General features: G+C 66.6%; 420 protein-coding genes, 4 tRNA genes and 1 other RNA gene (1 of these 425 only partly in view). 150 read left to right on the top strand and 275 right to left on the bottom strand.

Going from position 1 to position 456282, the window contains the following annotated elements:
* Positions 1-698 carry the 5' portion of a CobW family GTP-binding protein gene (locus tag BMW75_RS06960; protein WP_092578073.1) on the bottom strand. Its footprint begins 370 nt before the window's first position, so the window shows 698 of its 1068 coding nt (coding positions 1-698); it begins with the start codon at positions 696-698; its stop codon lies off the left edge, out of view.
* Between the two features lie 108 nt (positions 699-806).
* Positions 807-882, bottom strand: a tRNA-Asn gene (locus BMW75_RS06955).
* Between the two features lie 215 nt (positions 883-1097).
* Here BMW75_RS06955 and BMW75_RS06950 point away from each other — a divergent pair.
* From BMW75_RS06950 to BMW75_RS06935, 4 genes are all read left to right on the top strand, one after another.
* Positions 1098-1173: transfer RNA gene (locus BMW75_RS06950), tRNA-Thr, on the top strand.
* A 119-nt stretch (positions 1174-1292) separates the two neighbouring features.
* A complete protein-coding gene (locus BMW75_RS06945; protein WP_076519648.1) occupies positions 1293-1952 on the top strand; it encodes a response regulator in 660 nt (219 codons plus the stop codon).
* Entirely contained in the window at positions 1949-3277 is a 1329-nt protein-coding gene (locus BMW75_RS06940) for an ATP-binding protein (RefSeq protein WP_092578035.1), read from the top strand. The genes BMW75_RS06945 and BMW75_RS06940 overlap by 4 nt, the downstream gene beginning before the upstream one ends.
* A 63-nt stretch (positions 3278-3340) precedes the next feature.
* Positions 3341-4786 carry a DegQ family serine endoprotease gene (locus BMW75_RS06935; RefSeq protein ID WP_092578033.1) on the top strand — a complete coding sequence of 482 codons (1446 nt, stop codon included), beginning with the start codon at positions 3341-3343 and terminating at the stop codon, positions 4784-4786.
* Between the two features lie 13 nt (positions 4787-4799).
* Here the strand turns inward: BMW75_RS06935 and maiA are convergent, their stop codons facing one another.
* From maiA to BMW75_RS06920, 3 genes are read right to left on the bottom strand one after another with little or no spacing between them, the layout of a single operon-like run.
* Positions 4800-5444 (bottom strand): maleylacetoacetate isomerase, encoded by a 645-nt coding sequence (gene maiA, locus BMW75_RS06930; protein ID WP_092578031.1) that lies wholly within the window; start codon positions 5442-5444, stop codon positions 4800-4802.
* 49 nt (positions 5445-5493) lie between these two features.
* On the bottom strand, positions 5494-6471 hold the full coding sequence (gene ispH, locus BMW75_RS06925) for a 4-hydroxy-3-methylbut-2-enyl diphosphate reductase (protein ID WP_076519640.1): 978 nt from the start codon (positions 6469-6471) through the stop codon (positions 5494-5496).
* The gene (locus tag BMW75_RS06920) at positions 6471-6947 is read right to left on the bottom strand and encodes an FKBP-type peptidyl-prolyl cis-trans isomerase (RefSeq protein WP_092578030.1); all 477 of its coding nucleotides are present in this window, start codon (positions 6945-6947) and stop codon (positions 6471-6473) included. The genes ispH and BMW75_RS06920 overlap by 1 nt, the downstream gene beginning before the upstream one ends.
* A 49-nt stretch (positions 6948-6996) precedes the next feature.
* Here BMW75_RS06920 and radC point away from each other — a divergent pair, with 49 nt between their 5' ends.
* From radC to BMW75_RS06890, 6 genes are all read left to right on the top strand, one after another.
* Positions 6997-7674, top strand: a complete 678-nt coding sequence (gene radC, locus BMW75_RS06915) for a RadC family protein (protein ID WP_076519635.1) — start codon at positions 6997-6999, stop codon at positions 7672-7674.
* Between the two features lie 92 nt (positions 7675-7766).
* Entirely contained in the window at positions 7767-8393 is a 627-nt protein-coding gene (kynB, locus tag BMW75_RS06910; RefSeq protein WP_092578072.1) for an arylformamidase, read from the top strand.
* A gap of 145 nt (positions 8394-8538) precedes the next feature.
* Positions 8539-9387, top strand: coding sequence for a tryptophan 2,3-dioxygenase (gene kynA / locus BMW75_RS06905; RefSeq protein ID WP_076519634.1), 849 nt, complete (start codon positions 8539-8541; stop codon positions 9385-9387).
* A 210-nt stretch (positions 9388-9597) separates the two neighbouring features.
* Positions 9598-9864: a type B 50S ribosomal protein L31 gene (locus BMW75_RS06900; RefSeq protein WP_076519632.1), complete on the top strand. Its 267-nt coding sequence runs from the start codon at positions 9598-9600 to the stop codon at positions 9862-9864.
* A 127-nt stretch (positions 9865-9991) separates the two neighbouring features.
* Positions 9992-11722: an ArnT family glycosyltransferase gene (locus BMW75_RS06895; RefSeq protein WP_092578028.1), complete on the top strand. Its 1731-nt coding sequence runs from the start codon at positions 9992-9994 to the stop codon at positions 11720-11722.
* The gene (locus BMW75_RS06890; RefSeq protein ID WP_092578026.1) at positions 11719-13119 is read left to right on the top strand and encodes an MATE family efflux transporter; all 1401 of its coding nucleotides are present in this window, start codon (positions 11719-11721) and stop codon (positions 13117-13119) included. Before BMW75_RS06895 ends, BMW75_RS06890 begins: the two co-directional genes overlap by 4 nt.
* 73 nt (positions 13120-13192) lie before the next feature.
* On the opposite strand, the gene paaK is transcribed toward BMW75_RS06890, so the two are convergent.
* From paaK to paaA, 9 genes are all read right to left on the bottom strand, one after another.
* Positions 13193-14509 (bottom strand): phenylacetate--CoA ligase PaaK, encoded by a 1317-nt coding sequence (gene paaK, locus BMW75_RS06885; RefSeq protein WP_092578025.1) that lies wholly within the window; start codon positions 14507-14509, stop codon positions 13193-13195.
* 101 nt (positions 14510-14610) lie between these two features.
* Positions 14611-15081 (bottom strand): hydroxyphenylacetyl-CoA thioesterase PaaI, encoded by a 471-nt coding sequence (gene paaI / locus BMW75_RS06880; protein WP_076519624.1) that lies wholly within the window; start codon positions 15079-15081, stop codon positions 14611-14613.
* Positions 15081-15869 carry a 2-(1,2-epoxy-1,2-dihydrophenyl)acetyl-CoA isomerase PaaG gene (gene paaG / locus BMW75_RS06875; RefSeq protein ID WP_092578024.1) on the bottom strand — a complete coding sequence of 263 codons (789 nt, stop codon included), beginning with the start codon at positions 15867-15869 and terminating at the stop codon, positions 15081-15083. The genes paaI and paaG overlap by 1 nt, the downstream gene beginning before the upstream one ends.
* 16 nt (positions 15870-15885) lie before the next feature.
* Positions 15886-17550: a phenylacetic acid degradation protein PaaN gene (gene paaN / locus BMW75_RS06870; RefSeq protein WP_092578022.1), complete on the bottom strand. Its 1665-nt coding sequence runs from the start codon at positions 17548-17550 to the stop codon at positions 15886-15888.
* Between the two features lie 47 nt (positions 17551-17597).
* Positions 17598-18686, bottom strand: coding sequence for a 1,2-phenylacetyl-CoA epoxidase subunit PaaE (gene paaE / locus BMW75_RS06865; protein ID WP_092578021.1), 1089 nt, complete (start codon positions 18684-18686; stop codon positions 17598-17600).
* Positions 18687-18700: 14 nt separating this feature from the next.
* Positions 18701-19207 carry a 1,2-phenylacetyl-CoA epoxidase subunit PaaD gene (paaD, locus tag BMW75_RS06860; protein ID WP_092578070.1) on the bottom strand — a complete coding sequence of 169 codons (507 nt, stop codon included), beginning with the start codon at positions 19205-19207 and terminating at the stop codon, positions 18701-18703.
* Positions 19204-19968 carry a 1,2-phenylacetyl-CoA epoxidase subunit PaaC gene (paaC, locus tag BMW75_RS06855; RefSeq protein ID WP_076519616.1) on the bottom strand — a complete coding sequence of 255 codons (765 nt, stop codon included), beginning with the start codon at positions 19966-19968 and terminating at the stop codon, positions 19204-19206. Before paaC ends, paaD begins: the two co-directional genes overlap by 4 nt.
* Positions 19969-19984: 16 nt before the next feature.
* Positions 19985-20269, bottom strand: coding sequence for a 1,2-phenylacetyl-CoA epoxidase subunit PaaB (paaB, locus tag BMW75_RS06850; protein ID WP_006388300.1), 285 nt, complete (start codon positions 20267-20269; stop codon positions 19985-19987).
* A gap of 195 nt (positions 20270-20464) precedes the next feature.
* Positions 20465-21454, bottom strand: a complete 990-nt coding sequence (paaA, locus tag BMW75_RS06845) for a 1,2-phenylacetyl-CoA epoxidase subunit PaaA (protein ID WP_076519614.1) — start codon at positions 21452-21454, stop codon at positions 20465-20467.
* A 172-nt stretch (positions 21455-21626) separates the two neighbouring features.
* On the opposite strand from paaA, the gene paaX reads away from it, so the two are divergent.
* Positions 21627-22556, top strand: coding sequence for a phenylacetic acid degradation operon negative regulatory protein PaaX (gene paaX, locus BMW75_RS06840; RefSeq protein ID WP_092578020.1), 930 nt, complete (start codon positions 21627-21629; stop codon positions 22554-22556).
* A gap of 34 nt (positions 22557-22590) precedes the next feature.
* Here paaX and BMW75_RS06835 read toward each other — a convergent pair whose 3' ends face one another.
* Both BMW75_RS06835 and orn read right to left on the bottom strand, forming a co-directional pair.
* Positions 22591-23232 carry an NAD(P)H-hydrate epimerase gene (locus tag BMW75_RS06835; RefSeq protein ID WP_092578019.1) on the bottom strand — a complete coding sequence of 214 codons (642 nt, stop codon included), beginning with the start codon at positions 23230-23232 and terminating at the stop codon, positions 22591-22593.
* 73 nt (positions 23233-23305) lie between these two features.
* Positions 23306-23851, bottom strand: a complete 546-nt coding sequence (orn, locus tag BMW75_RS06830) for an oligoribonuclease (RefSeq protein WP_076519609.1) — start codon at positions 23849-23851, stop codon at positions 23306-23308.
* A 60-nt stretch (positions 23852-23911) separates the two neighbouring features.
* Here orn and BMW75_RS06825 point away from each other — a divergent pair, with 60 nt between their 5' ends.
* Together BMW75_RS06825 and rsgA are read left to right on the top strand one after the other, a co-directional pair.
* A complete protein-coding gene (locus BMW75_RS06825) occupies positions 23912-25162 on the top strand; it encodes a M48 family metallopeptidase (RefSeq protein WP_092578017.1) in 1251 nt (416 codons plus the stop codon).
* Positions 25159-26061, top strand: a complete 903-nt coding sequence (gene rsgA / locus BMW75_RS06820; protein ID WP_092578016.1) for a ribosome small subunit-dependent GTPase A — start codon at positions 25159-25161, stop codon at positions 26059-26061. The genes BMW75_RS06825 and rsgA overlap by 4 nt, the downstream gene beginning before the upstream one ends.
* Positions 26062-26064: 3 nt before the next feature.
* Here the strand turns inward: rsgA and BMW75_RS06815 are convergent, their stop codons facing one another.
* Together BMW75_RS06815 and rplS are read right to left on the bottom strand one after the other, a co-directional pair.
* The gene (locus BMW75_RS06815) at positions 26065-26796 is read right to left on the bottom strand and encodes a CoA pyrophosphatase (protein WP_076519603.1); all 732 of its coding nucleotides are present in this window, start codon (positions 26794-26796) and stop codon (positions 26065-26067) included.
* A 123-nt stretch (positions 26797-26919) separates the two neighbouring features.
* Positions 26920-27300, bottom strand: coding sequence for a 50S ribosomal protein L19 (rplS, locus tag BMW75_RS06810; protein WP_056567581.1), 381 nt, complete (start codon positions 27298-27300; stop codon positions 26920-26922).
* A gap of 352 nt (positions 27301-27652) precedes the next feature.
* Here rplS and BMW75_RS06805 point away from each other — a divergent pair, with 352 nt between their 5' ends.
* Positions 27653-28525, top strand: coding sequence for a DMT family transporter (locus BMW75_RS06805; protein ID WP_076519601.1), 873 nt, complete (start codon positions 27653-27655; stop codon positions 28523-28525).
* A gap of 27 nt (positions 28526-28552) precedes the next feature.
* Here BMW75_RS06805 and BMW75_RS06800 read toward each other — a convergent pair whose 3' ends face one another.
* The 16 genes from BMW75_RS06800 to BMW75_RS06725 all read right to left on the bottom strand — a co-directional run bounded on the left by BMW75_RS06800 (position 28553) and on the right by BMW75_RS06725 (position 47002).
* A complete protein-coding gene (locus BMW75_RS06800; RefSeq protein ID WP_092578014.1) occupies positions 28553-29017 on the bottom strand; it encodes a hypothetical protein in 465 nt (154 codons plus the stop codon).
* A 76-nt stretch (positions 29018-29093) separates the two neighbouring features.
* Positions 29094-30530, bottom strand: coding sequence for a PA0069 family radical SAM protein (locus tag BMW75_RS06795; RefSeq protein ID WP_092578012.1), 1437 nt, complete (start codon positions 30528-30530; stop codon positions 29094-29096).
* A gap of 211 nt (positions 30531-30741) precedes the next feature.
* Positions 30742-32040: a sulfate adenylyltransferase subunit 1 gene (locus BMW75_RS06790; RefSeq protein ID WP_092578010.1), complete on the bottom strand. Its 1299-nt coding sequence runs from the start codon at positions 32038-32040 to the stop codon at positions 30742-30744.
* A 41-nt stretch (positions 32041-32081) separates the two neighbouring features.
* The gene (gene cysD / locus BMW75_RS06785; RefSeq protein ID WP_076519593.1) at positions 32082-32990 is read right to left on the bottom strand and encodes a sulfate adenylyltransferase subunit CysD; all 909 of its coding nucleotides are present in this window, start codon (positions 32988-32990) and stop codon (positions 32082-32084) included.
* 38 nt (positions 32991-33028) lie between these two features.
* On the bottom strand, positions 33029-33775 hold the full coding sequence (locus BMW75_RS06780; protein ID WP_092578008.1) for a phosphoadenylyl-sulfate reductase: 747 nt from the start codon (positions 33773-33775) through the stop codon (positions 33029-33031).
* Positions 33772-34836 carry a sulfate/molybdate ABC transporter ATP-binding protein gene (locus tag BMW75_RS06775; RefSeq protein ID WP_092578006.1) on the bottom strand — a complete coding sequence of 355 codons (1065 nt, stop codon included), beginning with the start codon at positions 34834-34836 and terminating at the stop codon, positions 33772-33774. Before BMW75_RS06775 ends, BMW75_RS06780 begins: the two co-directional genes overlap by 4 nt.
* Positions 34837-34863: 27 nt before the next feature.
* Positions 34864-35763, bottom strand: coding sequence for a sulfate ABC transporter permease subunit CysW (cysW, locus tag BMW75_RS06770; RefSeq protein ID WP_076519587.1), 900 nt, complete (start codon positions 35761-35763; stop codon positions 34864-34866).
* The gene (cysT, locus tag BMW75_RS06765) at positions 35760-36650 is read right to left on the bottom strand and encodes a sulfate ABC transporter permease subunit CysT (protein ID WP_092578004.1); all 891 of its coding nucleotides are present in this window, start codon (positions 36648-36650) and stop codon (positions 35760-35762) included. Before cysT ends, cysW begins: the two co-directional genes overlap by 4 nt.
* 24 nt (positions 36651-36674) lie before the next feature.
* The gene (locus tag BMW75_RS06760; protein ID WP_092578002.1) at positions 36675-37709 is read right to left on the bottom strand and encodes a sulfate ABC transporter substrate-binding protein; all 1035 of its coding nucleotides are present in this window, start codon (positions 37707-37709) and stop codon (positions 36675-36677) included.
* A gap of 213 nt (positions 37710-37922) precedes the next feature.
* Positions 37923-38564, bottom strand: a complete 642-nt coding sequence (locus BMW75_RS06755) for a peroxiredoxin (protein WP_076519581.1) — start codon at positions 38562-38564, stop codon at positions 37923-37925.
* A 191-nt stretch (positions 38565-38755) separates the two neighbouring features.
* Positions 38756-40456, bottom strand: coding sequence for an aspartate-alanine antiporter (gene aspT, locus BMW75_RS06750; protein ID WP_092578000.1), 1701 nt, complete (start codon positions 40454-40456; stop codon positions 38756-38758).
* Positions 40457-40480: 24 nt separating this feature from the next.
* Positions 40481-42331, bottom strand: coding sequence for a bifunctional aspartate transaminase/aspartate 4-decarboxylase (locus tag BMW75_RS06745; RefSeq protein WP_092577998.1), 1851 nt, complete (start codon positions 42329-42331; stop codon positions 40481-40483).
* A 105-nt stretch (positions 42332-42436) separates the two neighbouring features.
* Positions 42437-44128 (bottom strand): aspartate-alanine antiporter, encoded by a 1692-nt coding sequence (aspT, locus tag BMW75_RS06740; protein WP_092577996.1) that lies wholly within the window; start codon positions 44126-44128, stop codon positions 42437-42439.
* Positions 44129-44325: 197 nt separating this feature from the next.
* Positions 44326-45255 (bottom strand): electron transfer flavoprotein subunit alpha/FixB family protein, encoded by a 930-nt coding sequence (locus tag BMW75_RS06735; RefSeq protein WP_076519574.1) that lies wholly within the window; start codon positions 45253-45255, stop codon positions 44326-44328.
* 1 nt (position 45256) lies between these two features.
* Positions 45257-46006 (bottom strand): electron transfer flavoprotein subunit beta/FixA family protein, encoded by a 750-nt coding sequence (locus BMW75_RS06730; protein ID WP_092577995.1) that lies wholly within the window; start codon positions 46004-46006, stop codon positions 45257-45259.
* A 72-nt stretch (positions 46007-46078) separates the two neighbouring features.
* Positions 46079-47002 carry a histone deacetylase family protein gene (locus tag BMW75_RS06725; protein ID WP_083714271.1) on the bottom strand — a complete coding sequence of 308 codons (924 nt, stop codon included), beginning with the start codon at positions 47000-47002 and terminating at the stop codon, positions 46079-46081.
* A gap of 10 nt (positions 47003-47012) precedes the next feature.
* Between BMW75_RS06725 and mltB the strand changes: the two genes are divergently transcribed.
* Positions 47013-48173 (top strand): lytic murein transglycosylase B, encoded by a 1161-nt coding sequence (gene mltB, locus BMW75_RS06720; RefSeq protein ID WP_092577994.1) that lies wholly within the window; start codon positions 47013-47015, stop codon positions 48171-48173.
* A 105-nt stretch (positions 48174-48278) separates the two neighbouring features.
* On the opposite strand, the gene cysM is transcribed toward mltB, so the two are convergent.
* The 15 genes from cysM to gyrA form a co-directional block, all read right to left on the bottom strand.
* Complete coding sequence (gene cysM, locus BMW75_RS06715; RefSeq protein WP_092578069.1) at positions 48279-49187, bottom strand: cysteine synthase CysM; 909 nt, start codon at positions 49185-49187, stop codon at positions 48279-48281.
* An 80-nt stretch (positions 49188-49267) separates the two neighbouring features.
* Positions 49268-49807: a ComEA family DNA-binding protein gene (locus tag BMW75_RS06710; protein ID WP_092577993.1), complete on the bottom strand. Its 540-nt coding sequence runs from the start codon at positions 49805-49807 to the stop codon at positions 49268-49270.
* 170 nt (positions 49808-49977) lie between these two features.
* Positions 49978-50967, bottom strand: coding sequence for an ADP-glyceromanno-heptose 6-epimerase (gene rfaD / locus BMW75_RS06705; RefSeq protein WP_092577991.1), 990 nt, complete (start codon positions 50965-50967; stop codon positions 49978-49980).
* Positions 50964-51905 (bottom strand): D-glycero-beta-D-manno-heptose-7-phosphate kinase, encoded by a 942-nt coding sequence (gene rfaE1 / locus BMW75_RS06700; protein WP_092577989.1) that lies wholly within the window; start codon positions 51903-51905, stop codon positions 50964-50966. The genes rfaD and rfaE1 overlap by 4 nt, the downstream gene beginning before the upstream one ends.
* Complete coding sequence (gene lapB, locus BMW75_RS06695; RefSeq protein WP_092577987.1) at positions 51902-53116, bottom strand: lipopolysaccharide assembly protein LapB; 1215 nt, start codon at positions 53114-53116, stop codon at positions 51902-51904. Before lapB ends, rfaE1 begins: the two co-directional genes overlap by 4 nt.
* A gap of 49 nt (positions 53117-53165) precedes the next feature.
* Positions 53166-53480 (bottom strand): LapA family protein, encoded by a 315-nt coding sequence (locus BMW75_RS06690; RefSeq protein WP_076519563.1) that lies wholly within the window; start codon positions 53478-53480, stop codon positions 53166-53168.
* Between the two features lie 210 nt (positions 53481-53690).
* The gene (locus BMW75_RS06685) at positions 53691-54053 is read right to left on the bottom strand and encodes an integration host factor subunit beta (protein ID WP_076519561.1); all 363 of its coding nucleotides are present in this window, start codon (positions 54051-54053) and stop codon (positions 53691-53693) included.
* 3 nt (positions 54054-54056) lie between these two features.
* Positions 54057-55769: a 30S ribosomal protein S1 gene (gene rpsA / locus BMW75_RS06680; protein WP_008164031.1), complete on the bottom strand. Its 1713-nt coding sequence runs from the start codon at positions 55767-55769 to the stop codon at positions 54057-54059.
* A 257-nt stretch (positions 55770-56026) separates the two neighbouring features.
* The gene (gene cmk, locus BMW75_RS06675; RefSeq protein WP_092578068.1) at positions 56027-56731 is read right to left on the bottom strand and encodes a (d)CMP kinase; all 705 of its coding nucleotides are present in this window, start codon (positions 56729-56731) and stop codon (positions 56027-56029) included.
* Positions 56732-56752: 21 nt separating this feature from the next.
* Positions 56753-58075, bottom strand: coding sequence for a 3-phosphoshikimate 1-carboxyvinyltransferase (aroA, locus tag BMW75_RS06670; RefSeq protein ID WP_092577985.1), 1323 nt, complete (start codon positions 58073-58075; stop codon positions 56753-56755).
* A gap of 5 nt (positions 58076-58080) precedes the next feature.
* Positions 58081-58983, bottom strand: a complete 903-nt coding sequence (locus BMW75_RS06665) for a prephenate dehydrogenase (RefSeq protein WP_092577984.1) — start codon at positions 58981-58983, stop codon at positions 58081-58083.
* The gene (hisC, locus tag BMW75_RS06660; RefSeq protein ID WP_076521977.1) at positions 58980-60101 is read right to left on the bottom strand and encodes a histidinol-phosphate transaminase; all 1122 of its coding nucleotides are present in this window, start codon (positions 60099-60101) and stop codon (positions 58980-58982) included. Before hisC ends, BMW75_RS06665 begins: the two co-directional genes overlap by 4 nt.
* A gap of 14 nt (positions 60102-60115) precedes the next feature.
* Positions 60116-61201 (bottom strand): prephenate dehydratase, encoded by a 1086-nt coding sequence (gene pheA / locus BMW75_RS06655; RefSeq protein ID WP_076519555.1) that lies wholly within the window; start codon positions 61199-61201, stop codon positions 60116-60118.
* Positions 61194-62324 (bottom strand): 3-phosphoserine/phosphohydroxythreonine transaminase, encoded by a 1131-nt coding sequence (serC, locus tag BMW75_RS06650; RefSeq protein ID WP_175493111.1) that lies wholly within the window; start codon positions 62322-62324, stop codon positions 61194-61196. Before serC ends, pheA begins: the two co-directional genes overlap by 8 nt.
* A complete protein-coding gene (gyrA, locus tag BMW75_RS06645; RefSeq protein WP_076519551.1) occupies positions 62324-64984 on the bottom strand; it encodes a DNA gyrase subunit A in 2661 nt (886 codons plus the stop codon). The genes serC and gyrA overlap by 1 nt, the downstream gene beginning before the upstream one ends.
* A gap of 412 nt (positions 64985-65396) precedes the next feature.
* Between gyrA and ompA the strand changes: the two genes are divergently transcribed.
* The 5 genes from ompA to ssrA all read left to right on the top strand — a co-directional run bounded on the left by ompA (position 65397) and on the right by ssrA (position 69604).
* Complete coding sequence (gene ompA, locus BMW75_RS06640) at positions 65397-65978, top strand: outer membrane protein OmpA (RefSeq protein ID WP_076519549.1); 582 nt, start codon at positions 65397-65399, stop codon at positions 65976-65978.
* A 146-nt stretch (positions 65979-66124) separates the two neighbouring features.
* Positions 66125-66853, top strand: a complete 729-nt coding sequence (ubiG, locus tag BMW75_RS06635) for a bifunctional 2-polyprenyl-6-hydroxyphenol methylase/3-demethylubiquinol 3-O-methyltransferase UbiG (protein WP_092577980.1) — start codon at positions 66125-66127, stop codon at positions 66851-66853.
* Positions 66850-67524, top strand: a complete 675-nt coding sequence (locus BMW75_RS06630) for an HAD-IA family hydrolase (protein WP_076519546.1) — start codon at positions 66850-66852, stop codon at positions 67522-67524. Before ubiG ends, BMW75_RS06630 begins: the two co-directional genes overlap by 4 nt.
* Before the next feature lie 426 nt (positions 67525-67950).
* On the top strand, positions 67951-69129 hold the full coding sequence (locus tag BMW75_RS06625) for an MFS transporter (RefSeq protein WP_092577979.1): 1179 nt from the start codon (positions 67951-67953) through the stop codon (positions 69127-69129).
* Between the two features lie 86 nt (positions 69130-69215).
* Positions 69216-69604, top strand: a transfer-messenger RNA (tmRNA) gene (ssrA, locus tag BMW75_RS06620).
* Positions 69605-69697: 93 nt separating this feature from the next.
* Here the strand turns inward: ssrA and BMW75_RS06615 are convergent.
* Positions 69698-69946: a hypothetical protein gene (locus BMW75_RS06615; RefSeq protein ID WP_092577977.1), complete on the bottom strand. Its 249-nt coding sequence runs from the start codon at positions 69944-69946 to the stop codon at positions 69698-69700.
* A gap of 471 nt (positions 69947-70417) precedes the next feature.
* Here BMW75_RS06615 and wecB point away from each other — a divergent pair, with 471 nt between their 5' ends.
* From wecB to BMW75_RS06560, 11 genes are read left to right on the top strand one after another with little or no spacing between them, the layout of a single operon-like run.
* A complete protein-coding gene (wecB, locus tag BMW75_RS06610) occupies positions 70418-71569 on the top strand; it encodes a non-hydrolyzing UDP-N-acetylglucosamine 2-epimerase (RefSeq protein WP_092577976.1) in 1152 nt (383 codons plus the stop codon).
* Positions 71570-71605: 36 nt separating this feature from the next.
* Positions 71606-73819 (top strand): cellulose biosynthesis cyclic di-GMP-binding regulatory protein BcsB, encoded by a 2214-nt coding sequence (locus BMW75_RS06605; RefSeq protein WP_092577974.1) that lies wholly within the window; start codon positions 71606-71608, stop codon positions 73817-73819.
* 19 nt (positions 73820-73838) lie between these two features.
* Positions 73839-75533 carry a glycosyl transferase family protein gene (locus tag BMW75_RS06600; protein WP_092577973.1) on the top strand — a complete coding sequence of 565 codons (1695 nt, stop codon included), beginning with the start codon at positions 73839-73841 and terminating at the stop codon, positions 75531-75533.
* Complete coding sequence (locus BMW75_RS06595) at positions 75530-78280, top strand: NfrA family protein (protein ID WP_092577971.1); 2751 nt, start codon at positions 75530-75532, stop codon at positions 78278-78280. The genes BMW75_RS06600 and BMW75_RS06595 overlap by 4 nt, the downstream gene beginning before the upstream one ends.
* 36 nt (positions 78281-78316) lie before the next feature.
* Entirely contained in the window at positions 78317-79321 is a 1005-nt protein-coding gene (locus tag BMW75_RS06590; RefSeq protein ID WP_092577969.1) for an alginate O-acetyltransferase AlgX-related protein, read from the top strand.
* A 4-nt stretch (positions 79322-79325) separates the two neighbouring features.
* Positions 79326-80450, top strand: coding sequence for an alginate O-acetyltransferase AlgX-related protein (locus BMW75_RS06585; RefSeq protein WP_175493110.1), 1125 nt, complete (start codon positions 79326-79328; stop codon positions 80448-80450).
* Between the two features lie 9 nt (positions 80451-80459).
* Positions 80460-82040: an MBOAT family O-acyltransferase gene (locus tag BMW75_RS06580; protein ID WP_092577967.1), complete on the top strand. Its 1581-nt coding sequence runs from the start codon at positions 80460-80462 to the stop codon at positions 82038-82040.
* A gap of 26 nt (positions 82041-82066) precedes the next feature.
* Positions 82067-82306: an acyl carrier protein gene (locus tag BMW75_RS06575; protein ID WP_092577966.1), complete on the top strand. Its 240-nt coding sequence runs from the start codon at positions 82067-82069 to the stop codon at positions 82304-82306.
* Positions 82307-82331: 25 nt separating this feature from the next.
* Positions 82332-83804 carry an AMP-binding protein gene (locus tag BMW75_RS06570; protein ID WP_092577963.1) on the top strand — a complete coding sequence of 491 codons (1473 nt, stop codon included), beginning with the start codon at positions 82332-82334 and terminating at the stop codon, positions 83802-83804.
* Positions 83801-84475: an alginate O-acetyltransferase AlgF gene (locus BMW75_RS06565; protein ID WP_092577961.1), complete on the top strand. Its 675-nt coding sequence runs from the start codon at positions 83801-83803 to the stop codon at positions 84473-84475. The genes BMW75_RS06570 and BMW75_RS06565 overlap by 4 nt, the downstream gene beginning before the upstream one ends.
* 10 nt (positions 84476-84485) lie before the next feature.
* Entirely contained in the window at positions 84486-85616 is a 1131-nt protein-coding gene (locus tag BMW75_RS06560) for an acyl-CoA dehydrogenase family protein (protein ID WP_092577959.1), read from the top strand.
* A 16-nt stretch (positions 85617-85632) separates the two neighbouring features.
* Here the strand turns inward: BMW75_RS06560 and BMW75_RS06555 are convergent, their stop codons facing one another.
* The 5 genes from BMW75_RS06555 to BMW75_RS06535 form a co-directional block, all read right to left on the bottom strand.
* Entirely contained in the window at positions 85633-86505 is an 873-nt protein-coding gene (locus BMW75_RS06555; RefSeq protein WP_256381715.1) for a DUF4434 domain-containing protein, read from the bottom strand.
* 132 nt (positions 86506-86637) lie between these two features.
* On the bottom strand, positions 86638-87051 hold the full coding sequence (locus BMW75_RS06550) for a YidB family protein (protein WP_076519513.1): 414 nt from the start codon (positions 87049-87051) through the stop codon (positions 86638-86640).
* Positions 87052-87167: 116 nt separating this feature from the next.
* Positions 87168-88379, bottom strand: a complete 1212-nt coding sequence (locus BMW75_RS06545; RefSeq protein ID WP_092577955.1) for a lytic murein transglycosylase — start codon at positions 88377-88379, stop codon at positions 87168-87170.
* Complete coding sequence (locus BMW75_RS06540) at positions 88376-89092, bottom strand: MOSC domain-containing protein (protein ID WP_092577953.1); 717 nt, start codon at positions 89090-89092, stop codon at positions 88376-88378. Before BMW75_RS06540 ends, BMW75_RS06545 begins: the two co-directional genes overlap by 4 nt.
* A gap of 13 nt (positions 89093-89105) precedes the next feature.
* Positions 89106-89906, bottom strand: a complete 801-nt coding sequence (locus tag BMW75_RS06535; RefSeq protein ID WP_092578065.1) for a ferritin-like domain-containing protein — start codon at positions 89904-89906, stop codon at positions 89106-89108.
* A gap of 179 nt (positions 89907-90085) precedes the next feature.
* On the opposite strand from BMW75_RS06535, the gene BMW75_RS06530 reads away from it, so the two are divergent.
* On the top strand, positions 90086-91216 hold the full coding sequence (locus tag BMW75_RS06530) for a GNAT family N-acetyltransferase (protein ID WP_092577951.1): 1131 nt from the start codon (positions 90086-90088) through the stop codon (positions 91214-91216).
* Positions 91217-91313: 97 nt separating this feature from the next.
* On the opposite strand, the gene BMW75_RS06525 is transcribed toward BMW75_RS06530, so the two are convergent.
* The gene (locus BMW75_RS06525) at positions 91314-91784 is read right to left on the bottom strand and encodes a cyanophycin metabolism-associated DUF1854 family protein (protein WP_076519506.1); all 471 of its coding nucleotides are present in this window, start codon (positions 91782-91784) and stop codon (positions 91314-91316) included.
* A 27-nt stretch (positions 91785-91811) separates the two neighbouring features.
* Positions 91812-94097 carry a cyanophycin metabolism-associated ABC transporter gene (locus BMW75_RS06520; protein ID WP_076519504.1) on the bottom strand — a complete coding sequence of 762 codons (2286 nt, stop codon included), beginning with the start codon at positions 94095-94097 and terminating at the stop codon, positions 91812-91814.
* Between the two features lie 260 nt (positions 94098-94357).
* Between BMW75_RS06520 and cphA (BMW75_RS06515) the strand changes: the two genes are divergently transcribed.
* From cphA (BMW75_RS06515) to BMW75_RS06495, 5 genes are all read left to right on the top strand, one after another.
* On the top strand, positions 94358-96973 hold the full coding sequence (gene cphA, locus BMW75_RS06515) for a cyanophycin synthetase (protein WP_092577949.1): 2616 nt from the start codon (positions 94358-94360) through the stop codon (positions 96971-96973).
* Between the two features lie 62 nt (positions 96974-97035).
* Complete coding sequence (gene cphA / locus BMW75_RS06510; RefSeq protein WP_092577947.1) at positions 97036-99606, top strand: cyanophycin synthetase; 2571 nt, start codon at positions 97036-97038, stop codon at positions 99604-99606.
* A gap of 618 nt (positions 99607-100224) precedes the next feature.
* Entirely contained in the window at positions 100225-100425 is a 201-nt protein-coding gene (locus BMW75_RS06505; protein WP_008161759.1) for a CsbD family protein, read from the top strand.
* A 27-nt stretch (positions 100426-100452) separates the two neighbouring features.
* Positions 100453-100617: a DUF1328 domain-containing protein gene (locus BMW75_RS06500; RefSeq protein WP_006389411.1), complete on the top strand. Its 165-nt coding sequence runs from the start codon at positions 100453-100455 to the stop codon at positions 100615-100617.
* 90 nt (positions 100618-100707) lie between these two features.
* Complete coding sequence (locus tag BMW75_RS06495; RefSeq protein WP_092577946.1) at positions 100708-101046, top strand: BON domain-containing protein; 339 nt, start codon at positions 100708-100710, stop codon at positions 101044-101046.
* Between the two features lie 97 nt (positions 101047-101143).
* On the opposite strand, the gene BMW75_RS06490 is transcribed toward BMW75_RS06495, so the two are convergent.
* The 10 genes from BMW75_RS06490 to BMW75_RS06445 all read right to left on the bottom strand — a co-directional run bounded on the left by BMW75_RS06490 (position 101144) and on the right by BMW75_RS06445 (position 110540).
* Positions 101144-102016, bottom strand: coding sequence for a PhzF family phenazine biosynthesis protein (locus tag BMW75_RS06490; protein WP_092577944.1), 873 nt, complete (start codon positions 102014-102016; stop codon positions 101144-101146).
* A 74-nt stretch (positions 102017-102090) separates the two neighbouring features.
* Positions 102091-103497: a 4Fe-4S binding protein gene (locus BMW75_RS06485; RefSeq protein ID WP_092578064.1), complete on the bottom strand. Its 1407-nt coding sequence runs from the start codon at positions 103495-103497 to the stop codon at positions 102091-102093.
* A gap of 42 nt (positions 103498-103539) precedes the next feature.
* Entirely contained in the window at positions 103540-104388 is an 849-nt protein-coding gene (locus BMW75_RS06480; RefSeq protein ID WP_092577943.1) for an FTR1 family iron permease, read from the bottom strand.
* 14 nt (positions 104389-104402) lie between these two features.
* Entirely contained in the window at positions 104403-104756 is a 354-nt protein-coding gene (locus BMW75_RS06475; RefSeq protein WP_076521973.1) for a cupredoxin domain-containing protein, read from the bottom strand.
* Positions 104757-104758: 2 nt separating this feature from the next.
* Positions 104759-105295: an iron transporter gene (locus BMW75_RS06470; RefSeq protein ID WP_008161772.1), complete on the bottom strand. Its 537-nt coding sequence runs from the start codon at positions 105293-105295 to the stop codon at positions 104759-104761.
* A 239-nt stretch (positions 105296-105534) separates the two neighbouring features.
* Positions 105535-106101 (bottom strand): polyhydroxyalkanoate synthesis repressor PhaR, encoded by a 567-nt coding sequence (phaR, locus tag BMW75_RS06465; protein WP_076519493.1) that lies wholly within the window; start codon positions 106099-106101, stop codon positions 105535-105537.
* A gap of 117 nt (positions 106102-106218) precedes the next feature.
* Positions 106219-106956, bottom strand: a complete 738-nt coding sequence (phbB, locus tag BMW75_RS06460) for an acetoacetyl-CoA reductase (RefSeq protein ID WP_076519492.1) — start codon at positions 106954-106956, stop codon at positions 106219-106221.
* Positions 106957-107033: 77 nt separating this feature from the next.
* The gene (gene phaC, locus BMW75_RS06455) at positions 107034-108665 is read right to left on the bottom strand and encodes a class I poly(R)-hydroxyalkanoic acid synthase (RefSeq protein WP_092577942.1); all 1632 of its coding nucleotides are present in this window, start codon (positions 108663-108665) and stop codon (positions 107034-107036) included.
* A 124-nt stretch (positions 108666-108789) separates the two neighbouring features.
* Positions 108790-109554 (bottom strand): peptidoglycan editing factor PgeF, encoded by a 765-nt coding sequence (gene pgeF, locus BMW75_RS06450; protein ID WP_092577941.1) that lies wholly within the window; start codon positions 109552-109554, stop codon positions 108790-108792.
* Positions 109542-110540 carry an RluA family pseudouridine synthase gene (locus tag BMW75_RS06445; protein ID WP_076519487.1) on the bottom strand — a complete coding sequence of 333 codons (999 nt, stop codon included), beginning with the start codon at positions 110538-110540 and terminating at the stop codon, positions 109542-109544. The genes pgeF and BMW75_RS06445 overlap by 13 nt, the downstream gene beginning before the upstream one ends.
* Positions 110541-110677: 137 nt before the next feature.
* Between BMW75_RS06445 and BMW75_RS06440 the strand changes: the two genes are divergently transcribed.
* Positions 110678-111436, top strand: coding sequence for an outer membrane protein assembly factor BamD (locus BMW75_RS06440; protein ID WP_254791946.1), 759 nt, complete (start codon positions 110678-110680; stop codon positions 111434-111436).
* Positions 111437-111536: 100 nt separating this feature from the next.
* On the opposite strand, the gene BMW75_RS06435 is transcribed toward BMW75_RS06440, so the two are convergent.
* On the bottom strand, positions 111537-113627 hold the full coding sequence (locus BMW75_RS06435; protein WP_076519483.1) for an ATP-dependent DNA helicase: 2091 nt from the start codon (positions 113625-113627) through the stop codon (positions 111537-111539).
* Positions 113628-113865: 238 nt separating this feature from the next.
* On the opposite strand from BMW75_RS06435, the gene tex reads away from it, so the two are divergent.
* Together tex and BMW75_RS06425 are read left to right on the top strand one after the other, a co-directional pair.
* Entirely contained in the window at positions 113866-116238 is a 2373-nt protein-coding gene (gene tex, locus BMW75_RS06430) for an RNA-binding transcriptional accessory protein Tex (RefSeq protein WP_092577936.1), read from the top strand.
* A 342-nt stretch (positions 116239-116580) separates the two neighbouring features.
* Positions 116581-117087, top strand: coding sequence for a TMEM165/GDT1 family protein (locus BMW75_RS06425; protein WP_092577934.1), 507 nt, complete (start codon positions 116581-116583; stop codon positions 117085-117087).
* A gap of 69 nt (positions 117088-117156) precedes the next feature.
* Here BMW75_RS06425 and BMW75_RS06420 read toward each other — a convergent pair whose 3' ends face one another.
* From BMW75_RS06420 to BMW75_RS06365, 12 genes are all read right to left on the bottom strand, one after another.
* Positions 117157-118512, bottom strand: a complete 1356-nt coding sequence (locus BMW75_RS06420; RefSeq protein WP_092577932.1) for a tryptophan--tRNA ligase — start codon at positions 118510-118512, stop codon at positions 117157-117159.
* Positions 118513-118579: 67 nt separating this feature from the next.
* The gene (locus tag BMW75_RS06415; protein WP_092577930.1) at positions 118580-118903 is read right to left on the bottom strand and encodes a DUF3325 domain-containing protein; all 324 of its coding nucleotides are present in this window, start codon (positions 118901-118903) and stop codon (positions 118580-118582) included.
* Positions 118900-120684 (bottom strand): PepSY-associated TM helix domain-containing protein, encoded by a 1785-nt coding sequence (locus tag BMW75_RS06410; protein ID WP_092577929.1) that lies wholly within the window; start codon positions 120682-120684, stop codon positions 118900-118902. The genes BMW75_RS06415 and BMW75_RS06410 overlap by 4 nt, the downstream gene beginning before the upstream one ends.
* Complete coding sequence (locus tag BMW75_RS06405; protein WP_076519471.1) at positions 120681-120962, bottom strand: DUF3649 domain-containing protein; 282 nt, start codon at positions 120960-120962, stop codon at positions 120681-120683. Before BMW75_RS06405 ends, BMW75_RS06410 begins: the two co-directional genes overlap by 4 nt.
* A gap of 201 nt (positions 120963-121163) precedes the next feature.
* Entirely contained in the window at positions 121164-123626 is a 2463-nt protein-coding gene (locus BMW75_RS06400) for a TonB-dependent siderophore receptor (protein WP_371466757.1), read from the bottom strand.
* Between the two features lie 142 nt (positions 123627-123768).
* Positions 123769-124767 carry a FecR domain-containing protein gene (locus tag BMW75_RS06395; RefSeq protein WP_092577924.1) on the bottom strand — a complete coding sequence of 333 codons (999 nt, stop codon included), beginning with the start codon at positions 124765-124767 and terminating at the stop codon, positions 123769-123771.
* Positions 124760-125293, bottom strand: a complete 534-nt coding sequence (locus BMW75_RS06390; RefSeq protein ID WP_092577922.1) for a sigma-70 family RNA polymerase sigma factor — start codon at positions 125291-125293, stop codon at positions 124760-124762. The genes BMW75_RS06395 and BMW75_RS06390 overlap by 8 nt, the downstream gene beginning before the upstream one ends.
* A 111-nt stretch (positions 125294-125404) precedes the next feature.
* Positions 125405-126496, bottom strand: a complete 1092-nt coding sequence (gene zapE / locus BMW75_RS06385) for a cell division protein ZapE (protein WP_076519466.1) — start codon at positions 126494-126496, stop codon at positions 125405-125407.
* Positions 126497-126603: 107 nt separating this feature from the next.
* On the bottom strand, positions 126604-128031 hold the full coding sequence (gene lpdA / locus BMW75_RS06380) for a dihydrolipoyl dehydrogenase (protein WP_092577921.1): 1428 nt from the start codon (positions 128029-128031) through the stop codon (positions 126604-126606).
* 132 nt (positions 128032-128163) lie between these two features.
* On the bottom strand, positions 128164-129399 hold the full coding sequence (gene odhB, locus BMW75_RS06375) for a 2-oxoglutarate dehydrogenase complex dihydrolipoyllysine-residue succinyltransferase (protein ID WP_092577919.1): 1236 nt from the start codon (positions 129397-129399) through the stop codon (positions 128164-128166).
* 103 nt (positions 129400-129502) lie between these two features.
* Positions 129503-132370 carry a 2-oxoglutarate dehydrogenase E1 component gene (locus BMW75_RS06370; RefSeq protein WP_092577917.1) on the bottom strand — a complete coding sequence of 956 codons (2868 nt, stop codon included), beginning with the start codon at positions 132368-132370 and terminating at the stop codon, positions 129503-129505.
* Between the two features lie 328 nt (positions 132371-132698).
* Positions 132699-133169 (bottom strand): Lrp/AsnC family transcriptional regulator, encoded by a 471-nt coding sequence (locus tag BMW75_RS06365; protein ID WP_076519462.1) that lies wholly within the window; start codon positions 133167-133169, stop codon positions 132699-132701.
* Between the two features lie 193 nt (positions 133170-133362).
* Between BMW75_RS06365 and BMW75_RS06360 the strand changes: the two genes are divergently transcribed.
* A complete protein-coding gene (locus tag BMW75_RS06360; protein ID WP_092577915.1) occupies positions 133363-134379 on the top strand; it encodes a 1-aminocyclopropane-1-carboxylate deaminase in 1017 nt (338 codons plus the stop codon).
* 14 nt (positions 134380-134393) lie between these two features.
* On the opposite strand, the gene BMW75_RS06355 is transcribed toward BMW75_RS06360, so the two are convergent.
* Positions 134394-135635, bottom strand: coding sequence for an MFS transporter (locus BMW75_RS06355; RefSeq protein ID WP_092577913.1), 1242 nt, complete (start codon positions 135633-135635; stop codon positions 134394-134396).
* A gap of 147 nt (positions 135636-135782) precedes the next feature.
* Between BMW75_RS06355 and BMW75_RS06350 the strand changes: the two genes are divergently transcribed.
* From BMW75_RS06350 to BMW75_RS06335, 4 genes are all read left to right on the top strand, one after another.
* Positions 135783-136691 carry a LysR family transcriptional regulator gene (locus BMW75_RS06350; protein WP_092577911.1) on the top strand — a complete coding sequence of 303 codons (909 nt, stop codon included), beginning with the start codon at positions 135783-135785 and terminating at the stop codon, positions 136689-136691.
* A 220-nt stretch (positions 136692-136911) separates the two neighbouring features.
* Entirely contained in the window at positions 136912-137856 is a 945-nt protein-coding gene (gene puuE, locus BMW75_RS06345; RefSeq protein WP_092577909.1) for an allantoinase PuuE, read from the top strand.
* Between the two features lie 11 nt (positions 137857-137867).
* On the top strand, positions 137868-139583 hold the full coding sequence (locus BMW75_RS06340) for a hydantoinase/carbamoylase family amidase (protein ID WP_092577907.1): 1716 nt from the start codon (positions 137868-137870) through the stop codon (positions 139581-139583).
* Between the two features lie 4 nt (positions 139584-139587).
* On the top strand, positions 139588-140826 hold the full coding sequence (locus BMW75_RS06335; RefSeq protein ID WP_092577905.1) for a M20 family metallopeptidase: 1239 nt from the start codon (positions 139588-139590) through the stop codon (positions 140824-140826).
* A 57-nt stretch (positions 140827-140883) separates the two neighbouring features.
* On the opposite strand, the gene BMW75_RS06330 is transcribed toward BMW75_RS06335, so the two are convergent.
* Positions 140884-142935 (bottom strand): OPT family oligopeptide transporter, encoded by a 2052-nt coding sequence (locus BMW75_RS06330; protein WP_092577903.1) that lies wholly within the window; start codon positions 142933-142935, stop codon positions 140884-140886.
* A gap of 220 nt (positions 142936-143155) precedes the next feature.
* Here BMW75_RS06330 and mdeB point away from each other — a divergent pair, with 220 nt between their 5' ends.
* From mdeB to BMW75_RS06315, 3 genes are all read left to right on the top strand, one after another.
* Entirely contained in the window at positions 143156-145843 is a 2688-nt protein-coding gene (mdeB, locus tag BMW75_RS06325) for an alpha-ketoglutarate dehydrogenase (RefSeq protein ID WP_092577901.1), read from the top strand.
* Positions 145844-146087: 244 nt separating this feature from the next.
* Positions 146088-148388, top strand: coding sequence for an NADP-dependent malic enzyme (locus BMW75_RS06320; protein WP_092577899.1), 2301 nt, complete (start codon positions 146088-146090; stop codon positions 148386-148388).
* A gap of 178 nt (positions 148389-148566) precedes the next feature.
* Positions 148567-149019: a DUF2214 family protein gene (locus BMW75_RS06315; protein ID WP_092577898.1), complete on the top strand. Its 453-nt coding sequence runs from the start codon at positions 148567-148569 to the stop codon at positions 149017-149019.
* A gap of 83 nt (positions 149020-149102) precedes the next feature.
* On the opposite strand, the gene BMW75_RS06310 is transcribed toward BMW75_RS06315, so the two are convergent.
* The 8 genes from BMW75_RS06310 to BMW75_RS06275 all read right to left on the bottom strand — a co-directional run bounded on the left by BMW75_RS06310 (position 149103) and on the right by BMW75_RS06275 (position 156246).
* Entirely contained in the window at positions 149103-150212 is a 1110-nt protein-coding gene (locus BMW75_RS06310) for a hypothetical protein (RefSeq protein WP_092577896.1), read from the bottom strand.
* Positions 150213-150303: 91 nt separating this feature from the next.
* The gene (gltA, locus tag BMW75_RS06305) at positions 150304-151614 is read right to left on the bottom strand and encodes a citrate synthase (protein ID WP_092577895.1); all 1311 of its coding nucleotides are present in this window, start codon (positions 151612-151614) and stop codon (positions 150304-150306) included.
* A 19-nt stretch (positions 151615-151633) separates the two neighbouring features.
* Positions 151634-151894 carry a succinate dehydrogenase assembly factor 2 gene (locus tag BMW75_RS06300; protein ID WP_076519448.1) on the bottom strand — a complete coding sequence of 87 codons (261 nt, stop codon included), beginning with the start codon at positions 151892-151894 and terminating at the stop codon, positions 151634-151636.
* Between the two features lie 137 nt (positions 151895-152031).
* On the bottom strand, positions 152032-152748 hold the full coding sequence (locus BMW75_RS06295; protein ID WP_006389365.1) for a succinate dehydrogenase iron-sulfur subunit: 717 nt from the start codon (positions 152746-152748) through the stop codon (positions 152032-152034).
* 18 nt (positions 152749-152766) lie between these two features.
* On the bottom strand, positions 152767-154545 hold the full coding sequence (sdhA, locus tag BMW75_RS06290) for a succinate dehydrogenase flavoprotein subunit (RefSeq protein WP_076519446.1): 1779 nt from the start codon (positions 154543-154545) through the stop codon (positions 152767-152769).
* A 3-nt stretch (positions 154546-154548) separates the two neighbouring features.
* Positions 154549-154932 (bottom strand): succinate dehydrogenase, hydrophobic membrane anchor protein, encoded by a 384-nt coding sequence (gene sdhD, locus BMW75_RS06285; protein WP_076519445.1) that lies wholly within the window; start codon positions 154930-154932, stop codon positions 154549-154551.
* Positions 154933-155346, bottom strand: a complete 414-nt coding sequence (gene sdhC / locus BMW75_RS06280) for a succinate dehydrogenase, cytochrome b556 subunit (RefSeq protein ID WP_092577893.1) — start codon at positions 155344-155346, stop codon at positions 154933-154935.
* A 120-nt stretch (positions 155347-155466) separates the two neighbouring features.
* The gene (locus BMW75_RS06275; RefSeq protein ID WP_008161847.1) at positions 155467-156246 is read right to left on the bottom strand and encodes a GntR family transcriptional regulator; all 780 of its coding nucleotides are present in this window, start codon (positions 156244-156246) and stop codon (positions 155467-155469) included.
* Positions 156247-156602: 356 nt separating this feature from the next.
* On the opposite strand from BMW75_RS06275, the gene BMW75_RS06270 reads away from it, so the two are divergent.
* From BMW75_RS06270 to BMW75_RS06205, 14 genes are all read left to right on the top strand, one after another.
* Positions 156603-157592: a malate dehydrogenase gene (locus BMW75_RS06270; protein WP_092577892.1), complete on the top strand. Its 990-nt coding sequence runs from the start codon at positions 156603-156605 to the stop codon at positions 157590-157592.
* A gap of 199 nt (positions 157593-157791) precedes the next feature.
* Positions 157792-158682, top strand: a complete 891-nt coding sequence (gene prpB, locus BMW75_RS06265; RefSeq protein WP_076519442.1) for a methylisocitrate lyase — start codon at positions 157792-157794, stop codon at positions 158680-158682.
* 90 nt (positions 158683-158772) lie between these two features.
* Positions 158773-159966, top strand: a complete 1194-nt coding sequence (prpC, locus tag BMW75_RS06260; protein ID WP_076519441.1) for a bifunctional 2-methylcitrate synthase/citrate synthase — start codon at positions 158773-158775, stop codon at positions 159964-159966.
* 58 nt (positions 159967-160024) lie between these two features.
* On the top strand, positions 160025-161476 hold the full coding sequence (locus tag BMW75_RS06255; RefSeq protein WP_092577890.1) for a bifunctional 2-methylcitrate dehydratase/aconitate hydratase: 1452 nt from the start codon (positions 160025-160027) through the stop codon (positions 161474-161476).
* Between the two features lie 131 nt (positions 161477-161607).
* Positions 161608-162036, top strand: a complete 429-nt coding sequence (locus BMW75_RS06250) for a CopD family protein (protein ID WP_172805877.1) — start codon at positions 161608-161610, stop codon at positions 162034-162036.
* Between the two features lie 336 nt (positions 162037-162372).
* Positions 162373-163917 (top strand): THUMP domain-containing protein, encoded by a 1545-nt coding sequence (locus tag BMW75_RS06245; protein ID WP_371466755.1) that lies wholly within the window; start codon positions 162373-162375, stop codon positions 163915-163917.
* Between the two features lie 245 nt (positions 163918-164162).
* Positions 164163-164351 carry a hypothetical protein gene (locus BMW75_RS06240; protein ID WP_175493109.1) on the top strand — a complete coding sequence of 63 codons (189 nt, stop codon included), beginning with the start codon at positions 164163-164165 and terminating at the stop codon, positions 164349-164351.
* Positions 164352-164474: 123 nt separating this feature from the next.
* Entirely contained in the window at positions 164475-164996 is a 522-nt protein-coding gene (locus tag BMW75_RS06235; protein WP_092577887.1) for an RDD family protein, read from the top strand.
* Positions 164997-165144: 148 nt separating this feature from the next.
* Complete coding sequence (locus tag BMW75_RS06230; protein ID WP_092577884.1) at positions 165145-166050, top strand: DUF2167 domain-containing protein; 906 nt, start codon at positions 165145-165147, stop codon at positions 166048-166050.
* Between the two features lie 101 nt (positions 166051-166151).
* The gene (locus BMW75_RS06225; RefSeq protein ID WP_092577882.1) at positions 166152-167024 is read left to right on the top strand and encodes a UDP-2,3-diacylglucosamine diphosphatase; all 873 of its coding nucleotides are present in this window, start codon (positions 166152-166154) and stop codon (positions 167022-167024) included.
* A 125-nt stretch (positions 167025-167149) separates the two neighbouring features.
* Positions 167150-168865 (top strand): acyl-CoA synthetase, encoded by a 1716-nt coding sequence (locus tag BMW75_RS06220; protein ID WP_092577880.1) that lies wholly within the window; start codon positions 167150-167152, stop codon positions 168863-168865.
* Positions 168866-168867: 2 nt separating this feature from the next.
* Positions 168868-169389, top strand: a complete 522-nt coding sequence (locus BMW75_RS06215) for a gamma carbonic anhydrase family protein (RefSeq protein ID WP_076519435.1) — start codon at positions 168868-168870, stop codon at positions 169387-169389.
* A 74-nt stretch (positions 169390-169463) separates the two neighbouring features.
* Positions 169464-170393 (top strand): Hsp33 family molecular chaperone HslO, encoded by a 930-nt coding sequence (gene hslO, locus BMW75_RS06210; RefSeq protein ID WP_092577878.1) that lies wholly within the window; start codon positions 169464-169466, stop codon positions 170391-170393.
* 90 nt (positions 170394-170483) lie between these two features.
* Positions 170484-171236 (top strand): TadE/TadG family type IV pilus assembly protein, encoded by a 753-nt coding sequence (locus tag BMW75_RS06205; protein WP_092577877.1) that lies wholly within the window; start codon positions 170484-170486, stop codon positions 171234-171236.
* 121 nt (positions 171237-171357) lie between these two features.
* Here the strand turns inward: BMW75_RS06205 and ftsB are convergent, their stop codons facing one another.
* The 4 genes from ftsB to BMW75_RS06180 all read right to left on the bottom strand — a co-directional run bounded on the left by ftsB (position 171358) and on the right by BMW75_RS06180 (position 175284).
* Positions 171358-171786, bottom strand: coding sequence for a cell division protein FtsB (gene ftsB, locus BMW75_RS06200; protein WP_092577876.1), 429 nt, complete (start codon positions 171784-171786; stop codon positions 171358-171360).
* 66 nt (positions 171787-171852) lie between these two features.
* Positions 171853-173139: a phosphopyruvate hydratase gene (gene eno / locus BMW75_RS06195; RefSeq protein WP_054429546.1), complete on the bottom strand. Its 1287-nt coding sequence runs from the start codon at positions 173137-173139 to the stop codon at positions 171853-171855.
* Positions 173140-173143: 4 nt separating this feature from the next.
* The gene (locus BMW75_RS06190; RefSeq protein WP_076519431.1) at positions 173144-173428 is read right to left on the bottom strand and encodes a DUF1330 domain-containing protein; all 285 of its coding nucleotides are present in this window, start codon (positions 173426-173428) and stop codon (positions 173144-173146) included.
* Positions 173429-173631: 203 nt separating this feature from the next.
* Positions 173632-175284 (bottom strand): CTP synthase, encoded by a 1653-nt coding sequence (locus BMW75_RS06180; RefSeq protein ID WP_092577874.1) that lies wholly within the window; start codon positions 175282-175284, stop codon positions 173632-173634.
* Between the two features lie 215 nt (positions 175285-175499).
* Here BMW75_RS06180 and BMW75_RS06175 point away from each other — a divergent pair, with 215 nt between their 5' ends.
* A complete protein-coding gene (locus BMW75_RS06175; protein ID WP_092578061.1) occupies positions 175500-176498 on the top strand; it encodes a hypothetical protein in 999 nt (332 codons plus the stop codon).
* A gap of 151 nt (positions 176499-176649) precedes the next feature.
* Here BMW75_RS06175 and BMW75_RS06170 read toward each other — a convergent pair whose 3' ends face one another.
* The 9 genes from BMW75_RS06170 to BMW75_RS06130 all read right to left on the bottom strand — a co-directional run bounded on the left by BMW75_RS06170 (position 176650) and on the right by BMW75_RS06130 (position 187843).
* Positions 176650-178440: an aminopeptidase P family protein gene (locus tag BMW75_RS06170; protein ID WP_092577873.1), complete on the bottom strand. Its 1791-nt coding sequence runs from the start codon at positions 178438-178440 to the stop codon at positions 176650-176652.
* A gap of 14 nt (positions 178441-178454) precedes the next feature.
* Positions 178455-179288: a M55 family metallopeptidase gene (locus BMW75_RS06165; RefSeq protein ID WP_092577871.1), complete on the bottom strand. Its 834-nt coding sequence runs from the start codon at positions 179286-179288 to the stop codon at positions 178455-178457.
* A 20-nt stretch (positions 179289-179308) separates the two neighbouring features.
* Positions 179309-180403: a DmpA family aminopeptidase gene (locus BMW75_RS06160; RefSeq protein WP_092577870.1), complete on the bottom strand. Its 1095-nt coding sequence runs from the start codon at positions 180401-180403 to the stop codon at positions 179309-179311.
* A 146-nt stretch (positions 180404-180549) separates the two neighbouring features.
* Complete coding sequence (gene gsiD / locus BMW75_RS06155) at positions 180550-181449, bottom strand: glutathione ABC transporter permease GsiD (protein ID WP_092577869.1); 900 nt, start codon at positions 181447-181449, stop codon at positions 180550-180552.
* A gap of 7 nt (positions 181450-181456) precedes the next feature.
* Positions 181457-182377 carry a glutathione ABC transporter permease GsiC gene (gsiC, locus tag BMW75_RS06150; protein WP_076519424.1) on the bottom strand — a complete coding sequence of 307 codons (921 nt, stop codon included), beginning with the start codon at positions 182375-182377 and terminating at the stop codon, positions 181457-181459.
* Between the two features lie 89 nt (positions 182378-182466).
* Positions 182467-184020, bottom strand: a complete 1554-nt coding sequence (gene gsiB, locus BMW75_RS06145; RefSeq protein ID WP_092577867.1) for a glutathione ABC transporter substrate-binding protein GsiB — start codon at positions 184018-184020, stop codon at positions 182467-182469.
* A gap of 37 nt (positions 184021-184057) precedes the next feature.
* A complete protein-coding gene (locus BMW75_RS06140) occupies positions 184058-185944 on the bottom strand; it encodes a dipeptide ABC transporter ATP-binding protein (protein ID WP_076519422.1) in 1887 nt (628 codons plus the stop codon).
* A gap of 46 nt (positions 185945-185990) precedes the next feature.
* Positions 185991-186971 carry an isoaspartyl peptidase/L-asparaginase family protein gene (locus BMW75_RS06135; protein WP_092577866.1) on the bottom strand — a complete coding sequence of 327 codons (981 nt, stop codon included), beginning with the start codon at positions 186969-186971 and terminating at the stop codon, positions 185991-185993.
* Positions 186968-187843, bottom strand: coding sequence for a MurR/RpiR family transcriptional regulator (locus BMW75_RS06130; protein ID WP_076519420.1), 876 nt, complete (start codon positions 187841-187843; stop codon positions 186968-186970). The genes BMW75_RS06135 and BMW75_RS06130 overlap by 4 nt, the downstream gene beginning before the upstream one ends.
* A 188-nt stretch (positions 187844-188031) precedes the next feature.
* Here BMW75_RS06130 and BMW75_RS06125 point away from each other — a divergent pair, with 188 nt between their 5' ends.
* Positions 188032-188490 carry a GNAT family N-acetyltransferase gene (locus BMW75_RS06125; protein WP_092578060.1) on the top strand — a complete coding sequence of 153 codons (459 nt, stop codon included), beginning with the start codon at positions 188032-188034 and terminating at the stop codon, positions 188488-188490.
* Between the two features lie 89 nt (positions 188491-188579).
* Here the strand turns inward: BMW75_RS06125 and BMW75_RS06120 are convergent, their stop codons facing one another.
* From BMW75_RS06120 to BMW75_RS06110, 3 genes are all read right to left on the bottom strand, one after another.
* Entirely contained in the window at positions 188580-189233 is a 654-nt protein-coding gene (locus BMW75_RS06120; protein WP_076519418.1) for a CoA transferase subunit B, read from the bottom strand.
* A 12-nt stretch (positions 189234-189245) separates the two neighbouring features.
* A complete protein-coding gene (locus BMW75_RS06115; RefSeq protein WP_076519417.1) occupies positions 189246-189944 on the bottom strand; it encodes a CoA transferase subunit A in 699 nt (232 codons plus the stop codon).
* Between the two features lie 295 nt (positions 189945-190239).
* Entirely contained in the window at positions 190240-190689 is a 450-nt protein-coding gene (locus BMW75_RS06110) for an acyl-CoA thioesterase (RefSeq protein WP_092577865.1), read from the bottom strand.
* A 113-nt stretch (positions 190690-190802) separates the two neighbouring features.
* Between BMW75_RS06110 and BMW75_RS06105 the strand changes: the two genes are divergently transcribed.
* The 4 genes from BMW75_RS06105 (at position 190803) to BMW75_RS06090 (ending at position 194937) form a co-directional block, all read left to right on the top strand.
* Complete coding sequence (locus BMW75_RS06105; protein ID WP_175493107.1) at positions 190803-192449, top strand: electron transfer flavoprotein-ubiquinone oxidoreductase; 1647 nt, start codon at positions 190803-190805, stop codon at positions 192447-192449.
* 74 nt (positions 192450-192523) lie between these two features.
* On the top strand, positions 192524-193375 hold the full coding sequence (locus BMW75_RS06100; protein WP_092577864.1) for an NAD-dependent epimerase/dehydratase family protein: 852 nt from the start codon (positions 192524-192526) through the stop codon (positions 193373-193375).
* Positions 193376-193447: 72 nt separating this feature from the next.
* Positions 193448-194596 (top strand): cytochrome P450 family protein, encoded by a 1149-nt coding sequence (locus BMW75_RS06095; protein ID WP_092577862.1) that lies wholly within the window; start codon positions 193448-193450, stop codon positions 194594-194596.
* Positions 194593-194937, top strand: a complete 345-nt coding sequence (locus tag BMW75_RS06090) for an antibiotic biosynthesis monooxygenase family protein (RefSeq protein WP_092577860.1) — start codon at positions 194593-194595, stop codon at positions 194935-194937. Before BMW75_RS06095 ends, BMW75_RS06090 begins: the two co-directional genes overlap by 4 nt.
* 50 nt (positions 194938-194987) lie before the next feature.
* Here BMW75_RS06090 and ltaE read toward each other — a convergent pair whose 3' ends face one another.
* The 6 genes from ltaE to BMW75_RS06060 all read right to left on the bottom strand — a co-directional run bounded on the left by ltaE (position 194988) and on the right by BMW75_RS06060 (position 203007).
* Complete coding sequence (ltaE, locus tag BMW75_RS06085; protein ID WP_092577858.1) at positions 194988-195998, bottom strand: low-specificity L-threonine aldolase; 1011 nt, start codon at positions 195996-195998, stop codon at positions 194988-194990.
* A gap of 41 nt (positions 195999-196039) precedes the next feature.
* On the bottom strand, positions 196040-196888 hold the full coding sequence (locus BMW75_RS06080) for a DMT family transporter (protein ID WP_092577857.1): 849 nt from the start codon (positions 196886-196888) through the stop codon (positions 196040-196042).
* A gap of 178 nt (positions 196889-197066) precedes the next feature.
* The gene (acs, locus tag BMW75_RS06075) at positions 197067-199046 is read right to left on the bottom strand and encodes an acetate--CoA ligase (RefSeq protein WP_092577855.1); all 1980 of its coding nucleotides are present in this window, start codon (positions 199044-199046) and stop codon (positions 197067-197069) included.
* 291 nt (positions 199047-199337) lie between these two features.
* Entirely contained in the window at positions 199338-200678 is a 1341-nt protein-coding gene (locus BMW75_RS06070) for an MFS transporter (protein ID WP_092577853.1), read from the bottom strand.
* A complete protein-coding gene (locus tag BMW75_RS06065) occupies positions 200675-201082 on the bottom strand; it encodes a heme-binding protein (RefSeq protein WP_076519407.1) in 408 nt (135 codons plus the stop codon). The genes BMW75_RS06070 and BMW75_RS06065 overlap by 4 nt, the downstream gene beginning before the upstream one ends.
* Positions 201079-203007: a propionate--CoA ligase gene (locus BMW75_RS06060; protein ID WP_256381714.1), complete on the bottom strand. Its 1929-nt coding sequence runs from the start codon at positions 203005-203007 to the stop codon at positions 201079-201081. The genes BMW75_RS06065 and BMW75_RS06060 overlap by 4 nt, the downstream gene beginning before the upstream one ends.
* A gap of 249 nt (positions 203008-203256) precedes the next feature.
* On the opposite strand from BMW75_RS06060, the gene BMW75_RS06055 reads away from it, so the two are divergent.
* Positions 203257-203916 carry a C40 family peptidase gene (locus BMW75_RS06055; protein ID WP_175493106.1) on the top strand — a complete coding sequence of 220 codons (660 nt, stop codon included), beginning with the start codon at positions 203257-203259 and terminating at the stop codon, positions 203914-203916.
* 184 nt (positions 203917-204100) lie between these two features.
* Here BMW75_RS06055 and BMW75_RS06050 read toward each other — a convergent pair whose 3' ends face one another.
* The 4 genes from BMW75_RS06050 to BMW75_RS06035 all read right to left on the bottom strand — a co-directional run bounded on the left by BMW75_RS06050 (position 204101) and on the right by BMW75_RS06035 (position 208478).
* Positions 204101-204424, bottom strand: a complete 324-nt coding sequence (locus BMW75_RS06050; protein ID WP_035212827.1) for a DUF2325 domain-containing protein — start codon at positions 204422-204424, stop codon at positions 204101-204103.
* Between the two features lie 208 nt (positions 204425-204632).
* On the bottom strand, positions 204633-205577 hold the full coding sequence (locus BMW75_RS06045) for a CysB family HTH-type transcriptional regulator (protein ID WP_076519404.1): 945 nt from the start codon (positions 205575-205577) through the stop codon (positions 204633-204635).
* Positions 205578-205672: 95 nt separating this feature from the next.
* A complete protein-coding gene (locus BMW75_RS06040; RefSeq protein WP_092577848.1) occupies positions 205673-207166 on the bottom strand; it encodes a CoA-acylating methylmalonate-semialdehyde dehydrogenase in 1494 nt (497 codons plus the stop codon).
* A 94-nt stretch (positions 207167-207260) separates the two neighbouring features.
* The gene (locus tag BMW75_RS06035) at positions 207261-208478 is read right to left on the bottom strand and encodes an ABC transporter substrate-binding protein (RefSeq protein WP_092577847.1); all 1218 of its coding nucleotides are present in this window, start codon (positions 208476-208478) and stop codon (positions 207261-207263) included.
* 214 nt (positions 208479-208692) lie between these two features.
* Between BMW75_RS06035 and BMW75_RS06030 the strand changes: the two genes are divergently transcribed.
* Positions 208693-209613, top strand: coding sequence for a LysR family transcriptional regulator (locus tag BMW75_RS06030; RefSeq protein WP_076519401.1), 921 nt, complete (start codon positions 208693-208695; stop codon positions 209611-209613).
* 38 nt (positions 209614-209651) lie between these two features.
* Here the strand turns inward: BMW75_RS06030 and lptF are convergent, their stop codons facing one another.
* Positions 209652-210755: an LPS export ABC transporter permease LptF gene (lptF, locus tag BMW75_RS06025; protein WP_092577845.1), complete on the bottom strand. Its 1104-nt coding sequence runs from the start codon at positions 210753-210755 to the stop codon at positions 209652-209654.
* Positions 210756-210812: 57 nt separating this feature from the next.
* On the opposite strand from lptF, the gene BMW75_RS06020 reads away from it, so the two are divergent.
* The 6 genes from BMW75_RS06020 (at position 210813) to BMW75_RS05995 (ending at position 216476) form a co-directional block, all read left to right on the top strand.
* Complete coding sequence (locus BMW75_RS06020; RefSeq protein WP_092577843.1) at positions 210813-212321, top strand: leucyl aminopeptidase; 1509 nt, start codon at positions 210813-210815, stop codon at positions 212319-212321.
* A 25-nt stretch (positions 212322-212346) separates the two neighbouring features.
* The gene (locus tag BMW75_RS06015) at positions 212347-212805 is read left to right on the top strand and encodes a DNA polymerase III subunit chi (RefSeq protein WP_371466708.1); all 459 of its coding nucleotides are present in this window, start codon (positions 212347-212349) and stop codon (positions 212803-212805) included.
* Between the two features lie 57 nt (positions 212806-212862).
* Positions 212863-213321 (top strand): hypothetical protein, encoded by a 459-nt coding sequence (locus BMW75_RS06010; RefSeq protein WP_092577839.1) that lies wholly within the window; start codon positions 212863-212865, stop codon positions 213319-213321.
* Positions 213322-213454: 133 nt separating this feature from the next.
* Positions 213455-214165 (top strand): Bax inhibitor-1/YccA family protein, encoded by a 711-nt coding sequence (locus BMW75_RS06005; RefSeq protein WP_076519397.1) that lies wholly within the window; start codon positions 213455-213457, stop codon positions 214163-214165.
* Positions 214166-214264: 99 nt separating this feature from the next.
* Positions 214265-215182 (top strand): aldo/keto reductase, encoded by a 918-nt coding sequence (locus tag BMW75_RS06000; RefSeq protein WP_092577837.1) that lies wholly within the window; start codon positions 214265-214267, stop codon positions 215180-215182.
* A gap of 4 nt (positions 215183-215186) precedes the next feature.
* Positions 215187-216476 (top strand): NTP/NDP exchange transporter, encoded by a 1290-nt coding sequence (locus BMW75_RS05995; protein ID WP_092577835.1) that lies wholly within the window; start codon positions 215187-215189, stop codon positions 216474-216476.
* Positions 216477-216532: 56 nt separating this feature from the next.
* Here BMW75_RS05995 and recO read toward each other — a convergent pair whose 3' ends face one another.
* The 17 genes from recO to BMW75_RS05905 all read right to left on the bottom strand — a co-directional run bounded on the left by recO (position 216533) and on the right by BMW75_RS05905 (position 232570).
* Positions 216533-217120 carry a DNA repair protein RecO gene (recO, locus tag BMW75_RS05990; RefSeq protein WP_092577834.1) on the bottom strand — a complete coding sequence of 196 codons (588 nt, stop codon included), beginning with the start codon at positions 217118-217120 and terminating at the stop codon, positions 216533-216535.
* Complete coding sequence (gene era / locus BMW75_RS05985; protein ID WP_076519393.1) at positions 217113-218003, bottom strand: GTPase Era; 891 nt, start codon at positions 218001-218003, stop codon at positions 217113-217115. Before era ends, recO begins: the two co-directional genes overlap by 8 nt.
* Positions 218000-218761 (bottom strand): ribonuclease III, encoded by a 762-nt coding sequence (rnc, locus tag BMW75_RS05980; RefSeq protein WP_076519392.1) that lies wholly within the window; start codon positions 218759-218761, stop codon positions 218000-218002. The genes era and rnc overlap by 4 nt, the downstream gene beginning before the upstream one ends.
* Before the next feature lie 2 nt (positions 218762-218763).
* Complete coding sequence (lepB, locus tag BMW75_RS05975) at positions 218764-219648, bottom strand: signal peptidase I (protein WP_076519391.1); 885 nt, start codon at positions 219646-219648, stop codon at positions 218764-218766.
* Between the two features lie 22 nt (positions 219649-219670).
* The gene (gene lepA / locus BMW75_RS05970; protein ID WP_076519390.1) at positions 219671-221464 is read right to left on the bottom strand and encodes a translation elongation factor 4; all 1794 of its coding nucleotides are present in this window, start codon (positions 221462-221464) and stop codon (positions 219671-219673) included.
* A 293-nt stretch (positions 221465-221757) separates the two neighbouring features.
* Positions 221758-223239 (bottom strand): DegQ family serine endoprotease, encoded by a 1482-nt coding sequence (locus BMW75_RS05965; RefSeq protein WP_092577832.1) that lies wholly within the window; start codon positions 223237-223239, stop codon positions 221758-221760.
* 38 nt (positions 223240-223277) lie between these two features.
* Positions 223278-224366 (bottom strand): MucB/RseB C-terminal domain-containing protein, encoded by a 1089-nt coding sequence (locus tag BMW75_RS05960; RefSeq protein WP_092577831.1) that lies wholly within the window; start codon positions 224364-224366, stop codon positions 223278-223280.
* A complete protein-coding gene (locus BMW75_RS05955; protein ID WP_092577830.1) occupies positions 224366-224878 on the bottom strand; it encodes a sigma-E factor negative regulatory protein in 513 nt (170 codons plus the stop codon). The genes BMW75_RS05960 and BMW75_RS05955 overlap by 1 nt, the downstream gene beginning before the upstream one ends.
* Before the next feature lie 12 nt (positions 224879-224890).
* Positions 224891-225490 (bottom strand): RNA polymerase sigma factor RpoE, encoded by a 600-nt coding sequence (rpoE, locus tag BMW75_RS05950; protein ID WP_076519386.1) that lies wholly within the window; start codon positions 225488-225490, stop codon positions 224891-224893.
* 492 nt (positions 225491-225982) lie between these two features.
* Positions 225983-227212 (bottom strand): beta-ketoacyl-ACP synthase II, encoded by a 1230-nt coding sequence (gene fabF / locus BMW75_RS05940; protein WP_092577827.1) that lies wholly within the window; start codon positions 227210-227212, stop codon positions 225983-225985.
* A gap of 185 nt (positions 227213-227397) precedes the next feature.
* A complete protein-coding gene (gene acpP, locus BMW75_RS05935) occupies positions 227398-227637 on the bottom strand; it encodes an acyl carrier protein (RefSeq protein WP_003813816.1) in 240 nt (79 codons plus the stop codon).
* Between the two features lie 192 nt (positions 227638-227829).
* Entirely contained in the window at positions 227830-228582 is a 753-nt protein-coding gene (gene fabG, locus BMW75_RS05930; protein WP_076519383.1) for a 3-oxoacyl-ACP reductase FabG, read from the bottom strand.
* Positions 228583-228586: 4 nt separating this feature from the next.
* Positions 228587-229522, bottom strand: a complete 936-nt coding sequence (gene fabD / locus BMW75_RS05925) for an ACP S-malonyltransferase (RefSeq protein WP_076519382.1) — start codon at positions 229520-229522, stop codon at positions 228587-228589.
* Between the two features lie 109 nt (positions 229523-229631).
* Entirely contained in the window at positions 229632-230618 is a 987-nt protein-coding gene (locus BMW75_RS05920; RefSeq protein WP_076519381.1) for a beta-ketoacyl-ACP synthase III, read from the bottom strand.
* Complete coding sequence (gene plsX / locus BMW75_RS05915; protein WP_076519380.1) at positions 230618-231685, bottom strand: phosphate acyltransferase PlsX; 1068 nt, start codon at positions 231683-231685, stop codon at positions 230618-230620. The genes BMW75_RS05920 and plsX overlap by 1 nt, the downstream gene beginning before the upstream one ends.
* A gap of 59 nt (positions 231686-231744) precedes the next feature.
* Entirely contained in the window at positions 231745-231927 is a 183-nt protein-coding gene (rpmF, locus tag BMW75_RS05910) for a 50S ribosomal protein L32 (protein WP_006218037.1), read from the bottom strand.
* A gap of 52 nt (positions 231928-231979) precedes the next feature.
* Positions 231980-232570 carry a YceD family protein gene (locus BMW75_RS05905; RefSeq protein ID WP_254791943.1) on the bottom strand — a complete coding sequence of 197 codons (591 nt, stop codon included), beginning with the start codon at positions 232568-232570 and terminating at the stop codon, positions 231980-231982.
* A 222-nt stretch (positions 232571-232792) separates the two neighbouring features.
* Here BMW75_RS05905 and BMW75_RS05900 point away from each other — a divergent pair, with 222 nt between their 5' ends.
* The 3 genes from BMW75_RS05900 to BMW75_RS05890 are packed head-to-tail and all read left to right on the top strand — an operon-like array spanning position 232793 to position 234889.
* Positions 232793-233395 carry a Maf-like protein gene (locus tag BMW75_RS05900; protein ID WP_092577825.1) on the top strand — a complete coding sequence of 201 codons (603 nt, stop codon included), beginning with the start codon at positions 232793-232795 and terminating at the stop codon, positions 233393-233395.
* Positions 233392-234102 carry an SAM-dependent methyltransferase gene (locus BMW75_RS05895; RefSeq protein ID WP_092577822.1) on the top strand — a complete coding sequence of 237 codons (711 nt, stop codon included), beginning with the start codon at positions 233392-233394 and terminating at the stop codon, positions 234100-234102. Before BMW75_RS05900 ends, BMW75_RS05895 begins: the two co-directional genes overlap by 4 nt.
* A 1-nt stretch (position 234103) precedes the next feature.
* Positions 234104-234889 carry an N-acetylmuramoyl-L-alanine amidase gene (locus BMW75_RS05890; protein WP_092577820.1) on the top strand — a complete coding sequence of 262 codons (786 nt, stop codon included), beginning with the start codon at positions 234104-234106 and terminating at the stop codon, positions 234887-234889.
* Between the two features lie 16 nt (positions 234890-234905).
* On the opposite strand, the gene msrQ is transcribed toward BMW75_RS05890, so the two are convergent.
* From msrQ to BMW75_RS05870, 4 genes are all read right to left on the bottom strand, one after another.
* Positions 234906-235556, bottom strand: a complete 651-nt coding sequence (msrQ, locus tag BMW75_RS05885) for a protein-methionine-sulfoxide reductase heme-binding subunit MsrQ (protein WP_092577817.1) — start codon at positions 235554-235556, stop codon at positions 234906-234908.
* An 8-nt stretch (positions 235557-235564) separates the two neighbouring features.
* Complete coding sequence (gene msrP / locus BMW75_RS05880) at positions 235565-236527, bottom strand: protein-methionine-sulfoxide reductase catalytic subunit MsrP (protein WP_092577814.1); 963 nt, start codon at positions 236525-236527, stop codon at positions 235565-235567.
* Between the two features lie 184 nt (positions 236528-236711).
* A complete protein-coding gene (locus BMW75_RS05875; RefSeq protein WP_092577812.1) occupies positions 236712-237374 on the bottom strand; it encodes an HAD family hydrolase in 663 nt (220 codons plus the stop codon).
* Position 237375: 1 nt separating this feature from the next.
* Positions 237376-238338 (bottom strand): RluA family pseudouridine synthase, encoded by a 963-nt coding sequence (locus tag BMW75_RS05870; protein WP_369825571.1) that lies wholly within the window; start codon positions 238336-238338, stop codon positions 237376-237378.
* Between the two features lie 522 nt (positions 238339-238860).
* Between BMW75_RS05870 and BMW75_RS05865 the strand changes: the two genes are divergently transcribed.
* A complete protein-coding gene (locus BMW75_RS05865; RefSeq protein ID WP_092577807.1) occupies positions 238861-241965 on the top strand; it encodes an Rne/Rng family ribonuclease in 3105 nt (1034 codons plus the stop codon).
* A gap of 148 nt (positions 241966-242113) precedes the next feature.
* Here the strand turns inward: BMW75_RS05865 and BMW75_RS05860 are convergent, their stop codons facing one another.
* Complete coding sequence (locus tag BMW75_RS05860; RefSeq protein ID WP_092577805.1) at positions 242114-243001, bottom strand: LysR family transcriptional regulator; 888 nt, start codon at positions 242999-243001, stop codon at positions 242114-242116.
* A 168-nt stretch (positions 243002-243169) separates the two neighbouring features.
* On the opposite strand from BMW75_RS05860, the gene BMW75_RS05855 reads away from it, so the two are divergent.
* A complete protein-coding gene (locus BMW75_RS05855; protein ID WP_092577803.1) occupies positions 243170-244105 on the top strand; it encodes a dihydrodipicolinate synthase family protein in 936 nt (311 codons plus the stop codon).
* A gap of 89 nt (positions 244106-244194) precedes the next feature.
* On the opposite strand, the gene BMW75_RS05850 is transcribed toward BMW75_RS05855, so the two are convergent.
* From BMW75_RS05850 to argE, 7 genes are all read right to left on the bottom strand, one after another.
* Positions 244195-245742 carry a UxaA family hydrolase gene (locus BMW75_RS05850; protein ID WP_076519368.1) on the bottom strand — a complete coding sequence of 516 codons (1548 nt, stop codon included), beginning with the start codon at positions 245740-245742 and terminating at the stop codon, positions 244195-244197.
* A gap of 101 nt (positions 245743-245843) precedes the next feature.
* Positions 245844-246851, bottom strand: coding sequence for a Bug family tripartite tricarboxylate transporter substrate binding protein (locus BMW75_RS05845; RefSeq protein ID WP_092577801.1), 1008 nt, complete (start codon positions 246849-246851; stop codon positions 245844-245846).
* Positions 246852-247188: 337 nt separating this feature from the next.
* The gene (locus BMW75_RS05840) at positions 247189-247737 is read right to left on the bottom strand and encodes an acyloxyacyl hydrolase (RefSeq protein WP_092577799.1); all 549 of its coding nucleotides are present in this window, start codon (positions 247735-247737) and stop codon (positions 247189-247191) included.
* Positions 247738-248016: 279 nt separating this feature from the next.
* The gene (accD, locus tag BMW75_RS05835) at positions 248017-248892 is read right to left on the bottom strand and encodes an acetyl-CoA carboxylase, carboxyltransferase subunit beta (RefSeq protein ID WP_076519365.1); all 876 of its coding nucleotides are present in this window, start codon (positions 248890-248892) and stop codon (positions 248017-248019) included.
* A gap of 36 nt (positions 248893-248928) precedes the next feature.
* Positions 248929-249792, bottom strand: coding sequence for a tryptophan synthase subunit alpha (gene trpA, locus BMW75_RS05830; RefSeq protein WP_092577797.1), 864 nt, complete (start codon positions 249790-249792; stop codon positions 248929-248931).
* Between the two features lie 4 nt (positions 249793-249796).
* Positions 249797-250996, bottom strand: coding sequence for a tryptophan synthase subunit beta (trpB, locus tag BMW75_RS05825; RefSeq protein WP_092578055.1), 1200 nt, complete (start codon positions 250994-250996; stop codon positions 249797-249799).
* 121 nt (positions 250997-251117) lie between these two features.
* The gene (gene argE / locus BMW75_RS05820) at positions 251118-252269 is read right to left on the bottom strand and encodes an acetylornithine deacetylase (protein ID WP_076519363.1); all 1152 of its coding nucleotides are present in this window, start codon (positions 252267-252269) and stop codon (positions 251118-251120) included.
* Positions 252270-252402: 133 nt separating this feature from the next.
* On the opposite strand from argE, the gene BMW75_RS05815 reads away from it, so the two are divergent.
* Entirely contained in the window at positions 252403-253716 is a 1314-nt protein-coding gene (locus BMW75_RS05815; RefSeq protein WP_092577795.1) for an MFS transporter, read from the top strand.
* A gap of 77 nt (positions 253717-253793) precedes the next feature.
* Here the strand turns inward: BMW75_RS05815 and BMW75_RS05810 are convergent, their stop codons facing one another.
* A complete protein-coding gene (locus BMW75_RS05810) occupies positions 253794-256073 on the bottom strand; it encodes a RelA/SpoT family protein (protein ID WP_092577793.1) in 2280 nt (759 codons plus the stop codon).
* A 108-nt stretch (positions 256074-256181) separates the two neighbouring features.
* Between BMW75_RS05810 and BMW75_RS05805 the strand changes: the two genes are divergently transcribed.
* Together BMW75_RS05805 and BMW75_RS05800 are read left to right on the top strand one after the other, a co-directional pair.
* Positions 256182-257015 carry a M90 family metallopeptidase gene (locus BMW75_RS05805; RefSeq protein ID WP_092577791.1) on the top strand — a complete coding sequence of 278 codons (834 nt, stop codon included), beginning with the start codon at positions 256182-256184 and terminating at the stop codon, positions 257013-257015.
* Complete coding sequence (locus BMW75_RS05800; RefSeq protein ID WP_092577788.1) at positions 257012-257521, top strand: NAD(P)H-dependent oxidoreductase; 510 nt, start codon at positions 257012-257014, stop codon at positions 257519-257521. The genes BMW75_RS05805 and BMW75_RS05800 overlap by 4 nt, the downstream gene beginning before the upstream one ends.
* Before the next feature lie 180 nt (positions 257522-257701).
* Here the strand turns inward: BMW75_RS05800 and BMW75_RS05795 are convergent, their stop codons facing one another.
* Both BMW75_RS05795 and pncB read right to left on the bottom strand, forming a co-directional pair.
* Positions 257702-258052, bottom strand: coding sequence for a RidA family protein (locus BMW75_RS05795; RefSeq protein WP_076519358.1), 351 nt, complete (start codon positions 258050-258052; stop codon positions 257702-257704).
* Positions 258053-258124: 72 nt separating this feature from the next.
* Entirely contained in the window at positions 258125-259300 is a 1176-nt protein-coding gene (gene pncB / locus BMW75_RS05790) for a nicotinate phosphoribosyltransferase (protein WP_076519357.1), read from the bottom strand.
* Positions 259301-259456: 156 nt separating this feature from the next.
* Here pncB and fdxA point away from each other — a divergent pair, with 156 nt between their 5' ends.
* The 12 genes from fdxA to BMW75_RS05730 all read left to right on the top strand — a co-directional run bounded on the left by fdxA (position 259457) and on the right by BMW75_RS05730 (position 270632).
* Positions 259457-259780, top strand: a complete 324-nt coding sequence (gene fdxA, locus BMW75_RS05785; RefSeq protein WP_006389264.1) for a ferredoxin FdxA — start codon at positions 259457-259459, stop codon at positions 259778-259780.
* 48 nt (positions 259781-259828) lie between these two features.
* On the top strand, positions 259829-260629 hold the full coding sequence (locus tag BMW75_RS05780; RefSeq protein WP_092577785.1) for a ferredoxin--NADP reductase: 801 nt from the start codon (positions 259829-259831) through the stop codon (positions 260627-260629).
* Positions 260630-260841: 212 nt separating this feature from the next.
* The gene (locus tag BMW75_RS05775) at positions 260842-262068 is read left to right on the top strand and encodes a polyhydroxyalkanoate depolymerase (protein ID WP_076519355.1); all 1227 of its coding nucleotides are present in this window, start codon (positions 260842-260844) and stop codon (positions 262066-262068) included.
* Between the two features lie 112 nt (positions 262069-262180).
* On the top strand, positions 262181-262816 hold the full coding sequence (gene rsxB / locus BMW75_RS05770) for an electron transport complex subunit RsxB (RefSeq protein ID WP_076519354.1): 636 nt from the start codon (positions 262181-262183) through the stop codon (positions 262814-262816).
* A complete protein-coding gene (nth, locus tag BMW75_RS05765; RefSeq protein WP_092577782.1) occupies positions 262813-263448 on the top strand; it encodes an endonuclease III in 636 nt (211 codons plus the stop codon). The genes rsxB and nth overlap by 4 nt, the downstream gene beginning before the upstream one ends.
* 363 nt (positions 263449-263811) lie before the next feature.
* On the top strand, positions 263812-264585 hold the full coding sequence (locus BMW75_RS05760) for an ABC transporter ATP-binding protein (protein ID WP_076519352.1): 774 nt from the start codon (positions 263812-263814) through the stop codon (positions 264583-264585).
* Complete coding sequence (locus BMW75_RS05755) at positions 264582-265292, top strand: ABC transporter ATP-binding protein (RefSeq protein WP_076519351.1); 711 nt, start codon at positions 264582-264584, stop codon at positions 265290-265292. The genes BMW75_RS05760 and BMW75_RS05755 overlap by 4 nt, the downstream gene beginning before the upstream one ends.
* Before the next feature lie 62 nt (positions 265293-265354).
* Complete coding sequence (locus tag BMW75_RS05750; RefSeq protein WP_092577779.1) at positions 265355-266569, top strand: ABC transporter substrate-binding protein; 1215 nt, start codon at positions 265355-265357, stop codon at positions 266567-266569.
* Positions 266570-266668: 99 nt separating this feature from the next.
* Positions 266669-267556 carry a branched-chain amino acid ABC transporter permease gene (locus BMW75_RS05745; RefSeq protein WP_076519349.1) on the top strand — a complete coding sequence of 296 codons (888 nt, stop codon included), beginning with the start codon at positions 266669-266671 and terminating at the stop codon, positions 267554-267556.
* Positions 267553-268536, top strand: a complete 984-nt coding sequence (locus BMW75_RS05740) for a branched-chain amino acid ABC transporter permease (RefSeq protein WP_092577777.1) — start codon at positions 267553-267555, stop codon at positions 268534-268536. Before BMW75_RS05745 ends, BMW75_RS05740 begins: the two co-directional genes overlap by 4 nt.
* A gap of 113 nt (positions 268537-268649) precedes the next feature.
* Positions 268650-269672 (top strand): ABC transporter substrate-binding protein, encoded by a 1023-nt coding sequence (locus BMW75_RS05735; protein ID WP_092577775.1) that lies wholly within the window; start codon positions 268650-268652, stop codon positions 269670-269672.
* Positions 269673-269786: 114 nt separating this feature from the next.
* A complete protein-coding gene (locus tag BMW75_RS05730; RefSeq protein ID WP_092577773.1) occupies positions 269787-270632 on the top strand; it encodes a branched-chain amino acid aminotransferase in 846 nt (281 codons plus the stop codon).
* 11 nt (positions 270633-270643) lie between these two features.
* Here BMW75_RS05730 and BMW75_RS05725 read toward each other — a convergent pair whose 3' ends face one another.
* The 18 genes from BMW75_RS05725 to BMW75_RS05640 form a co-directional block, all read right to left on the bottom strand.
* Positions 270644-271456: an N-acyl homoserine lactonase family protein gene (locus BMW75_RS05725; RefSeq protein WP_092577769.1), complete on the bottom strand. Its 813-nt coding sequence runs from the start codon at positions 271454-271456 to the stop codon at positions 270644-270646.
* 1 nt (position 271457) lies between these two features.
* Entirely contained in the window at positions 271458-272171 is a 714-nt protein-coding gene (locus BMW75_RS05720; RefSeq protein WP_092577767.1) for an ABC transporter ATP-binding protein, read from the bottom strand.
* Positions 272158-272940 (bottom strand): ABC transporter ATP-binding protein, encoded by a 783-nt coding sequence (locus tag BMW75_RS05715; protein WP_092577764.1) that lies wholly within the window; start codon positions 272938-272940, stop codon positions 272158-272160. Before BMW75_RS05715 ends, BMW75_RS05720 begins: the two co-directional genes overlap by 14 nt.
* Entirely contained in the window at positions 272937-273911 is a 975-nt protein-coding gene (locus tag BMW75_RS05710) for a branched-chain amino acid ABC transporter permease (protein ID WP_092577761.1), read from the bottom strand. The genes BMW75_RS05715 and BMW75_RS05710 overlap by 4 nt, the downstream gene beginning before the upstream one ends.
* A 3-nt stretch (positions 273912-273914) precedes the next feature.
* On the bottom strand, positions 273915-274784 hold the full coding sequence (locus tag BMW75_RS05705) for a branched-chain amino acid ABC transporter permease (RefSeq protein WP_092577759.1): 870 nt from the start codon (positions 274782-274784) through the stop codon (positions 273915-273917).
* An 18-nt stretch (positions 274785-274802) separates the two neighbouring features.
* Entirely contained in the window at positions 274803-275966 is a 1164-nt protein-coding gene (locus tag BMW75_RS05700; RefSeq protein WP_092577757.1) for an ABC transporter substrate-binding protein, read from the bottom strand.
* A gap of 51 nt (positions 275967-276017) precedes the next feature.
* A complete protein-coding gene (locus BMW75_RS05695; protein WP_076519339.1) occupies positions 276018-276866 on the bottom strand; it encodes an alpha/beta fold hydrolase in 849 nt (282 codons plus the stop codon).
* On the bottom strand, positions 276863-277258 hold the full coding sequence (locus BMW75_RS05690; protein ID WP_092577755.1) for a hypothetical protein: 396 nt from the start codon (positions 277256-277258) through the stop codon (positions 276863-276865). Before BMW75_RS05690 ends, BMW75_RS05695 begins: the two co-directional genes overlap by 4 nt.
* A 153-nt stretch (positions 277259-277411) precedes the next feature.
* A complete protein-coding gene (locus BMW75_RS05685) occupies positions 277412-278083 on the bottom strand; it encodes a 3-oxoacid CoA-transferase subunit B (RefSeq protein WP_092577752.1) in 672 nt (223 codons plus the stop codon).
* Positions 278073-278765, bottom strand: coding sequence for a 3-oxoacid CoA-transferase subunit A (locus BMW75_RS05680; protein ID WP_092577749.1), 693 nt, complete (start codon positions 278763-278765; stop codon positions 278073-278075). The genes BMW75_RS05685 and BMW75_RS05680 overlap by 11 nt, the downstream gene beginning before the upstream one ends.
* A gap of 30 nt (positions 278766-278795) precedes the next feature.
* Complete coding sequence (locus tag BMW75_RS05675; protein WP_092578054.1) at positions 278796-279968, bottom strand: thiolase; 1173 nt, start codon at positions 279966-279968, stop codon at positions 278796-278798.
* The gene (locus tag BMW75_RS05670; protein WP_092577746.1) at positions 279968-280366 is read right to left on the bottom strand and encodes a Zn-ribbon domain-containing OB-fold protein; all 399 of its coding nucleotides are present in this window, start codon (positions 280364-280366) and stop codon (positions 279968-279970) included. Before BMW75_RS05670 ends, BMW75_RS05675 begins: the two co-directional genes overlap by 1 nt.
* 49 nt (positions 280367-280415) lie before the next feature.
* Complete coding sequence (locus BMW75_RS05665; protein WP_092577744.1) at positions 280416-282503, bottom strand: 3-hydroxyacyl-CoA dehydrogenase NAD-binding domain-containing protein; 2088 nt, start codon at positions 282501-282503, stop codon at positions 280416-280418.
* A 7-nt stretch (positions 282504-282510) separates the two neighbouring features.
* Positions 282511-282723 carry a biotin/lipoyl-containing protein gene (locus BMW75_RS05660; RefSeq protein WP_076519333.1) on the bottom strand — a complete coding sequence of 71 codons (213 nt, stop codon included), beginning with the start codon at positions 282721-282723 and terminating at the stop codon, positions 282511-282513.
* 41 nt (positions 282724-282764) lie between these two features.
* On the bottom strand, positions 282765-284120 hold the full coding sequence (locus BMW75_RS05655) for an acetyl-CoA carboxylase biotin carboxylase subunit (protein WP_092577741.1): 1356 nt from the start codon (positions 284118-284120) through the stop codon (positions 282765-282767).
* Between the two features lie 20 nt (positions 284121-284140).
* Positions 284141-285685, bottom strand: a complete 1545-nt coding sequence (locus BMW75_RS05650) for an acyl-CoA carboxylase subunit beta (protein WP_092577738.1) — start codon at positions 285683-285685, stop codon at positions 284141-284143.
* A gap of 44 nt (positions 285686-285729) precedes the next feature.
* Positions 285730-286710 (bottom strand): Bug family tripartite tricarboxylate transporter substrate binding protein, encoded by a 981-nt coding sequence (locus tag BMW75_RS05645; RefSeq protein WP_092577735.1) that lies wholly within the window; start codon positions 286708-286710, stop codon positions 285730-285732.
* 75 nt (positions 286711-286785) lie between these two features.
* A complete protein-coding gene (locus BMW75_RS05640; protein ID WP_092577732.1) occupies positions 286786-287754 on the bottom strand; it encodes a Bug family tripartite tricarboxylate transporter substrate binding protein in 969 nt (322 codons plus the stop codon).
* Between the two features lie 173 nt (positions 287755-287927).
* Here BMW75_RS05640 and BMW75_RS05635 point away from each other — a divergent pair, with 173 nt between their 5' ends.
* From BMW75_RS05635 to BMW75_RS05620, 4 genes are all read left to right on the top strand, one after another.
* The gene (locus BMW75_RS05635) at positions 287928-289382 is read left to right on the top strand and encodes an aldehyde dehydrogenase (RefSeq protein ID WP_092577729.1); all 1455 of its coding nucleotides are present in this window, start codon (positions 287928-287930) and stop codon (positions 289380-289382) included.
* 75 nt (positions 289383-289457) lie between these two features.
* Complete coding sequence (locus BMW75_RS05630) at positions 289458-290354, top strand: NAD(P)-dependent oxidoreductase (RefSeq protein ID WP_092577727.1); 897 nt, start codon at positions 289458-289460, stop codon at positions 290352-290354.
* A gap of 18 nt (positions 290355-290372) precedes the next feature.
* Positions 290373-291089: an IclR family transcriptional regulator gene (locus BMW75_RS05625; RefSeq protein WP_076519326.1), complete on the top strand. Its 717-nt coding sequence runs from the start codon at positions 290373-290375 to the stop codon at positions 291087-291089.
* A 47-nt stretch (positions 291090-291136) separates the two neighbouring features.
* Positions 291137-293284 (top strand): phosphocholine-specific phospholipase C, encoded by a 2148-nt coding sequence (locus BMW75_RS05620; RefSeq protein WP_092577724.1) that lies wholly within the window; start codon positions 291137-291139, stop codon positions 293282-293284.
* A gap of 69 nt (positions 293285-293353) precedes the next feature.
* Here BMW75_RS05620 and BMW75_RS05615 read toward each other — a convergent pair whose 3' ends face one another.
* From BMW75_RS05615 to BMW75_RS05585, 7 genes are all read right to left on the bottom strand, one after another.
* Positions 293354-294115, bottom strand: coding sequence for an ABC transporter ATP-binding protein (locus BMW75_RS05615; protein ID WP_092577721.1), 762 nt, complete (start codon positions 294113-294115; stop codon positions 293354-293356).
* Positions 294115-295950 (bottom strand): branched-chain amino acid ABC transporter ATP-binding protein/permease, encoded by a 1836-nt coding sequence (locus BMW75_RS05610; protein WP_092577720.1) that lies wholly within the window; start codon positions 295948-295950, stop codon positions 294115-294117. Before BMW75_RS05610 ends, BMW75_RS05615 begins: the two co-directional genes overlap by 1 nt.
* Positions 295951-295954: 4 nt before the next feature.
* On the bottom strand, positions 295955-296992 hold the full coding sequence (locus tag BMW75_RS05605) for a branched-chain amino acid ABC transporter permease (protein ID WP_092577717.1): 1038 nt from the start codon (positions 296990-296992) through the stop codon (positions 295955-295957).
* 201 nt (positions 296993-297193) lie between these two features.
* On the bottom strand, positions 297194-298357 hold the full coding sequence (locus BMW75_RS05600; RefSeq protein WP_092577714.1) for an ABC transporter substrate-binding protein: 1164 nt from the start codon (positions 298355-298357) through the stop codon (positions 297194-297196).
* A gap of 263 nt (positions 298358-298620) precedes the next feature.
* A complete protein-coding gene (locus BMW75_RS05595; RefSeq protein ID WP_092577711.1) occupies positions 298621-299178 on the bottom strand; it encodes a biotin transporter BioY in 558 nt (185 codons plus the stop codon).
* Positions 299179-299217: 39 nt separating this feature from the next.
* A complete protein-coding gene (locus BMW75_RS05590; RefSeq protein WP_092577708.1) occupies positions 299218-299814 on the bottom strand; it encodes an energy-coupling factor transporter transmembrane component T family protein in 597 nt (198 codons plus the stop codon).
* On the bottom strand, positions 299811-300488 hold the full coding sequence (locus tag BMW75_RS05585; protein WP_076519318.1) for an energy-coupling factor ABC transporter ATP-binding protein: 678 nt from the start codon (positions 300486-300488) through the stop codon (positions 299811-299813). The genes BMW75_RS05590 and BMW75_RS05585 overlap by 4 nt, the downstream gene beginning before the upstream one ends.
* A 52-nt stretch (positions 300489-300540) precedes the next feature.
* Between BMW75_RS05585 and msrB the strand changes: the two genes are divergently transcribed.
* The 4 genes from msrB (at position 300541) to BMW75_RS05565 (ending at position 302676) form a co-directional block, all read left to right on the top strand.
* Entirely contained in the window at positions 300541-300939 is a 399-nt protein-coding gene (gene msrB / locus BMW75_RS05580; RefSeq protein WP_076519317.1) for a peptide-methionine (R)-S-oxide reductase MsrB, read from the top strand.
* A complete protein-coding gene (locus BMW75_RS05575; RefSeq protein WP_092577705.1) occupies positions 300939-301523 on the top strand; it encodes a septation protein A in 585 nt (194 codons plus the stop codon). Before msrB ends, BMW75_RS05575 begins: the two co-directional genes overlap by 1 nt.
* Before the next feature lie 89 nt (positions 301524-301612).
* A complete protein-coding gene (locus tag BMW75_RS05570; RefSeq protein ID WP_092577702.1) occupies positions 301613-301882 on the top strand; it encodes a BolA family protein in 270 nt (89 codons plus the stop codon).
* Between the two features lie 17 nt (positions 301883-301899).
* Positions 301900-302676: a peptidylprolyl isomerase gene (locus tag BMW75_RS05565; protein WP_076519314.1), complete on the top strand. Its 777-nt coding sequence runs from the start codon at positions 301900-301902 to the stop codon at positions 302674-302676.
* Positions 302677-302800: 124 nt separating this feature from the next.
* Here BMW75_RS05565 and ligA read toward each other — a convergent pair whose 3' ends face one another.
* From ligA to smc, 3 genes are read right to left on the bottom strand one after another with little or no spacing between them, the layout of a single operon-like run.
* Positions 302801-304900, bottom strand: a complete 2100-nt coding sequence (ligA, locus tag BMW75_RS05560; protein WP_092577699.1) for an NAD-dependent DNA ligase LigA — start codon at positions 304898-304900, stop codon at positions 302801-302803.
* Complete coding sequence (locus tag BMW75_RS05555; RefSeq protein WP_076519312.1) at positions 304900-305970, bottom strand: cell division protein ZipA C-terminal FtsZ-binding domain-containing protein; 1071 nt, start codon at positions 305968-305970, stop codon at positions 304900-304902. The genes ligA and BMW75_RS05555 overlap by 1 nt, the downstream gene beginning before the upstream one ends.
* 45 nt (positions 305971-306015) lie before the next feature.
* Complete coding sequence (gene smc, locus BMW75_RS05550) at positions 306016-309549, bottom strand: chromosome segregation protein SMC (RefSeq protein WP_092577695.1); 3534 nt, start codon at positions 309547-309549, stop codon at positions 306016-306018.
* Between the two features lie 264 nt (positions 309550-309813).
* Here smc and lplT point away from each other — a divergent pair, with 264 nt between their 5' ends.
* Complete coding sequence (gene lplT, locus BMW75_RS05545; RefSeq protein WP_092577693.1) at positions 309814-311127, top strand: lysophospholipid transporter LplT; 1314 nt, start codon at positions 309814-309816, stop codon at positions 311125-311127.
* A gap of 81 nt (positions 311128-311208) precedes the next feature.
* Here lplT and BMW75_RS05540 read toward each other — a convergent pair whose 3' ends face one another.
* Both BMW75_RS05540 and tsaB read right to left on the bottom strand, forming a co-directional pair.
* Positions 311209-312198 (bottom strand): uracil-DNA glycosylase, encoded by a 990-nt coding sequence (locus BMW75_RS05540; protein WP_092577690.1) that lies wholly within the window; start codon positions 312196-312198, stop codon positions 311209-311211.
* On the bottom strand, positions 312195-313451 hold the full coding sequence (gene tsaB / locus BMW75_RS05535; RefSeq protein WP_092577688.1) for a tRNA (adenosine(37)-N6)-threonylcarbamoyltransferase complex dimerization subunit type 1 TsaB: 1257 nt from the start codon (positions 313449-313451) through the stop codon (positions 312195-312197). Before tsaB ends, BMW75_RS05540 begins: the two co-directional genes overlap by 4 nt.
* A 131-nt stretch (positions 313452-313582) precedes the next feature.
* Here tsaB and ompR point away from each other — a divergent pair, with 131 nt between their 5' ends.
* The 4 genes from ompR (at position 313583) to BMW75_RS05515 (ending at position 316946) form a co-directional block, all read left to right on the top strand.
* Entirely contained in the window at positions 313583-314317 is a 735-nt protein-coding gene (ompR, locus tag BMW75_RS05530) for a response regulator transcription factor RisA (protein ID WP_003813882.1), read from the top strand.
* Between the two features lie 34 nt (positions 314318-314351).
* Positions 314352-315746 carry a sensor histidine kinase RisS gene (locus BMW75_RS05525; protein WP_076519307.1) on the top strand — a complete coding sequence of 465 codons (1395 nt, stop codon included), beginning with the start codon at positions 314352-314354 and terminating at the stop codon, positions 315744-315746.
* A gap of 59 nt (positions 315747-315805) precedes the next feature.
* Positions 315806-316354 carry a peroxiredoxin gene (locus tag BMW75_RS05520; protein ID WP_006217982.1) on the top strand — a complete coding sequence of 183 codons (549 nt, stop codon included), beginning with the start codon at positions 315806-315808 and terminating at the stop codon, positions 316352-316354.
* Between the two features lie 73 nt (positions 316355-316427).
* Positions 316428-316946 carry a carboxymuconolactone decarboxylase family protein gene (locus BMW75_RS05515; RefSeq protein ID WP_076519306.1) on the top strand — a complete coding sequence of 173 codons (519 nt, stop codon included), beginning with the start codon at positions 316428-316430 and terminating at the stop codon, positions 316944-316946.
* 101 nt (positions 316947-317047) lie between these two features.
* Here the strand turns inward: BMW75_RS05515 and BMW75_RS05510 are convergent, their stop codons facing one another.
* From BMW75_RS05510 to ispD, 3 genes are all read right to left on the bottom strand, one after another.
* Complete coding sequence (locus tag BMW75_RS05510) at positions 317048-319099, bottom strand: DUF4344 domain-containing metallopeptidase (protein WP_092577684.1); 2052 nt, start codon at positions 319097-319099, stop codon at positions 317048-317050.
* Positions 319100-319280: 181 nt separating this feature from the next.
* Positions 319281-319772, bottom strand: a complete 492-nt coding sequence (gene ispF / locus BMW75_RS05505) for a 2-C-methyl-D-erythritol 2,4-cyclodiphosphate synthase (protein ID WP_092577681.1) — start codon at positions 319770-319772, stop codon at positions 319281-319283.
* Positions 319769-320452 carry a 2-C-methyl-D-erythritol 4-phosphate cytidylyltransferase gene (gene ispD / locus BMW75_RS05500; protein ID WP_092577679.1) on the bottom strand — a complete coding sequence of 228 codons (684 nt, stop codon included), beginning with the start codon at positions 320450-320452 and terminating at the stop codon, positions 319769-319771. The genes ispF and ispD overlap by 4 nt, the downstream gene beginning before the upstream one ends.
* Before the next feature lie 29 nt (positions 320453-320481).
* Between ispD and mfd the strand changes: the two genes are divergently transcribed.
* Positions 320482-323964 carry a transcription-repair coupling factor gene (gene mfd / locus BMW75_RS05495; RefSeq protein WP_175493105.1) on the top strand — a complete coding sequence of 1161 codons (3483 nt, stop codon included), beginning with the start codon at positions 320482-320484 and terminating at the stop codon, positions 323962-323964.
* Positions 323965-323990: 26 nt separating this feature from the next.
* The gene (gene serB, locus BMW75_RS05490; RefSeq protein WP_092577677.1) at positions 323991-324848 is read left to right on the top strand and encodes a phosphoserine phosphatase SerB; all 858 of its coding nucleotides are present in this window, start codon (positions 323991-323993) and stop codon (positions 324846-324848) included.
* A gap of 114 nt (positions 324849-324962) precedes the next feature.
* On the opposite strand, the gene BMW75_RS05485 is transcribed toward serB, so the two are convergent.
* The 17 genes from BMW75_RS05485 to BMW75_RS05405 form a co-directional block, all read right to left on the bottom strand.
* Positions 324963-327224, bottom strand: a complete 2262-nt coding sequence (locus BMW75_RS05485) for a TonB-dependent receptor (protein ID WP_092577674.1) — start codon at positions 327222-327224, stop codon at positions 324963-324965.
* 396 nt (positions 327225-327620) lie between these two features.
* A complete protein-coding gene (locus BMW75_RS05480; protein ID WP_092577671.1) occupies positions 327621-327950 on the bottom strand; it encodes a DUF2818 family protein in 330 nt (109 codons plus the stop codon).
* 16 nt (positions 327951-327966) lie between these two features.
* Positions 327967-329451 (bottom strand): NADH-quinone oxidoreductase subunit NuoN, encoded by a 1485-nt coding sequence (gene nuoN, locus BMW75_RS05475; protein ID WP_076519298.1) that lies wholly within the window; start codon positions 329449-329451, stop codon positions 327967-327969.
* 9 nt (positions 329452-329460) lie between these two features.
* Positions 329461-330963, bottom strand: coding sequence for an NADH-quinone oxidoreductase subunit M (locus BMW75_RS05470; protein WP_076519297.1), 1503 nt, complete (start codon positions 330961-330963; stop codon positions 329461-329463).
* The gene (gene nuoL, locus BMW75_RS05465; RefSeq protein ID WP_092577667.1) at positions 330960-333005 is read right to left on the bottom strand and encodes an NADH-quinone oxidoreductase subunit L; all 2046 of its coding nucleotides are present in this window, start codon (positions 333003-333005) and stop codon (positions 330960-330962) included. The genes BMW75_RS05470 and nuoL overlap by 4 nt, the downstream gene beginning before the upstream one ends.
* 17 nt (positions 333006-333022) lie before the next feature.
* On the bottom strand, positions 333023-333331 hold the full coding sequence (nuoK, locus tag BMW75_RS05460) for an NADH-quinone oxidoreductase subunit NuoK (protein WP_006217969.1): 309 nt from the start codon (positions 333329-333331) through the stop codon (positions 333023-333025).
* On the bottom strand, positions 333328-333981 hold the full coding sequence (locus tag BMW75_RS05455; protein WP_076519295.1) for an NADH-quinone oxidoreductase subunit J: 654 nt from the start codon (positions 333979-333981) through the stop codon (positions 333328-333330). Before BMW75_RS05455 ends, nuoK begins: the two co-directional genes overlap by 4 nt.
* Before the next feature lie 17 nt (positions 333982-333998).
* Positions 333999-334487: an NADH-quinone oxidoreductase subunit NuoI gene (gene nuoI, locus BMW75_RS05450; RefSeq protein WP_092577664.1), complete on the bottom strand. Its 489-nt coding sequence runs from the start codon at positions 334485-334487 to the stop codon at positions 333999-334001.
* Positions 334488-334508: 21 nt separating this feature from the next.
* The gene (nuoH, locus tag BMW75_RS05445; protein ID WP_076519294.1) at positions 334509-335582 is read right to left on the bottom strand and encodes an NADH-quinone oxidoreductase subunit NuoH; all 1074 of its coding nucleotides are present in this window, start codon (positions 335580-335582) and stop codon (positions 334509-334511) included.
* Positions 335582-337909, bottom strand: a complete 2328-nt coding sequence (nuoG, locus tag BMW75_RS05440; protein ID WP_076519293.1) for an NADH-quinone oxidoreductase subunit NuoG — start codon at positions 337907-337909, stop codon at positions 335582-335584. Before nuoG ends, nuoH begins: the two co-directional genes overlap by 1 nt.
* A 15-nt stretch (positions 337910-337924) precedes the next feature.
* Positions 337925-339292, bottom strand: a complete 1368-nt coding sequence (gene nuoF / locus BMW75_RS05435; RefSeq protein WP_092577661.1) for an NADH-quinone oxidoreductase subunit NuoF — start codon at positions 339290-339292, stop codon at positions 337925-337927.
* Positions 339289-339783: an NADH-quinone oxidoreductase subunit NuoE gene (gene nuoE / locus BMW75_RS05430; protein ID WP_076519291.1), complete on the bottom strand. Its 495-nt coding sequence runs from the start codon at positions 339781-339783 to the stop codon at positions 339289-339291. Before nuoE ends, nuoF begins: the two co-directional genes overlap by 4 nt.
* A 47-nt stretch (positions 339784-339830) precedes the next feature.
* Entirely contained in the window at positions 339831-341087 is a 1257-nt protein-coding gene (locus BMW75_RS05425) for an NADH-quinone oxidoreductase subunit D (RefSeq protein WP_076519290.1), read from the bottom strand.
* A gap of 3 nt (positions 341088-341090) precedes the next feature.
* On the bottom strand, positions 341091-341717 hold the full coding sequence (locus BMW75_RS05420) for an NADH-quinone oxidoreductase subunit C (RefSeq protein ID WP_076519289.1): 627 nt from the start codon (positions 341715-341717) through the stop codon (positions 341091-341093).
* Positions 341718-341795: 78 nt separating this feature from the next.
* Positions 341796-342272, bottom strand: a complete 477-nt coding sequence (locus tag BMW75_RS05415; protein ID WP_006217960.1) for a NuoB/complex I 20 kDa subunit family protein — start codon at positions 342270-342272, stop codon at positions 341796-341798.
* 39 nt (positions 342273-342311) lie between these two features.
* Complete coding sequence (locus tag BMW75_RS05410; protein WP_006217959.1) at positions 342312-342671, bottom strand: NADH-quinone oxidoreductase subunit A; 360 nt, start codon at positions 342669-342671, stop codon at positions 342312-342314.
* Positions 342672-342962: 291 nt separating this feature from the next.
* Positions 342963-344072, bottom strand: coding sequence for a porin (locus tag BMW75_RS05405; RefSeq protein WP_076519288.1), 1110 nt, complete (start codon positions 344070-344072; stop codon positions 342963-342965).
* Between the two features lie 456 nt (positions 344073-344528).
* Between BMW75_RS05405 and BMW75_RS05400 the strand changes: the two genes are divergently transcribed.
* The 3 genes from BMW75_RS05400 to BMW75_RS05390 are packed head-to-tail and all read left to right on the top strand — an operon-like array spanning position 344529 to position 346014.
* Positions 344529-345143, top strand: coding sequence for a TetR/AcrR family transcriptional regulator (locus BMW75_RS05400; protein ID WP_092577659.1), 615 nt, complete (start codon positions 344529-344531; stop codon positions 345141-345143).
* Positions 345140-345583, top strand: a complete 444-nt coding sequence (locus BMW75_RS05395) for a PaaI family thioesterase (RefSeq protein ID WP_076519286.1) — start codon at positions 345140-345142, stop codon at positions 345581-345583. Before BMW75_RS05400 ends, BMW75_RS05395 begins: the two co-directional genes overlap by 4 nt.
* Positions 345580-346014 (top strand): NAD(P)-binding domain-containing protein, encoded by a 435-nt coding sequence (locus BMW75_RS05390; protein ID WP_092577657.1) that lies wholly within the window; start codon positions 345580-345582, stop codon positions 346012-346014. The genes BMW75_RS05395 and BMW75_RS05390 overlap by 4 nt, the downstream gene beginning before the upstream one ends.
* On the opposite strand, the gene BMW75_RS05385 is transcribed toward BMW75_RS05390, so the two are convergent.
* The 12 genes from BMW75_RS05385 to BMW75_RS05330 form a co-directional block, all read right to left on the bottom strand.
* Positions 345985-346752 carry a phosphatase PAP2 family protein gene (locus BMW75_RS05385; RefSeq protein ID WP_092577653.1) on the bottom strand — a complete coding sequence of 256 codons (768 nt, stop codon included), beginning with the start codon at positions 346750-346752 and terminating at the stop codon, positions 345985-345987. The genes BMW75_RS05390 and BMW75_RS05385 overlap by 30 nt on opposite strands.
* A gap of 40 nt (positions 346753-346792) precedes the next feature.
* Positions 346793-347590, bottom strand: coding sequence for a metallophosphoesterase family protein (locus BMW75_RS05380; RefSeq protein ID WP_092577650.1), 798 nt, complete (start codon positions 347588-347590; stop codon positions 346793-346795).
* The gene (locus BMW75_RS05375; protein WP_092577647.1) at positions 347587-348561 is read right to left on the bottom strand and encodes a diacylglycerol/lipid kinase family protein; all 975 of its coding nucleotides are present in this window, start codon (positions 348559-348561) and stop codon (positions 347587-347589) included. The genes BMW75_RS05380 and BMW75_RS05375 overlap by 4 nt, the downstream gene beginning before the upstream one ends.
* Positions 348562-348746: 185 nt before the next feature.
* Complete coding sequence (locus tag BMW75_RS05370) at positions 348747-350546, bottom strand: gamma-glutamyltransferase family protein (RefSeq protein WP_092577644.1); 1800 nt, start codon at positions 350544-350546, stop codon at positions 348747-348749.
* An 86-nt stretch (positions 350547-350632) separates the two neighbouring features.
* Positions 350633-352129 carry an ABC transporter substrate-binding protein gene (locus BMW75_RS05365; protein WP_092577641.1) on the bottom strand — a complete coding sequence of 499 codons (1497 nt, stop codon included), beginning with the start codon at positions 352127-352129 and terminating at the stop codon, positions 350633-350635.
* A gap of 218 nt (positions 352130-352347) precedes the next feature.
* Positions 352348-353247: a LysR family transcriptional regulator gene (locus tag BMW75_RS05360; protein ID WP_092577638.1), complete on the bottom strand. Its 900-nt coding sequence runs from the start codon at positions 353245-353247 to the stop codon at positions 352348-352350.
* Positions 353244-353903: a helix-turn-helix transcriptional regulator gene (locus tag BMW75_RS05355; RefSeq protein WP_092577635.1), complete on the bottom strand. Its 660-nt coding sequence runs from the start codon at positions 353901-353903 to the stop codon at positions 353244-353246. The genes BMW75_RS05360 and BMW75_RS05355 overlap by 4 nt, the downstream gene beginning before the upstream one ends.
* 57 nt (positions 353904-353960) lie before the next feature.
* Positions 353961-355421: an efflux transporter outer membrane subunit gene (locus tag BMW75_RS05350; RefSeq protein ID WP_092577632.1), complete on the bottom strand. Its 1461-nt coding sequence runs from the start codon at positions 355419-355421 to the stop codon at positions 353961-353963.
* A 10-nt stretch (positions 355422-355431) separates the two neighbouring features.
* Positions 355432-358542 (bottom strand): MexW/MexI family multidrug efflux RND transporter permease subunit, encoded by a 3111-nt coding sequence (locus BMW75_RS05345; RefSeq protein WP_092577629.1) that lies wholly within the window; start codon positions 358540-358542, stop codon positions 355432-355434.
* A gap of 15 nt (positions 358543-358557) precedes the next feature.
* Positions 358558-359703, bottom strand: a complete 1146-nt coding sequence (locus BMW75_RS05340; RefSeq protein ID WP_092577626.1) for an efflux RND transporter periplasmic adaptor subunit — start codon at positions 359701-359703, stop codon at positions 358558-358560.
* Between the two features lie 161 nt (positions 359704-359864).
* Entirely contained in the window at positions 359865-361835 is a 1971-nt protein-coding gene (locus BMW75_RS05335) for a BCCT family transporter (protein WP_092577622.1), read from the bottom strand.
* Positions 361836-361955: 120 nt separating this feature from the next.
* Complete coding sequence (locus BMW75_RS05330; RefSeq protein WP_092577619.1) at positions 361956-362579, bottom strand: TetR/AcrR family transcriptional regulator; 624 nt, start codon at positions 362577-362579, stop codon at positions 361956-361958.
* A gap of 243 nt (positions 362580-362822) precedes the next feature.
* Here BMW75_RS05330 and BMW75_RS05325 point away from each other — a divergent pair, with 243 nt between their 5' ends.
* The 3 genes from BMW75_RS05325 to BMW75_RS05315 are packed head-to-tail and all read left to right on the top strand — an operon-like array spanning position 362823 to position 368571.
* Entirely contained in the window at positions 362823-363914 is a 1092-nt protein-coding gene (locus BMW75_RS05325; protein ID WP_092577616.1) for an efflux RND transporter periplasmic adaptor subunit, read from the top strand.
* Positions 363911-367108, top strand: a complete 3198-nt coding sequence (locus tag BMW75_RS05320; protein ID WP_092577614.1) for an efflux RND transporter permease subunit — start codon at positions 363911-363913, stop codon at positions 367106-367108. Before BMW75_RS05325 ends, BMW75_RS05320 begins: the two co-directional genes overlap by 4 nt.
* A 2-nt stretch (positions 367109-367110) precedes the next feature.
* Positions 367111-368571 (top strand): efflux transporter outer membrane subunit, encoded by a 1461-nt coding sequence (locus BMW75_RS05315; protein ID WP_092577611.1) that lies wholly within the window; start codon positions 367111-367113, stop codon positions 368569-368571.
* 10 nt (positions 368572-368581) lie between these two features.
* On the opposite strand, the gene BMW75_RS05310 is transcribed toward BMW75_RS05315, so the two are convergent.
* Together BMW75_RS05310 and ytfE are read right to left on the bottom strand one after the other, a co-directional pair.
* Positions 368582-369499: a DUF808 domain-containing protein gene (locus tag BMW75_RS05310; RefSeq protein ID WP_092577608.1), complete on the bottom strand. Its 918-nt coding sequence runs from the start codon at positions 369497-369499 to the stop codon at positions 368582-368584.
* A 219-nt stretch (positions 369500-369718) separates the two neighbouring features.
* Positions 369719-370390, bottom strand: a complete 672-nt coding sequence (gene ytfE / locus BMW75_RS05305) for an iron-sulfur cluster repair protein YtfE (protein WP_092577605.1) — start codon at positions 370388-370390, stop codon at positions 369719-369721.
* Positions 370391-370541: 151 nt separating this feature from the next.
* Between ytfE and norR the strand changes: the two genes are divergently transcribed.
* Complete coding sequence (gene norR / locus BMW75_RS05300; protein ID WP_092577602.1) at positions 370542-372071, top strand: nitric oxide reductase transcriptional regulator NorR; 1530 nt, start codon at positions 370542-370544, stop codon at positions 372069-372071.
* An 87-nt stretch (positions 372072-372158) separates the two neighbouring features.
* Here the strand turns inward: norR and BMW75_RS05295 are convergent, their stop codons facing one another.
* Positions 372159-372416: a hypothetical protein gene (locus tag BMW75_RS05295; protein WP_092577599.1), complete on the bottom strand. Its 258-nt coding sequence runs from the start codon at positions 372414-372416 to the stop codon at positions 372159-372161.
* Positions 372417-372457: 41 nt separating this feature from the next.
* Positions 372458-372661, bottom strand: a complete 204-nt coding sequence (locus BMW75_RS05290; RefSeq protein WP_006223700.1) for a cold-shock protein — start codon at positions 372659-372661, stop codon at positions 372458-372460.
* Between the two features lie 445 nt (positions 372662-373106).
* Between BMW75_RS05290 and BMW75_RS05285 the strand changes: the two genes are divergently transcribed.
* Complete coding sequence (locus BMW75_RS05285; protein ID WP_092577595.1) at positions 373107-373544, top strand: hypothetical protein; 438 nt, start codon at positions 373107-373109, stop codon at positions 373542-373544.
* A gap of 12 nt (positions 373545-373556) precedes the next feature.
* On the opposite strand, the gene BMW75_RS05280 is transcribed toward BMW75_RS05285, so the two are convergent.
* The gene (locus BMW75_RS05280; protein WP_092577592.1) at positions 373557-374459 is read right to left on the bottom strand and encodes a LysR family transcriptional regulator; all 903 of its coding nucleotides are present in this window, start codon (positions 374457-374459) and stop codon (positions 373557-373559) included.
* 122 nt (positions 374460-374581) lie between these two features.
* Between BMW75_RS05280 and BMW75_RS05275 the strand changes: the two genes are divergently transcribed.
* Together BMW75_RS05275 and BMW75_RS05270 are read left to right on the top strand one after the other, a co-directional pair.
* Entirely contained in the window at positions 374582-375913 is a 1332-nt protein-coding gene (locus BMW75_RS05275) for an arylsulfatase (protein ID WP_092577589.1), read from the top strand.
* Between the two features lie 42 nt (positions 375914-375955).
* Positions 375956-376924 (top strand): tripartite tricarboxylate transporter substrate binding protein, encoded by a 969-nt coding sequence (locus BMW75_RS05270; protein ID WP_092577587.1) that lies wholly within the window; start codon positions 375956-375958, stop codon positions 376922-376924.
* Between the two features lie 23 nt (positions 376925-376947).
* Here the strand turns inward: BMW75_RS05270 and BMW75_RS05265 are convergent, their stop codons facing one another.
* Together BMW75_RS05265 and BMW75_RS05260 are read right to left on the bottom strand one after the other, a co-directional pair.
* On the bottom strand, positions 376948-377688 hold the full coding sequence (locus BMW75_RS05265) for an SDR family oxidoreductase (protein WP_092577585.1): 741 nt from the start codon (positions 377686-377688) through the stop codon (positions 376948-376950).
* Positions 377689-377730: 42 nt separating this feature from the next.
* Positions 377731-379068: a CitMHS family transporter gene (locus BMW75_RS05260; RefSeq protein WP_092577582.1), complete on the bottom strand. Its 1338-nt coding sequence runs from the start codon at positions 379066-379068 to the stop codon at positions 377731-377733.
* A 168-nt stretch (positions 379069-379236) separates the two neighbouring features.
* Between BMW75_RS05260 and BMW75_RS05255 the strand changes: the two genes are divergently transcribed.
* Genes BMW75_RS05255 through BMW75_RS05245 form a run of 3 tightly spaced genes read left to right on the top strand, consistent with a single transcriptional unit; the run spans position 379237 to position 382451 of the window.
* Positions 379237-379941: a response regulator transcription factor gene (locus BMW75_RS05255; protein ID WP_092577580.1), complete on the top strand. Its 705-nt coding sequence runs from the start codon at positions 379237-379239 to the stop codon at positions 379939-379941.
* Positions 379942-379951: 10 nt separating this feature from the next.
* Complete coding sequence (locus tag BMW75_RS05250) at positions 379952-381376, top strand: sensor histidine kinase (protein WP_092577577.1); 1425 nt, start codon at positions 379952-379954, stop codon at positions 381374-381376.
* Positions 381369-382451 (top strand): ABC transporter substrate-binding protein, encoded by a 1083-nt coding sequence (locus BMW75_RS05245; protein ID WP_092577575.1) that lies wholly within the window; start codon positions 381369-381371, stop codon positions 382449-382451. Before BMW75_RS05250 ends, BMW75_RS05245 begins: the two co-directional genes overlap by 8 nt.
* A 9-nt stretch (positions 382452-382460) precedes the next feature.
* Here BMW75_RS05245 and BMW75_RS05240 read toward each other — a convergent pair whose 3' ends face one another.
* Positions 382461-383213 (bottom strand): SDR family oxidoreductase, encoded by a 753-nt coding sequence (locus BMW75_RS05240; RefSeq protein ID WP_092577573.1) that lies wholly within the window; start codon positions 383211-383213, stop codon positions 382461-382463.
* 166 nt (positions 383214-383379) lie between these two features.
* Here BMW75_RS05240 and BMW75_RS05235 point away from each other — a divergent pair, with 166 nt between their 5' ends.
* The 6 genes from BMW75_RS05235 to BMW75_RS05210 all read left to right on the top strand — a co-directional run bounded on the left by BMW75_RS05235 (position 383380) and on the right by BMW75_RS05210 (position 391475).
* Positions 383380-384354 carry an AraC family transcriptional regulator gene (locus BMW75_RS05235; protein WP_092577570.1) on the top strand — a complete coding sequence of 325 codons (975 nt, stop codon included), beginning with the start codon at positions 383380-383382 and terminating at the stop codon, positions 384352-384354.
* Positions 384355-384424: 70 nt separating this feature from the next.
* On the top strand, positions 384425-386128 hold the full coding sequence (locus BMW75_RS05230; protein WP_092577568.1) for a DUF6138 family protein: 1704 nt from the start codon (positions 384425-384427) through the stop codon (positions 386126-386128).
* Positions 386129-386427: 299 nt separating this feature from the next.
* Entirely contained in the window at positions 386428-387513 is a 1086-nt protein-coding gene (locus BMW75_RS05225) for a LuxR C-terminal-related transcriptional regulator (RefSeq protein WP_076519252.1), read from the top strand.
* A 298-nt stretch (positions 387514-387811) separates the two neighbouring features.
* Positions 387812-388144, top strand: coding sequence for a DUF4148 domain-containing protein (locus tag BMW75_RS05220; protein ID WP_092577566.1), 333 nt, complete (start codon positions 387812-387814; stop codon positions 388142-388144).
* A gap of 269 nt (positions 388145-388413) precedes the next feature.
* On the top strand, positions 388414-390876 hold the full coding sequence (locus BMW75_RS05215) for a penicillin acylase family protein (RefSeq protein ID WP_092577564.1): 2463 nt from the start codon (positions 388414-388416) through the stop codon (positions 390874-390876).
* A gap of 155 nt (positions 390877-391031) precedes the next feature.
* The gene (locus tag BMW75_RS05210; protein ID WP_076519249.1) at positions 391032-391475 is read left to right on the top strand and encodes a CopD family copper resistance protein; all 444 of its coding nucleotides are present in this window, start codon (positions 391032-391034) and stop codon (positions 391473-391475) included.
* Positions 391476-391500: 25 nt separating this feature from the next.
* On the opposite strand, the gene BMW75_RS05205 is transcribed toward BMW75_RS05210, so the two are convergent.
* The 7 genes from BMW75_RS05205 to BMW75_RS05175 all read right to left on the bottom strand — a co-directional run bounded on the left by BMW75_RS05205 (position 391501) and on the right by BMW75_RS05175 (position 399081).
* Positions 391501-392241: an META and DUF4377 domain-containing protein gene (locus tag BMW75_RS05205; RefSeq protein WP_217646932.1), complete on the bottom strand. Its 741-nt coding sequence runs from the start codon at positions 392239-392241 to the stop codon at positions 391501-391503.
* Between the two features lie 271 nt (positions 392242-392512).
* Positions 392513-394594, bottom strand: coding sequence for a DUF4387 family protein (locus BMW75_RS05200; RefSeq protein ID WP_092577558.1), 2082 nt, complete (start codon positions 394592-394594; stop codon positions 392513-392515).
* A 122-nt stretch (positions 394595-394716) separates the two neighbouring features.
* Positions 394717-395643 carry a LysR substrate-binding domain-containing protein gene (locus tag BMW75_RS05195; RefSeq protein ID WP_092577555.1) on the bottom strand — a complete coding sequence of 309 codons (927 nt, stop codon included), beginning with the start codon at positions 395641-395643 and terminating at the stop codon, positions 394717-394719.
* A 13-nt stretch (positions 395644-395656) separates the two neighbouring features.
* Positions 395657-396085, bottom strand: coding sequence for a VOC family protein (locus tag BMW75_RS05190; RefSeq protein WP_076519245.1), 429 nt, complete (start codon positions 396083-396085; stop codon positions 395657-395659).
* 221 nt (positions 396086-396306) lie between these two features.
* Positions 396307-397134, bottom strand: a complete 828-nt coding sequence (locus BMW75_RS05185; RefSeq protein WP_092577553.1) for a lysozyme inhibitor LprI family protein — start codon at positions 397132-397134, stop codon at positions 396307-396309.
* 252 nt (positions 397135-397386) lie between these two features.
* Positions 397387-397986 (bottom strand): nitroreductase family protein, encoded by a 600-nt coding sequence (locus tag BMW75_RS05180; protein WP_092577549.1) that lies wholly within the window; start codon positions 397984-397986, stop codon positions 397387-397389.
* 168 nt (positions 397987-398154) lie between these two features.
* Positions 398155-399081, bottom strand: coding sequence for a LysR substrate-binding domain-containing protein (locus BMW75_RS05175; RefSeq protein ID WP_092578051.1), 927 nt, complete (start codon positions 399079-399081; stop codon positions 398155-398157).
* A 132-nt stretch (positions 399082-399213) separates the two neighbouring features.
* Between BMW75_RS05175 and BMW75_RS05170 the strand changes: the two genes are divergently transcribed.
* Positions 399214-400029 (top strand): aminotransferase class IV family protein, encoded by an 816-nt coding sequence (locus BMW75_RS05170; RefSeq protein WP_092577547.1) that lies wholly within the window; start codon positions 399214-399216, stop codon positions 400027-400029.
* A gap of 68 nt (positions 400030-400097) precedes the next feature.
* Here the strand turns inward: BMW75_RS05170 and BMW75_RS05165 are convergent, their stop codons facing one another.
* The 3 genes from BMW75_RS05165 to BMW75_RS05155 are packed head-to-tail and all read right to left on the bottom strand — an operon-like array spanning position 400098 to position 402855.
* A complete protein-coding gene (locus BMW75_RS05165; protein ID WP_092577544.1) occupies positions 400098-401063 on the bottom strand; it encodes a Bug family tripartite tricarboxylate transporter substrate binding protein in 966 nt (321 codons plus the stop codon).
* Positions 401064-401107: 44 nt separating this feature from the next.
* A complete protein-coding gene (locus tag BMW75_RS05160) occupies positions 401108-401593 on the bottom strand; it encodes a DUF3237 domain-containing protein (RefSeq protein ID WP_092577541.1) in 486 nt (161 codons plus the stop codon).
* Positions 401590-402855, bottom strand: coding sequence for a flavin-dependent oxidoreductase (locus BMW75_RS05155; RefSeq protein ID WP_092577538.1), 1266 nt, complete (start codon positions 402853-402855; stop codon positions 401590-401592). Before BMW75_RS05155 ends, BMW75_RS05160 begins: the two co-directional genes overlap by 4 nt.
* Before the next feature lie 137 nt (positions 402856-402992).
* Here BMW75_RS05155 and BMW75_RS05150 point away from each other — a divergent pair, with 137 nt between their 5' ends.
* From BMW75_RS05150 to BMW75_RS05135, 4 genes are all read left to right on the top strand, one after another.
* Positions 402993-403484, top strand: a complete 492-nt coding sequence (locus tag BMW75_RS05150) for a MarR family winged helix-turn-helix transcriptional regulator (protein ID WP_092577536.1) — start codon at positions 402993-402995, stop codon at positions 403482-403484.
* Between the two features lie 154 nt (positions 403485-403638).
* Positions 403639-404775: an NAD(P)/FAD-dependent oxidoreductase gene (locus BMW75_RS05145; protein ID WP_092577534.1), complete on the top strand. Its 1137-nt coding sequence runs from the start codon at positions 403639-403641 to the stop codon at positions 404773-404775.
* Positions 404776-404804: 29 nt separating this feature from the next.
* Positions 404805-405206 carry a RidA family protein gene (locus tag BMW75_RS05140; protein ID WP_076519236.1) on the top strand — a complete coding sequence of 134 codons (402 nt, stop codon included), beginning with the start codon at positions 404805-404807 and terminating at the stop codon, positions 405204-405206.
* 41 nt (positions 405207-405247) lie between these two features.
* Complete coding sequence (locus BMW75_RS05135) at positions 405248-405880, top strand: helix-turn-helix domain-containing protein (protein WP_092577530.1); 633 nt, start codon at positions 405248-405250, stop codon at positions 405878-405880.
* Positions 405881-406057: 177 nt separating this feature from the next.
* Here BMW75_RS05135 and BMW75_RS05130 read toward each other — a convergent pair whose 3' ends face one another.
* The 10 genes from BMW75_RS05130 to BMW75_RS05085 all read right to left on the bottom strand — a co-directional run bounded on the left by BMW75_RS05130 (position 406058) and on the right by BMW75_RS05085 (position 415761).
* Complete coding sequence (locus BMW75_RS05130; RefSeq protein WP_175493104.1) at positions 406058-406801, bottom strand: YrbL family protein; 744 nt, start codon at positions 406799-406801, stop codon at positions 406058-406060.
* Between the two features lie 9 nt (positions 406802-406810).
* Positions 406811-407956, bottom strand: a complete 1146-nt coding sequence (locus tag BMW75_RS05125) for a glycosyltransferase family 4 protein (RefSeq protein ID WP_076519233.1) — start codon at positions 407954-407956, stop codon at positions 406811-406813.
* A gap of 369 nt (positions 407957-408325) precedes the next feature.
* Positions 408326-408410: transfer RNA gene (locus tag BMW75_RS05120), tRNA-Leu, on the bottom strand.
* Between the two features lie 141 nt (positions 408411-408551).
* Positions 408552-409541, bottom strand: a complete 990-nt coding sequence (locus BMW75_RS05115; protein ID WP_092577524.1) for a Bug family tripartite tricarboxylate transporter substrate binding protein — start codon at positions 409539-409541, stop codon at positions 408552-408554.
* An 84-nt stretch (positions 409542-409625) separates the two neighbouring features.
* Positions 409626-410819 carry an alpha-hydroxy acid oxidase gene (locus BMW75_RS05110; RefSeq protein WP_092577520.1) on the bottom strand — a complete coding sequence of 398 codons (1194 nt, stop codon included), beginning with the start codon at positions 410817-410819 and terminating at the stop codon, positions 409626-409628.
* Entirely contained in the window at positions 410816-412213 is a 1398-nt protein-coding gene (locus tag BMW75_RS05105; RefSeq protein ID WP_092577518.1) for a 2-oxoadipate dioxygenase/decarboxylase HglS, read from the bottom strand. Before BMW75_RS05105 ends, BMW75_RS05110 begins: the two co-directional genes overlap by 4 nt.
* Before the next feature lie 83 nt (positions 412214-412296).
* Complete coding sequence (locus BMW75_RS05100) at positions 412297-413238, bottom strand: LysR substrate-binding domain-containing protein (protein WP_092577515.1); 942 nt, start codon at positions 413236-413238, stop codon at positions 412297-412299.
* Positions 413239-413315: 77 nt separating this feature from the next.
* Positions 413316-413810, bottom strand: coding sequence for a preprotein translocase subunit SecG (secG, locus tag BMW75_RS05095; protein ID WP_092577513.1), 495 nt, complete (start codon positions 413808-413810; stop codon positions 413316-413318).
* A 21-nt stretch (positions 413811-413831) separates the two neighbouring features.
* Complete coding sequence (gene tpiA, locus BMW75_RS05090; protein WP_076519227.1) at positions 413832-414578, bottom strand: triose-phosphate isomerase; 747 nt, start codon at positions 414576-414578, stop codon at positions 413832-413834.
* A 205-nt stretch (positions 414579-414783) separates the two neighbouring features.
* The gene (locus tag BMW75_RS05085; RefSeq protein WP_092577510.1) at positions 414784-415761 is read right to left on the bottom strand and encodes an NAD(P)H-quinone oxidoreductase; all 978 of its coding nucleotides are present in this window, start codon (positions 415759-415761) and stop codon (positions 414784-414786) included.
* A 109-nt stretch (positions 415762-415870) separates the two neighbouring features.
* On the opposite strand from BMW75_RS05085, the gene BMW75_RS05080 reads away from it, so the two are divergent.
* Positions 415871-415958, top strand: a tRNA-Ser gene (locus BMW75_RS05080).
* A 63-nt stretch (positions 415959-416021) separates the two neighbouring features.
* Positions 416022-416459, top strand: a complete 438-nt coding sequence (locus BMW75_RS05075) for a universal stress protein (protein ID WP_076521963.1) — start codon at positions 416022-416024, stop codon at positions 416457-416459.
* Positions 416460-416461: 2 nt separating this feature from the next.
* On the opposite strand, the gene BMW75_RS05070 is transcribed toward BMW75_RS05075, so the two are convergent.
* From BMW75_RS05070 to BMW75_RS05055, 4 genes are all read right to left on the bottom strand, one after another.
* On the bottom strand, positions 416462-417379 hold the full coding sequence (locus BMW75_RS05070; protein ID WP_092577507.1) for a hydroxymethylglutaryl-CoA lyase: 918 nt from the start codon (positions 417377-417379) through the stop codon (positions 416462-416464).
* Between the two features lie 25 nt (positions 417380-417404).
* Positions 417405-418364: a Bug family tripartite tricarboxylate transporter substrate binding protein gene (locus BMW75_RS05065; protein WP_092577504.1), complete on the bottom strand. Its 960-nt coding sequence runs from the start codon at positions 418362-418364 to the stop codon at positions 417405-417407.
* 75 nt (positions 418365-418439) lie between these two features.
* Positions 418440-419648: a CaiB/BaiF CoA transferase family protein gene (locus BMW75_RS05060; RefSeq protein ID WP_092577502.1), complete on the bottom strand. Its 1209-nt coding sequence runs from the start codon at positions 419646-419648 to the stop codon at positions 418440-418442.
* A 176-nt stretch (positions 419649-419824) separates the two neighbouring features.
* Complete coding sequence (locus tag BMW75_RS05055; RefSeq protein WP_092577499.1) at positions 419825-420748, bottom strand: LysR family transcriptional regulator; 924 nt, start codon at positions 420746-420748, stop codon at positions 419825-419827.
* Positions 420749-420919: 171 nt separating this feature from the next.
* Between BMW75_RS05055 and BMW75_RS05050 the strand changes: the two genes are divergently transcribed.
* Together BMW75_RS05050 and BMW75_RS05045 are read left to right on the top strand one after the other, a co-directional pair.
* Positions 420920-421981 carry an RDD family protein gene (locus BMW75_RS05050; protein ID WP_092577497.1) on the top strand — a complete coding sequence of 354 codons (1062 nt, stop codon included), beginning with the start codon at positions 420920-420922 and terminating at the stop codon, positions 421979-421981.
* 25 nt (positions 421982-422006) lie between these two features.
* Positions 422007-423542, top strand: coding sequence for a tetratricopeptide repeat protein (locus tag BMW75_RS05045; RefSeq protein WP_092577493.1), 1536 nt, complete (start codon positions 422007-422009; stop codon positions 423540-423542).
* 30 nt (positions 423543-423572) lie between these two features.
* Here the strand turns inward: BMW75_RS05045 and BMW75_RS05040 are convergent, their stop codons facing one another.
* Positions 423573-424502: a LysR family transcriptional regulator gene (locus BMW75_RS05040; protein WP_092577489.1), complete on the bottom strand. Its 930-nt coding sequence runs from the start codon at positions 424500-424502 to the stop codon at positions 423573-423575.
* Between the two features lie 84 nt (positions 424503-424586).
* Here BMW75_RS05040 and BMW75_RS05035 point away from each other — a divergent pair, with 84 nt between their 5' ends.
* The 3 genes from BMW75_RS05035 (at position 424587) to BMW75_RS05025 (ending at position 427272) form a co-directional block, all read left to right on the top strand.
* Entirely contained in the window at positions 424587-425510 is a 924-nt protein-coding gene (locus BMW75_RS05035) for a carbon-nitrogen hydrolase family protein (RefSeq protein ID WP_092577486.1), read from the top strand.
* Positions 425511-426201: 691 nt separating this feature from the next.
* Positions 426202-427050, top strand: coding sequence for a tyrosine-type recombinase/integrase (locus BMW75_RS05030; protein ID WP_254791942.1), 849 nt, complete (start codon positions 426202-426204; stop codon positions 427048-427050).
* A 3-nt stretch (positions 427051-427053) separates the two neighbouring features.
* Positions 427054-427272 carry a hypothetical protein gene (locus BMW75_RS05025; RefSeq protein ID WP_092577479.1) on the top strand — a complete coding sequence of 73 codons (219 nt, stop codon included), beginning with the start codon at positions 427054-427056 and terminating at the stop codon, positions 427270-427272.
* A gap of 105 nt (positions 427273-427377) precedes the next feature.
* Here BMW75_RS05025 and BMW75_RS05020 read toward each other — a convergent pair whose 3' ends face one another.
* From BMW75_RS05020 to BMW75_RS04880, 31 genes are all read right to left on the bottom strand, one after another.
* Positions 427378-427764, bottom strand: coding sequence for a hypothetical protein (locus tag BMW75_RS05020; RefSeq protein ID WP_092577476.1), 387 nt, complete (start codon positions 427762-427764; stop codon positions 427378-427380).
* Positions 427761-428264 carry a lysozyme gene (locus BMW75_RS05015; RefSeq protein ID WP_092577473.1) on the bottom strand — a complete coding sequence of 168 codons (504 nt, stop codon included), beginning with the start codon at positions 428262-428264 and terminating at the stop codon, positions 427761-427763. Before BMW75_RS05015 ends, BMW75_RS05020 begins: the two co-directional genes overlap by 4 nt.
* Positions 428248-428466: a DUF7940 domain-containing protein gene (locus BMW75_RS05010; RefSeq protein ID WP_092577470.1), complete on the bottom strand. Its 219-nt coding sequence runs from the start codon at positions 428464-428466 to the stop codon at positions 428248-428250. The genes BMW75_RS05015 and BMW75_RS05010 overlap by 17 nt, the downstream gene beginning before the upstream one ends.
* Complete coding sequence (locus tag BMW75_RS05005) at positions 428463-428735, bottom strand: hypothetical protein (RefSeq protein WP_139208498.1); 273 nt, start codon at positions 428733-428735, stop codon at positions 428463-428465. Before BMW75_RS05005 ends, BMW75_RS05010 begins: the two co-directional genes overlap by 4 nt.
* A gap of 86 nt (positions 428736-428821) precedes the next feature.
* Positions 428822-431137, bottom strand: a complete 2316-nt coding sequence (locus tag BMW75_RS05000) for a glycosyl hydrolase family 28-related protein (RefSeq protein WP_175493103.1) — start codon at positions 431135-431137, stop codon at positions 428822-428824.
* A gap of 38 nt (positions 431138-431175) precedes the next feature.
* Positions 431176-432831 (bottom strand): phage terminase large subunit, encoded by a 1656-nt coding sequence (gene terL, locus BMW75_RS04995; RefSeq protein ID WP_092577461.1) that lies wholly within the window; start codon positions 432829-432831, stop codon positions 431176-431178.
* On the bottom strand, positions 432828-433190 hold the full coding sequence (locus tag BMW75_RS04990; protein ID WP_092577458.1) for a hypothetical protein: 363 nt from the start codon (positions 433188-433190) through the stop codon (positions 432828-432830). The genes terL and BMW75_RS04990 overlap by 4 nt, the downstream gene beginning before the upstream one ends.
* Positions 433190-435670, bottom strand: a complete 2481-nt coding sequence (locus tag BMW75_RS04985) for a hypothetical protein (RefSeq protein ID WP_092577456.1) — start codon at positions 435668-435670, stop codon at positions 433190-433192. The genes BMW75_RS04990 and BMW75_RS04985 overlap by 1 nt, the downstream gene beginning before the upstream one ends.
* A gap of 9 nt (positions 435671-435679) precedes the next feature.
* On the bottom strand, positions 435680-437596 hold the full coding sequence (locus tag BMW75_RS04980; RefSeq protein WP_092577453.1) for a hypothetical protein: 1917 nt from the start codon (positions 437594-437596) through the stop codon (positions 435680-435682).
* The gene (locus tag BMW75_RS04975; protein WP_092577451.1) at positions 437583-439565 is read right to left on the bottom strand and encodes a hypothetical protein; all 1983 of its coding nucleotides are present in this window, start codon (positions 439563-439565) and stop codon (positions 437583-437585) included. Before BMW75_RS04975 ends, BMW75_RS04980 begins: the two co-directional genes overlap by 14 nt.
* Positions 439562-440029 (bottom strand): virion core protein, T7 gp14 family, encoded by a 468-nt coding sequence (locus BMW75_RS04970; RefSeq protein WP_092577448.1) that lies wholly within the window; start codon positions 440027-440029, stop codon positions 439562-439564. Before BMW75_RS04970 ends, BMW75_RS04975 begins: the two co-directional genes overlap by 4 nt.
* 1 nt (position 440030) lies before the next feature.
* Positions 440031-440477, bottom strand: a complete 447-nt coding sequence (locus tag BMW75_RS04965; RefSeq protein ID WP_175493102.1) for a GNAT family N-acetyltransferase — start codon at positions 440475-440477, stop codon at positions 440031-440033.
* Positions 440470-442914, bottom strand: a complete 2445-nt coding sequence (locus BMW75_RS29420; RefSeq protein WP_175493101.1) for a phage tail protein — start codon at positions 442912-442914, stop codon at positions 440470-440472. The genes BMW75_RS04965 and BMW75_RS29420 overlap by 8 nt, the downstream gene beginning before the upstream one ends.
* A gap of 10 nt (positions 442915-442924) precedes the next feature.
* Complete coding sequence (locus BMW75_RS04960) at positions 442925-443494, bottom strand: phage connector family protein (protein WP_092577443.1); 570 nt, start codon at positions 443492-443494, stop codon at positions 442925-442927.
* An 83-nt stretch (positions 443495-443577) separates the two neighbouring features.
* Positions 443578-444036, bottom strand: coding sequence for a hypothetical protein (locus BMW75_RS04955; RefSeq protein ID WP_092577441.1), 459 nt, complete (start codon positions 444034-444036; stop codon positions 443578-443580).
* 36 nt (positions 444037-444072) lie between these two features.
* Positions 444073-444942 carry a phage capsid protein gene (locus BMW75_RS04950; RefSeq protein WP_217646931.1) on the bottom strand — a complete coding sequence of 290 codons (870 nt, stop codon included), beginning with the start codon at positions 444940-444942 and terminating at the stop codon, positions 444073-444075.
* A 199-nt stretch (positions 444943-445141) separates the two neighbouring features.
* A complete protein-coding gene (locus BMW75_RS04945) occupies positions 445142-446023 on the bottom strand; it encodes a hypothetical protein (protein ID WP_139208496.1) in 882 nt (293 codons plus the stop codon).
* 3 nt (positions 446024-446026) lie between these two features.
* Positions 446027-446260: a Bbp19 family protein gene (locus BMW75_RS04940; RefSeq protein ID WP_092577433.1), complete on the bottom strand. Its 234-nt coding sequence runs from the start codon at positions 446258-446260 to the stop codon at positions 446027-446029.
* Positions 446257-447885, bottom strand: coding sequence for a portal protein (locus BMW75_RS04935; protein ID WP_092577430.1), 1629 nt, complete (start codon positions 447883-447885; stop codon positions 446257-446259). Before BMW75_RS04935 ends, BMW75_RS04940 begins: the two co-directional genes overlap by 4 nt.
* 6 nt (positions 447886-447891) lie before the next feature.
* Positions 447892-448161, bottom strand: coding sequence for a hypothetical protein (locus tag BMW75_RS04930; RefSeq protein WP_092577427.1), 270 nt, complete (start codon positions 448159-448161; stop codon positions 447892-447894).
* A 2-nt stretch (positions 448162-448163) separates the two neighbouring features.
* Complete coding sequence (locus tag BMW75_RS04925) at positions 448164-448466, bottom strand: hypothetical protein (protein WP_092577424.1); 303 nt, start codon at positions 448464-448466, stop codon at positions 448164-448166.
* A 68-nt stretch (positions 448467-448534) separates the two neighbouring features.
* Positions 448535-448804, bottom strand: a complete 270-nt coding sequence (locus BMW75_RS04920; RefSeq protein ID WP_092577421.1) for a hypothetical protein — start codon at positions 448802-448804, stop codon at positions 448535-448537.
* Positions 448801-449166 carry a hypothetical protein gene (locus BMW75_RS04915; protein ID WP_092577418.1) on the bottom strand — a complete coding sequence of 122 codons (366 nt, stop codon included), beginning with the start codon at positions 449164-449166 and terminating at the stop codon, positions 448801-448803. The genes BMW75_RS04920 and BMW75_RS04915 overlap by 4 nt, the downstream gene beginning before the upstream one ends.
* A complete protein-coding gene (locus tag BMW75_RS29845) occupies positions 449159-449284 on the bottom strand; it encodes a hypothetical protein (protein ID WP_256381713.1) in 126 nt (41 codons plus the stop codon). Before BMW75_RS29845 ends, BMW75_RS04915 begins: the two co-directional genes overlap by 8 nt.
* Positions 449281-449859: a RusA family crossover junction endodeoxyribonuclease gene (locus tag BMW75_RS04910; protein ID WP_092577415.1), complete on the bottom strand. Its 579-nt coding sequence runs from the start codon at positions 449857-449859 to the stop codon at positions 449281-449283. The genes BMW75_RS29845 and BMW75_RS04910 overlap by 4 nt, the downstream gene beginning before the upstream one ends.
* Positions 449856-450338: a hypothetical protein gene (locus tag BMW75_RS04905; protein WP_092577412.1), complete on the bottom strand. Its 483-nt coding sequence runs from the start codon at positions 450336-450338 to the stop codon at positions 449856-449858. The genes BMW75_RS04910 and BMW75_RS04905 overlap by 4 nt, the downstream gene beginning before the upstream one ends.
* Complete coding sequence (locus tag BMW75_RS29625) at positions 450335-451237, bottom strand: hypothetical protein (RefSeq protein WP_217646930.1); 903 nt, start codon at positions 451235-451237, stop codon at positions 450335-450337. The genes BMW75_RS04905 and BMW75_RS29625 overlap by 4 nt, the downstream gene beginning before the upstream one ends.
* Before the next feature lie 2 nt (positions 451238-451239).
* Entirely contained in the window at positions 451240-451470 is a 231-nt protein-coding gene (locus tag BMW75_RS04895) for a hypothetical protein (RefSeq protein WP_139208495.1), read from the bottom strand.
* A complete protein-coding gene (locus tag BMW75_RS04890) occupies positions 451470-451808 on the bottom strand; it encodes a CII family transcriptional regulator (RefSeq protein ID WP_092577407.1) in 339 nt (112 codons plus the stop codon). Before BMW75_RS04890 ends, BMW75_RS04895 begins: the two co-directional genes overlap by 1 nt.
* Positions 451795-452031 (bottom strand): hypothetical protein, encoded by a 237-nt coding sequence (locus BMW75_RS04885; RefSeq protein ID WP_092577405.1) that lies wholly within the window; start codon positions 452029-452031, stop codon positions 451795-451797. Before BMW75_RS04885 ends, BMW75_RS04890 begins: the two co-directional genes overlap by 14 nt.
* A complete protein-coding gene (locus BMW75_RS04880; protein ID WP_254791941.1) occupies positions 452032-452274 on the bottom strand; it encodes a hypothetical protein in 243 nt (80 codons plus the stop codon).
* 55 nt (positions 452275-452329) lie between these two features.
* Between BMW75_RS04880 and BMW75_RS29035 the strand changes: the two genes are divergently transcribed.
* From BMW75_RS29035 to BMW75_RS04845, 8 genes are all read left to right on the top strand, one after another.
* A complete protein-coding gene (locus tag BMW75_RS29035) occupies positions 452330-452677 on the top strand; it encodes a helix-turn-helix domain-containing protein (protein WP_217646929.1) in 348 nt (115 codons plus the stop codon).
* Between the two features lie 47 nt (positions 452678-452724).
* Positions 452725-453081 (top strand): Rap1a/Tai family immunity protein, encoded by a 357-nt coding sequence (locus BMW75_RS29940; RefSeq protein ID WP_092577397.1) that lies wholly within the window; start codon positions 452725-452727, stop codon positions 453079-453081.
* Positions 453082-453424: 343 nt separating this feature from the next.
* The gene (locus BMW75_RS04865) at positions 453425-453823 is read left to right on the top strand and encodes a hypothetical protein (protein WP_092577395.1); all 399 of its coding nucleotides are present in this window, start codon (positions 453425-453427) and stop codon (positions 453821-453823) included.
* Positions 453824-453825: 2 nt separating this feature from the next.
* Positions 453826-454191: a hypothetical protein gene (locus tag BMW75_RS04860; RefSeq protein WP_092577392.1), complete on the top strand. Its 366-nt coding sequence runs from the start codon at positions 453826-453828 to the stop codon at positions 454189-454191.
* Between the two features lie 106 nt (positions 454192-454297).
* Positions 454298-454864 carry a hypothetical protein gene (locus BMW75_RS04855; protein ID WP_092577389.1) on the top strand — a complete coding sequence of 189 codons (567 nt, stop codon included), beginning with the start codon at positions 454298-454300 and terminating at the stop codon, positions 454862-454864.
* Positions 454861-455034: a hypothetical protein gene (locus tag BMW75_RS29415; RefSeq protein WP_175493099.1), complete on the top strand. Its 174-nt coding sequence runs from the start codon at positions 454861-454863 to the stop codon at positions 455032-455034. The genes BMW75_RS04855 and BMW75_RS29415 overlap by 4 nt, the downstream gene beginning before the upstream one ends.
* A 1-nt stretch (position 455035) precedes the next feature.
* Positions 455036-455398, top strand: a complete 363-nt coding sequence (locus tag BMW75_RS04850) for a hypothetical protein (protein ID WP_092577386.1) — start codon at positions 455036-455038, stop codon at positions 455396-455398.
* Positions 455395-456282, top strand: an 888-nt coding sequence (locus BMW75_RS04845) for a PD-(D/E)XK nuclease-like domain-containing protein (protein ID WP_092578049.1), incomplete at its 3' end; no start/stop codon positions are given. The genes BMW75_RS04850 and BMW75_RS04845, both read left to right, overlap by 4 nt.

The raw sequence follows: 456282 nt of genomic DNA, 5'->3' as shown, positions 1-456282 counted from the left end.
CGCCGCGCAAGAAGCTCCGGGCCGTCGCGCAGCGGGGCGGCCAGCGGCGCATCCGGACGCTGCACGCAGCGCCACGCGCCAGGATTGACCGCAGCCACCGCCGCCTGGACATCATGCAATTGCGCCGCATCGACCAGGTCGGACTTGCTGATCACTACGATGTCGGCAAGCGCTAGCTGCCGGGCCGCCTCGGGCTGCGCATCGAGTTGCGCGGCGCCATGCGAAGCCGACACCACGACGACCGCGCCCCGGTAGGCGTACCGTTCGGCAAGGAACCTGTCATGTTTCAGGGTGAAGAGGATGGGCGCGGGATCGGCCAGACCGCTCGTCTCGATGATCACATGCCGGAACGGCTTGATCTTGCGACCGAGGGCCTGCATGAAAAGGTCGCGCAAGGTGTCGACCACCGACCCGCTGACCACGCAGCACAGACAGCCGCCCTCGACCAGCACCACACTGTCGGGCGCGAGCCGCACCAGATGATGGTCGACACCGACATCGCCGTATTCGTTGACGATGACCACCGCATCGGCATAGGCCGGTTCTTGCAGCAGGCGGTTAAGGAGCGAGGTCTTGCCGCTGCCCAGGAATCCGGAGATCACCGTGACGCCGATTCGCTTGTCCTGCGCGGCCGCCTTCTGGCCGGACGCGCCCTCATTGCGGCGATCCTGGACACCCTTGTCGTCATCGTCGTTCATGCCGATCGATCCCATGATGCCGCGCAAAGGCGCGGGTGCATGTAAAAAGCGCAAAAACCCCAAAAACCAAAAGGGCCACTCACTTGCGTGAGCGGCCCAAAAATTCTTTGGCTCCCCGAGCTGGGCTCGAACCAGCGACCTGCGGATTAACAGTCCGTCGCTCTACCGACTGAGCTATCGGGGATCTGCCAAGACCGAAATTATGAACGAAAATTTTGGCGGATGCAAATCCGATATTTTTCCAACTTTTTTCAGGCGCGCTTTGCCCATCGCCAAAAAATTCTGATATGATTTCGGTCTTTCCAGATCGGGCCCCAAAAAAGGCAACAAACCGGGAAAGAAAAAGATGTTTTGCTTAGCGCTTTCCGGCCTGGTCCAGAAACAAAAGCAAATGGTCTTGCCGGCATAGCTCAGTTGGTAGAGCAGCGCATTCGTAATGCGAAGGTCGTAGGTTCGACTCCTATTGCCGGCACCAGAATTCCAAAAAAGCAGCCTTCGGGCTGCTTTTTTTCGTTTCCGCGGACCACCGCAGGCGGGGAACTCGCGCCGATCGCCGCGCGTCCAACCGTCTGGACCACCCCTGCGGAAACCACCATGCGCATTCTTCTCGTGGAAGACGACATCATGATCGGCGAAAGCGTATTGGACTGCCTGCGCGCGGAACACTACGCCGTCGACTGGGTGAAGGACGGCAGCGCGGCCGATTCGGCGCTTCGCACCGATCCCTACGACCTCGTCCTGCTCGACCTGGGCCTGCCCAAACGCGATGGCCTGACCCTGCTGCGCGACCTGCGCGCGCGCAAGGACCGCACGCCGGTGCTCATCGCCACGGCGCGCGACGCTGTCAGCGACCGTATTGCCGGGCTGGACGCGGGTGCGGACGACTACATCGTCAAACCCTATGACGTGGACGAACTGCTGGCCCGCATGCGCGCCCTGATCCGCCGCAGCGCGGGCCGGGCCGAACCCATCTTCGAGCACGACGGCATCACGATCGACCCGCAGTCCCATGCCGCCATGGTCGATGGCGCGCCGGTGGCGCTGACCGCCCGCGAATGGGCCGTGCTCGAGCCCCTGATCGCGCGCCCCGGCATGATTTTTTCGCGCGCCCAGCTCGAGGAAAAGCTCTATAGCTGGAAAGACAGCATCAGCAGCAATGCGGTTGAGGTTTATATTCATGGCCTGCGCAAGAAACTGGGTCCGAACCTGATCCAGAACGTCAGAGGCGTCGGCTATGTCATTCCCAAAGCATGAGCATTCCGCTTAGCTACTCACTGAGAGCCAGGCTGCTTTTCTTTCTGTTGGCGGCAATCGCGGTCGGCGCACTGGTGCAGGGCACGATTGCCTACCGCAGCACCTTGGCGCAAGCCGACGATATCTTCGATTCGCTGCTGCAACGCACGGCGCTGTCGCTGGGCACGGGCGACGGCCTGCTCAGCACCGGGCCGACCCACGCGCGCGGGTCGGCCTCGCCGGTCGCCGACGACCTCATCATCCAGATCTGGACGCCGGACGGCCTGCGCGTCTTCAATTCGCGCTCTCGCCTTCGCCTGCCCAGCCAGATCGTGCTGGGTTTCTCCGACGCCCGCCTCGAAGGCGAAACCTATCGCGTGTATTCGCTGGCCACGCCCTTCCAGGTGATCCAGGTCGCGCAGGACATGCGCGTGCGCAAGAACATGGCAAGCGCCCTGGCGCTGCGCACCGTCGCGCCGATTGCCGCGGCGGCCCCGCTGCTGATGCTGATCATCTGGTGCGTCGTGAGCTGGTCGCTGCGCCCGGTCAAGCGGGCGCGCGCGCAATTGGCCGCACGCCAGCCCGAAGACCTGTCGCCCGTGAGCGTGCAAGGACTGCCCGATGAGATCCGCCCGCTGGTGCAGGAGCTGAACCTGCTGCTCGAGCGCATGCGGGGCGCGTTTGCGCAGCAGAAGCAGTTCGTGGGCGACGCGGCGCACGAACTGCGCTCCCCGCTGGCAGCTTTGCGCCTGCAAATGCAGGCGCTGCAACGCGCAGCCGCCCCCGATGCCCGCCAGCTTGCCGAACAGCGCCTGACGGCGGGCATCGACCGCGCCACGCGCCTGGTCGAACAACTGCTGTCGATGGCCCGTCAGGAAGGCGCGCAGGAGCGGATACCGCTCGCGCCCGTGGAACTGACCGACGTACTGCGCCAGGCCCTGTCCGAAACCCTGCCGCAGGCGAACGCCAGGTCGATCGACATCGAACTCGAGGACAATGCGCATGCGCAGGTGCAGGGCGATCGCGATGCGCTGGTGCTGCTGGTGCGCAACCTGCTGGACAACGCAATCAAGCACTCGCCTGCCGGCGGGCGCATCGGCATGCGCGTGGACCACAAGCCGGACCGGGTTTCGCTGCTGATCGACGATGAGGGGCCTGGCATCCCCGCCCATGAGCGGGAACGCGTGTTCGACCGGTTCTACCGCGCCGAGGGCAACACCGAGCATGGCAGCGGCCTGGGGCTGGCCATTGCACGCACCATCGCCGACCGCCATGGCGCGACCATCACCCTTGAAGACGCGCCCGCCGGCCATGGCCTGCGCGCCCGCGTGGATTTTCCCGCTTAAGTTTCACCTAAGTGTCAGGCCCGAAGATAGCGCCATGTTCCCAACATGATCGCAGGAGCCGACATGAAGACCACGCAAATCAAACCCTCGCGCCTCGTCCTGGCGCTGCTGGCCGCCGGCGCCATTGGCGGTGCGGGCGCAACCGCCCTGACCGGCGGCGTCTCGATGGCCGCCGACGCCCCCGCCGCCGCCGCTGTTTCCCAGCCGATCAGCGCATCCGTGCCGCCCAACTTCGCGCAGATCACGCGCGATTTCGGCCCGGCCGTCGTCAACATCAGCGTGAGCGGCACGCGCAAGGTGTCCGCCGAGGACAGCGACGATCCGTTCGCGCAATTCTTCGGGCAGATCCCCGGTTACCAAGGCCGCGCGCCGGCCCGTGAAGTGCCCATGCGCGGCGAAGGTTCGGGCTTTATCGTCAGCCCGGACGGCATCATCCTGACCAATGCGCACGTGGTCCAGGACGCCAAGGAAGTGACCGTGAAGATGACCGACCGCCGCGAGTACAAGGCCAAGGTCCTGGGCGCCGATCCGCAGACCGACGTCGCCGTGATCAAGATCGAGGCGAAGAACCTGCCGGTGGTGAAGGTGGGCGACGTCAACCGGTTGCAGGTGGGCGAATGGGTGCTGGCCATCGGCTCGCCCTACGGCCTGGAAAACACGGCCACGGCGGGCATCGTCAGCGCCAAGGGCCGTTCGCTGCCGGACGACACCTCCGTCCCCTTCATCCAGACCGACGTGGCCGTGAACCCCGGCAACTCGGGCGGTCCGCTGTTCAATGACCGCGGCGAAGTGGTGGGCATCAACTCGCAGATCTACAGCCGCACCGGCGGCTTCCAGGGCCTGTCGTTCTCGATCCCCATCGACCTGGCCTACAAGATCAAGGACCAGATCCTGGAGCACGGCAAGGTGCAGCATGCCCGCCTGGGCGTGACGGTGCAGGAAGTGAACCAGGACCTGGCCGATTCGTTCAAGCTGGATTCGCCGTCGGGCGCGCTGGTGTCCAGCGTCGAGAAGGGCAGCGCGGCCGCCAAGGCCGGCTTGCAGCCGGGCGACGTGGTGCGCAAGATCGACGGCAAGACCATCGTGTCATCGGGTGACCTGGCTTCGACCATCACCATGGCCGCCCCCGGCGAGAAGATCAAGCTGGACGTGTGGCGCAATGGCGGGCAGAAGGAGCTCGTCGCCACGCTGGGCGGCATGCCCAAGGACAAGTCGGAAGCGTCGGCGGACGGCCAGGAAGTGCAACGCGGCCAGCTCGGCCTGGCGCTGCGCCCCCTGAGCCCGCAGGAACAGCAGGCGTCCGGCTCGGAAGGCCTGCTGATCGAGCGGTCGGTCGGCCCCGCCGCCAAGGCCGGCATTCAGCCCGGCGACGTGCTGCTGTCGCTCAATGGCGTACCGGTGCACAACATCGGCCAGGTCAAGGCCGAACTGTCGAAGGCGGGCAAGACCGTTGCCCTGCTGGTGCAGCGCGGCGAAGACAAGATCTTCGTGCCGGTGCAGGTCGGCTGATCCGCCCTTCGGCTCACTCCGCGTCGGGCTGCCTGCCCGGCGCGGCCGCTTCGAACGCCGGCAGGGCCCGGCACGCCGCATCGATGCGCAGCACATTGGGCATGGCCGCAAGGTCGCACTCGAAACGCTGCGCATTGGCCACTTGCGGCACCAGGCACAGGTCGGCGATGGTGGGCGTGTCGCCATGGCAGAACTTGCCGGTGGCGCTGGAGTTTGCCAACTGGGCCTCCAGGGCCTCGAGTCCCTGATGCACCCAGTGCTTGTACCAGGCGGTCTTGGCGGCTTCGTCCACGCCCAGCGTGTGCTTCAGATACTTCAGCACGCGCAGGTTGTTCAGCGGATGCGTGTCGCAGGCAATGCCCAGCGCCAGGTCGCGCACCCGCGCGCGGCCGATGGCGTCGGCCGGCAGCAGCGGCGTCTCGGGATGCGTTTCTTCCAGGTATTCGATGATCGCCAGCGATTGGCCGATCACGGCATCGCCATCGACCAGGGTGGGCACCAGCGCAGTCGGGTTCACCTTGCGGTAGTCGACGGAGAGTTGCTGGCCGCCGTCCTTCAGCAGATGCACGGGCACATAGTCGTACGGCAGGCCCTTGAGATTCAGGGCAATGCGCACCCGGTACGCGGCCGAGCTGCGGAAGTAGCTGTAGAGCTGCATGGAGTCTCCTCGGTGTTTTTCTGGCGCCGCCCAGCCGGGCGGCGCTTGTTCATTCCAGCGATTCGGTCTTGGCCGCCTTGCGCGACAGGCCCTTGGGCAGCGGGAACGCCACGTTCTCTTCGAGCCCGGGCATCTTGCGCACCGAGACGGCGCCCAGTTCCTTGACGCGCGAGATCACCTGCTGCACCAGGACCTCGGGCGCGGAGGCGCCGGCGGTCACGCCGATGCGCTTGCGGCCGGCCAGCCAGGCCGGATCGATCGAGTCCGCGCCATCGATGAGATACGACGCCACGCCCTTGCGCTCGGCGACTTCGCGCAGGCGATTGGAGTTCGAGCTGTTCGGACTGCCCACGACCAGGACCAGATCGCATTCGGGCGCCATGACCTTGACCGCGTCCTGACGGTTCTGCGTGGCATAGCAGATGTCGCTTTTCTTGGGTTCGGCGATGCTGGGAAACCGCGCCTTGAGCGCCTGCGCCACCGCGGCCGCGTCGTCCACGGACAGCGTGGTCTGCGTCACATAGGCCAGGTTTTCGGGATCCGTGACCGCAAGGCTGGCCACGTCGTCGACGGTTTCAACGAGGTACATGCCGCCCTGCGCCTGGCCCAGGGTGCCCTCGACCTCGGGATGCCCCTTGTGGCCGATCATGATGATCTCGCGGCCGGCGGCGCGCATGCGCGCGACTTCGATATGCACCTTGGTGACCAGGGGGCAGGTGGCGTCGAACACCTGCAGGCCGCGCGATTCCGCTTCGGCGCGCACGGCCTTGGACACGCCGTGCGCCGAAAACACCACGATGGCGCCCGCCGGCGCGTCCTCGAGCTCGTCGATGAAGATGGCGCCCTTGGCGCGCAGGTCTTCCACGACATAGCGGTTGTGGACGATCTCGTGGCGCACGTAGATGGGCGCGCCGTGCAGTTCGATGGCCCGCTCGACGATGTCGATGGCGCGATCCACGCCGGCACAGAAGCCGCGCGGTTGCGCCAACAGGACTTCGGCGTCGGACGCGGTGACGACCTGGCTCATCAAAGAACCCCCAGCAGCGCCACATCCACCTTCAGGCTGATGCCAGCCAGCGGGTGGTTGAAATCGAACAACGCGGAGTCGTCGTTGATTTCCTTGAGGACGCCCGAATAGCGTCCGCCGTTGGGCGCGGTGAATTCCACCAGGTCGCCGGGTTCGAACGTGGCATCCGCGCCCGCGTGTTCGGCGAGCATGGCGCGCGTCACGCGCTGGATAAGTTCGGGGTTGCGGTCGCCATAGGCGTCGGCCGGCGCGATGGTGACGCTGAACTTCTCGCCTTCCGCCCGGCCCACCAAGGCCGCTTCCAGGCCGGGCGCCCACTGGCCGCCGCCCATCTGCAGGGTGCCGGGCCGGCCGTCGAAGGTGTCGGCAAACACCGAACCTTCGCCGGGCCCGGAGGCCAGCGTGATCCGGTAATGCAGCGTCAGGTAGGAATCCGGACGGACCAAAACGTTCACTTCATTAGAGGCGATGCTCACGATCTGCCACCGTATGGAATTTGAGTAAACCCTGATTTTAGAGCCTCTTATGAAATTGTCCGCCCGGCTGTCGAAACAAGAGCGTCCCCGAGAGCGCCTCATGCGCCACGGGCCGGCCTCGATCCAGGACGCGGAACTGCTGGCCATCGCCCTGCGCACGGGAGTGCCGGGCCTGAATGTGGTCGATCTGTGCCGCCAGTTGCTGGATCGGTTCGGGGGCCTGCGCGGCCTGCTTGGCACGCCGCCCGAAGAGCTGATGACCGTCACCGGGCTGGGGGCGGCCAAGGCCTGCACCCTGGCCGCCCTGCTGGAACTGGCCCGCCGGGCCCTCGAAGAGGACCTCACGCGGGAAAGCCCGATGAACCATCCCGCCCGGGTGAAACAATATTGCAAGGCGGCCCTGGCGCATCGCCAGGTGGAATACTGCATCGCACTCTACCTGGACGCGCAGTTGCGTCTGATCGCCACCGGCGAACTGGCGCGCGGCACCCTGTCGCAGGCCGCCGTCTACCCCCGGGAGGTCGTGCGCGAGGCCTTGCGGCACCACGCGGCCGCCCTGATCGTCGCCCACAACCATCCGTCCGGCGTGGCGGCGCCCAGCGCCGCCGACCACGGCTTCACCCGGCACCTGAAGGAAGCGCTGGCGCTGGTGGACATCCGGCTGGTGGATCACCTGATCGTGGCCGGCGGCACGGCCGTGTCGCTGGCCGAGCTGGGCTGCCTCTGACGGCGGCAGGCGCCAGAATTCCGTTAGACTACCGGCCAATATTGCTTTAGGCTTAACCTAATTCCGGCCCTCGCGACCCCGCTTTGCCCGCCATGAAACGTCTGTGGGACATTTCCCCGCCCGTCTCGACGGCTTCGCCCGTCTTTCCGGGCGACACGCCGTACCGCCAGCAATGGAAGTGGTCGCTCGCGCCCGGCTGTCCGGTCAATGTGAGCGAGATCACGATGTCGCCGCACATCGGCGCGCATGCCGACGCCCCCCTGCACTACGAAAACGGCGCCGCGGCCATCGGCGCGGTCTCGCTGGAACCCTTTCTCGGCCCCTGTCGCGTCATCCACGCGATCGACTGCGGCCCGCTCATCACGCCCGAACACCTGGCCCACGCGGCGGCAAACCTGCCGCCTCGCGTCCTGGTGCGCACCGCCAAGCATGCCGCCCAGGAATGGTGGACGGACGACTTCTCCGCCTACGCGCCGCAGACGATCGAATGGCTGGCTGAACGCGGCGTCATGCTGATCGGTCTGGATACCGCCAGCATCGACCCCGCTTCCAGCAAGACCCTGGACAGCCACCATACGATCTTGCGGCACGACATGCGGGTACTGGAGAACCTGGTGCTCGACGACGTGCCCGAAGGCGATTACGAGTTGATCGCCTTGCCGTTGGCGCTGGTCCAGGCCGATGCCAGCCCGGTCCGCGCGGTCCTGCGCGAACTGTAGGCTGTTTCGCCGGCCCGGGCGCGGCCGACCCGTTTCGGCCGCCCCCGCTTAGAGAAACGACCATGGAATACCCCATTGCGCCCCATTGGCGCGCCCTGCCTGCATCCGCCCGCCGCGCCGCCCCGCCCTGCCTGGGAGACCGCGCATGAGCCAGTCCGAACGCCCCGAAGACATCGTCCGCCAGGAAAAAGCGCAGCTCGACTTCACGCGCGACATGACCTACGGCGACTACCTGCACCTGGACGAACTGCTCGGCGCCCAGCACCCGCTGTCGCCCGAGCACAACGAAATGCTGTTCATCATCCAGCACCAGACCAGCGAACTCTGGATGAAGCTGATGTTGCATGAACTGCGCGCAGCGATCGCCAGCGTGGCGGCCGACCGCCTGCAGCCCGCCTTCAAGATGCTGGCGCGCGTCAGCAAGATCATGGAGCAGCTCGTGCACGCCTGGGACGTGCTGGCGACCATGACCCCGCCCGAATACTCCGCGCTGCGACCGTACCTGGCGCGCTCGAGCGGGTTCCAGAGCTATCAGTACCGCCAGATCGAATTCCTGCTGGGCAACAAGAACGCAGCCATGCTCAAGCCCCACTCGCACCGCGCCGACCTGCTGGCCCAGGTGCAGAGCGCCTACGAGGCCCCGTCGCTATATGACGAGGCGCTGCGCCTGCTGGCCCGCCATGGCCTGGACATCCCCGCCGACCACCTGGAGCGCGACTGGACGCTGCCCTACTCGTCCTCGGCCGCCGTCGAAGCCGCCTGGCTGACGGTCTACCGCGACACGGACCGCTACTGGGAGCTCTACCAGTTGGGCGAGAAGCTCACCGACCTGGAGGACGCCTTCCGACTGTGGCGCTTCCGCCACGTCACGACGGTCGAACGGGTCATCGGCTTCAAGCGCGGCACGGGCGGCACGTCAGGGGTGGATTACCTGCGGCGCATGCTGGAAGTCGTGCTTTTCCCGGAAATCTGGAAGCTGCGCACGGATCTCTGAATCCCGTCCCGCTGTAAAACCCGGGCTGCCTCGCGGCCCGGGGGCCGATTTCCGGCTGGCCTGACGGCTTGATCGCATGCTAGAATGCGGGGTTACTTTTTGGATACGTGGCTAGCGCCTTTCGCCCCGTCCTCTGGCGGCGATCCCTGGCAGCTTGGCTGGCGACCCTAACAACCTGAAAGAGGCTCGATCGAGCCCTAGGAAAGCACCATGAAAGAAGGCATTCACCCCGAATACCGCGAAGTCGTCTTCGCCGACCTGCAAACGGGCAGCAAGTTCATCACCCGTTCGACCGTCCAGACTCGCGAATCCATCGAACTCGATGGCAAGACGTACCCGCTCTTCAAGTGCGACGTGACCTCCGAATCGCACCCGTTCTACACGGGCGCCCAGACCCGCATCGTCGAAACCGGCCGCGTGGAAAAGTTCCGCGCCCGTTTCGCCCGCACGGCTGGCACGGTCAAGTCCGCTTCCTGATCCTGTCGCTCCTGCGGGAGTCACAGCAAAAAGGCAGCCTTCGGGCTGCTTTTTTTTCCCTCCTCGGCAGTCGTTTTTTCCCCGCGAGGGGGTGGCGCATTCCGACCACTCGGTTACATTAACGCCCGTGTCCCCACTTTCCATTTCCACCCCGGCCCGGCTGACGTCGGTGGCCACCGCAAAACTGCCCCGCCTCATCCTGCTGGGGCTGTCCCTGGCCTATATCGTGGCCGGGCTGTTCATGCGCGACCCGTGGAAAACCGACGACGCGGTCGGACTGGCGACCATGATCACCGCCATCCGCGAAGGCGGCCTGACCTGGCTGCTGCCGCAGGTGGGGCACCTGGCCCACGCCGAGGAAGGGCCGCTGATCACGTGGGTGGGCGCGATCAGCATCTGGCTATTCGGCCCCTTCATCGGCGACATCACGGCGGGGCGGCTGCCCAATCTGCTGTGGTTCGGCATCACGGCGTCCAGCGTGTGGTACGGCACCTACCTGCTGGGTCGCCGCGCCGAAGCCCAGCCGCTCGCGCTGCCCTTCGGCGGCGAGCCTGAACCGCGCGACTACGGCCGCATGCTGGCCGATGCCGCCCTGCTGCTGCTGCTCGCCACGGTCGGCATCCTGCAGCGCACGCATGAAACGACGGTCGTGCCCGCGATCATGGCCTGCCAGGCATTGGCCTTCTACTCGCTGGCGCGCACGGTGGACCGGCCCGTCACGGGCGCCACCACGTTGGGCATCGCGCTGGCCGCCAGCTTCCTGACGCGCGGCTGGGTGGGCGCCCTGCCCATCATGGCCGGCGCCGCGCTTGCCTTCTACCCCCGCAGCCAGCTATGGAAATGCAAGCGCTGGATGCTCTGGGCCGCCGTCCTGGCCGCCGGCCTGATCCTGGCCTGGTGGATTCCCGCCACCCAGGGCAGCGAATACTGGATCCGCAACTGGAAGGCCTGGAATCTGTCTTCGTTCGCCATGCCCAGCCTGCACGATGCGGGACGCACGCTGCGCGACCTTCCCTGGTATCTGTGGCCGACCTGGCCGCTGGCGCTGCTGGCCATCTGGCGCTGGCGCGCATGGATCTACGCCCCGCACATCTGGCTGCCCTTGATGCTGCTGAGCTGCTCGGCGCTGATCCTCTTTTTCCTGGATGAAGCCTCGGACTCCGAGTTCGTGCTGTTGGCCGTGCCATGCGCCGTGCTGGGCGCGTTCTCGCTGCCGACCCTGCGCCGCGGCGTCGTGAACACGCTGGACTGGTTCGCCGTCATGTGCTTTTCGCTGACCGCAGCCACGGCCTGGCTCGGTTGGGTGGCCCTGCACTTCCAGTGGCCCGCGCAGATCTCCCGCAACATCGGCCGCCAGACCACCGGCTACGAGCCCGTCATCTCCTGGGTGGCCTTTGCCCTGGCCGTCGTTTTCACGCTGGCGTGGATCGCCCTGGTCGTGTGGCGCCTGCGCGTGCGCCCCCAGGCGCTCTGGCGCGGCACGGTGCTGTCCGCCGGCGGGCTGACCGTGACCTGGATCCTGCTGGTTCTGCTGTGGCAGCCCGCGGTCGACTACGCCCGCAGCTATCGCACCATGTCGGGCCAGCTGGCCCAGGCGATCGCGCAGCACAAGCGTCCCGGCGAGTGCGTCCGCGGCCTGAGCCTGGGTAGCGGCCAGCGCGCGTCGTTCCTCATCTTCAACAACCTGTCGTTCCCGTTCGACACGCGTTGCACGCTGGTCCTGCAACAGACCACCAACCAGAGTCTGCGCGACGGCACCGCCGCCTACAGCGAAGGGGTGCAGGTCCTGTGGCAGGGCGGCCGCCGCGCCGACCGTTCCGAAGTCTTCCGCCTGTTGCGCACCAGCTCCAAGCCATGATGGCAGCCTCCCCGGCGCCGACGAGCTTCGGCGCCACCCTGCGCGGCATCACCAAGCAAGCCTGGCCCGTGCTGATCAGCCAGTGGGCCGGCATTTCGTTCGGCGTGCTGGACACCGCCATGACCGGCCACTCCAGCCCGGACGACCTGGCGGCGATGGCCCTGTCCGCCTCCATCTACATCACCATTTTTGTGGGCCTGATGGGCGTGGTGCACGCCCTCATTCCGATCCTGGCGCAGCAGTTCGGCGCCGGCAACAACCTCGAAGTCGGCAAAAGCTGGGGCCAGGGCGTGTGGCTGGCGCTGGGACTGTCGCTCGTGGGCGCGGTGTTGATGCTGTTTCCGGACATGTGGCTTTTCATGTCCGGGGACGTCGCCCCCGCCGTGCGCGACCGCATCGCGTCCTACCTCCAGGCGCTGGTGCTGGCCCTGCCCGCCGCGCTGGTGTTCCGCACCATCTACGCGCTGGGCACCGCCGTGTCGCGGCCCAAGCTCGTCATGGCCATCAACCTGTCGATCATCGGCTTCAAGGCGCTGTTCAACTGGATCTTCATCTACGGCAAGCTGGGCCTGCCCGCGATGGGCGCGGCCGGCGCGGGCCTGGCGACCGCCGTCGTGTCATGGATGAGCCTGGGGCTGGGGTTGTGGGTCATCACGCATGACCGCTACTACCGGCGCTTCCAGCTTCGCATCGGCAAGCCCGACTGGCAGGCGCTGAAAGAGCTGCTGCGCCTGGGCATTCCCATGGGCGGTTCGTACCTCGTGGAGGTGTCGGCGTTCACGTTCATGGCGCTGCTGGTCGCGCGCGAGGGCACCTTCGTGACGGGGGGACACCAGATCATGTCGAACCTGGCGGCCCTCTGCTACATGATGCCGATGGCGCTGGGCGTGGCCACCGCGTCGCTGACGGCGCAGGCGATCGGCGCGGGCGACTACGCGCGCGCCCACCGCACCGGCATGGCGGGACTGGCGTTGGGCCTGATGGGCGCGCTGCTGACGGCGGCGGTGCTGCTGGCCGGCCGTCCGCTGATCCTGGCGGCCTACACGGATGACGCCGCGGTCGCCGCGGTGGCGACCACGCTGCTGGCCGTCCTGCCGCTGTTCCATCTCTTCGATTGCATGCAGTGCATCAATTCGTACCTGCTGCGCGCCTACAAGATCGCCGTGGTGCCGCTGATCCTGCAGACGGTCGCGCTGGCCGGCGTGGGCCTGGTCGGCGGCTGGTGGTTCGGCTTTGGTCCCGGCAAAGGCGGCCTGGACGGATTACGCGACCTGCTCGTGCCCGGCTCGCCGCAGGGCGCGGGCAGCATGTGGCTGATGGCCATGCTTGGCCTGGCGCTGTCGGCCGCCCTGCTCCATTACTGGTACCGGCGCATCCTGCGGACGGTGGGGCGCTAGCAGCGTCCGGAATGAAAAAAGGCAGCCCACGGGGCTGCCTTTTTTGCGCGCCGCGCACGTCGCGCGTGGGGCTTCAGGACTTCGGCCGCCTGTCGATCACACGGCGCGCCTTGCCGGTCAGCGTGCGCTCGACATGGCCCGCATCCGACACCTGGATACGCGCGCTGACGCCGATGTGCGTCTTGACCGCGTGCTGCAACTGCTTGCCCAGGTTGGCGCGTTCGGCATCGGACAGCCCCGAGAACTCCGCGCGCACTTCGGTCAGGATCTCCAGTTCGTCCATGTTGCCTGTGCGGGACAGCACCAGCTGGTAGTGCGGCGCCAACTGCGCGATCTTCAGGACCAGCTCTTCGACCTGCGTGGGGAACATGTTCACGCCGCGCACGATCAGCATGTCGTCGCTGCGGCCGGTGATCTTGCCGATGCGGCGCATGCTGCGCGCGGTGGGCGGCAGCAGGCGGGTCAGGTCGCGCGTGCGGTAGCGCACGATGGGCATGGCTTCCTTGGTCAGCGACGTGAAGACCAGCTCGCCGGGTTCGCCGTCGGCCACGGGTTCGCCCGTTTCCGGGTTGATGATCTCTGCGTAGAAGTGATCCTCCCACACCACCGGGCCGTCCTTGGTCTCGACGCATTCACTCGCCACGCCCGGGCCCATCACCTCGGACAGGCCATAGATGTCGACGGCGTCGATGCCGGCTTCGGCCTCGATGTCGGCGCGCATCTGGCCCGTCCAGGGCTCGGCGCCGAAAATCCCGATGCGCAGCGAACTTTGACGCGGATCAATGCCCTGGCGGCGCTGCTCCTCCAGAATGTTGCAGAAATAGGACGGCGTGACCATGATGATGTCCGGCCGGAAATCGCTGATCAGCTGAACCTGTTTTTCCGTCTGTCCGCCCGACATCGGAATGACCGTGCAACCCAGGCGCTCCGCCCCGTAGTGCGCGCCCAGGCCGCCCGTGAAGAGGCCGTAGCCGTACGCCACGTGCACCGTATCGCCGGGCTTGCCGCCCGCCGCACGGATGGAACGCGCCACCAGGTTGGCCCAGTTGTCCAGGTCGCCCTTGGTGTAGCCCACCACGGTCGGCTTGCCCGTCGTGCCGCTGGACGCGTGAATGCGCGAAATGCGCTCGCGCGGCACGGCGAACATGCCGAACGGATAGTTTTCGCGCAGTTCCTTCTTGGTCGTGAACGGGAACTTCGCAATATCGGACAACTGCTTCAGGTCGTCCGGATGCACGCCGGCCTCGTCGAACGCCTTCTTGTAGTGCGGGACGTTTTCGTAGGCGTGCTTGAGGGTCCACTTCAAGCGGTCCAGCTGCAGGGCCCGCAGCTCGTCCTGGCTGGCATGCTCGATGGGATCCAGTCCCGGCTTGCTCATGGTGTTGGGCATGATAATGTCTCTCCTGAAATTCTCTGCGCCCCGGCTCGGGCGGCGCGCCGCGTGCGGCGCATGCTCCGGCCCGGGTCCTGCTCTTTGGTTCGGCTGTGCGGTCAGGCGTCCGTGGGCACCCCGACGATCTGGCCTTTGATGCGATAGGAACGGCCCCTGAACAAGGCCACGTTGCGGCCGTCCTGATTGGTGACGGTGACGTCGTAGACGCCCGTGCGTCCGGCAAGCGATCGTTCTTGCGCCACGGCGGTCAGCAGGTCGCCTTCGAATCCCGGCGCCAGATAATCGATCGTGCAGCCCGAGGCCACGGTACTGACGTTGCGGGAGTTGCAGGAGAACGCGAACGCGCTGTCGGCCAGGGCGAAGATGAAGCCGCCATGGCAGGTCTTGTGGCCGTTCAGCATGTCGGGCCGCACGCGCATGGTCAGCCGAGCATAGCCCGGCGCCATTTCCTCGACCTTCATGTCCAGGCCTTGCGAGGCCGCGTCGCCGGCATACATCACCGAGCCCACGGCCTGCGCCAGCTCCTGGGGATCGGACGGCGCTTCAACGGGGGGAACGTGCACGCTCATCATTGCCCCTTGAATTGCGGTTCACGCTTGCCCAGGAAGGCGGCGACGCCTTCCGCGTAGTCCGCGCTGCGGCCCAGTTCGCGCATCATGTCGCGTTCCAGGTCGAGTTGCGTGGACAGGTCATTGCCCAGGCTGGCCTGCAGGGCCCGCTTGGTGAAGGCCAGGCCCTTGGTGGGCGCGGCCGCAAAATGCGTGGCCAGGCGATCCAGCGTGGCGTCGAATTCCTCGTCGGCCACGCATTGCCAGATGAGGCCCCAGTCCTCGGCCTGCTTGGCGCTCAGCTTGTCGCCCAGCATGGCCAGGCCCATGGCCCGGGCGCGGCCCACCAGACGGGGCAGCGCGAACGTGCCCCCCGTGTCGGGGATGAGGCCCAGGCGGCAGAACGACTGGATAAAGCTGGCCGAGGCCTTGGCGATGACGATGTCGCCCGCGAAGGCCAGATTGGCCCCCGCCCCCGCCGCCACGCCGTTCACGCCCACCACCACCGGCATGGGCAAGGCGTTGAGCCGGCGCACCAGCGGTGCGTAGAACTTGTCGACGGTCTCGCCCAGGTCGGGCGGCGTGCCGTCCGGCGCGGGCTTGCGCTCGCTCAGGTCCTGGCCGGCGCAGAAGCCGCGCCCCGCGCCGGTCAGCACCAGCACGCGCGCGCCTTCGGTCTCGATGCGGGTCAGCGCATCGGCCACTTCGGCATGCATGTTGGCCGTGAAGCTGTTCAGCTTGTCCGGCCGGTTCAGCGTCAGGCGGGCGATGCCGCCGGACAGGTCGAATTGGATATCCTGATAGCTCATGTGCGATCGCCCGGGCTTAGATGTGACGGCGGGTTTGCACCACGCGGAAGCGGTTCGAGACGAACGCCGTGTCCGACAGCGCCGCATTGGCCGCCGGGTTGGCGCCGGTGCCATGGAAATCGCTGAAGGCGGCGGTCTGGTTGACGAACACCGGGCCGGTCAGGTTGAGCGAGAGCGACACGCCCGACACTTCCGCGGCATCCTGGATCTGCTCGGCCACGCGGTCGTCCGTCGTGTAGGCGGACAGGGACAGCGCGCCATGCTGGATGACGCTGTCGCGCGCGAGCTGGATGCTGTGGGCGGTGGAATCGGTGGCCACGACAAAGGCGATGGGGCCAAACCATTCCTGGCTGAGGGCCGCATTGCCGGCCTCGGTGCGCAGCAGCAGCGGCGTGCGGACGCGGGCGTTCTCGAATTGGGGATGGGCCAGCGCCTTGCTGTCCGCCACGACGGGCAGACCGAGGGCGCGCGCTTTTTCAATGCGCTCGACGATGCCGTCGTTCTGGATGGCGCCCGTCAGTTCGACGGCCTTGGCGGCATCCGCGCCGACCTTTTCCAGCGCCACGCCCAGCGCGGCCGCCACGTCGTCAAAGCTGACACGGCCTTCCGGGGTATTGATGCCGTCGCGCGGCACGTAGATATTCTGCGGCGCCGTGCACATCTGACCCGAATACAGGGCCAGCGAGAACGCCAGATTGCGGGCCACGCCCTTCAGGTCGTTGGTCGAATCGATGATGACCTGGTTCACGCCCGCCTTCTCGGTGTAGACCTGGGCCTGGCGCGCATTCTCTTCGAGCCAGTTGCCGTTGGCGGTGCTGCCGGTGAAGTCGACGATCTTGACGGCCGGGTCCAGCGCCAGCTTCTGCGCGGTGTCGTCGCCCGCCTCGTGCGCGGCCAGTTGCACCACGTCGGGATCAAAGCCCGCTTCCTGCAGCACTTCGCGCGCCACCTTCACGGTGATGGCCAGCGGCAGGATCGCGCCCGGATGCGGCTTGACGATGACGGTGTTGCCCGTGGCCAGGCTGGCGAAAAGGCCCGGATAGCCGTTCCAGGTGGGGAAGGTCGAGCAGCCGATCACCAGCGCGACGCCGCGCGGCACGACAGTGAACTGCTTTTCCATGCGGATGGGATCATTCTTGCCCTGCGGCTTTTCCCAGACGGCGATGCCCGGGATGCGCGACATCTCCTGCCACGCATAGGTGACGGCTTCAAAGCCGCGATCCTGCGCGTGCGGGCCGCCGGCCTGGAAGGCCATCATGAAGCCCTGGCCGGTGGTGTGCTGGACCGCGTAGGCGATCTGGAAGCTCAGCTTGTTCAGGCGCGCCAGGATTTCCAGCGACACGCCGACCCAGGCGCGCGGACCGGCGCGGCGCCAGTCTTCGAGGGCGCGCTTGGAGGCGGCGATCAGCTTGTCGGCCGGCACGCGCGGATACGTGATGCCCAGGTCGAAACCATAGGGGGACTTCTCGCCGCCCACGACGCCGTCGGCGTCATGCAGGTTCAACGGAAAAGGCTTGCCCTTGAGCGCTTCGAAGGCGGCGCGGCCTTCGTCGTTGGCGGTCTCGCCATAGTTGCGGGGGCTGGGCGACTCGGCAAACGGGCTCCAGTAGCCGCGCAGCGCGGCGGCTGCCAGGGATTGTTCCAGCAGGGGCTGGTGGCGTTCGAAGAATTTCTGGGACACGCTCGTCTCTCCAATAAGATTTGAATGCTTGCCTGGCGCGCGCCGGGTCAGGTTTCCTGGTCGAAGTCGATGACCAGCCGGTCGCTGACCGGGAAGCTCTGGCAGCTCAGGATGAATCCGCGCGCGACTTCGTAGTCTTCGAGGGCGAAGTTGGCATCCATGTCCACTTCGCCTTCGATCACCTTGCAACGGCAGGTGGAACACACCCCGCCCTTGCACGAGTACGGCAGTTCGATGCCCTGCGCCAGCGCGGAATCCAGCACGCTGTCTTTGTTCTTGTCGATGACGAACATGCGGCTATGTCCGTCCTGCACCACGGTGACCTCGCACTGCCCCTTGCCGGGCGCCTGCCGCGCGTCCTGGCCGGTGCGCAACGCGCGCGGACCCTTGGGCGCGCCGAAGAGTTCGAACTTGATGTTCGCCTTCGGGATGCCGCGGGCCTGCAGCCGTTCGACCACGCTTTCCGTCATGGTCTGGGGACCACAGACAAAAGCGTAATCGATATCCTCCGGGCTCATCCAGGCCGACATGAGCAGGTCGACCTTGTCGCCGTCCAGGCGGCCGTTGAAGAGCTCGATGTCCTGGGTTTCGCGGCTCATGACGTAGACCAGCGAAAACCGGTCCATGTAGAGATTCTTCAGGTCTTCGATTTCTTCGCGAAACAGCACCGCGGACGAGGCGCGGTTGCCGAAGAACAGCGTGAATTTGCTGCGCGGCTCGGTGGACAAGGCGGTCTTGACCAGGGAAAACACGGGGGTGATGCCGCTGCCCACGGCGAAGGCGACGTAATGGCGCGCGTTCTCGGGCGAAAAATCCACCGTGAAATTGCCCGCGGGCGCCATCACCTCGAGGGTCTGGCCGGGCTGCAGTTCGTGGTTGGCCCAACTGGAAAAAGCGCCCTCGTCGACCTTCTTGATCGCCACGCGCAAGAGCTTGTCGTGCGGCGCCGAACAGATGGAATACGACCGGCGCAGTTCTTCGCCCTTGAGCTGCGTGCGCAGCGTCAGGTACTGGCCGGGCAGGAAGGCGAATTCATCCGCCAACGCCTCGGGCAGGTCGAAGGTCACGACCACGGCGTCGCGCGTATTGCGCGCGACCGATGCCACCTTCAATGCATGGAATTGGTTCTGGCTCATCTCGAAACCACGCTTTAGTGAGTCTTGAAATAATCGAAGGGCTCGTGGCAGGACACGCAGCGGTACAGCGCCTTGCACGAGGTCGATCCAAAATTGCTGACCAGGCGCGTGTCGCGCGAGCCGCAGCGCGGACACGCGATGGCCGGGCCGGCCGTACGGCGGCTGATGCCGGAGATATCGATGGCGCGTTCGGCGGGCGCGGCAATGCCGTAGCCCTTGAGCGCCTCTCGGCCCTTCTCGCTCATCCAGTCGGTCGTCCAGGCTGGCGCCAGGCGCGTTTCCACGCGGACCTGGGCGACGCCGTGGCGTTCCAGCGTCTGGCGGATATCCTGGGTGATTTCGCGCATGGCCGGGCAGCCGGAATACGTGGGCGTGATCACGACCACACAGGCGTCGCCGTCCCACGAGACGTCTCGCACCACGCCCAGGTCCACCACGGACAGCACGGGAATCTCCGGATCGGGGACCTCCTGCAGCCAGGCGTAGACCTGGTCGGCGGCAATGGGCGCGTGGGCGTTCACCACGTCGCTCCCGGGTAGGCGCGAGGCAGGTACTGCATTTCGGCCAGCACGTAACCCAGGGCCTCGGTGTGCCTGCCCTGGCGGCCGCCCCGGTGCGCCAGATGATTCGCGGCGGCTTCGTCAGGGACGGTCAGCGTGGCTTCTTCCAGCACTTCCCGCACGTGCGCGAGCCAGGGTTGGCGCAGCGCGGACAATTCACAGCCGATGCCGCGCGAGGCGATGTCCAGGTCGATGGCGTCGTCGGCGAACAGCTCGCCCGTGAAGCGCCAGGCGTCGTCGATGGCGGCCTGCATCTTGGCATGGCTCTCGGCCGTGCCGTCGCCCAGGCGCACCACCATGTCAGAGGAACGGCGCACGTGGTAGGTCACTTCCTTGAGCGACTTGGCCGCGATGGCGGCGATGCGCTCATCGGCGGATTTTTCCAGGCGCTGCAGCAGGAAGTAATGCCAGACGTCGAACAGGAACTGCCGCGCCATGGTGTCGGCATAGTTGCCGTTGTCGCGCTCGACCAGCAGCACGTTGCGGAACTCGTGCGCGTCGCGCAGATAGGCCAGCGCGTCCTCGTCGCGCCCGGCGCCCTCGACCTCGCCGGCCAGCGTCAGCCACATGCGGGCCTGGCCCAGGAGGTCCAGCGCGGTGTTGGTCAGCGCCAGGTCCTCTTCCAGGATGGGCCCGTGGCCGGTCCATTCGCCCAGGCGCTGCGACAGGATGAGCGACGTATCGCCCAGGCGCAGCAGGTATTCAAAGAGTGCTTTGTCCATGTCTCCCCCGCCCGCCTTACATGTGCTTGATTTCTTCGGGCATCGGGAAGAAGGTCGGATGCCGGTAGACCTTGCTGTTGGCCGGCTCGAACAGCGGATCCTTGTCGCCCGGGCTGCTGGCCGAGATATCGGAGGCGCGCACGACCCAGATGCTCAGGCCCTCATTGCGGCGCGTGTAGACGTCGCGGGCATGGTTGATCGCCATTTCGGCGTCCGGGGCGTGCAGGCTCCCCACATGCTTGTGCGCCAGGCCGTGCTGGCTGCGGATGAAGACTTCCCACAGAGGCCAGTCTTTGCTCATGATGGATTTCCTTTAAAGCCGGGCGCGCGGGGCGCCGACGGTCTGCAATAAATGAAATTAGGAACTGCGAATGCCCAAAAGCTGATCAATCCCGAAGCGCCAGCGAGGGCCAGCGGGGCCGCGCGGATCCGGGCTCCGCCGGTCCGCTGCGGCGCCCCCCTGGGGGGGAAGCGCGCAGCGCTCCGGGGGGGGACTCTAAGCCGCCTTCCGGGCGGACTGTTTATCGGCGTGGGCGACCAGCGCGTCGCGCACCCAGGCGCCTTCCTCGTGCGCCTTGACGCGCGCCGCGAGGCGCTCGCGGTTGCACGGACCATTGCCCTTGAGCACGGCGTAGAACTCGCTCCAGTCGATTTCGCCGAAGTCGTAGTGCCCGCGCTCGGCGTTCCACTTCAACTCGGGATCGGGAATGGTCAGGCCCAGGTATTCGGCCTGGGGAACGGTCTGGTCGACCATCTTCTGGCGCAGCTCGTCGTTGGAGAAGAGCTTGATCTTCCACGCCATGGACTGGGCGCTGTTGGGCGAATCGGCGTCCGACGGGCCGAACATCATCAGCGCCGGCCACCACCAGCGGTTGAGCGAGTCCTGGACCATCGCCTTCTGTTCGGGCGTGCCGTGCAGGCACATCTGCATGAGCAGGTCATAGCCCTGGCGCTGGTGGAAGGACTCTTCCTTACAGACGCGCACCATGGCCCGCGCGTACGGGCCATAGGAACAGCGGCACAGCGGGATCTGGTTGATGATGGCGGAGCCGTCGACCAGCCATCCGATCATGCCGATGTCGGCCCAGCTGAGCGTGGGGTAATTGAAGATGCTGGAGTACTTGGCGCGCCCGGCGTGCAGATCGTCGATCAGGTCGTCGCGGGACACGCCCAGGGTTTCGGCGGCGCTGTACAGATAGAGTCCGTGGCCCGCTTCGTCCTGCACCTTGGCCAGCAGGATGGCCTTGCGCTTGAGCGACGGCGCGCGGGTGATCCAGTTGCCTTCGGGCAGCATGCCCACGATTTCGGAGTGCGCGTGCTGCGAGATCTGGCGCACGAGCGTCTTGCGGTAGGCCTCCGGCATCCAGTCCTTGGCCTCGATGCGAACGCCGTCGTCGATGCGCCGCTGGAACGTCTGTTCCAGGCCTTCGAGCTGGTCCGCGGTCTTGACCTGCTTGACGCCGGTTTCGACGAGTTGAGCGTACATGGTTGTCTCCTTGAGACGGTTTGCGAAAACGCAAGGCAAACGCTGCGCAGTGCCGTCATGTCATAGGCGGATTATTTAATACAAAAAATTCATTGTCAAACTCAAATCTGTATCACATTGGATTTATGTATCATATCCAGGATCCCGATATCGGCCGTCTCCGGCCCCTCTTATGGCAAACCCTCAGTCGCCCCTGGAACGCACGCTGTCCCGCTTATTGAAAAGCGATCCGCCTCGCGCAAAATCGCTGTGTGTCAGTGTGCTGGGCGATGCGCTGGCCCCGCATGGCGGCGCCATCTGGCTGGGCAGCCTGATCGAGCTGCTGGCTCCCCTGGGCATCAATGAACGCCTGCTGCGCACCAGCGTCTTTCGCCTGGTGGCGCAGAACTGGCTGCAATCCGAACGCCACGGCCGGCGCAGCCTGTACCTGATTTCGGAACAGGGCGCGCGCCATACCTCGCACGCATCGCAGCGCATCTACGAAGGGGCTGCGCAGGACTGGAACGGAGAATGGACGCTGGTTGCGCTGCCGCGCACGGGCAACGGCCTGGCAGAGCGCGGCGAACTGCGCCGCGAGCTCACGTGGGAAGGTTTCGGGATGATCGCGCCTGGCCTGTTCGCGCATCCGCACACCGAGGCGCGCGCCGCGCACGACATCCTCGAAAAGCTGGGCATTCCGGACCGCGCCCTGGTGCTGTCGGCCCGCGACCTGGCCGGCGCGGGCGGGCTGCCCATCGCCAGCCTGGCCAGCCAATGCTGGAACCTGGACGACGTGGCCGAACAGTACCGGCTGTTCTCGCGCAATTTCGGTCCGCTGGAAAAGCTGCTGGAAGAAGCGCCCTCGCCCGCCGAGGCCTTCATGGTGCGGGTCATGGTGCTGCACAACTGGCGCCGGATCGTGCTGCACGATCCGCAACTGCCCGCCCCCATGCTGCCTGACAACTGGCCCGGCCACGCCGCGCGCGACCTGTGCGGGCGGCTCTACTGGAAAGTATTCACGCCTTCCGAAATCCACCTGGATGCGCTGGCCGGGCAGGACAACGAACGCTATACGCCCCTGACGGCCGAGGTCGAGTCGCGGTTCGGCGGACGGCCGGCCTGACGCGGCCCCCGCGCGGGTCATCCGAGGCGCGGCTTCAGGACTGAGGATCTGGCTCGGCGGGCATGGCCACGCCCAGGGTGTCGACGTGGCATTCCCCCGCCGCGTCGCGCCCGGGTCCCGGGCGCGCCAGTCCGCGGCTGGTCGCGATGAAAGACAGCGTCCACCGGGCCCGGATCGGCCGGCCCAGCGCCGCGCCGGAATCGGCGTCGATGCCGCTGGGCACGTCCAGGGCCAGCACCGGCGTGTGCATGGCGTTGACGGCATCGACCAGCGATTGCCAGGAAGCATCAAGGGGACGGTTCAGACCGATGCCGAAGAGGCCGTCGATGACCAGGTCAGGCGGCGGTCCGGGCGGTAGCGCGGCGTGGGTGCGGGCTTGCCCGCCTGCGGCCAGCCAGCCGGTCCAGGCGCGCGCGGCGTCGGCGGGCAGCCTGGCCGGCCCGGAAGGTAGCACCACGTGGACGTCAAAGCCCTGCCGCAGCAACAAAGCCGCGGCTTCCAGCGCGTCCCCGCCATTGTTGCCGGGACCGGCCAGCGCCAGGATGGACGCCGTGGCGGGAAACCGCGCCGTGACGAATGCCGCCGCCGCCGCGCCGGCCAGCGGCATCAGGGCGCGCCCCGACGCCAGGGCGCGCTGTTCGGCCAAGCGGATTTGCGGGACGGAATAGGACGGCATGAAGGATCGGGGCGGCCACTCGCCCAGGACACGGTCTGATGCCGAGTGTACGCCGCGACGCTCAGGCGTTCACTCAGACCTTCAGGAAGTGCTCGCGGTAATACTTGAGCTCATCGATGGACTCGTAGATGTCGGCCAGCGCTTCGTGGCGGCTCTTTTTCTCGAAGCCCTTGTAGACCGCGGGCGCCCAGCGGCGCGCCAGTTCCTTGAGCGTGCTGACGTCCAGGTTGCGGTAATGGAAGAATTGCTCCAGGCGCGGCATGTACGCAAACATGAAACGCCGGTCCTGGCTGATGGTGTTTCCGCACATCGGCGACTTGCCAGCCGGCACATGCTGCGCCAGAAACGCCAACAGCGTATCCTCTGCCTGCGCCTCGGTCACCGTGGACGCCTTGACCTTGTCGATCAGGCCGCTCTTGCCGTGGGTGGACTTGTTCCAGCTGTCCATGGCGTCGAGCAGGCTGTCGGGCTGGTGCACCACGATCACCGGCCCCTCAGCCACGACCGTCAGGTCAGGCTCGGTCACCACGACGGCGACTTCGATGATCCGTTCTTTTTCAGGGTCCAGCCCGGTCATTTCCATGTCGAGCCAGATCAGGCGATTTTCGTTCGCAGCCATATAATTTGCCTATAAAACACGCGATTTTCTCACATCCCTACTTGAGCAGACGCATTGCCCATGTTCACACTGCTGTTCGTTGTCTTCCTGCTGACCGATATCGCCGTGCGCATGTGGCTGGCGTCCCGGCAGATCCGCCACGTCGCCCGCCATCGCGACCAGGTGCCTGCGGAATTCTCCCATCGCATCGGGCTGACCAGCCATCAGCGGGCGGCCGACTACACCGTGGCGCGAGTCAGGCTGGGCATGCTGGAGCGGACCTATGACGCCCTGGTGCTGGTGGCGCTGACGCTGCTGGGCGGACTGCAATGGATCGACCTGACGGTCAGCCAGCTTACCAGCAACGACTTCGCGCGCCAGATGCTGCTGCTGGTCGTGGTGGCGCTGGTGCTGGGCCTCTTGGGCCTGCCCTTCACGTTGTGGCGCCAGTTCAAGCTGGAGGCGCGCTTTGGCTTTAACCGCATGACGCCGGGCCTGTTCGTGGCCGACGCCGCCAAGGGCCTGCTGGTGGCGGCAGTGCTGGGCTTGCCGCTGGCAGCCGCGGTCTTGTGGCTGATGGGCAGCGCCGGCACCTACTGGTGGGTCTGGGCATGGGCGCTGTGGACGGCGTTCAATCTGGCGCTGCTGATCATCTACCCGATGTTCATTGCGCCCCTATTCAACAAATTCACGCCGCTGTCCGATCCCGAACTGGCCGGCCGCATCCAGCGCCTGGCGCAGCGCTGCGGCTTTGCCTTGAATGGCCTCTTCGTGATGGACGGCTCGCGCCGCTCGGCCCACGGCAACGCCTATTTCACAGGCTTTGGTAAGTCGCGCCGCATCGTGTTCTTCGACACCCTGCTGGCCCGCCTGAACCCCGACGAGATCGAGGCGGTGCTGGCGCACGAGTTGGGGCATTTCGCCAAGCGCCACATCATCAAGCGCGTCATCTTCAGCTTTGGCGCCGCGCTGGCGTTCTTTGCGATTCTGGGCTGGATCGCCCAACAGCCGTGGTTCTATGTGGGCCTGGGCGTGCTGCCGCAATTGGGCGGGCGCAACGACGCCATGGCGCTGCTGCTGTTCTTCCTGGTCATCCCCGTATTCACCTTCATGTTGACCCCGCTGGCCAGTTGGTATTCGCGCCGCGACGAGTTCGAAGCGGATCGCTATGCCGCCGAACAGAGTTCGCCGGACCGCCTGGTCTCCGCGCTGGTCAAGCTTTACGACGACAACGCTGCAACCCTGACACCCGACCCCGTGCATTCCGCCTTTTACGACAGCCATCCCCCCGCCGCCGTGCGCATCCGCCACTTGATGGCGGCCGCCGCATGAGCGCCCCCTTGGAAGGCCGCATCATTGCCGCCCATGGCCGCCACTACACGGTGGAACTGGCGGACGGCGCCCTGCGCAAATGTTTTCCGCGCGGCAAGAAAGCCGGGGCCGCGGTGGGCGACCGCGTCAGGATCACGCCGCAGGGCAAGGACGAAGGCGCCATCGACGCCATCCTGCCGCGCAGCAATCTGCTGTATCGGTCCGATGAGATGCGGTCCAAGCAGTTCGCATCCAATGTGGACCAGTTGCTGATCGTCATCGCGGTGCGGCCTACCTTTTCGGACGATCTCACCGGCCGCGCGCTGGCGGGCGCGTGGAGCGCGGGCATCTCGCCGCTCATCATCCTGAACAAGACCGACCTGACCGACGAACTGCCGGCCGCCCGCGCGCGCCTGGCCCCGATCGCCGCGCTGGGGGTGGACGTGATAGAACTCAGCGCGCTGGAGCCCCAGAACGTGCAGACGCTGCTGGCCCCGCGCCTGGCCGGACGCACGAGCCTGCTGCTGGGCCAGAGCGGCATGGGCAAGTCCACGCTGCTCAACGCACTGGTGCCCGACGCCGCCGCGGCCACGCGCGAGCATTCGACGGCGCTGGACATGGGCAAGCACACCACGACCAGCACCCGCCTCTATCACCTGCCCGCTCCCGGCGGCGACCTGATCGACTCGCCCGGATTCCAGGCCTTCGGGCTGCAGCACCTTACCCGCGAAGACATCATCCGCGGGTTTCCGGAGTTCACCCAGCCCATCGAGCAATGCCGCTTCTACAACTGCACGCATCGCCACGAACCCGGCTGCGGCGTGGTGGCGGCCTTGCAGGCGGGCACCATCGATCCGGCGCGCTACGCGCTGTACCAGCGCATCCTGGAAGAAAACCTGGCTGGCCAGCAGCGTTATTGACGCCTAGCGCGGCGTGAACCCGTGGCGCAGCAGGTGATACAGATTGCGCAACATGCCGGCGGTCGCGCCCCAGATGAAGTATTTGCCATACGGCATGCCGTAATACTGGCGCACCCGGCCGTCATCGAGCCTGGCTTCATAGAGGCGATGATTGGCCGGATCCATCAGGAAAGACAGCGGCACCTCGAAGACCTCGGCCACCTCGAACGCATCGGGCGCCAGCTCGAAACCCGGACGCACCAGCGACACCACGGGAATGATGGAAAAGCCGGTGGCCGTCAGATACGGCGGCATGCTGCCCAGCACTTCCACGTGGTTGGCCGGCAGGCCGGTTTCTTCCTGGGCTTCGCGCAGCGCCGCTGCGACGGGGGTGGCGTCGCTGGTCTCGATGCGGCCACCCGGAAAGCTGATCTGACCGGCGTGATCATGCAGGTGCGCGGCGCGCTGCGTCAGCATGATGTGCACGCCCTCGTCTCGCGTCACCAGGGGAATCAGCACGGCGGCCGGCACCGGCGTGCCTTCGCGACCGGGATAGCGCAGATCGTTGTCGCGTGAAAGCTCCAGCGTCCACGTGGAGGGCTGGCTCAGCGTGCCCCGCAGCGAATCCGGCGTGAGCAGACTGGTGGGCACGGGAGGCAGCGATTCGTTGGCCACCACCCACGGCTGCGTCGCCGGGTCGAATCCGGGACGTGCCAGCGGCCTTCGAGGCCGCGCGGAAGACGAGGTATCAGACATTCGGCTCAGAAAATAGAAAAAGGCACCCTCGCAGGTGCCTTTTTAACCCGGAAACCCGTGCCGGACGGAAACGCGGATTGGCGTGAACGTCCGACACTGGCAGGGCCGTGTACCGATAAGCGATCAAGCCGCGGAGGCTTGCTTGCTGACCAGCTTTTCCTTGATGCGAGCCGACTTGCCCGAGCGCGAGCGCAGGTAGTACAGCTTGGCGCGGCGCACGTCGCCGCGGCGCTTCACTTCGATGCTGGCGATTTGCGGCGAGTAGAGCTGGAACGTACGTTCCACGGCTTCACCCGACGAAATCTTGCGCACGGTGAACGCGGAGTTCAGGCCGCGATTGCGCTTGGCGATCACAACGCCTTCGAAAGCCTGCACGCGCTTGCGGGTGCCTTCAACGACGTTGACGCTCACGATGACGGTGTCACCAGGAGCAAATTCAGGCTTGGCTTGACCGCCGGTCAGACGGGCAATTTCTTCCTGTTCCAGGATAGCGATGAGGTTCATGAGAACTCCTAGATCATCATGCCTTTGCGGGCTAAGACTTTTGCCGTTCGATGTTGTTCACGCGTAGCTGTCATGCGGCCCAGGCGACGATATCGAATCCGATATCAGCATCCAGGTCGATTCCAGCCAAATGCGTGCGCATTGCAACCGGCTTTCAGGAAGATCCGACAGGCGGATTTCCGGCTTGCTCGGGTTGCGTTGCCATGCCGCAAGCAGAGGATGAGATTTGGCAAACCGATGATTCTACACCAAAAATTCCGAGTCGCCTCGGGTAACATGTGGGGCGCGAGCCAGCTTTGCGGTAACCTTCCATCTTCCTGTAACAAACACGTCATCTGACGCTGTTCCCCCCATGTCGTACTCGTCCCTGATATTGGTCGTCTTGGCGGCAATGGCCCACGCCACGTGGAACCTCATTGCCAAGCGCGCGGCCATGGTGGGCGCGCCCTTCGTCTTTGCCTATGGCCTCTGTGCCTCGGTGCTCTATGCGCCGTGGGTAATCTGGGTGCTGGCGCACGACGGCATGACGTGGACCTGGCCCGTCGTCGGGGCGATCCTGGCATCCAGCCTGTTGCATCTAGGCTACAGCCTGTGCCTGCAGCGCGGCTATCAGGTGGCCGATCTGTCGGTGGTGTATCCGATTGCCCGGGGCACCGGCCCCCTGCTTTCCACCACGGGCGCCTTCCTGCTGCTGGGTGAGCCCGCCACCAGCACCGGCATCGCCGGCATGTTGTGCGTGGTGGCCGGGGTGCTGCTCATCGCCACCCAGGGACGGCTTGCCATCTTCCAGCAGGCCCAGGCGTGGGTGGGCGTGCGCTGGGGCGTGGTGATCGGTTTGTTCATTGCGGCGTACACGGTGGTGGACGCCTACGGCGTGAAAGTGCTGCTGATCAGCCCGGTGCTGTTCGACTGGTTCACCTGTGTGACCCGCACCGCGATGATGACGCCGCACATGCTGCGCCGCCCCGCGCACTCGTGGGAATCCATGCGCGGCCACTGGCATCTGGCCTTGGCCGTGGGATTTCTGTCGCCGCTCGGGTACATCCTTGTGCTGTATGCGCTGCGCAACGGCGCGCCGCTCAGCCTGGTCGCGCCAGCCCGGGAAATGTCCATGATGCTGGGCACCCTGGCGGGCATGTTCCTGCTTCGGGAAAAGGTAGGCATCGGCCGGCTGGCCGGCTGCGTGTCGATCCTGGCGGGGGTGATTTTGCTCGGCGCCAGTTGACGGCGCACGGCGGTCGCAGACCGCCGATCAGAATCCGCCCGCAACGCCCAACCACATCAGGCCGGGGATCATCGCGCCCCAGGCCAGCACCAGCAACACGTCCGTGACCATGGCTTTCATGGTCAGTTGGTTGGCCGCCGGCTGAACCTTGGCGTCCCCAATGCTGTGGTCGCGCGCCGTTGCTGCGGACGCGGCGGGCGCGCTCGGACTGTGGTCGCGCGCCGTTGCCGTCGGCGCGACAGGCGCGCTCGGCGCGATGGCGGGCGCGGGAGCGCGCGTCGGCATGGCGGTCGAGGCTTCATCCGGGGTCGGTGCGGGCGGAAACGGCCAGCGGGCGGCGCTCGAGCGGGGGCTCGACGCGGTGGCGCCCCAGGGCATGGCCAATCCGCTCAAGCGGGCGCAAAACGCGCGGGCGCGGTTCGAGCCGCGGCGCAGCGGGTTCAGGGAGACGGCAAGCTCATCCTGCAGGACGGAAATATCAGCGGTGTTCATGGGAACTCCTTGGAGTAACGTTCCAACGCCGAGGCGGATCGCCCTGGCATGCACCCGAGGCAACGGCAGCCTGCGGTCAATCGAACAAGGACAATTGGCCGGCAGCCATGGCGCGCAATTGGCGCTCGCCGCGCCCGTATGCGCCGCTGACCGCAGGCAAACCACCAGGAAAAGGGACCCCTGAAGACGCTTTCGCGCCAACCGGGGATGGGAAATCGGAAGCGGCATTGCCATGGACAGCGCCAGGCGAACCGCCAGCCCCGCCGTCGAACAAGGAGGCCGACGCGCCCGGCCCGGCGGGCGGCTGGAAGCGACTGCAATCGAGCGACAGGCGCGTACGGTTGAGCCCGAGCTTGCGCGTGGCGACCTCGAAGCGCTGACGCAGCAGGTCTGCCCAGATACCGGTTCCGCGCATGCGCGAGCCGAAATTCGGATCGTTGCGGCGGCCGTTGCGCAGGTCTTCGATGCGGTGCAGGACACGCTGCGCGCGGTCCGGGTAGTGGGCGTTGAGCCAGTCTTCGAACAGGGTCTTGACCTCCCAGGGCAGGCGCAGGACGGTGTAGCTGGCGTAGTGGGCGCCGGCGGCCTTGGCCTCTTGGAGGATGTGTTCCAGGGATTCGTCGTTGATGAAGGGAATGACCGGCGCCACCAGCACGCCCACCGGCACGCCGGCGTCGGTGAGGCTGCGCACGGCTTCCAGGCGACGCCACGGGGCGGCCGCCCGGGGCTCCAGCGTGCGCGCCATGCCGGCATCCAGCGTGGTGATGCTGATGTAGACCACCACGAGGTTCTGCTGGGCCAGCGCCGCCAGCAAGTCCAGGTCGCGGGCGACCAGGGCGTTCTTGGTGACGATGGTGACCGGATGCCGGGTTTCGAGCATGAGTTCAAGCATGCCGCGGGTCAGGCGCCAGTCGCGCTCGATGGGCTGGTAGGCGTCGGTGGCCGACCCGATATTGATCGGCGACGGCTTGTAGCCGGGCCGCGCGAGCTCCGTGCGCAGCGCCTGCACGGCATTGGCCTTGGCGACGAGGCGCGTTTCGAAGTCCAGCCCGGGGGAATAGCCCAGGTAGGAATGCGTGGGCCGCGCATAGCAATACACGCAGCCATGCTCGCAGCCGCGATAGGGGTTGGCGGCCACGTCAAAGGGGATATCGGGCGAATCGTTGCGCGACAGCATCTTGCGCGCCTCTTCTGCGGTGACCGTGGTCTTGGGCGCAGGCGGCGCGGAACGGGTGTCGGGCAGGATGGGAATGACCGGAGAGCCGGCAACGGCGTCGGCAGTCGGGGAAGTATCGGGGACAAAATCGGGGAAAGAATCGGCGGCAGAATCGGGGACGGAATCCACGAAATCGGCAGGCAGGCCGGAAGCGGACCAGCCATCGTCGACCTGCACACGGTCATCGCGTTGGAAGCGATGCCGAACATTAGTAACCGCACCCCGACCGCGCAAGGCGGCGGGGGCGGCAGCCGGGGACCCAGAACCGGCAGGAAAAGAATGATCGGTGCGTGCCATAAAAACTACTGTACAAAAACACAGTGGTTTTGACAAGCACCAAAAGCCCTTTTCGTAAGACAGTCCAACTTTACCGCAAGAAGAAGACATCGTCTGAACAATTCGATTTCATCTTGCGATATCGCCCGCAAACCCTTGCCAGCATTGGGTTTGGACGAAAAACAACACGGAATTCCCGGGCTGGAAGGGCGATTTCCAGCCCGTTTGCGGCCTACCGAAGCATGCCTGCGGCAGCCGTCTGATGCGTGGCTTCATCGATCAGGATGAAGGCGCCGGTCGCCGCGACATCGTCATACCGATCGACCGCGAGCGACTCGCGCGTGGTGAGCGTCACGCGGCCGATGTCGTTCATGCGCAAGGTGCCTTCGGTGTTCTCGACCTCTTGCAACTCATGGATGTCCCGATGCGACAACACCGCGCGCACCTTCGCCGACGTGAGCCGCGTGCCGGACTTGAGCAGATACTTGCGCGCGGGATTCAAGGCCTGCGTGTCCAGCCAGCACAGCTCGGCTTCGAACTCGCGCGACACCTGGGCCGGCGCAGCCGTGTGCACGATCACGTCGCCGCGCGAGACGTCAACGTCGCGGTCCAGCACCAGCGTGATCGAATCACCCGCCACCGCTTCATCCAGCGCGCGATCGAAGGCGCGGACCTCCTGCACCACCGCGCTCACGCCCGACGGCTGCACCGTCACCGCGTCGCCCGGGCGCACCACGCCGCTGGCCACCCGGCCGGCGTAGCCGCGGAAATCGTCCGTGCGATCGCCGCCGTGGCGCGCCACCCATTGCACCGGAAAGCGCAGCGGCGTGGCGCGGCCATCGCCCGACAGGTCCAGCGATTCCAGCAGCGCCAGCAGCGGTTGGCCCTCGTACCACGGCGTCTTGCCGGAGAGCGTGACGACGTTCTCGCCGCCCAGCGCCGACAAGGGCAGCGCGTCGAAATGCGCGATGCCCAGCTTGCCCGCCAGGTCCGCGTACGCATCGCGGATGCGCTCGAACACCGCGCGGTCCCAGTCGACCAGGTCCATCTTGTTCACCGCGACGACGATGTGGCGTATGCCTAGCAGGCGCGCGATGGTGCTGTGCCGCTTGGTCTGCGGCAGGAGCTTGCCGTCGGCCGCGCGGGTCGCATCGATCAGGATGACGGCGACATCGGCCGTCGACGCCCCGGTCACCATGTTGCGCGTGTACTGCTCGTGACCGGGCGCGTCGGCGATGATGAACTTGCGCGTGGGCGTGGAAAAGTAGCGGTAGGCGACATCGATGGTGATGCCCTGCTCCCGCTCGGCCTCCAGGCCGTCGGTCAGCAGCGAGAAGTCGATGCCATCGCCAGCCACCCGCTTGTGCTTGGCGCGCGAGATTGCGTCCAGCTGGTCGGCAAAGACCCCCTTGCTGTCATACAGCAGGCGGCCGATCAGCGTGGACTTGCCGTCGTCGACGGAGCCCGCCGTGATGAGGCGCAGCACGCCGTTGTCGGCGCCGGAAAGAAAGGAATCGTTCAGTGCGTTCATGTGGTTCCCCAGGCGCCGGCATGGGCCGGCGCGTCTTGCATTCAGAAATAGCCTTCTTTCTTGCGGCGCTCCATCGAGGCCTCGGAAGTCTGGTCGTCCATGCGCGTGGCGCCGCGCTCGGTGATGTCGGTCACCGCCGTCTCGGCGATGATGGCCAGCGTGTCGGCGGCATCGGATGCGACCGGGCAGGTGCAGGAAATGTCGCCCACCGTGCGGAACCGCACGGACAGGCGCTCGACCTGTTCGCCGTCCGCTGGCGGCGTCAGGCGCGTGACGGGCACCAGCAGCCCCTTGCGGCGCACGACCTCGCGCTCATGGGCGTAGTAGATCGACGGCAGCGCCAGCTGCTCGCGCTGGATGTACTGCCAGACGTCCAGTTCGGTCCAGTTCGAGATCGGAAAGACGCGCATGTTCTCGCCGCGGTGCACGCGGGTGTTGAACAGGTTCCAGAGCTCGGGCCGCTGGGCCTTGGGATCCCACTGGCCGAACTCGTCGCGGAACGAAAAGATGCGCTCCTTGGCGCGCGCCTTTTCCTCGTCACGGCGGGCGCCCCCGATGCAGGCGTCGAAGCCGAACTCCTCGATGGCCTCCAGCAGCGTCACCGCCTGCGCCGCGTTGCGCGAGTCGGTCTCGCGGCGCAGCACGACGCTGCCGCGCTTGATCGAGTCTTCGACGCTGCGCACGATCAGGGTTTCGCCCAGTTCGGCCGCGCGCGCATCGCGAAAGGCGATGACTTCGTCGAAGTTGTGGGCGGTGTCGATGTGCATCAGCGGAAACGGAAAGCGGCCCGGCCGGAAAGCCTTTTCGGCCAGGCGCAGCAGCACCACGGAGTCCTTGCCGCCCGAAAACAGCAGGACGGGCTTTTCGCATTCGGCGGCCACTTCGCGCAGGATGAAGATCGCTTCCGATTCCAGCCAATCCAGGTGGCTGCGTTGGATCACAGCAGACATAGGTATTCCCCTAAAACGATTTTGAATTCATGGCCGCGTCAGTCGGCGCGCGCCGCAATGTTGATGACCCGGTTGCCCGCATGCAGTCCGCATTCCTTGGAATCGGACGACTCCCACCACCAGCGCCCTGCCCGCAGGTCCTCGCCGGGCCGGATCGCGCGCGTACAGGGTTCGCAACCGATGGACGGATAGCCTTGGTCGTGCAGCGGGTTGTAGGGAATGCCGAGCGTCCGGATGACGGCCCAGACGTCTTCCTCGCTCCATTCGGCCAGCGGGTTGAACTTGTAGAGGCCGAAGGTCTTATCGTCTTCTTCGAACGGCAATTCCCCGCGCGTGGTCGACTGCGCGCGGCGCTGGCCGGTGATCCAGGCGCCGCGCCCCGCCAGCGCGCGCTTGAGCGGCTCGACCTTGCGGATCTGGCAACAGGCCTTGCGCAGTTCCACGCTTTCGTAGAAGGCGTAGGCGCCATGCGCCGCCACATGCGCGTCGACCGCCGCCTCGACCGGCCGGTACACCGTGACCTCGCGCCCGTAGCGCGCGCTCACCGCGTCCAGCACGCCCAGCGTTTCGGCGTGCAGCCGGCCCGTGTCCAGCGTGAAGACTTCCAGGTCCAGGCCCGAGTCGTAGATGGCGTGGGTCAGCACCATGTCTTCGGCCGCCAGCGAAGACGCCAGCGCGGCGTCCGGGTAGCGCCGCCGGACATCCTGCAGCCGCGAGATCAGCTCGCGCCAGCGCGCCGCCAGGGCAGGTTCGAGTTCAGTAGATTCGGTAGAGAGAGTCGTCATGGTTGCACCGCGAAAATACGAGCGCGCCGGGGACGCGCCAGCAGGATCTCGCCATCCTGCAGGTTCAGTTCCTGATAAAGCGATTCCGGCACCTCGGCCTCGATGATGGCGTCCGAGTCCTGGCGCGCCAGTTCGAGATAGGCGCTGGGGCCGGCCAGATAGGCGTGCGACAGGCGCACCGGAATGCCTTCGGCGCCGGCGCGATAGCGCTCGACGTCGAATTCGTGCGGCCGCACATATGCGGTGGCGCGCTGCGCATCGGGCTGCGCCAGGTCCGGGGCCGGCAGCGACAGTCCGGCGCCTTCCCACACACCGCGCGCGGCCGTGCCCTGCAGCTGGTTCACGTCGCCCAGGAAGCCATAGACGAACGGCGTGGCCGGGCCTTCCCAGACTTCGCGCGGCGTGCCTACCTGTTCGATGCGGCCGGCGTTCATCAGCACCACCCGGTCGGACACTTCCAGCGCCTCTTCCTGGTCATGCGTCACGAACACGCTGGCCACGTGCAGTTCGTCGTGCAGCCGCCGCAACCAGCGGCGCAGTTCCTTGCGCACCTTGGCGTCCAGCGCGCCGAAGGGTTCGTCCAGCAACAGCACGCGCGGCTCGACCGCCAGCGCGCGCGCCAGGGCGATGCGCTGGCGCTGCCCGCCCGACAGTTGCGCCGGATAGCGGTCGGCCAGCCAGTCCAGTTGCACCAGCCCCAGCAGGTCGTGCACCTTGCGCCGGATCTGGTCCTCGGATGGGCGCTGCGAGCGATGCTTGACGCGCAGGCCGAAGGCCACGTTCTCGAACACCGTCATGTGCTTGAAGAGCGCGTAGTGCTGGAACACGAACCCGACCTGGCGCTGGCGCACGTCCACCGCGGTGGCGTCCTCGCCGGCGAACAGCACGCTGCCGGAATCGGCCGACTCCAGCCCCGCGATGATGCGCAGCAGCGTCGTCTTGCCGCAGCCCGACGGTCCCAGCAGCGCCACCAGCTCGCCGGTCTCGATGTGCAGCGAGACATCGTTCAGCGCGCGGAACTGGCCGAACCGCTTGGATAGATTGCGTACTTCGATACTCATGCCTGTCTCCTTGGCCAGTGCGTCGCGTCAGGCGACCGCCGGCTTGATGGATGCCGCGGGGCCGGGATACTCCACCGGCTGGTCCGCGCCCTGCAGAAGGCGCGCGTTGCGCCACTCGACCACGTTCTTCGCCACCAGGGTCACCAGCGCCAGCAGGGCCAGCAGCGAGGCGACGGCGAACGCCGCGGAATACTGGTACTCGTTGTAGAGAATCTCGACGTGCAGCGTCATCGTGTTGGTCAGCCCGCGGATCTGGCCCGACACCACCGACACCGCGCCGAATTCACCCATGGCCCGCGCATTGCACAGGATGGCCCCGTACAGAAGGCCCCACTTGATGTTGGGCAGCGTGACGCGCCAGAAGATCTGCCAGCCGCTGGCGCCCAGCGTCAGCGCCGCCTGCTCTTCCTCGCTGCCCTGCGCCTGCATCAGCGGAATGAGCTCGCGCGCCACGAACGGAAAGGTCACGAACAGCGTCGCCAGGATGATGCCGGGCACCGCGTAGACGATCTTGATGTCGTGCGCCTGCAGCCATTCGCCGAACCAGCCCTGCGAACCGAACAGCAGCACGAACACCAGCCCCGCCACCACGGGCGACACCGAGAACGGCAGGTCGATCAGGGTGATGAGGAATTGCTTGCCGCGGAACTGGAACTTGGTGATGGCCCAGGCGGCGGCAACGCCAAACACCAGGTTCACGGGCAAGGCAATCGCCGCGACCAGCAGCGTCAGCCGGATGGCGGCCCAGGCGTCGGGCTCGACGATGGCGTCCAGATACAGCGCCCATCCCTTCCTGAAGGCCTCGGCGAACACCGCCGCCAACGGCACCAGCAGAAAGAGCGCCAGGAATCCCAAGGCGATGAACAGCAGGACGCCGCGCACCCAGCGCGGCTCGGTCAGGTGAGCCGGATAATCCGCTGCGCTCATGACAGTCTCCCCAGGCCGCGGCGCGCCTGCCAGCCCTGCAACAGATTGATGATGAGGAGCAGCACGAACGACAGGACCAGCATCACGGTCGCAATGGCGGCCGCGCCGGCGTAGTCGAACTGCTCCAGTTTGGAAATGATCAGGAGCGGCGTGATCTCGGACACCATCGGCATGTTGCCGGCGATGAACACCACCGACCCGTACTCGCCGACCGCGCGGGCGAACGCCAGCGCAAACCCCGTCATCAGGGCGGGCATGATCGTGGGCAGCAGCACGCGGCGAAAGGTCTGCCAGCGGTCGGCGCCCAGGCTGGCGGCGGCTTCTTCGATTTCGCGCTCCACGTCTTCGAGCACCGGCTGCACCGTGCGCACCACGAACGGCACGCCAATAAAGATGAGCGCGATGACAATGCCCAGCGGCGTGAACGCCACCTTCAGGCCGAACCATTCGGACAGCGGCCCGCCCAGCCAGCCCTTTTGCGAGTACAGCGCGGTCAGGGCAATGCCCGCCACGGCCGTCGGCAACGCGAACGGCAGGTCGACCAGCGCATCCAGGATCTTCTTGCCGGGAAAGCGGTAGCGCACCAGGACCCACGCGACGACGGTGCCGAACACCAGGTTCACCAGCGCCGCGATGAACGACGCGCCGAACGTCAGTTGGTACGAGGCGAGCACGCGCGGCGCGGTCACCGCGTCCCAGAAGCCCTGCCATCCCAGCCCCGCACTCTTGATGGGCAAGGCGGCCAGCGGGATCAGCACGAGCACGCTGAGATACAGCACCGCATAGCCCATGGAAATGCCGAATCCGGGCAGCACGCCCGGGCTGTTGCGCCGCGCGGCAAAAGGCGCTTGCGCGCCGTTTGCCGCCGGGTTCGAGGCTGAAGTCATGGCCGTCGTCCGAACGTTATGCAATTACTTTTTCTGAGGCTGGTAGATCTGGTCGAACGTGCCGCCGTCGCTGAAGTGGTCCTTCTGCGCCTTGCGCCAGCCGCCGAAGATCTTGTCGTCGATGGTGACGAGCTTGACCTTGGGGAACTTGGCCTCGTACTTGGCGGCGACGGTCTTGTCCAGGGGCCGGTAGTAGTTCTTGGCGATGATTTCCTGCGCGGCCGGGGTGTACAGGAACTCAAGGTAGGCCTGCGCGGCGGCGCGAGTGCCCTTCTTGTCCACGACCTTGTCGACGACGGCCACCGGCGGCTCGGCCAGGATGGACAGCGACGGCACCACGATGTCGAACTTGTCCGGACCCAGTTCTTCCAGCGCCAGGAAAGCCTCGTTTTCCCAGGCGAGCAGCACGTCGCCCACGCCGCGTTCCACGAACGTGGTGGTGGCGCCGCGCGCGCCGGTGTCCAGCACCGGCACATGCTTGAGCAGGTCGCCGACGAAGGCGCGCGCCTTGTCCTCGCTGCCGCCGTTCTTGTCCAGCGCATAGGCCCAGGCCGCCAGGTAGTTCCAGCGCGCGCCGCCCGAGGTCTTGGGATTGGGGGTGATGACCTGCACGCCGTCCTTGACCAGGTCGTCCCAGTCCTTGATCTGCTTGGGATTGCCCTTGCGCACGAGGAACACGATAGTGGACGTGTAGGGCGCGCTGTTCTGCGGCAGGCGGGCCTGCCAGTTCTCGGGCAGCAGGCCGCGGTCGGCGATGGCGTCGATGTCGTAGGCCAGCGCCAGGGTCACCACGTCGGCTTCCAGCCCGTCGATGACCGAGCGCGCCTGGCGGCCCGAGCCGCCGTGCGACTGGCGGATCGTCAGATCGACGTTGGCCTTTTCCTTGTAGTGCTTGACGAAGGCGTCATCGATGGCGCGGTAGAGCTCGCGCGTCGGGTCGTAGGACACGTTCAGCAGCGTCTGCTTCTGCGGCGCCTGCGCCTGCGCGGGCGACAACGCGGCAAACGACACCGTCACTGCGGCCAACGCGGCCAACCAACCGGCTTTCCTGAAAGACATCCCTTGCTCCCTGAATTCTGCAATGTGGAGGCAAGTGTGCGGGCTGGCCGATCTGAACGGAACGAATCATTTTTTGATTGCTCATCGCTGGCAGGCATATAGGACGGGCGTCCCAACAACGAAAAGCCGCCGCAATCCTCTATGGGAATCGCGGCGGTCCTGGCGGCCTGGAGCCGCTTGGAAACCGGGGGAACAACCCCCTGTTTTCGGAATTTACTTATTCGGTTGCGGCGTGATGCGCAGGTACGGACGCACGGCCTTGTAGCCCTTGGGGAACTTCTCTTTGATGACCGCCTCGTCCTGCAGGGACGGAACGATGATCACGTCGTCGCCGTCTTCCCAGTTCACCGGCGTGGCCACGCTGTGGCTATCGGTAAGTTGCAGGGAATCGATAACGCGCAGGATTTCGTTGAAGTTGCGCCCGGTGCTGGCCGGATACGTGATGGTCAGGCGCACCTTCTTGTTCGGATCGATGACGAACACCGAGCGCACGGTCGCCGTGGCGCTGGCATTCGGGTGGATCATGTCGTAAAGCTCGGAAACCTTGCGGTCCTTGTCGGCGATGATCGGGAAGTTGACCGTCGTCGACTGCGTATCGTTGATGTCCTCGATCCACTTGGTATGCGAGTCGGTTCCGTCAACCGACAGGGCCAGGACCTTCACATTGCGCTTGGCGAATTCGTCGGCCAGCTTGGCCGTATAGCCCAGCTCGGTCGTGCAGACGGGCGTGAAGTCGGCCGGATGCGAGAACAGCACCCCCCAGCTGTTGCCCAGGTACTCATGGAAGCGGATCGGGCCAGCCGAGGATTCCTGCTCGAAATCAGGGGCGGTATCGCCCAGGCGTAGTTGACTCATGGTGTCTCCTGTACGGGATTCAGTTGATGGGGCTGGCAGGCGGACCGGCTGGGACCGCCGCGCAGCGGGAGCGTTTCCTGGCGCAGTTTGCCGCGCATGAAACGATTCTTCCATCAAACCTTTACGTGAGGAAATACGCAAGTCATATAACCTTATGCAATATTCGAAGAGGCTTTGCCAACCCGCCGGACTCAGCTCAAATGGTAGGCCAGCGACACGATGATCGGCCCCAGCACCGGCAGCAGCACGTTGGCAATGGCGTACGTCACCGTGTAACCCAGCAGCGGCACGGAGCTGCCGCTGGCCGTCAGGATGGCGCTGATGGCCGGGGTGCTGACGTGCTGGCCGGCGATGGCGCCTACCAGCAGCGGGCCTTCGATCTTCAGCAGTTTGTGGCCCACCCACAGCGACAGGCAGGCCGGTCCCAGCGACACCAGCAGTCCGATCAGCGGCAGCACCGCGCCGTGCTCGCGGATCAGCGACAGCGCATCGGGCCCGGCCGACAGCCCCACGCAGGCCACGAAGATCGCCAGCCCCAGGTCCTTGAGCAATTGCACCGCATGGGCCGGCATATGGCCGATCGACGGCCGCTTGGCATTGATCCAGCCGCAGACCAGGCCGCTGACCAGCGCCCCGCCCCCGCTGCCCAGCGACACCGGGATCCCCCAGAGCCTTGCCCCCAGGCTGCCCAGCATCAGGCCGGCAAGAATGCCGAACGCCAGGAAGACCAGGTCGGTCACGCCACTGCGGCGCAGTTCGGAACCCAGCGCGGCCATCGCCTCCGACAGCTCGGGTTCCGCGCCCACCAGCGTGACCAGGTCGCCATACTGCACCACGGTCGCGGGCGTGATCGGCAGCACGTGCCCGGACCGTGAAATGGATTGCAGGAACACGCCTCGCGCGCGCCGCGCGTTGGGCCGCAGGGCCAGCTCGCCCACGGTATGGCCGTTGACGGACTTCTGGCTGACGACAACCTGCCGCTCGCTGAGCTGCAGGTCGTCCGCGTGCGCCTCGGGGAGCTGGATTTCCGGGCCGATGACCGATCCGGCCCGCAGCGCGAAGCGGCGCGGGCCCAGCACGACCACGACGTCGCCGGTGGCGAGCACGTACTCGGGCATGGCGTCGACCGCCTCGCCGTCGCGCAGGAGACGGCTGATGACGGTTCGGCCGCCCAACTGCGCCTCCACGTCGCCCACGCGCCAACCGTCCACGTCCTTGACCACGTGGGCGCGCCCCACCAGGCGCGGCAGCGTCGGCAGGCTGGCGTCATCGTTGTCGCCCGGCGAGGCGCCCAGCTTCGCCTCCAGCGCCTTGGACGCCTCGCGCAGATTGATCCGCAGCAGCGCGGGCGCCACCTGGCTGGTGAAAAAGACGATGCTGATGAGGCCGACCAGGTAGGTCAGTGTGTAGGCCGTGGCGATGTTGGCCTCCATGCGCTGGACTTCCGCGTCCGGCAGGCCCAGGTGCTTGAGGGCCTCGGCCGCCGTGCCCACCACGGCCGATTCCGTGGCCGCGCCCGCCGCCAGGCCCGCGGCGGTGCCGGCGTCCAGCCCGAACAGCGGCACGGCCGCCAGCACGATGCCAAGCACCAGCGCCGCCTCGATGAGCGGCAGCACGACATAGCGCAGGCTGGACCGGTTGAGATTGGCGAAGAACTGCGGGCCGCCGGAGTAACCCATGGCGAAGATGAAGAGGGCGAACGCCACCTCCTTCAGGTCGCCGCGCATCTGGCAGCCCGTCTGGCCGATCAGCAGGGCGACGATGAGCGTTCCGCACACCCCGCCCAGCTGTATCGGCCCGACCTTCAGCTTGCCGATCAGATAGCCCAGCCCCACCGTGACGAACAGCACCGCGATGGGAACGCTATTGAAGAACCCGACCGTACACGTCATGAGTGCGCGCCGCCCTGTGATGGCTTATTTTGCCGATGTCTTCTTGGCCGCATGGGCCGACTTGGCCGCCGTGTCCGCCTTCTTCACGGCCTTTTTCACCGCCTTCTTCACGGCCTTCTTGGCCGCCGTCTTGCCGGCGGCCGTGCGCTTCTTGGCGGCCGATGCCTTGACGGTCTGGCCCTTGCCGGCGGTCGGGCCGGACAGCACCAGTTCGGACGCCTTCCACGCCTCGACGTACTCGGTCGCGGACTCGACCATGTACTTGCCGATCTTGGCGTAGTCTCCGTCGTCCAGATTGGCCAGCGAGATGCGGATCGACCACGGCGGGCCGCCAAAGCCTCCGCCGTCCATCAGCACCACCCCCGTCTTTTCCGCCAGCCGGAACAGGAAGTCCACCGGCTCGTAGTTATCGATCATGTACTTGCAAAAGGCGTCGCCGTACATGACCTTGGCCCAGACCATGAAGTCCAGTTCCACGTAGTACCAGGCCCGCATCGGGTCTTCGGGCGGCATGGGGATGCCCAGGCCGCGCCACAGCGCGTCGCGGCGGCCGCGCACGATCTGCATGGTCAGGTGCTTGTAGGCGTCCTTCAGGTCCAGCAGGTGGGACAGCGCGAAAAGTCCCATCTGCACCTGTTGCGGCAATGACAGCCCCGCCGTGTGGTTCAGCGCGACGTCGCGGCTGTCGGCGACCAGGCGGTCGATGAACTTCAGCTTCTCGGGCTCCATCGTCATGGCGCCGTATCGCTTGTCCAGCCGCTTCTTCCATGCGGCCGGCAGTTCGGCGATGCGCCGGTCCATCGTGTTGGTCTCGTGCGTGGCGATCACGCCCAGACGCCATCCCGTGCAGCCGAAGTTCTTCGAGAACGAGTACACGCAGATCGTGTTCTGCGGCACTTCCGCCATCAGCGACCGGAAGTTCGGCACAAAGGTGCCGTAGACGTCATCGGTCACCAGCACCAGGTCGGGATTCTTGCGGATCAGGCGCACGATCTGCTTCATTTCGACCGGGCTGAACGCCACCGACGGCGGGTTGCTGGGATTGACCGTGACCGCCAGCTTGATCTTGGGATCCTCCAACTTGGCGATTTCCGACGCGGGATAGTGCCAGTCGTGCGTGCCGTCGGCGCGCATGCTGTTGGCGTTGATCGCGACGATGTTGAACTGGAAGCGCTCCAGATGCGCGATCTCGATGTAGGGCGTGAACGTGGGCAGGAACAGCGCGATGGTGTCGCCCTGCTTCAGGAGGCCATTGGTCATCAGCGAGTCGAAGATGTAGCACATGGCCGCCGTGCCGCCTTCCACCGGAAAGAGGTCGAACTTGCCCTTGGGTGGGCGCCCGTCGCACATTTCCTTGACCAGGTAGTCGTGGACGATCTGCTCGATATGCACCAGCGCGCGCGGCGGCACGGGGTAGTGGTCGCCGATGATGCTGTCGGTCAGTTCGTGGATCCACTCGTCCGGGTCGAAGCCCTTGATCTTCACGCCGTATTCCAGCACGCCGACCAGGAAGTCGTAGCCGTCCTCGCTCTTGTGCTTGGAAAGGAACTTGCGCAGCCGGTCGGCGCAGCCCTTCTTGGCCGGCATGCCGGCCAGGATGCCGTCGTCGCGCACGCGGCGCGCCTCTTTCATGGCGAACCGTCCCAACAGGAAGAACGCATCGCGCGGTTCGGTGGCGATCCAGTTGGGGTTGCCGCGGCCAGCGTTCAGCATGGTCGACACCGACGCCTGCTGATTGTCCTTGGCCAACGTGATCAGGTAGTCCTTCAGTTCGAACGGCGAGAGCTGTTCCAGGTCGCGCTGATGGGAACGCGTGGTTTTCAAGGCCGAGGCCAGGCTGACGGTAACGGGAGTGGCGGGAGCGGTGGAAGCCATGTTATGTACTCCAGGGGTTCGTTATGACAGGCGCTGTGCAGCCTCGCGCCATTGGGTTGCCGCGTTTATTCAGTCCGCAGGTCCGTGGGCCTGCGGACCCTGCTGCTAAGCCATGAGCATGACGATGACTATCCCCCAGATGATGAGCAGGGTATTGCCAATGGCATAAGGAACCGTGTAGCCAAGCGCGGGAACCTGGCTTTTCGCCGTCTCGGTGATCTGTCCGATGGCCGCGGTGGTGGTGCGGGCGCCCGCGCAGACGCCAAGCGCGATCGCGGGGTGGAACTTGAAGACATATCGCGCGATGAACACGCCCAGGATCATCGGGATGCTGGTGGCGATGACGCCCGCGATGAAGAGCTTTGCGCCGAGCTGCTGGAAGCCCTGCACGAAGCCCGGTCCCGATACGATCCCCACCACGGCGACGAAGGCGGTCAGGCCGACCGAAGTCAGGAACCAGTGCACGGGCTCGGGCACGCGGCCGAACGTCGGATGGACTGACCGCAGATAACCGAAGACCAGGCCGGAAATCAGCGCCCCGCCGGAGGTGGACAACGTGATGGGAATGCCCCCCACGGTCAGCACCAGCGTGCCGAACAGGCCGCCCAGCAGGATGCCGAAGCCGACGAACACCATGTCCGTCTGGTTGGTGGCGCGATCCACATAGCCCAGTTTGCCCACCGCCCGTTCGACGTCGCGCTTGGCGCCCACGATGAAGAGCCGGTCGCCGCGGTCCAGCTTCAGGCCCCAGTTGACCGGCATCTCGTGCCCACCGCGCATGACCTTGCGCAGGAACACGCCCCGCCCCAACTGGCGCACGGTCTCATTGTCGGCAAGTTCCTTGAGCGTCTTGCCTGCCACGTTCTTGTTGGTCAGCACGACCTCGACGATCTCCGCCGGCAGGTTGATGACATCGCGGTCCTCGACCTCGGTGCCGATAAGGCCGGAAGCCTGCAGGACCAGCGCGTCATGCCGGCCGGTCACGCCCAGCACGTCGCCAGCCTGAAGCGCGGTGGTGGAGTCGGCATCGATGATCTGGTCGCCGCGGCGGATGCGTTCGACAAAGACGCGCGCGTCCACGAACTTCGCCTCCAGATCGCCCACCGTCTTGCCCACGTAGTCCGCGTTGTCCAACCGGTAGGCCCGCGCCGTGAACTTGCGGTAGCCGGACAGTTCCATCGAATCGGCCCCGCCGGACATCTTCGCCTCGTACTCCTGGCACTCCTTCACGATGTCCACGCGCATCAGCTTCGGTCCCAGCGAGGCGAGCAGCCAGGCGCTGCCGACCGTGCCGTAGATGTAGCAGACGGCATAGGCCACGGGAATGCTGTCGATCCATTGTTTCTTGGTCGCCGCGTCGATGGACAGGCCGTTGATCGTGTCGGTCGCCACCCCCATGACCGCCGATATGGTCTGCGCGCCGGACAGCAACCCGGCTCCGGTGCCGGCATCGAAGCCGAACGCCACGGCGGTCCCCCACGTGACCAGCAGGCAGATGACGCAAATGATGACCGCGAAGATGACCTGGGGAAGGCCGTCGCTTTTCATGCCGCGGAAGAATTGCGGTCCGACGCCGTAGCCGAGACCAAAAAGAAAAAGCAGGAAGAACACCTGCTTGAGAATTGGAGCAATCGTGATGTTGAGCTGGCCGACCAGCACGCCTACCAACAATGTCCCTGTCACTGCGCCCAGATTGAAGCCGAAGATCTTCTTCGCTCCTATCCAGTAACCCAGGCCAAGGGTCAAGAAAACGGCCAGTTCAGGGTACTTCCGTAGCGTGTCAAAGAACCATTCCATCACGAATCTCCTTCGTTCTGTACCGGTCAAGCACAATCGCAAACAGTGGGTAGCGCGCGAAATACCATATCAGAGTATTTCTTAAAATCAAACAATTTCGAAAATCTTGGGTTGCGCATTGCGCGCATACAAAAAAACCGCGGGCTTGAGGCCCGCGGCTTTTTCTGTGACGTTCCCGCTGCGACTTACAGCGCGACTTACAGCGCGTTGGTCAGTTCAGGCACGACGGTGAACAGGTCGCCGACCAGGCCGTAATCGGCCACGCCGAAAATCGGCGCCTCGGCATCCTTGTTGATGGCGACGATGACCTTCGAGTCCTTCATGCCGGCCAGATGCTGGATGGCGCCGGAGATGCCAACGGCCACGTACAGTTGCGGCGCGACGATCTTGCCGGTCTGGCCCACCTGCCAGTCGTTCGGCGCGTAGCCGGCGTCGACCGCGGCGCGCGAGGCGCCCAGCGCGGCGCCCAGCTTGTCGGCCAGCGGATCCAGGATCTTGAAGTTCTCGGCGCTGCCCAGACCGCGGCCGCCCGACACCACGACACGCGCGCCGGCCAGTTCAGGACGGTCGCTCTTGGCGACTTCGCGGCCCACGAACGTGGACAGGCCCGAATCGGCCACGGCGGCCGCGTCTTCGACCGAGGCGGAGCCGCCTTGGGCGGCGACGGCGTCAAAGCCGGTCGTGCGCACGGTGATGACCTTGACGGCGTCGGCCGATTGCACGGTGGCGATGGCGTTGCCGGCGTAGATCGGGCGCTGGAACGTGTCGGCGGATTCGACGCCGATGATGTCCGAGATCTGCGCCACGTCCAGCTTGGCCGCGACGCGGGGCGCCACGTTCTTGCCCGAGGCGGTGGCCGGGAACAGGATGTGGCTGTAGCTCGAGGCCACGGCCAGCACCTGGGCCGCCACGTTTTCAGCCAGGCCATCGGCCAGTTGCGGCGCATCGGCCAGCAGCACCTTCGCCACGCCGGCGGCCTGGGCGGCCTGATCGGCCACGGCGCGAGCGTTCGAGCCGGCGACCAGCACGTGCACGTCGCCTCCGATCTTGGCGGCGGCGGCGATGGCGTTCAGGGTTGCGCCCTTGAGATGGGCGTTATCGTGTTCGGCAATAACCAGCGTCGTCATGTCAGACCACCTTCGCTTCGTTCTTGAGTTTGTCCACCAGGGCCGCGACATCGGCCACCTTGATGCCGGCCTTGCGGGCGGGCGGCTCGCTGACCTTCAGCGTCTTCAGGCGCGGCGCCGGATCCACGCCCAGGTCCTGCGGCGTGACGGTGTCCAACTGCTTTTTCTTGGCCTTCATGATGTTCGGCAGCGTGACGTAGCGCGGCTCGTTCAGGCGCAGGTCGGTCGTCACGATGGCCGGCAGCTTCAGCGTCAGCGTTTCCAGGCCGCCGTCCACTTCGCGCGTCACGGTGACCTTGCCGTCAGCCAGTTCGACCTTGCTGGCGAACGTGGCTTGCGGCCAGTCCAGCAGCGCGGCCAGCATCTGGCCGGTCTGGTTGGCGTCGTCATCGATGGCCTGCTTGCCCAGGATGACGAGCTGCGGCTGTTCCTTGTCCACCAGCGCCTTGAGCAGCTTGGCCACGGCCAGCGGCTGCAGTTCGACATCGGTCTGGACCAGCACGCCGCGATCGGCGCCGATGGCCATGGCGGTGCGCAGCGTCTCCTGGCATTGCGCAACGCCGCAAGAAACCGCCACGACTTCAGCGACGGCGCCCTTTTCCTTCAGGCGGGTCGCTTCCTCGACGGCGATTTCGTCAAAGGGGTTCATGGACATCTTCACATTGGCGATATCCACGCCGGTCTGATCAGACTTGACGCGCACCTTGACGTTGTAGTCAACGACGCGCTTGACAGGTACCAACACCTTCATCCCGCTGCCTCCAAATGGAAAATAATGAACCCGGCATGCGCCGGGATCGCATTGCACAATTTTTTCCTGATTCTACAGCTTCGCCAGCGCGCGTATGTGGGCGACCACGCTGCGGCCCAAGGCTGACAAGTTGTAACCACCCTCGAGCGTGCTCACGATCCGGCCTTGGCAGTGGCGGTCGGCCACGTCAACGAGCTGCTCGGTGATCCAGGCGTAGTCCGCTTCGACCAAGCCCATCTGCCCCATGTCGTCCTCGCGATGGGCGTCAAATCCGGCCGACACCAGGATCAGCTCCGGACGATGCGCTTCCAGCCGCGGCAGCCACTTGTCCGTGACGATGGTCCTGACCGCGGCGCCCGCGGTATAGGCCGGCACGGGCACGTTCAGCATGTTTGCGGCCGTCTGGTCGGCGCCGCTGTTGGGAAAGAACGGATGCTGGAAGAAGCTGCACATCAGCACCCGGTCGTCGCCCGCGAATACGTCCTCGGTGCCATTGCCGTGATGGACGTCAAAATCCACGATCGCCACGCGCGTCAGGCCATGCACGTCCATGGCATGCTGCGCCGCAATGGCGACGTTATTGAAAAAGCAGAAGCCCATCGCCTGCGAACGGCACGCATGATGCCCTGGCGGACGCACGGCGCAGAAGGCCGTGCGCGCCTCGCCGCCCAGCACCGCGTCCACCGCCGCCACCCCTGCCCCCGCCGCATGCAGCGCGGCCTCGTAGGTGTGGGGATTCATCAGGGTGTCGGGATCGATAGGGTAATACCCTTGGTCGGGGGTATGTTTTTGCAAAGTGTCCAGATGCTGGACAGTGTGCACGCGCAGCAGGTCGCTGCGGGACGCTTGCGGCGCCTGCCGATCATGCAGGTACGGCATCAAACCGCTTGCGAGCAACTGGTCGGAGATGGCGTCCAGCCTCTGCGGGCTTTCCGGATGCCAGCTTCCCATTTCATGCAAGCGGCATGCCGGGTGGGTAAGATACATGGTCTCCATAAGGAAGATTATGTTCATCTGTCGGCGAATACTGCAACTCGGCGCACTTTCTGCCCTGCTGGCGGGGTGCTCCACCACCGCCCCCACAGCAGCACCCTCCCCCTCTCTTGCTTCGCAAACCGCCCAGGCTTCAGGGACCACGCCCATCCGCATCGGGCCCAGCGCGCCGCCCCCCGGCCCGGAACTGGCCGACGACGCGCCCGCCGCGCTGACGCCGTCCGGCGCGCTGCGTCCCGAGGTCCGCAGCTTTGTCGAGGACCTGGCCGCCGAGCGGCAACTTCCGCTCGCGCCGATGGTGTCCGCGCTGGAAAGCTCGCGCTACAACGCCACGGTGGCCCGGCTCATCGCCCCCTCCCCGCCGGGCAAGAAGATCTGGCGCAGCTGGCTGACCTACCGGTCGCGCTTCGTCGAACCCAAGCGCATCGCCTGGGGCGTCGAGTTCTACAACGAGAACCGCGACCTGCTGAACCAGGCCGCGCAGCGCTTTGGCGTGCCGGCGCCGATCATCGCATCCATCATCGGCGTCGAAACGCTGTACGGCCGCAACATGGGCAATTTCCGCGTGCTCGATGCGCTGGCGACGCTGGCCTTCGACTATCCGGATCCCGCCAAGCCGGAACGCGCCACGATGTTCCGCAACCAGTTGGCGGACTTCCTGACGCTGGTGATGAAGGACAAACTGGAACTGGAAACCAAAGGCTCGTATGCGGGCGCCATCGGCATGCCGCAGTTCATGCCCACCAGCGTGATGCACTACGCGGTGGACGGCGACAGCAACGGGCATATCGACCTGACCAACAATACGCAGGACGCAATCATGTCGGTGGGCAGCTTCCTGGCGCAGCACGGGTGGCAACGCGGCCTGCCGGTGTTTGCGCCCGTCGCGCTGCCCGCCGATCCCACGGCGCTGGTGGACGGCGGCCTGGAGCCCAAGCAGAGCTGGAGCACGCTGTCGGCGGCCGGCTCGCGCCTTGCGCCCGGCGCGTCCAGCGACGGCTGGATCAGCCAGCCGCTGGGCGTGGTGGACCTGGTCGAAGAGGCGCGGGGCACGGCGCAGTACCGCGTCGGCACTCCCAACTTCTTTGCGCTGACCAAGTACAACCGCAGCTATTTCTACGCGACGTCGGTGGCCGACCTGGCCGCGGAGATCGAATCCCGCGTGGCGCGCTGAAATCAGACTGGAAGAAGGAAGACGCCCCGGCGGAAGGCATCCGCCGGGGCGTCTTGTTGTGTGAGGCAAGCTGTCGCAGCCTGCGCGGCCGCCGCCCGGCACGCGCTAGTTGAACACGCCCGTGGACAGGTAACGGTCGCCGCGGTCGCACACGATGAACACGATGGTCGCGTCGTTCACGCGTTCCGCCACCCGCAGCGCCGCGACCAGCGCGCCCGCCGACGAAATCCCGCCGAAGATGCCTTCTTCGGCGGCAAGGCGGCGCGCCATGATTTCGGCCTCGGACTGCTCGATGGATTCATAGGCGTCCACGCGGCTGCGGTCGAAGATCTTGGGCATGTAGGCCTCGGGCCACTTGCGGATGCCCGGGATCTGCGACCCTTCGGCCGGTTGCGCGCCCACCACCTGCACGGCGGGGTTGCGCGACTTCAGGTAGGTCGACACGCCCATGATCGTGCCCGTCGTGCCCATGGCGCTCACGAAATGCGTGACACGTCCGTCGGTCTGATTCCAGATCTCCGGCCCCGTGGTCTCGACGTGCGCGCGGGGGTTGTCGGGATTGGCAAACTGGTCCAGCACCAGCCCGCGGCCATCGGCCTGCATCTCGGTCGCCAGGTCGCGGGCATACTCCATGCCGCCCTTGTCGGCGGGCGTCAGGATGAGTTCGGCGCCGTAGGCCGCCATGGCCGCGCGGCGCTCGACGGACAGGTTGTCCGGCATGATCAGGATCATGCGGTAGCCCTTCATGGCGGCCGCCATGGCCAGCGCAATGCCGGTGTTGCCGCTGGTGGCTTCGATGAGGGTATCGCCCGGCTTGATGTCGCCGCGCTCTTCCGCGTGCTGGATCATCGACAAGGCCGGGCGGTCCTTCACGGAACCGGCCGGGTTGTTGCCTTCCAGCTTGGCCAGGATGACGTTGCCGCGCGCGTCGCCCGCCGCTCCCGGAATGCGCTGCAGGCGCACCAGGGGCGTGTTGCCGACGGTCTGCTCGATAGTGGGGTAGGTAGTAGTCATGCGGTCGATCATAACTCTGCCTGGCGCCGGCCGACGTCAAAAGCCGCGCCCGCGCCAGGGGTTCCTGCGGCCGCGCCGGCTCAGGGCCGGGCGCGGGCCGGCGCGGATGCGGCCGGGGTGGCCGATGCCCCCGTCGTCGCCGGCCGGGCGCTTGACGCCGAGCCCCCCGACGCCGCCGGCTTGCCCGCGGCCGGCTTGCCGGGCGCCGGGCGGGACGCGGTCGACGCGCCTGCTTCGGGCGCGGCCGCGCCGCCGATCGTCAGCCCCGCCGCCTGCAGCGCCTGAGCCTTTTTCTGGCCGATGCCGCGCACACGTTCGCTCAGGTCTTCGAGCGATTCGAAACTGCCGCCGCGTTCGCGCTCGCGCACGATGATTTCGGCGGTGCGCGGGCCGATGCCGCGCACGCTTTCCAGTTGGGCCGCGGTGGCCTGGTTGATGTCCACCGCATGGGCGGGCGGCGCGGCCACGCCCAGGCCGGCGGTCAGCAACAACGCGCCGATTGCCCGCCGCAGTGCGAGCCGGGCGGCACGCGGGCCGCCGGGTGTGCGGGCGCGGCGCGGCCCGCGCCATTGCGCCAGCGGCAGGTGGCGGGCGACGGTGGAATGGACGAACGGATTCATGGGGCTCTCCTGACAAGTCCGGACGCGACGGTTGCCGCGCCACGTTTCCATCATCGCGGCCGGACGGGCCCGGCGCCCGGCCGGTGAACCAAAACATCCACCCCGGCAATCACGCGGGCGAAAAAAAGCCACCGGATTGCGGTGGCCTGATCGGATGCCCGGGAGACGGATTATTTCCGGGCGCGCCAATGGCGCACGTACTCGGCCACGCCGGTCTGCACGTCGCGCATCGGCGACGTAAAGCCCGCCGCCCGAAGCTGGGTGACGTCCGCCTGGGTGTAGCTCTGGTAGCGGCCCTTCAGGTCGTCCGGAAACGGGATATAGCGGATCAGATCCAGCTCGGCCAACTGGGCCAGCGACAGCTCGGCCTCGCCACGCTCGGCGCGCAGCGTGTTGACCACGGCTGCCGCGACGTCGTTGAAGGGCTGCGCCTTGCCCGTGCCGCAATTGAAAATGCCGGATTGCTCGGGATGGTCCAGAAAGTGCAGATTGACGGCGACCACGTCCTCGACCGAGATGAAATCGCGGCTCTGGCCGCCATCCACATAACCGTCCCAGCCCGCGAAGAGGCGCACGTGGCCGTGCTCGAGGAACTGGTTCATGTTGTGAAAGGCCACCGAGGCCATGCGCCCCTTGTGCTGCTCATGCGGGCCGTAGACATTGAAATAGCGCAGGCCCACGACCTGCGCCGTCAGGCTGTCCATGCGCTTGCGCAGCACCTGGTCAAACAGCAGCTTGGAATAGCCGTAGACGTTCAACGGGCCTTCATTGTCGGGATGCTCGACGTACGTCGTCGAGCCGCCATACACGGCGGCGGAGGACGCGTACAGGAAGGGAATGCGGCGCGCCTGGCAGAACTCGAACAGTTCGAGCGTCACGCGGTAGTTGTTGTCCAGCATGTAGCGACCGTTGCGCTCGGTGGTATCCGAGCATGCGCCCTGGTGCAGCACGGCGCGGACGTCGGTCAGGCTGCCGTCGGCAACGCGTCGGCGGAAGTCGTCCTTGTCCATGTAATCGGCGATCTTGCAGTCGACGAGGTTGACGAACTTGTCGCCTTCGGTCAGGTCATCGACGGCGATGATGTCCTCGATGCCGCGGCGATTGAGCCCGCGAACCAGGTTGCTGCCAATGAAGCCCGCGGCTCCGGTAACGACGATCATGAGGTTTCTCCTGCCAATTCCGCTGCGGTGACGACGGACGTGCCCAGCTTGCCCACCGCAATGCCGCCGGCCTTGTTGGCCCAGCCCATGGCATCGGCCCACGGCAGGCCGATGGCGCGCGTGACGGCCAGCGTGGCGAGCACGGTGTCGCCCGCGCCGGACACGTCGAACACTTCGTGCGCCTGCGCATCGGTGTGGTCGCGGCCCGCATCGGAAAACAAAGTCATACCCTGCTCGGACCGCGTCACGAGCAAGGCTTCCAGATCCAGTTCGGCACGCAGGCGCTGCGCGCGATCGGTCAATTCGGCTTCGGAATTCCAGCGGCCGACGGCCTGCTGCATTTCCGAGCGGTTGGGGGTGACCAGCGTCGCGCCGCGATAGCGCGAGTAATCGTCGCCCTTGGGGTCCACCAGCACCGGGATGCCCGCATTGCGCGCCAGGGCAATCAGGGATTCGACGCGGGCAAGCACACCCTTGGCGTAGTCCGACAGCACGACGATATCGTGGTTGGCCATGTGGCGGGCCAACGCGGCGTCCACGGCGTCCAGCGACGCCTGGGAAGGATGCTGTTCGAAATCCACGCGCAGCAGCTGCTGCTGGCGTCCGAGCACGCGCATCTTCAGGGTAGTGTGAAGCTGCTCGTCGGCGATCAGGTCGCCCTGGATGCCGGCTTCGGCGGCCAGGCGACGCACGCTGTCGCCCGCCTCGTCCTGGCCCAGCACGCCGACCAGGGTGACATGGCCACCCAGCGCCGCGACGTTGCGCGCCACGTTGGCGGCGCCGCCCAGGCGGTCCTCGCGGCGCGCGACACGCACTACGGGCACGGGCGCCTCGGGCGAGATGCGCTCCACTTCGCCGAACCAATAGCGGTCCAGCATCACGTCGCCAACCACGAGCACGCGGCTACGCGAAATGGCTTCGGCGGGAAAAGAGTTCATTCAAGTTCTTCCAGACGACGCGGCGCATAGGTTTCCCAGGCGTTGCAGCCCGGACATTGCCAGTAAAAGCGACGCGCTTGAAAACCGCAACTGCGGCAAGCATAGCGATCGAGCCGTTGCGTATGTTTGTGGATCAGGCTGCGCAGCAGGGTCAGGTCGGCGCCGGGCACCGGACCATGGTCGGCATCGCCCTCGCCGTTGGCGAGTTCGGCCTCAAGCAGGCGGTCCAGGCCCAGCAGCGAAGGATGGCTGCGCAAGGCGCCGCGGGCGAAGGCCCAGGCCGGCGCCGCGCCCTGTTGCACGCGCAGTTCCCTGAACACCACGTTGAAGAGGTCCAGCGACGCATGGCGGCTGTACTGCTTTTGCAGGAACTCCAGCCCCGCCGCGGCCTGGTTGGCGTTGCGATAGTTGGCCAGCAATTGATCGGCCACCAGTCCGGCGTACTCGGGCGCGTCGGTCATGACCGATTCCAGGTACAGCCGTTCGCGCTTCGGATCCTGCTCGATCAGGGCCAGCCGCGCGCGCAGCATGGCCGTGCGCACCATGGCGCCCTTGCTGGACGCGGTGTCGGTGGTCGCCAGGGCGTGGTCCGCGGCATCCAGCGCCTTGTGCGCGGCCTCGACATCGGCGGGCTTGGCGGCCAGGGCGGACTGGGCCTGCTCGCAGTAGTAGTGCACGATCTGGGGGACGGGCTCGTCGACCAGGCCCTGCAGCGTCTTGACGGCCTCGATGGCGCGCGGCCAGTCGTGTTCGGATTCGTAGATGCGGATCAGCGAACGCAGCGCAGGCAACGCGTAGCGCGTGTCCTTCAACTGTTCGAAGCCGCTCTCGGCGCGGTCCAGCATCCCAGCCTTCAGGAAGTCCTGCGCCAGCTCATGCTGCGCGTGCTCGCGCTCGGCCTGCGGCAGGTCGGAGCGGTTCAGCAGGCTTTGGTGCACGCGGATGGCGCGCTCCATTTCGCCGCGGCGCCGGAACAGGCTGCCCAGCGCGAAATGCAGCTCGGTGGTTTCGGGGTCCAGCTTGGCGACTTCGACGAAAGCGTCGATGGCGCGGTCCGGCTCTTCGTTGAGCAGGAAGTTCAGTCCGCGGAAATAAGAGTCCGGCAGGCTGCGCGTTTCACGCAGCATCTGCCGGATATCGAAGCGCGCGGCCAGCCAGCCCAGCGCAAACAGCACCGGCACGAAAATCAACCACCAAGGTTCAAAATCCACTATTCGGACTCATGCAGTAATTCGGTGCAAAAAAGGGGGCGGCGCGAGATCACAGCGGCGACATGGGGGCGACGGCCTCCGGCGGCACGACCGGGGCGTTTCCACTGGCGGCGGCCTGGATACGATCCAGTTCGCGGCGCAGGCGGATGGCCTCGCGGCGGCGGCGCAGCGCGGCGGGCACGGTCAGCAGCAGCCCGAACACGGCGCCCAGCACAAACACCACCAGCATGACGACGATCAGCGGAACGTCCTGGATGACGTAGTCGGCGTAGAACTTCACCGCGACGGGGTCGGTGTTCTTCAAGGCGAACATCAACACCGCAACAAACACGAGCAATCGCAGGGCCCAGACGAGATAGCGCATGGCGCATGCTCCAGATGATTCGAGACCGTCAATTGTAAGCGACGTCTTAGCGGCCAGAGAAAAAAAAGCCCGGAGGCGACGCGGGCGCAGCCTCGCGGGGCCGACGGCGCGCGGCACGAAACGGCGGCGCAAAAACAAAGCCCCTTGATTTCTCAAGGGGCTGTGTTCGCGGTCCGATCTGCCCGAAGGCAGCCCTGCCTGGCCGACGCGTCAATGCATGGCGTGCAAACCTGCCATGGACGACGACATCGACTCGCTCGATCCAGAGGATTGAGCGTCCTCGTCATTGCCGCCGACCAGGTCCACCCGTTCACGCAATTCCTTGCCCGCCTTGAAGTGCGGCACCTGTTTGCCAGGTACCAGCACCTGCTCGCCGGATTTGGGATTGCGCCCGACACGGGGAGACCGCTGCGACAACGAAAAGCTGCCAAAACCGCGGATCTCGATGCGCTGACCCGAGGCCAGGGCCTGGGTCATTGCATCCAGTACGGTCTTGACCGCGAAGTCCGTGTCGCGGGCGGCCAGCTGAGGATAGCGGGCCGCCAAGGCGGCGATCAGCTCCGACTTGGTCACGAATTAACCGTCGTTGCGCTGTTGGTCCAGCTTGGCCTTCAGCAGCGCGCCGAGGTTGGTGGTGCCGGACGAAGCGCTGGCGTCGGACATGCGCTGGATCGTGTCGGCGGTTTCGGCGTTGTCACGGGCCTTGATCGACAGCTGGATCGAACGCGTCTTGCGGTCGATGTTGACGATCATGGCTTCGATGTTCTCGCCGGCGGTCAGGACGGTGGTGGCATCTTCGACGCGGCCCGAGGAGATCTCGGAAGCGCGCAGGTAGCCTTCGACGTCCACGGACAGCGTGACGACAGCGCCCTTGGCTTCGACGGACTTGATGGTGCCCGGAACGACGGCGCCCTTGTCAAACGTGGCGACGAAGTTGTTGAACGGGTCGCCTTCCAGCTGCTTGATGCCCAGCGAGATGCGTTCCTTGTCGGTGTCGATGCCCAGGACCACGGCTTCGATCTCGTCGCCCTTCTTGAAGTTGCGCACGGCTTCTTCGCCAGCTTCCGTCCAGGACAGGTCGGACAGGTGGACCAGGCCGTCGATGCCGCCGGGCAGGCCGACGAACACGCCGAAGTCGGTGATCGACTTAATGGCGCCGCGGACCTTGTCGCCGCGCTTGAAGTTCGTGGCGAACTCTTCCCACGGGTTCTGGCGGCACTGCTTCATGCCCAGCGAAATGCGACGACGGTCTTCGTCGATTTCCAGGACCATGACTTCGACTTCTTCGCCCAAGGTAACAACCTTGCGCGGATCGACGTTCTTGTTGGTCCAGTCCATTTCGGACACGTGGACCAGGCCTTCGATGCCGGCTTCGACTTCAACGAACGCGCCGTAGTCGGTCAGGTTGGTGACCTTGCCGAACAGGCGGGTGCCTTGCGGGTAGCGGCGAGCCAGGCCCACCCACGGATCTTCGCCCAGTTGCTTGACGCCCAGGGAGACGCGGCTCTTTTCCTGGTCGAACTTGAGAACCTTGGCTTCGACTTCCTGACCCACTTGCAGGACTTCGGAGGGGTGACGCACACGGCGCCAGGCCATGTCGGTGATGTGCAGCAGGCCGTCGATACCGCCCAGGTCGACGAACGCGCCGTAGTCGGTGATGTTCTTGACCACGCCCTTGACCACGGCACCTTCGTGCAGGGTTTCGAGCAGCTTCTGGCGCTCTTCGCCCATGCTGGCTTCCAGCACCTGGCGACGCGACAGCACGACGTTGTTGCGCTTGCGGTCGAGCTTGATGACCTTGAATTCGAGGGTCTTGCCTTCGTACGGGGTGGTGTCCTTGACCGGACGCAGGTCGACCAGCGAGCCCGGCAGGAACGCGCGGATGCCGTTGGTCATGACGGTCAGGCCGCCCTTCACCTTGCCGGTGATGGTGCCGGTAACCAGTTCGCCGTTCTCCAGGGCCTTTTCCAGCTGCAGCCAGGCCGACAGGCGCTTGGCGCGGTCACGCGACAGGATGGTGTCGCCGTAGCCGTTTTCCAGGGAATCGATGGCCACCGAGACGAAATCGCCAGGTTGCACTTCGAGCTCGCCCTGGTCGTTCAGGAACTCTTCCAGGGGGATCAGCGCTTCGGACTTCAGGCCGGCGTTGACGACGACGAAATTGTGGTCGACGCGCACGACTTCGGCGCTGATGACCTCGCCGGACTTCATGTCCTGGCTCTTGAGGCTTTGTGCGAAAAGGTCGGCGAAGCTTTCGCCGCCGGTGGCGGTAGTGGAAACGGAAGACATGGGGTTGAAATCCATTGGGCCGAAATGGCCGTTAAGAACACACCGCAGCGGATTGCCCGCCACAGTGGAGTCAAAATACCTGCCTGCTGGCTTACCCTTGCGGGGTGGCCCGTGGGGGTGTCGCCTGGCTTGAGCAGGGCCTAATCAAAAAAACAAAAACTCAAAACTGCCTTGAGCTGCGCTGCGGCGGATTCCGTCAAGGACCGGCGGGTCTGCCCAGGCTTGTCGGGGTAGCGCTTCGGGGATGGCCCCGGGCTTCAGCCCCGCTCTGGCGCCTGGTGCCCGGCCTGCGCCTGTTGCCAGAAATCCAGTATTGCCTGCACCGTTTCCGCAATCGTCAGGTTCGACGAATCCAGCACGTGCGCATCTGTTGCGGGAGCAAGTGGCGCGGCAGCGCGCCCGGTATCGCGCGCATCACGTTCGCGCATGTCCCGCAAAAGGTCGTCTAGATTAGCAGAAATTCCCTTTTCGATCAACTGCTTACGCCGCCTCTCAGCCCGGGCGACGACGTCGGCGACCAGAAAGACCTTCAGGGACGCATCCGGGAACACCACGGTGCCCATGTCGCGCCCGTCGGCCACCAGGCCGGGCGGCAGCCGGAAGGCGCGCTGGCGCGCCAGCAGGGCCTGGCGCACGCCGGGGAAGGCGGCCACGCGGGACGCGAAGTTGCCGACTTCCTCGCGGCGGATGTCGTGGCCGGCGTCCACGCCCTCGAGGTAGACGTGGGGCCCCTCGAAGCGCACGTCCAGCGTCTCGGCCACGCGCGCCACGGCGGGTTCGTCCTCGGCCGCGATGCCGCGGTTGATGGCGGCCAGGGCGGTCAGCCGGTACAGCGCGCCGCTGTCCAGCACCGCCCAGCCCAGCGCCTTGGCGACGCGGTGAGCCACGGTGCCCTTGCCGGATGCGGTGGGGCCGTCGATCGTGATGACCGGGGCGGAAGACGCGGAGTTCGAAGCAGTCAAAGTCATGGATGCGATGCAGCGCTAGGCCGAAACCAGGCCGGCGTAGACGTCAAAATAACCCGGGAACGTCTTGCTGACGCAGCCGGGATCAAGAATGCGGACCGCCGCCGGGCCAAAAGCTGCCAGCGAAAAACACATCGCCATGCGGTGGTCGTCCCAGGTGCCGATGTGCGCGTCGCGCCACGCGCCCTGCGCGGGAGGCGTCACCTGCAGCCAGTCGGGGCCGGATTCGACCTGCGCGCCGAGCTTTTCCAATTCGGTCTGCATGGCGTGGATGCGATCCGTTTCCTTGACGCGCCAGCTGCCGATGTTGCGCAGCCTGCAAGGGCCATCCGCATACAGCGCCAGCGCGGCGGCCGTCATGGCGGCGTCCGGGATCAGGTTGAAATCGGTGTCGAAGGCCTTGAGCCGGGCGCCGTCGGCAACCTCCACGCCCGAGACTTCGATCCAGTCGGGCCCGTAGGTGACCCGGGCGCCCATGTCGGAAAGCGTGCTGGCAAAGCCCACATCGCCCTGGATGCTGTCGGCGCCCACGCCAGTTACCCGCACAGGCCCGCCGCCGATGGCGCCGAGCGCCAGGAAATAGGACGCTGTCGATGCGTCCCCTTCCACGGCGATCTGGCCCGGACTGCGATAGGCAGCGCCGGCCTCGATCACGAACCGGCTCCAGCCATCGCGCTGCACCAGCACGCCGAAACGCGCCATGAGGTTCAACGTGATCTCGATGTAGGGCTTGGAAATCAGCTCGCCCGCCACCTCGATGGTCACCGGCCGGCCACTGCGCGCTGCCTGTAGCGGCGCGGCCAGCAGCAAGGCGGTCAGGAACTGGCTGGACACCGAGCCCTGCACGCGCGTCACGGCGTTCTCGGCGATATCGCCGCGGCCGATGTGCAGCGGCGGATAGCCCGGCTGGCCCAGGTAATCGATGCGCGCGCCCAGCGCGTTCAGGGCGTCGACGAGGTCGCCGATGGGACGCTCGTGCATGCGGGGCACGCCGGACAGGCGGTAGTCGCCGCCCATGAGCGCCAGCGCGGCGGTCAGGGGCCGGATCGCGGTGCCTGCATTGCCCATGAAGAGGTCGGCGGCTTCCACGGGAAAGCGCCGCACGCCCTGCACGGTGACCCGGCCAGCGTCCAGTTCGGACACTTGCACGCCCAACTGCCGCAAGGCGGCAAGCATGACCCGCGTATCGTCGGAATCCAGCAGGCCGGTGATGGCCGTCTCGCCCTCGGCGATGGCCGACAGCAGCAGCACGCGGTTGGAAATGCTCTTGGAGCCCGGCAGGGCCATCGTGCCCTGCGCGCGCCGCACGCGCGGCAGGTCCAGGTAAGGCAAATTGCCCATGTCAGCTACTCCTTGCGCCAGGCGCGGCGCGCGCGCGCCGCCGTGTCCAGCAGCGTCAGCAAAGCCTCGCCGTCGCCATCGGCGATGGCGCGCTCGGCACGGTCCAGCACATCGCGCACGGCGGCCAGCTCGGCCAGCATCGCGTCACGGTTGGACAGAAAGATATCGCGCCACATCTCGGGCGATCCGGCGGCGATGCGGGTGAAGTCGCGAAAGCCGCTGCCCGCCAGCTCAAGCCGGGTCGCGGCATCGGCGGCCGTGGCCACCTGCTCCATATAGACCGACGCCAGCAGGTGCGGCAGATGGCTGACCGAGGCGAGCACACGGTCGTGCGCCTCGGCGTCCATGTCGATGACGTCCGCGCCGCACGCCTGCCATGCCTGGCGCACGAGCGTCGTGGCCGCCGCGCCGTTTTCCGGCAGGGGCGTGAGGATGACGGTGCGTCCGCGGTACAGCGCGGCATCGGCGGCTTCGGGCCCGGTGCGCTCGGCGCCCGCAATGGGATGGCCCGGCACGAACTGCCCGATGCGATCGCCCAGCGCGTCGCGGGCGGCCAGGACCACTTCGGCCTTCGTGCTGCCCCCATCGGTCAGCACCGTGGCGGGGCCCAGGTGCGGCCGCATTTGCGACAGCACGTTCGTCAACCCGCCCACGGGCGTGGCCAGCATGATGAGGTCCGCCCGGGCCGCGGCCGCTTCGGCCGTCACGGCTTCGTCGATGAGGCCCAGTTCCACGGCGCGCGCCAGCGATTGCGCATTGCGCCCCACGCCCAGCACGCGGCCGACCTGCCCCGCCTGCCGCAAGGCCGCGGCAAAGGAGCCGCCGATCAGGCCCACGCCAACCACCGCCAATACAGGAATCAGGGGGCCCGCGGCCCCCTGATTGGAAGAAGGCAACGCGTCGTTCATGCGGACAGGATGGCGGTCAAGGCGTCGATGAAGCGGGCGTTCTCCTGCGGCAGTCCGATGGACACGCGCAGCCACTCGGGCAGGCCGTCCCCGGCCACCGGACGCACGATGACGCCGCGCTTGAGCAGTTCGAGGTTGATCCGCGGCGCGTCGCCAACGTGCACCAGCACGAAGTTGCCGAAACTGGGCACGTAGCGCAGGTTCAGCTTTTCGAAGGCGGCGCAGAGCTGCGCCTTGCCCGCCTTGTTGGACGCGTAGGCTTCCTCGAGATAGGCGGCGTCGCCCAGCGCGGCGATGGCCGCGGCCTGGGCCAGCGTGTTGACATTGAACGGCTGGCGCACGCGGTTCAGCAGGTCGGTCAGGCCGGGCTGGGCGACCGAGAATCCGACTCGCAGGCCCGCCAGGCCGTAGGCCTTGGAGAAGGTGCGCGAGACGATCAGGTTCGGATAGCGGCGCGCCAGCGCGGTGCTGTCAAAGCGCAATTCCGGATCCAGGTATTCGTTGTAGGCCTCGTCCAGGACGACCGTGACGCGGTCGCCGTGCGCGGCGTGCACACGCTCCAGGAATTCGGCCACCTTGTCGCCGGGCACGAAGGTGCCGGTCGGGTTGTTCGGGTTGGCGATGAACACGAGACGCGTGTCATCGGCAATCGCGTCGAACATCGCATCCAGATCGTGGCCGTAGTCCACGGCGGGCACCACGATGTGGCGGGCGCCGCGCGCTTGCGTGGCCAGGCGATAGACCGCGAACGAGTGCTGCGCATAGACCGCCGACGTGCCCGGCTCCAGCAGCGCCAGCGCCGCGATTTCCAGGATGTCGTTGGACCCGTTGCCCAGCGTGATCCAGCTCATCGGCACGCCGTAACGCTCGGCGAGCGCCGCCTTCAGGTCAAAGCCGTTGGGATCGGGATAGCGCGCCAGCGATTCGGCCGCGGCCAGCATGGCCGCGCGCGCCGACTTGGGCATGCCCAAGGGGTTTTCATTGGAGGCCAGCTTGACGATGGTGGCCGGATCCAGCCCGAACTCGCGGGCCAGTTCTTCGATCGGCTTGCCTGCCTGATAGGGCGCGATGGCGCTGACGTGCGCGGGGGCGACGAGGGGCTTGGATGCGTTGGTCATCATGGTGTGGGATGTCACTGCGCCGGGTACGAGCCCAGCACTTTCAGATAGGCAACCTGCGCCTGCAATGTGGCCAGGGCGCGCTCGACATTCGGATCGCCCTGGTGACCCAGGACGTCGACGTAGAAATAATATTCCCACTGGCCGGTGCGCGCGGGACGCGACTCGAAGCGCGTCATCGACACGCCGTTGGCGGCCAGCGGCGCCAGCATTTCATAGACGGCGCCCGCGCGGTTCGGCACGGCCAGGATCAGGCTGGTCTTGTCCTTGCCGCTGGCGAGCGGCTCGATGTTGCCGATCGCCAGGAAACGGGTACGGTTGTGCGGATCGTCCTGGATGCCCGCGGCGATGATCTGCAGGTTCCAGGCGGGCGCGGCCACCTCGCCCGCAATCGCGGCGATGCTCGGATCGCCCGCCGCGGCGCGCGCGGCTTCGGAATTGCTGGAAGCGGCCACGCGTTCGACGTCGGGATAGTTGCGCGTCAGCCAGCCCTGGCACTGGGCCAGCGCCTGCGGATGCGCGGAGATCGTCCGGACCCCGTCCATGCTGCCCGATTGCGACATCAGGCAATGGCGGATGACGAGCGAACGCTCGCCAAGGATCTTGAGCGGCGTATTGAGCAGCAGGTCCAGGCTGCGGTTGACGGCGCCCTCGGTGGAGTTTTCCACCGGCACCATGCCCACGTCGGCCTGGCCGGCCTCGACGGCGCGAAAGACCTCATCGAACGACGCGCAAGGCAGCTTCTGCACCGCGTGGCCGAAATGCTCCAGGGCAGCCTGTTCGGAGAACGAGCCCTGCGGTCCCAGGAATGCCACCGTCATGCCGCGTTCCAGGCCGCGGCAGGCGGAGATGATCTCGGTCCAGACCGAGGCCACGCCGGCGTTGGGAAACGGCCCGGGATTGATCTGCTGAAGACGGCGGATGACTTCGGCCTCACGCTCGGGGCGCAGCACCGGGCCGTCGGCCTGGACGGCATGCTTGGCCTCGCCCACTTCCAGCGCGGCGCGGGCGCGCTGAGACAGGAGATCGAGGATCTGCGCATCGAGCTCGTCGATGCGCTTGCGCAGGGGGAGCAGCTTGCGCTGCAGCTCATCAGCCATGGCGACGCTCGAATTCCTTCAGGTACTCGACCAGCGCCGCCACACCTTCCATGGGCACGGCGTTGTAGATGGAGGCACGCATGCCGCCCACGCTCTTGTGGCCCTTCAACTGCGTCAGGCCGGCCGCCTCGGCGCCCTTCAGGAAGGCGTCGTTGAGCGACTCATCCCGCAGGACGAACGGCACGTTCATGCGGGAACGCACGGGCTTGTGGATGGGATTCGCGTAGAAGTCGGTGCCGTCCAGGTAGCCGTACAGCAGCTCGGCCTTGGCCTTGTTGGCCGCTTCCATGCCGGCCACGCCGCCATTGGCCTTGATCCACTTGAACACGAGCCCCGCGATGTAGATCGCGAAGGTGGGCGGCGTGTTGTAGCGCGAATGCTCGGCGGCGACGTTGGCGTAGTCGAAGGCGGACGGGCAGATCGGCAGCGCCTGGCCGATCAGGTCGCGGCGCGCGATGACCATGGTGACGCCCGCAGGGCCGGCGTTCTTCTGTGCGCCCGCATACACCATGCCGCAGCGCGACACGTCCATCGGACGCGACAGGAAATGCGACGAGGCATCGACGACCAGCGGCACGTCGGGCGCGCCCAGATCGGCCGTGTCGGGCCAGTCCATGAACTCGACGCCGCCGATGGTTTCATTGCTGCACAGGTGCAGGTAGGCCGATTCCTTGCGCACCTGCCAGGTTTCCACCGGCGGCACCCAGGTCAGCGGCGCCTGCTCGCGCCCGTCGATCACGGCAGCCTGCTCGCTGCTGGCGGCCACGTGCGTGCTGCCGTAGCGGCCGGCTTCCTTGTAGGAACGCTTGGACCAATGGCCCGTCACGACGAAATCCGCGGCCGGCGCGCCGCGGCGTCCCATGAGGTTCATGGGGACGATGGCGTTTTCCCCGGAACCGCCGCCCTGCATGAACATGACGGCGTAGTCCGCCGGCAGGCCCAGCAGTTCGCGCAGATCGGATTCTGCTTCGTCGCAGATCTGCACGAAGTGCTTGCCGCGATGGCTCATTTCCATCACGGACATGCCGCTGCCGTGCCAATCCAACATTTCTGCAGCGGCTTGCTGCAGCACCACCTCGGGCAAGGCCGAGGGGCCTGCCGAGAAGTTCCAGGGGCGGGCCATTATTGCTCCGTAGGTTCCGTCGAATCCGCTGCGTCGCTGCTGTCGTCGCCACCGGCTTGCTGGCCGTCTTCGTCCAGTTCGCCATCGTCGTCCGCATCGCTTTCCACGACGCGGCGCACGCCGGACAGCGTGCTGCCGTCGTCGACGTTGATCAGCGTGACGCCCTGCGTCGCACGGCCCATTTCGCGGATTTCCGCGACGCGGGTGCGCACCAGGACGCCGCCGGTGGTGATGAGCATGATTTCATCAGAAGGCATGACCAGCACCGCGCCCACCACCTTGCCGTTGCGCGAGGTGGTCTGGATGGCGATCATGCCCTTGGTGCCACGACCGTGGCGGGTGTACTCCGCGATCGGCGTGCGCTTGCCATAGCCGTTTTCAGTGGCCGTCAGCACGGTCTGCGTCTCGTCGCCAGCCACCAGCAGCGCGATCACCGTCTGCGTGTCTTCGAGCATCATGCCGCGCACGCCGCGCGCATTGCGGCCCATCGGGCGCACGTCGTTCTCGTCGAAGCGCACGGCCTTGCCGGCGTCCGAGAACAGCATGACGTCATGCTTGCCGTCGGTGAGGTCGGCGCCGATCAGGTAGTCGCCATCGTCAAGGTCGACGGCGATGATGCCGGCCTTGCGGGGGTTGGAGAAGTCGGACAGCGGGGTCTTCTTGACCGTGCCGCGCGAGGTCGCCATGAAGACATAGTGGTCTTCGCTGAATTCCTTGACCGGCAGCACCACCGTGATCTTCTCGCCTTCGGCCAGCGGGAACATGTTGACGATGGGCTTGCCGCGCGAATTGCGCGTGCCCTGCGGCACCTCCCAGACCTTCAGCCAGTACACGCGGCCGCGGTTGGAGAAGCACAGCAGGAAGTCGTGCGTGTTGGCGATGAAGAGCTGGTCGATCCAGTCGTTTTCCTTCATGGCCGTCGCCTGCTTGCCGCGACCGCCGCGCTTTTGCGAGCGGTACTCGGACAGCGGCTGGCTCTTGATGTAGCCGCCGTGCGACAGCGTGACCACCATGTCGGTCGGCGTGATCAGGTCTTCGGTGTCGAGCTCGGTCGCGTTCAGTTCGATTTCCGAACGGCGCGAATCCTTGGCGCCGGTCGAGAACTCGGCCTTGATGGCCTGCAGTTCGTCGCTGATGATGGTCGTGATGCGCTCGGGGCGGGCCAGGATGTCCAGCAGGTCGGCGATCGTGGACATGATGTCGCGGTATTCGCCGACGATCTTGTCCTGTTCCAGCCCGGTCAGGCGCTGCAGGCGCATGTTCAGGATTTCCTGCGCCTGCGTGTCGCTCAGGCGATACAGGCCATCGCCCTGCAGGCCGAATTCGGCGCTCAGGTCGTCCGGTCGGAAAGCCGCGCGGCCGCCGGGCGTGTCGCCATCGGCGCGCGACAGCATTTCGCGCACCAGCGACGAATCCCAGGACTTCGCCATCAGTTCCTGACGGGCGACCGGCGGCGTCGGCGCCGCCTTGATGATCGCGATGAAATCGTCGATGTTGGCCAGCGCCACCGCCAGGCCTTCCAGCACGTGGCCGCGCTCGCGAGCCTTGCGCAACTGGAACACGGTGCGGCGCGTGACGACTTCCCGGCGATGCTGCAGGAAGTAGTCGATCATCTGCTTCAGGTTGAGCAGGCGGGGCTGGCCGTCGACCAGCGCCACCAGGTTCATCCCGAAGGTGTCCTGCAACTGCGTATTCTTGTAGAGGTTGTTCAGCACGACCTCAGGCACTTCACCGCGCTTGAGCTCGATGACCAGGCGCATGCCATCCTTGTCGGATTCGTCTCGGATATCCGAGATGCCTTCGATCTTCTTGTCGTTGACCAGCTCGGCGATGCGTTCCTGCAGGGTCTTCTTGTTGACCTGGTAGGGAATCGCGTCGATGACGATCGCCTGGCGATTGCCCTTCTCCATGTCTTCGAAGTGCGTCTTGGCGCGCATGATGACGCGGCCGCGACCCGTGCGATAGCCTTCGCGCACGCCGGACATGCCGTAGATGATGCCGCCCGTGGGGAAGTCCGGCGCCGGGATGAGCTCGATCAGCTCATCGACCGTGCACGCCGGATTGCGCAGGCAATACAGGCAGCCGTCGACCACTTCCTGGAGGTTGTGCGGCGGAATGTTGGTGGCCATGCCCACCGCGATGCCCGAGCTGCCGTTGACCAGCAGGTTGGGCAGGCGCGACGGCAAGAGCAGCGGTTCCTGCTCGCTGCCGTCGTAGTTGGGGCCGAAGTCGACGGTTTCCTGGTCGATGTCGGCCAGGAGCTCGTGGGCGATCTTGGCCAGGCGGATTTCGGTGTAACGCATCGCCGCGGCGTTGTCGCCGTCGATGGAACCGAAGTTGCCCTGGCCGTCGACCAGCATGTAGCGCATGGAGAAATCCTGCGCCATGCGGACGATCGTGTCGTAGACGGACTGGTCGCCGTGGGGGTGGTACTTACCGATGACGTCCCCGACGATACGCGCGGACTTCTTGTAGGCGCGGTTCCAGTCGTTGTTCAGCTCGTGCATCGCGTAGAGCACGCGCCGGTGGACGGGCTTGAGGCCGTCCCGCACATCCGGTAGCGCCCGACCGACGATCACGCTCATTGCGTAATCGAGGTAACTGCGGCGCATCTCTTCTTCCAGCGATACCGGAAGCGTCTCCTTGGCAAAGGAATCCATATATATAACGACAGAATCGTGTAAGGAGGAACCCGGGCCGGGTAAACAGGAAATTCTATCATTCGATTGGCGGGGCGACCTGAAGGCCGACGTGAACGCGTCTCAACCGGGCCGGAACGGGGCGACCGGAAGCGCCGCCCGGCCACGCCCACCCAAGCCCCAAGGGCCTGTTGTCAAAAACCAACATGGGAAACGGAAGGAGCGCCGAAAACGTCATATCCAGCATTAATGCGCCTGTCCAGGGAAGCCAAAGCCCCCCAAATGCCTTAAGATTGTTTCCAGCACGCAGGAAACCCAGTAGCTATTCCTTTGAACCAGCTCTTGGCGTTGCTATACTGGCCCCGTTTTCCTGATATGCGGCGGGGGTTCGCTGCGAGTCACTTATCCAGCTTCAAGCTCAACGAGGAGAAACATGAACAAACCCTCCAAATTCGCTCTGGCGCTCGCCTTCGCCGCCGTCACGGCCTCTGGTGTAGCTTCCGCGCAAACCGTGGACAACTGGCGCAACCCGTTCGGTGACGTTTGGAAGAACGGCACGAACGAACTGTGCTGGCGCGATGCCTTCTGGACCCCGGCCACCGGCATCCCCGGCTGCGACGGCGTCCCGGTTGCCCAACAGAAGGCGAAGCCGGCCCCGATGGCGGCAAAGGTCGTGTTCAATGCTGACACGTTCTTCGACTTCGACAAGTCGGTCCTGAAGCCTGAAGGTCGCCAACTGCTGCAGCAAGTCGCTCAGCAAGTTCGCACGATCGATCTGGAAACCATCATCGCCGTCGGCCACACCGACTCGATCGGTACCGAACAGTACAACCAGAAGCTGTCCGAGCGCCGCGCCGCTTCGGTCAAGGCTTACCTGGTCAGCCTCGGCATCGACCCCAACCGTATCTACACGGAAGGCAAGGGTGAACTGCAGCCGATCGCTTCCAACAAGACGAAGGAAGGTCGCGCCCAGAACCGTCGCGTTGAGATCGAAATCGTGGGTAGCCGCAAGTAATTGCCGGACTAGCTACAATAAGGGGGCCTCGCATAGCGAGGCCCTTTTTTTCGCCGGCAATGCACCCAACTGGTGCAATGCCGCGCCCTCCTCGCCTTGTGCGCTGGACCCCTCTATATATAGAGCTGCCTTACGCCGGACTGCCCATGAACACGCAATCTCACGACACCGCGCAAGCCTCCATCAACGCCGACCAGGCTGAAATCGACAAGTTCAGCGCCCTCGCCAGCCGCTGGTGGGACCCCGAAAGCGAGTTCAAGCCGCTGCATGCGATCAATCCGCTGCGGCTGGAATGGATCCAGGAATGCGCGGGCAGCCTTGCCGGACGCAAGGTGCTGGACGTGGGCTGCGGGGGCGGCATCCTGTCCGAATCCATGGCCCGCGGCGGCGCCGACGTGACCGGCATCGACCTGGCCGACAAGTCCCTGAAGATCGCACGCCTGCATGGCCTGGAATCCGGCGTGAAGGTGGAGTATCGCAAGGTGCCCGTGGAGGAACTGGCTGTCGAGCAGCCCGGCCAATACGACGTGGTGACCTGCATGGAAATGCTGGAGCATGTGCCGGACCCCGCCTCGATCGTGCGCGCCTGCGCCACGCTGGTCAAACCCGGCGGCTGGGTCTTCTTTTCCACGCTGAACCGCAACCCGAAGTCGTTCCTTTTTGCGATCATCGGTGCGGAATACGTGCTGCGCCTGTTGCCTCGTGGCACGCACACCTACGACCAGTTCATCAAGCCGAGCGAGCTGTCGGCGGCGGCGCGCGGCGCGGGCCTGGAACCGGTCAGCATGCGCGGCATGGAATACAACCCGATCACCCAGATCTACACACTGTCGTCCGACACGTCGGTCAACTACCTGATGGCTACCCGCAAATGAGCGCCCTGATCCTGTTCGATTTCGACGGCACCCTGGCCGACACCGCCCCCGACCTGGCCGCCGCCGCAAACCGCCAGCGCACCCGCCGCGGACTGGAGCCGATGGCCTACGAGGCGCTGCGGCCCGTGGCCTCGCAGGGCGCGCGCGGGCTGTTGCGGGTGGCGCTCGACTTGCAGCCCGGCGACCCGGATTACGAGCCGACGCGACTGCAGTTCCTGGAAGACTACGCCGCCAGTTCGACGGTGCACAGCAAGCTCTTTCCCGGCATCGAAGACCTGCTGGCCGACATCCGTGGCCGCGGCATGTCCTGGGGCATCGTCACCAACAAGGTCACCTACCTGACCTTGCCCATCGTCGAATTCCTGGACCTGACGCGCGACAGCGCCGTGCTGGTCTGCGGCGACACCACCGCCCACGCCAAGCCGCATCCCCTGCCTTTGCAGCACGCCGCGCGCGAAGCGGGCTTTGCGACCGATCGCTGTGTCTACGTCGGCGATGACCTGCGCGACATCCAGGCCGCGCACGCCGCGGGCATGCCCGCCGTGGCGGCCGCCTACGGCTACGTCGGCGAAGACGACGACGTCATTGCGTGGCAGGCGGAAACCTGCGCCCACTCGCCCGCGGACCTGTGGTCCGCCATCGAACCGCTGCTGCCGCGCGACCTGCGCTGACGCGCACCCCAGGCCCGCCCCCGGGCGGCCTGGTGCGGCGCCGGCGTGTCGGCTTGGTCCGCGACGATCCGCTTTCCTTGCGGCCCCACCTCTTTTCGCCTTGGGTCGTCTGTGCCGCTGCGGATTGTCCAGGCCGATTAGCGCCTCGGGCCGACTAATCTATCCGGATGCCGAGGGTTTATCCGGCAGCCCATGTCCCCTACAGTGTGAACCGTGCATGGCGCTCCGGATTTTCCCGGATTGCATGCTTTCCGGCCCGTGCCGGCGTTGCGGCTTTTTCAGGCCGCAACGAATTCGATGCCGGCGGGCCCTGCGCCTGCCGCCCCTGCCCCGCCATCGCCAGGCGGCGCACCTCTGACCGCTGGACCACACACTCCACCGCCCTGACCGCGCGGCGCCATTCGGCGTCGCGTCCTAGGAATGCCCATGCTTTTGCCTATCTTGCTTCTGTCCGCTGCCGGCTTCACCATCCTGACCACCGAATTCCTGATCGTGGGGCTGCTGCCCGCCCTGGCCCGCGACCTGGACGTGACGGTTTCCCAGGCCGGCTTGCTGGTGACCCTGTTCGCCTTCACCGTCGCGGCGACCGGCCCCCTGTTGACCGCCCTGATGGCGAACCTGGAACGCAAGCGCCTCTTCATTGGCGTGCTTGCGCTGTTCGGCCTGTCCAATGCCCTGGCGGCCGTGGCGCCCAACATCTGGGTCATGGCGATCGCCCGCTTCGTGCCGGCGCTGGCTCTGCCGGTGTTCTGGTCGCTTGCCAGCGCCACCGCGGTGGAAATTGTCGGACCGGCGCGAGCCGGGCGGGCCATTTCGACGGTCGCCTTTGGCATCGTGGCGGCCACGGTGTTCGGCATTCCCATCGGCGTCCTGATCTCGGACGCATTCGGATGGCGCGCCGCGTTCTGGGTGCTGTCGGCCGTGGCATTCGCCAAAGCCCTGCTGCTGCTCGTCGCCTTTCCCAAGACCCGCGTCCGCACCGAGAACGTGCGCCTCGTCACGCAGGTGCGCATCCTGCGCAACCCCATGGTGGTGGGCCACGTGCTGCTGTCGCTGCTGGTGTTCACGGGCATGTTCACGGCCTACACGTATCTGGCGGACATGCTGGAACGGCTGGCTGGCTTTGACGGCGAGACGGTGGGCTGGACGATGATGGCGTTTGGTGCGGTCGGCCTGGTCGGCAACACCTTGGGCGGCCGGATCGTGGACCGCAGCCCGCTGGGCGCCACGAGCCTGTTCTCGGCGCTGATGGCGGTGGGTCTGGCGTTCGTCGCGCCGGTCATGCAGTCGCCCGGCCTGCTCGCCGTGGCGCTCGGGATCTGGGGCATTGCGCAGGCCGCGCTATTCATCGTGTGCCACGTACGGCTGATGAAGTCCGCCCCCGAGGCGCCCGCATTTGCCGCATCCCTGAACATTTCCGGCGCCAACATCGGCATCGGGCTGGGCGCGGTCGTGGGCGGGCATGTGATCGACCAGTACGGGCTGGCGACTCTGGGCTGGGCCGCCGCCGCGATCGTGGGCATGTCCGTGGCCCTGGCGGCGCTGATGATGGCGGCGTCGCGCGCCGGCCGGCCATCCAAGGCCGAGTGCGCGAATGCAGCCTGAACCGGACGCCTCACCCGCGCCACACCGGCAATGATGGACCGCGCCCATGGCGGGCTATTGCGTTTGCCAGTACAATAGAAGTTCTTGGGGCCGATCCGGATTCGACGTGGGTCGCGAAACAACTCAGGGCATGCCGAGCACCAGTACGCTCGTTAAACCACTGGAACACTACAAACGCCAACGACGAGCGTTTCGCTCTCGCCGCTTAAGCGGTGAGCCGCTGCACTGATCTGTCCTTGGGTCAGGCGGAGGAAGGCAACTTCCTAGGGGGGTAACCCTCGAACCGCAGCAGCGACATTCACAAGGAATCGGTCTGCGCTGGGGTCACACGGCTCAGATTTAAATTACGTGAATCGCTTTGGTCCGGCCTGTCGGTTGGCTAAGTCCAAAGTTAAAACCAAATAAATCGACTACGCATGTAGAACTGGTTGCGGAGGGCTTGCGGACGGGGGTTCAATTCCCCCCGGCTCCACCAAATTCCGTTCAGCAACGTCAGCTGAAACAAGAAATCCTCAAGGATGCAAATCCTTGAGGATTTTTTTCGTCCCGGCGGGCCGTAGCCCCGCAGTCATTGCCGGTTGACCCAATCCTGTGCGCCTTCGATGAACCACGGCAGGTTCAGCCGTTCGCCCTCTCCGGACTGGATGGTCAGGCGCTGGCCGGAGGGATTGGGGTTGGTGGCGGACGGGGGCGAGTCCAGGGGACGGCTGCGGTAGTCCAGGTCGGTTCGCTGGGGCTGCGTGTCGGCGCAGGCGGTGATCGAGGCGAAAGCCGCGATGGCGAGGACCAGCCGCAGCGCTACGTGGGGAGTCTTCATGGTGTTCGGGTTCCTGCTGGCGGCACGGGCCGGGGTGCCGGGCAATCTAGGCCACTGCCCTTAACCTTACTCGCAATCGGGCGCCCTGCGCGCGTCCCGTCCCTGTGGCGCGTCGACCACAAATGGCCCGGCCGGACCGACCGCCGTCTGTATCAGTATTTCACCGGCCCGCGCCGGCCAGGATACGCGACGCGACCGGGGAAGGCCCATTGCGGCCTAAGCCCCGACCCGATGCAACTGAAATAGGTTGTTTCACGCCATCAGCCCTCCTCGCGGTAACGCCGCGCCGCTGATCGGACCCCGAATTTGGCCGCCAAACCCGCATGGGCATTGGGAAACCGAAAGGCGGCTTGAGTCAGGGAGACGGACCAGTCCATGGAATGGTTCGACATAATCCGACACATATTACGAATGCTTTCAAGACACAATGAACGCCAAAAATGCCACCGGCGCTGGAGGCCCGTTCGCGCTATGAAAGTCCTGTCGATATTTGGCACGCGCCCGGAGGCCATCAAGATGGCGCCGCTGGTCACGGCGCTGCAGCGCGAGCCGACGATCCATAGCGTGGTCTGCGTGACCGGACAACATCGGGAGATGCTGGACCAGGTGCTGACGCTGTTTGACCTGAAGGCGCAGCACGACCTGGACATCATGGTGCCCAACCAGTCGCTGAACGGCTCGTATGCCCGCCTGATCAGCCGCGTCGACGGCGTGCTGGAAGCGGAGAAGCCCGATTGCGTGCTGGTGCATGGCGACACGAGCACGGCGTCGGCCTGCGCGCTGGCGTCGTTTCATCGGCGCGTGCGCATCGGGCACGTGGAGGCGGGACTGCGCACGGGCAATCTGGCGATGCCCTTCCCCGAAGAAATGAACCGCCGCGTGGTCGATGCGGTGGGCGACCTGCTCTTCGCGCCGACCGCGGAATCGCGCGGCAACCTGCTGCGCGAAAACCTGGCCGGGAGCATCACGGTGACCGGCAATACGGTGATCGACGCGCTGGCGATGACCTGTGCCAAACTGACCGCCGGCGGCGCGCTGGACCATGCGCTGCGGACCCGGTACGCCTGGCTGGACCCGAACCGGCGACTGCTGCTGGTGACCGGACACCGGCGCGAGAGTTTCGGCGAGGGGTTTCGCAACATCTGCGCGGCGCTGGCCGAACTGGCGCGGCGGCCGGACCTGCAGATCGTTTATCCGGTCCACTTGAACCCCCAGGTGCGCGGCGTGGTGATGAGCGAGTTGTCCGGACGGCCGAACGTGCACCTGATCGAGCCTCTGGATTACCTCGACTTCGTCTGGTTCATGCGGCGGTCTCATCTGATCCTCACCGATTCCGGCGGCGTGCAGGAAGAGGCGCCCTACCTGGGCAAGCCGGTGCTGGTGATGCGCGACGTCACGGAGCGGCCCGAAGCGGTGCGGGCCGGCACGGTGGCGCTGGTGGGCACCGATGTGCGCCGCATCGTCGGCGAGGTCGGCCGGCTGCTCGATGACCCCGCGCTGCACGGCGCCTTTTCGCGCCGGATCAATCCGTATGGCGACGGCAAAGCCAGCCAGCGCATCGTGGATGCGCTCTGCGCGCGCCCCGTGGCGGAATTCGATCCCTACGCCACCCCGCCTGTCTGAACCCCTGCCGCGATGCCTTTCCTGCCTGGAGCCTTCATGCCCCTCTCTTCACGAGCCTCCGACCTTCGCGCGTTGTGCCTCGCCCTGGCCGCGGCCGGACTGCTGGCGCCGCTGGGCGCGCTTGCCAGTCCGGCCGGCGACGCCTTGCGCCGCCTGCAAAGCGACGTCCTGGTGACGCGCAGCGCCACGCTGGAAGACCTGGGCATCACCGAGCCCGTCGTGCTGAGCAACAGCGATGCGCGGCAGGAGTTCTATCTGCCGGTGCCGCGCGGCGTGCCGATCGCGGATGCCACGCTGGATTTCGATGCGCGCTACACCAAGGGCGAACCGGGCCGGACCAGCATGGTGCTGTGGCTCGACGGCGTGCCGCAGGTCGCGCAGCGGATCGCGGATGGCGACGGGTCGGCCAGCCGCGCCTTGCGCGTCGACCCCCGTATCCGCGAATCGGGTTTTCTGCGCGTGGGCGTGGACTGGCAATCCGACATCGCGCGGCGCCAATGTGAAAGCAACCGCGCCACGGGCAATGCGCTGACGATCTCGCCGCAGACGCGGCTGAGCTACCGCTACGACGCCTCCGCGATCCACAGCCTGGACGATGCATGGGGCTCGCTGCCCGCCCGGCCCGTGCTCATGGTCGCCGGCCGCAAGCTGGACCAGCAGGCCTTCGACAGCGCCTGGCGCCTGGGCGTGGCGATGGAGCGCGGCGGCAAGCGGGTGGCGGTCAAGGCCTTCCCGTCGGTAGGCGACGAGGTCGACACGCGCGGCCTGCAGGTTCCCGCGGGGCTGGCGCAGGTGCCGGCGTTTGCCGCGGTGGCCGGCAAAGAAACGCACACGCTCGCCAACCCCGCGGAAATCGGCGCCCTGCTGGTGATGGGCGCGCCGTCCGTGGCGGGCGACGTGGTCATTGCCGATGCCGCGCTCGGCACGAAATACAACGCGGCGCTGGACGCCCTGCAGGCGCAGCTTGCCTCGGACGCCGACGCCGCGGACGCCTTCAAGGCGTGGCGCCAGCAGCGCATGCCGCTGGCGGGCGCCGCACAGCCGTCCCGAACGATCCGCCTTGCGCCGCTGGGCGGGCAGGCGGTGATCGCCGTGGCGGCCGACGCGGGCGCGCAGGGCGCGGGCGTGTTCGACACCGCCTGGCGCCGCATCCTGGCCAGCCGCCAGGTGCAGGTGCAGACGGCCACGCCCCCGCAATCGATGCCGGACGGCGGCGTGCGCCTGTCCAGCCTGGGCGGCTCGTCCACGAGCTTTGACGTGGTGGCGCGCGGCGACTGGAACGCGGCTTTCCCGCTGGCCGCCGTGACCGCCGACGGCCGCGTGCCGGACGAGCTGATCATGGACGTGGCGGCCGCGCCCGGCGCATCGTCGACGCGTCCGGTGGCGTCCGTGTTCTGGAACGGCATCCTGCTGGGCGCCCGGCAACTGGAAGCCGACGGGCAGCCGGAACGCCTGGCCGCGCGTGTGCCCGCCTATGCGCTGGGCGTGACCAACACCGTGCGCGTGACCTTCCAGCGCCAGCCCGTGTCCGTGGACTGCAATGAGATTCCGCAGGGCTTTCCCGTCAACGTGCTGCCGACCAGCTATGTGAAGCCGGGGAAGGCGCAGCCGGACGGCACGTTCGTGGGCCTGCTGCCGCTGATGGCCGGCTCGCCCCAGGTGCTGATTCCGGACAGCTATCTGGCCGACGCGCCCGACAACATCAAGCGCGTGATCGGCATCGCGGCGGCCAGCGGCGTGTCGGCCACGCGCGCCGAGCTGTCGGTCTCTCCCGCGGGCCAGCCGGTCAAACCGGCGCGCCCCTTCCTGGCGATGGAATTGCCGGTGGAAGGCGCCAAGGCCTCGGTCCAGGTCACCGAGCGCAAGCAGTTGCAGGTGGCCGGCAAGGACACGACGTGGCTGGACATTGCCGGCCTCACCCGCCTGAGCACCGCCGAGGTGGTCAGCGCGGGCGGCCAGGACGGCATCCTGTGGCACACGCTGGGGCAGCAGCCGGGCATGACGGACGCCCCCTTCGTGCTCAATCGCGGCAACATCGCGCTCATCGGCGCGGCGGGCCCGGTGGCCTGGATCGACAGCGCCAACCCGGACGCGAGCCATCCGCCCGGCGCGGGCGAGAGCGCCTTTTTCGAGTGGCGCCGCTATATCTCGTGGAGCGTGCCGGCCGTCAGCATCAGCCTTCTGGTGCTGCTGCTGATCCTGATCCTGGCGATGCGAGTGAGCCGCAGGAAGAAGAAGGAACCCCGGTAATCCGAAAGGACCAGGCGCCATGTCCTCGCTTTACTGGCCCTACCTGATCGCGGACTACTACCGCGGCCTGGAGGTCGTCACCGCCGTGGTGGGCGTGATCATCCTGCTGTCCAGCCTGGATGATTTGTTCATCGACGGTTGGTACTGGGTGCGCGAGCTGTGGCGGTCGCTGACCATCAAGCGCCGCTACACGCCGCTGACGGCCGAGCAATTGCGCGCCAAGCCGGAGCAGCCGCTTGCGATCATGGTGCCGGCCTGGCTGGAGTACGACGTGATCGCGTCGATGCTGGAGACCATGGTGTCGACGCTGGAATACAAGAACTACATGATCTTCGCGGGCACCTACCGGAACGACGAGCGCACGATCAAGGAAGTGGAGCGGATGCGCCGCCGCTATCGCCAACTGATCCGCGTGGAAGTGCCGCACGACGGCCCGACCTGCAAGGCCGATTGCCTGAACTGGATCGTGCAGGCGATCTTTGCGCAGGACGCCAAGCAACCCGTGCCGTTTGCCGGCGTGATCCTGCACGACAGCGAGGACGTGCTGCACCCGCTGGAACTCAAGTACTACAACTACCTGCTGCCGCGCATCGACTTCATCCAGCTTCCCGTGACGTCGCTGGAGCGGCACTGGTACGAGCTGGTGGCGGGCACCTACATGGACGAGTTCGCGGAATGGCACACCAAGGACCTGGTGGTGCGCGAGAGCCTGTCCAAGATGGTGCCGTCCGCGGGCGTGGGCACGTGCTTTTCGCGCCGCGCGCTGCTGGAGCTGGCGGCCGAGACGAACAACCAGCCGTTCAACACGGACACGCTCACCGAGGACTACGACATCGGCGCGCGGTTGGCCCAGCGCGGCATGCGCCAGATCTTCGGCAAATTCCCCGTCGAATACGTGACGCGCCGCCAGTCCTGGTTCGGCATGGGCAAGGAACGCGTCGCGCCCCTGCGCATGCCGCTGGGCGTGCGCGAATATTTTCCCAACACCTTCCGCACCGCCTACCGGCAGAAGGCGCGCTGGACGCTGGGGATCGGCCTGCAAGGTTGGCAGCAGGTGGGATGGACGGGATCGCTCGCGACCCGGTACCTGCTGTTCCGCGACCGCAAGGGCCTGGTCACGTCCTTCATTGCCATCCTGGCCTATGTGCTGCTGGCCAATTTCTTTGTCTTTTACCTGGCCGACCTGTTTGGCTGGTGGACGGTGTACTACCCCTCTTACTTCCGGCCCGGCGGCTGGCTGGTGACGCTGATGTGGGCCAATGCCGTCGCGCTGCTGCTGCGCGTGGTGCAGCGCGCCTATTTCGTCGGCCGGATGTACGGCTGGGAACATGCCCTGCTGTCGATTCCCCGGATGATCGTGGGCAACTTCATCAACGCCATGGCGGCGGCGCGGGCCTGGCGTTTGTTCATCGGCCACCTGATCACGGGCAAGCGGCTGGCGTGGGACAAGACCATGCACGACTTCCCGTCCACCGACCAGCTCGCGCAGCAGCGCCAGCGGCTGGGCGAGCTGCTGCTGTCCTGGCAGGCAATCGACCAGTCCACGCTGGAACGGGCGCTGGAGATCCAGGCCCGCGAGAACAAGCCGCTGGGCCAGATCCTGACCGAACAAGGCTGGCTGGACGAAGGCACGCTGCACGAAGCCATCCAATTCCAACAGGCCGGACAAGGCGAACCGCCCGCCGCCCCCGGCACCAAACCCGCTGCGCCATGACGTCTTTTCCCCGATCGCTCGTTCTGTCCGCCGCCCTGGCCTGTGCCTGGGCCGCGGCGCCTGCGAGCGTCCAGGCCCAGGCCAGGACCGAAGCGCCGCTGGAAGGCGCCGCTTGGCAGTTCGCCGACGAGGGCTACAAGAACTACGACGCGGGCAACTATGCGCTGGCGCAGCAGCAGGCCGAATCGGCCATCGTGCTGCGCCCCGACGTCGAGCGCCTGCGGCTGCTGTTGATCTATTCCCTGCAGAAGCAGGGCAAGATCCAGGAAGCCGAAAAGGCTGCCGCCGACGCCATCGCCAGCGGCCTGGACACGCCCGCCCTGCGCCAGGCGCGCGCCAACCTGCGGCCCGCCGCGGCGCGGCCTGACGTGGCCCGGCCTGACGCGGCCCGACCTGCCTCCGCAGCCAGGCCTGCCAGCGCCTACCAGCGCGGCTTTCCGATCGCCACCCGCGCCTACGCGGACTACAACCGCGCGGACTACCCCGCGGCCGAGCGCGGCGCCGAACGCGCGTTCCGGATCGATCCCAAACAAGGCGCCTGGGCCATGCTGTGGCTCGACGCGCTGGAAGCGCAAAGCAAATACGCCGAGGCCGAGGCAGCGGCCGCCCGGGCGCTGGCGCTGGGCGCGCCCAACCGGAATGACCTGGCCGCGCGCCAGCAGACGCTCAAGCGCCGGATGGCGGTCAAGCCGGCCGAGGCGGGTTACCAGGCGCTGATCGCCAACCGCCCGGGCGACGCCGTGCCGCTCGCGCGGCAGGCCGTCGCGCTGGCCCCGGAAAGCCCCAGCCACCGCCTGCTGCTGATCACCGCCCTCATGCTGGACAACCAGCTCGACGCGGCGGAGCAGGCCGCCACGGACGCCATGCTGCAGGACGACGAGAATACGGTCGCGCTGCTGATGCGCGGCTATCTGCGCCAGCGCCAGGGCAAGACGCAAGAGGCCGACGCGGACTTCGACGCGGCGCTCGGCCAGGACTGGCTGGACGACGAACAGCGGCGCAACGTGCGCCTGATCGCGGCCGACGCGGCGCTGGCCGCTGGCGAAAACGCGCGCGCGCTGGCGCTGGTCGAACCGCTGGACGGCAAGGACGAGGCGGCGGCGCAGCGCATCAAACGCGCCCGCGCCCGCCCCGCCATCCCCGCCACCCTGACGCTGGCCAACTATCCCGCCCCGGTGCAGGACTGCCGCGACACGCCCTACGGCACGTCCTGCGAGCTGTTGCCGTCGGACGCCGCGGGCAGCGGCGGTCCCGCGTCGCTGGCCTATGCCGCCTATGCGCGCGAGGATTACCCGGAAGCGATCCGCCAGGCGCGCAAGGCGGTCGAGCAGGACCCCGCCAACAAGGAGTACCAGCGCCTGCTGACCACCACGCTGGCGGCCGGCAACCCCGCGCAGCTGGCCGAGGCCAATGCCCGCATGAGTGAGGCCCTGGCCGCGCAGCCCGACGATCCCGCGCTGCTGATGCAGCGCGGCTACCTGCACCAGCGCATGCGCCAGCCTGGACTGGCGCTGCAGGACTTCCAGGCCGCGCGCGCCACCGGCAAGGCCCCGCCCACGGTGATCCTGGACGAAGGCTATGCGCTGGCCGGCACGGGCGACAAGCGGGGCGCCGTCGATCGGCTCAAGGAGGCCATAGACGAGAACGATGCGGGCAAGCTCGATCTGACGCCCCAGCAGCGATTCGATACGCGCAATGCCATCGGCGGCCTGGCGCGCGAATGGGGCGGCTATTTCTCGGCCGGCTACCGCGGCGCGCGGCCGGCGTCGTCCGGGCTGGGCGGCGCGGCCATCACGGTGCCCGGGGACGCCGTGTTCAGCACCGCCGAGATCTTCTGGCGGCCATCGGATTTCCTGAATTCGTCGACGCGCACCTTCGAACTCTATGGCCGCCTGTCCAATACCCTGTACGACAAGGGCGGCAGGACCGCCAGCCAGACCGTGTCCGATCCGTGCGGCGGCACCGTCGACATCCAGGAAGCCACCAACCAGGGCATCTCCGGCATTCCCACGACCATCGGCTCGCTGGGCATGCGATTCACCCCGTCCACCGAAGTGGGCGTGACGTTCGGCCTGGAGCGCCAGTTCAACCTGGGCAGCGCCACGCGCCGCGGCACGTTCAGCCCCGACCCGGCGGCGCTGCGCTGCGCGCTCAACCGCGACAACCAGACCGCGCACTACCAGACGGATGCCGGCAGCGGCGGCTGGCTGGCCTATGTGACCTACGGACTCTATGAAGGCACCACGCTGCGCATCGACCGCCCCGACTGGTTCACGATGGAGGGCTACGTCCAGGCCGGCTATTCGTGGCAGGACATGCCCGCGAAGTTCTGGCTGCGCGACAACGCGACGGGCGTCGACGGCGAGAAGTCGTCGGGCCGCTTGAAGCGCGACCAGGCCTTCGGCGCCGGCGAACTGCGCGTAGGCCGCAGCTACCGCGTGGACGCGATCAGCGAACGCCTGGTGTTCTTTCCGTACGCGGTGATCGGCGCGGACTGGCTATGGAACAAGAACCGGGTGACGGGCTTTGACATCGACGGTTCCGACTCCTACCGGCTGCTGGGCGACAACGCCTCGTGGTCGATGGGCGCCGGCCCGGGCTTCAACTTGCGCTACTGGTTCCGGGAAGACCACTACACCGCGCCCATGTCCTATCTGGACCTGACGACCCAATACCGTTTCAACATCGGCGGCGGGCAGGCCGACCGGGCCAAGGGCCTGTTCATCAACCTGACCCTGTCGTACTGACGGCACGCCGACCCGCATCAAAAGGAGAGTCTACGCATGCACCTCGCAAACCGCCTCCCGAAGCGCGCCCTGCCCGGCCTGGCCCGCGCGCTGGCGTCGGCCGCCCTGATGGCGGCCTGCGCCGCCGCCTCGCAGGCGCAGCAGGCATCGTCCATCGTGATCCAGGGCAAGGACAACTGGCTGTTCCCCGGCTGGGGCAGCCTGACGCAAGTGGACATGCGCGGCATCGACGCGTCCACGCAGCTCGTGCGCGAGACGCGCGACGCGCTGGCGGCCAGGGGCATCCAGCTCGAAGTGCTGGTGCTGCCGGACAAGACGCTCTTCTATCAGGACAAGCTGCCGGACGGCAAGGCGCTCAGCGCCGACGTGAAGAAGCGCTACCAGACCATCCAGGACAAGCTCCGGCAGGCCGGTATTTCCACCATCGACGACGAGGCGGTGCTGCAGCGGGTCAAGAACGGCGGCCAGGACGTCTTCTACCGCACCGACCAGCACTGGACGCAGGCGGCCGCCGACGCCACCGCCGAAGCGATGGCGCAGCGCATCGGACAGGACGTGAAGACGCTGGCCGGCAAGCCCGGCACGGGCATGCAGTTGGGCAGCGTCGTCAACGAACGCCGCTATGGCGATCTGGCCGAACTCTTTCTCACGCCGGACCAGCGCAAGCAGGCAGGCCGCGAAACCTTCACGGTGCGGCGCCAGGCCGAGGGCCAGAGCCTGCTGGACGACACGCCGGCGCCCGTGCATGTCACCGGCCACAGCATGGTGCAGCCCTACTTCGGCTTTCCGCAGAAGCTGTCCAATGCCCTGGACCGCCCGGTGTCGGTGAACTGGAAGCCCGGCAACGTGGGCCACTGGGTCATGCTGCTGGAGTACCTGGAGTCGCCGGCGTTCAAGCAGAACAAGCCCCAAGTGCTGGTCTGGCAGATGTTCGAGCCCACCTACGCGCAGGGCCCGGACGCCCGCGGGCTGTGGGACAACGCCTCCCTCATGAGCGCCGACGCCTGGCGCGCCCGCATGAAAGCGGCGCTCGGGAAATAAGCGCGTGAAACCGTCGGACCAACCGGACACCACCGGACGCCCTGACGCGGGCCGCCCGGACGCCGGCCACCGTCTTACCGCCTGCGTCGTCGCCATCCTGCTGGCGGCCGGCCTGGGCTGGGGCGGCTGGCGGCTGGCGCAGGCCCGCCTCTCGGGGGCCGACGTGGCGCCGTCCGCCTGGCTGGACGGCTCGGCGGGCGCCGCGCTGAACCGGGCGCTGGCCTTGCCGCGCCAGGCCGACGTCGACACCTGGAACGCCGCGCTGCGTTATCGGCTCCTGGGCGACCTGGGCGAGCAGGTTGCGATGGGCTGCCCGCAATGGCTGTTCTACCGCGACGGCCTGCGGCCCCCGCCCGGCGTGCACGTCTTCAATGAACGCCTGCGGCTGATGCGGCATTGGGTTCGGGAACTGCGCGCCAAGCAGGTCCAGGTGCTGGTCGTCGCGGTGCCCGACAAGTCGCGCATCGAATCCGGCCAGCTTTGCGGCCTGCCGGTGTCGCAACCGATGCGCCAGGTCCTGGACGACTGGCAGGCGGCGCTGCGGGCGGACGGCGTGCCCTTCGTGGACCTGCGCGAGGCGCTGCAGGCGGCCCCCGCGCCCCGCTTTTTCCGCACCGACGTGCACATGAATGCCCAGGGCGCGCAGGCCGCCGCCGCGCGGGTGGCCGAGGCGGCGCTGCCGCTGCTGGGCGGCGCGGGCACGCAGGCGTTCAAGACCGATCCGGCGCCCGCGCCGCAGCCGCGCATGGGAGACCTGATTGTGCTGGCGGGCCTGGAGCGCGCGCCGCCCGGCTGGCGGCCCGACCTGGAGCAGGTGTCGGAAGCGAAGATCGAGCCGGTGCGCGGCGGCGGCCTGCTGGACGAGCCCGCGCCGGTGGACGTGCTGCTGGCGGGCACCTCGAACGGCCGCCGCAGCCAGTTCGCCGAACGCCTGGGCATGGGGCTGGGCCGCGAGGTGTGGAACATGAGCCTGGACGGCGGACAGTTCTCGGGTGCGTTGACGATGGCGCTGAACCAGCGCGCGCAGTGGCCCGCCAGCCTGAAGCTCGTGATCTGGGAGTTCTCGGAGAACGCCCTGTCGCTGCCGCTGACCGCGGACGAACTCGCCCTGCTGGCCCGCATCCCGTAGCGAACCGACATGCTATTCAATTCCTACCTGTTCCTGTTCATCTTCCTGCCCGTCACGCTGGCGGCGTACTACGCGCTGGGGCCGCTGAACGTGCGGCTGGCGGCGTTGTGGCTGTGCCTGACCTCGCTGGTCTTCTACGGCTGGTGGAATCCGCAGTTCGTCGTGCTGCTGGCCGGTTCCATCGCCTTCAATTACATCGTCAGCCAATTGATATTGCACTACGCCGGGCGGCCCCGGCTGCAAGGGCTGATCGTGGGCCTGGGCGTGGGCGCCGACCTGGCGCTGCTGTTTCACTACAAGTATTTCGCGACGCTGCTGAACTTCCTGAACGACCTGGGCATGACGGCATCGACGGCGGACGACATCATCCTGCCGCTGGGCATTTCGTTCTTCACGTTCACGCAGATCGGCTACCTGCTGGACTGCAAGGCGGGTGTGGTGAAGGAACGCAGCCTGCTGAGCTACGTGCTCTTCGTGACCTTCTTTCCGCACCTGATCGCCGGCCCCATCCTGCATCACAAAGAGATGATGCCGCAGTTCGCGCAGCCGGAGAATTACCGGTTCCGGGCCGAGAACCTGTCGGTGGGCGCGATGCTGTTCGTGATCGGGCTGGCCAAGAAGGTGCTGCTGGCCGACGGCATCGCGCCGTATGCCGACGCGGGCTTCGCGGCACCGGGCGAGCTGCAGTTCTTCGGCGCGTGGGGCGCCAGCCTCTGCTATGCGCTGCAGCTCTATTTCGATTTCTCGGGCTATTCGGACATGGCGCTGGGCCTGGCCAAGATGTTCGGCATCCGCTTCCCGCTGAACTTCAATTCGCCCTACAAGGCCGGCAACATCATCGAATTCTGGGCACGCTGGCACATGACGCTGACGCGCTACATCACGGCCTATCTGTACTACCCGGTAGCGGTGGCCGTGAACAAGTGGCGCACGAACCGCAACCTGCCGGTGGGCTCGGCGGGTCTGAAGACGGCGGGCGGCTTTGCGGGCAGCATCGCGCTGCCCACGCTCTTCACGATGACGCTGGCAGGCGTGTGGCACGGAGCGGGCTTCCAGTTTGTCGTGTTCGGCCTGCTGCACGCGATGTACCTGTCGGTGAACCATGCGTGGCGCATCTTCGTGGTGGGCCGCAAGCCCGCGGCGGCGCGCAACACCCATCCGGCCACGCGCGCGCTCTGCGTGCTGGTGACCTTTGTCGCGGTGCTGGTCGCGCAGGCGTTCTTCCGCGCCCACGGGGTGGGCGACGCGGTGCTGCTGCTGCAGGGCATGGCGGGCGCGCGCGGCATGGAAGCGCTGGACCTGTCCACGCATGTCTCGGGCCTGGCGGCGGGCGACGCGTGGCGCCTCGTCGCCGGCCATCACCTGCAGTTCATCTACGCCGTCGTGCTGCTGGGCATCGCGTGGTTCACGCCCAATTCGCACCAGATCCTGGGCCGCTGGTCGCCCGCCCTTTTCAAGCCGCACGAGGCCCCGCAGCCCTTCATGCGCTGGCGCCCCAACCTCGCCTGGATGGCGGTCATGGTGGCGCTGCTGGTTTTCTGCCTGGTCAACCTGCACAAGGAAACCCGGTTCCTTTACTTCCAATTCTGACCGCACACACGGTCGCGGAGCATTCCATGGACATCAACGCTATCGAAGTCAAAGTGGCGCAACTCGTCGAAGGCATCATCCTCACCCAGGTCGACCCCGACACGCTGCTGATCGAATCGGGCCTGGTCGACTCGCTGGCCGCCGTCGACGTGGCGCTCGCCGTGGAGCGTGAGTTCGGCTGCAAGATCCCGCCCACCGAGATCGACGTGCACCTGGAATCGGTGCACACGCTGGCCGCCTTCATCGCGCAGCACAGCCGCGCCTAGCGCGCGCCGAGCGGAGGGCCGGACCATGCGTTTCGATTTCAATGCCTGCGATTTCGTGGACACGCAGGGCGGCGCGGACGCCATCGCCGTGGTGGACGCGCATGGCGCGACCTCGTGGGGCGCGCTGCGCGCGGCCACCGAAGCGTGGGAAACGGCCGCGCGCGACGCCGGCGCGCGGTCCGACGTCCCGCTGGTGATCTCCGGCCACAAGGAGGCCGCCTTCCTGGTGGCCATGCTGGGCTGCCTGCGCCTGAGCGTGCCCTTCGTGCCGGTGGACGTGATCAACCCGCCCGAGCGCATCGCGCGCATCGGCGAGCTGGTCCGCGCCGGCCTGCGCTACGACGCGCAGGCGCAGTCTTTCATTCCCGCGGGCGACGCTTCCCCGTTGGCCGAAACCGGCCTGGCCTACATCATGTTCACGTCCGGCAGCACGGGCGATCCGAAGGGCGTGCAGATCGGCCGCGAGAGCGTGGCGCTTTTTGCCGGCTGGATACGCGATTGCCTTGCGCTGGGCCCCGCGCCGGTGTTCATGGACCAGATGCTGTTCAGCTTCGATTTCTCGCTGTTCAACTGGGTCGGCGCGCTGGCGCTGGGCGGCGCCTGCGTGCTGTGCCCGCGCGAGACCATCGCGCAGCGGGACCGCTTCGTGCAGTACCTGGCGGGCACGCGCATCGGCGTCTGGGCGTCCACGCCCTCGTTCGTGCGGCAGCAGCTCTTCAATCCCGACTTCGACCACGTCCACCTGCCGGACCTGCGCGTGTTCGTCTTCGGCGCGGAGTCGCTCACGCCGGCCCTGGCCGAGGAAATCTGGCAGCGCTTTCCGCAGGTCCGCATCGTCAATTCCTATGGCCCGACGGAGGCCACCTGCTCCACGACCTGGGTCGAGATCGACCCGGCGCTGCGCGCGGCGGCGCCGAATCCTTTTCCGATCGGCCGCGCCAAGCCCTACGCCGACGTGTTCATCGAGCACGGCGAAATCTGCATCGCCGGCGACCATGTCATGCGGGGCTATCTGAACCGTCCCGACCTGAACGCGACGCGCATGTTCACGCGCGACGGCAAGCGCGGCTACCGCAGCGGCGACCTGGGCGAGATGGACGCGCAGGGACGGGTCACCTTCCGCGGACGCATCGATGACCAGATCAAGCTGCACGGCTACCGTATCGAGCTGGCCGAGATCGATGCCGCCCTTGCCACCCTGCCCGGCGCGCGGGCCGGCGCGACGGTGGCGCTGCGCCGGCCCGACGGGGCCATCGTCCGGCTGATCGGGTTCGTGGAACCGGCCGCGAGCGGTCCGGCAGGCCTGCAGCCCCTGCCCGCGCACCTCGCCGACTGGAAAGACACGCTGGCCCGGCGTCTGCCCCCCTACATGATTCCTTCCGAGCTGCTGGCCTGCCAGCGCTTTCCCACCACCAGCACGGACAAGGCGGACCGCAAGCAGCTTGAACGCCTGTACCTCGAAGCGCGCCTCAGCAAGAAACCGGAGCAGCAAGCATGACACGCACGACCCATCGCCTCGCCCTCGCCATCGCCCTGGCGGCCGCCTGCGCCAGCGCCGCCGCCGAAGGCGTGCTGGCGCAACTCTATGCCGCGCGCCCGCCCGCCGGCTCGTCCTTCGTGCGTGTGGTCAATCCCCACGTGCATCCGCTGCAGGCGCAGGTGGCGCAGGGTCCGGTCCAGGAGATCGGCCCTGACAGGCAGGCCACCACCTACGCCATCGTGAAGGGCAACCAGCCCTTCGACGTGCGCATCGACGGCAAGCTCGCGGGCACGCTGCAGGTCGCGCCCGACACGTTCAGCACACTGGTTCCGCGGCGCGACGGTGGCAGGCTGTCCTTCAGCGTCATCGACGACAGCGCCGGCGCGCTGGATGCGCTGAAGGCGGAACTGCGCTTCTACAACCTCGCGGCGGACTGCCCCGCCGGACAGTTGTCGGTCAGCCCGCCGGGCCCCGTCCTGTTCAAGGACGTCGATCCTGGCGGTTCCGCCGCGCGCGCCATCAACCCGGTCAGCGCCACGCTGGTCGCCGGCTGCGGCGCGGCCGTGTCGCCAGCCCTTGCCCTGCCCGCCCTCCAGCCGGGCGACCACTACAGCCTGTTCCTCACCGGCACGCCGCAGGCGCCCGTCCTGAAAGGCCAGGCCAGCGGCACGGACCCTTACAAGAAATAGGAAGACTCTCATGCGCCGCGTATTCCGGGACGACCACGAACTTTTCCGCGACCAGGTCAAGCGCTTCATCGCCAGCGAAATCGCTCCCCACTACGCCGAGTGGGAGCAGGCCGGCGTGACGCCGCGCGCGTTGTGGCGACGGGCGGGCGAAGAAGGACTGCTCAATTGCGCGCTGCCGGATCCCTATGGGCCGGGCGGCGATTTCGGCCACGCCGCCGTGGTGATCGAGGAACTGGCCCGCGCGAACTTCCTGGGCATCGGCTTTTCGATCCATTCCGACATGGTCGCGCCTTACCTGATGAACGTCGGCACCGACGCGCAGAAGGCCCGCTGGCTGCCGGCCATGACGCGCGGCGAGACGATCGGCGCGATCGCGCTGACCGAGCCGGACGCAGGCAGCGATCTGAAGGCGGTGCGCACGCGCGCGCGGCGCGACGGCGACCACTACGTGCTCAGCGGGCAGAAGACCTTCATCACCAATGGCGTCAACGCCGGACTGGCCATCGTGCTGGCCAGCACCGATCCCGACCTGGGCGCCCGCGGGCTGTCGCTCTTCTGCGTGGAGGAAGGCCTGCCCGGCTACACGAAGGGCGCGCCGCTGGCCAAGATCGGCCAGCACAGCCAGGACACCTGCGAGCTGTTCTTCAGTGAGGCGCGCGTGCCGGCCGATTGCCTGCTGGGCCCGCCCAATGCCGCGTTCGAGATCATGACGCGCGAACTGGCGCGCGAGCGCCTGGCGATCGCGCTGCGCGCGGCGGCCTCGCAGGAGGGCATGCTGGAACAGGCCGCGCAATACACCCGCGACCGGAAGGTGTTCGGACGGCGCGTGATCGACTACCAGAACACGCGCTTCAAGCTGGCCAACGCGCGGGCCCAGAGCGCCATGCTGCGCGTCTTCCTGGATGACTGCCTGGCACGCATGCTGGACGGCGAGCTGGACGCCACGACGGCCGCGATCGCCAAGCTCAATGCCACCGAGATGCAGGGCCGCATCCTGGATGACCTGCTCCAGCTCTATGGCGGCTATGGCTACATGGCCGAGGTCGGCATCGGCCGCGCATGGGCCGACGCGCGCGCGCTGCGCATCTTCGGCGGCACCAACGAGGTCATGCTGGAGATCATCGGCCGCAGCTTCCACTGACGCTGCGCGGCCGGCTTCAGATCCGCGCGTCCATCCAGGCCCGCATCAGCGCGCGCGCCTCGGGCGTGTCGTCGATGACCCAGGGGTCCAGCGCAAAAGCCACGATGCGCTTGGCGCCATAGCCTCGGGCCACTTCCCATTGCTCGCGCACGCGTTCGAAGTCGGCCGAGCGTGCCTTGAAGGTCGAGCCATCGGTGGCGCCCGAGGGCAGTTCCTCGAACAGTTCCAGGATCAGGTCGAACGAGGCGTGGCGGGCCCGCAGCATGTCGTGCAGCGGCGCCAGCGCACGCAGGTTGGCCAGGCCCGCCACGCCCACGCCGTCCTGGATCATCGGATGGATGGCCACGCGATCCAGGATGCGGCTCCACAGCGTCGCCAGCGATCCCTCGCCCGGCAACCGGCTGTGATACGTGGAAATGCAGGGCACTCCGCGGCTGGTGGCCTGGGCCGCGCGCGACAGCGCGTCCAGCCACGGCACCAGCAGCGCCTGGCGTTCGGCGGCCGCCCAGTTGTACTGCTCCAGCTCATACGGCAGATACCATCCGCGGAACGCGCGGCGCTCGTTCCAGCCGGATTGCTGCATGTAGGCGATGCCGCGCGCGCGCGTCTGGTCCAGGTAGGCGGCCAGCGACGTCGTGTCCGCGCGGGCCAGCACGTCCCACCAGCGCTGGTCGTAGGGCAGGCCCACGTGGATGCCCAGCCCCTGGCGCGCGGCTTCGTCGAACAGCGTGTCCAGCAGCGTCCCGGGCGCCATCCAGTCGTCCGGGCGCCCGCCTTCCAGCCCGGTCCATTGCAGAAAGATCTCGCGGCAGCCCAGCCGCCGGAAGCTGCGCAGACGCAGCCGCCACGCGTCCGGCGTCAGGTCCGCGTGGCTGCGCCAGAGCTGCAGAAAGGTGGCATTCAGGGAGAGCGGCGGCGAGCAGGCGGCCAGCGGCGCCAGCGCGCCCAGGGCCAGCGCCTGGAACAGGCGCCGGCGCAGGCGGGACTTGATCTGCGGATGTACCAGGAGACTGCCCTGCCCTTATCCGCGATTGCCGAAGAGGCCCGACAGCGAGCCGAGCAGGTCCGCCGGATTGAATTGCTGGCCGGGCTGCACCGCGCCTTCCGGCGTGGCCTTGTCGACCAGCTGCGGCAGCAGGGCCGACAGCGAATCCAGCACGGAAGTGGTGTCCTGCCCGGTCTTGGCGGCCAGTTCGTCCACGACGCCGGGTTCCAGCACCGCGCCGAGCTGGCTGGGGCTGACGGGCAGGTTCTGGCCGGTTCCCACCCAGGAAGCCACGATCTCGCCCAGCCCGCCCTTCTGGAAGCTGGCGATCAGGCCGGTCAGCCCGCCGGGATATTTGTTCAGTTGCTCAATCAATGCAGGCAACAGCGAGGCCGATCCGCCCTGCTGACCGCCGCCGGCCATCGAGGCCAAAGTGTCCAATAGGCTCATTGCCGCGCTCCTGGAAAAGTCGGAAAACCAGTATAGGCCGACGAAAAGCGTCGCGCGCGCCGATGCGCCTGCCGCCGGGCTCGACTTTGCAAAAGTTGTAAATCAGGCCGGGCGGCTCATCCTTTCGGCGGAGGCGTCAATGCCCTCAGCGCCTTCAGCGCCTTCTGGCCCGCGCGCCCGTCGGCCGGCAAGCCCAATTCGCGCTGCGCGGCCTGCAGGGCCTGGCGCGTGCGGGCGCCGACCATGCCATCGGGCTCGCCCACGTCATAGCCGCGGGCGATCAGCAGGCGCTGCAGTTCGCGCCGTTCGGCGCGCGACAGGCCCGGGTCGTCCGTGGGCCAGGCCTGGACGAACGGACCGCCGCCGCGCAAGCGGTCGGACAGATGCGCGATGGCCAGCGCATAGCTTTCGGCGGCGTTGTAGGAATACAGGGCGTCAAAATTGCGCGTGACCAGGAACGCCGGGCCGCCGCGGCCCGCGGGCAGCAGCAGGCCGGCCGGCGTGTCGCCGCCCGGCAAGGGCTGGCCGTCGGCGCGGGTCACGCCCTGCTTTACCCAGGACGACATCGGACGCTTGTTCTTGCGGCCCGCGCCGGCAGTGTCCAGCCCGGCGGGCAGCCTGACCTCGTAGCCCCAGGCCAGCGCCGGATTCCAGCCCGCGCGCTTCAGGAAGTTGGCGGTGGACGCGAGCGCGTCGGGCACGCTGTCGACCAGGTCGCGGCGGCCGTCGCCATCGAAGTCCACCGCCAGCCGCAGGTAGGTGGACGGCATGAACTGCGTCTGGCCGAACGCGCCCGCCCAGGAGCCGACAAGGCGGTCGGGCGCGATGTGCTCGTCCTGGATGATCTTGAGCGTGGCGAAGAATTCGCCCCGGAAATACGCCTGGCGCCGGCCGAAGCACGACAGCGTGGACAGGGACGTCAGGAGCGGCCGGCCGCCCAAGGTGCGGCCGAAGTTGCTTTCCACGCCCCACACCGCGGCGATGGTGGCCGGGTCCACGCCATAGCGCAGCGATGCGCGCTCCAGCTCGGCCTGCCAGCGCGCCATGCCGGCCTGCCCGTCGGCCACGCGCTCGTCGTCCACCAGGCCCGCCATGTAGTCCCAGATGGGCGTCTTGAATTCGGGCTGCGCATCCAGCAGGTCGATCACCGCCATGTCGGGCGCGAGCCCGGCGGTATGCGTGTCGAAGGTCGCGGCCGCGACGCCGGCCTTCAAGGCGGGCCCGCGCAACTGCGACAGGCACGCGGAAAATGGGTCGGCGGCCAGCGCCGCGGACGCCGGCAGGACCAGCGCGGCGCTGGCCAGCGCACGGATCAACAGGGAGGTCATGCTTGGGATTCCTTGAGAGGTGCGATCGCGGCGTCGCCTTGCAGGCGCCGCGTCCAGTCTTCGACTTCGCCGGCGTGCGCGCGCTTTTCAAACAGCGTGCGCCAGTTGGGCGACAGTTCGGGCAGCGCCGCCAGCGCGCGCAGCACGTCCGGCTCGAGCACGCGGCGGTTCAGGATGTCCTGCACGCGCGCCAGCGTCCATTGCGGATGCGGCCGCTCCTGCAGCGACACCGTGTCGCCGGGCGCGAGCCAGCCGGCCTGCAGCACGCGGTAGTACCAGCCGGTCATGCCGCTGGCCTGCACCTGCGCCGCCATGCCCTTGTGCTGGAACCGGTGATCCAGCTTCCAGCACGGCTGGCGCGCCTGCGACACCTGGATCAGCGCGGCGCCCGCGCGGTAGATGTCGCCCACGCACACGTCGCGTTCCGTCATGCCGGTGGTCGAGATGTTTTCGCCGAAGGCCCCGGGCGCGCGCAGCACCGTCCGCTCGCCCAGCGCCGCAAGCCAGGCCGGATAGTGCTCGCGCGCGTAATGATGCAGCGCCTTTTCCGGGCCGCCATGAAAGCGCCGGTCCGCCTGTTCGTCTCCGCCCAGCCCTTCCGGCCCCAGCCAGCGCCGCTCGGCCACGGGATGCTTGTCGATGCCGCTGTCGCGCCCCGAATCGCCCAGCGGGCGGACCGTGCCCGTCAGCAGCGCGTCGATCGTGATGTCCATCTGGATGCCTTCCTCAGCCGGCCTGCAGCGCGGCAAGCTCGTCGTCGTCGAAGCCGGCGGCGCGCCGCGCCTCCAGGTTGAAGGGGCCGCGCAGACGCGGCGCGTCATATTGCCTGGCCAGTTCGGCATAGCAGGCCACCGGTTCCTTGCCCGCCAGCGCGCACTGCTGCTTGTACCAGTGGTTGCCGATGGCGACGTGGCCGATTTCGTCGCGCAGGATGATGTCGACGATGGCCGCGCTTTGCGCGTCGCCCGCGCCGGCCAGCTTGTTGCGGATCATGGGCGAGGCATCCAGTCCGCGCGCCTCCAGCGTGCGCGGCACCAGCGCCAGCCGGGCGAGCAGGTCGTCGCGGGTTCTTTCGGCCATTTCCCACAGCCCGTTGTGCGCGGGAAAATCGCCGTAGGCATAGCCCAGGGCGTCCAGGCGCTGGCGCAGCAGGTCGAAGTGCAGCGCCTCTTCGCGCGCGACGCGCAGCCAGTCCCGGTAGAAGGCCTCGGGCATGCCGGCAAAGCGCCACATGATGTCGAGCGCAAGGTTCACCGCGTTGAACTCGATGTGGGCCAGGGCGTGCAGCAGCGCCGCCCTGCCCTCCTGCGTGGCCATGGAGCGCTGGCTGACCTCGGCGGGCGCGACCAGCGCAGGCCGCGCCGGACGGCCGGGCAATCCGTCGACAGGCGCGAAGACCCGCTCGCAATCCAGTCTGGCGTCGTCCGCGATGGCGCGCACCCGCGCCAGCTTGTCGGGCCATGCCGTGGCGGCCAGCGCCGCCAGCGCCTGCGCACGCATGCCGAGCGCCTCGTCCCCCTGTGCCATCGGGGCTGTCCTGCTGGTGTTCATGTTGCCGTCGTCCCGGGCCGCGCGCGGCCGCTTCGAATCCTGCCTGTATTCCTGCATCAAATACTGCTTCAAATCCTGCTTCAAAGCCCGCTTCAAATCCCTTCCAGCGCCGTGGTCCGGACACCAGGCGCACCCGAAGACTTTATCATTCGCGGATGGATTCCCTGCGCCTGACTCTAGAAACCGATCTGTCCCGCATCGACGCCCGGCAATGGGACGCGCTCGCGGGCGACCAGCCCTTTCTGCGCCATGCCTTCCTGCTCGCCCTGCACGAAACGGGCTGCGCATCGCCGCGCACCGGCTGGGCGCCCCACTTTCTTGCGCTGTGGCGAGGGGACGCGCTCGCGGCCGCGGCGCCCCTGTACCTGAAATCGCACTCGCGCGGCGAATACGTCTTTGATTATGCGTGGGCCGACGCCTTCCAGCGGCACGGCATGCGCTACTACCCCAAGCTGCTGTCGGCCATCCCGTTCACGCCGGTCACGGGCCCCCGGCTACTGGCGGCCAACGACGAAGACCGCGACGCCCTGGTGCGCGGGCTGGTGGCGTTTGCGCAGGAGATCAACGTGTCGTCCCTGCATCTGCTTTTTCCCGACGACGCCGACGTGCGCGTGCTGCGGGAGGCCGGCTTCATGATCCGCGAGAGCGTGCAGTTCCACTGGACCAACGCCGGCTACGCGGATTTCGACGCATTCCTGGCCGCCATGAGCCACGACAAGCGCAAGAAGATACGCCAGGACCGCAAGAAGGTCGCCGCGGCCGGCCTTGCGTTCCGCTGGCTGCGCGGGGCCGAGATCGGCGCGCAGGAGCTGGCGTTCTTCTACGACTGTTATTGCCGCACCTACTTCGACCACGGCAACCCGCCCTACCTGAGCCGCGCGTTCTTCGAGCGCGCGCACCGCGACCAGCCCGAGGCCTTCGTGCTGATCCTGGCCGAACGCGATGGCGAGCCGGTGGCGGCCGCACTCAACCTGGCCGGCGGCGATGCGCTATATGGCCGCTATTGGGGCGCGACGGAATATGTGCCTGGGCTGCATTTCGAGACCTGCTACATGCAGGCCATCGCCTACTGCATCGCGCATGGCATCGCGCGCTTTGAGGGCGGCGCGCAGGGCGAGCACAAGATGGCGCGCGGCCTGCTGCCCACGCCGACGTGGTCGGCACATTGGGTGGCCCACCCCGGATTCGCCGAAGCGATCCAGAATTTCCTGGACGAGGAAACCGCCGCCGTGACGGACTACCTGGGCGAACTGGAATCGCATACGCCGTTCAAGGGCGCTTCGTAGGTGTCAGGGGCACTGGGGGGTGTCTGACACCCGCGAAACGCACGAGCAAGCTGACGGCAATCTCTGTCGGGTGTCAGACACCGACCGCTGCCGGGTGTCAGAGAAAGCGGTCCAGCAGCTTGCGGCTGTGCTTGTCCAGCGCCTGGATGTCGCGCACCAGATAGAAGATGCCGTGGTTGTCGGCGATGAGCAAGGTCTGCGCCGACAGGCGGCGGATGTCTTCTTCGCCGCGCAGCGTGAATGACGTCGGGCCGCGGTCGGTCTCGACCTTCCAGACGCTGGGCGTGGCGTAGGTCGAGACGCTGGACAGCTTGCGGATCTCGGGCATGAATTCGCGGCTCGCGAGTTCTTCTTCGATCAGGGCGCGCGGTTCGGCCGGCACGTCGGACAGGTGTTCGATCCAGAGCAGCTCGTGCCCGTCGCTGGTCACCAGCGACAGGCCGCGCCCCGCTTCGCTGATGGGAAAGGCGCGCACCGGAATGACGCCTTCGTGCGATTCGCCGTCGGCGGACTGGAATTCCAGGCGCCCGAAGGCATTGCGGCGCAATTGAAAGAACGGCAAGGTCATGATGGGTTCCGTCTGGGCGTCCGGGCGTCAGGCCACCGCGGCCATGTCTTCGCTGCCCGACGCCTGCGCGTCGGCTTCGGCCTGGCGCGCCTGCGCCTGGTACAGGCGATAGTAGGCGCCCTCGCGGGCCATCAATGCTTCGTGCGGCCCCTGCTCCACGATCTGGCCGCGATCCAGGACCACCAACCGGTCGGCCTTGCGCAGGGTGCTCAGTCGATGCGCGATGGCAATCGTGGTGCGGCCGCGCACCAGGTTGTCCAGGGCCTTCTGGATTTCCTTTTCGGTCGTGGTGTCCACCGACGACGTCGCTTCGTCCAGGATCAGGATGCGCGGGTCGATCAGCAGCGCGCGCGCGATCGAAATGCGCTGGCGCTCGCCGCCGGACAAGGCCTGGCCGCGCTCGCCCACCAGCGAGTCATAGCCATGCGGCAGGCGCAGGATGAACTCGTGCGCATGCGCGGCGCGGGCCGCGGCCACGATCTCGTCGCGCGTCGCGTCGGGCCGGCCGTAGGCGATGTTCTCGGCGATGGTGCCGAAAAACAGAAACGGCTCTTGCAGCACCAGGCCGATGTTTTGCCGATAGTCCGCCACCCGCACCGAACGGATGTCGGCGCCATCGACCAGGACCGCGCCTTCGGACACATCGTAGAACCGGCAGATCAGGTTGATCAGCGTGCTCTTGCCGGATCCGCTGTGCCCCACCAGGCCGATCATCTCGCCGGGCGCGATGGTCAGGTTCAGGCCACGGATGACCTGGCGGTTGCCGTAGCGGAACCCCACGTCGCGCAGTTCGATGCGGCCATTGATGTGCGGCAGCTTGGCCGGATTCAACGGTTCGGGCACGCTGGACACGTGGTCCAGGATGTCGAAAATGCGCTTGGCGCCCGCCGCGGCCTTCTGCGTGACCGACACGATGCGGCTCATGGAATCCAGGCGCATGTAGAAGCGGCCGATATACGCCAGGAACGCCGCCAGCACACCCACCGTGATCTGCCGCTGCGACACCTGCCAGATACCGAAGATCCACACCACCAGCAGGCCCACCTCGGTCAGCAAGGTGACGGTGGGCGAGAACAGCGACCAGGTGGTGTTGACGCGGTCGTTGACTTCCAGGTTGCGGTTGTTGGCTTCGCGGAACCGCGCGACCTCGCGCTTTTCCTGGGCGAACGCCTTGACCACGCGGATGCCGGGGATGGTGTCGGCCAGCACGTTGGTGATCTCGGACCAGATGCGGTCGACCTTTTCGAAGCCATGCCGCAGGCGGTCGCGCACCGCATGGATCATCCAGATGATGAAGGGCAGCGGCACCAGCGTGACCAGCGCAAGCCAGGGATTGATGCTGATCAGGATGACCGCCGTCATGGCGATCATGAGGATGTCGGTGGCGAAGTCCAGCAGATGCAGCGACAGGAACACACAGATGCGGTCGGTTTCGCTGCCGATGCGCGAAATCAGGTCGCCGGTGCGCTTGCCGCCGAAATACTCAAGCGAGAGTTGCTGCAGGTGCGCATAAGTGGTCGTGCGCAGATCGGCGCCGATGCGCTCGCTGACCCAGGCCAGGATGTAGGTCCGCGCCCAGCCCAACCCCCAGGCCAGGATGGCCGACCCCAGCAGGCCGCCCAGATACAGCCGAACCAGGCCGTAATCGATGGGCGCGCCGTTCTGGAACGGAATCAGCACATCGTCCATCAACGGCATCGTCAGGTACGGCGGCACCAGGGTGGCGGCGGTGCCCAGCAGCGTCAATAGAAAGCCGGCGAACAGCGGGCCGCGGTAGGGCCGCGCAAAACGCCACAGCCGCAGCAGCGCCCAGGTGGTCGACGGCGCGGCCTGTTCCTGGTTGCATGTCGGGCATTCTTCCTCGCCCGCCGGGATGACGTTATTGCAGATGGTGCAGGTGCGTTCCGACAGCTCTTCGGGCGGTTTGCCGGAAAGCCGGATGGACTGCTGCGTTTCGAACTGGGCCAGCAGGCGCAGCGCAGCCGGGTTGCACGCCAACGTAAAACGCCAGGCGGCAAGGCGCCCGGCGTCGTCGTGCAGCTCCAGCACGGCGGCGCCGGCATGGTCGCTGAGGGATAGCTTTAATTGGGGGCCATATGGCCAGGATTCCCAACCGGAATTGTCAGGAAGGCGCGCGATCAGCCGTTTATCGGTCACGGCGACCAGGCCGGGATGGAATTTCAGCCGCTGATCGAGGTCTATCTCGACCCAGGCCAGTAGGGTTTCGTCATCCGCCAGTTCGGTGCGGATCTCATCCCGCCAGCGGGCAGGAAATGCGTCGGCAAGGCCGGAAAGCAGGTTTGGTTTTTTCATTGGAACGCATACCGGGCCAGGACTCTGCCCTACTAGGCGGCAACCGGTTCGACGCCAGCGGCGGCAAACGTGTCCCTTCCTTACAACACAACGAATTCACGCCTTGAAGGCGTCGTATAGTAGCAGCCGATTTTTCTAATTAGGAATATCTGGGATCCCCCGACTCGTTGGCATTATTCTTAAGGCGCAACCCCAATAAACTCGCGGTCTAGCATAGGGGCGTCCGCGCGTGCCAACCTGCTTCTCGAGCAAATTAAAACATGAAAAAGAAAGACATTGAATTTATCGATGTCGTGGCTTTGCGCGGCCCGAACATTTGGACGTATCGCCCGGTCCTTGAAGCATGGGTGGATATCGGCGAACTGGAGGACTACCCCTCCAACACGATTCCCGGATTCTATGAACGGCTGACCGAATGGCTGCCAACCCTGATCGAGCACCGCTGCAGCCCCGGGGTCCGCGGCGGCTTTCTGGCCCGCCTGAAAGAAGGCACCTGGCCCGGCCACATTCTTGAACATGTGACGCTTGAACTGCAGAACCTGGCCGGCCTGCGCGGCGGGTTCGGCAAGGCGCGCGAAACCTCCCAGCGCGGCGTCTACAAGGTCGTCGTGCGCGCCTGGCAGGAACAGGTCACCCGCACCGCCCTGAACGAAGCGCGCGACCTCGTCATGGCCGCCATCGAGGACCGGCCGTTCGACGTGCCCGCCACCATCGCCAAGCTGCGCAGCCTGATCGACCGCCACTGCCTCGGTCCCAGCACCGCCTGCATCGTGGACGCGGCCGACGACCGGGACATCCCCTACATCCGCCTTTTCGAGGGCAACCTCGTCCAGTTCGGCTACGGCGCCGCGCAGCGCCGTATCTGGACCGCCGAGACCGACCGCACCAGCGCCATCGCCGAAGGCATTTCGCGCGACAAGGACCTGACCAAGGAGCTCTTGTCCACCTGCGGCGTGCCGGTGCCCGAAGGGCGCCTGGTCAAAAGCGAGGAAGACGCCTGGGATGCCGCCGAGGACATCGGCCTGCCCGTGGTGGTCAAGCCCTACGACGGCAACCATGGCCGCGGCGTCTTCACCAACCTGACGACGCGCGAAGAAGTGGTCTCCGCCTACCGCGTCGCCGTGGACGAAGGCAGCGGCGTCATCGTCGAACGCTTCGTGCTGGGCAACGAACACCGCCTGCTGGTGGTGGGCGACCGGATGGTCGCCGCCGCCGCCGGCGAGCCGGCCTGGGTGACGGGCGACGGCACGTCCACCATCACCGAGCTCATCGACAGCCAGATCAACACCGACCCGCGCCGCGGCCGCACCGAAAACCACCCGCTCAATTTCGTGCGCCTGGACTCCGCCGCCCGGCTGGAGATCGCGCGCCAGGGCCTGACGGAAGACAGCATCCCGCCCGAAGGCCAGCGCGTGCTGGTCCAGCGCAGCGGCAACGTCGCGTTCGACGTCACCGACCGCGTGCATCCCAGCGTGGCGGCCACGGTCACCCTGGCCGCGCGCATCGTCGGCCTGGACATTGCCGGCGTGGACCTGGTGGCCGAGGACATCTCGCGCCCGCTGGACGAACAGCGCGGCGCCATCGTCGAAGTCAACGCCGGGCCCGGACTGCTGATGCACCTGAAGCCGGCCGACGGCGCGCCGCGGCCCGTGGGCCGCGCCATCGTCGACCACCTGTTCCCGGACGGCGACGCGGGCCGCATTCCCATCGTGGGGGTGACGGGCACCAACGGCAAGACCGTCGTCGCCCGCCTGGTGGCGCGCCTGCTGCACCTGTCGGGCAAGCGCACGGGTCTGGCGTGCAGCGAAGGCCTCTACCTGGACCGCCGTCTCGTGCAAAAGGGCGATCGCGCCGACTTCGCCTCGGGCTCGCGCCTGCTCATGAACCGCAACGTGGACGCCGCCGTCATCGAGAACGACAGCGGCGTGATCCTCGGCCAGGGCCTGGCCTACGACCGCTGCCAGGTCGGCGTGGTCACCAACATCGACGACGGCGACCATCTCGGCGATTTCGACATCAACGAAACGGACCGCCTGTTCAACGTGTTCCGTACGCAGGTGGACGTGGTCCTGCCGGACGGCGTCGCCGTGCTCAATGCGCGGGATCCGCGCGTGGTCGAGATGGCCGAACTCTGCGACGGCGCCGTCATCTTCTTCGGCGTCGACCCCGCCCTGCCCGCCATCGCGCAACACCTGGCCCAGGACGGCCGCGCCGTGTTCGTGCGCGACGGCAGCATCATGCTGGCGCGCGGCGCGCACGAAGAACGGCTGGCCGACGTGGCCGCCATCCCGCTGACGCATGGCGGGCGCGTGGCCTTCCAGGTCGAGAACGTGCTGGCGGCCGTGGGCTCGGCCTGGGCGCTGGACATCCCGGTGGAACTGATCCGCGCCGGCATCGAGACCTTCGACATCGACCAGGCGGATGCCCCGTGGCAGTTCACGCTGTTCGAACGCAACGACGCCACCGTCGTGGTGGACGACGCGCACAACGCTTCGGCGCTGCGCCCGCTGATCACGGCCATCGATCAGTTCTCGTCCCAGACGCGCACCGCGGTCTACTCGGCCGGCGCCGACCGCCGCGACGCGGACCTGATCGAACAGGGCAAGCTGCTGGGAGACGCCTTCGACCGCGTGGTCCTCTATGACGACGCGACCGTGCGCAGCAAGCGCCCCGCGGGCGAGGCGCGCGCGCTGCTGCGCCAGGGCCTGGCGCAAGGCAGCCGCGTCAAGGACATCCAGGAAGAGCCCGACCACGGCACGGCCATCGGCGGCGTACTGGACGGCATCGCCTCCGGTGACTTCGTCCTGCTGCAATCCGACGAAGCCTTCTCCGGCCCGACCATCGACCTGGTCCGCCGCTGGATCCAACAACACTGACACATTCGCGCGCGCGCCCGCCCCCTACCGCGGACGCGCGCCAGACGACAGGAATCCCTGCCATGGAAGTCTCCCGTATCCGAGCATTGCGCGGCCCCAATCTGTGGAGCAAGAACACCGCGATCGAGGCCATCGTGTCGTGCGCCGACGCCGAATGCTCCATCGACAACCTGCCCGAATTCGAAGCGCGCCTGCGCGCGCGCCTGCCGCAGACCGGCCTGCTGCGCCCCGAAGGGCATCAGGACGCGGTGTCCATCGCCCACGTGCTGCAGATCGTCGCGCTGACGATGCAGGCGCACGCCGGCTGCCCCGTCACGTTCGGGCGCACCGCGTCCACGATCGAGCCGGGCGTGTTCCAGGTGGTGGTCGAATACAGCGAAGAAGAAGTCGGCAGGCTGGCGATGGACCAGGCCCAGCAACTGGTGCGCGCCGCGCTCGACGACACGCCGTTCGACATCGCCGACGCCCTGAAGCGCCTGCGCGAACTGGACGAGGACGTGCGCCTGGGCCCCAGCACCGGCTCCATCGTGAACGCCGCCACCGCCCGCAACATCCCCTATCGCCGGCTGACGCAGGGCAGCATGGTGCAGTTCGGCTGGGGCAGCAAGCAGCGCCGCATCCAGGCCGCCGAAACCGACCTGACCAGCGCCATCTCGGAATCCATCGCCCAGGACAAGGACCTGACCAAAATGCTGCTGGACGCCGCCGGCGTGCCCGTGCCCATGGGCCGCTCCGTGACCAGCGCCGAAGAAGCCTGGGAAGCGGCGCAGGAACTGGGCGGCCCTGTCGTGGTCAAGCCGCGCGATGGCAGCCAGGGCCGCGGCGTCGCGGTCAACATCGAAACCCGCGAGCGCGTGATCCAGGCCTTTGAAGTGGCCGAGGAGATCAGCTCGGAAGTCATCGTCGAACGCTATATCCCGGGCCACGACTTCCGCCTGCTGGTCGTCGGCGGCGCGCTGGTCGCGGCGTCGCGCCGCGATCCGCCGCAGGTCACGGGCGACGGGCAGCAGACCATTCGCCAACTGGTGGATCAGGTCAACGCCGACCCCTTGCGCGGCGACGGCCACGCCACCTCGCTCACCAAGATCCGCTTTGACGACATTGCGCTGGCAACGCTGAAAAAACAGGGCTTTGACGCCGATTCCGTGCCCCCCGCTGGCACGCTGATCTTCCTGCGCAACAACGCCAACCTGAGCACCGGCGGTTCCGCCACGGACGTGACGGACGAGGTCCACCCCGAAATGGCGGCGCGCGCGGTATCCGCGGCCCGCATGATCGGCCTGGACATCTGCGGCGTGGACGTGGTGGCCGAAAGCGTCCACCACCCGCTGGAAGACCAGCACGGCGGCGTGGTCGAAGTCAACGCCGCGCCCGGCTTGCGCATGCACCTGAACCCTTCGTTCGGCAAGGGCCGCGCGGTGGGCGAAGCCATCATCGCCAACATGTACGCGGATGGCGACGACGGCCGCATCCCGGTGGTGGCGGTCGCGGGCACCAACGGCAAGACGACCACGGTGCGCCTGACCGCGCACCTCTTGGGAGTGGCTGGCAACCGCGTGGGCATGACGAATTCCGACGGCGTCTACGTGGACAACCTGCGCATCGACACTGGCGATTGCAGCGGTCCGCGCAGCGCGCGCAGCGTGCTGATGCACCCTGACGTGGACGCCGCGGTGTTCGAAACGGCGCGCGGCGGCATCCTGCGCGAGGGCCTGGCCTTCGACCGCTGCAACGTCGCCATCGTCACCAACATCGGCATGGGCGACCATCTGGGCCTGGGCTACATCAGCACGGTCGAGGACCTGGCCGTGGTCAAGCGCGTCATCGTCCAGCACGTGCATCCGTCGGGTATGGCGGTGCTGAACGCCGCCGATCCCATCGTCGCCGAGATGGCCTCCAGCTGCCCCGGTTCGGTCACGTACTTCGCCGAAGACCGCAACCATCCCGTGCTGGTCACGCACCGCGCGCAGGGCCAGCGCGCGGTCTATCGCGACGGCGACGCAATCGTCGCGGCGCAGGGCGCGGACGAGGTCCGTTTCCCGCTGGCGCAGATTCCGCTCACGCGCGGCGGCACGATCACGTTCCAGGTCGAGAACGCCATGGCGTCCATCGCCGCGGCGTGGGCGCTGGACCTGGGCTGGGACGTCATCCGCCGCGGCCTGGCCACCTTCGTCAACGACGCGCAGACCGCTCCGGGGCGCTTTAACGTGTTCGACTATCGCGGGGCCACGGTGATCGCCGATTACGGCCACAATCCGGACGCCATCCAGGCTTTGGTGCGCGCGGTGGACGCCATGCCGTCCCATCGCCGCGTCGTGGTCATCAGCGGCGCGGGCGACCGCCGCGACGAAGACATCCGCATGCAGACGGAGATCCTGGGCGCGGCGTTCGACGACGTGCTGCTCTACCAGGACCAATGCCAGCGCGGCCGCGCCGACGGCGAAGTGCTGGCCCTGCTGCAGCAAGGCCTGGTGGGCGCCAGCCGCACGACGCACATCGAGGAGATCCACGGCGAATTCCTGGCCATCGATACGGCGCTGGCGCGCCTGAATCCCGGCGATCTGTGCCTGATCCTGGTGGACCAGGTGGAAGAGGCGCTGGGGCACATCGCGGCACGCATCGCCCAGCCCTGAGCGGGGCGGCGGGAACGCAAACGGGGCGCTTCACGGCGCCCCGTTCTTTTTTTACCGGCGTGGTGCACGCGTATCCGCAGTCGCGGGCGCGCAGCACCCCGCAGCGCTATCCGCGCCCGATCGTCCGCGCCCCTAGCCCTGTGGCGCCACGTCGGCCGCCGAAGCCTGATACCGGTCCGTCACGTGCGTGCAACCCATGGCCGCCATGGCGCCGAGCGCCAGCAAGATGGCGCTGCAAAGTCGTTTCGTCATGCGAGTTTTTCTCCCGTTACGTGTCGAACCGCCAGCCGGTTCCGTCTGGACTATACCGGCATGGCTTGCCGCCGGCCACCCGCGCCAGCGCCTGCCATAGAGCGGATCGGTTACGAGCCGCGCTCAAAAGGGGTCAAATCGTTGCTCAAATGTAACTCGGCCCTGAGGTAATTTGAGGTGGATTTCTCGTCTCAAACCGCCGGTTTTTCCCGCATCGGCGCCGTTACATTTCTCCACAGCGTCGTTTGACACCCCCTGAGGCCGACTCGTACGTTAGAGGCTAGCTGATCAGTGCCCAACACACCGCGAAACGGCAGGTTTATAGGCCATAAACCCGCCGCCGCAAGCAACCAGAGAGAGGTCACCATGAACAACGACATCATCGCCGGAAAGTGGAAGCAACTGACGGGCAAGGCCAAGGCGGCCTGGGGTGAGCTCACCGACGACGAACTGACGCGCACGGAAGGCAACGCCGAACGTCTGGCAGGCCTGATCCAGGAGCGCTACGGCAAGACCAAGGAAGAGGCGCAAAAGGAAGTCCGGGATTTCTTCGACCGCAATCCCTGATACCCATAACAACCAGGAGAAGCTGACATGTTGCATTACGCCGTAGTTTTCTTCGTTATCGCCATCATCGCGGCTGTCCTGGGTTTCGGCGGCATCGCCGCCGGCGCCGCGGGGATTGCCAAGATCCTGTTCTTCGTTTTTCTGGTCCTGGCACTGCTGTCCATCCTGGGCGGCGCCTTCCGCAAGAAATAGCACCAGCGAAATAGAACCACTGAGCCATCTCATATCGTCATTGCGTCTAGAACGAGAACGCGCTGAACACCACTAACAAGGAGCATTACTATGGAAATTCGCAAGCTGATCGCCGCCGCCGCACTGGGTACGGGCGCTGTCTTCACTTCCATGGCTTTTGCCGCCGATGACGGCAAGCCGAAACAGTCCGTGGGTGAATACGCGTCCGACGCCACCGTGACCACCAAGGTCAAGGCCGCTTTCGTGGCCGACAAAGAACTGAGCGCCCTGGAAATCGCCGTCGAAACCAACAACGGCGTCGCCACGCTGACCGGCACCGTGGGTACCGCAGCCGAAGCGGATCACGCCGCCAAGGTCGCCCGAGGCGTCGAAGGCGTCAAGCAGGTCAAGAACAACATCAAGGTTGATCCGGCCAAGAACCGCAAGTAAGGGCAGGATCGTCAAGATCCACGCCTGAATACAAAGCGGCGCCTGAGGCAACTCGGCGCCGCTTTTTCATGCCCGCAAATTCCGGGGGGATAGCCCGCTAGATCGTCACGGCGCCGCGGCCGATCTCCAGCGCGCGGCCTCCCACCTGGATCCGGCCGTCGGCCAGGACCTCCAGCAGCAGTCGGCACGGCCGGCCCATCTGGTCGCCCTGTTCGACCAGGATGCTGGCCGGCAAGGGGTAGCCGCGGTGCTGCAGCCAACCGCCCAGGTTGGCGCAGGCCGACCCGGTGCCCGCGTCTTCGTCGACGCCGCCGCCCGCCTTGGCGAAGAAATACCTGGCCACCACGACCTGGCGCCCCCCTTGCAGCCTGCCTTCGTCAAAGGCAAATACATAAAGCGTCTTGCGTCCCAGGCTGCTGGCCTGCCAGCGCGCCAGCTTGGCGGCATCGGGCGCGGCCCGGCGCACGGCGTCCACGCTGGCAAGCGGCACCAGCAACTGGTCTGCGCCGGTATCGACCCAGATGGGCTCGGCCAGCAGGTCATCGCCATCCAATCCGACCAGCCCCGCGATCTCGGCGCCGTCCAGCTCGGGCCTGGCGGTTCGCACCCCGTCGGGGCATGGCGCGGTAAACGTCCAGGCATCGCCGTTGGCCACCACGGGAACGACGCCCGCCTTGAATTCCAGCGTGAGCGCATCGCCCGTTTGCAGAAGGTCGCGCACCACCTGCGAGGTGCCGATGGTGGGATGGCCGGCGAACTTCATCTCGTAGCCCGGCGTGAAGATCCGCACCAGCGCGTTTGCGCGGTCCGAGGGCAGGATGAAGGTGGTCTCGGACAGGTTGAACTGCGCAGCCAGGTTCAGCATGGTGGCGTCGTCCATGCCCCGCGCATCTTCGAATACGCAAAGCTGATTGCCGCTGAAAGTGGAGGAAGCGAAAACGTTGAGCAGACGGAACGCGTAGGTGGCCATGGCGAAACGAAAATGAGGGAATGCCGGCGGCGCCGGCGCGGTCCCCACTTTATCGCAATGCGCGCGAAGCCGGACTACCAGATGGCGAAGAACAGCACCCAGGCCAGGCAGAACGGCGCCAATCCCGCCGCCAGCACCAGGCCCGCGGCCAGCTTGCGGGCCATGCCCACCGGACGCGGCTTGAGCAGGCGCGCATAGAGGCGCAGCGTCCAGAGCACCGCCAGCGTCAGCAGCGTGAACCGCACGGGCGTCGCCCAGGCGGCCTGCACGCCTTCATGCTTGAGCAGCGTGATCGTCGTGGCGGACAGGCCCAGGAACACGCCGATGCCGGCCGACGGGATCAGGGCCTGGGCCAGCTTGTGCAGGCCCGGGCGTCCCCAACGCGACGCGGGCGCATGCGGCGCTGGCGCGGCCGGTGCGGCAGGCGCGAGCCGGTCGGCGATCCACAGCGACAGGAACGCCGCGCCGCCCACGCACACCGTGGCGCCGACGACGAACAGCAGGATGCCCGCGCCGTCCAGCCACGAGAAGCTGTCATTCACATCCGGGTAATGCGTCAGGATGAACCAGGGCGCGTTGTCCATCAGCGGCCACAGGATGTCGCGCTCGACCAGCCAGGTCGCGGCCCATTGCTTGGCCGTCACGTACCACGGGCTGGCGCTCCAGAGGAATGCGCCGATCGCGATGCCCATCAGGCCGAAGCACAGCAAGGCCGTCTGCCAGGGGTCGCCGTCGGCGACGTGCACGATTTCTTCTTCCGGCGACCGCGGCGTCAGCGCGATCGCGCCGCGATAGCCGCTGCAGCGGCCGCAGACGTGGCAGTCGCCCGCGCCCTTCATGTGGCGCAGCGGCACCAGCGGCGCGCAGTTGATGGGTTCGATGCGGATGACCGGATGGCGCCACTTTTCCTCGTCGACCTTGAAATGCCAGGGCGCCAGCTTGGCCAGCAGGTTGAACACGCCGTTCACCGGGCACAGGTACTTGCACCACACCCGCTTGCTGCGGCCGTAGCGCCAGCCGACGATCATGGCCGCCACGGTCGACCCGCCCAGCACGGCCAGCACCGCCAGCGGATATTGATAGACGCTGACGAGCTGTCCGTAGATCGTCGTCAGCGCAAACGCCACGAACGGCCAGCCGCCCCAGCGCATCCACTTCGGGATGGCGCGGCCCTGTCCGCGCTCGCTGGCCCATTCGGTCAGCATGCCTTCCGGACACAGCCAGCCGCACCACGCGCGGCCGAGGATAGGCATGGAAATGAGCACGAACGGCCACCACACGCCCCAGAACGCGAACTGCGCCACGACCGTCAAATTGTTGAACACCGAGGCGGCGTTGTCGGGCAACGGCAGCAGCGCGGGCACGATCAGGAGGAACGCGTACAACGCGACAATGCCCCACTGCAGCTTGCGCAACAGCGGGGCATGGTCTCGGAGGAAGTCGGCGATGCGGGAGGTCGCCCTCCCGATTGCAGCAGCCATGGTCAAACCTTCAAATATTCAGTCCGGCGGGACAGACCGGAATCAGGATGCCCCCCGGGCGGCGGCCACCGGCGCGGGCTTGCTGCCCACCCAGCGCAGCAGCGCCCAGACGACGATCCAGTACGCCACCCACAGCAGCACCGAGGTCAGCGCCGGCAGCGCGCGGTAGCCGGCGAAGTCGGCCAGCACCTTGCCCAGGCCGGTGCTGTCGCTGAGCAGCCAGGAGCTGTCCCAGACCGGGTCGACGATGGTCGGCAGCACGTCCAGCGAAATCAGGTGATCCAGGCCGCCCACCAGCAGCGAACTGGCCAGAAGCAGCAGCAGGATTTCGGTCACGAGGAAGAAGCGGCGCCAGGTGATGAGCTTGCCGCCCAGTTGCAGCAGCCAGAACGTCAGCAGCGCCACGGCGAAGCCCGCCACGCCCGCCAGGGCCAGCATCAGCATGTCGCTGCCGCCCTGCCCCGCCGACACCGTGCCGTACAGGAACACCACCGTCTCGCTGCCTTCGCGGGCGACGGCGATGGCGACCAGCACCAGCAGGCCCCACCAGTTGTCGCTGGCCACGGAGGCGCGCGCGCCGCTTTCCAGTTCGCCCTTGAGCGTGCGGCCGTGCTTCTTCATCCAGACGACCATCTGCACCACGAGCGCGCACGCCGCCAGCGACATGATGGCCTGGAACCATTCCTGCCCCTCGTCGCTGAGCCAGGACGACACGCCCAGCAGCACCAGCGCCAGCGCCACGGCCAGCGCCAGGCCGGCCGCGACGCCGCCCCACAGGTAGGGCAGCCCGCGCTTGCCTTCCGGCGTGGCGCGCAGCCAGGTGTAGAGGATGCCCACCACGAGCAGGGCTTCGACGCTTTCGCGCCAGACGATGAAAAGTACCTGTTCCATGCTTGGATGCCGCTTTATTCCTTGGGCTTGACGACCAAGGTGCCTTTCACGCTCTGGTGAAAGTCGTCAAAAAAGGGATACTCGCCCGGCCGCGAGATCGTGATCACCACAAAGGATTTCACGCCCGGCCCAAGGACTTTTTCCTTGCGCAGCGGAATGCTTTCGAACTCCACCGGCTCATTGCTTTCGTTGATCAGTTCGATCTTGAACCGGCCCGCGGGGACTTCCAGCGTGGCGGGCTCGAACGTGCCGTCCGGCTTGAATGTCAACGTGAACGTGGGCAGATCGGCCGCCTGCGCGGGCGTCATGCCCGCCACGCCGGCCAGGCCGATCAGCAGTGCGGCAAGAACGCGAAGCAGGCGGCGCACGATCAATACCCGCCCTTCTTGCCGGTGCCGGCGTAGACGAATTCATATTCCAGGTCGAACGGTTCGAACCATTCGCCCACGCCCGTTTCCTTGTCGACGTGGCGGCCGAAATGGCTCATCTTGTTCGCCGTCGGCGGCAGGATCGAGTACTTGAGCTTGTACTTGCCGGGACCTTCCAGCTTGACGTTCTCGCCGTAGTGCGGACCGTCGTTGGCAACCATGGGCATGAACGTGCCCTTCTGCACATTCTGGCTGCCGACCTTCTGGATCTCGTAGTTCACGACCAGGTAAGGCACCCACTCGCCTTCCGGAAAGCCCGTCTTGTTGCCGGCGGTGGCGTGGATGTCGGCTTCCAGGTGCACGTCGGAATCCTTGGCCGGACGCATCATGCCGGGCGGGTCCATTTCGATCGGCTGCAGGTACACCGCACCGATTTCCATGCCGCCCTTCTCGACCGGCTTGCCGATGGGGTATTCGGCCGCGTGGGCGGCGGACACGCTCAACGCGACAATGGCCAGCGCCAAGGCTTTCTTGATCATGTGCATTAATCCTCGAAACACGAACACAAACGAAAACAGCGGTTCTCAAAACACAAACAAGAACCGTTTTCATTAATTTAGAGGATTTTGCTGACACATCCCTGAACCTTGGCGCACGATAAGTGCCGGATCATTGCGTTGGGTCAAGCAAGAAAAAGCCGCCCGGGCTGATGCCGAGGCGGCTGGCTGTCCTGGCGCGCCCCCCGGGAGGGGCCGCCGCGAATCGCGTGAATCCGCCCTTACTTGCGCCCCGCGCCCGGCGTGCCGCCTGGCGTGAACGGGAAGGTAGAGAACATCGCGCGCGTCTGGTCCTGCATCTGGTCCTGCATCTGCACGAACAGGTTTTTGCTCTGGTCGATGTAGTTGTTCATCATGTTCTGCAGCATGGGGGTCTGCACGTTCATGAATTGCGTCCAGGCTTCCGGACCGAACTGGCTGCCGTACAGGCCCTTGGACTGTTCAGCCATGCGCTGCTGGATCTCCATGAAGGCCTGGATGTTCTTTTCAAGGTAGGAACCCATGATGCCTTGCATGGCATGGCCGTAGAAACGGATGATCTGCGACAGCATGTTGGAGGAGAACATGGGCATGCCGCCGCTCTCCTCTTCAAGGATGATCTGCAAAAGAATGCTGCGCGTCAGGTCTTCGCTGCTCTTGGCATCGACGACCTGGAATTCCTCGTTGGCCAGGACCAGTTGCTTGACATCTGCCAGGGTGATGTAGGTGCTGGTCCGGGTGTCGTATAAGCGACGGTTGGGGTACTTTTTAATCAGGCGCAGGCTGGCGCCGGTTTGTGCTTGCGTCATGGTTGTCCCCGGATCGGGCGATCTCTTAGGCTTTCGATAAGGTGAGTGTAATGCCGGACGGCCCTCTGGCCGAGGCCGTCCGGCGCCATGGGGCCGCCTACGGGCGGCCCGGCCGCGTCAGCCCATGTGCAGGCCGCCGTTCAGCGAGAAGTCCGCGCCGGTCGAAAAGCCGGATTCGTCCGAAGCCAGCCACGAGACCATGGATGCGATTTCCTCGGGCGTGCCCAGGCGGCGCACCGGAATCGTCGCGACGATCTTCTCCAGCACGTCCGGGCGGATGGCCCGGACCATGTCGGTGCCGATATACCCGGGCGAGATCGTGTTGACGGTCACGCCCTTGCTGGCCACTTCCTGCGCGAGCGCCATGGTGAAGCCATGGATGCCGGCCTTCGCCGTGGAGTAGTTGGTCTGGCCGAACTGCCCCTTCTGGCCGTTGACCGAGCTGATGTTGATGACCCGCCCCCACTGACGCTCGACCATGCCGTCGATGACCTGCTTGGTCACGTTGAACAGGCTGTTCAGGTTGGTGTCGATGACCGCCCGCCAATCGTCGGCGCTCATTTTCCGGAACAGCCCGTCGCGGGTGATGCCCGCGTTGTTGACCAGCACGTCGACCGGCCCGAGCTCGTTGGTGATCTTTTCGAATGCGGCAACCGTGGAGTCCCAATCGGACACGTTGCCCACCGACGCGTGGAACGTAAAGCCCTGCGCGGCCTGCTCATCCAGCCATTGCTGGTAATTGCGGCTGGGGCCGCAACCTGCCACCACGCGAAAGCCATCCTTGGCCAAGCGCTGGCAAATAGAGGTGCCAATCCCGCCCATCCCGCCTGTTACGTAAGCCAGTTTTCCGCTCATTGGACTTCCTCCTGTGTGCGACGGACGCCTCGTTGATTAACTTTCTTCATGACCGGGGATCGATCGCGAATCGCGGTCTATGCCGCCCGGACCTTCACGTACCTGCCAGGAGCCGGCTCTATGGGCCGGTACTTGGCATTGCCTGCCTTCGTCCTTGCTTTGACCTGCTTGCCGGAATGTCCGGCCAGCCAGGCGGCCCAGTCGGGCCACCAGCTTCCCGGGTGCTCCACTGCCTGCGAGAACCAGGCGTTCGGGTCGCCCGGCAGCGGGCCGGCCTGCTCCAGTGCGTCGGCCGACCAGTAGCTGCGGCGCTTCTTGGCGGGCGGATTGACCACGCCGGCGATGTGGCCCGATGCGCCCAGCACGAAACGCTGCTGTCCGCGCAGCAACTGCGTGGATGCGTAAGCCGACACCCAGGGCACGATGTGGTCTTCGCGCGATCCGAATATATAGGCCGGCATCTTCAGCCGCGTCAGGTCCAGCGGCATGCCGGCAGCCTGGGCGCGGCCCGGCACCTTGAGATTGTTCTCAAGGTAGGTATTGCGGAAATACCAGGAAAAGAAGGGTCCCGGCAGGTTCGTGCTGTCGCCGTTCCAGAACAGCAGGTCGAAGGCCGGCGGCTTCTGTCCCTTCAGGTAATTGCCGACCACGTAGTTCCAGACCAGCTCGTTGGGGCGCAGGAACGAGAACGTGGTGGCCAGGTCGCGGCCCGGCATCAGTCCGCCGTTGCCCAACTGGTGATCGCGCATGAGCGCGTGCGCTTCGTCGACGAAGACCTTCAGGACGCCGGTGTCGTGGAAATCGAGCAGCGAGGTCAGCAGGGTCAGCGAGGCCACCGGATGCTCGCCGCGCGCCTCGGCCAGCGCCAGCGCGGAGGCCAGCATCGTGCCGCCCACGCAGAAACCCAGCGCGTTGACCTGCGGCTGCCCGGTGATGTCGCTGGCCACGCGCAGGGCCTGCAGCACGGCATCGTCCAGGTAGTCGGACCAGGTGGCGCGGTCCACGCCGTCGGTGTCGGCGGCGACCGGATTGCGCCAGGAAATCAGGAAGACCGTGTAGCCCTGCTCCACGGCGTGGCGCACGAAGGAGTTTTCCGGCTGCAGGTCCAGGATGTAGAACTTGTTGATGTTCGGCGGCACGATGACCAGCGGCCGCTCATGGACGGTGGCGGTCGAGGGTGCGTACTGGATGAGCTGGAACAGCTTGTTTTCGAAGACGACGTCGCCAGGCGTCGTGGCCACGTTGCGGCCGATCTCGAATTGGGATTCGTCGGTCTGCGTGATGCGGCCCTTCTGCACGTCGCCCAGCAGGTTCGCCAGGCCTTCGTTCAGGGCGCGGCCCGCGCTTTCGACGATGGAGCGCTGGGCGTCGGGGTTCAGCGCCAGGAAGTTGGACGGCGACAGCGCGTCGACCCACTGCATGATCGAGAACCGAAGCCGGTCGCGCATGGGTTCGCTGACCTGGGCGGCGTCGACCATGCGCTGCATGGCACGGGCTGACAACAGATAGGTGTGCGCCAGCAGCAGATGCGACGCGTTGGCGGCCCAGGCCTCGCCGGAAAAGCGGCGATCGGACGGCGGCGCGAGCGCGCCGCGCCGGGCATCGTCGCAAATGCGTTGCCATTCACGAGAGAACTCAGCCTGGATGTCAGCCAGGACTTCCGGTGCCACGCTCACCGGAATGGGACCTGCGGAGAGATTGGCATTCACTTCGACACCTTGTTATCGAAACTTCGCGATTGATGTTGCATTCCGGGTCCAGGACTGTCAATGCGGGTATACAAGGAGGGCTGCAAGAGTAGGACGCAAGGCCAGCCCGGGCCTTTGCGCGAGATCAAACCGGGGCTAGCCAGGCCAGCATCGCCATGCGTCCGGTCACCCCGTCGCGGCGGTAGGAAAAATACCGGTCCGCGCGCGTCACCGTGCATTCGCCACTGAGCACCACCTCTTGTACCCCGGCGCGCCGCAGCCGGAAATCCGCCAATCCGGCGAGGTCCGCCAGCCATTTGCCCGCGATGCCGGGACGGGGCGCGAAAAAGCGCGCCGTGGCGGGATCGTCGCCCGTGAAGGCGTCCAGTACGTCCTGCCCGACCTCGAAGTGCCGCGGACCGATGCCCGGCCCGACCCAGGCCCGCCAACCGTCCGCCTGCGGGGCTTTGGCCTGCATGGCGGCCAGCGTCCGTTCCAGCACGCCGCCCGCCAGCCCGCGCCAGCCGGCATGCGCCGCGCCCAGTACCTTGCCCTCGGCATCGGCGATCACGACCGGCAGGCAGTCGGCCACCATGACGGCCAGCACCCGTCCGGGCTGCGCCGTGACGCTGGCGTCCGCCGCGGGTTCGGCAGGCACGTCGGGCCGGTCGGCGTCCACGACCTCGCTGCCATGGACCTGGCGCAGCCACAGGGGCGCGGACGGCACGGCCGCGCGCACGCGGCGGCGGTTCTCGGCCACGGCCTCGGGGTTGTCCTCGGCCCGCAGCCCAAGATTCAGGGTGTCGTGCGGCGCCACCCCCACCCCGCCCGACCGCGTCGTGCAGAAGTAGTTCACCCCTTGCCATTCGGGTCCCGTGACGACGGGCAGGCCCGCGATCAGGCGTTCCATGCAATGTTCTCCTGGACCTGCGCCATGTCGGCGGGCACCGGCGCGGCAAACCGGACCTCGCCCTGGCCGCCCGGATCGTCGAAATGCAGCGCGCGGGCGTGCAGCATCTGGCGCAGCGCCCCCGCGATGTTCTTGCCGCCGTAGAGGGTGTCGGCCAGCAGCGGATGCCCCAGGCTGGCCATGTGCACGCGGATCTGGTGGGTCCGGCCGGTTTCCAGGCGGCACACCACTTCGGTCACCCGGCCGCCCGGCTCCACCATGCCGCGGCGGGCCGGTGCGTAATTGGTAATGGCCGGCTTGGGCGCCACGGGCCGCTCGACGCTCATGCGCACCGGCACGCGGGGATCGCGCCCGATGGCGCGGTCGACCTTGCCGGCGGCGGCCACCCAGCCATGCGCCAGCGCCACGTATTCGCGGCCCATGCTGCGCGCCTGGAGCTGGCGCACCAGGTGGGTCTGCGCGGTGTCGTTGCGGGCCACCACCATCAGCCCGGACGTATCCTTGTCCAGCCGGTGCACGATGCCGGCGCGGGCGACGTGGGCGAGTTCCGGATAGCGATGCAGCAGGCCGTTGAGCAGCGTGCCGCTCCAGTTGCCGGCCCCCGGATGGGTGACCAGGCCGGCGGGCTTGTCGACCACGATCCAGTCGGGACTTTCGGCGACGACGCCGAATTCGACGGGTTCCGCGGTGAAGGCCAGCGCGTCCGGCGCGGGCTGCGCCCAGATGGTGAGTTCGTCCCCCGGCCCGACCGTCTGGCGGATCTTGCCAGGCGCCCCGTTCACCAGGACGTTGCCGGATTCGATCCAGCCCTGCAGGCGGTTGCGGGAGTGGTCGGGCAAGAGGCCCGCCAGCACCTTGTCCAGCCGGTCGGCGCGCGTGGCAGACGGCACGGTTACAAATTGCGGCTCGCCGCGGCTGGTTTCGTCGAGATTTTCGTCGGCGCTATCGTCGGAAACAAGATCTGCGCGGGCGGCTGTATCAGACATGGAGACAAATCATATAATCAGCCTGCCATGCTACCACCAAGGATACGATTCTCGTGATTCACCACCCTGCAGCTCCCTCGAATCCCGCCTCCCGCAGCGGGCCGGTTTTGCGCGTGGTTCTTGCGCTACTTGCCGTCATGGTCATCGCCGGTTGCAGCGGCACGGACAGCAAGTACGACAAGACCACCAACTGGAGCGCAGAACAGCTCTACGCGGACGCCAAGGCTGAAATGTCGTCGGGCGGCTGGAAAGAAGCGCGCGAACGCCTGACCGCCATCGAGAGCCGCTACCCCTTCGGCGTGTACGCGCAGCAGGCGCTGCTCGAGTTGGCCTACGTCAACTGGAAGGACGGTGAAAACGAGCAGGCGCTGGCGGCCATCGACCGCTTCCAGCAGCTCTATCCCAACCACCCCGGCACCGACTACGCGCTGTACCTGAAGGGCCTGATCAACTTCACGCCGGCCAGCGCCTTCATGAGCAACATCACCGGCCAGGACCCGGCCGAGCGCGATCCCAAGGGGCTGCGCGCGTCCTACGACGCCTTCACCGAACTGATCAAGCGCTATCCGGAAAGCAAGTACAGCGTCGACGCCGAAAAGCGCGTGGCGTGGCTGGTCAACACCATCGCCATGAACGAAGTCCACGTGGCCCGCTACTACTACGAGCGCGGCGCCTACGTGGCCGCGGCCAACCGCGCGCAGACGGTGATCACCGATTTCGAGGGCGCGCCCGCCACCGAAGAGGCGCTCTACCTGATGGTCGAGTCGTACGACAAACTGAACATGACGGAACTGAAGAACGACGCCCAGCGCGTGTACGAAAAGAACTACCCGAACAGCGAGTTCCGGACCAAGGGCCTGAAGGCCGACAAGAGCTGGTGGAATCCGTTCAACTGATCGGATCCCGCCCGCATGGGAAAGAAAATGGCCCTTCTTCGGAAGGGCCATTTTTTTGCCTGCGTCCAGCCGACCCGGTCCGGCTTGGCTTGGCTTGGCTTCAAGCGTCGTCGGAACCGCGCTTGCGCCGGTAGAACGCCAGCACCTCTTCCAGTTCGCGGGTGCGCGCAAACGGCGGCAGACCGCGCCACAGGCGCTTGCCGTAGGGCTTTTCGACGAGCCGCGCGTCGCCCACCATCAGCACGCCCCAATCGGATTCCGTGCGGATCAGCCGGCCCGCGCCCTGCTTGAGCGAGATGGCGGCTTCGGGAAGCTGGTATTCCGCGAACGGATTGCCGCCCTGCGCGCGGCAGGCGCGCAGGCGCGCCTCGATGACCGGATCGTCGGGCGGCGCGAAAGGCAGCTTGTCGATCGCCACCAGCGTCAGCACGTCGCCCGGCAGATCGATGCCTTCCCAGAAGCTTGCGCTGCCCACCAGCACCGGATGCGTGAGCTTGCAGAAGCGGTCCAGCAGGTCGCGGCGGGTGCCCTCGCCCTGCTTGAGCAGCGGCCAGTCGTGCCCCGCGTCGTCGAAGGCGTCGGCAAGCAGGTTCGCCACCTTGTCCACCGCGCGCAGCGTGGTACAGAGGACCAGCGTGCCGCCGGGGCTGGCTTCCAGCAGCGGCATCAAGGTCTGGACGAAGCGGTCCAGGAATTGCGGGGACTGGGGCTCGGGCATGCCGCGCGGCACGAACAGCAGCGCCTGCTCAGGGTAGTCGAACGGCGACTCCCACTTGCCGGTGCGCGCGCGGTCCAGGCCGAGCTGGCTGGTGAAGTGCGTGAATTCGCCATTCACCGACAGCGTGGCCGAGGTCATGATCCAGGCCTGGCCAGGCTTGCGGAACTTGGAGAAGGCCTGCGCCACCGACAGCGGCGCCGAGTGCAGGCGCACGTGATGCAGGCCGTGCTCGACCCAGCGCACCGCCGGGCCGGTCCATTGCTCGGCCAGCGCGGCGCCTTCCAGCAGGGCGGCCGGCGTGGACGGTCCGTCGCCCAGCGCGTCCTGCGCGGGCGCCTGGTCGTCGCGGCCCCAGCCTTCGTCGTCCAGCGCGGCGCCGCCGCGTCCGGGCGTCGCCCAGCGCTTGAGCTTGACCGAGATTTCGGCGCCCATGCGCGCGGCCGTGAGCAGATCCGGGTGTTTTTCGGCCACCGCGCCCAGCGCCTTGGTGGCGCCGTCCACGGCTTCGCGCAGCGCCAGCAGCGCCTCGTCGAATTCCTCGGGATTGGGAATGGCCTCGAAGGTGGCCTTGCGGCCCGGCATCTTGTCCAGCGGCGCGCAGACCAGGCGCAATTCGCGCGCGGCGGTTTCCAGGTGGCGGCTGACGTCGCTCCATTTGGCCGCTTCGCGCGCATAGGCCAGCCCCGCCACTTCGAGGGCGCGGCCGAAGTCCATCAACTGGTGCGTGGATACGCTGCTGCCCAGAAAGCGCGTGGCGGTGTCGGGCAATTGGTGCGCTTCGTCGAAGATGACGGTGTCGGCTTCGGGCAGCAGGTCGGTCACGCCTTCTTCGCGCAGCATCAGGTCGGCCATGAAGAGCGCGTGGTTGACGACGACCACGTCGGCCTCCTGTGCCTGGCGGCGCGCCTTGACGACGAAGCAATCGCGGATGCGGGGGCACTCCTGGCCCAGGCAGTTCTCGCGCGTGGAGGTCACGCGCTGCCAGATGTCGGCGTCTTCCGGCACCTGCGCGAGGTCGCCGCGGTCGCCGGTTTTGGAGATGCCCGCGAACACCTGGATCTGGCGCAGTTGCTGGATCTCGGTGCGCGACTTCAGCGCGCGCTCGTCGCCCTGCAGGCGTTCGAGGTGATAGTGGCACACGTAATTGCCGCGGCCCTTGAGCAGCGCGGCGGTCACGGGCGCGCCCAGTGCCGCGCGCACGCGCGGCAGATCGCGCGTGTAGAGCTGATCCTGCAGGGTGCGCGTGCCGGTGGAGATCAGCACCTTGCCGCCCTGGATGAACGCGGGTACAAGATAGGCCCAGGTCTTGCCGATGCCGGTCCCGGCCTCGGCCACCAGCGTGGCCCGGTCCTGGATGGCCTGGCCGATGGCCTGCGACAGCTCCACCTGCGAAGGACGCGGCTTGTAGCCGGGCATGGCGGTGGCCAGCGGCCCGTCGTCGTCGAAGAATTCGGAAATGTCCAGGTCCAGCATTACAGCAGCCTAGTGTCGGTCGGAGGATGGGGTGAACCGGTGCCGGGACGATCGGTTCGGGCGCCAGACACTGAATTGGGAAGGACCCAAATGATACCCGCTGTGGCTGCGCTTTTCGGCTTGCGGGCTACCGCAAGGCCGTTGCCAGAGGGACAGATCGGTCCCTTCGGGCACGTTCTGTAACAACGGCTTATGGCACAATCCGCCCCTCGTTTTCCCTTTTTGCCGTCGTATAGAGATGTCTGAAACTTCCACTATCACGAACGTCGCCGCCGGCGTCGACAACGCCCGCATCGTCGCGCAGCTCGCCACCGAGCTGGGCGCGCGCGCCTCCCAGATCGCTGCGGCGGTGGAACTGCTGGATGACGGCGCAACCGTGCCCTTCATCGCCCGCTATCGCAAGGAAGCGACCGGCGGCCTGGACGACACCGTGCTGCGCAACCTGGAAGTCCGCCTGGGTTACCTGCGCGAACTCGAAGAGCGCCGCGGCGCCATCCTGGAGTCCATTTCCCAGCAAGGCAAGCTGACGCCCGAGCTGCAGCAGGAAATCGCCGCCGCCGACACCAAGCAGCGCCTGGAAGACCTGTACGCGCCGTACAAGCCCAAGCGCCGCACGCGCGCCCAGATCGCCCGCGAGGCCGGCCTCGAGCCCCTGGCCGACGCCATCCTGGACGATCCCGCCTGCGATCCCGCCGCGCTGGCCGCGCAATACCTGAATCCCGAAGCCGCCATCAACGACGCCAAGGCGGCGCTGGACGGCGCGCGCGACATCCTGGCCGAACGCTACGCGGAAAACGCCGACCTGCTGGCCGACATGCGCGAGCACCTGTGGTCCACGGGCCTGCTCTACTCCAAGATGATCGAGGGCAAGGAAACCGAAGGCGCCAACTTCCGCGACTGGTTCGACTTCAACGAGCCGCTGCGCACCCTGCCCTCGCACCGCATCCTGGCACTGCTGCGCGGCCGCCAGCAAGGCGTGCTGGAACTGCGCCTGGGCCTGGAAGCCGACCTCGAGGCCCAGACCCCGCACCCGTGCGTGGCCCGCATCGCCAATTTCCTGAAGCTGGGCAACGGCCTGTTCGCCCTGGACGCACCGCCGCGCGCGCGCTGGCTGGGCGAGGTCTGCCGCTGGACCTGGCGCGTGAAGCTGCTGACGGCCTTTGAAAGCGAACTGATCGGCCGCCTGCGCGAAAGCGGCGAAGCCGAGGCGATCCGCGTGTTCGCGGCCAACCTGAAAGACCTGCTGCTGGCCGCGCCCGCCGGCCCCAAGGCCGTGCTGGGGCTGGACCCCGGCATCCGCACGGGCTGCAAGGTCGCGGTCATCGACAAGACCGGCAAGGTCGTCGACACCACCACCGTCTACCCGTTCGAACCCCGCCGCGACCGCGAAGGCACGATCAACACGCTGGCCGCGCTGGTCGCACGCCACAACGTGGACCTGATCGCCATCGGCAACGGCACGGCTTCGCGCGAAAGCGAAAAGCTCGTGGGCGACATGATGGAACGCTTCCCCGACCTCAAGGTCACCCGCGTGGTGGTGTCCGAAGCGGGCGCCTCGGTGTATTCGGCCTCGGAAACCGCCGCCCTGGAATTCCCCGACCTGGACGTGACCCTGCGCGGCGCCGTGTCCATCGCCCGCCGCCTGCAGGACCCGCTGGCCGAACTGGTCAAGATCGACCCCAAGGCCATCGGCGTGGGCCAGTACCAGCATGACGTCAACCAGCGCGAGCTGGCGCGCTCGCTGGACGCCGTGGTCGAAGACTGCGTGAACGCCGTGGGCGTCGACGTGAACACGGCCTCGGCGGCGCTGCTGGCGCGGGTGTCGGGCCTGAACTCGCTGCTGGCCAAGAACATCGTGGCCTTCCGCGACGAAAACGGCGCCTTCCCCACGCGCGAGATCCTGCGCAAGGTGCCGCGCTTTGGCGACAAGGCGTTTGAGCAGGCCGCCGGCTTCCTGCGTATTCCCAACGGCGACAACCCGCTGGACGCATCGGCCGTGCACCCCGAGGCCTATCCCGTCGTCGAGCGCATCGTCGCCAAGATCAAGGCCGACGTGCAGCAGATCATCGGCCAGCGCGAAGCGCTCAAGGGCGTGTCGCCGTCGGACTTCACCGACGAGCGCTTCGGCCTGCCCACGGTGAAGGACATCTTCGCCGAACTCGAAAAGCCCGGCCGCGATCCGCGTCCGGAGTTCAAGACGGCGCAGTTCAAGGAAGGCGTGGAAACGCTGAACGACCTGTACCCGGGCATGGTGCTGGAAGGCGTAGTGACCAACGTGGCCAACTTCGGCGCCTTCGTCGACATCGGCGTGCACCAGGACGGCCTGGTTCACATCTCGGCGCTGGCCGAGAAGTTCGTGAAGGATCCGCGCGACGTGGTGCGCGTGGGCCAGACCGTCAGCGTCAAAGTGCTGGAAGTGGACGCGGCGCGCAAGCGCGTGGCCCTCACCATGCGCCTGAACGACACCGCCGCGCCGGCCCGCCGCAGCGGCGACGCCCCCAAGGGCGGCGACCGTCCGCGCCGCCAGGGCGACGGCGGCCGCGGGGCGGGGGCAGCCGCGGGGTCGATGAACAGCGCCATGGCTGACGCGTTCGCCAAGCTCAAGCGCTGATCCGCTGATCCGCGGGCTCCGGCGTTCCGGCGTCCGACCTTCCGCAAAAAACCGGTGCCTCGCGCACCGGTTTTTTTTGGCCCCGGCCGCGCCGCAGCACCTAGGGGTTTCCCGTAAATCGCCCGCTTTCGTTGCGTTCGCTCAATTCGACGTTCCAAAAATAAGTGAAAATATCGAATTGTGTCCAAATAATAAAAATCACACGCAAGGGTGAGAACCGGATGACCTTCCTTCCGGCGACGCAAAAATCCACGATCAGGCGAGCTGCGGCGCGAAACGTCTATCGGGTAGCAGCATCAGAACAAGAGCGCGCCCCCCTGATAGACCGGAGATCCGTCCGCCATGCTCAGCACCATTACGCTTGCCGCCAACGAAACCGCAATCATTACCGAAAAAGAAGCCGCGCCCAGCGGCGTGTACGGCGACGTCACGTTGGGGCAGTATTCTCACCTGATCGTCGACGGCGCCAACGTGACCTTCAAGCACGTCACGCTGGAACGCCTGGGCAGCCGGGTCATTGAACTGCGCAACCAGGCGCAATTGCATGTCGGCGCGCTGGGCTTTGCCAGCATGGGCGCCAGCATCGTCTACCGCATCGGCACCGGATGCGTGCTGACCTACGACGCCAGCCAATGGGACCCGGAAGTCGTCGCCAACACCACGTTCGACTTTGCCAGCCAGGGCAGCGGCACGCTCAAGTATTTTCCGTTCATCAATCCGGAATGGCTGGACTGCCCCAATGTCACGGGCTATTCGCAGGGCGATCTGCTTGAAATCGCGGGCCAGGGCCACGTGCAGCGCTTCCAGGTGCGCGACGGCCGCATCGTGGCCAGCGCGCGCCTGAACTAGGGGCGCGGCTGCGCGAAGCGCTGGCCGCAACCGGCGGCGCGCATGGCGCGCGCCGCCCCGTTCCGTAGGTTATTCCTGCGACAGCGACAGCAGCGCGTCGCGCGTACGCGCCAGCAGCGTGGCGGGCTCGCCCTGGGCGCCGGCAGGCGCCGTGGCGACGGTCACGCCATCGACCACCGCGCCAACGCCTTGCGCATCGGCCTGCAGCACGCTGTCGGCGGGCTCGGACTGCAGACGGCGCATCACGGCGCCGGCTTGCTTGGGATCGGCAAAGCGTTGCGACAGCAGCAGTTCCTCGCCGTCGGCCGCCAGCAGGCGGAAGCGGAAACCGCCGTCCTCGTCGCGGAAGCTGACGAAGCGCGCGCCCTTGGACTTTTCTTTCTTGCCCGGGGCGCCCTTGCCCGCCACCGCCCCCGCGCCCAGATTGCGCAGGCCCACGGCTTCGCGCAGTTCCTGCATGAACGGCACGGCCAGCTTGCGGGCCTTGGCCGCCCCGGCCTGCAGGATGTCTTCGATGCGGCCGGGATTGGCGATCAGTTCGACGTACTTTTCCCGCATGGGCGCCAGCAGGGTTTCCAAGTGTTCATACAGCGCCTGCTTGGCGTCGCCCCAGCCCATGCCCTCTTCGAGCTGCTTGCGAAACGCCGCCGACTGCGCGGGCGTGGCGAACGCGCGGTACAGCGTATACAGGTGCGAGGACTCGGCGTCCTTGGGCTCGCCGGGTTCGCGCGAGTCGGTCACGATGCGCATCACGGAAGCGCGCAAGGCCTTGGCGCCGCCTTCGAACAGGGGAATCGTGTTGTTGTAGCTCTTGGACATCTTGCGGCCGTCCAGGCCCGGCAGCGTCGCCACGTCTTCCTCGATGACCACTTCGGGCAGCGTGAAGTAATCGCGCCCGTACAGGTGGTTGAAGCGCTGGGCGATGTCGCGGGCCATTTCCAGGTGCTGGATCTGGTCGCGGCCCACCGGCACCTTGTTCGCGTTGAACATGACGATGTCGGCGGCCATCAGGATGGGGTACGAGAACAGCCCCATGGTGATGCCGTCATCCGGATCGACGTTCTTGGCCACGTTCTGGTCCACCGAGGCCTTGTACGCATGCGCGCGGTTCATCAGGCCCTTGGCCGTCACGCAGGTCAGCAGCCAGCTCAGTTCGGGGATCTCGGGAATGTCCGATTGGCGGTAGAACGTCACACGCTCGTGGTCCAGGCCCACCGCCAGCCAGGTGGCGGCGATCTCCAGGCGCGAGCGGGCGACCCGCGCCGGGTCGTCGCATTTGATCAGCGCGTGGTAGTCCGCCAGGAAGAAAAATGCGTCCACGCCGGGTTGCGTACTGGCCTGGACCGCCGGGCGGATCGCGCCTGCGTAGTTGCCGAGATGGGGAGTGCCAGTGGTGGTGATGCCGGTAAGGACGCGGGTATTCATGAGGCGAAATGGCGGTTTGCTGGGGAAGCCGTCAGTGTAACGTGCCGCGGCGCGGCGGCCCCGCCGCCTACCACACCGCCAGCACCGGCGCGGCCAGCGCGCACAGGCCGCCGGCGGTCAGGGCCGCGCGCGGCCGGAACGTCAGGAACCAGATCAGCAGCAGGCCCGCGATGCTGAGGATGCCGATCCACTCGACCGTCCCGTAGCTCCACCCCCAGACCGCCGCCGACGCCCACAAGGACAGCGCCAGCGCGGCCCAGCCGAACAGCCGCAGCGGCACCCGATGGCGGCGCGGCAGGGCCCGGTCGAACAGGTCTTCGTAGTGACGGTCCATGCCCAGGCACAGTGCGGAAAACCCCGCGTAGGCCAGGCAGAAGGCGGCCAGCGTCATGGCGTCTCACCTCGCGGTTCAAGTGGGGTCTGCGGCCGCGCAGCCGGGATGGCCGGTTCCTGCGGGGCGGGGAAAACGGCGGCAGTGGAGGAAGCAGCAGGGGGCGCAGCAGGGGTCGCAGCAGGAGTCGCAGCAGGGGGCGCAGCAGGGGGCGCAGCAGGAGCCGCGGCGGCAACGGCGGCCTTGACCGTCTCGCTGCGCGCGGCGCGCGGCTTGCCCGCCGTCCGGGCGGGCGCCTGGCGCGCCATGGCGGCCCTGCGCGCCATCCAGCCGAACACCAGGGCGCTCGCCAGGCAGGTCAGGTCAAAACCCGCCATCACCCAGTCGCCTTGCGGCAAGGAGACGCCCAGATGCCGGTCCGTGGTCAGCGCATTGACCACCGGCACCAGGGCCAGCGCGGCCGCGGCGACGGCCAGCAGGTCGCGCCACTTGCGGCGCGGGAACAGGAAGGCGTAGACCAGGGACCCGCCCCAGGCCAGGAAAAAAGCACGAACCTCCCAGACCTGGCGGCCAGGCATGTCGGCCGGCAGCAGCCGGTTGGCCAGGAACACCGCGGCCACGCCGAACACGACGCCGGCGATGGTGCCCGCGTTCAGGCCATCCACCAGGCGCAGCGAGAACGCTTCGCGCGCGTCGCCCGGCCGCGCCTTCTGGCGACGCTTGGCGATCCACAGCACCAGGCCCGTCGCCACCATGGCCGTGCCGGCCAGGCTGACCAGGAAATACAACCAACGCAGCACGGGTTCGGCGAACAGGCCCAGATGCAGGCCGGTGATCACGCCCGCCGTCGCCGCGGTGGCGCTGCGTTCGTCCTGGGCTTCCTGGAGCGCGCCCGTGGCGCCGTCAAAACGCATATAGGGCGCCAACAGGCCGTACGACACCCCGTCGCTCACGCTGCGCACGAGCGTGATGGTGGCGCCCGCGTCGCCCGGGTTATTGACGGTCACGCGGCCGAGCCGTCCCTGCCAATGCTGCTGCGCCTGTTCCACCAGCGGGGCGATGGCAACCAACGGCGCGGGCCGGTTCTGCGGCGGCGTGACCTGGGAGGATTTGAAGACCTCGTTCGTGTAGTCGCGCGGCGTGTCGTACACGGCCAGGATGCCCGCGGGCATCAGCATCACCATGAAGAGCACCAGGCCGCTGAACGTGATCATCAGGTGGAACGGCAGGCCGAGCACCGACAACACGTTATGGCCATCCATCCAGGCGCGCTGGCCGCCCTTTTTCGGCCGGAAGGTGAAGAAGTCGGCGAAGATCTTCTTGTGCGTGATGATGCCGCTGATGATCGCCACCAGCATGAACATGCCCGCGATGCTGGCCAGCCAGCGTCCCCACGGAAACGCGGTTTCCAGCTCGAAATGAAAGCGGTAGAAGAAGTCGCCGCCGCGCGTCTGCCGCGCCGTCACGGCCTGGCCGGTGGCCGGGTCCAGCTTCACGCGCACGAAGCCGCGTTCGCCCGGCTTGGGCTTGGGCGTCTGGTACAGCAACTGGATGAGCGGCTCGCGATCCGAGGGCGGCGTGATGAACCAGCGCCTGGCGTCGGGCGCATGGTCCGCCAGATAGCGCTGCGCCGTCTCGACCGCCTGGACGGCGGGGACCGGCTGCACCTGGATCTCGGGCTGCATCCAGCGCGTGATCTCGGGCCGGAAAAAGGCCAGCGAGCCGGTCAGGAACATGGCGAACAGCACCCAGCCGAAGATCAGGCCCGCCCACGTGTGCAGCCAGGACATGGACTGGCGCAGGCCCTCTTCGCCTGGCGCCTTGGGCTGGGCGGCCTTCATGCGGCCGCCGCCAGGCGATGGGCCAGGAACAGTCCGCCCAGCAGCGCGGCCGGGCCCAGGATGCCGGCCCAGGCGCGCCAGGCGTTGCGTGTCGCGAACACCCAGATCACGCCGCAGGCGTAGACCACGAAGGACAGCATCTGCGCCGCGGTCACGGCGTCCGCCCGTCCCAGCGGCAACCAGACCGCCAGGCAGGCCGCCGCCGCCGAGGCCAGGGCATAGCCGCCCAGGATGGCGGCCGTCGCGCGGGAAAGAACGGCGAATCGGTAGCGCATCATGCCTGCGCCGGCTGCGGGAGCTTTCACGTAGAGTATCAGGTGGTTGCGGGACGCTGGCGGACCCGGGGGTGGGAGGGGGCCCGAGCTTATCCGCCTTTCCCTGTATAAGGCCTGAATTATAACGATTCTCGTTAAGACAAAAAGACCCGATCGACGTGCGAAGCGCAGGCGACCCGCCGCGCGGGCCGCCCTTCCCCCGGCTTACCAGCGATACCGCAAGCTGGCCTTGATGGAGCGCTGGTAGCCGAACCAGCACCACGAATCGCCCGAGCACGAGGCGACGTATTCCTTGTCGAACAGGTTCTGCACGTTCAGCGCGACCTGCATGCCCTTGAGCGCGGGCGATGCGCGGCCCAGGTCGTAGTCCAGCATCAGGTCGACCAGCGTGACCTTCGGCACCTTCATGGTGTTGGCCTCGTTGGCGTAGGACGACCCGATATAGCGCACGCCGCCGCCCACGCCCAGGCCGGCGAGCGGCCCTTCCTGCAGCTGGTAGCGCGCCCACGCCGACGCCTGCTGCGACGGCAGCGCGACGGGCGTCTTGCCGGTCAGGTCGAAGCCGGACGCGTTCGGATAAGCCTTGGTGTATTCGTTGTTCATGAGCGAATACGCGGCGATCAGCGACAGGCCGCGCATCGGCTCGGTCTTGGCCTCCAGCTCGATGCCCTGCGTGCGCAGCTCGCCCGCCTGGATCGAGCAGCGGCCGCCCGCCGTGCCGCACAGGTGCGTCGGATCGGGATCGGTGGTGGTCATGTTCTCGCGCCGGATGTCGAAGGCCGCGAAGGTCAGCATCGTGGCCGAACCCGGCGGCTGGTACTTGATGCCCACTTCGTACTGCTTGCCCTCGATCGGCTTGAACGGCGTGTTGTTCCACCCCGTGCCGGACTGCGGCTCGAACGATTCCGAATAGCTGAAGTACGGCGCCACGCCGTTGTCGAAGTTGTAGATCGCGCCGAACCGGCCCGAGAACGCTTCCGCGTTGAGCGCCGACGGCGTGACGCGGCCCGAGGCGATGGCCTTCGTCTCGCCCACGCTGCGCGACCAGTCATAGCGCCCGCCCAGGAGGAACGACAGGCGGTCGATCCGGATCTGGTCCTGGAAGTACACGCCGGTCTGGTACTGCGTGGTGGTGGCGTCGCTGGAGAACGCCGGCACCGGAATGTTCTGGAAATTGTCCGGGTTCTTCACGTACAGCGGCGGCGCCGAGCCAAAGCCCGACAGCGTGTCGGTCTTGACGTGCTGGTAGTCGAAGCCGACCAGCACGTTGTGGCCGATCCTGCCGGTGTCGAACCGCGCCTGCAGGTTGTTGTCCAGGGTCAGCGCGCCCACGTCCACGTCCGTCGCGATCGACGCCCGCTGGTGGTACAGATAGCTGCTGTCCGTGTAGCCGTAGTAGTTGGTCATCGCGCCGTAGACGCTGCGGTACTTCGCGTCCGAATGCGTCCAGCGCAGGCTTTGCGACGCCTTGAAGGTGTCGTTGAAGCGATGGTCCAGGATGTAGCCCAGCGAATAGCTCTTGCGGTCGCTTTTCTCGAAGTTGGCGTCGCCGTCGTAGTAGTCCGCCGGCAGCTGGAAGCCATCGGGCGCGCGCAGCAGGGTGCGCATGGCCGGCAAGGCGCCGTAAGAACCCATGTCGGGATCATGCTGGAAATTCGTCAGGATCGTCAGCGAGGTATCGGCATTGGGCTTCCAGGCGAATGCCGGCGACACGAAATAGCGGCGCTCCTTCGTGTCCCGCACCTGGCCGTCGGACATGTAGCCCGAACCCACCAGGCGGTAGAGGAACTTGCCTTCTTCATCGATGGGACCGCCGAAGTCCACGTTCGCGCGGCGGAAATCGTAGTTGCCGACCTGCAGCCCCACTTCGCGCAGCGGCTCGTCCAGCGGCCGCTTGCTGACCTGGTTCACCACGCCGCCGGGGCCGCCCTGCCCGTACATGACCGACGCCGGCCCCTTGAGCACGTCCACGCGCTCCAGGCGGAAGGCGTCCACCTGCGGCAGCGCATCGCGGCCGCCGAACACGCGCAGCCCGTCCAGGTAGGTGGACGCCGAAAACCCGCGCACGGTGAACTGGTCCAGGCGCGTCGCCGTGGCGCCGCGCGACTCCGTGGCCACGCCGGCGGTGTAGCGCAGCACCTGGTTCAGCGTCTGCGCGCCCTGCTCGGTGATCTGTTCGCGCGTGATCACGGACACCGACTGGGGCGTCTCGATGAGCGGCGTATCGGTCTTGGTGGCGCTGGCGCTGGCGGTGGCCACGTATCCCACCGTGGGCGCATAGGCGCTGTCCGACAGGCCCGTGACCGTCACGGGCGCCAGCGTGTGCGCATCGCCGGTGGAGACCGGCGCGGGCGCCAGGGTCCAGGCATTGCCCGACCGCGCGCGCGCCTGCAGGCCGCTGCCCGCCAGGATGCGCGCAAAGCCCGCGCCCACCGTGTAGGCGCCGTCCAGCCCTTCCGAACGCCGGCCCCGGACCAGCGCCGGATCGAACGAAAGCACCACCCCCGCCCTGCGCGCGAACTGCGTCAGCACATCGGCCAGCGGCCCGGCCGGAATCTGAAAAGTGCGTTGCGCGTTGACGGTGGCGGGCGCCGCGGCCGGCGTGGACTGCGCCCAGGCCGCCGGCGCGCCGGCGACCAGCGCGCCCGCGCAGGTGGCGGCCAGCATGGCCTGGCGGCCGGCGGTCATCGGTGCGCGCAGGCGCGGATGGAATGAAGCGGACACGAAGATCTCCCTGTACGGTGGTTTCTTCTGCTTTCCGTACGGGGATGCAAAACCTGCAATGCGCCGGCAAGAAAATGTGTAACAGTCAGGCGTCGCGGGGGCCGACCTGCAACCAATACTGCGTATGGCGCGTGACGGTGATGGGCAAGGTGTGCTCCAGCGCCTTGAGCGCCCGCTCGGCGTCGTCCAGCGGAAACACGCCCGACAGCCGCAAATGCGCCACCGTGGGATCGACGCGGATCACGCCCACCCGCTGACGCGCCAGATAGCCGGCAAAGTCGTCCAGGCGCCACTCCTTGGCCACCACCATCCCGTCCACCCAGGCGAGACCATCCGGGTCCGCCGCGGCGCGGCCGAGGTCGGCATCGGCGGCATAGGCCAGCCGTTCGCCGGCGCTCAGTGGCGTCAGGACACCCTGGCGCAGCAGCGCGACGCTGCCTTCGTACACGCCGACACGCACGTCGTCGGCCGTGCGCCGCAGGTCGAAGCGCGCACGCTCGGCGCGCAATTCGCCATGGCCGGTGTCCACCCGCAGCGCCTGCACGCCGGGGCGCGGGTCGGCCTGCACCAGCATTTCGCCGCGCAGCAGATCGATGTCGCGCGCGCTGCCGCGGACGTTGACGCGCACCGCCGTGTCGCTGTTGAGCGTGACGCGCAGGCCGTCCGCCAGCGCGAGCGCGCGGCGCTCGCCCACGGCGGTGCTGTAGTCTGCGACCAGCCGCTGCCAGGGCGCGTGGCGATAGCCCGTCCAGCCGGTGGCGGCCACACCGGCCACCGCGAGCAGGCTGCGCAGGGCGGTGCGCCGCCCGCGCGATGCCGGCGCGTTCAGCGCGGTGTGCGCCAACGCCGCCGGCACCCGGCGCGCATCGCGGCCGATGGCCTGCAGCCGGTCCCACGCCACGCGGTGGGCGGGATCCTGGGCAAGCCAGTCGCGACAGGACTGCTGCTCGCCCGCGTCGGCCACCCCGGATTGCAGCCGCGTCCACCAGACGATGGCCTCGCGCACCACGGCGTCCGATGGCGGGCCCGCCGGCGCCCGACCGTCCAATGGCGCGCCGTTTGCGGCGTCGGCGGCGTCAGGCATGGATCGCCGCATAGCACGCGGACATCGCACGCACCATGTACTGTTGCACCGAGCTCAATGACACGCCCAGGCGTTCGGCGATCTCGGGATAGGTCAGGCCGTCAAGTTGCGACAGCAGGAACGCCGCGCGTGCCTTGGGCGGCAGCCCGTCCAGCAGGCGGTCCAGTTCCACCAGCGCCTGCAACTGCTCGGCCTGCGCTTCGGGAGACGGCGCATAGGATTCGGGCACGGCGGCCAGATAGGCAAGGTAGGCATGCTCCAGCGCGGCGTGGCGCTGGTGATCCACCACCAAGCCCTTGGCAATGGTGGTGAGCAGTGCGCGGGCCTCGTGGGCGCGCACCTGCTTGCGGCCCTGGATCACCCGGACAAATACGTCCTGCGCCAGGTCCTCGGCGCGATGCTCGCAGCCGAGCTTGCGGCGCAGCCATCCGAACAGCCAGGGGCGATGATCGCGATACAAGCCATCGACGGGCGCGGCCGGGGTGTCGACGCACGGACCCGACGAGGAAAGCAAGGTGGAGGACAAGGTTGAGACTGCGGCGGTGAACCAAAGTCTCGGAATCTTAATTGATAATGACTTGCATTAACAATGACAGACGGCCCCCGGTCCTTGAAAATAGGACCGGGTGAGGCATTGCTACAACGTCGCGGCCAGGCGGCGCTCGGATTCGAGGTACTCGCGCGACTGCATTTCAAGAATGCGCGAGACCGTGCGGTGGAACTCGTTGGCCAGCGCGCCCTGCGTGTAGATCTCTTCGGGCTCGCACTCGGCGGACATGATGAGCTTGACGCGGTGGTCATAGAACACGTCGATCAGCCAGGTAAAGCGACGCGCCTCGGAAGCCTGGCGCGGCCCCATGCGCGGCACGCCGGAAAGAATCACCGCGTGGAAGCGGTTGGCCAGTTCCAGATAGTCGTTCTGCGAACGCGGACCCCCGCACAGCGTGGCGAAATCGAACCACACCACCGAGCCGCCCAGCGCCAGCGCGCGGATCTCGCGATGCTCGATGTGCAGCACGGGCTCCTGCGGCGGCGTATCGGCCAGCGCATCGAAGGCCGCCTGCAGCGCCTGCTGCGCGTGCTCGTCCAGCGGCGTGTGATAGCTCTGCACCTGCTCCAGCGAGCGGCGGCGGTAGTCCACGCCCGCATCCACGTTCATGACGTCCATGCGCGACTGGATCAGCGCGATGGCGGGCAGCACGCGATCGCGGTGCAGCCCGTCGGTGTACAGCGTGGACGGTTCGTAGTTGGACGTCATCACGAAGGACGTGCCGTATTCGAACAGCTTGAGCAGCAGGCGGTGCAGGATCATCGCGTCCGCCACATCGGACACGTGGAATTCGTCGAAGCAGATCAGCCGGTAGCGCTTGGCCACACGCTTGGCGACCTCGTCCAGCGGATCCTGCATGCCCTTCACTTCCTCCAGCTCGCGGTGCACGCCGCGCATGAATTCGTGAAAGTGCAGGCGCGTCTTGCGCACGACCGGCACGGTGGCGTAGAACGCATCCATCAGGAAGCTCTTGCCGCGGCCCACGCCGCCCCACAGATAGACGCCCCGGGGCACGTCGGGACGGTTCAAAAGCTTCTTGAGCGCGTTCGAGCGCATCGACTTGAACTTGACCCATTCGTCGTAATAGCGCTGCAAGCGGTCGATCGCCTTCTTCTGCGCTTCGTCGGGCTTGTAGCCGCGTTCGGCCAAGGCGTGTTCGTAGTATTCGCTGACGTTCATGTGGGAACCGGATCAGGCTGAATGAAAAAAGGCGAGAAACAACAGGGCAATAAAGAAAAGGGCGGGTCCTGGAACCCGCCCCCGGTCTTGCAGAGGTCAAGCGTGGCTTAGAAGTTCAGCGCGCGCTTGTCCACGGCCAGAGCGGCTTCCTTCACGGCTTCCGACAGCGTCGGGTGCGCGTGGCAGATGCGGGCGATGTCTTCGGCGGCGCCGCGGAATTCCATGATGGTCACGGCTTCCGAGATCAGTTCCGAGGCCATCGGGCCCACGATGTGCACGCCCAGGACTTCATCGGTCTTGGCATCGGCGATCACCTTGGCAAAGCCGGTGGTGTCGCCCAGCGCGCGGGCGCGGCCGTTGGCCAGGAACGGGAAGCTGCCGGCCTTGTACTCGCGGCCTTCGGCCTTGAGCTGCTGCTCGGTCTTGCCGACCCAGGCGATTTCCGGCGAGGTGTAGATGACCCACGGCACGGTGTCGAAGTTGACGTGGCCGTGCTGGCCGGCGATGCGCTCGGCAACCGCCACGCCTTCTTCTTCGGCCTTGTGCGCCAGCATCGGGCCGCGCACCACGTCGCCCACCGCCCAGACGTTCGGCAGGTTGGTCTTGCAGTCGCCGTCCACGGCCACAAAGCCGCGTTCGTCCAGCTTCAGGCCCACGGCGTCGGCGTTCAGGCCGCCGGTGTAGGGCACGCGGCCGATCGAGACGATCAGCTTGTCCACGACCAGCTTCTGCTCGGCGCCCTTGGCGTCGACGTAAGGCACGGTCACCGACTTGGCGGTCGCCTTGATCTCACCGATCTTGACGCCCATCTGGATGTTCAGGCCTTGCTTGGTGAAGGCCTTCAGGGCTTCCTTGGCCACTTGCTGGTCGGCGGCGGCCAGGAATTCCGGCATCGCTTCCAGGATGGTGACGTCGGAACCCAGGCGGCGCCACACGCTGCCCATTTCCAGGCCGATCACGCCAGCGCCGATGACGCCCAGCGTCTTGGGCACGGCGCCGATGTTCAGGGCGCCGTCGTTGGACAGCACGACCTTTTCGTCGAACGGCAGGCCGGGCAGCTCACGCGCCGACGAGCCCGTGGCGACCACGACGTGCTTGGCCACCAGGTCTTCCTCGGCGGTGCCGGTGACCTTGATGGCCCAGCCGCCTTCCACCTGGCCGCTGAACGCGCCCTTGCCGTGGAAGAACGTGACCTTGTTCTTCTTGAACAGGTACAGGATGCCGTCGTTGTTCTGCTTGACCACCGTGTTCTTGCGGCCGATCAGCGTGTCGAGCTTCAGGCTGACGCCCTTGACTTCGATGCCGTGCTCGGCGAAGTGGTGGTTGGCCTGCTCGAAGTGTTCGGACGATTGCAGCAGCGCCTTGGACGGGATGCAGCCGACGTTGGTGCAGGTGCCGCCGGGAGCCGGGCCGCCTTGGCCATTCTGCCAGGCGTCGATGCAGGCGACCGACATGCCGAGCTGCGCGGCGCGGATGGCGGCGATGTAGCCGCCGGGGCCTGCGCCGATCACGACGACGTCAAATTGTTTGGACATAGTGTTCTCGCGAATGAGGGATGAAGAAGCGCACTTCCTGCCCAGCGTGGTCGTGCTGCGGGCCGGCGGGGAGCCGGCCCGGGCGCCGCGCGACTTGCGGGTCGCGCGCGGCGCCGGCCAGGGGCGTCGAGATTACAGGTCCAGCAACAGGCGCTGCGGATCTTCCAGGGCGTCCTTCATGGCGACCAGGCCCAGCACGGCTTCGCGGCCGTCGATGATGCGGTGGTCGTAGGACAGGGCCAGGTAGTTCATCGGGCGGATGACGATCTGGCCGTTTTCGACGACGGCGCGATCCTTGGTGGCGTGCACGCCCAGGATGGCCGATTGCGGCGGGTTGATGATCGGGGTCGACAGCATCGAACCGAACACGCCACCGTTGGAGATCGAGAACGTGCCACCGGTCATTTCTTCGATGCCCAGCTTGCCGTCAGCGGCGCGGCGGCCGAAGTCGGCGATGGTCTTTTCGATTTCAGCGATGGACAGCTGGTCGGCGTTGCGCAGGATCGGCACCACCAGGCCACGCGGGCTGCCGACAGCGATACCGATGTCGAAGTAGCCGTGGTAGATGATGTCCTTGCCGTCGATCGAGGCGTTGATCAGCGGGTACTTCTTCAGCGCGGCAACGGCGGCCTTGACGAAGAACGACATGAAGCCCAGCTTGATGCCGTGTTCCTTTTCGAACTTGTCCTTGTACTTGGCGCGCAGGTCGATCACGGCCTGCATGTTGACTTCGTTGAACGTCGTCAGGATCGCGTTTTCCTGTTGCGATTGCAGCAGGCGCTCGGCGATGCGGGCGCGCAGGCGGCTCATCGGCACGCGCTGTTCCGGACGGCCATCCAGCGACAGCGTGGTCGGGGCGGGCGCGGCGGCAGCCTTGGCGGGCGCGGCCTTGGGCTGCGCGCTGGCGGCCAGGGCGTCGCCCTTGGTCACGCGGCCGTCGCGGCCGGTGCCGGCCACGGAAGCGGCGTCAACGCCCTTCTCGGCCAGGATCTTGGAGGCGGCGGGCGACGCGACGCCAGCGGCGGCCGTCGAGGCCGGGGCAGCAGCGGCGGGGGCCGGCGCGGCGGCGGCTTGTTCAGCGGCCTTGGGGGCTTCGGCGGGCGCGGTGGCGGCGGCGCCAGCCTTGGCGGCCGTGTCGATGCGGGCCAGGACTTCGCCGGAGGTCACGGTGCTGCCATCGCCCTTGACGATTTCGGACAGCACGCCCGAGGCGGGGGCCGGCACTTCCAGCACGACCTTGTCGGTTTCGACTTCGATCAGGATTTCGTCCGCTTCAACGGCAGCGCCGGGCTGCTTCTTCCAGGTCAGCAGGGTCGCTTCGGAGACGGATTCGGAAAGTTGGGGAACGACGACGTCGGTAATAGCCATTTTGTTTATTCCGTAGAGAGTGTGTTCTTGTCACGCGGCGCGGCAAGGTTCGAAACGGGGTTCCGGAACGCTTGCCGCCCGCGGCGCGTGCATCAAGTAAAGGTTACTTCGTCAACATGACCTTGAACTTGGGCGCGAAGGCCGTTTCGATCAGGGCCTTCTGCTGCTCCTGGTGCTTGGCCAGGTAGCCCACGGCCGGCGATGCCGACGCGGCACGGCCTGCGTAGCCCAGCTTCTGGCCTTCGACCATGTTCTCGTACACGTGATGCTGAACGTAGAACCAGGCGCCTTGGTTCTGGGGTTCGTCCTGCACCCAGATGACTTCGGTGGCCTTCGGATACTTGCGCAGTTCGGCTTCGAACGACTTGTGCGCAAACGGATAGAGCTGCTCGACACGGACGATGGCGACGTGGTCGGCGCCACGCTCGCGGCGGGCATTGACCAGGTCGTAGTACACCTTGCCCGAGCAAGCCAGCACGCGCTTGACCTTGCTGGCGTCGATGGCCTCGTCGACCTCGCCGATGACCGGGCGGAAGCTGCCGCCGGCCAGGTCGGTCAGGGGCGAACCCGCGTCCTTGTTGCGCAGCAGCGACTTCGGCGTGAACAGCACCAGCGGCTTGCGGAACGGGCGGATCATCTGGCGGCGCAGAACGTGGAAGATCTGCGAGGCCGAGGTCGGCTGGACCACTTGCATGTTGTTGTCGGCGCACAGCTGCAGGAAGCGCTCGATGCGGCCCGACGAGTGCTCGGGGCCCTGGCCTTCGTAGCCGTGCGGCAGCATCAGGGTCAGGCCCGACTGGCGGCCCCACTTGGCTTCGCCGGAGCTGATGAACTGGTCGATCACGACCTGGGCGCCGTTGACGAAGTCGCCGAACTGGCCTTCCCAGATGGTCAGCGTGTTGGGCTCGGCGCTGGAGTAGCCATATTCAAAGCCCAACACTGCCTCTTCGGACAGCACGGAGTCGATGACGGTGAACGGCGCCTGGCCTTCCGACACGTTCTGCAGCGGGATGTAGGTGCCATCGTTCCAGCGTTCGCGGTTCTGGTCGTGCAGCACGGCGTGGCGGTGCGTGAACGTGCCGCGGCCCGAGTCCTGGCCGGTAATGCGGATGGCGTAGCCCGAGGACACCAGGGTCGCGAAGGCGAGGTGTTCGCCCATGCCCCAGTCCAAGTTCATTTCGCCCTTGGCCATCGTGCGGCGGTCGTTCAGCAGCTTGGCGACCAGCGGGTGCACCGTGAAGCCTTCCGGCACGGTGGTGATGCGTTCGCCGATGCGCTTCAGTTCAGCCAGCGGCACGGCGGTGTCGGCCTGGTCGGTCCACTTGGCGCCCAGGAACGGCGACCAGTCGATGGCGTACTTGCTCTTGTAGTCGGTCAGCACCGGTTCGATGGTGCGCTGGCCGTCTTCCATCAGCTGGCGGTAGTCCTTGACCAGCTGATCGGCTTCGCCTTCGGCCAGCACGCCTTGCGTGGTCAGCTTGTCGGCGTACAGCTTGCGCGTGCCGGGGTGATGGCCGATGCGCTTGTACATCAGGGGCTGCGTCAGCGACGGGGTGTCTTGCTCGTTGTGGCCCAGCTTGCGGAAGCAGACGATGTCCACGACGATGTCGTGGCGGAACTGCAGGCGGTAGTCCAGGGCCAGCTTGGTGACGAACACCACGGCTTCGGGGTCGTCGCCGTTGACGTGGAACACCGGGGCTTCGATCATCTTGACCACGTCGGTGCAATACAGCGTCGAACGCGAGTCGCGCGGGTCGGACGTGGTGAAGCCGATCTGGTTGTTGATGACGATGTGCAGCGTGCCGCCCGTACCGTAGCCGCGCGTCTGGGCCAGGTTCAGGGTTTCCATCACGACGCCCTGGCCGGCAAAGGCCGCGTCGCCGTGCACCAGCACCGGCAGCACTTGCTTGCCTTCGGCATCGCCGCGGCGTTCCTGGCGAGCGCGGGCGCTGCCTTCGACGACGGGGTTGACGATTTCAAGGTGCGACGGGTTGAACGCCAGCGACAGGTGGACGGGGCCGCCGCGCGTGGACAGGTCGCTCGAGAAGCCGTTGTGGTACTTCACGTCGCCGTCGGTCAGGCCTTCGGCGTGCTTGCCTTCGAACTCGGCGAACAGGTCGCCGGGCATCTTGCCCATGATGTTCACGAGCAGGTTCAGGCGGCCGCGGTGGGCCATGCCGACCACGATTTCCTGGACGCCGTTTTCACCGGCGTGGTTGACCACTTCGTCCATCGAGGCGATGAAGCTTTCGCCGCCTTCCAGCGAGAAGCGCTTCTGGCCGACGTACTTGGTGTGCAGGAAGCGTTCCAGTCCTTCGGACTCGGTGAGCTGCTGCAGGATGTGGCGCTTTTCTTCCGCCGTGTACGTGGGTGCGCCCAGCGTGGTTTCCAGGCGTTCCTGGATCCAGCGCTTGGCGGCGGGGTCGGAGATGTGGGTGAATTCTGCACCGATGCTGCGGCAGTACGTATCGCGCAGCGCCTTCAGGATGTCGCGCAGCGTCATCGTGCTGGCGGTCGTGAAGTAGGTGTTGGTGGCCGAGTAGGTCTGGTCCAGATCGGCTTCGGTCAGGCCGTAGAAGGCGGGATCGAGTTCGGGGATCGGCGGACGTTCCTGGCGCTTGAGCGGATCCAGGTCGGCCCAGCGCGAGCCCAGCGAGCGGTAGGCGGCAATCAGCGATTGCACCGACACTTGCTTGCTGGCGACGCTCAGGTCGGGTTCGGCGGCGCGTTGCACGAAGGCATTGGCCTTGGCGCGCTGGGCGAACGATTCGACGATGGGAGCGTGGGCCTGGTCGCGGGTGGATTCCTGGCCGTCGGTCGCGGGAGCGTGCTGCAATTGGTCGAAATATTCGCGCCAGTTGTCAGGAACCGAACCGGGGTTATCGAGGTAGGCTTCGTAAAGCTCCTCGACATAGGGGGCATTACCCCCAAAGAGGTAAGACGTGGATAGAGATTCTATTTCCGAAGACATATCGCTTCACCTTTACGAGTGCTTCACTCGATACGATGCAGGAAAACCTTCCGCGACACGGGCTTCCCGTTAAGCGGATAGCAGGGGCAGAAGGCGCGTACAAGCCCTGAAAGCCTATGGTCGAAGAGTATAACCCTTTGAGTTTACGGGCGTCTTCCGCCAATTTTGTGCCGCGCAAGGCGCTTTCGGAATGCTTTCATGCGGCATCGGAATGTCCATTGAACCCCTGGCATTGCGCCGTCTACGCGCCACCAAAATCTGGCAATCCAAAATGCCGCAGCGCGTCATTTTGATTTGCCTGAAAGCCAAGTGTTGCATTTAAGCCGCGTCAAACCGGAAGCGCGGTGGTAGACATGATCTCTTTCAGGACGAAAAACGTGCGGATCTGGCGTACGCCAGGCAGCTTGATGATCTCGCCCGCATGCAGCTTGTTGAAGCGTTCAAGATCCCGTATGCGCAGCATGAGGAAGTAGTCGAACTCCCCCGCGACCAGATGGCATTCCAGGCAACCGCTGATGCCCTTGGCCGCTTCCTCGAAGTCGGTGAACGAGTCGGGCGTGGAGCGGTCCAGCACCACGCCCACGATGACCAGCGTGGCCATGTCCACGTCGGCGGGCTCCAGCAGCGCCACGGTCTTTCTGATGACGCCTTCGCTCCTTAGCCGTTCGACGCGCCGCAGGCACGCGGCCGGACTCAGGTGCACGCGCGCGCTCAGGTCCAGGTTGGTGATCTGCGCGTCCTCCTGGAGGATGCGCAGGATCTGCCGGTCGATGCGGTCGAGCGTGAAAACGGCAGTCATGCGATACGTCCCTGAAAATAATATTTCGTGGCGGATTTTACTTTCGAAATAATAAATCCATTAATCGGAATAAACGATTTTTTGATTTAACGATTTAAAAAAATACGCAATTGACCCCACAACCCCATGATTTCTATGATTTTTGCAAGTCCCGCCGCTGGCGCGGACCCTGCCAGGATCACCAGGAGCCCCCATGGATCTGCAACGTTTTCCCCGCCATCGCCTGACCTTCGGCGACACCCCCATTGAAAAGCTCGACCGCCTGTCCCAGCACCTGGGCGGCAAGGTCGAGATCTACGCCAAGCGCGAGGACTGCAACAGCGGCCTGGCCTTCGGCGGCAACAAGCTGCGCAAGCTCGAATACCTGATCCCGCAGGCGTTGGAGCAAGGCTGCGACACGCTCGTCACCATCGGCGGCATCCAGTCCAACCACACCCGCATGGTCGCGGCAGTGGCCGCCAAGCTGGGCCTGGCCTGCGTGCTGGTCCAGGAGAACTGGGTGGATTATTCGGACGCGGTCTACGACCGCGTGGGCAACATCATGATGAGCCGCCTGATGGGCGCGGACGTGCGGCTGGTGGACCAGGGTTTTGACATCGGCTTTCGCCAGAGCTGGGAAGAGGCGCTGGAAGACGTCAGACGGCGCGGCGGCAAGCCCTATGCGATTCCGGCGGGCGCCTCGGACCATGAACTGGGCGGGCTGGGCTACGTGGGCTTTGCCGAAGAGGTGCGGCGCCAGGAAGCCGAGCTGGGCTTCAAGTTCGACTACATCGTCGTCTGCGCGGTCACGGGCAGCACCCAGGCCGGCATGGTCGTGGGCTTTGCGGCCGACGGGCGCGCCGACCGCGTCATCGGCATCGACGCGTCGGCCACGCCCGACCAGACACGAGCCCAGATCCTGCGCATCGCGCGGCGCACCGCCGATCTGGTGGGACTTGAAAAGCCGATCGAAGACAAGGACGTGGTGCTGGACACGCGCTATGCCTATCCGGCCTACGGCCTGCCCTCGCCCGAAACCAACGACGCCATCCGCACCTGCGCCCGGCTGGAAGGCATGATGACCGACCCCGTGTACGAAGGAAAATCCATGCAGGGGATGATGGACATCATCCGCAAAGGCGAGATTCCCGCCGGATCGAAGGTTCTGTATGCGCACCTGGGAGGGGTGCCGGCGATCAACGCCTACAGCTTTCTCTACCGCAACGGATAACGGCGGCTTCGGGGTTACGGGGTGGCCCTGCGGGGATCTGCGGTAAGGCCTGCGCCGCGCCCGCGCTGCCCGGGAAAGCCGTGACGGCTGGCCGCGCCCGCCACCACCAGCGTCGCGGCCAGCAGTGCCAGCAGCGCGGGCGAGAATGCGGCGACGCCCGCGCGGGCGAGCAGGACGCCCCCCACGATCCCCCCGCCCGCAATCGCCAGGTTCCAGGCCGTGACCAGCATCGACTGCGCCACGTCGGCCGCACCGCCGGCGGTATGCGCGATCGCGGTCTGGAACAGCGTCGGCGCGCCCCCAAAAGCCAGGCCCCATGCGGCCACGGCCACGATCACCACGACGGGTTCATCGCCCCGCACGCCCAGGGCCAGCGCGGACAAGGCGAACAACGCCGTGCTGGCCAGCGTCAGCGCGCGCAGATGGGTGTCGATGAGAACGCCGATGACCCATAGTCCCAGCAAGGACGAAAGGCCGAACACCAGCAGCATCGCGTCCGTGCGATCCCCCATGCCTGCCGCGGCCAGGAAGGGCGCAATGTAGGTGTAGAGAATGTTGTGCGCCAGGACGAACGCGAACACCACGAACAGCACCGCGCGAACGCCCGGCGTCGTGAAGACGCGCCGCAGCGGCGCCCGCTCGCCGGCCGCCTGCCCGGCGAAGTCCGGCACCTGCACGCGCACCCACGCCATCAGGATCAGCGCCAACGCGCTCATGATGCCGAAACACGACCGCCAGCCCACCAGGTTGCCCAGAAAGGTGCCTGCCGGCACGCCGAGAGACAACGCCAGGGGCGTGCCGACCATGGCAATCGCGATGGCGCGCCCTTTCTGGCGCTCCGGCACCATGCGGGCGGCGTAGCCTGCCGCCAGCGCCCACAGCAGCCCGGCCGACACGCCCGCCAGGAAACGCGCCGCCATGATCCATTCAAAGCGCGTGGATACCGTGGTGACGGTATTGGCGATGACGAATCCGCCAATCGCCGCCAGCAGCAACCGTCGCCGGCGCACGCCCTGTGTCGCGGCGGTCAGGGGGATCGCCGCCACGAGCGAGCCGATGGCGTAGACGGTCACCATCTGGCCGGCCATCGCTTCGGAAATGCCCAGGCCGGCGCTGATCTGCGGGAGCAGGCCCGCCGGCAGCGCTTCGGTCAGGATCGTGATGAAACCTGCCAACGCCAGCGCCAGCAGCGATGCAATCGGCAGGCGCGCCCCATCCGCGCCGCCCTCGGGAATCCGGGTTGTTGAACTGGTCATGCTCTGCCTTTTTGAAGCCCGGCCCGCGCTGACTGTGGGCGCCGGGCTGGACGGATTGATCGAAGGCAGCCATGGTCGCGCCCAGAGCGGTTCGCGACAATAATGCTAATGTTCAAAACAATTCCGACAAATTTTCCTTAATCGAGCATGGTCGAATCCCTGAGCGCCATTGCCTTCTTCGTGCAGGCCGCCGAAACGCGAAATTTTTCCGAGGCGGCCCGCAGCCTCGGCGTGTCCTCGTCCACGGTCGGCAAGGGCATCTGCCGGCTGGAATCACGGCTGGGCGTGCGTCTGTTCCATCGCAGCACGCGCAGCATCACGCTGACCGCCGAGGGTGCGCTGTTCCTCGAACGTTGCCGCCGCATTCTGTGCGAAGTCGAATCGGCCGAGCTCGAACTGTCCGAAACCCGGCAAGCGCCAGGCGGCCGGCTGCGGATCAGCCTGCCTCTGGTGGGCATGCTGATCATGCCGGCGCTGACGGACTTCATGCACCGCTACCCCGCCATCGAGCTGGACGTGGATTTTTCGGACCGCCTGGTCGACGTGATAAACGAGGGCTTCGACGTCGTCATGCGCACCGGCGAGCCCACCGACTCGCGCCTGGTGTCGCGTCCGGTCGGCACGTATCGGCTGCTGCTCGTCGCGTCGCCCGCCTACCTGGCAGCTCGCGGAACGCCTGCGTCCCCCGCCGACCTGGTGCATCACGCCTGTCTGCAGCACAAATTTCCCAGCACCGGAAAACTCGAACCCTGGCCCTTGACGCGCGCCCCCGACGCGCCGGAATGGGCGCTGCCGGTCTCGATGACCTGCAACACGTCCGCGGCCCTGCTGGATGTCGCGCTGGCGGGCCTGGGCATCGCGTGCCTGCCCGACTTCCTGGTCCGGCCGTCGCTGGAACGGGGCGACTTGGTATCGGTGCTGGACCGGCACGTCCAGCATGAAGGCACCTTCCGGCTGCTGTGGCCATCGAGCAAGCACCTCGCGCCGAAGCTGCGGGTCTTTATCGATTTCATGGGCGCGGCGTTGTTCAAAGGCGGGCAAGCGCCTCACGCGTGATCGCCGGAATTGCCGGAATTGACGGAATTCGCCATCCAGGGCGATGGCTAGGGCAATCTCGGGTGGCCGATCTCTGGTATTTGATGTACATACTTTGTATACATGAAAGAGCCCGTGCAAGACCTCGTGCAAAACCCGTCCAAGACCGATGCAACACCGGCGAACCGCCAGGCCGCCGGTCCCTCCTTCCCCTAGCCGCCCGCCCTGCGCTGCCCCGCCGATGCCCGCCTACGACGCCACGCTGCCCTACCCCCGCGACCTCATCGGATACGGACGCAATCCTCCCCACGCCCGATGGCCGGGCAACGCGCGCATCGCCGTGCAGTTCGTGCTGAATTACGAAGAAGGCGCCGAAAACAGCGTGTTGCATGGCGACGCGGGATCGGAGCAGTTCCTGTCCGAGATGTTCAATCCGGCAAGCTACCCGGACCGCCATCTCAGCATGGAGGGCATCTATGAATATGGCTCGCGGGCCGGCGTGTGGCGGATCCTGCGCGAATTCGAAAAGCGGCAATTGCCGCTGACCGTGTTCGGCGTCGGGATGGCCCTGCAGCGCCATCCCGACCTCGCCGCCGCGTTCGTCGAACTGGGCCACGAGATCGCCTGCCATGGCTGGCGCTGGATCCACTACCAGGACGTGGACGAAGCCACGGAACGCGAGCACATGCGCCTGGCCATGGACGCCATCACGGCGCTGACCGGCACGCGTCCGCTGGGCTGGTACACGGGACGCGACAGCCCCCGCACGCGCCGGCTGGTGGCCGATTACGGCGGCTTCGAGTACGACAGCGACTACTACGGCGACGACCTGCCGTTCTGGATGCAAGTGCGCAAGACCGACGGCTCGGTGGCGCCGCAACTCATCGTGCCCTACACGCTGGACTGCAACGACATGCGCTTCGCGCTGCCGCAGGGCTACTCGCACGCCGAGCCCTTCTTCCAGTACATGAAAGACAGCTTCGACGCGCTCTACGCCGAGGGCGACGAATCGCCCAAGATGCTCAGCATCGGCATGCACTGCCGCCTGCTGGGCCGGCCCGGGCGCATCGTCGCGCTGCAGCGATTCCTGGACCACATCGCGCGCCACGACCGCGTCTGGGTGTGCCGACGCCTGGACATCGCGCGCCACTGGAAAACCACGCACCCTTTTGATCCCGCCCGTTGAACAGGACCCACATGGCCGACCCTTTAGACGATCTCAACGCCGCCCCGGCTGCCCAGGCCCAGGCGCAGCTTGCCGATCTGTACCCGCACGCGCCCTGGGTCGCCGAGCAGGCGCTGCGCTCGCGACCCTTCCGGTCCGTCGCCGACCTGCGCCAGCGCCTGCGCCAGGCGGTGGACGGCGCCAGCCTTGACACGCGCCTGGCATTGCTGCGCGCCCAGCCCGCCTTCGGGCCCCTGCCCGGCGCCGATGCGGCGCACGCCGAGCGCCTGGCGCAGCTCACGGCGCAATACGCGGCCCGCTTCGGCTTCGGATTCATCGCCGCCGATCGCGGCCCCCGCGGCACGCCGCTGGACGGGGCAAGCCTCCTGGAAGACCTGTCGCGGCGCCTGGACAATCCCCCTGACGCCGAACAGGAAGAAGCGCTGCGCCAGTTGCACCGGATGGCCGAACTGCGTCTGCGCGCACGCTTCGGCGAACCCGCCCTCGGCAACGACATCTGGGACTGGCACGAAGCGCTCAGCGCCTACAGCGATCCCGGCTACGCCGAAAAGGGCCAGCTCACGGTCACGTACCTGACCGACGCGCACCGGGCCTGCGCCGCGCGCCTGTCGCAATGGATGCGGGACTGCGGCTTTGACGAGGTCGGGATCGATGCGGTCGGCAACGTGGTCGGCCGCTACCGCGCCGACCGGGCCGACGCGCCCGTCCTCATGACCGGCAGCCACTACGACACCGTGCGCAATGCCGGCAAGTACGACGGGCGGCTCGGGATCTTCGTGCCCATGGCGTGTGTGCGCGCGCTGCACCGGCAGGGCCGGCGCCTGTCGTTCGATATCGAAGTGATCGCCTTCGCCGAAGAAGAAGGCCAGCGCTACCGGGCCACCTTCCTGGGCTCGGGCGCGCTGATCGGCGGCTTCAACCCCGGATGGCTGGACCAGAAGGATGCCGACGGCGTCACGATGCGCGAGGCCATGGCGCACGCCGGCCTGGACATCGACGGCATCGCGGCGCTGCGGCGCGATCCGGCCGCCTACCTGGGCTTTGTCGAGGTGCACATCGAACAGGGGCCCGTCCTGTATGAACTGGGCCTGCCGCTGGGCGTCGTCACGTCCATCAATGGCTGCGTGCGGCACCAGGTGCAGATCCTGGGACTGGCCAGCCACGCGGGCACCACGCCCATGGACCGCCGGCGCGACGCGGCCGTGGCCGCCGCCGAACTGGCGCTCTACGTCGAACGGCGCGCCGCCAGCGATGGCGACTCGGTCGGCACCGTGGGCATGTTCGAGGTCCCCAGCGGGTCGATCAATGTCGTGCCGGGCGAATGCCGTTTCAGCCTGGACCTGCGCGCGCCCAGCGATGCGCAGCGCGACGCGCTGGTGGACGACGTGCTGGCCGAGCTGGCCGCCATCTGCCAACGGCGCGGCCTGCGCTACGCGATCGAGGAAACCATGCGCGCCGCCGCCGCGCCCAGCGACCCGCGCTGGCAGCAGCGTTGGGAACGCGCCGTGGACGCCCTGGGCGTGCCCGCGCACCGCATGCCCAGCGGCGCGGGCCACGACGCCATGAAGCTGCACGAGATCATGCCCCAGGCCATGCTGTTCGTGCGCGGCCAGAACAACGGCATCAGCCACAACCCCCGCGAATCCACCACCAGCGACGACATCGAACTTGCCGCGCAGGCCATGCTCGGCCTGCTGGATGCGCTATCCAACGACACCACGACGTAAAACCATGACCGACTACGCCCGACTCGACGCCTGGGTGGACGCCCATTTCGACGAAGAAGTCCGCTTCCTGCAGGAACTGGTGCGCGTGCCCACCGACACGCCGCCCGGCAACAACGCGCCGCACGCCGCGCGCACCGCGCAACTGCTGCAGGCGTTCGGCCTCGAGGCCGAAGCGCATCCCGTGCCGGCCCAGGCGGTCGCGGACTACGGCATGCAGTCCATCACCAACCTCATCGTGCGCCGCGAGTATGGCGGCGCCGGCCCGCGCATCGCGCTCAATGCGCACGGCGACGTGGTGCCGCCCGGAGACGGCTGGACCCACGACCCCTACGGCGCGGACATCGAAAACGGCAGCCTGTACGGCCGCGCCGCCGCGGTCAGCAAGAGCGACTTCGCCAGCTTCACCTTCGCCGTGCGCGCACTGGAAGCCGTGGCCAGGCCGGCGCGCGGCGCGGTCGAGCTGCACTTTACCTATGACGAGGAATTTGGCGGCCTGCTGGGACCTGGCTGGCTGCTCGGGCAGGGCCTGACCCGGCCCGACCTGCTGATCGCGGCCGGCTTCAGTTATGAAGTCGTGACCGCGCACAACGGCTGCCTGCAGATGGAAGTGACGGTGCACGGCAAGATGGCCCACGCCGCCATTCCGAGCAGCGGCGTGGACGCGCTGCAGGGCGCCGTCGGCATCCTCAACGCCCTTTACGCGCAGAATGCGCTGTACCGCAAGATCACGTCGCAGGTGCCCGGCATCTCGCATCCGTATCTGAACGTGGGCCGGATCGAAGGCGGCACCAACACGAACGTGGTGCCCGGCAAGGTCAGCTTCAAGCTGGACCGCCGCATGATTCCCGAGGAAAACGCGGTCGAGGTCGAGGCCGACATCCGTCGGATCATCGAGGAGGCCGCGGCGTCGCAGCCCGGCATCCGGGTGGACATCAAGCGGCTGCTGCTCGCCAACGCGATGCGCCCCCTGCCCGGCGCGCAACCGCTGGTGCACGCCATCCAGAAGCATGGAGAAGCGGTCTTCGGCGAACCGATACCGGCGATGGGCACACCGCTCTACACCGACGTGCGGCTCTATGCCGAAGCCGGCATACCCGGCGTGATCTATGGCGCCGGCCCGCGCACGGTGCTGGAATCGCACGCCAAGCGCAGCGATGAACGCATCGTGCTGGAAGACCTGCGCCGCGCCACCAAGGTCATCGCCCGCGCGCTGTCGGACCTGCTGCGGGCCGAAGGTGACTGACATTCCCTGGGGACCGTCTCCCCAGGGTGTCAGACACCGCCCTCCCGGCCAGCCGCGCTACGAAAGCCGCAGCACGCGGCGCGAGAACAGCACGGCCACCAGCACGAATACCGCCAACCCCAGGTAGGACGCGGTCGTGGCGAAGCCTTCGCCCACGATCGCCAGCGGCGCCTCGGTGCCCGCGGCGCCGATGATCGCCGCCATCAGCACGCCCACCAGGCTCTCGCCCACGATCAATCCGGACGCGATCAGCACGCCGCGCCGGTTGGCCGCCTCGGCATAGCTGTCGTAGGGCTGCCCGGCGGCGGCCGCGCGGCGCCGCAGCACGCGTTCCAGCAGCCAGGCCAGCAGCGCGCCCGCCACGATGGGCGCGGCCACGGTCGGCGGCAGGTAGATGCCGATACCGACGGCCAGCACCGGGATGCGCGCGACCTTGCAAGTGCGCTTGAGGATTTCGTCCACCACGATCAGGCCCACGCCGACGGCCATGCCGATCAGGATCATGGTCCAGTTGAGCTGGTGGGTGAAGATGCCGCGCGTGATCGCCAGCATCAGCGTGGCCTGCGGCGCGGACAGCGCCTGCGATGCGTCCATGCCTTCGCGCGGCATCGCGTCCGCGAAACCGTAGGCGTTGTACAGCAGTTCAAGGACCGGGGAGATCACCGCCGCGCCCACCACGCAGCCGATCAGCAGCGCGACCTGCTGGCGCCACGGCGTGGCGCCCACCAGCCAACCCGTTTTCAGGTCCTGCAGGTTGTCGTTCGAAATGGAAGCGACCGCCACCACCGCCGAGGTGCTGAAGATCGCCAGCGCGATCGCCATCTGCACGCCGTTTTCGATCGCCATCAGCTCGCCGCCCACGCCCAGCATCAGCAATGAAACCAAGACAATGGCGACGATCCCCACCCCGGAGATCGGGCTGGTCGAGGAGCCCACCAGGCCCGCCATGTAGCCGCAAGCCGCGGCCACCAGGAAACCGAACACGAAGGCGAACAGGACCGCATAGGCCACCAGCTTCCAGATGGCGCCAGCCGACAGCGGCACGCCTGACAGGAACACCTGGAACGTGATGACCAGGATCACCACCAGCACCAGCGTCACGGCCGATATCCAACCCGCCGACAAGTCGCGCTCGGTGCGCGGCGCGGCGCCGGCGCGGGCCGCGCCTTCCTTGGTCAGCGCGGAAAACGAGGCCTTCACGCCGCGCGCCATCGGCACGAACAGCGTCGCCAGCGTCCAGATCGCGCCCACGCCGATGACGCCCGCGCCGATGAAGCGCACCTGCGAGGACCACACCCCGGTGGCATATGACGCCAGCGTTGCGCCGGCCGGCATGTCGCCCATCGCGGTCAGGATGGGCACCGCGATGCCCCACGAAATGATCAGGCCCGTCAGCATCGCCAGGCCCGCCACGATGCCGATCAGATAGCCCGCGCCCAGCAGCGCCAGCGAGAAGCCCATGGGCAGCCGGAACACCGCGCCGCCCAGCTCGAACCAGCGGCTGACGCCGTCGCCCAGCACGCGCAGGCCGCTGGCGGCAAAGCTGACCACGGCCGCCGCGATGCCGCCGGCCACGATGTCGCCCATGCCGGTCGCGGCAGGTTTGCCGGCGGGCGGCAAACCCGATTCCAGCTCGTCCTGCTCGCGCTCCGCGCAGCCTACCCGCAGGATCTCGGCCGCCGCCACGCCTTCCGGATAGGGCAGATTGCTCTGCACCACCATGACGTGGCGCAGCGGAATCGTGAACATCACGCCCAGCATGCCGCCGGCCGCGCAGATGCCCAGCGTCTGCCAGAACGGAAAGCCCTGCCAGTGGCCCATCATGACCAGGGCCGGCAGGATGAAGATGATGGCGGACAGCGTGCCGGCCGCGGAGGCCTGCGTCTGCACCATGTTGTTTTCAAGGATGTTGGCGTCCTTGAACATGCGCAGGACCGACATCGAGATCACCGCCGCCGGGATGGCGGAGGAAAACGTCAGGCCGACCTTCAATCCCAGGAACACGTTGGAGGCGGTGAAGATCACGGTGATCAGCGCCCCGAGCAGGACGCCCCGGAACGTCAGTTCCGGCAGGGTGACCTCCGCAGGGACGCGCATGGGTTCAGTCATGGGTTTCTCCCGTTTCTCCCGATTGATAGCCGCGAATTCTAGCGCCTTGGCGTCCACCCAGTGGTCACCAGCCGTAAGCGGGGTTTCACGGTAGAAGCTGCCGTAACGGCAAAACCTCACGACACAATATGCTGATTCGCGCCGGATTCGCCCTGGATTTTGATTACCCATGCCACGGGCAAGGGTCTAGCATGGGCGTAAAACAGGAGACGACAACACCATGCTCGACCCTCGCCAGCCCCATGCCGCGCCGGCCCTCCCGGACGACGCCGATCCCGCCGAGACCGCCGAATGGCGCGACGCGCTGCAATCCCTGCTTCAGGCCGACGGGGCCGGGCGAGCGGGCTACGTGCTGGACAGCCTGCTGGGCCACGCCGCCACCCTGGGGCTGCGCGCCAACAGCCAGACCCGCACCGCCTACCTGAACACCATCCCCGCCGACCAGGAACCGCCTTTCCCCGGCAACCTGGCCGTCGAGGAACGCATCGCCCGCATCAACCGCTGGAACGCCCTGGCCATGGTGGTGCGCGCCAATCAGGCGCACGGCGAACTGGGCGGCCACATCGCCAGCTACGCGTCGGCCGCCGACCTGTTCGAAGTCGGCTTCAACCACTTCTTCCGCGCGCGCACGGCCGCCAGCCCCGGCGACATCGTCTACATGCAGCCCCACTCGGCGCCCGGCGTCTACGCCCGCGCCTACCTGGAAGGCTTCCTGGGCGAAGCGGACCTGGCCCACTTCCGCCAGGAAATCACCGCGACCGCGCGCGGGCTGCGCGGCCTGTCCTCTTATCCCCACCCCTGGCTGATGCCGGATTTCTGGCAGTTCCCCACCGGGTCCATGGGCATCGGTCCCATCAACGCCATCTACCAGGCGCGATTCACGCGCTACCTGGAGCACCGTTCGCTGGTGCCCGGCGGCGATCGCAAGGTCTGGGGCATCTTCGGCGACGGCGAAATGGACGAGCCCGAATCCATCGCCGCCCTGACGCTGGCCGCGCGCGAAAAGCTCGACAACCTGATCTTCGTCGTCAACTGCAACCTGCAGCGCCTGGACGGCCCGGTGCGCGGCAACGGCCGCATCATCGACGAGCTGGAAACCCTGTACGCCGGTGCGGGCTGGAACGTCATCAAGCTTGTCTGGGGCAGCGACTGGGACGCGCTGCTGCGCCGGGACACCGGCGGCGCGCTGGCCCGCGCCTTCGCCAACACCGTCGACGGCCAGTTCCAGACCTTCGCGGCCAACGATGGCGCCTTCAACCGCGCCCATTTCTTCAACCAGAACCCGGAGCTGGCCGCGCTGGTGGCCGACTGGTCAGACGAGGCCATCGACCGCCTGCACCGCGGCGGCCACGACATGGTGAAGATCCATGCCGCCTACCACCGCGCGGTGCGCCACCGCGGGCAGCCCACCGTCATCCTCGCGCAGACCAAGAAGGGTTTCGGCATGGGCGCGGCGGGCCAGGGCAAGATGACCACGCACCAGCAGAAGAAGCTGGACGACGAGGCCCTGCTCGCCTTCCGCGACCGCTTCGCCCTGCCGATCTCCGATGCCGACTGCCTGGCCCTGAAGTTCTACCGTCCCGCCGACGACAGCGCCGAAATGCGCCACCTGCAGGCGCGCCGCGCCGCGTTGGGCGGGTACATCCCGCGCCGCAATGCCGAGGCGCCGCGCCTGGCGCCGCCGCCGGCCGATCAGTGGGCGCGCTTTGCGCTGGCTGCCGACGGCAAGGAAATGTCGTCCACGATGGCCATCGTGCGCATGCTCACCGCCCTGCTCAAGGACACCACGGTGGGGCCGCGCATCGTGCCCATCGTCGCGGACGAGGCCCGCACCTTCGGCATGGCCAACCTGTTCCGGCAGATCGGCATCTATTCCGCGCAGGGCCAGCTCTACGAGCCCGAGGACATCGGCTCGGTGCTGTACTACCGCGAGGCCCGCGACGGACAGATCCTGGAAGAAGGCATCACCGAGGCCGGCGCCATCTCGTCATGGACCGCCGCCGGCACCAGCTATTCGGTCAACGGCCTGCCGATGCTGCCGTTCTATATCTATTACTCGATGTTCGGATTCCAGCGCATCGGCGACCTGATCTGGGCCGCCGCCGACCAGCGCGCGCGCGGCTTCCTGATCGGGGCGACCTCCGGCCGCACGACGCTGGGCGGCGAAGGACTGCAGCACCAGGACGGCTCCAGCCACGTCATGGCCGCCGCCGTGCCCAACTGCCGCGCCTACGATCCGGCCTACGCCTATGAGGTGGCCGTCATCGTGGATCACGGCATGCGCCGCATGCTGGACGAGCAGCGCGATGAGTTCTTTTATCTGACCGTCACCAACGAGAACCTGGCGCAGCCCGACATGCCGCAGGATCCCGAGACCCGCGCGGGCATCCTGCGCGGCCTCTACCGGCTTCGGCCGGCGCGCGGCAAGGCCCAGGTGCGGCTGCTGGGCGCCGGCCCCATGCTGCGCGAGGCCGAGACGGCTGCCGCCCGCCTGCATGACGAATACGGCGTGGACGCGGAAGTCTGGAGCGTCACCAGCTTCTCCGAACTGGCCCGCAGCGGGCGCCAGGCCGAGCGCGCGCGCGTGCTGGGCCTGGAAGCCGGCGCGGACGACGACTGGGTGCGCACGTGCCTGGCGGGCAGCGACGCGCCGGTCATCGCCGCCAGCGACTACGTGCGCGCGGTGCCCGAACAGATCCGCGCCTGGGTGCCTGCGCCCTACCGCACGCTGGGCACGGACGGCTTCGGCCGCAGCGACACCCGCGCCCAACTGCGCGATTTCTTCGAGGTGAGCGCGGACTGGATCACGCTGTATGCGCTGGACAGCCTTGACCGTCAGGACGACGCGCGCGCGCTGCGCCAGAAACTCAACGCCGCCAGCCGCCAATCCCCTCCCTGGGAAATCTAGGCCGCTTTCCTCACCGCTCATCCGCCCAGACTCATCCGGCCGACCGAGGCGGCGTTCGCTTGCCGCTTGATCAAAAGCGAACGCTCGCTGCACTGCAGCAACCAAGCACCCGCGCTTTCTGGTGAAATACGGGTGTTCCCTATGCATTTCGCAAAGAATACGGCGGGCCGCGAGCCCGCCTTGTTTTGTCATCCCCGTTTTCTATCTCCGTTTTTTTCCGTTAGCCCTTTCAGGCCCCGATCCCATGGACGAAACTCTCACCAAACTGGCGTTGGACTACCACGCCTATCCCACCCCCGGCAAAATCTCGGTCACCCCGACCAAGACCCTGGCCAACCAGGACGACCTGTCCCTGGCCTACTCCCCCGGCGTGGCTGCGGCTTGCATGGCCATTTTCGACCAGGGCGACGACGCGGCCTCGAAGTACACCTCGCGCGGCAACCTGGTGGGCGTGATCACCAACGGCACCGCCGTGCTGGGCCTGGGCAACATCGGCCCCCTGGCCGCCAAGCCCGTGATGGAAGGCAAGGGTTGCCTCTTCAAGAAATTCGCCGGCATCGACGTCTTCGACATCGAACTGGCCGAGAACGATCCGGACAAGCTCGTCGACATCATCGCCGCGCTCGAGCCCACGCTGGGCGGCGTCAACCTTGAAGACATCAAGGCGCCCGAGTGCTTCTACATCGAGAAGAAGCTGCGCGAGCGCATGAAGATCCCCGTCTTCCACGACGACCAGCACGGCACCGCGATCATCTCGTCGGCCGCCATCCTGAACGGCCTGAAGGTCGTGAACAAGGACATCGGCTCGGTCAAGCTGGCCTGCTCCGGCGCCGGCGCCGCCGCCATCGCCTGCCTGGACCTCCTGGTCCACCTGGGCATCAAGCGCGAAAACATCTACGTGGTGGACTCGCGCGGCGTCATCTGGGACGGCCGCGACGAGAACATGGAAGCCAACAAGAAGCGCTACGCGCAGAAGACCGACGCGCGCACGCTGGCCGACGTGGTCAACGGCGCCGACGTGTTCCTGGGCTGCTCCACCGCCGGCGTGCTGACCGGCGACATGGTCAAGACCATGGCCGACCGCCCGCTGATCCTGGCCCTGGCCAACCCGGAACCGGAAATCCGCCCCGAAGTCGCCAAGGCCGCGCGCCCCGACTGCATCATCGCCACCGGCCGTTCGGACTACCCGAACCAGGTCAACAACGTGCTGTGCTTCCCCTTCATCTTCCGCGGCGCCATGGATGCCGGCGCCTCGCGCATCACCGAGGAAATGAAGCTGGCCTGCGTCAAGGCCATCGCCGAGCTGGCCCAGGCCGAGCAGAACGATGAAGTGGCCCGCGCCTACGCCGGCCAGGAACTGTCGTTCGGCCCGGACTACATCATTCCCAAGCCCTTCGACCCGCGCCTGATCGTCCAGATCGCGCCGGCCGTGGCGCAGGCCGCCGCCGACTCCGGCGTGGCCGCCCGCCCCATCGAGGACATCGAAGCCTACCGCCAGAAGCTGATGGGCTTCGTGTACCACTCCGGCCAGCTGATGCGTCCGCTGTTCGCCCAGGCCAAGAAGGCGCCCAAGCGCGTCATCTACGCCGACGGCGAAGACGAGCGCGTCCTGCGCGCCGTGCAGACGGTTGCCGATGAAAAGCTGGCGTTCCCGATCCTGATCGGCCGCCCCGCCGTCATCGAAATGCGCATCCAGAAGGCCGGCCTGCGCCTTATCGCCGGTCAGCACTTCGAGATCGTGGATCCGGAAGACGACAGCCGCTTCAATGAAACCTGGAACGCGTACTACCAGTTGAAGGGCCGCGAAGGCGTGACGCCGGCCATCGCCAAGGCGATGATCCGCAAGCACAACACGCTGATCGGCGCGATGCTGCTGCGCCGCGGCGACGCCGATGCGCTGCTGTGCGGCGTGGCCAGCAAGTACGACAACCAGCTCAAGTACATCGACGAAATCATCGGCAAAAAGGAAGGCCAGACCTACGCCGCCCTGAACGTGCTGATGCTGCCCGACCAGACGCTGTTCGTCACCGACACCCACGTCAACGAAAACCCGACGGCCGAAGAAGTCGCCAACATCACCATCCAGGCCGCCGACGAGATGCTGCGTTTCGGCGTGGTGCCCAAGATCGCCCTCCTGTCGCACTCGAACTTCGGCAGCCGCGTCACGGAATCGTCGCGCAAGATGTCGGCCGCGCGCCAGATCGTGCAGGATCGCGCGCCGGACCTGGAAGTCGACGGCGAAATGCACGCCGACGCCGCCCTGTCCGAAAAGATCCGTGTCCTGGCCTACCCGGACAGCACGCTCAAGGGCCCGGCCAACCTGCTGGTCATGCCCAACCTGGACACCGGCAACATCACGTACAACATGCTGAAGATGACCGGCAGCAATGGCGTCGCGATGGGTCCGATCCTGCTGGGCGCCGCGCGTCCCGTGCACATCCTGACCACCAGCGCCACCGTGCGCCGCATCGTCAACATGACGGCGCTGGCCGTGGTGGATGCGCAGCAGGAAGCCGCCGAAGAAGCCAAGAAGCGCCGCCGCTGATCGGACGGTGCCGCAGTAACGCCTCGGGCGCCCCAAACGGGGCGCCCGTTGTTTTTCCGGGATGCCCGGCCCGGCCAATGCCCGAATGCCCGCACAACGCGCCGCGCGCGCGACATCGCTGGTCCGCCCCCCTACGCCAGTGGTAAAACGCTAGCTTGTCATTTTTCCTGGAGACGACATGCTGGCCGATGCAATGTATGCCTGGTTCCACTACCTGGCGATTTTCGTGCTGGTGGTCGTCCTGACCGCTGAAGCCGTACTGCTGCGTCCGGACCTGACGCCCTCGGGCGTGAAGCGCCTCATCGTCTATGACCGCCTGTATGGCGTGAGCGCCGTCATCGTGCTCATCACCGGCGTGCTGCGCCTGATGCTCGGCGCCAAGGGCGCCGCGTTCTACATGAGCAATCCCTGGTTCCACGCCAAGATTGCGCTCTTCGTCATCATCGCGCTCTGTTCGATCCCGCCCACGCTGACCTTCCTGCGTTGGGCCAGGCAGCGGCGGCAACAGCCTGAGTTCGTCCCCGCCCTGCAAGAAATCCAGCGCGCGCGGCGCTGGGTGATGATCGGGGCGCACCTCTTCATCTTCCTGCCGCTCTTTGCCGTGCTGATGGCGCGCGGGATCGGCTTCTGACAAAGCCCTACCGAAGCAGCCGGTAGTGAAGCAGCCGTCATCGAAGCAGCCGTCATCGAAGCAGCCGACACCGAAGCAGCCTGCTACGGGCAGCGAGCGCGCGCCGGCGTTTCCGGCTCCTTGCCGTCGATGATGAAGGTGTCGAAGCGGAACACGCCCACCGCGTCGTTCTTCACGACCTCCAGCACCTCGCCCTGCAGCGTCTGCATCACAGACATGCCCTCGGGCACGTCCTCGGCGCCGGCCCGCGCGGCCGACTGGCCGTGCCACGGACTGAAAACCAGGACGCCGGGGTACGGCCCGCGCTCGGTTCCTGATCCCAGCCTGGCGGTCTTGACCTGCGTGCCCGCCGCATAGGTCATGACGCCGAACTGCATCGGGCAGGCCAACTCCGCCCCCGTCACGCGCAACAGCCTGCGCGCATCGTCCAGGTACACGGTCGGCCTGCTCAGGAACATTCTCAATAGCCGCACGGCCGTGTCGTCATTCACATCGATCCGCCAGCGGTCCGGATCGCGCGACCCATCGGTATAGACAGTGCCGCCGGAGCCGCGCACCACGGCCCCATGGCCCAGCGTCAGTCCCGCGGCCTGGTTGCCTGCCGCCAGCACGCATTGCGTCAGCATCTTCATCGCCCCATCGGGCGCCACCTCGAACTCGATGTCCTGCGTGGCGTCGCACCGCCAGCCCTGAACGTCCTGCTCGCCCGCGCCACGCAGGATGACCGTGCGCGGACGCCGGGCGACGATGTTGTATTCCTTGTCGTATTCGGTAGCCAGGTAACGCCGCACCGAGGTCGCCTGCACGCCCAGAATCGCCACCGCCTGCGGAAAAGCCGCTTCAAGGTAGGTATCGAGCTGCCCCTTGTCCTGCACCTTCAGCCGCGTGCCGGCGGGCATGACCACGCCGCCCACCATCGTCGGCGCCTGCAACGTGACGTGATGCGCCGCTTCCTCGCGCCGGATGTCCCGTTCCAGTTGCCACATCATGGCCTGGAACCAGGCATAGAAGCTGAACGGCGCCAAAAGCGCCAGGCACAGCACCGTGGAGGTCTTCCAGTACTTGCGGACCGTGCGGCGCGCGCCGCCGCTGACGCCCAGGACCAGCGCCCAGCCCAACAGCAGAATACCCGCGAAGAAGCCTGCGGTAAGCAGAATGAAAAAGCCGGCGGAAGGCAGTGCGACAGGAATCATGGGACGGATGATATCCGCAATTTTCCGGACGACGCGCGGGCGAAAAAAAACCGCCCGAAGGCGGTTTGTTCTGCCGAAGCAGGACCAGCGATCAGCGCTTGTCCATCGGGGGCACGTCGCGCGTGACCGAACCGGTGAAGAGCTGGCGCGGACGGCCGATCTTGTAGTCGGGATCCGACAGCATTTCGTTCCACTGGGCAATCCAGCCCACCGTGCGGGCCAGCGCGAAGATGGCCGTGAACAGCGAGGTCGGGATGCCGATGGCGCGCTGGACGATACCCGAGTAGAAGTCCACGTTCGGGTACAGCTTGCGCTGCACGAAGTACGGGTCTTCCAGGGCGATGCGTTCCAGTTCCATGGCCAGCTTGAACAGCGGGTCGTTTTCCAGGCCCAGGGCCGAGAGCACTTCCTTGCAGGTTTCCTGCATCAGCTTGGCGCGCGGGTCGTAGTTCTTGTAGACGCGGTGGCCAAAGCCCATCAGGCGCACGCCCGAGTTCTTGTCCTTGACCTTCTCCATGAACTCGCCGACCTTGGCGATGCCGCCGTTGGCTTGCAGTTCTTCCAGCATCTGCAGGCAAGCTTCGTTGGCGCCGCCGTGAGCCGGGCCCCACAGGCAAGCCACGCCGGCCGAGATGGCGGCGAACGGGTTGGTGCCCGACGAGCCGCACAGGCGGACGGTCGAGGTCGACGCGTTCTGCTCGTGGTCGGCGTGCAGGATGAAGATGCGGTCCAGCGCGCGCTCGACGACTTCATTGACCTTGTAGTCTTCGCACGGCGTGGCGAACATCATGCGCAGGAAGTTGCCCGTGTAGGACAGGTCGTTCTGCGGGTAGATGAACGGTTGGCCTTGCGAGTACTTGTACGCCATCGCAACCAGCGTCGGCATCTTGGCGATCAGGCGGATGGCCGAGATGTGGCGATGCTGCGGGTTCGTGATGTCGGTGGAGTCGTGGTAGAACGCCGACAGCGCGCCGACCAGGCCCGTCAGGACGGCCATCGGGTGGGCGTCGCGACGGAAACCGCGCAGGAAGAAATGCAGCTGCTCGTTGACCATCGTGTGATGGGTCACTTGCGAATCGAAATCGGCCTTCTGTTCCTGGTTGGGCAGTTCGCCGTTCAGGATCAGGTAGCAGATGTCCATGAAGTCGCAATTGACGGCCAATTGCTCGATCGGGAAGCCGCGGTACAGCAGCTCGCCCTTGTCGCCGTCGATGTACGTGATGCCCGATTCGCAGGCCGCCGTCGACATGAAGCCGGGGTCAAACGTAAACATGCCCGTCTGGCCGTACAGCTTGCGGATGTCGATCACATCCGGACCGACCGTGCCCTTGTACACAGGGAACTCAATGGGTGCGCTGCCATCCGAGAAGGATAGAGTGGCTTTTTTGTCAGACAGGTTCATGTTTATTCCTCTCAATTAATCAGAGCGCGCGCATCTGGCCAATAATCGTTCGAAGCCGGGGGGTATCCAGGTCGCCTTCGAGTTCCTTACGGGCCAGCAGCAGATCGAGAAGATCGTTGTCTCCCATCTCGAAAAGCTGGGTCAATGCGGCCACATCATCATCGGTAAGTTCAGCCTCATGGGCATCCAGATACCGGGTGATGATCAAGTCGTTTTCGAGCAGGCCGCGGCGCGCCCGCCAACGCAGTCGCGCCCGCTCCAGTTCCGTTAGCCTGCTCATGCTTTACACCTTAAGGTAATGCCCCCACGCCGCACCCGCTACGCGGGCTTGCTGCCCCCCGAGGGGGCGTTTTTGCCTTGGGGCGGCCCGGCGGCAAAAAAAGCCTTCGGGCCGACAAACGAAAATATTACTTAACCCTAGACCGTGCGGCGAACCATCAGTTCCTTGATCTTGCCGATCGCCTTGGTCGGGTTCAGCCCCTTGGGACAGACGTCGACGCAATTCATGATGGTGTGGCAACGGAACAGGCGGTACGGGTCTTCCAGGTTGTCCAGGCGCTCGCCCGTGGCTTCGTCGCGGCTGTCGGCGATGAAACGGTAGGCTTGCAGCAGGCCGGCCGGGCCGACGAACTTGTCCGGATTCCACCAGAACGACGGGCAAGAAGTGGAACAGCACGCGCACAGGATGCACTCGTACAGGCCGTCCAGCTCTTCGCGCGCCTCGGGCGACTGCAGGCGCTCTTTTTCGGGCGGCGGCGTGTCGTTGATGAGGTACGGGCGGATCGAGTGGTACTGGTTGAAGAAGTGCGTCATGTCCACGATCAGGTCGCGGATGACCGGCAGGCCCGGCAGCGGACGCAGGACGATCGGTTCCTTCAGTTCGCGCAGGTTCGTGGTGCAGGCCAGGCCGTTCTTGCCGTTGATGTTCATGGCGTCCGAACCGCACACGCCTTCACGGCACGAGCGGCGCAGGGCCAGGCTGTCATCGACGTCGTTCTTGATGCGCACCAGCGCATCGAGCAGCATCTTGTCGGTGGGCTGGAGTTCGACTTCCAGCTTCTGCATGTAGGGGCGCTCGTCCTTGTCCGGATCGTAGCGGTAGATTTCGAACTTGACGATTCTCTTGGTGCTCATAGTAGGCTCAATCCGGACTTAGAAGGTACGCGCCTTGGGCGGGAAGGACTCGACCGTCAGCGGCTTCATCTGCACAGGCTTGTAATCCAGGCGGCTGCCTTCGGAATACCACAGCGTGTGCTTCAGCCAGTTCTCGTCGTCGCGGGTCGGGTGGTCGTCCAGCGCATGCGCGCCGCGGCTTTCGGTGCGGGCGGCGGCCGACTTGATCGTGGCGCGGGCCACTTCGGTCATGTTCGCCAGCTCCAGCGCCTCGACGCGGGCGGTGTTGAACACCTTGGACTTGTCCTTGAAGTAGATATTGTCGGCTTGCTTGGCCAGATCTTCGATCTGGGTCACGCCTTCGTTCAGCAGTTCCAGCGTGCGGAACACGCCGCAGTGGCGCTGCATCGAGAAGCGGATGGCGTTGCCGATGTCTTGCGTCTTTTCGCCGGAGGTACGCGATTCCAGCTTGTTGATGCGGTCCAGCGAGAACTCGACGGCCTGCTTGGGCAGGTCCTGGTGCGCGTGCTGGCGCTCCGGGTGCGAATTCACGATGTGGTTGCCGGTGGCGCGTCCGAACACGATCAGGTCCAGCAGCGAGTTCGTGCCCAGGCGGTTCGCGCCGTGCACCGACACCGCGGCGCATTCGCCGATGGCGTACAGGCCGTTGACGATCTTGTTCTCGCCGTTTTCGCGCGTCAGCACCTGGCCGTGGTAGTTGGCCGGGATGCCGCCCATCTGGTAGTGGATGGTCGGAACGACGGGGATCGGTTCCTTGATCGGGTCCACGTTGCCGAACTTGATGGCGATTTCGCGGATCGAGGGCAGGCGCTTGTTGATGACGTCGGCGCCCAGGTGGTCCAGCTTGAGCACCACGTAGCTGCCGTCCGGACCGCAGCCGCGGCCTTCCTTGATTTCCTGGTCCATCGAGCGCGACACGAAGTCGCGCGGCGCCAGATCCTTCAGCGTGGGCGCATAGCGCTCCATGAAGCGTTCGCCATCCTTGTTCAGCAGGATGCCGCCTTCGCCGCGCACGCCTTCCGTGATCAGCACGCCCGCGCCGGCCACGCCGGTCGGGTGGAACTGCCAGAATTCCATGTCTTGCAGCGGGATGCCGGCGCGGGCAGCCATGCCCAGGCCGTCGCCGGTGTTGATGAAGGCGTTCGTGGAAGCGGCCCAGATGCGGCCAGCGCCGCCGGTGGCCAGCACCGTGGTCTTGGCTTCGAGGATGTAGATTTCGCCCGTTTCCATTTCGAGGGCGGTCACGCCCACGACGTCGCCGGCTTCGTTGCGCAGCAGGTCCAGCGCCATCCATTCGACGAAGAACTGGGTGCGCGCGGCGACGTTGCGCTGGTAGAGCGTGTGCAGCAGCGCGTGGCCGGTGCGGTCGGCGGCGGCACAGGCGCGCTGGACCGGCTTTTCACCGAAGTTGGCGGTGTGGCCGCCGAACGGACGCTGGTAGATCGTGCCATCGGGGTTGCGGTCGAACGGCATGCCGAAGTGCTCGAGCTCGTACACGGCGTTCGGCGCTTCGCGGCACATGAATTCGATGGCATCCTGGTCGCCCAGCCAGTCCGAACCCTTGACGGTGTCGTACATGTGCCAGTACCAGTTGTCTTCGCTCATGTTGCCCAGCGAGGCGCTCACGCCGCCTTGTGCGGCAACCGTGTGCGAACGCGTGGGGAACACCTTGGAGAGCACCGCAACGGACAGCCCCGCTTGGGACAGTTGCAGCGAACAACGCATGCCGGCTCCGCCGGCGCCAACGACCACCACATCAAACTGGCGGCGCGGCAGGGATTTCAGGACAGAGACCACGGCTTAAATGCTCCAGAGGATTTGCGCGAAGTAAACGACCGAACCGATCAACCAGAGGATCGTCAGCACTTGCAGCAGCAGGCGCACGCCCACCGACTTGACGTAGTCCATCCAGATGTCGCGCACGCCGATCCAGGCATGCCAGGCCAGCGCAATGAATGCAAGGGTGGCCAGGATCTGGCCAACCGGAAGAACGCCCACGTAGAAGTTGAACAGCGCGGTCCAGTGTTCGTACGTGAAGGCCGGCATCATCAGGATGCCGATGAGCAGCACCAGCGTGTACACGGCCATGATGACGGCGGTGATGCGCTGGATGATGAAATCCATGACGCCGTAGTGGGCGCCGACGACCAGGCGCTTGGGTCCGTAGTTTTTAGCGGCGGCCATTTACAGCACTCCGAACAGTTTGAGAGCGAACACCAGGGTCAGCGCGAGGCTGACGCCGAACACCACGCCGGCGGTCTTCTTGGACGATTGCTTGTCGATACCGATGTGCAGATCCAGGATCAGGTACCGGATGCCCGCACAGAAGTGATGCAGGTAGCCCCAGATGAGGACCAGGAGGACGAGCTTGACGATCGGATTGCCGGCGTACGCGGCCACGGCGGCGAACGTCTGGGGTGCGGCCACGCTGGCCGCGAACAACGGCAGGATGACCAAGGGAAGACAGAGGAACAACAACGCGCCGCTGACGCGGTGCAGGATGGACAGCTTGCCGGCCAGGGGCAGGCGGTAACTGGCAAGTTGCGCAATACCAATATTGCGAAACTGCGGACGTGGCTTGGCAGCGGTGTCGGACATGACGGCCTCGGTGTTTCGGAACTAGGGAATCGTTACGGCTAAATCGCCGCGGCCCTTGCGGGCAAACGCGGTATTTTCGCCCAGAGACGGGTTGGTATCAAATCGTAGGTAAAAAGCTCATCAATTCAGACTATTGCGGTAGTGGTATCGATCGGTCAAGTACAACCCCCGGCGAATTTCCATGGGGCGGTCACCGTATGTGTAAGACACCCGGTCTACCTGCAACAACGGCGTGCCGGCGGCAACATTAAGCAGCGTACAGGCTTCGGCCGGCGCGGCGACCGCGCGCAGCTTCTCGTCCGCGCGCACCATGCTGACGCCGAATTCGGATTCAAACAGGCCATAGAGCGGCGCCTTGTTGGCGGTCAGCAGCTCGAGGGTGAGGCCACGGAAAATGGAGCCGGGCAGCCAGATGTCGTCCAGCACGGTGGGTGTCTGCCCCATGGACAGCAGGCGGCGGATCATGACGACCGTCTCGCCGGCCCGCAGGTCCAGGGCGCGCGCGATCTCGGCCGGGGCGCGCATGCGGCGGCATTCCAGGATGCGGCTTTCCGCGCGGCCGGCCTCGCCCTCTTCGTCGGGGGCCAGGCGCAGGAAACGGTAGCGCACGCGGGCTTCGTGGTGGGTGGCGACAAAAGTGCCCTTGCCCTGGCGGCGCAACAGCATGTGCTCGGCAGCCAGCTCATCGACCGCCTTGCGCACCGTGCCCTGGCTCACCTGAAAACGGGCGGCCAGATCGATTTCGCTGGGGATGAGCTCGCCGGGCTTCCATTCGCCGCGTTCGAGGCTTTGGACAAGCAGATCCTTGATCTGGCGATAGAGTGGACTGAAAGCGGCCCCCTCGCCCGTCGGACGGGCGGCGCGTGTGCGTAGGGAGGTTTCGGGCCGAGGCTCTGCCATGGATCTTCTTGAAAGTGTCATGTTCATCCGGATGAATGAGAGGGCAACGCAAAGGATGCAAACCCATCCGCAATGCGCTGCTGCCGCCGGTCTTGCAGACCGGCCCAGACGCACGGCCGAGCGGGGCCGCGGCGCATTCGAACAAACGCTCTATTGTGGCATATCGGGAGGCGAGCTGTCCAACGTCTTATGTCTTATATAAGATAGAAGAGCAATTGACGCACACGTAAATCCGATCTAGGATTCAAAGCTGCCCGCGCCCCGCGCAGAGCGGCCGTGCACGCGCTGATTCCCGCGCCCAACGATTACACTGATTGGTGAGATCCATTCTCGCCAAACCATTACGGAGAACGTTCATGTCCAAGCCTGCCTTGCGTGTCGCCGTCACCGGCGCCGCCGGCCAAATCGGTTACGCACTGCTATTCCGCATCGCCTCGGGCGAAATGCTGGGTAAAGATCAACCCGTCATCCTGCAACTGCTGGAAATCCCCGACGAGAAAGCGCAAAAGGCCCTGAAGGGCGTCATCATGGAACTGGATGACTGCGCCTTCCCGCTGCTGCAGGAAGTCACCGCGCACAGCGACCCGCGCACCGCGTTCAAGGACGCCGACGTGGCCCTGCTGGTTGGCGCCCGTCCCCGCGGCCCCGGCATGGAACGCAAGGACCTGCTGTCGGTCAACGCCCAGATCTTCACGGCCCAGGGCAAGGCCCTGAACGACGTCGCCAGCCGCAACGTCAAGGTCCTGGTCGTCGGCAACCCCGCCAACACCAACGCCTACATCGCCATGAAGTCGGCGCCGGACCTGCCGGCCAAGAACTTCACCGCCATGCTGCGCCTGGACCACAACCGCGCCCTGTCGCAACTGGCCACCAAGTCTGGCAAGGCCGTCGCCGACATCGAAAAGCTGGTCGTGTGGGGCAACCACTCGCCCACCATGTACCCCGACTACCGCTTCGCCACGGTCGGCGGCGAATCGCTCGCCAAGCTGATCAACGACGACGCCTGGAACCGCGACACGTTCATCCCCACCGTGGGCAAGCGCGGCGCCGCCATCATCGAAGCCCGTGGCCTGTCCTCGGCCGCTTCGGCCGCCAACGCCGCCATCGACCACGTCCGTGACTGGGTCCTGGGCAGCAACGGCAAGTGGGTCACGATGGGCATCCCGTCGGACGGCTCCTACGGCATCCCCGAAGGCATCATCTACGGCGTGCCGGTCATCACCGAAAACGGCGAGTACAAGCGCGTCGAAGGCCTGGAAATCGACGCCTTCTCGCGTGAGCGCCTGGACTTCACGCTGAAAGAGCTCCTCGAAGAGCGCGACGGCGTCAAGGACCTGCTGAAGTAAGCAGCGCGCAGTAAAGGTTTGGGCCCGTTCATGCGGGCCCATTCCTTAAGCGGGACCGGAATACGCGGTCCCGCCCCTTCGGCAGTACCGGCAAATACACCTGTCTCATTGCCCAGCCACAACCGATTGTCGTGCAGGGGACAGATTTATTTTTCGGACCCACGCTAAGGTCGTGGGCGACCAAGAACAGGAGACAACCATGTCCAGACCCGAATCGCCCGGCGCCCTCTTTCGCCGCGCGCTCGCCGAAGAGCATCCCCTGCAGATCATCGGCGCCATCAACGCGAACCACGCCCTGCTGGCCAAGCGCGCCGGCTACCGCGCCATCTACCTGTCCGGCGGCGGCGTCGCCGCCGGCTCGCTGGGTCTGCCGGACCTGGGCATCAACACCATGGACGACGTCCTGACCGACGTGCGCCGCATCACCGACGTGTGCGACGTGCCGCTGCTGGTGGACATCGACACCGGCTTCGGGCCGTCGGCATTCAACATCGCCCGCACCGTCAAGAGCCTGATCAAGTTCGGCGCCGCCGCCTGCCACATCGAGGACCAGGTCGGCGCCAAGCGCTGCGGCCACCGTCCGGGCAAGGAAATCGTCACCACCGAGGAAATGGCCGACCGCGTGAAGGCCGCCGCCGACGCGCGCACCGACAGCGACTTTTATCTCATCGCCCGCACCGACGCGATCGCCTCGCACGGCGTGGACGCCGCCATCGAGCGCGCGCTGGCCTGCGTGGAAGCGGGCGCCGACGCGATCTTCGCCGAAGCCGCCTACGACCTGCCCACCTACGACCGCTTCGTCAAGGCAGTCAAGGTGCCGGTGCTGGCCAACATCACCGAATTCGGCAAGACCCCGCTCTTCTCGGTCGAAGAACTCAAGAGCGTGGGCGTGGGCATGGTGCTCTATCCGCTGTCCGCCTTCCGCGCCATGAACAAGGCCGCCGAGGCCGTCTACACCGCCATCCGCCGCGATGGCCACCAGAAGAACGTGGTCGACCTGATGCAGACGCGCGAAGAGCTCTACGACCGCATCGGCTACCACGAATTCGAATCCAGACTGGATGCGCTCTTCCAGAAGGGCAAAGCGTAATCCCGCAACGACCAGGCCACGCCGCGGCAGCCCCGCGGCGTGGCCCGCCACCCATTGCATCGTCCATCGCGTAAGGAAAGGAGTAGAGACATGAGCACGGCTCCCAAGAAGCAAGAAGCCAAGTCGGACGCCAAGCCGGAAGAAAAAGCCGGTTTCAAGCCCAAGAAGTCGGTTGCGCTGTCCGGCGTGGTCGCGGGCAACACCGCACTGTGCACCGTCGGCCGCAGCGGCAACGACCTGCACTACCGCGGCTATGACATCCTGGACATCGCGCACACCAGCGAGTTCGAGGAAATCGCCCACTTGCTGGTCCATGGCAAGCTGCCCAACAAGGCCGAACTGAAGGCCTACAAGGAAAAGCTGCGCAGCCTGCGCGGCCTGCCCACGCAGCTTCAGATCGCCCTGGAAGCCCTGCCCGCCGCCAGCCACCCGATGGACGTCATGCGCACGGCCGTGTCGGTGCTGGGCTGCGTGCTGCCCGAAAAGGATGACCACAACACCCCGGGCGCGCGCGACATCGCCGACCGCCTGATGGCCAACCTGGGTTCGGCCCTGCTCTACTGGTACCACTACAGCCACAACGGCCGCACCATCGACGTGCAGACCGACGACGACAGCATCGGCGGCCATTTCCTGCACCTGCTGCACGGCGAAAAGCCCAGCGACGAATGGGTCAAGGCGATGCACATCTCCCTGAACCTGTACGCCGAGCACGAATTCAACGCGTCCACGTTCACGGCCCGCGTCATCGCCGGCACCGGTTCGGACATGTTCTCGGCCATCTCCGGCGCCATTGGCGCCCTGCGCGGCCCCAAGCACGGCGGCGCCAACGAAGTGGCCTTCGAGGTGCAGAAGCGCTACGAGACGCCCGAAGAAGCCGAGGCCGACATCCGCCGCCGCGTCGAAGCCAAGGAAGTCATCATCGGCTTCGGCCATCCGGTCTACACGGTCTCCGATCCGCGCAACAAGGTCATCAAGGAAGTTGCCAAGAAGCTGTCCAAGAAGGCCGGCACAACCAAGATGTTCGACATCGCCGAACGCCTGGAAACCGTCATGTGGGACGTCAAGAAGATGTTCCCCAACCTCGACTGGTTCTCGGCCGTGAGCTATCACATGATGGGCGTGCCCACCGCCATGTTCACCCCGCTGTTCGTCATCGCGCGCACCGCGGGCTGGTCGGCCCACATCATCGAGCAGCGCATCGACAACAAGATCATCCGCCCCACCGCCAACTACGTGGGCCCGGAAGACCAGAAGTTCGTGCCCATCGACAAGCGCAAGTAAGACGGGATCGAGGGCGCGTCATGGCCACCTGTATCCACTTTTCGAAAGAGGTACCGCGATGTCTGCCCCGATCTCCAACGTACGTCCCGATCCCGACCAGGTCCTGGCCGACATCGCGGACTACGTTCTCAACTACGAAATCCGCAGCGAGCTGGCGTACGAAACCGCGCGCAACTGCCTGATCGACACGCTGGGCTGCGGCCTGGAGGCGCTGGAATATCCGGCGTGCCGCAAGCTGCTGGGCCCGGTCGTGCCGGGCACCGTGGTGCCCCATGGCGCCAAGGTGCCCGGCACGCAGTTCCAGCTCGATCCGGTCCAAGCCGCATTCAACATCGGCGCGATGATCCGCTGGCTGGATTTCAACGACACCTGGCTGGCGGCCGAATGGGGCCACCCGTCCGACAACCTGGGCGGCATCCTGGCCACGGCCGACTGGCTGTCGCGCACGGCGGTCGCTTCAGGCAAACCGCCGCTGTCCATGCGCGACGTGCTGACCGGCATGATCAAGGCGCACGAGATCCAGGGCTGCATCGCGCTGGAAAATTCCTTCAACAAGGTCGGCCTGGACCACGTGGTGCTGGTCAAAGTGGCCTCCACGGCCGTCGTCGCGCAGATGCTGGGCCTGACCCGCGACGAAGTGATCAATGCGGTGTCGCTGGCCTGGGTCGACGGCCAGAGCCTGCGCACCTACCGCCACGCGCCCAACACCGGCAGCCGCAAGAGCTGGGCGGCCGGCGATGCGACCAGCCGCGCGGTGCGGCTCGCGCTCATCGCGCGGACCGGCGAAATGGGCTACCCCTCGGTGCTGACCGCCAAGACCTGGGGCTTTTACGACGTGCTCTTCAAGGGCCAGCCATTCAAGTTCCAGCGGCCCTACGGCAGCTACGTGATGGAGAACGTGCTGTTCAAGATCTCGTTCCCCGCCGAGTTCCACGCGCAGACCGCGGTGGAATGCGCCATGCAGATCCACGACCGGCTCAAATCGCTGGGCAAGACCGCGGACGACATCGCGCAGATCCGCATCCGCACGCACGAAGCCTGCATCCGCATCATCGACAAGAAGGGTCCGCTGAACAATCCCGCCGACCGCGACCACTGCATCCAGTACATGGTGGCCGTGCCGGTGCTGTTCGGCCGCCTGACCGCCGCCGACTACGAAGACGACGTCGCGCAGGATCCGCGCATCGATGCGCTGCGCGACAGGATCGTCTGCGTCGAGGACCCGGCCTACACCAGCGACTATCACAACCCGGCCAAGCGCTCGATCGCCAATGCGCTCACCGTGCAATTCAAGGACGGCACCGCGCTGGACGAAATCGTCTGCGAGTACCCCATCGGCCACAAGCGCCGCCGCCCCGAGGGCATACCGCTGCTGGAAGCCAAGTTCCGCACCAACCTGGCCCGCGTGTTTCCGGCGCGCCAGCAGCAGCGCATCCTCGCCGCCTCGCTGGACCAGCAGACGCTGGAGGCGATGCCGGTCCACGAATATGTGGATCTGTATGTGATCTGAGGGGTGCCTGACACCCTTGGCACATCCACCCAGACTGACGCCCGTCTCCCTCGGGCGTCAGACATCGGGGGCACTGGCTGGCGCACGCCCCTGGAGGCTTACAATGCGGCTTTCCTCGATCGGATCGCGCCATGGCCATGCTCTGGGTCAAGACTTTTCACATCGTCTTCATCGCTTCCTGGTTTGCCGGCCTGTTCTACCTGCCGCGCATCTTCGTGAACCTGGCGCAGCAGTCGGACCAGGCCGTCCAGGCGACGCTGCTCGGCATGGCGCGCCGCCTGTATCGTTTCACCACCATCCTGGCCGTCGTGGCCATCATCTTCGGGATGTGGCTGTACCTGGGCTACCGCATCGGCGTGGGCCCCGGCAACGGCTGGATGCACGCCAAACTCTTTTTCGTGCTGCTCGTCATCGGCTACCATCACGCCTGTGGCCTCATGCTGCGCAAATTCGAACAGGGCAAGAACACCCGTTCGCACACGTTTTATCGCTGGTTCAACGAAGTTCCCGTCTTGCTGCTCTTGGTGGTGGTGGCGCTGGTCGTCGTCAAACCCTTCTGATACCCCTACCTTTGCACATTCGCCAGGATTCGTATGTCCTCTGATGAACAGGACCGCCCGCGCAAGACGCTGACGATCAAGAAAACAGCCCGCGACGCCCACGCCGAAGGCACGGCCAAGCGCACCCGCACCGGCGCGCGCGCGCGCCTGGTTGCGCAGATCGAGCGCAGCCGCGAAAACATCGAACGCCAGAAAGACCCCGTCGGCTACCAGCGGCGCCAGGATGAAGAAGCCCGCGGCGCGCGCAAATCCCCGGCCGGCGGCCGCGGCGACAGCGCGCGCGGTCCGGCAGGCCGCGCCGGCCAGCCCGAACGCAGTCGCTCCGAACGCAGCCAAATCGAACGTGGGCAGTACGCGCGCGGACAGGGCGAACGCGCCCCGGCGGATCGTCCCGCACCCCGCCGCGGCGCGTCCGACGCGGGCCGCGGGGACTCGGCGCGCGACGCAGCGCCCGGCTCGCGCTCGGGGCGCCCCCCGCAGCGCGCACCGCGCCTGCGCGACGACCAATACATCGCCCCGGCCACGCCGGCCGGCCGCTTCTACGATCCCTTCGAGGACGACGGCCCCGCGCCGGAATTCGCGCCGGAGCCGGACTACGCGGACGAACCGGCCTTTGCCGGGGATGCCGACGCCTCGCGCGCGCCCGCCTACGCCGAGGACGCCGACACCTTCCGCGAACCCGCCGCGCCACGCGTCGAAACCCGCACCCGCCGCCCCCGCGAGCCGCGCCAGGCCGAGATCTTCACGGTCTTCGCTCCCTGCCCGCAGGGCCTGGAAGAGGCGCTGACCGCCGAAATGCAGGCGCTCGGTTACGAAGATGCCAAGGCGGGCCGGGCGGGCTGCTCGTTCACGTCCGACTGGTCCGGCATCCAGCGCGCCAATCTGTATTCGCGCCTGGCCACGCGCATCCTGGTGCAGGTGGCGCACGCCGAGATCTCGCACGAAGACGACATCCTGGACCTGGCGCGCGACACCCCCTGGGAACGCTGGTTCGGCGCCGAACAGACGCTGCGCGTGGACACCTCGGCCATCAAGAGCCCGGTGCAAAGCCTGCAGTACTGCAACCTGCGCGCCAAGGACGGCATCTGCGACCGGCTGCGCGAACTCGAAGGCGAACGTCCCAGCATCGACACGGTGCGCCCGGACGCCCGCGTGCACCTTTTCCTGACGGGCCATACCGCCACGCTGTACCTGGACACCTCGGGCGAGTCCCTCTTCAAACGCGGGTGGCGGCTGGACAAGGGCGAGGCGCCGCTGCGTGAAAACCTGGCGGCCGGCATGCTGGCGCTGGCCGGGTGGGACCCCGCCGCGCCGCTGCTGGACCCCTTCTGCGGCTCCGGCACCATCCTGATCGAAGGGGCCTGGATTGCCCTGGGCGTGCCGCCCGGCATTTCCCGTCCGTTCGGTTTCGAGCGCCTGCGCGATCACGACGCCTACCGCTGGCGCGACCTGAAGGAAGACGCGCGCGCCCGCATCCTGCCGCAACTCGAAGCCCCGCTGGTCGGCTACGACCTGAATCCGCAGGCCATCGAGTACGCCCGCAACAACGCCGAACGCGCCTGGCTGACCGCCGATTCCATCCGGTTCGAAGTCGGCGACGCCCGCAATGTGACGGCGCCCGCCGACCACGGCTGGATCGTCACCAATCCGCCCTACGGCGAACGCATGGGCGCCGAACAGGATCCCGACCTGTGGCGCGAATGGGCCACGTGCCTGAAGCACAATTTCGCGGGATGGGAGCTGCACGTCATCACTAGCGACCTGACGCTACCGAACCAGATGCGCCTGAAGCCCAAACGCCGCATCCCGCTGCACAACGGCGCGCTGGACTGCCGCCTGTTCGGCTTCGAACTGGTGGCCGCGGGCTACCGCGACGCCTGACCGTCGCCCCCGGGGCGGCAACCGCGTTCCTCGAACGTAGGGGCGGCGCGTTGTAAAAGCGCCGCAACATGACGCCCCTATCTTTGCTCATGGTCCCCGGCCGCGCGGTTTTGGGGCATCATCAGCACCAAGGTGTTGCCAAGTTGCACCAGCGTGCACCCACCACTTGCATAGTTTCAGGGTAAACCCCTATAATTCGGGTTATCCCTAGTAGCAAACAACTGTGCAAGCCCGTGGAGGCTATTGTGATCAACGCGAACAACACCATCCGCCTGACCGACGAACTCGAGCGTCAACTGATGCTCCAGGCTATTGAAGAACAATTCCGTCCGCACCCGATGCGGGCGTTGGCTGCAGGCCTGCGCAAGCTGGCCCACGGCATCAAGGCCCTGGCTGGCAAGACGAGCGCCAAGAACGCGCATTCCGCTGCCTGATCATGGACCAGGCCTTCGGGCCTAAAGATTTTCCCCTTGGGGGCTGCATAGCCCCTTTTATAGACCCGCCCTTACCGGCGGGTTTTTTTTCGTCCCTCGCCGATTTATGGATAATACCGGTCCATGACCGACGCCCCCCTCGACCAGACCCCCAATCGGCTGCGCCGATTCGCCTGCATGATGTACGAAGCCGTGCTGCTGTTTGGCGTGGTGTTCCTGGCGGGCTACCTGATGGATACACTGACCCAGAGCAGGAATGCCCTGGAGCTGCGGGCGGCCAGGCAGGCCTGGCTGTTCGTGGCGATCGGCGCCTATTTCGTCCTGTGCTGGCGCCGCCGCGGCCAGACGCTGCCCATGAAGACATGGAACATCCGGCTGGTGGACCGCCATGGCAACACCCCGTCCACCGGTTTGCTGGTCTTGCGCTACCTTCTCGCGTGGCCGCTGGTGCTGGCGGGCGCGGCCGTGGTCTGGGCGGCCGCCACCGCCACGGGTTGGCCCTCGGTGGACATGTTCATCGTCGCGGCGCCCTTCACCATTTTCATCTGGTCCTGGCTGGATCCCGACGGGCAGTTCCTGCACGACCGGATCCTCGGGACGCGGCTGCGCAACGCGCCGCAGGCAAAGGGCAAAAAGGCCCGCTGAAGGCATTGCCGCGCCCGGGCGGCGCCCTTCCGGACACATCCCGTTTCACGCCCGCGCGGCGCTTGTGACGTTGGGTGAGTGTTCAGAAAGATGACAGGCGACCGCCAAGACAATGAGGCCCCATTTAACTGACGGCTTCACTCTCCCCATGCGCGCACTCATTACCCGCCTGTCGCTGGCCTTCGCCAGTGCGCTGTTGCTCCTGCCCGCCGGCGCGTCCGCCCAGAACGCATCGGCCCAGCAAGAAATCGAACTGGCGACCAAAGCCGCTTTTGCCGCGGCGCTGCAAGGCCCCACCGATGTCACCCTTGGCGACCAGGCAACCCTGAAACTGCCGCCAAGCATGTTCTTCGTGCCGCGCACGCAGGCCGAACGGCTGATGCAGGCCTATGGCAACGGCAAGGACCCGTCGCTGCTGGGCGTGGTGATGCCCAAAAGCGATGACGAGGACTGGGTGGTCACCGTCAATTTCGACAAGGCCGGCTACATCAAGGACGACGACGCCCGGAACTGGAACGTCGGCGAGTTGCTGGACAGCCTGCGTGAAGGCACGGAAGCGTCCAACGAGGAACGCAGGAAGCGCGGATTCCCGGCGCTGACGGTGGACGGCTGGGTGGAAGCGCCCAGGTACGACAGCGCCACGCAGCGCCTCGTCTGGTCGGTGGCCGCCAAGCACAAGGACGCCGGGGCGCAAGACGACGCCACGGTCAACTACAACACTTACGCCCTGGGGCGGGACGGCTACATCACGCTGGACCTCATCACCGCAAAGGGCAACGTGCCCACGGACAAAGCCGCCGTGCTCGCGCTGCTGGACAACCTGAAATACGTCGAAGGCAAGCGCTACGCGGACTTTGACGCCTCCAGCGACAAGGTGGCCGAGTACGGGCTGGCAGCCCTGGTGGCGGGCGTGGCGGCCAAAAAGCTGGGGTTGTTCGCGGTGATCGCCGCTTTCCTGGCCAAGTTCGCCAAGGCCGGCATCCTGGCCGCGGCCGTCCTGGGCGGCGCCGTATGGAAACGGATCAAGGGCAAAAAAGCCACCGGACATTCCTGATCCGGCCGGCCGGGCGGCGCGCGGGCGCCGCCGCCGGCCGTCACAACTACGTCACGGCTTTGTCACGCGCGCGTCATCGCGCGATGGTCTCATTCCCAAGCATGACCACAGCCCACAGGGACGCGACCGTGAACGACATCCAACCCACGCACTGGCGCGCCCTCTGGATTTCCGATATTCACCTGGGCACTGCCGGGTGCAAGGCGGAATTCCTGCTCGATTTCCTGGATCACAACGATTCGGACACCCTCTACCTGGTCGGCGACATCGTCGACGGCTGGCAATTGCGCAAGCACTGGCACTGGCCCCGGGCGCACAACGACGTGGTGCAGCGCATCCTGCGCAAGGCGCGCAACGGCACGCGCGTGGTGTTCATTCCCGGCAACCACGACGAGTTTGCCCGGGAATTCGCGGGCTTTGCCTTTGGCGACATCGAAATCCTGGACGAGGACGTGCACGTCACGGCCAAGGGCCTGCGCCTTTTGGTGCTGCACGGCGACCAGTTCGATGGCGTCATCCAGCACAGCCGCTGGCTGGCGCACCTGGGCGACGGGCTCTATCAGCTTGCGCTGTGGATCAACCACCATTTCAACCGGCTGCGCCACCGGCTGGGCCTGCATTACTGGTCGCTTTCCCAGTACCTGAAGCACAAGGTCAAGAACGCGGTGTCTTTCATCACCGACTTCGAGGAAGCCCTGGCGGGCGAGGCCCGCCGGCGCGGTCTGGACGGCGTGGTCTGCGGCCACATCCACAAGGCCGAACTGCGCGACGTGGGCGGCATCCTGTACTGCAACGACGGCGACTGGGTGGAAAGCCTGTCGGCCCTGGCGGAAACCCACGACGGCCAGCTCCAGCTCCTGGACTGGGCGGTGATGCAGGCGGAACGCCAGCGCGATCCGGCCAACCGCCCCCCGCGCTCCCTGACGCTGCCCGCCCTGCCCTCGGCGCTGCGCCGCCAGGGCAAATACCCGTGATAACCCGTATGCGTCCCCGTTACGCAACGGGTATATTGCAGTTCACGCCCCTCTAGGTCATGCTTGCAACTGGGTAACGGGCGTCATGGCCCGTTCACGCTGCAACATGCTCACAACATAGGGCCATGAACGACCAATATCAGGCGCTCTACCAAACATTCCGCTGGCTGGTGCCCACCCAGTTCAACATCGCGGAAGCGTGCTGCCACCGCTGGGCATCCAGTAGTCCGGATGCGCGGCGCATTGCCATCTACTACGAAGATGAATCCGGCAACCGCGAGGTCTGGACCTTCGCCCGCCTGGCGGAAGCCGCCAATCAACTGGCCAACGGCCTGGTGAAAATGGGCGTGGGCCGGGGCGACCGGGTCGGTGTGGTATTGGGACAACGCCCTGAGACGGTGGTCGCGCACATGGCCATCTACAGCGTCGGCGCCGTGGTGTTGCCCCTGTCGGCGCTGTTCGGCCCCGAGGCGCTCCAGAGCCGCCTGTGCGATGCCGAAGCCCGCGTCGCCATCGTCGATCATGCCTCCAGCGCCAACCTGCTGTCGGTCAGCGACAACTGTCCGGCGCTGCAGCAGGTCATCGGCATCGGCTTTGCCGACGAGCGCGTCCTGCCCTGGCGCAGCCTGCTTGCCCGGCAACCCAACGAATTCAAGGCCGTGCCGACCCGCTCCTCGGACCCGGCCATCCTGCTCTATACCTCCGGCACCACGGGCGCCCCCAAGGGCGCGCTGCTTCCCCACAGCGCGCTCATCGGCAACCTGCCGGGCTTCGTGGCTTCGCAAGACTGGTTCCCCAAGCCCGCCGACGTGTTCTGGTCGCCCGCCGACTGGGCCTGGACCGGCGGCATGATGGATGCGCTGCTGCCCACGCTGTACTTCGGCCACCCCATCGTCGGCACGCGCGGGCGCTTCTCGGTCGAGCGCGCTTTCGAGCTGCTGGAGCGCTACCAGGTCACGAACACGTTCCTCTTCCCCACCGCCCTCAAGATGATGATGAAGGCGGTGCCCGAACCCCGCCAACGCTACCAGCTTGCCCTGCGCGCCATCATGAGCGCGGGCGAAAGCGTGGGCGAAACGGTGTTCGACTGGTGCAGGAGCGCGCTGGGCGTGACGCCCAATGAGATGTTCGGCCAGACCGAAATGAACTACGTGGTGGGCAACAGCAACAAGCGCTGGCCCGCCAAGCCCGGCTCCATGGGCCGGCCGTATCCGGGCCACAACGTGGCCGTGCTGGACGACGAAGGCGTCCCCGTCGCGGCCGGCGGGACGGGCGAGATCGCCGTCAACCGCCTCGACATTCACGGCTTTCCCGACCCGGTGATGTTCCTGGGCTACTGGCGCAACGAGCCCGCCACGCAGGCCAAGTTCAAGGGCGACTGGTGCCTGACGGGCGACCTCGCCACCGTCGATGAAGACGGCTACCTCTGGTACGCCGGCCGGGCCGACGACGTGTTCAAGTCCGCCGGCTACCGGATTGGCCCGGGCGAAATCGAAAGCTGCCTGGTCGGACACCCGGCCGTCGCCAATGCCGCGGTGGTGCCCAAGCCGGACGCCGAGCGCGGGGCGCTGGTCAAGGCGTACGTCGTACTGACCCCGGAATTCGCGCAGCGCGACCGCGCTGAAATCACCGAGAATCTGCAGGAACACGTGCGCGAGCGCCTGGCGCCCTACGAGTACCCCAAGGAAATCGAATACGTGGACGAATTGCCCATGACCACCACGGGCAAGATCCAGCGGCGCATCCTGCGCCAGCGCGAGGAAGAACGCGCGCAGGCAGTTGTGCCCACGACAGACGTTGGAGCGCCCGTTGCCGCCCCGGCGCGGCAAACGGAGACCTAGGCATGGCCATCTACCAACTCAACGACCTCATCCCGCGCATCGACCCGCAGGCCTACGTGGCCGACAGCGCCGACATCATCGGCAACGTGACGCTGGAAGCCGGGGTCAGCATCTGGTCGCAGGTGTCGATCCGGGCCGATAACGACGCCATCGTGATCCGCCAGGGCACCAACATCCAGGAATCCAGCGTCCTGCACGTCGATGCCGGCTGTCCGATGACCATCGGCCCGAACGTCACGGTCGGGCACCAGGCCATGCTGCACGGCTGCACCATCCATGAGGGCGCCCTGGTCGGCATGCAGGCCATCGTCCTGAACAATGCGGTGATCGGGCGCAACTGCCTGATCGGCGCCGGCGCCATCATTCCCGAAGACCGCGTCATTCCGGACAATTCCCTGGTGATCGGCATCGGCAAGATCGTGCGGGAGCTCTCGGAAGAAGAAATCGCCAATCTGCACAAGAACACCGCCCACTACGTGGCGCGCGGCCAACAGTACAAGACGGCCCTGAAGCGGCTGGCCTGATCCGCCCCGGCGAACGCCTCAACCCCTGCTGCCAGCAGGGGGAATACCCTCCTCCGATCGGCTAACATTCCTTTATGACCGATCAGCTCAAAAAATACCTCACCGAAGACCGCAGCGTCCGCGTGCAAGCGGTTCGCATGTCTGCCACCTGGAAGGCCGTCCAGGCCAACCACGACTATCCGCCAGCCATCACCCATCTCCTGGGAGAACTGGTGGCCGCTTCCACGCTGCTCGCCGCCAACATCAAGTTCGACGGCTCGCTGGTGCTCCAGATCCAGGGCGACGGCCCCATCGCCCTGCTGGTGGTGGAATGCCGCTCCGACCTCAGCCTGCGTGCCACCGTCAAGATGCGCGAAGGCCATGACGTGCCCACCGACGGCAACATGCAAAGCCTGCTCAACCCCGGCGGCAACGGGCGGTTCATCGTCGTGCTGGACCCGCAGCGCAAGCTGCCGGGCCAGCAGGCCTACCAAGGCATCGTGCCCCTCGAGGGCGAGACCGTCGCCCAAGCCTTGCAGCACTACATGAAGGCCTCCGAGCAGCTCGACACCCGCCTGTGGCTGTCCGCCGACGCCGACCATGTCGCGGGCATGCTGCTGCAGCGGCTGCCGCACCATGGCGGCGCCGATGCGCAGGTGCTGAGCGAACAGGCCGCCACCGAGACCTGGGACCGCCTCGGCGCCCTGGCTGGCACCCTCAAGCGCGACGAGATGCTGGAAGCCGACATCGACACGCTGATTCACCGCCTGTTCTGGGAAGAGACGCTCGTCGCCTTCGAACCGCAGCCGGTGAGCTGGCACTGCCCCTGCACCCGCGAACGCGTGGCCAACATGCTGCGCTCGCTGGGCCAGGAAGAGGTCAACAGCATCCTGGCCGAGCGCGGGCAGGTCGACGTGGCCTGCGATTTCTGCGGCAAGCCTTACGAGTTCGATGCCGTGGACTGCGCGGCGCTGTTCTCGGCCAACCAGCCGGCTGCCGGAGAGCAGCCTCCCACGGTGCACTGATCGGCCTGGCGGCAAGCCCGCCGGGCCGTTTTCGTCACGCCGGTTTGTCCTCATCGACAGGCGGTCATGGGCGCGCCACACTGCGCAGCCATGACCGCCTTTGTTTTTGCTCCCTTTCCTCGCCCCGCCAGCCGGCACCGTGGCGCCGCCGCCATCGAATTCGCGGTGGCGGGCGTCATCGTGCTGCTGCTGGGCCTGCTGGCGGTCGAGGCCGCCCGCTGGCACGCCGCGCGCCAGATGGCGCTTCTGGCGCTGACGGAGGCGGCGCGCGCCGGCGCCACCGGTCATGCCGACCCGGCCCGGATGCGGTCGGCGTTTCTTCTGGCGCTCCTGCCGCTGCATGCGGACGCCGACGGGCAGGCTGGCGCAACCCGCCGGCTGGACGACGCGATGGCCGAACTGCGGGCGCTGACCGGGTCGGACCCCTGGCGTATTGAAGTGCTGCTGCCCAACGACCGCTCGTTCCGCGAGCACGGGCGGCCCGGCTTGAAGGCGCCCGCGGCGCCCGGCCTGCCGGCCATCGACAACGACTACCAGGACCTGCAGCACGCGCGCCGCCCGCCCCGCCCCGGCGGGCAGGACATCTTCCGCGCCAACACCCTGAAGCTGCGCCTGACCTACCTGCACAAGCCGTTGCTGCCCGCGCTGCGGGCACTGCTGGCCGTGCTGGGTCGGCAGGACGACAGCTACGCCGGCCACGCGCAGACCAAGGGCCTGTTGCCTATCGTGGTTGAGCTGGAGCAGGAAATGCACTCGCATCCCGTGGACTGGGCCCGCAGGAGGCCGCACCCGCAAGGGGTGGTCTATGGGGCGTGCCGACGCAAACAGTGCGATCCGGAATGAATCGCGGCGCCGCGACCGGGCCAGGCGGACAATCCGCGGGCTGTCGGGCCGGGGGCAAGCGCCGGCCGCGGCTGGGGTCGATGCCCAGCGTCGGCGGCGCCAGGGAAATGCGCGCCCGGCCTCAGTGGCGGGCGGCGGTGTTGGAAGTCGTGGCGCCGTTGGCGGCGGGCCGGGCAGGCGCGGCCGACGCGGGCCGGGCGGCCGGTGCGGCGGCGCGTGCCGGCGCGGGCTTGGGCGCGGTCTCGGCGGACAGCGAGGCACCGGCAGGCGGCTGGGTATTTTGCGGAAGGATGTGCACGAACACTTCCCCTTCGCGCATCATGCCCAGTTCCCCGCGCGCCCGCTCCTCGATGGCGCCGGAACCGCCTTCCAGATCCCGCACTTCGGCTTCAAGCGCGGCGTTGCGCGCGCGCAGGCCTTCATTGGTCTCGCGCTGCTCGGCCACCTGGCGTTGCAGATCCCAGACCTTGAACCACCCGCCCTTACCCAGCCAGAGCGGGTATTGGATCAGGCCTAGCAGCACGAACAGCACCAGGAACAGCAGGCGCATACGCGGGAACCTCAGCAGTCGTGGCGTGGATGCGGCCCTGGCTGGGTGCCGGGGCCGCGCTTCTTATCAACGCAGGTTGTAGAAGGCTTCCAGGCCAGGATACGACGCGACTTCAGCCAGTTCCTCTTCGATGCGCAGGAGCTGGTTGTACTTGGCCATGCGATCCGAGCGCGACAGCGAGCCGGTCTTGATCTGCATGGCGTTGGTCGCCACGGCGATGTCGGCGATGGTGGAGTCTTCGGTTTCGCCCGAACGGTGCGACACGACGGCGGTGTAGCCGGCGCGCTTGGCCATTTCGATGGCGGCGAAGGTTTCCGTCAGGGTGCCGATCTGGTTGATCTTGATGAGGATCGAGTTGGCGACGCCCTTCTGGATGCCTTCACGCAGGATCTTGGTGTTGGTGACGAACAGGTCGTCGCCCACCAGTTGCACCTTCTTGCCGAGCTGGTCGGTCAGCAGCTTCCAGCCTTCCCAGTCGTTTTCGGCCATGCCGTCTTCGATGGAAATGATGGGGTACTTGTCGCACCACGTGGCCAGCAGGTTGGTGAATTCCTGCGAGGACAGCGAAATGCCGCCTTCGCCGGCCAGCGTGTACTTGCCGTCGCGGTAGAACTCGGAGCTGGCGCAGTCCAGGCCCAGGGCGATTTGCGTGCCCGGCTCGTAGCCGGCTTCGGTGATGGCCTTGAGGATGAGCTGGATGGCGGCCTCGTGGCTGGGCACGTTGGGCGCGAAACCGCCCTCGTCGCCCACGGCGGTGGACATGCCCTGGCCGTGAATCAGCTTCTTGAGCATGTGGAAGACTTCAGCGCCCCAGCGCAGGGCTTCGCGGAAGCTGCCCGCGCCCACCGGCAGGATCATCAGTTCCTGCAGGTCGAGCGTGTTGTTGGCGTGCGCGCCGCCGTTGATGACGTTCATCATCGGGACGGGCATGCTCATGGGGCCGCTGCCGCCGAAATAGCGGTACAGGGACAGGCCCGATTCGTCGGCGGCGGCGCGGGCCACGGCCATGCTGGCCGCCAGGATGGCGTTGGCGCCCAGGCGTTCCTTGGATTCGGTGCCGTCCAGTTCGATCAGCGTGCGATCGACGAACGTCTGTTCCTGGGCGTCCAGGCCCATCAGGGCTTCGGAGATTTCCGTATTCAGGTTTTCAACGGCGCGCAGCACGCCCTTGCCCAGATAACGGCCCTTGTCGCCGTCGCGCAGTTCGATGGCTTCGCGGGCGCCGGTGGATGCGCCGGACGGCACGGCCGCACGGCCCATGGCGCCGGATTCCAGCAGCACATCGCATTCCACGGTGGGGTTGCCGCGCGAATCCAGAATCTCGCGGCCGATGATGTCGACGATTGCACTCATGACTTTACATTCCCTGAACGATAAACATATTCATGACGGCCGCGCCTTCGCGGGCATTGCGGGCACGGCGGTACTGCCAGGAGTCGTAGAACGCCTGCGCCGCGGCCATGGACGGAAATTCCATGACGACGGTGCGGCCGGGTTCACGCCCCTCGAGGTGCTTGGACTCGCCGCCGCGCACCAGGACCTTGGCATCGTACGCGCGCATGGCGAGCGTGGACAGGCGCTTGTAGTCTTCGTACTGCGCGGGCTTGGTCACATTGACGTCGGCGATGAGATAGGCACTCATGGGGTTCCTTCAGAGCAGTGGCGTTGATTTCGGTCTGGCGCCGGATACGGCGCCGCCGCCAGTGTCGCGCAAGGCGCACGGGCGACGCATATCCGATGCTAATCGGTTGTATCCGAAAGAAGCGCCGCCGTATAGGGCGGCGCTGGGAAATCGGCCCGCGGCCCCGAGGATCCGCTTACGGAACTCGAGGCCGCGGACACGCATCAGGCCTCCTGGCCGCGGCGAGCCTTCTGCTCGATGGCGGCGCGGATGTAGCTGGAGAACAGCGGATGGCCGTCGCGCGGGGTGGACGTGAACTCCGGGTGGAACTGCACGCCCACGAACCACGGGTGGTTGGGCAATTCCATCATTTCCGGCAGGTTCTCGCTCGGGGTGCGGGCGCTGATCACCATGCCGGCTTCTTCGAGGCGCGGCACGTAGACGTTGTTGACCTCGTAGCGGTGACGGTGACGCTCGTTCACCTCGTCGCCGTAGATGGCCTGCGCGCGGGTGCCGGCCTTGATCGGCACGCGCTGCGCGCCCTTGCGCATGGTGCCGCCCAGGTCGGACGTCGTGTCGCGCTTTTCGACCTTGCCTTCGCGGTCCATCCACTCTGTGATGAGGGCGACGACCGGATGCGGCGCGGAGGGATCGAATTCCGTGCTGTTGGCGCCGCCCAGGCCGGCGACGTGGCGCGCGAACTCGATGACGGCCAACTGCATGCCCAGGCAGATGCCCAGGTAGGGCACGCCGTTTTCACGGGCGTAGCGGATCGCGGCGATCTTGCCCTCGGTGCCGCGCTTGCCGAAGCCGCCCGGAACCAGGATGGCGTCCAGGTGCTTGAGCTGGTCGGTGCCGCGGGTTTCGATGTCTTCCGAGTCGATGTACTCGATGTTGATCTTCGAGCGCGTGTGGATGCCGGCGTGGACCAGGGCTTCGGTCAGCGACTTGTACGACTCGGTCAGGTCGACGTACTTGCCGACCATGCCGATGGTGAGCTGGTGCTCGGGGTGTTCCAGCGCCTCGACCAGGTTGTCCCACATGGACAGGTCGGCCGGCGGCGGGGTCAGGCCCAGGGCCTCGCACACGATGTTGTCCACGCCCTGCTTGTGCAGCATGGCGGGGATCTTGTAGATGGAGTCGGCGTCCCAGACGGAGATGACCGCGTCCAGGGGCACGTTGGAGAACATCGAGATCTTGGCGCGCTCGTCGTCCGGAATGGGACGGTCGGCGCGGCACAGCAGCGCGTTCGGGTAGATGCCGATCTCGCGCAGCTTCTGCACCGAATGCTGCGTGGGCTTGGTCTTCAGTTCGCCGGCGGAGGCGATGAAGGGCACCAGCGTCAGGTGGACGAAGGCCGCGTTGTTGCGGCCCATGCGCAGGCTCATCTGGCGAGCGGCTTCGAGGAACGGCAGGGACTCGATGTCGCCCACCGTGCCGCCGATCTCGACGATGGCAACGTCGGTGTTGCCATTCCAGCCGGCTTCAGCGCCACGGGCGATGAAGTCCTGGATTTCGTTCGTGATGTGGGGAATCACCTGGACGGTCTTGCCCAGGTAGTCGCCACGGCGCTCCTTGCGCAGCACGGATTCGTAGATCTGGCCGGTGGTGAAGTTGTTCACCTTGTGCATGCGAGCGGAAATGAAGCGCTCGTAGTGGCCCAGGTCCAGGTCGGTCTCGGCGCCGTCTTCCGTGACGAACACTTCACCATGCTGGAACGGGCTCATCGTGCCCGGATCGACGTTGATGTAGGGGTCGAGCTTCAGCATGGTTACCTGCAAACCACGCGACTCAAGGATGGCGGCAAGCGACGCGGCGGCGATGCCCTTGCCCAGGGAAGACACCACACCGCCGGTGACAAATACGTATTTGGTCATCGTAATGAGCGCCCGGGACGAGCGGGCGCGTGCGGGAAATTTGGATTATAGCCGGGCGAGACGACTTGTTTGGGTTTTCCCCTAGCGCCCGTTGCGTAACATTTGAATGCACACGACACGTCCCCGCGGCGCGGCGTCGGCGCGGACGTGCTATGGTCGCTCCCTGTTTTCAGCCGCTGCCGTTCGCCAGCGCCCCCTGTTCATACGCCGCGCCGATGACCGACCTCGCCCGTCCCGCCCCTTCCCTCGCCTGGCGCATCGCCGTCGCCGCCGTGCTGCTGCGGCTGGCGTACACCGCGCTCGTGCAGGCCTATTCGCTGATGGGGCCTTCGCCCTACCTGGACCAGATCCGGGAAAGCTTCACGCAGCCCCCGGTGCTGGCCCCGCTGCTGGCGAACGTGGCGTCCACCCTGCTGATCGTCGGCGTGGCGGCCTGGGGCGCGACGCGCCATTGGCTGGCGCGCCACAATGCCAGCGCCGTCGACCAGCCGGGCAGGCTGCTCGGCACGTTTCTCGCCCTGCAGGCCCTATACACGCTGTGCCTGACGAGCGGCGTGGCCATCGCGCAGAATGCGATGCTGGCGACGCTAATCAAGAGCGGATCGCTGCTGGAGACATGGTTCGGGCTGGACATCACCGGACGGTTCATCGCGATGAATCTCCTGATCCGCGTCGTCACCATCCTGCTGGACATCATCGGGATCTGCCTGGCGTTGCGCATCGCCGCCTGGACGGCCGCCCCCGCCGGACCGCCCGGCAGCCCGGCCATGACGCGGCGCGACGTCGCCTGGATTTGCGGCCTGACCGTCCTGGCGTGGCAGACGAGCGTGTCGATCATCCTGGGCGGCTATCTGCAGATGCAGACGCTGGACGCAGGCTGGGCGCAGTACGCGCTGGGCTACTGGGTGCTGCCCGTGGTCCTGCTGGCGCTGACCGTGCTGGTCTGCCTGAAGGTGCTGCCGCGTCCCCTGGAACGCCCCGGCATCGGCCGCGCCGTGGCGCTGGGCAGTGTTGCGTTCTGGTTCGCCCAGGCGTTGGGCATCGGACTGGGCCTGATCGTGCTGATGTCGATGACCTGGAACCAGCTCGCCTGGGCGGCCCAATCGCACGCCGCGGCCGGCCTGTCCCTGCTGGCCTACGGCGCGCTGCTGGCGCTGGGCTGCCTGGTGGCCGCACGCTGGCTCCACCACCGCGACGGGGCGGCGGCACGGTAAACGGGGCCGCGCGCCCCGCCATGCAAAAGGCCGCGGCGCCCATGCCCCGCGGCCTTCTTTTTTGGGCCGGCGTATCCGGCGGCCGGCGTATCCGGCGTCCGGCGTCCGGCGTATCCGGCGGCCGGCGCATCCAGCCGCCCCTTGCGCGACGTCAGATCGCGGCGCAGCGGCGCGTCAGCCAGTCCAGCGCCTCGCCCTCGACCAGCGGCGACAAGCGCTCGAACACCGTCTTGTGATAGTCGTTCAGCCAGTCGATCTCGTCCTCGCGCATCAGCGAAGGTTCGATGCAGCGCGTGTCGATCGGGCACATCGTCAGCGTTTCGAAGCAGAGGAATTCACCCAGCTCCGAGGTCAGCCAGCTGCGGTTGGCGACGAGGTTCTCGATGCGCACGCCCCAACGGCCCGGGCGGTAGATGCCCGGCTCGTTCGAGGTGATCATGCCCGGCTCCATGGCCGTGTGCGGACCGGGCATCGCGCGGTACGAAATGACCTGCGGGCCTTCGTGCACATTCAGGAAATAGCCCACGCCGTGGCCGGTGCCGTGGCCGTACTCCGCGCCGCCCTCCCAGATGGGCGCGCGGGCGATGGCGTCCAGCATCGGCGACGGCGTGCCGCGCGGGAACGACGCGCGCGACAGCGCGATCATGCCCTTGAGCACCAGCGTGAAATCGACCTTCTGGTCCGGGCTGGGCGTGCCGACGGCCACCACGCGGGTGATGTCGGTGGTGCCGCCCAGGTACTGGCCGCCCGAATCGATGAGCAGCAGGCCATCGCCTTCGATGGTGGCGTGCGATTCCGGCGTGGCGCGGTAATGCGGCATGGCGCCGTTTGCGTTGAAGCCCGCGATGGTGGCGAAGCTGGGGCAGACGTAGGCCGGCCGGCGGGCGCGCGCGGCCGTGATTTTTTCGTCGATGGTCAGTTCGGTGATGGTTTCCTTGCCCAGCGCGCCCTCGAACCAGGCAAAGAACTCGCACAGCGCCGCGCCGTCCTGCGCCATCGCCTGCCGCACGTTGGCAAGCTCCGCGTCCGTCTTGCGGGACTTCAGCAGGGTGGACGGATTGATAGCTTCCACGCGCGGCACGGCCGGATCCATGGCATGGAACACCCCGCAGGTCACGCGGGCCGGATCGATCAGCAGCTTCTGGTCCAGCTCCAGCGAGGCCAGCGCGTCCGCGGCCTGCGCGTAGTCCGCGACTTGCACGCCGTCGGCGGCCAGGATGGCGCACAGGGCATCGTCGATCTTGCCGTCCGCCACGAACAGGGTCGCGTGATCCAGGCCCACCAGCGCGTGGGCGACAAAGACCGGGTTGTAGTCCACGTCCGCGCCGCGCAGGTTGAACAGCCACGCGATGTCGTCCAGCGTGGAAATGAAATGCACGTCGGCGCCGTGCGCGCGCATGGCCTCGCGCACCTGGGCCAGCTTGTCGGCGCGGGTCACGCAGGCCTCGGGGGCCACGTGTTCGTAGATCGCCGCTTGCGGCAGGCCCGCGCGATCCGCCCAGACCTCGTCCAGCAGGTCCTCGCGGATCTCCAGCGCGGCGCCGGACGCGGCCGCGGCGGCGGACAAGGCACGGAAAGCGCCCAGGCCCAGCACCTGGCCATCCACGCCGATGACGTCGCCCGCCTTCGTGTTGGCGGCCAGCCAGTCCACGTGGCCCGGCGTCGTGGCCAGCGCGATCTTCATCAATTGCACGCCCGTGCCCGCGAGCTGCGCTTCGGCCTGCACCCAATAGCGGCTGTCCACCCACAGGCCGGCGAAGTCGGCCGTCACCACCAGCGTGCCCACCGACCCCGTGAAGCCCGACAGCCAGCGCCGCCCCTGCCAGCGGGCCGGCAGGTACTCGGACAGGTGCGGGTCCGAGGACGGAACGATGTAGGCGGTCAGGCCGCGGCGGCTCATGGCCTGCCGCAGTTGGGCAATACGGGCGTCGGTGCTAGACATGGGAGGAAGGATCCTTAGCGCAACATGAAAGACATGGCGGCCAGGCTGTTCAGCGTGCGGACGGCGGACTGCATGCTGTCCGTGGTGAACCGCAAGGTGACGCCGTCCACGCGTTCCAGCGTGGGCCACATGCAGAACAGGTCGGCCAGCGCCGCGCTCTGCGTCTGCAACCGGCATTCTATAGGGGCGGGAATGCGGAACGGAACGGCTTTCTTGTCGCCGCCGCGCTTGAAGTTGCGCACCGCGGCTTCGGCGGCCGCGGCGATCGCGCGGCGGGACGCCGCGGGCGACAGCGTCACGCCGCTGCCCTGCCCGTGCGCGACCTTGGTCTGCACCCACTCGGCGCCGGGAAAGGTGTCGCGGGTTTCCTCGATGAACACGTCATCGCCGGTGCCCAGGATGACGGGCACGCCCAGCTCGCCGGCCAGCGCGCCGTACAGACCCGCTTCGCCAAGTTCCATGCCGTTGATGACGACGCGCGCGAACGCGAAGCTGTTGATCGTGTGGGCCAGGATGCCGCGGCCCTGCGAGCGCGAGTGGTAGCCGATCATGAAGACGGCGTCGCAGCCCTCTTCCAGCCCGCCCATCATGCCCAGGTAGCGCGGCTTGCCCAGCACCAGGCGGGCGCGTTCGTCCAGGCCGTCGGGCAGCAGGTTGCGAAAGCCGCCATGCGAGTCGTTGACCAGGATCTCTTCCGCCCCGCCGGCGATGGCGCCTTGCACGGCCGCGTTGGCCTCGGCGGTCATCCAGGCGCGGGCGCGCTCGTATTCGCCGTTGCCGGCGCGGACCTGCTCGGGGTGGAAGACGCCGGCGACGCCTTCGATATCGGTGGAAATCAGGATCTTCATGAAATGCGCCTTCGAAATGTTCAGAATTCGGTATCGGACAGCCACTGGCGCCACTCGGGTGCGGCGTGGCGGATGGAATCGCGGTGGTGGCCGTCGCGGCCGGTCACGCCCTCGGCGTGCCACAGCGCGGAAATGATGGCCTGTTCGCACGCCTCGGCGGCCGCCTCGAACAGCGGGTCGATGCGCGCCTCGTGCAGCATCGCGATCGCCGGCATGGGCGTTTCGGCCAACTGGGGAATCGTGTACGCGGTCGAGAAAGCCAGCGCGATGTCGCCGCTGCCATGCCCGAACACCGAGCCCGTGCGCGCCAGGCCCGCGCCGGCACGCAGCGACAGACGGCGCAACTGGCGCGAATCCAGCGGCGCGTCGGTGGCCACCAGCAGAATGATCGAGCCCTTCTCGGGCGCGATCACGGCGTTCTCGCCCTGCTGCGCAAGCCCTTGGTCAAGCTGGCTCGCCAGACGGCGGCCGAACGGCCTGCCCGCCACCGTCAGGTTGGGCAGGCGGCCGAAGTTCGACAGCACCAGCGCGCCCACGGTGTACTGCGGCCCGTCCTTGATCTGCGCCACGCGCGAGGCCGAGCCGATGCCGCCCTTGAACGAGAAACTGGACATGCCGCGGCCGGCGCCCACGGCGCCCTGCGCGAACTGCTTGCCGGCGGCGGCCAGCGCCGCGGCGTAATGGGATTCCTGGACTGCCAGCGCCTGGATATCGTTCAGGTAGCCGTCGTTGCACTCGAAGACCAGCGGATTCACGGTGGCCATGCCGCGGCCGATGCCGGGGTTGGCGGCGACCGCCGCGCGGATCTGCGCATTGGCCACGGTGCCCACGCCGAACGTGTTGGTCAGCCCGATCGGCGTTTCCAGCACGCCCAGTTCCTGCACCTGAACCAGGCCGGTGCTCTTGCCGAAGCCGTTCAGCACGGTGGCCGCGGCCGGCGTCTTGTCCAGAAAGGCATCGCCGCCATGCGTGCGTACGACGGTCACGCCGGTCTGCAGCGGGCCCTCGGCCAGCGTGCAATGCCCAACGGTGACGTCACCCACGTCGCAGATCGAGTCCAGCGGCCCTGACGGCAGTACGCCGATACGCGGAATGTCCAGCGCTTGTTTGTCCATGTTCGTCTACGTGTCGCCACGCTCCAGAATGCAAAACGCCGCCACCCTGGGTCCGGGACACGCGCGAGCAAGCGCGTGGCGGACGGAGGCGGCGGCGGAAAAATCGCCCTCCACGCCGGCCCTCGTGGGAGGCTCCGGCGGCAGGTTTACTTGCGGTCGATCTTGGGGTCCAGCGCGTCGCGCAGGCCGTCGCCCAGCAGGTTGAACGCCAGCACGGTCAGGAAGATCGCCAGCGCCGGGAAGATCGCCACGTGCGGCGCGATGACCATGTCGGCGCGGGCTTCGTTCAGCATGGCGCCCCACTCCGGCGTGGGAGGCGAAGCGCCCATGCCCAGGAACGACAGGCTGGCGGCGGTGATGATCGAGGTGCCGATCCGCATCGTGCCGTACACCACGATGGGCGAGATCGTGCCGGGCAGGATGTGGCGCATGATGATCGTCCAGTCGGACGCGCCCACGCTTTTCACGGCTTCGACGTAGGTCATCTGCTTGATCGACAGCGTGTTGCCGCGCACCAGGCGGGCAAACGCGGGCACGCTGAACACGGCCACGGCGACGATCACGTTGACCATGCTGGAACCCAGGATGGCGACCACGCCGATGGCCAGCAGCATGCCCGGGAAGGCCAGCAGCACGTCGGAGATGCGCATCGTGATGCGCTCCCACCAGCCTTCGTAGTAGCCCGCCATCAGGCCCATGAAGGTGCCGACGATGGCGCCCATGGCAACCGACAGGAAGCCGGCGGCCAGCGAGATGCGCGCGCCCATGATGATGCGGCTGAAGATGTCGCGGCCCAGCGAGTCCACACCCAGCCAATGGGTCATGGACGGGCCGGCGTTCAGCGCGTCGTAGTCGAAGAAGTTCTCCGGGTCGAACGGCACGATCCACGGCGCGAAGACCGCGACGACGACCAGCAGCAGGACGAACAGGCCCGCGCCGACGGCGAGCTTCTGCTTCTTGAATTTGCGCCAGAACTCGGTGGCGGGCGTGCGCACGTCGTTCTTGGGCGCGGCGGCGAGGGTCGCGGCGGGTGTCGTATTGCTCATGGCCGCCTCACTTGTAACGGATGCTGGGATTGATGACGCCATAGAGCACGTCGACAATCAGGTTGATCAGGATGAATTCCAGCGAGAACAGCAGCACGAGGCCCTGGATCACCGGATAGTCGCGCTGGGTCACGGCGTCCACCAGCAGGCGGCCGAGGCCGGGCCAGTTGAACACGGTTTCGACCACGATCGAGCCGCCCAGCAGGAAGCCGAACTGCAGGCCCATCATGGTCACGACGGGAATCAGCGCGTTGCGCAGCGCATGCTTGATGATGACGCGGCGCTCGGACAGTCCCTTGGCGCGTGCGGTGCGCACGAAGTCTTCTTGCACGACTTCAACGAACGACGCCCGCGTGAAGCGCGCCATCACGGCGGCCACGGCGGCGCCCAGCGTGATGGAAGGAAGAATGTAGTGTTGCCAGGTGGAAGCGCCCACGGTGGGGAGCCAGCCCAGGTTCACCGAGAAGATCTGCATCAGCATCATGCCCAGCGCGAACGCGGGGAACGAGATGCCGGACACCGCCAGCGTCATGCCGAGGCGGTCGGGCCAGCGATTGCGCCATACCGCCGACACGATGCCGATGACCATGCCGAAGACCACGGACCACACCATGCTGGCGATCGTGAGCCACAAGGTGGGCATGAAGCGGTCGGCGATTTCGGTCGAGACGGGGCGCTTGGTGCGCAGCGAGGTCCCGAGGTCGCCTTGCAGCATGTGGCTGAAATAGCGCACGAACTGCTGCGGCAGGGGCTGATCCAGCCCGAGTTCCTTGCGCACGAGTTCGACGGTCTGCTGGTCGGCCTCGGGGCCCGCGGCCAGTCGCGCCGGGTCGCCCGGAAGCATGTGCACAAACAGGAACACGACCACGGCTACCAGCAGCAGCGTGGGGATCATGCCCAAAAGACGTTTGACGATGTAGGTCAGCATTGAAATTCCTGCAACATCGGCGGGGACACCGTGCCCCCGCCGTATGTGGCCTTACAAGGGCCCGTGGGCCCCGAGAGTTACTGCTTGGGTTACTGCTTCAGGTCGATGTCGCCGAACCAGAACGAGGTGTCCGGTTCCACGTACACGCCCGACAGGTTCTTGGACTTGACGTACAGGTTGTTCTGGGTCACCAGGAAGGCCCACGGGGCGTCCTTCCAGATGGTTTCCTGAACGTTCTTGTAGATCTCGGTCTTCTTGGCGCGATCAGTGGTGGCCAGGGCTTGCTGGACGCCTTCGTCAACCGACTTGTTCGAGTAGTACGACACGTTGTTCAGCACCGGCGGGAACGCGGCGGTGGTCAGCAGCGGACGCAGGCCCCAGTCGGCTTCGCCGGTCGAGGACGACCAGCCAGCGTAGTACATGCGGACCTTGGCGTCCTCGGGCTTTTGCACCTGCTGCACACGCTGCACGCGCTGGCCGGATTCCAGGACTTCCACGGAAACCTTGATGCCGACCTGGGCGAGCTGCTGCTGCAGGAACTGCACCACCTTCACCGAGGTGCCGTCGTTGTAGGCGGACCACAGCGTGCTTTCGAAGCCGTTGGGGTAGCCGGCTTCGGCCAGCAGGGCCTTGGCCTTCTTCAGGTCATACGGCCACGCGCCGATCTTGTGCGCGTAGTCCACGCCTTGCGGCACGACGCCGTCGATGACGGTGGCGTAGCCCGAGAAAGCGACCTTGGCCAGCGCTTCCTTGTTGATGGCGTAGTTGATGGCTTCACGCACCTTGACGTTGTCGAACGGCTTTTGCTGCGTGTTCATCGACAGGTAGCGGGCCATGATCGAGTTCTGGTGATCGACCACGTCCAGCTTCTCGTTCTTCTTCAGCACGGCGGCCTGCTCGAACGGCACCGGGAACGCGAAGTGCGCTTCACCCGTCTGCACCACGGCGGCGCGGGTGTTGTTGTCGGTGACGGTGCGGAAGGTCAGCGTGTCGACCTTCGGGTAGCCCTTCTTCCAGTAGCCGTCGAACTTCTTGACCTTCAGGTATTCGGCGGGCTTCCATTCGACGAATTCGAAGGGACCGGTGCCGACCGGGTGAAAGCCGATGTCCTTGCCGTACTTGGCCAGCGCGGCGGGCGAGATCATCATGGCGGCCGGGTGGGCCAGCGCGTTGATGAAGGCCGAGAACGGCTTCTTCAGCGTGATCTTGACGGTCATCGGGTCGACCACTTCGGTCTTTTCGATGACGCTGAACTGGATGTAGCGCGACAGGCGGTTGTCCGGGTTGGACGGACGATCGAAGTTGATCTTGACCGCTTCGGCGTTGAAGTCGGTGCCGTCATGGAACTTCACGCCGGGACGCAGCTTGAACGTGTAGACCAGGCCGTCTTCGCTGACGGTGTAGTCGGTCGCCAGGACCTTCTGGACCTTCAGGTCCTTGTCGAATTCGAACAGGCCTTCGTAGTAGGCCTTGCCGGCCGCCTGGTTCAGCGTGCTGTTGGTGTTGTAGGGGTCGAGCGTTTCCAGCGCGATGGAAACGGCAAACGTCACGTCCTTGGCGGCGTGCGCCATCGGCGCGGTGAGCACGCCGAAGGCCAACGCGGCAGCGGCCATCAGCTTGGTGGGGCGCAGAACTTTCATCATTGCAACTCCTGGTTCCAAAAAAAGGTCAACTACTGAGTCAATACGCGCCGCCGACGGGGTGGCGGGCTACAAAATGATCCGTACCGACCTGGACCAGCGGTTGCACCACCGGTTCATCGTTCAGTTTGCGGATCGGGCTGGGGATTTCATCGGACAGCAAGGTGCGCTTCATGTGGCGGCGCGCCGGATCGGCGATCGGCACGGCCGACATCAGCTTCTTGGTGTAGGGATGCTGCGGGTTCTCGAAGATCGCGCGGCGCGGGCCGATCTCGACAATCTGGCCCAGGTACATCACCGCCACGCGGTGGCTGACGCGCTCGACCACGGCCATGTCGTGCGAGATGAACAGGAACGAGATGCCCATGTCGCGCTGCAGGTCGATCAAGAGATTCACGATCTGCGCCTGGATCGACACGTCCAGCGCGGACACGGATTCGTCCGCGATCACGACCTTGGGGTTCAGGGCCAGGGCGCGCGCGATGCAGATGCGCTGGCGCTGGCCGCCCGAGAATTCGTGCGGGTAGCGCTGCGCCATTTCCGGCGGCAGGCCCACGCGTTCCAGCAGTTCGGCCACGCGGCGCTCGGCATCCTTGCCCTTGGCCACGCCGTGCACCAGCAGCGGCTCCATGATGGAGAAGCCCACGGTCACGCGCGGATCCAGCGAGGCGAACGGATCCTGGAACACGAACTGGATGTCGCGGCGCAGGGATTGCAGCTCGGTGTTCTTCAGGCGCACGATGTCGCGGCCGCCGAAGCGGATCTCGCCGCCCTGGCTGTCCACCAGGCGCAGCAGCGAACGGCCCGTCGTGGACTTGCCGCAGCCGGACTCGCCGACCAGCGACAGGGTCTCGCCGGGATACAGGTCGAAGCTGACCTTCTCCACGGCGTGCACGCGGCGCTGCACGCGGCTCATGATGCCGCCGCGCAGGTCAAAGCGCGTCACCAGGTTGCGCACGCTCAGGATGGGCTCGCGCTTGGCGGCGGGCACTTCCTGCGTGCTGGCCGCGCCGGCTTCGGCCACGGGCTGGACCTGGCCTTCGACCTGCAGCAGCGGGAAGCGCGCGGGCAGGTCCGTGCCCTGCATGGCGCCCAGCTTCGGCACGGCCGACAGCAGCGCCTTCGTGTAGGAATGCTGGGGCGCGGCGAACACCTGTTCGGACGGGCCTTCCTCGACCTTGTCGCCGCGGAACATCACCAACACGCGGTCGGCCACTTCGGCCACCACGCCCATGTCGTGGGTGATGAACACCACGCCCATGTGCATTTCTTCCTGCAGTTGGCGGATCAGTTGCAGGATCTGGGCCTGGATGGTCACGTCCAGCGCCGTGGTCGGCTCGTCCGCGATCAGCAGGGCCGGCTTGCACGCCAGCGCCATGGCGATCATGACGCGCTGGCGCATGCCGCCCGACAGTTGATGCGGATAGCGGTCCAGCACCGACTTGGCTTCGGGAATCCGGACCTGTTCCAGCATGCGCAGCGCTTCCGCGCGCGCCGCCGCCGCGTCCATGCCCTGGTGCTCGCGGATCGATTCGGCGATCTGGTCGCCGGCCGTGAACACCGGGTTCAAGGAGGTCATCGGCTCCTGGAAAATCATCGCCATGTCGGCGCCGCGCACGTTGCGCATGACACGCTGGTTGGCGTTGGCCAGATCGATCACGGAGCCGTTGCGCCGGCGCAGGGCCATCCTGCCCTGGGCGATGCGCCCGCCGCCGTGTTCCACCAGACGCATCAGCGCCAGCGACGTCACCGACTTGCCCGAACCCGATTCGCCCACGATGGCCAGGGTTTCGCCCCGGTCCACATGGAACGACAGATTGCGCACGGCTTCGACCGTGCGCTCGGAACCCACGAAGCGCACCGTCAGGTCGTCGACCTGGACCACGCGGTTATCCGGCAGCGCCAGGCTGTTTGCGCGATCAACCATCTCTTCTCATTCCCAAAATAAACCTACAGATCCAAACCGCCGCCGCTCATCGGTAGATGGCGGCCACCGGCTTCTCGCCTACGCGGGCGTAACCCCGGTACATGCCTTCCGTGTTGAACGGCAAGGCCACATTGCCCTGGGCGTCGACGGCCACCAGGCCGCCCTTGCCGCCGATGGTGGGCAGTTTTTCCATCACGACGCGGTCCGCCGCCGCTTCCAGCGAGGCGCCGCAGTATTCCATCTGGGCCGCGACGTCGTACGCGGCGACCATGCGGATGAACATTTCGCCCGTGCCGGTGGTGGACACGGCGCAGGTCTTGTTGCTGGCATAGGTGCCGGCGCCGATCAGGGGCGCATCGCCCACGCGGCCGACCTGCTTGTTGGTGATGCCGCCCGTGGACGTGGCGGCGGCCAGGTTGCCCTGGGCGTCGACGGCCACGGCGCCGACGGTGCCGAACTTCTTGTCGGCGTCCAGCGGATCGGCCGGCGCGGGCTGGCCGCGCGCGACCATGGCCTGGCCGTCGTGGTCCAGCACGGCGGCGTCCGGCGTTTCGCGCTGCACGCGCAGCAGCTGCTCGCGGCGGGCCTCGGTCGAAAAGTACGACGGGTCGACCAGTTCCACGCCTTCCTGGCGGGCGAACGTTTCGGCGCCCTCGCCGACGAAGAACACGTGCTTGCTGTTTTCCATGACCTTGCGCGCGGCAACGATCGGGTTGCGCACGCAGTTCACGTTGGCGATCGCGCCCGAGCGCAGCGTCGCGCCGTCCATGATGGCGGCGTCCAGCTCATGGGTGCCGGCGCTGGTGAACACGGCGCCGTGGCCCGCGTTGAACAACGGGCAGTCTTCAAGCAGGCGCACGGCCTCGGTGACGGCGTCCAGGGCGCTGCCGCCCTTGGCCAGCACGGCCTGGCCGGCGGTCAGGATGGACTCCAGGGCCGCGAGGTATTCCTGTTCTTTTTCGGGAGACATGGCCGCGCGGGACATCGCGCCGGCGCCACCGTGAATGGCAATCACGGGTTGAATCATCGTTTACCTACTCCATGGATGAGCCACGGCATCACGGACTGGGTGACCCCAGCGGCGGCCGCGACGGAATTCTTGGCCCGATAGGCCACCGCCGCGGACAGGGCTTCGATGAGCCCCAACGCGGCGGTTTCGGAATTGGGAATGAGCTGGCGTGCGGAGTACGCGTACAGCACGACGGAGGCGGTTGGCGCCAGCGGCGACGTGGGCTTGTCCGTCAACACCAGCACCGGCACGCCCGCCTGCTTGGCCGCGCCGGCCAGCGTCACGGTGTCGGCCAGGTAGCGCGGAAAGCCGATGGCGATGACCAGGTCCTTGCCCGTCATGCGCGACATCTGGCGCGCGGCGTGCGACACGCCGCCGGGACCGGCCAGCGATTCGACCGAATGCAGGTGCATGCACAGGCCGCGTTGCAGCAGGCCCGCGAGAAACCCGCTGGCCCCGAAACCGATGATGAAAACGCGCTCGGCGGCCAGGATCGCCTCGACCGCCTGCTCACAGGCGGCCGAATCCAGGGCCTGCAGGTTGCGCTGCGCGTTGCGGATGTCTTCTTCCAGCGTGGCGGCGAAGATCTGGACGGCGCTGGCGGAGTGCGCCAGTTCGGTGCGCAGCTTTTCGACGGGTTCCAGCGCGGCTTCGAAGCCGCGGGCCAGTTCGGCGCGGAATTGCGGGTAGCCCGGCAGATCCAGGGCGCGCGCAAAGCGGTTGGCCGTGGCGACCGACACGCCCACGGCTGCCGCGAATTCGTCGATGGTCATGGTGGCGACGCGGAACTGGTGCGCCAGCACGTACTCGGCCATCTTGTGCTGGGTCCGGCTCAGCGCGGGCTGGGCCCGGGCGATCCGATCAGCAATCGTAAGTACGGCCTTGTTCATCAAAACGGGGGGAAGTCGGAGGCGGGTTTATGTAAATCTGTTTACACGCAAATTTTAGTTAAGAAAATTGATTTTCATACTAAGGGTATACCCGTGATTAGTTGTAACAATCGCTCGGATTAAATCGGGGCCGGTTTGAGGTACGCTTGTTGCCCCCTTCATTTCCCGCTATCTGGAATGCCCGCATGCTGCCCGCCTGGACTTGCAAACCCCATGCCGACCTTACCCCCGCCGAGCTCTATGCCATCCTGCGGCTGCGTTCGGCGGTTTTCGTGGTGGAGCAGAACTGCGTGTTCCTGGACATGGACGGCAAGGACCTGCAAGGGCAGACCGAGCACCTGATGGCGTGGCGCGACGGCGAGCTGCTCGCGTATTGCCGCCTGCTGGAGCCAGCGTTGAACGACGGCCACGCCGTCATCGGACGGGTCATCACCGCCCCGGCTGCCCGCGGCACGGGCCTGGGCCACGAGCTCATGCGCCGCGCCAAAGTGGAAGTGGAGCGCCTCTGGCCCGGCCAGCCGGTCTACCTGGGCGCGCAGGCGCGGCTCAAGGGCTACTACGGCGGCCACGGCTTCGTGCCGGTCACCGAGGAATACATGGAAGACGGCATCCCGCACGTGGGCATGCTGCTGCGGGAGACCGCATAGCGGCGTGGCGCGGCCGCGCCGCAATGAAAAAGCGCCCCTCGCGGGGCGCCTTCGAATGGACGGCCGGCGGACTGCCGGCTGCCCCGGGGTTACTGAACCGCCGACACGTCCAGCTTCGCGCCGGTCTTGGACTTGATCTCGTCCACCGTCACGCCCGGCGCCGTTTCCAGCAATTTCAGGCCGTTTTCGGTGACTTCCATCACGCCCAGGTCGGTGATGATGAGGTCGACCACGCCCACGCCCGTGAGCGGCAGCGTGCACTCGGGCAGCAGCTTGATGTCTTCGGAGCCGTCCTTCTTCTTGGCCACATGCTCCATCAGCACGACCACGCGGCCGACACCGGCCACCAGGTCCATCGCGCCGCCCATGCCCTTGACCATCTTGCCCGGGATCATCCAGTTGGCCAAGTCGCCTTTTTCAGAGACCTGCATCGCGCCCAGGATGGCGAGGTTGATCTTGCCGCCGCGGATCATCGCGAACGAGTCGGCCGACGAGAAGATCGACGAGCCGGGCAGCGTCGTGACCGTCTGCTTGCCGGCGTTGATGAGGTCGGCGTCGACCTGATCGTCGGTGGGGAACGGGCCGATGCCGAGCAGGCCGTTTTCGGATTGCAGCCACACTTCCACGCCCTTGGGCACGTGGTTGGCGACCAGCGTGGGCAGGCCGATGCCCAGGTTCACATAAAAGCCGTCTTGCAGCTCGCGCGCGGCGCGCGCCGCCATTTCATCGCGGGACCATGCCATGTCGTCTTCTCCTTAGGCCGGGCGAGTGGTGCGTTGTTCGATGCGCTTTTCGGGCGTGGCGTTCAGCACGATCCGTTGCACATAGATGCCGGGCAGGTGGATCTGATCCGGGTCCAGGCTGCCGGTGTCGACGATTTCTTCGACTTCGACCACCGTGAACTTGCCCGCCATGGCGACGTTGGGATTGAAGTTGCGGGCCGTCTTGCGAAACACCAGGTTGCCGCTGCGGTCGGCGATGTGCGCCTTCACGAGCGACACGTCCGGCACCAGCGAACGTTCCATGACGTACTGATGGCCGTCGAACTCGCGGATTTCCTTGCCGTCGGCGACGATGGTGCCCACGCCGGTGCGGGTGAAGAACGCCGGAATGCCGGCGCCGCCCGCGCGCAGCTTTTCCGCCAGCGTGCCCTGGGGCGTGAATTCAAGCTCGAGTTCGCCCGACAGGTACTGGCGTTCGAATTCCTTGTTCTCGCCGACGTAGGACGCGATCATCTTGCGCACCTGGCGCGTATTGAGCAACTGGCCCAGGCCAAAGCCATCGACGCCCGCATTGTTGCTGATGCAGGTGAGATCCTTGACGCCCGAATCGCGCAGCGCGGCGATCAGCGCCTCGGGGATACCGCACAGGCCGAAACCGCCCACGGCGATCATCTGACCGTCCTTGACGATGCCTGCCAGCGCCTCCTGGGCGCTTGCATAAACCTTGTCCATCGCTCCAACTCCTAGTTAAGGTCGAACCAAAGTAAGCCTGCCCGCCGCTACCCGCGCACGGGTCCCGGAAAAATCGGGGAAATCGGGGCAGACCCAGTCTTTCCTTGGGGCGCGGCTGCTGGCGCTTGCCACACGGGCATCGCGGCTGGGCCCGATTTCCGTGGAACGGCTGCGCCGTGGGTGGCGCGCCCTCATTGCTTTTGTGATTTTGCGCTAGATTTTACCGGCATGTCCGGCCAAAGCACGCGCTATTTTGGCGGGGCCGCGCCCGCGCTGCCCGCGCGGCCCACGTGGATTACGCTGCCGCGGCGAATTGCGTGCCCAGTTGCGCCAGCACTTCCTGCGGCCACGGCGCGGACGTATTGGCTACGTAGTCCATCCAGACCAGGACGTTGCGGCCGCGGGCATAAGGGCCCACGTCATCGCCCACTTTCTCGAGCAGCAACTCGAATTCGGCGCTGGAACGGCCGATCCGCGTCACGGTGTGCGTGACCCGCACCGTGGCCGGATAGGTCAGCGGACGCAGGAAATCGCACGACGCATGCGCCAGGATAGCGCCATTGTCGGCGGGCAGCTCGAAACCCGCGCCATACAGGATCTGCATGCGGGCCTCTTCCATGAGTCGGAAATACAGCGTGTTGTTCAGATGGTTCAAAGCGTCTGAATCGCCCCAACGCAAAGGCAATTCGAGCTGATGGGTGTCGCCCACCGAAAGAAGCCGCGCCGACGGATTGTCCGGGTTCACCAATTACTCCTGAAGGCTAAAAGAAATGCGAAGGCATACAGGACCCTCGCCTGCAATACAATCGCCGATAATACTTCCAGCCAAATATGGAATACATACGGGGAGCTTTGCAAATGTCTGAACGCGAGTCGATGGAATATGACGTGGTCGTGGTTGGCGGTGGTCCCGCTGGCCTGGCCACCGCAATCCGTCTCAAGCAACTGGCCGCTGAGAAGAATCAGGAGATCGGCGTCTGCGTGCTCGAAAAGGGCGCGGAACTTGGCGCGCACATCCTGTCCGGCGCCGTCATGGACCCGCTGGCGCTGACCGAACTCATCCCCGACTGGAAAGAGAAAGGCGCGCCGCTGAACGTGCCCGTCACGCAGGACAAGTTCCTGTTCCTGTCCGAGACCGGCGCGCGCGCCACGCCGAACTGGCTGCTGCCGCAGTGCTTCCACAACGAGGGCAACTACATCGTCCGCCTGGGCGACGTCGTCAAATGGATGGGCGAGCAGGCCGAAGCGCTGGGCGTGGACATCTTCCCCGGCTTTGCCGCCGTCGAAGTGCTTTACGACGAGAACGGCGCCGTCCGCGGCGTGGCCACCGGCGACATGGGCGTGGCCCGCGACGGCAGCCACACCGACCACTACCAGCCCGGCATGGAACTGCATGCCCGCTACACGGTGTTCGGCGAAGGCGCGCGCGGCCAGCTCGGCCGCCAGCTCATCGAACGCTACAAGCTGGACGACGGCCGCAATCCGCAGTCCTACGGCATCGGCATCAAGGAAATGTGGGAAGTCGATCCGGCGCAGTCCAAGCCCGGCCTCGTGGTCCACACCGCCGGCTGGCCGCTGGACGCCGACACCTACGGCGGCTCGTTCCTCTATCACCTGGACAACAACCTGGTGGCCGTGGGCATGATCGTCGGCCTGGACTACGCCAACCCCTGGCTGTCGCCCTTCGACGAATTCCAGCGCTACAAGACGCACCCCGCCATCCGCGGCACCTTCGAAGGCGGCAAGCGCATCGCCTACGGCGCCCGCGCCATCACGGCGGGCGGGCTGCTGGCGCTGCCCAAGCTCACCTTCCCCGGCGGCGTGCTGGTCGGCTGCGAGGCCGGCTTCCTGAACGCCTCGCGCATCAAGGGCAGCCACGCCGCGATCAAGTCGGGCAAGCTGGCCGCCGAAGCCGCGTTCGATGCGCTCACCGCCGACCGCCGCCAGGATGAACTGACCGCCTATCCCAAGGCCTTCGAGTCGTCCTGGCTGCATGCCGAACTGAACAAGGCACGCAATTTCAAGCAGTGGTTCAAGAAGGGCCGCACCGTCGCCACGCTGATGACCGGCATCGAGCAACTGCTGCTCAAGGGCAAGATGCCCTGGACGCTGCGCCACAACAAGCCCGACCACGCCTGTCTGCAGCCGGCCTCGCAGTGCGCGCGCATCGACTACCCCAAGCCGGACGGCAAGCTCACGTTCGACAAGCTGAGCTCGGTGTTCATCTCCAACACCAACCACGACGAGAACGAACCTGTTCACCTGACCCTGAAGGATCCGTCCGTGCCGGTGAAGGTGAACCTGGCCAAGTACGGCGGCCCCGAAGCGCGCTATTGCCCGGCCGGCGTGTACGAGTTCGTCAAGGACGATCACGGCGAAGACCGCCTGCAGATCAACGCGCAGAACTGTGTGCACTGCAAGACCTGCGACATCAAGGACCCCACGCAGAACATCGTCTGGGTGGCGCCGCAGGGCGGCGAAGGGCCGGTCTACAGCGGCATGTAATTCCATCGGGCGCCCGCGCCCGGCCACAAGGCGCCCCGCGGGGCGCCTTTTTTCCGACCATCTGGAGCGACACCATGAGCGAACGCGTACTTCTCACCGGCTGCGGCGACCTGGGCCTGCGCGCGGCGCGGCGCTTGCTGGCGCGCGGCGCCGAGGTCCACGCCCTGCGCCGCCATCCGCCCGCCGGCGACACCAGCGGCATTCGATGGCTGCAGGGCGACATCACCCGTCCCGACACGCTGACGGCCCTGCCGCAAGGCGTGACCCGGCTGATCCATCTGCCCTCGCCCGGCGCGCGCGATCCGCAGGCCTACCGCGGCGTCTTCGTCGATGGCCTGGCCAATGTGCTCAAGGCGCTGGATGCGTCCCGTCTGGCCCGCATCGTCTTCGTGTCCTCCAGCGCGGTATACGGCGAGCATCATGGCGCCTGGGTGGACGAAGACACCCCGCCCGCGCCCCAGGGGTTCAATGGCCGCGTGCTGCTCGAGGCCGAGGCCGCGCTGGCGGCGCAGCCCGTCTCGTCCACGGCCCTGCGCCTTGCGGGCCTGTATGGACCCGGACGCCTGCAGCTCATCGAGCGTTTGCGCAGCGGCGCGGCGGGCGCGCCGGTGCAGCCTGAACATTGGGCCAACCGCATCCACATCGACGACGCGGCCGCCGCGGTGGTCCATCTGGCGCTGCTGCCTGACGTTGCGCCGGTGTATATCGGCTGCGACGACACGCCCCTGCCCCTGCACGTCCTGTATGCGGAACTGGCCAGGATGATCGGCGCCCCCGCGCCGCGCGTGGCGCTGGCGCCCGCCAACGTCGGCAGCAAGAAGCTCAGCAACGCCCGCCTGCGCGCCAGCGGCCTGACGCTGCACTGGCCCGATTCCCGCCTGGGCTACGCCGCCCTGCTGGCCGAAGGCGGCGCGGCGCAGGCATAGTTCGCCCGGCGCCGAATCGTTGTGGGCGGCGCAGGCAGATACTGACGGCCATCTTCACTGCCGGCCATTGCCATGCCCCCCGCCCATCCCCTGGACGCCGTCACCCACCCCGACCCCTATCCCTACTATGCCGCGCTGGCGCGCGACCGGCCGCTCTATCGGGACGGGGCGCTGGACCTGTGGGTCGCGGCGCATCCCGATAGCATCACCGCCATCCTGCGGCACCCCGCCGCCCGCGTGCGCCCCGTGGCGGAGCCGGTGCCGCGCGGCTTGTGCCCAGGGCCGGCGGCAGATTTGTTCGGCCGATTCGTCCGCATGAACGACAGCGCGGCGCATGCGCGATTGAAGGCGTTGCTGGCGGCATTCATCCAGCAGCAACGACAAGGCGAGGATGTACACGCCCCGCCTACGTGGCTACCTGCCGCGCCGCGCGATGCCGCCGGCATCGACCGCTACCTGTATGCCGCCCCCGTCCACGCGCAGGCCGCCTTGCTTGGCCTTGCGCCGTCCCTGCATGCCGATTGCGCGCACGACATCGTCACGTTCCTGGGCGCGGTGCACGTCAGTGCCAAAGCCAATACAAATGCCGCTGCCCGTGCGGAGGCCGACGCGACACGCATCCTCGCCGGCCAGGCCGCCGCCGCGCGCCTGCAGGCCCGCCTGGAGGACCACTTGTCCGGGCCGCAGGCCTCGCCCGCGCTGCGCAAGCTGGGCGCAGACGCGGCGCACGCCGGCATCGCGCCTGGCATGGTGGCGGCCAATCTGGCCGGCCTGCTGTTCCAATCCTGCGAGGCGGGCGCGGGGCTGCTGGGCAACGCGCTCGTCATGGCGGGACGCCGTGGCCCGCAAACCCCGGCCACCCGCAGGCACGCCCTTGCCCTGATCGACGAGGTGTTACGGCGCGATCCGCCCCTGCACAACACCCGGCGTTTCATGGCCGAGCCCGTCGAGATCGACGGGCAGCGCATCGAGGCCGGCCAGGCTGTCCTGCTTGTGCTCGCGGCCGCGGCCATGGCCGAACCGGACGCGGGCTGGATCTTCGGCGCGCAGCGCCATGCCTGCCCGGGCGCAGTGCCGGCCAGAAACCATGCCGCCGACGCGCTCCTGCACGTGCTGGGCGCGGGCGTGGATGCGGCCGCGCTGGCGGCGCGATTCCGCTATCGCCCCTTGCCCAACGCGCGCATCCCCCAGTTCGATTTTCAAGAGGAGACCCACCCATGATCGCCGTGATTTTCGAGGTCGAGCCCGCCCATGGCGACCCCGCCCCTTATCTGGACATCGCCGCCAGCCTGATCGACGAATTGCGCACCATCGACGGCTTCATTTCCGTCGAACGCTTCCAGAGCCTGTCCGCGCCCGGCAAGCTGCTGTCGTTATCGTTCTGGCGCGATGAGGCCGCGGTGCTGCGCTGGCGTTCGCTGGAATCGCACCGCCGCGCGCAGGAGGCCGGCCGCGGCGGCGTGTTCCAGAACTACCGCCTGCGCGTCGCGCAGGTGTTGCGCGACTACGGCATGGCGCAGCGCGACGAGGCGCCCGTCGACAGCCGCCAGCGCCACGGCTGACGGGCAACGGCTGCCGGGCCCCCGACCGCGCCAGCCGGTCCGTCCGGCGGTTAGCCCATCAACCGGGCCACTGCCTGGACCACGCGCCGCACGTCGTCGGTCGACACGTCCAGGTGCGTCACCAGGCGCGTCGGGCCGCCATAGACGGCGCGCATCAGGATGTCTTCCCGCGCGAGGGCCGCGGTCAGCGCCTCGCAGCGCGACGGCTCGAATTCCGCGAACACCATGTTGGTGTCCTGGCTCAGCACCTTGACGCCGGGAATGGACTGCAAGCCTTCGGCCAGCAGGCGCGCGTTGTCGTGGTCCTGGGCCAGCCGGTCCACGTTGTGCTCCAGCGCATACAGGCAGGCGGCCGCCAGCACGCCGGACTGGCGCAGACCGCCGCCCAGCATCTTGCGCCAGCGCCGGGCGCGCGCGATCAGTTCTTCGCTTCCGACCAGCACCGATCCCACCGGCGCGCCCAGGCCCTTCGAAAAGCAGATCGACACCGAGTCGAACGGCTGGCACAAATCCGCCACCGGCTTGCCGCTGGCCACTGCCGCATTGAACACGCGGGCGCCGTCCAGGTGCGTGGAAAGGCCCTGCTCGCGCGCCCAGGACGTCGCGGCCTGGATGTAGGCGGCCGGGATCAGCTTGCCGTGGAAGGTGTTCTCCAGCGCCAGCAGGCGCGTGCGCGCAAAGTGCGGATCGCCGGCGGGCTTGAGCGCCGCGGCCAGCTTTTCCAGCGGCAGGGAACCGTCCGGCGCATGCTCGATGGGCTGCGGCTGGATGCTGCCCAGCACCGCCGCCCCGCCGCCTTCGTATTTATAGGTGTGCGCAAGCTGGCCCACGAGGTATTCGTCGCCCCGTTCGCAATGCGCCATCAGGGCCGCCAGGTTGCTTTGCGTGCCCGACGGAAAGAACAGGCCCGCTGCCTTGCCGGTGCGTTCGGCCAGCGCCTTCTGCAGGCGGATCACGGTGGGGTCGTCGCCCATCACGTCGTCGCCCAGCGGGGCGCTGGCCATCGCCTGCAACATGCCGGCGCCGGGCCGGGTGACGGTATCGCTACGCAGATCGATCATGAAAATATTCCAGGTAGAGGGAAAGTCGGATGTCGGCCGGATCAGTCGGCGCGCGCCGCAGGCGCTGCGCGGCTCACGACAAAGATGCCAGCCAGGATCAGCGCCATGCCGCCCAGCTCCACGGGCGTGGGCCGTTCGGACAGGATCGCCCACGCCAGCAGCATGGCGACCACGGGCACGCCCAGGCTGGACAGGCCGGCGATGGATGCGGGCACCCGGAGCACGACCTGCAGCCACAGCAGCCAGCCCGCCGCGGTCGCGATCAGCACAATGTAGGTCATGCCGGTCCAAAGCTGCCAGCCCCATTGGGCGGTCATCTGCGGCACCAGGTAGGCCACCGGCACCATGACCAGGCCGCCGAACAGCATCTGCCACGCGGTGAAGGTCATCACGTCGGGCGCGTGGCGGTCGAACATGCGCTTGGACAGCACCGTGCCCACGCCCCAGCACAGGCCGCTGCCCAGGCCCAGCAGCACGGTACGGATGTCGCCAAGTCCGTTCCAGGGCTCGACGAAACAGACGAGGCCGACGGCGGCCAACGCGATGCCGGCCGCGTGCCGGGCGGTGGGCCGTTCGCCCAGCAGCCACCAGGCAAACAGAACCACCCAGAAGGGCATGGTGTAAGCCATGAGCGACACCTTGCCCACCCCGCCCGACACCAGCGCCGTCTGCACGAAGCCCTGGAAGCCGGCGGTCTGCGTCAGGCCGATCAGCAGGGTCAGCTTCCACGGCGGCATCGACAGCGGCCGATGCGTGACAAACGCCAGCAGGAAGAGCACCAGGCTGCCCGTCACGTAGCGCAGCGCCACGAAATCGAAGGGCCCGATGTACGGCACGATCAGCTTCATCGCGATCCAGCTTCCCGCCCAGACCAGGATGGTGCTGAACATCAGGGCAAGCCCTGCGCGATCGAAACTGCTGCTCACGGGTGCGGCTCCGTAGGAAGAAATCGGGAATCAGGAATCGGGGATCAGGAAAGACTACGCCCGTGCCGCATCATGCCGGCACGGGCGTAGACATTATGCGCCTGTCGCGCTGCAGCGGCCGGAGGAATCCGGCCGGCTGCGATCACAGCGGCTTGGAGAGCTGCTCCAGGATGGCGGGATTTTCAAGCGTGGACACGTCCTGCGTGATCTCTTCGCCCTTGGCGACCACGCGCAGCAGGCGGCGCATGATCTTGCCCGAACGGGTCTTGGGCAAGTTGTCGCCAAAGCGGATGTCCTTGGGCTTGGCGATGGGGCCGATCTCGCGGGCCACCCAGTCGCGCAACTGCTTGGCAATGGCCTGGGCCTCTTCGCCTTCCGGACGCGAACGCTTGAGCACCACGAAGGCCACGACGGCTTCGCCGGTGGTGTCGTCGGGACGCCCCACCACCGCGGCCTCGGCCACCATTTCATGCGCGACCAGCGCGGATTCGACTTCCATCGTGCCCAGGCGATGGCCCGAGACGTTCAGGACGTCGTCGATGCGGCCCATGATCCAGAAATAGCCGTCCGCGTCGCGCTGCGCGCCGTCGCCCGCCAGGTAGTAACCGCGCAGTTCCGGCGGGAAATAGCTTTTCTTGAAGCGCTCCGGGTCGCCCCAGATGTTGCGGATCATGGCGGGCCACGGGCGCTTGATGACCAGGAATCCGCCGTTGCCCTTTTCGACGTCGCCGCCGGTTTCATCGACGATGGCGGCGGCGATGCCCGGCAGGGGCAGCGTGCACGAGCCCGGCTTGGTGGGCGTGGCGCCGGGCAGCGGCGTGATCATGTGCCCGCCGGTTTCGGTTTGCCACCACGTGTCCACGATGGGGCAGCGCTCGCGGCCGACGTTCTTGTGATACCAGATCCAGGCTTCGGGATTGATGGGCTCGCCCACCGTGCCGATGATGCGCAGGGAGTCCAGGTCGTAGTTCTGCGGATGCGATTGCGGCGTGGCCTCGGCCGCCTTGATCAGCGAGCGGATCGCCGTGGGCGCCGTGTAGAACGTGGTGACCTTGTGGCGCGCGATCATGTCCCAGAAACGGCCGGCGTTCGGGTAGGTGGGCACGCCTTCGAAGACGATCTGCGTCAGGCCCGCGGCGAGCGGACCGTAGGTGATGTACGTGTGGCCCGTGACCCAGCCCACGTCGGCCGTGCACCAGTAGACGTCGTCCTTGCGCGCATCGAAGGTCCATTTGACGGTCAGCAGCGCCCACAGCAGATAGCCCGCGGACGAGTGCTGCACGCCCTTGGGCTTGCCGGTGGAACCGGACGTGTACAGGATGAACAGCGGATGCTCGGCGTTGACCGGGACCGGTTCGCAGGTGTCGGGCTGACCGGCTTCGACGTCGTGCATCCAGAGGTCGCGGTTGTCGTTCCATTGCACCTTGCCGCCCGTGCGGCGGTACACGACGACCTTGGTGACGGCCTCGCAGCCGCCCATGGCGATGGCTTCTTCCACGGCGGGCTTGAGCGGAATGGTCTTGCCGCCGCGCACCTGTTCATCGGCGGTGATGACGAGCGATGCGCCCACGTCGACGATGCGCTCCTGCAGGCTTTTGGCCGAGAAGCCGCCGAACACCACCGAGTGCGTCACGCCCAGGCGCGCGCAGGCCTGCATGGCCACGACGGCTTCGATGGACATGGGCATGTAGATGATGGCGCGGTCGCCCTTCTTGTAGCCCAGCGCGGCCAGTCCGTTGGCGAAGCGGCACACGCGCGCCAGCAATTCGCGGTAGGTGACCTTGTCGACCTTGCCGTCGTCGGATTCGAAGATGATGGCGGTCTTGTCGGCGTTGCCGTTGGTCAGGTGCACGTCCAGGCAGTTGGCCGAGACGTTCAGCTCGCCGTCGCCGAACCAGCGGTAGAACGGCGCATCGGATTCGTCCAGGACCTGGGTGAAGGGCTTGGTCCATTGCAGGTTGTCGCGCGCCTGCCCCGCCCAGAATCCGTCGAAGTCGTTCTCGACCTGCGCGCACAGCGCGTTGTAGGCGTCCATGCTGGGAATCGCGGCGCCCTGCGCGGCGCGCTCGGGCGGCGGAAACACGCGGTTTTCCACCAGTACGGACTGAATAGCGTTCGACATGATCTTGTCTCCAATAGGTGATTCTGTTGTTTATGCTGCTTTTTTATTACCCATCTGCAACCGTATCGCCGCGCTCTTACGGGCACCTTACGCAAAATGCGGGCCGGAGCCCGCGGCGTGGCGCGCCGCGGCGGCGCCGGACCTGGGCAGGAAGACGCCATGAGGCATCCGCCAGGCAGCATGCACAAGCCTGCGCCGCGCCGCCGCGTTGCCGACCCGCAGGTCGGTTCAGCCGCGACGCAAGGCAGCCCATAAGGATAGCAGCCGCCGCAGCCTGGGCGAATACCGCATTCAGGCGGTCCGGCGCGCCAGGCCGCGATGCATGTCCACGCGCGACAATAGGACCAGTCCTCCGACGAAGAACAGCCCCGTCACGAGGATGGCCAGGCGATGATTGCCGTGCGTGGCCCAGGTGACCAGCCCGTAGGTCAACGGGCCGATCACCGCGGCAAGCTGCACCGCAAAGGTCCACAGCGAATAGAACTCGGCCAGCCGGCCCGCGGGGGCAAGCGCCCCGGTCATCGCGCGGCCCGCGCTCTGCGTGGTGCCCATGCACAACCCGGCCAGCGCGGCGGCAATCCAGAACACCGGCGCCGTCACGGCCGCGTAGGCCACCAGCACCATCACGATCCACCCGACCAGCGTGATGGCCAGCGCCGGCTTGTGGCCGATGCGGTCCTGCACGTAGCCGAACGAAAACGCCCCCGCCGCCGCGCCGATGTTCACCGTGAACACCAGCAGCATGATCTGCGGCGTGGTGAAGCCCATGACTTCCGACGCATACACCGCGGCCAACGTGATGACGACGGAGATGCCGGCCTGGTAGCACGCGATGCACATCAGCAGGCGCCGGAATTCCGGAAAGTGCAGGCCGGTCTCACGCCAGGCAAACGCCAGCCGCCTGAGCATGTGCAGCGCGGCCGGATTGCCGGACTTCGGTTTGGCGCGTTCGCGCAGCAGGAAGAACGAGGGCAACGCGGCCAGGGCGAACACCGTCGCGGTGACCACGATGACCCACGGCACGAAGTGTTCGGCCGTCGCGCCGCGCGCCTCGGCCAGCGTCACCACGACGAGCGACAGGCCCAGCGTGAGCATGCCGCCGCAATAGCCGAAGCTCCAGCCCCAACCCGAAACGCGCCCCAGTGCCTGCGGCTTGGCGAGTTCGGGCAGAAAGGCCGCGACCACGGACTCGCCCACGCAATAGCAGTAGTTCGACACGACGATGGCCGCGAGCGCCAGCCACACGTCTCCCGGCCCGGCCTGTGTGAGCACCAGCGTGGCCGCCACGCAGCCGGTCGTGCTGGTGTAGAGCAGCCGGCGCTTGCTGGCCCGCGCATCCGCGCGTGCGCCCAGCGTGGGCATCGTCAGCATGATGAGCAGGTAGGACAGCGACAGCGCCGCGGTCCATGCCAGCGTGGCCCACGGGGCGCGCCCGCCCACCACACCGACGAAATAGGTGCTGAAGACCGCCGTGAGGATCACGGTGGTGTAGCCGGAGTTCGCGAAGTCGTACATGGCCCAGGCCCAGACTTCGCGCCGGGTCACACCCGGGTTCAGCGGACTGTCGTCCGCCGCCCGGGAGTCCTGCGCGGAAACGCCGGCCGGCGTTTCCGGCGGCAGCGCCTGGCTCATAGGCCCAGCGCGGCGATGCCTGCTTGCGCGATCTGCACGTCCTCGGTCGACTTCACGCCCGAGACGCCCACCGCGCCGACGACCTGGCCGTCGGCCACGACCGGCACGCCGCCCTCGAGCATGCCTTCGATCAGCGGCGCCGACAGGAACGAGTAGCGGCCGTTGTTGATGAGCTCTTCATAGACGCGCGACTCGCGGCGGCCCAGCGCGGCCGTCTTGGCCTTGGCGGGCGCGATGTGCGACGAGATGGGCGCCGCGTCGTCCAGGCGCAGCATGCCCAGCAGATGGCCGCCATCGTCGGTCACGGCGATGGTGACGGCCCATTTGTTCTGCAAGGCGTGTGCTTCGGCCGCGGCCAGGATCTTTTTGACGTCGTCGGCGCTCAGCACGGGTTTGGTTTTCATTGCAGTGACTCCTTGATCTGTTCGAGGGCGTTGGGGTCTTCCATGGTGGTCAGGTCGCCGGGATCGCGCGACTCGCACACCGCGACGATCGCGCGGCGCAGCACCTTGCCGGAACGGGTCTTGGGCAGGGCGCCCACGAACCGGATCCTGGCCGGCCTTGCCACCGCCCCAAGCTGTTCTTCCACCAGCCGCATGATATCGCCTTCCAGCCGCTTTGCCGCTTCCGGCGTATCGGCGCCGGCGGGATTCTTCAACACGGCGAAGGCCATGGCGACCTGCCCCTTGAGCGGATCGGCCACGCCCACCACCGCGCATTCCGCGATTCCACTGTGGCTGTTGACCGACTCCTCGATTTCGCGCGTGCCGAGCCGGTGGCCCGCCACATTGATCACGTCGTCCGTGCGGCCGAGGATGAACCAGTAGCCGTCCGCGTCCACCCGCCCCCAGTCGAAGGTGGAATACACCTGCCGATCCGGGATGGCCGTGAAATAGGTCTGCACGAAGCGCTCGTCGTCGCCCCAGATGGTGGACATCGCGCCGGGCGGCAGCGGGGGCACGATGGCGACCACGCCCTTCTGGTCGGGGCCCAGGTCTTCGCCGGTGGACTCGCTGACGATGCGGACGTCGAATCCATAGACGGGAAACGAAGGGCTGCCGAACCGGGTCGGCACTTTTTCGACGCCGGGCTGGGCCGACAGGATCGGCCAGCCGGACTCCGTCTGCCAGTAATTGTCGATGATGGGCTTGCCCAGCCCTTCGGAAATCCATTGCGCCGTCGGCTCGTCCAGCGGCTCGCCGGCCAGATAGACGGCGCGCAGCGTGGACAGGTCATGCCGCTGGAGCAGCGCCGGATCCTGGCGCTTGAGGACGCGCACGGCCGTGGGCGCCGAAAAAAGCGTGTTCACGCCGTATTGCTCGACCAGTTTCCAGAGGATCGCGCCGTCCGGGCGCACCGGCGTGCCCTCGTAGAGGATGGTCGACTGCCCGCCGATCAGCGGCCCGTAGACGATGTAGGAATGCCCCACCACCCAGCCGATGTCGCTGGTGCAGAAGTACGTGTCGCCGGGACGGCCATCGAACAGGTATTCCATGGACGAGGCCAGCGCCACCGCATAACCGCCGGTATCGCGCTGCACGCCCTTGGGCCGGCCCGTGGTGCCGGAGGTGTACAGGATGTAGCTGGGCTCGGACGATTCAAGCCATTCGACCGGCACGTGCGCGCCGCGGTGACGTTCGCGCAAGGTGGCGTAGTCCAGGTCGCGTCCCGCCACCGGCTCGAACGGCGACAGGCCGCGGTCGAACACCACCACCGACGCGGGCGGCGATTTGGCCAGGCTGAGCGCGCGGTCCAGAAGCGGCTTGTAGGCCACGACCTTGCCGGCCCGCGACCCGCCGTCGGTGCAGACCACCACCTTGGGCGCGGCGTCGTCGATGCGCTGCGCAAGATTCACGGACGCAAAGCCGCCGAACACCACGGAGTGGACGGCGCCGATGCGCGCGCAGGCCAGCATGGTGAACACCGCTTCCGGCACCATCGGCATGTAGAGCAGGACGCGGTCGCCGCGCCCTACCCCGAGTTCCCGCAGCATCGCGGCGGCGGCATTCACTTCTTCGTAGACGTCCTGCCGGGTGTAGACCTGCTCGCGGTCCACTTCGGTGGACACCCAGATGAGCGCGGGGCTGTCCGCCTGGGTGGGCAGCCAGCGGTCGACCGCGTTGTAGCAAAGATTGGTCCGACCGCCTACGAACCACTTGGCGAATGGCGGCCGGGAGAAATCCAGCACAGACTCGAAAGGCGTCTCCCAATGGATGCGGCTGGCTTCCTCGCGCCAGAACGCGTCACGGTCATGAACCGAGCGATAGTGGAAATCCCGGGTTCTTTGCATGGTTGTCTCCTGGTATTGTTCATACGCCTTAAGGCTGATTGATTTGTTGTCAAATCTTTTCGGTCATTCTGGTAGGCAAACCTTGCACGAGGCTTGCCGCAAGTCAAAAAATTCTTCCAGATGTCCACGCTGCATGGATATTTAGGGCCGTTACATCACGAATCGGCCTTGAAAGTTTGGTAGAATCCCCGCGAAGTTGCACATAATTGTTGAATTTGCTGACATTTCGGCCCCATCCGCGGCTAATGCGCGGGTTGTTGCCGTCTTCAGTGATTCATCCCCAGGCGAATGCATCGACACTCCATACTCGCGCGATTCAATTCAACCACTGGCCATGCAAAGCGCGGTTTGCGCCTGCTCGCGTTGGTTGCGTGCGTCGCGGGTGTGGCCGGTTGTGCAAGCAATAGCCAAAAGTCAACCGCCCATTCGTCCGAGATCGATCCCTACGAGATGGAATGGGTCGCCACCGCCGATGACCCGATCGGCATGCTGGTGGTGCAGAAATTCAAGCGTGAACGCCAACGCAACCTTGCCGGCGTCTCCAGCGACAACGCCATGGTCAGCGAGGCCCTGAACCACCTGGGCATCCGCTACCGCTTCGGCGGCAGTTCCCCCGACACCGGTTTCGACTGCAGCGGCCTGGTGGCCTACTCGGCCGAACGCGGGCTGGGCCTGAAGCTGCCGCGCAATGCCGCGGAAATCGCGCGCCAAGGCGTGGCCGTCGCCAAAAATGAGCTCAAGGCCGGCGATCTCGTCTTCTTCAACACGATGGGCCGCCGCTATTCCCACGTAGGCATCTACCTGGGCGACGACCGCTTCGTGCATTCCCCCAGCGCCGGCGGCGTGGTGCGTGTCGAAAACATGACCATGGCCTACTGGAGCAAACGCTACAACGGCGCCCGCCGCCTGGACAACACCTTGATGGCGTCGGCTCGCGCGGCAAACTGACCGCCCCGCCCTTCGCCGGCATCTTCGCACGCAGCGCACCCGGCGCACCATCCTCCAAAAATGCAAAACGCCGCCAGACGATCCCGTCCGGCGGCGTTTTTATTTTTTCTCTTCGCGGCGTTTCAGGCCGCAGGCCGTATCGGCCTCCCCAGTTCTTCGTGAATGCGCGGCAAGACGCGTTCCGTCAATGTACCGTGCCGGCGCGCGGGCAAAGGCCGCACTGCTGCAGGGCTTGCTGCATGCTGCACACCGAGCGGCGACAAGCCACGACCCGGATGCCGCCGCGCTGCGCCGCGTTGCGGAAGGTCTTCATGACGTTGTGGCCGAGGAAATCGGTCAGCAGGATGACCAGTTGCGTGCCCGAGGGCAGTTGCAAGGTCTTCTTTTGATGCGAGGGATCACGACCGCTGATGTGGTGCGTGATCGAAATGTTGTGTCCCTTGAGCAGATCGGGAATATTGCCGAGGCGGTCGGCGCCCACTACCACTGCACTAAGTCCTGCCGTCATGATGTACCTCACTGGGTCGTTGAGCCTGGATGTAATGATAATGATTCCTATTTTTTCGTCAACTTAAATGAGACCAGTTCTTATTTAATTATTTTTATGAGATGACGCCAGGGGATAGCCGGCAGGGCCCTCGCGCTGGGCCGGGGCAAAAAAAACGCGACGTCATCGAGACGTCGCGCATGGGGCGGCGCAGGCAGTTGGGACCGCCCTACTTGGGCACGCCTTGCACGGCGTCGGTGACCACGGCCCGGGTCAGCGACGGCGCCAGCATCTCCAGGAAGGTGTAGACGTAGTCGCGCAGGAACACGCCGGCCTTCACGCCCACGCGGGTGGTGTGCGTGCCGAACAGGTGCCCCACCGGCAGACCGACCAGATTCGAATCGCGGCGCGGGTCGTAGGCGACGCCGGCGATGATGCCGATGCCCAGGCCCACGTCCACATAGGTTTTGATCACGTCGGCGTCGATGGCTTCGAGCACGATGTCCGGATGGATGCCCTGGTTGGCGAAAATCTCGTCGATCGTGCTGCGGCCGGTGAAGGCGCGGTCATAGGTAACGATGGGATATTCGGCCAGTTGCGCCAGCGACAGGCGCTTGGCCGCGCTGGAGGTCAGCTCGGCAAGCGGGTGGTCCGGACGCACGACCACAGTGTGTTCCCACGCATAGACGGGCAAGGTGGCCAGGCCCGGCGTCAGGGCCAGCGATTCGGTCGCCAGCGCCAGATCGGCCTGTTCATGCAGCACCATTTCGGCAAGCTGGGCCGGACTGCCCTCGGCCAGCGACAGGTGGACCTTCGGGAATTGCTTGCGGAATGCGGGGATCACACGCGGCAGCAGATAGCGCGCCTGGGTGTGGGTGCAAGCAATGACCAGTCCGCCTTCGTCACGGCGCGCGAATTCGTCGCTGACCTTTTTCAGGTTGTCGACCTCGCGCATGATGCGGTCGATCACCTGGGACACGGCGAGGCCGGGCTTGGTCAGCCCCTTGATGCGTTTGCCGTGCCGCTCGAAGATCTTGATGCCCAGCTCGTCTTCGAATTCGATGATGGCCTTGGACACGCCCGGCTGCGAGGTATAGAGCATCCGGGCGGCTTCGGTCAGGTTGAAGTCGCGCCGGATGGTTTCACGCACGAAACGAAATTGCTGGAGGTTCATTAATCGGCCCCTGATAGACGGGCCAATTATAAGTAATAAGAACGCCTTGCTATATGAATTATTCGTATAAGCTTAGGAGCAAGGCGTCCCTCCTTTTAGCGCATCGAGATCGTGGTGTTGACCGTCTTGGCATGCGCCGACCAGCGCGCCGTCACGGTCTTGGTCTGCGTCCAGAATTGCACCGCCTGCTTGCCGTTCGGACCCAGGTCGCCCAGCTTGGAGCCGCGCGAACCCGTGAAGCTGAACCACGCCACCGGCACTGGAATGGGGACGTTGATGCCGACCTGGCCCACATCGATGTTGTTCTGGAAGTAGCGCGCCGCGCCCCCGTCCTGCGTAAACAGGGCAACGCCGTTGCCGTTGGGGTTGCGGTTGATGAACGCCACCGCGTCTTCCAGCGTCTCGACGCCGACGCAGCACAGGACCGGTCCGAAGATTTCCTCGGTGTAGATGGTCATGTCTTCGGCCACCGCATCGAACACGGTCGGACCCACGAAATTGCCCGACTCAAAGCCCGACACCTTGAGGTTTCGGCCATCGAGCAGCAGCTTGGCGCCTTCGTCCACGCCCTTCTGGATCAGGCTTTCGACGCGCTTCTTGGCGTTGGGCGACACCAGGGGCCCGAGATCGGCTTCGCGATCCGTGCCGACGTTGACCTTGAGCTTCTTGGCGCGCTCGACGAAGTCGGGCAGCCAGTTGCGGGCCTCGCCCACCAGCACGGCCACCGACGAGGCCATGCAGCGCTGGCCGGCCGCGCCGAAGGCGGCGCCCAGCAACTGGTTCAGCGCCACTTCCGGATCGGCGTCCGGCAGGATCACGCAGTGGTTCTTGGCGCCCATCATGGACTGGCAGCGCTTGCCGGCGGCGGAGGCGCGGTTGTAGATCTCGGTGCCCACGCGGGTCGAGCCGATGAACGACACCGCCTTGATGTCCGGATGCTCGCACAGGCCGTTGGCCGTCTCGGGGCCGCCGTGCACGACGTTCAGCACGCCCGGCGGCAGGCCGGCTTCCAGCGCCAGCTGGGCCAGGAACAGCGAGGACGTCGGATCCTGCTCGGACGGCTTGAGCACGAAGGTATTGCCGCAGGCCACGGCGATCGGGAACATGAAGCACGGCAGCATCACCGGGAAGTTGAACGCGGTGATGCCCGCGCACACGCCCAGCGGCTGGATCAGGGTGTAGACGTCGATGCCGGACGCGGCGTTTTCGGCGTATTCACCCAACTGCAGGTTGGCGATGGAGCACGCATGCTCGACCACTTCCAGGCCGCGGCCGACTTCGCCTTCGGCGTCGGGCAGCGTCTTGCCGTGCTCGCGGGTGATCATCTCGGCCAGCTTGCCGGTGTTGGCGCGCAGCAGCTCCTGGAACTTCAGCATGACGCGCATCCGCGCGCCCTGCCCGCTGTTGCGCCAGGTTTTGAAAGCCTCCTTGGCGTTGGAGACGGCCAGGTTCAGTTCTTCGCGCGTGGCGAAGGGCACCTTGGCGACGACCTCCTGGGTGGCGGGGTTGATCACGTCTCGCCATTCGGTGGTTTTGGACTGTACGAGCTTGCCGCCGATCAGTAGCGGGACGCGCGGGACTTCACTCATTTTGATGCTCCTCACACTGCGTAGTCGATGCGGATGGACATCCGCGTTCTTGGATCTTGCGGCGCCCCGGCGCCGCGGCCGGGGCGCGCGCAGACTATTTCTTCACCAGCGGGCAGGTGGAGTCGGCCAGGGGCTGGAAGGCTTCTGCCGCCGGGATGGTGGCCACGAGCTTCGAGTAGTCCCAGCCGCCCTTGGAGTCCGCGGGCTTCTTGACTTCATACAGGTACATGTCGTGAATGACCCGGCCATCGGGACGGATCGACGCATTGCGCATGATCGGATCCTTGATGGGCAGGTCACGCATCTTGTCGGCCACCACCTTGCCATCGGTGCTGTTGGCGGCGGCCACGGCGCGCAGGTAATGCAGCACGCTGGAATACACGCCGGCCTGCGTCATGGTGGGCTTCAGGCCGCGGAACGCCTTTTCGAAGCGCGAAGACCATTCGCGCGACGCATCGTCGTAATCCCAGTAAAAGCCGTCCACATAAGACAGGCCCTGCGCGTTTTCCAGGCCGAGCGCACGCAGGTCGGACAGGAAGATCAGCAGCGACACGAGCCGCTGGCCGCCCGCCACGATGCCGAACTCGCGCGCCTGCTTGACGGCGTTCACGGTGTCCTGGCCGCCATTGGCCAGCGCCACCACCTGCGCCTTGGAACTTTGCGCCTGCAGCAGGTAGGACGCGAAGTCCGGCGCGTTCAGGGGATGGCGCACGTTGCCGGCCACGGTGCCGCCCAGCGCCTGCACGGCCTTGACGGTGTCGGCTTCCAGCGAATGGCCGAAGGCGTAATCGACGGTGATGAAGAACCAGGACTTGCCGCCCGCCCGGACAGTGGCCTTGGCGCCGCCCGCCGACTGCGAGTACGTGTCGAACATCCAGTGAAAGCCGACCGGCGAGCATTCCTTGTTGGTCAACGCCGTGGTGGCGGGACCGGAGAACATCACGACCTTGTTCTTTTCCCGGGCGATGCCTTGCACGGCCAGCGCCACGGCGGAATTGGTCAGGTCGGCGATGGCGGTGACGCCGTCGCGGTCGAACCATTCGCGCGCCCGGGCGGCGCCGACGTCCGCCTTGTTCTGGTTGTCCGCGGACACCAGGTCGATCTTCATGCCCTTGCACTCCGCGGCCAGGCAGTCGTCGATGGCCAACTGCGCCGCCGCGACCGAGCCCGCTCCCCCCATCCCGGCATAGGTGCCGGACATGTCCGTCAGAATGCCGATCTTCACTGGCGGCTTGTCCGCCGCGAGGGCTTGCCCAAGCAATCCGGCGCCCAGACACAAGCCTGCGGCGAGCCCGCGTGCGTGCAATTTCATGGATTTGTCTCCTGAGTATTTATGCGCTGAGTGTTAGCGTTATGGCGCCGTCTTTGCGGCCTGCGGTCCCAGGGCTTAGCCCAAGGCCAGCCGATCCAGTGTAGATGTGTGAAAATCAACAAGCAACACCAGAAATGCACATTCCTTGTGCATCCATGCACATACCAACATCGCCTCTTGCGCGTTGCGTCGCCAGGGGCTGGAGCGCCGGATCTTGCTTGATTGGGACAGTCTGCGATATTTCCTGGAAGTGGCCCGCACCCAGCGCGTCAGCGCGGCGGCGCGCAAGCTCGGCGTCGAACACACCACCGTATCGCGCCGCATCCGCGCGCTCGAAACGGAACTGGACACCCTGCTTTTCGAAAAATCCCGCAGCGCGGGTTTCGTGCTGACGGACGACGGCCAGCGGCTGTTCGTCCACGCCGAGCAGATGGAAAGCGTGGTGCATACCGCGCGCGAAAACCTGTCCGGGATCGGGCAGGCGCTATCGGGGCACCTGCGCATCGGCGCCACCGAAGGTTTCGGCAGCTACGTGCTGACGCCGCTTGCCGCGGACTTCCAGCGGCGCTATCCGCACATCACGCTGGACATCCTGCCCGTGCCGCGCTTTGTCAGCCTGTCCAAGCGCGAAGCGGACCTGGCCATCACCATCGAGCGCCCGCAGCGCGGGCCTTATGTGTGCAGCAAGCTGTGCGACTACACGCTGCGCCTGTACGGCACGCCGGGCTACCTGGCCAAGCACGCCCCCATCAACGAGCGCGCGGACCTCGCGGACCACACCTTCATCGGGTATGTGGACGAGCTGCTGTTCAGTGAACGCCTGCGCTACCTGGAGGACGTGCTGCCCGCCAGCAAGGTGGTGTTGCGCAGCACGAGCGTGGTGGCCCAGTATCACGCGGCGCTGCAGGGACAGTCGCTCGCGATCCTGCCCTGCTTCATCGCGGCGCAGGACCCCAGGCTCAAACCCGTGCTGGAGGACGAGATCGCGATCACGCGCTCGTTCTGGATGTATTGCCACGAAGACCTGCGCAAACTCAAGCGCGTGACCGCGCTGTGGGAGTTCATCCGCAAATCGGTGTTGAAGAACGCCGACCTGCTGGCAGGCCGGCGCGGAACGATGAAGTATCTGCCCTGAAAGACGGCGCCCAGCGTTCTCCGCAAGGCGCCGTTTCGCTATGCGGCGTTCTTGGGCGCCTTGACGCGCAGGCGGCGCATCAGCAGGAAGGCGGTCAGCAGCGCGACCGCGCCGTGGATTGCCCACACGCCCAGCCCGAAGCTGAGCTTGCCGCTGGAGATCCAGGCGCGCGACAGGTTGATCAGGTTCATATAGAGCAACCCGACCAGGCCGGCGATGAGCAGGTCCCCCGAGCGGCCCAGCCGCGGATTCACCGCGCCAAGCGGAATGGCCAGCAATGCCAGGTTCAGCGCCGCCAGCGGCAGCGAGATCCGCCACATGACCTGCGACCAGCTGCTGTCGGTGTTGTCTTCGATGAGCTGCGGCGTGGAACGCGCCTTGGACGAGCGTTCCGCGGCGGCGCGGGCTTCGGCCACCGGGTCGCCGCCGGACTTGCTTTCGAGGCGCACGCCGTATTTTTCGAAATGCACCAGGCGCAACTCCGGGGTGCCCGGCTTCAGGTCGTAGCGGTGGCCTTCGCCCAGCACCAGGAAGCGGTCGCCATTGGGCAGGGTCTCGCTGTGCGCGCTGCTGGCGGTCAGCACGCTGAGCCATTCGGGGCCGATCTCGCGCGCGAACACGTTGCCGAGTTCGTCGCTGGGATTGACGGGGTCTTCCGCGAAGAACACGCGGTTGCCGCCGGAGGATTCGGCGAACTGCCCGGCTGTGACCTTGGACAGGTCGGAGCGCTGTTCGAAGCGCTCGTGGTATTCGCCGATCTGGCGATAGGCCCAGGGCGAGGCCACCAGCGTCAGGCCCGCCACCGCGATCGCGACAGGAACGGCCACGCGCAGCACGGGCTTGAGCCAATCGGCCAGCGACAGGCCGCTGGCAAACCACACCACCATTTCCGATTCACGGTAATTGCGGGTGACGGTGGTGAGCACGGCGATGAAGATCGAGACCGCCAGGATGGTCGGCAGCGCGGTGATGGTCGAGAGCGCGGCCAGCACCACGACCACGTCGGCTCCGATGTTGCCTCCCGCGGCCTCGCCGAGCAGGCGCACGAGAAGCACGCTGAGCCACACGACGAGCAACGTGGAAAAGACAACGCCAGCGTGACTGGTGATCTCGCTGACGACAGAGCGTTTGAATAGAGACATGGGAGAATATGCGGGATAATCGACCGCATCATACACAGACGCACACGGGAAACCCTCATGGAATTTAGCACACAGACCACTGCTTCCCTGCACCAGGTCAAAACCGCCGCCCTCGCCGTCGGCGTGTACGCGGACGGCGTGTTGAGCCCCGCAGCCGACATCATCGACCGCGCGTCCAACGGCGCCGTGCGTTCGGTCGTCAAGAGCGAATTCCGCGGCCGCACCGGCTCCACCCTGGTCCTGCGCAATCTGCCGGGCGTGGCCGCGCAGCGCGTGGTCCTGGTCGGTCTGGGCAAGCAGGAAGAATATTCGGCCCGCACGCATGCGTCGGCCGAACAGGCTTTCGCCGCCGCCTGCGTCGCGGCGCAGCTTGCCGAGGGCGTCTCCACCCTGGTCGCCAACCCCATCGCGGACGTCGAACTCATTGCGCGTGCGCGCAGCGCCGCCATTGCCGCGGGCAACGCCACCTACCACTACGACGCCAGCTTCGGCAAGCCCGACCGCGATGCGCGTCCCAAGCTCAAGAAGATCGTGCAGATCGTCGAACGCGCCGACGCGGCTCAGGTCCAGAAGGGCCTGCGCGAAGGCAGCGCCATCGCCAACGGCATGGACCTGACCCGTACGCTGGGCAACCTGCCGGGCAACATCTGCACCCCCACCTATCTGGGCGACACGGCCAAGCGCCTGGCGCGCGAATTCAAGTCGATCAAGGTCGAAGTGCTGGACCGCAAGCAAGTCGAGGCGCTGGGCATGGGCTCGTTCCTGTCGGTTGCGCGCGGCTCCGATGAAGCGCTGCGCTTCATCGTGCTGCGCCATGCCGGCGCCAAGGTTGTCAAGAAGGGCGCCAAGGCCGCGCAGGGTCCGATCGTGCTGGTCGGCAAGGGCATCACGTTCGATGCGGGCGGCATTTCGCTCAAGCCCGCGGTCACCATGGACGAAATGAAGTACGACATGTGCGGCGCCGCCAGCGTGCTCGGTTCATTCCGCGCCCTGGCCGAACTGGAGCTGCCCCTGGACGTCGTCGGCCTGATCCCCGCCTGCGAGAACCTGCCCAGCGGCAAGGCCAACAAGCCGGGCGACGTGGTCACCAGCATGGCTGGCCTCACCATCGAGATCCTGAACACCGACGCCGAAGGCCGCCTCGTCCTGTGCGACGCGCTGACCTACGCCGAACGCTTCAAGCCGTCGGCCGTGATCGACATCGCCACCCTGACCGGCGCCTGCGTCGTCGCGCTGGGCCACGTCAACACCGGGCTGTTCTCCAAGGACGACGCACTGGCGGACGCGCTGGCGGCGGCCGGCCGCCGTTCGCTGGACACCGCATGGCGCATGCCGATGGACGACGCCTACCAGGAACAGCTCAAGTCCAATTTCGCCGACCTCGCGAACATCGGCGGCCCCCCGGCCGGCGCCGTCACGGCGGCCTGCTTCCTGTCCCGCTTCGCCAAGGCCTACCCCTGGGCGCACCTGGACATCGCCGGGACCGCCTGGCGCGGCGGCAAGGACAAGGGCGCGACCGGACGCCCGGTGCCGCTGCTGATGCAGTACCTGCTGGACCAGGCTTGAAGCGCCAGACGCCGGAAGCCGCGTGATGCGCATCGATTTCGCCTTCGGCGCGCCCGACCGCCTGCGCATGGCCTGCCAGGTCGTGCGCAAGCGCGTCCTGGCGGGACAGCGGCTGGTGGTGTACTGTAAAGACGGCTCACGGCTGGCCGCGTTCGACCGGTTGCTCTGGGCATTCGACGACACGGCCTTCGTGCCGCACGTGCTGGCCAACGACCCGCTGGCCAGCGAAACCCCGGTGGTGCTCACCGCGGGCGACCCGCGCGAGGCCGCGCAGGCGGCCGGCCAGCCCGACCAGCCGCAGCCCTGGCTGCTGAACCTGGACGACGACTGCCCGCCCGGCTTCGACGCCTTCGACCGCCTGCTCGAAATCGTCTCGGACGATCCCGACGACCGGCAGGCGGCCCGCCAGCGCTGGCGGATTTACCAGACGGCCGGACACGCGCCCCAGAGCCACGACCTGAGCCGCAAGACCCCGGGCGCCTGACCGCCCCCGCCCATGGCGCGCCCCGGCGCCGCATCCACAAGCATTTCGGGAGTCCACATGCCCTCTCGCTCATCCGACCCCGGTATCCCCACCCTGACCCACCGGGCCGAGCCCTCCTTCCACGCCCCCGTCGTCGACGAGGCCAATGCGCCGCTGCTGACGGAGCTGGCCGACGAGGTCGGCCCCGTCTATGAGAACGACCCGTTTCCCGTGTTGACGGATGTGGCGGATGTGGCGGATGGGCCGGACCTGGGGCAGCCCGACGAACCGGCGCCGTCTGTTCCCGGCCTGACCGCCGCGCCCCTGCCGCAACGCGCGCCCGCCCTGGAACCGGCCGCGGCGCCGCCCGCGCCGGCCCTGCCCGAGGCCACCGTGCTGGCCGCGCGGCTGCAGGCCGAGGTGGAACAGCTCATGCGGCAAGCCCTGGCCGACGCCGTCACGCAACTGCAGGACCGCATGGACGCGGAATTGCCTGCTATCGTGTCCCGTGTGCTCAACGATGTGAGGCGCGGTTGAACCGCCCGCCTGCCCGTCCGGCAGCCCCCGGGTTCATTCTTCCTGCAACTGGATTCTTCAGGGAACTGTAAGGTATCCTTCGCATCTAAGCCTTCTAGGCAATCACCATATTTGCCGTAAACAGGAGTTCTCCATGAACGAATATCGTCCGTCCCCTTTTAACCGTTCCGGCTCGGTCGCCGGCGCGCCGGGCGAGGTCGCTCGCAACCAGGTCCTGCGCAACACGTACTGGCTCCTGGCCCTGTCGCTGATCCCCACGGTGCTGGGCGCGGCGGTCGGCCTCTACACCGGCATCAACCAGGTCATGGGCGCCAGCCCCGGCCTGTCGGCCATCGTTTTCCTGGTCGGCGCCTTTGGCCTGATGTTCGCCATCGAAAAGAACAAGAACAGCTCGCTGGGCGTGGTCCTGCTGCTGGCCTTCACGTTCTTCATGGGCGTCATGCTGTCGCGCCTGCTCGGCTTCGTGATGGGCATGAGCAACGGCTCGCAGCTCGTCATGACGGCGTTCGGCGGCACGGCGATCGTGTTCGGCACCATGGCCACCCTGGCCACGACCATCAAGCGCGATCTCTCGGGACTGCAGAAGTTCCTGTTCATCGGCGCCGTCGTGATCCTGGTGGCTGCGCTGGCCAACATCTTCCTGCAGCTGCCCGCCCTGATGCTGACCATCTCGGTGCTGGCCATCGTGATTTTCTCGGCGTTCATGCTGGTGGACCTGCAGCGCGTGGTCAACGGCGGCGAGACCAACTACGTCTCCGCCACCCTGGCCATCTACCTTGACGTCTACAACGTCTTTTCGAACCTGCTGATGCTGCTGGGCATCTTCGGCGGCAACCGCGAGTAACGCGCCGCCACCAGACCAGCACCCAAGGGGCCTGCATGTACATGTAGGCCCTTTTTCATTGGCCCTTCCCCTTGATTTCCCGTCAGACGGAGCCACGCCATGCCCGACCGCCGCCGCTTCCTCCAGTCCGCCGCCAGCGCCGCCCTCTTCGGAACCGCGTGGCCGGCATGGGCAGCCAGTTCCGGGCAGGCCATGCTCAAGCGCGCAATCCCCTCGTCGGGCGAAACCTTGCCGGTCGTCGGGCTGGGCACCGCGGACACCTTCAACGTGGCCCCCGACGACGCCGCGGCCATGGCGCCCCTGGCCCAGGTGCTTGAAACGCTGCTCAAGGCCGGCGGCACGCTGATCGACACCGCCCCGAGCTATGGCCAGGCCGAGGCCGTGACCGGGGCGCTGCTGGCCCGCGAGAGCGGCCTGCGCAAGCGGGTGTTCCTGGCCACCAAGATCAGCACGCGCGGGCACGAATCGGCCATGCGCCAGGTGCGCCAGTCGCAGCAGGCCCTGGGCAGCGACAAGCTGGATCTGATACAGGTCCACAACCTCATCGACACGCGCAATCAACTCGCCCTGCTGCGCGAGCTGAAGCAACAGGGGGTGACGCGTTACATCGGCATCACCCACTACACCGACCACGCCCACGACGACCTGACCGAACTGGTCGAACGGGAAAAGCCCGATTTCGTGCAGGTGAACCTGTCGATCGCCTCGCGCAGCGCCGAAAAGCGCCTGCTGCCCGCCTGCCAGGCGAACGGCGTCGCGGTGCTCATCAACCGGCCGTTCGAGGACGGGGCGCTGTTCCGGCAGGTCAAGGGCGTGGCGCTGCCCAAGCTGGCGGCCGAGATCGATTGCACGTCCTGGGCGCAGATCTTCCTGAAGTTCATCATCGGCCACCCCGCCGTCACGGCCGTCATCCCCGCCACCTCCAAGCCCGTGAACATGGCCGACAACGCGCGCGCCGGGTTCGGCCCCCAGCCCGACGCAGCCCTGCGCGACCGCATCGCCGCGCTGCTCGCCTGACGCCATGGCGGTCATTCCCACGCCGTGGCGCGCGCGCGCCGCCCGTGCCCTGGGCATCCACGAAGACGAACTCGCGCCCGCCGCCTGCGGCTTCGCGTTTTTCTTTTTTCTCTTCTGCGGCTACTTCATGCTGCGGCCGATCCGCGAGACCATGGGCATCCAGGCGGGCGTGAACCAGCTGCAATGGTTGTTCACCGCCACCTTTCTTGCCACGCTGGCCGTGGTGCCGTGCTTTGGCTGGATTTCCACCCGCGTGCCGCGGGCCACGCTGGTGACCTGGGTCTACTCCCTCTTCGCGCTGACCATGGCGGGCTTTGCAGCCCTGCTGCACCTGCAGCCCGGCAGCGTCTGGGCGGCGCGCGCGTTCTACGTCTGGCTGTCGGTCTTCAATCTGTTTGTCGTCTCCATCGCCTGGAGCCTCATGGCCGACGTCTTCCGCATGGAGTCGGCCAAACGGCTGTTCGCGCTGATCGCCGCCGGCGCCAGCGCGGGCGGCCTCTGCGGCCCGTTGCTGGGCGCCCTGCTGGCGGGCAGCCTGGGGCCGCCGGGCCTGCTGCTGTTGTCGGCCCTGCTGCTGACGGCCACGCTGCCGCTCAAGCAGTGGCTGCTGGGCTGGCGCGCGGCCTCACGGCCCGACACCGGCCTGCGGGACATGCGGCATCCCATCGAAGGCACCATCCTGGCGGGGCTGGGGCGCATCTTCCAGTCGCGCTATCTGCTGGGCATCTCGCTGCTGGTCGTGCTGCTGGCGACGTTGAACACCTTCCTCTACATGGAGCAGGCGCGGCTGGTGGCCGATGCGTTTCCCGACACGGCCCAGCGCATCCGCGTTTTCAGCGCGCTGGATTTCACGGTGCAGACGCTGGCGCTGCTGTCGCAGGTCTTCATCACCGGCCGGGTGGCCGCCCGCCTGGGCCTGCGCTTTCTGCTGACCGCGGTGCCGCTTGCCGTGGCGATCGCCTTCCTGGCGCTCGCCGCCTATCCAGTGTTCGGCGTGCTGGCGGGCGCCATGATCCTGCGCCGCGCGGGCGAATATGCGCTGATCCGTCCCGGACGGGAAATGCTGTTCACGGCGGTCACGCCCGAGGACAAGTACAAGACCAAGAATGTCATCGACACCGTGGTCTACCGCGGCGGCGATGCCGCCAGCGGCTGGGTCAAGACCGGCATCGACATGCTGGGCTATGGTGCGGCGCTGATTGCACTATTGGGCGCCGCGGTGGCGCTGGGCGCGGCCGCCGTCGGCTACGGGCTGGGCAAGCGGGCCGACCGGCGCGACGGCGACATCAGTTAGTTTCTTTGCGCGACCATCTCATTGAAGCAAACATATTGACGCGCCGGCCGCCGCGCTCAGATGCGCTGCAGGTCGAGCAGCACCCGGCGCGTGGACAGGGGACGGCCGGCCAGGATCTCGGCCAGGCGCGCGCGCAGGTCGCTGCGCAGCGCGGGTTCGATCGCCGGATCATCGAAGTCCGGCGGCGGCTCGTCAACGCCGTAGCCGGTCTCGCGCAGCAGGGTCCATTCAAAGCGGCGCAGCGCACCGGCCGCGCGCGTGCCGGCGGACAATTGCTGCAAGGCCATGTCGTACGCGTCGAACAGCAGCGGATGCGCGTCCTCGCGCGGCAAGAGACGCAGCAGCAGTTCGTTCATGTACCAGGCCGACATCAGCGCGGCGCCGACTAGCGGCCGGATGCCGGCGATCTCGGCGCGCGTCAGCGTCTTGACTTCGCCGTTGCCCGTCCAGGACAACAGCAGCGGCTGAAAAGCCGACAGGACGGGACGAAGCACGGAATAAGGGCGCTTGGCGCCCTTGGCGACCATGGCCACGCAGCCGTGATCGCGCGAGAAGGTTTGGACAATCAGTGAGGTTTCACGCCACGCCGTGGCATGGAGCATGAACCCCGGTCGATCCTGGACGCGTGGCGCCCTTCTACTCATATCCCAGGTCGCGCAGCGCACCCTCGCGGTCGGACCAGCCCTTGCGCACCTTGATGTAAACCTCCAGGTGCACCGGCTTGTCCAGCAGCTTGGCAATGTCCTGCCGCGCCTCCGTGGCAATCCGCTTCATGTGCATGCCGCCCGCGCCCAGGAGGATGGGCTTGTGGCTGTCGCGCTCGACGACGACGCAGGCATTGATGGTGGCGCCCTTGGCGGTCTCTTCCCACTGCTCGATGACGACCGTGCAGCCGTAAGGCAGTTCGTCGCCCACCAGGCGGAAGATCTTCTCGCGCACCAGTTCGGCGGCGATGAAGCGCATGGGCCGGTCCGTCAGCGTGTCTTCTTCGAACATCGGCTCGCCTTCCGGCAGACGCGATGCGATCTCGTCGAGCAGTTGGTCCAGTTGCTGGTTCTTGGTGGCGCTGACCGGCACCACGGCGCCGAACGGATGCAGCGCCATGATCTTGGAGACGAACGCAAACAGGTCGTCGCGGTTCTTCAGCGCGTCGATCTTGGAAACCACCAGGATGGTGCGCTCGGGGCTGGGCAACAGCGGCAGCAGCTTGGCGTCGCCCTCGGACCATTTGCCGGCCTCGACGACGTGCACCACCACGTCCACGTCGGCCAGCGCCTGCGTCACGACGCGGTTCATCATGCGGTTCATCGCGCCGCCGTGGCGCGTCTGGAAACCCGGGGTGTCGACGAACACGAACTGTTCGTGCTCGCGGGTCAGCACACCGTGGATACGATGGCGCGTGGTCTGCGCCTTGCGCGACACGATGGAGATCTTGGAACCGATCAGGGCGTTCGTGAGCGTGGACTTGCCCACATTGGGGCGGCCGACGATGGCAACGAAGCCGGTACGAAAAGGGGTATCGCTCATTTAGTCTCTTGAGCCACTGCCACAGGCAGCGACAATTGCGCGGTTTTGCGCGCCTTGCCCGACTTGCGGGCAGCCTTGGTGGCCGGGCTGATGGCCAACGCGGCCTCCAGCGCCAGCTTGGCCGCCGATTGCTCGGCGGCGCGGCGGCTGGCGCCGGGCGCCATCACCTTGATATCGAGCGCCGGAATGGCGCATTCGACTTCGAACTGCTGGCTGTGGGCCGCGCCATGCGTGGCCACCACCGTGTACAGCGGCAGGGCCAGCTTGCGGCCCTGCAGGAATTCCTGCAGCAGGGTCTTGGCGTCCTTGCCCAGGGTCTTGGGATCCACGGACGCCAGCACGGGCTGGTACTGCCGCACGATGACGCGGCGCGCCGCGTCGAAGCCCGCATCCAGGAAGACCGCGCCGAAGATGGCTTCGACGGTGTCAGCCAGGATGGACGGCCGACGGAATCCGCCGCTCTTGAGCTCGCCCTCGCCCAGGCGCAGATATTGCGACAGTTCCAGCCGCTGGGCGATATCCGCCAGCGACGCCTGCTTGACCAGATTGGCCCGCAGGCGCGACAGATCGCCTTCGTCGATCTTGGCGTAGCGTTCAAACAGCATCGCCGCCACGACGAAGTTCAGCACGGAATCCCCAAGGAATTCCAAGCGCTCGTTATGGCGCGCGCCATGGCTGCGATGCGTGAGCGCCTGTTCAAGCAGGGCCTGATCACCGAAGTGGTAATCCAGGCGGTTTTCCAGCGTGGCTAGCGACATAATCAGTTGAATCGGCCGATGCGGCTGAGATCGCTGAAGTTCATCCAGATGAAGAAAGCGCGGCCGACGATATTGGCTTCCGGAACGAAGCCCCAGTACCGGCTGTCTGCGCTGTTGTCCCGATTATCGCCCATGGCGAAATAATTCCCTTCGGGTACCTTGCAGCGTACCCCATTGCGGCTGTATTGGCAGTTTTGGCGGTTGGGAAATTGCCACATGGGTGAATAATCTTGCTGTTTGTTCTCATCCAGCAGGATCTTGTGCTCAACGTCGCCCAATTTCTCTTTATATTGCGCGATATACGAAACCCGGTCCGGTTCGAAGTAATCGCCATCGCGGACATGCGGCACCAATTGGCCGTTCACGTAGAGCTTTTTGTCCAGGTAGGCGATTTCGTCGCCCGGCAGGCCGACCACGCGCTTGATGTAGTCCACGTCCGGATCAACAGGATAGCGGAACACGAAGACATCGCCACGCTGCGGCGTGCCGACGGGAATGACCTTCTTGTCGATCACCGGCAGACGCAGCCCATAGCTGAACTTGTTCACGAGGATCAGGTCGCCCGATTGCAGCGTGGGCAGCATCGATCCTGACGGAATGCGGAAGGGCTCGACCACGAACGAGCGCAGCATGAACACGAACAGGATGACGGGAAAGAAGCTGACGGCGTATTCGATCCACCAGGGCACGCGACGCGCGGCATCGCCGGCTTCGCGCCGCAGGCGCTCGGCTTCCTGGGCGTCGCCGACCAGGGCCGCGTCGTACTGCGCCATTGCCGCTTGAGCGCGGCGCTCGCGCCCCTTGCGCAGCACCGCCAGATCGAGCACCCAGATTACGCCGGTAAGGACCAGCAGAATAAAAAGGATCAGGGCAAAGTTCCAACTCATCAGCTACTCGCCTTTTTGGGTTCTATTTGTCTTCCACTTGCAGGATGGCGAGGAACGCCTCCTGCGGAATTTCCACGCTGCCCACCTGCTTCATGCGCTTCTTGCCGGCTTTCTGCTTTTCCAGCAGCTTCTTCTTGCGCGAGATGTCGCCGCCATAGCACTTGGCCAGCACGTTCTTGCGCAGCGCCTTCACGTTTTCGCGCGCGATGATCTCCGCGCCGATGGCCGCCTGGATGACGACGTCGAACATCTGGCGCGGAATCAGGCCACGCATGCGGGTCACAACGTCGCGCGCGCGATGGCGCGCGTTGCTGCGGTGGACGATCACGGCCAGGGCATCCACGCGGTCGTTGTTGATGAGCAGGTCCACCCGCACCACGTCCGCGGAACGGTACTCCAGGAACTCGTAGTCCATGGAGGCATAGCCGCGCGACACCGACTTCAGCTTGTCGAAGAAGTCCAGCACGATCTCGGCCAGCGGGATCTCGTACACCAGATGGACCTGGCGGCCGTGGTAGCTCATGTTGACCTGCACGCCGCGCTTGTTGTTGCACAGCGTCATGACCGGACCCACGTAGTCCTGCGGCATGAACAGCGTGACCTTCACGATGGGCTCGCGGATGTCCTGGATCTTGCCGATCTCGGGCATGCGGGACGGGCTTTCCACGGTGATCACCGTGCCATCGCGCTGCTCGACCTCGTACACCACCGACGGCGCGGTGGTGATGATATCCATGTCGAACTCGCGCTCCAGGCGCTCCTGCACGATTTCCATGTGCAAGAGACCCAGGAAGCCGCAGCGGAAACCGAAGCCCAGCGCCTGCGAGACTTCGGGCTCGAACATCAGCGCGGCGTCGTTCAGCTTCAGCTTTTCGAGCGAATCGCGCAGTTGGTCGTATTCGGAGCTTTCGACCGGATACAGGCCCGCGAACACCTGCGGCTTGACTTCCTTGAAGCCGGGCAGCGGGCTCGCGGCGGGCTTGTTGGCCAGCGTGACGGTGTCGCCGACCTTGGCGTCTTCAAGCTGCTTGATGCCGGCGATGATGAAACCGACCTCGCCCGCGGACAGATGCGGGCGCTGCTGCGACTTCGGCGTGAACACGCCGGTCTGCTCGCACAGGTGGGTGGCGCCGGACGCCATCAGCAGGATCTTGTCCTTGGGCTTGAGCACGCCATTGACGATGCGCACCAGCATCACCACGCCCACGTAGTTGTCGAACCACGAGTCGATGATCAGGGCCTGCAGCGGCGCGTCCGGATCGCCCTTGGGCGGCGGGACCTGCGCCACGATGGTCTCGAGGATCTCGTCGATGCCCATGCCGGTCTTGGCGCTGGCCAGCACGGCGTTCGAGGCGTCGATGCCGATCACGTCCTCGACTTCCTGGCGGGCGCCTTCGGGATCGGCCTGCGGCAGGTCCATCTTGTTCAGCACAGGCACCACTTCCACGCCCAACTCGATGGCGGTATAGCAGTTGGCCACCGTCTGCGCTTCCACGCCCTGGGAAGCGTCCACCACCAGCAGCGCGCCTTCGCAGGCGGACAGGGAACGGCTGACCTCATACGAGAAGTCCACGTGCCCCGGGGTGTCGATCAGGTTCAGGTTGTAGACCTTGCCGTCCTGCGCCTTGTAATGCAGGGCTGCCGTCTGGGCCTTGATGGTGATGCCGCGCTCGCGCTCGATTTCCATGGAATCGAGGACCTGCGCCGACATTTCGCGATCCGCCAGTCCGCCGCAGCGCTGGATCAGGCGATCGGCCAGGGTCGACTTGCCGTGATCGATGTGGGCAATGATGGAAAAGTTGCGGATATGCTGCATGCTTGAATTTATAAGGGACGGAACAGACGGCATACTGCCGGGAGACACCGCCGCCGGAGTGTGCACGGCCGACGTGTGAGGCGCTGACGGGCTTTGCCCGGACAAAACTGAGGGGGCGTCAGGCGCCCCCTCTTGCGGCAACCAGCCATTTTAGCCGGTCTTGAGCCATTTTTTTTGCCCAAGGCGCGCCCCCGGGACAAAAAGCGCCCTGGGGTGCGGGCGTCCGGCGGGCTCCGGCCGGATCGCCTGCCCGGCTGCGGCGCCGCAGGGACGCCGGCCGGTCCGGGCCGCCATCACTTGGAGGCCGGCACCGCCACCCACTGCGTCTGGTCACCGCGGCGCACCAGCAGGCCGGTCGCGCGGCCCTTGTCCAGCTTGGCGACCAACTCGCCGAACTGCTTGGCGCCGGTGACGTCGGTGTCGTTCAGGGCCAACACAATGTCGCCGTCCTGCAGGCCCGCCTTTGCGGCCGCGCCCTCGGCCACCTTCACCTGGACGCCGCCCTTGATGCGCAGCTTCTTCTGGACGTCGGCGGGCACGTCGACCACGCTCAGCCCCAGCGCATTGGTGACCTCGGGTTCCGGGGCCGCCTTCTTGCCGGCGGCAGCCGTCTTCTCGGAGGGGATCTCACCCACCTTGACCGACAGCGTCAGGCTCTTGCCCTTGCGCCACACTTCCATGTCGGCGCGCGTACCCGGCTTGGTCTCGCCCACGATGCGCGGCAGATCGGACCAACGCTTGATCGGTTCCTTGTTGAACTTCAGGATCACATCGCCCGGTTGCACGCCCGCCTGCTCGGCAGGTCCTTCGGCTTCGACGCTGCTGACCAGTGCACCTTCGGCCTTGGGCAGGCCGATGGCCTCGGCCACGTCCTTGCCGACTTCGCCGATCTGCACCCCGACCCGGCCGCGCGTCACCTTGCCCGTCGTGCGCAGTTGGTCCACCACGCGCATGGCTTCGTCGATCGGGATCGCCAGCGAAATGCCCATGAAGCCGCCGCTGCGCGAGATGATCTGGGAATTGATGCCCACGACCTCGCCGTCCAGGTTGATCAGCGGACCACCCGAATTGCCGGGATTGACCGCGACGTCCGTCTGGATGAACGGCAGGTACTCGCCGGTATCGCGGCCGATGGCGCTGACAATGCCGGAGGTGACCGTGGAATCCAGGCCAAACGGCGAGCCGATCGCCAGCACCCACTGGCCCTTCTTCAATTTCTTCGGATCGCCGACCACCAGGGGCGTCATGTCCTTGGCTTCGATCTTGATGAGCGCCACGTCGGTGCGCTCGTCGGTGCCGATGACCTTGGCCTTGAACTCGCGTCCGTCGGTCAGCGTTACGTAGATGTCCGTCGCGTCGACCACCACGTGGTTGTTCGTCAGGATGAAGCCGTCGGCCGTAATGAAGAAGCCCGAACCGACGCCTCGCGGCACGGTGCGCTCTTCGGGCGGCGTCGGCTGGGGACGCTGGCGCGGATTAGGCGAAGGCTGGCCCGGCGGCTGGAATTCGGGGCCGAAGAACCAGCGGAACAGCTCGTAGGGGTCGGTGCCGCCGGGGCCGCCGCCGCCGCGCACGGGCACGGTCGCCGTGGTGCGGATGTTGACGACGGCCGGGTCGGCCTTTTCAACGATGGTCGTGAAGTCGGGCAGCCCGACGGCGGCAGGCGCGGTCTGCGCCGCCGTCACGGGCACGTAGGCGGTGGACAACACAGCCCCCGCCGCGACAGCCGCCAGAAAGCGCCGGAAAAAAGCGTTCGAGACCGTCATTGCTTTCATATGTCACTCCGAAATTGCTGCTTGCGGACAGGCGGGAACTACTTGGCCCCGCCCTCCGCCGGTGCGGCTGCCGCGGGTGCGGGAGGCACGTACTCAGTGGCTTGCGCGAGCTGCTCCAGCGTGGCCGCGGGCACTTCGCCCACTGCGGTCAGCCAGAAGTCCGCGATGCGCGTGCCATAGACGTTGATCGCGCCGCGCTGGGCCGCGCCGTGCGGCGGCTGGTGGTCGCGCTGGCTGTCATAGGGCTCGATGAACACGGAGATCGCCGCCAGGCCGTCGGACAGCACCATCTGGCTGACCGGCGAACCGCGTTTCATGGCGCGCGAGACCTGCATGATGGGCTTGAAACCCTTGGGGGCCGGAATGCGCCACCCCTGGGCTGCGAGGTCCACGTTCTTCATGGCGGCCTCAAGGACCTTCCAGTCGCGGGTGTTCCAGTGCGAGGACAACGCTTGCGGATCCACGTCGGAACCCAGCCGCAGCGAGGAGAACGACACCTGCTCGACCACGCCGCGCGCGGCGTTCAGGGTCTGGGCCTTGAGCAGCAGGTTGGTTTCGACGTCCGCGCACAGACGATAGCCATAGCGCAGCTTGTCCAGCGGTTCAATGGTGATGAGCCGGCATTCGCGGCCCGCGACGCGGTGCAGCGCGGATTCGGCGCGGATCTTGTAGTGTTCGGACAGATGGGCCGAATCGCCCAGCAGCAGGCCCGGGAAACGATCGCCTCGGCGACGCTCGAGCAGCACGGTCTTGCGCTCGGGGATCAGGCACTGCACGTCCTCGTTGTGACGCAGGTATTCGCGCGGCTGGCCGTCGAGGATCTCCAGGCGTTCGCGCTCGCCGGTGCCATCGACCACATGAACCAGCCGCGAAGACTGGATCATGTCTCCCTGCTGATACATGAAGACGCCGGCGTAGTCCTGCTTGCGGGCGGCTTGTTGAATGCGCGTGAGCAACTGCACGATGTCTTCGGCCTGACCGGCGGCAGGCGCGTCGGCGGCGGACGCGGGACCATGCGCGGCCAGAAAGGCAGTCAGGAGCGTGGCGGCGAACCAGCCGGCGCGGTGAGCCTGCCACGAGGCAGCACGTCCCAACACCGGCCAGCGTGACGGAAGCACAAGCGCCATCAACGTCCCGCTCCGACTTCGAACGACACCTGCCGCACCGCACTGGGGCCGGCCATCTGGCGATGGGCCTCCAGGTAGTCGCGCAGGCCCGAATCGTCGGACGCCGAGGCCGAGGCCGACAGGCTGGCATCGGCCAGCACACGGACTTCAGTGGCCGGCGTGCCGGTCACGTACGGCTGCGCCACCCAGGCGACCGTGGCCACGGCCGCAGCCACGGCCAGGCCGGAAAGGCCCATGCGCAAAGGCGAGCGGCGCCGGGGCGCCGCTACGATAGGCAATTCCGCGTCCAGCGCCCGTGCCAGACGGGCCTGGAAGGCCGCGCTCGGCGTCAGCGCCAGATCGGCATTGCGCAGGGAATCACCAATCAGATGATAGGTGTCCCAGGTCTGACGTCCCTCTTTGGACAACAGACTGGGAAAGATATCGTCGGAATCCTCTCCGTCCATCCAGGCGGAGACCGATTCCTCCCAGGAGGACTCGGCGATCTCAACGGATTTGGCTGCTGTTTGCATGACTGCCACTCCTTACCAGCGACGCTCGACATCGGTGTCGAGCAGTGGACGCAACTTGGTGGCGATGGCTTCGCGCGCACGAAAAATGCGGGAGCGCACCGTACCGATCGGGCAATCCATGCTCTGGGCGATGTCTTCGTAACTCATACCTTCGATTTCACGCAGGACAATTGCGGTGCGCAATTCTTCAGGCAATTCCTCAATGGCCGCGTTCACCGTCTCGGCGATTTCGCGGCTGGCAACCATGGATTCCGGCGTGCTTATATCCGTTAGGTTGTCGGTTTCGTTAAAAGTTTCACCGTCTTCCGTTTCAATCGCGTTGGGCGCGCTGGGCCGTCGCCCCTGCGAGGCGAGCCAGTTCCGGGCCGTATTGATGGCGATCCGGTACAGCCAGGTGTAGAAGGCGCTTTCGCCCCGGAACTGGGGCAAGGCGCGATAGGCCTTGATGAAGGCCTCTTGCGCCACGTCTTCGATCTCGGCCGGATCGCGAATCATGCGGGCCAGCAGGCGCAGGATCTTGCGCTGGTACTTGAGCACCAGCAGGTCGAACGCCTTCTTGTCGCCCCGCTGGACGCGCTCGACGAGCTGGGCGTCGACTTCACGCTCGCTCATGAGGCCTCCTGCGGGCGGAGCGCCGGTCGTGCCTGCCGCGCGGCGCCCGCGAGCAGGCGCAGACGGCGCCAGGATTCCGGTCGCAGCGTCTGCCGCCAAACGGTAAGGGTGATTTTGCTAGTGGTAAAGGCCGTACTCCCGGTGGGCAAGGGCTGCAAGGTAAGCGTCAGCCACGCTGGACCCCGTTGCTGGTCGATCAGCAGCGCATCCTGCCAGCCTTGCGGCCGGCGCAACTGCCAACGGCCAGTCCCGGTCGCGGTACGTAGCGCCGTTACCGGGGACGGGGTCCTCCGGGCCGAGTGTAACAGCCCGGCCAGGAGGAGCGAAGACGCAAGCAGCGCGCCCACCTCCCAGCCATGGCCCTGCCAGGACGCGGCCGTCAGCATGCTGGCGGCCGCGGCGGTCAGCGCCAGCCCGAAGAGCGCAGCGACGCCCCTGGGCTGCGAGACAGGTACGCGGAACGACCAACGCCCCCCGACCGAGCCTTCCAAATCAGACCCGGCGAACGGCCATCGAGCCGTTGGTGCCGCCAAAACCGAACGAATTGGACAAGCCCACGTCGATCTTCATCTGCCGCGCTTCGTTCGCGCAGTAATCCAGATCGCATTCCGGATCCTGATTGAAGATGTTGATCGTCGGAGGCGAGACCTGGTTGTAGACGGCCAGGGTCGTGAACACGGCTTCGATGCCGCCGGCCGCGCCCAACAGGTGGCCGGTCATCGACTTGGTCGAGTTGACCACCAGTTTCTTGGCGTGGTCGCCGAACGCCAGCTTCAGCGCGTCGGTTTCGTTCTTGTCGCCCAGGGGCGTCGACGTGCCGTGCGCGTTGACGTACTGGACGTCTTCGGGATTCAGGCCGCCATTGCGCAGCGCGTTGATGACGCCGCGGCGCGGACCGTCCTTGTCCGGGGCGGTGATGTGGTGGGCATCGGAACTCATGCCGTAGCCAGCCAATTCACCGTAGATGCGAGCGCCGCGCTTCTTGGCGTGCTCGTATTCTTCCAGCACCAGGACGCCTGCGCCCTCGCCCAGCACGAAGCCGTCGCGATCGCGGTCCCAGGGACGCGACGCGGTCTGAGGATCATCGTTGCGGGTCGACAGCGCGCGCATCGCGGCAAAGCCGCCAATGCCCAGCGGCGACACGGTCGATTCAGCGCCGCCCGCCACCATGACATCGGCATCGCCGTATTCGATCAGACGCGCGGCGTCGCCAATGCAGTGCAGGCCTGTCGTGCACGCCGACACCACGGCGTAGCTGGGGCCCTTCATGCCATAGGCGATCGACAGATGGCCGGAAATCAGGTTGATCAGCGAACCCGGGACGAAGAACGGCGAAATCCGCCGCGGTCCCTTGGCCATGTATTCGACCTGGGTTTCTTCGATGCGCGGCAGGCCGCCGATGCCGGAACCCACGATCACGCCGATGCGCTCGGCATTCTCTTCGGTGACTTCCAGGCCGCAATCGCGCCATGCCTGCATTCCGGCAGCCAGGCCGTAATGGATGAACGTATCCATCTGGCGGGCTTCCTTGGCCGAAATATAGGTACTGATGTCGAAGTCTTTGACTTCGCCAGCAATGTGGGTGGTGATGGCCGAGGGATCGAAACGGGTGATGCGGCTGATGCCAGAACGTCCGTTGACGATATTGTCCCAAGCGGTGGTCAGATCGTTTCCTACGGGAGAAACGATACCCAGGCCGGTGATGACGACACGTCGCTTCACGGATGACTCCTCAAACAGACAAAAGAAAGGCGGTTTTCGGGATGCGCTGCGCGTGTGGACCACGGAAAAGCAAGTCGGGCACTACAACGCCCTTCCCGCCGGTGGACCACACGGCACTCCAGAAACCGCCCTGATTCCGGGTTGGCCGAGGTCATCTCGGGCAACCAGGACGATATAGGCTGAGCTTACTGCTTACCGTGCGAATTGATGTAGTCAATCGCTTGTTGCACGGTCGTGATCTTTTCGGCCTCTTCGTCGGGGATCTCGGTCTCGAATTCGTCTTCGAGAGCCATGACCAGTTCGACCATGTCGAGCGAATCGGCACCGAGGTCGTCAAGGAAGGAGGACTCGTTCTTGATCTCGGCTTCGTTGACGCCAAGTTGTTCAGCGACGATCTTCTTGACGCGCTGTTCGATGCTTTCCATGCAGATCTCCAATTGGGAAAAATCCCGCGAATTATAGCCAAGCGCGGAGTGATGCAACGCCTGACCGTGACAAAAATAACACCGCGCATGTGTTCTGTCGCCGAGAGCGGCGCAGGAAGACGCATGTACGGCGTTTCCGGAGAATCGCGCGGCGCCTGGCCGGTTGCCCCGCCGCGACGCGCGATTCGTGACTTATTGCATGTACATCCCGCCGTTGACGTGCAGGGTGGTGCCGGTAATGTAACCCGCCTGCGGCCCGGACAAAAAGGCCACGGCATGAGCAATATCAGACGGCGAACCCAGACGGCCCAGCGGAATCTGCTGCAGCAGCGCCGCAGTCTGGTTTTCGCCCAGTGCGCGCGTCATGTCCGTGTCGATGAAGCCCGGGGCCACGCAGTTCACGGTGATGTTGCGGCTGCCGAGCTCACGCGCCAGCGCGCGCGACATGCCCGCGACGCCGGCCTTGGCGGCCGCGTAATTGGCCTGGCCCGCATTGCCGCTGGAACCCACCACCGAGGTGACATTGATGATGCGTCCCCAACGGGCTTTCATCATGCTGCGCAACACCGCGCGCGACAGACGGAAGACCGAGGCCAGATTGGTGTCGATGACTGCGGACCAGTCGTCGTCCTTCATGCGCATCGCCAGCGTATCACGGGTGATTCCGGCGTTATTGACGAGGATGTGGGGACCGCCGCCTTCCTTGCCCAGCGCGTCGATCAACGCATCGCAGGCCGCGGCGTCGGTCACGTCGAGCACCACGCCCCGGCCGCCGAACGGCGCCAGCGCTTCCGTGATGCCGGCCGCGCCCGATTCGGACGTGGCGGTGCCGACGACCGTTGCGCCGCGCGCCGCCAGTTCAAGGGCGATGGCCCGGCCAATGCCGCGGGTGGCGCCGGTCACCAGCGCGATCTTGCCCTGCAATTCGGTCGAGGTATTGTCCATGTGTTCAGTTTCCGTTGACGGCGGCCAATGCCGCTTCCAGCGAAGCGGGATCGGTGATGGCCAGGCCGGTGAGTTCCGGGTCGATGCGCTTGGTCAGGCCGGCGAGCACCTTGCCCGGACCGCATTCGATGACGTGCGTGACGCCTTGCGCCTTCATGGCGCGCAGGGTTTCGACCCAGCGGACAGGATGCCATGCCTGGCGCACCAGCGCATCCCGGATTGCCCCGGGTTCGGTGGGCGACGCGACGTCGACGTTGTTGATGACCTGCACCTGCGGCGCATTCACCGTCACACCGGCAAGCGCGGCCGCCAGGACGTCCGCGGCCGGCTTGAGCAGGCTGGAGTGGAACGGCGCGGAAACCGGCAGCAGCAAGGCGCGCTTGGCGCCCGCGGCCTTGGCCAATTCGCAGGCGCGCTCGACGGCAGCCTTGGTCCCGGCAATGACGACCTGGGCCGGGGCATTGAAGTTCACGGCCTCGACCACGTCGTCCTGCGCGGCCTGGGCGCACGCGGCGCGCACGGCATCGTCGTCCAGCCCCAGGATCGCGGCCATGGCGCCCGTGCCGACGGGCACGGCGGCCTGCATGGCGTCGGCGCGCACACGAACCAGGCGCACGGCATCTTCCAGCGACAACGACCCCGCGGCGGTCAGCGCGGCGTATTCGCCCAGGCTGTGGCCCGCCACGACGTCAGGCTTGCGGCCACCCGCCGCGCACCAGGCGTTGTAGAACGCAACGCCGGCGGTCAGCATGGCCGGTTGGGTGTTGGTGGTCAGGTTGAGTTGATCCGCGGGACCCTGCGCGATCAGCGCGCCCAGGTCCTGTCCCAGGGCCTGCGAGGCCCGCGACACGGTGTCGGTGACCGCCGCCACGCCGGACCAGGCGTCCAGCATGCCGACAGCCTGCGAACCTTGGCCAGGAAAGACAAAAGCGATTTTCATGATTGAGCGTGTGGATTGATTCAGTGTCTGTGTGAGATGCAGGCTGAAATGCCAGGCGTGCTCTCCGGCCGGCAGCGGCACGCAGGCCGCCGCGACCAGGGCCGCGCCCTTACATGCGGACCAGTACCGAGCCCCAGGTGAATCCGCCGCCCACGCCTTGCATCAGGATGAGCTGACCCGGCTTGACGCGGCCGTCGCGGCGCGCGGCGTCGAGCGCAAGCGGCACGCTGGCCGCGGACGTATTGGCGTGGCTGTCGACCGTGATGACGACCTTCTCGACCGGCACATCCAGCTTGCGTGCCAGGAAATTCAGGATGCGCACATTGGCCTGATGCGGGATCAGCCAATCGACGTCCGAAACGGTGACGCCGGCTTCGGCGCACGTGTCGCGCGCGGAACGGTCCAGCACGGTGACGGCCTGCTTGAAGACAGCCTGGCCGTCCATGCGCAGGAAGGGATCGCCCGTCACGTCGCCGTAGGCCACGTTGCCAGCGGCGCTGAGGATCTTCATCTGGCTGCCGTCGGCGTGCAGTTGCGCGGCCATGATGCCGGGCTTGTCCGACGCCTTGAGCACGACGGCGCCCGCGCCGTCGCCAAACAGCACGCAGGTGCTGCGGTCATTCCAGTCCAGGATGCGCGAGAACACCTCGGCGCCGATCACCAGCGCGCAGCGCGCGCGGCCCGCCCGGATGAAGCTGTCGGCAGTGGTGAGCGCGTAGACGAAGCCGCTGCACACGGCCTGCACGTCGAACGCGGCCGACCCCTTGGCGCCGATGTTGGCCTGCACCAGGCAGGCCGTGCTGGGAAACACGAAATCGGGGGTGGACGTGGCCACGATGACGAGATCGATTTCGGAAGCGTCCACGCCTGCATCGGCCAGCGCAAGGCGCGATGCCTCGGTGGCCAGCTGACTGGTGGTCACGCCACGCTCGGCCAGATGGCGCTGACGGATGCCCGTGCGCTCGACAATCCATTCGTCGGAGGTGGCGATGTCGCGCGTCGCCAGTTCCGCAGCCAGTTCGTCATTCGAAACCACGCGTTCCGGCAGGAAGCTGCCGGTGCCCGCGATCACGGAATATTTCATTGCGGTATCCATCAAGCGGTGTCCCCAGCCACGTTAGGCGACGCCGCCGATGGGCGATCGCCGGATTGAACGCGCTTGGTAATTTGGGCGACCGTCTGAGCGGTGCGCTCCAGCAGTTTACTCACTACGGCTTCGCGGGCGCGCTGCAAGGCAAAACCGAAGGCGTAAACGTCCGCGGAGCCGTGGCTCTTGATGACCACGCCGCGCAGGCCCAGCAAGGCTGCGCCGTTGTAGCGGCGGTTGTCGACGCGGTTGCGCAGGCGGTTCAGCACCGGCTTGGCCACAGCGCCGGCGATCAGCGTGATCAGATTGCGTTTGAACTCTTCGCGAATGATGCTGGACAGCATCTTCGCCAAGCCCTCGACGGACTTGAGCACGACGTTGCCGACAAAGCCGTCGCAGACGACGACGTCGACCGTGCCCTTGAAGATGTCATTGCCTTCGACGTTGCCGTAGAAGTTCAGCGGGCTGCCGCGCAGGAGCTCGGCGGCTTCCTTGACGACTTCGTTGCCCTTGATGACTTCTTCGCCAATGTTGAGCAAACCCACCGTGGGATTGTCGCGATGGTCCACCGCCTGCGACAGCGCGGCGCCCATGATGGCGAATTGCAGCAGGTGCTCGGCCGTGCAGTCCACGTTCGCCCCCAGGTCCAGCACCGTGGTGGCGCGGCCCGTCTGGTTCGGAATGGACGTGGCGATGGCCGGGCGGTCGATGCCGTCCAGCGTCTTGAGCACGTAGCGGGAAATGGCCATCCAGGCGCCGGTATTGCCCGCGGAAACGCAGGCGTCCGCCCGCCCATCCTTGACGGACTGGGCAGCGAGGCGCATGGAGGAGTCTTTTTTGCGGCGCAGGGCGACCTCGACCGGGTCGTCCATGGTGACGACTTCGGAAGCCGCCACGATCTCAATGCGATCGCGCGCCACGTTGCGGTGCTCGGAGAGCGCCGCTTCGATAGCGTCGGGAAGCCCGACCAGCAACAGCCGGGTATCCGGAAATTGCCGGGCGAACTCGATCGCAGCCGGAATCGTGACGGGCAGACCGAAGTCTCCGCCCATACAGTCTATGGCGATGCGTATCACGGGTGCCAGGTATCAGCGCTCAGCCGAAATGGTCCGAGTACGAGTTCGGCCCGGGGGCCTTATTCGTCGGCCTTGGTCTTCAGGACCTTGCGGCCACGGTAGAAGCCGTTGGGGCTGATGTGGTGACGCAGGTGCGTTTCACCAGTGTTCGGCTCGATGGCGGTCGACGGGGCCACCAGAAAATCGTGCGAACGGTGCATACCGCGCTTGGAGGGGGACTTCTTGTTTTGTTGAACGGCCATGATGACTCCTAGAAACGGGGCGCATTGTACGCGATGCGGCCCGATGTTGATCTCAATCTTTGTGCTTCAGTTGTTCCAGCACCGCAAACGGCGACGGACGCTTGACAGCGGGCTCCTCTTCAAGAGCTTCGCTGGCCTTGGCCTGCGCGCCCGGGCATACATCATGCTTGGGCACATACGGAATGCTCAGAATGAGCTCATCTTCGATCTGGGCCAACAGATCAAAATGATGCGACCCCACCACCTTTTCAGGCAGGGAGGCCACCGAATCCCTTCCTACGCCGTCGTCGTCCTCGTCGTCGTCACCGTCGCCTTGTTCAGCAACGGAATAGCCATCGTCGAGGTCGTCTTCGGATTTGACCAGTTGCAGCACCACTTCGCTGTCGATCGGGTACGCAAACGGCGCATTGCACCGCTGGCATATGACGACCGGATTGGCCTGCACGTGCAGGCGCAGAAGCGGCTGACCCATCACCAGGCCGGTCTTGCCTTCGTCGCCTTGCACGGACCAGGTCACAAGACCCGCTTCGCCCGCAGGCTGCTCGGGCAAACCATCCACCACGCGTGCAAGCCGCACCAAGGCAATGGATCCCTGCGCCGTCTTGCGCATGCGGGCAAACGCAAACGCATCGATGGGTTTCATGACTGCATCCCTGGCGCCTGCTGACGCAGCCGCGGTCGCCTTCATACCCGCATTTATGCCCGCATTCATACCCGCAGTCACACCTTTCTTAGCACCTGCCGATCCGCCCGCGCGGCGACTATCGTCGCCAGGCTTTCCCTTGGGTGTCATGTTGATGTTCCTGCAAAAATGCCGCAAAACGTTAGATAATACTGTGACTTACGTATTATCGTCAAATGCCGAATGCCCCAGAAGCCTAGCCTGATCCTCGCGTCCAGCTCGCCCTACCGCAAAGAATTGCTGTCGCGGCTGCGCCTGCCCTTTATCGCGATTTCGCCCGATGTCGACGAAACGCCACAACCCGGCGAAGCGCCCGAGGCGCTGGCCTTGCGGCTGTCTGTCGCAAAGGCCATGGCCGTGGCGGCCAGGCAACCGGGCAGCATCGTGATCGGGTCGGATCAGGTGGCCACGGTGGACGGCGCGCCCATCGGCAAGCCGGGCGATTTTCTGCGGGCACAGGCACAGTTGCGCGCCCTGTCGGGCCAACTGGTGGAGTTTCACAGCGCCCTGGCGGTGACGGACGGCCAACGAGTGGAAAAGGCCGACATCATTACCCGCTGCCGGTTCCGCCAACTGCCGGACCGCGCCATCGACGCCTATCTGCGCGCCGAGGAACCTTACGATACCGCAGGCAGCGCCAAGGCGGAAAGCCTGGGCATTGCCCTGATGGAAAGCATCCAGAGCGACGACCCCACCGCCATCATAGGCCTGCCCCTGATCGAATTGACGCGCATGCTGGCCATTTTCGGACTGGATCCGCTCGACGCCCCGGGAGCGCCCGCATGAGCGGCGCCCTGCACCTGATCCCCGTCAGCCTGGGCGACGCACCTCCCGAACGCTGGCTGCCCGCGGACGTGCGCGCCCTCGCCGGCAGGCTGGACACGTATATCGCCGAAAACGCCAAGACGGCCCGCGCCTTCCTCAAGCTTATCGGCACCACCCGGCCGCTGCAGGAAATCACCATCCACACTCTGACCGACAAGGCCGACCCCGCGCAGATCAAGGCGTGGCTCGAACCCGTGAAGCAAGGCGCCGAGATCGGCCTGGTGTCCGAGGCCGGATGCCCCGCCGTCGCGGACCCCGGCGCCAAGGTGGTCGACGCGGCCCACCGCCTGGGAATCACCGTCAAGCCGTGGGTGGGCCCGTCGTCCATTCTTCTGGGTCTCATGGCCAGCGGCCTGGACGGCCAGCGATTCGCCTTCCACGGGTACGCCCCGGTGGATCCGGCCGAACGCGCCAAGCAGTTGCGCGCCTGGGAGCAGCACTCCGCCCGCCACAACCAGACCCAGTTGCTGATCGAGACCCCCTATCGCAACGCCGCCATGTTCGCGACGCTGGTGGCCACCCTGAAGGGCGACACCAAGCTGTGCGTGGCGCGTTCGGTGACGACCGACGACGAATGGGTCGTGACGCACACGGTGGCCGACTGGAAAAAGTTGCCCGCGCCGCAACTGGACAAGCTGCCCACGCTGTTCCTTTACCTGGCCCGCTGACATGATCCGCCTGATCTGCACGCTGCTGGCCGCGGCGGCCCTGGCGGGTTGCGCCTCGAGGGGTCCCGCCGGACTCGACCTGGACACCTCGATCACCGCCGTCAGCCAGAGCAGCCGGGTGCGCGCCGTCGTCGTGCACTACACGACCGTGGACGACGCCAAATCGCTGCACCTGCTTTCCCAAGGCAAGGTCAGCGCCCACTATCTGCTGGACCTGGACGGACGCGCCTACCGCCTGGTCGATGAAAACCGCGCCGCGTGGCATGCCGGAGCGAGTTCCTGGTACGGCAATATCGCGATGAACAGCACGTCGATCGGCATCGAGATCGTCAATCCGGGTTGGACGGAGGGCGAGGACGGCAAGCGCGTCTGGCACCCTTACGACGCGCGCCAGGTGCGCGCCCTGACGATTCTGCTGCGCGACATCATCCAGCGCCACGGGATCGCCGCCGAGAACGTCGTGGGCCACAGCGACATCGCGCCGCAGCGCAAGGTGGACCCCGGCCCGCTCTTTCCCTGGAAGGCGCTGGCGGACGCCGGCATCGGCCGCTGGTACAACGAAGCCGGCGCCGCCGAACACCTGGCTCGCCTGCAGGCCGAAGGCACACCGGACGTGGCGTGGTTCCAGAAGCAATTGCAGCGGCTAGGCTACGCCTGTCCGCAACACGGCACGCTGGATCGCGAAACCATCAATACGCTGGCGGCATTCCAGATGCACTACCGCCCTGCCCTGCACGATGGCCAGCCGGACGCGGAGACCGCCGCCATCATGCTGTCCATGTTGTGACGACCCGCGGCGCCCGCTAAGGCCGGCGCCGCCACCAAGCCACCACGCGCCAGCCCAGCAACACCGCCAGGACCGCGCTATATATCGCCGGCTGCGTCAGGTCGTTCTTGCCGGCCTTGTGCCACCAGTAATGCAGGATGACCAGCAAGCCGATGGCGTAAATGGCCCGGTGCAGGGTCTGCCAACGCTTTCCCATCCTGCGCATCGCCCACTGCGTGGAGGTTGCGGCCAGGGCCATCATCAGCACGAACGCCGAAAATCCCACCATGATGAAGGGGCGTTCACCGATGTCGCGCACCATTCCCACCGGATCGAACCCTCGATCCCACCAGACCCACGCCATGAAATGCATGGCCGCGTAAAAAAACGCGAAGAGGCCGCACATGCGCCGCACGCGCACCAGCGCGGGCTGTCCGAGCAGGCGCCGCAGCGGCGTGATCGCCAGGGTGACCAGCAGGCACACCAGGGCCCACGTGCCGGACGAACGGGTCAGGAATTCGACGGGGTTGGCCGTCAGGCCGTTGTTCATGCCCAGCCAGATCCAGCGCGCAAAAGGCGCCAGGCCCAGCACGAAAAGCAGCGGCTTGAAGCGCGCAACCGTCTTGGCCGACAGTTGCGCCTTGCCCGACACCGGGGCAGAAGCCACGCGAGGAGCGCCGACGGACATGGGGAGCCTCAGTAATTGGCCTTCAGGTCCATGCCCTGATAGAGCGACGCCACCTGATCGCCATAGCCATTGAACATCAGGGTTTTGCGCTTGGGGCTGAACAACCCGTCCTCGCCGATCCGGCGTTCAGTGGCCTGGCTCCAGCGTGGATGGGCGACGTTGGGGTTCACATTGGCGTAGAAGCCGTACTCTTGCGGCGCGGACTTCACCCACGAGGTCATCGGCTGCTTTTCGACGAGCCGGATCTTGACGAGCGACTTACCCGATTTGAAGCCGTATTTCCAGGGCACGGCCAGCCGCAGCGGCGCGCCGTTCTGGTTGGGCAACACGCGCCCATAGACGCCGAAAACCAGCATGGCGAGCGGATGCATCGCCTCATCGATACGCAGCCCCTCCACATAGGGCCACTCCAGGATGGCGGCCCGCACACCCGGCATGTTTTCGCGCTGCACGGCGGTGACGAACTCGACGTATTTGGCGTTGCCGTTGGGCTCGACCTGCTTGAGCACTTCGGACAGCGAATAGCCCACCCAGGGGATGACCATCGACCAGCCTTCGACGCAACGCAGGCGATACACCCGGTCTTCCATCGGGGCCAGCTTGAGCAGCTCTTCGATCGTGAAGGTGCGCGGCTTGTTGACCTCGCCTTCGACGCTGACGGTCCAGGGACGTGTCTGCAACTTGCCGGCATTGGCCGCCGGATCGTCCTTATTTACGCCGAACTCGTAGTAATTGTTGTAGGAGGTGACGTCCGACAGGGACGTCTGCTTGTCCATCACGCTGAAGGCGGGATTGGCCTTGCCCGGCAATGCGCCCGCCTCCTGCGCATGGGCTGCGCGCGTGGCCCATCCCGGCAACCCGACGGCGGCAGCGGCAGCGCCGGCCCGGAGCATCAACTCGCGGCGCGACCGCCACACGGCCTCGGAGGTGATCTCGGAAGAAAGAAGGTCGTCTGGCTTGCGTATCAGCATCGTAGTCTCCGGGAAGGCGCAGGCGCCCTGAGCGCGCCCCGCGCCCTTCATGGACGCTGGACGAGCCTATGTTATTCCGCGGCGCCCGCTCACAGAACGAGAAGAACGAGAAGAACGGGAGGCGCCTTTCCGATAGACCGGCCTGCAGGGCCGACGTTCCGCGGCCGCTGGACGCGCTTTGGAGCTAGGCGCCTGCGCCCACGCGCGGCAGCAGCCATTCGCGCATCAGCGGCACGCTATCGAACACGGCTTGCGGGGCACATCCCTGAAGTTCCTTCAGGGTATGAGCGCCGTACGTCACGCCCAGGCCATGCACCCCCGCATTGCAGGCCATCTGCAAGTCGTGCGAGGTGTCGCCCACCATGACGACCCCGGCCGGATCCACGTCCAGCTCCTGCATCAGCTCGTGCAACATCGCCGGATGCGGCTTGCTGAAGGTTTCGTCGGCGGTACGGGTGGCGTCAAACAGCGGCCCCAGGCCCGTGGCCGCGAGCGCCCGGGTCAGCCCGACCCGGCTCTTGCCGGTGGCGACTGCCAGGCGCACGTTCTGGCCGGCAAGTTCGGTCAACAGCTCGGGGATGCCGTCGAACAGGCGCAGCTCGGGATCGCGCAGCAAGTAATGCGTGCGGTAGCGCTCCAGAAACCGCGGGAGCATGGCCTGCGTCAGTTCCGGGACGGCGCGGCGCAAGGCGCTTTCGAGGGACAGACCGATGACCCAGCTCGCCTCGGACGCGGACGGCACCGCCAGCTCCAGGTCGCGGCAGGCGCCCTGGATGGCGGCCACGATGCTGTGGGTGGAATCCATCAAGGTGCCATCCCAGTCAAAGACGACCAGCGAATACGACATATCAGACCGACTCCAGTGATTTCAGTATGTTCCGGCAAGCGGGCGGCAGCTCGGCGGTAAGGGTCATGACCTCGCCCGTGAGCGGATGAGGGAAGGTGAGACTGTGGGCGTGCAGGAACATGCGATTGAAGCCCTGCCGCGCGAACCGGGCGCGCACCTCGTCGTGGCCGTATTTGTCGTCCCCGACGATGGGAAAGCCGCTGGCCGCCAGGTGGACGCGGATCTGGTGGGTACGGCCGGTGCGCAACTCGGCGTCGACCAGACTGTAACCGCCAAACCGCTGTTTCAGCGTGACGATGGTGTGCGCCGTCTGCCCGTCCGGATCCACCTTGACGCGGCGCTCGCCCGATTGGGTGGTCCACTTGGCCAGCGACAGCTTGATGTGCTGGCGATCGTTGACCCAATCGCCCTCGACCAGCGCAAAGTAATGCTTGTCGCTCCTGCCCTCGCGCAGCATGGCGTGCAGGGCCAGCAGCGCGCTGCGCTTCTTGGCGACCATGAGCAGCCCGGAGGTCTCGCGGTCGAGCCGGTGCACCAATTCCAGGAACTTGGCCTGCGGGCGGGCGGCGCGCAATTGTTCGATCACGCCGAACGACACCCCGCTGCCGCCGTGGACGGCCACGCCGGCGGGCTTGTCCACGACCAGCATCGCGTCGTCCTCGAACACGATGGGGAATTCGGCGGCCGGCACGGGCCTGGGCTTGCCCGGATCGGGCAGGCGCAGCGGCGGAATGCGCACGACGTCCCCTTCTTCCACCCGGTAGTCGACCTGGATGCGTCCCTTGTTGACGCGCACCTCGCCGCCGCGGATGGCCTTGTAGATGTGCGTCTTGGGCACCCCCTTGCACAAGCGCATGAGGAAGTTGTCCAGACGCTGGCCGGCGTGCTCGGCGCCCACTTCGACCATCCGGACGGCGGGCGCTGCTTTTGAGGCGAATTCAGGGGAGGAAGTTTCTTTGCGCATTGCGGAAAGCGACATATAATCGGGACAGCCTTAAGGGGCTGAACAAGCCGCCTGGCGTAGAGATGCAACCAACACGCAACTCCGTCGAGCGCGCGGGCCGCCATTGTACTGCCTGCTCATTCAACCCCTGGGTCTCTTGGTCGCCGGCGCAACCGAGCCCTGCGGGATAGTGGTGTGGCATTCATCTTGCCCGCTTTCCCGGCAGGTCCGTTGCATGCCGCAAGCGGCTCTGAAGCACTGCAAGAATCGTCGCATATTTAAAGCACCAGCTGCGTGTAGGCAACCAATCCGACCGCAGCTGCCGTTCCCAGCACACTCCGTCAAACCACATTCAGTGAAGCTGACCCTCCTGCTGAAAGAACCCCGTGCCCCACGGCACGACGTGCCCGCCTGACCCGCGGCGGATACGCCTGGGCGCCGCCCAGGTACGGTCCGCAACTTCTTGCCCGCTTCAGCCGCAGCCCGAGTGGCCCGAGGTCACGCGCCGATATCGGCGCGTCATGACAACGGAGAAACCCTCTCATGAAGCGCATGCTGTTCAATGCGACGCATCAGGAAGAATTACGCGTCGCTATCGTCGATGGGCAAAAACTCATCGACCTCGACATCGAGACTGCCGGCCGCGAACAACGCAAAGGCAACATCTACAAAGGTGTCATCACCCGGATCGAACCCGGCCTTGAAGCCTGCTTCGTCAATTACGGCGAGGACCGCCACGGCTTTCTGCCTTTCAAGGAAGTTGCCCGCAGCTTCTTCAAGGAAGGCGTGGATGTGCGCACCGCCCGCATCCAGGACGCCCTGCGCGAAGGCCAGGAACTGATCGTCCAGGTCGAAAAGGAAGAACGCGGCAACAAGGGCGCCGCCCTGACCACGTTCATCTCGCTGGCCGGCCGCTACCTGGTCCTGATGCCCAACAACCCCCGTGGCGGCGGTGTTTCGCGCCGCGTCGAGGGCGAGGACCGCCAGGAACTGCGCGACACGATGGAACAGCTCGACCTGCCCCAGGGCATGAGCATCATCGCCCGCACCGCAGGCATCGGCCGCAACGTCGAAGAACTCCAGTGGGACCTGTCCTACCTGTTGCAGCTCTGGACCGCCATCGACGGCGCCGCGCGCGACAATGCCGCGCCCATCCTGATCTACCTCGAATCCAGCCTCGTCATCCGCGCCATCCGCGATTATTTCTCGCCCGAGATCGGCGAGATCCTGATCGACACGGACGAGATCGCCGACCAGGCCACCGCCTTCATGAGCGTGGTGATGCCGGACAACGTCCAGCGCGTCAAACGCTACCGTGACGACATCCCCCTCTTCTCGCGCTTCCAGATCGAACACCAGATCGAGACGGCCTATTCGCGCACGGTGCAATTGCCCTCGGGCGGCGCCATCGTGATCGACCACACCGAAGCGCTGGTTTCCGTCGACGTCAACTCGGCCCGCTCCACCCGCGGCGCCGACATCGAGGAAACCGCGCTGCGCACCAACTCGGAAGCGGCCGACGAAGTGGCCCGCCAGTTGCGCCTGCGCGACCTGGGTGGCCTGATCGTCATCGACTTCATCGACATGGAAGACAGCAAGAACCAGCGCGCCGTCGAACAGCGCCTGCGTGATGCCCTCCATTTCGACCGCGCCCGCGTCCAGATGGGCAAGATCTCGCGTTTCGGCCTGATGGAGCTGTCGCGCCAGCGCCTGCGTCCGGCCCTGAACGAAGGCTCGCACATCACCTGCCCGCGCTGCAACGGCACCGGCGTGATCCGCGATGCCGAGTCCAGCGCCCTGCACGTCCTGCGCCTGCTGCAGGAAGAGGCCATGAAGGAAAACACCGCGGCGGTCCACGCCCAGGTGCCCGTCGACGTGGCCACGTACCTCTTGAACGAAAAGCGTGCCGACATCACCAAGATGGAAGCGCGCCTGAAGGTCAACCTGATGCTGATCCCCAACAAGCATCTGGAAACGCCGCACCATCACATCGAGCGCCTGCGCCACGACGATCCGCGCCTGGAAGAAGTGAAGACCAGCTTCGAGCTGGTCGAAGCCCCGGCCACCGACGCCCCCTGGCAGCCGCGCGAAAGCGAAATCAAGTCGCGTCCGGAAGCCCTGGTCAAGGGCATCACGCCGTCGCAGCCTGCTCCGGTCTCCACCCCCGCCGCACCGGCCGCGGCCCCCGCCGCGCCCGCCACGGGCGCCGGTCTGGGCGGCCTGTTCAAGCGCCTGGTCGGCTGGCTGACCGGCGGTTCCGAACCCGCCAAGCCCGCGCCCGCCCCCGCCGAAGAGACCGCCAAGCGTGCCGCCCCCACCCGCGGCAAGGGCCGCGGCAGCCATGACGGCCAGGAGCGCCGCGGCGAACGCCACGGTTCCGACCGCAACCGCAACCGTCGCGGCGAAGCGCGCGGCGAAGGCGCCGAGGGCACGGAAGGCGCACGTCACCACGTGCGCGGCAACCGCCGCTCCGACGCCGAACGCGGCGAGCGCCAAGGTCGCGGTGAAGCCCGCGGCGAGCGCGATACGCAATCCGCCACGCAAGCCGCCCTGGCATCGAGCCGTCCGGATCAGGCGCCCGAGCTCAACGGTGAAGACACCGGCGCCGGCCGCAACCGCCGCCGTGGCCGTGGCCGCAACCGCCGCGAGGAAGGCCAGGCCGACGCGCCGATGAGCGAACAGGAAAGCATGGTCGCCGCTTTGGCCCAGACGGTCGCCACCGCGCTGCCCGACGCCCGATCTGAACAGCAGCCCGCCGCCGAAGCCAACCTGGACGCCGACGCCGTCGAGCAGTCCGCCGATGGCCTGCAGGGTGAAGGCGCCGAAGGCGCGGCCGATCCCGAACGCAAGCGCCGCCGCCGCCGCAGCCGCCGTGGCCGCCGCAGCCAGGAAGAAGCAGGCGTGGCCGGCAGCGACGAGCTGCTGGAAGACGGCACGGACGAAGCCGGCGAACCGCAGGCCGACGGCGTCGTTGCCGAGCCCGCGCAACCGGCTGCCGCCCAGACCGTAGCCGCCCCCGCGCAGCAGGTTCAAGCCGCTCCGGCCGCACAGCCCGAGCAGGCCGCCGCGCAACCCGCACCGGTGCAGGAAGCTGCTCCCGTGCAGGAAGCCGCGTCCGGCCAGGTCGAAACCGCCAAGCCCGAGTCCGAGTCCGCGCAGGTCGTTGCCGAGCCGGTGACGCAGCCCGAGGCCGAGCCCGTCGCCCAGCCCGTGCAGACGGGACCGCGTGAAGCCGCCCAGCCCATCGCCGTGGCGCCCGCCAGCGAAGTTTCCGTTGCCGCCGAACCGGTGCAAGCCCCCGTGGAAGCGCCCGCCGTGGAACCCGTGGTCGAAGTGCCCGTAGCCGCCCCCGCACCGGCAGCAGCCCCCGCGGCAGCCCCGGTCGCCGCCCCGGCGCCCGCACCGTCGGCCCCGGCCAGCGCGCAGCCCATCGTGGTGCCTGCCGCTGCCCCGGCCGCCAAGGCGCAGGCTCTGCACGACGTGGTCAATGCCGCCGGCCTGCAGTGGGTGGAAACCGATCCGGAACGCCACGCGCAGACCCAGCAGCGCATCGCCGCTTCGTACGCGCCGGTCCGCCTGGGCCGCGAGCGCAAGCCGGTGACGCCCGTCTCGAACGAGCCGCTGGTCCAGGTCGAAACCCGCCACTAAACGGCAAGCCCGCAAGGGCTTGGCCTGACAAGGCGCAACACCCCGCAATCCGGATTCGAATCCGGACTGCGGGGTGTTTTTCATGGTACGGGCGGATTCACAGGGGCCGCGCCGCGCCCTCGGGAAGGGAGCTAGGGCCCCGGTCCCCCTACGCGCGGCGCGCAAGCGGATTCAAGGCCCTGCCCGCCTCCTCCACAAAGGCCTCCGCGAGCGCCGAATGCGGCATGTGCCGCGCCCACAGAATGCCCATCCGGCGCAGGGGCGCACGCCCGGGCAGCAGCACGCGCTTGACGCGGCGGCTGTCGAGCCAGTCCGGCGCCCAGTCCGGCACCAGCGACACGCCCAGGCCCTCGGAGACCATGCAGGCAATGCCCATGAGGCCATCGACCTCCAGCCGCTCGCGCGGCGCGATGCCATGCTGGCGCAGGTATTGGTCGGCCAGGCGGCCGCCCCAGACGTTGCGGTCGTAGCGGATGAAGGGTTGCGTGCGCATCAGTTCGTGGGCGTCGTTTCCCGGCGTGCCGGGCGGCGCAAGAACGACCAGCGGCTCCTCGGTCAACAGCTTCCAGGCGTAGCCCTTGGACAGGTTGAATTGCGGCTTGACGATGAACGCGGCGTCCAGGTCCCCGTTGATCACCCGGTGGTACAGGTGATTGGAGGTGCCCGGCTCCATGAAGACCGCCAGCTTGGGCAGCCGGCGGTACAGGCGGGCCAGGACGATGGGCATGATGCCCGTCAGCCCCGAGGCCGAGACCCCCAGGCGCAGCTCGCCCAGCGGCGCATCGTCCGCGGCGCTGGCCCGTAGGTCGCGCACTTCGCGCAGGACGCCGCGGGCGCGTTCCAGCACTTTCAGGCCGGCTTCGGTCGCCTTGACGCTGCGCCCCACGCGCTTGACCAGCGTGGCGCCCAGCTCCTCCTCCAGCGTGCGCACGCGCGCCGCGATGGCGGCGGGCGTCAGGTCGAGCCGCCGCGCCGCCTCGGCCAGCGAACCGCATTCGACCACCGACACAAAGCTCTGCACATATCGCGTATCCACCGTCTCCCCCTTGTCGATACGTGGCTTGACCGATGGCAAACCACAATAATTTTATGGATTGAACCCATTAAACAGCAGATGTTTGCAGGCCGGATCAATGCCAGAATCGGGGATCGCAGCCGCGCGGCCGCGACGCGTTTCTTCCCCCAACCGATAACGAGTAGAGACATGACGACCCCTGCCCGCATTCCCGGCGTTTTTTCCCCGGTGCTGACACCGTTCGATGAGCGCCATCGTCCGGCATTGGGCCGCTACGTGAAGCATTGCCGCTGGCTGCGCGAGCAGTCCGTCGGACTGGCCATATTTGGGACCAATTCCGAGGCGAATTCGCTGTCCCTGGCCGAAAAGCACACCCTGCTGGACGCGCTGCTCGACGCGGGCGTGGAACCGTCGGCGCTGATGCCCGGCACGGGCGCGTGCGCGCTGCCCGACGCCATTGCGCTCACCCAGCATGCGGTGCGCAGCGGCAGCATGGGCGTGCTGGTGCTGCCGCCGTTCTACTACAAAGGCGTCAGCGACGAAGGCCTTTTCCGCTACTACGCCGGACTGATCGAGGGCGTGGGCGACGACGCGCTGCGCATGTACCTGTACCACATCCCGCCCGTCAGCCAGGTGCCCCTCAGCCTGGATCTCATCGACCGCCTGCTGGACCGCTACCCCGGCATCGTCGCGGGCGTGAAGGACAGCGGCGGCGATTGGGCCAACACGGCGGCGATGATCGAACGCTTTGCGCCGCGCGGCTTCCAGGTCTATGCGGGCAGCGAGGCATTCCTGCTGCAGACGCTGCGCGCGGGCGGCGTGGGCTGCATCACGGCGACCGGCAACGTCAATCCGGGCCCCATCGTCGCGCTGCAGCAGCGCTGGCAGGAAGCGGATGCGGACGAGCGCCAGGCGGGCCTGAACGCCACGCGCAACGTGTTCCAGCAATTTCCCATGATTCCCGCCATGAAGGCCGCCATCGCCTGGAAATCGGGCGACGCCGCGTGGGCCACGGTGCGCGCGCCGCTGGTCGAGCTGAACGCGGCGCAGACCGATGCCCTGAAGGCTGCGCTTCAGGCCAACGGCTTTGACATGCCTGGTGCGGCCGCGCTGGCCGACGCCTGATCGCTGCCTGATTCCTGCCTGGCTCCTGACCGCGACACGCGGACGGTCCCGCCGGACCGTCCGCGCCGGCGCGGCCCGCGCCATGCGGATCAGCTCACGACACCAATGTTCCAGGGCACAAACTCGTGGTCCCCCAGCCCCAGCAATTCGCTCTTGCTGCGGGCGCCCGAGGCCACGCGCAGGATCTCTTCGAAGATCCGCTGCGCCACCTCTTGCAGCGTGGCGGTGCCGTCCAGGATCTGGCCACAATTGACGTCCATGTCCTCGGTCAGGCGCTCGAACATCGGCGTATTGGTCGCGAGCTTGATCGAAGGCACCGGCTTGGCGCCGAACATCGAGCCGCGGCCGGTGGTAAAGCAGATCATGTTCGCGCCGCCCGCGATCTGCCCTGTCGCCGACACGGGATCAAAGCCCGGCGTGTCCATGAACACCATGCCCGGCTGCCGGACGGGCTCTGCGTAGCGATACACCTCCATCAAGCCCGTCGTGCCGCCCTTCATCGAGGAACCCAGCGATTTCTCGAAGATATTGGCCAGACCACCCATCTGATTGCCCGGACTGACCTTTCCATTGATCTGCACGTCACGGCCCGGCGAGTATTCTTCCTTCCACCAGCGGATGCGCCGCACCAGCTTCTCGCCCACCTCGCGGCTGCGCGCGCGCGAGGTCAGGGTGTGCTCCACCCCATAAATTTCCGGGGTCTCCGACAATATGGCCGTGCCGCCGTGGCGCACCAGGATGTCCATGGCCGCGCCCAGCGCCGGATTCGCGGTGATCGACGAAAACCCGTCCGACCCGCCGCACTGCAAGCCGATCTTCAGGTGCCGCGCAGGCACCGGCACACGCTGCACGTCGTTCGCCTGCGGCAGCATGGCCTTCACGGCATCGATGCCCGCTTCGATGGTTTTACGCGTGCCGCCGGTCTCCTGCATGATGAATGTCCGCAGCCGCGCGCCCGCTTCGAGGCCCTGGTCCTTGAGCAGCGCATCGAGCTGATTGCGCTCGCAGCCCAGCCCGACGATCAGCACCCCGGCAAAGTTCGCATGACAGGCATAGCCGCCCATCGTGCGCCGAAGCAGGTCCATCGGCTCGCCCGACATTTCCATGCCGCATCCCATGCCATGGCTCAGCGCCACCACGCCATCCACATTGGGATAGGCCGCCATCGCCTCCTGCGTGAACGCCGCGGCAATGCGATGCACCACCGTGGCGGAACAGTTCACGGTGGCCAGGATGCCGATGTAGTTGCGCGTGCCCACCTGCCCGTTGGCGCGCACGATGCCCTGGAATTGCGCCTGCTCGGACTCGGGCAGGATGCGGGTCGGCACGTAATCGCGCGCGTGCGCATAGTCGCGGTCGAACTCCTGGAAGTCCATGTTGTGCGAGTGGACGTAGGTGCCGGCCGGTATGTCCGTGGCGGCAAAGCCGATGCACACGTTGTACTTGAGGATGGGCTCGCCCGCGCGCAGGTCGCGCGCCGCGATCTTGTGCCCGGCCGGGACCTGGCTGCGGCTGACGAGGCCTTCGGCAGGCACGGCCGTGCCGATGCCCAGCGGCACGCGCGCCACCACGACGTTGTCCGCGGAGTGCAGCCGGATGACGGGACCGGCGGCGCGCTTTTCGGTGAAATCGATCATAGATAGTCTCGGGAAGGAAAAATGGGGGCGACCGGCATCAGGCGACCGGCTGCGGGCGACCGGCGTCGGGCGACCGGCTCCGATCGCCCGGCAGGTCCGCCCTACTCGGGCTTGATGCCAATATCTCGGATCAGCACCGACCAGCGCGGCAGCTCGGCGCCCACGAAGCGGCTGAAGGCGGCCGAATCGCTGCCCACCACCGTGAAGCCCTGCTCGCTGAGCTTGGCCTGCATATCGCGCTGGTCCAGCGCGGACCGGATCGAGGTGGAAAGCTTGTCGACCACGGCCTTGGGCGTCTTGGCCGGCGCGAAGACGCCGTACCAGGTCGAGACCTCGAAGTCCTTGAAGCCGGATTCGGCCAGCGTGGGGATCTGGGGCGCCTTGGGGTCGCGTTTCAGGCTGGTGATGGCCAGCGGGCGCAGCTTGCCCGAGCTGATGTACGGCAGCGCCACCGGCAGGTTCGCGAACATGTAGGGCACATGTCCGCCCAGCACGTCGGCGATCGCGGCCGATTCGCCCTTGTAAGGCACGTGCGTCACCTTGGTGCCCACCATGTGGGCATACAGCTCTCCGGCGATGTGCTGCGGGCCGCCCTGGCCTGAGGAGGCATAGCTGAGCGCGCCGTTGCCGGCCTTCCGGATGTGCTCGGTGAGCTCGCCGACGCTCTTGACGTCGACCAGGGCGGGATTGACCACCAGGATCAACGGCATGGTGACCACTTGCGAGACCGGCGTGAAGTCCTTTTCGGGCGTGAAGGGCAACGTGGGAAACAAGGACGGCGCGACCACCATGGTGGACTGCGACCCCAGGAACAGCGAATAGCCGTCGGCGGGCGAGCGCGCCACGTTGTCGGCGGCGATCGTGCCCGTGGCGCCTGCGCGGTTCTCGACGACCACCTGCTGCCCCAGGTTTTCGGCCATCTTCGCGCCCACCAGGCGGGCCACGATATCCGCGCCGCCTCCGGGCGCAAAGCCCACGACCATGCGCAAGGGTTTGTTCGGGAATTCGTCGGCCAGCGCGATGGAGGATGCGGTGCCGAGGGCAATAGCCAGGCCGGCGGCGCCGGCCATGCGCGCCATGCGGCGCGCCTGCATACAGGGGTATTTCATCTGACGTCTCCGTGTGCCGTACTCTCGGGCGCCTGCGGGACCGCGCGGGATGCGGCGATCAGGGCCCTGCGACGGCTCGTTGTGGTTTTGGGTGTCGCCAGGGCATTCTGGGCATAGCACTCCACACCAACAAGTACGTGGAAACGCAGTCAGAACATAATCTTTTTGAGGTGTTGAATCGTCGGGCAGCGCCCCTGCGGCGGGCAGGACAGGAGGCCGGAAAATAGACCAGACCCCGGCGCCGGGCAAAAAAAACCACCCGGATGGGTGGTTTTGCAGGATCTGCGCGCAGGGCGCACGCTCAGGCGAGCGCGCCCCGCGTCCATGCAGGAGGCAATCAGAACTGGTACGTGTAGGTAAGCTGCACGACGTCCAGGCCCGGATTCGGACGCTTGATGCTGGCGTTCGAGAAATGCGAATAACGCAGGCCGATGCGGTTGTTCGGGGTGACCAGGAAGCCCACGCCGACGTGGTCGCCGAACTGGAAGGCCGTGCTGATGTTTTCGTCGGCAAAGCGCGTGCTGGAAAACAGCGTGGCGCCGATACCCGCTTCGATGTAGAAGCGTTCGCCGGTCCACCAGCGGAACATCGGGATGGCGCTGAATTGCCACACGTGGCCCGGCGAGCGGGAACCGTCGGCCTGCCAGTACGACGCACCGAATTCCGGCGTCAGATCAAGGCGTCCCCAATTGCCGCCGAATTGATAAGTCCAGAGCGAGGCGGTTTCGTAGTTGAGGGTCAGGCGCTTGTAGTGGTCGCCAATGCCGTAGTGCAGGCTCACGCCCCCCTGGGTGCCTTCGGACGACTGGGCGCTCGCGAAGGTGGCAACCCCTGCCAGGGCAAGGCCGGCAAGGCGCGTCAGCATTTTCTTCTTCGTCGACTGCATTGGAATAACTCCATGTGTTTCTGGACTAACGGAAGACCATAGCAAAATCCGGATCAACTGGCGTGGTGCCTGTCGCAATCTGGCAACAAATTGCCATGAAAAAGACTGTTCCGAAAGTCGCGTGTTTCAGGCCTGCGATATCGCGCTAGGCGGCCATAGCAAGCGCCGTTCCCGAAAACCGCGTCGCGCGCAGAAAAATGCCGCCGGGAGCGCGAGGCTGCCGGCGGCATGTGTCACTGGACGGCCCAACCGCTGCGGCCGGGCGTCCAGGCAGCATTCTCAGGCGGTGACCACGTCCGCCGGCTGGTTGGTCAACAGGGCCAGCAGGCGGGCGATTTCCTCGCGCAGTTGGCGGCGGTCGACGACCATGTCGATCGCGCCCTTTTGCAGCAGGAATTCGGCGCGCTGGAAGCCTTCCGGCAGCTTTTCGCGGACGGTCTGCTCGATCACGCGCGGGCCGGCAAAGCCGATCAGCGCCTTGGGCTCCGCGATGACCACGTCGCCCATGAAGGCAAAGCTGGCCGACACGCCGCCCATGGTGGGATCGGTCAGCACGCTGATGAACGGCAGGCCGGCCGCCGACAGGCGGGTCAGCATGGCGTTCGTCTTGGCCATCTGCATCAGCGACAGCAGGCTTTCCTGCATGCGCGCGCCGCCGGAAGCGGCAACGCAGATGAAGGGGGTCTTGTTGTCCAGGGCGGCCTGCGCGCCGCGCGCGAAGCGCTCGCCGACCACCGAGCCCATGGAACCGCCCATGAATTCGAATTCAAAGCAGGCCAGCGTGGCGGGCACGCCGCGGATCGAGCCGCTCATGACCACCAGCGCGTCGGTTTCGCCCGTCGCCTTGACGGCCTCTTGCAGGCGCTCGGGATACTTGCGCGTGTCCTTGAACTTCAGCGTGTCGACCGAACGCGTGGTCTGGCCGATTTCGACGCGGCCTTCCATGTCGAGCAGCGAATCGATGCGGGCGCGAGCCCCGATCCGCATGTGGTGGTCGCACTTGGGGCAGACGTGGAGGTTGGCTGCCAGGTCTTCGCTATACAGCACCGATTCGCACGACGGGCATTTCACCCACAGGCCTTCGGGAACGCGGCGGGCGCCGCTGTCGCTGGTTTTATTGATGCGAGGAGGCAGGAGTTTATCGATCCAGCTCATTGATTATTCATCCCGTTTGAGATCGCGCCCGGCCGCTCAGGCCGACGCGTTCTCGCGTTTGACTTGATCCAGCGCCTGCCGGATGGTGCGCAGCCAGCCGCTGGCGGCGGCGACTGCGGCGTCGGTTTGCTGGGCAGCCGGCGCATTGGCGACCGCCTGTTCCATGGTTTCGATCAGTTTGCTGCCGATGACGACCGCATCGGCGACGCGCGCCACGCGCTGGGCGCTTTCGGCATCGCGGATGCCGAACCCAACGCCGACCGGAATGTCGCGCACGTGGCGGCGGATCACGGCGACGCGCTCGGCGACGTCGTCGGTGTTGAGCGAGCCGGCCCCCGTCACGCCCTTGAGCGAGACGTAGTAGACATAGCCGCGCGCAACGCCGGACACGGCCTTGATGCGGTCTTCGGTGGACGTGGGCGCCAGCAGGAAGATCGGCGCAATGCCGTGCCCGCCCAGCGTGGCGGCGAATTCGAGGACTTCTTCGGGCGGATAGTCCACGACCAGCACGCCGTCCACGCCGGCCTGCGCGGCACGGCTGGCGAATTCCGCCTGGCCCATGCGCTCGATGGGATTGGCGTAGCCCATCAGGACCACGGGCGTGTCGGTGTCGCGCTGGCGGAATTCGGCCACCAGGTCGAGCACGCGCGCCAGGCCCACGCCCTGCGCGATGGCGCGGTCCGCGGCGCGCTGGATCACGGGGCCGTCGGCCATCGGATCGGAGAACGGCACGCCCAGTTCGATGACGTCGGCGCCGGCCTGGACCAGCGCGTGCATCAGGGGAACCGTGGCGGCGGGGGAAGGATCGCCGGCGGCGATGTAGGGAATCAGGGCCGCGGCGCGGCCGGATTCAGCGGTGCGCGCGAAAGCCGCGGCAATGCGATCGGTGCGGGTTGTCATGGTGTCAGAGCTCGAGGCCGGCGCGTTCGGCGACGGTATGCATGTCCTTGTCGCCCCGGCCCGACAGATTGACCAGGATCACGGCGTCGCGCGGCAGCGTGGCGGCCAACTTCACGGCGTGGGCGATGGCATGGGAGGATTCCAGGGCCGGCATGATGCCTTCGATGCGGCAGCAGTCGTGGAAGGCCTTCAGGGCTTCGTCGTCCGTGATGCCCACGTATTCGGCGCGGCCCGAGTCCTTGAGCCAGGCGTGTTCGGGACCGACGCCGGGATAGTCCAGGCCGGCGGAGACGGAATGCGTTTCCTGGACCTGGCCGTCTGCGTTCTGCATGACATAGGTGCGGTTGCCGTGCAGCACGCCCACCTGGCCGGCGGCCAGCGATGCGGCGTGCTTGCCGCTGTCCATGCCTTCCCCGGCGGCCTCGACGCCAATGAGGCGCACGTTTTCATACGGGATGTAGGGATGGAAGATGCCCATCGCGTTGGAACCGCCGCCCACCGCCGCCACCACGTAGTCGGGCTGGCGGCCGATGGCCTCGGGCATCTGCGTCAGGCATTCGTTGCCGATCACGGTCTGGAAGTCGCGCACCATGCGGGGATAGGGGTCAGGACCCGCCACCGTGCCGATGATGTAGAACGTGTTTTCGATGTTGGTGACCCAGTCGCGCATGGCTTCGTTCAGCGCGTCCTTCAGGGTGCGCGAACCGGAGGTCACGGGCACCACCGTGGCGCCCAGCAGCTTCATGCGGTAGACGTTGGAGGCCTGGCGGCGCACGTCTTCGCTGCCCATGTACACCACGCATTCCATGCCATAGCGGGCCGCCACCGTGGCGGTGGCCACGCCGTGCTGGCCCGCGCCGGTCTCGGCGATGACGCGCGGCTTGCCCATGCGCTTGGCGAGCAGGGCCTGGCCGATACAGTTGTTGACCTTGTGGGCGCCGGTGTGGTTCAGGTCTTCGCGCTTGAACCAGATCTGGGCGCCGCCCACGAGCTCGGACCAGCGGCGGGCGTGGTAGACCGGACTGGGCCGGCCCACGAAATGCTTGAGTTCGTAGTTGAACTCTTCCAGGAAGGCGGGATCGACCCGGTAACGGTCATAGGCCGCGCGCAGCTCGTCGAGCGCGTGCATCAGCGTTTCCGCCACGAAAACACCGCCATAAGGCCCGAAATGGCCCTTGGCATCCGGAAAGTCGTAAGGTTTCACCAAAGCATCTCCCCCGGAACGCGGATAGGCCAATGCCCGCCGCAAATCCGGTTTGCAACCCGTCATTTTACCTGACGCGGGCGGCACCGGCGCGCCGCCCGCCCCCGGGGCGTCCCGCTCCTCAGAGCGACTGCCCCATGCGCCGCAGGAAGGTCTCGCACGCGGCGAGCTGGTCCAGGGCCACGTATTCGTTGGGCTTGTGGGCCTGTTCGATATGGCCGGGGCCGCAGACCACCGTGGGGATCCCGATGCCCTGGAACAGGCCGGCCTCGGTGCCGTAGGCAACCTTGCGCGTGGCGCGGTCCTCGGTCAGGGCGCGCACGAGCTGCGTGATGGCGGCTTCTTCCGAGGCTTCCAGCGCGGGCGCCGCGGCGCCGGTCTCGATGTCGATGCGGGCGCCGTCGAATTCGGCCTGCATGCGCGGCAGGAGTTCTTCGCGCACGTATTTTTCGACTTCGGCCTGGATGTCGTCGGGGCGCATGCCCGGCAGGTTGCGGAATTCGTAGGTGAATTCGCAGAGCTCAGGAATGGTGTTGACCGCGATGCCGCCCCGGATCTGGTTGGTGGTCATCGTGGAGAACGGCACGTCGTAGAACTGGTCGTAGGGCCCGTTGGCCTTGAAGCTGTCGGCCAGGTCGCGGATGCGGCAGATGAGGCGGGCGGCGTACTCGATGGCGTTGCAGCCGCGCGGCGTCAGCGACGAATGGGCCGCCTTGCCGTGGACCTTGCAGCGGAAGAGATTGATGCCCTTGTGCGCCACCACCACCTGCATGCCGGTGGGCTCGCCGACCACGCAGCCTTCGGGACGGATGCCGCGCTCGAGCAGGTCGGCCAGCATGTACGGCGCGCCCGCGCAGCCGACTTCCTCGTCGTAGGAGAACGCCAGGTGGATGGGCTTCTTGCGGGGCATGGCCATGAATTCGGGCACCAAGGCCAGCGAACCGGCGATGAAGCCCTTCATGTCGCAGCTGCCGCGCCCGTACAGCAGGCCGTCCTTTTCGACGAGCTTGAACGGATCGGTGCTCCAGTCCTGGCCGTCCACGGGCACCACGTCGGTGTGGCCCGACAGGACGATGCCGCCCTGCTGGTTGCCGTCCTGCGCGGGCAGCGTGGCGAACAGGTTGGCCTTGGTGCGCTCGGGGTTGTGCGCGAGCCAGGCATCGACGCCCTGGCCCTTGAGCCAGTCACGGACGGTTTCGATCAGGGCAAGATTGGAATTGCGGCTGGTGGTGTCAAAGCCAACCAGCGTTTCCAGCCAGGTGCGCGCGTTCATGTCACTACTCTCGTGGGGAAAAGACGCAGTGTAAAGCCAGCGCGCGCCCGCGTCGCGGACGGCGTGCGCGACCGCCCTCGCGGTAAACGCCTAGAATGTCGGCCGCATTTGACAAGCCCCCCAAGGAGAACCCGTGCAGCACAAAGCAGTCCCCACACGCAACATCGTGGCAGCAGTGATAGGCAACGCCCTCGAATGGTATGACTTCCTGGTGTTCGCGTTCATGACGCCGATCATCGCCAAGCTGTTCTTTCCCACCGATCCCAGCATTCCCGGCAGCGAACTGAACGCCATCCTCATGACCACGGCCATCTTCGGCGTGGGCTTTTTCATGCGCCCGGTGGGCGGCATCATCCTGGGCCTGTACGGCGACCGCAAGGGCCGCAAGGCCGCGATGGTGATGGTGACCTCGCTGATGGCCGTGTCCATCGCGCTGATCACGGTCGCCCCGACCTACCATGCCGCCGGCATCCTGGCGCCCATCTTCATCCTCATCGCACGCCTCTTGCAGGGGTTCTCGGCGGGCGGCGAATTCGGCACCTCGACGGCGCTCTTGATCGAAATGGCGCCCAATGGCCGGCGCGGCTTCTACGGCTCGTGGCAGATGGCGGGCCAGATGCTGGCGCTGCTGATCGGCGCGGGCTGCGGCACGCTCATCACCGAGTTCTTCACCGAGCAGCAGATCGCCGACTGGGCATGGCGCCTGCCTTTCGCCTTCGGCCTGGTAATTGTGCCGATCGCCATCTATATCCGCCGCAACGTCGACGAAACGGATGTCTTCAAGCAGATGAAGGAAGCCGACCGCCAGGCCGCCGCGCGTGGCGAAGTGCAGCGCCTGACGCTGGGCCAGATGCTGCGCACCCACACGCGCGAGACGCTGATCGGCGTGGGCCTCGTGGTGACGGCCACGGTGTCCATCTACATCACCTTCACGTATCTGGTGACCTACTCCACGCAGATCCTGAAGCTGCCGCTGAACCACACCTTCCTGGTGCAGATGGCGGGCGCGGCCCTGATGGTGCTGCTGACCCCCTTCATGGGCGCCTGGTCCGACCGCGTCGGCCGCCGCCCGCTGGTGATCGGCTCGCTGATCGGCTATCTGATCGTGCTGTACCCGCTCTACTTCTGGCTGTCGGACGCGCCCTCGATCGGCCGGCTGCTGACCGTGCAGGTCGTGGTCTGCATTTTCGTGTCGGCCTTTTTTGGCGTGTTCAGCACGGTCATGGCGGAACTGTTCCCGGCGCGCGTGCGCTCGGTGGGCCTGTCGCTTGCCTATAACGTGGCCGTGATGATCTTCGGCGGTTTCGCGCAGTTCATCGTGACCTGGCTGATCAAGACCACGGGCTCGCCCATGGCGCCCGCCTACTACGTGATGTTTGGCGTGGCCCTGGGCCTGGTCGCCGCCTTCTATATGCGCGACCGCGCGCACGAGAAGCTGGAACACTGAAGCGGCGGCGGGCCCCCGGCCCGCCCCAGTGACCGCGGGGCATGATCGGGCGGCGGCTCGCGCCGCCGGATCACAGCCTAGCGGCGCACCGCCGACGACACGCCCTGCACCTCGGCCAGGGCATCCAGCGCGCGGGACAGGGATTCCCCGCCGCGCACTTCCACCGTGAACACCATGTGGGCGAGCGACTGCTTGCTCTGCGTGTTCACGCCCACCACGTTCAGGCGCAGCCGCGCGAAGACTTCGGAGAGGTCGCGCAGCAGGCCGGAACGGTCGTGCGCGCGCACGCTGATGTCCACCGGGTAGAAGGTGTCGGCGGTTTCGCCCCACGCCACCTCGATGACGCGTTCCGGCTCGCGCGCGGCGAGCGCCAGGTAGCTGTGGCAATCGCGGCGGTGGATGGACACGCCGCGCCCCCGCGTCACAAAACCGGAGATGGCATCGGGCGGCGCGGGCCGGCAGCAGCGGGCAAGCTGCGTGAGCAGCGATCCCACGCCCACCACCAGCACGCCGCTCTTGCCGCTTTTCTCGGCGCTGCCCGCGCTGGCGTGGCGCAGCGCCGCGGGCTGGGGTTCAGTGGCCGGTCCCGGCTGCTGGAACAGCGCGTCGATCTGCCGCAGGCTGAATTCTTCCTTGGCCGCCGCGACGTAGAGGTCGTCGGCGCGCGCAAAGCCCAGGTTCTGCGCGAGTTGCTCCAGGTTGACCGCGGTCTTGCCCAGGCGCTGCAGCTCTTTTTCGACCAGGGCCTGGCCCTGCGTGATGCGCTGCTGCAGCTCGATCGCGTTGAACCACATGCGGACCTTGGCGCGGGCGCGCGGGCTGGCCAGAAAGCCCAACTGCGGATTGAGCCAGTCGCGCGACGGTCCGCCGGATTTGGCGGAGAGAATCTCCACGGTCTGCCCGGTGGACAGGCGCGTCTGCAGCGGCACCATCTGGCCGTCGACGCGCGCGCCCCGGCAGCGATGGCCCAGGTCGGTATGCAGGTGATACGCGAAATCCACCGGCGTCGCGCCCGCGGGCAGTTCGATCACGCGCGCCTGCGGCGTCAGCACGTAGATGCGGTCGTCGCCCGGCGCGGGCGCCGCGACGGCGCCGCGGCCCTTGCCGGAGGCGGCCTTGCCGGACGGAGGCTTGGCCGGTTCCGGCACCGCGTCCGCGCCGCCTTCGACCTCGCTGTTCCAGGCGAGCAACTGGCGCATCCACGCAAGCTGCCGGTCGTATTCGCTGGAGGCAGCCACCTGCCCGCCCTTGGCGCCGGCTTCCTTGTAGCGCCAATGCGCGGCCATGCCGTATTCGGCGAACTGGTGCATCTCGCGCGTGCGGATCTGCACTTCAAAGGGACGGCCGTCGTCATCGGCCACCACCGTATGCAGGGACCGGTAGCCATTGGGCTTGGGACGCGAGATGTAGTCGTCGAACTCGTCGGAGAGCGGCGTCCACATTTCATGGACCATGCCCAGCGCCGTATAGCAGGCGCGCACGTCCTCCACGATGACGCGCAGCGCGCGCAGGTCGTACATCTGCGCGAAGTCCAGGCGCTTGACGCGCATCTTGTTCCAGATGCTGTAGATGTGCTTGGGACGCCCGCTGACTTCGGCGTCGATGCCGCCCTTGGCCAGCGCCTGCTGCAGGCGCGCGATGGCCCCGGCGATGAAGGCCTCGCGCTCGACCCGCTTTTCTTCGAGCAGGCGGGCGATCTGCTTGTATTTTTCGGGCTCCAGGAAGCGGAACGACAGATCTTCCATTTCCCATTTGATCTGCCAGATGCCCAGCCGGTTGGCCAAGGGGGCATACAGGTCCAGGGTTTCGCGCGCAAAGCCCGGCGAGCATGGCGCCTTGCTCTCGGCGTGCCAGCGCAGCGTGCGCAGCCGCGAGGCCAGGCGCATCAGCACGATGCGCAGGTCGGCCGCCATCGCCAGCAGCATCTTGCGCTGCATTTCCTTCTGCGAGCCGCTTTCCGCCGACACGTCGCTGGCCTGGCGGGCCACCACGCCCAGCCGCAACAGCGCATAGGTGCCCTGCACCAGACGGGCGATCTCCGCCCCGAATGCCGTGGCGATGGGGTCATTGCGCAGGGACGGCGCGGGGGCCATCAGGTCGGTGGGCAGGGCGGCCAGCAGCGCGGCGGCGCGCGTGGCGGCGTCGGTGTGCAGGCCGGCCAGGATACGGACCACGCCGGCGCCGTGTCCTGCCAGCGGCTCGCCCGTAAGCGCCTGCTGCCCCTCGAAGCGAGGCACGGCCCACTGCACCGCACGGTCGATCAGCGCCAGGCCGTCGTCATCCAGGCCGGCTCCGGCTTCCTGCCGCCAGGAAGCGTCGAATGGCGAAGGCGCATCGGGAACAGGCGGGGCGGACATAACGGACGTAGCGCGGGGGGTTTGGTTGAATATCCCGACACTCTACACTAGGGTTCAGTCACCCTGAACCCACTGCCGCATCGCGGCATATCGTAGGAACCAAAGCTTATGTTGCGCTGGCTGAAGGGCCGGGGCGCCCGCCCGTCCGCGGTGGCCGACATGCAGGCCCGCATCCCGCCCGAACTCTGGAGGCAGGTGCTGGACGCCTACCCATTTTTGGCGGCGCTGACCCCCGACGAAACTGCCCAGTTGCAGGCGCGCGCCGCCTGGCTGCTGGCCAGCAAGACCATCAACGGCGCGCAGGGCCTGGCGGTCTCGGACTTCATGCGGCTGTCCATCGCGGCGCAGGCCGGCCTGCCCATCCTGAACCTCGCGCCAGAACTGTACGAAGGCTGGGACGAGATCATCGTGTATCCGGCCAGCTTCCGCATCCCCCGGTCGCGCCAGGACGAGGACGGCGTCGTCCATGAATACATCGAAGACGCCGCGGGCGAGGCCTGGGAAGGCGGACCGCTGGTCCTGTCCTGGGAAGACACGCAACTGTCCGACGGCGGCTTCAATGTGGTCATCCACGAATTCGCGCACAAGCTGGACCTGCGTTCGGGCGATGCGGACGGCATGCCTTCGCTGGCGGCGCACCCCGAACTCGATCCGCGCGCCTGGCGCCGGGTGCTGGACGACAGCCTGGACCGATTCATTGCCGCCGTCGACGCCGTGGAAGCCGCCATTCCGCGCGACGTGGACCCGGAAAGCGAGGACGCGGACGCCTGGTATGGCCAGTTGCCCCTGGATCCGTATGCCGCCACGGACGAAGCGGAGTTCTTTGCCGTCAGCTCGGAGCACTTCTTCGTCGACCCCCACCCCATGCAGCAGGCCCTGCCCGAGTGGTATGCCCTGCTGCGGGCCTACTACCGGCAGGACCCGGCGGAACGTTACGCATGAAACAGCTGCTGATCGTCTGGCATTCGCGCACCGGCGCGGCGCAGCAGATGGCCCAGGCTGCGGCGCGCGGCGCGGCGGCGGCGGCCGCGGCCCTGGAACAGGCGGACGATCTGCGGATCGAACTGCGGCGGGCGCAGGACGCCGATGCCGACGCGTTGCTGGCCAGCCAGGGCTATCTTTTCTGCGCCCCCGAGAATCTTGCCAGCCTGAGCGGCGAGATGAAGGAATGCTTTGACCGCAACTACTACGCCGTGCTGGACCGAATCCAGGGCCGTCCCTACGCCGCCATGATCAGCGCCGGCAGCGACGGCTCGGGCGCGGCGCGGCAGGTCGAACGCATCTGCACGGGCTGGCGCCTGACTGCCATCGCGCCGGCGCTGATCGTCAACATGGGCGCGCAGACCGCCGCGCAGATCCTGGCGCCCAAGACGGTGGCGGCCGCCGACCTGGCACGCTGCGAGGAACTGGGCGGGCTGTTGGCGGGCATGGTGCTGCTGGGCGCCTGACGCGCGGACGGCAGATTGAAGCCCGGTGTCGGACAACCTGGCTTGCGGCGGCGCCTCAAAGGGCGTCAGTCACCTGGTCACACCGGGTCCAGCCGTACTGCGCAGCGTGAAAAAAAGCCCTCGGCGTGCGCCAGAGGGCTTTTTTCGCTGCGCCGGCCGCAGCCGGCCATGGCCGCGCAATCAGAGGGCGGCCGTCACCACGATCTCGACCTTGTAGTCGGGATTGGCCAGGCGGGCCTCGACGGTGGCGCGCGGAGGCGAATTGCCGTCGGCGACCCACGCATCCCAGGCCTTGTTCATGCCGTCGAATTCCTTCATGTTGGCCACGTAGATCTGGGCCATCAGGATCTTGGTCTTGTCGGTGCCGGCTTCGGCCAGCAGGCGGTCGATCGTAGCCAGCACTTGCTCGGTCTGGCCGGTGATGTCCAGCGTGGCGTCGTCCGGCACCTGGCCCGCCAGGTAGGCAACGCCGTTGTACACGGCCATGTCCGACAGGCGCTTGGCCACGTGAAAGCGCTTGATGCTGCTCATGAAAATTCCCCTAGAGTCGAGTGGAGTGGGTGGAACTGGGCAAACATGCCCGCGCGCGACGCCCAGGCGTCGTCAGGCGGGCGGCAACTGGAACACCTGGCGCAGGTAGGCCAGGTAGGCGGGATCGTCGCACATCGTCTTTTCCGGCGCGTCGGACACCTTGGCCACCGGCTGTCCGTTGCAGCGGACCATCTTCATGACGATCTGCAGCGGCTCGTGGCCCAGGTCGTTGGTGAGGTTCGTGCCGATGCCGAACGACACCTTGCAGCGGCCCGAGAACTGGCGCGCCAGTTCGATGGCGCGGGGAAAGGTCAGCGCATCCGAGAACACCAGCGTCTTGGCGCGCGGATCCACGCGGTTCTTGCGGTAGTGCTCGAGCAGGCGCTCGCCCCAGATGAAGGGATCGCCGGAATCGTGACGCGCGCCGTCGAACAGCTTGCAGAAGTACATGTCGAAATCGCGCAGGAACGCATCCATGCCGTAGACGTCGGACAGCGCGATGCCGAGATCGCCGCGGTATTCCTTGGCCCAGACCTCCAGCGCGAACACCTGCGAATCCCGCAGGCGCGGCCCCAGCGCCTGGCAGGCCTGCAGGTATTCATGGCCCATGGTGCCCAGCGGCAGCACGTCATGTTCCTTGGCGAGCAGCACGTTGCTGGTGCCGGCAAAGTGCGGGCCCATCTCGGCCTTCATGGTCGAGACGATTTCTTCGTGCCAGGCCTTGGAGAAGCGGCGCCGTGTGCCGTATTCGGCCACCCGGAAATCGGCCAGCGCGGGATCGTCCAGCACCAGGTGCATCTTGGACTGCAGCCGCTTGCGGCCCTCTTCCCAGTCCGGATGCTTGCGCGTGTTGCGGAAATAGACCTCGTTGACGATGGCCAGCACGGGGATCTCGAACAGGATCGTGTGCAGCCACGGTCCCTTGACCTCGATGCTGATCTCGCCGGGCCCCTCGCCTTCGGCGATGTGGATGCAGCGCTCGGGCATGTGGAACAGGCCCAGAAAATCAACGAAGTCGCTTTTGATGAAGCGCAAGCTGCCCAGATATTTCAGTTCGTCTTCCGTGAAGCGCAACTGACAAAGCTGGTGCACTTCTTGGCGGATTTCGTCCAGATAGGGGCGCAGGTCGACGCCCTGGGTTCGGCATTTGTACCGGTACTCGACCTGGGCAGCGGGAAAATGATGCAGCACCACCTGCATCATGCTGAACTTGTACAGGTCGGTGTCGAGCAGCGAAGTAATAATCATGATTGCGCGTTTCGTTTCGCGACACCATAGCATAGAGAACACGCCCTTCGGCACGATGGGCCACGCTGTCAATACGGGTATTGCCGACACATCAGCGCGGCATTGGGTAAAATCGCACATCAAGACACATCTGCCGCCGATCCCCGGAGTTCCTGAATGACCCACGTAGTCACCGAAAACTGTATCAAGTGCAAGTACACCGATTGCGTAGACGTGTGCCCGGTGGACTGTTTTCGTGAGGGTCCGAATTTCCTCGTGATCGACCCGGACGAATGCATCGACTGCGCGGTCTGCATCCCCGAATGCCCCGCCAACGCGATCTACGCCGAAGAAGACGTGCCGCAGGACCAACTGAATTTCATCGCGCTGAACGCCGAACTTTCACCGGAATTCGCCAGCATCAGCCGCGCCAAGAAGCCCCTGCCCGACGCCGACGAATGGAACGGCAAGCAGGACAAGCTGCAATACCTGGAAAAGTAATCCGCAGGCGCCCGCCGCAACGCGGCCGGCGCTTCGTGCGATGCCCCGATGACCGACGATTCCAAATATACGCGCCAGACCATCACCAGCGTCCAGACCTGGGTGCCGGACAAGCTCTTCTCCGTGCGCGTGACGCGGGATGACGCGTTTGCGTTCCTGCCCGGCCAGTTCGCCCGCGTCGGCCTGCCTGGCGCGGACGACCCCAGCGGTCCTCCCACGATATGGCGCGCCTATTCCATGGTCTCTGCCCCGCACGAGCCCTGGCTGGAGTTCTATTCAATCGTCGTCCCGGAGGGCCTCTTCAGCCCGCGCATGGCGCGCCTGCAGCCCGGCGATCCGCTTTATGTCGAAAAGGCGCCCTACGGCTTCCTGACGCTGGAACGCTTTGCGCCCGGGGGCGACCTGTGGCTGCTGGCCTCCGGCACCGGCCTGTCGGCCTACCTGTCCATCCTGCGCGACCCCGCCGTCTGGCGCGCCTACCGCCGCATCATCCTGGTGCACGGCGTGCGCACCGCGGCGGAACTGGCCTATCGCGAAGAGATCGAATCCTGGCGCCGCGATCCGGCCCTGGCCGACGTCTTCGCGGCCGATCCCGGCAAGCTCGTCTACCTGCCCATCGCCACGCGCGAACCCGTGCCCGGCATGCCGCAGGAACGCATCACCACGCTCATCGCCGACGGCCGCCTGGAGCAGCTTGCCGGCCAGCCGCTGGATCCGGAGACCGCCAAGGTCATGCTGTGCGGCAACCCGGCCATGTTGGCCGAGGCACGAAAATTGCTGGGTGAACGTGGGTTCAAACCGGGCCGCCGCGGCATCCCGGGCAACCTGGCAGTAGAAAACTACTGGTAGTGCCGTACGATCCGGCGTAGTGCATAAATCCTCCTTTTGGTATCACCGCAAGGCATGAAAGCCGCCCTAAACTGGTGCCAAACACATGACGGGTCGCTTTTTAGCAACAGAAACCGGGACTTTGCCCGACATTCTTCAGTCTGATTGGATATATCGATACGCCCCGGAGCAATAATCGGGGCACACGCTCGACCCAGAAGGACTTCCCCGAAATGCTGTACCAATTGCACGAAATGCAGCGCGCCTTCCTGACTCCGTTCGCTGCATTCACGGACGCCGGTTCTCAGCTGTTCTCCAGCCCCTACAGCCCGCTCGCCTATACCCCGATCTCGCGCCAGTTGGCCGCCGGGTATGAGCTGATGACCCGTATCGGCAAGGAATACCAGAAGCCTGCCTGGAACCTCCCCACCACCCAGATCGGCGGCAAGTCCGTCCGGGTGATCGAAGCCGTGGCCATGGACAAGCCTTTCTGCCGCCTGGTGCATTTCCAGCGCGACGTCCGCCTGGCCGGCAAGAACGACCCCAAGGTGCTGCTGGTCGCCCCGCTTTCCGGGCACCACGCCACCCTGCTGCGCGATACCGTGCGCGCCCTGCTGCCCAACCACGACGTCTACGTGACCGACTGGGTCGACGCCCGCATGGTGCCGCTGTCGGCCGGTCCGTTCCATCTGAACGACTACGTGCGCTACGTGCAGGACTTCATCCGCCGGCTCGGCCCCGACGTGCATGTCATTTCGGTCTGCCAACCCACCGTGCCGGTGCTGGCCGCCGTGTCCCTCATGGCTTCCGCCAACGATCCCTGCCAGCCGCGCAGCATGGTGATGATGGGCGGTCCCATCGACCCGCGCCAGTCGCCCACGCAGGTCAATCGCCTGGCCACGACCAAGCCCTATTCCTGGTTCGAGAACCAGGTGATCCATCCCGTGCCGCCCCGCTATCCGGGCGCGGGCCGCAAGGTCTACCCGGGGTTCCTGCAGCATGCGGGATTCATGGCCATGAATCCCGACCGCCACATGAAGTCCCATTACGACTTCTACCTGGACCTGCTGCGGGGCGACGACAGCGACGCCGAAGCGCATCGCCGCTTCTACGACGAATACAACGCGGTGCTGGACATGCCGGCGGAGTTCTACCTGGACACGATCCGCATGGTGTTCCAGGACTTCTCGCTGCCCAGCGGCACCTGGGAAGTCGAAGGCAAGCGGGTGCGCCCGGCCGACATCAAGGACGTCGCCCTGTTCACCATCGAAGGCGAACTGGACGACATCTCGGGCCAGGGCCAGACGCGCGCCGCCATCGAGCTGTGCAAGAACATCCCCGCCGACCGCAAGTCGCATTACACGGCGCCCAACTGCGGGCACTACGGGATTTTCTCGGGCCGCCGCTGGCGCGAAATGATCTGTCCTAAAATTGCCGAGTTCATCCGGCAATCGGCATAAGGGCGGCAGCGCGCCGTCCGCCGGGCGGGGCACGGGCAAGCGCTCGGCGCCGCCGGCAGCCTGATCCGTATCCACGGGGCCCGAGCGGCCCTTTTTCCATTATTGGCTTTACATGTCCTGTCGCTCACTCGCCGACCGCGTTGACGCCTTGCTGCCCCAGACACAGTGCACCAAGTGCGGTTACGACGGCTGCCGGCCCTATGCCGAGGCCATCGCCGAGGGCGCCGCGCCCATCAACCGCTGCCCGCCGGGCGGCGACGAAGGCATCGCCGCGCTGTCCGCGCTGCTGGACGTTCCCGCCCTGCCGCTGGATCTTTCCCGCGGCGAACCCGGCCCGCTGCTGGTCGCCCGCATCGACGAATCGCATTGCATCGGCTGTACGCTGTGCATCCAGGCCTGTCCGGTGGACGCCATCGTCGGCGCCAACAAGCACATGCACACCGTGCTGGACGACTGGTGCACCGGTTGCGACCTGTGCGTGGCGCCCTGTCCGGTCGACTGTATCCAGATGGTCCCGGCCGGACGCGCCTGGACGGACCAGGACGCCGCGATCAGCCGCCAGCGCCATCGCAATCACCTGGCCCGCGCCGAGCGGCTGGCCGCCGACAACGCGCGCCTGATGGCGCCGGAAACGCCCGCCCCCGCCGCGCCCGCCGCCGACGACACACAAAAGGAAGACCGCAAGCGCTCGGCCATCGAATCCGCGCTGGCCCGCGCCCGGGCCCGCCGCAATCCCACGCAGTCATGAACGCCGCCAAACGCCGAGAAATCTTCGCCCGCCTGCACGCGGCCAATCCCACCCCCACCACCGAACTGGAATACGCCACGCCGTTCCAGCTGCTGATCGCCGTGCTGCTGTCGGCGCAGGCCACGGACAAGTCGGTCAACATCGCCACGCGCAAGTTCTTCCCGCAGTACGGCACGCCCGAGACGCTGCTGGCGCTGGGCGAAGAAGGCCTTGCCGACTACATCAAGACCATCGGCCTGTTCCGCACCAAGGCAAAGAACGCGATCGCCACCTGCAGGATCCTGATCGAGCAGCATGGCGGCCAGGTGCCGCAAACCCGCGAGGCGCTCGAAGCCCTGCCCGGCGTGGGCCGCAAGACCGCAAACGTCGTGCTCAATACCGCGTTCGGACAACCGACGATGGCGGTGGACACGCACATATTCCGCGTCGCGAATCGCACCGGCATCGCGCCCGGAAAAAATGTGCTGGAAGTCGAGCTGAAACTCGAGAAATTCGTGCCCCGCGAATATCTGCTGGATGCCCACCACTGGCTCATCCTGCATGGCCGTTATGTCTGCGTGGCGCGCAAGCCCAAATGCCCGCAATGCGGCATCTCCGATCTCTGCGAATTCAAGCAGAAAACCCCCGCCTGAAACTTCCCGCATATTGCCGCGCTGCATTTCAAAGGCCCGCGGCCACGAACAAAAAACCGGGTTTTCCCTGGCCGTCGATCGCATGTCATCCTGATGACGGTCAATGCGTATTTGCTGCATCGCATTTCCATATTGGAAAGGCTTTCTTCCCATGTCGGCACAGCATTGTCGGCATGCCGACAATTGGCCTTTCCGCAGTGCAAAACCTATGACAAACCCTCATGGAATTTTGATTGCGACGTCCGCATACTCGCCGGCAACTCATAAGAAAACTGAGCACGCAGACAGTTTTCCAACCCTGCGGGGGCCTGACGCAACGACGCCAGGTGGAGACCATATAAATACAACGCTGGTGCAGCGAACATGGATGACACAATCCTGGAGACAAAAGGCCTCACCAAGGAATTCCGCGGCTTCGTCGCGGTCAATGGGGTCGATTTGCGTATCAAGCGAGGCGAGATTCATGCCTTGATCGGGCCTAACGGCGCGGGCAAGACCACATGCTTCAACCTGCTTACGAAATTTCTCTCTCCCACTTCGGGAAGCATCAAGTTCAACGGTATCGACATTACCGGCGAGCGGCCAGCGCAGATCGCCCGGCGCGGCATCATCCGTTCATTCCAGATCTCGGCCGTGTTCCCGCACCTGACCGTGCTGGAGAACGTGCGGATCGGGCTGCAGCGCAAGACGGGCCTGTCATATCACTTCTGGCAAAGCGCCAAGCGCCTGGACGTCCTGAACGAGCCGGCCCGCGCGCTGCTCGAACAAGTGGACCTGGGCGACTTCGCCGACGAGACCACCGTCAATTTGCCGTACGGCCGCAAGCGCGCGCTCGAGATCGCCACCACGCTGGCGATGGAGCCCGAGCTCATGCTGCTGGACGAACCCACCCAGGGCATGGGCCACGAAGACGTGCATCGCGTCACGCAACTCATCAAGCGCGTCAGCGCCGGGCGCACCATCCTCATGGTGGAACACAACATGAATGTCGTGTCCTCCATTGCCAACACCATCACCGTGCTGGCGCGCGGTTCGGTGCTGGCTGAAGGTTCCTACGCCGAAGTCTCCCGCCATCCGGCCGTGATGCAGGCTTACATGGGCACGACCGACGGCGAACTTCAAGGAGCGCACGCATGAGCACCCCCGCACTCGAAATCTCGGGACTGCATGCCTGGTACGGGGAATCGCATATCCTGCACGGCGTGGACATGCGCGTGGGACAGGGCGAGGTCGTCACGCTGCTGGGCCGTAACGGCGCCGGCCGCACCACGACGTTGCGCGCGATCCTGGGCCTGACCGGCTCGCGCAAGGGTTCCGTGCGCATCCACGGCACCGAGGCCATCGACCTGCCCACCTACAAGATCGCCCACCTGGGCGTGGGCTACTGCCCCGAGGAACGCGGCATCTTCGCCAGCCTTTCGTGCGAAGAGAACCTGCTGCTTCCGCCCGTCGTAGGCTCGCTGGGCGGCGGCATGTCGCTGGCCGAGATCTACGACATGTTCCCCAACCTGCTGGAGCGCCGGAATTCCCCGGGCACGCGCCTGTCGGGCGGCGAACAGCAGATGCTCGCCGTCGCGCGCATCCTGCGCACCGGCGCGAACCTGCTGCTGCTCGATGAGATCTCCGAAGGCCTCGCGCCCGTCATCGTGCAGGCGCTGGCCCGCATGATCACCGCGCTCAAGCAGCGTGGCTACACGATCGTCATGGTGGAGCAGAACTTCCGCTTCGCCGCGCCGCTGGCCGACCGCTTCTACGTCATGGAGCACGGCCAGATCGTCGAGCATTTTGAAGCGGCCGAACTTTCAGAAAAACAGGACACGCTCAACGAACTGTTGGGCGTCTAAAACAACCTGTCATCCGCCGGAACCCCGGCAAACACCACACCGTAGGGAAGAGGAGTCATCCCATGAAGCTGCACACCATCACTGCTGCACTGGCCATGGCGGGCCTGGGATTCGCGGGGGCAACCGCCCACGCTCAAGGTATCTCCGACGATGTCATCCGCATCGGATTCATCACCGACATGTCGGGCGTCTACTCCGACATCGACGGCAAGGCCGGCCTGGACGCGGTCCGCATGGCGATCGAGGATTTCGGCGGCTCGGTCAATGGCAAGAAGATCGAAGTGGTCTCCGCCGACCACCAGAACAAGGCCGACGTGGCATCGGCCCGTGCCCGCGAATGGTTCGACCAGCAGAAGGTCGATGTCATCATCGCCGGCACCAACTCGGCCACCAGCCTGGCCATGGCGGCCGTCGCCGCCGAAAAGAAAAAGCCGTTCATCGCGGTCGGCGCCGGCTCGTCCGACCTGACCAATGCCCAGTGTTCGCCCTACACCGTGCACTACGCCTACGACACCGTGGCGCTGGCGCGCGGCACCGGGTCGGCGGTGGTCAAGGACGGCGGCAAGAGCTGGTTCTTCCTGACGGCCGACTACGCCTTCGGCCACGCGCTGGAGCGCGACACGATGGCGGTCGTCAAGGCCAACGGCGGCGAAGTGAAGGGCCAGGTCCGCGCACCGCTGGGCGCCTCCGACTTCTCGTCCTTCCTGCTGCAGGCGCAGGCCTCCAAGGCGCAGATCCTGGGCATGGCCAATGCGGGCGGCGACACCATCAACACGGTCAAGGCCGCCAATGAATTCGGCGTGACCCAGACCATGAAGCTGGCCGGACTGCTAGTGTTCATCAACGACGTGCACTCGCTCGGACTGGAAGCCACCAAGGGCATGTACCTGACCGACGGCTGGTATTGGGACCAATCCGACGCCTCGCGCGCCTGGGCCAAGAAGTTCGAATCCAAGGTCGGCCGCAAGCCGTCCATGCTGCAGGCGGGCGACTACTCGTCGGCGACCTTCTACCTGAATGCCGTCAAGGCGACGGGTTCGGACAACGGCGACGACGTCATGAAGTGGATGAAGTCGAACAAGGTGAACGATTTCTTCGCCCAGGGCGGCTTTGTGCGCGAAGACGGCCGCATGATCCACGACATGTACCTGATGCAAGTGAAGACCCCGGCCGAGTCCAAGGGTCCGTGGGACTACTACAAGGTGGTAGCGACGCTGCCCGGCGACGAGGTCTACACCAAGTTGTCCGAGTCCACCTGCAAGCTGGTCAAGAAATAAACCAGCCGATGTGATCCCGGCGGCGGTCCGGGCAGACAGCCCGGCCGCCTTCATCCTGACTAGCTCGCTTCCTTCCGTACCGCGCAGGATTTTCACAAGATGACTGACATTTTCGGCATCCCCATACAGGCCTTGTTCGGCCAGTTGTTACTGGGCCTGGTCAACGGTTCCTTCTATGCAATGCTGTCGCTCGGACTTGCCGTTATCTTCGGGCTGCTGAACGTCATCAACTTCGCTCACGGCGCCCTCTACATGCTGGGCGCCTTCATCGCCTGGATGGGGCTGTCGTACTTCGGCCTGAATTACTGGATCATGCTGATCCTGGCGCCGCTGATCGTGGGGCTGTTCGGCATCATCATCGAAAAGTTGCTGCTCAAGCACCTGTACAAGCTGGACCACCTGTACGGCCTGCTGCTCACCTTCGGGCTGACGCTGCTGATCGAGGGGCTGTTCCGCAGTTTCTACGGCGTCTCGGGCCAACCCTACCCCACGCCCGACGCCCTGCGCGGCGCGACCAACCTGGGCTTCATGATCCTGCCGAACTACCGCGGCTGGGTCGTGGCGGCTTCGATCATCGTGTGCTTTGCCACGTGGTTCGTCATTGAACGCACGCGGCTGGGCGCCCTGCTGCGCGCCGGCACCGAAAATCCGCGGCTGGTGGAATCCTTCGGCGTGAACGTGCCGCGCATGATCACGCTGACGTACGGCTTCGGCGTCGCGCTGGCGGGTTTTGCCGGCGTGCTGGCCGCGCCGGTGCTGCAGATTTCGCCGCTGATGGGGTCCAACCTCATCATCGTCGTGTTCGCGGTGGTCGTGATCGGGGGCATGGGGTCGATTCTCGGCGCCATCGTCACCGGGCTGGGCCTGGGCGTGATCGAGGGCCTCACCAAGGTGTTCTGGCCCGAAGCGTCCAGCACGGTCGTCTTCATCATCATGGCCATTGTTCTGTTGATCCGCCCGGCCGGGCTGTTCGGAAAAGAAAAATGAATCGTCAATTCCTGGGCTATGCGGTCCTGGCGGTCGTGGTGGCCGCGCTCCCCTTCATGGGCGTGTACCCGATCTTCGCCATGAAGGTCATGTGCTACGCGCTCTTTGCCTGCGCCTTCAATCTGCTGTTGGGCTTCACGGGACTTCTGTCCTTCGGCCATGCCGCCTTCCTGGGCAGCGCGGCCTACGCCGCCGGGCACAGCATGAAGGTCTGGGGCCTGCCCACCGAGCTGGGGCTGTTGTTCGGCGTGGCCGTGGCGGCGCTGCTGGGGCTGGCCATGGGAGCCTTTGCCATCCGACGCAGCGGCATCTACTTCGCCATGATCACGCTGGCGCTGGCGCAGATGGTGTTCTTCTTCTTCCTGCAAGCCGGCTTCACGGGCGGCGAGGACGGCCTGCAAAGCGTGCCGCGCGGCACCCTGCTGGGAATCGTCGATCTGTCCAACGACCTGAACCTGTACTACCTGGTGATGGCCATCTTCATCATTGGCTACTTCATCATCTGGCGCACGGTGAACTCACCTTTCGGGCAGGTGCTGCAGGCCGTGCGCGAAAACGAACCCCGCGCGATTTCGCTGGGTTACGACGTGGACCGCTTCAAGCTGGTGGCCTTCGTGCTGTCGGCCGCGCTGGCCGGGCTGGCGGGCGCCACGAAGACGCTGGTGTTCGTGTCCGCCACGCTGTCGGACGCCACCTGGCAGATGTCCGGGCTGGTGATCCTGATGACGCTGATCGGCGGGCTGGGTACGCTGACCGGCCCGGTGCTGGGCGCGTTCATCGTCGTGCTGCTGGAAAACAAGGTCGGGGATTTCGGCCAGATGATGGCCAAGCTGACCGGCGTGGAATGGTTCCTGCGCCTGGGCGAGTCCGTCACGATCGTGAGCGGCCTGATCTTCGTGATCTGCGTGCTGGCCTTCCGGCGCGGCATCGTGGGCGAACTGGGCGCGCTGTTCAACCGGCGCCGCGCCGCGCGGGCCTGAGGTTCGGTCGCCGCAGCATGACCCACGGGGCCGCGCACAGCGGCCCCGCTGCATTGGGGCGCGCGGGGAGCGCCCCGTACAATGGCAGGCACTCCACTACACAGGTGCCGACCATGCGCAACACGCATCTCGTTTCCGGCCTCGGCGCGCTCGCGCTGGCCGCCGCCCTGCTGTCCCCCCTGGCGGCCCACGCCGCCCCCGCCGCCCCAACTTGCGAAGTCGACCGCCCCGTGCGTTTCAGCGGCCTGAACTGGGAATCCAACCTGGTCCTGGCCGGCATCGAACGCTACGTGCTGGAACACGGCTACGGCTGCAAGACCACGGTTGAAATCGGCGAAACCCTGCCGATGCTGGCCGCGCTGCAACGCGGCGACGTCGACGTCACGCCCGAAGTGTGGCCCGGCCAGATCGAAGGCGCCTGGAAGAAGGCGCTGGCCAGCGGCAAGGTACTGGGCGTGGGCCATGTCTATGACGCTGGCGAAGGCTGGTACATCCCCCGCTACACGGCCGAACGGCACCCGGACCTGAAATCCGCCGCCGACCTGGCGCGCTTCAAGGAGGTGTTTGCCGATCCCGAGGATCCCGGCCGCGGCCGCATCTATGGCTGCCCGGCGGGCTGGGCCTGCGGCACCCTGAACGACAACCTGCTGCGCGCCCTGAAGCTGGACAAGGACTACACCCTGTTCGCCCCCGGTTCCGGCGCCGCCCAAAAGGCCGCCATCGTGTCGGCATACAAGCGCAAGCGCGACATCGTCTTCTATTACTGGACGCCCACGTCGCTGGTCGGCGGGCTGGACCTGGTGAAGCTGCAACTGCCGGCGTTCGACCAGGCGGCCTACACCTGCATGACCGATCCCAAGTGCGCCAACCCCGTGGCCACCGAATTCAAGCCCAATCCGGTCGTCACGGGCATGAACGCCGATTTCGCGAAGGCCGCGCCGCGCGTCACGGAATTCCTGTCCAAGCTGACCGTGCCCGACGAGGCCATCGACGCCACGCTGGGCTGGCTGGAGAACGAGGGCAAGGAACCCGAGGACGCCGCGCGCTATTTCCTCAAGCAGTACGGCCCGGTCTGGCGGCAATGGATGCCCGCGGATGTCGCCGACCGCGTGCAGGCGGCGCTGGCCAAGGAATAGCGCCCCCCGGATCATGTATCCTGGCGTTTCGGCGGGGTGCCGAGGCGGGGCCGCCTGCGCGCGGCCGCCGAGGCGCCGCGAGCGCCAACCCGATTCACGCGAAGGAAAACAATCATGGATGCCTTGTTCTGGCACAAAGGTCACTGGACCACCGAAAACCCCAAACTGCTCGGCCCGGCCGACCACGCCTTCTGGATGGCCAGCATGGTCTTCGATGGCGCGCGCGCATTCCGCGGCCTGACCCCGGACCTGGACCTGCACTGCCAGCGCGTCGTGCGCTCGGCGGAAAAGATGCTGATGAAGCCGCAGATGGGTTGGGAAGAGATCCAGGACCTGTGCCTGCAGGCCGTTGCCAAGTTTCCGGAAGGGTCTGAGCTCTACATCAAGCCCATGTTCTTCTGCGCCGACGGCTTCCTGCTGCCTGACGCCGAGAAGACCCAGTTTGTGCTGCACGTCTTCAAGGTCCCGATGCCCGGCGACCAGGGATTCTCGGCCTGCTTCTCCAGCTTTGCGCGTTCGTGGCCCAACATGGCGCCCACCGACGCCAAGGCGTCCTGCCTGTACCCGAACGGCCAGCGCGCCATCCGCGAAGCGGCTGAAAAGGGCTTCGACAACGCCATCATGCTGGACGGCGCCGGCAACATCGCCGAGTTCGCCACCAGCAATCTGTGGCTGGCCAAGGACGGCGTCGTGTCCACGCCCGTGGACAACGGCACCTTCCTGAACGGCATCACCCGCCGCCGCGTGCTGGCCCTGCTCAAGGCCGACGGCGTCGAGGTCCAGGAGCGCAGCCTGACGCGCGCCGACGTCGAGGAAGCCGACGAAGTGTTCTCGTCGGGCAATTACGGCAAGGTGGTGCACGTGAACCGCGTCGAATCGCGCACGCTGGAATACGGCCCGATGGCGCGCCGCGCCCACAAGCTGTACATGGATTACGCGGAAAGCACCCGCGGCCGCTGATCGCGTCCGGCTCACTCCTCCCGCGGCGGCAGATGCAGCATCGCCACGTGGGGGGAGTCCTCCCAGCGCGGATAGCGCTGCAGCACCGCCGGATCATGGCCTGGCACCACGTGCTGGTCGGACTGCGCGGCCGCCTGCAGCCTGGCATAGCCCGACAGCATCTGCGCGGTGTTGTAGACGATGGGGAACGGGCGCTCCCGCTCCATGTTCTCGTAGTAGTGGCTGGCGTCCGACGCCAGCACCACCCAGCCGCGCGCCGTGTGCACGCGCACCGATTGCAGGCCTTTGGTGTGGCCGCCTATCTTCAATAGTTCGATGCCCGGCAGAAGCGCCTCGTCGCCGTCATGGAACACCACGCGGTCCTCGTACACTCGCCTGACCAGCGACACCACGTCCTCGACCGCGTAGGCGTGCCGCAGGGGCTGAAAGCACATGCAGCGGCCCGTGGCGTAGTCCATTTCGTCATCCTGCACGTGGAATTTCGCTTCGGGCAACAGGTCCAGGTTGCCCGCGTGGTCATAATGCAGATGCGTCAGCACCACGTGCTGCACATCCCTGGGCTGCACACCCAGTTCCGCCAGCGCGCCGATCGGGCAGTGGATGAGGTCGCGCTGCCGCCTGCGCGCCATGTCCGAATTGAAGCCCGTATCGACCAACACGACGCGGCCCGCCCCACGCACCAGCCACACGAAGAAATCCATGGGCATATCGCCGTCGTGCGGATCGCCGCCCAGGAAATTGTCGCGCCGCCGTCGCGCCATTTGGGCGTAGCGGACGGCATAGACCTCGTACTCGGGTAGCGTCATTGGCGGTGCCGAGCTCATGTCAGATTCCAAGATAGGCCTTTTGCACGAAAGGATCCGCCAGCAGCTCGTCGCCCTTGCCGCTGCGGACCACTTCGCCGTGCTCGAATGCGTAAGCCTGGTGCGCAAGGCGCAGGGCCAGGCGCGCGTTCTGCTCCACCAGCACAATGGCGATACCGCTTTCACGGTTGATGCGCTGGATGGCGCCCGCGATCTCGGCCACGATCTTGGGCGCGATCCCCAGCGACGGCTCGTCCAGCATCAGCAGGCGGGGTTGCGCCATCATCGCACGTCCGATGGCCACCATCTGCTGTTCGCCGCCGGATAGAGAACCCGCGAGCTGGGCACGCCGCTCCTGAACCCGCGGGAACAGCGCGTAGATCTCGTCCAGCCGCGTCCGCACGCCCGCACGCGAGCCGACCGCGTGGGCTCCCGCCAGCAGGTTGTCCAGGACGGTCATCCGCCCGAACAGTCGCCGTCCCTCCGGCGAGAGCGCCAGGCCAGCCGAGACGCGCGCTGCCGATCCCAACCGGGTGAGGTCGCGTCCTTCGAAGCGCACACGCCCGCTCGCCACGGCCGCCAGTCCGATTAGCGCTTTGAGCGTGGAACTCTTGCCCGCCCCGTTCGACCCGACCAGCGCAACGATTTCGCCCTGCTCGACGTTGAAACTGACGCCACGCACCGCCTCTAGCTGCCCATAACGCACATGCAGATCCTGGACTTCAAGCATGGGCATAGTCGGGGGCTCCCAGATAGGCTTCGATCACGACCGGGTTGTCGCGGATGGATTGAGGCGTGCCTTCGGCGATCTTCTCGCCCTGCACCAGCACGACGATGCGATGGCAGAGTTCCATGACCAGCGCCATGTGATGCTCGACCAGCAGCATCGTCAGCCCTTGTTCGTCTTGCAGACGCCGCAGCAGCCGGCCCAGCTCGTTGCATTCTTCATGGTTCAGGCCGGCCGCGGGCTCGTCCAGCAGCAGCATGCGGGGCCGGCAGGCCAGCGCGACTGCGATGCCCAGCTTCTTCTGCAGACCGTAGGCCAGCGAGCCAGCAGGCGCGTCGCGCCAAGCCTGCAGGTCCAGCAGCGTGAGCAGGCGATCGACCTCGCGCGCGACCTCGGCAGACGACAGCAGGTCCTCGCTGCGTCCCGCCAGCCGCCGCAGCCAGGAATGCCGCACGCGCGACAGCATGCCGCGATGGATATTTTCGGCCACCGTGACGTCGGGATAGGTGGACGTGGACTGGAAAGTGCGTGCCAGCCCGTGCACCACCACGCGGCTTGGCGGCGCCCCCGAAATATCGAGGCCGTCGAACTGGACCGACCCCGAGCTGGGCGGCATGGCTCCGCTGATGACGTTGAAGGCGGTGGTCTTGCCCGCGCCGTTGGGTCCGATCAGTCCGACGATCTCTCCCTGCGCGACAGCGAACTCCAGGCCGCGCAAGGCAGTCAGGCCGCCGAAACTGCGCGACAGGCTTCTCACCTGTAATAGAGGTTGGCTCATTGTGGCTCCTTGCCCCGGCGCGCCTGCCAGGGCCCCGGCAGGCCGGCCAGGCCGGCGGGTAGAAAACGCAGGATCAGGATCAGCGCCGCGCCATAAAAGATATGCTGCGTCTGAACCGCCCCACGGAAAAGTTCGGGCAGGGGCGTCAGGACCATGGCGCCGATCAGTCCTCCCCAGACCGAACGCCGCCCCCCGATGACCAGCATGATGATGAAGCCGATGGATATGCTGGCGTTGAAGGACTCCGGCGACACATAGCCCACGTAACGCGCCTGCAATGCGCCACCGGCCGCGGCCAGCGCGCAACCGCCCACGAAAGCGCACAGCTGGATGCGCCGCACGCTCAAACCGGTGGATTCCGCCAGCGCGGGGTTTTCCGCAACGGCGTCGATGGCGTGGCCGAACGGGCGCCGCGCCACCGCGGCCAGCAGCGCCACGGAACCCAGCGCGACGCACAGCGCCAGGCCGTAGAAGCTGGCGCGCGTGTCGAACGTCACGCCCGCCAGCGCCGCGGGCTGGATGCCCGTGACGCCGTTGGCGCCGCCTGACCAGGACGACCCATCAAGCAGCACCAGGCGCACCAGCTCACCGAACGCGAACGTCACCAGCACGAAGTACACCCCCTTCAAGCGCAGAATGATGGCGCCCAGCACCAGCGCGATCACGGCAGTCAGCGCCACCCCGGCCAGCGTGGACGGCACGAAGCTCCAGCCCAGGTGGCGCGTGGCCAGCACCGAGCCATAGGCCCCCACCGCGACGAAGGCCGCGTGCCCCAGCGACAACTGGCCGCAGCGGGCGATCAGCGCCAGGCCATTGACGATCAGCACGTTCAGGCAGGTCAACACCGCCAGGTGCTGTACGAAAGGTCCGGCGAACCATGGCGTCGCGGCGATGGCCGCCAGCGCCAGCCATAGCAGCCACTGCACGGGCGCGGGCCGCGCCATGCCGGCTTCAAGCGAAATTACTGTCATGGCTCAGGCCTCCCCCCGTCCCAGCAGCCCCTTGGGCCGCACGACCAGCATCACGATCACGATGGCAAAGATGAGCATGTCCGCGGTGCTGCTTTCGAACAGCAGGCTGCCGTAGCTTTCCGCCAACCCCAGCGCCAGCCCTGCCACGGCGGCGCCCGGAATGCTGCCCAGTCCGCCCAGGATCACCACGATGAACGCCTTGAGCAGCGGCGTGGCGCCCACGAACGGCGACACCGAGAACAGCGGCGCCATCAGCGCGCCGGCCACGGCCGCCAGCCCCACCCCCAGGCCGAAGCCCAGCGGATAGTAGATGCGCGAACGGATGCCCTGGATGGCGGCGATCTCGAAATCCTCGACCACCGCGCGCAGCGCGCGCCCGGGCCGCGAATACCGCAGGAAGCCGTACAGGAGCGCCAGCGCCAGCAGCGCGAACAGCACCACGTACAGCCGCGAAAGCGGCATCACCACCTTGCCCATTCGGGCCGTGCCCTGGGCGACGGCCGGCATCGACAGCGGGTCGGGGCCAACGAACATCAGCGCGAGGTTCTGCAGGATCATCGCCAGGCCGATGGTAGCGATCATGCCGTTGAGTTCGTCGCGCCGGAACGGCTTGAGGACGCCCCACTCCAGCACCGCGCCCCCCGCCACCGCCAATGCAAAGGTAAGGGCCACGGCAGGCAGAAAGGCAAAGCCCGCCTGGGTGGTCAGGTAGTACGCGCCGAACGCGCCCAGCATGTAGAACTCGCCGTGCGCGAAGTTCACCATCCGCATCACGCCGAACACCAGCGTAAAACCCACCGCCATCAGCAGGTACAGCAGCCCCACGATCAAGCCATTGATCGTGGCCTGCGCCAGCAGAATGCTCCAATCCACGTCGTTTCCTCCGCCGCGCTAGCGGCATCCTTCGACCGTGCAGCGGGCGCGGATGACCTCGCGGCCATCCTTGACCTCGGCCACGTAGAACGGCGCATTGAGCTGGTGATCGATGCCGTACCTGGCCTTGCCGGTCCAGCTCAGCTTGCCCAGTGAGCCCTCGAAACTGTCCAGCTTCTCCAGTTCGACGCGCACGCGTTCCGTGTCCTCCACCGTGCCGGCGCGCCGCATGGCCTCGAACAGCATGTTGGTGCCGTCATAGAAGGCGGGGCTGAAGCCGTTCATCGGGTGCTTGTACTTGGCCGCGTAGCGCTGGGCATAGGCCTGGGTGGCGGGCAGTTCCGGATCGATCGGCGTATGGACCAGCATGCCTTCGGTCGCCTGCTTGCCGGCCACGTTGACGATCTCCTGGGTGGCCGGGCCGCCCGTGCGTACGATCTTGCCTTCGAATCCCAGTTCGCGCGCCTGCTTGACGATGAGGCCCGCGGTGGTGGGGGAATTCCCGTCCAGTTCAATGGCGTCGATGCCGCGCGCCATCATGCGGGTCAGGAGCGGCACGAAGTCGACGCGGTCACGCTCGAAGAATTCCTTGGTGGCCAGCGCCGCGCCCGCCTTCTTGTAGGCGGCCTCCAGGTCCAGCGCGATCTGCTGGCCGGTTTCGTCGTTGGGGAACAGCGCGCCGACCTTGCGCAGGCCCTGCGCCTTGACGAGCCAGTCGATCTGCGGCTGCGAGACCTCGGCGGTGGTGACGTTGGGGCGGAAGGTATAGGGCTTGTCGCCGGCCAGGGCCTTGGCCGTGAATCCCAGCGTCAGCACGATGACCTTGTTCTTTTCGGTCATCGGCTGGATGGCGAGCACGGGCGCGGACCCGACCGGGCCGATCACATAGCGCACCTTGTCCTCGAACACCAGGCGGTTCGCCACGGTGACGGCCTCGTTTGCCTGGTACTTGTCGTCGTAGGCCACCACCTGCACGCGGTACTTCTTGCCGCCCACTTCCAGGCCGCCCGCCTCGTTAACCTGGTCGGCGGCGACCTCCGCGGCGTTTTTCATGCCCTGGCCCCAGGCCGCGCCGGCGCCGGAAAGCGTGACCAGCGCGCCCAGCTTCAGCGTCTCTTGGGCGTGGGCGTTGGAAACTGCGGCCAGCGCGAAAGCGCTGGCCAGGATGATCGGATAACGCATGTTGTCTCCTGGGGAAATGCGGGCGGCAGCGGCCCGTCGGTATTGCCTGCTCTATTGGCGGGCGATGGCGTCCAGCACCGGCAGCACATAGCTGCGGAACTGACCCGGGTTTTCGCTCATCGGAAAATGGCCCAATTCGCGCATGATGGTCACCTGCGCGCCGGGAATGCCTGCCGCGGTGCGCAAGGTGTCTTCCGGCGTGCAGGAGAAGTCGTATTCCCCCGTCAGCAGGTAGAGCGGGCATCGGTCGGTGCGGATGCCGTCCAGGCGTCCACGCAGATCGCTGTCCACGCGGTAGAAGTACAGGTCGCCGCGGAAGACGCCGGGACCGCCCTGCATGTATTGCCACAGCGTTTCATGGCGATGCACGTCGGGCGACTGCGGGGCGACCAGCCCGGACACCAGCGCCGCGCAGACTTCGCCGCCGTGCACGTCGCCGCGGTGCAGCCAGGACGTGTCGTACCAGGGCTGCTGGTGGTCGGCCGCCTCGACGCCGATCAGCGCGCGAAACGCGTCGGAATGCAGATGCGCGAGCTGTAGCACGATGCGCCCGCCGATGGAGCAGCCGATGAGCGCGGGGCGGTCCAGATCCAGCGCCTGGCAGAAGGCCATCACGGTTTCGACGTACAGCTCGGTGGAGAGACGGTATTCCTGGTCCTGCCAGCCTTCAGGCGGGTAGGACTTGCCGTGCCAGGGCATGTCGAAGGCGATGACGCGAAAGCGCGACGTGATCTCCGGGTCGCACATCATGTGGCGGTACTGGCGGCCGTCCGCGCCTGCCGTGTGCAGGCATACGAGCGGAATGCCCTCACCTGCTTCCTCAAAATAGACGCGGCAGCGCTTGCCGGCGATATCGAACGACACGTAGCGTCCGACGATGGGTTCCAGTGCCGCGCTCATGCCCGCGCCTCCCTGGCCGAGGCCAGCAGGTCCTTCACGAATTGCAGGTGCGCCATCAGCGGCTGAAGATTGCCATCGATGGATAGCTCGCCGCGCTTGCTGAGCGCGAAGATGTCGTGCCAGCCCGCGTGCGGCACGGCCTGCCAGAATTGCGTCCAGGCTTGCTCGGAGGCGCGCAGGGAAACGTCGCACGACGGCAGCGGAACAGCGGGAACCTCGGCGGCGGTGACCCGGCCCTCGCGGATGCGCACGAGGACGGGATGGGCGCCGAACCCGACCAGCAGGTCCATGTCGACCTGGCGTGGCCGCGAAAACGACAGCGCGCAGCGGCAAAAACGCTGCGCGAGCTGCGCGCCGCCAGCTTCCCGCGCGGGCATGGCTTGGTTCTGCATTGTCTCTTCCTGTATTTATCGTTCTTTTCAGCAGAACGATTATTCTTTCTGTAAGAACATTCTAAGGAGCCAAAACGATCGGTGTCAACACGGGGAAAGCACGAAAAGGGCCGGTGCCGCCGCCTGCAAGCGTCCCGCCGCAATCGCCGCCGCTTATTCCGCCGCCAGCGTCCGGCAATCGGGAGCCAGTGCCAGCGGGCAGCCGGTGAGCGCCTGCAGATCCTCGAATCTCAGCCCGGCGACCATCGCCCTCACCCGCATGCCTGCCGGCGCCACATCGATGATCGCCAGGTCGGTATAGATGCGGTCCACGACAGCCGCGCCGGTCAGGGGATAGGTACATTCGCGCACGATCTTGGGCTGACCGTCCTTGGTGACGTGCTCCATCGTGATGTAGACCTGGCGCGCCCCGGCCACGAGATCCATCGCGCCGCCGACGGCTGGGATCGTGTCCGCGGCGCCCGTGTCCCAGTTGGCGAGATCGCCCTTTTCGGACACCTGGAACGCGCCCAGCACGGTCAGGTCAAGATGTCCGCCGCGCATCATGGCGAACGACACCACGTGATCCGTGATGGACGCGCCGGGCAGCAGGGTTACGGCCTCTTTGCTGGCATTGATGAGGTCCAGGTCCAGCGGCGCGTCAGGATCGCCGGGCCCCATGCCGACAATCCCGTTCTCGGTGTGCAGGATCACGTCGCGCCCCGGGGGCAGAAATGCCGACACCAGCGTCGGAATGCCGATGCCCAGGTTTACGTAGGCGCCATCCTCGATATCCGCCGCGACGAGGCGCGCAATGCCGCGCCGGCTGAGTTTTTCATAGCCCATGACCCGCTCCCACTTGCACCACCCGCTTGACGAAGATTCCTGGCGTCATGACGTGCTCGGGCGCGATGCCGCCCAGTTCCACGATCTCATCGACCTGCGCCACTGTCATGGCGGCCGCCATGCACATGACTGGCGCGAAATTGCGGCCCGCATAGCGGTACGTCAGGTTGCCCCAGCGGTCCGCCGTCCGCGCCTTGACGAAGGCATAGTCGCCCTTGAGCGGCGACTCCAGCACGTAGCCGACACCATCGATGATTCGCGTCTCCTTGCCACGGGCCAGCGGCGTGCCGAACGCAGTCGGCGTAAAGAATGGACCCAGGCCGGCGCCTGCCGCGCGCATGCGCTCGGCCATCGTGCCCTGCGGCACGCATTCGAGCTCGACCTTGCCGGCCCGATAGGCCTCTGCGAAGGCGGCCGCGTTTGGATTCTTGCGGTCTGACGAGCGCGCGAACGAGCAGACCATCTTGCGCACCCGCCCGGCCTGCACCAGCTCGCTCAGGCCGCGCTTGCCGTTGCCGGCGTTGTTGTTGACGATGGTCAGCTCGCGCGCGCCCTGGTCCAGCAGCGCGCAGACCAGTTCGGTCGGCACGCCCGAGGCGCCGAACCCGCCGATGAGGATCACCGCCCCGTCCTGCACACCCGCCACCGCGTCCGTCAGGGTATCGACTGTCTTGTCCAGCATGGATTGCTCTCCTTCGAGGGAAGCCGTGGGTCAACGCGTGGCAGGGCCGCCCAGGATGGCGGTGGACTGGCTGGACAGCGTGCCGCCGTTGCCGTGCACCAGCGCAATGTCGGCGCCCCGCACCTGCCGTTCGCCCGCCTGCGCCCGAAGCTGGCGCACAGCCTCGATGACCAGGAAAATGCCGTACATGCCGGGATGCACGCAGGACAGCCCGCCGCCGTTCGTGTTGACGGGCAGCCGGCCGCCCGGCGCGATAGCCCCGTCCTGCACGAACGCGCCGCCCTCGCCCTTCTTGCAGAAGCCCAGGTCTTCCAGGAACAGCAGCGTATTGATCGTGAAGGCGTCGTAGAGCTCGGCCACGTCGACGTCGGCGACGTTCAGTCCCGCCATGGCGAGCGCGCGCTTGCCCGATTCCGCTGCCGCGGTGACCGTCAGGTCCTCCATCGACGAGATCTGCCGGTTCCACACGGCGGTCGCACTGCCCAGCACATAGACCGGCGGTTGCTTGAGCTGCCGCGCACGGTCCGCCCGCACCATCACGTACGCGCCGCCGCCATCGCTCACCAGGCAGCAGTCGCGCACCGTCAGGGGATCCGATACGGGACGCGAGGCCAGCACGTCGGCGATCGACAATGGATCGCGCATCGCGGCCTCCGGATTGAGCCGCGCCCAGGCACGCGCCGCGACCGCCACCTCGGCAAGCTGTTCGCACGTGGTGCCGTATTGGTGCATATGCCGCGCGGCAGCCAGCGCATAGGATGTCACCGGTTGCAGAGGCGAATACGGATGTTCGAACGGCTGCGGGTCCAGCAGCGTGCGCGCCTTTACGCCCTCCTTGCGCCCGAACGTCGCCGTCTTCTGCGTGCTGCCGTAGCAGACCAGCACCGCGTTGCATTGTCCGGAAATCAGCGCCATCACCGAAGGCAGCAGGTGCGAGACGAAGCTGGACCCGCCCAACATCGTCGCCTCGACATAGCGCGGCCTCAAGCCCAGGTATTCGGCGACGGGCATGCTCCACATCGTGGCCGAAGAGCTGCACGTCGCCAGCCCATCGATGTCGCGCATGGTGAGGCCGGCGTCCGCCACCGCGCGCGCGGCGGCCTGCGCCAGCACTTCCATTTCCGTATGGCCATGGGCTTCGCCCAGGCCCGCGTGCCCCACGCCAGCGATGGCGACCTGGCCGCGCAGCGATTCCAGCGACATCATGCGTCCTCCGCGGGAACGAACACGACCAGCGGCTGACCCTCGCCGCGCAGCACGCGTGCCCGGACCGGCATGCCGATCCGCAGGCTGTCCAGCGCGACGCCGTCGACGCGGCTCATCATCCGCACTCCTTCCTGCAGGTCGACCAGCGCCACGTTGTAGTCGCCGCCCGACTCGGGCTTGCGCCGCACAATGCTGAACGAATAGACCGTGCCGGCGCCCGATGGCTCGGTCCACGCCAGGTCCTGCGCGCCGCAATGCATGCACAGGACGCGCGGAAAGAACTGATGCGCGCCGCAAGCCGTGCAGCGCTGGATCTGGAAATGGCCTTCGGCCAGCTTCGAAAAATACTGTTCCTGCGGCCCGCGTGGCGCGACGCCCGCCTGTTCCCTCTGCATTGCCTGGTCTCCTGATTCTTTTGCGGGGCGCGTCAACGCCCCTTGTCCATCACAATTCCGCGAAGGTGCGCCCCTGCGCGACCAACCGTTCGAGCAAAGGCGCGGGGCGCCAGAGTTCGCCATGTTCGGCGTGAAAGCGCCGGATCGTCGCCAGCACCTGCGGCAGTCCCTGCTGGTCGGCATAGAACAACGGCCCGCCACGGTGCACGGGAAAGCCGTAGCCGTTGACGTAGATGACGTCGATGTCCGACGCGCGGCGCGCGATGCCCTCGTCCAGGATGCGCGCGGCTTCGTTGACCAGCGCATACATCGTGCGCTGCACGACTTCCTCGTCGGAGATCGCGCGGCGCGCGACGCCGTCTTCGCGCGCGCAGGTCTCGATCAGCGCCAGCACGTCCGGATCTTCCAGCGGCGCGCGACTGCCTGCCTCATAGCGGTAGAAGCCGCCGCCGGTCTTTTGCCCGAAGCGCCCCTGCTCGCAGAGGCGGTCGGCCACGCGCGAGTAGCGGACATGGGCCGGCCGGGTGGGCGCCATGCGCTTGCGAAACGCCCAACTGATGTCCAGCCCCGCCATGTCGGCCATGCGCAGCGGCCCCATCGCCAGGCCGAAGCGTTGCAGCGCGCCGTCCACCTGCGCCGGCGTCGCGCCCTCCTCCAGCAGGAAGTGCGCCTCGCGCGTGTAGGGACTGACCATCCGGTTGCCGACGAACCCGTCGCACACCCCTACCAGCACGGGCAGCTTGCCCATCCTGCGCGCGAGACGAAACACAGCAGCGACGACGTTGCCATCGGTTTCGCGGCCCTTCACCACTTCCAGCAGCCGCATGACGTTCGCGGGACTGAAGAAGTGCATGCCCAGTACCTGGGCGGGACGGTCGGTGAATCCGGCGATTTCGTCGATATCCAGCCGCGACGTGTTCGACGCCAGGATCGCGCCCGGCTTGCAGACGCGGGCCAGCAGCTGGAATATCTGGCGCTTGACGCCCATGTCCTCGAACGCGGCCTCGATCACCAGGTCGACGTCGCGCAGGTCTTCCATGGCCAGGCTGGGGCGGATACGCGCCTGACGTTCCGCGACCTGCGCGGCGGTCAGTTTGCCCTTGGCCGCCGTAGCGGCGTAGTTCTTCGCAATCACCGACCAGCCGCGCTCCAGCGCCTGCGCCTCGCGCTCGACCAGCACCACGTCGAACCCCGCATTGGCCAGGCTCATGGCGATGCCGCCGCCCATCGTGCCCGCGCCGACCACCCCCACCGAGGCGATGGGCGCCGCCGCGCGCCATTCAGCCGGCAGCTTGACCGCGGCGCGCTCGGCGAAGAACAGGTGGCGCTGCGCCTTGGACTGGCTGCCGTTGACCAACTCCAGGAAGCGCTCGCGCTCGAAAGCCAGCCCGTCGCCCAGCGGGGCCCGGGTGGCGTATTCCACGCAGTCCACGCAGGCGAGCGGCGCCACGCAACCGCGGTAGCGCCGCGCAGCCTCCTGCCGGGCGCGTTCGTAGACGCCGGGGTCGGCGGGCGACGCCACCGGCCGCGCACCCACGTTGCGATCGGCCAGCGGCGCGTCGGCGATCGCCAGCGCATAGGCCGCCGCCCGCGCTCTGAGGCCGTTCGCATAGACTTCGTCGACCAGTCCCCAGTCCCGAGCCAGGCTGGCGTCGACGGGATCGCCGCCACAGATCATCGACAGCGCCCGCTCGACGCCCACAATGCGTGGCAGGCGCTGCGTGCCGCCCGCGCCGGGCAGCACGCCCAGCTTCACTTCGGGCAGGCCCAGCGACGCGCCGGCAAGCGCGACGCGGTAATGGCAGCCCAGCGCCAGCTCCAGGCCTCCGCCCAGCGCCGCGCCGTGGATGGCCGCCACCACGGGCTTGCCGGCTTCCTCGATCCGGGCGATGACGGACCGCAGCGTCGGCTCGCGCGTCGACAGTGGCGTGTTGAATTCACGGATCTCGGCGCCGCAGCAAAAGAAGTCGCCGTCACCCGCCAGCACCAGGGCGCTTACCGTGTCGTCGGCCAGCGCGGCGTCGATCGCCGCATGCAGTTCGGTGCGCAGCGCCGCGCTCATGCTGTTGACCGGCGGATTGCGCAGCGCCAGCAATGCGACGCGCCCTCCTTCCATCCGTTCCGTATGGATCAGCATGGCGGTCTCACTCCAGCTCGACCACGACCTGGCCTTCGTCCACCTCGTCGCCCTCGCCGACGAGTACGCGCGCCACGACGCCCGCGCGTTCCGCCTCCACGGGAATTTCCATCTTCATCGATTCGACCTTGGCGACGCTGTCGCCCGCCTCGACGCGCTGGCCCGGGCTGACGGTGACGGCGACCACGCGGCCGACCACGGGGGTTTCCACTTTGAACATTGTCTGCTCCTGATAGTTGTCGGTTTGAACCTGCGAACGGCCTAGGCGGGCTGCGCCTCGGCGAGAATGCGCTCCGCCATGCCGGTGCTGACCCGCCCGGCGCGGAACTCCGGGTCCTCGACCACCCGGAGCACGAACGGAATGTTGGTCTTGACGCCTTCCACGCGGAACTGCGCCAGCGCCGACCTCAGCAGATCGAGCGCCTGCTCGCGCGTGGCGGCATGCGCGATCACTTTGGCCAGCATCGGGTCGTAGTGGCTCGACACACGGCAGCCTTCGGCGTAGCCAGTTTCGACACGCACGCCAGGCATCGCGGGCGGCTGGTACACCCGCAACAGGCCGGGCGAAGGCAGGAATCGCACCGGATCCTCGGCGTAGACGCGTGCCTCGACGGCGTGTCCGTCCAGTGGCGGGACCTGCGGCAGCACGTCCTGCATGCGGTCGCCGGCCGCCAGCCTCAACTGCGCGGCCACGATGTCCACGCCCGTCACGGCTTCGGTCACGGCGTGCTCGACCTGCAGGCGGGTGTTGATCTCCAGGAAGGAGAAGCCCGATTCGGGCGTATACAGCATCTCCACCGTGCCGATCACGTCGTACCCCATGCCCGCCAGTATGGCTTCCAGCCGCGCGCCCATCTCCTTGAGCGCCGCACGTGGCAACCCGGGCGCGGGCGCCTCCTCCAGCACCTTCTGGTGGCGGCGCTGCGTGGAGCAGTCGCGCTCGTACAGGCAGCGCACCTGCCCGTGGCGGTCAGCCAGGAACTGGAATTCGACGTGGCGCGGATTGCGCAGCAGCTTTTCCAGGTAGAGATCGGAGCCGCCGCCGAAGCTGCGTTCGGAAATCTGCCGCGCGCGCGCCCACTGCGCTTCGGCATCCTGCGGCCCCTGCAACGGGATCATGCCGATCCCGCCGCCGCCCGAAGCCGGCTTGATCAGCACCGGGTACCCCAGGTCCCCGGCGGCCTGGCGTAGCGCCGCGAGGTCATCGCCCAGCACCGCGCTGCTGGCCGCCATCGGCATGCCCAGCGCGCGCATCGCGTCGCGCGCCTGGGTCTTGTGCCCGAGCATGCGGATCCAGCGCGGCGACGGGCCCACGAAGATCAGGCCCGCCTGCTCCACGGCCTCGGCGAACGCCGCGTTCTCGGAGAGGAAGCCATATCCCGGGTGCAGGCCGTCCGCGCCCGTTTCGCGCGCGACGCGCAACAAGGTCTCCTGGTTCAGGTAGCTCTGCACCGCGGGCGGCGGCCCGATCGGCACGGCCAGGTCCGCTTCGGACAGGTAGGGCATGTCGCGATCGGCCTCGGCATGGACCGCGACCGACTCGATGCCGAGCACGCGCAAGGCGCGGATGACGCGGCGGGCGACGGCGCCCCGGTTGGCCACGATGACTCGTTTCATGTTGGGCTCCTGGCGAGGCGTCACGGACGGTAGCCGAAGGCGCGCGGGCCGGGTTCGCGCAGCGGCGCCACCAGTTCCACGAATTCCTCCAGCACCTGGCGGGTCGCGGCGGGATCGATGATGTCTTCCACGACGAAGGCTTCGGCGCTGCGGAACGGCGAGGTCAGGCTGCGCACGCGCGCTTCGATTTCGCGCATCTTGGCCTGGGGATCCTCGGCGGCTTCGATCTCGGCCTTGTACGCGACCTCCAGCCCACCCTCGACCGGCAACGAGCCCCACTGGGCCGATGGCCACGCGTAGCGGAAATTGAAGCGGCCCGCACTTTGGTGTCCGCCCGCCGCCACGCCGAATGCCTTGCGCACAATGATCGAGCACCATGGCACCGTGGATTGCGCGACAGCCGTCAGCGCGCGCACGCCGTAGCGCATGGCGCCGGCCTTTTCGGCACTGAGCCCGATCTGGAAGCCAGGCACGTCGACCAGGTTCACGACCGGCAGATGAAAGGTCTCGGCCAGGTCCAGCAGACGGGTGAATTTCTCGGCCGCCGGGCCATCCCAGCCACCGCCGTAGTGATAGGGATCGCTCCCGAACACGGCCACCGGCCAGCCGTCGATGCGCGCCAGGCCGGTAATGACGGCGCGCCCCCAGCGCCTGCCGACCTCCATGAAAGAGCCTGCGTCGACCAGCGCTTCGATGATGGGCCGCATCTTGTAGACCGCGCGTGGGTCGGTGGGGATGGCCGCGCGCAGCCAGTCCTGCGCGCCCGCCTGGCCGGACTCGGCGGCGCGCGGCGGCAGTTCGTGCACCGAGCGCGGCAGGTAGGACAGGAAGCGCCGGACCATCGCGAAGGCGGCCTCTTCGGAATCGGCCTCGTCGTCCACCACGCCGTTGCGGGTATGGATATCGCTGCCGCCCAGCTCGTTCTTGTCCAGGTTCTGGCCGATGCGGGCGACGACGGGCGGTCCCGCGATGAAGAGCTGCGAGGTGTCGCGCACCATGACCGAATAGTGGCTGGCCGCCACCCGCGCCGCACCCAGGCCGGCCACCGAGCCCAGCGCGAGCGACGCGACAGGCACGGTCGCGAGGTTTTGCGCCATCAGCGGCCACATGCGCAGCTTGGGCAGCAGGGTGTGGCCCTTGATCTCGATGCTGCGCACCGAGCCCCCTCCGCCCGTGCCGTCGACCAGCCGGATGAGCGGCAGGCGCAGGTCCTGCGCCATGCGCTCGGATTCGACCAGCTTGTCGCCGACGGCGCCATCGTTGGCGCCGCCACGCACGGTGAAGTCATCGGCCGCGACGACCACCGGGCGGCCCTCGACCTTGGCCCGGCCAATCAGCAGGTTAGACGGCGTGAAGTCCGTCAGGCGACCTTCGGCGTCATATTCCCCGCTGCCCGCCAGCGCGCCCACTTCCCGGAACGATTCCGGATCGACCATCCTGCCGATACGTTCGCGCACCGGCAGCTTGCCGGCCTCGCGATGCCGGCGCACCTTCGCCTCGCCCCCCATGCGCGCCGCCAACTCCTTGCGCGACGCCAGTTCCCGCAGTTCTTTTTCCCAGGACACCTTGTGCTCCTTCCTGCCAGTTGCCGACGCAGTCCGCGCGCCGGTCAGTCGATCTTGATGTTTGCGCGCTTGATGAGCGATTCGTTCTGCTTGAGCTCGTCGGCGATCTTCTGCCGGAATTCCTTGGGCGATTGCGTCGACGGATTGCCCTGCGCCGCCAGCCGCGCTCGCACGGCGGGGTCCTTGGCGACCGAGGCGATCTCCCGGTTCAGCCGCTCCACGATGGCCGGCGGCGTGCCCACCGGCGCGAACACGCCCACCCAGAACGAAATGTCGAACTCCGGATAACCCAGCTCGGCCACGGCGGGCACGTCGGGCAGGTCATGCCAGCGCTGCGCGGTGGAGACGGCCAGCGCCTTCAATTTGCCCGACTTGATGAGCGGCACGCCCGACAGCGTGTCGAAGCCGAAATCGACCTCCCGGGACAGCAGGCCCGCCTCCATCGGCGCCGCGCCGCGGTAGGGGACATGCAGCATCTGCACATTCGACATCGTGGCGAGTTGGGCGCCCGCCAGGTGCATCAGGTTGCCGTTGCCGGCGGAACCGTAGCTGACGGTGTTGGGATTGCGCCGCGCCAGTTCGATCAGCGACTTGACGTCATCGACACCTGCCACCCGCGGATTCTCGGCGTTGATGGTGAGGATGAAGGGCACCGAAACCACCGTGGTGATCGGCTCGAAATCCTTCAGCGGGTGGTATTGCAGGTCCTTGTAGAGCAAAGGATTGACGGTGATCGAGCTGGAATTGCTGACCAGGATGGTGTAGCCGTCGGGCTTGGCCTGCGCCACCATGCGTGCGGCGATCATGCCGTTCGCGCCGGTCCGGTTTTCCACCACGAATGTCTGCCCCATGCGCGTGGACAGCGCATCGCCGACGATTCGCGCCACCAGATCGATCGTGCTGCCGGGGCTGAAGCCCACGACAAACTTGACCGGGGCATTGGGATATTCAGCGGCGCCGGACGCCGCGGGTAATGCGGCGCACCACGCGAGCGCGCCTGCTGCCAGCCATTTTGCAACTGCCATGATGTGTCTCCTCCGTGTCTGCATGGATCCGCGCCGGGCGCTGCATAGGCGCGCAGCTGCGGATTGCGTGGGTGTCTACTGCGCTGCGACGGCGCCGGAAGCCTTGACGGCCTGGCCCCATTTCTCCTCTTCCTGGTTCATGAACGCGGCGAACGCCTTGGGTGTGCTGTTCACGACTTCTCCGCCCAGCCCTTCGAGGCGCTTCTGCATGTCCGGCGTGGCGACGATCCGGGACACGTCTTCATAGATGCGCTGCGCCTGTTCCTGCGGGATCGACGCCGGCGCCAGCAGACCAAACCACGTCGCGGCCTCGAAGCCCGGCATGCCGGCTTCGGCGAACGTAGGCACGTCGCGCAGCGCCTGCACCCGCTTGCCGTTGGCGACGGCCAGCGCGCGCAGCTTGCCGGATTCGATCAGCGGCAGCGCCGACGTGATGGTGGCCAGCATCATCTGCACCTGCCCGCCCGCGAGATCCGTGAAGGCGGGCGCGTCGCCGCGGTACGGCACGTGGGTGATGCCCGATTGCGTGGCGATCTTGAACAGTTCGCCGCTCAGGTGCTGCGCCGTGCCGTTGCCGGGCGAGGCGAAGTTCACCGAGCCGCCGTTCTGCTTCAGGTAGGCCAGGAACTCCGGCAAGGTCTTCGCCGGAACGGCTGGGTTGACCACCAGCACCAAAGGCACCTTGGTGACCAGCGTGATCGGGGCGAAATCCTTGACCGGGTCGTAGCTCAGCTTGTTGTACAGATGACCGCTGATCGTGTGCGCGGACGTGGTCATGAACAGCGTGTAGCCGTCGCCCTTCGAGCGCGCCACGGAGCTTGCGCCGATCGTCGTGCCGGCGCCAGCGCGGTTTTCGACGATGACCGATTGCCCCCACGACTGGGTGAGGCGTTCGGCCACGGCGCGCGCGACCACGTCGGTCGCGCCGCCGGCCGGATAGGGCACGACCATCGTCACGGGTTTCGAGGGATAGGTGTCGGCGTGCGCCGTCGCCGCGAACAGGGTCGCGGCACAAGCCAGCGCGCGCAGCCAATTGCATTGCATGGGTAGGTCTCCTCTTGTCATCGGTTGAAGATTCGGTTTATTCTTATCGTTCCATTAGACAGAACGCTTATTCTATTTTATATTTTTTCAAACCCAGGCTGTCAACGAATAAATGCGCCCGGCCGTTTGCCGCCGGGGCGAAACAGAGCCCATCAAGAGAGGAACGACACTTCATGTCCGAATCATCGGAAACCCTTAAATCCATGTTGATCGGCGGCGAATGGATCGCGCAGGAAGACGCCGCGTTCGAATCCGTCAACCCCGCCACCGGGACCCGCAACTACCTGATCAGCGCGGCCTCCGAGGCCCAGGTCGACCAGGCGGTGGAGGCCGCCTGGCAAGCGCAGCGCCAGCCCGCGTGGCGCGACATGCTGCCGCACCAGCGCGCCGCGATCCTGCGCCGCATCGCCGACGGCATGGACCAGAACGCGCCCCTGCTCGCCCGCCTGCAGATGATCGAGAACGGCAAGGTGTGGGCCGAATGCAAGGCCCAGGTCGCCAGCGCCGCCGCCACCTTCCGCTACTACGCCGGCGTGTGCGAGACGCTGGGCGCGGAAGTCACGCCACCGCGCGGCAACTACCTGTCCATGACGCATTACGACCCGTATGGCGTGGTCGTGGCGATCACGCCGTGGAACTCGCCGCTCACGATGGAAGCGCAGAAGGTCGCGCCGGCGCTGGCCGCGGGCAACGCCGTGATCCTCAAGCCGTCCGAAATCACCTCGTCGCCCGCGCTGGCGCTGGGACGCATCGCGCTCGAAGCCGGGTTGCCGCCGGGCATCCTGAACGTCGTGACCGGACTCGGCGCGACGGTGGGCCGGCGCCTCGTCGAACACCCCGGCGTGCGCATGGTGTCGTTCACGGGCGGCACCGCCAGCGGCCGCGCGATCGCGCATGCGGCGGCCGAAAAGCTGATGCCCGTGGCCCTGGAGCTGGGCGGCAAGTCGCCGCACATCGTGTTCGAAGACGCGGACCAGGACGCCGCCATCGAAGGCGTCATCGGCGGCATCTTCGAAGGCAGCGGACAGTCCTGCGTGGCGGGCTCGCGGCTGTATGTCCAGCGCAGCATCGCCCAGGGCTTCATCGACAGGCTCGTGGCGCGCGCCGGCAGCCTGAAGGTCGATCTGCCCGACGCCGACGGCGCGCAGATGGGGCCGATCGCATCCTTTGGCCACCGCGAGAAGATCGAAGGCATGGTCGATGCCGCGCGGCGCGACGGCGCGCACGTCCTGCTGGGCGGAGAACGACCCGGCGGCGATGCCCTTGCGGCGGGCGCGTTCTACCGCCCCACCATCCTCGGCGGCCTGTCGCGCGACGCGCACGTGGTCCGCGAGGAGATCTTCGGGCCGGTGCTGTGCGCGCTGACCTTCGAGGACGAGGACGACCTGGTCGATCAGGCCAACGACAGCGCGTACGGCCTTGCCTCGGGCATCTGGACGGCGGACTACCGCCGCGCCTGGCGCGTCGCCAAACGCCTGGAAGCGGGCAGCGTGTGGATCAACACCTACAAGCAGCTTTCCATCTCCACGCCCTTCGGCGGCTTCAAGCAGAGCGGCATCGGCCGCGAGAAAGGCGTGAGCGGGCTGCGCCTGTACCAGCAGTCCAAGGGCATCTACTTCGGCATGTAGGCCGCGCGCCTTTTCCCAAGACCAATCATGGCCGCGCGCCGCGGCCTATCCATTACCTCATCGGAGACCATCCTCATGCCTGAATTCCAACGAGCCGGCTTCATCGGCCTGGGCGTCATGGGCGAACCCATCTGCCGCAACCTGGCCGCCAAGGGCGGCGTGCCCGTGCTGGGCTGCGACAACGACCCCGCCCCCTTGCAGCGCCTGGCGCCGCACAACGTGGCCGCGGCGACGGCCCCGCAGATCATGCGCGAGTGCGACGTGGTGTTCCTGTCCTTGCCGTCCGGGGAGGTCGTCGCGCAACTTGCCCGCGCGGCCGACGGGCTGCTGGCGAATGCGCGCAGCGGCCAGTTGATCGTGGACCTGAGCACCTCGCCTGTCGACGTGACGCGCGAATTGGCCGGCGAGTTCGCCGCCAAGGGCGCGACCTTCATCGACGCGCCCGTGGCCCGCACGCGCGCCGCGGCCGAGGCCGGCACGCTGTCGGTCATGATCGGCGGGGATGAAGCGTCGTTCGCGCGCGTCAAGCCGCTGGTCTCGACCTTTGCGAACGAAATCACGCATTGCGGCCCCGTCGGCAGCGGCCAGGTCGTGAAGATCCTGAACAACATGGTGCTGTTCGAAACCGTGCTGGCGCTGTCCGAAGCCCGTGCGATCGCGCGCCGTTCGGGCGTCGATCCGCGCGTCCTGCTGGAGACCTTCACGCGTGGATCGGCGGACAGCTTCGCGTTGCGCAACCACGGCTTAAAGGCTATCCTGCCCGCAGACTTTCCCGAAAAAGCCTTCCCCGTGGACTACGCCCGCAAAGACCTGCGCTATGCGCTGGCGCTGGCGGAACAGACCGGCGTACAGGCGCTGGGAGCCCGCAACGTGGATCACTGGTTCGACGCAGCGATCGCCCAGGGGCACGGCAACCGCTATTTCCCGGTCATCAGCCGGGTGATCGATCCGGAGTCGGGAACCCCCACGTAATCACCCCCTATCTTTCCCATGAGTCGTACCCCTACTCAGGATAATTCCACCGACGGCGTCGCCGCCGTCGAACGCGCCCTGACCATCGTCGGGGCCGTCGCGCAACGCACCGATCCCATCACGCTTGCCGATCTTTCCCGGGCCACGGGGTTCTACAAGAGCACGCTCTTGCGGCTCATCGCTTCATTGGAAAAGGCCGCCCTGGTGGTGCGCCGCGCCGACGGGCGCTATGCCCTCGGCCCCTACGCCCACCACCTGGGCCGCGCCTACGAAGCCACCTATCGACTGACCGAAACCATCCTGCCGCTGCTGCAGGCGCTGGTCGACAAAGGCACTGAAAGCGCGTCGTTCCACGTCTACCACGACGCGCAGACGCGCGTGTGCCTGCTGCGGGTGGATTCGCACCACTCCACGCTGGATCGCATCCGCGTCGGCGACCTGCTGCCGCTGGACAAGGGCGCGGCGGGCAAGCTGCTGACGGCCTATCTGGTCGATGGAAAATCCCCCGCCGAGGCCGGCCTGATGCTCACGTCCATGGGCGAGCGCGATCCCAATTGCGCCGCGGTGGCCAGCCCCGTGTTCGGCCCCGACGGGGACCTGTGCGGCGCCATTTCCCTGTCCGGTCCGAAAGAGCGCTATTCGCCCGCTGCCGTCAAGAAAATGGGCAAGCTGGTGCAGGACGCGGCGGCCGAGGCCACCCGCGCGCTGGGCGGCCGCTGGCCGTCAGGCAAATAACAGGAAGGCGGGCGTACGCTGTGGGCTTTGGACCGCGAGCCCAGCCCATGCACAGCAGACGCGATTTCCTGCGCGGCAGCGCCACTCTGGCAGGCGCCGGCAGCGCGCTGGCGCTGTTTCCCGCGGCCATCCGCCGCGCCCTGGCCATCCCGGCCAACCGCCGTACCGGGTCGATCCGCGATGTGGAGCACATCGTGATCTTCATGCAGGAAAACCGGTCGTTTGACCATTATTTCGGCGGCCTGGAAGGGGTGCGTGGCTTTGGCGACCGCTTTCCGATACCGGTGCCCGACAGCCCGCAGGCGCGTCACCGCACCGTCTGGGCCCAGTACAACGACAAGCCGGACGAAGGGGCGCCGCGCACCGTGCTGCCGTACCGGCTGGACACGCGGGCGGCCTACGAGGCCATGCGCCTGGCCAGCACGCCGCACACCTGGTCCAACGCGCAGGACGCCTGGGACGCCGGCCGCATGGGCAACTGGCCGGCCGCCAAGAAAAACCACTCGATGGCCTATTACGGCGAGGCTGACCTGCCCTTCCAGTACGCGATGGCGCGCGCCTTCACCGTGTGCGACGCCTACCATTGCTCGTTCACCGGCGGCACCAACACCAACCGCCTGTTCCTCTGGACCGGCACCAACGACGGCCTGGCGCAAGGCAACGGCCCGGCGCTGGGCAACGCGTACAACAAGCTCACCGGCGGCGATCCGGCGCGCGCCTATACCTGGACCACGTATCCCGAACGGCTGGAACGCGCCGGCGTCAGTTGGCGCATCTACCAGGACATGGCGGACAACTACTCGCTCAATCCCACCGCCGGGTTCAAGGCCTACCGCGACGCGTATCGCGGCCTGCCCGGCGCCGTCGCGGCATTGAAGGACAAGGCGCTGACCACCCGCGGGCTGGATCTGCTGCGCCAGGACGTGCTGGACGGCACGCTGCCGCAGGTATCGTGGATCTGCGCGACCCGCGCGGGGTCCGAACATCCCAGCCCGTCCAGCCCGGCCCAGGGCGCGGACTACACCGCGCGCGTGCTCGATGCGCTGACCGCCAATCCCGCGGTGTGGAGCAAGACCGTGCTGCTGCTGATGTTCGACGAGAACGACGGCTTTTTCGATCACATGCCGCCGCCCGCGCCGCCGTCGCGCAACGCCGCGGGCGAACTGGCCGGCGCGTCCACCGTCGACACCCGGGGCGAATATCACGAACATCTTTCCGGCGTCGAACAGGACGACACGCCCGCGCACCTGCACGGCGTCTACGGGCTGGGTCCGCGCGTGCCGATGTACGTGCTGTCGCCCTGGACGAAGGGCGGCTGGGTCAATTCGCAGGTCTTCGATCACACCTCGGTGCTGCGCTTTGTCGCACAGCGCTTCGGGGTGGACGAGCCGAACATCTCGCCGTGGCGCCGGGCGGTCTGCGGCGACCTCATGTCCGTGTTCGATTTCGCCGCGCCGGACGACCAGGACATGCTGCGCACCCTGCCCGCCACCGCCGAGCGCGCGGCGCGCGCCGCAGCCCTGCCCGGCACCGTCAAGCCGCCGGCGCCGCTCGCACCCGCGCCGGCACGCCAGCATCCCGGCGTGCGGCCGTCGCGCGCCCTGCCCTATGCGCTGCAGGCCCACGCCCGCGTCGAAGACGGCCGCGTGTTCCTGCGGTTCGAAAACACGGGCGCCGCGGGCGCGGTGCTGCACGTGTACGACCGGCTTGACCTCGCAAGCGGGCCGCGGCGCTACACGGTCGAGGCGGGCAAGGTGCTGGAAGGCGCATGGAACACCGCGCCGCACGGCCGCTATGACCTCTGGGTGCTGGGCCCCAATGGCTTTCACCGGCACTGCGCCGGACAGGCCCGGCCCGCGTCACCCGCGCTGGACGTGACGGCTGACTACCCAGGCGCTGGCGCGCTGTTGCGACTGTCGCTGCATAATCCCGACGCGCGGCCGCGCGCCTGCCGCATCGCCGCCAATGCCTACGACCACCCAGGCACAACCGAGATCGCGCTGGCTCCCGGCGAGACGCGCGAGCTCGCCTGGGACATGTCCGCGAGCGGCGGCTGGTACGACATCAGCGTGCAAGATGGGGACGACGCGGCGTGCCTGCGCCGCCTGGCCGGGCGCATCGAAACCGGCGCGCACGCCACGTCGGATCCGGCAATGGGCAACGAATTGATCCTGCAATGGACGCCGCTGCCCTGAGCGGGCCGGCAAAAGAAAACGCCGGCGCCTCTCGGCGGCCGGCGTTCTTGCGCGCGGTGCGGTCCCCGGTCAGGCCGCCTCGGCGCCCTTGCCCAACCCCAGGTAGCTTTCGATGACCTTGGGATCGCCGGCCAGTTCGCGCGCCGGGCCGTGCAGGATGACCTCGCCGGTTTCCAGCACGTAGCCGTAATCGGCCACCTGCAGCGCCGCGCGGGCGTTCTGCTCGACCAGCAGGATCGCCACGCCGGTCTCGCGCAGCCGCGCGATGATGTGGAAGATCTCGCGCACGATGCGCGGCGCAAGCCCCAGGCTGGGCTCGTCCAGCATCAGCAGGCTGGGCTTGGCCATGAGCGCGCGCCCCACGGCCAACATCTGGCGTTCGCCGCCGGACAGGGTGCCGGCCTGCTGGGCGCGCCGCTCGCGCAGGCGCGGGAACAGGTCGAACACTTCGTTCAGCGTGTCGCGCCAGCCGCTTTCGCGGGCGCGGTAGCGGCGAAAGCCGCCCAGCAGCAGGTTGTCTTCCACCGACATGGTGCCGAAGAGCTCGCGGCGTTCGGGCACCAGCGACATGCCGGCCGCCACGCGGCGCTCGACCTGCCAGCCCGACACGTCCGCGCCGGCATACTGCACCGTGCCGGCCGCGTGACCGGTCTGCGGCAAGGAGCCCATGATGGCGTTGAGCATGGTGGACTTGCCGGCGCCGTTGGCGCCGATCACCGTGACGATGCTGCCGGCCGGCACGCTGAGCGTGGCGCCCACCAGCGCGCCGACCTTGCCATAGCGGGCCGACAGGTTGCTGACTTCGAGAACAGGAGTCGTCGTTGCGTTCATCACACGCCTCCCGCGGGCACGGGCTTGGCCTGGTCCGCTTCGGGCAGGTCGTCGTCGATGCCGCCAAGATAGGCTTCCAGCACCGCCGGGTCCTTTTGCACGTCGGCCGGCACGCCTTCGGCCAGCTTCGTGCCGAAATCCATCACCACGAGGTGGTTGGTCAGGCGCATCACAAAATCCATGTCATGTTCGACGAGCAGAATGCTCATGCCTTCCGCGCGGAGCTGTTCCAGCACGCGCGCCAGGTCCTGCTTTTCCTTGTAGCGCAAGCCGGCAGCCGGTTCGTCCAGCAGCAGCAGCACCGGATCGCAGGCAAGCGCCCGCGCGATCTCCAGGATGCGCTGCTGGCCGAGCGCAAGGTTGCCCGCCTGCTCGTACAGGAATTCGCCCAGGCCCACCCGCTTGAGCTGCTGGGCAGCTTCATGCAGGAGCTGCGCCTCGCGGGCGCGGTCCGAGTGCAGGGCGCCGGACAGCACGCCGACGTCCGAGCGCAGATGCGCGCCCAGCGCCACGTTTTCCAGCACGGTCATGCCCGGCAGGAGCTGGACGTGCTGGAACGTGCGGCCCACGCCCATCTTGGCGATCTCGCGCGCCGAGCGGTTGTCGATGCGCTGGCCCATGAAGGTGACCTGGCCGCGCGTCACCGGCAGCACGCCGCTGATCAGGTTGAAGGTGGTGCTCTTGCCGGCGCCGTTCGGGCCGATCAGGCCCATGATCTCGCCCGAGCTGACCTTGAAGGAAATGTCGTTGACGGCGACCAGGCCGCCGAATTCCTTGCGGATGGCGTCGACCTCCAGCACCACCTGGCCGGCTTGCGGGCGCTCGCGCGACGGCAGCGCCGGCGCCGATGCGGGCGGCGCCAGGTTGCGGCGCGATCCGTCCGCGCCGGTGACACTGCCCCACCAGCCCGCCAGGATCGGCCACAGGCCGTTGCGGGCGAACTGCAGCATCAGGATCAACAGCACGCCGAAGACGATCATCTCGAAGTTGGCGTTGGTGTCCAGCAGCCTGGGCAGCAGGTTCTGCAACTGGTCCTTCAGCACCAGGATGACGCTGGAGCCGAGCAAGGCGCCCCAGACGTAGCCGGCGCCGCCGACCACCGCCATGAACAGGTATTCGATGCCGTAGTTCAGGCCGAAGGGGCTGGGACTGACGGCGCGCTGCATGTGGGCATACAGCCAGCCCGACAGGCAGGCCAACAAGGCCGCCCACACAAAGATCACGATCTTGTAGGCCGCCGTGTTGACGCCCATGGACTCGGCCATGCCCGCCCCGCTCTTGAGGGCGCGAATGGCCCGGCCCGGACGCGAGTTGAGCAGGTTTCGCGTGGCCCACAGCGCCAGCAGCACGAACACCCAGATCAGGTAGTAGATGTGGCGGCCGCTGGCCAGCGAGATGCCGAAGATGCTGATGGGCTCGATGCCGGCAATGCCGTCATGCTTGCCCAGCCAGTCGATGTTGCCAAAGAGGTAATACAGCGACAGGCCCCAGGCGATGGTGCCCAGCGGCAGGTAATGGCCGGACAGGCGCAGCGTGATCGCGCCCAGCAGGTAGGCCACCACGGCGGTCAGCACCAGGCCGGCGGGCAACGCCAGCCAGGGCGACACGTCGTATTGCGTGGTCAGGTAGGCGGTGGTGTAGGCGCCCAGGCCCACGAAGGCCGCCTGGCCGAAAGACGTCAGGCCGCCCACGCCGGTCAGCAGGACGAGCCCCAGCACGACCAGGCTGGCCAGACCGATGTAGTTGAGCTGTGTCACCCAGAACTCGGGCGTGGCCGAGACCAGCGGCAGGCCCGCCAGGACGACGAGAAATACGGCAAGCAGAATGCGGTTCATGGCTTTATTCCTCTTCGTCCGCGTGATGGATGCTGAACGAACGCCAGACGAGAACCGGAATGATCAGGGTGAAGACGATCACTTCCTTGTAGGCGCTGGCCCAGAACGAAGAGAACGATTCCAGCACGCCGACGAGCAGCGAGCCCGCCGCCGCGATGGGATAGCTGGCCAGGCCGCCGATGATGGCGCCCACGAAGCCCTTCAGGCCGATGAGGAAACCGGTGTCGTAGTAAACGGTGGTGATGGGCGCGATCAGCATGCCGGACACCGCGCCGATGCCCACGGCCAGCGTGAACGTCAGCGAGCCCGACATGTTGGTGCTGATGCCCACCAGCCGTGCGCCGCGGCGGTTGACGGCGGTGGCGCGCAGCGCGCGGCCGTACAGCGTCTTGCCGAAGAACAGCCACAGGGCCAGGATGAGCAGCGCGCAGGTGGCGACCACGAAGAGGCTTTGCGCCGACCAGGACATGAATCCCAGGTCGACCTGCCCGCTGACGAACGCCGGCGTGCGCCAGCCCTCGGCGCCGAAGAACACGAGCGCCAGGCCCATCAACGCGAAATGCACGGCGACCGAGACGATCAGCAGCACCAGCACGGTGGCTTCGGCGAGCGGCTGGTAGACGATGCGATAGACCATCGGACCCATGGGGATCACCAGGAACAGCGTCAGCAGCATGTTCAGCCACAGCGAGTTGTCCGGGGCGGTGTAGGTCTTGGTCAGCCAGAACAGCGCCAGCGGCAGCACGACGCAGGTGGCAATGGTTTGAGGCAGGCCCGCGGCGTTGCGGGTACGCAGCGCCCGCAGCAGTTCGAGCGCCAGGCAGACGAGCCCCAGCAGCGGCAGCAGATAGGCGGTGCCCGGCACTTTGCCGTCCACCAGCATGGCCAGGGTCAGGGCGCCGAACGCCACGAACTCGCCCTGGGGAATGAAAATGACGCGCGTGACGGCGAAAACCAGCACCAGAGCCATGCCCAGCAGGGCATAGATGGCGCCGTTGACGACACCGTCTTGCAGCAGGATCAGCGCAATTGATGAATCCATCGAACAACTACCTTGTGGTTTCTTGGTGTCCCGACCCCATTCGGAACACTGATACGACACACCGGCCGGAAAGGCCGGTGCGACGTACTGACGGGCTGCGCGGCAAACGGTGAGCCGCCGCGCGCCGAGCGCCCGTGGATCGGGCCGCCCGGGATAGGGCTGCCCGCGATGGGGCTACCCGATCGCGGGCGATCTGGGGAATCACAGGCCGGGCTGGTAGACCCACTTGCCGTTTTCCACCTTGACCATGACGCGCGAACGCTCGTCAAAGCCGGCGTGGTCCGTGGGCGACATGTTGAACACGCCTTGCGAAACGGCCAGGTCCTTCACGCCTTCCAGCGCGTCGCGCATTGCGGCGCGGAATTCCGGCGTGCCGGGCTTGGCGCCCGTCTTCAGGGCCACGGGCAAGGCGGCCACGACCAGTTGGCCGGCGTCCCACATGTGGCCGCCGAACGTGTTGGTCGAACCGGCGCCGTGGGCCTTTTCGTAGGTTTCGACGTAGGCCAGGGCCGACTTCTTGACCGGGTTGCTGTCGGGCAGTTGCGCGGCGACCAGCAGCGGGCCGGCCGGCAGCAACATGCCGTTGCAGTCCTTGCCGCAGACGCGCAGCACGTCGTTGTTGGCGGCGCCGTGGGTCTGGTAGATGGTGCCGCCGTAGTTGCGCGCCTTCAGTTCCTTTTGCGGCAGCGCGGACGGGGTGCCGGCGCCGGCGATCAGGATGGCGTCGGGCTTGGCGCCGACCAGCTTGAGCACCTGGCCCGTCACGCTGGTGTCGGTGCGGCCGTACTTTTCGACGGCGACGATCTCGATGCCCTTGGCCTTGGCGGCCTTTTGCATCACGTCCAGCCAGCCGTCGCCGTAGGCGTCGGCAAAGCCGATGAAGCCCAGGGTCTTGACCTTGGACTTGGCCATCGCGTCGGCCAGGGCGCCTGCCATCAGCGCGTCGTTCTGCGGGGTCTTGAAGACCCAGCGGCGCTTGTCGTCCACGGGCTCGACGATCTTGGCGCTGGCCGCCACGCTGATCATCGGCACCTTGGCCTCGGCGGCCACGTCCACCATGGCCAGCGATCCCGGCGTGATGGAGGTGCCGATCAACACGTCGACCTTGTCGTCCGACGCCAGCTTGCGCGAGTTCTTGACGGCTTGGGTCGTGTCGGTGGCGTCGTCCAGGACGATCCATTCGATTTTCTGGCCGGCAACTTCCTTGGGCAGCAGGGCCACGGTGTTGCGCTCGGGGATGCCCAGGGAGGCGGCGGGACCGGTGCTGGCCACCGTGACGCCCACCTTGACCTGTGCGCTCGCCAGAAGCGGCAGAGTCAGGGCTACAGCGGCGGCGGCCGCGGACAAGCCGAAGTGCTTGCGCATGTTTTTGTCTCCTGTGTATGGCTCTTGTGTGCCTCGAACGAGGCGAAGCGAGCCTGTTTAAAGTTATACAGAAAAAAATATTATATGGTTAAAACAGTATCAGATGACCTGGCGCAACTACGGTAATTCCCTGATGTGCTACGGAAATGTGCTCCGGAAACCACGATCTGTCTAACGCATTTGTTAATGGCGAACTTGTACTTGAAAGGGTGGCGAGCGTCAGTTGGGGGATTCCCTTGGGATGATCGGGGGCAATGCCGGCCTCAGCGGCCCAGCATCGGCCACACCCGCTCGACGCGCGACGCCACCCAGGCGGCCACCACGGCCTTGACCAGGTCGCCAGGCAGGAACACGGCGACCGCCGCCGCGGCCTTGGCCAGGTCCATCTTCGCCACCGCCGACAGCCACGGCACGCCGAACGCATACACCACGGCAATGCCGCCCACGACGCAGGCGGCCACATAGCCGGCCAGGCCCATCCAGGTGCCCGATTTGCGGGCGGCCAGGCGGCGCGCCAGCCAGCCCGTCACGAAGGCGCCCGCCACCATGCCGACCAGAAACCCGCCGGTGGGACCGAAGAACGCACCCAGGCCGCCACGGCCGCCGGGCAGCACCGGCAGGCCGACCGCCGCCAGCGCCAGGTACAGCAGGCACGCCAGCGCGCCGCGCACCGGGCCCAGCATCGCCCCGGCCAGCATGGCGCCCAGGGTCTGCAGGGTGATGGGCACGGGAATGCCGGGCATCGGAATCGGCGGCATCAGGCTCAGAACGACGATCAGCGCCGCGAACAGCGCGACCAGCACCGTGTTACTGGATTTCATGGCTTTTCCCCCTTTGTTGATGGTTACGGCGCGCAGCCGTCAGACGCTGCGCGCATCGATCGCTTCGGAAACTTCCTGGGCCCGCTTCAAGGTCAGCACGATCAGCGGCACGATCAGCGCGACCGGGTTGGCGCCCAGCCCGCGCGCGGCCTGGGCTTCGCGGATCTCCTGGAAATTACGCCAGATTTCCGGCACGAAGCGCAGCGCCAGCGCCAGGGCCAGCGCCACCTTTTCGGCATCGACAAGGCCCGTGCGCTCCAGCGGCCGCAGCGCCCCTTCACAGACGGCGATCAGGTCCGAGGTGCGCGTGGCCAGCGTCACGGCCAGCGCCAGGCCGACCATGGCCGCCACCCGCAGCACGACCGCCAGGGCGTCGGCTGGCCCCTGAAACCAGCCGGTGAACGACGCCACGGCGAGCAATATCCAGATCAGTCCGCGCACCTGGCGCCAGACCGCGGCGGCGCCGACGCCGGTCGACCAGACCAGCGCCGCGGAAAATCCCAACGCCAGCGCCAGCCAGACCGGGTCGCGCAGCAGGAAGAGCCCCGCGCCGGCCGCCATCAGGGCCAGCAGCTTGACCCACGCCGGCAGGCGGTGCAGCGGCGTGGCGCCCGGGACGTACAGCGGCTCCATCATCCGCAGTGCTCCCGGTACCAGCGCAGCGCGGCCGCGGGCGTGTCGTCGGCCGCGATCGCGCCGTCGCGCACGACCAGCACGCGGTCAAAGTCCTCGAGCAGCTCCAGGTCGTGGCTGACGACGATGGCATCATGGGGCAGCCCGGCAATGGCGGCGCGCACGCGGTTGCGATTGCGCAGGTCGAGCTGCGTGGTGGGTTCGTCAAAGACGATGAGCGCGGGCTCCATGACCAGCACGGCGGCCAGGGCCACCAGCTGGCGCTCGCCGCCGGACAGCGTATGGCTGCTGCGGTCGGCCAGGTGGCCGACGCCCAGGCTGTCCAGCCCGGACTCGATGCGGGCCTCGCGCTGCCGCCGGTCCGGCGCCAGGCGCTTGAGCCCGAAGGCCAGGTCCTCGCGCACGATGGGAAAGACGATCTGGTTTTCCGGGTTCTGGAAGACGAAGCCGACGCGCGCGCGCACGGCCTTCAGGTCGTGCCGCGTATCCAGCCCGTCCACCCGCACCTTGCCCGAGGATGGAATCACCAGCCCGTTGACCAGGCGCGCCAGCGTGCTCTTGCCGGCGCCGTTGGGGCCGACGATGCCGATGCGGCGTTCGGCCAGGGTGACGCTCACCCCGCGCAACACTTCCGCCTGGGGCGTGGATACTACCGCCTGGTCAAACTCGATTAACATGGGGCGGGATTATGCCCGAACCATTTCGGGCATCGCGACTCCAAGAGCTCATATGGAAAAAGTACGCAAAACCGACGCCGAATGGCGCGCCCAGCTTTCCCCCGAAGAATACGTGGTCACCCGGCAAAAGGGTACCGAACGCGCGTTCACCGGACGCTACTGGGATACCTTCACGCCCGGCATCTACCGCTGCGTGGGCTGTGGCACGGCGCTGTTCGCATCCGACACCAAATTCGACGCGGGTTGCGGCTGGCCCAGCTACTTCCAGGCGCTGGATCCCGAACTGGTTCGCGAAGAACGCGACACCAGCCACGGCATGGTGCGCACCGAGGTGCTGTGCAATGTGTGCGACGCGCACCTGGGCCACGTCTTTCCCGACGGCCCCGAGCCCACCGGCCTGCGCTACTGCATCAATTCCCTGTCGATGACGTTTGAACCCCTAGAAGACTGATGAAGAAGTTTCTGTTCGACCTGTTCCCGCTGCTCCTGTTCTTCATCGCCTACAGGTTTACGGACATCTTCATCGCCACGGGCGTCGCCATGGCGGCGGCCGTGGCGCAGATCGTCTGGCTCAAGGCCACCGGCCGCCCCACCGAAGCCATGCACTGGATCAACCTGACGGTCATCCTGGTGTTCGGCGGCGCCACCATCTGGCTGCACAGCGACGTCTTCATCAAATGGAAGCCGACGGTGCTGTACTGGATGTTCGGCGGCGCGCTGGTCTTCGCCCGCCTGTTGTTCGGTCGCAACCTGATCCGCCGCCTGATGGAAAAGCAGATCCAATTACCCGACGTGGCCTGGGACCGGCTCAACATGCTCTGGGCCGCCTTCTTTCTGGTCGCCGGCGCCCTCAACCTCTACGTCGCGTTCTCCGGGCACTTCACCGAGTCGCAGTGGGTCAGCTTCAAGGCCTTCGGCCTGATGGGCCTGATGATCGTCTTCGTGATCGGCCAGTCCCTGTGGCTGGGCAAGCACATCCAGACCGAGGAAAACACCCCGGCCGGCCCGGGCACCACGCCGCCCGGCAAGCCCTGAGCCTCCTGCGCCGCCCCTGCGCCACTCTCTTCCCAGGCGCGCGCGCCCCCGAAGCGGGGCCGCCGCGCCGGAACTTCCCCCTTGCTCCCATGTCAGAAACCACCGATCGCATTGCCCTGATCCGGGAACGGCTAGCCGCCCTGGAACCCCTCAGGCTGGAGATCCTGGACGACTCCCATTTGCATGCCGGCCACGAAGGCAGTAAAAACGGCGCCGGCCATTATCGCGTGATCATCGTGGCGCCTTGCTTCGCGGGGCTCTCGCCCGTCGCGCGGCATAGGCTGGTGTATCATCATTTGCAAGATTTGATCCCCTATCCGATTCATGCGCTTGCGCTTGACGCCCAGGCTCCCAAATAGAAAGTAAAAGGATATTCATGAAACGCATCGTCATGCTGGCTGCGGCCTGCGTCATCGCCGTGCCTGCTTTTGCGCAAAACGTGGCTACCGTCAACGGTAAAGCCATCACGCAAAAGAGCCTGGATCAATTCGTCAAGCTCCTGGTCGGCCAGGGCGCCACCGATTCGCCGCAACTGCGCGAACAGGTCAAGCAGGAAATGATCAACCGCCAGATCTTCGTGCAGGCCGCCGAATCCGGCGGCATCGCCAAGCAGGCGGACGTCCAGACCGAGATCGAACTGGCCCGCCAAGGCATCCTGGTCCGCGCCCTGATGGCCGACTACCTGGCCAAGCACCCGGTCACCGATGCCCAGGTCACCGCTGAATACGAGAAGATCAAGAAGGAACAGGCCGGCAAGATGGAATACAAGGTCCGCCACATCCTCGTCCAGGACGAGAAGACGGCGAACGACCTGCTGGCCCAGATCAAGAGCAACAAGGGCAAGTTCGACGACCTGGCCAAGAAGAACTCCAAGGACCCCGGCAGCGCCGAAAAGGGTGGCGACCTGGGTTGGGCGCCCCCGACCAACTACGTGCAGCCGTTCGCGCAAGCCGTGACGCAGCTCAAGAAGGGTCAAGTGGTCGACAAGCCGGTCCAGACCCAGTTCGGCTGGCACATCATCATGGTTGACGACACCCGCCCGGTCGAATTCCCGCCGATGGATCAGGTTCGCCCGCAACTGGAAGAAATGATGCGCCAGCAAACCCTGGCCGACTACCAGAAGCAACTGCGCGAAAAGGCCAAGGTCCAGTAAGGCCCCGCCAGACGAAAAACTGCCCGCTTGAAGCGGGCAGTTTTTTTTGCGCGACGCGCGGGCGCTCGCGGTGCAGGCAGACAGGCAGGCAGACAGACAGGCAGGCCTGATCGGGAGACCCCGGTCAGGACATGCCTAGCAGTGCCTTCAGGCCATCTTCGTCCAGCACCGGCACGCCCAGTTCCTGGGCCTTGGTCAGTTTGCTGCCGGCGTCTTCGCCCGCCACCAGGTAGGCGGTCTTCTTGGACACCGAACCGCTGACCTTGCCGCCCGCCGCCTGGATGTGCATGGACGCTTCTTCGCGCGTCCAGTTCGGCAGCGTGCCGGTCAGCACGAAGGTCTTGCCGGCCAGCGTGGTGTCTTGCGGCGCGGCTTCCGCCACGGGGTTCACGCCCTGCGCCTTGAGCTGCTCGATCACGTCGCGGTTGTGCTCCTCGGCAAAGAAGTGGCGGATCGAGGCCGCCACCACCGGCCCCACGTCCGGCACCGAGGACAAGGCTTCCTCGTCGGCGTCCATGATGGCGTCGATGCTGCCGAAATGCCTTGCGACGTCGCGGGCCGTCGTCTCGCCCACGTGGCGGATGCCCAGCGCGAACAGCAGGCGCGCCAGGCCCGGCGAGCGCGCCTTCTCGATGGCGGCGATCAGGTTGTCGGCGGACTTCTGGCCCATGCGGTCCAGGCCGACCAGTTCCAGCGGACGCAGCCCGTACAGGTCGGCCAGCGTCTTGACGCGGCCGCTGTCCACGAGCTGATCCACGAGCTTTTCGCCCAGCCCCTCGATATCCAGCGCCTTGCGGCTGGCCGCATGCCACAGCGTCTGCTTGCGCTGCGCGCCGCAAAACAGCCCGCCGGTGCAGCGCGCGATCGTTTCGCCTTCCAGGCGCTCGATGGCCGATCCGCAGACCGGGCACTCGGTCGGCATGACGAATTCCCGCGCATCGGCGGGCCGCTTGTCCGGGACAGGTCCCAGCACCTCGGGTATGACGTCGCCCGCGCGGCGCACGATGACCGTGTCACCGATGCGCACGTCCTTGCGGCGGATTTCGTCTTCGTTGTGCAGCGTGGCATTGGTCACGGTGACGCCGCCCACGAACACGGGCTTGAGCCGCGCGACGGGCGTGATGGCGCCGGTGCGGCCCACCTGGACTTCGATGTCCAGCAAGGTAGTGGTCGCCTCTTCGGCGGCGAACTTGTGCGCCAGCGCAAAGCGGGGCGCGCGCGCCACGAAGCCCAGCACCTTCTGTGCCGGCAGCGAATCCACCTTGTAGACCACGCCGTCGATGTCGTAGGGCAACTCGGCGCGCATGGCGCCGACCTTGGCGTAAAAGGCCATCAGGCCTTCGGCGCCCGTGGCCCGGTGGTTGTGCACGACGTTGACGGGCAGGCCCAGCGAGCCCAGCCATTCCAGCATCGCGCCGTGGGATTTCTCGGGAAGCTGCGAGGCCTGCGCCGCGCCGGCCGAGGCCTCGTCGAACAGGCCGTTCTGCGTGCCGGGCAGGCCATGGACCTCGCCCCAGCCATACGCAAAGAACCGCAGCGGCCGCTTGGCCGTGATGCGGGGATCGAGCTGGCGCAGGCTGCCCGCGGCCGCGTTGCGCGGATTGACGAAGACCTTTTCGTCGCGCTTGGCCTGCGCCTGGTTCAGTTTTTCGAAGTCGGCGCGATTCATCAGCACTTCGCCGCGCACCTCCAGCACCTTCGGGGCCGCGCCCTTCAGTTGCAGGGGAATCGCCTTGATCGTGCGGATGTTGGAGGTGACGTCCTCGCCCGTCTGCCCGTCGCCCCGGGTGGCGGCCTGCACCAGGCGGCCGTCCTCGTAGCGCAGGCTGATCGCCAGGCCGTCGAGCTTCAGTTCACAGAAGTAATCCGGTTGCTGCGCCGGGCCCAGCATGCCGGCGCCGCGCAGGGTGTCGGTGACGCGGCGGTCGAACGCGGCGACCTCTTCCTCGGAGAAGGCATTGTTGAGCGACAGCATGGGCACCACGTGGCGCACGCTGCCAAAGGCGGACACGGGCGCCGCGCCCACGCGCTGCGTGGGCGATTCGGGCGTCACCAGTTCCGGATGCTCGGCCTCCAGGGCCTGCAGTTCCCGCATGAGCCCGTCGTACTCGGCATCCGAGATGGAGGGCTCGTCGTAGACGTAATAGCGGACGTTGTGCTGTTCGATCGCGGCGCGCAGCCGCGCCGCCGCCTGCGCCGGATTCTCGCCGGACCCACTGGCCATCAGGCAAACACCCGCTGGGCGCGCTCGCTGCCGGCAGGCAGGCCCGCCTGTTCAAGCTGGCCGAACAAGACCTGCAGACGCTCGTCGATGACCGCTTCGGAGCCGTCGGCCAGGGGCTTGCCCTGGTCATCGACCAGTTCGGCGCGCAAGCGCGCCGCCAGGTCCCGGCCCACGTCGACCATGCGGCCAAAGGCGCGGGTGTCCGCCGGGCTGCACGGGACGTCAAGCAGCAGGTAGAGGCGTTCGATGCCGCCCATGCCCGCATCGAAGGCCGCGCCGTCCGCGCGGGCCAGCGTGAAGCGGGTCACGCCGTTCTCGTTGGGCCAGGCCAGGCGGTTGCCGTCGGGAACAAAGCCGGCGTCGCGCGCCACGGCCAGCACCTCGGCGGCCGGCTGGGCCGAGCCCAGCAGCAGCGTCAGGCCGACCTGGGTGTCCAGCGCGGCGCAGGTGTCGTCCAGGCGGGCGCCCTGCTCCAGGACCGCCTGCTGGTCGGGGCCCTCGATGGTGGCGTCGAAACGTTCGGCCATGTCCTGCGCACGCGCCCAGGCCTGCGACCATTCAATCGCGGTCAGGGGACCGCTGCGGTTGGCCAGCAGCACGGCAAGCTGCATGGACGCATAGGACTCGCCGGCATGGATGCGCGCACGGTGGCGGCGCTGATCGGTCGAGGCGAACACGCGCATGGGCTTGCGGCCCACGCTGCGCAGGCTTTGCATGTAGGGCAGCAGGTCGGCGCCGCGCACCGGCTCGGCGAAGTTGATCTCGATGACGACTTCGCAGGCGGGATCGGGGTCTTCGGTGTCGTCGGCGTCGCTGCCCGGATCCACGCGAGCGGGCTGGCCGGGCTGCGCGCGGGCCGGTTCGCCGCCCATGCCGGGCTCACGCCGGGCCGCGGCAGTAGCCGCAGCGCCGCCGGCCGCGCCCGCACCCAGCAGCGGATCCTGTTCGGAGGTGGGGAAATGGCTCTGCATCTTGCGCCGGACGCGCCGGTCCTGCCACCAGTTGAATCCCAACACCAGCAGTATCAGCAAGACGCCCAGGGCTATCAGCCCGATCTGCAAATCACTCATGTGTAAATCCCGCGCCAGAAGGCGGCGCCTTTCTCAATATTGGGTTTATGCCGCTTCGGAGGCCATCATCTGGACGGCCGAATCTATGTCTACCGCAACGATACGCGAAACCCCTTGCTCTTGCATGGTCACGCCGATCAATTGCTTGGCCATCTGCATCGCGATCTTGTTGTGCGAGATGAACAGGAACTGCGTCTGTTCGCTCATGTTGGCGACAAGGTTCGCGTAGCGCTCGGTGTTGGCGTCGTCCAGCGGCGCGTCCACCTCGTCGAGCAGGCAGAACGGCGCGGGGTTCAACTTGAACAGCGCGAACACCAGCGCGGTGGCGGTCAGCGCCTTTTCCCCGCCCGACAGCAAGTGGATCGTGCTGTTGCGCTTGCCTGGCGGCTGGGCCATCACCTGCACGCCGGCATCGAGGATTTCCTCGCCGGTCATGCTGAGCTTGGCCTCGCCCCCGCCGAACAGCTTGGGGAAGAGTTCGCCGAAGTGCCCGTTGACGATGTTGAAGGTCTCTTGCAGCAGCTCGCGGGTTTCGCGGTCGATCTTGCGGATGGCGTCTTCCAGGGTGTCGATGGCAGTCATCAGGTCCTGATGCTGCGAATCCAGGAAGCCCTTGCGCTCGCGCGAGGTGTTCAATTCGTCCAGCGCGGCCAGGTTGACCGAGCCCAGGGCCTCGATCTGGCGCGAGATGCGTCCGACTTCCTGTTGCAGCCAGCTTGCGCGGCGCCATTCGTCGGGCTGGTTGGCCAGGAACTGCGCCAGTTCCTCGCGGTCGACTTCCCGGGCGTTGAGCTGCTCGGTGAACTGCTCTTCGGCCAGGCGCGCGGCCTGTTCCTGCAATTGCAATTCCATGATGCGCGCACGGCGCGGCTCCAGGGTCTGCTCCTGCTGCTGCCGGTCTTCATCGGCGCCGCGCAGCAGCGCCGCCAGGTTTTCGAGTTCCTGGCGCGCGCGCGACAGCGCTTCCTCGCGCTCGGCGCGCATTTCCAGGGCGTCCTGCAGGCCGGCCTGCGACGCGGACGCGTCGAGTTCCGCCAGGTCGCCCATCAGCTGTTCCAGCTCGACCGCGCCGCGCTGGCTCTGGTCCGCGGCCAGTTGCCGGTTGCGCTGCAGGTCGGTGATGCGGACCTGGATGCCGCGCTCGGCGAATTCGGCCTCCTGGGCGGCGCGTTCCAGTTCGCGCAGCCGGGTGCGGGCCGCCTCGGCCTGCGCGGCCAACGTCTCGCCGTCCATTTCGGCGTCGGCAAACCGGGACTGATGCTCGGCAAGCTCTTCGTCCAGGGCCTCGAAGCGGGCCTCGGCCTCTTCGCGGGTGGCGCGCAGGTCTTCCTCGTGCGCCTTGATTTCTTCCAGGTCCTGGCGCAGGCGCGAGGCGCGCTCGCCGGACTGTTCGGCCTGCTGCTGCAGCCGGGAATGTTCGAGCTGGATGTCGTGCACCCGGCGCGTGACCTCGGCCACGCGCGTGCGCGCCGGGGAGATGGCCTGGGACACCTGCTGCCAGGCGGCTTCGGCCCGGGCGACCGCGGCACGCGCCTGGTCGGTGATGAGCTGCTGGGCCTTGATCTCGCGCTGCAGGTTTTCGATTTCCTGCTGGCGGGCCAGCAGGCCCGCCTGTTCAGAGTCGGGCGCGTAGAAGCGCACGCTGTGCGCGTCGATGAGGTGACCGGCCTTGACCACGCAGGCGGCGCCCGCGGGCAAGGTGGCCCGCAAGGACAGCGCCTGGGTGAGGTCATTGGCGGTGTAGACGCCGGACAGCCATTCGTTCAGCAGCGTGCGCAGGTCGGGATCGGTGATGCGCAGCAGGCTGGCCAGCGGCGTGAAGCCGGCGGGCGCGGGCGGCGTCGGGGCCGCGACGGGCAACTGGTGAAATGCCAGGCGGGCGGGCGGCGCGTCCTCGGCAAAGGCGCGCGCCCAGTCCAGGGTGCGCACTTCGATCGAGGCCATGCGCTCGCGCAGCGCGGATTCCAGGGCGGTTTCCCAGCCCGGTTCCACATGCAGCTTCTGCCACAGGCGCGACAGCCCGGCCAGCTCGTGTTTGGCCAGCCAGGGCTCCAGCGCGCCCTGCTTCTGCACGTCTTCCTGCAGCTTCACCAGCGCCGACAGGCGGGCTTCCAGGCGGGCCAGGTTCTGGGCTTCGGTCTGGGCGGCGGCCTGGGCGCGGCTGCGCTCGGCGTCGGCCTCGGGCACGCGGCCCTCGAGGACCGCCAGTTCTTCCTGCGCCGCTTCAAGCTGGTCTTCGCCCGCGGCGCGGTCGCCGGCAAGTTGTTCCAGGCGCTCGGGATCGGGGCTGTGCAGTTCGCGCAGTTCCTGTTGCAGGCGTTCGCGCCGCTGGTCCAGGGTCTGCATCTGGCGGTCGGCGTCGCGCTGGGTCTGCGCCACCAGGGCGAGGTTCTGCTCGACGCGGGCCAGCGCGGCGCGCATTTCGTCGCGGCCAGCGGCCGCTTCGCGGACGCGCTGCTCGACGGCCGGCAGGCCGGCCTGGGCGTCTTCAGCGGTGGCGCGCGCTTCTTCGGTGCGCGCGGCGGCGGCAGCCAGGTCATCCTCGGCCTGGGCGATCTGTTCGGTGCAGTGCTCGCGCTGGCTGGTCCATTCGGCGATCTGCTGCTGCAACTGGTCGCGGCGCGACTGCAGGCGGTTGCGGGAATCGACGACGTGCCGGATCTCGGCCTCCAGGCGGCTGACCTGGGCGTTGGCTTCGTACAGCGCACCCTGCGCGGTGTGAACGGCGTCGCTGGCGGCGTAATGGGCCTGGCGCCGGGATTCGAGCGCCGCCTCGCCTGCGCGCAGGCCGGCAATGGCGGCTTCCAGTTCGTTCTGGGCCTGCGCCATTTCCTGCGCCTTCCTGGCGCGTTCCTCGCGGGCGCCCGTCTCCTTCAGCAGCCACAGCGAATGCTGCTTCTTTTCGCCGTCGGCCTGGAGTTCGCGGTAGCGCGTGGCCACTTCGGCCTGGGCTTCCAGCTTTTCAAGCTGGCTGTTCAGTTCGCGCAGGATGTCTTCGACGCGGGTGAGGTTTTCGCGGGTGTCGGACAGCCGGTTCTCGGTTTCGCGGCGGCGTTCCTTGTAGCGCGACACCCCGGCCGCTTCTTCCAGGAATACGCGCAGTTCTTCGGGCCGGGCTTCGATCAGGCGGTTGATCATGCCCTGGCCGATGATGGCGTAGCCGCGGGCGCCCAGGCCGGTGCCCAGGAAGATGTCGTGGATGTCGCGGCGGCGGACCTGCTGGTTGTTGACGAAATAACTGCTGGTGCCGTCCCGGGTCAGGACGCGGCGCACCGCGATTTCGGCGTAGCTGCTCCACTGTCCGGCGGCGCGCCCCTCGCTGTTGTCGAACACCATTTCCACCGACGCCCGCGCCGCGGGTTTGCGGTTGCCGGACCCGTTGAAAATGACGTCCTGCATGGACTCGCCGCGCAGTTCCGATGCCTTGGCCTCGCCCAGCACCCAGCGCACGGCGTCGATGATGTTCGACTTGCCGCAGCCATTGGGACCCACCACGCCGACCAGCTGGCTGGGCACGGGGATCACGGTGGGGTCGACGAAGGACTTGAAGCCGGCGAGTTTGAGCTGAGTAAGGCGCACAGTACGATGACGACGGGGTGGGTTGAACGAAAGGCGTTAACGGACCTGCCGCACAGATTGCAAACCGGCCCAAAAAGGGCCGGCTCTCATATGGACCGTATGATACCGCAGGCGGTCTGTCCCCAGAGGTTGGCACCGGTCAACCCGCGGGCAAACGCGCGATGGCCCGGCGCAAGGCTCCGGCTATACTCCCTGACACTTTTTGGCACGACACATCATCTTCAAGCGGACTGGTCAGCCTCTGGCCGAAGAACGGGGACATTCTTGAAACGTGGTTTCTATCTGGTCATGGCCGCGCAGGCCTTCTCGTCATTGGCGGACAATGCGCTGTTCATCGCAGCAATCGCCTTGATACAGGAACTGCACGGTCCTGACTGGTTGGCGCCCATGATGAAATGGTCGTTCGCGCTGGCCTACGTCGTGCTTGCCGCATTCGTCGGCGCCCTGGCGGATTCCTATCCCAAGGGCCGCGTCATGTTCTCGACCAATGCCCTCAAGGTCGCGGGCTGTCTGCTGATGTTCTCGTATGCCAGCCTGGGCATCGCCCCGCAATACCAGACCTGGCTGGTGTGCGCGGCCTACGGCGTGGTGGGCATCGGCGCCGCCGCCTACTCCCCCGCCAAATACGGCATCGTGACTGAAATGCTCCCCCCGGCGCTGCTGGTCAAGGGCAACAGCTGGATCGAGGGCCTGACGGTCTTCTCCATCATCCTGGGCACCGTCCTGGGCGGACTGTTGATATCGTCCTCGGTCTCCAGCGCCCTGCTCAGCCATTCCTTTATTGGCAAGCTGGTCAGAACGCCCGCCGAGGCGGCCATTCTGGTCATCGCCTTTGTGTACCTGCTGGCGGCGCTGTGCAACCTGCTGATCCCCCACACGCACGTGCGCTATCCGCCGCAGCAGAAAAACCCCGTGCGGCTCGTGCGCACCTTCTGGGGCTATGTCTGCGTGCTCTGGAAGGACAAGCTGGGACAGATCTCCCTGGCCGTCACCACGCTCTTCTGGGGCGCGGGGGCCACGCTGCAGCTCATCGTCATCGAATGGGGCCGCAGCCATCTGGGCTACCAGCTCGACAAGGCTTCGATGCTGATGGGCGTGGCCGCGCTGGGCACGGTGGTCGGGTCCATCCTGGCTGGCCGCATCCCGCTGCGCCGCGCGCTGGCCGTGCTGCCGGTGGGCGCCGCCATGGGCCTGGTCGTGCTGCTGATGCCGCTGGTCTACCAGCCTTGGAGCGTCTATCTCCTGTTGCTGCTGACGGGCGGCCTGGCCGGCTTCTTCGTCGTGCCCATGAACGCCCTGCTCCAGCATCGCGGCCACGTGCTGCTGTCGGCGGGCCATTCGATCGCCGTGCAGAACTTCAACGAACAGCTCAACATCCTGCTCATGGTGGCCATGTATACGCTGCTGCTTTGGCTGGAGCTGCCGATCAACATCATCATCGTGATCTTCGGCACCGTCGTGGCCGTGCTGATGGTCGTGTTCATGCGCTGGAGCAAGCGCAACATGCTGGCCAATCCGGACCTTCACGACCAGATCGGGCAGGAAGGCCACGGCCGCGCGCTGGATTCGACACACTGACCCCGTGCGCCGCGCACGCGCTGCGCCACCAATGACAACACCCGGGCGCGCCCGGGTGTTTTTCGTTGTGGCCGGTGCGGGCTAGAGGTCGCGCGCAGCCAGCTTCAGGTCCTGCCAGGCGCGTGCCTTCTCGGAGGGGCTGCGCAGCAGATAGGCCGGGTGGTAGCTGACCACGACCGGAATCTGCGCGCCCTCGTCCGTCTTCAGCTGATGGACGCGGCCGCGCAGACTGCCGATGGTGGCGTCGGTGCCCAGCAGCGTCTGCGCCGCGAAGCGGCCGAGCACCAGGATGCGTTCGGGCTTGAGCAGGGCGATCTGCCGCATCAGGTACGGACTGCAGGCGGCGATCTCCTCGGGCTTGGGGTTCCGGTTGCCGGGCGGGCGGCACTTGATCACGTTGGTGATGAATACGTCGCGCTCCCGGCTCATGCCCACGGCCGCCAGCATGGCGTCCAGCAACTGGCCCGAACGCCCGACGAAGGGCTGGCCCTGGCGATCTTCCTGTTCGCCGGGGGCTTCGCCCACCACCAGCCAGCGGGTCGGCTGCGCGCCGTGGCCCACCACCGCATGGCGACGGCCCTGGCACAGGCCGCAGGCGGCGCACGCCACGACCTGCGCGGCCAATTGTTCCAGATCGGCATCCTTGACCGCCTCGGCCACCGGGATGGGCGGCGGCGCTTCGTCCTTGATCTCGACCTTCGGCGCCGGACGCGGCGGCGGGCCGCTGCGGTTCAGGATCGAGGCGGGGATGGCCGATGCGCGTCCCGATGCCGGCTCGGCCGCGGGGGTTGCCGCGGCAGCCGGCGCGGGTTTGGATACGGGTGTGGGTACGGCGGCCGGTTCGGCGGCGGACACCGGGGGAGCGACGGGTGATCGAACTGGCGGGGCGGGCGGCACCGCGGACGCCGCCTCCGGCGCGACGACACGCGCCGTGACCGGCGCCATGGCTGGCGGCGCAACCGGCGGGGTGCGCAGCCAAAGCCGCTCCATGCCGATCTCGCGCAGCCAGATGCGCTGCAAGGGGTTGATACGCGGCGGCGCCGGCCGCGGCACGGCATCCATGGGGCTCATGCCGGTCCCCCGCCGGTGTCGCCGAAGCGTTTCTGCATGACCAGGGCGTCCTCGCGGCCGCCCTTCTCGGCCGGGTAATACGCACGCCGCACGCCGATCTGCAGATAGCCGTGGCGCTTATAGAAACTGATGGCGGATGTGTTGGACGGCCGGACCTCCAGCAGCAGGCCCTCCAGCCCGCGCTCGCGCGCCTGCTGTTCGCACCAGTCGAGCAGCACGCCGCCCAGGCCCTGGCGGTGCAGGTCCCGGGCCACGGCGATCACCAGCAGGTGCGCCACGTCAGGCGCGAACATGAGAATGGCGAAGCCCGCCAGCCTGCCCTCGCGCCGCAAGGTCCAGGCGCCATAGCCTGCCGCCAGGGCGTCCGTGAAATTGCCGCGAGTCCAGGGGAAGGACTGCACGTGCGCCTCCAGCGCAACCACCTCGTCCAGGTCGGCCTGCGTCATGGCCTGCGGAATCTGCGGCGCCAGCGAGGGCTGCGCCTTCGGATTGCCCCCCTCGCCACGCAGGCGCTCGGCGGTGGTGAACGCCACTTTGTCGCGGACATAGAGCGGCGCGGCCAACTCGGGCGCCACGGTTTCGCCTCGCAGCCAGCCCAGGCGCGCCAGCCGCGCCACACTGGCCGCCTGCGGCCGCTGCGCGTCGCCGGCCCGGCGCCATTGCGCGGGGCAACGCATGTCGGCCGGATAAGCCTCCCAGGCGTCCCCGGCCAGGAGCGGTTCGAGCGGCTGCCCCGCCTGGGCCGACCAGTTCGGCAGATGATGCGCTGTCCAGGGCACCACCTCGGCCGCGGCGATCAACATCGGCGCCTGCAGCGTGTCCCAGACGGAATCCTCGCCAGCCGCGTCCCGGCGGCGGTAGACTGCCAGATAGACCTCGTTCATGCGGGCGTCCAGGGCCACGACGATGGCATCGGCCGGCGTCCCGGCAACCTCGGCGGCCACCGCCTGGTGCGAAACAATAGGCAACACCGGGATCCCCAGGCCGAGGGCCATGCCCTGGGCCACGCCGCAGGCCACGCGCAGACCGGTAAACCCCCCGGGGCCCTGCCCGAACGCCACGGCATGCAGGTCCGACGGCGGGATGCCGGCTTCGGCCAGGAGCTCATCCGCCATAGGGAGGAGGCGCTCGGCGTGTTCCTGGGCGCCTTCGTGTTCGCGCACGCGGATGTCCAGGCGGCCGTCGACCGCCCGCAAAAGGGCCACGCCACAGCGCGACGACGACGTTTCCAGAGCCAGCAGGTTTAGTTCCATAGAAGCAGATTGTACGAAATAAGCCGCTGTTACCCCCGGGTGTAAGGGGGATTTCAACCAGGGTTCGCAATGTGTAATATCTTGTGAACGCCCACTAGCCGCTGGTTCTTGTCACTGTTACATTTCCGGCCATGAATACGCAAAACACCACCCCCACCCGAAAAATCCTCGTCGTTGACGACGATCCGCGCTTGCGCGATCTGCTGCGCCGGTACTTGTCCGAACAGGGATTCAACGTTTTCGTCGCCGAAGACGCCAAAGAGATGGGCAAACTCTGGCAACGCGAGCATTTCGACCTGCTCGTGCTGGATCTGATGCTGCCCGGCGAGGATGGCCTGTCCATCTGCCGCCGGCTGCGCGGTGGTCACGACAACACCCCCATCATCATGCTCACGGCCAAGGCGGAAGAGATCGACCGCATCGTCGGGCTGGAGATGGGCGCGGACGACTACCTGTCCAAACCGTTCAATCCCCGGGAACTGCTGGCGCGCATCAATGCGATTCTGCGCCGCCGCGGCACCGAGGAACACCCCGGCGCCCCCAGCCAGGAGAACGAGTCCATCGCCTTCGGCCCCTACGTGCTGAATCTGTCCACCCGCACGCTCACGCGCAACGGCGAACAGGTGCCCATCACCACGGGTGAATTCTCGGTGCTCAAGGTGTTTGCGCGCCATCCGAAGATTCCCCTGTCGCGCGACAAGCTCATGGAACTGGCCCGCGGCCGCGAATACGAAGCCTTCGATCGCAGCCTCGACGTCCAGATTTCGCGCCTGCGCAAACTGATCGAACCGAACCCGTCCAAGCCGGTATTCATCCAGACGGTCTGGGGTCTGGGATACGTGTTCGTCCCGGACGGTGGTAGCTGATCGACTCGCCCGCCCCGGGCAGGAGCGCAGCTTCGTGCCGCGCCTGCGCAGAACATTCAGGAACCTGACATCACGTTTGCGGCTGGGTTTATTCGGCCGCACGTTCCTTTTGCTCGCCGCACTGATGCTGGTCAGCCTGGGCGCGTGGCTCCAAGTATTTTTCAGCATGGAGCTGGGACCGCGCGCCAATCAGATGGCGCAGCGGGTGATCACGGCCGTCAATATCACGCGCACCGCGCTGATCTATTCGCATAACGGCGAACGCAGCAAACTTCTGCTCGACCTGGCCACCAATGAAGGCATCCAGGTCTATCCGCGCGAAGTCACCGACTTTGCCGAAGCCCTCCCCGACGACGACTACTGGCAGCGCGTGGCCCAGCACATCCGTACGCGCTTCGGTCCGGAAACGCAGATCGCCTGGGGCGTGAACCAGGTGCCGGGGTTCTGGGTCAGCTTCCAGATAGAAAAAGACCTGTACTGGCTGGTGTTCGAACGCGAGCAGATCGGGCTGACCGGCGGCATCGAATGGCTGGGCTGGGGCGCCACCGCGCTGCTGCTGTCCCTTGTCGGGGCCGCGGTCAGCGTCGGATTCGTCAACCGGCCGCTATCGCGCCTGGCCCGAGCCGCCCAGGTCCTGTCGCGCGGTGAAACGCCCGCCCCCCTGCCCGAACAGGGGCCGCTCGAAATCCGCGACCTGAACGCCTCGTTCAACCGCATGGCCAAAGACCTGCGCCAGGCCGAGGCCGACCGCGAGCTCATGCTGGCCGGCATTTCGCACGACCTGCGCACGCCGCTTGCGCGCATGCGGCTGGAAATCGAGCTGAGCGGCGTGTCCGAAGACGCCCGCCAGGCCATCGACGAAGACCTCGGCCAGATCGACCACAGCATCGGCCAGCTCATGGAATACGCCCGCCCCGCGGGCACGCTCCCGCAACTGGCCACGGACATTTCCGCGGTGCTGGCCGAACTCTACGAACGCGAGCGCAGCCACACCGCGTCGCTGGGCGGCGATCTGGAAGCCGTCCTGGAACCCGGCCTGCGCGCCCGCATCACCGCCCTGGACCTCAAGCGCATCGTCAGCAACCTGATCGAAAACGCGCGCCGCTACGGCCGGTCCGACGACGGCCTGGCGCACCTGAACATGACGCTGCAGGCCGAAGGCAGCATGATCGTCATCGAGGTGTCCGACCGCGGCCCCGGCATCGCCCCCGAGGACGTGGATCGCCTGTTGCGTCCGTTCTCCCGCGGAGAAGCCGCGCGCACCGGGGTCAGCGGCGCGGGCCTGGGCCTGGCCATCGTCGAACGCCTGCTCAAGCACGTCGGCGGCTCGTTGCGCATGCTGCCGCGCGAGGGTGGCGGCCTTACCGCAAGGATAGAGCTGCCCAAAGCCAAGTTTAGGAATTATCAATTAGACAACGATAATCCATAGCGTAGAATTTATGGTTTGAGGCACTGCCTTATCTCCACCCAACAACTACGGGAGTAAACATGAAAACTGTTGGCGACAAACTCGAACCCTTCAAGGTCACCGGCGTCAAGCCCGGCTTCAACCAGCACGAAGAAAACGGCGTGTCGGCGTTCGAAGACATCACCGAAAGCTCCTTCCCCGGCAAGTGGAAGGTGATTTACTTCTACCCGAAAGACTTCACGTTTGTTTGCCCGACCGAAATCGTCGGCTTCAACAAGCTGGCCAAGGACTTCGAAGACCGCGACGCCGTCCTGCTGGGCGGTTCGACCGACAACGAATTCGTCAAGCTGGCCTGGCGCCGTGAGCACCCGGACCTGAACAAGCTGGGTCACTACCAATTCGGCGACACCACCGGCGCGCTGATCGACCAGCTCGGCGTGCGTGAGAAGGGTGCTGGCGTTGCCCTGCGCGCCACCTTCATCGTCGACCCGGACAACACGATCCAGCACGTTTCGGTGAACAACCTGAACGTCGGCCGTAACCCGGAAGAAGTGCTGCGTCTGCTCGACGGTCTGCAAACCGACGAGCTCTGCCCGTGCAACCGTACGGTTGGCGGCGCCACGCTGTAATTTCCAGCCCGGCCCGGGGCCTGTCCGCAGGCCCCGCCCGGGCTTTAACTGCGCTATATTATAGGTAAAAACTATGGAATTTCTTACGACCATTAAGGAACAGTTGCCGGATTGGGCCAAGGACATCCGCCTGAATCTGGACGCCGTGATCGCCCGCTCGACGCTGGCTCCCGAAGACGCCATCGGCGCTGCGCTGTCCGCCGCCTATGCCGCGCGCAGCCCGGTGCTGGTTGAAGCCTTCAAGAGCGGCCTGTCGGAAGGCGACGCGAACGCCGCGCTGACCGCATCCGCCCTCATGGGCATGAACAACACCTGGTACCCCTACGTCGAGATGACCGGCGACGCCCAGCTCAAGAGCCTGCCGGCCCAGTTGCGCATGAACGCCTACGCCACCCATGGCGGCGTCGAGAAGAAGCGTTTCGAGCTCTTCGCCCTGGTGGCCTCCATCATCGGCAAGTGCCACTTCTGCGTTGCGTCGCACTATGAAAACCTGAAGAACGACGGCCTGTCGACCGAACAGTTGCGCGACGCCGGCCGTATCGCCGCCGTGGTCAACGCCGCTGCCCTGGCGCTGGCCGCCCAAGGCAAGTAAGCGGCTCCGCCGATCGGAAAAAAGCCCACCTGCATGACGCAGGCGGGCTTTTTGCTTGAGGGCGTCATGGACGGCGGCGCGACGGCGCCCCCGTCGCGCCGCTACTTTCCGGCGGCCGGCTTGACCGGCGCGGTGGGCAGGCCATTGGCCACCCAGGCCTCCATGCCGCCGCGATACCAATACGCGCGCCATCCCAGTGTCCCTGCACGCAGCGCCGCGTTATAGGACGAACGGTCATTCATGCCCGCGCCCATGAACACGATGGGTGCGTCGCGCCGGCCGCCCGTGTTCTTCTGGAGCCAGGCGTCGAGCGCGCCCTGCAGGTGATCCGCGACGCTGCCGTCCTGGCCGGCGTCCGCCAGCGGGTAGGCGATGGGCAGCGTGTCCCGCAGGCCGCTGGTGTCGATGATGAGAATGGACTTGTCCTTGTTGATCATCTGCACCAGGTCCGCGGTCGTGATGACCTCGGCGCGGGTGTGCTTGTTGGGCGTCGGGCCCTTGTAGGGGGACGAGAACAGCATGGACGTCGGCGGCACGCCGCTGTCCTTGAGTTCATCGAACGTGCCGCTCGGCTGCGCGGGCATCCCCTGCCCGGCGGCTGGCGGCTGCCGGGGAGCCCCGCCATCCTTGGCCACGACTTCTCCGCCCACGGTGCCCGTTTCAATGTCGGAGATCATCACCGCGATGTTCTCGATCAGGTCGTAGCACATCGTGATCGACCCTTCCCGCGGGCTGTACCAGGCGTTCAACTGGCCGCAGTCCTTGAACACCACGTTGACCGGCCGCGGCAGCACGTAGGTCTGGCCCAGCAGCTTGATATTGTTGGTGATCGCCTCGGACAGGTTGTTCGCAAAGAGATTGCCGATCTTGCGCTTGGACGGCTCGAACACCACATTGACCGGCGCGCCCGGCGCGTCGGCCGGCTGTTGGCCGTCGGGCGTCCACGCGCCGACGCGGGTGTGCGGCGCCAGCAGCCGGCGCCAGGCGCGGTTCTGCTTGTTGAATTCGTCCGTGCAGCGCGCCTTGGTCCGGTCTTCGAAGCCCACGTGCTTGGCCACCGGCTCGAACACCGACGGGTTGCCGCCGTACATGATGCACAGCATGTTGCGGAAACGCTTGAGATCGCCCGTGTGCTCGTCCTGCCACGCCGAATTTGCCGACGCGCCGCGCTTTTCCGCCAGCATGCCGCTGTAGTACCACTGCAGCGCGGCGTACGTCGCGGCCTCGCGGGCCATGATGTTCACGTCCTTGTCGCTGGACGGATACATCGTGGGCTCGACGATCTGCAGCGCCGAATACATGTCGACCGCGTCTTCTTCCGCGCCCGTCGCGGGCAGTTCCAGCTCGCCGATCAGCGCGTGGCCGAATTCGTGCAGGAAAATGCTGCGCATGATCCCGACGTAGACGCCGACGATGCGCAGCGTGTCGCCGCCGAACCGGGGATAGGGCCCCGCGCCGGGCAAGGCGGGCGTGTTGTTCGCGGGCGCGGGCGCCGCGACGGGCGCCCGGGTTGCCCCTGCCCCTGCGCCGCCTTGCCCACCGCCGCCGGCCGGCTGGGCGGCCAGATTGGAATTAATCGTGAAATCGGCGATGCCGAAGGTGCCTTCGTCGTAGGCCATGATGCCGACTTCGCTGCCCAGCGCAGGCTCGTTCTCGACGTCGGCGATCTTCTGGCCATTGACGATGAAACGCGCCGCGCCCGGCACTTCAACCACCTTGATGCGGTCCGTGCCGTCCAGCTTCGCGACGTTGGGCACCGACGCGATGTCGCGCCGCTTCTGGCCCTCGAGACAGAACAGCAGCGTGTTGCGGTCCGCCCGGATCTCCAGCAGGCACAGGCTCTTGCGCGCATTGTTGTTGAGCGCGACGCCAATGGACGCCTTGGGGCTCTTTGAGTTGACCACCACGTTGACGTCGATGATGCGGCCCGATTCGGGCGGCTGGCCCGCGTTGACATAGAACGTCTGCTCGCCGCCGGGCACGTCGCTGTTGCGCAGGGTGAACCAGCCATCCTGTTCGCCGACGTGCCAACCCTGCAGAAGCTGCTGCCTGACGGTGCCTGCCAGCGGGCCGAGCTGCTGCTCATACTCCGCGTGCGCGGAGGTGGCAAATGCGGCAAGAACGAAAAATAGCCCCGCGCCCCGTAATTGCATCTGAATGTCCCTGATTAGTCAGATTTCAAGTGGCGCAGCGTAAGTCAGATCAAATTCACCCGCTTATTCATTTGTTAAAGATGTATGCCAACGTAAATGCCGCCTGGCGTTGCGGCGCAGGCGGCATTGAAAAAGCGTGGGGCGCGTGGCGCGGGCGCCACGGACATGGCGGCGCGCGGGGTCAGCTTTCCACGCGCGCCAGCAACGCGACCACCGTCGCCGCGATGCCTTCCTTACGGCCCAGGTAGCCCAGCCCCTCGTTGGTCTTGGCCTTGATGTTGACCTCGACTTCGTCCAGCCCGGTATCGGCGGCGATGTTCTTCACCATGGCCGGCGCATGCGGACCGATCTTCGGCGCCTGCGCGTGCAGGGTGGCGTCGATATTGACCGGCGTCCAGCCCGCCCGGCGAACCCTGGCCATCGCCTCGCGCAGCAGGACGCGGCTGTCGGCTCCCTTGAAGGCCGGATCGGTGTCGGGAAAATGCCGGCCGATATCGCCCAGGCCCGCCGCGCCCAGCAGCGCGTCGGTGATCGCGTGCAGCAGCACGTCTGCATCGGAATGCCCCAGCAGGCCGTGGGTATGGGGAATCGTGACCCCGCCGATGATCAGCGGCCGGCCCTCGACCAGCGCATGCACGTCAAAGCCTTGCCCGACGCGGAAAGGAATGCTCATAGCCATTTTTCCATCAGTTCGAAATCGTCCGGCCACGTCACCTTGAAGTTGCGCATCGCGCCCGGAACCAGCAGCGGCGCGTAGCCGGCGGCCTCGATCGCGGAGGCCTCGTCGGTGACGGTCACGCCGTCCACGCAGGCCGCGGTCAGCGCATCGCGCAGCACCCCGGCGCGGAACATCTGCGGCGTTTGCGCCAGCCACAGGCCATTGCGGTCCAGCGTGCGCTCCACGCGCTCGTGCCCGCCCTTGACCGTGTCGGCCACCGGCAGGGCCAGCAGGCCGCCCACCGGATCGGCAAGGCAGGCGTCGATCAGGCGGCTCAGCGCCGAAGCGGGCAAGCCCGGCCGCGCGGCATCGTGCACCAGCACCCAGGCGTCATCCGCGACCTCGCTGTCGGCCAGCGCGCCCGCGACCGTATCGGCGCGCGTCGCGCCGCCGCAGGCGCGCCAGACGGTGCGCGGCAGGCCGGCCAGCGCGGCGTCGACCCAGCCGTCTCCCGGCGTCACCGCCACGCGCACCTGCGACACGCGCGCATCGGCCAGCAGGGCGCAGACCGCGTGGCGCAGCATGGGCTGTCCGGACAGTGGACGATATTGCTTGGGAACGGCCTCGTGCCCGGCGCGGCTGGCGCGGGCGCCGACGCCCGCGGCGGGCACGATCGCGATGATTGAGTCAGACATGGTGCGGAGATTTTATAATCTTCCGCTTGATGTCCGCTTCCAGCCTGATGCCCACCCCTTCTTCCCTCGACACGGCCGCGCCGCCCGTCCCCGCCACGGTCCCCACCCTGTCCGCGCTGAAGCCCGGCGCGCGCTACGCGCAGCCCCGGCCGCCCGGCTCGGGCGACGCCTGGCTGCTGGCGGACCTGGCGCGCCAGGCCGGCGCGCCCCTGGTGATCCTGACGGCCGAGCCCCTGGAGGCCCAGCGCCTGGCCGAGGAGATCCAGCTATTCGCGCCGGGCCTGCGCGTCAGGCAACTGCCCGACTGGGAAACGCTGCCCTACGACGCCTTCTCGCCGCACCAGGACCTGATCTCCGAACGCCTGAACACGCTGCATTCGCTGATGATGAAGACGGTGGATGTGCTGACCGTGCCCATCACCACCGCGTTGTACCGGCTGGCCCCGCCCTCGTTCCTGGCCGCCTACACGTTTTCGTTCAAGCAGAAGGACAAGCTGAACGAATCGGCGCTGCGCGCGCAACTCACCCTGGCCAACTACAACCACGTCACCCAGGTGACCTCGCCCGGCGAATTCTGCCTGCGCGGCGGCCTGATCGACCTGTTCCCGATGGGCTCGGTGGTGCCGTACCGGCTGGATCTGTTCGACGACGAGATCGAGACCATCCGCAGCTTCGACGTCGACACCCAGCGCAGCCTGTACCCCGTGCGCGAGGTGCAGCTCCTGCCCGGCCGCGAGTTCCCCATGGACGAAGACTCGCGCAACCGCTTCCGCGCCCGCTTTCGCGAAGTCTTCGAAGGCGATCCGTCGCGCGCCCTGCCCTACAAGGACATCGGCAACGGCATCCCGTTCGCCGGGGTCGAGTACTACCTGCCGCTCTTCTTCGAGGAAACCGCCACGCTGTTCGACTACGTGTCTGAAGGCACGGTCATGGTCACCGTCGGCGACATCGACGATGCGATGCAGCGCTTCAGCCAGGACACCGCCAGCCGCCATGGCTTCCTGAAAAGCGACCGCGAACGCCCGGTGCTGCCGCCCTCCGCCCTGTTCCTGGACAAAGAAGCGCTGTATGGGCGGCTGAAGGAATTCCGACGCCTGTCGCTGGCCGCGGGCCAGCCGCATCCAGACTTTCGCGCGGCGCCCGACGTCAGCGTGGCGCGCCGCTCCGATGACCCCATCGCCAAGCTGCGCGCGCTGGTGCAGACGCGCCATACCCGCGTGCTGCTGTGCGCGGACTCGGCCGGCCGGCGCGAAACCCTGGTGCAGATGCTGAACGAGTTCGGCGTCACGCCAGACGCCCAGCCGGACACCATCGAGGCCTTCCTGGCGTCGGACGCGCATTTCGGCATCGTCGCCTCGCCGCTGGGCACCGGCTTCGAACTGCCGGACGCCAACCTGGCGTTCCTGACCGAAAACGATCTGTATCCCGGGCTGGCAAGCACCGGACGCCGCGGCAAGCGCGACCAGGAACGCGCGAGCAACGTCGAAGCCATGGTGCGAGACCTGTCCGAACTGCGCGAAGGCGACCCCGTCGTCCATGCGCAGCACGGCATCGGGCGCTACCACGGCCTGGTCAATATGGACATGGGCGAAGGCGAGATGGAGTTCCTCCATCTCGAATATGCCAACGGCAGCACGCTGTACGTGCCGGTGTCGCAACTGCACGTGATCGCCCGCTATAGCGGCGCCGATCCGGAAGCCGCGCCGCTGCACCAGTTGGGCTCCGGCCAATGGGACAAGGCCCGCCGCAAGGCGGCCAAGCAGGTCCGCGACACCGCCGCCGAATTGCTGGCGCTGTATGCGCAGCGCGCGGCGCGCGAAGGCTTTGCCTTCAACCTGCCGCTCAATGACTACGAAGCGTTCGCCGAAGGCTTCGGCTTTGAAGAAACGGCCGATCAGGCCGCCGCCATCCAGGCCGTGATCAGCGACATGACGTCGGGCCGTCCCATGGACCGCCTGGTCTGCGGCGACGTCGGCTTCGGCAAGACCGAAGTCGCGCTGCGCGCCGCCTTCCTGGCCGTGGCCAACGGCAAACAGGTGGCCCTGCTGTGCCCCACCACCCTGCTTGCCGAACAGCACGCGCAGACCTTCTCCGACCGCTTCGCCGACTGGCCCGTGCGCGTGGTGGAGCTGTCGCGCTTCCGGTCCCCCAAAGAGGTGGCCAGCGCCATCGAGGGCATCAATGACGGCCGGGTCGACATCGTCATCGGCACGCACAAGATCCTGTCCAAGGACGTGAAGTTCAAGCGGCTGGGCCTGGTCATCATCGACGAGGAACACCGCTTCGGCGTGCGCCAGAAAGAGGCCCTGAAGGCGCTGCGCGCCGAAGTCGACGTGCTGACGCTGACCGCCACGCCCATCCCGCGCACGCTGGGCATGTCGCTCGAAGGCATCCGCGACTTCTCCGTGATCGCCACCGCGCCGCAGAAGCGCCTGGCCATCAAGACCTTCGTGCGCCGCGAAGACGGCAGCACCTTGCGCGAGGCCCTCTTGCGCGAGCTCAAGCGCGGCGGCCAGTGCTACTTCCTGCACAACGAGGTCGAGACCATCCACAACCGCCGCGCCCGCCTGGAAGAACTGGTGCCCGAGGCCCGGATCGCCGTGGCGCACGGCCAGATGCCGGAGCGCGAACTCGAACAGGTGATGAAGGGGTTCTACCAGCAGCGCTACAACGTCCTGCTGTGCACCACCATCATCGAAACCGGCATCGACGTGCCCAGCGCGAACACCATCGTGATCCACCGCGCCGACCGCTTCGGGCTGGCCCAGCTGCACCAGTTGCGCGGGCGGGTCGGACGTTCCCACCACCAGGCCTATGCCTATCTGCTGACGCCGGGCGAGGACGCCATCACCAGCAACGCCAAGAAGCGGCTGGAAGCCATCCAGGCCATGGAAGAGCTCGGCTCGGGCTTTTACCTGGCCATGCACGACCTGGAAATCCGCGGCACCGGCGAAGTGCTGGGCGATTCGCAGTCCGGCAACATCCAGGAAGTCGGCTTCTCGATGTACAACGAGATGCTCAACGAAGCCGTGCGCGCCCTGCGGGCCGGCGAAGAACCCGACCTGGACGCGCCCTTCAACCTGGCGTGCGAGGTCAACCTGCATGCGCCGGCGCTGTTGCCGTCCGACTATTGCGCCGACGTGCATGCGCGCCTGGCCATCTACAAGCGGCTGGCGCACGCCGCCGACGAGGACGACCTGATCCACATCCAGGAAGAACTGATCGACCGCTTTGGCAAGCTGCCCGAGGCGGCGCAGACCCTGCTCGCGACGCACCGCCTGCGCCTCGCGGCGCAGCCCCTGGGCATCGTCAAGATCGACGCCAGCGAAAGCCAGGCGCTGCTGCAGTTCGGTCCCAAGACCACGGTCGACCCCGGCCGGATCATCGATCTCGTCCAGCGCCAGCGCCACATCAAGCTCGCCGGACAGGACAAATTGCGCGTCGAGATCAAGGCGCCCCAGCTAGCGGCCCGCGCCGACGCCGTGCGAGCGGTCCTGCGCGCACTGAAATAATCCCAGACACCCTTCCCCATCCCGCCATGACTACCCACAACCTCGTCGTCCAATCCCCCGGCCTTGCCATCGAACATGCGGAACAGCTCGCAGCCCTGGCCCAGGCCCAGGGCATCGCGCGGATCAGCAATACCGCCGCCCGCCTGCTCGACGTGCAGCACGACGCCGAGACCCGCAGCGTGGTCACCGCCTGGGCCGATGCCCGCGGCGTCGACGCCGCCTTCGTGCCGTCCGGCCTGAAGCTGTCGCACTGCAAGGTCCTGGCCATGGACATGGACTCCACGTTGATCAACATCGAGTGCATCGACGAGATCGCGGGCGTGGTCGGCGTGAAGGACAAGGTGTCCGAGATCACCGAAGCCGCCATGCGCGGCGAAATCAAGGATTTCGCCGAGAGCCTGCGGCGCCGGGTCGCGCTGCTCAAGGGCGCGCCGGCCGGCGCGCTGGACGAGGTCTACGAGGAAAAGCTGCGGCTGAATCCGGGCGCCGAACGCCTCATCACCACCGCCCAGTCCGCGGGCATCAAGGTGCTGCTGGTGTCCGGCGGATTCACGTTCTTCACCGAGCGCCTGCGCGCCCGCCTGAACCTGGACAGCGCCCACGCCAATACCCTCGAAATCGAAAACGGCGTGCTGACCGGGCGCGTGCTGGGCGACATCCTGGATGCCGACGCCAAGGCCGCGCATCTGCGCGAGTTCGCGCGCACGCACCGCGCCGACACGCACCAGATCATCGCGATGGGGGACGGCGCCAACGACCTGAAGATGCTGGCCAACGCGGGCTTCCCGGTGGCCTACCACGCCAAGCCGCTGGTTCGGCAGCAGACGCGCTACGCCCTGAACGTGTCGGGGCTGGACGGCGTGCTGAACTGGTTCGAGACCTGATCCGCAGGTGTCTGACACCCATCCAAAAAACAAAAGCACAAAAGCACAAAAGCCACCTCAAGATGAGGTGGCTTTTTCGTAGCGAGTCGGCGCCGGCTGCGCGGCGCCCCATGCTCAATACCGCATGCGCAGGGACAGCAACGCCGCCCGGCCCGTGCCCAGCGCCGCGTAGTGCGCGGCATAGGCCTTGGTGTAGTACGTTTCGTCGAAGATGTTCAGCACGTTCAACTGCGCCGAGATATGCTCGTTGAATTCGTAGGCGGCCATCGCGTCGAAGCGCCAGTACGAAGGCACCCAGCGCGCCTTGGGCGTGCCATCGGCATTCTTCGTGGCGTCCGAGTTGCCGTAGACCTTGTCGACGTAGTACGCGCCGCCGCCGACCGTCAGCTTGGGCAGGACCTTGTAGGTTGTCCACAGGCTGAAGGCATTGCGCGGCGTGTTGGGCAGGTCCTGGCCGACCGCGCCGCTGTTGTACGCGCCCTTGGTCATTTCGCTGTCCATGAACGTGTAGCCGCCGAATACGTTCCACTTGGGCGTGATGGCGCCCGAGAAGCCGATTTCGATGCCGCGCACCTTGGCCTCGCCAACCTGCGCCACTTCGGTCGCGGACACGGCGACGCTGGTGTTCTTGCGGATGTCGTGGAAGGCCGCCGCCGAGAGCGTCAGCTTGTCATCCAGCACCTGCCACTTCGTGCCCAGCTCGACCGTCCGGCTCTTCTCGGGTTCGAGCGACGAGTTCGACAGGGACGTCGCATCGCTGACCGCGCTGCCCGCCACCGCGGACGGCGTGGACGAGGTGCCGTAGGTGGCGTAGATCGTGCCGTTGGGCGCAGGCTTGTATGCCAGGCCGACCTGGTAGTTGAAGAGGTTGTCTTCCCGGCTCGTGCTGTAGAACGCGGGCGTGCCGGCCGGATCGCTGCGGCCGCGCGCGATGTTGCTGCCGCTGGTCCGGTAGTTGTCCCAGCGCGCGCCCAGGCCGGCCTGCCATTGTTCGTTGAACTTGATGGTGTCAAAGCCGTAGAGCGCGATCGTGTCCGTGTTGTAGCGGGCAGGATTGTCGTTGCGGGTCAGCTTGCCCGGGTAGTCGTCGCTGGGATCCGGATCCCACAGCGACGTGCACAGCGCCGGATTCGACAGGTCCGTCGCGCTGACCTTGCAGTCCATCGGGCCACGGGCGATGGTCTGGGTGTAGCCGTCCTTGTCCTGCTTGATGTTGCTGTACTCGAAGCCCAGGTCGAACGAATGCTTCAGGCTGCCGGTCTCGAATTCGCCGGTCAGGTCCGTCTGGTTGGCAAAGGTCTTGGTGACGTAGTAGCCCGACTTGAGCGCGCGATACACCAGCCCGTTGGGAATGTTGCCCTTGCTGTCGTCAGGATTGGTGGCGGCGAAATCGGTCGTGCCGCGGCCGTAGCGCATCACGTTGCGCAGCTGCAGCTTGTCGGAAAAATCATGCTGGAAGTCGACCGTCGCGACGTCGTCGCGCGTCTTCATGAAATCGCGTCCGGTCAGGCCGTAGAACGACTTGCGGCTCACGCCCATGGTCTCCGTCACCGGCTGGCCCGTCTTCGGGTCATACGGGATGGAGTAATCCGGCATGCTGTCGTCTTGGTAGTGGTAATAGCTGAGCGTGATGCGCGTCGGCGTGCCGACGCCCAGCATCAGGGAAGGCGCCACGCCCCAGCGTTCGAAGTCCACCGCGTTGTCGCGGCCGGGCACGTCGCCCTTGTTGCCCATGACGTTCAGACGGAAGGCCGCCTTGTCCGCCAGGCGCCAGTTGCTGTCGATGGTCGCGCGGTAATTGTTGTCCGTGCCGATCTGCGCCGTGGCTTCGGTGAAGTCCGTGGCCTTGGGCGTCTTGCTGACCATGTTGATGCTGCCGCCCGCGCCACCGCGGCCGGAATAGACCGAATCCGGTCCCTTGATGATCTCGACCTGCTCCAGGTTGAACGTGTCGCGAACCTGGGTGCTGGAATCGCGGATGCCGTCCAGGAAGATGCTCCCCGCGGAGTTCTGCCCGCGGATGATGGGCAGGTCGCCGCCCGGCCGGCCGCCTTCGCCGGCGCCGAAGGTGATGCCGGGCGAGTTGCGCAGCACATCCTGCAGCGACGAAGCGGCCTGGTCCTGGATCACCTGCTGGGGCACAACCTGCACCGTGCGCGGCGTATCCAGCAAGGGCGCCGTCAACTTGGGCGACTGGGCCGTCGACGTCTGGTAGGGAGAGCCTTCGCCCTCGACACGGACCGGGGACAACTGGGTCACGCCGGTGTCGGCGGACTGCGCTGCGGCATAGGGGCTGACGAACAACGCCGGCGCCGCGATGGCGGCGGCCAGCGATGTGGCGAGCGTATTCAGCGAATACGAATCTTGGGGCTTCAAACCAACTTCTCCAGAATGTGAATAGCAACGATTCTTGTTTTTTTGTCGTTTGCGATTCTGAACTTGGAGGCTGAATGAAACCTGAATGATTCGATTCCGCTCATTCAAAAGATGAAAAAACAACACTGCTGAGCGAACTTTCGACGTATTTCGAATGCTCAATTTTTGGGGGCGGATCGGGGCCGGCGATCGAAGGCTCGCGGGGTGCAGGGCTCGTCTTCGGTCCGCCCCTGCCCGCATGAACGGCCCCGCTCGTACCAGCCAGGGATAGGCGTCTCAGCCCTGCTGCCCAACGCGCCAAAACGCGCCACAGGCTGCGCCAGGCACGTTCCACAGCTTTCCATGAGCAAATGAAAAAACGCCCCTGGAGGGGCGTTTAAGGGTCTTGCCGCGCCTTCAAACGCGCAAGCGAGGGTGCCGCTTGAACAGATACCGGTACACGAACCCGGGATAGGCCAGCACCAGGTACAAACTGAGCGTGATGGCGTAGAACTCCCAGGTCTGGGCAAAGCGGTTGCCCAGCGCGGATTCAAACGCAAATCCCAGCGCGCCGACGATCGCGTAGAAAACCAGGACTTCGACCAGGCGGACCCAGAAGGGCTTGACCGCCTTGGCGCCGCCCTGCTTCCAGGGCAGCACGGCAAACACGCGTTCGGTCAGAAAGGGAAGGTTCGCGCTGACGAGCGCCAGCGCGATCAACAGCCATACCGCCAGCGTCTGGTTCATGGCTGTGATCCGTCCCTTACAGGGTCAGCGACGAGCGGATGGCCTGCACGCACAGCGCCATCAGGCCGCCGGGCAGCAGGCCCAGCACCAGGATCAGGGCGCCGTTGATCGACAGCACGCCGCGCTGGCCAGCGGTGGCCACCATCGGCGCGGCGTCGGCCGCCGGCTCGTCGAAGTACACGACCTTGACCACGCGCAGGTAGTAGAACGCGCCGATCAGGGAGAACAGCACCGCCACCACGGCCAGGGAAATATGACCGGCGCTCACCAGGGCCTGGAGCACGGCCAGCTTGGCGTAGAAGCCCACCAGCGGCGGGATGCCGGCCAGCGAGAACATCAGCAGCAGCACGATGGCGGCATGCCACGGGCTGCGGCGGTTCAGGCCCTTCAGGTCATCGATGTGCTCGCACTCGAAGCCTTGGCGCGACAGCAGCAGCACGATGCCGAAGCTGGCCAGCGTGGTCAGCACGTAGGTCAGCATGTAGAACAGCGACGCGCCGTAGGCGGCGGACGACAGTTCCGGCTTGCCCGCGACCGAACCCGACATCAGGCCCAGCAGTACGAAGCCCATGTGCGAGATGGTCGAGTACGCCAGCATGCGCTTGAAGTTCGTCTGCGCGATGGCGGTCAGGTTGCCAATGGCCAGCGACAGGACGGCCAGGATCATGAGCATGGGCTGCCAGTCGGCGGCCAGCCCGTGCAGGCCGTCCACCAGCAGGCGCAGCGTGATCGCGAAGGCGGCCAGCTTGGGCGCGCCGCCCAGGATCAGGGTGACGGCGGTCGGCGAACCCTGGTAGACGTCAGGCACCCACATGTGGAACGGCACGGCGCCCAGCTTGAACGCCAGGCCCGACACCAGGAACACGATGCCGAACACCAGCGCCATCTTCTCGGCCTTGCCGGCGGCGATGACCTTGGAGATCTCGGCCAGGTCCAGGTGACCCGTCGCGCCGTAGATCATCGACATGCCGTACAGCAGGAAGCCCGAGGCCAGCGCGCCCAGCACGAAGTACTTCATGGCGGCTTCGGTGGCCACGACGTTGTCGCGGCGCAGGGCGATCAGCGCGTACAGCGCCAGCGACATCAGTTCCAGCCCGAGGTAGATGGAGATCAGGTTCCCGGAGGAGATCATCACCATCTGGCCCAGCAGCGCGAACAGGGTCAGGACGTACAGTTCACCGCCCTTGACCATGTCGCGCACCTGCGCATAGACCCGGCCGTAGATCAGCGTCACGGCGACCGCGACGTAGGAGGCGATCTTCAGCAGATGCGACAGCTCGTCGGTGACGTACAGCCCGTTGAACGTCGAACCCGCCACGCCGTTCTTCCATTGCACGGCGGACACGACGGTCAGCACGCCCAGGGCAAGCATGGTCAGCAGGAACGTCGGCTTGCGCTCGGGGTGATTGCTGACCGCGTCGATGAGCAGGATAGCCAGGCCGAAAATCAGCAGAAGGATTTCCGGTGTCGCCAGGGCGAAATCGATTTGGGATTGCATCATTGTCTTGTCTTACAGTTTCGAGACGGCAACGTGTTGCAGCAGGGCCTCGACCGACACGTGCATCACGTCGGTAAAGGGCTTGGGATAGATCCCCATGTACAACACGGCGATCGCCATCACGCCAAGAATCACGAATTCGCGGCGATTGATATCGGTCAGCTCGCGCACGTGGTCGTTGGCGACATCGCCCAGGACGACGCGCTTGACCATCCACAGCGAATACGCCGCGCCCAGGATCAGGGCGGTGGCTGCCAGGAGGCCAATCCAGAAATTGTGCTGGACCGCGCCCATGATCACCATGAATTCGCCGACGAAACCGCTGGTGGCCGGCAGGCCGCTGTTGGCCATCGAGAACAGGATGAAGAACGTGGCAAAGCGCGGCATCACGTTGACCACGCCGCCGTAGTCGGCGATGCGGCGCGAGTGCATGCGGTCATAGAGCACGCCGATACACATGAACATGGCGCCCGACACGAAGCCGTGCGAGATCATCTGCACGATGGCGCCTTCGACGCCGGCCGTGTTGAAGATGAAGAAGCCCAGCGTGACGAAGCCCATGTGCGCGACCGACGAATAGGCCACCAGCTTCTTCATGTCGTCCTGCACGATCGCGACCAGGCCGATGTAGATCACGGCGATCAGCGACAGCGTGATCATCAGGCCGGCCAGGCTGTGCGAGGCGTCGGGCGCGATCGGCAGCGAGAAGCGCAGGAAGCCGTAGGCGCCCAGCTTCAGCATGATCGCGGCCAGGACGATGGAGCCGCCCGTGGGCGCTTCGACGTGAGCGTCGGGCAACCACGTGTGGACCGGCCACATCGGCACCTTGACCGCGAAGGCCGCCAGCAGCGCCACGAAGATCAGGATCTGCGGGGTGTAGCCCAGCTTGGTCTGCTGCCAGGTCAGGATGTCGAACGAACCGCCCGAGACGTTCCAGAGGTACACGAACGCAACCAGCGTCAGCAGCGAACCCATCAGGGTGTACAGGAAGAACTTGAACGCCGCATACACGCGGTTCGGTCCGCCCCAGACGCCGATGATGATGTACATCGGGATCAGCGTGGCTTCGAAGAACACGTAGAACAGCATGCCGTCCAGCGCGCAGAACACGCCCACCATCAGACCCGAGAGGATCAGGAAGGCGGCCATGTATTGCGCGACACGGCTGGTGATGACTTCCCAGCCGGCCAGCACCACGATGATGGTGATGAACGCGGTCAGGAGCACGAACCAGAGCGAAATGCCGTCGATGCCCAGGTGGTAGTTGACGTTGAAGGCCTCGATCCAGGAGGTCTTCTCGACGAACTGCATGGCAGCCGTGGAGGAATCAAAACCCGTGTAGAGCGGAATCGTGACCAGGAAGCCGGCGATCGAGCCGACCAGCGACAGGCCGCGGGTCAGGCCGGGACGATCGTCGCGGCCCACCGCCAGCACCAGCAGGCCGAATACGATCGGGACAAAGATCGCAAGCGTGAGCCAGGGAAAAGTGTTGGATGCCATCTCGCTTGCCATCATTGGGGAATCAGCACAAAGAAAGTCACCAGCGCCATGACGCCGATGATCATTGCGAACGCATAGTGATAGATGAAGCCGGACTGCAGGTGGCGGCTGATGGCTGCCACCCAGCCCACCAGGCGGGCGCTACCGTTGATCAGGATGCCGTCGATGATGCCGCGATCGCCGGTCTGCCACAGGCCGCGGCCCAGGCAGCGCAAGCCGCGCGCGATCACCTGCTCATTGAACCAGTCCACGTAGTACTTGTTCTCGAGCACCTTGTTCACGCCCGACAGGCTGGACTTGATGGCGGCCGGAACCTTGGGATTGATCAGGTAGCAGTACCAGGAGATGACGAAGCCAGCCACGACCAGCCAGAACGGCAGGGTCTGGAAGGCATGCAGGCCGTAGGCGACCCAGCCGTGCCATTCCTCGCTCAGCACGTGCATGGCCGGATGCTGCAGCGGCAGCACCTTGATGGTGCCTTCGAAGAACTTGCCGAAGACCATCGGGTCGACGGCCCAGGCGCCGATCAGCACGGACGGGATCGCCAGCAGCACCAGCGGCAGCGTGACCACCCAGGGCGACTCGTGCGGCTTGCCGCCGTGGTGGCCATGGCCGTGGTCGTCGTGGCCGTGGTCGTCATGACCGTGGCCGTGCGCGTCATGGCCGTGGCCATGGTCGGACGTATCGAAGCGTTCCTTGCCGTGGAAGACCAGGAAGTACACGCGGAACGAGTACAGCGAGGTGACGAACACGCCGATCAGCACCGCGTAGTAGGCAAAGCTCGCGCCCCACACGTTGGCGTGGCCGGCGGCTTCGATGATGTTTTCCTTCGAGTAGAAACCCGAGAAGAACGGCGTGCCGACCAGGGCCAGCGTGCCCAGCAGGAAGGTGATCCAGGTGATGGGCATGTACTTGCGCAGGCCGCCCATGTTGCGGATGTCCTGGTCGTGGTGCATGCCGATGATGACCGAACCCGCGCCCAGGAACAGCAGCGCCTTGAAGAACGCGTGCGTCATCAGGTGGAAGATCGCGACCGAGTAGGCCGACGCGCCCAGCGCCACGGTCATGTAGCCCAGCTGCGACAGCGTGGAGTACGCGACGACGCGCTTGATGTCGTTCTGGATGATGCCCAGGATGCCCAGGAACAGCGCGCCGATGGCGCCGATCACGATGATGAACGACAGCGCCGTGTCCGACAGCTCGAACAGGGGCGAGAAACGCGCCACCATGAAGATGCCGGCCGTCACCATGGTGGCGGCGTGGATCAGCGCGGAGATCGGGGTCGGGCCTTCCATCGAGTCGGGCAGCCAGGCGTGCAGCGGAACCTGGGCCGATTTACCCATGGCGCCGATGAACAGGCAAATACATGCAACGGTCAGCAGCATCCAGTCGGAACCGGGCAGCGTCATGCCGGCCAGCTTGTCGGCCTGGGCGAAGACTTCGCCGTAGTTCATGGTGCCGGCGTAGGCGAACAACAGGCCGATGCCCAGCACGAAGCCGAAGTCGCCGACGCGGTTGATCAGGAACGCCTTCATGTTGGCGAAGATCGCCGTGGGACGGGTGTACCAGAAGCCGATCAGCAGGTACGACACCAGGCCCACCGCTTCCCAGCCGAAGAACAGCTGCACCATGTTGTTCGACATCACCAGCATCAGCATGGAGAACGTGAACAGCGAGATGTACGAGAAGAAGCGCTGGTAGCCGGGATCGTCGGCCATGTAGCCGATGGTGTAGATGTGCACCATCAGCGACACGGAGGTCACCACGACCATCATCATGGCCGAGAGCGGATCGATCAGGAAGCCGATTTCCAGCTTGGTCTGGCCGATGAGGCTCCAGGTGTAGACCGCGCCGTCGAAGCGCAGGCCGTTCAGCACGTCGCCCAGCACCACCACCGAACCGATGGCGGAGATGAGCACGCCCAGGATGGTGATGACGTGCGAGGCGCGGCGACCGATGGGACGGCCAAGGAACCCGGTGCCGAAAAGGCCCGCGAGAATTGCTCCGGCCAGCGGCGCCAGCGCGATGAGCAGGTAGAGATTGGGTGAGCTAGACATTTTCTTCCAATACCCCGTCAGCCCTTCAGGCGATCGAGTTCGTCAACGTTGATCGTGTTCAGGTTGCGGAACAGCAGCACCAGGATGGCCAGGCCGATCGCCGCTTCAGCGGCGGCCACGGTCAGGATGAAGAACACGAACACCTGGCCGGCGGTGTCGCCGAACCAGCTGGAGAACGCCACGAAGTTCATGTTGACGGCCAGGAGCACCAGCTCGATGGACATCAGGAGAATGATCAGGTTGCGGCGGTTCAGGAAGATGCCGAAGATCCCGATGGCGAACAGGATCGCGCCAAGGATCAGATAGTGGGCCAGCGTCAACGTCATTCTTTTTCTCCTTGGGGCGCGGCAACGCCGTTCGAAGCGTCACGCTTGGCCTGGGCGCGCTCGCTCTGGGCGGGCATGCTCACCATGCGGAAGCGGTCCTTCGAACGCACGCGGACAGCGGCGACCGGGTCGTTGTACTTCACGTCGCGGCGGCGGCGCAGGGTCAGCGCAATCGCGGCGACCATGCCGACCAGCAGCAGCGCGGCGCCGACTTCAACGGCATAGACGTACTGCGTGTACATCGCCTCGCCCAGGGCGCGGGCGTTGTTGTAGTCGCTGGCGAGCTGCGCCTGGGGGCCGGAGCCGTACCAGATGGAGCCCAGCACGAAGGACACTTCCAGCACCAGCACCAGGCCGATCACCAGGCCGAGCGGCAGGTAGGTCTTCATGCCCTGGCGCAGGGTGTCCATGCGGATGTCCAGCATCATCACGACGAAGAGGAAGAGCACCATCACGGCGCCCACGTACACCAGCACCAGCAGCAGCGCCAGGAATTCCGCGCCCAGCAGCATCCACAGCATGGCGGCGTTGGCGAACGCCAGGATCAGGTGCAGAACAGCGGTGACCGCGCTGCGTGCGGTGATCACGCGGAACGCCGCGATCACCAGCACGGCGGCCAGTATGTAGAAAAGGACAGTGGTAAAAGTCATGGATCGGACCCTGGGCTTCAGCGGTAAGGCGCGTCTTCGGCCCGGCGGCGGGCGATGTCGGCTTCGTAGCGGTCGCCCACGGCGAGCAGCATGTCTTTGGTGAAATACAGGTCGCCGCGCTTTTCGCCGTGGTATTCGTGGATATGGGTTTCCACGATGGAGTCCACGGGGCAGCTTTCCTCACAGAAGCCGCAGAAAATGCACTTGGTCAGGTCGATGTCGTAACGCGTCGTGCGGCGGGTGCCGTCCTCGCGCTGGTCCGACTCGATCGTGATCGCCAGCGCCGGACACACGGCTTCGCACAGCTTGCAAGCGATGCAGCGCTCTTCCCCGTTGGGGTAGCGGCGCAGCGCGTGCAGGCCGCGGAAACGCGGCGACGCAGGGGTCTTTTCCTGGGGGTAGCGCAAGGTGACCTTGCGCTTGAAGAAATACTTGCCCGTCAGGCGCATGCCCTTGAGCAACTCGGTCAGCATCAGGCTGCCGAAGAAATCCTTGATCGCTTCCATATCGTGCCTCTGCTTGGCGGCTTAGCGCCAAATGTTCCAGGGCGTCTGCATCCAGATCGCCACCACGACCAGCCAGACGCCGGTCAGCGGGATGAAGATTTTCCAACCCAAACGCATGATCTGGTCGTAGCGGTAGCGCGGGAACGAGGCCCGGAACCACACGAACAACGAGACCACGACGAACGTCTTGAGACCCAGCCAGATCCAACCCGGAATCCAGGTCAGCGGCGCGATATCGATCGGGGAAGCCCAACCGCCCAGGAACATGATCGACGCCATGCACGACAGCAGGATCATGTTGGCGTATTCGCCCAGGAAGAACAGCGCGAACGCCATGCCCGAGTATTCGACCATGTGGCCGGCCACGATTTCGGATTCGCCTTCCACCACGTCGAACGGGTGGCGGTTGGTTTCCGCGACGGCCGAGATCACGTAGATCACGAACAGCGGCAACAGCGGCAGCCAGTTCCAGGACATGAACGTCAGGCCCTTCTCGGCAAACCAGCCGCGGTTCTGGACGTTCACGATCTCGGACATGTTCAGGCTGCCCGACACCAGCAGCACCGTCACCAGCACGAAGCCGATGGCCAGTTCATACGACAGCATCTGGGCCGAGGCGCGCAGCGCGCCCAGGAACGCGTACTTGGAGTTCGAGGCCCAGCCGGCGACGATCACGCCATACACGCCGATGGACGTGATGGCCATGATGTACAGCAGGCCGGCGTTGACGTTGGCCAGCACGACGTCCGGACCGAACGGCACGACCGCCCAGGCGGCCAGCGCGGGCATCAGCGTGACCACCGGGGCCACGATGAACAGCACCTTGTTGGCCTGGCTGGGAACGACGACTTCCTTGGTCAGCAGCTTGAACACGTCTGCAAAGGGCTGCAGCAGCCCCTTGAAACCGACGCGGTTCGGACCCATGCGCACGTGCATGGCGCCGATCATCTTGCGTTCCCAGTACGTCAGGTAGGCGACGCACAGGATGATGGGCACGGCAATGACCACGATCTTGATGAGGGTCCAGAGGACCATCCAGACCGTCGGGCCCAGCAATGCCTGACCGTGGCTTTCAAGAACATTGAGCCATTCCATCAGGCACGCTCCACGCTGATTTGACCAAATGCGCCACCCAGGGCAGCGGTAGTTTCGAAGGCTGCGGAAATGCGCACGGCGCGGTCGGCCACGGCATCATCCTGCACGGTTTCCAGTTCGACGGCGCCCTGCCCGCCCGACACGCGCACCTTGACGCCGGCCGTCAGGCCCAGGCTGGTGAGCGTGCGGCCGTTCATGGCGGCGGCGGGCTTCTTGGAAGCCGGCGAGGCCTGCAGCGGTTCCGAACGGCGCACCATGGCGTCGGTGCGGTAGATCGGCACATCGGCGACGCGTTCCAGGCCCGTGAGCGCCTGGCCCAGGCCCAGCGGCGCCTTGATGTCGTTGGAAAGACGGCCTTCGATGCCACCGGCCAGCACGGCGTCGCGCACGGACTCGGAGGTCTCGTCGTCAAAGCCCGCCAGGTGCAGGACGTTGCCCAGCACGCGCAGGACCTTCCAGCCCGGACGGGTCTGGCCGAACGGCGTGACCGTGCCCTTGAAACTCTGGGCAAGACCTTGCGCGTTGACGAAGGTGCCGGAGGTTTCGGTGAACGGCGACACCGGCAGCATCACGTCGGCCCATTCGGCCGCGGCCGAACGGTAAGGCGTGAGCGCGACGGCGAACTGCGCGCCGCGCAGCGCGGCGATGGCCTGCTGGCCGTTGTCGGCGTCGAGCAGCGGCTCGGCGTGCAGGACCACGTAGGCCTTGAGCGGTTCGGCCAGCATGGCGGCGGCGGTCTTGCCGCCCTTGCCCGGGATGGCGCCGGCGAGGTAACCGCCGACCGTGTTGCCGCCCGAGGTCAGGAAGCCGAACTTGCCGCCTGCCAGGTCAGCCACGGCGCGGCCGTTGGCGGCCAGCGTGGTGGCCTGGGCGCTGGCGACGGCCAGGTTGCCCATCAGGACGGCGGTGTTGGCGCCCGACGCGAGGCTGGCGGCGATGAGCTTGGCGTTTTCGCCCGGCGTGACCGAGGCGAATTCGGCCGGCACGGCCTGTTCCTTGGCCTGGGCCAGCGCGACGGCCACTTCGGCCAGCGCGCGCGCCAGTTCGGACGGCGCGACGGTGATGCGCGCGGTCACGGGCAGCAGGGGATCGTCGGCGGCGCTGTCGACCATCAGGACCTGCGTGCCGCGCTTGGCGGCCTGACGCAGGCGCTGAGCCATCAGGGGGTGATCCTTGCGCAGGAACGAGCCGACGACCAGGACGCGGTCCAGGTTGTCGAGTTCGGCGATGGGCATGCCCAGCCACGGCGCGCCAGTCAGCGCGGCGTCGAAGGCCGGATCGGTCTGGCGCAGGCGGAAGTCGATGTTCTCGGAACCCAGCGCGCGGACCAGGCGGCCCAGCAGCGCGTATTCCTCGGTGGTGGCGTACTCGGAGGCCAGCGCGCCGATCTGGCCGGCGCCGAAGCTGTCACGCACGCGCGACAGGCCCTGGGCCACGGCCTGCAGGGCATCGGCCCAGGAGGCTTCCTGCCACTTGCCATCGGCGCCCTTGATCATCGGGGCGGACAGGCGGTCTTCGCTGTTCAGGCCTTCATACGAGAAGCGGTCGCGGTCGCTGATCCAGCATTCGTTGACGGCTTCGTCTTCGAACGGCACCACGCGCATCACGCGGTCGCCCTTGACCTGGACCACCAGGTTGGCGCCCAGGCTGTCGTGCGGGCTGACCGAACGGCGGCGAGCCAGTTCCCAGGTGCGCGCGCTGTAGCGGAAGGGCTTGGAGGTCAGCGCGCCCACCGGACAGATGTCGATCATGTTGCCCGACAGTTCGGACTCGATCGAGCGGCCCACGAAGGTGGTGATCTCGGAGTGTTCGCCACGGCCCAGCATGCCCAGTTCCATGACGCCGGCAATTTCCTGGCCGAAGCGCACGCAGCGGGTGCAGTGGATGCAGCGGGACATTTCCTCGGCGGAAACGAGCGGGCCGAGGTCCTTGTGGAACACGACGCGCTTTTCTTCCTGATAGCGCGACGAGGATCCGCCATAGCCCACGGCCAGATCCTGCAACTGGCATTCGCCGCCCTGATCGCAGATCGGGCAGTCGAGGGGGTGATTGATGAGCAAGAATTCCATCACCGACTTCTGAGCGGCGCGAGCCTTCTCCGAGCAGGTGTGGACGACCATGCCGTTGGTCACGGGCGTGGCGCAGGCGGGCAGCGCCTTAGGCGCTTTTTCCACTTCAACCAGGCACATCCGGCAGTTGGCCGCGATGGACAGTTTCTTGTGGTAGCAGAAATGCGGCACGTAAAGCCCGACTTTCTGGGCGGCATGCATGACCATGCTGCCTTCGGGCACTTCGACCTTGTTGCCGTCGACGGTTAGTTCAACCATTGCTGTTCCTGAGACCTACAGATATTGCGGGACCACACAAGACTTGTGCTCGATGTGGTGCGCGAATTCGTCGCGAAAATGCTTGAGGAAGCCACGGACGGGCATGGCGGCGGCGTCACCGAGGGCGCAGATGGTGCGGCCCATGATGTTCGCGGCCACGTTGTCCAGCAGCTCCAGATCTTCCGGACGGCCTTGACCGTTTTCGATGCGATGCACCATGCGGTAGAGCCAGCCGGTGCCTTCACGGCACGGCGTGCACTGGCCGCAGCTTTCTTCGAAATAGAAGTAAGACAGGCGCAGCAGCGACTTGACCATGCAGCGCGTCTCGTCCATGACGATGACGGCGCCCGAACCCAGCATCGAGCCGGCCTTGGCGATGGAGTCATAGTCCATCGTGCAAGCCATCATGATGTCGGCGGGCAGGACCGGGGCGCTCGAGCCGCCGGGGATGACGGCCTTGAGCTTCTTGCCGCCGCGCATGCCGCCCGCCAGTTCCAGCAGGGTCGAGAACGGGGTGCCCAGCGGGATCTCGTAGTTGCCGGGACGCTCGACGTCGCCGGTGATCGAGAACAGCTTGGTGCCGCCGTTGTTCGGCTTGCCGACTTCCAGGTAGGCCTGGCCGCCGTTGCGGATGATCCACGGCACGGCCGCGAACGTTTCCGTGTTGTTGATCGTGGTGGGCTTGCCGTACAGGCCAAAGCTGGCCGGGAACGGCGGCTTGAAGCGCGGCTGGCCCTTCTTGCCTTCCAGGGATTCCAGCAGCGCGGTTTCTTCGCCGCAGATGTAGGCGCCGTAGCCGTGGAAGGCGTGGAGCTGGAAGCTGAAGTCCGAACCGAACAGGCGGTCGCCCAGGAAGCCGGCGGCGCGCGCTTCTTCCAGGGCTTCCTCGAAGCGCTCGTAGACTTCGAAGATTTCGCCGTGGATGTAGTTGTAGCCGACGCTGATGCCCATGGCGTAGGCGGCGATGGCCATGCCTTCAATCACGATGTGCGGATTGAAGCGCAGGATGTCGCGGTCCTTGAACGTGCCGGGCTCGCCTTCGTCGGAGTTGCAGACCAGGTACTTCTGGCCGGGGAAGGCGCGCGGCATGAAGCTCCACTTCAGGCCGGTCGGAAAGCCCGCGCCGCCGCGGCCGCGCAGGCCGGAGGCCTTGACCTCGGCGATCACGTCTTCCGGCTTCATGCCGGTGGTGAGGATCTTCTTCAGGGCTTCGTAGCCGCCGCGCTTGACGTAGTCTTCCAGGCGCCAGTTGGCGCCGTCGACGTCGGCCATGATCTGCGGCTGGAGGTGCCGGCCGTGCAGGCACATCGAATTGGACAGATCGTTCAGGGGGTTGGGATCCAGCCCCTGGGCGAACTGCTTGTACAGGTCGGGCGCGTTCATGCCGACTCTCCTTGCACCTTGAGGGCCGCGACCAGCGCGTCCAGCTTCTCGTCGGTCATGCGCACGCACATATGCTTGTTGTTCACGATCAGCACGGGGGAATCGCCGCAAGCGCCCATGCATTCGCCTTCGACCAGGGTGAACTGGCCGTCAGCAGTCGTCTCGCGGTAGTCGACGCCCAGCTTGCGCTTGAGGTATTCGCCGGCGCGGTCGCCGTCGCGCAAGGCACAGGGCAGGTTCGTGCAGACGGCGATCTTGTTCTTGCCGACGGGCTTGACGTCGAACATGTTGTAGAAGGTGGCGACTTCCTGGACCGCGATGGGCGGAACGCCAATGTACTTGGCCACATCTTCGATGATTTCGGTAGCCAACCAGCCCTTCTCTTCTTGCGCGATGGCAAGCGAGGCCATGATGGCGGACTGCCGCTGGTCGGCCGGGAACTTGGCCAGTTCACGGTCGATTTTCTGGTAGGCCTGTTCGGAAAGCAGCATAGTTTGAATCCGGGTTATGCGGGCGTGCTCGTGACTGTCTGGACGGATCAGCGATCGATCTCGCCGAAAACGATGTCCTGCGTGCCAATGATGGTGACGGCGTCGGCGATCATGTGGCCGCGCGACATTTCATCCAGCGATTGCAGGTGGACGAAGCCAGGCGCCCGAATCTTCAGGCGGTAAGGCTTGTTGGCGCCGTCGGACACCAGGTAGATGCCGAATTCGCCCTTCGGATGCTCGACCGAGGCGTACGCCTCGCCCGGAGGCACGTGGAAACCTTCGGTGAAGAGCTTGAAGTGATGGATCAGCTCTTCCATGTTGGTCTTCATGGCGGTGCGCGACGGCGGGGCGATCTTGTGGTTCTCGATCATGACCGGGCCGGGATTGTTGCGCAGCCATTCCACGCACTGGCGGATGATGCGGTTGCTCTGGCGCATCTCGGCGACGCGGACCAGATAGCGGTCGTAGCAATCGCCGTTGACGCCCACGGGGATGTCGAAATCGAGCAGATCGTAGACTTCGTAGGGCTGCATCTTGCGCAGGTCCCAGGCCACGCCCGAACCGCGCAGCATCGGGCCGGTGAAGCCCAGCGCCTTGGCGCGCTCGGGATCGACCACGCCGATGCCGACCAGGCGCTGCTTCCAGATGCGGTTGTCGGTGAGCAGCGTTTCGTATTCGTCGACGCAGGCCGGGAAGCGGTTGGTGAAGTCTTCGATGAAGTCCAGCAGCGAGCCCGAACGCGCGTCGTTCATGGCGCGCATTTCCTTGTCGCCGCGGTACTTGCTGGTGTCGCCGTATTGCGGCATCGAATCCGGCAGGTCGCGGTAGACGCCGCCCGGACGGTAGTAGGCCGCGTGCATGCGCGCGCCCGAGACCGCTTCGTAGCAGTCCATCAGGTCTTCGCGCTCGCGGAAGGCGTACAGGAACACCGCCATGGCACCCACGTCCAGGGCGTGCGAGCCCAGGGACATCAGGTGGTTCAGGAGGCGCGTGATTTCGTCGAACATCACGCGGATGTACTGCGCACGCAGCGGGGCTTCGATGCCCAGCAGCTTCTCGATGGCCATGACGTAGGCGTGCTCATTGCACATCATGGACACGTAGTCCAGGCGGTCCATGTAGGGCAGCGCCTGGATGTAGGTCTTGTGTTCGGCCAGCTTTTCGGTGGCGCGGTGCAGCAGGCCGATGTGCGGGTCGGCGCGCTGGATGACTTCGCCGTCGAGCTCGAGCACCAGGCGCAGCACGCCGTGCGCGGCCGGGTGTTGAGGACCGAAGTTCAGGGTGTAGTTCTTGATGTCTGCCATGATTCAACGCCCCATGCCGTAGGTGTCTTCGCGCACCACGCGCGGGGTGATCTCGCGCGGATCGATCGTGACCGGCTGGTAGATGACGCGCCGTTGCTCGGGGTCGTAGCGCATTTCGACGGTGCCCGACAGCGGGAAGTCCTTGCGGAAAGGATGGCCGATGAAGCCGTAGTCGGTGAGGATGCGGCGCAGGTCGGGGTGGCCTTCGAAGACGATGCCGTACAGGTCGAAGGCTTCGCGCTCGAACCAGCCCACGGCCGGCCAGCATTCCATCAGCGAGGCGACCATCGGGAATTCGTCGTCAGGCGCCCACGTACGCACGCGCAGGCGCCAGTTGTTCTCGATGGAGAGCAGGTGCGCCACGACGGCATAACGCGAACGGTGGACCCGGACGTTGGCTTCCTCGGGGAGCTGGCGCGTGCCGTTGCCCCAGGTCAGGTAGTCGACGCCGCAGAGGTCGATACAGGTTTCAAAGCGCAGGCCGGCTTCGGTGCGCAGCTTGTTGCAGACGGAGAACCACTGCTCCGCGGGCACTTCGAGCGTCAGCTCGCCCAGCGCCTCGGTCAGCGCGATGTCCGCGCCGAGGGTGGTCTGCAAATTGTTTTTCAGGGATTCGAGCCTGGTCATCATCTTGTACGCTTAGGTGAACCGATACGCTGGCTTCGCGGGGTCCGAGGCGGCGGGGCCTGCCGTCGAACCCGTGAAGCATCAGCGCGCAATCGTGTTGGTCAGGCGGATCTTGTTCTGCATCTGCAGCAAGCCGTAGACCAGCGCCTCGGCCGTGGGCGGGCAGCCCGGCACGTAGACGTCTACCGGTACGATGCGATCGCAGCCACGGACCACCGAATACGAGTAGTGGTAGTAGCCGCCGCCATTGGCACAGGAGCCCATGGAAACCACCCAGCGCGGCTCGGGCATCTGGTCGTAGACCTTGCGCAGCGCGGGCGCCATCTTGTTGCACAACGTGCCGGCCACGATCATGAGATCGGACTGACGCGGACTGGGCCGGAAGATGATGCCGAATTGGTCCAGGTCATAGCGGGCCGCGCCCGCGTGCATCATCTCAACCGCGCAACAGGCCAGACCGAAGGTCATGGGCCACATCGAACCGGTCTTCGCCCAGTTCAGGAACTTGTCGGCGCTGGTTGTGATGAAGCCTTGCTTGAGAATGCCGTCTATAGCCATATTCGTCTCTGATAGCGTGCTGTGAAATGAACCCGGAGGTCACTCCCAGTCCAGCGCGCCCTTTTTCCATTCGTAGATGAAGCCGACGGTCAACACGGCGAGGAAAACCATGACCGTCCAGAAACCGACGAGCCCGACAGTGCCCTGGGCAATGGCCCACGGGAACAGGAACGCGATTTCCAGGTCGAAAAGAATGAACAGGATCGCCACGAGGTAGTAGCGCACGTCAAACTTCATGCGAGCATCTTCAAACGCTTCGAAGCCGCACTCGTAAGGCGAGAGCTTCTCAGCGTAAGGACGCCGCGGGCCAAGGAGGGAGCCGGCCGTTAGAAGCGCGAACCCGATAAGGGTGGCCACTACGATAAACAGCAGGACGGGAAAATACTGTTGCAGGTTCATTCAGGCGTCCGTCAAATGCGCAAACCTTAGGATTGTAGCATTCGCGCGGTTACTTCCGGCTGAACTCTGTAGCTTGAATAGCAGGCGAAAGACTGCATTCCTCAAATGGAACAATCGCAGCTTTCACAAGCACTTGTGGAGGATACACGGCTTCAAAGACAAGTCGCCGCAGTATGCCCGAATTCAACCATCAGGCGAAAAAAAACCACCCCAATGGGTGGTTCATGCGAACGGGCCGAAGCCCGTTCGCGTCAGCTTTAAATCCAGGCAGGGCTTGCGCCCTGCATTGGATTAGAAGCGGTGACGGACACCGACGCCGACGGCGGTCGACTTGATGTCTTCCACGAAGGCGTAGTTCTTGGCGTACGAACCGTAAGCGTACAGGTTGGTGCGCTTGGACAGGTCGTAGGTGTAGCCCAGCGAGAAGACGTTCATCGTCTCAGCACCGTTGATACGGTCGTTGCTGGGGTCAACCATTTGCCACGAACCGAACAGCTTGCTTGCGCCGCCGATCGGGGCGGACAGGCCGACCATGTACGAGTTGGCCTTGAAGCCATCGGCGAAGATGTTGGTGCCGATGCTCAGGGAGCCCGTGCCGGTGTTCACGCCTTGGCCAGCGAACCAGCCGTCGGTGGTGCGAGCGTAGGCCAGAGCCAGCTTCACGACTTCGAAGTCATACGAAGCGCCGATCGCGTACATACGCGGGGTGGCGTCGGTGGCTTCCGTCGGCAGACGGTTCGAAGCGTTCAGTTGGTCGTACGACAGAGCGACATTCAGCGGGCCGTTGACGTAGCGCAGACCGGTCGTGATGGCGCGGGTGTTGTCGGCAGTCTTCCAGCCGGTTTGGGCGGTGTTGTTGTCGTCAGCGTTGAACGAGTAGCCGACGCCAAACTGGAAGCCGCTGAACGACGGGGTCTGATACATGACCATGTTGTCGTAGCGTTGCGTGTTGGCAGCGCTCATCGAAACGCCGATGTTGGCTTGACCGAAGCCAGCGCCGAACGGGTCGATGGAACCGAAGTACTTCGAAGCGATGTTGGTTTGACGGCCGAAGTCCAGTTGGCCCCAGCTGTCGCTGGCCAGACCGACGGTGGCTTGGCGACCGAACAGACGGCCACCTTGAGCCGACTTGCCGTTACCCGAATCAAAGCCGGATTCCAGTTGGAAAACAGCGCGCAGGCCGTCACCCAGATCTTCCGAACCACGCAGACCCCAGCGCGAACCGTTTTGGACGCCGTTGATCATGCCGAAGCGGCTGCCGTTAACGGCATCGGGACCACCGCTGATCTTGTTGTAGCCGAGGCCCGTGTCGATGATGCCGTACAGGGTGACAGACGTTTCTGCCTGGGCGACACCGGCGAAACCGGCGAGCAGGGCGGCAGCGAGCAGAGTCTTTTTCATTTAAGAAATCTCCGTTGATTTGAGTGACAAGAGCAGCAATCCAGCAAACCAGCCTGCCGCCCCCCTAACTCCGCGAAGGGAAGTTGACGCTATTGCATCAAAAATCAGGGGGACTGGCTACGGTCGGCATCAGAAAAGTGCAGGTTTGCGACAGGCATGTTGGGAAGTTGCAACATCCCACTGATGCTGGCGGAGCAACGCTAGGGCTTACCCTTATCGAACAGCCCGAGCGCGCAACCATGCGACTTTCGGCCCTGCCCCCAATTTTCCGGGCAATTCCAAAACCCATTCGTCAAGCGACTTTCTTCACGGTTCCCGCTGCCGTCCGAGGGAAATCGGAGGCGGCCGGGATGACTCCGGCACTGAAGACCATCGTAATCACAGGCGGGGCGAATAACGTTGTTATTAATAAAAATCGTCGATATTATCGATGGCATCGAATCGAGCCAGACCGACATGTCCATCCCCTCCCCGCGCGCCGAACGCAACGAACGCCTGAGTGCGCTGCGCAGGCAGATCATCCTGGACGCCGCCTTGCGGGTCTTCGAGCGCGATGGGCTGGAAAAGACCACGATCCGCGCGATCGCCAAGGAGGCCGGCTGCACGACGGGCGCCATTTACCCCTGGTTCGCGGGCAAGGAAGCGATCTATGGGGAATTGCTGGATGGGTCGTTGCAGCGGTTGCACGCGCACCTGGAGCGGGCCGCCGCCGCGCATGAGGACAACACGGCCGCGCGCGGCGCGATCCTCGCGTTCTTTGGCTATTACGCGGAACGGCGCACGGACTTTTCGCTGGGAATGTATCTGGTCCAGGGGCTGGGTCCGCGCGGACTGGGCCGGGACATGGACGAGAAACTCAATGCCCGGCTGCGGCAATGCATCGATCTGCTCGGGCATGCGCTGGCACGCACGAAGGCCTGGGAGGCGGAAGTCGTGCAAACCGAGCAGATGAACGTCTTTACGTATCTGATGGGGCTGTTGCTGCTGCTGCACACCCGACGCCTCAAGTCCCTGGGCCAGCAGGCCGAACCGCTGCTGGACAACTATTGCCACGCCCTGGAACGACGATGACCGCAACCGCCCTGCCCCCCGACACCCGTGCGCCGCTGATCAGCCTGGCCGACTTTCATGTACTGCTGGCCGAACAGCATCCGTTCTCGATGCTGCTGGGCATCGACGTCCTCCATATCGGGCGCGGCACGGCGCACGCGGTCCTGCCCGCGCGCGACGCGCACCAGCGACTGGGAGGCATCGTCGCCGGGCCCATGCTGATGGGACTTGCCGACCTGGCCATGTATGCGGCCGTGGTGGGCGCGACCGGCCAGGCCCACGCCGTCACGGCCAGCCTGACCATCAATTTCCTGCGCAAGAGTCCGGCGGGCGCCATCCATGCCCATGCCCGCCTGCTGAAGGTGGGCCGGCTGTCCGCGGGGGAAGTCGTGCTGACGGGCGATGGCTCGGATGAGCCGCTCGCCCATATCGTGAGCACGTGGTCGGTGCCCAAGCCATGAGCCGGCGCGTCAGCATCGTCGGCATGGGCAGCATCGGCACGCGGGCGGCGCGGCAGTTGCTGGCCGCCGATCCCGACATTGCGCTGACGCTCTACGATGTCGAAGCGGCGCGCTGCGAGGCGTTCCGCGGCAACGCGACGCTGGCGACGTCGGCGCGCGAGGCGCTGGCGGAGTCGGACACCATCGTGCTGGCCCTGCCCCGGGAGCGCGAGATCGACCGCACCCTGGAGCGGTTCAGCGACGGCCAGGTGACGGCGCCCATCGCCGGCAAACTGATCATCGATCTGGACCCGCCGCCCGACGACCGGATGCGGCAACTCGACCGGGCCATCGCCCACGCGGGCGGACGCTACACGTGCGCGCCGTTGCCGACCGATGGCGTCGACCGGGCCGGGTCGCGCCTACTGGAGGCGCTGAACCGCCGCCCCTGACATGTGCAGCCGTTCGCAGGCCGCCACGCATAGCACCAGCCACCCCAGGCTCACCGCCAGCCCGGCGACCACATCGCCCGCAAAATGCACCTGCAGCAGGATGCGGCTCAGGCCGATCGCCACGATGAGCGCGGTCATGCCGGCCACGCAGGGCATGCGCCACGCGGGCGGGGCGAGCCGCCACATCAGGTAGCAGGCCGTTCCGTACACGGCCATGGCGGCCGAGGAATGACCGCTGGGGAAACTCCAGCCGCTTGCCATCGCGTAGCCGTGGTCGTGTTCCGGCCGCACACGTTCGAAGGTGTGCTTGAGCAGCCAGTTGAGCGCCCCGCCCAGGCCGGTTGTGATGGCGCAAAAGAGCGCAAGCTGCCACATCCCGCGCCAGAGCAGGCCCAGCGTCATCAGTACGCTGAAGACCGTGAGCAGGTTGCGGTCGCCCAGATAGGTGATCCAGGACAGCAGCCACAGCATCGACGTGGACATGGACATGCTCAGCGCGTCGGCCAGCGCGCTGTCGAAGGCGACGATCGTCCCGCGGCTGTCGACGGCCAAGGCCAACGCCAGAAACGTCCCGAACGCTGCCAGGGCCGTGGCGGCGAAGAGCGCGCTGCGGCCGCCGGCGGACAGCCGGGCGTGCCAGCGCATGAACAGCAGCGCCACAGCGCCGGCCACGAGCGGCAGCGCGACAAACAATTGGAGGGCATGGGCCGCGGCCCATGCCGCATAGACATCGGTCATGAGTACGCCATCAAATTGAAAAAATGCGCGAAGTGCGCGCTTACTGCAACAGCGTGACCAGCGTCCTGTCGACGGGTGCGAAGGCGTTTGCGCCGGCCGCATAGTCCCACCGCTCGACGTGGCAGACCTGCTGGCCGTCTTCGACCGACCGGGTGATCAGGCCCACCGAATTGGGCACGCTGCCCCGGACACGCTGCGAACAGGCGGTGCCGGCCTGGACGATCCAGCACGCCGGCCCCGACGATGCCGTCAGCGGCAACACGTAGGGCAAGTGTATGTGACCGCCCAGCACGAGGTCGACACCGGCCTGCGCCCACGCGGCGAGCGCGCGCTCGCGGCCGATCAGGAGGTTGGACAGGTCCGATTCCACCTTGGCCCGCACGGGATGGTGCGCCACGACGATGCGCAACTGCCCGGGACGGGCCTGGCGCAGCCGCTGGGCGACGCGGGCGATCTGGGCGTCGGAGATTTCGCCGTCCTTGTGGCGCCTGGGCCGCGTGGTGTTCACGCCGATGGCCAGCACGCCGGGGCTTTCGAACACGGGTTCGAGGATCGGGCCCAGCGCGCGCTTGTAATTGCCGTAGGGGTTGAGCGCCCGCGCGAAGACGTTGAACAGCGGGATGTCATGATTGCCGGGCACCGCCAGCACGGGCAGTGACAGGCGTTCGATGAATCGGCGCGCGGCGGCGAACTGGGCGCGCCGGGCGCGCTGGGTAATGTCGCCGCTCAGCACGACCAGGTCCGGCGACACCTGCCGGGCCACGTCCAGCACGGCCTCGACGACCGCCTTGCGCTCAGTGCCGAAATGCGTGTCTGACAGATGCAGGATCCGCGTCATGAACGGTCCAGGTACTCGGCGTCCGTCGGCACCACCAGGGGCAGGCGATCGTCCGCCACCTTGAATTCGAGCGGCGTGTCCATCCAGGAGATCTCGCCGTCCATCGCGACCTTGACCCGCCGGCGCCCGCGCACGCGCACCGTCAGTGTGTCGAAGGCGAAACTGATGACATGCTCGGCCTCGCCCAGCCGGCTGAGCAGGCCGCGCAGCAACAGGCCGTACAGGGCAAGCGTGCCCACGGGGCGCGCGGCCATGGCGACCAGCCGGTTGCGGTCGAGCTCTTCGTTGTCGATGCCGACGTGCTCGAGCTGCAGCTTGTTGTTGCCCACCACGAGCGTTGGCGACCGCAGGCTGCGCGCCTTGCCCTCGAACTCGAGCTGCAGGCTGAGCTGGCGCGGTTGGCGCATCAGCGTGACCAGGCCCGACCACAGGGCGACCCAGCGCCTGCGGCCGTAGCGTTGCTTGTAGGCTTCGCGGTCTTCGAGCAGTTGCGGATACAGGCCGAGGCTGGCGTTGACGAGGAACGGCCGGCCGTTGAGCAGGCCGACCTGCACCGGCTGGATGCGGCCTTTCAGAAAGCCGCGCAGGGCGACTTCGGTCTCTTGCGAGATGCCGTAGGTGCGGCCGAAATAGTTGAAGGTGCCCTGCGGCAGGATGCCGAAGGGCACGCCCTGCCCCAGGACCGTGGCCGCGACGGCGTTGAGCGTGCCGTCGCCGCCCGCGGCGATGACGACGCCCTGCGCGTCCTGCGCGCGTTTGACCGCCTGCCGCGCGACGTCGGTCAGGCGCGACGGATCGTCCACCGACATCAGGTCGTATCGCCGCCCGGCCTCGTCGAGGATGCGCCGGATGGTGTCCTGCAGGACCTGCGCGTCGCCGCGCCCCGATCCGGTGTTGAGGACGATGAAAAGAGGTTCTGTTCCCGTGAGGGGTCGAGCCGCTGTAGCCAGGCTCTGCTCGGATGGCGTCATGCCACAAACATACCCTATGCGGGTAAGCCGCCGCAAGACGCCAAAACATCCCAAAAGATCCCGAAAGACGCCACAAAACGCCACAAGACACTACAAGACGCCTCAAGTCCCGATGAGTCGCCGGGCGCCGCCATGGGCCGACGTGGGCCTTCGTGAGCCGCCGTCAGCCGTCGAGAACCGCCGCTTCAGCGCCCGACCGCGTAGGCCTGCATCAGGCGCGGCGTGGCCGCCGCGTGCAGCAGGCCGTCGGGATCGCGCGAGGCCGCAGTCAGCCGCCCCACCGACCATTCCGGCACTTCCTCGATCTGGTGCCCGCGGCGGCGCAGCGCCTCGATCACCTCGGCGCCGAAGCTGGCCTCCAGCGCCAGGTGTCCCGGCTTGCGGTCCCGGGGATAGAAGGACGTGGGGAAATGCATGGTGTGCGACATGGGCAGGTCGATGGCTTCCTGCAGGTTCAGGCCATGGTGCACGTGACGCAGGAAGAACAGCAGCTGCCACTGTTCCTGCTGGTCGCCGCCCGGCGTGCCGAACGCCAGATAAGGCACGCCGTCGCGCAGCGCCAGCGACGGGGTCAGCGTGGTGCGCGGACGCTTGCCCGGCGCCAGCGTGCCCGGCAAGCCCTCTTCCAGCCAGAACATCTGGGCGCGGGTGTTCAGGCCGAAACCAAGCGCCGGAATGACGGGCGAGGACTGGAACCAGCCGCCCGAAGGCGTCGCCGAGATCATGTTGCCCCAGCGGTCGATGACGTCCACATGCGTGGTGTCGCCGCGCTTGGCCGAGGCGCGCATGTCGGCGAGCGTCGGCTCGTTGGTGGCGCTGCCCGGCGCGGTCACCGGCGACAGGCGTTCGAGCGTGTCCATGACGCGGGCCACCTGGGCCTCGAAGCCGGGAACCCGGCCCGGCAGCAGGTCGCGCGATGCGGTCTCGCCGATCAGCTTGCGGCGTTCGGCGCTGTAGGCATCCGAAAGCAGATGGTCCAGCGGCACGTCGATGAAGGCCGGATCGCCGTAATAGGCTTCGCGGTCCGCAAAGGCGAGCTTCATGGCCTCGGTGACGCGGTGGATGAACTCGGCGCTGGTGGGGCTGACGCCGGCCAGGTCCATGTCCTTCAGGATGGCGAGCGTCTGCAGGAACACGGGGCCCTGGCTCCAGGCGCCCGCCTTGGCCACCGTGTAGCCGTGGTAGTCGTAGGTGAGCGGCGTGTCGTAGCTGGCGGACCAGCCGGCCAGGTCGTCGGCCGTGATGACGCCGCGGTGGGTCGTGCCGCTTTCGTCGATGACGTCGGTGTTGCGGGCGAAACGGTCGATTTCTTCGGCGATGAAACCGCGGTAGAACGCGTCGCGCGCGGCCTCGATCTGGCGTTCACGGTCGGCGCCGGCGGCTTCGGCCGCTTGCAGCACGCGGTTCCAGGTGCGGGCGAGCGCCGGGTTGCGGAACAGCTTGCGGGCCTGCGGCACCTGCCCGCCCGGCACGTACACCTGGGCGGTCGTGGGCCAGTGCGTCTCGAAGAAGTCCTTCAGGCCGGCGATGGTGTTGGAGATGCGCGGCATCAGGGCGTGGCCGTGCTCGGCATAGTAAATGGCGGGCTCGAGCACGTCGCGCACGCGCAGCGTGCCGTGGTCGCGCAGCAGCAGCATCCAGGCGTCGAAGGCGCCCGGGATCACGGTGGCCAGCAGGCCGTTGCCGGGAATGAGCTTGAGGCCTTCGGCGCGGTAGCGCTCGAGCGTGGCGGCGGCGGGCGTCGTGCCCTGCCCGCACAGCACCTCGACCTTGCGGGTGCGCGCGGAATAGAAGACGGCCGGCACTTCGCCGGCCGGCCCCACGAGGTGGGGTTCGACGACCTGCAGCACGAACGCCGAGGCGACGCAGGCATCGAACGCATTGCCGCCGCGCTCCAGCAGCGACATGCCGGCCGAACTGGCCAGCCAATGGGTGGACGTCACGACACCGAAGGTGCCGAGGATTTCCGGGCGAGTCGTAAACATGGTGGGTCCTGTTGTGGGCGGGTGGGTGTCAGACACCTGCAATGTGCGCCGCGCGTGAAGAGGCCCGCATCTGCGGGCCTGGGGCTTTACTTCCTGGATACGCCCTTGAGGCGGATCAGGCCGTCGGGATAGGGCACAAACCCTTCCACCTTGCTCTGCACGCCGAACGTCCAGGGCAGGTAGAACAGATAGATGATGGGACGCTGGTCCTGCATCGCGGTCAGCACCTGGTCGTACATGGCGCGGCGCTTGGCGGTGTCGGCCTCGGCGCGGGCATCGTCGAGCAGCTTGTCGATGCCGGCGTCGCAGAACTTGCCGTCGTTCAGGTTGCCCTTGCAGCTCAGGTATTGGTGGATATTGCCGCTGGGATCGACACGGCCGGACCAGCCGTTCTGGCCGACCTGGAAGTCGCCGCGCGCCAGCGAGGATTGCAGCGAGGCGAACTCGACGGGACGCAGGGTGATGTCGAAGCCCGCTTCGGCGCCCATTGCCTGCACCAGTTCGAAGACCTGCTGCATCGTGGTGTTGTTGCCGAAGGTGATCTCGAACTTGACGCGGTCGTAGCCGGCCTCCTTCAGCAGGGCCTGCGCCTTTTTGGGATCGCGGCCCGCGCGGTCGAACGACTTGTTGTAGGCGAAGCTGGCCGGCGGAAACGGCTGGTACGCCGGCTGGAACATGCCTTCGCCGATCACCTGGTTCAGCACGTCGCGGTCGATGGCCAGATCCAGCGCCTGCCGGACCCGCTTGTCCTTGGCGAGCGGATGGTCGGCGCGCGCGCCGTTGGCGATGTTCACCGAGATGGACTGGAAGCCCAGGCCGGTCACCGGCGCCAGACGCAGGCTGGGATCGTCCTTGACGGCCTTGGTGTCGCTGGGCGCCACGCGCTCGATGATGTCCAGGTCGCCCGCGCGCAGGTTGTTCAGGCGCACGGTGTTGTCCGGAATCGGCGTGTAGACGAGGCGGTCAAAGTGGTAATTGGCCGCGTCCCAATACTTGGGGAATTTCTCGAGCACGATGCGGTCGTTCTGCACGCGCTCCTTGAACTGGTACGGACCCGAGCACACGGGCTTGCCGCCGGGATCCTTGTCGAAGCTGGCGGGCGAAATCATCATGCCGGCGCGGTCGGACAGTTGGGACAGCAGGGAGGCGTCCGGCTCCGACAGGTTCAGCACCACGGTCTGGTCATCCGGCGCGTCCACGCTGGCGACGGTGGCCAGCTCGCTCTTGCGGTTGCTGTCCGGCAGCGTGCGGGCACGGTCCAGGTTGGCCTTGACGGCGGCGGCGTTGACGGGCGTGCCGTCATGGAAGACGGCATCCGTGCGCAGCTTGAAGGTCAGCGTCTTTTTGTCCGGGCCGACGGTCCAGGACTGCGCGAGCTGGGGCACGAACTTCAGGTCGGGGGTGATGTCGACCAGCTTGTCGCACAGCGACGCGAACACGATGCGGCCGACAAACGTGCGGGCGCGGGCCGGATCGAGCACGTCCGGGTCGTCCTGCAGCCCGATACGCAAGGTGGACTGGGCCTGCGCCAATCCGGTGGCCAGCATTCCCGCCATGGCCATGGCGAGGCAGAGTTTACGCATGAATGATCTCCGTCGGTTCCGACAGGGCTGTCGCTTCGTGCGCCGGCGCACCGCCTGGCGGGAAGGACAGACCCCGGGGTCGTGCCGCGTCGCCGGGTCCATCCCCCGCTGCGCACGTTGTTGTTGGATTCTGCGCCAGGCGCGCGGCGATTGTATAGACCGGCGTGGGCGCGCCGCCCACTATACGCCCGTGGCGGCCGCCTTGCGGACGCCCGGATTCAGGGGATCCGGCAGGGGGCCGAAAAATCGGCGGAGGCGGCGACCGTGCCGCGCAGCATGGCGACCAGCGGCCGGGCGTCGTCGCGCCGGTATTGGAACGCGTAGGGCAAGGCGGCCAGCTCGGGCTCGCCGTGCAGGACGCGCAGGCTGCCTTCGGCCTGCAGCGTGTCGGCCCAGTGGCTGGGCAGCAGCCCCACGCCGGTCCCTTCGATCAGCAGGCCGACGATGGCGCCCCAGTTGTTGCAGCAGAGGCGCTCGCCCGCGGCCTCGCGTCCGCCCAGCCAGTCGTCAATGATGCGCGTGGTGCCCGCGCCTTCCGGCAGGGTCACGAGCGGCAGCCGGGCCAGCAAGGCCATCGTCATGCGGGTGTCGCCAGGTTGCAGCACCGAGGGCGCCGCCGCCCAGGAAAAGCGCGCCTCGCCGATGGGCGACGAGGCAATGCCCGGCCGGGACGAGCGCCCGGCGATCACGGCGAAGTCCAGTTCGCCGTCCGCCACGCGCTGCTCCAGCACCTGCCCGATGTCGACATAGGGTTCCAGCACCAGCTCCGGATAGGCGGCGCGCACGGCGCCGATGAGGCGCGGCAGCCAGGTCAGCGCGGTCAGTTCGCCCACGCCGAAACGGCACCGGCCGCGCAGGCCCGGCGTCTCGGCCATGGAGGCGCGAAGCTGGTCGGCGGCGGCCAGCAGGCTGCGGGCCTGCGGCACCAGCCGCTGGCCCGCGTCGGTGAGTACGGCCTTGTGGCCGCTGCGGTCGAACAGCGGCTGGCCCAGCGCGTCTTCCAGTTCGGTGAGCCGTTTGGAGAGCGAGGACACCGACAGATGCAGCCGTTCAGCAGCCACGGCGAAGCTGGCGCAGGTGGCGGCCCAGTAGAAGGCTTCGAGCTGCTTGAGGGTCATGGGCGTTCGCTGACGCGGTAGGCGCAGCGCCGCGCCCCCGCCAGGATGTGCTCTTCGCGCTCGACCCGCACGCCCTCGCCCAGCACCTTGCGAAACAGCTCCAGCTCGCTGCGGCAAAAGCCCATACAGGCCTTGGCGGCCGAACAGATGGGGCAATGGTTTTCGATGAAGATGAAATCGGCGCCGTCCTGGCGCAGTTCGGCCATGTAGCCTTCCGCGCACCGCACGCCGACCAGGCGCTCGAGCCGCGCCTTCAGGCCGGGCGCGTCCCGCATCGCCTGGCGGTAACTGCTGAACATGGCGCTTTCGCGCACCTGCACGAGCTTGTCGATGCCTTCCTCGCCGAACACCTGGCGCACGGCGGCGATCATCTGCACCGTCATTTCGGCATGGGTGTCCGGGAAGCGGCCGTGGCCGGCCTCGGTCAGGAACCAGATCTGGGTGGGCCGGCCTCGGCCCGCGCTGCGGCTTTCGGCGTCGACCAGCCCGTCCGCGTGCAGCCGCGTCATCTGCTGGCGCACCGCCTCGGCCGTCACGTCCATCGCCCGCGCGATGACCGCGATGGATTGCGGCCCGCGCGTCTTCAGGGTCATGAGCACGCGGTCCGCGGGCTGGTGCGGCATCGCGGCGGCCGGGTGGGACAGGCTGTCAGACATGAGGGGTATCGATGCTCCGGAAGAAGTGCCTATGGTGCCACGGACGGCGGGCCTGGGTCAGCCGGGGCCGGCGCCCGTCCCCGATGCCGGCGATGGCGCCGATGCCGCCTGCCAGCCGCCGCCCAGCGCCTTGACCAGCGCGATCAGGCGCGTATAGGACTCGGTCTCGGCGACGGCCACGGCGTCCTGGGCGCGCAAAAGCGTACGCTGCGCGTCCAGGACGGTCAAATACGGGGCGCTGCCCTCGCGGTAGCGCAGCCGCGCCAGTTCGGCGGCCCGCCCGCTGTGCGCGGCGGCCTGCGCCAGGCTGCCTAGCCGCTGCTGCGTCTGGCCGAACTCCGCCAGCGCGGACTCCACTTCCTGCACCGCCCGCAGCACCGTCTGTTCGTAGCGCGCCGCCTCGCCGTCCAGACGCGCCTCGGCCCCGCGCTTGCGGGCGAAGGCCGTCGGCAGATGGAAGGCTGGCCAGTTGGCGCTGGCCGCCACGCTGAATCCGCGGCTGGCCGCCGAACCGAAGTCCGCCCCGCGCAGCGCGACAAAGCCCAGGAAGCCGCCCAGGTCGATGCGCGGGTAGAGGTCGGCCGTCGCGACGCCCACGTCGGCGTTCGCGGCGGCCAGATTGCGTTCGGCGGCCAGCACGTCCGGACGCCGCGACAGCAAGGTGCCCACGTCGCCGATGGGAAGCCGCGCCGTCAGGGGCGCAAGCGGCCCAGCCGCTTCCAGCGCACCCAGTTCGACGGGGCGCAGGCCCACCAGTACCGCGATCCGGTAGCGCGCCAGCCGCCGCGCCGTCTCCTGCACCGGCACGCTGGCCTGTACGGTTTCCAGTTCGGCCCGCGCGCTGGCCAGATCGCCCTCGTCGCCGCGGCCCGCCGACACCAGGGCCTGGGTCACGCGCAGGCTGTCCTGCTGGCTGGCCAGGTTGGCGCGCGCCACCGCCAGCCGCTGCTCCGCGCCGCGCAGCTCGAAATAGTTGCGCGCCACTTCGGCCGCGACGACGATGCGGGCCTGCGCCAGATCGGCGGCCTGCGCTTCGCTGCGGGCGGCGGCGCCCTCGGCGGCGCGGCGCAGCCTGCCGAAGAGGTCCAATTCCCAGGCCGCATCGAAACCCGCGCGGTAGCTCTCGGCCAGATTGCGCTCGCCGGCCGTGCCAGGGTTGGCCTGCGACAGGCTGCGTTCGTAGCCGCCGCCCAGCGTCACGACGGGCAGCTTGTCCAGTTCCTTTTCGTCCAGGGCCGCGCGCGATTCGGCAAGGCGCGCCTGCGCGATGCGGATGTCGTGGTTGCGCGCCAGCGCCAGGTCGATCAGGCGGTCGAGTTGCGGATCCTGCAATTGCTTCCACCAGTCGCGCTGGAGCTGGTCGGTGGGAAACAGCGCCTGCTCCGGACTGGTCAGAACGACGGGCGCCGGGTTCGGCGGCCGGTAATCGGGGCCGACCGCGCAGCCGGCGGCGGCCAGCGCGGCCAGCAGCACGATGGCGCCGCGGCGCAGCCGGGGGGAGAGATGAAGCGTGTCCATGATCGATTCCTCAGTGCCAGGCGGCCGCGCCCGTGGCGCGCGCGTCCTCGGCGTCCGCCTGCGCCAGTTCGCGGGCGCGCGGCGTGTCGTGGGCCGCCCGGTGGTCGCGGGCGAAAACGGTGTAGACGGTGGGCAGCACGAACAGCGTGAAGAGCGTGCCCACCAGCAGGCCCACCACGATGACCAGGCCCAGGCTGTAGCGGCTGTTCGCGCCCGCACCGGTGGCGAACAGCAAGGGGATCAGGCCCATGACCATGGCGGCCGTCGTCATCAGGATGGGCCGCAGGCGGACGCGCGCGGCCTGCTCCATCGCCGCGCGCCGGTCCAGGCCATGGCTGACCTGCATTTCATTGGCGAATTCCACCATCAGGATCCCGTGCTTGCTGATCAGCCCGATCAGCGTCACCAGGCCGATCTGCGTGTAGATGTTCACCGTGGCCATGCCCAGCGCCAGGGGAATCAACGCCCCGCAGATGGACATGGGCACGCTCACCAGGATGATGAACGGATCGCGCAGGCTCTCGTACTGGGCGGCCAGCACCAGGTAGATGACGATGATGGCGAAGATGAAGGTGATCATCAGGGCCGAGCCTTCCTGCGAGAACTGGCGCGCATCGGACTGCCAGTCATAGCTGAAGCCCGCGGGCAGCGCCTGGGCCTGCTGCGTCAGGAACTGCACGGCGTCGCCCATGGTGACGCCCGGCATGGGTATGGCCTGGAACGTCGCCGCGTTCAACTGGTTGAACTGCGTGAGCTTGTTGGGCTCCACGCCCATCGAGACCGACACCAGGTTGGACAGCGGCACCTGCGCGCCCGTGGCGCTCTTGACGTGGTACTGCGCCAGCGCCTGCGGCGAGATGCGCTGCTCGGGGGAACTTTGCGGAATGACGTCATAGGAACGCCCATCCATGCCGAAGCGGTTGACGTAGTTCTCGCCCACCAGCACCGCCAGCGTGTCGCCGATGGCCTTCATGGTGACGCCCAGGCTGTTGGCCTTGGCGCGGTCCACTTTCAACTGCACGACGGGGTTGTTGTAGTCCAGGTCGCTGTCCACCACCATGAACAGGCCGCTTTCGCGCGCGGCCCGCTTCAGGCCTTCCATGGCCTCGTAGACCACGGCGTAGTCGGACGCGCTCATCAGCACCATCTGCACCGGCAGCCCGCCTGTGGACCCCGGCAGTGACGGCAACTGGAAGGCGAAGATGTTGCTGCCCTCGATCTGGTTCGCCATGGATTGCATGTCAGCCTGGATCTCGTCGGCCGAGCGCGTGCGGTCCTGCCAGTCCACGAAGTCCACGCCGCCGATGCTGTTGGAGACGCCGTCGGACCCGTTGATCAGCCAGCGCCCCTTTTGCTCGGGCAGCGTCTTCATGACGTCGTCCCACTTCCTGCCGAATTTTTCGACATAGTCGATGTTGGCCTGCTGCGGCGACTTGATGGCGGTGAGGACCGTGGACTGGTCCTCGACCGGCGCCAGCTCCTGCTGCGCGGCGTTGTACAGGAACGGCAGGCTGGCCAGCACCGCCACCGCCAGCACGCCGGTGACCCAGCGATGATGCAGCGACACGTCCAGCACGCGCCCGTAGGCGTCGCCCAGGCGTCCGAAGAAGTGTTCCGTCTTGCGGGCCATCCAACCGTCGGCGACCCGGCCGTTCAGGAGGAATGAGCTCATCACTGGCGACAGCGTCAGCGCGATCACGCCGGACACGACCACCGCCCCCGCCAGCGTGAACGCGAACTCCTTGAAAAGCGAGCCTGTCAGCCCGCCCATCAGCCCGATCGGGGCGTAGACCGCCGCAAGCGTGATGGTCATGGCGATCACCGGGCCCGCCACTTCGCGGGCGCCGATGAGCGCGGCGCGCACGGGCGACTTGCCCTCCTCGATGTGGCGGTGCACGTTTTCGACCACGACGATGGCGTCATCCACCACCAGCCCGATCGCCAGCACCATGGCAAGCAGGGTCAGCAGGTTCACGCTGAAGCCAAAGAGCGCCATGATGGCCGCGCCGCCCAGCATGGACAGCGGGATGGTCACCACCGGTATCAGCACGGCGCGCAAGGATCCCAGGCACAGGAAGATCACCGCCACCACGATGACGATGGCTTCGAGCAGCGTTTGCGTCACCCCGTCGATGGACGCGCTGATGAAGCGCGCCAGCTCGAACGGCACCTGCACGCTGGTGCCCGGCGGCAGGTTCTGCTTGATGTCGGGCAACAGTTCGTTCAGGCGCTTCACGATGACCAGCGGATTGCCGACCGGCGTGGCATTCAGGCCGAAATACACGGCGGGCTCGCCGTCCATGAGGCCGCTGGAATCGGTGGAGGCGGCGCCCAGTTCCACGGTGGCCACGTCGCCCAGCCGGACAATGGCGTCGCCTTCGCGCTTGACCACCATGTCGCGGAATTCGGCCACACTGACCAGGTCGGTGTTGACCTGGATGTTGGACACCACGTACAGGCCCTTGGCCTGGCCCGGCGCCGCCTGCACGTTGTTGTCGCGCAGCGCTTCGGCCAGTTCCCCGGCGGAGATGCCCCGCGCCGCCATGCGGTTGGGGTCCAGCCAGACGCGCATTGCCAGCGTCTGGCCGCCGTACAGCTCGACGCTGGCCACGCCGTCGATGGACGACAACTGCGGCTGCACCACGCGCGACAGGTAATCGGTCAGCGCGGCCAGCGACAGGTCGGTGCTGGAAAAGCCCACATAGGCGACGGCGGTCGCCTCGCCGGCGGACTTGACCAGGACGGGGTCGTAGACGTCCTGCGGCAGCCGATACTTGACTTCGTTGACCTTGGCCATCACCTCGGTCATGGCCTTGTTGGAATCGGCGTTCAGCTTCATCCGCACGGTGATCACGCTGCGGCCCTGGGTGGACGACGAGGACAGGTAATCGATGCCTTCGACCGTGGCCACGGACTGCGCAATGGGTTGTGTGACGAAGCCCTGCATCAGATCGGGCGAGGCGCCCGGGTACTGGGTGGTGATGGTGATGGTGGTGCTTTCGGTCAGGGGATACTGCCTGACGGGCAGCCCGCTCAAGGCCTTGATGCCCAGCAGCAGGATCAGCGTGCTGACTACCAGCGCCAGCACGGGGCGGCGCACGAACAGATCGGTGAACTTCATGTCTGCCTCCGGGCCTTACCGCGCCTGCGCCACGGCCTGGCGGGGCGCATCCAGCGCCACGGTGTCGCCGGGCAGGATCTCGACGGCGGCGCCGTTGTGCAACCGCAGTTGTCCGGACGTCACGACACGGTCGCCCGCGCTCAGCCCCTCGGTCACCACCACGCGGCCGCGCAGGCGCTCGCCCGTTTTCACGTAGGTCTGCCTGACGGTCGGGGTCGGGGTCGGGGTCGCGCCCGCCGCGCCGGCTTCGGGCGGCGCCACGACATAGACGGAATCGCCGTAGGCGCTGTAGCTCACGGCCGTCTCGGGCACGGTGATGACGCCGGGCCGGTCGGGCAGGCTGATCCGGCCATGCGCGTACATCCCGGCCGACAGCGCGCCGTCGGGATTGGCCAACTCGGCCTGAACGCGGACGGTGCGCGTGCCCGGGTCCACCTGGGGCTCCACGGTCGTGACCTTGCCCTGGAACTCGCGCCCGGCGTGCGCGTCCACCGTCACCGTCACGGGCTGGCCGACGCGCAGCGCGCCCAGCGCCTGTTCGGGCAGCGTAAGGTTGGCGTACATGGAGGCGCCGTCGGTCAGCGACACCAGCGGGTCTCCGGCGCGCGCAAACTGCCCCAGGTTCACGCGGCGCACGCCCAGCACGCCGTCGAACGGCGCCTTGATGCGCTTCTGGTCGATCAGCGCCTGCACGCGCCGCACGTCGGCGGCGGCCTGCTCGTAGTCGGCCTGCGCCTGGTCGAGCTGCTCGCGCGTGGCGGCCTGCAGCGGCGCCAGCCGGCGCGTGCGATCCAGCAAGGCCCGCGCGTTGCGCGCCTGCGCCTGCAGCCGCGCCAGTTCGCCCTGTTCGGGCGCGTCGTTCAATTGGACCAGCAACTGCCCTGCCTTGACCGCTTCGCCCGGGGTGAACAGTATCTGGGCCACGCGCCCGTCGACTTCGGCCGCCACCAGCACCTGGCGGGTCGCCTCCAGCGAGCCGATGCCGCTCAACACCACCGGGAAATCCGCCTGCACCGCCGTGGCCACGGCCACCTTGGCCGGCGCCATCGTCCACCCGCCCCCCGGCGCCGCGCCGCCGGACTTCCAGTAAAGCGCCCCGCCGGCCAATGCCGCCGCCAACGCCAGGGCGCCCGCCGCCCATGCCCCTGCTTTCGCCTTCATGTCATCGCTCACTTTATTTAAACAAGAATTTGCTTGGATAATCCATGATTCGCGGCTTTTCGTCAAAGCGGATGAAGCAATGGCGCGGATAGGGCCGGGCTATGGACGAAAAAAAGCCACGCGGGCGGCGTGGCGGAATCGGGCAAGCGAGGATGGGCCGATCAGGCGCGCACCATGTGCAGGTAATGCCGGTGGCGTTCGTACTGGTCCAGGATGTCGCCGATCACGGCGTCCCGGCTCCAGCCCATGATGTCGTAATCCTGGCCGCCTTCGCGCAGGTGGACTTCCGCGCGGAAGTATTTGCGCTCTTCTTCGTCGGCGGCCTCGTCGGGCGTCAGGCTGGGCCGCACGAAGGCCTGGGGCTGCACGGCGTAGGAGAAATCCAGGTGCTCGCCATGGGAAACCTCCAGGATCGCCCCGCCCTCGTCCTGGTCTTCCCGCACCTGCACCGCATAGCCCTGCTTGCGCAATTCGTCGGCCACGTCTTCGAAGGCCGGCCGCACCACGTCGGAAATGAAGCGCTGCACATGGGCGCGGCGCGGCATCATCACCATGTTGCGCAGGCGCCGCTCCCAGGACTGCCCGCCGCGCGCCGGCCGCGACAGCGTCAGTGACTGGTAGCGGATGCCGCGCTTGGTCGCATCGAGCTTGAGCGCCTTGAACAGGCCCCACAGCGACAGCAGCAGGATGATCGAGAACGGCAGCGCGCTGGCGATGGTGGCGGTCTGCAACGCGGTCAGGCCGTCGGCCAGCAGCAGGGCGATGGCGACCGCGCCCATCAGCAGCGACCAGAAAATGCGCTGCCAGACAGGCGTGCGGTCCTGCCCGCCGGAAGCCAGCAAGTCCACCACCAGCGCCCCCGAGTCCGCCGAAGTGACGAAGAACACGGCGACCATCGCAATAGCCACCAGCGAAAGCACGCTGCTCAAGGGCAGATGCTCGAAAAAGGCAAACAGCGCCAGCGAGGAATCGGCCTCCACCACCTCCGCGAGCCCCTGCACCCCGTCGACGAAAATCATGTGGATGGCCGTGTCGCCGAACACCGTCATCCAGAACAGGGTGAAGCCCGCGGGCACCAGCAGGACGCCGGTGACGAATTCGCGGATGGTGCGACCGCGGGAAATGCGCGCGATGAACAGGCCCACGAAGGGAGACCAGGCGATCCACCAGCCCCAGTAGAACAGCGTCCAGCCACCGATCCAGTCGGTCGGTTCATAGGCATAGAGGTTGAAGGTCTTGTTGACGATATCGGACAGATAGGTGCCCGTGTTCTGCACAAAGGTCTGGAGCAGAAACACCGTCGGTCCCACGATCAGCACGAACAGCAGCAGCACCACGGCCAATGCCAGATTGGTCTCGGACAGGATGCGGATTCCCTTGTCCAGGCCGCTTGCCACTGACACTGTCGCCAGTCCGCACGTGATGACGATCAGAATGATCTGCGACGTCACGCCGACAGGAACGCCGAACAGATGGTTCAGCCCGCTGTTGATCTGGGCAACCCCCAGGCCCAGCGAGGTCGCCACGCCAAGCACCGTGCCCAGGATGGCAAAGATGTCGACGGCGTGACCGATCGGCCCGTGGATCCGGTTGCCGATCAAGGGGTACAGCGCCGAGCGCAGCGTCAGGGGCAGGCCGTGCCGATAGCTGAAGAACGCCAGAATCAACGCCACGATGGCGTAGATCGACCACGCATGCAGCCCCCAATGGAAGAACGTGATCTTCATGGCCTCGCGCGCGGCGATGACGGTCCCGCCTTCGCCGAACGGCGGAGACAGGAAATGCATCAAGGGTTCGGCCACGCCGAAGAACATCAGCCCGATGCCCATGCCGGCGGAAAACAGCATGGCGAACCAGGTGAAGTTGCGATAGTCGGGTTCGCTGTGGTCGGGCCCCAGCTTGATGTCGCCGTACCGGCTCACGGCCAGGAACACCACCGACAACAGGATGATGGCCACCACCAGGATGTAGAACCAACTGACGTTGCCGAGAATCCAGCGCTGAACGGAGTCAAACAGCGTCTGCGCGGACTCGGGCGCCAGGATGGCAAAGCCCACGAGCAGCAGGGTGACGATGGCCGCCGGAAAAAAAACGGGCCGATTGATGCTGGGTGTTCGGGTTTCCGAAGTCATGCGGCTGCTCCTTACGCCCGAGGGTGAGATCCTGCGGCGCGAGCCCCCTCAGTCCGGCCGCACGCCGTGGCTATTACTATCACGGGACAAACCTGCCTGACAACTCGCGGCCGCGCGGCCTCAATCCGGTGTGGCCTCGCCGAAGACCACGCGGCGGAAGAACCCGGCCAGCACGGCCTCCGTCATTTCGGGCGTGACGCCCTGCGGATCAAAGGCATAGCTGAACTGCATGCCGTCCGACAGCGCCAGCAGCCCCAGCGCAAGCTGCTCGGCCGGCAGCGGAAGCGGGGTGCCCACGTGCGCCGAAAACTGCTTGACGTATTCGGTGGTGGCTTCGCGCAGCTCGCGCAGACAGGCCGCGAAGCCCACGCGGAATTCCGGATCGCGGGCCGCCTGCAGTTTGCCTTCCATCCAGAGCAGGAAGCAGTCGTTCTCGCGGAAATGCGTGCTGTAGTACTGCAGAACGCGCGCTTCCATCTGCGACCGCGATTCGCCGTCCGCGAAGATAGCGCGCATGTCGGCCATGACGCTTTCGTGGTCGCGCCGCAGCAGTTGCAGGAAGAGCTCGGACTTGCTGCCGAAATTCGAATAGAACGCGCCACGCGAGTAGCCGGCCTGCTCGGCGATGTCTTCGACGCTGGCGGCCACAAAGCCCTTGGATAGAAAAATCGATTGCGCGGCGTCGAGCAGACGCTGACGCGTCTGGTCACGGCTCTGCTCTCGAGTTAGGCGGACTTTTGACATGGCGCGAGTTTAGCATCGGTGCGCATTTCAAATTCAACATTGAATCCAGATACATGACTGTATTAGAATCCAGTCCGTATCGAGTCCGGCTCGTCCCTTTTTCACCCCCCTTTTACGCCGTTCCGCGCCGCGAGGTGTTTTGTGAATTGTCCTGGCCCGTGCGCGCGCTCCATTGCGCGCGACGCCGTTGCTGATGCAGCGCCGCCCCTTTCCCCCGCCCCGTCCCGCCGGCGGACACGGCTGATGGCCCTGTCCGCGCTGGTGGCGCTGGCGGCCGCCGTGAGCGGATGCGGCCGCGAACAGGCATCCGCCCCCGCGCCGCGCCCGGTGGTCGCCATGCCGGCGCAGGCCGACGCGGCTCTGCCCGCGTGGACGCTGCCCGGCGAAGTCCAGGCCCGCTACAGCACACCGCTGTCGTTCCGCGTGGGCGGCAAGATCATCGAGCGGCAGGTCCGGCTGGGCGACACGGTCAAACCCGGACAGGTGGTGGCCCGGCTGGATCCGGCGGACGCAGCCAAGAATGCCGCCGCCGCGCGCGCGGCGCTGTCCGCCGCCCAGCACCAGCTGGACTACGCCCGCCAGCAACTGGACCGCGACCGGGCCCAGGCGCGCGAGAACCTGATCGCCGCCACCCAGCTCGAGCAGACCCGCAACGCCTATGCCTCGGCGCTCGCGCAGCGGGACCAGGCCGCGCAGGAAGCGGCGCTGGCGGCGGACCAGCTCAAGTACACGACGCTCCAGACCGACCACGCCGGCGTCATCACCGCCGAAGAGGCCGACACCGGGCAGAACGTGGCGGCCGGCACGCCCGTCTATCAGCTTGCGTGGGCGGGCGACATCGACGCGCTGTGCGACGTGCCCGAAAACCTGCTGGCCAGCCTGGCCATCGGCCAGCGCGCCGCCGTCACGCTGGGGCCGCTGCCCGGCCAGACGTTCACGGCCGTGCTGCGCGAGATCGCGCCGGCGGCCGACCCGCAAAGCCGCACCTACCGCGCCAAGCTCACGCTGGAGTCGCCCACGCCCGAGGTGCGCCTGGGCATGACCGCCAACATCAGTTTCGACAATCGCTCGGCCAACGGCCAGGCGACCTACACCGTGCCGGCCACGGCCCTTTTCCATGACGGGCGCGAGCCGGCGATCTGGATCGTCAAGCCCGACGCCGACACGCTGGAGCTGCGGCGGGTGCAGGTGCTGCGCTACGACGCGCGCACCATAACCCTGTCGGCGGGCTTGCAGGCAGGCGAGCGCGTGGTGTGGCAAGGCGTGCACACCGTGTCGGCCGGCGAAAAGGTGCGCGCGGTGCCGCCGCTGCATCCCGAGGACTTCGCATCATGAGCGCCCCCGGCCAGGACGCCGGTCAAGACGCGGTGCAAGACGCGGGGCACGACGCCCACCGTCACGAGGAAGGCAGCTTCAACCTGTCGGCCTGGGCCTTGCGGCACCAGCCGCTGGTGATCTTCATCATCACGCTCGTCACGCTGTTCGGCGTGCTGTCGTATTCGCGGCTGGCGCAGTCCGAGGACCCGCCCTTCACCTTCCGCGTCATGGTCATCCAGACCCTCTGGCCCGGCGCCACCGCACAGCAGGTGCAGGAACAGGTAACCGACCGCATCGGCAGGAAGCTCCAGGAGACCGCCAACACGGACTTCCTGCGCAGCTACTCGCGGCCCGGCGAATCGCTGATCTTCTACACGATGAAGGACTCGGCGCCCGCCAGCACCGTGGCCGATCAGTGGTACCAGGTGCGCAAGAAGGTGGGCGACATCCGGGCCACGCTGCCCCAGGGCGTGCAGGGCCCGTTCTTCAATGACGAGTTCGGCGACGTCTACACCAACATCTACACCCTGCAGGGCGACGGGTTCTCCCCGGCGCAGTTGCACGACTACGCGGACAAGCTGCGCACGGTGCTGCTGCGCGTGCCGGGCGTGGCCAAGGTGGATTACTTCGGCGACCAGCCCGAGCACATCTACATCGAAATCACCAACACCCAGCTCACCCGGCTGGGCGTGTCGCCGCAGCAGATCGCGCAGGCGATCAACAGCCAGAACGCCGTGCAGGGCGCGGGCACGCTGACCACGGCGGACGACCGCATCTTCGTGCGGCCCACCGGCCAGTTCGCCAACAGCCGTGCGCTGGCGGACACGCTGATCCGCGTCAACGACAAGTCCATCCGGCTGGGCGACATCGCCACGATCCGCCGCGGCTACGACGATCCGCCGACGCAGCAGATGCGCTTTGGCGGCAAGACCGTGCTGGGCATCGGCATCACCATGCAGCCCGGCCAGGACGTGGTGCGCCTGGGCAAGTCGCTGGACGTGAAGTTCAAGGAACTGCAGGCCCAGTTGCCCGCGGGCCTGACGCTGGACGAAGTCTCCAGCATGCCCACGGCCGTGTCGCATTCGGTTGATGAATTCCTGCGCTCCGTGGCGGAAGCCGTGGCCATCGTGCTGGCGGTGAGCCTGGTGTCGCTGGGGCTGCGCACCGGCATGGTGGTGGTGATTTCCATCCCGGTGGTGCTGGCCATCACGGCGCTCTTCATGGAGATGTTCGGCATCGGCCTGCACAAGGTCTCGCTGGGCACGCTGGTGCTGGCCCTGGGCCTTCTGGTCGACGACGCCATCATCGCCGTCGAGATGATGGCGGTGAAGCTGGAGCAGGGCTGGAACCGGACGCGCGCCGCGGCCTATGCCTACACCAGCACCGCCTTTCCCATGCTGACCGGCACCCTCGTCACGGTGGCGGGCTTCCTGCCCATTGCGTTGGCCAAGTCCAGCACGGGCGAATACACGCGCTCGATCTTCCAGGTGTCCGCCATCGCGCTGATCACGTCGTGGTTCGCCGCGGTGGTGCTGATCCCGCTGCTGGGCTATCGCCTGCTGCCCGAGCGCAAGCGCGAGGCGCACCTGCCCCACGACCACGAGCACGACATCTACGACACCCGGTTCTACCAGCGCCTGCGCGGTTGGGTCGCGTGGTGCGTGGACCGCCGCTATCTCGTGCTGGCCGGCACCGTGCTCGTGTTCGTCGTGGCGATGGCCGGGTTCCGCTTCGTTCCGCAGCAGTTCTTTCCCAGCTCAGACCGCAGCGAACTCCTGGTGGACGTGCGCCTGCAGGAAGGCGCGTCGTTCGCCGCGACATTGCGGCAGGTCGAGCGCCTGGAAAAGGCCCTGGAAGGCCGGCCCGAGATCGCGCATTCGGTGAGCTTCGTCGGCACCGGCGCGCCGCGCTTCTACCTGCCGCTGGACCAGCAGCTTGCCACGCCCAACTTCGCCCAGCTCGTCATCACCACGCACTCGGTGGAAGATCGCGAAAAGCTCGCGCAGTGGCTGGAGCCGATGCTGCGCAGCGACTTCTCCGCCTTCCGCAGCCGCCTGTCGCGGCTGGAAAACGGACCGCCGGTCGGCTATCAGGTGCAGTTCCGGGTCAGCGGCGACAAGATTCCCGAGGTGCGCGCGGTGGCCGAGAAGGTGGCGGCCCAGGTGCGCGCCGACCCGCGCTCGGCCAACGTGCAGTTCGACTGGGACGAGCCATCCGAGCGCTCGGTGCGCTTCGAGGTCGACCAGCAGAAAGCGCGCGAACTGGGCATCAGCTCGGCCGACATCGCCGACTTCCTGGCGATGACGCTGTCGGGCTACACCGTGACGCAATACCGCGAACGCGACAAATTGATCAACGTCAGTCTGCGCGCCCCGCGCGAAGAGCGGATCGACCCGGCCCGCCTCGCCACGCTGGCCATGCCCACCACCAATGGCCCGGTGCCGCTGGGCAGCCTGGGGCAGGTGCGCTACGGGCTTGAATACGGCGTCATCTGGGAACGCGACCGCCAGCCCACGATTACCGTGCAGGCCGACGTGACCGCCGGCGCGCAAGGTATCGACGTCACGCATGCCATCGACAAAAAGCTGGACGCGCTGCGCGCCGAGCTGCCGGTGGGCTTTCGCATCGAAGTCGGCGGACCGGTGGAGGAAAGCGGCAAGGGCCAGTCGTCCATCAATGCGCAGATGCCCTTGATGGTGGTGGCGGTGCTGACGCTGCTGATGGTGCAGCTGCAGAGTTTCGCGCGCGTCCTGATGGTGGTGCTGACGGCGCCGCTGGGACTGATCGGCGTGGTGGCGGCGCTGCTGCTGTTCGGCAAGCCCTTCGGCTTTGTCGCGATGCTGGGCGTGATCGCCATGTTCGGCATCATCATGCGCAATTCGGTCATTCTGGTGGATCAGATCGAACAGGACATCCGCGCGGGCCACAAACGTGTGGACGCGATCGTCGGCGCCACCGTCCGGCGCTTCCGGCCGATCACGCTGACGGCCGCCGCGGCGGTGCTGGCGCTGATACCCTTGCTGCGCAGCAACTTCTTCGGCCCCATGGCGACCGCCCTGATGGGCGGCATCACCAGCGCCACGGTGCTGACGCTGTTCTTCCTGCCCGCGCTGTACGCCGCGTGGTTCCGCGTGCGGCACGACGAACGCGACGAACCCGAAGGCGTGCCGCCCGGCGCCAACGCGGGCGACACGGCGGAGCGAGGAGCCTGATCATGACCATGGATTTCACCCGCGCAAGCCGTCGATTCACCGTCCTGCCGCTGGTGCTGATGCTGGGCGCGTGCGCCTTCGCGCCGGACAGCAAGCCGCCCGAGGTGACGCCGCCCGCGCAGTACGGCGTGCAGGCCGTGCCCCCCGCCGGCGCGGCCGCGCAGGGCGTCGCGCAGCGTTTTGAGCGCGGGGCGCACCCCGTGCCGCAATGGTGGAAGCGCTATGGTTCCGCCGCGCTCGATGCGCTGGTCGAGGAAGGCCTGGCCAACAGTCCCGACCTGGCCGCGGCCGAACGCAACCTGGCCGGGGCGCGGGAACAATTGCGCGGACAGGTCAATTCGTCGTTGCTGCCGTCCGTGGACGCGGGCGCCAGCGCCACGCGCAATCGCGCGGTGACGATGCCTGAACTGCCCGAACCCACGGCGCTCTACAACGTCTTTACCGGCCAGATCCAGGCCACGTATGACCTGGACCTGTTCGGCGCCGCGCGCTTTGCCAATACCTCGCTGGCGGCGCAGGTCGAGCAGCAGGCCTACCAACTGGAAGCCGCGCGGCGTTCGCTGGCGGCCAATATCGTCACCGGCGCCATCACCTCGGCCTCTTTGGCCGAGCGCGTGGCGCTGACGGAAAAGCAGGTGGTGTTGCTGCGCCAGGTGGCGCGCGACACGCAGCGCCGGTACGAGCTGGGGTCGGCCTCGCAGAACGACGCGCTGGATGCGGACCAGGACGCCGCCACGCTGGAGGCGTCGCTGCCAGGACTGCGCGCGCAGTGGCATGCCACGCGCCACGCGCTGGCCGTGCTGCTGGGGCGCAGCCCCGACCAGGCGCCGCCGGACCTCGCCTTCGACGCGCTGGCCGTGCCGGACGCGGTGCCGGTGATGGTGCCCTCGGAACTGCTGGCCGCGCGGCCCGACATCCAGGTGGCCGAGGCCGTGGTGCAGGCCGCCGCGGCCGACGTGGGGCTGGCGACCGCGCAGCTCTTTCCCAGCCTGTCGCTGTCGGCGTCCATGGGCAAGGGCGGCTTTGCGTGGGGGGACGCGCTGTCCGGGGCCGGCGCCATCTGGGCCATCGGGGCATCGCTGACCCAGCCCATCTTCCATGGCGGCGCGCTGCTGGCCGAACGCAACGCGGCCAGGGACCGGTATGAAGCGGCTGTCCTGCAGTACAAGCAGACCGTGCTGACGGCGTTCCGCGACGTGGCCGACACCCTGTCGCGCCTGGAAGCCGGCGGGCAGGCGCTGGCGTCGGCCGAAGCCTCGCGCCTGGCCGCGGAGCAGTCCTATCGGAACACGGCCAAGCGCGTGCGGCTGGGCGCCCTGGCGCCCTACACCGAATACGCCGCCGAACAGCACTACGTGGGGGCCCGCCTGCGCGAGCTGGAGTACGCCAACAACCGCATGACGGAGACGGCGGCGCTGTTCCAGGCCATGGGCTCGCCCGCCAGCGCCCCCCAGAAGCCGTAGCGCCCCGGCGTCAGCCCTTCTTGAAAAGGCGCTTGGCGAGGTTCACCACGCCTAGCACCACGGCCCCCGCCACGATGCCGAACAGGGCATTGAGCAAGGTGGACACCAGCGCGTGCACGACGCCGCCCCCGCCGACCGCGGCGGCGGCGTGTTCGATGACCGCATGCACCGGCGGGATGCCGTGCGTCAGGATGGCGCCCCCGACCATGAACATGGCGGCCGTTCCGACCACGGACAGGGTCTTCATCAGGTACGGCGCCGCGGCCACGATCCGCTCGCCCAGCCAGGCGACCCCGCGCGAGGCCTTCTGGCTGAGGTGCACGCCCAGGTCGTCCAGCTTGACGATGCCCGCGACCAGGCCATATACCCCGACCGTCATGCCGACGGCGATGATGGACAGCACCGCGACCTGGCGGGTGAAGTCGGCGCCGGCCACGGCGCCCAGGCTGATGACGATGATTTCGGCCGACAGGATGAAGTCAGTGCGCACCGCGCCCTTGATCTTCTTTTTTTCGAACGCCACCATGTCGACCGACTGGTCCTGCAGGGCCCCGGCGAGCGCGGCGTGGTGGCCTTCGGGGGATTCGCCGTGCGGCAGGTACTTGTGCGCCAGCTTCTCGACGCCTTCGTAGCAGAGGAACGCGCCGCCCAGCATCAGCAGCGGGGTCACGGCCCAGGGCGCGAATGCGCTGATCAGGAGCGCCGCCGGCACGAGGATCAGCTTGTTGATGAAGGAGCCCTTGGCCACCGCCCAGACCACCGGCAGCTCGCGCTTGACCGGCAAGCCGGTGACCTGCTGGGCATTGAGCGCCAGGTCATCGCCCAGCACGCCCGCGGTTTTCTTGGCCGCCACCTTGGTCATGACGGAAACGTCATCCAGGATGGTGGCGATATCGTCGAACAACGCAAAGAAACTGCTTCCGGCCATCGAAACCCCCTCTCCCCTGTAAGGTGTTCCGAGTGTACAGGCGGCGGGCGGCGGATTCACGCCCCCGGCCCGTGCGTCCGGCCCGCGGCCGCAAGGCAGGCAACTTCCTGGGCCGGTATCCCGCCAGCACCGGGCGCAGGCGCCGTCCCGTGGACGCCCAAGCGCATGCCGGGCTACGCCGCGCCCTTGCGGACGTGGCGCCCGAGGCCCGGCAGGCCGCTAGGCCTGCGCGCGCGCGGCTGCGTTGTCGAAGAGGATGTTGTTTTCCAGATGGATGTGCGCCATCAGGTCTTCCTTGAATTGCCTGATGCCCAGGTACAGCGCGCGCCACGTGTTGCAGGCCGCACGCGGCAGCGTCACGTTGTTGGTCAGCGTCAGCAGGCGTTCCAGCGCGACGCCGTGGTCGTCGTGCTCCATGCGCATCACCATGATCGGCATGGTCGCCATGGCCCCGTGACCGCGCGCCAGCATCGGAAACAGCACCTGTTCCTCTTTCTGCATATGGCTTTCCAGTTCCTGCTGCATGGTGCGCAGGTGGTCGGCCAGGCCGGCCGGGCAATCCGGGCTGTCGGCGTGGACCTGCTCCACCTTCAGCGCCAGGCGGATCAGTTCGGGCAGTTGCTGGCGATGGACCTCGTGATAGCGCGCCAGGATGTGGTCGACCAGTTCGGCAGGCGAGGCCTGGCTCCAGTCCGTCTCCTGCGAGGGGTTTTGCGCCAGGGCCATCAGGCGCGCTTCGATCGTGGCCGGATCCAGCGAACGCTGGGCGGCCGCCTCGGCCAGGCTCTTCTTGCCGCCACAGCAGAAGTCCAGCTCGAATTCATGAAACACCTGCGTGGCGCCCGGAATGCTGCGGGCCAACTGCCCCAGGGATTGCTCAACCATGCTCATTGCGTCTCTCCATTGATCATGACGGTGCATCCACCCATGCGAAAACCGTGCCAGGAAAAACTTGCTATTTATCAATTACCTGCAAATTAAAGGGTGAATTTCACCATTGATAACCAGGGTTTAATTCACCCCGCGACGGTAGAATCCACCCATGCAAAACCTCCTGCTTGCCGACCTGGTCGCGGACCTGCCCCCCGCCATCCGCCTGCAGCGCCTGGTCTCCAGCCTGCGCACCCATTTCCGCTGCGGCGCCGTGGCCTTGCTGCAGCTTGAAGAAGACCACCTGCGCCCCGTCGCGGTGGACGGCCTGACGCAGGACGCGCTGGGCCGCCGCTTCGCGGTGCAGCAGCACCCGCGGCTCGCGGCCATCCTTGCGCGCCGCGGCGTCACCTGTTTCCATCACGACAGCACCCTGCCCGACCCGTACGATGGCCTCATCAACGGCATGGCGGGCGAGCCGCTGCCGGTGCACGACTGCATGGGCACCAGCCTGCACGTCGAAGGCAAGACCTGGGGTGTGCTGACACTGGACGCGCTGGAGGTCGGCACTTTCGACATGGACGCCCAGGCCGACCTGCGCGACTACATCGTGCTGCTGGAGGCCGCGTTGCGCACCACCCGCCTGGAGGCTGAAATCCGCGCCCTGCGCGTGGCGCGCGGGCAGGCGCCGGCGGACAGCGCCGCGCCCGCCGGCAGCGAGATCCTGGGCCAGAGCGAATCCATCGGACGGCTGCTGCACGAGATAGCCGTCGTCGCCGACTCCGAACTGCCCATCCTGCTGCTGGGCGAGACTGGCGTCGGCAAGGAGCTGTTCGCGCGCCGGGTGCACGCGCTGTCACGTCGCCGCGACCGGCCGCTGATCCATGTGAACTGCGCCGCGCTGCCCGAGTCCCTGGCCGAAAGCGAACTGTTCGGCCATGCGAAGGGCGCGTTTTCAGGCGCCGTCGCCGACCGTCCGGGCCGTTTCGAGGCCGCCAATGGCGGCACGTTGTTCCTGGACGAAGTGGGCGAGCTGCCGCTGCTGGTGCAGGCCAAGCTGCTGCGCACCTTGCAGAACGGCGAGATCCAGCGGCTGGGCGACGACCGTCCGCGCACGGTGGATGTGCGCATCGTGGCGGCCACCAACCGCAGCCTGCGCGACCTGGTGCGCGCGGGTGATTTCCGCGCCGATCTCTACCACCGGCTGTCGGTCTATCCGATTCCGATCCCGCCATTGCGCGACCGCGGCAACGACGTGCTGCTGCTGGCCGGCCGCTATCTGGAACTGAACCGCGCGCGGCTCGGCCTGCGCAGCCTGCGGCTGTCGCCCGAAGCCGAGGAAATGCTGCGCCGATACCGCTGGCCCGGCAATGTGCGAGAACTTGAACACGTCATCAGCCGCGCCGCGATCAAGGCGGTCAGCCACGGCGCCAGCCGCAACGAAATCGTGACGCTGGGCGCCAAGCTGCTGGACCTGTCGGACGGGGACATGCCGCTTGCCGTGGAAAGCGAAGCGGCGGATGCGTGCGCGCCGGCCGGCCCCGCGCAATCGCTGCGCGACGCGGTGGACGCCTGCCAGCGGCAGGTCATCCGGCGGACACTGGACGCCAACCAGGGCAACTGGGCCATGGCGGCGCGGGCGCTGGAGGTGGATGCCAGCAACCTGCACAAGCTGGCGCGCCGGCTGGGCCTGAAACCCTGAGGCGAAGGCACGGCCCGCGCTCGCGGGCCGGTTCAGTCAATCGGGATTAACCGGGCAAAAACCGGCAAAGACGGGCAAAAAGCGGGCTTAGCCCGGCCGTGCATGCGCATCGACCACGCTGCGACCGTGCTGGATCGCGGCATCCACCGCCATGCCGGGACTGGAAACCACGCCGCCCGAGACGAATAGCGGCACGAGGTGAGGCTCGCCGAGCCTGTCCTGGTCGCCCGCGAGTTCCACGGCGACGGTGGCGGTAAAGGCGGGCTGGCTGCCGCTTGCGGCATCAGCGCGGGAGACGCGCGCGGTAAGGCGGTATCCCTTGTAGACCATGTTGTTATGAAGCATGTGACCTCCAATACGGATCAAAAGGCCTTGCGGCCTTTTGATCACAGCGCGCGGATCTGGGTGGCGTGAGGACCCTTGGCGCCCTGCGCGGTCACGTAGCTGACACGCTGGTTTTCGAGTAGCACCTTATGGCCGTCGCTGACGATTTCCGAGAAATGCGCGAACAAATCCTTGCCGCCATTTTCGGGCATGATGAAGCCAAAACCCTTGGCATCGTTGAACCACTTCACAATTCCGGTTTCCATGATTTTTTCCTTTGACTGCGGGCTGCGGGTTGCCCCGCGAAATGAGCCAGTCAAGGAAAGGACCGCGAACAATGAAGCGCCCCGCAAAGGGTGCAAGACCGGACGAAAATCACGATGCTCGAAAAGCTTCAAAACCCACTATGGGTGCAGGCCGGGGTAATGTCAACCGGCGTTTCCAAATACCACCCTGATGCCCCGATGCGCGGGTTTTCCGCGGTTTTCCGATGCAATGCGCGAGTTTTCGAGCCTGATTGCGCTTAATGCGTAACCAATCGGTCTTTTGCACCGTGCCGGCGCATAAAGGGCGTATGCTCGACGCGTGGTGCTTGAACGCGCGTCGCCTCGCCGTATCGCCATACAGGAGTTCCAACATGGCCATACCGCGCAAGCGCATGCCGCAAGTCCTCGTTTTCCTTGATGCCCACGGGCTGATGGCAGCCGCGCTTTGAGCGCCATCGGAAGGTCCATCGCCCGATTCGCAAACGCGTGCGTCAAACGGCTTCCTTCGGCGCCTCCGCCCCCGGGCGGCGGTGAAACCAAGCGCGAGCCCCGCGCCGTCCACGCCGCGATTTCATCGCCGTGGCGCATCTACCGCATCTACGCCCGTCCCGGCCATCTGCTGATGCGCGACGAACGTGGCCACATCCTGAACCTGGGCGTGATGAAAGGCGCCGAACCCAACCTGACCTATCGCCTCTTCGCGCGCGATCTGCAGGGCAAGGGCTTTGCCACGCGCACGCAGTTGCTGGACGACATCGCACGGCGCATCGAAGCCGGCGAAGTCAGCAAGGAACTGCTCAGCCTGCCCGAATGGGACCAGCCGATGGGCGCGGACCTCGATCGCGGCACGCATACGGACGTGTCGATGAAACTGGGTCGCTAGGCGCGGCCCGGCTCAGGCCATATCCGCCGCGGTATCCAGGATGGCGCGCCGGAACTCGTTCATCAGCGGCGACCAGGTCGTGCCTTGCCGCGAGATCAGCGCGATCGAACGCGGCAGCGGCGGCCCCAGCGCCACCGGCAGCGCCACCACATCCCTGGCGGCCGCCAGCGCGCTTTGCGGCAACAGCGCCACCAGGTCGGAATGCGCCAGCAGCTCCAGCGTTCCCTTGGAGAAATGCTCCACTTCGAGCGCGGCCGCCGGCAGCGGCAGGCCGTTTTCCGCGTACCGCGCGTCCAGCGCATTGCGCGCGATGGATGAAGGCTTGGGCAGGATCCACCGCAGGCCCGCCAGGTCGCGCAACGCCAGCTTGCGCCGCGCGGTCAGCGGATGCCGGCGGCTGGCGGCCACGCACAGCCGGTCCTCGACGATCAATTCCTGGTGCAACGTCACGGGCACGTCGGCGTAGATGGGCGTCACCGCCAGGTCGAGCGCGCCGCTGGCGACAAGCTCGTTCAAATCATCCGACAGGCCCTGCGTCAATTGCACCCGCAGCGCGGGACGCCGCGGCAGCAGGCGGCGCATCGCCGGCATCGCCACACTGTCGACCGTCGCGCCCGTCACGCCCACGCGCAGCAGCCCCGCCTGCCCCACGCGCAATTCGGTCGCGTGCCGCACCGCATCCCGGTATTCCGCCCAGAGCTTTCTTGCGTGTTCCAGGAACACGAGCCCCGACGACGTCAGGCGCAGTCCGCGGCGGCTGCGGTCCAGCAGCCCCAGGCCCGTGTCGGCCTCCAGCCGCTGCAGCGACTTCGACAGCGCGGGCTGGCTCACGCCGCACGAAGCCGCCGCGCGGTCCAGGTTGCCATGCTCGACCGCGGCCAGGAAGTATTCGATGTCCCGCAACGACAGATTCATAACTCTTGGTTATCCATAAGCTCCGTATTGGGAATTTTATGTTCCCCCTCCCCTCCTAGAATCCTGGGATCAACCCGAGCATTCGCAACGGCGCAGGACATGGAAAAAAGGGGGAACCGCAGTTGGACAAGAAGCCCAATATCGTCTTGATCGTGGCCGACAACCTGGGGTGGGGGGAACTCGGCTGCTACGGCGGCGGCGCCCTGCGCGGCGCGCCCACGCCCCACATCGACCGCCTGGCCGCCGAAGGCCTGCTGCTGCAGAACTTCAACGTGGAAAGCGACTGCGTGCCCACGCGCTCGGCGCTGATGAGCGGGCGGCATCCGATCCGCACCGGCTGCCTGCAATCCGTGCCGCCGGGCCTGCCGCAGGGGCTCACGCGCGACGAGATCACGCTGGCCCAGCAACTGTCGGGCCAGGGCTACGCCACGGCGCACTTCGGCAAATGGCATCTGGGCGACGTGCCCGGGCGCTACCCGTCGGACCGCGGCTTCGACGAGTGGTATGGCATCCCGCGCACCACCGACGAAAGCCAGTTCACCGCCTCGGTGGGTTTCGATCCGGCGGTGGCCGATATCCCGCACATCATGCAGGGCCAGGCGGGCGGACCGTCGGAAAACGTCAAGGTCTACGACCTGGACACGCGCCGCGGCATCGACGCCGAACTGGTGGACCGGTCCATCGGCTTCATGCGCAAGAACGCCCAGGCCGCGCGTCCGTTCTTCCTGTATCTGCCCCTGGTGCACCTGCACTTTCCGACCCTGCCCCATCCCGACTTTGCCGGGCGCACCGGCGCGGGGGACTTCGCGGATTCGATGGTCGAAATGGACCACCGGGTCGGCCAGATCGTGCAGGCCGTGGATGCGCTGGACCTGCGCGACGACACCGTGTTCATCTTCTGCAGCGACAACGGCCCCGAGTACCGCAGGCCCTACCGAGGCACCGCCGGCCCCTGGAGCGGCACGTACCACACCGCCATGGAAGGCAGCCTGCGCGTGCCTTTCATCATCCGCTGGCCCGGCCGCGTGCAGCCCGGCCAGGTGTCCAACGAAATGGTCCACGTCACCGACCTGTACACCACGCTGTCGCGCATCGGCGGCGCGGAGATTCCGCAGGACCGTCCCATCGACGGCATCGACCAGACCGATTTCTTCACGGGGGCCAGCGCGACGTCGCTGCGGGAAGGCTTTCTGTTCTACATCAAGAACGACCTGCGCGCCGTCAAGTGGCGCGACTGGAAGCTGCACTTCTACTGGGAGCCCGAGGTCAACGAGGGCAAGGGCAAGCTGGAATCGCCCTATCTCTTCAACGTGAAGCAGGACCCCAAGGAGGAAAGCGATGTCCTCATCTTCAATACGTGGGTGCTGGGCCCCATCCTGAAAATGGTGCAGGCCTTCAACCAGTCCTGCGCCGCGCATCCGAACACCCCGCCCGGAAAACTGGACCCCAGTTGACGCCGTGGCGGTTCACTCGATAGCAGAAATCAAGGGGAAAACATGAAATTCGCTATCCCATGCGGCGCGCTGGTCCTGGCGCTTGCACTGCCCGCCGCCGCGGCCGGCGCGGCCGACGGCAAGCAGGATTGGCCGGCCAAGCAGATCACCTGGGTCGTGGGCTTCGTGCCCGGCGGCACCGCGGACGTGCTGACCCGCATCGCCGCGCAGGAACTGGCGCGCAAGACCGGCCTGAACGTCATCGTGGAAAACCGTCCGGGCGCATCCGGCGCGATCGCCCTGCAACTGGTGGCGCGCAGCAAGCCCGCCGACGGCTATCTCATCACCGTGCCGGGACCGCTGATCTATCCCACGCCGCAACCCGAGATCGGCCGCGAACTGGCGCCCGTGATGCTGATGGCGCAAGGCCCCATGGTGATCGTCGGCCCGGCCCGCGACGCCAAGGACAGCCTGCAGGACGTGCTGGCCGACGCGAAGCGCAGGCCGGAAGCCTGGAGCTACGGCAGCTCCGGCAACGGCACCTCGCAGAACCTGGCGGGCGAACTCCTGAACCAGTACGCCGGCACCCGCATCGTGCACGTGCCGTACAAGGGCGGCGGCCAGGCGGTGGCGGACGTGGCGGGCGGGCAGATTCCGCTGGCCATCCTGGGCTCCGCGCCGGTGATGCCGCAGATCAAGGCTGGCGCCTTGAAGGCCTACGCGGTCACGACGCCCTATCGCCTGGACAGCCTGCCCAGTGTGCCGACCGTGGCGGAATCGGGATTCAAAGGCTACGCCGCCACCCAATGGTTCTCGGTGGCGGCCAGCAACGCGATCACCGGCGAACAGCTCGAACCGATCAACGCCGCGCTGCGCGCCGCCGTCGCAACGCCCGAATTCAAGGCCGCGGTGGACAATGCCGGCATGCTGGCGGGCGGCGGATCGCGGGAAGATCTGCTGACGTTCATCCAGGCCGACAACGCCAAATGGAAAGCCTTGATCGACAGCGGCGCGGTGAAGCTGGCGAACTGAACGGCGCGGTTCAGCGCTTGGGTTCAGCTCATGTACACGCCGCCGTTGATCGCGTAGTTGGCGCCCGTGACGAACGCCGCATCGTCCGACGCCAGCCACACGCATAGCCCGGCGAGGTCCTGGGCCGTGCCCAGCCTGCCGACCGGGACGCTTTCCACGATGCGGTCCAGCAATGCAGGCGGGAAGGCCCGGACGGTGTCGTCGGCAATGAAGCCCGGCGACACCAGGTTCACCGTCACGCCGCGCGCCGCGACCTCCTGGGCCAGTGACCGCGTAAAGCCGATGACCGCGCCCTTGGCCGTGGCGAAGTTGATCTGGCCGATCTGGCCTTTCTCGGCCGCGACCGACCCGATGTTGATGATGCGCCCCCAGCCGCGGTCCGCCATGCGGTCGACCACCTGCTTGGTGCTGTTGAACAGCGTGTCCAGGTTGCTGCGCAGGACCGCGGACCAGTCGGCGTGGGTCATCTGCCGAAAGCGCATGTCCAGCATGGAGCCGGCGTTGTTGACCAGCACGTCGATCTCGCCGACCTCGCGCCGCACCTTGGCGAACGCGGCCTCGGTGGAGGCCCAGTCGGTGGCGTCGCCTTCCGAGGCGATGAAGTCGTAGCCCAGCGACTTCTGCTCCTTGAGCCAGTGGTCCTTGCGGGACGAGCGCGGCCCGCAGCCCGCGACCACGCGATGCCCGGCGCGATGCAGCGCCTGGCAGATCGCGGTGCCCGTGTGGCCCATGCCGCTGGTGACGTAGGCAATGCGCAAAGCCATGGTTCTTCCTTTTGAAAGTCGTGCGGCTCGCGCCGCGGGAGATCAGGCGGCGCCCACCAGGGGGAACAGGCCGAACGCCAGGGCGGCCGCCAGCATGACCAGGCAAACCATCGTGGCCCACTTCAGCGCATAGCGCTGGTGATCGCCGAATTCCACGCCGGCCAGGCCGACCAGCAGATAGGTGGACGGCACGAGCGGGCTGAGCAGATGCACCGGCTGGCCGATGAGCGAGGCGCGCGCCATCTCGACGGGCGTGATCCCGTAGCCCTGCGCGGCTTCGCTCAGGATGGGCAGCACGCCAAAGTAGAAGGCGTCGTTCGACATGAAGAAGGTGAACGGCAGGCTGACCAGCGCGGTGATGCCCGCGAGATACGGGCCCAGCGCGTCCGGGATCACGGCGAGCAGGCTGCGCGACATGGCCTCGACCATGCCGGTGCCCGACAGGATGCCGGTGAAGATGCCCGCCGCGAAGATCAGCGACACGACCGACAGCACGTTGCCCGCATGCTGCGCCACGCGGCGGCGCTGCTCGGCCAGGTTCGGGTAGTTGATGATCAGCGCCACGGCGAACGCGATCATGAACAGCACGGGCAGCGGCAGCACGCCCAGCACCAGGCTCACCATCAGCGCCAGCGTCAGGCCGGCATTCACCCACAGCAGCTTGGGGCGGCGCAGGTCGTGATCGACTTCGATCTCGGGCAGGTTCTTGGGGCCGTCCTCGTCGTAGCCGGCATGCAGCGACGCGCCCTCGGGCAAGGACAGCACGCCCAGCCGGCGGCGTTCGCGCAGGCCAAGAAAGAACGCCAGGACCAGGATGGCGACGATGGACACGCCCATTACCGGCACCAGCGGCACGAAGATGTCGCCCGCGTCCACATGCAGGGCGCTGGCGGCGCGCGCGGTCGGCCCGCCCCACGGCGTCAGGTTCATGACGCCGCTGGCCAGCATCGCCAGGCAGGTCATGGACAGCGCGTTCATCTTCAGGCGCCGGTACAGCGGCAGCATCGACGCCACCACGATCATGTACGTGGTCGATCCATCCCCGTCCAGCGAGATCACCAGCGCCAGCACCGTCGTGCCCACCACGATCTTCAGCGGATCGCCCTTCACCGCGCGCAGGATGCGGCCGACGATCGGGTCGAACAGGCCGGCGTCGATCATCACGCCGAAGTACAGGATGGCGAACATCAGCATCACGCCGGTAGGCGCGATCTTGCGGATGCCGTCCAGCATCATCTTGTCGATGCCGGCGCCGAAGCCGCCCAGCAGGGCAAAGATAATGGGGACAAGGATAAGCGCGACGAGAGGCGACAGGCGCTTGGTCATGATCAGCGTCATGAACGTGATCACCATGCCGAAGCCAAGCAGGGTCAGAAGCATGAGGGGTTATCTCCAGCTAGTCGTTGTTATGTGTGCGTGCCTCCGGCCTGGGAAGCAAGACCGCAAGGCTAGGAAGAAAAGCTGTCTGGAACCTGTCGCTTTTTGTTGGCTGCGCAGATGCGTGCGCGGCGTGGGGGGGGGGGCAGTCCACCATGCGACAATCGCCGCATGCGCATCCTGGTGATCGAAGACGATGAGGATCTGGCCGACGCACTCGTGCGCCGGCTGCGCCGTCTCGGCCATGCGGTCGACTGCCAAAGCGACGGCCTCTGCGCCGACGGCGTCCTGCAATACGAGACCTTCGACCTCGTCATCCTGGACATCGGCCTGCCCCGCATGTCGGGCTTCGACATCCTGCACCGGCTGCGCGACCGCGGCAGCAAGACGCCGGTGCTGGCGCTGACCGCGCGCATCGACATCGAAGACCGCGTCCACGCCCTGGATACCGGCGCGGACGACTACCTGGCCAAGCCCTTCGACTTCCGCGAGCTGGAAGCCCGCTGCCGCGCCCTGCTGCGCCGTCCCAGCCCGCAAGCCACGGGCACCCTGCGCTTCGGCGACCTGGTGATCGACAGCGCGGCGCGCCAGGTGACGCTGGCCGGCCGGCGCATCGACCTGCCCAAGCGCGAATTCAGCCTGCTGGAAATCCTGCTCGCCGGGATGAACCGCGCCGTCAGCAAGACGGAAATCGCGAACAAGCTGTTCGCCTTCGACGACGACGCCGCGCCCAACGCCATCGAGGTCTATATCGCCCGGCTGCGCCGAAAGCTGGAAGGGTCGCCCCTGCGCATCGAGACCCAACGCGGGACGGGCTACCTGCTGACGGCGACGGGCGGCGCGGATGGGGATCCGGCCGCCACGCCGCGCGCCTAGGCGCCGACACATGGACCGGCCGCGCACCCCGCCTCCCCGCCGCATTTCCATCCGCCGCCGCCTGCTGACGGTGCTGCTGGCGCTGTTCGCGGTGGGCCTGGGCGCGATCTTCCTGCTGGTGCGCGGCTACGCCAACCAGACGGCCGACACCACCTACGACCAGCTTCTGCGCGCCTCCGCGCTGTCGATCGCCGACAGCCTGCAACTGGTGCAGGACGCCTGGCAGATGGACATGCCGTATGCGGCGCTCGCCCTGCTGGAACAGGCGCCGCGCGACCGCGTCTTCTACCGCGTCGCCGCCGGCGGCGGCGCGCTCATCTCGGGATACGGCGACCTGCCTGCGCCGCCCGCGCGCGGCCAGGGCGACGCCAGCACCCCGCAGCTATACGCCGCCGCCTACCGCGGCGAGCCCGTGCGCATCGCCTGGATGGAACGCAAGATCGCCGGCCCGCGCGAGACCGAAACCGCGATCATCCAGGTCGCCCAGACGCGCGAGGCGCGCAATGCGCTGGCCCGGCGCATCCTGTGGCAGGGCACGCTGGCGCTCATCGGATTTGCCGCCGCCGCGCTGGCGCTGGCGTACTGGGGCCTGCGGCGCTCCCTGGCGCCGATCCGGCGCGTCGAGCGCGAGCTGGCCGGGCGCAGCGCGTCCGACCTGCATCCCATCGCCGCGCCCGTGCCCGAGGAACTGGACATGCTGGTGCACGCGCTGGACGGCTTCATGGCCCGGCTGTCCGAGAACCTGGACACGCTGCGCCTGTTCATCGCGGAAGCCGCGCACCAGCTCCGCACGCCGCTGGCCGCGCTGCATGCGCAGATGGAGGTGGCGCTGGACGAGGACGATCCGGCCGAGCAGCGCCGCAGCCTGCTGGCCGTGCTGCGCAACGCCGAAAAGCTCTCGCGCCTGGTCAACCAGCTGCTCAGCGACGCCAGCGTCATCCATCGCAGCAACGTCAGGCAGTTCCAGCCCGTCGACCTGGCCGAGCTGCTGAGCCAGGCCGTGTACGACACCGTGCCGCAAGCCGACCCGCAGCCCGACGTCCGCCTGCACCTGCCGCCCGCCGGCGCCGGCGACGCCCCGCGCGTGCCGGGCGACAGCCTGATGCTGCGCGAAGCCTTCAAGAACCTCATCGACAACGCCTTGCGCCACGGCGCCAACGACGCGGGCCACATCGACGTCCGGCTGGACCGCCACGACGGCGGCTGGCGCATCATGGTGTCCGACCAGGGCCCGGGCATCCCGCCCGCGCTGGCCAACACCGCATTCGAGCGCTTTGCGCGGGGTCCCGACCCCCGCTCTCCCGGCGCCGGCCTGGGCCTGTCCATCATCAAACGGGTGGTCGACATCCACGGCGGCAGCCTCAGCCTGAGCAACCGCGTGGGCGGCGGCCTGGACGCCGTCATCACCCTGCCTGCGAGCGCCGGCCATGCGTAGCGCCCTGTCCTTCCTGCGCGTCCTGGCCGCCAGCGCCGCGCTGGCGGTGGCGGTGGCGCTGGCGCCCACGGCCCACGCCGCGCAAGTGAGCGACGGCGGCCTGGTGCTGGGTCCCGCCGACAGCAGCGATGTGCTGGTCGTGCATGCGTCCAACAGCGTGGAGGTGTTTCGGGGCGTGCTGGAAGAGTTCAGCCGCCTGAACCCGTCCGTGCGGCTGGAATACACCGAACTGTCCACGCAGGATCTCTACAACGACGCCGTGGACCGCGCCGCCAAGGCGCCCGGCGTGCCGTCCGGGCCGGACCTCGTCATCAGCAGCGCCATGGACCTGCAGACCAAGCTCGTCAACGACGGCTATGCGCGTCCCCACGTCTCGCCGCAGACGCGGTCCCTGCCCGGCTGGGCCAACTGGCGCGACGAAGTGTTCAGCATCGGCACCGATCCCATCGTCATGGTCTACGACACGCGCAGGCTCGACGCCGCCCGCGCGCCGCACACCCGCCGCGAACTGCTGTCGCTGCTGCAGGCGCCCGACCAGCCGCTGGCCGGACGGATCTCCACCTACGACGTGCAGGGCAGCGGCATCGGCTATCTGGCCGCCACGCAGGACACGCGCCTGGACAGCATGGCGGGCGCGCTCCTTGCCGCCTTCGGACGCAACGGCGTGACGCTTCACGCGTCCACCGAACATGCGCTGGACAAGCTGGAAAGCGGCGACGTCACGCTGGCCTACAACCTGCTGGAATCCTATACCCGGCATCGCATCGACCAGGGCGCGCCGCTCGCGATCATCTATCCGCAGGATTACACGCTGATGCTGTCGCGCTCGGCCATCATTCCGCGGCAGGCGCCGCGCGGCGACCTGGGCGCGCTGTTTCTCGACTATCTGCTGTCCGCGCGCGGCCAGGAAACGCTGGCGCGGGTCTCCGGCATGCGGCCGGTCAGCGCTTCGGTCGTGCCCGCGGCCGGCGTGCGGCCCATGGCGCTGGGCGTCGGCCTGCTGGTGTACCTGGACCCGCTGAAAAAGCGCCACTTCCTGGACCTGTGGCGCGCGGCGATCCTGCCGCCGCGCTGACGCCGCCCTTCAATACGGGCTGGCCGTCGGCCGCACCACCACTTCACTGACGTCCACGTCGTCGGGCTGATCGATGGCATAGGCAATGGCGCGGGCGATGGCGTCCGGGTGCAGCGCCACGCGGCGGAATTCCTGCATCGCCACGCGCGCGGTGTCATCGGTGATGGTGTCCGCCAGTTCTGACTCGACCACGCCCGGGCAGACGACCGTCACGCGGATCTTGTCGGTCTCCTGGCGCAGGCCGTCCGAGATCGCGCGCACCGCGAACTTCGTCGCGCAGTACACCGCCGCCGTCGGCGACACGCTCAGCCCGCCGATGGACGACACGTTGATCACCTGTCCCCGACCCCGGCTTTCCATGCCGGGCAGCACCGCGGCAATGCCGTGCAGCACGCCGCGGATGTTCACGTCGATCATGCGGTCCCACTCGTTCACCTTCAGCGAGGACAAGGGCGACAGGGGCATCACCCCCGCGTTGTTGACGATCACGTCGACCGGCCCGTAGGCCGCTTCCGCGGCACGCACGAAGGCCTGCATGTCCTCGGCCGAGGTGACGTCCAGCGCGCGAAACGCCGCCGTGCCGCCCTTTGCCTGAATCTCTTGCACCAGCCGTTCCAGCCGGTCGGTGCGGCGCGCCCCCGCATACACGCGGTGGCCCTGCGCGGCCAGCAGGCGCGCGGTGGCCTCGCCGATGCCGCTGCTGGCGCCCGTGATGAGCACCACTTTGAATTGACGGGATTGTTGGGATTGCGTCGTGGTCATGGTCGTTCTCCTAAGTTGAAACCATGACTGGAATGCTAAGGACGGCGCCGCCTCGCGCGAATACCCGGCCCTATCGCACCCTTGCCCATTCCTATTGAAGGCCGTTTTTTGCGGGGACGCGGACCGGTAGAATGCCCGGAACCGGAAACCGAATCACGGATGCCCCATGACACTGCCGCCCAATCCGCTGTCGCAAGAGATGATCGCCCTGGTCGAGCGCCTGGCGCCCAACGAGGGATACAGCCTGTCCGCGCTGGACGGGGTGCGTTTCATGCGGTCGGACCGGCCGCTGGGCCGCACGCCGGTGCTTTACGAACCCGGCATCGTCATCGTGTGCCAGGGCCGCAAGCTGGGCTTCCTGGGCGACGAGGTCTATGTCTACGACGCGCAGCACTACCTGGTGCTGTCCGTGCCCCTGCCCTTCTCCACGGAAACGCAGGCCAGCAAGGAAGAGCCTCTGCTGGCCGTCTCCATCCGGCTGGACCTGGCCACGGTGGCGGACCTGGCGCTGGCGATCGACGCGCACGACGCCGCGCGGCGCGAGGGCGGCCCCCGCGAGGGCGCGTCCCGCGATCACGCGCCGCTGGGCATCGCGTCCACGCCGCTGTCCGGCGAACTGGCCGATGCCACGGTGCGCCTGTTGCGCGCGCTGTGCAGTCCGCTCGATGCCCAGGTCCTCGGCCCGGCGCTGGTGCGCGAGATCGGCTTTCGCGTCCTGAGCGGCGAGCAAGGCGGCGCGCTGCGCGCCGCGCTGGCGCACCAGGGACGCTTCGGGCGCGTGGCCAGGGCGCTGCGCCGCATCCATACCGACTTCGCCCAGCCGCTGGACGTGACGCACCTGGCGCAAGAGGCCGGCATGAGCGTGCCCGCCTTTCACGTCAACTTCAAGGCGGTCACGCAGACCTCGCCGATCCAGTACATCAAGTCGACGCGGCTGCACCAGGCAAGGCTCATGATGATCCGCGACGGCCTGACCGCCGCGTCGGCCTCGGCCCGCGTGGGCTACGAGAGCGCGTCGCAATTCAGCCGCGAGTTCAAGCGCTTCTTCGGCCGCGCGCCGGTCGAGGAAGTGCGCGACATGAAGGCGTCGTTCGCGCTGTCGCCCGCCGTCGCCATCGGCGAGTTCGCGGCCCCGCATTGAAATTGCCGGATGCCCAGGGCTTGCGCCGCATCGTGTAGCATTTCGCGCACTTGCAGCCACTCCATGCATCATGAGCTCTGACGTATCCCGCGCCATCGGCGTGCATCACAAGACCGCCCGCCAGATCCAGGATGAAGCGCTCGCCGCCATCCATGGCTGGTTCGACAAGCTGCAAGCGCGCGAGGACGTCGATGCCATCGTGGCCCGCACCCCGCTGCAAGCCGGCATCCACAGCGAGATCCTGCTGGAATACGAGCCCACGCGCATCGTGTTCGATGTCATGCCGGGATGGGAGCCGGACGACGAGGACGGGCTGCACGCCGAGGGCGGCGGCGGTCCGCTCAGCCCCGAAGCGGTCCAGGAGTCCCTGGCGCCCGTGCTGCGCCAGGCCGTGCTCGAACGCATCGCCCGGCTTGCCGGCAAGCCGCACCTGAATCACCACTTCCGTTTTCGCGCGCAGTTCCCCACGACCGGGGGCCGGCTGCGCCTGACGCTGGTCGACCACACCGACGCGCACAAGCAGCAGTGGCTGCGCGAGCGCGTGGCGCAGTACATCGACCAAGCCGTGCTCAATGGCAGCCAGCCCACCGATGCGCTGCATGTCAGCCTGCTGTGCGGCCACCTGCTGGATGCGCGCCTCTTTCCCGAACCGGACCACGCGCGGCTGGTCTGCATCTTCCAGCGCCTGCTCGCCCTGAACGCGGGACAGCCGTCGCTGGCCGAGCTGCGCGGCTCCCTCATCCACGCGCTGCGCTGCTGGTCCGAGCAGCAGTACCTGCCGCGTTACATCGACGTCTCGCAGGACCCCTTCCGCCAGAACATCTATGCGCGCAAACCCGGCGCCGCGCTCGATCCCGAGGACCGCGGCATCGACCTGCTGCTCTACGCCGCGACGCTGATCCTGCGCCACGAGCCCGGCTATGCGCGTCCCACCGGCCTGGGATTTCTGGAAATCGCGCGCGACCTGGGCAGCGCGCGCGCGGCGGCCATGCTGGCCGAAGGCAGCGGCGCGCATCCGGCCGAATGCACCCGGCTGACGGACGAACTCGTGGATTGCGCGGCCAACGACGTGCTCGCCACCGTGACCATCGCGATCCGGCAGGAAACGCCGGCTGCCTACGTCCGGTCGCTGGCATTCATCACGCGCCTGCTGCGCGCAGGCTTTCCCGCCGGTTACCGCATCGCGTTCAAGAGCACGGCGCGCCACTACCTGCCGGTCAAGGGCCTCGCCCGGTCAGACATGCACCGCTTCTTTGCCAACGCCGCGCAGCACCCGCAGGCGCATGACGCGCTGCAGGCCTATGCCTGCGCCGCGATTCAACCCTACGAGTGGTATACCGACGCCGAAGCCGAGAAGGCCTGCCTGTCCGGCACCTATGCCGCCTTTGCGCTGGGCCTGGCCGACGCCAGCCGCTTTGCGCTGCTGCGGCACTACATGGATCAGGTGGATGACGAACATCAGTCGGTGCAGGACCGCTATACCGCCGTCTTTCTTGAACACCATGGCCTGACGCCCGACACCGTCTCCACCGCGGTCGCGTGCCTGCGCCGTTGCACCGACGGCTTCAAGCTGCCCGCCAGGTTCGCGGTCGACGATGCGCAGACACTGACACTACTGGCCGACGCGCTTGCCGCCCTGCCCGAGCACGAACGAGCGCATGTGCGTGCACACGTGCGTGCGCGGCTGTTCGGTTCCGACAAGAAGCTGGCCGCGCTGGCGCGCAAGGCCGACGATGCGCGCAAGGCGCCGCTGCTGCGGCTGCTGGAGCCCTAGCCGGGCGGCGTGCGCGCAACGCCGTTGCGCGCCGGTTGAATTATCCCGGTATCGCCGCATCACCACGCGCGCCGCCCCGATTTTCATGGCCTGTATTCGCAGGGAATCTCGCCGTCCGCGAGGATTTGCGACGATAATTTGCGCTTGGGCCCGCTGCCGATCACGCGTTCATGCGCGGCGCGCCCAGCCGCTTTGATCCGCAGCAGCGGTGCGCCGCCATCCCTGACAGGCCGGCGCCACCTACCACCATCTGTGACACGTAGCAACGTTTACGTCTGAACCAGAGTTGGAGGCACGCCATGCCCGATCATCGAATCGCAATGCGCCGCGCCGTCGAGGCCGTGGACCATCTGACCGACCCGGATCCGCCATGGGCCGACATCCTCAGCACGGCCCGTGACCTGGTCGGCGCCGACAGCGGCGCCCTCATCGTGTTCGATGCCCGGAACAAGCTGCTGACCCTGTCGGCCATCGGGCTGTCCGATGCGTGCGCGGCGGATTACCAGGCGCACTACTTCAGCTGCGACATCGTGGAACAGGACTCCCGCAACGCGCCCGCGGGCACCTGGCTGGACACCGCACGCATGTACGACGCGGCCCAGTTGCGCCGCACCGAGTTCTACGCGGACTTCATGACCAAACACCGCATGGCGCAAGTGCTGGCGCTCATCATCGAATCCAACACCGTGCTGCACGCCGCCATCGGCTTTCAGCGGTCGTCCGTCGATCTCAAGGCCAGCGAGCGGCTGCAATCCGGCGACTATGCGCGGTACTTTCGCACGCTGCGCAACCAGTTGGCGCTGCGCGAGCGCAACCGGACCATCGGCTGGAAATCGCTGGAAAGCGCCTTCTCGGAAGTACAGGAAGCCGTGCTGCTCATCAGCATGGATTGCATGGTGGACAAGTTGTCGCCGCTGGCGGTCGGTTACCTGGGCGACACCAACGGCTGGACCCTGCATGGCCGCAGGCTGCGCCACGCGGATGCCAAGGTGCAGCGGCTGTTCGATGCGCATTGCGCCGCCGTGGCGCGCGACGGCCAGATGCGCTCGATGGCCACGGCCTCCGGCTGGGGCGAACTGTTCTGGGTCGACATCAGCGCGGCGCCGCAGGCGCTCAGCCTGATCGGCGGCAGGATGCTGCTGGTGCGCCTGCGCAAGAAAAGCGCTTTCGCCATGCCCGACGTCACCAAGCTGCAATCCGTGTTCTCCATCACGCATGCCGAGGCCGCGGTGCTGGCGGGCCTGGCCGCCGGGCACAGCGTCGAGGAAGTCGCCACCCTGCGCCATGCCTCGGTGCTTACCGTGCGCAAGCAGGTGGCCTCTTTGCTTACCAAGATGGAGTGCAGCCGGCAGTCCGAACTGGTGAGGCTCGCCTCGCTGCTGTAGGCGCAGGACGACGGCCGAGGCCGCCGGGAGCGTACTCAAATTTGAGTATGCGGGCTGCACCCATGCGGTCCTACGATGAGCACAAAGGCATGAGACCCGGGCCGCCGCGCCCCGCCGGGTCACCCTCCCGGCCTGCCCCCCCGCGCCGAACAGGCCATCGCGCCAGCGCGCCGCGCCGGACCATGACCGTCGCGTATCCGGTCCGCAGCTATCTTCGGCCAGCGCCGCGCCACGGCGCGCGCTTCGAGGACACCGGCCCCAATGCTGCGTCTCCCCCCTGTACCCCTAGGAGTCATCCATGAAGCCTGACCTGACATTCCGCGCCCTCGTCCCGGTCGCACTGGCGGTGTTCGCCGTGCTGTCCGGCACGGCCGGCGCCCAGTCGGCCGCCTCCGCGCCCACCACTGCCGCGCCCGCCCCCGACTACACCCCCACCCGCGCCGACGTCGAGCGCGACCTCGCCGCATGGCGAGAGTCAGGGCTGGAAGCCCAGTGGGCTGGCGATGAAACCCCGGACATCAACAGTCCGGTGTACATCTCCGACTATCGCAAGTACCAGAGCACCGTCCACGGCAGCGGCATGTCGCAGCCGGCATCGCAGTCCCAGACGGAACCGCAGCGTCGCTGGTGACTCGGCCTCTGCACCGTCCCTGCCCACGACGCGCGCGCGCAGTTGCGCCCGCGCGTCGTCGGTGTGACCAAACCTATCCGGGCTGCCCGCCCGGCTTGGCGCCCCGTGCGTCCACCTCGTTACAGGTCCTTCCACATTTAGCCAAATGACACAGTTCCTCCTCCGCTTCTGATTTAGTTCTACTCGTTGCTTGCTGTGGCGTCCGGCGCGACTTTCAGCGCCTGCGTACCGCGGGCAGAGAAAAAATCAATAACCCGGAGGAGAAGTCTATGCGTACGTTCAAACGCAGGGCCGCCGCATTGCTGGCAAGTGGCCTGATCTTGGTGCTGGCCGGCTGCGCCGCGCCCGGCGGCAAGAAAGACACGGTTGCCATGGCGGGCCTGTCGCAGCCCGTGGAGATCGTCAGGGACAAGCACGGCGTGTCCCACATTTATGCCAAGAACCAGGCGGACCTGTTCTTCGCGCAGGGCTTTTCCGCCGCGCGCGACCGGCTGTGGCAACTGGACCTGTGGCGCCGCCAGGGCGAAGGCAAGATGGCCGAGCAGTTCGGACCGCGCTTCATCGAACAGGACCGCGCCGCGCGCCTCTTCCTGTATCGCGGCGACATGCAGGCGGAATTCGCCAGCTACCACCCTGAAGGCAAGGCCATCCTCACCGCGTTCGCCAACGGCATCAACGCCTACGTGAACTGGGTCAAGGCCAATCCCGACCAGATGCCGCCGGAGTTCAAGCTGACGGGCACCGAGCCCGGCTACTGGAGCGCGGAGACTTCGCTGATCCGCATCTACGGCCTGACGCGCAACCTCAGCGAGGAGGTCCGGATGTCGGAGCGGATCGCCGCCCTGGGCCTGAACACCGTGCAGGGATTGAGCACCTTCGAGCCGCCCCTGGCGCTGCAGATTCCCGCCGGCCTGGACGTGCGCCAGATCGACAAATCGGTGCTGGCCACTTACCGGCTTGCGCGCGACGGACAGAAGTTCGAGGCCGGCGATTTCCCGCGCAGCCCGCTCGCCGCCGACGACCGCGCCAGGCTGGCGAGCGCCCTGTCCGAGGGCAGGCTCGCGTCGCTGGACCCCGGCTTCGACCCCCTGGCCGCCCGCTACGAAAGCAATAACTGGACCCTGAGCGGCGAGCGCACCGCCACCGGCAAGCCCATCCTGGCAGGCGACCCGCACCGATCCATCGCCATGCCGTCCTTGCGCTACATGGTCCACCTGAACGCCCCGGGCTGGAACGTGATCGGCGCCGGCGAACCGTCGCTGCCCGGCGTCTCGATGGGCCACAACGACCGCATCGCGTTCGGGTTGACCATCTTTGCATTCGCCGACGAAGAGGATCTCTACGTCTACGACACCAATCCCGCGAACCCCGGCGAATACCGCTACCAGGGCCGGTGGGAAAAGATGCGCCAGGTCGACGAGACCATCCCGGTGCGCGGCGCCGCGCCCGCCGTGCGCAGCCTGAAGTTCACGCGCCACGGACCCGTCATCCACGAAGACCCGGTGCGCCGCAAGGCTTACGCGGTGCGCGCCGCCTACCTGGAATTCCCGGGCACGGCGGCCTACCTGGCCAGCCTGCGGCTGAACCAGGCGCAGAACTGGAATGAGTTCGTGGCGGGCATGGAAAAGCACTACACGCCCAGCGAAAACATGGTGTACGCGGACGTGGACGGCAATATCGGCTGGTTTGGCGGCAGCATCGCACCCATCCGTCCGCGCAACGACTGGTCAGGCATGTTGCCCGTGCCCGGCAACGGCGACTTCGAATGGCGCGGCGTGCTGCCCGGCAACGCCCTGCCCCGCGTCTACAACCCGCCCGAGGGCTACGTTGCCACGGCCAACGAGTACAACCTTCCCGCGGACTACCCCTACCGGGATATGTCGGCCCGCACCTGGGCCGAACCCTACCGCGTCCAGCGCATCCGCGAGGTGGTGGCCGAAGGCCGCGGGCTGACCGTGCAGCAGTCGCAGGACCTGCAGTTCGACAACCTGTCGATTCCCGCCCGTACGCTGGGGGGCTACGCCAAGGCTCTGAACTCGGCTGACGCCAACGTCGGCGCGGCGTTGCGCCTGCTGAAGGACTGGGATTACCGCATGGACACCGATTCGCGGGCCGCGACGGTCTATGCGTTCTGGCTGCCCGAAGTCGTCAAGCGCGTGACCGACCTGTACGTGCCGGCAAGCGGACGTGCGGCGTTCGGCGAGCTTTCCACCCGCAAAACCCTGGAAAAACTCGCCACGCCCGATGCCGCCTTCGGCGCCCGGCCGGAACAGGGCCGCGACGCCCTCTTGCTGCAGGCGCTGGCGGACGGGCTGCAGAAGCTCAGCGCCAAGATGGGACCGGATTCGACGCAGTGGCAATGGGGCAAGCTGCACCACATCCAGTTCGATCACAGCCTGGCCGCCCTGCTGCCGCCCGACACCGCCAAGGCGTGGGGCACGCCGCGCTATCCGGTCGGCGGCGACAACGACACGGTGCATCGCGCCACGTTCCGCAAGAGCGATTTCCGCCAGACCAGCGGCGCGTCGTACCGGCAGGTGATCGACGTGTCCGACTGGGACAACTCGCGCGTGCAGAACGTGCCGGGCCAGTCCGCGGATCCGCGCAGCCCGCACTATCAGGACCTGCTCAAGGGCTGGGCGACCGGGGAATACTTTCCGATGGCGTTCAGCCGGGCGAAAGTGGACAGCCAGCGCTCGGACACGCTGACGCTCACGCCGGCGGGGAACTGACCGGACGCCGCGGGCGTCCGGCTTGATGTTCGTCATGCCGCCCGCCGCGCCGCGGGCGGACAATGTCCCGCGGAACCTCCGGGACCAGGGCGGCAGGCGCCGCGCCGTTGCGGCGCCCCTGCCGCTCTCGCGTCCGCCATACCCCGGGCGCCGCCATGACCGTCTATCCCGTGCTGCTCATCCTGCACCTGCTTGCCGCCTTTCTTTTTGTCGGCACGGTGTCCTTCGAGGTGCTGTTCCTGGAGCCCGTGCAGCGGCGCCTGCCGCCCGACGTGCGCAAGGCGCTGGGCAGCCAGCTCGGTCCGCGTGTGCGCAGCGTGGCGCCGTGGTCGGTGTTGGTGCTGTACGTGGCCGGCATCGGTCTCGCGTGGCAGCACCGGGGCGCGCTGTCCGCGCCCTGGGCTTCGTCCTTCGGACTGCTGCTGTCGATCAAGATCGCGCTGGCGCTCAGCGTGCTGGTCCATGTGGCGAGCGCGCTGGCGCTGGCCCGTCGCCGCCGGCTGACGGGCGCGGTGCAGGGGCGCATGCACCTGAGCGTCTTCTGCCACATGATCGCCATCGTCGTGTTGGCGAAGGCGATGTTCTACCTGACGTGGTGAGCCGGGCCGTGCGGTGCGCTATGCGCTAGCGGGCCTGCTTGCCCGAGGCGTCCTGCTCCACCACCATGTCTAGCACGTAGACCTTGGAGGGCGCATCGGCCGGCGGATTCTTCCAGTCATAGCGCTTGACGCGCAGCACGGTGCGCACGCCGTCCTGGTGCTCGAATCCCTCGATGGACTGATAGAGCGGTTGCCATTTGTCCGGCGCCGGCAGCGCGATGCCCGCGTCGTTGAACTTGCGCTCGCGCACCATCAGGCACTGGTAGTGCGGAATCATGGGATGGCTGCATTCGGCGCGCTTGGCGGCCACTTCCAGGAACATGATCTGCCCCGTGCTGCCGTACAGCGTCTCGGGCGTCGGCTCGCCCACGAACTTGAGCACGGTGCCATCCTGCGCCGTCAGTTCCAGTGCCGGCTCGGCCTTGTCGCCCGACAGCGCGACGCGCAGCTCGCCCTTCAGGCGTTGGCCGATTTCGGCGTCGAGCTGCATCAGGCTCTGTTCGCAGGCCTTCATCGTGGACGCCAGGTTCGCGATGGTCAGCACCCCGTTCTTGTAGGTGTAGCCGCCGAACTGCGCATTGCAGCCGCCGCGGATGTTCAGGCCATCGGCCGTGAAGCTCAGGCGCACCTGGTGCTCGATGCCTTTCTGGAGGGCGGCGATCGACTGGCCCGCCGCATCGGTGGCCGAGGTCAGGCGCCAGTGGTAGGCGGTCAGGGTCGCCTGGGTCTCGGCGGCGGCGGACGGCGTAACGGCGGAAGCAGGCATGGCGGACGATCCTTCGCGGGGAGAGGTAGCGGGCGCGCAGGCGGAAAGCAGCGCGGCGCATACGGATGCAAGAAGGATGGTTTTTTTCATGATTGGTTCCTGTCAGCCGGATGGCCCTGATCGAAAAGCGGCATTCTACGTCCGTGGCGTGGACGAAAATGCCGGACCACCACCCAGACAGTTTCCAAATCTTGCGGTGCGGGCGCGCGGCCGGCGAGCGATTACAGTCTGACACCTTCGCCGCCGGCCGCACGCATGCGCCGACCCCGCGCTACAACGCCGAGGCCATCGCCAGCCGCTCCGCGTAGTGCGGAATCGACAGGCGCTCGATAACGGCCTGCTGCTGCGCGCCGAACACATCGCGCTCGTCCGGCGAGGCCGAGATATTCGGACGGTCGATCGTCAGCTTGATCGCGTTGCAGCTATCCACGAAAAACGCGCCGACGACGCGCTCGGGCGGCACCCCGAGCACCCGCGCCACATTGGCGGGGCAGAACACGTTGGAACGCAGCGCGGCCTCGTAGTCGGCGGCGGAGTTGAACACGATGTCGAACGTGAGCCGGTTGATGCCCGCGTCCTTGCTGCGGATCACCACGGCCATGTCGAGCAGCGGCTGTTCGCGCTGGGGGCTGCCGTCGGGCGGCGCGTCGGCGATCAGCGACAGCGTGCGGTCATCCAGGTTGCCTTCGTAGCGTGTGGTGCCGATGTCGTCGTACCGGGGCCGGCCGGACCCGCTTTCGGTCCATGCAGAACCATTGGCGCGAAAGTACGTGATCGGGAACATGCGCTGCTTGATCAGGTCTTCGTTCTGGAGCAGGTGGTAAAGCGTCCATTCATAGGCGTCGCCCGCGTCCAGGTTCATGCGCGAGCCTTCGCGGGCGGGGGCCAGCGCAAGCAGGCCGTCCAGGTCGGCGCGGTGGCGCGCGGCAAGCCGGGCGGGATCGCGGTCGATGGTGCGCAGCAGCGCCACCGGGCGGTCGGCCCCGGCTTCATGGATCTGCCAGGCCGCGTCGCGCAAGGCATCCGGAAACTCCGCCTGCACCAGCTTGATCACCGCCTCCCTGATCATCGCGTAATTCGCCTGGAACACCGGATCGCGCGTGCCGCTGGGCACGACCGCGCCGTACTGCCCGTCCTCGCGCTGGAAACTCACCAGATTGGGCGACAGCGGATAGGCAATGTTGCCGGCGGTGGCCTTACGCCCGGCATACCCGTAGTGGATCAGGTAGTGGGTGAGCAGGCTGGCCAGCGTTTCGGCGGCCTGGGGCGTGGCGGCGCGCGTCTCCACGATGAGGCCCAGCTCCTCTTCGCCGTCCCGCACGGGCGTGGCCTGCACGCCGTTGCGGCCATACACCAGGACGTCCTCGGGGACGCGCGGCAGGTCGGCGGGGTCCAGATGGACCAGCGACACCTTGCGCTTGCCCAGCAAGCGCGCGCCCTCCAGCTTGATGCTCCACGGCCATGGCTTGCCCGCATGCACGAACTGGCTGTTGCGGATGCCGGCGGTGCGCGCGTCGCGCGCGAAGAATTCGGTGTGTTCCATCGCCAGGATGCCCTCGGGGTAGAACTGGAGCTGGGGATGGCTTTCCTCGTACAGCGAATGCGCCGCGATCGAATAGGGCGTGCAGCGCCGCGCCGGATCCGGCGCCACGAAGAGCGCCGTACCGTCGTCATAGATCTCCGCCACCAGACAATCCGACGGAGACCCGGGGTCGCACGCCAGCGCGCCGCATTCCAGCACATGGCCCACGTGGTACGCGAGGCCGGGATCGATGCCGCGGCGGATCATGTCCGACGCGAACAGCGCAATGTCGCAGGCCCGGCCAGCCAGCACGTACTTGGCGCCGCTTTCCAGCGCGGTGATGAGGGGATGCACGCCCATCTGGCCCACGATGACGCTCTCTTCGAGCGCCGCTTCGTCCAGGTCGGGACCGGCGCCCGTGGCCCGCAGCGCCCCCGCCCGGTATTCGCGGATGACGCTCGCCGGATCCAGCTCGGACCGGATGACCGCCACGCTGCGGTCGCGCACGCCCAGCTCCTCGAAGACTTCCTTGGCGACGGCGATCATCCAGTCCAGGTTGCGGTTGCCGCCCGCCATGCCGCAGCTCCCCAGGATGACCGGTCCGTCGATGCGTTCGCCCGCCTCGACCATGTTGCGAAAGTCCGCCTTCACGGCTTCGCGTTCAAAGTACTCGGTTCCGGTACCCAGGTAATACGGGCCGGCGTCCATCGACCCCGCATCCGAGATCACGGCGTCGATGCGCCCTTCCAGGGCCTTTTGCAGCGATTCCTTGGGAAATCCATATCCCAGCGCGCCGCACGCGGACACCACGCGATAAACCAGCTTTGCCATCGTCACTCTCCTTGTCGCGCAGGCCGCCGAGGTTGGGGAACCTGCATGGGAGTGAAGCTTGCGCCGGTCTGGGGCGCCCAAAAAATACTATGTCGATATGCGGGTATAGGCGGGCGATATGGTCAGGGCGTCAGCAGCTCCGCGCCCGCCAGCCCCTTTTCCCGCACCTGCTGCATGACGACGTCGCTCAGCAGCCCCCGCACCGCCTCCGCGGGCGGGGCCAGCGGCACATCGGCCGACGCGATGACCGCCGCCGTCAGGTAAACCGGCGGCTCGATCAGCGCCGCCGACACCATGGCGCGTCCGGGCAGGCCGGAAAAATCGCCCCGCGGCAGGATCGTGTGGCCGATGCCGGCCTGCACCGCGGACAGCATGCCGGAGAACACCTCGGTCTCGGCCACGACCTGCGGCACGATGCCGGCCTCGGAGAACAGGCGGTCCAGCATCCCGCGCGTGATGTTGGGATGCGCGGGCAGAATGAGCGGCATGTCCGCAAGCCGCTCGAACCGCAAGGCCGATAGCCGTCGCCCGGGTTTGCACGGGCTGACCACGAAAAGCCGCTGCCGGAACAGCGGTTCGCGCGCGAACCCCGTGGTCGGCTGGTCCTCGAACACCAGCGCCAGGTCGAGCGAGCTGTCGCGGATGCGCGCGCCCAACTGGCCGCTGGCGTCGCTGCTGAACCGCAGGCTGATCTTGGGCAGCACGGCCCGGCACTTTTCCATCAGTTCGCCGGCCAGGAACGACGCCAGCGTGGACGACATGCCGATACGCACGACGCCCTGGATCTCGCCGTCGAGCGACCGGACGATCTGCGGAATGCGCTCCATGCGGCTCAGGATGGAGGCCGCCTCCGTGTAGAACGCGGCGCCCGCCGCCGTGGGCCGCGCGCCGCGCGCGCTGCGGTGCAGCAGCACCACGCCCAGTTCCTCTTCCAGCGCGGCGATCTGCTGGCTGAGCGCCGGCTGCGCCACCGGAATGAGCGCCGCCGCGCGGGAGAAGCTGCCCGCCTCGACGATCTTCACGAAATACCGGAGGTGGCGCAATTGCACGGACGGGCTCCGGTCAGAACGTCACCTTGACCGACGGCGCGCTGCGCTCGGCTGCGCCATGGAACACCGCCTCGATGTTGTTGCCGTCCGGGTCCAGCACGAATGCGCCGTAATAACCGGGGTGGTAATCGCGCAATCCCGGCGCGCCGTTGTCCTTGCCGCCGTGGGCCAGCGCCGCCTGGTAAAACGCATCCACCATCGCGGCGTCGCGCGCCTGGAACGCAAGGTGATGGCGCCCGGTCAACTGGCCGAGCGCGGCCTGGCTGTCGGCCGTCGATACGAACAGTTCGTCGGCCCAGAAGTAATCGTCCGCCGTGCCGCCCATCGGCACCTCCAGGGCGTCGAACACGGCCTGGTAGAACCTCAGGCTGGCGGGCAGGTCGCGCACGACGAGCTGGATGTGATCGATCAGGCGGCCGCGATGGATCTCGTGGGTCTGCATGAGGTCTCCGTCCTGGTGAAAAGGCTCGGTTGACTATAGCGCCATCCGCCGCGGATCAACCGGGGCTCGATCAAATGGTGTCCACCCGCCGCGTCCGGCCCCGGAAAAAGCGAGGCCCGCATTCCTCTTGCGAGCAATGCGGGCCTGAAGTGAACCTCAGGTATCCGGAGCGGCGCCCGGCAGGTCGTGCCGCGAACGGTGGCGCACTGGCACTTTCGCCGCTACTTCGCGGCCGGATACGCCGGGTCGGCCAGGCAGGCCTGCACCCATTCGTAGTCGTCCGCGTCGTAAATCTCGCCGTCGATCTTCGGCAGCGGATCGGACGCATACACGTACTGCGGCTGGGCCGGCGTGCGATTCCATTTCGTCTTGCCTTCGCTGTCGGAGCATGGCTGGTCCGCATCGTTGTAGGAGCAGGACGCGACGACCTTGGGCTTGCCGTTCAAGACATTGGCAACGTAGCGCCGGGTATACACGCCGCCCGATGCCCACGACTCGTCGATCGAACACACGTGGTCGTGGTTCTGGTAATGGCGAATCGCAAAGCACGCGTAATCCGTGTAGTCGCGCGGCAGGACGTCGCATGAGGTCCAATAGCCCGCGAACGCCCCGCCGGTGAACTGGGCCAGGAACTGCCGTTGTTCCAGCGCGCGGCGGATCATGCGTGGCGCCGCGTCGCCTTTTTCCGTTTCCTTGAACTGCGCGCTGCGCGCGCGGATGAGCTCGCGCCCGGCCTGGGCGGCGGTCTTGCCGTCGGGCAGCGCGTCGGGCGTGTCGATCAGCGTCTCCAGCGCCTTGTCCCGCGCGACCAGCCAGCGCTTCTGGCTGTTCACCAGCATCGCGCGGATCTCGGCGTCGGGCGCCTGCTTGAGCAGCGCGGCGTAGTTCCGGTTCAACTCGGCATCGGCCGCGACCGCGCCGCGGTCCGAGCAGATCAGTTTCTCGACGTCCGTGGCGGCCTTCCTGCAATCGATGGCCAACGCGGGGGCCGACACTGCAAACAGCCCGGCCAGGGACAACAGGCGCAACGCGGGAGTTCCAGGTTTCATCCGATCTTTCTTGGGTTCAGTGGCGGGGCCGCCGGGCATGGCGGTTGAGGTGCCCGCCATTCTGGCATGAAACGGGGTCTGTCCCGAACATGCCGCGCTCGGTGGCGGACCTGGCCTGCCAACCGGAGGCCCGATCAAATGGCGTCCACCCGCCGCGTCCGGCTCCGGCAAAAACGAGGCCCGCATTCCTCTTGCGAGCAATGCGGGCCTGATACCGCGGTCATGCAGGGCGTACGGGACGCCCCGGGGCGATCAGCCAAACACGCGGAAGCGTTCGGCGTCGTCCATGAAGGGCTTGTCGCCGAAGCCGGCTTCGTTCGAGCCGAACGGCATCTGCGCACGCAGCTTCCACCACGCCGGCACGTTCCATTCGCGCGCCACGGCGGCGTCGATCAGCGGGTTGTAGTGCTGCAGGCTGGCGCCGACGCCGGCATTGGCCAGCGCGGTCCAGACCGACAGTTGGGCCATGCCGCCCGCCTGCTCCGACCAGACCGGGAAATTGTCGGCGTACAGCGCAAACTTTTCCTGCAGGCTGCGCACCACGTCCTGGTCTTCGAAGAACAGGATCGTGCCCACGCCCGCGGCAAAGCTCTTGAGCTTGGCTTCGGTCTTGTCGAAACCCTCGGCCGGCGCAACCTTGCGCACTTCCTCGGTGGCCAGGTTCCAGAGCTTGTCGCTTTCGGCGCCGAACAGGATCACGGCGCGCGAGCTCTGCGAATTGAAGGACGAGGGGCTGTGCTTGATGGCGTCCTGGATCAGGGCCGTCAGTTCTTCCTTGGAGGCCGACAGGTTGCGGCCCAGCGAATACTGCGTGCGGCGTTTCTTGAGTGCGTCGAGATATGCGTTGCTCATGAGATATGACCTTTCGACCAGTAGATAGAGGTGACGATGAAAGGCATTCTACTGGCTGACCCATGACACGAACACCCGTTCAGCCGCACGTTCGCCGGAACAAACTGTTCCATTGATGGCAATAAAGCGGGAAAAGTGCACATACCTGCGCCGAATCAATCGCTGGGATCAGGCCCCGGACGGCCGGCGGCGGACCTCGCCATCCAGCCAGTCCTGCAGCGCCTGCACGCGCGGATCGTCCCGGCTGCCGGCGGGATACACCAGGTGATAGGCATAGTCCGGCGCGACCTTGACGCCCACGTCGAACAGCCGGACGAGCCGGCCCTGCTCCAGTTCGCGGTCCACCAGCTCCAGTTCGACCAGGCCGGCCGCCCCGCCCTCCAGCACCGCCTGCACCACGTGGCTCGACTCGGCGAACGCCACGCAGCGGCTGCCGTCGAAGTCCGGCACGCCCGCCGCCACCATCCACATGGGCCAGTCCGGCCACACGATACCGCCGGGCCGGCAGTCCACGTAGCACAGCGTGTGGGCGGCCAGGTCCTCGGGCCGGGCGATGGCGGGCCCGCGCGCCAGCAAGGCGGGACTGCACACGGGCACGACCACGGTGTCAAACAGCCGATGCGAAACCGCCCCGGCGTACCGGCCCGCGCCGTAGCGGATGGCGACGTCCACGTCGTCGCCCGCGAAATCCCGCAAGTCGTCGCTGATGTCGAAGGTGAGGTCCAGCCCCGGATGCGCGGCGCGCCATTGCGGCAGGCGGGGCAGCAGCCAGTTGGTGGCGAATCGCGCGCCCACCGACAGGCGCAGGTGATGCGCGTCCCGGCCGAGCTTGCGCGCACGCGCGGCGGCGCGCCGCAAGGTGTCCAGCGCTTCGCCCGCCGCCTCGACCAGCACGGCGCCGGCCGGCGTCAGGCGGATGGTCCGGCTGGTGCGCGTGAACAGCACCAGGCCGAGCTGGTCTTCGATCTCTTTGATCTGATAGCTGACGGCGGCGGGGGTCAGCCCGACCTCATTCGCCGCGCGTGTGAAATTCAGGTGCCGGCCCGCGGCCTCGAGGGTTCGCAATGCGCGCGTGCCGGGCAGCAGTCGGTTCATGATCTTCAAGCCGGATTTGATGATGACTTGAAAACTACTGGTTTCCCCTGGCGTTGGCAATCGCGGATAGTAGGAATTCTTGAAGATAAACCGGCGGGACGGCATCGTCCCCCTTCACGCTTGGAGTCTCCCATGTCCGCCAGCCCGGCAACTTTCGTGATTCACCGCAACGGCCAGCCCGCGAGCGCCGCCGATCTGGGGCCGCTCGCCTTCGCGGGCTACGCGCACTTCACCGCGATGCAGGTGCGCGACGGCCGGGTGCGCGGGCTGGACCTGCACCTGGCCCGGCTGTGGTCGGCGTCGATGGAAATGTTCGGCCACGCGCTGCCCGACGACACGATGCGGCGCCGTCTGCGCACGGCGATCCAGGCAAGCCCCGCCGATCATTCGCTGGTCGCCACCGTCTACACGCCGGCCGGCGAGTTCACCGTGGCCGGCCCCGACGCCGGGCTGGACATCCTGGTGCGCACGAGCCCGCCTGCCGATGGGCCATCGGGCCCCCTGGCGCTGGCGGCGTTCGAGCACGAACGCATGCTGCCGCAGGTCAAGCACGTGGGTGAAATCGCGAAGACATATCTGCTGCGCCGGGCCGCCGCACGGGGCTTCGATGACGCGGCCTTCATGGACCGCCAGGGACGGCTGAGCGAGGCGTCGATCTGGAACCTGGCGTTCTGGGACGGCGCGGCGGTGATCTGGCCGGAAGCGGCCATGCTGCGCGGCACGACGATGGGCATCGTGCAGCGGCAGCTCGCGCGACTGGGCGTGCCCCAGCACACGCGTGCGATCACGCTGGCGGACCTGCCCGGCTTGCGCGGTGCGGCCGTGATGAACTCGTGGACGCCCGGGGTGGCGGTCAGCCGGATTGGGGAAGCCCGGATGCCGCCCGCGCCGGCCTTCCTGCAATGGCTGCATCAGGCCTATGCCGCCGAGCCGGCTGCCGCGCCCTGAAGCTGCCGGGCGGCCGGGCGGCCGGGCGGGCCGCGCCCGATTCGGCGCGGCACGTCCGGCGCGTTGCATCAATCGGCCCGAAAGCCCGTCGCCTTCACCACTTCCGCCCAGCGCTTCGATTCCGATGCCAGCAAGGCCTGCAGCGCCTGCCGATCCGAGCCCACGACGGCAAAGCCCGCGTCCCCCAGCGTTTTCACGGCGGCCGGCTGACGCAGCGCAGCCGCGCTGTCCGCCTGCAGGCGCGTCAGCACGGCCTCGGGCGTGCCGGCCGGCGCAAACAGCGCAAACCACGCCCCGAAGTTGACCGCCGGCAAGCCGCGCTCGGCGAAGGTCGGCACGTCGGCCAGGGCGGGCGATCGCTGCGCGCCGGTGGTGGCCAGGGCGCGCAGCTTGCCCCCCTGCACCTGGGGCGCGGCCAGCGCGGTCGTCACGAAGGCCGCCTGGACGCCGCCGGACACCAGCCCCGACACCGCATCGCCGGTCGAGCGGTAATGGATCGCCTCGATCTTCAGCCCCGCCTCGCGTGCAAAGAGTTCGGCGCCGAAGTGCCCCGGCGTGCCCGCGCCAAACGTCGCGAAGTTCAGGCGGTCGGGCGCCTTCCTGGCCGCGTCGATGAAGGCGGTCAGGTCCCGATACGGCGAACTGGCCGGCACCACCAGCACGAAGTCCGCGCGCACCACCTCGGAAATCGGGGCGAAATCGCGCGGCGGGTCGTAGTTCAGGTTGCGGTAGGTCGCGGGGGAAATGCTGATCGAGCCCACCTCGCCCAGCAGCAGGGTCTGCCCGTCCGCCGGGCTGCGCGCCACGGTCTGCGCCGCGATCTGCCCGCCCGCGCCGACCTTGTTTTCCACCACCACGCTTTCGCCCAGCAGCGGTCCCATGTGCTGGGACAGGGTCCGGGCCACGATGTCCGGTCCCGTACCGGGCGGAAAGCCCACGTTCAGGCGCACCGGCCCATTGGGGAACTGCGCGGCCGCCGCAAGCGGCACGCACAGCAGGAATCCGCCCAGCAGGCGGCGCAGCATTGTTTGCATGGTTGTCTCCTGGTTTTTTTAATGCCGCGGCGCATGCCGCGGGGTCAGCAAATGCGATAAAAGCGCAGCTCGACGCGGTCGGGATACCGCGCGCCCGTGCCGATGAACAGGCTCTCGTTCATCCAGCCCAGCGCGGGCGACGACGTTTCAAAGCGCGGATAGCTGCGGAAATAGATGCGGGCGGGATCCACCGCCTCGCCGCGCGCCAGGCGCGCGATGTCGTCGGCGCTGCCCGTGCGGATGCCGGTGTTCTCCACGTAGACGCGTTCGCCGTCGGGCGTTTCGATCACGTAGCGCGCGTGGATATCCGTATACGTGGCCGACCGGATGATCTGGAAGTCTGCCCCGCCCGGCAGCACCTTGCCGCGCAGGCGCGGCCCGTCGACCGTGCCGCCGGTGATGGGAATGACGCGGCGCCGGCCCTGCGGCGTATCGCCGACTTCCTGCGGCGCGCCCACGTCGACCACCACGGTGGCCACATGCTCCAGCCGGGGCGGCGGGATCTCGTTGACAGCAGTGTCGCCGCTCATGGCTTTTCTCCGCGGGCCAGGCGTAGCGCCGCCGGGTCGAAACCCGCAAGCTGCTTGTAGCGCAGCGACACCGCCGCCAGCTCCTCGCCCGAAATCACGTCGTTCACGTCCGCGAACCCTGCCGGGGCGCGCTCTTCGGCCATCTGCATGACCTGCTCCGGCCCGTTCAAGCGGTTGCGCAGCACGATGCCCGCGGTGCGCGGCAGCCGTTCGGCTTCGTACTCCAACAGCGCGATCTCCGGCGAACGCGCCTTGCCCCGCAACGCCTGGTCCAGCCAGTCGGCCAGACAGCGCGCGTCCAGAATCGCCTGGGCCGAGCCGTTCGAGCCGATGGGATACATCGGATGCGCGGCATCGCCCAGCAGCGTGACCCGGCCCCGCGTCCAGCGCGGCAGGGGATCGCGGTCCACCAGCGGGAATTCGTAGATCGCCTGCGCGCCGTCGATGATGGCGGGGATGTCGATCCAGTCCCAGCGCCAGTCGGCGAAGCGGTCGGCAAACACGGACTTGTCGACCTTGCGGTTCCAGTCCGTGGCGGGCAGTTCCGCGCCGGGAATCGACAGCTCGGCAATCCAGTTGATCAGCGAACGGCCTTGCCGGCGCAGCGGTTCCGAGATCGGATAGCAGACGAATTTCTGATCCTGATGGCCCGCCATGAACATGCTGCGCCCATCCAGATAGGGCGGCGCCTCGGTCACCGCGCGCCACAGCATGCGCCCGGAAAACCGCGGCTCGTCCCCCACGGGATGCAACTGGCGGCGCAGCGCCGAGTGGATGCCGTCCGCCCCCACCAGAATGTCGCCCCGCACGGTCTGCAGTTCGCCATCGGCGCGGCGGCGAAATTGCGCCTGCACGCCGGACGCGTCCTGGTTGGCCGATTCCAGCACCATCCCCGGGACGATGGCATCGGGCCCCAGCCGGTCGCGCACGGTCTGCGCCAGCAGCATCTGGAATTCGCCGCGGTGCACCGAGAACTGCGGCAGCGGATAGCCCGCCTCCAGCCCGCGCGGCTCGCGCCAGATGGGCTGGCCGAACTTGTTGTAGTAGTGGAGCTGCGAGGTCTCGATGGCGCGTTCGGCCAACGCGGGCATCAGGCCCAGTTGCTCGATCTCGCTTACCGCGTGCGGCAGCAGATTGATGCCCACGCCCAAGGGCCGCAGTTCCTGCGCGCTTTCATAGATGCGGCAGCCGATGCCGCGCCGATGCAGCATCAAGGCAAGGGTCAGCCCACCGATGCCGGCGCCGGCAATGACGATTTGCATGTCTACCTCCTGGTCTTATTTGTTATGCAACATAACAAAATAGACCGGCTTTCCGCACGAGGGATTTCCCGCAATCCGGTGGCGCGGCGACAATGCCTGCATTAGTGTTGAGGCCCCCGAGCCGCCATCCGCCCCCAATGTCCAGAGCTTCCGTCCAACACCCTCGCCGCCCTGCCGCCCGCGGCGAACACTTCGATCCGCACGTTCCCGGCATCCAGTACGGGGCGCTGGACGATCTGGTCGGCTACGCCATCCGCCGCGCGCAGATCCTGATCTACGAAGACTTTCTCGCGGCGCTGGCGCCGTGGGACATCACGCCGCAGCGCTACTCGGCGCTCACGCTGATCGCCGCCAACCAGCATCTCAAGCTCACCGACCTGGCCCGCATCCTGGGCATCGCGCGCTCGGGCGCGGTGCAGATCGTCAATCAGTTGCAGGAACTGGGCTACGTCGAACGCCAGGAGGCCGAACGCGACCGGCGGGCCTACTCCCTGGCCATGACCCGGGCCGGCCACGAAGCGCTGGCCGCCATCACCCGCGCCGTCCAGGCGCACGACGCGCGCATCAGCGCCAAGCTGGGCGCGGCCGAACGCCGCAGGCTGATCGCACTGCTGGGCAAGCTGGGCTAGCGGCCGCGCGTTCTCCGGTGGCCCCGCGCGCCCTATCAGGGCATTCCCCTATTACTCCCGTCGCGCCGAAAAACTATCGTATTCGAGAATTATCAAATAAGAGAATTATCTAATACGAGAATTATCCAATACGAGAATTCTCGCTTCCGACACAATGACTGCTGACACCCTATACGATTTTGCCGTGGTCGGCGCCGGCATCGCCGGCGCCTCCGTGGCCTACCGCCTGAGCGCCACGGCCTCCGTGGCGGTGCTGGAGCGTGAATCCCAACCCGGGTATCACTCCACCGGCCGTTCCGCCGCCATGTTCATGGAGACCTACGGCACGACGCAGATCAAGGCGCTCACGCGCGCCAGCCGCGACTTCTACGAGCATCCCCCGGAAGGCTTCTGCGAGCACCCGCTGCTGGCCCCGCGCGGCGTGCTGTACATCGCCACGCCGGAGCAGAAGGATCTGCTGCGGGAGGTGTTCGACGACCTGCACCGCCAGTCCCCCAACGTGACCCTGATCGACGCCGCGCAGGCCCTGGCGCGCGTGCCCTGCCTGCGCGAAGACCAGCTCTGCGGCGCGATCGAGGAGCCAGATGCCCGCGACATTGACGTGCACGCCCTGCACCAGGGCTTCCTGCGCGGCATGAGCCGCCAGGGCGCCGTGCTGCACAACAACGCCGAACTCGTGGCGGCGGCGTACGCCGACGGCGTATGGACGCTGACCCTGGCCGATGGCCGCAGCCTGCGGGCGCGCGCCGTGGTCAACGCCGCGGGCGCGTGGGCGGACCACGCCGCCACGGTGTGCGGCGCGGCGCCCATTGGCCTGCAGCCCTGCCGCCGCACCGCCTTCACCTTCAGCGGCCCCGAGGGCGTCGACTTCTCCCACTGGCCCGCCGTCGTCGGCGTGGACGAGAGCTACTACTTCAAGCCCGACGCCGGCCAGTTGCTGGGGTCTCCCGCCAATGCCGACCCGGTCGACGCGCACGACGTCGTCCCCGAGGAGCTGGACGTGGCCACCGGCATCTACCGCATCGAGACCGCCACCACGCTGACGATCCGGCGCCCGAAACACACCTGGGCCGGCCTGCGCTCGTTCGTGCGCGACGGCGATTTCGTGATCGGCTGGGACGCGGACACGCCCGCCTTCTTCTGGCTGGCGGCGCAAGGCGGCTACGGCATCCAGACCGCCGCGGCCGCCTCCGAGCTGGCCGCGGCGGTCCTGACGCGCCAGCCCATCCCCGACCCCCTGCAGGCCCATGGCGTCGACGCCGACGCGATGCGCCCCGAGCGCCTGCGCTGACCCTGCTTTCCACCGACCGAGATCCCGACATGACCGCCATCACCCGTTACCCCAGCACCCTGCCCCTGCCCTTCTCGCGCGCCACCCAGGCGGGCGGCTTCCTGTTCCTGTCCGGCCAGATCCCGATGGACGCAGCCGGCCAGGTCGTGCGCGGCGACATCACCGCCCAAACGCACGCCGCCATCGAGCGCATCAAGGAAACGCTGGCGGTGGCCGGCGCCAGCCTCAAGGATGTGGTGCGCGTGACGGTGTGGCTGTCGGACCTGGCGCTTTTCGCGCAGTTCAACGACGCCTATCGCAGCCATTTTTCCTCGGATTTCCCCTCGCGCTCCACCGTCGAGGCCAAGCTGGCCATGGACGTGGACGTGGAAATCGAAGTGCAGGCGTGGCTGGGCGATGCCCCGGCCAAGGGCCCCGCGGCCGCCGCCTGAAGCCGTCGCCGATCGATAGCATGACACCGCCAGCCCGCAACATGGCCCCAACCGGCAACACATCCCCGCCTGAAATCGTGGGCAAGGAAGAAATGGGCGCCCGCCTGCGCGCCGAGCGCAAGGCCAGGAAAATGACCCTGCAGGCGCTGTCCAAGGCCAGCGGCATCGCGGTATCGACGCTATCGAAGGCCGAACTCGGCCAGATCGCCCTCAGCTACGAAAAATTCGCCGCCCTGGCCCGCGCGCTCGACATCGACATGACGCGCCTGTTCATGCTGCGCGACGCGGCCCAGGCCGCCGTCGCGCCCACCTACGTCAAGAACAAGCTCAGCGACGCCCGCGACTACATCACCGAGAACTACCACTACCGCCTGCTGATGGGCGAATACCCCGGCAAGAAGATGCTGCCCATGGTCGCGGTGATCGACTCGCGCAAGGTCGTCGAGTTCGAAGACTATATCCGCCACCCGGGCCAGGAATTCGTCGTGGTCCTGTCGGGCAAGGTCCGGATCCAGTTCGAGAACGGCGACAGCGTCGTGCTCAACCGGCTGGAGTCCGCGTATTTCGACAGCAGCATCGGGCACGTGTACCTGTCGGTGAGCAAAAAGCCCGCGGAGGTGCTGGCGGTTTGCAGCGAGGCGGAGGACGTGGCGGACAGGCTGAAGGGCGGATGAGGGCCGGGACGTTGCATCCCGAACACGGAAACGGGCCCTGGTCGGGCCCGTTTCTCGTTTCTGCCGTCTGATTCCCGGCGCGGCGGCCGTGCGGATCAGTTGTTCAGGAACACGTTCGCGCGATCGGGCGCCTTCGGCTGGCTGGGCGCCGCCGACGCACGCCGTGGGGCCGGGCCCTTAGCGCCGGTTCTTCCCCGCCGCCATGAGTTTCTTGGTCATCGTGTCGTACTTGCGCAGGATGCGGCGGCCGTTCAGCGCCTTGCTCCACGAATACAGCGGAAACAATTGCTTGGACCCGTATCCGTCCACCAGGTACAGCCCTTCCCGCCCGTTGGCGTTGAATCCCAGGACGATGTTGCTCGCGCTGACGTCGTTGAAGATCACGTGCGCATCGATCAACGCCATGAAGAATTCATGGACGAGATAACGCAGTTGCGGGCTGTATCCCTGACGCGCCACCACTTCCTTGAGCGTGGGGGCAAGGTTTCCGTGCGCGTCGACGATCCGTTCCACGACCAGGCCCAGGCCCTTGGACGTCAGGACCAGGCCAAAGATGCGCGCCATCAGCATGTTGCCCATGTGGGCCCCCTGCTGCGCCGTGGTGGCGATGTATTCGACGGTTTCCGCGATGAAAACGCGATGCGCGTCCTCGCGCTGGAAACGCTTGTGCCAGGGGCGCTTACGACGCAGCTCGCTGCTGCGCGCGCGATTGATGGTCTTGATGAGCAGGGCGTCGTCGGCGGGGTGCAGATACACATCGCGCTCGCTGCCGGCCGCGGCGACAGTCAGCTGCCTCAGGTCCAGGACCTCGAACGGGCTGAATGATCCGGGAGACGCAAGCGCCAGCCGAGGCATGACCTCCAGGCCGCTATAGGGAGCGGCCGCTTGGGTGATGCGCTGCCGGACAGATACATTTAGCATGGCAAGCGTTCAACCCGACTGCTGCACCGCGGCCGGCCCGCAGGCCCCGCGTTGCGCGAGCCATGTCTGGTAGACCTGTTCCGTGCGCTTGGCCAGCCCGGCCAGCGAGAACTTGCCCTCGCCGTACACCATGCGCCTGCCGGCCTCCCCCATGCGCGCGCGCAGCGCCTCGTCATCGATCAGGCTGGCCAGCGCCGCACGGAGTTTCGCGATATCGCCGGCCGGCACCAGGATTCCCGTCTCTCCGTCGTTCACCATCTCACTGACGCCCCCCACGTCCACCCCGACGACGGGCAGCCCCGCGGCCGAGGCCTCGACGTAGACGGTGCCCGAGGCCTCTTTCTGCGTCGCCAGCGCAAAGATGTCGCTGCCGGCCAGGATGCTGGGCACGTCGTGGCGGAATCCCAGCATGTGGATGCGGTCGGCCAGGCCGATCTCGGCGATCAGCGCCTGCAGCTGTTCGAACAACGGCGCGCCGTTGCCGACCAGCACCAGGTGCACCTGAGGCCGCTGCGCCATCAGGGGCCGCAGCGCTTCGATAAGCTCGCGATGCCCCTTTGTCGCCCGGAGAATGGCCACACAGCAGACCACGATGGCATCGGCCGGCAGCTTGAGTTCCTCGCGCAGGCCGGACGTGATGCCGGGCGGCGGCAAGTTGATGGGGGAATAGACGGTTTCCACGCGATCCGCAGGCACGCCCCGCTCGATCAGGTATTCCCTGACGTGATTGCTGACGGTGGTGATGCGATGCGGCACCCAGGTATAGGCCAGCATCGAATTCACCCGATTGGTCAGGTGCCGCGTCCGCACGATCAGCGGCGTGCCGGCCATGCGCGCCCCCAGGCCCGCCAGCAAGGTGTCGATGCGGCTGTGGGTGTTGAGCACATCGAAACGCCCCTTGCGCAGGATGCGGGCAACCTTGGGTGCGCCCCGGAGCAGATTCACCAATCCCCCCATGCGCAGCGTGTGGACCGTAATGCCGGCATCCGCCGCGGCCTGGACGAGTTTCGCCTCCGGCCGGCAGATCAGTTCCACATGATGCCCGCGTTCGCGCATCGCCTGCATTTCCTTGAGGATTCGGCGTTCCTGCCCGGCATAGCCCAAAGCCGCTTCAGCGTGCGCGATGCGCAAAGGTCTTGATGTATCGGAAGACATTAGGAGAGGGAGAGGCAGCCTCTCGACTCGAACGAAAGGACTCGAACGAAAGACGAAAGAGGTAAGACGAAGGAGGAAAGACGAAAGACTGCAATATTTTCTTGTTAGCTCGGTGGGCACATGGTATTCGCGGGAGTTCGCCCGCACAAGCAAGCATTGCAGCGCAAGAGGATGGGGTTTCCCCTGAATTCCCCGTATTTTCACGGGATTGGCGTCGTCGCGCGTCTTTATTCCGGATTGTGGAAATGTGTTTTCCAGCGCCGGGCGGGGACCCAGCAAGAGGCAACCCAGGAACCTACAACAAAAAACCCGCATCCTCATAGGAGAGATGCGGGTTCTTTGCGCCCAGTGACAACCTGGACAAATTCTTGGTGCCGACGGCGAGACTCGAACTCGCACAGCTTTCGCCACTACCCCCTCAAGATAGCGTGTCTACCAATTTCACCACGTCGGCTTGACCATCACGGCAAGGCGTACCTTGCTGGAAAGTCGAGCATTCTATCACGTAAATTTGAAAGCGGGAAAGCCGTCCCGCTTTATCCGTGACGGGTCCGCGCCGGCCCTGTCCCGGCGCCGTTGCGGACCGCCTGCGGGATCAGTTGATCTGCAGGTTGGTCGCCTTGACGACCTCGCCCCATTTGCGGGTCTCGCTTTCCATGAAGGCCTTGAAGGCCTGCGGGGTATTGGGCGGCGGCGGGAGCAGGAAGCCGTTGGTCTGGTAGCTGGCGGCCAGGGCCGAGTCCGAGGTCAGTGCCTTGTTGATGGCGGCGTTGACCTTCTGGACGATTTCGGGCGGGGTGCCAGCCGGCGCGAAGAGGCCAAACCAGGCGGCGACGTCGAAGCCCGGCACGCCGGATTCGGCGATGGTCGGGATGTCGGGCGCGAACGGCACGCGGCTGCCGGTGGTGACGGCCAGGCCGGTCAGCTTGCCCGCGCGCACATGCGGCAGGAGCGGCGGCAGGTTGTCGAAGATGGAGTCCACCTGCCCGCCCAGCAGGTCGGCCACGGCGGGACCGCTGCCGCGGTACGGCACGTGCAGAAGGTCGATGCCGGTCTTCATCTTGAAGAGCTCGCAGCCCAGGTGGGCGGACGAGCCGTTGCCAGGCGAGGCGCAGGTCAGCTTGCCCGGGTTCTTTTTGGCGTAGTCGATGTATTCCTGCACGGTCTTGACCGGCACGTTCGCGTTGACCGCCAGGATGTTGGGCACGACGTTCAGGAGCGCGACGGCGTCCAGGTCCTTGAGCGCGTCGTAGGACATCTTGGAATACAAGGACTGGTTGATCGCCGTGGAGATCGATCCCACGAAAAACGTGTAGCCGTCGGCGGGCGAGCGGGTGACGGATTCGGCGCCGATGTTGCTGTTGGCGCCGGGCTTGTTCTCCACCACGAAGGTCTGCCCGAACTCCTTGCCCAGCACTTCCGCGATCATGCGGGCGCTGATGTCGGTCGTGCCGCCCGGCGCGTAGCCCACGACCAGCCGAACCGGCTTGGTGGGATAGGCGTCCGCCTGGGCCTGGACGGGCCCGGTGACGACGCAGGCAAGCGCCGCCGCAATGCCGGCGAGCCTGGAATGGATTTTTCTCATGTTTCCTCCTTTTGAGAACGGTGGGGCGCGACGGGTCGTGCGCGCCGCTTTTTTTGTTGTGGGTGCCGGCTGGGCCGGCTGGGTTCAGGCAGGGGCCGGCGGGTGCCAGGGGCCGCTCGGGCGCACCGGCGCGATCAGGTCCGGCGTGACCTCGCCCAGCGTGGCGCAGCCGAGCAGCGCCATATTGGTGGAGATCTCGCTGTGGAAAATCCGCGCGACCTTGCGAATGCCCGCCGCCCCGGCCACGGCCGCGCCGAAGAGCTGCGGCCTGCCGGTAAATACGAGGCGCGCGCCCAGGGCCACGGCTTTGAGCACGTCGGCGCCGCGCCGGAAGCCCCCGTCGACCATCACGGGAAAACCAGCCGGCACCGCCTGCACGACGTCGTGCAGCGCCTGCAAGGGCGAGATGCAGCCGTCGAGCTGGCGCCCGCCGTGATTCGACACGATCACGCCGTCGACGCCCGCGGCGCAGGCCTGCCGCGCGTCGTCGGGATGCATGACGCCTTTGAGCACCAGCTTGCCGGACCAGTTCTGGCGGATCCAGCGGATGTGGTCCCACGAGAGCTTGTCGCGCTCGCCCCGGAATCCGTTGGGCGGATCCTGCGTGATGGGCGGGCCGATCTCTTCGTACAGGTTGGAGAACCGGGGCACGCCGCTGCCCAGCAGGGTTCGCATGAAGACGTTCAGGGTCCAGCGCGGATGCCGCATGCCGTCCAGCACGACGCTTGCGCTCATCTTGAACGGGACGGTGAACGCCAGACGCTGCAGGTTCTCGCGATTGGCGCCCACGCAGGTGTCGATGGTGACGACCAGCACCGGGATGCTCGCCTGGCGCAGCCGGTCCAGCAGCTTGCCGATGCGCTCGATGTTGCCCGGCAGGTAGGCCTGGTACCAGCAACGGTTGCCGGTGGCCTGCTGCAGGCGTTCAAGCGGCACGCTGGAGGCGCCGCTGATGATGAACGGAATCCGGGCTTCCTGGGCGACGCGCGCCAGGGCCAGATCGCATTCGTGCATGACGATGGCCGAAAAGCCGGTCGGCGCGAAACCGACGGGCATGGCGTAGTCCTCGCCGAACAGGTTGACCTGGCTGCTGCGCTGTTCCACCACGCGCAGTCCGCGCGGCCGGAAGCCGATGTCGCGCGGGGCGCGGACGCTTTCCGCGAGCGAGGCGCCGTCCTCCGTGCCGCCGCAGATGTAGCCTTCGACGCAGCGCGGCATGATGCGCCGCGCCTCGCGTTCGAAGTCGCCCACCGACAGGCAGCGGTCCAGCCGGCTCATGCGGCCACCGGCGCACCGGTTTGCACGCCCAGCGCCTGCAGGCAGCCCGCCAGCGAGCGCGCCTGGGTGTCGTCGTACAGCGCCAGCTCGTCCATCACCGGGGCGCCCAGCGCCGCTTCAAACGCGACCTGGCTGGCGTTCTGCGCGTACTCGGCCTGCGCCTTGTCGCCCAGGTTCGACTGGAAGATGCCGGCCGCGCTGACCGGCAGGAAGTCTTCGTACACCAGCGGTTCGAACTGGATGTAGCCCTGCTCGATCAGGGCCGGCAGCGTCGATGTTTCCGGGGCGCCTTGCTTGCCGGTCAGGAAATAGCGGAAGTACGCCAGCCCCTGGTCATGCAGTTGCGCGTAGTCGTCCGGAAAGGCCGCAAAACAGTCCTGAAGGTTCTGCATGTAGGCAGCCGCGTTGCCTTCATTGGGCGCGCCGCTGATGCGGCTGCGCGCCAGATCCAGCAGTTGGTCGTACAGGGCGCGGCCCTTGCGGGTCAGCGCCACGCCGCGCTGCTCGATCTCGCCGAAACGGGCCGTATGGCTGCCCACGGAGCTGGCGCCGTCCGGACCGGCAAAGCGCACGGGCTCCTCCAGCGCCTTGAAGCTGGTCTGGCGCAGCAGGATCGGGCACTTGCGCGGCGGCGGGCCTTCGATGACGGCCTTGGCCGACACGCCGCGCCGCGGCATCTCGGCCTGCGCTTCATCGATGTCCAATGTGCGGGGCGTCAGGTGGTTGATGTGCGGACCCTTGAACGCCACCACGTCGGCGATCAGGCGATGCTGGCCGTGCAGTTCGCGGTAGTCGTCCAGGCTGACGGTGGCCTCGCTGTGCCAGCGGAAGGTGTGCAGGGCCTCAGCGACGAATTCCCGGGCATCGGACTCGTCCAGTCCGCCTTGCGTCTCGAAACGCGCGGTCAGCGCCAGCACGCGCTCGGTGAAGATCCGGCGCGCCGCCAGGATGCGCGCGGCCTTCTCGCGCAGGGCCACATCGTCGATCAGTTCCAGGCGCAGCAGCGAGGTGAAGACGCGGAACGGGCTGGCCTGCAGCGCGGCTTCGTGCGTGGCGCGAAAGGCGGTCGAATGCACCGGCACCCCGGCGGGCGACAGGTCGTAGTAGCCGACCGGCTGCATGCCCATCACGGCGAACACGCGGCGCAGGTTGGCCAATTCCTGTGGCGTGCCGACACGGATCGCGCCATGGCGCTCGATGTCCAGGCGCTCGATCTCGCCCGTGCGCGCCAGTTGCGCGGCGAGTTCCGGCTGCTCGGCCATCGTCTTCGCGTTGACCTGGGCGACCAGGTCCAGCAGCGTGTCGTACAGCGGGACTTCCTGCTTGTACATGTCGGACATGGCGCGGGAAAACCAGGCGCGGATCTGATCGGGATTGACGAAATTCTGACTCATGGCGGGCTCGGCACATCGGTGAACAAAGGATGGCCCGCATGAAATCACGCCCGGCGGGGCGCGATCAAATGAAAAAATTCGGCCTAGTCAGTCCGTTTTTTCATGGACCGCCCGCGCGGCCCGCCGCGGCCGTCCTGCTGGCGCGCCTGGTCTTGCACCCACGCCACGAATTGCTTGATCTTCGGCACCTCCGCGGAGTGTTCGGAATACGCCACGAAATACGCGCCGCCGCTGGGCTGCACATAGCCCCAGGGAATGACCAGCTTGCCGGCCTGCAGCTCTTCTTCGGCCAAGAGGCGCGGCGTCAGCGCGATGCCGCAGCCGCCCTCGGCCGCGCGCACGCACATGTAGAAGGTATCGAAGCGCGGGCCGTGGTAGCTGCGGTCGGACTGGAATTGCTGGTGGGAGAAATAATCGTGCCAGGCCTCCGGGCGCGACGCGCACTGGATCAGCGTCTGGGCGCCCAATTCTTCCAGGCTGGCGACCTTGTCGCCACGCAGGAATCCGGGCGCGCACACCGGCACGACGTCGGCCTCGAACAACTCCAGGCATTGCGCGCCGGGCAGCGTGCCATGGCCGAAGAAGAACGAAATGTCGATCTTGGCCTGCATCAGGTCGAACGGCCGGGTTTCGCTGCGCACCTTCACCTGGATGTCCGGATGCGCCGCCATGAAGCGCTGCAGGCGCGGAATCAGCCAGCGCGCGCCGAACGTGGGCTGGGTGCCGATGGTCAGCACCTGCGTCTCGCTGCCGTAGGTGAGGATGTAGCGCGAGGACATGTCCACCTGGTTCAGGATCGCCCTGACCTCGGACTGGTAGAGCGCGCCCGCGGGGGTCAGTTGCAGCCGGCGGCGCACGCGCAGGAACAGCGGGTTGCGCAGCAGCGCCTCCAGCTGCGCGATCTGCTTGCTGATCGCGCTCTGCGTCATGTGGAGTTCTTCGGCGGCGCGCGTGACGCTCATGTGCCGCGCCACCGCCTCGAAACACTGGAGCGCCATCATCGACGGCATCAATCGCTTTTCCATGGGGCCTCCGCGCGGATCACGTCATTGCTGCAAGCGAAAAAAAAGCCGGCATGCGCCGGCTTTCTTGTCCTGCCACCTTACTTTGCCGGCGCGGCGGGCGTTTCCGCCGGCTTCTCGGCAGCGGGCGCGGCCGGCGCGGCCGGAGCAGCCGGCGCGGAGGGCACCGAGGCGTCGGGCTTGGCGGCGGGAGCGGGGGCTGCGCCGGGAACCGACGAAGCGCCCGGCACCGACGAGGCGCCCGGGGCGGCAGGCACCGAACCCGGCGCCTGCGGCACCGAACGGTCGGCCGGGAAGCTCTGCATCACGCCGGAGTCCACGGCGGGGCCGCTGCTGCCCTTGTGGCTGACATAGGCCAGGCCGGCGGTGGACGCGAAGAACACGACGGCGGACCACTTGGTCGCGCGCGACAGGAAGTTCGCCGCGCCGGTGGCGCCGAACAGGCTGCCCGACGAGCCGCTACCGAAAGCGGAGCCCATGTCGGCGCCTTTGCCCTGCTGAAGCAGGACCAGGACGATGATAGCCAGCGCCGAGATCACTTGGACGGCCAGCAGGATTTTGAGCATCAGGGGCATTACAGACTCCGGAACGGAAACTTAGATGGCGGCAATTCGCAAAAACTCTTCAGCCACGAGCGACGCGCCGCCGACCAGGGCTCCGTCGATATCAGTCATGGCGAACAAACTGGAGGCGTTGGCGGCCTTGACGCTGCCGCCGTACAACACTTGCACCTGGGCGGCGCCCAGGGCGCGCAGCGCGGCGCGGATGGCGCCGTGGACTTCCTGCGCCTGCTCGGGCGTGGCCGTGCGGCCGGTGCCGATGGCCCAGACGGGCTCGTAGGCCAGGACCATGCGGGAGACGGCGTCGGCGCCCAGGGCCAGCACGGGCTTGAGCTGACGCTCGATGACGGCCAGCGTGTTGCCGGCTTCGCGGTCGGCCAGGGATTCGCCCACGCACACCACGGGAGTCAGCCCGGCGGCCAGCGCGGCCTGGGCCTTGGCGGCGACGATCTCGTCGGTTTCGCCGTGCAGCACGCGGCGCTCGGAGTGGCCGGCCAGCGCCCAGCGGCAGCCGAATTCCTTCAGCATCGATGCGGAGACTTCACCCGTATAGGCGCCCTTGTCGTGCGCGCTGACGTCTTGCGCGCCCCAGGACACGCTGCTGCCGGTCAGGGCCGAGGCGGCCTGCGCCAGGTAGGGAAACGGCACGCAAATGCCGATTTCGCAGTGGCCCGCAGCATCCGCGGCACGAAGCTCGGTCAGCAACGCGGCATTCTCGGCCAGGTTGCCGTGCATCTTCCAGTTGCCCAGCACGAGGCGGGCGCGGTTTTCGACTGAAGTCATGGCGAATTTGTCTGACGATTGGGTCTGAGGTGGTGAGCCGGATTCGGGTTGCCCCTGGCAAGACGCCCCACGCCGAACCGGGCCTGGAGGACCTGAAAGAGGGGCCTGGTGCAGCAACCGCCCACGGGCCTGCCTGGAAAAAATTCCAGGCGAAACCCGAGATTGTATCCTGTTGCGCGGCGATACGCCGAACGCCGCGCGTTTCTTACATAGTCAGGATGATTTTGCCGATGTTTTCCCCGCCTTCCATCATGGCGTGGGCCTTGGCGGCCTCGGCCAGCGGGAAGGTGGCGTGGACGATCGGCTTGATGGCCCCCTTTTCCAGAAGGGGCCAGGCGTGCTCGCGCAGCGCGCGGGCAATGGCGCCCTTGAACGCCACCGGACGGGGACGCAAGGTGGAGCCGGTGATCGTCAGGCGGCGGCGCATGACCTGGGCCGTGTCCACGTTGGCATGCGAACCGCCGAGCTGGGCGATGATGACGATGCGGCCGTCGTCAGCCAGGCACTGCATGTCGCGGGCGATGTAGTCGCCGGCCACCATGTCCAGGATCACGTCCACGCCGCGTCCGCCGGTGGCGTCCAGGACTTCCTTCACGAAATCCTGCGTCTTGTAATTGATGCCCTTGTCGGCGCCCAGCGCTTCGACGGCACGCGCGCGGTCGTCGCTGCCGACCGTGACATAGACCTTGTGGCCCATCGCGCGGGCGAGCTGGATCGCCGTGGTGCCGATGCCGCTGGCGCCGCCGTGCACCAGCAGGGCTTCGCCCTCGGACAGACGGCCGCGGTCGAACACGTTGCTCCAGACCGTGAAATAGGTTTCCGGCAGGCCGGCGGCCTCGATGTCGGACAAGCCCTTGGGGATGGGCAGGCATTGCGCCACCGGCGCGACGCAGTATTCGGCGTAGCCGCCGCCCGCGACCAGGGCGCACACCTTGTCGCCCACGGCAAAGCCGCTGCCGGCCACATCGCCGCCCACGATCTCGCCGGCCACTTCCAGGCCCGGCAGGTCGGAAGCGCCGCGGGGGGGCGCATAGTTGCCCTTGCGCTGGAACACGTCGGGGCGGTTGATGCCCGCGGCGGTCACTTTGATCAGAACTTCCCCCGCGCCTGCCTCGGGCGTGGGACGCTCCACGGGGACGAGGACTTCGGGGCCGCCGGGGCGGGTGATTTCAACAGCGTGCATCGCGTGCCTCCTTTGCAGCAAATGGATTATTATTGCGCCCTTTGCGGCATATCGCGTTTTCGTTCGGGCAGAATGTTTGCCTGGCGGCCGCAATATCGCGGCAAACCCCGGAAGCGTGGCAGAGTGGTCGATTGCACCGGTCTTGAAAACCGGCAACGGGCAACCGTTCGTGAGTTCGAATCTCACCGCTTCCGCCAAAATCAAAGGCAACCGTCCCCAGCGGGCGTACCATGGACGCAGATTCCACCCTGGAGGTTGCCATGTTCAAGCACATACTCATCCCCATCGACGGATCCAGCCTGGCCAACTCCGGCCTGGAGCAAGGCCTTGCGCTCGCCCGCGAACTGGGCGCCAGCGTCACGGTGCTGACGGTCTACAGCGCCTTGCAGATGCCCTCCATCGAGACCGTCCACCTCGAAGGCATGCGCAAAGTCTACGAAGACCAGGCGCGCGAACTGGCCAGCTCCTACCTGTCCGAAGCCGCCGGCAAGGCCAGCGCGGCGGGCGTGGCCTGCGCCACCGAAATGCGCGAGAGCGATTCGCCTCACCAGGTGATCGTCGACGTGGCGATGACGCGCGGTTGCGACCTGATCGCCATGTCGTCGCACGGGCGTGGCGGGGTGGCGGCCTTCCTGCTGGGCAGCCAGACGCAGAAGGTGCTGGCGCACAGCACCTTGCCGGTGCTGGTGTACCGCTGATCCTATCCGCCTGAGTAGGTCCCTGGGATGCCGGCGGCGGCCACGCCGCCGCGCAGGGTTTCCTGCGGCAACGCGCCCGCCAGCAGCGGCCGCGCGGCAAGCAGCCGGGACAGGTCTATTCCGGTCCGGTAGCCCATGCTTTCCAGCATGAACACCAGGTCCTCGGTGACGATGTTGCCCGAGGCGCCCGGCGCGAACGGGCAACCGCCCAGGCCGCCCAGGCACGCATCGAAGGCGCGGATGCCTTCGTCCAGCCCGGCCAAGGCGTTGGCCAGGCCCAGCCCCATCGTGTCGTGCAGGTGCAGCTTGGTGAGCGCGGCGCCCACCGCGTCCTGGGTGGCGCGCACCGCCTCGCGCACCCGCCCCGGATGCGCGTAGCCCACGGTATCGGCCAGCGCGATTTCGTCGGCGCCCGCGCGCGCCGCCGCCGCGGCGACCTCGGCCACGCGCCGCACCGGCACCTGCCCTTCCAGCGAACATCCGAACGCCGTCGCGACGGCGGCGTCGATGCGCATGGGTCGCGCCTGCGCACGGACCCAGTCCACGATCGATTCCAGCATCGCGATCTGCGCGTCGGTGCCCTTGCCGACGTTGGCGCGGCTGTGGGTGTCGCTGACCGACACTGGAAACGCCAGCACGTGCGCGCCCGCCTCGTAGGCGGCGATGGCGCCCTTCAGGTTGCAGGCCAGCGCGCAGACGGTCAGCCCGTCGATCTTCAGGACCTCGGGCAGGATGTCGCCCGTGTCCGCCATCTGCGGCACCAGCCGCGGCGACACGAAGCTGCCCACCTCGATCTCGCGCAGGCCGGCGTCGGCCAGTTGCCGGATCCAGCGCAACTTGTCGGCGCGCGACATCATGCCCTTGGCCATCTGCAGCCCGTCGCGCGGCCCCACTTCGCAAAGCCTGACTTCCTGGTTCATGTGCTGTCCTGTCGTCCGTGCGGGCCTATTGCTGGATGACGATGCCCGCGCTCTTGATGGTCTGCCGCGCCTTGCCGATGTCCGACTGGATCAGCGCGGCGAACTGCGCGCTGGACACCGGGTCGGTCTCCAGCCCCTGGGACGCCAGCGCCTCCTTCACATCCTGGCGCGCCAGCAGCTTGTTGAAATCGCTGTTCAGCCGCGAGACGATGGCATCGGGCGTCTTGGCCGGGGCCAGCACGCCGTAGTAGGTCACCACGCTGAAATCCTTGTAGCCAAGCTCCGCCACCGTGGGCACGTCGGGCAAGGCGGGGTTGCGCTTGGGCGAGGTCACCGCCAGCGCGCGCACCTTGCCGGATTTGATGAGCGTGGCCGCCGACGAGATCGACGAGCCCGCGAACTGCAGATGGCCGCCCATCAGGTCGGCCAGTGCCGGAGCGGACCCCTTGTAAGGCACGTGCTGCATCTTGAAGCCGGCCGCGTGCTGCAGCATTTCCATGGCGATGTGCACGCCGCCGCCCGTGCCGGACGTCCCGTACGAGATCGTGTTGGGCGCCTTCCTGGCCGCCTCGATCACCTCGGGCAGCGTCTTGTAGGGCGAGCCCTCGGCCACCAGCAGCACCATCGGCGTGGTCGCCACCAGCGCCACCGGCGTCAGGTCCTTGACCGGGTCGTAGGCCACTTTCATCAGCAGCGGAATCAGCGTGACGTTGTCGGACTGGCCGATCACCAGGTCATAGCCCTGCGCGGGCGCACGCGCCGCCTCGGCCAGGCCCAGCGCGGTGCCGGCGCCGGGCTTGTTCTCCGGCACCACGGCCCAGCCGTTCAGTTCGTGCAGCTTGGTGCTCATCAGCCGCCCGATGTAATCCGTGCCACCGCCCGGCGTGGACGGAATGATGATGCGGATGGGCTTGCTGGGGTAATCCTGTGCATGGGCGGCGCATGCGACCGCCAGCGCGGCCAGCGCAACGAGTTTGCGGATCATGGGTGTCTCCTCTTCGATGGACGTCTTGGCGGTCTGGCGCCGCCTCGACAGGGGTAAAGCGCTAATGCCCGGTGTTCATGCGATCACTCCCGCGGCGCGCAAGGCGTCGATGCGCGCGGCATCCAGGCCCAGCCCCTGCAGAATGGCGTGGGTCTGGGCGCCTTGGCCGGGCGGATCGGACCGCTTGCCCGCCTTGCGGCCATCGAACTCGATGGGCAGCGCGGCGGCCGAGATCTCGCCGCCATCCGGCAGCCGGGTCGGCAGCAGCGCGCCGCCCGCTTTCAGGTGGGCGTCGTCCAGCAGGTCGTGCGGCTGGCGGATCGGGCCATACGACAGATTGGCGGCCTCGAGCGCGGCGCACAGCTCGTCGGTTTTCCAGGTCTTCAGGATTTCGCCCACGCCCGGCACCAGCCACGACCGGGCGGCCTCGCGGTCGACGGCGGTGGCCAGGCGCGGGTCCGCGGACCATTCGGGCGGCAGGAATTTCTGCGCGAAGCTGCGCCATTGCGCATCGCCCACCACGGCGACGAACACGCGGCCGTCGGCGGTCTCGAAAACGTCGTACACGCCCCATGGCGGTTTGCGTTCCGCCCCCATGGGCCGGGGCGCGGCGCCCGTCAACTGGAATTGCGCGATGAACTGCGCCACCAGCAGCAGGTTGTTTTCGAAGAGGCCGGATCGCACATGGCGCCCCCGGCCCGTCGCATGGCGGTCATGCAGCGCGGCCAGCGCGCCCACCACCCCGAACGTGCCGCCCAGGATGTCATTGACGGAGGCCGCCACCCGCTGGGGCGTGTCCGCGCCGCCATTGATATAGGCCAGCCCGCCCATCATCTGCACCACCTCGTCCAGCGCCGTGCGGTGCTTGTAGGGACCGGAGAGAAACCCCTTGAGCGACACATAGATCAGCCGCGGATTTCCGGCCGACAGGGATTCGTAGTCCAGCCCGTACTGCGCCAGGCTCCCGTCGCGGAAGTTCTCCACGATCATGTCGCTCTGGAGCGCCAGCTTGCGCACGACCTCCTGCCCCGCCGGCGACTTGAGGTCGATCGCCAGGCTCTGCTTGTTGCGGTTGAAGACCGGAAAATAGCCGCTGCCGGACCCCTTCAGCCGCCGCGTGCGGTCGCCGTCGATGGGTTCGACCTTGATCACCTCGGCGCCCAGGTCCGCCAGCGACAGGCCGGCGGCCGGCCCCATGATCATGTGGGACAGTTCCAGGACCTTGATGCCGCGCAGGGGCAGTTCGGTGCTGTCCATGAAGGGTGAAGCCGGTGCTGCTGTCATCTGCGGTGTCCTCTTGCCTGCCAGTTCGACGGAGACGCGGCGGCAGGGAAAGCTCGCTCGCCGCCGCCGGCATGCGCCCATGATCCGGCGCCTGCGGCCGTGTCGGGTAGCGGTCTTTCAGCACGGGGGCATTCTCGTTTCGGAACGTCCGGGTTAGCCCTGAGCCGGGACGCGGTTCAGGCCGACGCGGCAGGCAGCACGCCCAGGTGCGCCAGCAGCGCCCGCGCGGCCGGCGATAGTGCGTCCGGATCCCGCACTGCAATACAGAGCGGCGTGCTGGACCACGGCCCCTTCAGCGCAATGAAGCGGATGTCCAGATGCGCCAGCCGCGGCTTCAGGTAATGCGGCACGACGGCAACGCCCATGCCGCGCGCCACCAGCAGGCAGATGGTTTCGTGCGAACTGACGCGCGCGCTGATGCGGCGCGTCATGCCCGCGTCCCGCGCCGCCTGCTCGAACACGCTGCTGATGCCATTGTCGCGGTTCAGCTCGATCTGCTCGAACGGCAGCAACTGCGCGTAGTCCAGCGCCTCGCGGTCCGCCAGCAGGTGCTGGCCCGGCACCACCGCCGCCAGTTCGCAGCGGCCAAAAGGAAACACCTGCAGCCCCTCGTGGCCGAAATCGGAACCCGCCGCCACGTCCGCCTGCCCGTCCAGCACGGCGCGAAACGCCGTCTGCGTGGTGTCTTCTTCCAGCGAAATATCGATCTGCGGATACGCGCGCCGGAACGACTGGATCTGCGCCGGCAGATCGCCCGACAGGGCGGCAAAGCTCACCGCCAGCCGGATATGCCCGCGCACGCCGGTCGCAAATCCCGCCATGTCGCGGCGCATGCGGTCCATGTCCTCCAGCACGCGGCGCACGTGCGCGGCCAGCGCGTCGCCGGCCGGGGTCGGCTGCACGCCCTTGACGCCGCGCTCCAGCAGCGGCACGCCGAACGCGTCCTCCATTTCCGACATGCGCTTGCTGACGGCGGACGGCACGATGTTCTCGCGCGCGGCGGCGCGCGCCAGGCTCCCTTCTTCCAGCGCGGCCAGGAAGAGGCGCAATGAAACGGGATCGATATCTCGGATGGGCGGGGCGGGCGGGGTCGGCTTCATGGCGCAAAGTGTCGTCCCTGGGCCACCCCGGCCGGGATCGGGGTTTTCCCGGCCGCAGCCGGCTTTCGGCTTCCGGGCGATCCAGGCCGGTCGCCATTCGCCGGAACCGGTAGACGCGCGTATCATCCGCAGTCCCGCCGCCCCGGCCCCGATATCCGCGCCACACGCTCCATGCAATGCCCCCGCTGCAATTGGCAGAATCCGGCCGCCCACACGGTGTGCTTCAGCTGCAATAGCCCCCTGCCGGTCAAATCCGCCGCGCCGCCGGCCCAGCGTGCCGGGGCCGGCAATGCCCCGGTGTTTCCCGGCATCTGGCCGCGGCTTGGCGCCACGGCGATCGACGCCCTCTTCATGCTGGCGGCGATCGCCGTCCTGTGCCTGGCGGCCTCATATACCTATCAAGGCCTGACGGGCGAAAACCAGCCATGGGTGCTGATGGCGGCAGCGGGGCTGCTGGGCTGGCTGCTGCCCGCCTTCATGGACGCCTGGGGCAATGGTTCGCCCGGCAAGCGGCTGCTGAAGCTGCGGGTCGTCACCCGCAAGGGCAGCGCTCCCGGGCTGTTGCGCGCGATCTGGCGGCATAACCTGAAATTCACGCTGAACGTGGCGCTGCCGGGCATCTTCCACCACCTGCAGCAGACCATTTTTGGCGAACGCGCCATGCACAACGCCTTGGCGGGCACGCATGTGATATCCAGCCAGGCCGATCCCCGCGCCGTGCTGCCCGCGCTGGCCCAGGCCCGCACCGTCACGGGCGCCGGCAAATTCCTGTTCATTGTGTTCGGCGTCGCGGCCCTGGTCCTGGCCGGCGTGGTCATCGGCGTGGTCGGACTGGACAAGGACGAGGGCGACAATCCCCTGCGATCCGAGGTCATCCATCTGGATCGGGTGTCGGATCCCGTTCGCAGGCTGGCGGAAAGCCACTACCAGCGCACGCGGACGTTCGCGCCCGACATGGCCGCCCTCGGCGTGACGCAGGCTTCGCTGCAAGCCAGCGGCTTCAGCAAGCTGGACATGAACCCGGTCAACGGCGTGCTGCGCTTCACCATCGCCGGTGAGCCCGGCACGGCGGACGCGCCCACGCTGGGCGGCAAACACCTGGTCTACCTGCCCGAACTGCGCTCCGAAAAAAAGGGCGGCGGCATACGGCGCTGGCAGTGCGGCAGCGACGACATCCCCCGCGCAGACCGCCCCTACAGCTGCCGTCACGAAGCCGGCGCCCTGGCGCGTTGACCCGACCCCCTGAATACGGAACCGCATGTCCAGCCTGATCGACTCCATACACCGTGCCGATGACGGCCACGACGACGCGCAGATGCTGGCCCTCTGCGAACAGGGGCTGCGCGAACAGCCCGCTTCGGCGGTCATGTGGGCGTTGCGCGCCCGTTATCACGACAAGCGCCGCGCGCACGCGCAACGCGATGCGGACCTGAACCGCGCGCTGGCGCTGGATCCGCAATGTAGCGATGCCATCCGCGTGCGCGCCACCGCGCTCTACGACGCGGGAGAGCGCGAGCAAGCCTGGCGCATCCTGCGCGACGCCCGGCAACGCGCGCCGTCGCACTTCGGGCTGCTGATGACTGAAGGCTACCTGCTGATCAACGACCGCCGGCTTGACGACGCCATCGCCAGTTGGACCGCCGCCTCGCAAGTGCGGCCCTCTGCCGCGGCGCCGCACTGCTATATCGGATCGAACCTGCATAACGCCGGCCGCTACCGGGAGGCCCTGCCCTACCATCAGCGCGCCGTGGCGCTGGCGCCCAACAACGGCAACTTCCTGTACGACGCCGGAAACAACTACCGCCGCCTGGGCGACCTGAACAACGCCATCGCGATGTTCGACCGCGCTCGCGCCATCCTGGGCGAACAAAACGCCATTCAGCACAATCGGGCTTCCTGCCTGCAGGCGCTGGAACGCCACGAAGACGCGGTCGAAGAATGGACCAGCCTGCTGCGCCGCGAACCCGACTGGGACTGGCCGTTGGAAGGCAAGGCGCGTTCCCTGCATCGGCTGGGGCGGGCAGACGAGGCGGCGCCGCTATGGCGGCATCTGGACGCGCTGTCGGACAGCGGCTGGGACGGCCGCCGCGAACAGGCCCGGGAATATGTGCGCAGCGGCGATCCCGAACTGGCGGAACAGGTCCTGCAGGGACTGGACCCGCTGACCAGCGGCGACTCCGAACTGCTGTTCGTGGCCGGCAATGCCCAGCGCGACCAGCGCTGCTGGGAAGAGGCGCTGGCCTACTACCAATGCGGCTATGCGCTTGCACCCGGCAACGACTTCCTGCCCGGCAACGCCGCCGACATGCTGAACCGGCTGGAACGCTACGACGAAGCCCTGCCCTTGTCGGAAGTCGCGATCTCGCTGGATCCGGACTGGCTGAAATGGCGCCGCGCCCGCATCGAGGCGCTGACCGGCCTGGGCCGCGCAGCCGAAGCCGTCGCCGATGCCGACCGGGCCATGGAGCGCTGGCCGGATAACGGGGCGCTGCATGCCGACCGCATCAACGCGCTTGTCGCCGCGGCCCGGTACGATGAGGCGCTCTCCGCCTGCGACCGTCTCATCGCGCTGGATCCGGGTTTCCGCAGCTGGGCCCTGTTCTCGCGCGGCGAAACCTACGGCCACATGAAGCGCCATGCCGAGTCGGCCATGGCCTTCCGTCAGGCATCGGCCTCTTACCAGCAGAACGGCAAGCCCCACTTCCAGGAGCTGTCCCTCAAGCATGCGCTGGCTGCCGAAGCCGCCGCGGCCGCTCCGCGCGGACTCCTGGGCCGCCTGTTCGGCCGCAAATAAGCGCAGCGCGCAAATCGCGGCGACCTATTCCTAGGCGGCCGCCCAGTCAAAACTGTTCAGCAAGCCCAGCAGGGTACGCCTGACGGCCGCCACCGCCGGATCGCGCAGGGCATCGCCGCGCCAGCCCATTTCGATCGCATAGCCGGGCATCGCGACCGGGCACGGCAGCAGCCGCAGGCCCGACGCCTCGGCCAGGCCGCGCGCCGCATGCGTCGGCAGCGTCGCCAGCGACTCGCCGCCGCGCAGCAGGAAAGCCAGCGCGGAGAAATGCGTGGTCGACGCCTGCACCCGGCGCGTCAGGCCCAGGCCGTGCAGCACTTCGTCCACCACCCCGATAAAGCCGCCCGAAGACACCAGCACATGCTGGCGGCGCGTGAACTCCTCGACCGTCAGGCTCGACTGGCCCGGAGCCAGCGTGGCCGGATCCAGCAGGCAGGCATAGCCGCCCTGCCCCACGGTCACGTGCTGCAGCGCCGGCGCGGTCAGGCCGCCCGATGCGATCACCAGATCCACTTCGCGCGCCATCAGCATCTCGGCCGCCAGCCGGCTGTGCGTCTGACGGAAAATGATGCGCAGGCCGGGCGCGCCGTCCGCCAACGCGTGGATCACCTCGCGCCCCAGCGCGATCTCGAAATCGTCCGACAGGCCCAGCGTCACCGACCGCCCCTCATAGCCTTGCGCGCCGGGGCGCACCAGCGACAGGCTCTGCCGGAACTTGTCCAGCGCCTCGCCGATGATCGGCCGCAGTTCGCGGGCGCGCAGGCTGGGCGTCAGGCCCCGCCCCGTGCGCGTGAACAGCGCGTCCCCATACAGCGCGCGCAACCGTCCCAGCGCCGCACTCACGGCCGATTGCGTCACGCCCAGCCGCAGGGCGGCCCGGCCCGCGCCCCCCTCGTCATAGATGGCCTCGAAGACCTTGAGCAGGTTCAGGTCGGCCGACTCGATATCGATCTGGTTCATATCATTTATCTTTAGGCGGGATTGATTGATTTTAGGACGGGCCAGACACTACCTGCTTCCGCCCACTTCCGCCTAGGAATCGCCATGACCGCCACCACCGTCGCCGCCCTGCAGATCGGCTCCGCCCCCGAGGGCAAGGCCCGCACCCTGGAACAGATCCTTGCGTTCGAATCCGACATCGCCACCTCGGGCGCCTCGCTGGTGGTCATGCCGGAGGCGCTGCTGGGCGGCTACCCCAAGGGCGAGATCTTCGGCACCCGTCTGGGCTACCGGCTCCCCGAAGGACGCGAGGCGTTTGCGCGCTACTACGACAACGCGATCGACGTGCCCGGCCCCGAGACCGAGGCGCTCGCCGGCCTGTCCCAGCGCACGGGCGCCAGCCTGGTGGTGGGCGTAATCGAGCGCGGCGGCAACACGCTCTACTGCACCGCCCTGTTCTTCGAACCCGGCATCGGCCTGGCCGCCCGGCATCGCAAGCTCATGCCGACCGGCACCGAACGCCTGATCTGGGGCCAGGGCGACGGCTCGACCCTGCCCGTCATCGACGCCGCGGCGGGCCGGATCGGCGGCGCCATCTGCTGGGAGAACCACATGCCGCTGCTGCGCACCGCCATGTACGCCAAGGGCGTCGAGATCTGGTGCGCGCCCACGGTCGACGAACGCGACATCTGGCAATGCTCGATGCGCCACATCGCCCACGAAGGCCGCTGCTTCGTCGTCAGCGCCTGCCAGGTGCAGCCCTCGCCCGCCGACCTGGGCGTGGACGTGCCCGGCTGGGACGCCGGACGTCCGCTGATCAACGGCGGCTCGGTCATCGTCGGGCCGCTCGGCGACGTGCTGGCCGGTCCGCTGCGCGGCGGCACGGGCCTCTTGACCGCCCGGATCGACACGGCGGACCTTGTGCGCGCCCGCTACGATTTCGACGTGGTGGGCCACTATTCCCGCCCCGACATCTTCTCGCTGACCGTGGACGAACGCCCCCGCCCGCCCGTGCGATTCATTTCGTGATTACCCTCGCTTTGGCGTTGCCCGTCAAAATCCCTGCGGGCAAGATGGTATAGTCTCGCCCGCTGCCGACCCGCCACGGGCCGCGCAACGCCCGAGTGGTGAAATTGGTAGACACAAGGGACTTGAACTAATTTGAGCCCTTCGGAGGAAACTCCAAAGGTGAAGCCCGTCAAACTCGGCGAAGGCCCTGGACCCGTTCCGCGCTAACGCCGAGCCAAGCCCCGGTTCCGCAACCGGGGAAGGTGTAGAGAGCAGACGGCGGGCACCTAAGGCCGACAGGCTATGGTGAAGGCGTGCTCCAGACCACGAACAGCAAGCCCTTGCTGGCGGCGAAAGCCGAAGTGGTAAGAAAATCCCTCGGCCTCGCGGCCGTACCGGTTCGATTCCGGTCTCGGGCACCACCCCACAGCGACACACCGCGCCACATTACGCCACGCAACGCCATCTTCATAGGTGATTACGGGTGCCGAAAGGAACCCGAAACATCACCGCGCATCACACTCCATCACTGTTTTTGCTAATCTCGTACGCCAAACGTACGCCAGAGATTACGCCAATGCCCTCATACAGAAAGCGCGGGGATTCATGGCGGGCTGAAGTCGCCCGCAATGGTCACCGTGAAAGCGCCACCTTTTCCACCAAGCGAGAGGCCACGGACTGGGCCACCCGGCGAGAGCTTGAGTTAGCGAGCGTGCGCGCCGGTAAGGTTCAGCGCTGGACGCTGGGCGACGTCATGCAGAGGTACGCCGACGAGGTCAGCCCAGAAAAGGCGGGGGAGCGTTGGGAGAAGGCGCGCATCGCCGCCATGCAGTCGGACCCGTTGGCCAAGCTGGTCATGCAGGATATCGGCCCGGGCGAGCTGGCCGCCTGGCGCGACCGCCGGATGGCCAAGGTGCAGGGCGCCACGGTGCTGCGCGAAATCGGCCTGCTGCGCGCGATATGGACTCGGGCCAAGCTGGGCGAGTGGCGGTATGTGGATCACGACCCATGGCCCGATGTGGTCAAGCCCCAGGACAACCCAGCGCGCAAGGTGATCTTCAAGGAAGGCCAGGCCGCCAAGATCGTTGAAGCCCTGGGTTACGCCGGCGGTACGCCAAAGGACAAGCGCGAGCAGACCGCCGTTGCATTCCTGCTGGCGCTGGAAACCGCCATGCGGTCGGGGGAAATCCTGACCCTGGAATGGAAGCACGTGCACCTTGAGCGGCGCATGCTGCACCTGCCCAAGTCCAAGAACGGCGATGCGCGGGACGTGCCCTTGTCGCGGCGGGCCGCCGAACTGCTGGAAGCAATGAAGGGGATCCACGAAGACAAGGTCTTCACGGTGAACGCCGGCTTGCGGGATGCCTACTTTCGGCAGGGCAAGACGCTGGCGCAGGTCGATGGCCCGACGTTCCATGACGCGCGCGCAACGGCGATCACGCGCCTGGCCAAGAAGCTGGATCTGCTGGAATTGGCCCGCATGGTCGGGCACCGTGATCCTCGGTCGCTCATGATTTACTACCGCGAAAGCGCCACCGAGATAGCGAACAAGCTGGACTGAACCATGACCGACAACGGAATCCTAGCCCAGGTCCCCGGCCCATTCATCGCCCAGGCATCCCAGACGCTGCCGCCGGCAGCCACCGCCGAGGATCGGGATTACGACGTGGTGATAGAGGCCGGCCACCTCGGCGCCGTGCGCGTTACCTTCCGCAAGCAGAAGGCCAAGCGCGGCAAGTTCAGCAGTTGGTTTTGGCTGGCGGCGCGGGCAGAGAAGGTCTAGGGCTTGGCCCAGGCATCCACCACCGACTGATGCCGGGCAGCGCATTCCGCGTATTGGAACGCCAGCGCGATGTGCGCCTTGGCCAGATCGTCCCAGGACGCAGAATCAACGTGCGGAACTGGCGGGCACGGCGCGCTCAGATTGACGGGAAGCGTTGGCCGCGTCGATCCCGTCGTTGGTTGTGCGCACCCGGCCAGGGTCGCGCACACAGTCAGCAGGCAAAGGGCTCTGGATAATTTCACGGGTGTACCTCTCGATTACCTTGGGCTCGGCGGTGGCAAGTTTCTCCGCCGTATTAGCCAGGCTCTGCGACAGGCCGGTCAGCCGCTCCGCCTCAGTCTTAAACTCTTCCAGGCCGGCCACGCGGTGGGCTTCCTGACATTCGGCGCGACCGGCGACCCGTTGGCTATGCCCGTACCAGCCCACAGCCAGACCAGCAGCCACCACCAGGGCAGCGCCGATCAGGTAGGGCCATGCGGCGCGCGGGATCATTTCGGCAGATCCGTTTCACACAGCGCACGCTCAGCGGCGCGGCGCGTCACCAGTCCTGGCAGCATCTTGCCGTCGGCCCAGACCCATTGCGGCTTGCCGTTATCGGCCTGGTTTATGGCCCGGCATGCGGCCGCCCACTCACCGGCGTTGAATCGCCGCGCCGTCATCGATCGGCAGTACGCGCTGACCCCGACGTTATAGGCAAAGCTCACGGCGGCGGCAGTCTGGTTCGTGTGGCCGTTCAGTGCCGGCGTGCAGGCCAGAACGCCCTGGGCATGCTCCACCAGATCCTGGTCCAGCAGCGCGGCGCATTCCTCGTGCGTGTATGGCTTGCCAAGCACGGCTGTCTTGGTGTGGCCCGCGCAGGCCGTCACGATGCCGATGGGGTCCTTGTATCCGCGCAATATCCAGCCTTCGAACTTTGGCACGATGGAAAGCAAGATCGCCGCGGCGCCCGCCCCTACCGTTCCCTGCAAGGTGCGCTTAGCTCCGGTCTTCATCGTTCAGCCTCGGTTGGGATATGACGCGCGAGATGGCCGCGCAGAGGGAGAAAAGGCCGGCGCCGATCACGATTAGCGGCGGTTTGCCCGTGAGCCACAGATTCATGCAGACCTCGACGGCAGACAGCAGCGCAGCCAATAGCGCCAGGCGCACGCTCCATAGGCGCGGGAACTTGCGGCGCCAGTCCTGGATCATGTTCATTTGAGGTAGTCCTTCGCATGGCGCAGCACCATCCACAGCAGGCCCACCAGCATCGCCCAGGTGCTGCCCTTGAGCAGGTGGGTCAACACTTCTCGGCGGATCTGCTGGCGCTGCTCTTCGCGTGCGATGAGCAACTCGTGATAGCGACGATGCCCATCAAAGTCTCCACCAGGGAACGCCGTCTTTACTGCGGATGACAGGGCCAACATTTCCCGACGCAAGGCTTCCATTTCACTCTTGCTCTCGGCGTGGTTGGCAGCGTTGTCCATGCGCTCCTCCTGGCGCCACTGTTGAATCTGGGCATGCAAGCCTCGCAGATCGGCGCTGCTGCTACCCATATCTTCGGGCGGCACGATCAGAACCCCATAACGCTGAAGAAAAAGGCACTGTCCACCGCCGCGCCGGTCTGGTCCCGCGTCGTCACATCCACGGTCGACTCATCGATGATGGCGCAGGACACCAAACGCCCGGATGTGCCCTTGGTCGTTGCATACGGGGCAAATGTGCTGGTGGTGCTGGCAGCTGCGGTCATCACCACGCGCACGACACCGGTGCCTGTGCGCGTCACGGAAGCAATACCCTTCCCGGCGGCAAGCGTGGCAGATCCCCCGTTATTGATGTTCCCCCAGGCCAGCGGCTTGAGCATGAAAGGGCTGTCTTGCCGGATGAAGGCCCCTGTGGAATTGAACTGTGCAACCGTTCCGAAGAACGATAGGTTCGGGCCGACCTTGGCGCCGTAGCCCGCGCTCGGGCTAGCCGAGCTGATGGCGATCATCGTGTCAGCAGTGTCCGTCTTGCGGAAGGCAACGCCGTCAATAACGCCCCGTTGTGTGGACGCCTGCAAGTTGATGCCGACGCACGCGCCGCCAGAAGTCATCCCGATATCCTGGATGGTGCCGTTTCCGATCACGTAGTCTTCAACGGTGTTCTGGAAGTTGATCCCGGAGCGCAGGCCGCCACGAATCGTGAAATCGTCAACCACGAGCCGGCGATAGTTGCTGACCACGACGTTACCGTCTCGGGTTTGCTCGCCGTACCCCTGAACGTGATTCCCGGTGATCTCCAAATCCTCACCGATGTTCTCTTCGGTCGCGTCGTGGGCCACGGCAAAGATGCCGGCGCGGTTACCAGCGGCGTTCGTCGGGTCAGCGTTGATGATGTTGCCGCGAACCTTCAGGCGGCGCGGCGGGGCGTAGCCATCCGCTGCATTGAAACCACCCTTGTCCAGTCCAATGCCGATGTGGGCATTGAAGATGACGTTGTCTGCGAAGGTGATATCGGTGCCGCCGTGCGTGTCCAGCGCCTTCCAGGACGGGCAATGGCGCACGACGTTCAGAGCGATCTGCCCATAGGCGCTGTTGCGATAGTCCGTCAGCGTGCCGTCTGCGTTCGTGCAATGGTAGATCCGCGTCGCAGTGACGCCATAGACGTTGTTGTTCGGGTCGATGCCCTCTGCCGGGAACCCGGGCGCCATGTACTCAATCTTGTTGTTCGTGACGTCGAAATCGCGGACGCCGTACATGCGGATACCGTCGCGGCCACAATGCCGGATCCGGTTGAAGTTCGCCGAGAAGCGATCGATCTGGTCAGCGATGACGCCCGACTGGCCCCAGCCCTCGATCACGCAATGGCGCACCACGATGTCCGAGGACGTGCCAGAGACGGGGATCAGCGGATTCCCTGGGTAGTTTGAATTGTTGTAGAAATACTGGTCGTAGCGGCCGGAGACGCTGAAAGCGATAGACCGATAGATTGGTTGAACCGTCAGCCCGTAGAAAGGGCCCAAGAGTTTCAACCCATTGAGTTCAATGTCAGTAGAACCAGGCTCCGCACGCAGGCCGCAGTATTCGGTACCGACAGAACTGGTGGCCGTGGCGTCGTAGTTCTCCTGGATGATGACCCCTCCGCGCCCGATCACCTTGGTGCCGGATCGAACGGTGGGACCATTCGCCGCCCAGCGATACCTGCCCTTCGGGAAAATTACGACGGGATGACCGGCATCCAGCGCCTTCTGCACGGCGGCGGTATCGTCTACGACACCATCACCCACGGCGCCGAAGTCCTTTACGCTGACGCTGTCTCGCAGCTTATCCTGGAACGTGCGGTATACAGCACCGATGCCGGCCTGGAGAAACCATCCGAATCCACCGACCACACCGGCAATGGCCTTGTCCACGTAGTCGGTGACGAACGCGAACATCGACCGCTGATTGACCGCATCCTGGTCAGCAACCGGATCGGCCAGGTCCTGAATTCGATTGTTATTTGCGCGATAGCTACCAGCCCCATCAACATCGTAAGGACCAAGCATGAGGGAACGCCGAAGCCACCAGAAGGCCCCCTTAATTGCGAGCCAAAGACGGTCGAAATCAAAATTGACGGTTGCTGCCAGCAAATCACCGTTGTCTTGATAGTCGATCGCGCGCGCAATGACAACGTCCAATTCCATCAGGATGGGAACGCCCGCTGCCGGTGCGGATACGAAGGTAACCGCCCCTCCCTGCAACTGCCCGAGACCGCTAATGCTGTATTGCGACGAAGGCAAAACGGTATCCGAAATGGATACACGAAGATCCCGCTCTTCTAGGCAGAGAAAATCAAAAGCGAAGGTAACCGTTATGCCGTTGCCAATGGCCTCGGTCCGGGTATTTGGATTCTGGGGGACGGTCACGGCAGGGACTCCGGCGCACGCGCCGGCCTTGCCGGCAGCTAGGTTTCGAGGGTGACCTCGTGCACACCCCCTGTTGGGCGCCAATCTTCCCGCCCAAGCCCGGACGGAATCCCGTCTTTTTCCCTCACCATCCGGCCGATGCGCACGGGTGCCTGTAGGATCGCGCCCGCGCCGCTATCCAGGTAGTCGTCGGGCTGGTCCTTGACTTCGGGGTTCCAGTCCTTCATCTGGTCCCACATCGGGCCGTCCAGGACGTCGACGTGCGCCCACATGACGCCGGATTTCATGGGCGGTTCCAAGCCGTCAAGGATGCGGGCGTTCTTGTTCTGCCCCACCTGGATATCGGTCACGCCGCAGCGCAGCCCCTGTTGCTTGAGCGCCTGGCGCAGAAGCTGGGGGACGAAGGCGCCGTTGCCGTTCGTCTCGACATAGACGTTTGGGATATTGAAGCGCTCGATCAGGGCGCAGGCCTGCATGACCTGCCCGCCGATGATCTTGGCGTTGCGCGCGTCCGAGAACTCGGCGAACTCGCCCACCATGGCCTCGGCGACATGCCAGTAAATATTCCCGGCCGCGTCGTCCAGAACCAGGGAGAAGGCGGACACGTCGCCGCGAATCTTTCCCAGCGCGCAATCCCAATAGGCGCGCGCGCTGACGATCTGCACGTTGCCCAGCATCATGCGCACTGCACGGTTGGCCAGCTCGACACGCGGGTGCACGGCGTAGGGCTTTATCTTTTCCGGATCCAATCTGGACTCCTTGATGGGCTTGGCCTGGAGCTGGTATTGCGAGTCCCAATAGTTCAGGGTTCGGGTTTTCTTGCGGCGGATTTCGATTTCCGCCCGCGTGAAGCGTTCGGGCCAGGCGCAGCGCGCGTAGATGTCCAGCACGGCGCCGCCCGGTGGCTTGGCGAATACGACCTCGCCGCGCTCGTATCGATAATCGCGCCCCTCCACCAGCAGCCGGGCATGCTTGTAGATGCCCAGCATCACATACAGCCCGTCTGCGGCCGGCTTGAATGGAACCGGGTAGCGCGTGCGCTTCGTGGTGTCTTCGTACCGGATCTGGTCTTCCAGCAGCGGGATCGTCAGCGACGCAGCGCCGGCCGCGATCATTTCCGGGTAGATGGAGTCGTGCGTGTGCGGCGTGCCGATGTAGGTTTCCTGGCCGCCGGGCACCAGGATGAAGGTGGCTTCCTGGATCTTGGCGCGCAGGTTCTCCCGGGCGTCGGCCGTCTTGATGTTCTTCGGCACCTCGACGTCGTCATAATCGATGTCGCGCGCGCGGGCGCTGGTGACGTTCTGATTCACGCCCACGGCGGTCATGCTGGCGTTGCGCGGGTCGTTGGCGCCAGACACCCAGAACATCTGCGAACCGGGTTTGGTGGGCAGCATGCCGCCGCACAGCGGATGCCGGCGCAGAACGTTGATAGTGTCGCGCGTCAGCTTCTTGGCCAGCGGCCCGTCGGCTGCCCAGATGAGCGACACCCATGTGCCATCACAGTAAAGCTGCCATGCCTTATAGACGGCGTAGATGGTGGACTTGGCCGCACCCCGGAATACCTGAAGCACGCGCACCGGATCGTCGCAGGTCCCCAGCCAATGGCAGATCCGGACGTGCAGGTCCGGCACAGTCCAGCCCTGGACCTTCGCCCACATCAGGAAGAAGGCCAGGAAGGATATCTTGCGTTTCATCGCGTGGCGCCGGCCGCCTTCTGGACCTTCTCCAGGAACTTGGCGGCTTCCTTCTCGGCACGTTTGACCTCGCCTTCCATGCCGTCATCCGGCTCGGCATGGTCGTCCACCGCCGCCACGCCGCCTTCGCCCGCCGTCTGGCGCCGCGTCAGGTCGATAAGGCTGTTCAGCTTCATGGCCAGGGTGACAGTGGCGATGGGGTTCTTCTTTGCCCAGAACCGATCACCCCGAGTCTGGGCGTCCATCTTGTTCGGGTCTACCCCGTGGCCCGGCCAGTTGTCGGGGTTCATTTCCTGCACCAGCACGTCGATAAGCTTCTCGGCGTACTCGGTCAGGCGTTCGAATTGGTCTTGGCGCATCAGCGACTCCAGGCACGGGAAAGGTCGGGGCCGCGCTCCGGCAGGCCTGGCCCAAGCTGCCACCAGTAATCCTGATCGTGCTGGCGCGACGCGCGGCGCTCTACTCGGCTCAAGTATCCCGGACTGAGGTTTTCTTGCAAGGCGTGGAAAAAGGTGTGATCGATGGCGCCCGACAGCCACCACAGGTTCTGATACGGCAGCGTGCCGCGTACCGTGCGCGCCGCGCCAGCGCCCAGGTTCAGGTCATCACCGCTGGCCGCGCGCCATGCGTTCTCGACACCCAGGCCCACCACATCGAACATGGTTCCGGCAGACGGCCCCAGCACTGTGCCGCCCACGGATGCGGCAAAGCCCCCTGGCGTCTCGCGAGGATCCTGGAAAAGCATGTCGCCCACGATGGACAGGCCGCCACCCTGCAGCAGTGCTTCAGACCAGAACCGTCCGCTGTTCACCGCCAGGGGGTCCCGGCCGGAGAGCATTTCCTTGATCTGGAATGCGATGCCGCCGGCGATGGTGGTGCCCAGCATCAGCGAAGCGCCATAGGCAAGGCGATTGGCTACTGCTGGAGCCCCATCAAGTCCGCGGGGCGCATCGATCATTCTGCGAAAATGACGAAAAATCATGGCCAACGGGAAACTCTTAAATTGCATCACCGCTCGTGATAGCTCGCCTCCCACAGTCCCGGCTTGCTGTCCTCCGCCAGATGCCAGTGTGCGCGTTGCAAGGTTGGGATTCAGAACGGCGTATTCCGACTCGTCGCGTATCAGGCCTAAGACCTTGGACACCAACTGCGGCGCGTTGTCGGCGCCAGTGGCCATGATGGATTCCGGCGTCAGGTATTTCTGACCGCGATACTCGGTCGGCTGCACCTGTCTGAGCACTGCCCAATCATCTTCGGTGATGCCCTTGCGCGCCATGTGCGCGCGGTCCCATTCAGTCAGCGCGCCCCAATCCTTGCCGGACATCTTGCCCAGGCCGCCCATCATGGTCATCTGGAACGCGCGGCGAAGGCCGTCCGTCCACGCGTTCATCAAGGACAGCTTCATCACACTGTTGGCTATCTTGCCGGACCAGTTGTTGCGGATGTGGTCGCCCGAAAAGCGGTTCAGGTCGGACACCAGGGATTCGGCGATCAGGCCATGCGCGTTCAGGAATTCCCGCGTCTCGCCGCTGAACTGGCCGCCGATGTTCTTCAACGCTTGCCAGTACGGCAGCTTGTTGTAGCCGGAGGTCAGAAGGTAGGTCGGAATGTCGGAAATAGACGCCAGGACAGCGCGCCCCAACTTAGAAGCCACGTTCAGGTTGCGGACGTCCGCCGCGACGCGCGCAAGGCTGGCGTTTTGCACAGCTCCTGCATTACCTGATATCACGTCCCAATGGCCTTCCAGCAAGCTCCATTCAACTCTACGAGGCCCCCCATCCTGTCGCTCTGCAATATCAGCCTGAACACGGAATTGATGGGCCGGATTCGGCCCGTATCGCTCGACCAGCCCGATATCACGGGCCAGCCCTGAGATATGACTGGTCATGGCGTCGTACATGCTGCCCTGTCCGAACTCGCTCATGTACTCGACATAGGCCTGGCCGTCGCGCCAGTGGAGCTGCCGGGTTTGGCTTCCGCGGTTGGCGCGCGCGCCGGTGCCACGGAATCCGCCCGGCTCCAGCTTGTTCAGCCCGCCCGATGACAGTGTTTCCCAGGTGGCGCGCAGGAACGCCGTCATTTCCGCGTCGTCCATCAGGCTTCCGTCTGGGCGCACGTAGCGGCTGCGGTCCAGCTTCGGCAGAGTCTGCTGCACCCAGGCGTCTTGGCCGGCAGCCAGCACGCGGCCCTGGTCACTGCCCTGCGGGAGGTAGCCGTATTCCAGCCGGCCGACGTCGCCGCCCGCGTTGTTGAATCGCTGGCGCATCGTCTCGACCGTCGTTCCCCAGGCCTTGGCCGCCTCCACGGCCAGCCGGTTGCCCGTGCCGCCCTCGCCACGCGCGAACACCTCGACAGCCAGATCCCGCGTCATCTGCGGGTTTTCGACGTCGAACAGGAACTGCAGCGCGCGGCGCCCTGCCGATACACCCTCGGACGAGGCCGCGGCGTCGAATAGGCTGCGCAACTGGGACCAGTATTGATCACGCACACCATTGATATAGGAGGACGTCCCCTGCATGTGCTCGTAGGTGGCCCTGCTCCGATTGCTTCCAAGCATCTCCTGGATGCCGGCAATCTCGGCATCCACGTCGGCGCGCTTGATCAGTTGGAGCTGCTGGCGCTGCAACTTCAGGCGGGCTTCGGCGCGGGCGTCCTGCATGGCGCGCTCGGCGGCGGCCAGGGTGCGCTGAGCGGGCGTCAGGGCAAGCCACGCCGCGCGGTCTTGCCGGGCCATTGCCTGGGCGGTGCCGGTAAGCCGGTCATCGATGGCAGCGATTTCCGCCTGGCTGAGCGTGCGGCCGGCAGCGGCGTTCACCTGATCAATACATTTCTTGAGCATGTCGTTTCCTTATGCGGCGCTTAGGAAGCAGTTCGCGGCCACGGCCAGCAGGCCGGCGTCCGCGTCATCCTGCGCAAGCTGTTCATTCAGGCGGCGGACGGCCTCGGTGATGGGCACGTCTTCGGCATCGCCGTCCATTCGCACCAGCATGTCGGGGTTGGTGGCCTCGATCTCGGCCAGGCGGCCCGAAACATAGGCCTCGTTCGTGACCTCGGCCGTGGTGGTGGGCATCTTGGCGGGTGGCGCGATGGGGTCAACGTCTGCGCGCGCGGCGGTCGGCGTGACCAGATCGGTGCCTGACGCGAAAGCCTGGGCGCCAGGTAGCGCGCCGGTGCTGCTTGCTCGCTCGGCGGTCGCTTGCCGGCCACGCTCCGGGATCTGAAACGCCGACTCACCCGCGCGGGCCGCCTCGCGCACTCCAGCGGCCACCGGCGTCATAGCGGTGGCCGGCGCGTCGATAGCGGCACGCTCGGCGCGCATCTGCTCGATCCGCTCATCCAGCACAGCCAGCGCCTGGCGCGCGGTCATGGCGTCCGCGTTGGCGTCGATCTGCGCTTCCAGCGCGGCGATGCGCGCATCCGTCTCTTCCGCGCGCGCGTCCAGTTCTTTGCGCGCGCGGTTCAGCGCGGCTCGCGCGCCGGTGCGCGGTTCATTGGTGCGGATCTGGTCGGCCAGCGCGCGAAGTTCCACATCGTCGCCAGTGGCGCGGCGCGCCTGGGACAGTGCCTGAATCTCGGTGCGCAGCGCCCGGATGGCGCCAGGGTCTGCAAGCGCTTCCGCCTGGGGCAGCAGCTCCGCGCGGGCGGCTTCTGAACGCGCCACCATCGTCTCCAGGGCGCGCGCCGCGTAGGCTTCCTTCATGGGGAACTGGTCGGCCACGTAGACCGGCAGGCCGTCGGCCATCTGCGACGACGCACGCATGACCGACATCATGGCGTCATTGGCGGCGCGCACGTCGGACGGGTCGGCCAGGTTCCAGGAATCCACGACCTCGCGCACGCGCTGCACGCGCGCCGCGTCGACCAGCTCCTGCGCAACCGGGCCGCGCGGCGCTTCTGCTGCTTCGGCGGCCTGCGCGGGCACCACCTGCCCTTCCCTTGCTGCTGCCCGCGTGCGCCCGCGCAACGCCCAGGCACCAAACGCCGCGGGCACCAGCGCAGACACGGCCAGGCCTACGGGGTCGAACGGGTTGTACTGGTCGGCCAGGTTGCTGTAATCGGCGTTGTTCAGGATGTCGCGCGTCATCTGCTGCTGGGCGATGAATAGGCCAGGCCCACCGGCCGCCGCGTAGCCCAGCGTGCCGCCAATCGTCTGGCCTGCCACCGGCAGCGCCACGCCCACGCCCGTAGCCAGGCCGGTAACCGCGCCCACGCCCGTGCGGGTGGCCAGGTCGACACCCTGTCGACGCAGCTCATCCGCCGCCGTGACGCCCTCATCCGCGCCCGTCAGCGCCGCGCCCGTCAGCGGGTTGCCGGTGGCCAGCGTGTAGCCCACCGCCTTGGTGATGGTCTTGGTGAAGCCGAACACCATCTGTTCAGCGGTGCTTGCGGTCTGCGGATTTGGCCCCAGCCAGCGGCTGGCGTCGCGCAGGGTGTCGCCGGTGTCGCTGCTGAATGCCGTGCCGTCGTCCAGCGCCTTCTTAGCCGCGCCGGTGCCCTGCTCGCGCCATACGCGCTGCTCTTCCGTTTCGGCGAAGGGCAACACTCCGGTGGAACCCGTGGATGCCATGGCCGACCCGAAGGCGCCAACGGTGTCGGACAGGAACGCGCCCGCCTCTACGGTACCGGCCGCCGCCCCGGTGAATGGCGCCTTTGCCATCCCCCAAAAGCTAAAGCCCCGCTCGGGGCCTGGCGCCATCGGCGCGAGCTGCGCGCGGTTGCGCAGTGCTTCGTTGATTTCGCCCTGGTAGGCATCATCGAGTGCCATTGCTCACCCTCACGATGACCGGTTGCCCGGCCTGATTCAGCACGACGCCGGTACCGGACGACACGGTGTAACGGCCCTGGCCAGCATGGCGCAGCACCGCGTCGGGCAACCCCTTCACAAAATCGGATACCGGCACCGCCTTGCCTGCGACGAAGACATTGCCGTCGGGCGCCTGGTCGATGAAGCTGTCCGGCGTCAACGCCACCAGGCCGCGTTCGAACTGGCTTTCGGTCATGCCCAGCGGCAGCGGAATCTTGCCGCCGTTGAAGTCGACAATGCCGCCCGCCACGTTTTCGATGGCGCTGCGGATGCTGCGGCCTTCCTTGCGCACGTCGGCATCGGCGCGCACGCGCACGGCGGCGTCGATAACCGCATCTTCCATTTCTGGGGTGGCAAAGACGCCGCGCACCTCGGCGGCAATCTCGGTGCGCCAGCGCGTCACATCAGCGTCCGGCACGCGCTTGTCCTTCATGGCCTGTTCTCCACGAAGGATCTGCTCTGACACCAGGCCGCCATTCGGGCGCTGCTGGTCGCCCAATGCCGCAGCCAAGGCCAAACTGCGATCCTTGCTGTCCAGCTGGGCGGCGATGGCTGACATCGTGCGCGTGCCCACGGCCTTGGACAGGGTTGCGATGCTGGTGGCGCGCTGGTCTGGCGGAAGAGCGTTCAGCAATGAACCAACCTGCATGGCCACCTCGGGCGTAAATGGCGACTCAGGTTTTCCTGTGACCTGCTCCACGATGCTTGCCTGTTCAAGCAAGGCCGGCATACTCGCGATCAAGGATTGAACCCCATTGGAAAGGTCCGGTTCTTTCAGCTCGGAGAGCACATTGCGGTCGACGGCGGCGCGCAAGTGGTCTTCCTTGTATTCGCGCTGAGATGCCTCGTACGACTTTTCGAGGTTGTCGTACATGGCTTGCCGCGTCGGCGTCCAGCCTTGACTGTTGCCTTCAGCCAGCAGGTCGTCCAGCATTTCGCGCTGCGCGGACAGCGGTTGCATGGCGAAGGCCGTGCCCGCCGGCGCTTGCTCAACGGCGGCTTTGAACGCCGCTTCGTAGGGGGTGCCGGTCATGGCGGCGGCTGCGCCGGCCAGATACTGCGGGTCCAGCTTCTTGCCCTGGGTGGAAAGCTGTTGCACCTCGGCGAAAATGCCGGCCGCCTGCCGGTCCCGCTTGGCCGCCTGAATCTCGGCGCGCTGGGCCTGCGCCACTGCGCGCTGCTCCAGGGCCGTCTTGTATCCCGTCGTGGTGTTCAGCAGCACGGCGCGGCGCTGGGGATCCAGGGCGGCGAACTCGTCGGAATTGAGCATGGACTCGACCTTATTCAGGTCGGCCATGCTGTTGCGCGCACCATTCACCAGGCTGTACGCCTTGGTCGCATACGCCTTTTCGCGGAACGTGTTGATGTTGTTTTCGATCTGCGCCGGCGCCCAGCCAGCGGACGGGCCCATGGCGCGGACGGACTGGTCATACAGGGCGGATGCCTTGGCCGGATCGTTCTCGCGCTCTAGGGCAATGCCCAGCGCCGTCAGGTCACCGCCGATGTTCTGCTGCGTGCGCTTGGTGGCCGCGTCGCGTACCCGGAATCCGAGGGACTGGCCTAGCTCACCCAACTGCGCGCCCACCGTTTCGCGCTGGCCCATGGCAACCTTGGATAGCTGATCGCCCATGAGCTTCTTGGAGCGCTCATCCCATACCGTCTGCGCCTTCGCGGGATCCAGGTCACCGGCTTCGACCGACCGCGAAATCTCATCCTGAAGGCCGACCAGCGCGCCTTTCGATTCGGTCATCTGGCGCAGCGTCTGCGCGCGGCTCTGTGCCTCAAGCAGATCTGCCCCGATGCCAGAGAGCTGGCGGCCGGTCTGCTGCATTGCCTCCGCGCTGCCATCCACAAACGCGCCAGTAGGCACGCGCACGCCTGGGGCCGCCTGGGCGGTCTGGTTGCCGAAGTTCCCGACAGGAATCCTCATTTCGTCGTCCCCTTGTATTTCCAGGTGCCGTACTGCGCGGCTCCGCTTAGCAGGCTTCCAGTTGCCGCCGAGTTGCCAGCGCTGCGAGCATTGGCGCCCGCGCGCCGGGTAAGCGCCGCCTCGGTGTCAAGCGACCGGCCGCGCCGCTCACCCGTCAGAATGGTGTTGAAGGCGTCTTCTTCGGAATCCCGGTAGATGGATTCATTGATGCGAACGGGCGAACCGGTACCAACAGACACCCCGGAGCTGGCATAAGCCGCTTCCGCCTCCGCAGCCTGGCGCCGTCCTGCCCGCCGAATCTTCTCAGCCTGGGCGACCGCGGCGTCACGCTCCTGCGCCGCCTGAATATCGATCTGCTCAGCCTGCGCGTTCGCCGCCGCTTGCTGCTGCTGGCCTTGCTCTTTTTGGCTCTGTGCTTGCATCACAGTGCCCACCGCCATCGCGGCAAGTGCGAACCATCCCATGTCACAACCCCCAGGAATAGAGATCACCGACCTTGCGCGCGCCCAGCCGCTCGTAAAGCGCGCCTGTCCGGTCAGTCGTCACGCCGGTCGTGACCCCCATGTTGATGTAGACGGCGCCACGTTCACGGGCCCAGGCCAGATACGCCTTGACCAGCCGGACGCCATCCATAGACCCGCGCCGGGCCGGCGACACGTAGACCCCGTATTCGAAGGCGGCCACGGTCTGCCCGAAGAAGTCCTGCGCCAGACCGCCCGCCAGGACGCCATGCAGACTGCCTTCGTGTTCTACCACCAGCAGGCACCCGTTCTCGTTCTGCGCCAGATGCTCGAACAGGGACCGCATCTTGTCGGGGCTGAAGTCAAGGACGCGAAAGCGCGATTCAGCGTGCATGGCGGCCGCGATGGGCAACAGGCCGTCGATATCAGAAAGCTGCGCTGGCCTAATCATTGGTCGTCCATTTCCGCACGACGGCGAGTAGGTGAAAGGGCATTGGATCGGGCTGGGTGAACTCGCAGAACATTTCCCCTTTCCGCCAACCCATGGCGCCGACCCCCTCCCAGCCGCTGAACGGGGCTGGCGGTTCGTCCAGGATGTCCGGGCCGAACTTTCGCAGGTTGACCGGCTGGCCATTGATCTGGGCGCCGACCGTGTCCAGGAACAGCGCGTAGAACTCGTGCGGGCGCATGTTGCTGGCCTGGGCCGTGCCGGTGGGCGTGCCGATTTCCGGGCGCAGCATCTTCACGCGCGGGATGACTTGCAGGCCGAATTGCACCTGCTTGGCCAGTCGCGGCAGCGTGACCTGGCCTCCCGAGACGACCATGGCGGGCAGCTTTGCGCCGTCGGCGTTGCACATCACGGTCTTGCCTTCCAGATGATCAAGGCCGGTCCACAGCGCTTTCCCAGCAGGATCAGTCCCGAAGGCCGTGGAATGGCAGTAGGCAGCAGGATCGAATCGCTCCACGTACCGCCGCGTCGCCCCGTTGATCGTGCGGCGCACCGTCACCCACACCTCATCCACGTCGCCAGCGGGCACGGCGCAGACGCTTTCGAAGGCGCCATCGGTTTCCTGTAGCGTCCAGGCGATGACACCCTCGTCGCGGTCAATGGTCATGGTGGCCAGCGTGCCGTCGTTACACACGCACCACAGGACGGACACCGGCTTTTGCTGGTAGGCCATTTCCACCACGCCGGAGCGCAACAGGTGTTCAGACAGGGTGGTCAGGTCGGGTGACCGATACGAGTCCGTGGACACGCTGTAGGACATAGCCAGAACGCTGGTGCCGGCGCGCTGCACATAGACCAGCTCATCGCCGATGCGGGCGGGCCGCACGTCCGTGGTGCCGTAGACGCTCTGGTCCTTGGCCTGCACGTTGGTCGGGGTCAGCGGCTTCTCAACGCCACCCGCGAGCGTCCACTCGGTGCCCAGGGTCAACGCTAGCAGCGCGCGCACGCTCGCCAGGTGCTGGATGCCGTTGCTCTCGCCGTCCAGCGCATAAAAGAAGGAATCGGTATCCAGGTCGCCCAGCGTGAAATCGAAGTACAGCCCGGTTCGGCTACCCCAGCATCCGTTCGGATCGCGCTCAGTGCCGCCAAACACCAGACGCTGCTGGTTGATGGTCACAGCCTTGGGGTACCCGTAGGCATCACCCCAAACGCTCTGCTCCAGGCTCCAGGCCCCGGCCGGTGCTTCCACGTCCGAATCCAGGTCGGTGCGCACCACGCCGCGCACATTCTGGGCATCGACGTATTCCGTGATCAGCACCAGGCCGCGATTGATCCGCAGATACTGGCCGACATCGCCGGGGCGGAATCCGTCATAGCCGGTCGTCACCGCGCCGGGGATCTTCTGCGCGGTTCCAAAGACGGTCGGATCAGGCGTCAAGGCGGTGAACCCGTCATATTCGAAGGAATCCGCGTCGATAACCGTGATCGTGGTTTGCTTGTTGTAGTCGTCCGGGTCGCAGTTCTCGATGCGGACCGTGTCGCCGGTGGAGTATCCGTGTCCCACCACCGTCGCAAGCGCCGTGGTGGTGGTGTTGTGCACCAGGTTCGTGATCGCCTTTGCGGGCTGCGGCGTGCCCGGCGTCGTGCTTGACTGCATGGTCAGGGTGATCGTCTTGCCGACGGTGCCCTTTTCCGATGGCTTCAGGCCAGCCTGCGGCGAGCCGGCCAGGGTCCAACCATTGGCGCCGATTGAGGTGGAAAGGAAATCGGATGCAATGTCAGCGGTCACCACGGTGGAACTCACAAAGGCCGTGATGTTCGCGATGCCAGGCCCAGCGATGATTTGCCGGCCAACGTCGCTATTCAGGAAGATGCCGCCTGCCGATGTGAAGGTGCGCCCACCGCCCACCGTGGCAGCGCTCAGGGTCAATCCGAAGTTCGGCGTAATCCCGATTTCCGCGAAGGGCACTACCGAGAACGGCACCGCGCGCAAGCGCCAGTTCGTTTCATCCAGGCGTTGCAGCATCTGCGGGGCAATCTGCGGATGCGTGATGAACATGGTGTTGTCTTTCTGGGCGAAACGCAGCACAGGCACTGCGGCGATGCCCCACGGCGTGGCAATCTCGTAGGGGGTGCTGCCCACCACAATGCGCCCAGCCTTGGCGCGGTACACGCGCATGTAGGCGTCGCCGAACTCCAGCACATAGGCGATGTCCCGGTTGAATACGAACGGGATAAGCCGCGTCCGCTGCGATTCGTTCTTTACCGGCTCAATCATGCGCGTGCCGGGCGCGCGCTCGGCGCCGCCGTACACGTTGACGATGACGTTGCGCAGGGCCTCGGCGCCGTTCTGGTAGCGCGCCACGTCCACGCGCCCGCGAACCTTCGGGGAAATCTCGCCGGCCGTGAAATTGGTCTGGATGGTGCTGATGCGCGGCATGCCGTCCCCCTCAGAACCGGGCCATGGTCAGGGCCGAGTCGCCGAACTCTTCCGGCGGCTGGTCCTGCCCATCAATGGCCTTGGCCACCTTCAGCTTGAATTGCCCTTCCTGGTTCAGACTGTCGCGCAGGCTGGTGGACGCAGTGACCAGGTAGGCCATCGCCGCGGCCTGAAGGAGTTCAGCGGCTTCCACCATGGAATCGTCCCAGGTGCCCGGGTTGGTGTTCTCCCAGATGTAGACCAGTGGCAGCGTGTTGGTGCATGCCAGAATGCGGCGGCCCTCCTGCTGGTAGATCAACGGGCAATTGCGCCGCCCCACCTGCACCGTCTTGAGCCAGTCCGTGGGCAGGTTGAACTGGTAGCTGTAGTCGAAGGCCGGTGTTTCGGCGAGCGGCGCCAGAATCACGCGCTTGGTCGCGCAGTTCCAGGGGTGGGCGCGCAGCACCATGTTTCGCACGGTCGGCCAGATGTTGGAGCTTGGCCCCGCGAACCGGGTGTTCTCCTGAAAGCTGGCGATAGGGTCAGCCCCCAGCCGCTGGAGCGCATTGGAACAGATGGAAATTTCGCTGGCGGTAGACATTCACGGCACCTGAAAAGAAAAAAGCCGGGGGACGAGCCCCCGGCAATGTCCCTCTGGAACCCAGGGGGTGACCACGGAAAGGGTCAGTCGGTTACGTACGGGATTTCAAAGCGGATCTGCTGGTTGGCGGCCAGCACAGCGCCCAGGACCGTCGCGTATACCTCGACGTCGGCCGGCGTGATGTAGTCCGCCGCAGCAGCCACCAGCAAGCCGGTGTCGGCCGCGATCTTGCCAGCCGCCGAAATGTCCACGCCATCGGCCACGCCGTCGGCATCGATCACCACTTGCGTCTTGGCGTTGCGGATGCCGATGTCCACCACCGAACTGGCGGTACCAGCGCCGCCCACCGACAGCACTGCACCGGTCAGGAAGCGCGAGTTGACCGGGACCGTGCCCAGCAGGATGGTGTCGTTGATGGCGTAGGCGGCGTGGGTAGCCGGAAGGGTGGCAACCAGCACACGCTGGCGGCCATGGGATTCGGCGGGCAGCAACTTCTTGCGGTCCGCCACTTTCTGCGCTTGCACGCTGTTGACTTCAGCCATGGTGTTCTCCAGGTATTTCGATCAGGGGATCGAGGGTTAGAAGGTGAAGTCGATGGCGACGACCTTCTCTTCCTCGACGCGGACGGCGCCATGGGACGCGCCCATGTCCACCTGCATGAGGTTCTTCTTGTCCTTGCGGCGGCCCGCCGTGCCTTCCACGTAGCCGGAGCCGAAGTGAATGGCACTCTTGGCCCAGGCCACGGTGCGTGCGGTGTTGCCGCCCGTGATCTGCACGGCCTCGTACGGCTTCCACTTGAAGCCCATCCAGTTGCCGGAGACGTCGCCGTCTTGCAGCATCTTGACGGCCAGGAAGTCGGCGCTGGTCAACGTGGTGTCGGCCAGGATGTCTTCCAGCATTTCGGCGGTGTAGACGATGTAAAGCTCTTCGCCGTTGTGCGCGTCCGCCTCGTTCTTGCGGAACATCTTGCGCGCCGTCAGCAGCTTGCCCTTGGTGAAACCCGTGGCGCTTGCCGTGATGATCTGGCTGGACGGCAGCGCGATCTGGGAACCGTCCTTGGTCTGCGCATTGCCGATCAGCGCGTTGTAGATGATCTGGTCTTTCTTGCGGTTGTGCGACGAGACCAGCGACGACATGTAGCTGCCGCTCAGCGGGTTGGCCAGCAGCTTCGGTTCGTCGTTGCGGTCGACCGGCAGAGCCTGGAAGTAGTCCTGCATCAGACCCACGCGCGTGCTATGCGTGGCTTCCGAGAAGACCGTGTCGCCGTGGCGGACCGTGTTCGCGGGCATATCGTCCAGCGGTGCCAGACGGTTGGCGGTGAACGACTCGCCGGTGATCGTGCCGCGATCGGTCACGCAGCCAGCAAAGCGGGAATCAAGCTGTTGGGCCTGAAGGCGGATCGTGGTATCCCACTGGATAACAAATGCTTCAGTGATGGTGTTCGACATGGAAAACTCCAAAACGGATTGGTCTGATCAATTCGCCTTGTGGGTTGCCCGGAAACCGGACCCATTGAGTTCGCCCATTGCTGCCGGCTACCGCACCACTGGGAGGGCTAGAACCGGTTGTCCGCGCGCCATGCGGGCCGGTGAATGCCCGCAATGGTCACGCTGAGAGGTAGACGGAATCCCGTCTTTTTGAGGGGTGTCAGGCGACTGCCCGAGTGCCGTGCTTGCGTTCGTAGTAGCCGCGAACCTGCGCGCTGACTTTCTCGTGTTCGGGGTGGCGCGGGTTCTTGTAAGCGTCGGACAGCATGAGCTGCTGCACGTCGTCTTCGCCGAACGAGCGGAACGACGTCTTGCCGGGGCCAGCGTCTTCCTGGAACTCGGCGCCCAGCGCGGACATCATTCGCAGGAACACCGGGTTGTTGCCCAGCCCCGCCTGTTCCACCTGCTCCATCGTCAGGCCGGCACGTTCGATAGCGGCGCTGGTGGCCGCGTGCGCGAGGCCAGCGTTACGCCGGAATTCCTTCTCGTCCTTGCCCCAGACCTGCTGCAGCTGCTCGGTGGCCTGCTGCTGGTCCAGCGTCTGGAAGCCCTGGGCCATCTTCTGCGCGCCTTCGAAGTGGTGTTTCATCACCACGTCAAGCTGGCCCTGCGTGAGCCCGGCCTTGTGCGCATCAGCCAAGAACGCCTGCATGCTGGGGTCTTCGCCGGCCTTGTACTCGGCCAGAAATTCGGGCGGTTCAATCTTGTATTCGCCCACTTCCTTGGGCGGCAGATCACCGGTTCCGACGCGCTTTTCCAAGTTGGCATAGTTGTCGGCCAACTTGCGCGCGGACGCATCCAGGTCGAATGCGCCGTCTTCCTTGGTGACGCGGAATTTCTCGGGTATGAACTCTTGCGGTAGCGCCTCCGTGGCGCCTTCGCCTTGCTTCAGCAGCGAGCCTGCCGGCGCTGCAGGTGCTGCCGCTGCCGCTGGTGCGGCGGGCGGCGTTGCGGCGCCGTCATTGCCTGCGGAGCCATCGGCCCCGGTGCCGCCACCATCTGCGCCCGCTTCTTGCATCACTCGGTACGAACGTTTCCACATTGCTTACTCTCCAGTTTCGGCGTTCTCGTCGGGCACGCCGTTGGCCCGATTGATCTGGGCCGTGATGAAGTCCAGCACCAGGCGCATACCGCCCCGCTCGTAGGTCTTGAGAACGGCATCGATGCCACCGCTGTTCACCTGCGGCCGTGCGAAACGTTGAATCAGGTCTTCCAGGACGGCGGCACCGCGGCGGTCATCCTCGAAGATTTCCTTGTAGACACTCGGGTCGACGCTCATTGCGCTTGAGCCATTTGTTGGATGCCGGCACTGGCAGCTTCCATGCCGATCTGTTGCTGCATGGCCTGTTGCTGCTGGGCTTCTTGCTGTTCGGCGCGCACCTTGCGGATCTCGGCGACGTCATCGGCGTTGCGCACGATCTTGGCCGGCACGCCGCGACCATCAGCGGCCATGCGCATGCCTTCGTCCACGTCGTAGTTGTCCCAGACGGTGGGGTCTTGCTTCGCGGCGGCAAGCTGCGCCACGGCGGCGAAGGTGCCTTCGATGGCGCTGACCTCTTCCAGCTTCTGGCTTTTGGCCATGGGCGACAGATACACGATGCTGTACTGGCGGCCGGCCAGAGACTGCGGCGGGGGATCGAACAGGCCGCCACGGAAGGCCAGTCCGAAACAGCGCTGGATCAGCGGCTTCAGGTATTCGGACTGCATGCGCCCGTACACCGGGCCCAGCAGTTGGCGAATCAGATTGATGCGGGCGTAGAACTCGGTAGCCGTGCGCGGCTGGCCTTCCATCGGGGGAAGTTGGTCCGCCATCATGATCTTGCGAATCTGGGCGGCAAGCTGTTCGCGCTTGGTGAAGGACACGTTGAAGTCAGCACCGGTCGTCAGCGGCTTCATGCTGTCAACGCTGTTGGCCACGATGATCTTGCGCGGGCCGACCTTGACCGTGCGCGGGTTCAGGACGCCGTCGTCCTCGGCAATCCACATGCCGGCGACCGCGATATCCACGTTGGCCAGTTCCATCTGGGCCAGCTTGTTCAAGGTCTTTACGTCCGGCAGCGCATCGAACATCGGGCCGACGGCATAGACGGAATTCGGTACGCGGGTCCAGCGCGGTGCGAAAAACGGCTGCTCGTGGAACCCTGATTCGCGCAGCGTGGTCTTGGCGTCGCAGTCGACATAAACCGACGCAAACGGCATGTTCTTGGCGCGCTTGGCGCCTTCCTTGCCTTCGCGGCGCGGGTAGATCGCGTGGATCAAGCTGACCTTCTCGTCGTACTTTTCCGACATGTACAGCTCGCGCACCTTGTCGCTGACCTTGTCCAGGCCGAATTCGCCCACGCACTGCTCGACGGTCAGGCAGTAGGGGCGGAAGACCGTGTCAATGGGGCCGCCATGCTTGGACGCCGCGCAGTAGCAATTGCCGATGGGCCACAGTTCGAACTTGAATCCATCGATGCCGCCGCTCTCGTCGCGGTCGTCGGTCACGAACATGACGAACCAGCCGAAGGCGACCATGTCCAGCAGGCCATCCATGGACTCGGCATCGAAGTTGCTGGCGTGGATCTGCGTCCACAGACGCTCGGCGGACTCGTCCAGCCACTGGCGCTCGTTGTCTTCCTGGTCCTGCACCACCAGGCCAAACCAGCGCGTGTTCGCCGGCGTACTGCCAGTCTGGGTGCTAGACGCCAGGATGCGCGCGGCGTCCGTGGCGGTGGAGTCGTACAACTCGGCCTGCTTGGTCTGCGTGCCGCTCAGTTCCTCGCGCTCGCCGTAGAAGCCCTGCGACCGGATGGGGAAGCTGAAGTCGCCGCACTGGCGCCACACGTCTTCCTTGTCGGAGCGCAGGCCCCGTAGCTCGCCTTGGCGTCGAATGATCGAGACTGCCAGATCGTCGTGCGGCACGGTGTGCTACTCCCCGAGACGGTTCTTGCCGTAGGCCAGGACGGACGAGGTTTGAGCTTGTCCACCGGTGCCTCCGGAAGCCAAAAGACTGCCGGCGCGGCGTTGGCGGGATTGTTCGGCGGCCTTGGCGTTGGCTGCGGCGGCCGCTTCGTTCTCGGCCTTCTTGCGCTCGGCTTCCGGATCGACCGCCGTGGTACTGGGCGTGTCGACAGGGTCATCCCAGCGCTTGTTTAGCCCTGCCGGGTCCAGGACTTTTTTGACGAAGCTGCCGCACATGGTCAGACCTTCGTCGCCGGCTTGGGCGTGGGGATGACCCAGCCGTCCAGAGACAGCACTGGTGCGGTGATCGCGTCGGGGTCGATGTCGGCGGCGCGCATCTTGGCGTAGTCCGGGCGCTCGGCCGGCTTCTTCGCGGTGGCCTTGGGCGGCTCGGCCGGCTTCTCGGCAGGCGCGGGCGCTTGGTCAGCAGCAGGCTCGGCGGGGGTGGTCGTGTCGGTGGCTTGGGTTTCGACCTGGTCGCCGTCGGGCACCGTGGTGGGCGTCTCGCCCGGGGTCTGGACCTGGTGATTGCGCTTGGACATGCTCGGCTCCGTCTTGGGGGAAGATCGGAGCCGATTGTGTTGCTGGGGTGTGGACGGAATCCCGTCTTTTATTGCCTGGACTCGGCCAGACGGCTGACGAAATCGGCCGGATGCCGCACGGGCAAGGACTCACGGGGTAACTGCGTGGCCTCAGACCAGAAGCGGATGACCGTCTCTCCGTCCTGGTGCCGGGGCTCGGCGCCGTTCATCCAGCCCTGCAAAGTGGCGCGCGGGATGCTGACGAAGTTCGACACGTCGTACAGCGTGTACCCCTCCCCGCGAAGCACCAGGAACACCCTGTTCCAGTCGACGGGCGGCGCGGGCGTGATGGGCGTCATGCTTCGGTCCCTCCCCGGTTCTCGATGCGGCTGACGGCGTGAACCAGTGGCCGCTGGGCTTGCGCGGCGCGGGCGGCAGCAGCGCGGATCCAGCGGTCGGGCTGGTATTCCGGCGCGTGCAGGGCGTCATGCTGGCGGCTGGGCGCGGGCACGCCCTCGGGCATGCTGGCGAAGCGCTGCAGGTATTCGATGGTCGCCCCACGCTCCGGCAGCGGCCAGCCGGTGATGCGGTGGATGGCGGCCACGGCTTCGGCCTCGGTCGCGGCCTTCTTGGCGAAGCGGTAGCCCATGCGGCGCAGCTTCGTGGATGCCTGGGTGCGCGCCTTGCTGGCGGCGATGATTTCGTCAGGGCTTCTAGGCATCGTGGTCCCCGTGTTCTTCGGCGTCGCGCCGGTATGCCGATGCTTTCGCCCAGATCGCCAGAAACAGGCACAGGGCGATGAAGGCCAGCGCGGCCAGGATGATCTGCCACCAGGTCATGCTGCGCGCTCCTGTGCGACGGCTCCGAACAGGTCGGTTTGCGGCTGGGCTACGACCAGCGGCGTGACCACCGCCATCAGCCGCGCGCCGAATTCGTCGGGCTCAGCGCGGCGGGCCTGGATCTCCCAGACCCATGCGTCGTCCTGGAAAACCACGTCCTTCAGGCTGTCCAGCACGACCTTTTGCGCGTTGTCCAGGTCCAGGCATTGCACCGTGTCGTCCCATGCCGCGCCGGCTTTGCGCATGCGCGTCTTCCAGTCCTGGGGCCGGTTGGGGTAAAGCGTCAGCTCGACACGCACTCGACCCGCGATGGGCTTGCGCACGCCAGCGACCAGGGCCAGCTTTTGCACCTGCGCCTTGTAGGCCTTCGCCTCGGGCGTCACGTAGGTGGTCGTGAACGACTTGCCGCCGCGGGGCGTGACCGTCCGGCTGGCCCAGTAGCGGTTCGCGCTGATCGGGTACGGCAGGGTCAGCGTGTAGCTCGCCGAAACGTGCGCGCGCGCGACAGACGGCGAGTGCGCAGTGCCCGCAAAGGGTTCATACGCTTCCAGGTCGGGCAAAGAAAGATCGTTCATGCGAGGTCACCCACGAGGTCAACGGCCTTGTGCCAGCTTTCGCGGGCGGCCTTGGATTTTTGGTCAGGGTCGGTAAGTCGAGCTTGCGGCGTGGCGCATTCGGCGACCAGCGTACGCAGCATGGCGTCGCCCAGGGATTGGGCGGTCTTGCGGTTGGATTTGACGTAGGCGTCGGCGAAGTCGTCGCGGTTGTGACTGCGCAGCCATGCCAGAACGTCCTTCGGCACGGGCTGGCCGGGATAGGCGTTTTTCAGGCGACCGGCCAGGATGAACAGGCTGCGCCGGTTGTGCATGCGGGTGGTGATGCCGGCCTGCTCTGCGTAGGGCACGCCGTGGTGCAGATGGCAAAACCAGTCGCTTGACCCGGTGGTGCTGTCGGACAGCGAGCCGGGCAGCATGCAGCCACGGACGCAGCACATGCGCGGATTGTGGGCGGGGGCTTGACCCGAGACTAGGGCGGCATCGTTGGCGTAGCTCATGCGGCTTGCTCCTGTGCGCCACGCTGGCGCAGGGCTTCGAAGATGCGGTCTTTGAACGCCGGATAGTCCTCGCCACCACGGGCAAAGAGTCCGATTTCACGTCCCTTGCGATCGATACCGCCGTTCGACATCCACCAGCGGTCTTGATCCTGCTTCGGTGCGGCGCCCTGCTTCGGCTTGTCCGGCACGCTGTCGGCGGCAGTGCGCATGGTCGTCAGCACCTTGGCCAGGTACGGCCAGGGGATCGGCTCCGGGGCGGGCTTGGCTTGGCGCGCAGCATCGACGGCGGCCAGGGCTTCGTCCTCGGTCAGGCCTTTTTCGACCCATTCGCGGAAGTCGGGACGGCCTGGTGCGACATCGATGCCCTTGGCGCGCAGCAGCTTTGCCATGGCACCGTAGGGCGTGGGGTTGGGCAGGTATCCAGCTTCAGCCGGAAAATCGCTCTCGTGCGCTGTTTGCTCTTGAGACGGTGTTGGAGAGATATCTTCCCTTCCTATTCCATTCCCTTCCATTCCATTCCATTCCGGGGGTGAGGAGTCGGCGAGCGTTCGACGAGGGGGGGGCAATTTCTCTGCGGAAAAGGCTGGATGCTTGTACGTTGGCTTGTCTATTTTCTGGTGATGCCAGCCGGTTACGTGCAAGAAGTCCTTGTTTTCATGGGAGTAATAGGCGATTAGTTCATTCGACGACAGCTCGTCGAGTAGTCGCTGAACATCTGCCGACGAAATATCGTCACCGGGGAAGACATTGGCCTTGATGGTCTTCGGGCTGGCAACGTGATTGCCGGCGTCGTCGCAGAAGTTCCACAGCCCGATGAACAGGAGGCGAGCAGTCGGCGAGCAGTTCATGACCTGTTCGCTGGTCCAGAACTCAGGTTTTACGGTACGGATTCGGGCCACGATCACGCCCTCCTGTAAGCGAAAGGCTTGCGCACCAGTTCATGGAACGCATGGGCCGCATCGGGGTTGTGATCAAGCTCGGCACGCGACCCAACATGGCACACGCGGCGGATGTAGTCGGCGGCTTCGTCAGCGCTGCGGGCGCTACAGAAGGCCAGGAAATCGGGGTTCTTGCAGAGCTGCACCGCCAGCAAGCAGACAGGGCCGGTCCTGCGTCGGGTTGCGCTTGCCATTACTCGTCGTCCTCGAAAGCGAGGTGCCCGACGCCCTGGATCTGGTCCATGCGCTGCTTTGCAAAGGTCAGCATCGCGGCCAAGGTAGCCTCGTCGTAGCACTTGTATTCCTGTGGGGTCGCCTTCAGGCTCAGCGACGCGAGGAACAGCGCCATGCGCTCAATCTCACCCGGCCGGCCGTCTGTCTTCTTGTCCTTCCACCGGCTGATCGCAGACTCATCGAGCCCTACGCATGCGGCTGCATGCGCGTGTCCCACGCTCGCAAGGCGTTGCAGGATGATCTGTTCGATCCTGCGTGCGCGTGCGGATACGACGGCGGAAGATTCAGGAATGGACATCACCGCTACTCCCCCCGCCTTTCATAGCGGCTGCAATGGCGTGCAACGCCGATCGAACCGACTCCGGCATTCCTGGGGTTGCATCAGCCATTTTGTGCAGCGCCTGCGGCAGGTCATCACCTACAGCAGCAGCAGCGCCAAACACCGCCAGGCTAAGGATGGCTTTCACAAGGGTTTCAAGGTCGGCCACGCGTTCTTCCGTGGTCTTTTCGGCGGCGTCCATCTATGCAGCCTCCTGCGCCGGCGTGGCATCGCCCAGCAGCTCGGCCGGGAGATGTTTTCGCGCGATGGCGGCGACCACGCGGTCCTGGAGCCGCGGGGGCAGCTCGTCGGGCCACTGGTAATAGGCTTGCGGCGTAATGCCCATTGCTTGGGCGGCGGCCGCGGTAGTGCCGCCAAGCAGTCGGGTAGCTTCGGTTTTCTTCATGCGTGCATTAAAGCATTCTTTAATTTCCGGAGCAACCATGCTTTGTCCGAATGAAAGTACGCTTGCGCCCATGAAAAGCACGTACGGATCCCGATTGTCCGAAGCGCTACGCCTTGCCGGGCGTGAGCGTCAGGAACTAGCAGCCGCAATTTCTGTGAGCGTTCAGGCCATCGGCCAGGTGATCATGGGCAAGACGAAGGCCCTTACCGCCGAAAATTCGGAACGCGCGGCGCGGTACCTCGGGGTGAATCCGTACTGGCTGGCCACTGGCGATGAGCAACCGCTTCAGGCATCCTCTGCCCCGTGGCCATTCACGGCCGTCACGGTTGAGCAATGGAACGCATTGAGCGACGCCCAGAAGGGCCGCGTGGAAGGCTTCGCGGAAGGCGTCTTGAAGGAAACTGTCGGCCTAAAAAGCCCTGGCGCCCCTCGCGCCGCTTAGGCCGGATTGGATAAAACTTGTTTGGTCCCGTGAGGAGGTTTGTACCGATGGTTAAGCGGTTTTTCTTGGCAGCATCCATCGCGGGCGCTCTTGCTACTTTCCCTGCCCACGCGGTTGACATGTTCTCGGGCAATTACCTCCTGCCTCTTTGCCAATCAAAGGTCCCAACTGAAAACGTAACGTGCATGAGTTACATCAGGGGCGTGCGAGACGGGATGGACCTTCAGCAGTTGATGACTCAATCGCAGTTGTTTTACTGTGTCCCTCAAGGGGTGACCCTGGGTCAGTCTAAGGATATCTTCGTCAAATACTTGGTAGACAATCCCAACGATAGGCATATGCCTGGCTCTACGTTGCTCGCTGTGGCGTATATCAAGGCGTTTCCTTGCAAGGGGAAAAAATAGTGGCACCAATCAATAGAGCAAGCCGACTGCCCGTAATTGCGGCTGCAGTCACCGGACTTGTGTGCATGGTCGCGGTCTACTTTGCTGGCGTCGGGATGCCCGTAGACTGGCAGCGAATGTTCCTGTCAGTCGTTTGGATCCCAGGGTTCGCAGCGGTTGCGTTTGTCTACACCAGGCTGAAAGACGCTCAGACGCAGCGACGACGACGCTAAATCGACTCAGGTGAGGCACGCACAGCGTGCTTTTTTTTCGCCACCAAATAAAGCATGCTTGTTTTTTAAAAGAAAGAATGCTTTAATTTCTCCCATGCACTCACCACCCGGTGAGCAAACGGGAGAAGACGATGAAGCACCTTACCGAGGACACGATCCGCGCCGTTCTGGTTGCGGTGGTACATCAAAACGGCAGCGATATCGAAGGGGCGATCAGCTCCGCGATGGCCGCGCTGGTGTCTGCGGACAAGTCGCTGGATGCCTACGCGAAGGGCGAAAGCTGGAAGAACGCCAAGGCACCGGCTCCCGTTCAACTGCCCTACCCGCCTGTGACTGATGAGCGCACCGTGCGCGCGATGCTCGTCAACGGTGACATGTTCATCAAGACCCTGGCTACCGCATGGGACTTGGCCGATGCCAACAACCGCAAGCGCATCCGCACGACCTGGGCCGATGAGTTCCGCAAGTTCGCGACGCTGGTGCATTACAGCGAAATGGCGCGCCAGGCCGAACTTGAAGGGCGGAACTGATCATGAACGCCCGCCCCGAAATCAAGCTGACGCCCGAGCAAGAGCTGCGCATGGACCTGGCCTGGGATGTCCGCATTGCCCTGCGCGATGGCCAGCACGAGGTCGTGCGCTACGCGGTGGCATCTGAGAACCGCCAGCCGGCCGCCCACGCGGTCTACGAGGACAGCATCGGCAACGAAGCGCTGTGCGCGGCCTTCGAGGAAACCGCCAAGGCCTACGCCCGCGGCGACACGTTCGGCCGGATCGGCGAGCTGTTCAGCAAGTTCATGGACGGCGCCAGCGCGCACTACGTGGAGACGCTGGCCGACGCGATTGAAGACCCCGAGCGTCAGCTTGATGTGTCGTTCGAACTGGCGCCGCGCAAATGACCCTCCCCCTCTTCATCCTGTGCGGCCTGATCGCCGCTTACCCCTTGGGCCGTGTGGGCGACTTCTTTTCGCGCCTGCACGTCCGCCTCGATCCGTGGAGCGAAGCATGAGCGAAATTCTGACCGTAGAAGAGGCCTTCGACCGCGACATCCCGGTCGCGCGCCGCCAAGACGTGATGGAGATGATCAGCGAGGCCGCGCAGTCCGACAAGTACCACCGCGAGCACATCACCATCAGCCAGCGCGACCGCCAAGACGCCATCAACGTGCGCGCAGAAGGCGTGGTGACGATAGACGGCCGCGAATTCGCCTTCATCGTTCGCGATGGCAACAACGACGGCACGGTGCTGGAAGGCTGGGAAGAGTCTGGCGCCCAGGTTTTGGAGCCGACGCCGCGCACACATTGGGCACTGGCGCCGCGCGCCGATCTGGTGGCCGCTGCGATTGAGGCGGGGAAAGGATCGTTCCTTATCGCCAAGTGGGACGCGATGCTATCGCAGCCCGAAGTGGCCGAAATACCGCGCAAGTATTCGTATGACAGCTACATGCAGCCGGGCATTGTCGTCAACCAGCATTGGACGGCTGAAGCCGCCAAACGCGGATTGGTGCTGACCGCCAAGGAAGACGCCGACGAGATCCGATCGCGCCTGCTCGCCGCCCGAGGTGCCCAATGATCCGCCTCCTGCGCGACCGCGACGCCCGCCTGTCCGCATTCATCGTCGCCGCCGTGCTGACCGCCCTGCTCTTCGGCTACGGCGACCGCCAGCAGCGCGACGAGCAAGCCCAATCCACCCTCACCGCCTGCGAAGGCTGCGGCAAGACCGCAGTCGCCGCGAAGGACTGACATGAACATCGAACTGAAAGACGGCCGCCTGCATTTCTCGCTGATCGACGCCATCGGCCAGCTCACCGGCGAGCAGAAGCGCGACGCGATCACCATCCTGGCCTGTGACGACGAGGTCATCACGATGGTCGGCCAGCAACTGGTCGACGGCATGACCGAGGACGGCTCCTGCGGCGGCATTCTGTGCACGGCCAGCGCTACGCCCTGGCGCGGTCTGGACAAGGCCCGCCGCGACGTGGCGAAGGCTTCCGGCGACATCGCCCGCCAGGAAATCGAGCGTCTGGAACAAGCCCTGGCGGCCTGCGACAAGCAGCGTCTGCAAGCCCTCAACGAGTTGCACGAGCGCACGCGGGTGTACGGATGAACGCCATCACCGAAGCCGTGAGCCTGATCGACGCGCCGCGCACGATCGACGGCCAGGACATCGAGGCCTATCACCGTGGCCCGGGCATCAGCAAGACAGGCCTGGATCACGTGGCGCGCTCGCCGGCCACGTTCTACGCCCTGCACCTGGATCCGGCCCGGCCGCCCGAGAAGGAACGCGCCGGCCAGTTGGAAGGCCAGCTTGCGCACTGCGCCATTCTTGAGCCGGCCGAGTTCGACAAGCGCTATGCCGTGCTGCCCGCTGACGCGCCGGATCGGCCGACCGAGGCCATGCTGAACGCGAAGAACCCCAGCGAGAGCAGCCTTGCGCGCCAGAAGTGGTGGGCCGAATGGAATCAGAAGAGCCAGGGCCGAATCATCATCACGCACGAGCAGCGCGAGACGGCGTTGCGTCAGGCCGAAAGCGTGCGCCGGCTGCCGGACGTGGCCGAGGCGCTGGCCGCCGGCCGCCCGGAGGTGTCCGCCTACTGGATCGACCCCGATACCGGCGTGTTGTGCCGCTGCCGTCCTGACTGGGTACATCCGGCCGGCGACAACGGCGTGATCCTGCTGGACGTCAAGACCTACAGCGACGCAAGCCCGGCCGAGTTCGCCCGCCAGATCGCCCGCAAGCGCTACCACGTGCAGGACGCCTTTTACAGCGACGGTTTCGCGCGCGCCAGCGGCTTGGACGTGCTGGCGTTCGTGTTCGTGGCGGTCGAGACGGAATGGCCCTATGCGGCCAGCGCCGTGATGCTGGACGCCGCCAGCAAGCACCAGGGCGCGCAGCAGGTCCGCCGCGACCTCACCACCTACGCCGCCTGCCTCGCCTCCAACGAATGGCCGGGACACGGCACCGGAATCCATCAAGTCTCCCTGCCCGCT

Origin of the sequence: Achromobacter sp. NFACC18-2 (genome assembly GCF_900108985.1) — a bacterium.
In the GTDB taxonomy this organism is placed as follows: Bacteria; Pseudomonadota; Gammaproteobacteria; order Burkholderiales; family Burkholderiaceae_B; genus Achromobacter.
The sequence above is the reverse complement of the archived record's forward strand: the minus strand, read 5'-3'. Positions and strand labels throughout refer to the sequence as shown.

Bases quoted from the DNA above. Each gene is read 5' to 3' on its own strand.
- BMW75_RS05670 (WP_092577746.1), bottom strand. From the start codon at position 280,366: ATGCAGAGGGAACAGGCGGGCGTCGCGCCACGCGGGCCGCAGGAACAG.
- ompR (WP_003813882.1), top strand. From the start codon at position 313,583: ATGAATACGCAAAACACCACCCCCACCCGAAAAATCCTCGTCGTTGAC.
- BMW75_RS06485 (WP_092578064.1), bottom strand. From the start codon at position 103,497: ATGGCTGCTGCAATCGGGAGGGCGACCTCCCGCATCGCCGACTTCCTC.
- BMW75_RS05025 (WP_092577479.1), top strand. From the start codon at position 427,054: ATGACCGACAACGGAATCCTAGCCCAGGTCCCCGGCCCATTCATCGCC.
- BMW75_RS04890 (WP_092577407.1), bottom strand. From the start codon at position 451,808: ATGTCCATTCCTGAATCTTCCGCCGTCGTATCCGCACGCGCACGCAGG.
- BMW75_RS06735 (WP_076519574.1), bottom strand. From the start codon at position 45,255: ATGACGACGCTGGTTATTGCCGAACACGATAACGCCCATCTCAAGGGC.
- BMW75_RS05185 (WP_092577553.1), bottom strand. From the start codon at position 397,134: ATGAAACCTGGAACTCCCGCGTTGCGCCTGTTGTCCCTGGCCGGGCTG.
- BMW75_RS05515 (WP_076519306.1), top strand. From the start codon at position 316,428: ATGGAATTTCTTACGACCATTAAGGAACAGTTGCCGGATTGGGCCAAG.
- BMW75_RS05245 (WP_092577575.1), top strand. From the start codon at position 381,369: ATGCGTAGCGCCCTGTCCTTCCTGCGCGTCCTGGCCGCCAGCGCCGCG.
- sdhC (WP_092577893.1), bottom strand. From the start codon at position 155,346: ATGTCCGACACCGCTGCCAAGCCACGTCCGCAGTTTCGCAATATTGGT.
- BMW75_RS05540 (WP_092577690.1), bottom strand. From the start codon at position 312,198: ATGAGCCCCATGGATGCCGTGCCGCGGCCGGCGCCGCCGCGTATCAAC.
- BMW75_RS05155 (WP_092577538.1), bottom strand. From the start codon at position 402,855: ATGCAAATCGTCATTGCCGGCGCCGGCATCGGTGGGCTGACCCTTGCC.
- BMW75_RS04970 (WP_092577448.1), bottom strand. From the start codon at position 440,029: ATGGGATGGTTCGCACTTGCCGCGATGGCGGTGGGCACTGTGATGCAA.
- lepB (WP_076519391.1), bottom strand. From the start codon at position 219,648: ATGAGTTGGAACTTTGCCCTGATCCTTTTTATTCTGCTGGTCCTTACC.
- BMW75_RS06945 (WP_076519648.1), top strand. From the start codon at position 1,293: ATGCGCATTCTTCTCGTGGAAGACGACATCATGATCGGCGAAAGCGTA.
- BMW75_RS05060 (WP_092577502.1), bottom strand. From the start codon at position 419,648: ATGACAGCAGCACCGGCTTCACCCTTCATGGACAGCACCGAACTGCCC.
- ispD (WP_092577679.1), bottom strand. From the start codon at position 320,452: ATGTCTGACTCAATCATCGCGATCGTGCCCGCCGCGGGCGTCGGCGCC.
- BMW75_RS04930 (WP_092577427.1), bottom strand. From the start codon at position 448,161: ATGTGCGGCAGCTTCGTCAAAAAAGTCCTGGACCCGGCAGGGCTAAAC.
- BMW75_RS06790 (WP_092578010.1), bottom strand. From the start codon at position 32,040: ATGAACGCACTGAACGATTCCTTTCTTTCCGGCGCCGACAACGGCGTG.
- BMW75_RS05020 (WP_092577476.1), bottom strand. From the start codon at position 427,764: ATGATCCCGCGCGCCGCATGGCCCTACCTGATCGGCGCTGCCCTGGTG.
- rfaE1 (WP_092577989.1), bottom strand. From the start codon at position 51,905: ATGAACTCTTTTCCCGCCGAAGCCATTTCGCGTAGCCGCGTGCTCGTG.
- nuoN (WP_076519298.1), bottom strand. From the start codon at position 329,451: ATGATGCAATCCCAAATCGATTTCGCCCTGGCGACACCGGAAATCCTT.
- BMW75_RS06165 (WP_092577871.1), bottom strand. From the start codon at position 179,288: ATGAAGATCCTGATTTCCACCGATATCGAAGGCGTCGCCGGCGTCTTC.
- BMW75_RS06420 (WP_092577932.1), bottom strand. From the start codon at position 118,512: ATGAATACCCGCGTCCTTACCGGCATCACCACCACTGGCACTCCCCAT.
- paaK (WP_092578025.1), bottom strand. From the start codon at position 14,509: ATGCCCAACACCATGAGCAAGCCGGGACTGGATCCCATCGAGCATGCC.
- BMW75_RS05125 (WP_076519233.1), bottom strand. From the start codon at position 407,956: ATGTCTTCCGATACATCAAGACCTTTGCGCATCGCGCACGCTGAAGCG.
- BMW75_RS06320 (WP_092577899.1), top strand. From the start codon at position 146,088: ATGGACGAAACTCTCACCAAACTGGCGTTGGACTACCACGCCTATCCC.
- BMW75_RS06175 (WP_092578061.1), top strand. From the start codon at position 175,500: ATGACCGACCTCGCCCGTCCCGCCCCTTCCCTCGCCTGGCGCATCGCC.
- BMW75_RS06090 (WP_092577860.1), top strand. From the start codon at position 194,593: ATGATCGCCGTGATTTTCGAGGTCGAGCCCGCCCATGGCGACCCCGCC.
- BMW75_RS05235 (WP_092577570.1), top strand. From the start codon at position 383,380: ATGACACTGCCGCCCAATCCGCTGTCGCAAGAGATGATCGCCCTGGTC.
- rpsA (WP_008164031.1), bottom strand. From the start codon at position 55,769: ATGTCTTCCGTTTCCACTACCGCCACCGGCGGCGAAAGCTTCGCCGAC.
- eno (WP_054429546.1), bottom strand. From the start codon at position 173,139: ATGAGTGCAATCGTCGACATCATCGGCCGCGAGATTCTGGATTCGCGC.
- acs (WP_092577855.1), bottom strand. From the start codon at position 199,046: ATGTCGAACGCTATTCAGTCCGTACTGGTGGAAAACCGCGTGTTTCCG.
- BMW75_RS05655 (WP_092577741.1), bottom strand. From the start codon at position 284,120: ATGAAACGAGTCATCGTGGCCAACCGGGGCGCCGTCGCCCGCCGCGTC.
- BMW75_RS06230 (WP_092577884.1), top strand. From the start codon at position 165,145: ATGCGCGCACTCATTACCCGCCTGTCGCTGGCCTTCGCCAGTGCGCTG.
- BMW75_RS05680 (WP_092577749.1), bottom strand. From the start codon at position 278,765: ATGCTGGACAAGACAGTCGATACCCTGACGGACGCGGTGGCGGGTGTG.
- BMW75_RS04865 (WP_092577395.1), top strand. From the start codon at position 453,425: ATGAAGCACCTTACCGAGGACACGATCCGCGCCGTTCTGGTTGCGGTG.
- BMW75_RS05690 (WP_092577755.1), bottom strand. From the start codon at position 277,258: ATGCAGAACCAAGCCATGCCCGCGCGGGAAGCTGGCGGCGCGCAGCTC.
- ltaE (WP_092577858.1), bottom strand. From the start codon at position 195,998: ATGATCGATCTGCGTAGCGATACCGTCACCCGGCCCGGCGCCGGCATG.
- BMW75_RS06080 (WP_092577857.1), bottom strand. From the start codon at position 196,888: ATGTTCAGCACCATCCTGGTCTGGGCGGGAAGCTGGATCGCGATGAAG.
- BMW75_RS06615 (WP_092577977.1), bottom strand. From the start codon at position 69,946: ATGAAGACTCCCCACGTAGCGCTGCGGCTGGTCCTCGCCATCGCGGCT.
- BMW75_RS05075 (WP_076521963.1), top strand. From the start codon at position 416,022: ATGTTCAAGCACATACTCATCCCCATCGACGGATCCAGCCTGGCCAAC.
- BMW75_RS05250 (WP_092577577.1), top strand. From the start codon at position 379,952: ATGGACCGGCCGCGCACCCCGCCTCCCCGCCGCATTTCCATCCGCCGC.
- BMW75_RS06235 (WP_092577887.1), top strand. From the start codon at position 164,475: ATGACCGACGCCCCCCTCGACCAGACCCCCAATCGGCTGCGCCGATTC.
- BMW75_RS06295 (WP_006389365.1), bottom strand. From the start codon at position 152,748: ATGAGCACCAAGAGAATCGTCAAGTTCGAAATCTACCGCTACGATCCG.
- BMW75_RS06565 (WP_092577961.1), top strand. From the start codon at position 83,801: ATGACACGCACGACCCATCGCCTCGCCCTCGCCATCGCCCTGGCGGCC.
- BMW75_RS06630 (WP_076519546.1), top strand. From the start codon at position 66,850: ATGAGCGCCCTGATCCTGTTCGATTTCGACGGCACCCTGGCCGACACC.
- BMW75_RS05405 (WP_076519288.1), bottom strand. From the start codon at position 344,072: ATGAAAAAGACTCTGCTCGCTGCCGCCCTGCTCGCCGGTTTCGCCGGT.
- ligA (WP_092577699.1), bottom strand. From the start codon at position 304,900: ATGGCCAGTGGGTCCGGCGAGAATCCGGCGCAGGCGGCGGCGCGGCTG.
- paaE (WP_092578021.1), bottom strand. From the start codon at position 18,686: ATGAGCCAGAACCAATTCCATGCATTGAAGGTGGCATCGGTCGCGCGC.
- BMW75_RS05890 (WP_092577820.1), top strand. From the start codon at position 234,104: ATGATCCGCCTGATCTGCACGCTGCTGGCCGCGGCGGCCCTGGCGGGT.
- BMW75_RS05225 (WP_076519252.1), top strand. From the start codon at position 386,428: ATGCCCGATCATCGAATCGCAATGCGCCGCGCCGTCGAGGCCGTGGAC.
- BMW75_RS05745 (WP_076519349.1), top strand. From the start codon at position 266,669: ATGACTGACATTTTCGGCATCCCCATACAGGCCTTGTTCGGCCAGTTG.
- BMW75_RS05005 (WP_139208498.1), bottom strand. From the start codon at position 428,735: ATGGACAACGCTGCCAACCACGCCGAGAGCAAGAGTGAAATGGAAGCC.
- BMW75_RS05220 (WP_092577566.1), top strand. From the start codon at position 387,812: ATGAAGCCTGACCTGACATTCCGCGCCCTCGTCCCGGTCGCACTGGCG.
- BMW75_RS04855 (WP_092577389.1), top strand. From the start codon at position 454,298: ATGAGCGAAATTCTGACCGTAGAAGAGGCCTTCGACCGCGACATCCCG.
- BMW75_RS05415 (WP_006217960.1), bottom strand. From the start codon at position 342,272: ATGGCTATAGACGGCATTCTCAAGCAAGGCTTCATCACAACCAGCGCC.
- BMW75_RS05685 (WP_092577752.1), bottom strand. From the start codon at position 278,083: ATGGGCTATGAAAAACTCAGCCGGCGCGGCATTGCGCGCCTCGTCGCG.
- BMW75_RS06370 (WP_092577917.1), bottom strand. From the start codon at position 132,370: ATGTCTTCGGAAATAGAATCTCTATCCACGTCTTACCTCTTTGGGGGT.
- BMW75_RS06575 (WP_092577966.1), top strand. From the start codon at position 82,067: ATGGACATCAACGCTATCGAAGTCAAAGTGGCGCAACTCGTCGAAGGC.
- BMW75_RS05320 (WP_092577614.1), top strand. From the start codon at position 363,911: ATGAGCGCCCCCGGCCAGGACGCCGGTCAAGACGCGGTGCAAGACGCG.
- rpmF (WP_006218037.1), bottom strand. From the start codon at position 231,927: ATGGCCGTTCAACAAAACAAGAAGTCCCCCTCCAAGCGCGGTATGCAC.
- BMW75_RS06605 (WP_092577974.1), top strand. From the start codon at position 71,606: ATGCCCCTCTCTTCACGAGCCTCCGACCTTCGCGCGTTGTGCCTCGCC.
- BMW75_RS06340 (WP_092577907.1), top strand. From the start codon at position 137,868: ATGGCCGACCCTTTAGACGATCTCAACGCCGCCCCGGCTGCCCAGGCC.
- ispF (WP_092577681.1), bottom strand. From the start codon at position 319,772: ATGAGCATTCCTTTCCGCGTCGGGCAAGGCTTTGACGTGCATGCGCTG.
- BMW75_RS04985 (WP_092577456.1), bottom strand. From the start codon at position 435,670: ATGCTCAAGAAATGTATTGATCAGGTGAACGCCGCTGCCGGCCGCACG.
- kynB (WP_092578072.1), top strand. From the start codon at position 7,767: ATGAAACGTCTGTGGGACATTTCCCCGCCCGTCTCGACGGCTTCGCCC.
- rplS (WP_056567581.1), bottom strand. From the start codon at position 27,300: ATGAACCTCATCGCTATCCTGGAACAGGAAGAAATTGCCCGTCTGACC.
- era (WP_076519393.1), bottom strand. From the start codon at position 218,003: ATGAGCGATACCCCTTTTCGTACCGGCTTCGTTGCCATCGTCGGCCGC.
- BMW75_RS06800 (WP_092578014.1), bottom strand. From the start codon at position 29,017: ATGAACACCGCTGATATTTCCGTCCTGCAGGATGAGCTTGCCGTCTCC.
- BMW75_RS05165 (WP_092577544.1), bottom strand. From the start codon at position 401,063: ATGCAAACAATGCTGCGCCGCCTGCTGGGCGGATTCCTGCTGTGCGTG.
- BMW75_RS04910 (WP_092577415.1), bottom strand. From the start codon at position 449,859: ATGAACGATCTTTCTTTGCCCGACCTGGAAGCGTATGAACCCTTTGCG.
- BMW75_RS05570 (WP_092577702.1), top strand. From the start codon at position 301,613: ATGTCAGAAACCACCGATCGCATTGCCCTGATCCGGGAACGGCTAGCC.
- rsxB (WP_076519354.1), top strand. From the start codon at position 262,181: ATGTCCTGTCGCTCACTCGCCGACCGCGTTGACGCCTTGCTGCCCCAG.
- BMW75_RS06205 (WP_092577877.1), top strand. From the start codon at position 170,484: ATGACCGCCTTTGTTTTTGCTCCCTTTCCTCGCCCCGCCAGCCGGCAC.
- BMW75_RS05230 (WP_092577568.1), top strand. From the start codon at position 384,425: ATGAGCTCTGACGTATCCCGCGCCATCGGCGTGCATCACAAGACCGCC.
- BMW75_RS05355 (WP_092577635.1), bottom strand. From the start codon at position 353,903: ATGTCTGACAGCCTGTCCCACCCGGCCGCCGCGATGCCGCACCAGCCC.
- BMW75_RS04885 (WP_092577405.1), bottom strand. From the start codon at position 452,031: ATGGACGCCGCCGAAAAGACCACGGAAGAACGCGTGGCCGACCTTGAA.
- terL (WP_092577461.1), bottom strand. From the start codon at position 432,831: ATGAAACGCAAGATATCCTTCCTGGCCTTCTTCCTGATGTGGGCGAAG.
- BMW75_RS05735 (WP_092577775.1), top strand. From the start codon at position 268,650: ATGCGCAACACGCATCTCGTTTCCGGCCTCGGCGCGCTCGCGCTGGCC.
- acpP (WP_003813816.1), bottom strand. From the start codon at position 227,637: ATGGAAAGCATCGAACAGCGCGTCAAGAAGATCGTCGCTGAACAACTT.
- BMW75_RS06835 (WP_092578019.1), bottom strand. From the start codon at position 23,232: ATGCCGTCCTATTCCGTCCCGCAAATCCGCTTGGCCGAACAGCGCGCC.
- BMW75_RS06050 (WP_035212827.1), bottom strand. From the start codon at position 204,424: ATGACGGCAGGACTTAGTGCAGTGGTAGTGGGCGCCGACCGCCTCGGC.
- BMW75_RS06580 (WP_092577967.1), top strand. From the start codon at position 80,460: ATGCTATTCAATTCCTACCTGTTCCTGTTCATCTTCCTGCCCGTCACG.
- BMW75_RS05180 (WP_092577549.1), bottom strand. From the start codon at position 397,986: ATGAGCAACGCATATCTCGACGCACTCAAGAAACGCCGCACGCAGTAT.
- nuoL (WP_092577667.1), bottom strand. From the start codon at position 333,005: ATGTCTAGCTCACCCAATCTCTACCTGCTCATCGCGCTGGCGCCGCTG.
- radC (WP_076519635.1), top strand. From the start codon at position 6,997: ATGAAATTGTCCGCCCGGCTGTCGAAACAAGAGCGTCCCCGAGAGCGC.
- BMW75_RS05795 (WP_076519358.1), bottom strand. From the start codon at position 258,052: ATGAGCAGCATCAAGCGCTTTCACGTGGCCAAGCGCCTGTCGGACATG.
- BMW75_RS05620 (WP_092577724.1), top strand. From the start codon at position 291,137: ATGCACAGCAGACGCGATTTCCTGCGCGGCAGCGCCACTCTGGCAGGC.
- gltA (WP_092577895.1), bottom strand. From the start codon at position 151,614: ATGAACCTGTCTGACAAAAAAGCCACTCTATCCTTCTCGGATGGCAGC.
- BMW75_RS04950 (WP_217646931.1), bottom strand. From the start codon at position 444,942: ATGTCGAACACCATCACTGAAGCATTTGTTATCCAGTGGGATACCACG.
- fdxA (WP_006389264.1), top strand. From the start codon at position 259,457: ATGACCCACGTAGTCACCGAAAACTGTATCAAGTGCAAGTACACCGAT.
- BMW75_RS05840 (WP_092577799.1), bottom strand. From the start codon at position 247,737: ATGCAGTCGACGAAGAAGAAAATGCTGACGCGCCTTGCCGGCCTTGCC.
- BMW75_RS06625 (WP_092577979.1), top strand. From the start codon at position 67,951: ATGCTTTTGCCTATCTTGCTTCTGTCCGCTGCCGGCTTCACCATCCTG.
- BMW75_RS05010 (WP_092577470.1), bottom strand. From the start codon at position 428,466: ATGAACATGATCCAGGACTGGCGCCGCAAGTTCCCGCGCCTATGGAGC.
- BMW75_RS05645 (WP_092577735.1), bottom strand. From the start codon at position 286,710: ATGGCAGTTGCAAAATGGCTGGCAGCAGGCGCGCTCGCGTGGTGCGCC.
- BMW75_RS05255 (WP_092577580.1), top strand. From the start codon at position 379,237: ATGCGCATCCTGGTGATCGAAGACGATGAGGATCTGGCCGACGCACTC.
- BMW75_RS05510 (WP_092577684.1), bottom strand. From the start codon at position 319,099: ATGCAATTACGGGGCGCGGGGCTATTTTTCGTTCTTGCCGCATTTGCC.
- BMW75_RS04880 (WP_254791941.1), bottom strand. From the start codon at position 452,274: ATGGTTGCTCCGGAAATTAAAGAATGCTTTAATGCACGCATGAAGAAA.
- phaR (WP_076519493.1), bottom strand. From the start codon at position 106,101: ATGACGCAAGCACAAACCGGCGCCAGCCTGCGCCTGATTAAAAAGTAC.
- msrQ (WP_092577817.1), bottom strand. From the start codon at position 235,556: ATGTCCGTCGGCGCTCCTCGCGTGGCTTCTGCCCCGGTGTCGGGCAAG.
- BMW75_RS05100 (WP_092577515.1), bottom strand. From the start codon at position 413,238: ATGGAAAAGCGATTGATGCCGTCGATGATGGCGCTCCAGTGTTTCGAG.
- BMW75_RS05610 (WP_092577720.1), bottom strand. From the start codon at position 295,950: ATGAACCGCATTCTGCTTGCCGTATTTCTCGTCGTCCTGGCGGGCCTG.
- BMW75_RS06010 (WP_092577839.1), top strand. From the start codon at position 212,863: ATGCCCTCTCGCTCATCCGACCCCGGTATCCCCACCCTGACCCACCGG.
- fabD (WP_076519382.1), bottom strand. From the start codon at position 229,522: ATGAAAATCGCTTTTGTCTTTCCTGGCCAAGGTTCGCAGGCTGTCGGC.
- cphA (WP_092577947.1), top strand. From the start codon at position 97,036: ATGGAAGTCTCCCGTATCCGAGCATTGCGCGGCCCCAATCTGTGGAGC.
- BMW75_RS05295 (WP_092577599.1), bottom strand. From the start codon at position 372,416: ATGCTTCATAACAACATGGTCTACAAGGGATACCGCCTTACCGCGCGC.
- BMW75_RS06310 (WP_092577896.1), bottom strand. From the start codon at position 150,212: ATGATTCCTGTCGCACTGCCTTCCGCCGGCTTTTTCATTCTGCTTACC.
- BMW75_RS06405 (WP_076519471.1), bottom strand. From the start codon at position 120,962: ATGATGCGCTACCGATTCGCCGTTCTTTCCCGCGCGACGGCCGCCATC.
- BMW75_RS06755 (WP_076519581.1), bottom strand. From the start codon at position 38,564: ATGAGTCAACTACGCCTGGGCGATACCGCCCCTGATTTCGAGCAGGAA.
- BMW75_RS06275 (WP_008161847.1), bottom strand. From the start codon at position 156,246: ATGGCAGAGCCTCGGCCCGAAACCTCCCTACGCACACGCGCCGCCCGT.
- BMW75_RS06070 (WP_092577853.1), bottom strand. From the start codon at position 200,678: ATGAGCCAGGCGCTGCCGCCGGAAACGCCGGCCGGCGTTTCCGCGCAG.
- BMW75_RS05160 (WP_092577541.1), bottom strand. From the start codon at position 401,593: ATGAGCGGCGACACTGCTGTCAACGAGATCCCGCCGCCCCGGCTGGAG.
- BMW75_RS06045 (WP_076519404.1), bottom strand. From the start codon at position 205,577: ATGAACCTCCAGCAATTTCGTTTCGTGCGTGAAACCATCCGGCGCGAC.
- ispH (WP_076519640.1), bottom strand. From the start codon at position 6,471: ATGAGCCAGGTCGTCACCGCGTCCGACGCCGAAGTCCTGTTGGCGCAA.
- BMW75_RS06815 (WP_076519603.1), bottom strand. From the start codon at position 26,796: ATGTCTGATACCTCGTCTTCCGCGCGGCCTCGAAGGCCGCTGGCACGT.
- BMW75_RS05660 (WP_076519333.1), bottom strand. From the start codon at position 282,723: ATGTTCAAAGTGGAAACCCCCGTGGTCGGCCGCGTGGTCGCCGTCACC.
- BMW75_RS05135 (WP_092577530.1), top strand. From the start codon at position 405,248: ATGGCCCCAACCGGCAACACATCCCCGCCTGAAATCGTGGGCAAGGAA.
- BMW75_RS05240 (WP_092577573.1), bottom strand. From the start codon at position 383,213: ATGACCACGACGCAATCCCAACAATCCCGTCAATTCAAAGTGGTGCTC.
- BMW75_RS05015 (WP_092577473.1), bottom strand. From the start codon at position 428,264: ATGAAGACCGGAGCTAAGCGCACCTTGCAGGGAACGGTAGGGGCGGGC.
- BMW75_RS06015 (WP_371466708.1), top strand. From the start codon at position 212,347: ATGCGCATCGATTTCGCCTTCGGCGCGCCCGACCGCCTGCGCATGGCC.
- paaI (WP_076519624.1), bottom strand. From the start codon at position 15,081: ATGAGCGTGCACGTTCCCCCCGTTGAAGCGCCGTCCGATCCCCAGGAG.
- BMW75_RS05995 (WP_092577835.1), top strand. From the start codon at position 215,187: ATGGCGGTCATTCCCACGCCGTGGCGCGCGCGCGCCGCCCGTGCCCTG.
- gsiB (WP_092577867.1), bottom strand. From the start codon at position 184,020: ATGATGAAAGTTCTGCGCCCCACCAAGCTGATGGCCGCTGCCGCGTTG.
- BMW75_RS06900 (WP_076519632.1), top strand. From the start codon at position 9,598: ATGAAAGAAGGCATTCACCCCGAATACCGCGAAGTCGTCTTCGCCGAC.
- tex (WP_092577936.1), top strand. From the start codon at position 113,866: ATGTCTGAAACTTCCACTATCACGAACGTCGCCGCCGGCGTCGACAAC.
- mfd (WP_175493105.1), top strand. From the start codon at position 320,482: ATGTCCGCTTCCAGCCTGATGCCCACCCCTTCTTCCCTCGACACGGCC.
- trpA (WP_092577797.1), bottom strand. From the start codon at position 249,792: ATGACAACCCGCACCGATCGCATTGCCGCGGCTTTCGCGCGCACCGCT.
- BMW75_RS05425 (WP_076519290.1), bottom strand. From the start codon at position 341,087: ATGGCAGACATCAAGAACTACACCCTGAACTTCGGTCCTCAACACCCG.
- BMW75_RS05760 (WP_076519352.1), top strand. From the start codon at position 263,812: ATGGATGACACAATCCTGGAGACAAAAGGCCTCACCAAGGAATTCCGC.
- serB (WP_092577677.1), top strand. From the start codon at position 323,991: ATGACTACCCACAACCTCGTCGTCCAATCCCCCGGCCTTGCCATCGAA.
- BMW75_RS04925 (WP_092577424.1), bottom strand. From the start codon at position 448,466: ATGTCCAAGCGCAATCACCAGGTCCAGACCCCGGGCGAGACGCCCACC.
- BMW75_RS06315 (WP_092577898.1), top strand. From the start codon at position 148,567: ATGCTGGCCGATGCAATGTATGCCTGGTTCCACTACCTGGCGATTTTC.
- BMW75_RS05330 (WP_092577619.1), bottom strand. From the start codon at position 362,579: ATGTCAAAAGTCCGCCTAACTCGAGAGCAGAGCCGTGACCAGACGCGT.
- BMW75_RS29940 (WP_092577397.1), top strand. From the start codon at position 452,725: ATGGTTAAGCGGTTTTTCTTGGCAGCATCCATCGCGGGCGCTCTTGCT.
- BMW75_RS06690 (WP_076519563.1), bottom strand. From the start codon at position 53,480: ATGCGCTATCTCGTCTGGGCCCTGCGATTGCTCGTGTTTGTTGCGGTG.
- BMW75_RS05695 (WP_076519339.1), bottom strand. From the start codon at position 276,866: ATGAGCGCGGCACTGGAACCCATCGTCGGACGCTACGTGTCGTTCGAT.
- BMW75_RS06590 (WP_092577969.1), top strand. From the start codon at position 78,317: ATGCACCTCGCAAACCGCCTCCCGAAGCGCGCCCTGCCCGGCCTGGCC.
- BMW75_RS05625 (WP_076519326.1), top strand. From the start codon at position 290,373: ATGAGTCGTACCCCTACTCAGGATAATTCCACCGACGGCGTCGCCGCC.
- BMW75_RS29415 (WP_175493099.1), top strand. From the start codon at position 454,861: ATGATCCGCCTCCTGCGCGACCGCGACGCCCGCCTGTCCGCATTCATC.
- BMW75_RS06360 (WP_092577915.1), top strand. From the start codon at position 133,363: ATGGATCTGCAACGTTTTCCCCGCCATCGCCTGACCTTCGGCGACACC.
- BMW75_RS05715 (WP_092577764.1), bottom strand. From the start codon at position 272,940: ATGAGCCAACCTCTATTACAGGTGAGAAGCCTGTCGCGCAGTTTCGGC.
- BMW75_RS05725 (WP_092577769.1), bottom strand. From the start codon at position 271,456: ATGAGCTCGGCACCGCCAATGACGCTACCCGAGTACGAGGTCTATGCC.
- BMW75_RS06255 (WP_092577890.1), top strand. From the start codon at position 160,025: ATGTCTGCCCCGATCTCCAACGTACGTCCCGATCCCGACCAGGTCCTG.
- BMW75_RS05205 (WP_217646932.1), bottom strand. From the start codon at position 392,241: ATGCCTGCTTCCGCCGTTACGCCGTCCGCCGCCGCCGAGACCCAGGCG.
- BMW75_RS05070 (WP_092577507.1), bottom strand. From the start codon at position 417,379: ATGAACCAGGAAGTCAGGCTTTGCGAAGTGGGGCCGCGCGACGGGCTG.
- BMW75_RS05365 (WP_092577641.1), bottom strand. From the start codon at position 352,129: ATGCGTAAACTCTGCCTCGCCATGGCCATGGCGGGAATGCTGGCCACC.
- BMW75_RS05215 (WP_092577564.1), top strand. From the start codon at position 388,414: ATGCGTACGTTCAAACGCAGGGCCGCCGCATTGCTGGCAAGTGGCCTG.
- BMW75_RS05895 (WP_092577822.1), top strand. From the start codon at position 233,392: ATGAGCGGCGCCCTGCACCTGATCCCCGTCAGCCTGGGCGACGCACCT.
- prpB (WP_076519442.1), top strand. From the start codon at position 157,792: ATGTCCAGACCCGAATCGCCCGGCGCCCTCTTTCGCCGCGCGCTCGCC.
- BMW75_RS05960 (WP_092577831.1), bottom strand. From the start codon at position 224,366: ATGGCGCTTGTGCTTCCGTCACGCTGGCCGGTGTTGGGACGTGCTGCC.
- BMW75_RS06535 (WP_092578065.1), bottom strand. From the start codon at position 89,906: ATGGCACAGGGGGACGAGGCGCTCGGCATGCGTGCGCAGGCGCTGGCG.
- kynA (WP_076519634.1), top strand. From the start codon at position 8,539: ATGAGCCAGTCCGAACGCCCCGAAGACATCGTCCGCCAGGAAAAAGCG.
- gsiD (WP_092577869.1), bottom strand. From the start codon at position 181,449: ATGAGCAATACGACACCCGCCGCGACCCTCGCCGCCGCGCCCAAGAAC.
- nuoG (WP_076519293.1), bottom strand. From the start codon at position 337,909: ATGGTTGAACTAACCGTCGACGGCAACAAGGTCGAAGTGCCCGAAGGC.
- hslO (WP_092577878.1), top strand. From the start codon at position 169,464: ATGACCGATCAGCTCAAAAAATACCTCACCGAAGACCGCAGCGTCCGC.
- BMW75_RS06530 (WP_092577951.1), top strand. From the start codon at position 90,086: ATGGATTCCCTGCGCCTGACTCTAGAAACCGATCTGTCCCGCATCGAC.
- BMW75_RS05810 (WP_092577793.1), bottom strand. From the start codon at position 256,073: ATGTCCGCCCCGCCTGTTCCCGATGCGCCTTCGCCATTCGACGCTTCC.
- BMW75_RS05335 (WP_092577622.1), bottom strand. From the start codon at position 361,835: ATGACTTCGGAAACCCGAACACCCAGCATCAATCGGCCCGTTTTTTTT.
- BMW75_RS05750 (WP_092577779.1), top strand. From the start codon at position 265,355: ATGAAGCTGCACACCATCACTGCTGCACTGGCCATGGCGGGCCTGGGA.
- BMW75_RS06730 (WP_092577995.1), bottom strand. From the start codon at position 46,006: ATGAAGGTGTTGGTACCTGTCAAGCGCGTCGTTGACTACAACGTCAAG.
- BMW75_RS06725 (WP_083714271.1), bottom strand. From the start codon at position 47,002: ATGGAGACCATGTATCTTACCCACCCGGCATGCCGCTTGCATGAAATG.
- BMW75_RS05730 (WP_092577773.1), top strand. From the start codon at position 269,787: ATGGATGCCTTGTTCTGGCACAAAGGTCACTGGACCACCGAAAACCCC.
- BMW75_RS05265 (WP_092577585.1), bottom strand. From the start codon at position 377,688: ATGGCTTTGCGCATTGCCTACGTCACCAGCGGCATGGGCCACACGGGC.
- BMW75_RS05955 (WP_092577830.1), bottom strand. From the start codon at position 224,878: ATGCAAACAGCAGCCAAATCCGTTGAGATCGCCGAGTCCTCCTGGGAG.
- BMW75_RS05875 (WP_092577812.1), bottom strand. From the start codon at position 237,374: ATGTCGTATTCGCTGGTCGTCTTTGACTGGGATGGCACCTTGATGGAT.
- BMW75_RS05470 (WP_076519297.1), bottom strand. From the start codon at position 330,963: ATGATGGCAAGCGAGATGGCATCCAACACTTTTCCCTGGCTCACGCTT.
- BMW75_RS05315 (WP_092577611.1), top strand. From the start codon at position 367,111: ATGACCATGGATTTCACCCGCGCAAGCCGTCGATTCACCGTCCTGCCG.
- ftsB (WP_092577876.1), bottom strand. From the start codon at position 171,786: ATGCGCCTGCTGTTCCTGGTGCTGTTCGTGCTGCTAGGCCTGATCCAA.
- BMW75_RS06330 (WP_092577903.1), bottom strand. From the start codon at position 142,935: ATGACTGAACCCATGCGCGTCCCTGCGGAGGTCACCCTGCCGGAACTG.
- rsgA (WP_092578016.1), top strand. From the start codon at position 25,159: ATGAGCGCCCCCTTGGAAGGCCGCATCATTGCCGCCCATGGCCGCCAC.
- aroA (WP_092577985.1), bottom strand. From the start codon at position 58,075: ATGGGCAATTTGCCTTACCTGGACCTGCCGCGCGTGCGGCGCGCGCAG.
- BMW75_RS05055 (WP_092577499.1), bottom strand. From the start codon at position 420,748: ATGAAGCCGACCCCGCCCGCCCCGCCCATCCGAGATATCGATCCCGTT.
- rfaD (WP_092577991.1), bottom strand. From the start codon at position 50,967: ATGATCGTCGTTACCGGAGCCGCGGGCTTCATTGGCAGCAACCTGGTT.
- BMW75_RS05800 (WP_092577788.1), top strand. From the start codon at position 257,012: ATGAAACAGCTGCTGATCGTCTGGCATTCGCGCACCGGCGCGGCGCAG.
- tpiA (WP_076519227.1), bottom strand. From the start codon at position 414,578: ATGACTTCAGTCGAAAACCGCGCCCGCCTCGTGCTGGGCAACTGGAAG.
- BMW75_RS06470 (WP_008161772.1), bottom strand. From the start codon at position 105,295: ATGATCAAGAAAGCCTTGGCGCTGGCCATTGTCGCGTTGAGCGTGTCC.
- BMW75_RS06335 (WP_092577905.1), top strand. From the start codon at position 139,588: ATGACCGACTACGCCCGACTCGACGCCTGGGTGGACGCCCATTTCGAC.
- BMW75_RS05870 (WP_369825571.1), bottom strand. From the start codon at position 238,338: ATGCGCAAAGAAACTTCCTCCCCTGAATTCGCCTCAAAAGCAGCGCCC.
- paaA (WP_076519614.1), bottom strand. From the start codon at position 21,454: ATGTACGCTCAACTCGTCGAAACCGGCGTCAAGCAGGTCAAGACCGCG.
- BMW75_RS06540 (WP_092577953.1), bottom strand. From the start codon at position 89,092: ATGGACATCACGATCGACGCGCTGCTGACGGGCACGGTCCGCCCGCTG.
- BMW75_RS05130 (WP_175493104.1), bottom strand. From the start codon at position 406,801: ATGCTAAATGTATCTGTCCGGCAGCGCATCACCCAAGCGGCCGCTCCC.
- cysT (WP_092578004.1), bottom strand. From the start codon at position 36,650: ATGACTTCAGCCTCGAACCCGGCGGCAAACGGCGCGCAAGCGCCTTTT.
- BMW75_RS05050 (WP_092577497.1), top strand. From the start codon at position 420,920: ATGCAATGCCCCCGCTGCAATTGGCAGAATCCGGCCGCCCACACGGTG.
- pgeF (WP_092577941.1), bottom strand. From the start codon at position 109,554: ATGGAACGCCTGATCGCGGGCCTGCCCGTCGTCACGGGACCCGAATGG.
- BMW75_RS05740 (WP_092577777.1), top strand. From the start codon at position 267,553: ATGAATCGTCAATTCCTGGGCTATGCGGTCCTGGCGGTCGTGGTGGCC.
- BMW75_RS05200 (WP_092577558.1), bottom strand. From the start codon at position 394,594: ATGGCAAAGCTGGTTTATCGCGTGGTGTCCGCGTGCGGCGCGCTGGGA.
- BMW75_RS05390 (WP_092577657.1), top strand. From the start codon at position 345,580: ATGAGCCGGCGCGTCAGCATCGTCGGCATGGGCAGCATCGGCACGCGG.
- BMW75_RS05605 (WP_092577717.1), bottom strand. From the start codon at position 296,992: ATGGATTCATCAATTGCGCTGATCCTGCTGCAAGACGGTGTCGTCAAC.
- BMW75_RS06170 (WP_092577873.1), bottom strand. From the start codon at position 178,440: ATGTCTAGCACCGACGCCCGTATTGCCCAACTGCGGCAGGCCATGAGC.
- BMW75_RS04945 (WP_139208496.1), bottom strand. From the start codon at position 446,023: ATGTGGAAACGTTCGTACCGAGTGATGCAAGAAGCGGGCGCAGATGGT.
- BMW75_RS05905 (WP_254791943.1), bottom strand. From the start codon at position 232,570: ATGAAACCCATCGATGCGTTTGCGTTTGCCCGCATGCGCAAGACGGCG.
- BMW75_RS04895 (WP_139208495.1), bottom strand. From the start codon at position 451,470: ATGGCAAGCGCAACCCGACGCAGGACCGGCCCTGTCTGCTTGCTGGCG.
- BMW75_RS06490 (WP_092577944.1), bottom strand. From the start codon at position 102,016: ATGGCCACCTACGCGTTCCGTCTGCTCAACGTTTTCGCTTCCTCCACT.
- BMW75_RS06560 (WP_092577959.1), top strand. From the start codon at position 84,486: ATGCGCCGCGTATTCCGGGACGACCACGAACTTTTCCGCGACCAGGTC.
- BMW75_RS04905 (WP_092577412.1), bottom strand. From the start codon at position 450,338: ATGAGCTACGCCAACGATGCCGCCCTAGTCTCGGGTCAAGCCCCCGCC.
- BMW75_RS05210 (WP_076519249.1), top strand. From the start codon at position 391,032: ATGACCGTCTATCCCGTGCTGCTCATCCTGCACCTGCTTGCCGCCTTT.
- rpoE (WP_076519386.1), bottom strand. From the start codon at position 225,490: ATGAGCGAGCGTGAAGTCGACGCCCAGCTCGTCGAGCGCGTCCAGCGG.
- BMW75_RS05865 (WP_092577807.1), top strand. From the start codon at position 238,861: ATGAAGCGCATGCTGTTCAATGCGACGCATCAGGAAGAATTACGCGTC.
- BMW75_RS04965 (WP_175493102.1), bottom strand. From the start codon at position 440,477: ATGATTAGGCCAGCGCAGCTTTCTGATATCGACGGCCTGTTGCCCATC.
- nuoK (WP_006217969.1), bottom strand. From the start codon at position 333,331: ATGACGTTGACGCTGGCCCACTATCTGATCCTTGGCGCGATCCTGTTC.
- BMW75_RS05360 (WP_092577638.1), bottom strand. From the start codon at position 353,247: ATGACCCTCAAGCAGCTCGAAGCCTTCTACTGGGCCGCCACCTGCGCC.
- BMW75_RS06435 (WP_076519483.1), bottom strand. From the start codon at position 113,627: ATGCTGGACCTGGACATTTCCGAATTCTTCGACGACGACGGGCCGCTG.
- BMW75_RS06805 (WP_076519601.1), top strand. From the start codon at position 27,653: ATGTCGTACTCGTCCCTGATATTGGTCGTCTTGGCGGCAATGGCCCAC.
- BMW75_RS06220 (WP_092577880.1), top strand. From the start codon at position 167,150: ATGAACGACCAATATCAGGCGCTCTACCAAACATTCCGCTGGCTGGTG.
- aspT (WP_092578000.1), bottom strand. From the start codon at position 40,456: ATGACGTGTACGGTCGGGTTCTTCAATAGCGTTCCCATCGCGGTGCTG.
- puuE (WP_092577909.1), top strand. From the start codon at position 136,912: ATGCCCGCCTACGACGCCACGCTGCCCTACCCCCGCGACCTCATCGGA.
- BMW75_RS05635 (WP_092577729.1), top strand. From the start codon at position 287,928: ATGTCCGAATCATCGGAAACCCTTAAATCCATGTTGATCGGCGGCGAA.
- BMW75_RS05630 (WP_092577727.1), top strand. From the start codon at position 289,458: ATGCCTGAATTCCAACGAGCCGGCTTCATCGGCCTGGGCGTCATGGGC.
- lepA (WP_076519390.1), bottom strand. From the start codon at position 221,464: ATGCAGCATATCCGCAACTTTTCCATCATTGCCCACATCGATCACGGC.
- BMW75_RS06445 (WP_076519487.1), bottom strand. From the start codon at position 110,540: ATGTCTGATACAGCCGCCCGCGCAGATCTTGTTTCCGACGATAGCGCC.
- BMW75_RS06415 (WP_092577930.1), bottom strand. From the start codon at position 118,903: ATGACGCTGGCCGCCTTCTGCCTGGCCTACGCGGGGTTTTCCGCACTG.
- BMW75_RS06100 (WP_092577864.1), top strand. From the start codon at position 192,524: ATGAGCGAACGCGTACTTCTCACCGGCTGCGGCGACCTGGGCCTGCGC.
- BMW75_RS05855 (WP_092577803.1), top strand. From the start codon at position 243,170: ATGACGACCCCTGCCCGCATTCCCGGCGTTTTTTCCCCGGTGCTGACA.
- BMW75_RS06055 (WP_175493106.1), top strand. From the start codon at position 203,257: ATGCATCGACACTCCATACTCGCGCGATTCAATTCAACCACTGGCCAT.
- BMW75_RS05085 (WP_092577510.1), bottom strand. From the start codon at position 415,761: ATGCACGCTGTTGAAATCACCCGCCCCGGCGGCCCCGAAGTCCTCGTC.
- BMW75_RS05325 (WP_092577616.1), top strand. From the start codon at position 362,823: ATGGCCCTGTCCGCGCTGGTGGCGCTGGCGGCCGCCGTGAGCGGATGC.
- BMW75_RS04955 (WP_092577441.1), bottom strand. From the start codon at position 444,036: ATGGCTGAAGTCAACAGCGTGCAAGCGCAGAAAGTGGCGGACCGCAAG.
- wecB (WP_092577976.1), top strand. From the start codon at position 70,418: ATGAAAGTCCTGTCGATATTTGGCACGCGCCCGGAGGCCATCAAGATG.
- pncB (WP_076519357.1), bottom strand. From the start codon at position 259,300: ATGATTATTACTTCGCTGCTCGACACCGACCTGTACAAGTTCAGCATG.
- BMW75_RS05585 (WP_076519318.1), bottom strand. From the start codon at position 300,488: ATGTTAATCGAGTTTGACCAGGCGGTAGTATCCACGCCCCAGGCGGAA.
- BMW75_RS06410 (WP_092577929.1), bottom strand. From the start codon at position 120,684: ATGAAGGCCGCCCAGCCCAAGGCGCCAGGCGAAGAGGGCCTGCGCCAG.
- BMW75_RS06140 (WP_076519422.1), bottom strand. From the start codon at position 185,944: ATGGTTGATCGCGCAAACAGCCTGGCGCTGCCGGATAACCGCGTGGTC.
- secG (WP_092577513.1), bottom strand. From the start codon at position 413,810: ATGCCCCTGATGCTCAAAATCCTGCTGGCCGTCCAAGTGATCTCGGCG.
- BMW75_RS05280 (WP_092577592.1), bottom strand. From the start codon at position 374,459: ATGAATCTGTCGTTGCGGGACATCGAATACTTCCTGGCCGCGGTCGAG.
- BMW75_RS06795 (WP_092578012.1), bottom strand. From the start codon at position 30,530: ATGGCACGCACCGATCATTCTTTTCCTGCCGGTTCTGGGTCCCCGGCT.
- zapE (WP_076519466.1), bottom strand. From the start codon at position 126,496: ATGAACGTCAGCGAATACTACGAACACGCCTTGGCCGAACGCGGCTAC.
- BMW75_RS06225 (WP_092577882.1), top strand. From the start codon at position 166,152: ATGACCACAGCCCACAGGGACGCGACCGTGAACGACATCCAACCCACG.
- BMW75_RS05700 (WP_092577757.1), bottom strand. From the start codon at position 275,966: ATGCGTTATCCGATCATCCTGGCCAGCGCTTTCGCGCTGGCCGCAGTT.
- BMW75_RS06500 (WP_006389411.1), top strand. From the start codon at position 100,453: ATGTTGCATTACGCCGTAGTTTTCTTCGTTATCGCCATCATCGCGGCT.
- BMW75_RS06105 (WP_175493107.1), top strand. From the start codon at position 190,803: ATGTCTGAACGCGAGTCGATGGAATATGACGTGGTCGTGGTTGGCGGT.
- BMW75_RS06440 (WP_254791946.1), top strand. From the start codon at position 110,678: ATGGTCATCGCCGGTTGCAGCGGCACGGACAGCAAGTACGACAAGACC.
- accD (WP_076519365.1), bottom strand. From the start codon at position 248,892: ATGAGCTGGATCGATAAACTCCTGCCTCCTCGCATCAATAAAACCAGC.
- BMW75_RS06300 (WP_076519448.1), bottom strand. From the start codon at position 151,894: ATGAGCAGGCTAACGGAACTGGAGCGGGCGCGACTGCGTTGGCGGGCG.
- BMW75_RS06505 (WP_008161759.1), top strand. From the start codon at position 100,225: ATGAACAACGACATCATCGCCGGAAAGTGGAAGCAACTGACGGGCAAG.
- BMW75_RS06215 (WP_076519435.1), top strand. From the start codon at position 168,868: ATGGCCATCTACCAACTCAACGACCTCATCCCGCGCATCGACCCGCAG.
- msrB (WP_076519317.1), top strand. From the start codon at position 300,541: ATGGAAAAAGTACGCAAAACCGACGCCGAATGGCGCGCCCAGCTTTCC.
- argE (WP_076519363.1), bottom strand. From the start codon at position 252,269: ATGAACGCGCGCACCTGGCTGGAAACGCTGGTTGGCTTTGACACCACC.
- BMW75_RS05400 (WP_092577659.1), top strand. From the start codon at position 344,529: ATGTCCATCCCCTCCCCGCGCGCCGAACGCAACGAACGCCTGAGTGCG.
- BMW75_RS05805 (WP_092577791.1), top strand. From the start codon at position 256,182: ATGTTGCGCTGGCTGAAGGGCCGGGGCGCCCGCCCGTCCGCGGTGGCC.
- BMW75_RS06570 (WP_092577963.1), top strand. From the start codon at position 82,332: ATGCGTTTCGATTTCAATGCCTGCGATTTCGTGGACACGCAGGGCGGC.
- BMW75_RS06550 (WP_076519513.1), bottom strand. From the start codon at position 87,051: ATGAGCCTATTGGACACTTTGGCCTCGATGGCCGGCGGCGGTCAGCAG.
- BMW75_RS05395 (WP_076519286.1), top strand. From the start codon at position 345,140: ATGACCGCAACCGCCCTGCCCCCCGACACCCGTGCGCCGCTGATCAGC.
- paaX (WP_092578020.1), top strand. From the start codon at position 21,627: ATGGCAAACCCTCAGTCGCCCCTGGAACGCACGCTGTCCCGCTTATTG.
- BMW75_RS06520 (WP_076519504.1), bottom strand. From the start codon at position 94,097: ATGAAAAAACCAAACCTGCTTTCCGGCCTTGCCGACGCATTTCCTGCC.
- BMW75_RS05340 (WP_092577626.1), bottom strand. From the start codon at position 359,703: ATGAAGGCGAAAGCAGGGGCATGGGCGGCGGGCGCCCTGGCGTTGGCG.
- BMW75_RS05380 (WP_092577650.1), bottom strand. From the start codon at position 347,590: ATGACGCGGATCCTGCATCTGTCAGACACGCATTTCGGCACTGAGCGC.
- BMW75_RS04940 (WP_092577433.1), bottom strand. From the start codon at position 446,260: ATGAGCGTCGACCCGAGTGTCTACAAGGAAATCTTCGAGGATGACCGC.
- lpdA (WP_092577921.1), bottom strand. From the start codon at position 128,031: ATGTCCAAACAATTTGACGTCGTCGTGATCGGCGCAGGCCCCGGCGGC.
- maiA (WP_092578031.1), bottom strand. From the start codon at position 5,444: ATGCAGCTCTACAGCTACTTCCGCAGCTCGGCCGCGTACCGGGTGCGC.
- cysW (WP_076519587.1), bottom strand. From the start codon at position 35,763: ATGAGCGCAGCGGATTATCCGGCTCACCTGACCGAGCCGCGCTGGGTG.
- cysD (WP_076519593.1), bottom strand. From the start codon at position 32,990: ATGTCTGCTGTGATCCAACGCAGCCACCTGGATTGGCTGGAATCGGAA.
- BMW75_RS05175 (WP_092578051.1), bottom strand. From the start codon at position 399,081: ATGAACCGACTGCTGCCCGGCACGCGCGCATTGCGAACCCTCGAGGCC.
- BMW75_RS05455 (WP_076519295.1), bottom strand. From the start codon at position 333,981: ATGACTTTTACCACTGTCCTTTTCTACATACTGGCCGCCGTGCTGGTG.
- BMW75_RS29845 (WP_256381713.1), bottom strand. From the start codon at position 449,284: ATGACCTGGTGGCAGATCATCCTGGCCGCGCTGGCCTTCATCGCCCTG.
- mltB (WP_092577994.1), top strand. From the start codon at position 47,013: ATGTTCATCTGTCGGCGAATACTGCAACTCGGCGCACTTTCTGCCCTG.
- BMW75_RS05105 (WP_092577518.1), bottom strand. From the start codon at position 412,213: ATGAGTCAGAATTTCGTCAATCCCGATCAGATCCGCGCCTGGTTTTCC.
- BMW75_RS06355 (WP_092577913.1), bottom strand. From the start codon at position 135,635: ATGACCAGTTCAACAACCCGGATTCCCGAGGGCGGCGCGGATGGGGCG.
- BMW75_RS05375 (WP_092577647.1), bottom strand. From the start codon at position 348,561: ATGACGCCATCCGAGCAGAGCCTGGCTACAGCGGCTCGACCCCTCACG.
- BMW75_RS04980 (WP_092577453.1), bottom strand. From the start codon at position 437,596: ATGGCACTCGATGATGCCTACCAGGGCGAAATCAACGAAGCACTGCGC.
- BMW75_RS06350 (WP_092577911.1), top strand. From the start codon at position 135,783: ATGGTCGAATCCCTGAGCGCCATTGCCTTCTTCGTGCAGGCCGCCGAA.
- gyrA (WP_076519551.1), bottom strand. From the start codon at position 64,984: ATGGATTCCTTTGCCAAGGAGACGCTTCCGGTATCGCTGGAAGAAGAG.
- recO (WP_092577834.1), bottom strand. From the start codon at position 217,120: ATGAGTAGAAGGGCGCCACGCGTCCAGGATCGACCGGGGTTCATGCTC.
- BMW75_RS05145 (WP_092577534.1), top strand. From the start codon at position 403,639: ATGACTGCTGACACCCTATACGATTTTGCCGTGGTCGGCGCCGGCATC.
- BMW75_RS06780 (WP_092578008.1), bottom strand. From the start codon at position 33,775: ATGACGACTCTCTCTACCGAATCTACTGAACTCGAACCTGCCCTGGCG.
- BMW75_RS06115 (WP_076519417.1), bottom strand. From the start codon at position 189,944: ATGGACAAGGTTTATGCAAGCGCCCAGGAGGCGCTGGCAGGCATCGTC.
- sdhD (WP_076519445.1), bottom strand. From the start codon at position 154,932: ATGGCCGCCGCTAAAAACTACGGACCCAAGCGCCTGGTCGTCGGCGCC.
- nth (WP_092577782.1), top strand. From the start codon at position 262,813: ATGAACGCCGCCAAACGCCGAGAAATCTTCGCCCGCCTGCACGCGGCC.
- cysM (WP_092578069.1), bottom strand. From the start codon at position 49,187: ATGACTACTACCTACCCCACTATCGAGCAGACCGTCGGCAACACGCCC.
- BMW75_RS05260 (WP_092577582.1), bottom strand. From the start codon at position 379,068: ATGCTTCTGACCCTGCTTGGCTTCGGCATGGTGATCACGTTCATGACG.
- BMW75_RS05420 (WP_076519289.1), bottom strand. From the start codon at position 341,717: ATGATGACCAGGCTCGAATCCCTGAAAAACAATTTGCAGACCACCCTC.
- paaG (WP_092578024.1), bottom strand. From the start codon at position 15,869: ATGAGCTATCAGGATATCCAATTCGACCTGTCCGGCGGCATCGCCCGC.
- BMW75_RS05150 (WP_092577536.1), top strand. From the start codon at position 402,993: ATGTCCAGAGCTTCCGTCCAACACCCTCGCCGCCCTGCCGCCCGCGGC.
- BMW75_RS04860 (WP_092577392.1), top strand. From the start codon at position 453,826: ATGAACGCCCGCCCCGAAATCAAGCTGACGCCCGAGCAAGAGCTGCGC.
- ompA (WP_076519549.1), top strand. From the start codon at position 65,397: ATGAACAAACCCTCCAAATTCGCTCTGGCGCTCGCCTTCGCCGCCGTC.
- BMW75_RS06000 (WP_092577837.1), top strand. From the start codon at position 214,265: ATGCCCGACCGCCGCCGCTTCCTCCAGTCCGCCGCCAGCGCCGCCCTC.
- hisC (WP_076521977.1), bottom strand. From the start codon at position 60,101: ATGACCAACGCATCCAAGCCCCTCGTCGCCCCCGCGCACGTCAGCGCC.
- BMW75_RS05040 (WP_092577489.1), bottom strand. From the start codon at position 424,502: ATGAACCAGATCGATATCGAGTCGGCCGACCTGAACCTGCTCAAGGTC.
- norR (WP_092577602.1), top strand. From the start codon at position 370,542: ATGCAAAACCTCCTGCTTGCCGACCTGGTCGCGGACCTGCCCCCCGCC.
- BMW75_RS05675 (WP_092578054.1), bottom strand. From the start codon at position 279,968: ATGTCGCTGGAATCGCTGCGCGGCCAGGTCGCCATCGCTGGCGTGGGG.
- BMW75_RS05115 (WP_092577524.1), bottom strand. From the start codon at position 409,541: ATGAGAAAAATCCATTCCAGGCTCGCCGGCATTGCGGCGGCGCTTGCC.
- BMW75_RS06160 (WP_092577870.1), bottom strand. From the start codon at position 180,403: ATGGACAAACAAGCGCTGGACATTCCGCGTATCGGCGTACTGCCGTCA.
- cphA (WP_092577949.1), top strand. From the start codon at position 94,358: ATGAAAAAGAAAGACATTGAATTTATCGATGTCGTGGCTTTGCGCGGC.
- BMW75_RS06525 (WP_076519506.1), bottom strand. From the start codon at position 91,784: ATGACCTTGCCGTTCTTTCAATTGCGCCGCAATGCCTTCGGGCGCCTG.
- BMW75_RS05775 (WP_076519355.1), top strand. From the start codon at position 260,842: ATGCTGTACCAATTGCACGAAATGCAGCGCGCCTTCCTGACTCCGTTC.
- prpC (WP_076519441.1), top strand. From the start codon at position 158,773: ATGAGCACGGCTCCCAAGAAGCAAGAAGCCAAGTCGGACGCCAAGCCG.
- BMW75_RS05780 (WP_092577785.1), top strand. From the start codon at position 259,829: ATGACCGACGATTCCAAATATACGCGCCAGACCATCACCAGCGTCCAG.
- nuoE (WP_076519291.1), bottom strand. From the start codon at position 339,783: ATGCTGCTTTCCGAACAGGCCTACCAGAAAATCGACCGTGAACTGGCC.
- BMW75_RS06095 (WP_092577862.1), top strand. From the start codon at position 193,448: ATGCCCCCCGCCCATCCCCTGGACGCCGTCACCCACCCCGACCCCTAT.
- BMW75_RS05110 (WP_092577520.1), bottom strand. From the start codon at position 410,819: ATGAGCCGGCTGGACCGCTGCCTGTCGGTGGGCGACTTCGAACGCGAG.
- BMW75_RS05310 (WP_092577608.1), bottom strand. From the start codon at position 369,499: ATGGCCGGAAGCAGTTTCTTTGCGTTGTTCGACGATATCGCCACCATC.
- BMW75_RS05575 (WP_092577705.1), top strand. From the start codon at position 300,939: ATGAAGAAGTTTCTGTTCGACCTGTTCCCGCTGCTCCTGTTCTTCATC.
- mdeB (WP_092577901.1), top strand. From the start codon at position 143,156: ATGCTCGACCCTCGCCAGCCCCATGCCGCGCCGGCCCTCCCGGACGAC.
- BMW75_RS06890 (WP_092578026.1), top strand. From the start codon at position 11,719: ATGATGGCAGCCTCCCCGGCGCCGACGAGCTTCGGCGCCACCCTGCGC.
- BMW75_RS06020 (WP_092577843.1), top strand. From the start codon at position 210,813: ATGGAATTTAGCACACAGACCACTGCTTCCCTGCACCAGGTCAAAACC.
- BMW75_RS05345 (WP_092577629.1), bottom strand. From the start codon at position 358,542: ATGAAGTTCACCGATCTGTTCGTGCGCCGCCCCGTGCTGGCGCTGGTA.
- BMW75_RS05555 (WP_076519312.1), bottom strand. From the start codon at position 305,970: ATGAGTGATTTGCAGATCGGGCTGATAGCCCTGGGCGTCTTGCTGATA.
- BMW75_RS05850 (WP_076519368.1), bottom strand. From the start codon at position 245,742: ATGATCGATTTCACCGAAAAGCGCGCCGCCGGTCCCGTCATCCGGCTG.
- BMW75_RS05410 (WP_006217959.1), bottom strand. From the start codon at position 342,671: ATGAACCTGCAACAGTATTTTCCCGTCCTGCTGTTTATCGTAGTGGCC.
- ytfE (WP_092577605.1), bottom strand. From the start codon at position 370,390: ATGAGCATGGTTGAGCAATCCCTGGGGCAGTTGGCCCGCAGCATTCCG.
- BMW75_RS05900 (WP_092577825.1), top strand. From the start codon at position 232,793: ATGCCCCAGAAGCCTAGCCTGATCCTCGCGTCCAGCTCGCCCTACCGC.
- aspT (WP_092577996.1), bottom strand. From the start codon at position 44,128: ATGGAATGGTTCTTTGACACGCTACGGAAGTACCCTGAACTGGCCGTT.
- BMW75_RS06065 (WP_076519407.1), bottom strand. From the start codon at position 201,082: ATGAAAACCAAACCCGTGCTGAGCGCCGACGACGTCAAAAAGATCCTG.
- pheA (WP_076519555.1), bottom strand. From the start codon at position 61,201: ATGGCTGATGAGCTGCAGCGCAAGCTGCTCCCCCTGCGCAAGCGCATC.
- BMW75_RS04915 (WP_092577418.1), bottom strand. From the start codon at position 449,166: ATGCCTAGAAGCCCTGACGAAATCATCGCCGCCAGCAAGGCGCGCACC.
- BMW75_RS06365 (WP_076519462.1), bottom strand. From the start codon at position 133,169: ATGACTGCCGTTTTCACGCTCGACCGCATCGACCGGCAGATCCTGCGC.
- BMW75_RS04920 (WP_092577421.1), bottom strand. From the start codon at position 448,804: ATGACGCCCATCACGCCCGCGCCGCCCGTCGACTGGAACAGGGTGTTC.
- BMW75_RS06745 (WP_092577998.1), bottom strand. From the start codon at position 42,331: ATGGCTTCCACCGCTCCCGCCACTCCCGTTACCGTCAGCCTGGCCTCG.
- phbB (WP_076519492.1), bottom strand. From the start codon at position 106,956: ATGAGCGGAAAACTGGCTTACGTAACAGGCGGGATGGGCGGGATTGGC.
- BMW75_RS06180 (WP_092577874.1), bottom strand. From the start codon at position 175,284: ATGACCAAATACGTATTTGTCACCGGCGGTGTGGTGTCTTCCCTGGGC.
- nuoH (WP_076519294.1), bottom strand. From the start codon at position 335,582: ATGGAATGGCTCAATGTTCTTGAAAGCCACGGTCAGGCATTGCTGGGC.
- BMW75_RS05065 (WP_092577504.1), bottom strand. From the start codon at position 418,364: ATGATCCGCAAACTCGTTGCGCTGGCCGCGCTGGCGGTCGCATGCGCC.
- BMW75_RS04960 (WP_092577443.1), bottom strand. From the start codon at position 443,494: ATGTCTACCGCCAGCGAAATTTCCATCTGTTCCAATGCGCTCCAGCGG.
- paaC (WP_076519616.1), bottom strand. From the start codon at position 19,968: ATGGACAAAGCACTCTTTGAATACCTGCTGCGCCTGGGCGATACGTCG.
- BMW75_RS06600 (WP_092577973.1), top strand. From the start codon at position 73,839: ATGTCCTCGCTTTACTGGCCCTACCTGATCGCGGACTACTACCGCGGC.
- fabG (WP_076519383.1), bottom strand. From the start codon at position 228,582: ATGGACAATACCTCGACCGAATTGCAGGGCAAGATCGCGCTGGTGACC.
- BMW75_RS06120 (WP_076519418.1), bottom strand. From the start codon at position 189,233: ATGGCATGGTCCCGCGATGAAATGGCGGCGCGCGCCGCGCGCGAGCTG.
- BMW75_RS05640 (WP_092577732.1), bottom strand. From the start codon at position 287,754: ATGCAATGCAATTGGCTGCGCGCGCTGGCTTGTGCCGCGACCCTGTTC.
- BMW75_RS06710 (WP_092577993.1), bottom strand. From the start codon at position 49,807: ATGAATCCGTTCGTCCATTCCACCGTCGCCCGCCACCTGCCGCTGGCG.
- BMW75_RS06005 (WP_076519397.1), top strand. From the start codon at position 213,455: ATGAACGAATATCGTCCGTCCCCTTTTAACCGTTCCGGCTCGGTCGCC.
- BMW75_RS05035 (WP_092577486.1), top strand. From the start codon at position 424,587: ATGACCGCCACCACCGTCGCCGCCCTGCAGATCGGCTCCGCCCCCGAG.
- BMW75_RS06395 (WP_092577924.1), bottom strand. From the start codon at position 124,767: ATGCCTGACGCCGCCGACGCCGCAAACGGCGCGCCATTGGACGGTCGG.
- BMW75_RS06425 (WP_092577934.1), top strand. From the start codon at position 116,581: ATGCTCAGCACCATTACGCTTGCCGCCAACGAAACCGCAATCATTACC.
- BMW75_RS06940 (WP_092578035.1), top strand. From the start codon at position 1,949: ATGAGCATTCCGCTTAGCTACTCACTGAGAGCCAGGCTGCTTTTCTTT.
- BMW75_RS06775 (WP_092578006.1), bottom strand. From the start codon at position 34,836: ATGAGTATCGAAGTACGCAATCTATCCAAGCGGTTCGGCCAGTTCCGC.
- BMW75_RS04850 (WP_092577386.1), top strand. From the start codon at position 455,036: ATGAACATCGAACTGAAAGACGGCCGCCTGCATTTCTCGCTGATCGAC.
- BMW75_RS05385 (WP_092577653.1), bottom strand. From the start codon at position 346,752: ATGACCGATGTCTATGCGGCATGGGCCGCGGCCCATGCCCTCCAATTG.
- BMW75_RS05710 (WP_092577761.1), bottom strand. From the start codon at position 273,911: ATGACAGTAATTTCGCTTGAAGCCGGCATGGCGCGGCCCGCGCCCGTG.
- BMW75_RS29420 (WP_175493101.1), bottom strand. From the start codon at position 442,914: ATGCCGCGCATCAGCACCATCCAGACCAATTTCACGGCCGGCGAGATT.
- BMW75_RS06270 (WP_092577892.1), top strand. From the start codon at position 156,603: ATGTCCAAGCCTGCCTTGCGTGTCGCCGTCACCGGCGCCGCCGGCCAA.
- BMW75_RS06760 (WP_092578002.1), bottom strand. From the start codon at position 37,709: ATGTCTTTCAGGAAAGCCGGTTGGTTGGCCGCGTTGGCCGCAGTGACG.
- BMW75_RS05370 (WP_092577644.1), bottom strand. From the start codon at position 350,546: ATGTTTACGACTCGCCCGGAAATCCTCGGCACCTTCGGTGTCGTGACG.
- orn (WP_076519609.1), bottom strand. From the start codon at position 23,851: ATGGCTGCGAACGAAAATCGCCTGATCTGGCTCGACATGGAAATGACC.
- nuoF (WP_092577661.1), bottom strand. From the start codon at position 339,292: ATGAACGCGCCCGACCTGTACAAGCAGTTCGCCCAGGGGCTGGATCCC.
- BMW75_RS06665 (WP_092577984.1), bottom strand. From the start codon at position 58,983: ATGAACGACGCGTTGCCTTCTTCCAATCAGGGGGCCGCGGGCCCCCTG.
- BMW75_RS04990 (WP_092577458.1), bottom strand. From the start codon at position 433,190: ATGCGCCAAGACCAATTCGAACGCCTGACCGAGTACGCCGAGAAGCTT.
- BMW75_RS05480 (WP_092577671.1), bottom strand. From the start codon at position 327,950: ATGAACCAGACGCTGGCGGTATGGCTGTTGATCGCGCTGGCGCTCGTC.
- BMW75_RS06250 (WP_172805877.1), top strand. From the start codon at position 161,608: ATGGCCATGCTCTGGGTCAAGACTTTTCACATCGTCTTCATCGCTTCC.
- BMW75_RS05615 (WP_092577721.1), bottom strand. From the start codon at position 294,115: ATGAACGCAACGACGACTCCTGTTCTCGAAGTCAGCAACCTGTCGGCC.
- BMW75_RS05965 (WP_092577832.1), bottom strand. From the start codon at position 223,239: ATGAAAGCAATGACGGTCTCGAACGCTTTTTTCCGGCGCTTTCTGGCG.
- BMW75_RS05665 (WP_092577744.1), bottom strand. From the start codon at position 282,503: ATGCTGATCCATACGGAACGGATGGAAGGAGGGCGCGTCGCATTGCTG.
- BMW75_RS06545 (WP_092577955.1), bottom strand. From the start codon at position 88,379: ATGACCTCCCTGTTGATCCGTGCGCTGGCCAGCGCCGCGCTGGTCCTG.
- lptF (WP_092577845.1), bottom strand. From the start codon at position 210,755: ATGTCTCTATTCAAACGCTCTGTCGTCAGCGAGATCACCAGTCACGCT.
- BMW75_RS06595 (WP_092577971.1), top strand. From the start codon at position 75,530: ATGACGTCTTTTCCCCGATCGCTCGTTCTGTCCGCCGCCCTGGCCTGT.
- BMW75_RS05565 (WP_076519314.1), top strand. From the start codon at position 301,900: ATGAAACGCATCGTCATGCTGGCTGCGGCCTGCGTCATCGCCGTGCCT.
- BMW75_RS05845 (WP_092577801.1), bottom strand. From the start codon at position 246,851: ATGAAATACCCCTGTATGCAGGCGCGCCGCATGGCGCGCATGGCCGGC.
- BMW75_RS05290 (WP_006223700.1), bottom strand. From the start codon at position 372,661: ATGGAAACCGGAATTGTGAAGTGGTTCAACGATGCCAAGGGTTTTGGC.
- BMW75_RS05595 (WP_092577711.1), bottom strand. From the start codon at position 299,178: ATGAAATCCAGTAACACGGTGCTGGTCGCGCTGTTCGCGGCGCTGATC.
- BMW75_RS06035 (WP_092577847.1), bottom strand. From the start codon at position 208,478: ATGAAATTGCACGCACGCGGGCTCGCCGCAGGCTTGTGTCTGGGCGCC.
- BMW75_RS05590 (WP_092577708.1), bottom strand. From the start codon at position 299,814: ATGATGGAGCCGCTGTACGTCCCGGGCGCCACGCCGCTGCACCGCCTG.
- nuoI (WP_092577664.1), bottom strand. From the start codon at position 334,487: ATGGAAGCGATCAAGGATTTCTTCGGCAGCCTGATGCTGACCGAGTTG.
- BMW75_RS06130 (WP_076519420.1), bottom strand. From the start codon at position 187,843: ATGAACAAGGCCGTACTTACGATTGCTGATCGGATCGCCCGGGCCCAG.
- BMW75_RS06400 (WP_371466757.1), bottom strand. From the start codon at position 123,626: ATGCTGGCCGCCACCTGCGCGGGCGCGCTGGTCGCCGGCGCGCCGGCG.
- BMW75_RS06135 (WP_092577866.1), bottom strand. From the start codon at position 186,971: ATGATTCAACCCGTGATTGCCATTCACGGTGGCGCCGGCGCGATGTCC.
- BMW75_RS06040 (WP_092577848.1), bottom strand. From the start codon at position 207,166: ATGAGTGAAGTCCCGCGCGTCCCGCTACTGATCGGCGGCAAGCTCGTA.
- BMW75_RS06825 (WP_092578017.1), top strand. From the start codon at position 23,912: ATGTTCACACTGCTGTTCGTTGTCTTCCTGCTGACCGATATCGCCGTG.
- BMW75_RS05520 (WP_006217982.1), top strand. From the start codon at position 315,806: ATGAAAACTGTTGGCGACAAACTCGAACCCTTCAAGGTCACCGGCGTC.
- BMW75_RS05045 (WP_092577493.1), top strand. From the start codon at position 422,007: ATGTCCAGCCTGATCGACTCCATACACCGTGCCGATGACGGCCACGAC.
- BMW75_RS05600 (WP_092577714.1), bottom strand. From the start codon at position 298,357: ATGCGCAAGCACTTCGGCTTGTCCGCGGCCGCCGCCGCTGTAGCCCTG.
- BMW75_RS06190 (WP_076519431.1), bottom strand. From the start codon at position 173,428: ATGAGTGCCTATCTCATCGCCGACGTCAATGTGACCAAGCCCGCGCAG.
- msrP (WP_092577814.1), bottom strand. From the start codon at position 236,527: ATGCTGATACGCAAGCCAGACGACCTTCTTTCTTCCGAGATCACCTCC.
- BMW75_RS06480 (WP_092577943.1), bottom strand. From the start codon at position 104,388: ATGGAACAGGTACTTTTCATCGTCTGGCGCGAAAGCGTCGAAGCCCTG.
- BMW75_RS05720 (WP_092577767.1), bottom strand. From the start codon at position 272,171: ATGCCCATGCTTGAAGTCCAGGATCTGCATGTGCGTTATGGGCAGCTA.
- paaB (WP_006388300.1), bottom strand. From the start codon at position 20,269: ATGAGCAAAGACTGGCCTCTGTGGGAAGTCTTCATCCGCAGCCAGCAC.
- serC (WP_175493111.1), bottom strand. From the start codon at position 62,324: ATGGCCCGCCCCTGGAACTTCTCGGCAGGCCCCTCGGCCTTGCCCGAG.
- gsiC (WP_076519424.1), bottom strand. From the start codon at position 182,377: ATGCTGACCTACATCGTCAAACGTCTTTTGGGCATGATCCCCACGCTG.
- BMW75_RS05190 (WP_076519245.1), bottom strand. From the start codon at position 396,085: ATGCAGACCCACGAGATCCATCGCGGCCGCCTGATCGATCACATCCAG.
- BMW75_RS05350 (WP_092577632.1), bottom strand. From the start codon at position 355,421: ATGGACACGCTTCATCTCTCCCCCCGGCTGCGCCGCGGCGCCATCGTG.
- BMW75_RS05170 (WP_092577547.1), top strand. From the start codon at position 399,214: ATGTCCGCCAGCCCGGCAACTTTCGTGATTCACCGCAACGGCCAGCCC.
- BMW75_RS05920 (WP_076519381.1), bottom strand. From the start codon at position 230,618: ATGGATACCGCAATGAAATATTCCGTGATCGCGGGCACCGGCAGCTTC.
- odhB (WP_092577919.1), bottom strand. From the start codon at position 129,399: ATGGCTATTACCGACGTCGTCGTTCCCCAACTTTCCGAATCCGTCTCC.
- tsaB (WP_092577688.1), bottom strand. From the start codon at position 313,451: ATGGAACTAAACCTGCTGGCTCTGGAAACGTCGTCGTCGCGCTGTGGC.
- BMW75_RS06495 (WP_092577946.1), top strand. From the start codon at position 100,708: ATGGAAATTCGCAAGCTGATCGCCGCCGCCGCACTGGGTACGGGCGCT.
- BMW75_RS05140 (WP_076519236.1), top strand. From the start codon at position 404,805: ATGACCGCCATCACCCGTTACCCCAGCACCCTGCCCCTGCCCTTCTCG.
- BMW75_RS06935 (WP_092578033.1), top strand. From the start codon at position 3,341: ATGAAGACCACGCAAATCAAACCCTCGCGCCTCGTCCTGGCGCTGCTG.
- BMW75_RS05755 (WP_076519351.1), top strand. From the start codon at position 264,582: ATGAGCACCCCCGCACTCGAAATCTCGGGACTGCATGCCTGGTACGGG.
- rnc (WP_076519392.1), bottom strand. From the start codon at position 218,761: ATGTCGCTAGCCACGCTGGAAAACCGCCTGGATTACCACTTCGGTGAT.
- BMW75_RS05270 (WP_092577587.1), top strand. From the start codon at position 375,956: ATGAAATTCGCTATCCCATGCGGCGCGCTGGTCCTGGCGCTTGCACTG.
- ubiG (WP_092577980.1), top strand. From the start codon at position 66,125: ATGAACACGCAATCTCACGACACCGCGCAAGCCTCCATCAACGCCGAC.
- BMW75_RS04975 (WP_092577451.1), bottom strand. From the start codon at position 439,565: ATGAGGATTCCTGTCGGGAACTTCGGCAACCAGACCGCCCAGGCGGCC.